This window comes from Leuconostoc pseudomesenteroides KCTC 3652, assembly GCF_014634745.1.
Lineage (GTDB): Bacteria > Bacillota > Bacilli > Lactobacillales > Lactobacillaceae > Leuconostoc > Leuconostoc pseudomesenteroides.
In genome coordinates this window covers 115,344-485,606 of the sequence record NZ_BMBP01000001.1, presented here as the reverse complement: position 1 = coordinate 485,606, position 370,263 = coordinate 115,344, and the positions used below count along the sequence as shown (strand labels likewise).

The window sequence follows — 370,263 nt, the reverse complement described above, 5'->3', positions numbered from 1 at the left end:
CACAGGTCATTTTCACAATCGCACGCACGCTAACTTACATCACCCGTTAGCTTTCTTGGCTTTGATAAACTGTTACTTTCCTGTTCAATTCGTTTCATTCTAAAAATCGTTATAGATAATATTACATCCCATTCAAACTAATGTCAACAGTTTTTATTTTTTGAATAGTAAGCCAAAGACAATCAATACGATTAAACTGGCACCAAATAGGGCGTAAGTGCCTAGTGCCTGAGCCAATAGCCCTGAAATGAAAGCGCCAAACAGAAACGCTAGAACGAGCCAAAGAAAATGAAAAGTATTGCTCAAAAATTGTTTGTCCCTAGTGTAGAAAAAATTAGTGATGTTAGTACCAACACTACGCAAATTGCCTGTTGACATGACGCTTGTGAACGGAAGACCTTGCAATTTAGGAAAAGAATCAAGTTGAATGGCTAGAAAGAAAGACAAAAAAGCAATGAAAAATGTACTGCTCAAGTACTGGTGCATGGCAACGATGGCCGTAATACCAATAAATTCAAGTAAAATACTGTGCTGTTGGAGGGACAAACGTCCTTCAGGCCATTGCTTTTTCAGAATTGTATTGCAAGCGGCACCAATAGTGAAAAAAAGAATTGGCCAAATAAAAATCATGCTGGCGCCAAAACGTCCATGGGCTAAATTGAATCCAGCCTGAATGAGGTTACCTGTTTGTAAACTAGCAAAACGTGACTCATGATATTGAAATGTGTAAGCGTCAACAAATCCAGAATTCATTGCTAGTAGTAAGCCAATCGGCAATCGTTCGTGAATGGGGTGTTTTGTTGTAAGCATTATTGTCTCCCTAAATAATCGTTGCGTATCTTTCCACTTTAGCACTTTGACATTATTTTAGGCAATAAAACCTTTAATTATCTAATTTTCCTAATGGTGAATGCCTTTTTTGATATAATGGGAACAAAGAATTAGGGGAGAATGAGATGAAGTGGCGATTTTTAATACTGACGGTGTTGTTTGCTATGATTGGCATACAACAGGTTTCAGCAGATGATGATTATGAGATAACTAATTGGCAGCAAACGGTTGCAATTCAGCCTAATGGTGACGCTAATGTGACTAAGCAGGTGAGTTATTCGTTTGATGATGATATGCATGGCGTGGTTATGCGAGAGGGTTTGGCAGCAGGTAAAAAAGCGTCAGCACTGACCTGGGGTGGCTTAAAATCGATCAAAGTTGCGGTGAACGGTCAAGCGCCGACAGTCATTCAGCCAAGACAAGGTGCGGCGCAAACCGGTTATGTTGAAACAAAAACGTCAAACGCAGTTAAAGAAAAAGTGTATTATCCAGTTCGAGAGAATGATAAGTTAGTGGTCACTTATCAGTATGTTTTAAAAGGGTTGATCACAAATTGGGATGACGTCGCTGAAATTAATTGGCGACCAATTTCTGACTGGGATGTTGATTTAGATAAGGCAAAATTGATTGTTAAATTGCCTAAAAAATCACCTAAGCAGCTAAAAGCTTGGGTACACAGCCGGGCAAAAGGGGATGTTAAGCTGGATAAGTCACAAGGTGAAGTGATTGCGATGAGTGATACTGTTCCAGCAGATGAATCATTAGAAATTCACATGTATTTTGACAGCGATCAGACACCGCTTAATCAATTACGTCGCTCTGGCAAACGTGCGAAACTGATTAGCCAGCAAGAAGCAGCGATTGTGGTTAAACATAACCGATTTGTTTTTTGGATGATGATTATTGCTTTCTTGGTTTCACCAATTCTGTTTGTGATAGTTCTGTTTATCGTATTTTGGCAAAGCAAAAAAGTGCGTTATCAACAAAATTTGGCAAATCAAAAAAGCGGTACTACTGGTGAACCGGTCCATATCTTTGATTTACCAAATGATCTTGGGCCGGCATTAATTTCTGAGCGATTAGCAGAAAAAACTGATGATGCCAAAATTGTCGTGGCAACGTTGCTGGATTTAGTGGCCCGTCATAAAATAACAATGACTTATCAAGACATGAAGCGACCAGATGAGATTACTTATCAAGTGACTGATGAAAATGGCTTGCAACCATTTGAATTATCTTTTGTGAGAATGATTTTTGGCCAAAATCGTGATTTAGTCCGTCACGGTGATTTTAAAAAGAAACAATCACCAGTTTCAAAAAGTATTAGAAAACGAATTGGCGCTTTCAAGCAAGCATTAGCCAAAGCAGAGCAACAGACACGTATTATTGACAAAATTGCTACGCAAAAAGCGACTGATACCAAAACGATGGCGTTGGGTGGCTTAATTGTATTATCAGTGATTTCAGCAGTTGTGTTAGGCATTATTGCTGACCAAACACAAGTGTCGAGTATCTGGGCCATTATTGTGATTGAGAGCGTCGTAGCGCTTGTAACGTTATTATTGACAGCTACTCAAAAAACGATTTTCTTCACTGTACCAGACGGTATGCAGGAACAATGGCAGTGGCAAGGATTTAAAAAGATGTTACATGATATTGCTCACTTACAAGACAAGCAGGTGCTAGACGTTCAATTGTGGGATAAAATTTTAGCTTATGCAGTCATCTTTGGGGAAGCTAAGAATGTTGCTAATCAAATGAAAATCTGGGCTAAAGACATGGATTGGAATACTGATAATACATTGTTATTTGTACCGTATTATTTGTATGGTAGCGACTGGAGTGATGGTTTTGTCACTAGTATCAATCAAGATGGTGCCTTCCAATCAAGTAGTAACGTGAGTGGTGGCGGTGGCAGTTTCTCTGGCGGTTCATCAGGTGGTGCTGGTGGTGGCGGCGGTGGTGCTTTTTAGCATCGAGTGGGCATAAATTAAACAACATTTTTCCAAAAAATTTGTTATACTATATGTATAAGTTAATTTCTGAGGGAGTAACTGACGAAATGTTCGTGGCTGAATCGTCAAAGCAAAACAGCAATGTTTTATATCGCGCTATGCGCCGGTTCAGCATTAAACAGTGAGACTCATGTAAACGTTTATTTGCGTTTGCATGGGTCTTTTCATTTTGTTAGTCTTAGCTTAACCTCAAGCGTATAAGGAGAATTTCGATGGCAGATAAGCCGTTATATAACCAAGACAGTACGGATGTTTTGGTAGCATTAAAAACTGATGCAAAAGTCGGTTTGACAGGTCAAGAGGCCAAGGCACGTTTTGAAAAAAACGGTCCTAACCAGTTGAACGAAGCAAAATCAACCAGTTTAGTTCAGAAATTCATCAACCAATTTAAGGATTTGATGATTGCTATCTTGTTGGCCGCTGCAATTGTGGCGGCGTTTACTGGTGAACTGGTTGACGCCATCTTCATTTTGGCCATTGTCATTATCAACGCTGTTTTTGGTGTTTTCCAAGAAGCCAAGGCCGAAGATGCCATCAATGCGTTGAAAGAAATGTCGACACCTAATGCAAACGTCATTCGTGATGGCAAGGAAATGTCTGTGAAATCAACAGATTTGGTTGTGGGTGATGTTGTCCGTCTGGAGGCTGGTGACATTGTGCCAGCTGATTTACGTTTGATTGAATCTGCCTCTCTTCAAATTGAAGAAGCCTCATTGACGGGTGAATCAGTACCGGTTGATAAAATTGCAGATACACTAGCAGATAGTGATTTGCCGTTGGGTGATCGTACCAACCTTGGATTCATGAATACTAACGTGACCTACGGTCGTGGTGTTGGTGTTGTAACAGGTACGGGAATGCAAACTGAAATTGGGCATATTGCCGGCATGTTAGAGGCGGCTGATGAAACCAAAACACCATTGCAAGCGAATTTGGTCAAGCTAGGTCAAGTTTTGACATACTTGATTTTAGGCATTGCTGTGGTAACGTTTATTGTTGGTTTGTTGCGCGGTCGAGAGACGATCATTGACATGCTGTTAACATCCATTTCTTTGGCGGTTGCCGCTATTCCAGAAGGTTTGCCAGCTATTGTGACAATCACATTAGCATTAGGTACCACACGCATGGCCTCACGTCATGCCCTCGTTCGTAAGTTGCCAGCCGTTGAAACGTTGGGCTCAACTGATATTATTGGTTCTGATAAAACAGGAACGTTAACTCAGAACAAAATGACAGTCGAAAAGCTGGTGGTTGATGCTGAAATTTCGGACGCTGACAATACCGGAGAATTGACTGATACGTATGCCAGATTAGCTGATATTTTGGCATTAAACAACGATACAAAGCGTACAGAAAACGGTTTAGTTGGTGATCCAACTGAAACGGCGTTAATTGCCTTTAATGAAAAGCATGATCGTGATATTGACAAGTTATTTAACGAGATGCCACGTGTTGCAGAATTACCCTTTGATTCAGAACGTAAGTTGATGTCAACGGTTCATCCGGCTCCGAATGGTTATATTATTACGGTCAAAGGTGCGCCTGATGAATTATTAAAGCGTGCCACACGAATTGAAATGTCCGGTCAAATTGTTGATTTGAGTGATGATATTCGTGCTAAGCTGCTGGGAATTAATTCTGAGCTAGCAACGCAAGCGTTACGTGTGTTAGGATTTGCTTACAAATTAGTTGATGAAATGCCTACTGAGATGACGACACAAGTTGTTGAAAATGATTTGGTATTTACTGGTTTTGTAGGCATGATTGACCCAGAGAGACCAGAAGTTGCACAGGCTGTTGCCGAAGCAAAAGCTGCTGGTATTCGACCAATGATGATCACGGGTGACCATCGTGATACAGCTGCAGCGATTGCGATTCGTTTAGGTATTTTGGATGAGAAAGACATTGATACTGCCGTCATTTCCGGTTCTGATATTGACGCGATGAGTGAAGCTGAATTTGCAGAAAATGTCACTCGTTATAATGTCTATGCTCGTGTTGCGCCAGAACACAAAGTTAAAATTGTCAATGCTTGGCAGAAAAAAGGCAAAGTTGTCGCGATGACTGGTGATGGTGTTAATGATGCGCCGGCTTTGAAAGCTGCTGATATCGGTATTGCAATGGGTATTACTGGAACAGAAGTTTCTAAAGGTGCTTCTGATATGGTTTTGGCCGATGACAACTTTGCAACGATTGTACATGCTGTTGAGGAAGGTCGTAAGGTCTTTGCTAACATTCAAAAAGCATTACAGTATTTGTTAGCTTCTAACTTAGCGGAAGTGATTTCAATTTTTGTGATGACGCTTTTGGGTTGGAATATTTTAGCACCAATTATGATTCTGTGGATTAACTTGGTAACCGATACTTTGCCAGCGATTGCCTTAGGTATTGAACCAGCAGAAAAGGGTGTGATGAAACGCAGTCCTCGTGGTCGTGGTGCTAGTTTCTTGTCTGGTGGCGTTGGTCCTGCTATTATTTGGCAAGGTATTTTGCAAGCGGTTATTGTGTTGAGTGTGTATGGTTTTGCTTTGGCAGCACCCGTTCATGCGGAGAGCCATCTGGCTCACCAAGATGCTTTGACTATGGCATTTATGACACTCGGATTGATGCAAATGTTTAACGCGATTAACGTTAAATCAGTTTATGGTTCAATGTTTGGACCACAGGCCTTTAGAAATAAGATGTTCAACTGGGCATTATTAGGATCACTTGTAGTCATGGCAGCTGTTGTTGTGATTCCACCTTTGAACCCCTTGTTCCATGTTTCGCATTTGGACACTTATCAATGGGCAATTGTGTTAGTTGCGGGAATTAGTATCATTGTGATTGTGGAACTGGTAAAATTGGTTCAACGAACAATTTTCAAAAAAGGATAAGAGAACATTGGCAAAATTTAATCCCAAACAAGCACAAGTTTATGTACAAACTTTGCAACAAGTTTTAACAGCAACTCAGGAAACAGCTGATCGCGTGGCACCATTTTTTACTAAATTGGATGATGCGAAACAAGAGAACAAGGTAACTGACATTCCTGCAGCAGAATTCGCTGAAATTAAAGCCGAGTTTGAAGACGCAGTGACGAGTTATCACGAGAATGCTGCTCGTTTGAACGCAGCACAAGCCCCAATTCGTATTTTGGGTGTGCATAAGTCATTAGCAAAGAATTATGAATTATACGCTCAAGCAACAGCGTTGATGAGCGACTCACTAAATGTAGCCGATCAAACAATTGATGACGTTAAATATGAACAATCTGAGGCCGATCAAGCCCAATATTTGAACAAAGTACAGACAAATGTATCAAAAATAATGACTTCACAAATGTAAATCGGTCTAGACCAAAAAGAGGATAAACACCACATTGAATGGTGCTTATCCTCTTTTTGGTCTAGTTATTTTTTCAAAGAATTTCATCACAAAAGTGATTTAAACCGTGACATGAAAGCGTTTACATGATAAGATAAAGACGAAGCACAACTTAAATGGATGCCACTCATGAAGTAAAAAATGACGCTTCACAGATTCTTTCATTGCATCCAACATGAAGTGGAGGAGACTTTCATGCAGAGAATAACAGATTGGTTACAGAAAAATTTGGTGCCGATTGGCGCGAAACTATCGTCTATTAAGGCACTGAATGCTATTCGTGATGGTATCGCTTTGGCAATGCCACTCATTTTGGTTGGATCTTTGGCGATGATTATTCGTAATTTTCCAACCCCTAATGATATGTGGGTGACATGGATTACTGCTAATGGTGTCTTAAATTGGTTGGTGAAAATCATTTACGGTACGTTTTACTTAGTCGGTATCGTTTCAGTCGTTGGTATCGCTTCCAATTATGCCAAGTTGTTATCACCAAAGGCTGATGGTATTTCAGCAGGTGTATTAGCCCTAGGTGGTTATTTCGTTTCGACACCATATTTAAATGGTGCTAACGGCAACCAAGCGTGGGGTGCTAAAGTCGCAATTGCCGATCAAGGAATTGCATATTCGGCAACAAACGCTAACGGTATGTTTGCAGCGATTATTATTGGACTGGTGTCAGCAGCCATTTATGCTTGGTTCTTAAATCATAACATTACCATCAAAATGCCTGATTCAGTACCACCAGCCGTCGGACACTCATTTGCGGCATTAATTCCTGGATTTGTGATTATTTTGCTCTGGGCGTTGCTTTATGCGCTATTCCAAGCAACTGGCTTGGTCTCTATTCATAATATCTTACAAATGATTTTGGGAGATCCGCTAAAAGCGTTCGGTGGTTCATTAATTGGTGCGATCGTAGTAGCAGTACTTGTCTCACTATTCTGGTTTATCGGTATTCACGGTGGTAACTTAGTTGGTGCTATTATGTCACCTATCTTCTTGCAATTGATGCAAGAAAACGTTGATGCAGCCAAAGCAGGTAAAGCACTACCAGAAGTTATTACACAACCATTTATGGATAATTTTGTCTACATTGGTGGTGGTGGTGCGACATTAGGTTTGATTATCGCACTCGCTATTTTTGCAAAATCAAAGCAAAACAAAGCAATGCGACCACTGACGTTAGTGCCGGGTATCTTTAACATTAACGAGCCGACAATGTTTGGTTTGCCAGTTGTATTGAACGTTTACTTAATCGTACCGTTCCTGATTGTGCCAGTGATGAATGTCTTGATTTCATATTTTGCGATGTCATCAGGATTAGTCGCACGTACAACAGGTACACCTGTACCATGGACAATGCCACCAGTGATTTCTGGTTTCTTGGCAACCTCAAGTATTTCTGGGGCGGTGCTGCAAATCGTTTTGATTCTTTTGGATCTATTAATTTGGATTCCATTCTTCAAAGTGTTTGATAAGGCGCTTTTGGATGAAGAAAAGCAAGCTGATAGCGACGCTGTTGTTGGATAGTATAAAAGCTTTAATCAAATTTTTGATTAAAGCTTTTATTTTGAATCATCATCAATGTTTGTTTGGTAAAAAAACCTTGAGCCAGTTGAGAAGCGATGGGATAAATGTTCTTTTGCCATGTGTGGTATTGATCAAGAGATATGTCATCAATTTTCTTCAGATCAGTTAATTTATTGATGGTCAAGCCAATATCATATTGTTTGATAATAGCTGCAAGCGCACTTTGTTGCCAAGCAATCAATGGCAATCCTGCTCTGAGATAAAGACTTGCTTTGTGTGGTGCGTTGTATTTAGTGTAGCTTTGATATGTCTTATCTTCAAAATCATTATCCCATATCAAACCAAATCCGGATGTGAGCTGGTTTAAAATATCATCCGGGTCAAAATTACCATGGTAACTAACCTGATTAGGGAAAACAAAATCACGCCATTTTTTAGGCACAGAACCAAATAAGTTGATTTCTGGCCCGTCGTAATCTTTTAGCCAAGGTGATTTTTGAAAAGTACCAGCAAAATTAATGAGGTGGCTATATGAAGCTAAATTGTGGACTTCCCCAAGATAATCAAATAAAGGTTGAATAATGAAGGTTGAGTTGACGCTCATACGTCTAAGGGCGTTAGCCATGGCCTCTGAATGAACGATAATAGTATTGTACTGCTTTAAAACAGACAATTCCCAAGCATCGGTTTTGACCAAACGCAGTGGTTCAATATCGTGGATTAAAACAATACTGCGTGCGGAACGTTTATTGATTTCTTGTACCCATTGTTGTTCAAAGTGACAACTCATGTAGCTAGGAAATTGATGAATCACAGTATCATCTGCTTTGACAGTGTTAAGCCAATTTTTAATATGGTTCTGTCGCGTTTCATCGTCAAAACGAACATCGTTATAACGGGCAATAGGTAAAATTGTCCAGCCTTGTGTCTGAGCAATCTGAGCATAATCTGATTTTGCTTTTAAAGCACCTAGTGGCATCCAGGGTTCAATTGTGTGCGTGATGAAGTAAGTCATAGCGATATTATACCAAAATCCGAACCATTTTTCTGAAAGCTGGCTAAAATACGAACTTTATTATAAAAAAGATGGCATTATTCGGTAATTATATACATTTTTAACCAAATTTTAACCTAAAATCCGGCGTAAAGTCGGATAATGTAGGTATTAACTTTTGGGAGAAGAAAAACATGCAACGTTCAGCAAAAATTGGTATTGGTGCGGCGGCAGTCGTCGTTATTGCGGGTGGTATCTACGCAGCAACTCAACACTCAACAAAGAAAAGCTCTGGCTATGCTGTGGCTTTGGTCACAGATGGTGGTGGTATAGATGATCGATCATTTAACCAGTCAGCTTGGGAAGGGTTGCAAGCGTATGGAAAAGCCAATGATTTGAAGCAAGGAAAAGGCGGCTACAATTATTTTCAGAGTACGGATACCTCAGATATCAAGACTAATTTGCAAACAGCCGTTAAAGGTGGCTATAAGTTAGTTTATGGTGTCGGGTTCGCGGCTGCACCGGCTGTAACAAGTGTTGCCAAGGCTAATCCTAAAACAAATTTTGCAATCATTGACGCAGTGATTGCTAAGAAAAATGTTGCTTCATTGACATTCAAAACTGAACAATCATCATACTTGGCCGGCGTTGCCGCAGCCAAGCAATCAAAGAGTGGCACAGTTGGTTTTGTCGGTGGTATTCATGGTGATGTTATCGACACATTTGAGGCCGGCTTTAAAGCTGGTGTTAAGGCAACAAACGCTAATATCAAAGTATTAACACAGTATACTGATTCATTTACTGATGCTGCTAAAGGCAAGACAATTGCGGCGTCAATGACTGCTAATGGTGCTGATGTTATTTTCCAAGCAGCTGGTGGCGCTGGAAATGGTGTTTTTGCAGAAGCTAAGGCAGAAAACCAAAAAGAGAGTGCAAGTTCGGACAAAAAAATCTGGGTCATCGGTGTTGATCGTGATCAAAAGACCGATGGTAACTACAAGGATAAAGATGGTAAGTCATCTAACTTCACATTAGTGTCAGCAGTAAAGCGTGTTGATAGTGCGGTTGAAGACGTTGCAACGAAAGCCAAAAATGACAAGTTCCCTGGGGGAAAAACAATTACCTATGGGTTGAAAGAAAAGGGTGTCAGCCTATCCAAAGATTCTGCTTCTAGCAGTGTTTGGTCAGCAGTTCAGTCAGCACAAAAGAAAATTATTGCTGGTGATATTAAAGTGCCAATTCACCCATAAATATGGCTTCAAAAATCGATCGCAACAATGCGATTTTTTTTTGCAGGAATTTGTGGTGAAACAATCTAAAGACGAACAATTTTATTTATTTTACATTTTATTTCGTCTTTTGTTCATAGATTAGTCACGATTCCGGCTTGAAAGCCTGTATAATAGTCATTGGAGTTTAGGAAAAGGATAACTATAATGGATTTTAATACAGTTTTTGATTATGAAGATGTGCAGCTAATTCCCAATTTGGGCATACTTGAATCACGTTCCCAGGCAGACACATCGGTTAAATTGGGACGATATACCTTTAAATTACCAGTTGTGCCTGCTAATATGCAAACGGTTATTGATGAACCGTTAGCAAGACATCTAGCAGTCAATGGCTATTTTTATGTGATGCATCGTTTTGAACCAGCTAAGCGATTAGATTTTGTTAAAAATATGCAATCTGATCAGTTAATTGCCTCTATTTCAGTTGGCATAAAACCGGAAGAGTACCAATTTATTGATGATCTTAAATCAGCCGGTTTAGTCCCTGAGTTTATCACAGTTGATGTTGCGCACGGGCACGCTGCACCGGTTATCGACATGGTGAAGTATATCAAAAAAACTTTGCCAGATAGTTTTGTGATTGCTGGTAATTTGGCAACACCTGAAGCTGTTCGAGATCTGGAAAATGCCGGTGCTGATGCCACTAAAGTTGGCGTAGGACCTGGAAAAGCTTGTATTACCAAGTTGAAAACTGGCTTTGGGACTGGCGGTTGGCAGTTAGCGGCGCTGCGTTTATGCGCTAAGGCAGCAAAAAAGCCAATTATCACCGATGGTGGTATTCGTCATAATGGTGACATAGCTAAATCCATTCGATTTGGTGCGACAATGTGCATGATTGGTTCACTATTTGCTGGTCATGACGAAACACCTGGTGAAGTAGTCGAAATGAATGGTGATAAATTTAAGATGTATTTCGGTTCTGCTTCACAATTTCAGAAGGGTGAATACAAGCATGTTGAAGGTAAAAAATTGCTAGTCCCTTATCGTGGTAGTGTTGATACCACGCTACGCGAAATGAAAGAAGATTTGCAATCATCAATTTCGTATGCTGGTGGTCGTGAATTAGCAGATCTTAAACGTGTTGACTATGTCATTGTTAAAAATTCAATTAGTAATGGTGACAGTTATTAATAATAAATGAAATATGTTAAGAAAACTGACATGATATTGTACGCTCGTCAGCTTTTTTGCTATACTGGAGTATTATGAAAAAGATATGGATGTTTTGTGTTGCTTTTTTAGCAACTGTCACAATGATGATGGGTATTACAAAGGTTGATGCCGCACAGCCGAACTACATTATCACAACCGATGCGACATACCCGCCGTTTGATTTTCAAGATAAAAATAATCAATATACAGGTATTGATCAAGAAATTTTGAAAACAATTGCCAAACGTGAGGGATTTACTTACACGCTTAAGCCAATGAGTTTTAATGCTGCTACGCAATCAGTAACATCTGGACAAGCAGATGCAGTGATTGCGGGTATGTCAATTACCGACGAGCGTAAACAGGTTTTTGATTTTGGAACCCCTTACTATAAGTCTGGGATTGCTTGGGCAGTTAAAAAAGGCTCAACTATCAAGTCGTTAAAAGATTTGAAAGGTAAAACTGTTGCGATTAAAACCGGAACAGCTGGTGCTGATTATGCGCTATCAATCCAGAAAAAATATGGCTTTAAGGTCACTTATTTTAGTGATTCTGATACGCTTTATAATGATGTGATTAATGGCAACTCACAAGCTACTTTTGGAGATTTGCCGGTTTTGCAGTATACCATTAAAAATGGTACGAAGCTAAAAGTTATGAACCCAACGAACCCTTACGAGGCTGGATGGTACGGTTTTGCGGTCAAAAAGGGTGATAATGCACAATTGTTGGCTGCCTTTAACAAAGGATTCGCTGCAATTAAGAAAGATGGCACTTATCAAAAAATTGTCAACAAATATTTAGGTGCCCCAGCTTCAGAGTTCACTGGCAGTAAATCAGATAATAGCTCAGTGTTTGGTATTTTAAAGTCTAATGAAAACGCCTTTATGAAAGGATTGTGGCAAACAATCCTGTTAACCTTGTTTGGTATTATTTTTGCTTCGCTTTGGGGTGTTTTACTTGGTATCATGGGCGTTAGTCAAAACAGTGTCATTAGGGGTGTCTCTACTACAATTATTTACATCTTCCGTGGTATGCCGTTAATGGTGTTGGCATTCTTTATTTATATTGGACTGCCGGGCGTAATCGGCACTAAAATCCCTGCGTTTACGGCTGGTGTCATTACACTGATTTTAAATGAGGGTGCTTATACAGGTGCTTTTGTGCGAGGTGGTTTTGAAGCTGTTGACAAGGGACAAATGGAGGCAGCACGAAGTCTCGGATTTACTTATGGTAAGTCAATGTATAAAGTGATTATGCCACAAGGTCTCAAAATTATGGTACCGAGTTTTATTAATCAATTTATCATCACATTGAAAGATACATCGATTTTGTCGGCAATCGGTATTTTGGAATTAACACAAACAGGGACTTTAATTGTCTCTCGTAATTCACAGGGATTTCGTGTATGGGCGATTATTGCTGTGATATACTTGGTTGTAATTACATTACTGACATGGTTTAGTAATTGGGTAGAAAAGAGGACGCGTTCATGAGCGAAGCACAAGTAAAAGTGCATGTTGATAAAGTTAATAAATCCTATGGAGAAAATCATGTTTTACGCGATATTTCATTAGATATTGCTGAAAACGAAGTTGTTGTTATGATTGGACCATCAGGATCAGGAAAATCAACGTTTTTGCGCATGTTGAATCAGTTAGAAACGCCTGATAATGGGACAATCATTGTTGATGGCTATGATATTTCAGACAAAAATACGGATATCAACAAGGTTCGCGAAAACATTGGCATGGTATTTCAAAACTTCAACTTGTTTAATAATTACACTGTGCTAGAAAATATCATGTTAGCACCTGTTGAACTCAAAAAATTAGACAAAGTTGCAGCCGAAAAAAAGGCACGTGAGTTACTTGAAACTGTTGGTTTATCGGATAAAGCGGACATGCCAGTTAGCTCTTTATCCGGTGGTCAAAAGCAACGTATCGCGATTGCACGCGCATTAGCAATGACACCTGATATTATGCTGTTTGATGAACCAACTTCTGCGCTTGATCCTGAAATGGTTGGCGATGTACTTGATGTTATGAAGAATTTGGCAGAGTCAGGAATGACAATGATTATTGTGACCCATGAAATGGGATTTGCTAAGCAAGTAGCTGATCGTGTTGTTTTCTTTGAATCAGGTAAAATTCAAGAATCAGGAACGCCGGATCAAGTATTTGATGCACCAAAGAATGAACGTCTACAAGAATTTTTGAGTAAAGTCACGCATGCTTAAGCGTGATGTATGAATGACAGGTGGCCATAGCGCCACCTTTTTTGGGGAGAAAAAATGTTTAAAAAAGGTATACTTGTCGGTTTGTTGACAATACTGTCAATAATTATTATGTTTGGCTTTACAGCTGGAAATCATTTGGTTTATGCGGATGAGCCTGATTATACAATTTCAACTGATGCAACTTATCCACCGTTTGATTTTCAGGATAAAAATAATCAGTATGTGGGTATCGATCAAGATATTTTGAAAGAAATTGCTAAACGAGAACATTTCACTTATACGTTAAAACTAATGAGCTTTACTTCGGCAGCACAACTTGTTGCAAATGAGCAGGCTGACGGCATCATTGCTGGCATGGCGATTACGGAAGAGCGAAAGGCTGTTTATGATCATTCAACGCCGTACTACAAAACGGGTGTGGCTTGGATTGTTAAAAAAGGTAGCAAAATTAAGTCGTTAAAGGACTTAAAAGGCAAAACGGTTGCGTTAAAAACCGGTACGGCGGCTTCGGAATATGGTAAATCGTTGCAAACTAAGTATGGGTTTAATGTTAAATACTTTAATGATACAGACACAATGTACAATGATGTTGCGGTAGGCAATTCTGCTGCAACATTTGAGGACATGCCGGTCATTCAGTATGCTATCAAAAACGGGGTTAAGCTGAAAGTTATGAACGCCGACCATCCAGGAAACGCTGGTTGGTATGGATTTTTTGTTAAAAAGGGTGAGAACCAAGCGCTGTTATCGGCATTCAACCGTGGATTTGCAGCTATTAAGAAAGATGGCACGTATGACAAAATCGTTGCAAAATATTTAGGTGCCAACCAATCTACCTTTACAGGGGCAAAAAAGGATAATTTTTCTATTTGGGGCATATTAAAGGCAAATAAAAGTGCCTTTTTGAAAGGTTTATGGCAAACGATTACGCTCACATTCCTTGGCATTATTTTAGCTTCAATTTGGGGTGTTGTATTAGGTGTAATGGGTGTTAGTCAAAATAAATTTGTGCGTGGTGTGTCGACGATGATTATATATATTTTCCGTGGCTTACCACTCATGGTGTTGGCATTCTTTATTTATATCGGTTTGCCTGGTGTGATTGGCGCCAAAATTCCTGCTTTCACTGCCGGTGTGTTGACATTAGTTCTCAACGAAGGCGCTTATACGGGTGCTTTTGTCCGTGGTGGCTTTGAAGCGGTGGAAGCTGGTCAAATGGAGGCAGCACGATCGTTGGGACTACCTTATCGAACAGCGATGCGGCGAGTAATTATGCCACAAGGCTTAAAAATTATGGTGCCAAGTTTCATTAATCAATTCATTATTACATTGAAGGATACTTCAATTTTGTCAGCGATTGGCTTGTTAGAATTGACCCAAACCGGTTCCCTAATTGTTGCACGTAATTCACAAGGTTTCCGTGTATGGGCAATTGTGGCTATCATGTACCTGATCATCATTACATTACTGACTTGGTTCAGCAACTGGGCGCAAAAAAAATTGCAATAAAACAAAAACACTTCCAAATCGTATGATATGATTGGAGGTGCTTTTTTATGATTGTAGCCTATAACCAGCGTCAAAAATACATTTTGGCTAAAGATGGACAAAAAGATCAATCGTATTTTTGTCCTGGTTGTCGTGAGCCTGTGATGTTAAAAGTTGGTGATGTTAAGCAAAAACATTTTGCCCATTATTCAGGCACGCTTTGCCAAACACTAACTGAAAATGAAACGACAGCCCATTTGTCGGGCAAAATGCAGTTAGCACAGTATTTGCAACAATTCGGACATGTTGAAATTGAAGCTGTAATTGCAAGTATACAGCAACGTCCTGATATTTTGCTGACCCGTGGAAAGCAAAAATTAGCAATCGAATATCAATGCAGCCCAATATCTCAAAAAAGGTTAATGCAACGCAATGCAGGCTACCAATCCTGTCAAATCAAAGTTCTTTGGATTTTAGGTGAGACTTATTATAATCGTAATCTAAGTCAAAAAACCATTCTAAAGTTTATGACTGCACGACAGCTTGTTTTTTATTTGTCTAATGACAAAACGTTTGTCCACCGTCATCATTTTATCAAAGCTGATTTTTCACGTGTAAAATACACTGAGAAAAGGCATCGTGACCTGTTTATAAAATCACTGCAATTACCGACTTATCAACTTGATGTGAATAAGCAACGTTACAAAGTCCACAGTCTACTTATGCAACAGCGTGTTGATAAATTTTTAATTAATCACTTATATCAACATAATCGACGACTACCTGATGCGCCCGAATGGATATTTCAAGGGTGCACGTTTGGTTTGAATATTGCGAATTGGCATTTCAGATTATTGGTCGTGTTATTGTTAGAAAAAATTGGTTTACAACATGTCATCAAAAAACAGAAATTAAGCCAAATATTACTTCAGTACTTCTTGGGTGATGATGATTTCAAAATAGTTCAGTTACAGCAAATATTCTCCAGCTTGGAAAAGCAAAATTTTATTTTACAGCAAGGTGGTTATATTTTAATTCGGCGATTACCCAAATGGTTGAACGCAAAGTAACATCATTTACTGCGAATATGATAAAATGATTAGTATTGAATGATAAGGAGAGTGCGGCGTTCCGCACGTTTATAATTATGGCACAACAAATATTACGTTCCGAAGTTCCTGAAAATTTAACATGGGATCTCACCACCATTTTTGAGTCAGATGATGCGTTTGAAGTGGCATTCAAGTCAGTTCAATCTGCAGCAAAACAATTAAGCCAATATATTGGTCATGTTGGTGAATCTGCCACTGCATTGTTGGCTGCATTAGAAGCAGATCTTGCAGCTGAACGAGAATTTGAAAAAGTCTATGTGTATGCACATCAGATTTTTGATCAAGACACTACTAATCCTAAATATGCGGCTTATAATGCGCAGGTTCAGAGTTTATATGCGGAGTTGAGTGCAGCAACGTCATTCTTTCAACCAGAAGTCTTAGCTATTCCTGATGAGACATTGGCAAAATATCTTGCCACAGATAAGTTAACCAAGTATCAGCATTTTTTTGATGTTTTACTTGCTCAAAAGCCTCATACGTTGCCTGCCGATCAAGAAGCGCTCTTAGCAGGTGCGAGTGACATTTTTGGTGCGTCCGAGCAAACATTTGGTGCACTTGACAATTCTGATATTACATTCGGCAATGTTCATACTGAAACTGGAGAAGTGGTGCCACTGACAAATGGTTTATACTCACTTCTGTTGGAATCACAGAACCGGAATTTACGTCAAGAAGCTTTTACAACCCTATATGATAGTTATATTGGATTACAAAATACGTTTGCCTCAACCTTATCTGCTCATGTAAAGGGGCACAATTTTTTGGCTAAGGCTCGCCACTATGATTCAGCCCGCCAAGCTGCTGTTTCAGGAAACAATATTCCTGAAAGTGTTTTTCAAACACTAACGACAACTGTGGATGAAAACTTACCATTATTACATCGATTTGTTGCGTTGCGTAAGAAAATACTGGGTGTTGATGATGTACATTCTTATGACTTGTACGTGCCTTTGGTTGATGAAATCGATTTTGATGTCACCTATGAAAAGGCGCAACAGATTGTCTTATCAGCATTGGCGCCGTTGGGGGAAGATTATGTCGCGATTGTTCAAAAGGCGTTTGATGAGCGATGGATTGATGTTGTCGAGAATAAAGGTAAGCGTACTGGTGCCTATTCAAGTGGTGCTTATGACACTAAACCATTCATTTTGTTGAATTGGCAAAATAATTTGAATAATGTTTATACCTTGGTTCATGAAATGGGACATTCCGTTCACTCTTATTTAACACGGCATAACCAAGAGTATCATTATGGCGATTATCCTATTTTTTTGGCAGAAATTGCCTCAACAACTAATGAAGGATTGTTGACGGACTATTTGCTGGAAACAAACAGTGATCCTAAGTTTCGTGCGTATGTTTTAAACCAATACTTAGACGGCTTTAAGGGAACGGTATTTCGCCAAACTCAGTTTGCGGAATTTGAACAGTGGATCCACGAACAAAGTGCTAATGGGACTGCTTTAACAGCTGAAGTTATGAGTGATTATTATGCTGAGTTGAATCAAAAGTTCTATGGACCAGATCTTTTTCCTGATGAAGCTATTGCTTATGAATGGTCTCGTATTCCTCATTTTTATTATAATTTCTACGTTTATCAGTATGCTACTGGCGAAGCTGCTGCAACCACACTGGCAGAACGTATTTTGAATGGCAACGGTGCTCAAGATTATAAAAACTATTTAAAGTCGGGTAATTCAGATTATGCGTTGAATATTATTCAAAAAGCAGGTGTCGACATGAGTCAAGCTGAATACTTGAAGCAAGCTTTTGCAGTCTTTGAGACACGACTATCTGAATTAGAAACACTGCTATCCAAGTGAAAATAAACGGTCCAACGGGCTGTTTTTTTGTTAAAATAACAGTTAGGAGAGAAAAATTATGACTGTACCAAGCACACTTGCTGATGTTGCCAATGCGGCGTTAAATGATACTTATACCCCATATTCACATTTTCCAGTTGGCGCTGCTTTGTTGGGTGAAAATGGTGAAATTTTCAAAGGTGTTAATATTGAGAACGTGTCATTTGGCTTAACTAACTGCGCTGAAAGAACTGCCATATTCACAGCTATTGCAGCTGGTCATCGTCATTTTCATGGTCTTGTCATTTCTGGAAAGACAGACGAACCAATTGCACCATGCGGCGCTTGCAGGCAGGTAATGGTAGAGTTTTTTGAACCCGACATGCCAATTTGGCTAATTAATGATCAAGGGCAAGAAATTGAAACTAACATTGCACAATTAATGCCAGGCGCATTTAATAATTTACACTAAGGAGTTTACCCATGCCTCAGATTTATCTTGCAGCACCTTTTTTTTCAGACGAACAAATTGACCGTGCCAAACGTATTGAATCTGCGTTAGATGCTAATCCAACGGTTAAAGATTATTACTCACCACGACAGAATCAAAAAACCGAAAATCCGGAATTTAGTGCCCCTTGGGCGGCGGAAGTGTTTCAAAGAGACGTTACCAATGTCATGGCAGCTGATATTATTGTATCAGTGATTGATTATCGAGATAATGATGCTGATTCCGGTACGGCCTTTGAACAAGGAATGGCTTGGGTTGCTAAAAAGCCAATAGTGGTCGTCAATGAGCTACAGTTTCCTGTTAATTTGATGTTATCTGAGTCTTTAACGGCTTATGTGACAGCAGCAGAAACTTTAAAAACATATAATTTTGAGCAAACACCGAAAATACCATTTACAGGAGAATTATTCTAATGAAAAAAGTTTTGGTTGCGAATTTAACAGCAAAAAAAGCGGTTAAATATTTGGAAGAAAAGGGTTTCGAGGTTATTATTAGCGATCAGGCGAGTGACGATGACTTTTTGTCGCACACAGACGTTGATGGTATTCTGATAATGATGCACCCTTTTGGTGAATCATTGATGGCTAAGATGCCTAATTTGAAAGTGATTGCACGACACGGTGTCGGTTATGATAACGTTGATTTGGCTGCTGCCGCCAAGCATGATATTGTCGTGACAAATACACCTGGTGCAAATGCTACCGCTGTTGCCGAGACGGCTATCATGCACATGTTGATGGCTGGTCGCCTGTATTACCAGCGTCGTGAATTACTCACAGATGCAACAAATGCCGCATACTTATCAGCGCATAATGGCCAGGAAATATCAGGCAAAACAGTAGGAATTATTGGTTTTGGGCACATTGGTCAAAATATCGATCGATTGTTAACTGGTTTTGATGTGAATGTTTTAGCTTACGCAAGACATTCACATGAGGTAGTGAACGGTCGGATGGCCACGCTAGACGAAATTTATGAACAATCTGACTTTATTGTGACCGCGTTACCAGCAACACCAGAAACGACGCACATGATTAACGCAGATGTTTTTTCAAAGATGAAATCTTCAGCGGTGCTAGTTAATATTGGGCGGGGTGCATTGATTGACGAAGCAGCATTGATTGATGCCCTGAAAAATGATGTGATTGCTGGCGCTGGTTTGGACGTTGTCGAACATGAACCAATTAGTGCTGATAATCCATTACTACAATTACCCAATGCATTTGTGACGCCACATGTCGCCATGATTTCGCAAGAAGCAATGGATAATGTTGCCATTAAAGCAGCGGAAGATATTGTCAGAGTCTTATCAGGGGGGCAACCACGTTTCCCTGTTAATTAGCTTACTTTTTGTCAATAGTATAAGATTGTGTTAGAATGAACACAAGAGCCTGGAGGAATAATTATGGCAAAGTTGGCAGAACATACAGAAAATCTTTTATGTCAAAATTTTACAAAAACATTCGAAATTCTTGGTCGTAAATGGAACGGAATGATTATTGAAACGTTACTGGTCAGTGGTCCAAAGCGGTTTTTAGAAATTTCACGTGCTATTCCAGCTTGCTCAGACCGCGTTTTGGTCGAGCGTTTAAAAGAACTAGAAGCAGCGCATTTAGTGATTCGTCAAACTTATGAAGATTCTAATTTGATTGAATACAAATTGACTGAGGCTGGCGAAGCGATGCGACCAATGATGAAAGCAGTTCACGAATGGGCTGATAAATTCAATAATGTTGCAAAACTCGAAGTGCCTGACAGCATGACAGAAGTTTGATACAATAGACATAGTAAGATTGCGATGAATGACCTAGTAATGATTAAGCGCCAATAGCGAGCGGTGAATAGTGGAAGACCGTGGGTAGCTAATGATGAATTTCAGTCAGGAGTAATGGCTTAATCGCCAACGCTAGTCCACGTTACGGACACCAAAGCTGGCGATGTTCAGAAATTTGGGTGGTACCGCGTTTATTTGACGTCCCATGTTATCTTTTTTGAGATAACATGGGATTTTTTGTTAGAAAGGAAAAATGATGAGTTTAATTGATGATTTAAAACAGCTGAAACAATCTGCTGTTTCACGTATTAATTCACAAGATGCCGATATTGAACAATTGCGTGTTAAATTATTGGGCAAAAAAGGTGAGTTGACTGCTTTATTGAAGGGCATGAAGGATGTCGCTGCTGAAAATCGTAAAGCAGTCGGTGAAATTGGCAATGATGTTCGGCAAACGATTACTGAATTATTGGCCGAAAAAAAAGCTGCTGAGGCAGAAGCAGCTTTGTCCAAGCAGTTGGAAGCAGAAAAAATTGACGTCACAATGCCAGGCACCAAAGCACTAATTGGTCAACCGCACGTATTACAACAGATTATTGATGAAATTGAGCAACATTTTTTGGGTCTTGGCTTTCAAGTAATTGATGATACAGTTGATTCACCAGAAGTTGAGACGGATGAGTATAATTTCGAAAGAGAAAACTTGCCTAAAGATCATCCAGCCCGTGACATGCAGGATACATTTTATATTACGCCAGAAATTTTGCTTCGCACGCAGACCTCACCTGTTCAGTCACGTTCATTAGAGAAACATGATTTTTCTAAGGGGCCTCTTAAAATGATTGCACCGGGAAAAGTTTACCGTCGTGATACTGATGATGCCACACATTCGCACCAATTCCATCAAGTTGAAGGCATGGTTGTTGGTGAAAATATTACTATGGCAGACTTAAAGGGCACTTTATTATCCGTTATGCAGGAATTGTTCGGCGAAAAGCATCAAATTCGGATGCGCCCATCATACTTTCCATTTACGGAACCGTCTGTTGAAGTCGATGTTTCCTGGGATGAGGTGACACCTGATACAAAACCAGAAGATATTAAATGGATTGAAGTTTTGGGAGCGGGTATGACGCATCCCAATGTATTACGCATGGACGGTGTTGATCCTGAAAAATATTCAGGGTTTGCCTTTGGATTGGGACCGGATCGACTTGCAATGTTGAAGTATGGTGTAGATGATATTCGACAATTCTATCTGAATGATGTTCGGTTTTTGTCACAATTTAATCGGAAGGGGAATTAATCATGAAAACGAGTTTAGCTTGGTTAAATGAATATTTGGATGAGCCGCTTGCTTTGGATGAGGTTGCTGTTAATCAACTGGCTGAGCAAGTTGCGCGTACAAGTGTTGAAATTGATAGCTATACCACTATTGCGCGACAACAAGATGGTTTGGTTGTGGCAAAGGTTTTGAGCGTTAACCCACATCCAGATTCAGATCATATGGTTATTACACAGATTGATGCTGGTGAATCTGAACCGATTCAAATTGTTACTGGAGCGCCCAATGTCGCTGCCGGTCAATTTGTTATTTTGGCCAAAGTTGGTGCCCATATTATCAATCATGGTAGTGGCGAATTAGTGACGCTTTCTGCAGTGTCATTACGAGGACAAATGTCTTATGGCATGTTGGTTGCGTTACAAGAAATAGGATTTGATAACAAGATTGCACCTAAAGATTTTGAGGCCGGTATTTATGTTTTTGGACCAGATGATGGTGTAAAACCTGGCGATGACGCAATTGCGGCTTTGGGGATGAATGAACCAGTCTTAGATACGGACCTAACACCAAATCGCTCTGATATGCTTTCAATGATCGGAACAGCATATGAGTTTGGCGCAATGCGACAGGTGAAGGTTCAAGAACCCGACTTTGAATTAATTGAATATGAAACACCGGCCGATAGCCAGATATCGATTCAGATTGATGACCCGTCTTTGGCACCAAAATACGCATTGCGGGTTGTAAATCAAGTTACGGTGAAGGATTCACCGCTGTGGTTACAAAAAAAGTTGTGGAACGCAGGCATGAGGCCAATCAATAATATAGTTGATATTACCAACTATATGATGTTAATGTATGGACAACCCCTACATGCCTTTGATTTGGACAAGTTATCACACAAAGATATTCATGTTCGTCTTGCCAATGATAATGAGTCTTTGGTCACATTAGACGGTCAAAATCGGGCACTTCGATCTGGAAAAGATATTGTCATTGCCAGCGGACAAGATGGTTTAATGTTAGCCGGTGTTATGGGTGGCACTAGTTCAGAAGTTGATGCCAACACCAAAAATATTGTGATTGAAGGTGCTATTTTTAATCCAAGTCTTATTCGCGCCACAGCACGTCGACATAATTTGCATTCAGAAGCTTCGGCACGATTTGAACGTGGTGTTAACTGGGACAATACGTTCACTGCTTTAGATCATGCTGCAAGTTTGGCAGATGATTTAGCTGATGGTCAGGTGGCACGTGGTCGTATCGAAGCGGCTAATCAGCAACGTGAAGCCGTGCATCTTTCATTAACTGCTAAACGGGTTAATCAAATATTGGGCACATCTCTTGATGTGGCTGCAATTGCAGGTTATTTTGATCAATTAGCATTCACATATCAGATTAATGGTGATCAGATTTTAGTTGATGTTCCTGCGCGGAGACCAGATATCAGTATCGAAGCAGATTTGATTGAAGAAGTGGCAAGACTATTTGGTTATGATAATTTGCCATTGACATTACCGTATGGTCCAACAACGCCAGGTAAGTTGAGCTTGCTGCAACGTCAAATCAGAGGGACTCGACGTATTTTGGAATCATTGGGATTAAATCAGGCCATTTCCTATGTCTTAACGACACCCAACAAGGCACAACTATTTGCTGAAAATTCGGCAGACAGCGTCGTGACACTTGACTATCCAATGAGCTCGGATCGAACAACTGCACGACAAAATTTATTGGCTGGTCTTTTAGATGATGTTGTTTATAATGCAGCACACGCTGTTCATGATATTGCGCTATATGAGCAAGGACGTGTTTTTATTGCCAAACAAGAAGATCAGCAGCCAGCAGAAATTGAACATGTGGCTGGGGTATTAACGGGTAGTCGTCTTGAATCAACTTGGCAAAAGGGTAAACAGGCAAAAGCAGTTGATTTCTATGATATGAAGGGTGTGGTTGAAAGTTACTTACAACAGATTGGTGTAAGTGACGTCAGTTATCAAGCAACAAGTCGCCATCTTAATATGCATCCTGGCCAAACAGCCGATGTCTATGCGGGCACAGAATACTTGGGATTTGTAGGACAAATTCATCCGCGTTTGACGAAAGCGCAAAAATTGTCACCAGTGTTCGGTTTCGAGTTGAATATTTTTGCTGTGTTGAAAAATGTCCATTCGAGTGTCTCTTATCGGCCTATTTCACGCTTTCCTCAAATGAGCCGAGACATAGCGCTGCTAGTAGACAGCCAGGTTTCATCAGCTGAAATTGAAGATACCATTCACAAAACTGCTGGGCATCATTTAGTTGATGTGACATTATTTGATGAATATACAGGTAATAATTTACCAGAAAACAAGAAGTCTTTGGCTTATACTCTGACGTATCAAGATAATGATGAAACGCTTGTTGAGGCTGAGGTTAATGCTGATTTTGAAAGCGTTATAAGCGGATTACAATCGCAATTTAATGTGACGATTCGTTGATTATTTTTCTAATTTAATTTGAGTTGTGCTTGAAAACACGTTATAATTGAATGCAGACTATAAAGTTACAGGATAATTTCATGGCAAAAATAATCGTACAAGGCGGCCATCGTTTACGTGGTGAAGTCACTATTGGTGGCGCTAAAAATTCAACAGTAGCACTGATTCCAGCGGCAATTTTAGCTGATACACCAGTTAAATTTGATACAGTGCCACAAATTTTGGATGTCAAGAATTTGCAGCTAATTTTGCAAGCAATGAATGTCAGTTCAACGTTTGAAAATGGTGAATTGACAATTGACCCAACACATATTACTGAAAGTGATTTACCAAGCGGTGCAATTAAGTCGTTGCGGGCCTCATACTATTTTATGGGCGCCTTACTAGGCCGTTTTGGTCGTGCGACAGTAACTTTCCCTGGTGGTGATAATTTAGGACGACGTCCAATTGACCAACACATCAAAGGATTTGAGGCGTTGGGAGCGACGGTGACTGAAGTCAACGATATTATTCACATAGACGCTACCAGCCATGGCTTGATTGGTGCGCGTGTCGCTCTGGATACAGTTTCTGTGGGTGCAACAATTAATATTATCTTGGCAGCCGTGCGTGCTAAAGGGCAGACGATCATTGAAAATGCTGCACGTGAGCCTGAAATTATCGATATCGTAACATTCTTAAATAACATGGGTGCTAGTATTCGTGGTGCTGGAACCGATACAATTCGTATTGCTGGCGTACCTAGTTTGAAAGCGCGAAACACACATACGGTTATTCCGGATCGGATTGAGGCTGGCACGTATATGAGTATGGCTGCTGCATTCGGTGACGGCGTAACGATTAAAAACGTCATTCCAGAACATTTAGAATCATATACGTCTAAACTGATTGAAATGGGCGTTAACTTAGATATTGGTGAAGATGCCATTCATGTTTATAAGTCTGATGAATTAAAGCCTGTGGCTATTAAGACAATGCCTTATCCTGGTTTTGCGACTGACCTGCAACAGCCAATTACACCGTTGCTATTGTTAGCCAAAGGCGAAAGTACAATTGTCGATACGATTTACCCCAAACGAGTGAAGCATATCGCTGAACTACGTCGAATGGGTGGCGATATTGATTCAGCTGTTCCTGGACAAATCAAAATCAATCAATCACCACGTCTATTAGGAACGAGCGTTCAGGCAGCAGAAATTCGAGCAGGGGCAGCACTTGTTATTGCTGCTATTATGGCAGAAGGCGAAACTGTCATTAATGATGCGGATCATATTTTGCGTGGTTATGATCGCATTCAAGAAAAGTTAAGCCATTTGGGCGCTGATGTGACAATTGAAGGGATTGATTTGATTAATTTGATGCCTTAAACAGTTGCATGTTAATAGAAATTTTGATACAATTATCTAGTTAATAACTGACTCTAGGTCACGAGACTTAGGGCGCTAAGGAGAAACGAATCATGCAAGCAGAAATTCACCCAGATTATCACGCAGTTGTGTTCGTCGATGCTTCAACAGGTAAGAAGTTCTTGTCAGCTTCTACTGTGACATCTGATACAACAACTGAATTTGAAGGTAAAGAGTATCCATCAATCCGTATGGATATTACATCAGACTCACACCCATTTTATACTGGTAAGCAAAAGTTTACTCAAGCCGATGGTGCAGTCGACAAGTTCAACAAAAAGTTTGCTGGATTTGGTTTCAAGAACAACGAAGACAAGTAATTGTTCATTCAAAAACGTTCACCTTGGTGAGCGTTTTTTATGTATGAGGGCAGAACTATCGCACGTACAATTTTACCGGTTAAATTAGGGCAGGAAATAACGGCAGTTGTGGATGACATTCGTATTGATGGCATGGGTATTGTTCACGTAACCGAACACTATCCTTTATATATTGCTGATGCTATTCCCAATGAGAAAATTCGTCTATGTGTCACACAGGTGGATAAATTTTCGGGTTATGCAAAAGTCATTGAGCGGATAGTATCTTCCGATGCCAGACAAAATAATCACCGTCAATACTTGATTGAAGCTGGTACAGCACCTCTGGTCAATTTAAAATATGAAGCACAATTGGTTTTGAAACAAAAGCAAATTCAAAAATTATTTGCCAAACAAGGTCTAACAGTGACTGTTGCACCAACTGTTGGAATGCGAAAGCCAACGTATTACCGTAATAAGACGATTGTACCGGTGAAGTGGCAAAATGAAAAATTAACCAGTGGATTTTATCGCCGTGGTAGTCATGAATTAGTGCCCATGACAGATTATTTTGTCAATGACCAAGCAATTGATCAAGCAATTGTAATCGTTAGAGATATTTTGGAAAAATATCAAATTTCAGCCTTTGATCCAGATACGCAGCAAGGTGCAATCCGTTATATTATGGTTCGGAGAGGTTATTATTCACATGAATTAATGGTGGTTTTAGTTTCTGACGTGCCAACTTTGCCTAATGAATCGGAAATTGTTAATGAAATACACACACAATTACCTGAATTAAAAAGCTTGCGATTAAATTATAGTCCAAAACGTGAGTATGTGTTGTTGAGTCCTAATAACAGGACTCTATGGGGCGAAGATGCCATTCATGATACGTTGTTAGGGTATGATTTTATTATTGGTCCTAATTCTTTCTATCAAGTTAACCCGCAAATGACTGAAATATTATACGATTTAGCAGCTCAAAAAGCTGAATTACAAGCGAATGATATTGTTATTGATGCGTATTCGGGCATTGGCACTATTGGTATTAGTGTGGCTAATCGTGTTAAAAAGGTGATTGGTGTTGAGGTTGTGCCTGGTGCGGTTGCTGATGCACAGTTGAATTTGGTTAATAATCAGATTACCAACGCGACATACATTTTAGCTGATGCGCCTGAGCAGTTTAAACGCTGGCAACAAGAAAGATTAAAACCGGATGTTGTATTTGTTGATCCGCCTCGGCGTGGGTTAACTGCTGAATTAATTGAAGCAACAGTTGATATGGGACCAAATCGATTTGTATATATTAGTTGCAATCCTGTAACACTTGCGAGAGATGCTGTTGAAATCATTCGACGAGGTTATCACATTGATGGCTCCATACTACCAGTTGACCAATTTCCACAAACGTCCCATGTGGAAAGCATAACTGTATTTCGAAAGGATTAGCATGAATTATTCGGTATCAAAAATAGGACAAATTTTACAAGCACCTGTTCAATTTGGAGATGTGGTTGTTAGCGGTGTTTCTTTTGACTCGCGTCAAGTTAAACCTGGTGATTTATTTGTGGCATTAGTAGCACAAAACGATGGACATGATTACATCGAACAAGCATTAAATCATGGCGCAGTAGCTGTACTTGCTGACAATCAACACCAAATACCATCAACTATTGCTGCCGTGATAGTGCCTGATACTTTAACGGCTCTGCAAAAGTTGGCGCGATATCGACGACAAGATATTAACCCCAAGGTTGTAGCAATCACAGGCTCTAATGGTAAAACGACCACCAAAGATATGGCTGCTGCAGTTTTTGCCACGAGGTATAAAACTTTCAAAACACCCGAAAACTTCAATAATGAAATCGGTGTACCGCTAACACTTTTGACGATGCCAGAAGACACTGAAGTGCTCGTTGTTGAATTGGGTATGGATCGGTTTGGGCAACTGTCTGTTTTGTCGGAATTGACATTGCCAGATGTCGCGATTATCACGATGATTGGCGAGGCGCATATTGAATTTTTCAAAACGCGTGCCAATATTGCTAAGGCAAAATTGGAAATCACCCAAGGACTAAAAGCTGACGGCACATTAATTATACCTTTTGATGAACCTTTGTTGACAACAGCTGCTATTAATCAATCGGTTGTTCATTTTGGAAAGAAAATCAGTGATATCGATGAAAATAAAGCTGAAACTTCTTTCACATTCGATGATACTCGATTTGCTATTCCGCTGAGAGGTCGGTATAATATAATGAATGCGCTCGCAGCGATTTCAGCGGGTATCTTATTACATATTGACACAAAAGACGCCGCAAAGGCACTAAAACATTTTGATTTGACTAAAAATCGTACTGAAACGCTCACGACAGCTCACGGCGTGACTTTGATTAGCGATGTTTATAATTCAAATCCAACTGCTGTAGCTGCCGTTTTGGCAACACTGAAAATGATTCCTAGTACACATCGGTACATTGTGCTAGGAGACATGTTAGAATTAGGCGAGCAAACGCAAAAATTGCACGCTGGTCTGGCAAAAACGGTGATAGAGGCGGATGTTGATGGCGTTTACTTGGTTGGAAAATTTATGGGGATGTATCTTTATCCCATTTTGCAACAGCGCTTTGATTCAACGCACTTGCACCAATATGAAACAGATCAGTTAGCCGAATTAATCACAGATTTACAGACGTTAGGTGAAAACGGGGACGTGATTTTGCTCAAAGCAAGTCACGGTATTCATCTTGAAAACGTTGTTAACGCATTAGTAAAATAATTTAATGTGTCGGGGACACACTTATGCAACGAAAGCAAAGTCGAAACATTAAGCGAAGGAAATGGGTGCTTGTAATTTTTTTACTGAGCTTGTTATTAGGTACTTTTTGGCCCTTAAAACTCAAAGAATCATCTGTTAAATTGAAGCCAATTAAAAATGATGACTTCAGCGTTAACAATGTCGCCATGTTAAGTACCAACGTCGTGCCTAAAGTTGCGTTGGCTAAAGATGCTGATAACCAGTTAAAGCAGGCGCACTATATTGGAACTGCATTAATTGTGCATAACAATAAAATTATTTTACAAAAAGGCTATGGTTACGCCGATGCTAAAACGAAACGTGTTAATGACGCCAAAACATTGTTTCAAATTGCATCAGTTCAAAAAGGATTAACAGCAACACTAGTTATGAAAGAAATTGAAGCAGGTAAGCTATCTTTTGATACAAAGCTGAGTCAGTTTTACCCTAATGTTGCTAATTCGGATAGAATTACAATAAGTGATTTGATAACAATGACTAGCGGGTTAAGTCAACATATACAGCCAGTAACTTTTGAATCAGAAGCGGATAATATTGATTTTTCTGCGGATCATGCGGTTGTTATTGGTGAGCCGGGTGTTGGTTATGGCTGGTCATATCAGGCGGTTAACTATCGCTTGTTGGCTGGCATATTGATGAAGGTGACACATAAAACTTATACGGAATTGTTTGAACAAATGTTTGATCGTCACTACCATTTAAATGCAGTGCAATATGATATGTTCAAAACGTCCGCTAATCGTGCGATTGGTTATGATGATTCATATGATAAGCCGTATAGTGATGACAATGTTGCCTATCATCGTGAAACAGGAACTGGTAACGTTGCAATGACAACAGGTAACCTGTATCGCTATTATTATTTGATGATTAACAAAAAGCTGATAGACAGTCCGGCACAGTTATGGCGAACTAAGCTTGGTGAAAGTTATGCTGCGGGGATGTATCATTTTCCAAAATATATGACCGCACATGGCATATTACCAGGTTATGAACCAACTGTAATTTTGTCAAAAAATGGACAGAATGCTGTTGTGCTATTGAGTAATCAGTATTACAAATCACATAGTTTCCAGCCACTAGCCAAAAAAATATTTACACAAATGACTGCCATTCCTGTAAAGTGAATGGCTTACGCACAATAGGTGCAAGGAGAAAAATTTTGAAATTTAGCGAATTAGGTTTGTCACAAGATATTTTAGATGCCATTAAAACACATGGTTATGTCGAAGCGACACCAATCCAAGAAAAAACAATTCCGTTGACATTATCAGGACGTGATGTCATTGGACAAGCGCAAACGGGAACTGGTAAAACAGCTGCTTTTGGTTTGCCAATTTTGGAACATATTGATTTAGAGAATAAAAACATTCAAGCTTTGATTGTTTCACCAACACGTGAATTGGCAATCCAAACGGCAGAAGAATTAAAAAAGCTTGGACATGATAAGCATGTTGATGTACAAGTTGTGTTTGGTGGCGCTGACATTCGCCGTCAAATTCAAAATTTGAAGTCACATCCACAAATACTTGTTGGTACACCGGGTCGTTTGCTAGACCACATTAACCGCAAAACAGTTAGATTGGATCACGTTCGTACACTTGTTCTAGACGAAGCCGATGAAATGTTGAACATGGGATTCTTGGATGATATTGAATCAATTATTGATAAGACACCAGCCGAGCGTCAGACGTTGTTATTCTCAGCTACAATGCCACCTGCTATTAAGCGTATTGGTGTTAAGTTCATGACTAACCCAGAGCATATTCAAATTGAAGCTAAAGAATTGACAACTGATTTGGTTGATCAATACTTTGTACGGATGCGTGAAAATGAAAAATTTGATACGATGACTCGTATTTTTGATGTGCAAGCACCAAAATTGGCCATTGTGTTTGGTCGCACAAAGCGTCGCGTGGAAGAATTAGCTCGTGGTTTAGAAGCTCGTGGTTATCATGCTGCTGGCTTACATGGTGATTTAACGCAACAAATGCGTTCACGTGTTTTGGCTCAGTTTAAATCACATGAAATCAATATTTTGGTGGCAACAGATGTCGCAGCTCGTGGCCTTGATGTTAAGGATGTTTCTCACGTCTATAACTTCGATATTCCACAAGATCCTGAAAGTTATGTGCACCGCATTGGCCGTACGGGCCGCGCGGGTGCTAAGGGTGTATCAGTGACATTTGTAGCACCAAATGAAATGGATTATCTACGTGCAGTTGAAGATTTGACTAAAAAACGTATGACGCCTCTCGAGCCTGCAACATTACAACAGGCTCGTGTTGGTAAAATTAATAATGCCGCTGGAGAAGTCGCAAAGTTAATTCAGTCAACTGATGTCGCAGAAATTCAAGATCAAGTTAATGCTTTGACTGCACAATATTCTGCTGAACAATTAGCGGCAGCCTTGTTATCTAGTGCAGCTGACTTAGAAAAGCAAAACACACCAGTAGAAATCACACGCGAACGTCCATTACCACGACGTAAGGGCGGTGGTTCACGCAATGGTGGCGGTCGCCGTGATGGTAATCGTGGTGGTGGCTATCGTGGTAATCGCAATCGACGTGGCAATGGTGATCGTAGTAATGATCGCCGTGGTACAAGTGAACGTCGCTTTGGTGATTACAAGCGTCGTGATGGTCGTTCAAATGAGAGCCGCCGTAATAGCGGCGGGAATCGCCGAGAATTTACCGTTCGTGAAAAAGGCTAAAATGCCGTTGCTCGAGTAAATAGTAAGAGAAATAAACACGATGAAACCGTCCAAACAAAATGGACGGCTTTTATTTTTTAAAATGATATGAGATTATAATGGGTGTAAGAATATCTTTGATGGAGGAAGACATGAGAACAGTTGCAGAAGCCATTGCCTATATTCATAGTCGCCCAAAAGGCGGGCAAAAGGAGTCACTAGAACGCATGCACGCCTTACTTGATCGTTTGGGCAATCCAGAAAAGATTCTGCCACCAGCGATTCATGTTACAGGAACTAACGGAAAAGGTTCAGTTGCTACGATGTCCAGCAACATATTACAATCTGCCGGACTTCATACGGGTTTGTTTATTTCACCGTTCATCACCGATTTTCGGGAGCGAATTCAAATTGATAATAAAATGATTGCATCAGAGGATTTGTTATCGGTCACTCAAGATGTCGCGGACATTTTAATTGACCTAGATTGTGAGTTGGCACCGGATATTCCGACTGAATTCGAAGTTTTGACAGCTATTATGTTTACTTTTTTTGCGCGACAAGACCTTGATGCGCTAGTGATTGAAGTTGGTATCGGTGGTTTGCTTGACTCGACCAATGTAATGCCAAATGCCCGTGTGGCTGTCATTACAAGCGTTGGTTTAGATCATCAAGCCCTATTGGGTCCGACTATTGCTGATATTGCCCGTCAAAAGGCAGGTATTATTCACAAGAACATGCCTGTGGTTATTGGTCAAATTTCTAGTGAAGCGCTATCTGTTATTAAAGAACATGCTACGAATGTTATAGTCGGCCAATTGGGCGAGTTTAAACCTGGATTACCCGGAGAGTATCAAATTGTGAATACAGCTACTGCGGTCGCGGCTGTACGTGCTTTTGATAAACGTATTCCAAATTCTGCCATCATTCATGGTTTGGCGTCAACGCGATTTCCCGCACGGTTTGAGTTGCTGAATAAAAGCCTAATGATTGACGGTGCTCATAATGCGCAAGGGCTACATGCCTTGTACAAAGCACTAATCAATTCTTATCCAACGGGTAAGATTCACTTAATTATTGGTAGTTTAATGGATAAAAATGTGACTGATTCTTTTTCTGAAATTTTAGCGCAGAATCGTTTTGCCATTACCTTAGTGCCGTTTACTGGACCAAATGGTAGACATAGTTTGAATATTGAAGCAACTGCCAAAAAATATCCAGTGGGCACGGCAGTAAACTGGCAAACAGCCCTCAGACAATCTGACGCTGATTTAACAGTATTAACGGGTTCGTTGTATTTTGTAAGTAAAGTGAGAGAAGAGTATGCAAAGTGAAAAATTATCATTACGCTTAGTTTTTAGCGTTTTGGCAATTGGAATTTTAGGGTTTACTGATATTATGTTAGAAACAGCATTAAATGTTAGTTTCCCGATATTAATGACAGAATTTAATGTCACGTCTAATGTCGTGCAGTGGTTGACGTCTGGTGTTATTTTACTGACCAGCATGGTGGTTATCTTATCACCATGGTTAAAGAAAAATTTTACTAACCGCAGTCAATTTATCACTGCAACTATTATTTCTTTAATTGGTGTGTTAATTAATGCTATTAGTGGCGATTTTGGCTGGACATTATTTGGGCGTCTGTTACAAGGCATTGGCGGTGGCGTTGGTTTTCCTTTAATGTATAACGTGATTTTTGAACAAGTACCAGAGAAAAAGCGCGGAACGATGGTTGGATTGGGGTCATTGATTATCTCGTTTGCCCCAGCCATTGGACCAGCATTTGGTGGGTTTTTAACACAAAATTACGGTTGGCATATGGTATTTTGGGTAGTGCTACCGATTCAACTTTTTTCACTCGTATTAGGTTGGTGGACCATTCAACAGGTTGCACCATTAAAAAAAGAGAAGCTAGATTTAATCGGTTGGCTACTCCTGAGTATTTTTTTTGTGGCGGGTATTTCTGTTATCGAACGAACGAGCACTCATGGATTGATCAATACTTTGAGTTTGAGCATGATTGTGGCGATGATAGTTGGGTTAGTGGGGTATCTATTTCACGCAAAGCGAATTGCTAACCCACTGATTAATCCGGCAATTTTTAAATATAAAACTTTTCGTTTTGGTATGGCAGCTTCATTTACAACGCAGGTTGTTAATTTAACGTTTAATTATGCGGTGCCAATGGTTTTACAGATTGTATTATTGCAAAACTCGCAAGTAGCAGGATTGGCATTACTACCTGGGGCACTGGGATATGCGCTGATGGCTATTTTGTCAGGTAGGCTATATGATCGCTTTGGTGCGCGTGTGCCAATCATTACCGGCTTGATATTAATGTTGATAGGGACTGTTTTGATGGCATTCTTGCCGATTAGTTTGACTTGGTTAACACTTGGCTTTATGGTCATTCAAATTGGTGCTGGTTTTTGGTTTGGAAATAACATGACTTTCACAATTAGTCAGGTGCCAGTGAATTTCCAGAGTGCCGGTAATTCAATTTTTTCAGCAACTAATAATTACTCTGCGGCCATTGGTATTGCCTTAGCTGCCGGCATTATTGCAACTTTTCAAAAGCACGCGGACGATGCTCGCGACTTGGTCGTAGCAACGCATTCAGGCACGATTTGGACGTTTAGGGTTGATGTTGTGTTGATTGTGTTGTCTGCCATTTTGTCATTAAGTGCATTACATTTTGGGAGAAAGAGACTGTACTAACGTATTATGTTGTAGAGGCAAACAACATGATTACTAATAAAATTAAACAATTTTACAGACTATTTGGCCAAGATGAAAACCATGCACTACGTAATTTTCAACGTTACTTTCCTGAACCTTATACATTAAATGAAATAACACATGATACAGCTGAGGACTTTGTCTCACATAATGAAGTTGCGAATCAAGCGTTATTGATCGGTGTTGAAATAGGAAAAGCAGTTGCTTTTCAAAAAAGACAGGTTTTACTGAACGCAAAATATTCGACTAAAATGGGGACATTTGCGCAAAAAAAAATCGGGCATTTACCTCAGGAACAGCTGTGCTTGGCGCTTTTAGATGCACAGCTAAACGTTATTGGTTGGGAAACGGTTTTTGTGGGTACTGTGAGTCATGTGCAAGCGTCACCTAGAGAAATTTTTCAACGTGTTTTGAAAGCAAATGCTGTGGGATTTATGATTGTTCATAATCATCCGAGTGGTTATGTCATGCCATCTAAAGCAGATATTGTTTTTAGTCAGCGACTAGCAACACTTGGCCAACAAATGGATATTCATTTGTTTGATTCATTTGTTGTGACGCACAGTGATTATTGGAGTATGTCTGAAAAGAAGCAATTAAAAAAGCTATCCCGCAGTAATCAGGGATAGCTTTTTTAAACGGCAACAGGTGCTTTGATAGCTGGTTCGCTATCGTAATCCAAAACTTTGATGTCATCCATCGTGTAGTCAAAGAGTGACTTTACTTCTGGATTTAGCCAGAGTTTTGGTAGTTTGTGCATTGGTCGTGAGAGTTGCTCGTTAATTTGATCAATATGGTTGTTATAAATATGTGTATCGCCAATTGTATGAATAAAATCGCCGACTTCATAGCCAGTTTGGGCAGCAACCATATGAAGCAATAGGGAGTATGAAGCAATGTTAAACGGCACACCAAGGAAAAAGTCACCGGAGCGTTGATATAGTTGTAAACTAAGCTTACCATCAGCAACATAGAATTGACTTAAAACGTGGCAAGAAGGTAGAGGTGCTTGAGGTGTGGTTTCAGCGTTCCATGCCGTCAAGATTAATCGCCGAGAATCAGGGGTTGTTTTGATTTGATTGATAAGACGATTGACTTGATCAATCGTGTCTTCACCGGCAGTTAAGCTGTTTGTTTTCCAACCACGCCATAATTTACCATAAACATCACCAATGTAGCCGTACGTTTCCTTAAAATCGTCATCATGAAGGATTTTGTCGACAAAAATAGCTTTTTGTTCCTGATAGGCTTTGTTGAATTCAGCATCATGCTGTGAGCGTTGGCCAAAGCCGCTCATATCAGGGCCATCATAGGCATCAGATTCAACCCAGTTTTTAAAAGCCCATTCATCCCAAATATGGTTATTGTGTTCGAGCAAAAAACGAATGTTATTGTCACCACGTAAAAACCATAAAAGTTCACTTTTAATTAAGCCGAAAAAGACCTTTTTTGTGGTTAAGAGTGGAAACCCTTCCTGTAAATTAAAACGCATTTGTGTGCCAAACAGTGAATGTGTGCCGGTTCCGGTACGGTCACCTTTTAAAGTACCCTCATCGAGAATTTTTTGTGCTAGATCTAAGTATTGCTGTTCATTTTGAGACATGTTTTTTATTGTACGCGCTTTAGCTATTTTGGATAGTTTGACACGCGTGATTCCTTTCAAAAATCATTACTTAAATATTAACGAAAACGCGATTTAATAGCAAATTTGTACGCTTTTTAAAACGTTGTTCTGACGCTTGTATTGACGTGTTACAAAATTGTAATAAACTCTTGAGTGCTTGTCGTTATTGGTTTTTTATTGAATAATAATAACAAAAAATACTTTTAAATGCTATTCGTTTTCTAAAAGTAAAAAATATGGTAAACTTAAAAATAGTTCGTGAATTGCATGGGTTTTCTGACGAACTAAAAGTTATCATTCATGCGCGATAAATTGGTTTAAATCAATTTGATGGGCTGTTTGTGATGAAAATGGTACTTGCTTAAGTGAAACATGTTTTTGACGTAATAGTTCTTCAGCAAATGGATCATTATGATAATTGCGCATAAAGTTAATGTTACGAATGCCTGCTTGGAGCAAGAGCTTAGTACATTGCACGCATGGTACATCTGTAACGTAAACTTCTGCACCGTCAACGCTAATGCCCATTTGCGCTGCTTGCATGAGCGCATTTTGTTCAGCATGAACGGCTCGTACACAATGACCATCGACAATGAGATCACCAACCTCAGTGCAATGGGGTGTACCTGCAACACTACCGTTATAACCACTTGCTATTATGCGATGATCTCGCACGATAATAGCGCCTACGTGTAATCTTGTGCATGTTGATCGTGTGGACAGAATGGCTGCCTGTGCAATAAAATATTGGTCCCAACTAATACGTGTATCCATATAATGTGCCTCGTTTTGTTTTTGAATCTGATAGAATGAGTATAACAAAATATTGTGAAGATTGAAGGAGATTTTTGAATGACAGAGCTACTTGACGGTGCCAAAGTTGCCAAAATAATTAACGACAAAACGGCTCAACGTGTGACAAAACTAGATAAGCCAGTCACGCTTGCTGTGATTTACGACCCAGACAATGAAGGTAGTCAATTGTATGTTGGCATGAAGTCTCGGAAAGCAGCCAAGCTTGGTATTCAAACACGTGATATTCCTGTTGGCGCAGATGAAACAACGGACAGTGTTATCGCTTTGGTTGAATCGTTAAACGCGGATGATGATGTGACAGGAATTTTAGTTCAAAGTCCATTGGCTAAAGGCATCAAGGAACGACAGGTATTTTCTGCAGTTGCGCCTCAGAAAGATGCTGACGGTTTAGGTGCAACTGTTCAAGGTATGCTGTTTGGGGATGCTTTGGAGCCGTATACTGTCGCAGCGACGCCACAAGGTGTGATGTCGTTATTGAATTACTATCATATTCCTATAAAAGGCAAAGTGGCTTTAGTTGTTGGTAGATCTCAACTATTTGGGCGACCAATGTCAGCTTTATTAAATAATGCTGATGCAACGGTGACGGTTGCACATCGCTACACAGAACCCGCGGTTTTGAAACGTTTGCTTAAATTTGCTGATATTGTAGCCGTTGGTGTGGGTATTCCTAATTTTATTAAAGGGGAAGATTTGAAACAAGGTGCCACCGTGATTGATGTGGGGATGAACGTCGTTGATGGCAAAGCCACTGGAGATGTTGACTTTGATTCAGCACAAGGTATTGCAGATTTTATTACGCCAGTGCCCGGTGGTGTAGGGCCAATGACAATCGCTACTTTATTGGAAAACACAGTGACATTAGCGGAATTAAATCAATAATTTAATGAGAGGTTATGGCACTGAAATGCGTTATAACCTCTTTTTTGTTCACGATTTATGATAGACTTGAAATTATAAGTGAGGTAAATGATGAAAAAATTAGATAAATCGTTGTTTAACATTAAAAGTTTAAGTCAATTGATTAAGATTAGTGAACGTTATTATTTTACACAAACACAGTTGCGTGAAGTTGAAAACGATACACAACATCGTGTTTGTCAATTGGTTGATGGACAAGTGAATGTGATTGCTGAAGATGCATGGCTACCACAAAATGTGAATGGACAATTAGCCTATCTACAAAAAATTGATGGAGTTGCGCAATTGTTTGTTGCTGGTGAACAAAAAACATTCGAAGCTGCAGGTGTACACCAATACACAGCAACAGCGGATAATAATCATGTTTATTATCTCACCATAACGAGCCATCAGTCGCCAATACCAGTATTATCAGAGCGACCAATACCACGTCGCATTACTGAAAAAAATTATAAAGCTGACGGATATGGTCTCATTGATGAATCAACTCAATATCGTATTACCTATTTAGATATTTCTAAAGATCTGACAAAAGTTGTTCTAAATACTACAACGCGTACAACTTTATTAGACCAATTTGATCATAAATTATTATTGACACAAACTGATAACATTGCTGGGCTTGGGGAGAGTAATAGAACATTTTTGTTGGTCAATGGTCAAATGATTGAAGTGAGTCAAAATTTGCCACATGGACTTACTGCGGATGGAATTTTTGATCCAAAGGGTGAAAAAATTGCATTGATCGCTCATGATGGGCAGTATACTAATGCAAGAATTTTTGGTGTGTATCTATATGACATTAAACGATCTACTCTCACGCCTATATTTGATTCTGATGTTGATGCTTTGCAAGATACGATGAGTGATGTAGTCTTTTTAAAGAGTATGCATCAATTGTTTTGGCGAAATGACACGGAAATTGAATTCGTTGCGACTTATCATGGTCACAACCGTCTATACCGTTTGACAACAGATGGTATTTTGACGTTACTAGATGATACGCAACGCGCTATTTTGTCTTTTACGTCAGAAGCGCTGATCACTTCTTATACCAATATACCTTCACAAATTGAAACTAGGCACGGTGATATTTTGTATCGACCGGATTCACAAGAGGCGTTTGTAGTGGCTCAAAAATATCAATTTGCTTCGGAAGATGGTTCGATGGTTGATGGCTGGTTTATGCATGCGCAACGACAACCAGCGCCAACATTATTGTACATTCACGGTGGACCACATGCGGCTTATGCTGATGCCTTCTTTTGGGAATTCCAAATGTGGGTTTCACTTGGATATAATGTCGTTTTTACCAATCCGCATGGCTCAACTTCTTACGGTCAAGATTTTGTGAAAAGTGTGATTGGACATTACGGAGAGCAAGACTATCGTGATGTTATGACCGGCTTTAAAGCGGCACTATCCAAATTTTCTGATGTGATTGATGTGCGTAATGTATTTGTGGCAGGTGGTTCCTATGGTGGTTATATGACCACTTGGATTATTGGTCATGATCAACGTTTTAAAGCAGCTGTTGCTCAAAGACCGGTCATTAATTGGATTAGCATGTTTGGTACAAGTGACATCGGTTATGATTTTTCAAAAGCTGAATTGAAATTGGATTTGCAGGACAATAATATTTCAAAATTATGGGCAATATCACCATTAGCTTATGCCAAAAATGTACGAACACCGATTTTACTACTTCATGGTGAATACGATCTACGGACGCCATTAGGCCAGTCAGAAGAATATTTCATGGCGATTAAAACACAAACAGATACACCGATTGAATTAGTGAGATTGCCTGAGAGTTTTCACGGTGTTTCAAGAAATGGTCGACCAAATCTTCGTATTGCGCGGTTGAAAGTCATGGATGATTGGTTTTCTAAATTTAAAAATTAATTTGTTAAAAACATTTAGCGCAGCATGAACTAAGTGTTTTTTTGTGAGTTAAATTGTTTGTTCACGTATGATACTATGAGCTCAAAAAAATAGAAGGGGGAGATTTTGGCATAATGATTGATGATATGTTGGAAAAAGCTAAAAAACAACGAGTGAATGATATTTATATTTTGCCAAATGATGATAACAAGTATGTCATCAAGTTTCACATGAATGGTGGATTAGCGTCCAAATCAAATATTTCTGATGAGGATGCAGAAAAATTAATATCTGCAATTAAATATCGTGCAAAGATGAATATCTCAGAAAGACGTCGACCACAACTAGGTCGTTTTCGTGGGGCACATGTATGGATTCGTGTTTCCAGCGTTGGTGATTTTTTGAATCGTGAAACTGTGGTCTTGCGTCTTATCTATTCTGAGCAGCATAAGCAACATTGGCTATCTTCAAAGCAATTTGAGCAAATGCAACTTGGTTTACCGGAGTCGGGTTTATTTCTCATCTCTGGACCGACTGGTTCAGGAAAAACAACGACGCTTTATCAGTTGTTGCAAAATATTGCCGACAACAAGCTAGTTTTAACGATTGAAGATCCAGTAGAAATTAGAAATCCTAACTTTGTTCAGTTACAAGTTAACGAAGCAGCTGGTATTGGTTACGAAGCGTTAATAAAAGTTGCTTTGCGACATCGTCCAGAGATTTTATTAATTGGGGAAATTCGAGATTATCAAACGGCTAAAGCAGTCGTACAGGCTGCTTTAAGTGGTCATCTAGTTATCAGCACGATACACGCCATGTCAGCGCGAGAAATTGTGTTGCGCTTGCTAGAGTTAGGTGTGGATCGTAATCAATTGTTGGCAGCACTAACAATGGTAGTTTATCAAAGATTAGTACCAATGACATCAGGCAATCAAGCAGCGATTGTTGATGTGCTTTGTGGCAGTGATATTACGATGGCTACTGGTTTCACAATACAATGGCAGGAGGTTCTTGATGAAGCATTTTTGGCAGGCAAAATTACATCAGCAACGCGAACAACATTTCAGTCGCTTTAAATCAAGTGATCAGGTGCAATTTTTTCAAGAGCTTGGTGATTTGCTAGCCTCCGGGTATAGCATTAGTGAAAGCATTGATATTATGAAAGATGCGCATCAGAAGTGGCAGCAGCAATTAAGCGCGATTAAGGATGGACTCCATGAGGGACAGACTTTTCCTAGTGTTATGTCTATGTATGTGAACCAAAACATATTGGTTCAGCTGAATTTAGCTCATGAACATGGCGATTTAAGCACTACTTTGGTGAAAATGGGACAAAATTTATCTCAAATTGCACAACAACAAAATAAAGTGAAACAAGTGATGCATTATCCGATTATCTTGTTAGCAATATTAGGTGCCATGCTATTAGGACTTAAATTTTTTCTTTATCCAATATTGAATCAATGGCAAAATTCGTCTCAAGAAACAGGGGTTTATGATGGTCGCGCCATTGCAATATTAATGATGGCACTGCTACTGATAACAATCATTTGGCGATCTTGGCGTCGTATGAACTGGATAAAAAGGCTTAATGTTATGTCTAAAATACCAATCATTAGTTTGATGACTAAAACGGTTGTGTCGTATCAAGCTAGTCAACAAATAGCTTCAATGCTATCGGGTGGCTTAACGCTACCAGATATTATTAACGCCATTGCATGCCAAAATAGTCGTTCAGCTTCAGTTTATTTAGCCCAAGATGCACAAAAATTTTTAAAAGCAGGTGGACAGATCGATCGTTATATTTTGTCTAAGCAATTTTTTAATCAATCATTGGCTGGGTATTTTATGAGAGGTTATACCCCAAAAACATTAGCGCGATATTTAGATTATTATGCAAAAACACAGTTTAAACTGTTAATGCAGCAAGCCGACCGGTTAATCGGTACATTGCAGCCCATTTTTTTTGGCATCATTGGCATAGCGATTATTGGTTTATATCTCAGCATGCTACTACCGATGTATCATGCCATAGGAGGATTATATAAATGAAACTTTTTAGAAAAAAATATAGTGGATTTACATTAATTGAAGCAGCAATTGTTTTATTTATTGTTAGCTTACTAATGTTAATTATTTTGCCTAACTTAAATGCACAACGTAAACATGCTGTGACAACTCATGCTGCCGCAATGGTGACAACAGTACAAACACAAATTGATTTGTATCAAAATGATCACCCAGATGACAGTGAGGTGACCATTTCTAAACTAAAAGCAAATGCTTATTTAACTGACAAGCAACTACAAAAAGTGCAAGACCTTAAAATTACAATTGTGAATAATGAAGCTCACCAATAGCGGATTCACGTTGGTTGAGTCAGTAATCACATTACTCATCGTTAGTTTATGCTTGGTAGTTGGCGCGCAACCACCAAAGACAGTAGGAAAAAATACAGATCAATGGTTGGTAACGTTTAAAACGAGGTGGCAAAATGCGCGGCTAACTGCTCAGAGTCAAGGACGTTCGGTGACAGTTATTTTTGATCGGTCTGAGATGTTAATAGATGGTGAGCACATACCTTATCCGAAAAATTATTCAAAATGTGTTCACCAACAAATAAGCGTTTTGCCAACAGGTTATGTTGCGCCAATTACCATCACACTTAATGGTTCGCCAAACATCAAGATTATTTTTAGTTTAGGAGGTGGTGAATTTCGTGTATCTAAAAAATAGCCATAAACAAAAAGGATTTGTTTTGGGAGAAGCAATGTTGTCTTTAAGTTTAGTAGGAACGTTTGTGGTTTTTGAATATGATCAATTTCATCAATTTCAAAAGCAACAGCGTCAACTCAATAAGGAATTAACTACTTTGCAAAAAGAAAAGATTGAAGCCTTGGAATCGTGGGAAGAATATGCTGGCAAATAGAGCGTTTACACTATTAGAATCATTGATTGCTTTAAGCCTGGCAGCATTGGTTATGGTTACAATTCAGTTTTTGATACCTCATTTAAATCAAGTGACTCAACCAGACGACAGGACAACATTTCAAACAGCTTTGCATCAATTAGAAATCCAAAAATATAGTGTAAAAGATAATAATAATCATGTTATTAATTTGATGAGTGCAGACAGCAAAAAAATGACGTTAATGTTGCGAAACAATAAATTACAGTTGAGTGCTAAAGGTAGTGGACAAATTATTTTAATGGAAAATGTTGATGATTTGCTCATTACGGCCAGTGGTAGTCTTTTTAAACTGACGATAAAAATTCATCATCGCACCATTCATGGTATTTTATATTTACAGAAGGTGGCAACCTCATGAGAAAAAAACAAGCCTACGTTTTGGTTACTACAGTCATTATATTGGGTGCGTTGAGTACAGTATTTGTCTTACAAAACATTGCCTTTAATGAGCAATTAAGGGCGCAAGCAAAGTTGATACAACTGACGAAAATTAACGTATTGCAGGCTCGGGTGAGCTTGTTATATGCGACAAATGGTGATAAATCATTGATGTTTGATGGTATCATGGCAACAGTTGATGATCAGGAAATTTGTGTGTCAATTCAAGGTCGCCAATTAAAGGTTCCGCTGCTTGTGAAATAATCATTGAAAATGCTTGGAAAACCGTCTAAAATGTTACTTATGACACAAGAAAAAGTTGCACAATATTTTGACGCCTTATCCAGTACTTCACACGAATTATCTCAGGAAATCGATGTGAGTTACGTTGATGCCCTAATCGAGGTGATTGATGATATTAACGCTGGGGATGTTCACCGAGAACTAGGAAGACCCAGTCAATCAGTCGCTGAAAAAATTGAACAAGCTATTCATTTGAATTGGTCACAAGCAAGTGATACTGATAAGCGTAAAGCAGTTCAACTGGCTATTTTGCAAGCAAACCGGGATGATAGAACTCCGGCGAACTATCAAATTACCCCAGATGGTATTGGTTATTTACTTGCTAGTTTGATTAGCCAAACAGCAAGTTTAGTCGATGATGATACGATAATTGATATCACGGTTGGATCAGGAAATTTACTATGGACAGTTTCAGAGAATTTAGATTTTCGTTTAAATAAGATTGGCATTGATAATGATGAGACCCAGTTAGCTTTGGCTGCTGCAGGAGATGAACTAATCAATCCAAATGCACCAACGACATTTTATCAAGCAGATATCTTATCCTTAGATGAGACACCGAAAGCTAAAGTCGTTATCGCAGATGTACCGGTCGGCTATTATTCGGTTGATGATGCTAATCAATTTGAAACTCAGTCATCAAATGGGCAAGCGTGGGTACAAAATTTGATTGTCGAAAAATCATTGTCTTTTGTGAGTGATGAGGGTTGGGTTTATTTAATTGTCCCAGCTGCACTATTAAGCGGTGATAATGCTAAACAATTGTTACAATTTGTAACTTCTCATACACAACTAAAAGCTTTTTTACAGTTACCAAATGATTTTTTCCAAGATGAACGAGCAGCAAAAGCTATTTTAGTATTGAAAAAAAAGTCTGACCAAACCCAAAAAGAGGTATTGATGGGGCAGTATCCATCTTTGAAAAATCCCAAAAAAATTCAAGAATTTTTGCAAGATATTGAAGCGTGGGTTAAACTGGATAAAGAAGTGTAATAGTCGTATGATTATATTATCAAATTAGTTTTCGTAAGTGTAACAAGTTCAAGAAAGACAGGTAAAAAGGAAAATCATGGCTAAAACAATGGCTGTTAACGCTGGAAGTTCATCACTAAAGTTTCAATTATTGGAAATGCCGGCAGAACAAGTTATCGCGCAAGGTGTTATTGAACGAATTGGCATGGATGATGCAATCGTTACAATCAAATACGGCGCTGAAATTGTAGCTGAACGCTTGGTTGGCCATTCAGATGATGATGAAGACCACATCACAATCACAAAAGATGGTAAGGGCAAAAAGTATGAAAATGTTGTTCCTATCAAAGATCATCAACAAGCAATCAACTTCATGTTACAAAAATTAACAGATTTGGGTATCATTGAAGATTTCCAAGAAATTACAGGTGTAGGCCATCGTGTTGTTGCAGGTGGTGAGTGGTTTAACCATTCAGTTGTTGTTACAGATGAGGTATTAGCTAAGATTGATCGTTTGGCTGATTATGCGCCACTGCACAATCCAGCAAATGCTATGGGCATTCGCGCATTCCAGAAATTGTTACCAGATGCATTGTCGGTAGCTGTGTTTGACACATCATTCCATCAAACAATGCCTGATGTTAATTATCTTTACTCAATGCCTTATGAATATTACACAAGATATGGTGCACGTAAATATGGCGCTCATGGAACATCACATCGTTATGTTTCGGCGCGAGCAGCAGCGATGTTAGGAAAAGATTTAAAAGATCTTAAGTTGATTACGTTACATTTGGGTGCAGGTGCATCTATTACTGCGATTAAAGATGGTAAGTCATTTGATACCTCAATGGGATTTTCACCTTTGGCTGGTGTCACAATGGCAACACGTGCAGGTGATGTTGATCCATCACTAGTTTATTATATTCAAGAACGTGAAGGCTTAACAAATGATGAAATGTTGAATGTTTTAAATAAAAAGTCAGGATTACTTGGCATTTCAACTATTTCCAGTGATATGCGTGATTTGTTGGATGTTCAAGATACGAATGAACATGCTAAGTTAGCAATTAATATCTTTATTAATCGCGTAATTAAATATGTCGGTCAGTATGTAGCAGAGATGAATGGCGTTGATGCTATTGTATTTACCGCGGGTATTGGGGAAAATTCAGTACCGGTTCGTAAAATGATTGTGGATAAATTAAGCTACTTTGGCATCAAGTTAGACAATGAAAAGAATAATGTCCGTGGCGAAGAAGTCGAAATATCAACATCAGATTCAAAAGTTAAAGCATTGTTGATTCCAACCAACGAAGAATTGATGATTGCGAGAGATGTAGAATCTTTAAAAGGATAAGCATAGTGTGATAAAATGGTAAACGGCTGGTGTTTCGAAACGCTAGTCGCTTTATTACGTTTACGAGGTGAAAAGCATGGAGTCGAGAAAACAACGACATCAGCATGAAATTAAGAACGCTGAAGCGCAAGACGCTGGTATAGACCCGTTTGCTGATGATTATCAAAATGGTAAAGGTGGACCACGAAAAATAAAACGTGGGACACGAAATCGTTTTGTTGCTTTTGTGTTGCTAATTATTATCGTTGTTGGTGTTTTCTTTGGTGGAAAAGCGTTGTTTACTGATCAGTATGCTGCTTTGAATCCAAAGGATACCACGTTTAAGACAGTGAAAATTGCTTCTGGATCAACTTCAATCCAAATGGCAAATATTTTGCAAAACAAAAAGATTATTAAAAGCGCAAAATCGTTTAATAAATATGCCCAAAAACAAGGTGCTGCCAGTCTTCAAGCTGGAACTTACAAATTTTCTCCCTCTCAAACAGTTCAGTTGATTTATAAACAAATGACTTTGGGACCAGGGGTAGCACCGCAGTTAGGCAAGGGCTATATATTGGTAGCCACTGGGCAGAGCCAAAGTCAAATTGCTAAAAACGTTGCTGATGAAACTAAGTTATCCAACATTAAAGTTAATAACGCCTTTACAGACAAAACTGTAATTGCAAAAATGAAGATCAAATACCCTGATTTGTTAAAAGGTATGGCCTCGGATGGTAATCTTTCTGACTATATTTATCCAGCTGCATACGATTTGAATGGCGTTAACACCATTAATGATGCGATTACTCAACTATTGGCTACTTCTGATAAACAGCTTAAACCTTATTATAAGGATTTAAATAGCGATGGCATTAACAAAACTGCTGTGATTACTTTGATGGCAACGACAGGAAAAAAAGAATTTGAACATCGATTGGCATTTGTTAATAAAATTGCGCCCTATGCACAGACTTTGAGTAAAAAATATGGTATTTTAGCATCTATTTCAATTGCTCAGGCTGCGCATGAATCAAATTGGGATAACTCAGTACTATCTTCTAAATACAACAACTATTTCGGTGTGAAGACTCAGGATGAAACTGCCGGCAAATCTGTTGTATTAGAGACAACTGAATATGTTGATGGACAGCCAGAAACACAAAAAGCCCGATTCGCAGTTTATAGCGATTGGAAAGAAAGTATGAAAGAACATGCCGAAACTTTGGTTAATGGTAATACCTGGAATCCTACTCAATTCCAAGATGTCTTGAACGCCAAAAATTATAAAGCAGCTGCTAAAGCGCTTTATAAAGACGCTTATGCAACTGATACGAATTATCCCACGTTGATTATTAATTTAATTGAAACATGGAATTTACAGCGTTTTGATAAGTAAAAAAACTGCCAAAATTGGGCAGTTTTTTTTAAATGTGTTGACGTGCATTAATTAGTTTAGATAGAATCTCTAACATAGTATTGATTTCTTGTTCCGTATACTCCCCAAGTATTTGTTTTTCGTTTGCTGAGATACGTCGATGAAGTTCACAATGTAAGCGTCCTAATTCTTCTCCTAAATTAGTTAAACGCAAGGAAATTTCTTTTTTGTTATCTTGAGGATGAAATTTCTCGACTAAAGTTAATTGAGCAAGATGATTAACATATCTTGATAGCATACCTTGTGACAAATTAGATGTCTGTTGTAAGATTTTAAAAGTGGTGACGTTGTCGTTGACTACCAGTTGACTCAAAATTTGTAATTCAGAATGTGTGAAACGCTTTTGTGTTGCAATAATAGTTCGCGCATCAGCAGATTGAGCGTGCTTTAAAAACCATTGTTGTTCTAAGTCGTTTTCACTATGGCTGTCTCGTAAAAGTTGTTTTATTTTTTCGAATTGTTGCTGTTTTTCCATTTTAATTACCTGTAATAAATATTGACTTTAAAGTATTTAAGTTATATACTTATTTTACATTACCGGTAAACAAAAAACAAATGGAGATAATTACTATGAAAGCAGCAGTTGTAAGAGATTTTAAACAAGGACCACAATATGAAAAAAACTTTTCCGAACCAAACGTTGATGAAAATCAAGTGATGATTGACGTGACGGCATCGGCTTTGTCAAATCGTGCTCGCGGTGACGCGACAGGCACTCATTATGCTGCCGAAGGTATTTTGCCAATGGTACCAGGTGTTGACGGCGTTGGTTTATTGCCGACTGGTGAGAAAGTATTTTTTGTTGGCAATGGGGGATTTGCTGAGAGGGTTGCGATTAAAAAAGGACATTGGGTCGGCGTACCAAAACAACTAGATGATCAAAAAATCGCTGGTATGATGAATCCTGCTTTGTCGTCATGGATGGCCTTGAAATACCGTGCTCATTTTCAAAAAGGACAAAGTGTTATGATTTTAGGGGCAACTGGTAATGCAGGAATGCTGGCCGTACAAATTGCCAAACGTATGGGAGCAACTGAAATCATCGCAGTTGGACGGAATCAAGATAAACTCGAAGCACTGTTAGATTTAGGCGCTACTGCAACAATACGTCTCACGGATGATGTCAAAGCTTATCAAGATCAATTAGCAGCAGCTGGGCGGCAGGTTGATGTCGTTTTGGATTACCTTTGGGGTGACATTACCGCCAACGCAATGAAAGCTATTATTCCAAATAGAACACATGATGAGCAAGAACTAAAATGGGTTGAAATTGGTAGTATTGCTGGTCAAGCTGCACCCATCCCAGGCGCAGCATTTAGAGCTGTTAAGCTACAATTGATTGGTTCGGGACAAGGATCGGTTGGTGTTAAAGATATGATTCAATCTTTTAATGACATTATTGCAGCTGAAGTGAGTCAGCCATTCGCTTTCACTGTTAAAACAGTTGGTCTATCAGAAATTGAAAAATATTGGACAATTCCTAGTTCTGAAAGATTAGTTTTTGTACCAACTCATTAATTAATGAGTAATATGACTAAACAACAATTAGGCGCAATTTTACCTCAAAACGGGGGTATTACGCGTCTTTTTGTTTGGTCAAATACTAATTGTGATGAAAGGCACAATATCAACGATGAAAACGTTTACAGAAATTAAATTGTAGGCTTGTGTAAACGTTTTCACTAGTGTACAATTAGTAGTGTTAAAAATGATGATTTAAAGCATCACAAATAAGAAGGAGTTTTATCAGTTATGAACGCAGCAATTTTACTGGCTTTGGTGCCGGCATTGGCATGGGGATCGGTTGGATTAGTCAATACAAAAATGGGCGGAACCGCAGGGCAACAAACATTAGGCATGACTTTTGGTGCTTTAATATTTGGATTAGCCACCATGTTTTTCTTTGTGATGCCACGTCACATTGAACTCAATAGTCACATTTGGGTTGTCGGCGTTGTTTCTGGACTTGTTTGGGCAGTTGGAACCGCCGGTCAATTTTTGGCAATTAAAGACTTAGGGGTATCTTTAGCTATTCCTTTGTCAACAGCTGGTCAAATTGTGACTAATGCGTTGATGGCTGCAGCTGTTCTGGGTGAATGGAAGACTGGCAAAATGTGGGCGATTGGTGCAGTTTCAATCATTGCTGTTGTTATTGGCGCCACATTAATTTCAGCTCGTGATAAAGCTAAAAATAGTAATGGCATTGAAGCAGAAGAGAGAACCAAAAGCATGACCAAGGGACTGATCTACTTGGCAATCTCAACGGCTGGATTCATGTTTTACTTTGTTTTGCCTAACTTTTTGAACAAAATTGGCTATATTTCAGATGCTATCAAGGCGCGTGGCAATGGTGTTGATTATATGACAGCAATTGTTGGTCCACAATCAATTGGACAAGTAGTTGGTGCTTTCTTAATTGTGATGTTTGTCTTGAAAGAATCAGAAATTATGTTCCAGCTGTCAACTTGGAAGAACATTCTGACAGGTTTGGTTTGGGCAACCGGTAATATTTTCATGTTCATTTCTGCGGCAAATCCTGATATTGGACAAACAATTGCCACAACTTTTTCTCAATTAGGCATCATCGTGGGTACTTTTGGTGGCATCTATTTGTTGGGTGAGAAAAAGTCAAGCTATCAAATGAAGATGATTGCAATTGGTACAATATTAGTTGTTATTGGCGCTATCATCATTGGTAATATTAATAGTTTTGCATAAAAAATGAACGGGCAAACATTGTTTGCCCGTTTTTTAGTACAAAAATATGTGTATTTCGTTTGCTTAGTACAAAAACCATAGCAGTAAATTAAGTCATTATTGATACGCTTAATAAAAATGAGGCATGCCGGCAATTACTTTTTATATTGTTTTAAATACCGGTTTGCTAGTAATTTATGGAATTTAACGCCAAGTGTTGGATTAGCCTTATCAATATCTTCATACATAGCAGCAATAATTTTGGTCATTAAACGATTGAATTGGTCCATTTCTTCATTTGATAAGACGGTTATGAATTTTGGTACTTCTTGAAAAGAAGATTCAATTTCTTCTCGTCCTTTTGTCGTTAAGCTAACAAGATTGATTCGTCTATCTTTTTCAGATTTGCTCAATGATACTAAATCACGCTTGGCTAATTTTGAAACAAATTCACCCGTAGATTGTGGTGAGATTTCAAGTCGTGACGAAATTTGGCTTTGAGATAAATGATCTTCATCTGCTAAAGCAAGTAATACCTTTCCTTGACCTTCTACTGTCAATCTTGGTTTGACGTCTTGCACGATATCGTCATATATTTTTGTTAATTGTTCGTATTCGGCTAATTTTCCGGCAATTAATTCTGACTTGATTTTGCGTTCCATAATTGATGTTAACCTCCGCTCAATTATTTTAGTATACACTATTCTACTTGACAAATTAATCAGGGGACCTTACAATAATAATCAAGGGTCCCTGATTAAATGTAGTGAGGTATATGTTATGGAAAATGAAGTAGCGATAAGCGTTAAAAACATTTCAAAAAAATTTGGACAACATGTTGCAGTCAATGATATTAGTTTTGATGTGAAAAAAGGTGAAATTTTTGGATTACTTGGTCCAAATGGTGCTGGTAAGTCCACTTTAATTAATATGATGACCACACTTATGCACCCAGACCAAGGTGAAATTGTGATTAATGGTTTGAATACAATTTCTCAAAGTCGTCAGGTGAGATCACAGTTTAGTGTTACTGGGCAAAGTGCAACAATTGATAAAGAACTCAGTGCACGAGAAAATTTGTTTTTATTTGGTAGATTAAACGGATTAAATCGTGATTCTGCACATCAACGTTCAGAAGAATTACTAGTTGATTTTGACTTAGTTCAGTCGGCAAATCATTCTGTTTCAACATTTTCTGGTGGGATGTTACGACGATTAGACTTAGCCATTAGTCTGATCGGTAATCCCAGTATTTTATTTTTGGATGAACCCACAACGGGGCTAGATCCGAGAACACGTACACAAATGTGGGTAGCAATTCAAAAATTAGTAAAAAATGGCACCACGGTTCTTTTGACCACTCAATATTTGGAAGAGGCTGATCAGTTAGCGGACAGAATTGCATTGATTGATCACGGTAGGTTAATAGCTGAGGATAAACCAAGTGAATTGAAAAAGCTTGTCGGTGGATTGCAGCTGAAAGTGACTGTTGAGCAGAATGAGTCAGTCATTCCAACGCAAAGTATCATTGAAAAAGTTTTAGGAAAAACGGTTAATGTTGAAAATAGAAATCTAACCGTTATATTAGACAATAATGCTTTTAACAAAGTGTCTGAAATTTTGGACAAAATCCTAGCATCTAAAATCATGCTAAGCAGTTTTAAAATTGATGCACCATCTTTAGATGAGGTATTTTTATCAATGACAGTGGGTAAAAATTGAGGAGACATATCATGAAAAATCAAAAAAAAGCCAGTACTATGAGCACAACTTTAGCAATGGCGCATCGGAACTTGCTCAAGACGTGGCATAATCCAGATAATCTGAGTGATGTTATTATTCAACCGATTATCTTCACGCTTTTGTTTGGATTTCTTTTCGGCGGTGTGATTGCTGGAAGTGTGCATGCGTATTTGCCAATGCTTGTGTCTGGTATCTTGATTCAAAGCATTCTAAATGCGGCAGCGGGATCGGGTCAGCAATTGCGAGAGGACATTAATAGTGGTATTTTTGATAGATTTAAAACGTTACCAATTTCTGCATTTGTTCCGCTAGCTGGTCAACTTATTGGTGACGCACTTCGATTGTTGTTGTCCGGTTTGATTTCCTTAGGAACAGCGTTTGCAATTGGATGGCGGCCCTCTGTCAATCTAATAATGATTGCTTGTGTCTTAATTTTAGCAATATTTATTGGATGGGCAACTTCTTGGATCTTTGTTTTGGTTGGTTTATTAGTGAAAAATGCAGAATTGATAGGAAGCCTTTCCATGATCATTATATTGGTGATGACATTTCTATCAAATGCCTTTATTCCAATCAGGACATTGCCATTATTTTTACAAAGCATTGTGCAATTGAATCCTGTGACCATAACGATTAGTGCTATTCGGGCAATCATGAAAACAGGTTACTGGAATACTGAAGCAACTCTGGTTATTATTAGTGGTATTATAATCATTGCGATTTTTATGCCATTGTCTCTCATGGTGTATCGCAAAAACAATTAATCAACAAAAAAAAGAAAGCACGGCGCTTTCTTTTTTTTGGTTATTTTTTAACTTCTAAAATTTGAACATTAATGTTGATGCCGTTTGGAAGTGGTACCGCGACTGTGTCGTTGACCTTTTTACCAATTAATGCGGTTGCCATTGGTGATTCGTTTGAAATTTTACCGGCTAGTGGATCAGCCTCAACAGAACCAACAATTGTATAAGTTTCAGGTTCTTCATCAGGTAATTCTTTAAAAGTAACGGTTTTACCGAGAGAAACTTCATCCTCAGCAGTTGCATTAGAATCAATGATTTCAACGTTTTCAAGCATCTTTTTGATTGTTTGAATGCGACCTTCAACAAAGGCTTGTTCATCTTTTGCTGATTGATATTCTGAATTTTCAGACAAGTCACCGTATGATCGCGCAATTTGGATACGTTTTGTAATTTCTGGGCGTTGGTTAGCAATGAGGTCGTCTAATTCAGCTTGTAGCTTATCACGACCTTCAGTTGTCATTGGATATGTTTTTTCTTCTGACATAAGTGTTTTTCCTTTCAATTTGCGTGTTTTTCCGCAAAATATAACGAAAAAAGCATATCATGTGGTGACCTTTTTTGCAATAGATAAATTGCTAAATATTACTAATATAACTGTCGCAATGATTGTAATAGCAAGACCCGACCATAAAAATGGTGGGGTATAGGTCATAGATATTGTGTGCCGCCCTGGTTTTGTTTTAATACCGATAAAATAGTTAGCCACTTTGTCGGCTTGAACGGTTTTGCCATCAACCGCTATATGCCACCCAGCAACAAATGGAATGGTAGTCATAATCAATGGCTTTGTTGATGTCGTCGTGATTGTCCCCTTAATGTGTCGTTCGGAACGTTTTGTGATCTTAAGGCTATTTTGCTTTAACCCGCTAGCATCATCTGCAATCCGCTTGTTATCGACATGATAGAGGGTGACGTTAGACAAGGCTAATGTTTGGGTATCTTTCATTCTAAAAGTGATTGTCTGCAACTTATTTTTGGCATTTGAATTAAGATTAACAATAACAGTGTGGCGATAAGAGCTAAATTGTGTAATGACCTTACCGTTAATTAGGAGGTCAAAGTTTTTAATATCCAGACCGCTGCCAATGGTCAAATAGTAGCTATCATTAGTTGTTGGGGTAAATTGCAAGTCCAAACTAGCAGGTTGACTCGCATTTTGACGTGTTATGATCGCATTTGTAATTGTTGTTGGTGCTTTGACATTATGACCAATAGCTTTTTGAAAATTGTCTGTGTCAACTGTCGATGTCAAATCACCAGTCAAACTTTGCCAGAGATTGCCCTGGTTTTGCAAGGGATTATTATAGAGCATTTTGGTATTAAGTGCGCCGGAGTTGGCTGCAAACGCTATTGGTAGGGCATTTTGATTCTGATAAATATTAGTAGTCGATGTTGTTGCTTTTAAACTGTAATTACTGGTGTCCGGACGATATCCAATTAAATGTTGACTAGGTTGACCAGCATCGCCATTGTCTTGACCATTTGGGGTGATCATATATTTCATGCCCAGCAGTGCATCAGATAAGAGACTGCCATTGCTATACACAACATAATTATCGCCGTCCGGTTGTCCAAAATTGCCAAAAAAAGTTGGCGTAGATTTTGGTAAAGCCGAGCTGAAATGGGCACCGCCATAATAATCAAACATCATGCCATCACCACGAGTGCGTTGAAATGTTTGCGCTACACGATACCAAGAGGTATCTTTTTTTAGAAACTTTTTATCCGCTGTGAGCGCTTTGATCGTATTTTGATACTCTGTATTTGTTAAATAAGAAAAGTTGTCTAGCGTGAACACAACATTTGCTGTGAGGGATAATAACGTTAAGCCACATAAAATGGGTAGCCAAAATTTGTCATGAACTTTAAAAGTGAACTGCGCCAATGTTAGCAGCGCTAAGCCAATAAATAAAGCAATACTTGAACGATTGATGTAATTGATTTTAGCATCACTGAGTGTGGCATAAATAGCAATGGCACTAAATATGACTAACAAAGTAGTAATGGTCATCAGGCGTGGCCGCCAAGTTGGCTGCCAACTAATAGCAGCTAAATAAATGACAAAGAAACTAATCAAAAAACTGAAACGGTATGGATACCAAACTGGGTATTGAAAACCGTGGAATAATAAAGTAAGTGGTGCCCAAGTAGTGGCTAATATTAAGAAGGCTAACAGTAAAAATGCCCCGATTTTGACGCGTAATTTAATAACACGTGTCGTGAAAAAAGCTGTTAATGTGATTAAAACGAAAGCACTGACATAAAAATTTGCTTGTCCATTTTGCATCTGGTCAAAATTAAAACTACCCGGAATTAATTTAAACAAAAGATGTAAAGGATTATTATCAAACTTGAAAGAAAAATCAGAATTGTACTGTGTTTTGCCTAATTTAAGCTGAAAATAAGTCGGTAAAATTAGCCAAGCTGATAGGCCACCACCAATAGCTGAACTAACAATAAAGCGTCTTAGAATTAGCCAACGATGTTTAATATTTGGCCAAGTCAAGCGCCAAGAAAAATACAATACGACAAAAATGGCGACCATATAGCCAATATAATAGTTACAAATAATACTGGCACCAAGCAAAAGGCTATATTGCCACCAAGATTGTTGATAAAACAAACGTTCAAGTGCCAAAATTACCAATGGCAGTAAAATGACGGTGTCGAGCCATAACAAATTTAAGTCGTTTGCAATGAACCAACCAGATAGTGCGTAGTTAACGGCGAACAAAGTGACATAGTAATGTTGTTGCAGGTGCAATTTTTGCAATAGATAAGCCATTGATAGGCCAGCTGCCCCAAATTTGAGCACAGTGACGAGTAGAATGGCGCTGGGGAGTGAGGCGTTAGGAACCATTAAAAAAATAAGGTTAAAAGGACTCATTAAGTAATAAGCCCATTCACCCAGCATATCTCCGCCTAAGGCATTGGAAAATGAATAAAAAAAGCTACTAGGATGCTGCAGTAAGGTATGCTTGAATGCTGCAAATTGATCAATGTATTGTTGACCGAGGTCTACTGTTAAAATTGAGTTGGTGCCAAATGGTGCCATGTGACGATAGGCAAAATAAGCTAACATAATCAGTAGGGGGATCCAAAAGCTGAGTGCTAATGGTGACAGTGTGTAGCGTTTTAAAGTGTGTTTCATAAATGAGTGTTCCTAAAAAATAACAACTTGCTAATAAAAAAGGGCAGAAAAATTTGCTTAGTCAAGGCAATTCATTCTGAGACCTTTTTATGATTATCAAGATTAATGAGTTGACGAAATCGCAACGGATTCAGCGATATATTGGTCGGGATTGTTGATGAGTTGTGTGACAAATTCTGCGACACTAGTGCGTGTGATTGGCCCACCAATAATTTCTTCGTTTGGATCAGTTTGAACGTTAAGTTGCTGCATTTTATTGTCATCAGTGAGTTCATTGGGTCTGATAATGGTGTAATCAAGTTGAGATGCTGTAATACGTTGTGCGGCAGCGGCTTGATCACCAATGTAGCTGTTTTCGTTTTCGGGAGTACCCAAAATATTGCGCCATAAATCAGCTTGCTGTGGTGGCAACTCATTGTAAATGCCAATTGTCGCGATCCAAATCAGTCGAGACACACCGGCAGTATGCATGGCGTTGACTAACGCATTAGCCACATTTTTTTGACGACCTTCGGCACCAACATTGGCATATACGATGTCAATATTTTTTAATGCTGTCACCAAATCAGCTTCACTTGCTGCGTCTAGCTTGGTAATGTGTTGGGCTGGTTTGGCGTGAAGAGAGGTGAGCTTTAATTGTGTGTCGGTATTGGCTAACATATTAACCACTAATTTGGCAATTTGACCATTAGCACCGAGAATTAGAATTTTTTTTGTCATACTTTCATTTTAGCATGATTGTTTGGATTGCGGTAAAATATAGATAGGAATGAGGTTCATTATGAGTTTAACTTATCAACAACTATTAACGGCAGTCCCACTGATATTACGAGGCGGTAATGTCCCTAATATTGTTGGAGAAGCAGGCATTGGCAAGTCTGCTTTAGTGAGCGATGTGGCAAACCAAATGAACGCGCAATTGTTTACAACGGTGGTTTCTCTGTCAGAAAAAGGCGATTTGGCGATTCCAATACCGCCCTTGACTGAAAGCGCATTTTTAGAAACTAAGCATTATGGGCAACTTGCTGATGTTAAATTTGGCTACACACACACGCTGATTCAAATTATTCAGCATGCCGAATCGGTGCCGCGTCAACCAATCATTTGGTTTTTAGATGAATTTAATCGCGGCTCACAAGCTGTTCAGGCCGAACTGATGAATTTAGTGCTACAACGACAGATTAATGATCTAGTTTTGCCAAAAAATGTTTTCCTTATCTTGGCAGAAAATCCAGATGATAGTATGCATGGTTTTGAGACATCTGAATATGCGGTTCAAACTTCTGATGCCGCAATTAAGGATCGGACAACAAGATTAGTGATGAGCGTATCAGTGAAAGATTGGCTAGCATGGGCTGCTAAAGGCGATCAACGACCCAATATTCATGATTTGGTGCGCAGGTTTATCGCTGAAAATGCTGGTTTGTTATATCCTGATGTGCGTGAAGTTGACTTGAATCCAACGCCACGTGCTTGGCAACGTGTGTCGGATAATCTTTTTGAATTGCTTGGGCTGTCTAGTCGTCAGCAAGAAGATTTATTATTTGATATTGTGGCGGGTGATTTAGGTCAAGTAGTAGCTACACAATTTGTTCGATTTGTACGGGAACAAACGCCAAGTCTCACAGCTGAAGACGTTTTTGACTCAAAACCAGACGGCCCTAAAGTACCTTTAAACATTCGTTCTAAATTCGAAAGTTATTCAGAAATTCAAAAAATGACAGTGATGAAAACATTGTTATTGACGGCAGATATGACACACGATAATAACGCTGCACGTTTTAGTGAATTACTACAATTGGTGGCGCCAGATGGTCAATATGCACTGGTTAAGCAAATGACAAATGCTCCAATTTTAGATGATCTATACAATTCAGAAGAACACTATGCAAACGTGTTGTATCAACAAATTATGGATATTGCGACCAGATGACAACGCAGGATGAAACGGATAATTTAATATTAGGTGGTATTAAAACCTTGCTAGATGTTTCACCGCTATATGGCAACATTGTCATGAATTTAACCCGTGAAATGAACCTGTTAGCACCGCATCCATTGGCATTAAAATGGCAAAATCATCGTTGGTACTTAGTAATCAATCCAGCTCGTTTAACAGAAAATTTCAGCACATACAATCAGATTGCGGCTGCATTGGCACATGAAGCACTGCATGTTATTTGGGAACACCCAGTTCGCTATGCTACAACGCACCAAGCAAAATCAGTTGTTGATCTAGGAACTGATGTGGCGATTAATCAATATTTACCTAAGGAATTAGGTGAGTTACCAACGGCTGTGACTTTGCAAATGCTGTTTGATGTGTACGGCGAATGGTTTGCGCCTTATCAAGATTCGCAAACTTATATTGATTTAATCAGTCGTTTTGAAGATGATGTGCCCGCTCATGGGGACATCGACGGCCACGGTGATTGGGCGAGTGTTGGCGATGAGGCTGATGAGGCTAAATCGGCACTTGAACAAGTCATTCGCCAAGCCAATGAAGATGCACAAAAATCTGGGCGAGGTCACTTGACTAGTGCTGTCATGCAGCAGATTGCTGCGGTGGTGGTGCCTAAAAAAAATTGGCATCAAATCCTCAAAACAGGGGTAAGCCAAGTACCTAATCAAAAGAAACCATCACGCGCACGATTTAATCGACGCCAAGCCTACCGAATGGATTTATTTGGTGAAATTAGTACGTATGAAAATGAAATTTTGGTATTTGTCGACAATTCGGCTTCTATTAGTGATAAACTAGTGGGTAAATTCCTAGCCAATGTGATGCAAATAACACAACAATTTGATGCTAAAGTTCGCGTGTTTTCATTTGATACAGCAGTTGAAGTGATTCAAAATATCAATCATTGGCAGCGCCGTGCTGGCGGGGGGACGGCATTTCAAAGTATTTTTGACTATCTAGATAAACAAAAAACACCTCGTGAGACGACAACAGTGATTATCCTAACTGATGGTGACGGTGAAACATCACCGATTATGTCACAGTATCGTCGTGTTTATTGGATACTGCCAGAACAGCAACAACTCAGTTTGCCTAATCAAATTGGAAAGGTGTTGACCCTATGAAATTAAATCCAAGAGATCTGAGTAGTTTTATTGCCAAAGACAATCGGTTCAAAAGAGCTGAAGCATTATTAACCGATCAATGGGAATCACTGTTGCTGAGCGAGCCATGGGGCATGACGATGATGACGCGTTCAGATATTGTTTATGCAAAAGCATTAGTTGCATCAGACGCTATGACACCCACAGTTGATCTGACAACGTTTAAAGGCGTTCAACAGTTTATTCAGCGTAATGCAGTTCGGCTTTCACCAGATGTCGTCACAATGTTAAAGGAGCCATTCTTATGAAAATTAATCTTGTACTTGCACCAGAACAGTCAGTTTCAGAATTATTAGCACTTCAAACAGCGAATCCAGACAATGTGTTTTACCTCGGGAAGGTATCACAATTGGCTGGTTCGAATATTTTGATTTTGGATGCACCAGAAATTGTCCAACAATTTCAACGGCCATTAGGATTTGATAGTCGTTATACTAATGGTCAGTTAACTGGTCGTGTGATTCATCAAATTGCCTTTCAGGCTAAAGATGATAATGATAAACTAATTGGTAAGTTAGTAAATGTTGCCGGTGTTGTGGCTCAAAATGATAATGGTAAAGCAGATTATATGCTGTGGACTTTTTGGCAAAATCACAGTCAATTAGCTGATTTTTTGAAAAGTACGCAGTATCAGCAAATGATTAATTTGATGAAAAATCCTTATACAACAACTTATCAACGTGTTACAAGTGATTCGCAATTGTCACTAAAACATCAAATGAGAGATGTTGATCCTGAATGGTGGGGTTGATTATCTGGTGACATTCATTTACACTTATCTTGAATTAAATAAAATATCTGGGGTGCCGATTGGCTGAGAAATACCCATTGAACCTGATGACGTTAGTACGTACGCAGGGAGATATGTTGCATAAGCTAGTGTTTTTTAAATGTTGATTACTGGCCGTGAACGCATCTTCTTGGAGTGGGTTCGCGGCCTTTTTGTGTCCTATTATGGAGAAAACATGACCTCATTACAAACCATTAGAGAACAATTTATGCCTCAAATCATGGCTGAACCTTTCGTGAAAGCTATTGGCAGTAATTCATTAACTCAGCGGCAAGCTGATTATTATACAGCACAAGATGCAAGCTACATTGAAGCATTTATGCCCATTGTGAATCAAATTGATGAATCATTACATTTAACCAGACCGACAAGCGACGATGAAGGACAAGCACATCTTAGTCTAGTGGATGCTGTTGCCCCAAAGCCTTTAGATTTGGTTGGGCAATCTTATGTGAATCACATGCGTTCTGCAGCTCAAAAAGGTGCTATGGCAGCAATTATGGCAACCTTACCTTGTGTAGAATCCTATTATTTTATAGCTAAAGCACTGGCACATCAAACAAACAATGGTTGGCAGCAATATTACGCCAGTAAACAATATCATGATTTGGTAACCTATTACTGGCAGATTGTTGACCATTCAGACGGTCAACTGGATGTCGCTATTTTTGAAAAATCATATCAATTTGAACTAAAATTTTGGCGGAATGCCTATGAAAAAGGGAGTCAATACTAATGACGATTAAAAATGTACGGACACAATCACCGCTTGTTCTGACTTATGCTAACTTTGTTACCCCACAATTCGTAGCCAATGTCGTGAATGTTATTGGTGCTTCGCCACTTATGAGTAGGGAAGTTAGTGAATTTAATGATTTATGTCAAATTGCAGATGCCGTTGTCATCAATATTGGTACGCTTAAGGCCAATGAACTGTCTGATATTGTAACGCTTTCAAAGGTCGCTACTAATTTAGATAAACCTGTTATCTTGGATCCAGTTGCTGTTGCAGTACCTTTTCGTAGTAAGGCTGTGCAGACTTTGATGCAAGAAGGGCATGTTGATATTATTCGAGGCAACGCAGCGGAAATAGCGTGGTTTGCCGATATTGATTTTGACAGTCAAGGCATTGATGCCACTGGTAGTGGGGATGTGATTGCCATCGCACAATTAGCAGCAGAAAAGACTGGTGCCATAATTGCATTAAGTGGCGCCAAAGATGTTATTAGTGATGGCCATCAAACTGCCGTCATTGAGACAGATGTGCCATTATTATCAACTAATGTGGGTACTGGCGATGCATTATCGTCTGTTATTGGTGCCTTTGTAGCTGAATCACTCACTGTGGAAAATGTCACGTATGCGATGGCAACTTTTAAGTTAGCTGGGCTCAAAGCCAGCCGTCAAATTACGACACCAGGTTTTTATAGTATGCAATTGCTAGATGAGCTTGCTGCAATTACAAGCGAGGAAGTAGCGACATTTATGACTGAAAGTGTGCAATATTTATGAGCAATGAAACACCACAAGTATTAACAATCGCTGGTGCTGATAGTAGTGGTGGTGCCGGTATTAGTGCTGATTTAAAGACATTTGCTGCACAGGGTGTCTATGGTGCTAATGTATTTGTCGCTTTAACAGCGCAAAATACATTGGGTGTTCAAGATGTTTTGATGACCCCACCTGATATGATTTGGTCACAAATGAAATCAATCGCTGATGATTTAGCGATTAAAGCAATCAAAACTGGCATGCTCGGTAACGCAGAGACAGTAGCGCTTGTTGCCAAAGGCTTGCAAAATTTTGATTTTGGTAAATATGTGTTAGATCCGGTAATGGTTGCGAAAGGTGGCGCAAAGCTGCTTAATCCTGATGCAGTGGCTGCCGTGAAAAGTTTATTGTTACCGCTGACAGAACTTGTAACGCCTAATATGCCAGAAGCTGAAATTTTAAGTGGTCAAGCGATTAATAATCGGCAAGACATGCAACGTGCAGCTAGGACGATTCAAAAATTAGGCGCCAAAAATGTTTTATTGAAAGGAGGTCATGGGCAGTCATCACGTATTGAGGATTACATCTTATTGGCTGATGGGACAGATTTCTGGTTGGCAAGTCAGCGGGTCCATACTGAGCGTACCCACGGCACCGGAGACACTATTTCGGCAGCGATTACTTCACAATTAGCGCTTGGCAAAACTTTAGATGTGGCAATTTTGAATGGGAAAAGATACGTTGACGCCACAATTCGTGATGGCATTGCTGTTGGACACGGACATGGACCACTTAACCATGGGACCAAATTGGTGACAGAAGATACAATTGAGGTACTTCATGACATTTAATCCGTTAATATTACGACGTTATTTTGTTTTAGGCACTCAAAATGTGGAAAACGAATCACAATTTTTTGATATTTTAACAATCGCTTTGAAATATGGTATTACTGCTTTTCAATATCGTGAAAAAGGTGATGGCGCATTAAAAGGCGCTGAAAAATATCGTGTGGCAGAGCGTGTACGCGATTTAACACGCCAGTATCATGTGCCTTTAATCATCGATGATGATATACCATTAGCTCACCAAATTCACGCTGATGGTGTACACTTTGGTCAAAAAGATGGTAGTATTATTGAAAATGTGCGCGCTTGCAATGGTATGTTTGTTGGTGTGTCCGTGACGACAAAGTCAGATTTTCATCGTTTAGAAGGTCTATCCGGAATTGATTACATCGGTGTTGGACCAATATTTGCGACGCAGACAAAGGCTGATGCTAACCCACCAATTGGTCTTGAAGGCTTGAGACACATTAAAAGCATTAGTGATTGGCCAATCGTCGCTATTGGTGGTATTTCAAATCAAAATATTGATGATATTTATACGACTGGCATCAATGGCGTTGCTGTTATTAGCATGATTAGTGCAGCTGATAATGTCGCAGACGCAGTGATAAATTGGCAACAAAACTCATAAAGATTAAAAGAGGCTCAACATGTTTAACACGTTGAGCCTCTTTAATATGATTTTTACTTGATAAATTGTTCAGATAGCGACAAGAATTCATCAATATCTTTTTTAACCAAATCAGCACCAGCTTGCCAGAAATCTGGCTTAGTCAGATCAACACCTAAATGTTTTTGAGCTAATTCTTCTGATGTCATATTTGCTGTGTCACGAAGCAACGCAATATATTTATCCTCGAAATTATCACCATCTTTTTGTGCTTGTGCATAAATACCGGCTGAAAAGAGATAGCCGAAAGTGTATGGGAAATTATAAAATGGGACTGAATCAATAAAGAAGTGCAACTTTGAAGACCAGAAATGTGGGTGACGTGTATCTAGCATACCATCAAAGGCACTTTTTTGTGCTTCATCCATCAATTCGTTCAGTCGTTGCGGTGTGACAACGCCATTTTGACGTTCAGTATAGAAAGCATCTTCAAATAAGAAACGCGCATGAATATTCAAAAACATGGCAATAGGATTAGTCATTTTAGCGTCTAATAAGACCACTTTTTCAGCGTCAGTCGTTGCTGCTTTTACGTTAGCGTCATTGACAATAAGTTCGGCGAAAGTTGAAGCTGTTTCAGCGACATTCATGGCATACGCATCACGCCAGAACGGCAAATCATTAAGTTGTGCAGAGTGAAAAGCGTGTCCCAACTCATGGGCAATCGTTGCGGCATCATTGACTGATCCAGTATAAGTTAGAAAAATGCGTGATTCATGTAAATCAGGGACAGATTCCATATAGCCGCCCGGTTGTTTGCCAGGGCGGTTTTCAGATTCAATCCAATTATTTTCAAATGCCGTTTTGGCAAAATCAGCCATTTTAGGTGAAAACTTACCAAATTGCGTGATAATAAATTGTGCTGCTTCATCGTAAGAGACTTCTTTAGGGCTGTAGTCACCGATGTTTGTGAGCGGGGCAACTTGATCTTGCCAACCTAATTGCGAGAGACCAAGCAAGGCTTTTTTACGATCAAAGTAAGGTTTGAACATGCCTTTGTTGTTATCAACGACTTGCCACATCGCCTTTAAGGTTTCTTCAGACATGCGATTCATTTCCAAAGGTTGTTCTAAATAGTTTTGACGTTGATGTGCTTTCTGATTAGTTAATCGGAACCCAGCCAAATGATTCAGCGTGTCAGCAGTGAGATTTTCTGCATTACCCCACATTTTCTCATAATTAGCCATAATATTGGCGCGCGTCTCGTTATTGGGTTCACCGTCTAGCATATTAAGCGCTTGACCAGCGGAAATTTGTCGTGTTTTGCCCGTTTCGTCAGTGTAGTTCATTGAGAGTGAAGCCGAAATAGTGTCATAGTGTTGAGACCATGCTTGCTGACCATCAAGGTCAAATTGATTGATCAACGACTCAGTGCTGTCATCCAAAAGACGCTTGGCATCCGTACGTAGCTCTGTCAAATAGAAAGCAATCGGTGATAAGCGTTGTGTTTTAATGGCTGTGGCAAAGGTTGCATCATCTAATTGTAATAACAGCTTTTGGAAGCGGTTGAGTGGCGTTGAAAAAGCAACCCACAAGTTACCTAATTTATCAAAATGAGGTGCATAGACACTATTACCATAATCAACAGATGACCAACCATTAACAAAAATACCTGCTGTGCCAATACCAGCACTAATTGTTTGTGCTAAATCAGCTAAGTTAGCTAATTGGTCAAAATCTTTATCATCAGATGCGCGGTATGCGTCAACTTTTGTCGCGAAGTCTTGTGTTTGAGAAGTGATGAGATCGTATTTTTGAGTGAGTTGTGGTGATGTGATGCCACCCGGGAAAATACTTTCCAAATCCCAAGTTTGTGAATAAGCCATGATTGAATACCTCAATTTATTTTTATCGTTACCTTATGATAACATTGTTTGAAAAAATTGGATATATGAGATTATGAGGAGAACAACATGGCAATTTTTGAAAGGATTAAAAATAGTGGGAATCAACATATTTGCCCCCTATACAATTAAGTTGTAAAATAAAAAGATTGAATTCGAGGAGAATGTGAGTATGAGAAGTGTCTATAAGTGGTTAATTGGTCTGGTAACCGTAGTCATGCTGATATTATTATCAGCGGCGATGTATTTTTTTCATGTTGCAGAAGTTCGCAATCCCGCTGCAAATAAACCAGATGCACTTAGACCAAAATCCAGTCCTGTCTATGATTATGAGCACACGTTTTTAGCACGTCATAAAGCGACTTGGACGCAAAAAACTTTGGATGGGCTGACACTCGATGCTTGGTATGTGACAGCTAGTCGGCCAACAAATAAAACCGCAATTTTGGCACATGGTTGGCATAATAATAAAACAACGATGGCCATCTACGGCGAACTATTTCACGATCTTGGCTATAATGTGTTAATTCCAGATAATCGTGCACATGGTGATTCACAGGGTAAATTAATTGGATACGGTTGGACAGATCGTCGTGATTATATGGGCTGGATTAATCAGGTTCTAAAGAAAAATGGGCAACAATCTGATATTGTTATGTACGGAATGAGCATGGGTGCAGCAACTGTTGTTAATGTTTCTGGTGAACATGATTTGCCAAAACAAGTGAAAGCGTTTATCGAAGATTCGTCATACACTAGTGTTTTGGCAGAAGTGAAACATGAGGCTGGGGATATGTATGGGCTACCTTGGTTCCCTATTGTTAACATTGTCTCCGGTATTTCCAAAGTACGAGCTGGATACTCATATGGTGAGGCTAGTCCGTTGAAGCAGGTTGCGAAAAATAAACGACCAATGTTGTTCATTCATGGTGACAAAGATACGTTTGTACCAACACGCATGGTTTATCAGCTTTACGCGGCAACAAAGGGGCCAAAAAAATTGTGGGTGACGAGTGGTTCAAAACATGTGCAAAGTTTTCCAGATCATCCCGTAGCTTATCGACAAAAAGTGACCAACTTTTTGAATCAGTATGACAAATAAAAACACAGCTGTTGTTCATAACAGTTGTGTTTTTATTTTGCATCTTTAGGGTCAATACCATATAACTCAATGTGATAACCAGAAATATTGAGACCGCTTGCCTTACGAGCCGCGTCAATTAATGGCTGCACGTCAAAATTATTAGCATCAATAATCTCGTGTGTTTCTTGGTTTATGATGTGATAGTGTGGTTTGCCATAATAATCAAAGTGGCGTTTATCATCGTTCACGTCGATAACAACGACTAAACCAGTTTCTATTAATTTTTCGAGCGTATTATAAACGGTGGCTAAACTAATTGATTGCAAGTCAGCGTGGATCATTTCAGCTGTCGGATGGGTTTTGTGAGACATCAGATAATCTAAAATAATCATACGCTGAGACGTTGCTTTTAGTCCACGTTCTTGCAACATGTTGCGCAATTTTTGATCAGGCATCAGCATCTCCATTTAATATGACCTCATTATATCACGTCTAAAATATTCTACCAAGAAACTTGAATTGTGATAAAAAGAGCGTTATGATGTTATTATATTAGAATGATTCTAAAATCGAGGGGGGAATAAAATGTCGGAAAAGCAGAGTTTGATGCAACGTAACAATGTCATTCGTGCTGCAGTGATGGGCGCCAATGATGGCATCTTGTCAGTATCAGGAATTATATTGGGTGTTGCTGGCGCCACCAGTCATACTGGAACAATTCTTTTAGCAGGTTTTGCCGGTACTTTAGCCGGAACGGTTTCCATGGCAATGGGAGAATATGTGTCCGTGAGTTCACAACATGATGCACAAGAAAAAGTGCGACGAGAACAATCATTAGCGTTGGAACAAAATTTTGAAGGTGAGTTCAACTTTGTTCAAAAGAAATATGAAGATAATGGTATTTCTGAGCAGCTTGCAATGCAAGCAACTCGTGAAATGATGACTAAGGAACCACTTGTAACCACAGTTCGTGAACGATTTGGTTTCTCATTAGACAATGAATTGAGTGCCAAAGATGCGGCATTAGCTTCGTTAATTAGTTTTCCAGTTGGGTCTATTTTGCCGATGTTAGCAATGTATTTGTCACCTAAAAGCAGTCGTGAATGGTTGACTTTTTTCGCCGTTGCTATTGCCTTAGCACTGACAGGCTATGTCGCTGCACATTTGAATGGTGCTGATAAAAAACATGCTGCTATCCGAAATGTGTTAGCAGGTATATTTACGATGGTTGTGACATTTGCCATTGGTAGTTTATTTCGATAAAAGGGGGACACAATGTCAAAGCAAAGAAATAATAAAAGTATGACAATGGATGAGCGACTAAACGCGATTCGAGCAGGTGTTCTTGGGGCAAATGATGGCATTTTAACTGTTGTTGGTGTCTTGTTTTCGGTTGCAGCCGCCACGACTAATCATTTTGCGATATTTATTGCTGGTTTAGCAGATTTGTTAGCGTGTGCTTTGTCGATGGCTTCAGGGGAATATGCGTCAGTAAGTTCGCAATCTGATAGTGAAAAAGTCGTCGTCGCACGTGAAAAAAAGTTATTACATGATGATTTTGAAGGACAGCGAAGGAGCGTGGCAGATTTTTATGTTGAGCGTGGGGTATCTCAAAATACAGCGCTAGCGATTGCAGATGAACTATTAGTTAAAAAACCACTCGAAACAGTTTTGAGTGTTAAATACGATTTGACGTTGGGACATTATATGAATCCTTGGTCAGCAGCATGGTCGTCACTATTTAGTGCTGCGATTGGGGGCGTTTTTCCATTAGCTGCCTTAATATTGGTCACAGGACGCTATCAATTTGTTGCTACCATTGTTGCGACTGTTGTGGCTGTCGCGTTAACTGGATTTTTGAGTGCCAAAATTTCTAACGGTCTTGTTAAGCGTGCCGTTATCCGAAACATTATTATTGGTCTTGTAACAGTCGCCATTCACTTTGGTATTGGAAAATTGTTTTGAGATAGACTTGCTCATGGGGCTTGATATTTGAGATAATGGGACCATGAATAACAAAATTAAGCAAACATGGCGTGTGATCGATGCGCGTTTTAAATTATCCACCTTAGGCGAGCTTTTTTCGCGATCACAAATCGGTTACGTTGGTCCGACTTTTGCTTATTATGCTTTGTTAACAGTGTTTCCAATATTGATGGGCGCAGCGATGATCGTGTCCTTTACAAGCTTTAGTACAGCAGATTTATTGACTGCCATGCGCAATATGCTACCAAAAAATATTGAAAATATTGTGATTCCAATTATGCAGTCAGTTTTGGCGTCAAAAAGTGCCTCATTACTGTCGTTTACTGTTATCTTCACCATTTGGTCAATTTCTCGCGTGATTGCTGTATTCCGTAAGTCTTTCAATGCCATTGCTGATGTTGATGAACGTTTTAATAACATGTTGACACGTTTGTTTTCATTTCTATGGTTACTTGTGATTATTGCAGCGTTCGCTTTATTGATGATTGGGAGTAATGTTCTAACGATTGCTATGCAGCACTTGCCGCATACGCAATGGACCAGCTTTTTGCAACACCAAACACGTTGGTTTATTTGGTTGGGGATGTGGTTAGCTTTAACCATGATGAACTTTTTGTTACCCACTAAAGATGCTAGAGCGCCTCTGCGATTTGTCGTGATTGGCAGTTTCATAGAATTATTGATGCTAAATGCTTTGAACAAAGGGTTTACCATCTATGCTAAGATTGCGATTGGGAAATATGACTTCTATCAATCTGTGAGTTCTATGATTGTACTGTTGATTTGGTTAAATTTGATTGCAACAATTTTAGTATTGGGATATGTAATTATAAAGTGGATAGCTGAGATAAAATGGGGGAAAGATCTTGTTTCAAGACAGTGATTTTGATATTTTTAATGATGAAACGTTAGCAGGGCGAATGGCTAAAATTAAGGCTATTATTGATCCAAAATTTGTTGAATTTGCTGACATAGCTTTACCAATTTTGCAAGAAAATGGACAAGAATGGTATGCACATGTCGCAAAACATTTGCGGCGAACTACCTATGCGCCGGATAATACATGGGTGGCTTTTGCACCCAATCGACGCGGGTATAAAATGTTGCCGCACTTTGAGCTGGGTATGTGGGCTGATCATATTTATTTTTATTTGGCGATTGAAGAAAATATGAAGCCAAAACAAACTGCTGACATTGTCAATAAAATGACAGCAGTGACTGATATGGTTTTATCTTTACCAGCCAGTTATCGGCTTAGTCCTGACCACATGGTCAATGAAACAGTGCCCCTGTCAGACTATTCACACTTAGTTAAACGGTATCAAGATGTCAAACACAGTGAGGTGTTGATTGGCGTTGTGATACCAAGAGGTGATCAACGCGTGGGCACTGAAAGCCTAGTGGTGGCATTAAGCGATGCTCTAAGAACATTAAAACTAATTTATGAACAACTCGTTTAAAAAAAGAACTTCACTGAAGTTCTTTTTTTAGCCACCAATGGCGTCAAACTGATTGTTTTCTTGCAGCTGTAAAGTTTGTGCTTGGTTAATTTCAGTGTATAAGACACTCGCCATTGACGTTGGAATAAAGCCATCTGTGACACCCTGTTGCACAAAATCATATTCAAATTGAAATGCTTGGATGTATAAGCTGTTGTCAACTTGTGTTGTTTGTTGGCGGTAATCACGTTTAATGGCACTGAAGAAGCGATTCATTGTTTCGCGAGTCATGTAGATATAGTCGTTGTCGCTTTGTTTATTATCGAGGCGTTCTCTTAACAAATCATCTAAATGTTTGTCTGTGGCAGTGATCACATCCTCATTTAAGCGCAACATTTCTTTTCTTGTATTAGTCCATTTTTCAACGCTTTCGGCAAATTTGGGGTCACTAGCAAGCTTTGTTTTTCGTATTCGGTCACGTTGCGCTTTGGTAATTGCACCATTAGCTAAGTGCCAAGCAGATTGTCTCATAAAGCGCTTCAAAGTATGCTTCAAATGATGACTAAAATGTCCCATTGTTTTTTGACCATTATTAAATGAATAAGTCAGTATTTTTGTATAAGCGTTGATGGTAGTCAAGCTATATGTTGCAGAGGCATAATCACCATGCACATAAGCTATCATAAAATCCTGCGTGTCAGCAATTAAATCAATAAATTCAGATGATTGACGTTTCCTGTCATCCATCATAAACAGTTTATTTTTTTGTGATTGTAGTTGTGCTGATAGCACTTCACGTGTGTTATGGTCGGTGACAGTATCTAAAATTTTGAGTGAGGCATAATCGACCATCTTATCACGGATATGAATTAAATCACTATCGGAATAAGCTTCTACTTTTTTTGGCAAACTAAGTGGTAATACAATTGCACTGATCAGCATGCTGAGTAAAATGACGATGGTGGCAACAATGATGAGCTCTTCACGATACGGAAAGGCATGACCGCCAATTTGATAAGGTAATGAGAAAGCCATCGCTAGCGTCACAGTACCATGAACACCGCTGATAGCAAAAATTTGGGCATAAAAACGATGATTTTGATCATTACGATCACCAAAGAATGAAGGAAGTGTCTGACGATGACGACGTGAACGATTGTTACGATCATCGTCACGTAAAGCCCAAAAGTATCGTAATACAAGCATAACGACATAAATTAAGAGACTTAGCGCAGCTAGTTGGAGTGTACCAGACACCCCAATCTTAGTCATGGCTGACCAAACAGTTGGTAAGGAAATACCTAAAATTAGAAAGACAATATCGTTTAAAACATCAGCAATGGTGCCCCAAATAGTTCTTGAAGTCAGCTGAACACTTGTTGAAGTTAGTCGCAAACGACTTGATTCCCAGTTGTGGACCATACCAGTGGCCACGACCGCTAAAATACCAGATGTGCCTAAGTGTTCAGCTAATAAATAGACAGCAAACGGTGTTAATAAGCTGATGGGGATGATGGTCGTTTCAGGATTGGAGGCGCGTTGTTGCAAATTGACACGCAATGCCACAATTAGAAGCCCAGAAATAGTGCCAATGACAACCCCGCCAAAAGCGACAAAAAAGAAGTGTTCCAGACCGTTAAGCACCGAAAAAGTGCCTTTTGAGAGGACGGACAAGGATAAATCTAACATGACTAAGCCTGTGGCGTCGTTAAAAAGTGATTCCAATTCTAATGCTTCACCGACGCCCTCAGGCATGTCGGTACCAGCAGTTAGCGATTTGACGGCAACAGCGTCAGTAGGGGTCACGATGGCAGCTAATGTAATGGCTAGTGGCAGTGTCCAAGCTACTTCAACGTGATTGGTAATCATACCAACCACTAAAGCCGTTACTACGGCCAGAACGACCGACAGCGTCCAAATACCACCAAATCGCTTTTTAATTTTGGAAAATGATTGTTTTTGACCGTCAATAAACATAATCGGAGCAATAATCATTAACATAAAAAATTCGGGTTCTAATTCAAAATTGTTAAAAATTGGTGTAAATGACATAGCAACACCAACAATGATTAGAATGAATGCTTCAGGTATTTTTGGAATGAAGTCTTTAATAATATTAGTGGCAATAACGCCAATGAGCAGTAGCGAAAGGGTATAGAGTGTTTCCATTTGAATCCTCATTAATGGTTGTTAGTAATCATGAAATTAATGTATGTGGCGTGCAATGCTTAAAACCACATGATTCAATTTTAACACTAGTCGATTATTTTCGCCGTATTTACCAATATAGGCTGTTATCTGACAATTCATGGTAAAGTCATTCTGATTGACAAATTAAAGAGAGTCACGCATTTGAATTTCGGATGGGATACGAGTATTTTTTGGTGGTGTGGCTTGACCGTTAACACTTGATAATAATTGCTCTGCTGCGACACGGCCAATTTCTTGGGGATTTTGTGACACTGATGAAATTGCCGGCGTGATCATATCGGCAAATTGGTCGTCATCATAGCCAATTAAACCGACATCTTCAGGAATATTGAGTGAGCGTTCCTTGGCAAAACGCACGGCAGACCAAAGCACTTGCCCATTGAGTGCAAAAATGGCTGGATGTTGGTGCTGTTTGATTTCCGCATGTAATAATGATTGCCAATCGCTGCCATCAATTTCAATTAGTTTGACGGTGATACCACTACCAGTTAAGCCAGCTTCTAAACCGTTATAGCGATTCATTCGGCTAGATACGCCATTGATGTGGTTGGCCAAAACAAGAATAGCATCGTAGGATTTTGTTTTGAAAATTTTAGCTAATTCGACTGATTTTTGAAAATTATCAGACACGACAGCAGGCCAAGCGAAGGGCTCAGTGTAACGATCTACTTGGACTACTGGTGTGTTTTCGGCGACAAGCAACTGATAATGTTCAGGTTGATGAACAAGTGGTTGCAAAATGATGCCATCGACTTGTTCAGTCATCATTTTTTCAAGGTTACTTAATTCTCGCGCAACACTATTATCGGCGTCCATAATCAAGACTTGATAATGTGTTTTTTGAAAATATTCGCCAATGCCTTTGAGCAAACGTGATGTGTACATATTAGAAATATCAGCGACTGAAACGCCAATTAAAAAAGAGTGATGCGTTTTTAAGGCTTGCGCTTGACGATTAGGCCGATAATCGAGTTTATCAATTGTTTCCTCGATACGCGCTTTTGTATTACTCGACATATTATCAAATTTACCATTCAAATAACGCGAAATGGTGGTTTTTGATACCCCTGCTTGGGTGGCAATATCATTAATTGTGACTTTTTTATCCATGAAAACATTATACGACAAATTGAAATTAGGGGTTGACAAATGTTTGAAAGCGTTTACAATATATTTTGTAAACCGGTTTCCGAAAACGATAAACTAAAAAGGACACTAAGATGGCTACAGAACAAATGCACATTGATCCAGAAAAATTTGCCTTGAGATTCATTGAATCGTTCAACTTCGATTTTAATGCAAAGGAATTAGAGAGTATGGCCAAAAAAGAATTGGCTGCCTACTTATCGGCGTACTTCCTTGTTGAAAAATTCAATAGGATTGAAAGTGAAAATTTTGATAAAAACGATACTAATAATTTGTCTGATTTAGGATTTGACGAATTATTAGAACATGTAAAAGATTTAAACCAGTATTAAGGAGTTAATCATGAAAAAATCTCAAATCGTCTTGAACCATCTGGTGTTTGCTAAAGATCATGACAACGGCATGCAGCAATTAGACATGTTAAAAAAAGTGGTCGCATTGGGCGTTCAGTCAGCCGAATTACGTCGTGAATATTTTGATGACATTGCCGCTGAAACGCCAGCTATTGCTGATTACGCAAAAGCACATCAATTACGTTTATTTTATTCGGTGCCGGATGAAGTCTTTGTTAATCATCGTATCAATCCAAAATTGGAACAATATTATGATGAGGCTACGCAACTTGGCGTTAGCGTGATCAAATTTAATACAGGTGATTTTGATACATTGTTGCCTGAAGATATTCAACAACTCAATGCTTTCTTAGACCGTGGTATTGAAACCAATATTGAAAATGACCAAACACAGGTATCAGGTAAAATTGATGCCATTAAGGCATTCATGACTGCTGCCAAAGCAGCTAAGCTCGACATAGGCTATGTCTATGATATGGGTAATTGGCGTTATGTCGGCGAAGATGAAGTTGTCGCAGCGAAAGCACTTGCACCTTACGTTCGCTACATTCATGTGAAAGATGATAAGGGTAGTGGGGATAATCTTGTGACAGTGCCTTTAAATGACGGGGATATCAATTGGCAAGCAATCTTGACGATTTTGCCACAAGACGTACCAGTCGCAGTTGAGTATCCGACTGCTAGCGAGCAAGTCATTATTGATGGTGTGCAGGCACTAGAAGCGTATAACTGAGGCAAATCATGACTAACATTATTATTAGTATCCTATTGTTACTGACATTTGTCGGGTTCATTTATTACATTGTGAAGGGTGGCAATCTTGTGATTGGCTTCTTCGTGATGGCATTACTTTGGTCAGTTATTGGTTTGGTGCCATTCAATAAAGTCATTCAAGACGTTATTGCAACACCAGCGTTAAATTATGGTCCAACGATTATATATATTGTTTTTGGTTCTTGGTTTGGGCGAGTGTTGGTTGATTCAGGCATTGCCGGGTCAATTTCGGCTCAGACAGAAAAAGTTGGTCGAAAAGCACCGATATTAGCTGCTATTTTGGTGGTATTGGTCACGGCGTTGATTTTCTCATCTGCTTATGGTGTTGGATCAGTAATCGCAATTGGTGTTATTTTAATTCCAATTTTGCTATCAATCGGCGTTCCCAAAAAGGTCGCTATACCAGCATTTACCATGGCAATCGGTGCGCCAATGTACATTAACGTGGTGTTATTTAATCAAATTAAGGCTTTCTTCCCATCTGTTAGTTTCTCGGGTAAGTATCTGATATTTGGTTTAGCAGCGATGAGTGTTCAATTGATTGGTGTGATCATCTTCATTTTGATTAATAGTAAAAGTATTAAAAATGGCAAAATTGAGACGATTGCCGCCAATAATCAAGCTGATTTTAAAAAAACTCATCCAATTACTTTCATTGTGCCAGTCTTACCAGTTGCATTAAATATGTTTTTCCACTGGGATGCAATTCCTGCGTTGTTATTGGCAACCATTATTGCGTTGCTTTTGACGGGTCAGATGAAATCTTATAAAGGACTGGTTGAATTTATTAACAAAACTGTTTCCCAAGCCATTAATGATATTTCAGGACTGATTATCTTTTTGATGGCGCTGGTGATGTTTGCGGGTGCTGCCACAATGAATGTGCCTCACTTTAAAAGTATCATCGAAGTTATCTTGCCAAGTAGTCCACTTGTGTTGGCGATTGCAGTTGGTATTCTAGCACCATTGGCATTATTCCGTGGGCCTTTGCATGTTTGGGGTGCCGGTGCCGCAACTGCTGCGGTTTTGGCCGCTACGGGCACATTCCAACCAATTTTCTTATTGCCATTGCTATATACAGCAAGCATCATGGCGGTTTCAATTGATTTAACACAATCATGGAACACATGGGCATTGACATATTCAAAGTTAGAAACTAAAGAATTTTTGAAGATGGGCATTCCGGTTATGTGGGCAGTTTCAATTGTCAATGAACTGCTAGTATTTGCTTTCTTCGGTCACTAAAAACAACAGTTTAAGGAGTAAAATAATGAGTGAAATTTTGACATTAGGTGAACCAATTGTAACCTTTACATCAACTGACTTGAATGCTGGGTTAGTTGATAGCATTAACTATTATAAGTTTTTGGGTGGCGCTGAGTTAAACGTGATGATTGGTGCGACGCGTCTGGGACATTCAACTGAATATATTTCTCAAGTGGGTGCTGATCCGTTGGGACAATTTGCAGTAAAAGAAATTGCCAAGTATCATGTAGGTAATCATTATATTTCAACAGATGACCATAACTGGACTGCCTTCCAATTGAAAGAGTTAGTTGATAAAGGTGATCCTTCAACCTTTAACTTTAGACGTAATTCTGCTGCTGCTCACTTTGACAAATCAAACATTGATCACATTGATTTTGATGGTGTTAAAATTGCACATTTATCAGGCATTTTTCCTGCTATTTCTGATCAAGCGCGAGAAGCATTTCGTTACTTTGCCGAACAATTAATTCAACGTGGTATTCGGACAACATTTGACCCTAATTTAAGACCTGCTTTGTGGGAATCACAAGAAAAAATGATTACAACGATTAACGATTTGGCAAAGTATGGCGAAATTGTTTTACCAGGCATTAACGAAGGTGAAATTTTAATGGGCTCGCGTGATCCAGAAAAAATTGCTGATTTCTATTTGGCAAATAGTGAACGCACGCAAACGGTTGTTGTTAAACTTGGTCCTGAAGGCGCATACGTCAAAAATAAAGCGGGAGATAGTTACACAGTTCAGGGATTCAAAGTTGAAAAAGTAGTGGATACAGTTGGCGCTGGCGATGGGTTTGCATTGGGACTCATTACTGGCTTGATTGAAGGTTTGACAATGGCACAAGCAGTGGAACGTGGTAACGCCGTTGGTGCATTGCAAGTTCAAACAACAGGTGACAATGACGGCTACCCAACCCCAGAACAATTGGCAAGTTATTTAGCCAAAGAACAGAAAGAGGCATAAACATGACAGAACAAATTTATTTACCAGATGATATTCCTGCAGTAGGTAAAAAAATACTAACTGACGCTGGATTTGAAGTGGTTGTTGGCACTGGACGTGCCCGTGAAACGATGAAAATCGAAGGCGCTAACGCAAGTGCTGTCTTGATTGGTACGCAACCATTTGATGGTGACATTATGGATGCCATGCCAAACTTAAAAGTGATTGCGCGTAATGGGGTTGGTTATGACGCTGTTGACGTTGATGCTGCTACAAAGCGGGGCATTTATGTGGTCAACACGCCAAAAGCTCTGTCAGGTTCAGTAGCTGAGACAGCCGTGTCAGAGCTGTTAGCTATCAGTAAAAACCTCTATCAAGATGCTAAAGCCATTCACGATGATAATTGGAATTATCGTAAGTCACATCCTGGCCGCGATATTGAAGGCAAGACGGTTGGTATTTTAGGCTTTGGTCGAATTGGTCAACAAGTTGCAAAAAAGTTAAGCGGCTTTGATGTTAAAGTTATTGCTTATGATCCATTTGCTAAATCAACTGATAGCGTATCAATTGTTGATCGTGATACTATTTTCAAGACAGCAGATTATGTGATGGTGCATCTACCAGCTTTGCCAGAAACAGAGCATTCAATTGGCGCAGCCGAGTTCAAAATGATGAAAAATGACGCGTACTTGATTAACATGGCACGTGGCGTCATTATCGTCGAATCAGATCTTGTTGCAGCACTTAAAAATAATGAAATTGCTGGTGCAGCATTAGATGTCTTTGAAGAAGAGCCTTTGCCAGTAACCAATCCATTGGTTAGCTTAGAAAATGTTTTGCTGACACCACACATTGCTTCCAATACAATTGAAACAAAAGCACGTATGGCAGTTGATGCTACCAATGATATTGTTCGGGTGCTTAAAGGCGAACAACCAGAAGCAGCTGTTAACCATCTAGAGGTATAACCATTGTTTTGACGTCCCGCTTGTGGGACGTTTTTTATTTTAAAAGCGTATAATGGAATTATTCTAACAATTGATAGGAGATATTATGGCTGAATTGACACGATTTTATAATACATTCCAACCAAAACATTATGAAATCTATTTGGATATTGATCGAGAATCGAAGCGAATCAGTGGTAAAACCACAATCACTGGAACTGCTAAATCGGAAACGATTGCGATTCATCAAAAGGATTTGATGATTAGTGCGGTCCAAGCGGACGAGCAAGACGTGACGTTTATGGTAGATCGTGACGCAGACGCTATTCGGATTGAATTACCTAAGTCAGGTGAAACAAAGGTTACCATTACTTATACAACAGTTTTGACTGATACGATGATGGGCATTTATCCTTCATATTATGAAGTTGATGGTGAGAAAAAGCAGATTATTGGCACGCAATTTGAAACCAATTTTGCCAGACAGGCTTTTCCAAGTATTGATGAACCAGAAGCCAAAGCAACCTTTGATTTAGCCATTAAGTTTGATGAACAACCAGGCGAAACTATCTTGGCGAATATGCCTGAAGTGCGTGAAGCAAATGGTGTACACTATTTTGATACCACAGTGCGTATGTCAACGTATTTAGTTGCCTTTGCTTTTGGTGACTTGCAAAAGAAAGAAACCAAAACGACGAGCGGTGTTCAAATTGGTGTGTTCGCAACCAAAGCACATCAGGCTAAGGAACTTGATTTTGCACTAGATATTGCGAAGCGCTCAATCGAGTTTTATGAAGACTTTTATCAAACGCCTTATCCATTGCCACATTCATGGCAGCTTGCGTTGCCTGATTTTTCAGCGGGTGCAATGGAAAACTGGGGCTTAGTAACCTATCGTGAGGCATACTTATTGCTTGATCCCGACAACACAGCGCTAGATACCAAGCAGGTAGTAGCAACTGTGATTGCCCATGAGTTGGCGCACCAATGGTTTGGTGATTTGGTGACGATGAAGTGGTGGGATGATTTGTGGCTAAATGAAAGTTTTGCCAATATGATGGAGTATGTCGCCATCGATGCTTTAGAGCCTGATTGGCACATTTGGGAAAGTTTCCAAACAGCTGATGCACCAGCTGCTTTACAACGAGATGCGACTGATGGCGTGCAATCAGTCCATGTTCAAGTTGAACATCCTGCAGAAATTGATGCGCTGTTTGACGGGGCAATTGTTTATGCTAAAGGTGCGCGCATGCTCGTCATGGTGCGTGCGTTGATTGGGGATGAGGCGCTTCGTTCTGGCTTGAAAGCTTATTTTGCTGCGCATCAATTTGGCAATGCTACTGGAGCTGACTTATGGGCTGCATTGGGGCAAGCCTCTGGCATTGATGTGAGTGCTATCATGACTTCTTGGTTGGAACAGCCTGGTTATCCGGTTGTTACTGCTGCTGTGGTTGATGGGCAATTGACACTTTCACAACAACAGTTCTTTATTGGCGATGGCAAAGAGGTTGGCCGTCAATGGGACATTCCATTGAACAGTAATTACGATGCCGTACCCGCTATTTTCAAAGATCAGTCAGTGACGATTGGTAATTATGGAGCATTAAGAGAACAGTTTGGTACACCCTTCCGTTTGAACGTTGGTAATAATTCTCATTTTATTGTTAAATATGATGAGACATTGTTACAAGATATTTTAAGTCAATCAGATCAGCTAGATGCGATTTCACAATTACAAATTTTACAAGATTTGAGATTATTAGCTGAAGGGCGACAAATTTCTTATGCACAATTAGTGCCATTACTAGGTCGTTTTGCCAATAGCCATTCAGCTGTTGTGACAGCGGCACTTTATCGTGTTGCAGTGAATTTGAAAAAGTTCGTGACCGCTCATTCTGATGAGGAAAAGGCTTTGAAGGGGTTGTATGACCAACTGAGTCAAGATCAATTAGCACGTTTAGGCTGGCAAGATACTGATGGTGAGTCAAATGACGATCAACTGTCTCGTCCATATATTATCAGTGCAGCTTTGTATGCTGAAAATCCAGCCGCAATTGCAGCGGCACATGATATATTTATGACCCATGTAAATGATTTAGCAAGTCTCTCTGCTGGTACACGTGTCTTCATTTTGGCAAATGAAATGAAACAGTTTGGGTCTGCTGATTTGTTTAATCAGTTACTGGCTGAGTATCACGCTACTTCTGATGCAAGCTATCAGTCTGATTTGCGTGCGGCTATCACTAGCACAACTGATAAGGCGCTGATTGAAAAACTAGTTGGCAAATTTGAAGATGCTGACACAATTAAGCCACAAGATTTACGTGGTTGGTTCTATGGGCTTTTGGCTAACGAAGATGGACAACAAGCCGCTTGGGATTGGGTACGTGAAGAGTGGCAATGGCTAGAAGATACAGTGGGTGGCGATATGGAATTTACGACCTATATCACCGTCATTGCAAATGTTTTCAAGACACAAACTCGCCTTGATGAATTTAAAGATTTCTTTGAACCAAAATTAGATACGCCGGGATTGACGCGTGAAATTAAAATGGATACAAGTGTGATTACAAGTCGTGTAGCGCTTGTTGCCGCTGAGAAAGATGCTGTCAACGCAGCAATTGCTGAAGTGACACAATAAAAAATATTTATACCTGAGTGACCTTGATAGTTTGCAGAACTATCAAGGTTTTTTTAACCAAGTATTCAACGCCAAAAAATTGCAATTGTGATACGATTAGCGATAAAATATAAGTGTATTGAAAGCGTTTCCAATTTGAAAGGAGATCAGCATGTATTATAGTAATGGTAATTATGAGGCATTTGCCACACCACGAAAGCCAAAGGGGGTCGATCAAAAGTCAGCTTATATTGTCGGTTCTGGGTTGGCTGGGTTGTCGGCTGCGGTATTTTTGATTAGAGATGGTCAAATGAAAGGTGAGGCAATTCATATTTTAGAAGAACTACCGTTAGCTGGCGGTTCATTAGATGGCATAGCACGCCCAAATGTGGGTTTCGTAACGCGTGGTGGTCGTGAAATGGAAAATCATTTTGAGTGCTTATGGGATTTGTATCGATCAATTCCATCACTTGAAATTCCGGGTGCTTCATATCTTGATGAATATTATTGGTTAGACAAAGATGATCCCAATTCTTCAAATTGCCGATTGATTTACGATCGCGGTAATCGTGTGCCAGATGACGGTGACTATACTTTGGGTAAATCATCACAAGAAATTATCAAACTGATTATGACACCAGAAGCCAAGCTGGGTACCCAAACGATTGAAGATTACTTCTCAGATGCTTTCTTTGAAAGCAATTTTTGGACTTACTGGGCAACAATGTTCGCCTTTGAAAAATGGCATTCTGCTGTTGAAATGCGTCGCTATGCCATGCGATTTATTCACCATATTGATGGATTACCAGATTTTTCAGCTTTGAAATTCAATAAATACAATCAATATGACTCGATGGTTTTGCCCTTGATTCATTACTTAGAGGATCATGGTGTTGATGTACAATTTGATACCACGGTCGATAACATTATTGTGGATTTTGATAATGGTCAAAAGGTGGCTAAATCAATAGAATTAACCGTTAGCGGGCAACACGAAACAAGACCATTAACTGCCAATGATTTGGTGTTTGTAACCAACGGATCTATCACCGAAAGTACAACTTATGGCAGCCACTTTGAACCAGCACCAGTAACCAATGAGCCGGGTGGATCATGGCAATTATGGGAAAATTTGGCGGCACAATCTGATGAATTTGGTCATCCATCGGTCTTTTACCAAGATTTACCTGCAAAAAGTTGGTTTGTGTCAGCGACCGCCACAATTGAAAATACAGAAATTGATCCCTATATTGAACGTTTGACGAAACGTGATTTGCATGATGGTAAAATCAATACTGGCGGCATTATTACAATTACAGATTCTAATTGGTTAATGAGTTTTGCTGTACATCGTCAGCCACATTTCAAAACACAAAAGCCAAATGAAACAACTGTCTGGATTTATGGCTTGTATTCTGATGTGCCTGGCAATTATGTAAAAAAGACGATTGTTGATTGCTCCGGCGAAGAAATTACGCAAGAATTACTTTATCATCTTGGCGTGCCAGAAAGTAAAATTCAGCAATTATCCAAGCAAGAGTCGATTAATACTGTGCCGGTTTACATGCCGTTTATCACAAGTTACTTCATGCCACGTGTAATGGGCGATCGACCAAAAGTCGTTCCTGACGGGTCGGTTAATTTGGCATTCATTGGTAACTTTGCGGAGTCGCCATCACGCGATACAGTGTTTACGACTGAATACTCAGTCCGTACAGCAATGGAAGCCGTGTATAGTCTGCTAGATGTTGAACGCGGTGTGCCGGAAGTGTTTAATTCAATTTATGATATTCGTGAATTATTACGCGCCATGTATTATATGAACGACAAAAAAGCTATTACGGATATGGATTTGCCAATTCCTAAGTTAATTCAAAAAGTTGGTATGAAAAAAATTAAAGGGACATGGTTAGAAGAGTTGCTTGTTGAAGCACACTTGATGTGAGCATGATTGAAACAGTAGCTTCTCATCATTAAATTATGTCGTCATAAAAGCACGCGTCGTCAGGCGGGTGCTTTTGTCGTATAATGAGATAATAATAACAATTAAAGGAAAAAAATATGATTAATCAATACGGGCGAATTAAGGTAGACTTGGCGACTGAATTACAAGAATTAAAAGCATTAGGATTTAGCAGTGCCAACTTTGAAACGCTGTTACGACAGGCTTTGCCTAGCTTTCACTCTATGTCATCTCAAAATGATTGGTTGCGGTTGCATTTGGCAACGACCGAACAAGATATTTATAGTTTTTTCCAACAAAAATTAGCATTAGATCAAGCAATTTTTTATCGTATTGGGGCACAACTACTAGGTTTTAATGATGAATTGGCCAATAATAACTTAGACGGTGTGGCGACATTTCAACAACTGGGCTTGCCGATTGTTGCGGTTGATAATATCCCCCATGCTTGGTATACGTTGCTAAATACTCATAATAGCACTGGATTATTGTTGATTGATGCATTAGTTAGCCAAGGTTATTTACCACAAAACAATCAACGTCTCATTTTTAATGGCAAGTCATTACCAACGTTTGATACAAATGATTTGATTCGCGAGTCTGTCTGGGTAGAAACGAGTGTTGACACTGATAATGATGGACAGCTTGATTTAGTACAAGTCGACATTGTTCGTCCAAAAAGTGAGACACCATTGCCCGTTTTGTTCACTGCTTCTCCATATTATCAGGGACTGAATGTCAAAGAAAATGATGCTAAAATTCATTCGGTCAATGTGCCTTTGCAGCGGAAAGAACCAACTCAAGTTGATAAAAATGACGTGACGTATCAAGGATTATCGGCGTCGACTGCTAAACCGCGAGAAGTTGCAGGTCACGCAACTGAAACGGAAGTTTCATTTACAGCTGAAGCTGGTTTGCCAGTTGATCTTAATCAGTACTTTTTGTCGCGTGGTTTTGCGATTGCTTATTCTGCAGGTGTCGGCACGCGGCACGCTGATGGCATGCAAGATACGGGGTCGCCAGAGCAAGTCGAATCAATGAAAAATGTTGTCGAATGGCTTGCTGGTAATCGCGTGGCTTTTACGAATCGATACGATAACATGGCAATTACGGCTGACTGGTCGAGTCACAAAATTGCGATGACGGGGCGTTCGTATTTGGGCACATTAGCAACTGCTGTTGCAACAACTGGCGTTGAAGGGTTAGAAACAGTTGTGTCTGAAGCTGCTATTTCGAATTGGTATCAATATTACCGTGATAATGGCTTAGTGGTGGCACCGGGTGGTTTTCCGGGAGAAGATATGGACGTGTTGGCTGAATTGGTCTACACAAGAATGAAAGATCCGGCAGATTGGTGGCGAACACGCTCTCAGTGGCAAGCTTTTCAATCAGAAACTGCACATCTGATGGCACGTGATAACGGCAATTATGACCGCTATTGGGATTCGCGTAATTACCTGAACCATATACAAAATATCAAAATCGATATGCTGATGGTCCATGGTTTGAATGATTGGAATGTTAAACCACGTCAAGTTTACCAACTTTGGTCTGCCTTAAAACAAAATAATCATGTTAAAAAGATATATTTGCATCAAGGAGAACATATTAACATCAATAATAACCGTTCCCTTGATTTTTCTGATCAAATTAATCTTTGGTTTTCCGAAAAACTATTAGGATTGCATGTGGACGCCACGACTGCCTTGCCAACAGTGACATGGCAAGATAACACCAATCCAGAAGCTTGGCATGCCTTAGAAGATTGGGGAATTGGTGAAAAAGTCAGTTATCATTTCGCGGATAAAAAATTGTCGCGTAGCTCACAATCAGCTGGTGAAGTAAGCTTCAGGGATTGGCTACCTGAGGACCAATTCAACCATTATGGCAAGCATTTCAATGCTTGGCGTCAAGCAATTATTTCAGGAAAAATAGCAGAAACAGCACAGATTTTTAAGACAGAAGCATTATCAACCGCTCAGACGATTGATGGTGAAATCACGCTAAATTTGCGGGTCAAATCCTCAAAAAATATTGGTTTATTGAGCGCTATGATTGTGGATTATGGGACTGATCAATACCTGAAAGTTTCACCAACACCACAGGAAGCCACAGTTGATCGCGGACGAAACTTTAGCCCAACGCGTTTGATGGCTTTTGAAATGACCAAGGCGAATCAGAAAATGGTAACATTGGGTCACATTAATTTGCAAAATCGAACCAATGCGTGGCAAACTGATGATTTGCAAGCAGACGAGTTTGTCAATGTCTCATTGACTTTACAGCCAACTCACTATCAAATGCGTTCAGGGCACCAACTTGGTGTTGTTTTGTATGCGACTGATTTTGAGATGACTGTCCGCGGTAATCAGGATATTGTTTACACGATAGATTTAGCCAATAGTCAAATTGATTTACCAATTGTTAACAAATGATGACGTGAAGCGGGAAGCAATTATCAGTTGCTTTTTTTTTGCACTTTTTTATTTGTGCATAACTGAACGACCAAAATGAATAAATATCCTGTCTAGTCGTCAAAAGGTTATCAGATACTAACACTAGGCTACTTGTCTATACAATCTCTAAAAAACCTTTAAAACAGCGTTGTAAACGCTTTCAACAGATGGTATATTGTTGTTGTAGACATCAGTGAAGGAGATTAAAAATGAATAAATATCAAATCATCCACGATGAACTACTGAAAGAAATTAACGATGGTAAATATCCAAATAATGCGATGTTGCCGAGTGATTTTGCGTTAATGAATCGTTACCACGTCGCTCGTGAGACGTCACGAAAAGCTGTGGCAATGCTAGTTGATGAAGGATATGTTATGCGAATTAAAGGACGAGGCACGTTCGTCATTAATCAAAATCGCTATTCATTTCCGATTTCACACGTTGAAAGTTATCGTGAGTTGGCTGCGCGTCTGAAATTAAATGAACGAACACAGTTGTTGACGATTACAGATAGTGAGGTACCATCGGTATTTGAGTATGGTGACGACACGCCTGTGCCGGCAACTGCTGTTGTCCGAATTCGATATTTGGACAACGAACCGGTGATTATTGATCACGATTACGTTTTAAAAGATGTTGTGCCTGAAATCAAAAAGTTATCGCAATCAGTGTCATTATTTGAATTGTTTGAACAGCAATTGGGATTGGTGATTAGTTATGCTAAGAAAACCATTACGGTTGAACCTGCCAATGCTACAGACAGGCAATTAATGGGATTAGCTGAGTCCATTCCAATTGTTGTGATTAGATCAGAGACATTTTTGAATGATGGTCGAATTATCTCTTTCACTGAGTCTAGACACCGAGCCGATCGATTTAAAAGCGTTGAATTTTCAAGGCGACATTGAGTGTTGTTGTTAATTGTATTGAGGAGAAAAAATGGCAGATACAAAAATTTTAGCGCCACTAGCAGGTCACGTTATCTCACTTGCTGATGTGGCTGATCCAGTATTTAGTAAAAAAACCATGGGAGATGGTTTCGCCTTGCAACCCACTGGGCATGATATTGTAGCCCCAGTTAGTGGCGTCGTTATCGCCACGCAAGGTCATGCATTTGGCATTCGACGTTCTGACGGTTTAGAAGTACTGACGCATGTTGGTTTGGAAACCGTCAGTCTCGAGGGTAAGCCTTTCGAATGGCGAATTAAAGAAGGTGATCAGGTCAACGCAGGCGATCATGTCGGGGATGTTGATTTAGCAGAAATCAAAGCAGCACATCTTGATACAACAACGATGGTTGTCTTTACTAATACGGCTGATCTATTAGACAAATTAACACTGATTTCTGGTCAAGATAATGTTTCAGCTGGTGAGACTGTTGCTGACGCGACTGTCAAAACCACTCCGAAGGTTGCACCGGTAACATCATCAGCACCAGCAAAAGGGAATGGGACTAAGTACGAACCCTTAGCGGCAGACATTATTCAAGGCGTTGGCGGTGCACAAAATGTGGACAAGGTCATTCATTGTATCACGCGTTTGCGGTTTTATTTGAAGGACCACACAGTCGCTGATGATCACAAGATTGAATCTCTAAATGGGGTTGCCGGTGTCAATTATGCTGATTCGTTGGGACAATATCAAGTTGTCATTGGACCGGCAGTCACCGATGTTTATGATGAAGTCGTAGCGCAACTTGGCAGCAGTGTTGTAGATGATGCGGCAACGGCAGATGCAGTTGCTGCAACCAAGCAAGAAAAAGGTTCCAAGAATCCCTTGGTCCATGCATTTCAAGCAATCATCGGTACCATAACTGGCTCAATGATGCCAATCATTGGTTTATTGGCTGCTGGTGGTATGCTAAATGGATTTTTGAGCTTGTTTTCAAACAAAGCGTCGTTTCCAGCGATTTACTTCATTGATCCAGCATCAAGTACGTTTACGATTTTACAGTCAATGGCCATGGCACCGTTCTACTTTTTGCCTATTTTAGTTGGCTTTTCCGCAGCGCAACAGCTTAAAAGTGATCCTTTCGTAGTTGCCGCTATTGGTGCTTTCTTGGTTAAGCCTGATTTTATTTATTTGACAACGGCGCATGTTGTTGATGGCAAAGTTGTGCAACCAGCGCAAGCGCTGGGTAGTTTGTTTGGCGTAAGCCTTAATTCAAGTTTCTTTGGTTTACCCATCAATATTCCAAGTTACGCATACTCAATTTTCCCAATTATTTTTGCCGCTTGGTTGGCACGTCCAGTAGGTAATTGGCTCAAAAAGCATTTGCCATTAGTATTACGTTCAATTTTCCAACCTTTGCTAACGCTATTAATTGTGGGATCAGTCGTTGTTGTTGTCGTTGGACCAGCTATCACTTTGGTATCACAAGGTATTTCAACAATTGTTAACTGGCTTTTGCACTTAAATTATCCATTATCTGGTTTGATTATTGGTGGTTTGTATCAAGCGCTCGTTATCTTCGGTTTGCATTGGATGGTTGTGCCATTGATTGCTAATGAAATTGCGCAGACTGGTCACTCTACTTTGAATGCAATTGTGAACTTTACTATGATTGCACAGGGTGCTGGTGCTTTGGCGGTTTGGGCTAAGACCAAGATTCCATCACTTAAGGGATTGGCTGGTGCGGGCTTCCTATCAGCGATGGCAGGTATTACAGAACCAGCAATGTATGGTATTAATTTGAAGTATGGCCGTGTATTTTGGATGGCTAACATTGGTGGTGCTGTCGGCGGCTTAATTGCCGGTTTGTTCAACTTGAATATGTACGGATTCACAGGATCACTGATTGGCTTCCCATCATTTGCGGTACCAAAGGGTCAAACAGGTGCGGATAATAATATGTTGATTTTCTGGGTGGCTTCGATTGCGACAATTGCGGTGTCGTTTGCGATGGTTTACTTCTTCGGATTTAAAGATTCAGATACAGGTCAAATTAAGACTGTTGAAAAGAAGAACGCCTTTAAAGACGCAGTTGCCAAGTAAAGTGAGAATTGTTTAAGGAGTGAACATGACAAATGAAAATTGGTTATTAACTTACAACGACATTGTTGGTGGTGTTAAAAATTACGGTCGCGAGAGTTTGCTAACTTTAGGAAATGGCTTTCTGGGCTGGCGTGGTGCGCTTGTGACAAACGCTTATGATGATGATTTTTATCCCGGGTTGTATGGCGCTGGTATTTTTAACCAAACATCAACACCCGTTGCAGGGCGCGACGTCATTAATGAAGACCTTGTGAATTTGCCCAATATAGCCTTAATCAAGGTACAAATTGATGGTGAATCTCTGTTAATCAACAACTCAACTATCAAATCACTAAAGCGCAGCCTGAATTTTAAAACGGGTGAATTGACAGATGATTATCAAGTGCAGGTGGCGGGAAACTCACAACATTTTGTCACCATTAAAACGGTTAAGGTGATTAATCCGGTTCATTGGCATCAGTTAGGTTTACGTTTTCAAATCACCTCAAATTATGACGCACACATTGCGATTGATGCGATTATTGATGGCAGCGTCGAAAACAAAAATGTGGCACGCTATCGTGATTTTGACTCACAAGAATTTGATGTCCAGTCAGTTCATGACGATCTGATGATCATCAAAACACGAACAACTGATGTTACTGTTGCTTTAGCAGCAAAAACAATAGGTGAAAGTGTTGAAAAAATGATAAAAACTGAAAATCAGGTGACAACACACATCGAACGTGATTGTCAGGCCGGACAATCGTTCACAATTGAACGGGTGATGGCAGTTGCAAGCAGTTTAGAGACAAACGGCGATCTTGCTGAATTTGTTCAAAATGAAACAGCTAACACGACTTTTGAAGAAATTCAACGAGAGAGTCATGATTATTGGCAATCATTATGGCAAACCAAAGATATTCAAATTAGTGGCGACGATGCCATGCAAAAGTTGACGCGTATGAATATTTTTCACCTTAATCAGATGGCTAATCCAAACGCAAATCCATATTTGGATGCTTCGGTTGGCTCTCGTGGTTTGACTGGTGAGGGGTATCGTGGTCATATTTTCTGGGATGAATTATTTGCACTACCATATTACTCAGCAAACGAACCCAAATCGGCTAGTGCTGTTTTGAATTATCGCACGAAGCGGTTGTCAGCGGCTGAAAAAAATGCTATATCAGAGAACGAATCAGGTGCGATGTATCCTTGGCAATCAGGCATGTATGGTGACGAGCAAAGTCAACTGATTCATTTAAACACAGTTGATAACACTTGGATTCCAGATAATTCTAGATTACAACGCCACATTTCATTAGCAATTGCCTATAATATGTGGGTTTATCAGCAGGTGACAGGACACTATGACCATCTTGATAAAGGCGGTTTAAACATGTTAATCCAAATTGGGCGTTTTTGGATTAACAAAGCAGAGAAGATCGGTGACCGTTACCAAATTAAAGGCGTTATGGGACCTAACGAATTCCATGAAGAAATTCCCGGCGCTCATGCTGGCGGATTGCTAAATAACGCTTACACAAACGTTATGGTGGTTTGGTTGTTGAACTATCTGCATGATTTATCGCAGAACGTCAAGATTGACTTTGATGCGGCATCACGAGCAGTCGGCTATACCAAAAATGAAGCGGAAAAAGCAGAAAACATCCGTCATCATTTGAAGTTATCCATTGATGATCGTGGCATTGTCGAACAATATGAAGGTTTCTTCAAACTTGAGCAACTCGATTTTTCAGCATATCAAGCTAAGTATGGTGATATTCATCGAATTGATAGGATCCTCAAGGCAGAGGGCAAGTCGCCTGATGATTATCAGGTCATTAAACAGGCAGACTTTCTAATGCTACTGTATAACCTAGGTGCGCAACAGACAGAGTCACTGATTCATCAACTTGGGTATCAATTACCCGATAATTGGTTAGCAAAAAATACAGCTTATTACTTAGACCGCACAACACATGGTTCAACGACTTCTCGCCCAGTATTTGCTGGTATCTATGTCGAGTTGGCGCGACAAGGTGATACAAAATTTGAAACACAAGCGTACGATTTTTTGACAGACGCAATTGGTTCTGATTATTATGATATTCAAGGTGGTACAACCGCAGAGGGTGTTCACATGGGTGTCATGGGCGAAACATTATCAGTCATTCAAAATGATTATGCTGGAGTTGATTTGTTACACGGTCAGTTCACCATTAATCCACGATTACCAAAACAGTGGGCTGAATTACACTTTACACAGCAATATCGTGGTACCTTAATTGATATTGATATCAAGCCAACTGTCATGGTATTGATGAGTGATCAAGCAACAACTGTTCACGTTTATGGCAAAGCGATTGATTTGGTAGCTGGAGAGGCAAAAGAGGTGTCTTATCATGGTTAATTTTTCAGAAATAAAAGGCTTTACATTCGATTTAGATGGTGTCATCACGGATACCGCTAAGTTTCACGAGCAAGCTTGGCATGATTTGGCTACGTCCTTGAATGTGCCTTGGTCGGCCGAATTAGGGCGTCAACTTAAAGGTATTAGTCGTATGGATTCGCTAAATATGATTTTAGCTGAAGGTGGTCATGAAAATGACTACACAGATGATGAAAAATCAGCATTTGCGGCACAAAAAAATCAACATTATGTTGCATTAATTCAAGCGTTGACACCGGCAGATATTTTGCCCGGAATGACTGAATTTCTAGCCGAAATAAAACGTGAAGGTTACGTCGCGAGTGTTGCCAGTGCTTCAAAAAATGCACCAACGATACTCAAAAAATTAGGCATCATGGCTGATTTTGTCGGCATTGTGGATCCAGCCACGTTATCACATGGCAAACCAGATCCTGAAATATTTACCAAAGCAGGGGAGTTATTGAAGCTACAACCAACACAAATCATTGGGTTGGAAGATGCCAGTGCAGGCGTGCAGGCAATCAAAGGTGCAGGACAAACGGCACTGGGCATTGGTACAGCAGCTAAAGAGGCTCAACCAAACATTTGGTTTGCTGAGACCAAGGAAATTTCCTTGGCTAATATCTCAAAACAAATGAATGGATAACAAAATAAAATCACCGTAATTTGATTTACGGTGATTTATTTTTAAGTTTCAGGATTAGGCGTTGTCAACGCATTATTTCTAATGAAACTACGAAAGGTCTTGAAAGTATCAGCAAATAATTCGTCTGGTTCAATATTTAACATTTCTTTCGGGAAAAAGAATCGCTGATCAAGTGACGCTTTACCTTTAATCGCAGCGACGAGTGTTGATAAATCAGAGAGTTCGCGGTGGGTCCCATCAGCCAACAAAAAGTCAATTTGCGTTCGCGGCTTGGCCACGTTGGGTTTGTAATCGTCGTATGGTAAGTCATAAGCATCGTTGCGTGCTGTGTAGTAATCAGGGTTAAAACCCGCGTTATCCACAAGCTGTTCTAACTCGCCCAATAAAGGTGCTGTTTCATTGGTGATAGCAATTGACTTGAGTGGGCGACGTCCAAGAAAACGCTGTGATAAGTCCGATAAAATCGGATCGGGGTGAGATTGCCAGATATTGATATAAGTCATAAACACATTATCGTCGAGCTTGAGATAATCATCTAATTCCAATGGCTTTTCATCAAATAGGGGCGCCAAAAGTGGGCCGACGAAGTCCTTTTCAGGCACAGGATTATGATGGCTGGCTTGATAAAGCTCGCGAACACGTGTCAAAATATGTTCTAACAGCACTTCCATGCCACGTGAGACAGGGTGAAAATAAACTTGTAAATACATCTGATAACGTGACACAACATAGTCTTCAACGGCATGCATACCGGCGATATCAAAGGCAATGCCGGTTGGGGTTGGGCGCATGGTACGCAAAATACGATCAATATCAAATTCACCGTATTTAGTACCAGTAAAATAAGCGTCACGTAATAAATAATCCATACGATCAACGTCAACTTGACTAGAAATTAATTGCACGACTTGTGGATTTTCATAAGTTTTAGCAATAACACTAGCCACTTTATTAGGAAAATCTGTTGATACTTGTGCCAAAATCGTGTGTACGGCCGTATCACCCATGATAATTTCCCGTGTAATTGCTTCATGATCTGTGCCAAATAGGTGTTCAAATGTATGAGAAAATGCACCGTGTCCGACATCGTGAAGTAAGGCAGCGACAAGCGTGACTAAGCGCTCATTTGAATCCCACACATCGCCATAATATTGATCGAAGTGTTCGGTAATCTGTCGAGCAATCTCGTAGGCGCCCACAGAGTGGCCAAAACGTGAATGTTCCGCCCCATGAAACACTGAACTGGTAATGCCAAGTTGCTTCACGCGACGCAACCGCTGAAATTCAGGGGTGTTAATCAAATCCAAAATAACTTGGTCTTGAATATGAATAAAATTATGAATAGGATCGCGTAGAACTTTTTCATTAGTAATTTTTTTATCTAACATCATATAGTATGCCCTTTTGTGCTTTCTTATATTATAATAGATTTTAGATTGAAATAGGGGCAGAATATGATAATTAACGGGCAATCGGACGTAAAAGTTCACCTAAAAACGAAAATTCGTCAGGGAAATGATATCGAAGACTTTCAATTTGATACAGATGGTCAGTTATTGTTAAAAAATGGCGCACTTTATTTGCGTTATACAGAGATTATTGACGATCAGACAACACAAGTCATGTTCAAAATTGATGATGAACGCGTGCGCTTAAATCGCTCTGGTGAGACAACAACCAAATTAGCCTTTGTGAAATCACAACGTGTTCCGGCTTTGTATCAAACACCTGCCGGACAAATGCAAATTGAAACGTTAACAACATTATTAGCGACTCACTTTGATTTGGCAAACTGGCGAGGTGAAGTTGACGTGGATTATGTTTTATATGCCAATCAACAAATTGTCGGACAATACGAAATTCGGTTGCAATTTAGCGCCAAATCTAGTATGCTAGACTAGTTAGAAACCCCGAAAGGACGTGCAATATGTCACTTACAACATTAGGCAATCACCCTAAAGAAGAATTAGCACTTGTCGAAATAGCAACTGCTGTTTTGACCGAACATAAAGAAGCAATGCCTTTCAGCTCACTCGTTCAAGAGATTCAAGACTTTTTGGAAATTGATTCAGAAACTTTTAAGCCACGTTTATCACAATTTTACACGGACTTAAATACAGACGGTTCATTCATTTCACTTGGTAATAATGAATGGGCATTACGTGCTTGGTATCCAGTTGATGCCATTGATGAATCAATTCATGAACTTGATGATGAAGAAGATGCACCTAAGCGTAAAAAGTCAGCTAAAAAGAAGGTCAATGTCTTCGCTGATAATGCATCTGATGATGATGTTATCGATTATAACGATGATGATCCAGAAGATGAAGATTTCACAACAGTTGAAGATGATGATGACGCCGAAGATGATTCTGAAGACGATGATGTGGCTGTTGACGACGATGATGACGATGCCAACGAAATTGACTTGAGTGAAGATGAATCAATTGATGCCAACATGACTGAATTAACTGGTGGTAATGATCTTGACGATCTTGGTGATGGTGATCAAGAAAAGTAATTTGAGATAGTTGGCTCAACTGGCAACAGTAAGTTGGATGATTATCATTTAAAAAGTATCTACAATAAGCAGTTAGTTATCGCGCGTGCCCCGATAACTAACTGTTTATTTTGCTATCATGAGAACATCAACTTTCTGACAAAACAAAATATTCATTAAATAAATAGTGAATGTTGAATATTTTTTGAAGTAGTGTATATTAAATGAGATAACACTAAATTAACATTTTTTAAATAACAATATAGCTAATTGAAAACGAGGTAATTATGAAAAAAATATTATCTATTGGTGGTTCGGATACGAGTGGCGGCGGGGGCATAGAGGCAGACATTAAAACGTTTGAAAGATATGATGAATTTAACGTAGTGGCGATAGAAAATATTGTCACTATGAATCCAAATAACTGGCAAGTTGCGCAATATTCAATGCCAACTGAAATTTTTTCAGCCCAACTGCAAACGACATTATCTATTCCGCTAGCGGGTATTAAGGTTGGTATGATTTCAGATATCAATAATTTTAATATTTTAATTGATTATCTCGAAACGGCTAACTTTGGTTGGTTGCTGGTGGATCCAGTGATGGCTACAAAGTTGACCATTGCTCATGACAAAACGATTGATTTGACAACTTATAAAAAGAAATTATTATCGAAGGCTGACATTGTGACGCCTAATGTTTTGGAAGCAGCATTGTTGACTGATGTCCAATCAATCAATAGTGTCTCTGAAATGAAAGAAGCAGCAAAGAAAATTTATGATTACGGCGTCAAAAATGTCGTGATTAAATCGGGGAACCGATTTGCTGACGGTTTAGCGACGGACTTATTGTATGATGGGACGAATTTTGAAGTATTCCAGAATGAAATCATAAAAACAGATTATAATCATGGGGCAGGATGTACTTTTTCGGCAGCAATTCTTGCTAATATGGTTAAAAATAAGTCAATCAGTGCTTCAGTTAAAGAAGCCAAAGAATTTACATTTCAAGCAGTTGCTAATGCGATTCAATTAAACCAGTTTGTGGGCCATGTGTGGCAGGGAGATAATCATTATGAAACAACATAATAGCGCCGTTATTAACATTGTACTGGTGGCATTGTTCACTAGTATTACCTTTGTTGCAACCAGTATACAGGTGCCAATGCCGGCATTAATTGGAAAACCTTTTGTGCATTTGGGAAATTCAGCAGTGCTATTGTCAGTACTACTTTTAGGATTTAAACGTGGTGCGCTTGCTGGCGGTTTTGGGCTAGCATTGTTTGATCTATTTCATGGCTATGTGATGGAAGCCCCTTATTACTTTTTTGAATGTTTCGTCGTTGGCGGCATTGCTACCTATGTATTTTCACTGGTTCACTATAAAAAACATGGGACGAGCGTTAAGTTAATTGTGGTTATTTTGGCGGCTGTCGTTACCAAGTTAGTCATGACAACAGGGCATAATTTTGTGATGAGTCTGTTCAAGGGTATGACCATACAACCTGCGATAGTAGCAACAATATCGTCCTTATTTCCAACTGTGATTAACTGTGTGATGACAATGATAGTTGTTTTTGTTGTCTATCGCTGGTTAGCAGAACGATTTGAACAGCTATTTGTCAAAAATAATTTCGTATAAACTTGATTATTGTGCTACATTGCTTGGTTAAAAATCTTGAACAGCACCTCAAATAGTTTCATGATAAAAAAATGTGATAAAAATAATTTTTTGATTTGACATTATTAACGAATGCGCATACAATGGGTATCAATATTATGAATAAGATAACAACACAATTGAACAACACATTTTTTGCCCTCCTTGTCCTCACGTGACTAGTAGGCTATTTTGTGTTAATCGTCTACTATTTTCTTTCAGAAATAGAGTAGACGGTTGGGATATCGGATTAAGCACCTAACTGTTTTGACAGTTAGGTGCTTTTTTGTAGCTTTTGGGAGAAACATGATCAACATAGAAAAATTTATTAAGACGAGAAAACATCTCAAGATATCGCAGGTTGCGCTTTGTTCAGGTATTTGCACGCAAGCCACACTTTCAAAATTTGAAAAACATCAACAAATTCCATCATTTGAGATTATGGTAGCGCTGTGTGAAAGAATAGGATTGACATTAAATGATGTGTTTCCAATAGCAGTTTCTTCACATCAAACACGCAATGAAAAGCTACTGACACAGGCTTTAAAAGCACTATTTTACCAAAATGTTACGCAATTTAAAAAGAATATTGAACAAGTAGCGCTGGATAAAATGCTTGATAAAGAGTTGTCAACCTATCAAATCGCCAAATACTTTTATACGGTAATTTTGTTGCAAGATGATAATCAAGCGAAGAAATTGGTATCGCACATTGATATTGCGTGTTTCAATCAACAATACAAATTATTGTTTTATGCGATAACCAGTCATTATTATTATCGATGTGGTCAATTTACCAAGGCGCAACAAGCGTTTGAAGACGTGTGGCGTCATCAAAAATCAAATGCTGTCAATGACCACACCGGTTGCCAAGAAGCAATTGTCTATCTACTAGCAGAATATCAGATGTTGATGAAAAATTATCAAGTGGCAATGATGTTAGCCACTTATGGAATTGATTTAGCCAATGCCAGTGATAGCACCTATTTTTTGGAAAACTTCTTCTGGCAATTGGTGCAAGCAAGCGACATGTGGCATAGTCAAAAATTTATTGTCAATGAAATGATTGAAAATGCGCGTGTAATTGCTAAAATACATAATAACGAAGCTATCCTAAAAAAGCTCAGTCAACGCAAAGGGGGAAATAAAAATGACAACACTCAAGGTTGAAAACTTACATGTCTCAGTGGCAGGAAAAGAAATTTTGAAAGGGGTTAATTTGGTTGTTAATACTGGTGAAATTCATGCCATTATGGGACCAAACGGTACTGGTAAATCGACACTATCGCAAACCATTATGGGACATCCAGCTTATGAGGTGACTGAAGGTCATATTACCATTGACGATCAAGATTTAGCTGACATGTCAGTTGACCAACGCGCACGCGCCGGTTTGTTTTTAGCCATGCAATACCCATCAGAAATTCAAGGCGTGACCAACGCTGAATTCATGCGGGCAGCCATTAACGCGCGTCGTCCAGAAGATGATCAAATTGGTGTTATGTCATTCATTGAAAAACTGGATGAAAAACGTGAATTTTTATCTATGTCTGAAGAAATGGCGGAACGTTATCTTAATGAAGGTTTCTCAGGCGGGGAGAAAAAGCGCAATGAAATTTTGCAAATGATGATGATTGAACCAAAAATTGCGATTTTGGATGAAATTGACTCAGGATTAGATATTGATGCTTTGAAAGTTGTTTCCCGAGGCGTTAATGACATGCGATCTAGCGATTTTGGCGCGTTAATGATTACTCACTATCAGCGACTTCTGGATTATATTGTGCCAGACTTTGTTCATGTGATGATGGGCGGCAAAATTGTCAAAACAGGTGGCGCCGAATTGGCCAAAAAGCTGGAAACTGAAGGCTATGCTGGTCTTCGAGATGAATTGGGTTTGAGTGTTCAGTTAACTGACGAAGATGTGAACTCATATTTTGTGGAGGATTAATATGGCTGATACTCATGCAATCCAATCTTTACCATTGCCTACATTTGCCAAAGTACGGTATAACGCGTGGCAACTAGATGATATGATACCAGCCACTGAAACAGCCACGACACCATTTTTTATGAAAAATAAAGAAAATGGTATCGAAGTGAGTGGATTATCGACAACCTACCAACATTTGACCGAGGCGTTGACTGCTCAAGGTGTGATTTTGATGAGCATGGTTCAAGCAAAAATCGACTATCCGGCTCTGCTAGAAAAAATGGTTGGCACCGTCATTACTAAGACAACCGATCGTTTATCCGCACAAAATTTTGCGCAATTTAATACAGGAATTTTTGTATATATCCCAGAAAACGTCCAATTTGATGACGTTTTGCATTTAACATTAAATCATTTGGCTGCCTCTGGCAAAGATTTGGTTGCGCGTATTTTTGTTTATATTGGTGCAAATGCTAAGGTGGATATTTTGCAAGAAATACACACGATAAGCGATCAAAAAACCAAAGCTTCAGTTGTTGTTGAAGTCATCGCTGATGTTGGTGCCCAAGTAACTTATGCTAATATTGACGCCTTTAACGAGCAAACAACAGCTTATATTAATCGTGAGGCTGAAGTGAGAGACCATGCCACACTTGATTGGCAAAATGCTGAATTTAATGATGGCAATGCGATAATCCGCTTAGCTAGTCAATTGAATGGTGAGGGGGCTACCTCACATGCCAATGTCATTGGGCTGACAACTAAAAAGCAAACACAAGGATTTGTGACCACTATCTTGAATCGTGGGCGGCATACATTAGGGCATATTTTCCAGCGAGGTGTCATTTTAAACCGCTCAACTCTAGTATTTAACGGTATTGGCAAAATTATTAAAGGCGCACAGGGTTCAGATGCACAACAAGAGTCACGTGTTTTGATGTTATCACGTCGAGCACGCGGTGATGCTAATCCACTATTATTAATTGATGAAAATGATGTGACTGCTGGTCATGCCGCTTCCGTTGGTCGTGTTGATGAGGATCAAATGTATTATTTAATGAGTCGAGGCATTAGTGAACAAGTTGCTCGAAAACTGGTTATTCGCGGATTTATGGGTGAAGTATTAGCAAAAATGCCAACAAAGGAAGCGCAACAGCAGGTAGTGACGGAAATTGACAGAAAGTTAAAACATGAAGATGAATCAAACTGATTTTCCAATACTTAACCAAAAAATTAATGGCGAACCTCTGATATATTTCGATAGCGCTGCAACTTCGCAGAAACCTCAATTTGTCATCGATGCCATCACTGATTACTATCAAAACGACAATGCTAATGTGCATCGTGGTATTTATGAATTATCACAACGTGCTACCAATTTATATGAAAAAGCGCGAGACAAGGTCCAAAAATTGATACATGCCAAAAGGCGAGAAGAAGTGTTGTTCACACGTGGCACAACTGAATCGTTGAATTGGCTGGCAAGTACTTATGGTGTAGAAAATGTTAAACAAGGAGATGAAATTCTCTTATCGTACATGGAACATCATTCTAATATTGTTCCGTGGCAACAGTTGGCCAAGCGGGTTGGTGCTAGCTTGAAATATATTGCTCTTAAAGAAGACGGTACCTTAGACTTGGCGGATGCCGAAGCAAAACTGTCTGATAAAACCAAAATCGTATCAGTTACTCATGCTTCGAACGTGTTGGGTGTGGTCAATCCAATTAAAAAATTAGCTCAGATGGCACATGAACACGGTGCCATCATGATTGCTGACGGGGCACAATCAGTGCCTCACATGGCAATAGACGTGCAAGAAATGGGTGTTGATTTTTTTGCTTTTTCAGGTCATAAAATGCTGGGACCAACCGGTATTGGTGTGCTGTACGGCAGGTATGATGTGTTAAATCAAATGCGACCAGCACAATTTGGTGGCGAAATGATTGAATTTGTCGATTTACATGAAGCAACGTTTCAACCATTGCCTTGGCGCTTTGAAGCGGGGACACCAAATATTGCTGGTGCTATTGGTCTGGGAGCTGCTGTGGACTATCTAACAAATATCGGGATGTTTGAGGTAGCGAAATACGAACAATCACTTGTTGATTATGCTTTGCCAAAGCTTAAAAGTATTGATGGTCTGACTGTCTATGGTCCGCAAGAAAGTGAACAGCACACTGGTGTAATCGCATTTAATATAGCGGGTATTCATGCGCATGATTTAGCGACTGCATTGGATCAAGAAGGTATTGCGGTACGAGCAGGACACCATTGTGCACAGCCACTGATGCATTATTTAGATGTTGCTGCGACTGTTCGTGTTAGTTTTTACATCTATAATACACGTCAAGAAATTGATCGCTTTGTTGCCACCTTAGGAAAAATTAAGGAGTACTTTAACCGTGAGTTTGCATAATTTAGATTATTTGTACCGTCAAACGATTATGGCATACGCGCAACATCCGCACCATTATCAGCCTATGTTGGGAACCGAAAATTATCATATTCGAAAGTATAATCCGACCTGTGGTGATGTCATTGATTTGGCTTTTAATATAGATCATGATATTGTGACTGATATTCATTTTTATGGGGATGGTTGTGCTATATCGAAATCTTCCGCTTCGATAATGACGGATTTAGTTATCGGGAAAAATACCAGCCAGATTACTCAGCTAGTAGATCAATTTTCAAAAATGGTTCGTGGCGAAGCGGGAAATTATAACGCTCTTGGGGAAGCGCAAATTCTTTCAGGTGTGACTAAATTCCCAACGCGAATCAAGTGTGCAACTTTAGCATGGCATGCTTTGGCAGAATTATTAGCAATAGAAAAATAAGAGGGGTGCAAGCATGGAAATAGACAGACAAGTAGCTATTGATCAAACAAAGGCAGCTATTTCAAATGATAAGGCGACTGAATTAGGCTTTCAAGACGATTATCAAGCAGTTTTTTCGACGGGTAAAGGACTAAATGAAAACATTATCCGTCAAATCTCAGCTAAAAAAAATGAACCGGAGTGGATGCTGGATTACCGATTGCAAGCATATCAAACATATCTCAAAATGCCAATGCAGCAATGGGGACCGGATCTAAGCGAAATCAATTTTGATGATATTTATTACTATAACAAGCCAACCAATGACAAATATCGTGACTGGGATGACGTGCCAGCGGAATTGAAAGCCACCTTTGAACGCTTGGGTGTTCCAGAAGCCGAACGGAAGTGGCTAGCCGGCTCTTCTGCACAATATGAGTCCGAAGTGGTTTACCATCGCATGAAAGAAGAATTTGCTAAGACAGGGATTATTTTTACCGACACAGATACTGCGGTCCAAGAATATCCCGAGCTTATTCAAGAATACTTTGGGTCACTTGTCAAACCAACCAACAATAAATTAGCGGCCTTAAATTCAGCAGTTTGGTCTGGTGGTACATTCATTTATGTACCGAAAGGTGTCCACGTGACGACACCGATTCAGTCTTATTTTCGAATTAATACTGAAAATGAGGGTCAGTTTGAACGGACATTGATTGTTGTTGACGAAGGGGCACATGTTGATTATGTTGAAGGGTGTTCAGCACCAATGTATTCAGGGGATGCGCTGCATGCTGCTGTGGTAGAAGTGATTATTAAAAAAGATGGCTATTGCCGCTACACGACGATTCAAAACTGGTCAAATAATGTCTATTCATTGGAAACAAAACGTGCAGCAGCGCATGAAAATGCCACAATGGAATGGGTTGATGGTAATTTTGGTTCAAAAACCACGATGAAATATCCATCAGTTTATTTGGAGGGCGAGGGTGCAAAAGGCACCATGTTATCAATTGCCGTTGCTGGCGAAGGCGTTAATTTAGATTCTGGCGCGCAAATGATTCATAATGCCAAAAATACCTCGTCATCTATCATTTCAAAATCAATTGCACACGATGGTGGTGCCACAGATTATCGCGGTACAGTGAAATTTGGTCGCGAGTCTGATGGGTCATTTGCTCACGTCGAGTGTGACACAATTTTAGTTGATGATAAATCGTCAGCCGATACGATTCCATATAATACAATTTTGAATGGCAATGTGTCGATGGAACATGAGGCAAAAGTTTCACGTGTTTCCGAAGAGCAATTGTATTATCTCATGACACGTGGTATTTCTGCTGAAAAAGCCACAGAGATGATTATTATGGGCTTTATTGAGCCATTCACAAAAGAGCTGCCAATGGAATATGCGGTTGAGTTAAATCGATTAATGAAATTTGAAATGGTGGGATCGGTAGGATAAGCTATGAATCAAAAAATTGAGGCAAGTATTATGGATGCTTTGACAACGGTCATTGACCCAGAACTGCGAGTGGATATCGTTAATTTGGGACTAATTAACGGTGTTGCTATCAGCGCAAGCGGTGACGTCACTGTTAATATGACGTTGACAACAATGGGGTGCCCGCTGATTGGTGTGTTGGAAGAAATGATTGATGACGCATTAAAAATTTTGCCTGAAGTTAAGACAACCAAAGTTGAACTCACTTGGCAACCAGCTTGGGAAATCAATAGAATGTCACGATACGCTAAAATGGCGTTAGGATTATAGCGTGGCAAAATTATATAAATTTGGAATAAAATACACCTGAAAATTGACGATAAATGACATACCCGCTATGATTGGATTATTAAATTAAAAGGAAGTGTTTCACATGAGAAATCAGGCCACAGTACAAATTAACAAAACAAACGCAGCCCTTCTCCTCAACTTGCTTAGACTACCCTAACAAGTTGAGCTTTTGAGCTAGTTGTTAGGTATTTATCTAATGGCTAGTGAATAAAAGGATGTGAGTGCATAATCCCGGACTAGTCATATTGACTAATCCGGGATTTTAATTTAAGGAGAAAATTATGGCAAGCAAAGTAACTTTTTATGACACAACAATGCGTGATGGTGAACAAACAATTGGGGTTAACTTTTCAATTGACGAAAAGATTGAAATAGCAAAAGGACTGGATAATTATGGCGTTGCCGCCATTGAAGCGGGATTTCCTGCGGCTTCTCAGAAAGATTTTGAGGAAGTTAAAAAAATTGCAGAAGTTGTGGATAATGCAAAAGTTGTCGGTTTGGCACGAATGGTCAGAAACGATATTAATGCCGTTATTGAGGCAACTAAGAATGCAAAACATCCAATGATTCACGTGTTCATTGCAACTTCACCCATTCATCGTGAGTTCAAATTGCACATGACTAAAGAAGAAATATTGGACAAAATCAAAGCAGACGTTACTTTTACTAAGCAATATATGCAAGACATTGTGTTTTCACCTGAAGACGCGACGAGAACTGAACCTGATTTTTTGGTAGCCAGCGTGCAAACAGCCATTGACGCCGGAGCAACAATGATTAACATACCAGACACAGTTGGTTATGATACGCCAGAAGAATATGGTGAGGTTTTTGAAAACTTACGTCAAAATATTATTGGTTTTGACACAGTTGGTTGGTCAACTCATACGCATAATGATTTGGGAATGGCAACAGCTAATGCTTTGGCAGGCATTGCGCATGGGGCGACGGAAATTCAGGGCACAATTAATGGTATTGGTGAACGCGCTGGAAATGTTGACATGATTGAAGCAGCCGCAGCGATTCAAGTGCGTCATGAAAAGTTTAATGTTGAAACGGATATTGTCCTAGCGCAGTCGAAAACTATTTCTGACGTTGTCGCACGCGCAACCCACATGCCAGTTGCGGGTAATAAACCAATTATGGGACGCAATGCCTTTGCTCATGAATCTGGTATTCATCAAGATGGCTACTTAAAAAATCCAGAAACATATGAGATTTTGAAGCCAGAAATGGTTGGTGCTACGGCGTCCTTACCTTTAGGTAAATTGTCAGGATCGCATGCCGTCATGTCAAAACTAAATAGCTTAGGTTATGAGGTGACGCGTGATGATATGAAAATAATTTTTCCTATTTTTAAGTTAGTTGCTGAAGCGTCTGATTTGATTACAGATGAGCAATTAAAGGTGATTATGCAAGTCGTTGCAGAAAAAGAAATGGTGAGTTATCAATAATATGACATCCGTTAAAAAAATAGTAGTTTTAAAAGGCGATTATATTGGTCCGGAAATCATGACAGCCGGGTTATCAGTATTAGATGCTGCGACAAGGAATGAAGCATTTTCCTATGAACTTATAGATGCACCTTTTGGTGGTGATGGTATTGATCGAGCTGGTGATCCTTTACCCCAATCGACTATTGATGTTTCAAAGCAAGCTGATGCGGTGCTCCTTAGTGCAATTGGTGGACCGAAATGGGATAATGCGCCACGACGCCCAGAACAAGGGTTATTAGAAATTAGATCAAAACTTAATTTATTTGCTAATATACGGCCAACAAAAGTGACTCAAGCGCAAATTGACCGCTCACCACTGAAGCCAGAGTATGTTGAAAATACGGATTTTGTAATCGTTCGTGAGCTGACCTCTGGTGCTTATTTTGGAAAACCACGTAAGCTCGAAGCACATCAAGCCATTGATACGATGTATTACAGTGAAGAAGAAGTGACTCGTATTATGCACCAAGGTTTTAAAATGGCGCAAAGGCGGCGTAAGCATGTCACGATTGTTGATAAGTCGAATGTATTGGCTACATCAAAGTTTTGGCGAAGGATTGCTCATGAAATTGGCGAAAGTTACCCAGATGTAACAATCGACGATTATTATGTTGACGCGATGACAATGGCAATTATGACTAAGCCCGCAACATTTGATGTTGTGATTATACCTAATTTGTTTGGGGACATTTTAAGTGATGAAGCAGCACAAATTACAGGCTCCATTGGGCAAATACCATCTATGTCAGTTGGTGAAAGCGGTCCTAATTTGTATGAACCAATTCACGGTTCAGCACCTGATATTGCTGGTCAAGGCATAGCCAACCCCATTTCTATGGTGAATACGGTAGCAATGATGTTATCAGAAAGCTTTGATGAAAAAAAGATTGCCAATAAAATTACTGCAGCAGTAGATTACGTTATTGAAAATCACTATGTGACGCCAGACATGGGTGGCACAATGACGACCGATGAAGTCACACAAAAAATGATTGATTACATCAAAAAATATGAATCGGCGGATATAAAATGAGCAAAACACTATTTGATAAAATTTGGGAAAAACACGTCATTACTGGGGAAGTTGGTGAGGCTCAACTGATTTATGTCGATTTGCATTTGGTACATGAAGTGACCTCGCCTCAACCCTTTGATGGGTTGAGAAGTACAAATCGCCGGGTGAGACGACCAGATCTAACTTTTGCAACCATGGATCATAATGTACCAACGAAAGATATATTTAATGTGCAAGATCAAATGTCTCGATTGCAGATGGACACATTAGTCAAAAACACGAAAGAATTTAACATCCCATTAGCATCAATTGGTGATGACAAACAAGGCATTGTGCATATTGTGGGACCCGAACGCGGTCTAACACAGCCTGCAAAAGTAATCGTATGTGGTGATTCCCATACAGCAACTCACGGTGCGTTTGGCGCAATCGCCTTTGGTATTGGTACTTCCGAAGTTGAGCACGTGCTAGCGACTCAAACGATTTGGCAGGTGAAACCAAAAACCATGGGGATTAAGGTTACTGGGAAGCTGCCTAAAAATACGTACGCCAAAGACATTATCATGGGCATCATTGCTAAATATGGGGTGTCATTTGGTGTCGGCTATGCGATTGAATTTTACGGAGAAACTGTTGAAAATCTTTCAATGGAAGCACGTATGACGATGTGTAACATGTCAATTGAAGCTGGTTCAAGAACTGGTATGGTACAGCCAGATCAAACGACATTTGATTACATTGAGGGTCGTGAACAAGCACCCAAGAATTTTGAAACTGCAAAAGAGTATTGGTCACAATTCTATACAGATGATGAAAGTGATTTTGATAAGATACTGACCTTTGATGTATCAAATTTGAAGCCGATGGTGACATGGGGAACAAATCCAGGCATGGCAACAGCTGTTGATCAGTATTTGCCAGAAATTAAAGATGAAAATGATGCTAATGCCTATGAATATATTGGTTTACACCCCAATATGAAGCCAGTTGATATTAATTTGGATTACATTTTCATTGGCTCATGCACGAACAGCCGTTACGAAGATCTTGAAATTGCTGCAAATATGATGAAAGGGCATCATTTAGCGCCCAACGTCACTGCATGGATCGTGCCAGGTAGTCGTGCCATTAGAAATCGTGCAATTAAAACAGGCATTGCTAAAATATTTAAAGATGCTGGGTGTGAATGGCGTGAACCAGGATGCTCAGCATGTTTGGCAATGAATCCTGACAAAATACCGGCTGGCAAACATGTTGCGTCAACATCAAATAGAAACTTCATTGGACGCCAAGGGGCAGGATCAAGAACGCATTTGGCTTCTCCAGCGATGGTTGCTGCGGCAGGAATTGCTGGTCACTTTGTTGATATTACGACAGATGAATTTGTATAGGGGGATAATATGGAAGCTTTTGTAAGCGAAGTAGGCAGAGCGGTTGTGATTCCAAATGACAACATTAATACTGATATTATCTTGCCTAAACAATTTTTGAAAAACATTTTGAAAACCGGATTTGGGAAAGATTTATTTTATGACTGGCGTTACAATACCGACGGCTCATTAAATGAGGCATTCGAGCTAAACAAACCAGAACATAAGGGTGCTTCAATTTTGATTACAGGCAATGACTTTGGATCAGGATCATCACGAGAACATGCAGTATGGGCGTTAACGGATTATGGATTTAGAGCAGTAATTGGCGGCGGATTTTCAGACATTTTTTACATGAATTCAACCAAGAATGGCTTGCTACCAATTGTGTTGCCTGAAGAAAATCGGAAAATATTGCGAGGCATTCAAGCAGATGAAACTATTCAAATTGATTTACCTGAACAAACTGTGACTTATAAAAATAATATTTTCCATTTTGATATTAATTCACAATGGAAAGAAAAATTTATCAATGGTGAAGACGATATTGATAACACAATGAAATATGAAAAATTGATTTCAGCGTTTGAAAAGCAACGACCAAATTTTGGATAAACGAGCAAATCATTTATAAATCAGAAACAAAAAGCAATATATTAAAAGGATGGTATTTTATCATGACAGAAGCAACAACAGCAAAGATTCATTGGAATGGTGGCGTTCAAGCTGAAGCCATTAATATCTTGAAAGAAGATGGCGGAATGATTGTGAGTCCAACAAAAGTGGGTTACATTATCATGACTTCAGACGATAAAGGATTAGAAAGAAAGTTTGCTGCCAAAAATCGCAAGCGTAACAAGCCAGGTGTCGTATTATGTGGTTCAGTAGAACAAGTTAAAGAATTAGCGCAAATGACACCAGAAATCGAACAAATGTATCAACAACATTGGAATGAGGATATTTTGTTGGGGTGCATCTTACCATGGCAAGCAGAAGCTAAGAGCAAGATACCAAATGACGGTACAAAAGATTTGATGATGGATCAACGTGAAACGAGTTGTTTTGTTATCAAGTTTGGTACACCAAGTGAAAATATCGCCAAAGAAATGTGGGAAAAGTATGGCAAGTTCTCGTTTGCAAGTTCAGCTAATCCTTCTGGTAAAGGAAACCGTGGTTTGGTAGCTGGTATTGGTGATCAAATTGAAAATGCTGCTGACCTAATTATTGAGGCCGATGATTATGTGGCATCAATTCAACCTGATAAGACGCTGGACACACGTTACGAACAAGGTGTGATGGTATCAATGGTTGACGAAGCAGGTCAGCTTATCCCAGAACAAAATGGTGCTGTTGGTGTTCAACCAGCACCAATCGTTATTCGTAAAGGATTAGATGTCGACAAAATCATGAAAATTATGAGTGATATTTTCTCGTCATGGGATTATCGTCACGGATTTTATTATTAAACGTTTGACAAAATGAAAATTTAATAATATAATTTTAATTATATTGTTAAATAAATAACAAAAAAAGAGGTAAAATTATGCATAAAACAATGAAGCAAGTCAATCATTCTCTCCTCTACCTACTCCTCAATTGAGGTTTAGTAGGTTCTTTGAGTGACTATCTACTAAATAAAAATCGTTTGGTAGATAGTTGGGACAACATTAAAAACACCCCAACTTTAATATGGTTGGGGTGTTTTTGTGTTGATGCACTCAAAGCAACAAATGTAGTCAGCGATTATCGATCACCTTCTCGTCAAAGTAGCATGTTGAAAGGACATAATTTGTCTACTAAGGACACCATTTGTTCGCTATGTTTACCAGAGAATATATCCTATGATAATCTTATTTTTACAGTGCAAGGAGAAGAAAAAACATGATGTTAAGCACACAAAAACAAACAACGTTACAGTCAGATGCAATGCGCTATGGTGCAATAATCGTCCTTTTTTTAATTTCAGGAATAATGTTATTAATGACCAGTGCTGCGCAGTATCCTGAAATGATAGCAATGGCTTATTTGTCGTTCACCATGGGACTAAGGCATGCATTTGATGTCGATCATATTGCTGCCATTGATAACATGACGCGTAAAATGCTAAATGATGGCAAAAATACGCGCGGTGTCGGCTTCAGTTTTTCATTTGGTCATTCAATGGTTGTGGTATTGATGGCAATGGCAACAGTTTTATTTGTCGAGTGGGCCAAACATGCCATGCCGGTTTTTGAACATATTGGTGGCGCCTTAGGGACTTCAATTGCAGCTGCTATGTTGATAATGTTAGCTATTGTCAATAGTTTTATTTTGCGTGATATTTGGGTGAAATTTACGGCAATGCATCATCGCAATGGTGTGGATGATAAGCAGGAACAAGTTAACACCTCTAAAATATATCGTTTGTTTTTGAAGTTATTGGGCATGATCAAGCATAATTGGCAAGTGGCAATCGTTGGTTTTTTGTTTGGTTTAGGCTTTGATACTGCGACACAAATTGCGGTTTTGGCCACGTCTGCTACCGCTGCTAATGAGGGAATACCATGGTATTCAACCATGGCTTTTCCGTTGCTGTTTACTGCGGGGATGTGTTTGATGGATACTGTTGACGGCTTCTTTATGAGTACAACATATCATTGGGTATTTTCATCACCATATCGAAAAGTCTATTATAATTTGACGATTACAGGCATTTCTATTTTAGCTGCTGGGTTCATTGGGTTTGTGGACTTTATTCAATCATTTTCCGTCATGCTTGGCTGGCAAAATGGTTTAACGAGATGGGCAAACGCGCTGGATTTTAATCAAATGGGTATCATCTTGGTTGGGTTGTTTGTTGTTGCTTGGATTATTGCCATTACTATCTGGCATGTGTTTCATTTAGCTGAAAAGGATGAAGAACAAGTCATATAGATTAATTTGAGCTTAAAAATGAGTGATATAAGAAAATTTGTAACTACGAAAATATGGAGGTGTTAACTAGATGTTCAGGGCCTGTTAAAAGAATACAACTTAGTTGAAAAAAGGGGTTGCTTTTTTTTAGAAAAGTCTGTAATATATATAAATGTGCTAAGGCATAAGAAATGCTCCTGTAACTCAGTTGGTTAGAGTAGGGGATTTTTAATCCCAAGGTCCTCGGTTCGAATCCGAGCGGGAGCACTGAGTTAATCAGGCGACCTTGGGTGATCCACAAAAAACAGAATTCTTAGGAATTCTGTTTTTTATTTGCTTAAAATAGTAAATTAGTGTATTATTGATGAAAACGTTGAAGAGGACAAGTAACTATTGTTGTTGTTGAAGAGATGCCATACTTGGTGAGAGTGGCAAAGCAATGATGGTGAATAACTACCTCCGAAGTGACATACGATTAGCGCACGTGAAAGTATGACCGGTGTCATTGGTCGTTATTCCAATGAGAGTGAAATGAATTGGCTATTTTTGATGACGGCTGATATGACTAAGGTGGTACCGCGCGAAAAGCGCCCTTGAATTTTTATTCGAGGGCGCTTTTATTTGTTTAAAAAAGAGGATGGACGAGTTATGGCAGGAAAAGAATTAAATCGTGATTTATCATCACGTCAAATGCAGATGATTGCACTAGGTGGCACGATAGGTGTCGGCCTTTTCATGGGATCTTCAGCAACTATTAAATGGACAGGTGTTTCTGTCCTGTTGGCATACGCATTGGCTGGTTTAGTGCTGTATTTGGTGATGCGTGCTTTGGGAGAAATGTTATATGTTGATCCATCGGTTGGCTCTTTTGCAAATTACGCTACAAAATATATTCATCCCGTAGCTGGATATCTCACGGTGTGGGCAAATGTATTTCAATGGCTGACAGTTGGTGTTAGTGAAACAATTGCCGTGGGCATTTACTTAGACTTTTGGTTCCCACACATTCCCGATTGGGTGACGGGCGTTGTCGTATTAGCGATGTTGACAGCAGCTAACTTAGTGACGGTGAAAGCTTATGGTGAAATGGAAACGTGGTTTTCGTTAATTAAGGTTGTCACTATCATCTTCATGATTATTCTAGGATTGCTCGTGATTTTACTAGGATTTGGTAATCATTGGCAACCCTTAGGCTTTTCAAATTTGTGGGCGCACGGACCATTTTTTGCTGGTGGGATAAAAGGATTTTTCTTTGCATTATCAATTGTCATTACATCATATCAAGCAATTGAGATTATTGGTATTACAGCAGGTGAAGCCGCCAATCCTCAGGTTGCCATTGTTAAGTCTATTAAATCAATTGTTGCGCGTATTTTAATATTTTATATTGGTGCTATTTTTGTTATCATTACGATCTATCCTTGGGATAAATTAGATCAAGTGGGATCACCATTTGTGGAGACTTTCTCACGAGTAGGTATTACAGCTGCTGCGGGGATCATTAATTTTGTCATGATGACGGCTGCAATGTCTGCGTTGAATTCGGGAATTTTTTCATCAAGTCGCATGCTGTACACGTTGGCTTTGGGAAAAGAATTATCACCTAAGTTTTTGAAATTATCTAAGCACCGTGTGCCAACGCTGCCTGTGTTAGCGATTTCTGGTGGTATCTTGTTAGGCATCATTTTAAATGCAGTTTTGCCCATGTTTTGGCATGGTAGTTCTAGCATTTTTGTACTGGTTTATTCAGCCAGTACGTTACCCGGTATGGTGCCTTGGTTTGTCATTTTGGTTAGCCAAATCAAATTCCGAAAAGCTAATGCGGTATTAATGGCAGATCATCCCTTTAAAATGCCATTTGCACCATACACCAACTATTTTGCGATTTTGATGTTATTGGTGACGTTGGTATTTATGATGATTAACCCCGATACACGAGCACCATTGCTTGTTGGGTTTGCTTTTCTAGTCATCATGACCATTGTTTTCTTTGCAACACGTGCTTGGCATGCTAAGAAAATGCAGCAAGGTTCAAACAGCAATCATTAAGTTGCTGTTTTTTATTTGCTTTAATTGATCGTTGTTATTATGATAATATTACTAAATAAATTTCGCAAAGATGGGGAAGAGACGTAATGTTAGAAACAAAATGGCATGAAATGTCGGATAATTTGGACCATTACAAACGATTCTTGTTTGATCAGTCAGCCACAATTAATCCCCAAGCGATTAAATTATTACCAGGTGTTGATTTTATTTTACATGATTATGATATTGCACATTATCGTGCCAATATTAATTTTCCAAATAAAATATTGCGCCTTGACTTTGCTTATGCTGGCAATGTTCATGCTGTTAACAATCATAGGGAAGCAGTATTTTTAGAACCCGGATTTTTAAAAATTTCTCAAGAAGCAGATGAGCAAAGAAACTACAATATTATTGATGGACATTATCGTGGTGTCACTTTTTTAGTTAATCCAGAAAAAGTTGACGAAGAATTATTTAGTTTAGTTGGCAATCCTGATATTTGCCAACAAATTTTTCAAAATCAATTAACAAATCGAAATTTTCGATTGATGAAAACTGAATTTATTGATCGTCTCTTTAAAGATATTGCGGAAGTTGAAACCCATAATCAACGCCAATTTTTAAGATTAAAAGTTGCTGAACTGTTGCTATATCTCACAACATATCAAAGTACTTTCCCACAACAATATTTTGCCACCAAAGATATTAAAAAAATTAATGCGATACATGATTTTCTGCTACAAAATTTAGACAAAAGAATAGCGATTGTGCAACTATCCAATCAATTTCATATTAGTCAAACGAGATTACAGAAATTATTCAAATCAACTTATCAACAGACAATTCACCAGTTTGTTTCTGAGAAGCGATTTGATAAAGCATGCGATCAACTCAAAAATAGCAACGCCAAGATACTATCAATTGCAACTGGAATTGGTTATGGTAATGTCAGTAAATTCTCGGCCATTTTCAAAAAGAAAACACAGATGACACCAAAACAGTATCGACAACTCTACAACATCAATTAAGCCGTCAATTTTTATAAAATACTCAAAAGGGCTACTTTTGTCAAAAAAGGATAGTAAAAGCAGCAGAACTTCTTTAGATTAGTTAACAGAATAGTTAATCAACAGGAAGGGAAGTTCTATTCATGAAAAAGAAACTCTTTGTGGCAACACTTGTGTCGTATTTAGGAATTTACATTACGATGCCAGTGCTCTCAGCCATTTCAACAAAAGCACATTTAATGCCAGGTCAAATTGGCATTATGATTTCGTTAGGTGCTTTCGCCATGCTGCTCTTTGCACCAATTTGGGGAAAGTTGAGTGATTCATTTGGCAGACGTATCGTTATGATTATTGGTCTATTGGGTATGGGTGCGTTTTTCATTCTATACGTCGCCTTGCTCCACATGGCGATTGGAACGGCGACAGCCAGCTCGATGCTGATATACGCGTTAATGGGCACTAGGTTTTTGTTAGGTATTTTTATGACCACAACGCCAACGGCTGCTAATGCTTATATGGCAGACATTTCATCAGTAACAGATCGCGCAAAAGATATGTCTTCATTGGGATTTGCTACCGGTCTAGCTATGGTTTTGGGTCCTATCATTGGTGGTCTAATTTCGGCCTCAGGCAATTTGTATTTACCTTTTTACACAACGATAGTTTTGCTCTTAATTTTTGCAGTGATTATGACAGGTATCTTGCCAAAACAGCAAATCACAATTGACAATGCAAAAAATGACGAAACAACCCAAAAGCAAAAAAGCAAATTTTTCTCGGTGCAATTATTGAGTTGGTTGTTGGTTGGTAGCTCAGTGATGTTTGTGGTTGTCGGCTTACAATTACTCACATCATTATATTTACATGACAACATCGGGCAAAGCGTCATCCAAAGTGCCAAAACATCATCATTTTTGTTTGTTATTTTAGGTGTTACGTTGATGATTGTTCAAATACTTCAAATCAAAGTCTTTAATTTTTCAGCGCGACAAATGATGCTGATTGGTATTCCGCTCATTGTGATTGGGTTATTACTCATTGCTTCTGCAAATGCTTATTGGTTAATGATTGTCAGTTATATTTTCATTGGTGCTGGCGCGGCGTTAGGTATGAGTTCATTATCAGCAGGCGCTTCATTAACAGTTTCTCAAGAACATCAAGGTGCGGTTGCCGGCGCTGTTGCTATGACACAAGCAATTGCTGGAATTGTATCCCCATTGTTTGGATCATTTATCTATCAAATTAATACTAAATTACCATTTCTGTTTTTTGCAGGATTTGCTGTGTTGACATACGTGTTGTTTATGATAATTACTGCACACCAAGCTGAAAGAGGGGTGCGTTCCGAATGACAAATATTAAACAAACTGGCACGCAAGATTGGCCACCAATTCCAGAAGAGCTGCAATCAATATGTTTGGATTCTGATGATGACCAGTACAGCCGTTTTCAATCTAATTATTTTCAAGTTGGTCATCCTGCGTTAATATTTGTTGCAAAAACTGAAGCCCACGTGAGTGAAGTTATTATGTACGTGGCACAATTGCAACGTCTTGCAAAAGATGCCGTACCATTTTCAATTAAAAGCGGCGGGCATGGCCTTACTAAGCAGTCTATTAATCAAAATGGCGTTATACTAGATCTATCTCAGATGAATCGTGTGACTGTTTTGGACGCTGAAAAAGGCATATTTGAGACACAATGCGGTGCAGTTTGGGGAGACGTGGCTGCAAAAATTGGTCAGTCTGGGCTTATTTTATCAAGTGGTGACTTTGGCGATACTGGCGTTGGCGGTCTCGCAACGGCTGGTGGTATCGGTTTATTAGTCAGAAAACAAGGACTGACGATCGATCGTATTATTTCGGCAACTGTTATAACAGGTGATGGGAATCGACATGTCGTCTCTGAGGAACATGAGCCTGACTTGTTTTGGGCGCTACGGGGTGGTAGTTCTCAAATTGGTGTTGTGACTAATTTTGTGTTTCAGGCTGACGCAGTACCTCAAACAGCACAAGGTGTATCTGTCCCAATTATGTATCAAAAGATCAGTTATGATTTGAAAGATTTATGGCAATTTTTGCGCCATTGGCAGCAATGGCTTGCCAATTGTGACTATGATTTGTCTAGTCTCTTGATGATTACTAAGCAGGAGGGGGGGAATCCGCTGGCCGCGACAGCAACAAATGTCTGGATTGGTGAATCAACAGACAAAATGAAAACATTATTGCGTGCTAGCAAGAATCTTGAACAAGTTGTCGAATATGAATGGCAACAGATGAGTTATGCTGACTTAGTCAAAGCGCCACATTTGGACAACAAGGGGGATCAAGATGCTTATGTCAAAAATGTGTTGGTCGATCAATTAGATGCTGAAATTGTGCTGAAATTAGCCAAATTAATTGCTTTGGATAGTGTAATGGGTCTTGAAGTTCGTGCTATTGATGGTGCTATAAATATGCGCGCTATTAATTTTAATGCGTGGGCACACCGACAGGCTAAATTTTTTATCGCGGTTTGGTGTGATCCAACAATGTCAGATGACTTGAATCAGCAATTTAAAGCACTACATTTGGAAAACCTAGGGGTCTATGGCGCCTATTCTAGTGACATTAGCCAAGCTGAAACGAAGCGTGTTTGGCCAAGTGAAACAGGACGTCGCCTTCATCAAATTGCGAAGCAGTATGATCCAAATCAAATTTTCAACCAATCCAGACGAATTTGATGGACAGGGACATTGACTGGGTGTTTAAGATAATTCAATTTGACAAATGAGGACTAACTCTGTATTATAAATTAGGGCTCCCATTTGTTGGGACAAACGTTAAAAGCTCTCAAGACTTTCTTGGGAGCTTTTCTATTTTATTTTACCCCTAATTGTTACGTCATTTCTGTGGTTGTAAACGCAGATGGAATCATGAGGAGGCATCATGGCAGATAAACAAGTGAAGTATATTTTCGTTACCGGCGGCGTTGTGTCATCGCTTGGTAAAGGAATTGTGGCGGCATCTTTAGGTCGTTTGCTAAAAAATCGCGGGCTCAAGTTAGCGATTCAAAAACTAGATCCCTATATCAACATTGATCCCGGAACGATGTCACCTTATCAACATGGTGAAACTTTTGTGACAGGGGATGGCTTGGAAACAGATCTTGATATGGGTCATTATGAGCGTTTCATGGACATCAATACCAACATGTATTCTAACGTGACAACAGGTCGTATTTATTCCGAAGTTTTGGCTAAGGAACGTCGTGGTGATTATGACGGCGGAACAGTTCAAGTTATTCCACATATTACAGATGCTATCAAAGACAAAATGAAAAAAGCTGCTGAATCGACGGATGCGGATGTTGTTATTGTCGAAGTCGGTGGTACGGTCGGTGATATTGAAAGCTTGCCATTCATTGAAGCATTGCGTCAAATGAAGTCTGATCTTGGCAACGAAAACGTCTTTTACATTCATACCAGTTTGATTGTTTACTTGACTGCAGCTGGTGAAGCAAAAACAAAGCCAACGCAGCATTCGGTTGCACAATTGCGTTCATTGGGTATTCAACCTGACATGATTGTCTTACGTACATCAGAACCATTAGAAGAAGGACTCAAACGTAAGATATCAACTTTCACTGATGTTAAAGCTGACGCTGTCATTGAATCACGCGATGTTGAAACCCTTTACGAAATTCCATTGAACTTACAAGCACAAGGCATGGACGATGTGGTTTTGAATAAGTTACAAATTGATGCACCACAAGCTGATATGACAGCTTGGTCAACAATGGTTGAATCAATTAAGCATCCTAAAAAAGCAGTTAACATTACTTTAGTTGGTAAATACACGGACTTGCCAGATGCTTATATTTCAGTGAATGAAGCTTTGAAACATGCTGGATACTCGCAAGAAGCAGAAGTTAACATCAATCACATTAAGTCAGAAACTGTCACTGCTGATAATGTCAACGATTTGTTGCAAGACGCAGATGGTGTGATTGTACCAGGTGGATTTGGCGCACGTGGTACAGAGGGCAAAATTGAAGCGATTCGTTATGCCCGTGAAAATAATACACCATTCCTAGGTGTGTGCTTGGGTATGCAGTTAGCATCTGTTGAATTTGCCAGAAATGTTTTGGGTTACAAAGATGCTAACTCTACTGAACTAAATCCAGAGACATCAGCGCCAATTATTGATTTGATGAAAGATCAAGAAAATGTTGAAAACCGCGGTGGCACACTACGTTTAGGCTTGTATCCAGCTATGTTGTTGCACGACACATTGACAGCAAAAGCTTATGGCAATAAGCCTGAGGTTGAAGAACGTCATCGTCACCGTTATGAATTTAACACCAAATTCCGCGATGAATTTGAAAAAGCTGGTATGGTCTTTGCGGCAACTTCACCGGATGATCGTTTGATGGAAGTAATCGAATATCCTAAAAATGACTTCTTCGTTGCAGCGCAATATCATCCTGAATTCTTATCACGTCCTGATCGTCCAGAAGGTCTCTACCATGATTTTGTGGCAGCTTCCTTGGCGCACCAAAAATAATTATTCTCAAAATCCTATCATCTATAATGGTAGGATTTTTAATCGCTTGTCATGACCGTTTTTATAGCAGTACGTGACATGACTGGTATAATGAAACTATGTTAGCAAATCCATCACAACATATTGAACAAAAATTAACCTTGCTACCGGCTGAACCGGGCTCTTATCAAATGAAAGATGCTAACGGTAAAATTATTTATGTCGGCAAGGCAAAAAATCTCAAAAACCGAGTAAGATCATACTTTAAACAAGATCACGATGGTAAGACAGCTGAATTGGTTGCCAATATTGTTGATTTTGATTTTATTGTGACCAATTCTGATAAGGAAGCCTTTTTAATTGAGAATGAATTGATTAAAAAGTACAAACCTTACTATAATATTCGCCTCAAATACGGTACGGGGTATCCTTACATCAAAATCACCAAAGAACGTGATCCTAAAATGGCGCTAGTCAACGAAGTTAAAAAAGACGGTGGTTTTTATTTTGGACCATATCCAAACGTTTATGCAGCGCAAGAAACATTACGATTTTTAGAGAAAAACTATCCTTTACGTCGCTGTAATGGGTTTCAAGGACGGCCTTGCTTGTATTACAATATGGGGCAGTGTTTGGGACCATGTTGGCATGAAGTGCCTAAAACTGAATACGATCAACAAATTACACGTATCAAGCATTTTCTAGATGGTGACACCAAAGCGGTGAGAAAAATAATCACCGAAAAGATGCAAAAAGCAGCGTCATCGCTGGAATTTGAACATGCAGCGGATTTGCGTGATCAGTTAAAATATATTGATGAAACAGTTGAAAGCCAACGGGTATTATCACGTGATACGACACCACGAGATTTATTCAACTACTATTTGGATAAAGGTTGGATGACGGTTGAAGTCTTTTTCTTGCGCCAAGCCCGTCTCATTCGTCAATTTAAACGGACCTTTGCGATTGTAGGTGAGGCTGACGAAGAAGTCACGAGCTTCATACAACAGTTTTATGCACAAAAAAACATTCAGAAGCCACGCGAAGTATTGGTGCCAAAAGGCATTGATACCAAGGCGCTTTCAGAAATATTGAATGTACCAGTTCGAATACCAGTGCGTGGTGAAAAGCGAGATTTGCTTGATTTGGCGGCCAAAAATGCGCAAATCGTCTTAGAAGAAAAGTTCCGTTTGATGCAATTAAATGAACGAAAAACAACTGGTGCCATGAAAGAAATCACCGACGCGTTAAATATTCCGATGGGACATCGGATTGAGGCCTTTGACCATTCTCATACGCAAGGGGTCGAGATTGTCAGTGCGATGGTTGTTTTTGATGATGGCGTACCCAACAAGGATCTTTATCGCAAGTACAAAATTCAGTCTACTCATCACGCTGATGAATGGGCTGAAACGCAGGAAGTAATCCGTCGACGTTACAGTCGTGTTCTCAAAGAGGGTGGTGATTTACCTGATTTGATTTTAATGGATGGTGGTGAAATTCAGCTACATGCAGCTAAAGAGGTATTGATTGACGAACTTGGGCTTATAAATGTTCCGATTGCCGCAATGGTCAAAAATGATAAGCACAAGACGGCTGATTTAATCGATGGTAACACAGAACAAATTGTGACTTTGGATAAACAATCTGAGGGGTTTTTCTTAATTCAACGCGTACAAGAAGAAGTTCATCGTTTTGCCATTAGTTTCCATCGCCAATTACGGAGTAAGCATTCGTTAGCTTCACGACTCGACACAATTCAAGGTGTAGGACCCAAAACGCGCCAAAAATTATTGCGTGAATTTGGGTCATTACCAAAAATCACGGCAGCAAGTATTGATGAATTGGCGGCAATTGGTATCAACGAAAAACTAGCGCGAGTAATTCACCTGTCGCTTAATGCCGGGGAACATAGCTAATTTCATGCTTTTATGGTAAACTAGAGTGTTTAACATACGCAAGCACACAGGGTGTGCAGACAAGGAGAAAAGTGGCGACTGACTTGAGGTCAACGCCATGACAAATTTATGGCATTCGTAGATCAAGCACAAATTGAAGTAAAAGCCGGAAAAGGTGGCGATGGTATTGTGTCTTTCCGTCACGAAAAATTCGTGGCAATGGGAGGACCTTTTGGTGGTGACGGTGGTCACGGTGGGTCAATCATTTTTAAAGTAGATGAAGGTCTGCGGACATTAATGGACTTCCGATACAACCGCCATTTTAAGGCACAACCTGGTGGTAATGGGGGCACAAAAGGTATGACTGGTGCATCCGCTGATGACCGGTATATTAAAGTGCCACAAGGCACAACAGTAAGCGACGCCGACACAGGCGAAGTATTAGCTGATTTGCTAGAAAATGGACAAGAGCTTGTTGTTGCTAAAGGTGGTCGTGGCGGTCGCGGTAACATCCATTTTGCAACGCCTGCTAATCCTGCACCAGAGTTGTCCGAAAACGGTGAACCAGGTGAAATTCGCAATCTCAAATTAGAGTTGAAAGTCTTAGCAGATGTAGGACTAGTTGGTTTTCCTTCTGCAGGAAAATCAACGCTATTGTCTGTTGTATCAAATGCGAAACCCAAAGTAGCTGCTTATCATTTTACAACTTTATCTCCTAATATTGGTATGGTGCGTTTGGATGATGATCGTGACTTTGTTATGGCGGACTTGCCGGGTTTGATTGAGGGTGCTGCGCAAGGCGTTGGTCTAGGCTTTCAATTTTTACGACATGTTGAGCGAACTAAGGTAATCTTGCACTTAGTTGATATGTCAGGTATTGAAGGCACTGATCCTTATACGCAATACCGCAAAATTTTAGATGAGTTGCAACAATACGATGAGACGATTTTAAATCGCCCACAAATTGTGGTGCCTACTAAGATGGATATGCCTGATTCAAACGAAAATTTGGCAAAATTCACATCAGAAGTCGAAGCAGATTCCGGTTTGCCAACTATGCCCACGATTATGCCTATTTCTTCAATTACACGAGATGGTGTAAAAGACCTAATGCGTTTGACAGCAGATATGTTGGCCACTGCGCCTGCACCTGAAAGCTATCGTCCAGTAGTGGAAAACGAAGTGACTGAGAAAACGTACACCTTTACACCTGAAACACACGACTTTACTGTTGAGTGGGTTGAAGATGAGGAGCGTTGGTTGTTAAGTGGGGCAGAAATTGAAAAGTTGTTCTTAATGACAAATATTCAACGAGATGCAACTATTATGCGTTTTGCGCGTCAACTGCGTCATATGGGCGTTGATGATAAGCTACGTGAAGCCGGCGCCAAAGATGGTGATGATGTGCGCATTAATAATTCTGACTTTGTGTTTGAATTTAGTGATTAAAAGTGAGAAAGCTTGCCCGATGAGGCAAGCTTTTTTGTTGAGAAATAATTCACAATCTTTAAAAACGTTGAGTTTGTGAATTATGTATCATTGATATTAAAACAAACTTCACAATTAACCAGTACAAAACTCATGTGAAAAGTGCTATGATAACATTATTAAATCAAGAAGAGGCAAACTTTAAATGACAGAACAAAAATATGGTTCAGATATTGTCACAGACAGTCTAGTTAATCATGGTGTTGACCTTGTTTTTGGTATTCCAGGTGCAAAAATTGATCGTTTATTTGAAACACTTGAACATCCCAAGACCGGTCAAAAAGTACCAAAGTTAATTGTGACACGTCACGAACAAAATGCCGCCTTTATGGCACAAGCATTTTCACGTATCACAGGTAAAACAGGTGTTGTGATTGCGACTTCTGGACCAGGTGTTGGTAACTTAGCAACCGGTTTGATGACAGCTAACGCTGAAAGTGATTCAGTTGTTGCCATTGGTGGTCAAGTACCACGCCGTGATTTGTATCGTTTGACACACCAGTCAACGAATTCAGTATCGCTCTTTAACGCTATCACTCATTATAGTTCAGAAATTCAAGATCCTAATAATATCTCAGAAATCATTGCAAATGCTTTTGCGGCGGCGAATGGTGCGAAAAAGGGTGCGGCGTTTGTGTCATTACCACAAGATGTTGATGATGCACCAGTATCAATTTCTGCATTGCCACAAGTACCTGAGGCACAGCAAGGTGCTGCTGCTATTGCTGACCTCGATTGGTTGGCTGAACAAATCAAACAGGCTAAGCTACCTGTTTTGTTGGTGGGTGCGCGCGGATCTGATGATGCAACGGTGACGGCTTTGCATCATTTGCTTAAACAAACGACGTTACCAGTTGTTGAAACATTCCAAGGTGCAGGGGTTATCTCTCGAGACCTCGAACCTGAAACTTTCTTTGGTCGTATCGGATTATTCCGTAACCAAACAGGTGACAAGCTTTTGCAACAAGCTGATTTAGTGGTGACATTGGGTTATGATGCCATTGAATATGAGCCACGAAACTGGAATAAGGAAAATAATTTGAATATTGTTGCGCTAGACACGACACATGTTCAAATTGACAACAATTTTGTACCAAAACGTCAATTGATTGGTGATTTAGCGCAGAGTTTGGATTTGTTGGCAGAGCGTATCAATGGGTATCAAGTCCCTGCTGAAAGTCAAAGTGTCTTGAAAGCATTAAAAGATGATTTGCGTGCTTCTGACGAACCATCTTACACACCTGCTGAAGGTAACTTGAACCATCCGCTTAATGTTATTAAGTCAATCCAAGCCCACGTTACAGATGATATGACAGTTTCAACAGATATTGGATCACACTATATTTGGATGGCACGTCATTTCAAATCTTACGTGGCACGTCACTTCTTAATTTCTAACGGTATGCAGACGCTTGGTGTTGGTTTGCCATGGTCTTTGACCGCTGCTATGGTTCGACCAAATGCAAAGTCTGTCTCTGTATCGGGCGATGGTGGTTTCTTCTTCTCAGCTATGGAATTAGAAACGGCGGTGCGTTTACAATTGAACACTGTTCACATTGTTTGGAATGATAACGCGCATTATGACATGGTTAAATTCCAAGAAGAAATGAAATACAACGGTGAATCTGCTGGTGTCACATTTGGTAATATTGATATTGTAAAATATGCTGAAAGTTTCGGTGCTAAAGGTTTGCGCGTTACAACGCCTGATCAGTTGGATAAAATATTAGACGAGGCTTTTGCTACGGAAGGCCCTGTGGTAGTTGATATTCCTGTTGATTATTCACATAACTATGAGCTTGGTTCACAATTGATTGAATCTGAAGGTTGAACATAGAAAAGCGCGTTTTTGATGAATGTTCAAAAAGTTAAAGTGAAATTTAACTAATAATTAGAACGGCTAGTTGACGGTAGAATAACGACAACTAGCCGTTTTAATTTTGTCTAAATTTGACCATTGTTATCATACATGATTCAAGATTGACTTGCGCCTTTGAATTCTTTAACTGATGAGTATTGCTTTATCTTCCTAATTTAGACTCTTGGTCTATTTTGGGTGAATAAATAAATTGGTATATGTTATTAAAAGTAATTATAGTGCATATTTATAAGACTTTTTAAATAAATGGTATACATTAACAAGTAAAAGTAGTATACTCGTGTTGTACCCAGGGGACAAGCTTATGAATTAAATTGCAAATATTTTATCATCAAGTAAAGGGGAGTTTTGTTATGAAGAATATTATTGGAATGACGCTAGGTGTTTTAACAGCAGCAAACTTGACAACTGCTGTTATACCAGCAACAAGTGTATTTGCGGACACTACAACACAGAATACTGCAAAATTAACTACAACTACTGATTTTGGTGGGCTAGATCCAAATAATCCGGTCTTAGATAGTTCTTCAACAAGTCACTATATTTCTGGAGTAGCCGTTTTGAACTATATCAAAGAAAATGATTATAGCGCTTATCAAAAGCTATCTGAATCAGATAAGCAGGCGGTAATTAGTATGGATGAGTTGCGTCAAGGCAGTACTTATGTAAAATCATATAGCAATGGGCATACGCGACTGTACATTAATTCTGCGTTAGTTAAAGTTGTTAAATTAGCTGGGGCTGTAGCAATCGCTGGAGCGGTAGCCAGCGCTATTGCCTCAGCAGGAATAACTGGTGCACCAGCTGCAATGATTGCTACTGGTGTTGGTGGTGCTATTTCTCTTATTCCAGCAGATCGTGGTGCTTGGTTTGAGTTTAATAGTCGCTGGAATATAGTTAATTTTGGTTCTCAATAATGCTAAAAATTAACATATTAATTGCAGTTTTAATTATTGCGTTAATATCATTGGCGTCGGAAACATGGCTACCGCAATATTGGCAATTAATAACCATCGTCTCTGTGTTGATTTCATTGGCAATTGTATACTATTTAAATCGGTCTGACGATGGCTAATGCAGAGTTGATTTATATGTGAGGTTATCAATGACCAAGTTCAACAAGAACTTAATTACATTTAGTAGTGGCTTAGTTATCGCCTTAATTGTTGTAATTTTAATCGGTCAACTCACGTTACAAAATTTACTATTAATCACTATAGCTTTGTCAGTGAGCTTAGCAATTAACAACAAATTAGATCATTATTAGTAGTTAAAAAGGTGCAGAATTTGTTCCTTTTTATTTTTTCTAAATTAAACTTGAGTTCATTCATAGAGAACGAGTTTTTACGGGCTTTTTTATCTGTCCAAATGTGACAATTCTGGTATACTATTCCTAGAAAAAGGAGTAGCACAATGCATTTAGGTTTGACTATTGGTACACTGATCATCACGGTGTATTTCATCAAAAAACAATTTGAATTTGAGAAGGTTTCCAAGGTCAGGTATTATATGATACCTGCTTTTGGGGCGTTCCAATTTGTAACGAATGTTAGCATCAAAAATGCCTTCGACGCGACTTTATTAGTGATTGTCTTTGTGATGAGCTGTCTTATTGGATGGTATCAAACCCGTGATTTTGCTATTAAAGTGCACGATGAGCCAACCAAATATATTGTCAAAGAAAATCATCAAGAATCACCAATTTATGAACGTGCACTGTATTCTCGTGGCGGGCGCAGTTACATTGTCGGTTGGATTGCGATTTTTATATTGCAAATTGTGATTGGCCTAGTGACACATACGGTGTCACTTGATGAGGTTAGTCATGAGTGGACTGCTGAAATACTCAAAGACTTGCTAATATTCTTTAGATTCAATCATGACGAGTATTGGTGGATATGGGAAATATTTGCGGTTTCTAACTTGAGTTACTACTTAATCCTCAAAAACACGAATAACCAAATGCGCGATGCTTTCAAATCTGAACCAAAAGCATCATGAAAAGTTTAACCACTTGTAGCAGAAACAGTCTGCTACAAGTTTTTTATTGTACAAATTATAATACGAGTCAAGAATATATTTTTCTTCAAATAGTTCATAATTTGTTCACTAAAAATTCGTCTGGTCTTCCACCCCCCCCTAATAGAATGAGGGTCTAGGCTACTAATGGAGAAAAATCATGCGTTTGAACAAACAATTCTACTTACAAATATTAATTGCATTACTAACCTTTACTGGACCGGTACAAGCCGTGACAGCTGCCGAAGTGATGACAGCTGATAACGTCAAAACGGATAAAAAGCTATGTCTACCAAATGCCGGTCGCTCTGACTTGCAAGAATTGATTCAGCGCGTCGCTACTGACGATACTGGTGACGGTCAGCCAACAGAACCGGAACCTGATGAACCCGAGACACCTGAAGTAGCTCAAGTGGAACAGCCTAAAGTTGAAGCAGACCCACAAGTTGAAGAACCTTTGGCGAAGACAGATAGTAAGCCAGCTTCGTCTGGAAAAGCACCACGAGCAATAACGACAAACACGAACGGGACTAGCACTTGGACATTTGATTCGGATACTGGTTTGTTGGTTTTTGGGGCGGGACAATTAGCACAGAGAATTGATCAGAATTTGGTAGCCGCTGATTTGGTGGCCACTCAAGTCAAGAAAATTCAATTTGAAGCTAATGTCACAGTAGACCCCAATGTGACTTATTTATTTGCTAATCTAGGACAACTCAGTGAGTTTATTGATTTGCAAAATTTTGATACGAGTAATGTGACTTCAATGGCTTATTGGTTTTATTACACTAAGGGGCTAACCAATCCTGATTTGAGTGTGTTGAATACCAGTAATGTGACCAATATGTCTTATATGTTTTATGGGAGTGGTGTCACTAGTTTGGATTTGAGTGGTTGGAGTGTAGATAAGGTAGTTTATTTTTCATATATGTTTTATGGCACTGATAATTTAGAGTACTTGAATCTGTCCGATTGGGGTAACAATCGTACGGCAACCTCAGTTCGAATGGCATTTATGTTTTCAGATACAACTAAACTCACTACGCTAATTATGAAGAACTTTCAGACCACCAATGTGACTAATATGAGTGGAATGTTTTCCAACACTGGTTTAACGAGTTTAAATCTTAGTGATTGGGATGTGCGTCAGGTTGTGACATTTGAGGCAATGTTTAGTAGCGAAAAGAATTTATCGACATTAAATTTATCTAATTGGGGTGTGAATCGTACTGCCACCTCGGTTAGTATGAGAGGTATGTTTCAAGGCTCTAGCAACAATGGCTTAACTAAATTAAATTTAACAAACTTTCAGACCACCAATGTGACTAATATGAGCGATATGTTTTATCAAAACGAAACGACGGAAACAATAGATCTTAGCAGCTGGAATGTGGATCAAGTCACAACATTCCAGTATATGTTCGCTTACTCCAACATAAAATCATTAGATTTATCTAATTGGGGTATAAATCGTACCGCCAATGGGGTTGATATGAGTTATATGTTTTATAGTAAAGTTGCGTTAATTAGTTTAAATTTAACGAATTTTAAAACCACCAATGTCACAAATATGAGCAATATGTTTGCTTATAGCAACATAGAAGAATTAGACTTTAGTGGCTGGAATGTAACCAAAGTAACAACGTTCTTAAGAATGTTTTATTCTGCCAAAATACAAAGTCTTAACTTGTCAGATTGGCATGTCGGCGCTGAAACTAGTTCGGTAATTATGGCTTATATGTTTTATAGTACCCCTGCTTTGACGAGTTTAGATTTGACGAACTCAACGATTACAAATGTAACGACTATGTTTTACATGTTTACCTACACCGGATTAACGAGTTTAAATCTCAGTAATTGCGATGTCTCTAAAGTCACAACATTCCAGTATATGTTTTATAAGGCGTCTAATTTATTAACATTAAACCTCTCAGGTTGGGGTAACAGCCGTTCGGCAAATAATGTTGACATGAGCTATATGTTTGCTGATGCCACTGTCTTAAGTAGTTTGACCTTAACCGGCTTCAACACAAGCAACGTCACTAATATGAGCTATATGTTTTCAAATACCAAGTTAGCTTCACTAGATTTAAGTAATTGGGATGTGACTAAGGTAACAAATTTCACGTATATGTTTTCAAATTCAAAATTAATGACTTTAGATTTAACTGGCTGGAGTACTACCTCGGGTAATGCTTTTAACATAATGTTCAATGCCACCAACTCCCTTTGGAAAATTGCCCTAGGTAAAAATATTAAGTTTGCCAACAATCCTAACTTCACGTCAGCACCGGCTGTTGGCACAACAATTACCGATAATGGACAAAAATACAAAACTACGGCTGCGTCTTGGCAAGAAGTTGGGACAGGAACTGACCATTGTCCAACGGGAAACATGGTCACCACAACACAAATGTACGCTGACAGATCAGAACCTGTCACCTACGTCTGGGCGCAAACACCGACAATTGATGCTGCGTCAAACATTGTTTTTGGTACACTGAATGCGAGCGTCTTTGGTGGCGGAAAGTTGCCGATAGCAACTAATATGTCAACAGGAAAGCTTGATCTCATCAACTTAGAAGCAACTATCACCTATGACATCACAGTTTCGCAAACTAGCGACTGGGAGGCAAATGGCACAACTGACAAGATAACGCGTCATGATCTCAAACTCATGTATGGCGATGATGAGTTATCGGATCATGCAACCACTTTTTGGCAAGGTCAATCAGAAAACAGCCAAAAAAGTGTTAGTTTGAGCCACAATCCTGATAAAAGTTTCCGTCTTTCACTCAATCCAGCAACGATCATTAAGTCCTCATTATTGGATAAACAAATGCAATCAACGCTTACTTGGTCATTCAATGACACGCCATCATAAAAAAAGCAAGCTACCAACGGTAACTTGCTTTTTAATGATCATGCATGACACGTGTCATCATGATTGCCTCTATAATGACAAAAGTTGCTAAACGTGGCCAGTAGCTCAATGCAAGTACATCACGCGTCAACGTACTGGTCAAAATAAATGTACTAATGACATAAATGACATAAAAGAAAAATGTTAATTTATAAGGAACATCAGAATTATTTTTCAGGCGGGGTAATTGCAACAGATAGAGCAGTGCAATCACAGTTGCCATAATAATCGTGACAGCTGTTGCCATACTTGTCTTGGGACTCGTATGCCAAAAATCAAGATGACCAATGGCGGCGATAATAGCAATGAAAAATAAGTCATAAAGCCGCTCTTTTAATGAACGACCGCCATCCCATTTGTCTAATAAATTATTGATCATCTTGAAGCTTCTCCCAAATAGATGTTAAGCCCAATCACCATTTCTAAAGACTGGGACAATTTGACCATCTTGCGTGATACCATCGATTGACATATCGGCTGAACCAACCATAAAGTCAACATGAACATCTGAAATATTCCAACCACGTTTTGCCAAATCTTCTGGTTGATCAGTTTTACCACCAGCAATATTTGAAGCATAGGCAGCGCCAATCGCCAAGTGATCAGAGGCATTTTCATCAAACAACGTGTTGTAGAACAACACACCGCCTTGGGCAATTGGTGAAGGATCAGGCACAAGTGAGACCTCACCCAATGATTTGGCACCTTCATCTGTATCAATTAGTTTCTGCAAAACAGGCAAACCCTTTGAGGCAGAAGCTTTCACAATACGACCATTTTCAAAATCTAATTCAATGTCTTCAATCAAGTTACCTTGATATGAAAGTGGTAATGTTGCTGCCACATGACCTTGGATATTACGGTTGTCAGGCGCTGTGAAGACCTCTTCGGTTGGCATGTTTGGAATAAAGACGTTGCCAGCTTTATCGTACGAAAAAGCTGCTTCCCAAATATGACCTGTTGCTAAACCAATTGTAAAGTCTGACTTAGCATTATGATAATGTAATGATTTAAAGTTTTGACTGTTCAACCAATCGGCTTTATTTTTCAATGTTTCAATATGCGTGTCCCAGTTGGCAATGGCGTCCGTTTCATCATCAACACGAACGTCTTTCAAAATTTCAGCCCACAAGCGATTGACTGCTTCTTCACCCTTGAGGTCAGGGAAAACTTTTTCCGCCCAAGCTTGTCCGGCAGCAGCAACTACCAACCATGAAATGTCATCTTTCATGGTTGCTTCACGAACACGACCCAAAGCTTTTTGGTTAGCCTTTGTCAATGTGTGAAGACGCTCTGCATCAACGCCAGCTAAACCATCAGGATCTTGTGATACAAGTGAAATACGTGAAGCGTATTGATCCATCAATTCATTTGCTTTGGCAACGGTATAGTTGGGAACCGTTGTTAAACGATCTTCTGGTGCATGATCAAGAAATGCTTTTGCAATTGTTTGGTCTGACCATTCCATCACCACTTCACGGGCACCAGCCTCATAAGCAGCGGCCACGATTTTATGAGCAAAGTAGGCTTCATCAACAGCAGCATACAAAATAATTGTTTGACCAGGCTGCACATTGACGCCTTTTTTGACAATGAGTTCAGCGTACTTGTTGAGTTGCGTTTCTAATGACATGGTATTCTCCTGAATAAAAGTTAGTGTATCTGCTCATTTTCCCATGAATAATAATTATTTACAAGCTTTTTGTTGCAAAAATCGTATGATATAAATGAACAGCTTAATCAGCGCAGTAGCGTTTTTTCTTGTATAATAGTGACTATGGATAATTCAACGAAAAAATCATCATCATATAAAACCAAAAAATCACTAACTTTTACGACCTGGTTACTCATTCTTGTGGGAATCGTGGGCTCCTTTGTAATCTGGGTATTTGCCAAGCCTGTCATTGTTAATACTGATGTGACACCAACGGGTTTTGCTGTACAAGGTGTGGCGATTAATCAGACTTCAGGTTATGTGGACTTTCAAAATTTAGCCAATAACGGCATTGATTTTGCTTATTTGCGTGCTACTTCAGGTAATTCTTTCGCTGATGATGGCTATAAAAGCAGCTATACACGAGCTAAATCTGCTAAGCTGAAAGTCGGTGCCATTCAAGTTTATAGCTCAAACACCACAGCTGCTGTGCAAGCACAATATTTTATTGATAATGTTGGGAATCAGATTGGTGAGTTGCCAATTGCGATTCAGGTGCCGGATGACCAAATTTCAACGGCAACTGATGCACAGCGTTTAGCATCGCTCATTCAGACACTTTATTCGCATTATACCCATGACATTGTGATTTACACAACGCCTGCGGTTCAAAAGCAACTATCTGACACAATTAAAGATACCAAATACTGGTTGATTGAAGACAATACCGATAACAAGGCAGCAGAGAATCAATTTATTCAATACGATGAGGATCGTACAATTGGTTCAGGTTTGAAAGCAGTCAAAATGCCAACGTCAGTCTTCAATGGCACAAAGAAACAATTCGAGGCATATAAATGATTAAATTAGGTATTATTGGCACTAACTGGATTTCAAAAATGTTCGTTGAGGCAGCGCTGCAAACTGGTAGCTATACATTGACAACAGTGTATTCACGTACAGAAGAAAAAGGAAACGCTTTTTTGGCTGATCTCGACACTGACACTGATAATGTAGCGGTGGTTACCACTTTGAGTGATTTATACACAAATATTGATGTGGTGTATATTGCGTCTCCTAATGCGCTGCACTTTGAACAAGCTAAGGTAGCGATTGCCTCAGATGTGCATGTGATTGTCGAGAAGCCATCATTTAGTAATCCAACGGAATTTGCGATAATTGAAGAGCTATTGACGCGGCATGAAAATGTACGTGTTTTTGAGGCAGCACGTCATGTTCATCAATCAAACTTCAAGCTGATGCAACAAGCTGTGATTGAATTGCCACAAGTGCAGGGCGCTACATTTGTTTATCAAAAGTATTCCTCACGTTATGATGCTTATTTGGAAGGCCAAGAACCCAATGTTTTGACACGTGAATTTAGTGGCGGTGCATTGTATGATTTGGGTGTCTATCCTATATATGCGGCGATTGCTTTATTTGGTGCACCAAGGGCGGTACAATATTTGCCAACACTTTTAAATAATGGTGCAGACGGGCGCGGGACTGCTAATCTATTCTATGATCAATTTAATGTGACAGTTATTTTTGGAAAAAATGCCAACTCTTATCTATCGAGCGAAATTTATGGCTTGAAAGAGACAATTTCAACAAACAATATTGCAGAACTAAACACTATAACCTACCATGATGGCGATGGTAATGCGGATAACATTGGGGTGGCAGGGACAAGTAATCCAATGGTTGCTGAAGCATCAGATTTTTCACGGGTCATTACTGATCCCATAAATGAACATGTTCGTTATCAACAATGGTGGCAACTTGCTAAGCAGGTTAATCAAACATTATTTGATTTACGACAATCAGCTGGTATTGTATTTCCTGCTGATATAAAGGATTAATATGAAACTAGAACTTTTAGAAAAATTTAGTGCTGTTTTTGAGCAACCAACCCCCATCCAGAATGCTGTTTGGCAACGTTTAATCGATGGTGATTCTATTTTTGGATTGGCCCCAACTGGGACGGGGAAAACATTAGCCTTCGTTTTGCCAATGTTATCTCAAGTTGACGCTAATTTAAAGCGAACGCAAGTTTTAATTTTAGCACCTAGTCAAGAATTAGCCATGCAAACAACCCAAGTAGCGCGAGAGTGGGGCGCTTTGGTGGGCGTGAGTGTTGCTAGTCTCATTGGCGGCGCCAATGGACGTCGACAAGCTGAAAAACTCAAAAAAGATAAACCACAAATTGTTGTAGGGACGCTTGGACGTGTGCTAACAATGCTTGAAGGTGGGGTATTAAAATTAGACAACATAAAGGCTGTCATTTTTGATGAGGCTGATGCGATGTTGACCGAAGAACGGCATGATAGTTTAGAGGCGTTAGCCGATCAGTTACCAACAAATTTGCAATTGGGGTTATTTTCAGCTACTTCTGGTGCAGATTTGCAGTACGTAAACACTGTATTTAATCAAAAAGTACACCCAATTTCGGTTGGAACTGACGCACCGGCTAACATCAAACATGAATTTCAATACGTCGACCAACGTGCAAAAGAAAAAATACTAATCCAATTAGCTCGCCATAATCAACAAGCATTAGTATTCTTTAATACAATTAGTGCACTCGTATCAATGCAGGCAACGTTGCGCCATGCACATGTCAGTGTTATGAGCATCGGTAGTAATGACAAACGACAAGTGCAACGTGCTGACGCATTGAGACTGTTTAAAAAAGGCGAAGTGGCCCTTTTACTGGTCACAGATGTTGCCGCACGTGGCCTTGACATTGATAATTTGCCATTAGTGGTCAATGCACAATTGCCTGAACGTTTGAAAACTTATGTTCATCGAACCGGTCGAACTGGTCGTATGGGTAAAAACGGTAGGGTTTTGAACTTAGGTAATGATCATGATATTCGTAACTTAAAGCGTGAGCTTGGTGATAAGTTTACGTTGATCAAAGCTGACAACACTTTTGAACCATCTACAAAAACAGTTGCTAACAAGCAACAGGCAATCATTGCGCCATCAAAAGTGGATACTGATAGTGCAAAAGAGCCCAGCATAACATCATCACCATCAAAAAAACATTTGCCTGTCAAAGTAGCGGCAAAAAATGATTTGCCTGAGCGAAAAAAGAAGCGGGCTAAGCACTCAAAAAATAAAGGTAAGCCTAAATGGGCTAAAAAACGTGACTAGCAATTCAATGCTGGTTTTTTTTGACATCAAAAGTTTTTGCCTGAAGGGGTAGGTACCAGTGTGTTAAAATAGGTTTAGCTAAATTTGATAAATAAAAATTAGCCCTAAAAAATAAGCGTATAGAATTGACAGTATATAGGAGTGGCAATGCCAGAACTTCCCGAAGTTGAAACGGTCCGTCGCGGACTAGAAAAATTAATTATTGGTGCGACAGTAACTGCTGTGAATGTGCCCTATCCAAAGGTAATTACCGGTGATTCACAAGCGTTTGTGACGGGTGTCATGCAAGCGACGTTTACGAAAATTGATCGACGCGGTAAATATTTGTTGCTGCGGTTGTCGAATCAACACACAATTGTTTCTCATTTAAGAATGGAGGGGCAATATTCTGTTGAACCGATTGGTACTACACCTTACAAACACACAGAAATTATATTTGAACTAGCAGATGATCGTGCTTTGTTTTACAATGATACGCGCCGTTTTGGACGTATGGTACTCGCCACTACTGGGCATGAAAGTATAGTTTCACCATCATTGGCAAAATTAGGACCAGAACCAACCGAGGTTGATTTGACATTGCCATATATGATTAACGCCTTTTCAAAGTCAAAAAAACCAATCAAAACTTTTTTATTAGATCAAAATCAGATAGCCGGTATTGGTAATATTTATGCTGACGAGGTATTGTGGCAGAGCAAAATTCACCCAGAAACCCCAACCAATCAATTGTCTGAGTCACAGTTGGCGGTATTGCGTTCCAATATCATTTCGGAAATAGCACGGGCAATTAAACATCACGGGACGACTGTGCATAGTTTTAGCAATGTGTTTGGCGAAGTTGGTAAATTTCAAAACGAGTTAGAGGCATACGGGCGAGTAGGTGAACCATGTCTGCGTTGCGGAACACCGATGGTAAAAATAAAAGTTGGCCAACGCGGCACAACATTTTGCCCATTTTGTCAGGTGAAATTAGATTGATAAGGTAGTTAAGAGGTAATAGCATGCTTTTAGTAGGATTGACAGGTGGGATTGCAACAGGTAAATCAACGGTTAGTGGTATGCTGCGGGATGCAGGGCTACCAATTGTTGATGCAGATGTGGTTGCTCGTGAAGTTGTTGAACCTGGCACAACGACACTTGAGAAAATCAAATTGGCTTTTGGACCAAGCGTCATTGATAATGGTGTCCTAAATCGTCGGCGATTGGGTGATATCGTTTTCTCAAATCGTCAAGAACTAGCACGTTTAAATGATATTATGCAACCAGCTATTAGCCGAGCAATGGCGGACAAAATTAACTTTTGGCGTATGCAACAAGTGCCAATTTTAATTTTGGATGTACCATTGTTATTTGAAAGAAATTACGAAAAAGATGGTAAAATAGATAAAATTATTGTGGTTACAACTGATGAGGCAACTCAGCTCGAACGATTGAAACTACGCAACCAGCTATCTGATTCACAAGCGCGTAATCGCATCCGGTCGCAGCTGCCACTCAAAGATAAAGTAGCTCAAGCTGATTATGTTATCGACAATAATCAAGATCAAAAATCACTGACACAACAAGTGGCCGCTTTGATAGAAAATTTAAAGGAAATTGCTGCCAATGACAACACCAACTGATGGAAAAATTGAATTTCATGCAAAAGCAGGTGTCTTCGTCCAATCTCAAGCACCGGTTACTTCTGCTGATTTAGATCGTACTTTCAATCTTTATACGCCGTTTATAGGTGCCACGGGTTATGCTTTATATCACTTATTGGTAAATGAAGTACCTTACAATACGCAATTGCATCACCGTGAAGATCATAATTTTGTTCTTGACAGTCTTAACATGAGCTTGCCCGATTTTGTCAAAGTGAGGCGCCGTTTAGAGGCGGTTGGTCTCATCAAAACTTATTTTACTGAAGATAGCTTAGGTGAAATATACACCTATCAAATGTTTCCACCACTTGATGCGACAGCATTCTTTCAGGAACAATTGTTGGCAGGATTGCTTTTTAAATTTGTTGGTGAAGCGCGTTTTGTCACTTTACAAGAACGATATGGGCACCACGGACAACCTGTTATCAAAGGGGATAATATTTCGGCACATTTCTTACAGGTATTTAAGCCAACAGCAAACACTGTTTTACCCAGCATGCCAGCTGCAGAAACACCAACATTGCCGGAAGCAAAAGACACTTTTGATTTTGATGCCTTTTCTCAATTAGTACGCGGTACGACAACGTCGCAATTGGCGAAACATCGCGATTTTATTGCAGCGACTCACGTTATCTATGGTTTGAATGAAACAACGTTGGCTGGTTACGTGACGCAAGCCATGACGCTGGATACGCATGATTTAGATGAAAAACGACTACAAGAAATACTTCACTCACGTCGCGTGACCAAAAAGCCAGAATTGTTCAATGATGAATTGGTTCATCCAGTTGCTGCTACTACAAAACGCTCTCAAGAAATGTTACAACTGATACGAGATGCGCAGACATTGGCTCCCAACGCCTTCATTGAGGACATTAAGTTTAAAAAAGGCGGCGGCTTTGTAACGAGAAATGAATATTATTTTATCAACAAGATGATCAGAGATATTCGTTTAAAAGCTGAAGTTGTGAACATGCTTGTTTGGTATGAGTTGGTCAAACGCAATCGTGACACGGTGAATGTTGACACTGCCGAAACAATTGCTAATTCATGGCTGCAATTAAAAGTTGATTCAGCGGAGAATGCACTTGATGCCATTGACAAGTATCAGCCTGCTGTTAAAACTAATAATCCACGTGCGACAAAACGTCAAAATAAACGTATTGAACCTAAATTAGCGAGTGGTTCTGAGACTACAACACCACAGAAGTCGGAACAAGATGTAGCCGCAGCTTTGGCTAAATTAAAGAATATAAAGACGAAAAACTAATATGCAAAATTTATCAGAAGTCCTGCAACAATTTCAAAAACAATACGCTAACAAGGCGAACTTAGCTGAAATAATCGAGTCTATCGGTCAAGATGATGACATTCGCACTTTTTGGAATGCTCATCAAAATGATTTGAAATCAGATGCTTTTCAACTCAAGATGGGTGACTTATATGAGTTTATTCAGCAAAAAAATAAGATCGCGGCTGGGGAAAAAACGCTTTATCCTGGCTATTATCCACAACTCACAATTGAAAAAGGCTATCCGTTAGTACATTATGTTGCTGATGAAAACACGCGGCAACAATTGATGCAGCGTCGCAAGTTAACTGCATACAAGATGCCAAAGGCTATTCAAGACGCTGACTTACAGACACTCATTCAAGATAATGGGCGCATGACAGCGCTGGCTGAAGTTGTGGACATCTTGTCACAAAAGATTAGTGGAAAAACAGATTTTATTCAAGGACTGTATTTATCTGGTGATTTTGGTATTGGGAAAACTTACTTGATGGGGGCGTTAGCTAATGCGCTTGCTGCCAATAATATAGAGGTGATGTTACTACATTTTCCGTCTTTTATCAGTGATTTAAAAGGCACTTTTGACCACAAAGATGAATCACTCGACGAATTACTAACTAAGGCAAAAACGGTTTCTAATTTAATCTTGGATGACATTGGGGCTGACACGTTGACCTCATGGAGTCGTGACGCCATTCTTGGCATTATCTTAGAGTATCGTATGCAAAACGAATTGACCACATTCTTTACTTCTAATTTTGATATGATTGGCTTGGAAAGCTATTTAGCCCAGACAAAAGATGGTGTTGAGCCTGTCAAATCAGCACGACTCATGCAGCGTATAAAATATTTAGCAAAGCCTGTTCAGATGACGGGTAAAAATCGGCGGTTAGACATTTGATTTTCTTTCAAAAGACAAAAAAATATTGGTTGGTGCTTGGTGCATTAGTTTTAACATGGGTGCTGTTGCGTCATGATGCTGTTATTTATCAACAACCTGTTGGTCAGGTCGTTCATGAAACAGCCCGATTGACGCAAAAAACGACTGACGAACATGGGAATACTGACAAAGTATATTCGCAGCGGTTAACAATCAAGTTATTGAATCGCAATAGAACAGTGACGTTGTCCAATCAATATACTGATTCACAAACCGTTACGCATCGTTATCATGTCGGTGATCAGTTATTGCTTGATGGTACTAGGCAACTCAGAATTTTATCGCTAAAACGTGATGCAACAATTGGTGTGTTACTTGTTCTGTTAGTTTCATTATTATTGTTGTTTGTTAAATGGCGTGCCACCGGCTGGTTGTTATTAAGTTTGATTATCAATATTATTTTATTTGTTGTTGCTTTAGTAATTGATATTAACGTTAAAAATGCTAATGTATTATTAATTTTTGTTATTTTAGCTGTGCTAGTGGCTTTTTCAAGTTTAGCACTGGTACTTGGCAGAACATTGCAAATGGCGGTAACTTTGGCGTCGACATTATTAGCAACGCTATTAGCGATGATATTAATGTTAGTGTCATTGAAGGTGACGGCCAATGAAGGCGTCCATTTTGAAACCATGTCTTATGTGACGCAAGTGCCAACGACTTTGTTTATTGCACAAACTATCATTGGTGTTTTGGGTGCTGTTATGGATGAGTCAGCTGATATTGTGGCAGCGCTATTTGGCATGCGACGTGAAAAAATTGCTCATCATTTCAAAGATTATTGGCACGCTGGCATGAATGTTGGTCGTGATATTATGGGGACGTTAGTCAACGTGTTATTCATGATTTTTATTGCTGAAACCATGCCAATGGTCTTTCTAATGTTGCGAAATGGCAATAATTGGCCATATATTTTAGACCAAATTATGAATCTAGGTATTTTACAAACGGTTGTTTCTGGTATTGGTATTGTGATTGCAGTTCCGGTAACGAGTGCGCTAGTTGCTCTAATTGTTAAACATCAACAGGTGGTGAAACCATGAACGCAATTGGATTATTGATTTTAATACTGTTTATGTTAATGATTTTTGTCGGTGGTAATCAAGGACTCAAAGTGTTTTTTGGATTGTTAATTAATTTTATTGTTATTTTTATTTTAATGATTTTGATTAACTGGCAGTTTAATCCCTATATTGTGACTGCTGTTATCAGCATTGTCATTTTAGCGATTGCGATTTATTTGGGATCGGATAATCAAGCTGTGGCGAATACAGCTTTTCAAACAAGTCTCATTGTTGTAGCTATTCTGATGATTATTGCTATTGTGGCACAACATTTTGGTCAGTTTCAAGGCTTTTCAACTGAAAATTCAGAAGAGTTAGAAGGGCTATCGCTCAATGTTGGTTTGTCATTTAGTCATGTGGCGATGGTTGTGATGGTTATTTCACTACTAGGCGCTGTAGCAGAAGCAGCAATGGCGATTATTGCTGATTTGAATGAGGTGATTGACAGAACGCCAGATATGACCAGTAATAGTTTGTATGCGCATTCGCGTATCATTGGTGGGCAAATTCTAGGTACTGCTATCAACACACTATTTTTCGGGGTGTTGGGGGCTAATTTGCCATTGCTAATTTGGTTTATTCGGTTAAAATATTCGTTAGCAATGTTTATGAATGCCAAAGTCCTCATGATGGAAGTTGTGACCATGCTTTTAGGCATGCTGGGTATTTTACTTAGTATTTGGGTGGCTAGCTGGTTGGTTGTGAGACAGTTTGTGAAACATAAAAAGGTAGGTATAAAGTGAACGAAACATTTGATTTAATTGAACAAATCACGCGAAATGATGGGTCCGTTTATTTTGAATTAGGAAATATTTCTCAAAATGGGCGTGCAGAGTATGCAGCAGAACATGGCTATATTAAAGAAGTTCGCATTTTAAAAATGAATATTCCAAAATCAACCAATGTTGAAAAAGTCACTGCTTATATTAATGCCCATTATCAATTATTACCGTTAGAGTATGATGGCTGGGAAGAATGGGTTAAAACACCTGAGATAGAGCAAGATTTACAAGCTATTTTATTAGAAAATCGTGTTGGTTAGTTATGATATTGTGATCACGAATTTTATTTTTATTTTGAGGAGGAAAGTGCGTTCTAACGTACATAAACAGTTATGCGTTCAGTATTTAATCAACCGGAGGCCGTTGTGCTGGCTTCAAAACATTTGCTTGATGGCACAGGTCGTTTACGTTGGGTATACAGGGAATTAGCCCCTACGACACCGCAGGATTCTGGCTGGTTTTTGTTTGCCGACAACGATACGGAAGCTTGGAATGATCAACCTGACAATTTTATGCCCTTGATTATTGAAACGGCATTAGCAATTGAACCTTCATTGCAAAATATTCTAGATTTGCCTTATGGCACCGACTTAGTTTTGGATGATCGTTTAGGCATAAAGGGCTGGTGGGACCCCAAAACCAAGACGCCAGTATGGCTCGCTGACGGTAGTGTTGATAGCACATTCAAGATTGTCAACGGAGAGGTTATCGAAAAATAACGAAACGTTTGTAATTTGATAACTTTTTCTATATAATTAAAAGCGGTGTTATTTTATTGATAGCGCGAAATGGTAGTATAGCCAAGTGGTAAGGCAACGGTCTGCAAAACCGTCATCGCCGGTTCGACTCCGGTTACTACCTTCTGGAACGCCTTAATAGGCGTTTTTTCTTATGATATAATAAATAGCAAATGATAACTTTAACTGATAATGTTGATGTTTTGCCCGGTGTGGGACCAAAACGCCTGACTGCGCTCCATGACATTGATATATTTACAATTGAAGATTTGATCGATTATTTTCCATTTCGCTACGAAGATCTTGGTGAACGGTTGCCATCTGAGACGCTAGATGGGGATAAAGTGACCTTTAAAGGTATTGTCAGCACACCACCAATTGTTAATCGTTTTGGCAAACGCTCGCAAACGCGCTTCGGATTATTAATAGACCATGACAATGTCCGGGTGTCTTTTTTTAACCAGCCTTGGGTTGCACAAAATGTTGAAGTCGGCCAAGAGGTGGCGGTTTATGGTACGTATGATGCTGCTAAAGCCGGTTTGACGGGTATCAAAATGATTCAAGCCACGATAGACGCCTTGTCGCCGATTTATCCTGCAACGAAGCAAATTAGTGCTAAAACGATACGTCATTTGATTGAACTAGCTTGGTCTGAGGTACGCGGACATGTTGATTCATTAGTGCCTAAAGGGCTGCGTGATAAATATCGCCTCCTAGATCGTAATACACAGATTGAAAACATGCACTTTCCAAGTGATGCTGATCATGCTAAATCTGCAAGACGTAGCGCTGCCTTTGAAGAATTTTTTGTTTTCCAAATGCGATTGCAGCTGCTGAAGCTGGCTGATCAAAATTTTGCTGGTGAGGGTGTCGCTTATGATCAAACTGCCTTGGTAACTTTTGAAAATAGCTTGCCATTCACGTTAACGGCTGCACAAAAAAAAGTGATACAAGAAATTTTGCAAGATCAAAAAAGACCACGCCACATGAACCGATTGCTGCAAGGGGATGTTGGTTCTGGTAAAACAGTTGTGGCCGCGATGGCAATGTATGCAGTTATTACTGCTGGCATGCAGGCAGCTATGATGGCGCCAACTGAAATTTTAGCGCAACAACATGCAATTAATTTGGCTAATATGTTTGATCAAGCTGGTTTGTCTGTACGTGTCGAATTATTAACGAGTGGCCTCAAAGTCGCACAACGGCGGCAATTATTGGAAGACTTAGCTCATGGTGATATTGATATTTTAGTTGGCACACATGCCTTACTTCAACCTGACGTGGCGTTTCATCACTTGGGTCTGGCGGTCATTGATGAGCAACACCGTTTTGGTGTTAATCAACGCGCAAAACTACGTGAAAATGGGGTTAATCCTGACATTTTGGCTATGACGGCGACGCCAATTCCACGTACGTTAGCTATCACTGCGTATGGTGAGATGGATGTATCAGTTATTGATCAATTACCCGCTGGTCGAAAAATAATTCAAACGCGCAAAATTAGTCATAGTCAACTGGATCAAACCCTACGTTTTGTTCGCCATGAACTAGAAGACGGTGCGCAAGTATATGTTGTCACACCGTTAATTGAGGAATCTGAAGCATTAGATGTCCAAAATGCGCAAGCAATGTATGAAGCGATGCAACTTGAATTTCCAGACAGTCAGGTTGGACTTTTGCATGGCCGTTTGTCAAACGATGAGAAAAAAAGTTTAATGGCAGATTTTAAAGCCAACCGCATTCAAATTTTAGTTGCTACCACAGTGATTGAAGTCGGTGTTGATGTACCCAATGCTAGTATTATGTTGATTATGGACGCGGACAGATTTGGTTTGGCGCAATTGCACCAATTAAGAGGTCGTGTTGGGCGTGGTTCTCGTCAGTCTTATGCTATTTTGGTAGCCGATCCAAAAACTGATTATGGTCGTGCCCGTCTAGATGCTATGGTGTCAACAACTGACGGTTTTGTTTTGGCACAAAAAGATTTAGAACTACGTGGCTCTGGTGATATTTTAGGTACTAAGCAAGCCGGTGTGCCAGAATTCATGGTTGGTGATCCCGTTAAAGATTTGACCATGATGACGATTGCGCAACAAGAGGCAATTGACTTAGTTAGTCAAAAAAAATGGGATGATCGTCCAGAAAATCAAGCTTTAGTGGCCTATTTGTCACGAACAATGGCCCGTTATCGACATTTTGATTAGAGCCATTACCAGCGGTTAAAGCAAAACAATGTTAAAATGAACTATATTTATAGAAATAAATGATGTACGGAAAGAGATGGATACATGAAAATTGCTATTGATGCAATGGGCGGCGATTTTGCCCCATTAGAAATTGTTAAAGGTGTCGAACTGGCACGTGATCGCTACCAAGAAATTGAATTTCAATTATACGGGACAGCAGATCAGGTAAAACCTTTAGTAAAGGATTGGACACGTATTAATTTGGTGCCAACAACTGAAGTGATTGAAATGGGAGAAGAACCTGTTAAAGCAATGCGCCGAAAGAAGGACTCATCAATGGTCCGTGCAGCAAATGCTGTAAAAGCGGGTGAAGCAGATGCTTTGTTTAGCGCGGGAAATACGGGTGCCTTGTTGTCTAGTGCTATCTTTTTAGTTGGCCGAATTAAAGGCGTCGATCGTCCCGCCTTGGCAACTGCTTTGCCAAGTTTTGAAGGGCCACATGATCAATTTGTATTCATGGACTTGGGTGCAAATGCTGAAAATAAGCCGGTTCATTTATATCAATATGGTATTTTAGGTAGTTTTTACGCATCCCACGTTTTAAATATTGAGAATGCGCGTGTGCGGTTGCTCAATAATGGTGCTGAAGAGGATAAGGGCGATGAGGTGCATAAAGTGGCACATCAATTGATGAAAAATTCGCATGCTTTTAATTTTGTCGGTAACATTGAGGCTCGTGAGCTATTAGCTGGGACGGCTGATGTGGTTGTTGCTGATGGATTTTCCGGTAATGCAGCGCTTAAGGCCACTGAAGGTACTGCACTGATGATGTTGAAACAAATTAAAGCAGCTATCATGGCCTCAGGTTTGTCGGGGAAGATCGGTGGTGCTTTGCTAAAGCCAGCTTTTAAAACAATTCAAAAGAAATTGGATTATAATGAAGCCGGTGGCGCGGTGATTTTGGGTGTTAATGCCCCAGTTGTCAAAACACACGGTTCCGCAAAAGCAAATGCTGTTGCTAATACAATGGGCCAAATTAAAATTATGATTGAGAATAACTTGGTTGGGGATACTCAGACATTTGTTGCTGAGCATGCTGATGATTTAAAAGCAGCTAAGCAAGCACTGCAAAACGAAGAAAATGCATGATTTGTGTTACAATTAGTTTTTAACATATAAATTCTGGAGAATAGACTCTAATGGCAATAGAAAAAGAAACAATTTATAATATGTTGGCGGATGAGATTGCAGAGCGCTTCAATGTGAAACGCGATACGATTACACCTAATCTTAATTTTTTGACGGATATTGACGCTGATTCAATTGATTTTGTTGAGTTAGTATTGGAAGTTGAAGACATGTTCAATGTTGAAATTTCTGATGAAGATGCGGAAAATTTGGTGACATTACAACAAACTGTTGATTACATCGTGGCCCATCAACATTAATTTGTTGACACTTATTTATAATCAGTGTAGAATTATGGACAACTCATATCAAAAAGTGTTGAGAAGAGTAGTGCGATTAATTTGCAAAGCGAGCGACGTCTGGTGAAAGTCGTCAAATTAATAGTGCGAAGATGAACTCATCATACACGTCAATCGGTGCAAGCTGATTAGACCGGATGCACCGTTATCGTATGTTAGCAACAATTTTTGTTGTGAATTAAGGTGGGAATACCCACAAAAATGGGTGGTACCACGACATGTCGTCCCTGTACAAATAGTTAAATATTTGTGCAGGTTTTTTTATTTAATTAAGTCAGTAATGACTATTGGAGGTCAATCAGATGTCAGAAGTTCAAACAAAGTCGCTAATTGCACAAATCTTGGACACTTGGATTCAGGGGGAGAAAAGCGAAAAACTTACTTTGGCTAATTATGCCAATGCAGCTGCTATTCTTCATCAAAATGTCGATGATATTAACTGGGTCGGTTTTTATCTATATGACCAACAGTTGAAGCAATTGGTACTAGGTCCCTTTTTAGGTAAGCCAGCTGTGACAGTTATTTCACCTGATTCTGGCGTTGTTGGTCAATCTTTTACGGCGCAATCTACTGTTGTTGTGCCTGATGTCAAAGCATTTTCTGGACATATTGTTTGTGACCCAATTTCTAATGCGGAAATTGTCGTACCAATTACAAAAGCAGACGGTACAAAGCTAGGCGTTTTAGATATTGACTCACCAACACTTAATCGTTTTACAAAGCAGGACCAAACAGATCTTGAAGATTATATTCAAACATTGCTTGGATATATTGATCGTATTTAATTGATTGTTCTAGCTCAAGCTAGGACTTTTATTTTTTTCGTCATGATATTGATAGTGTGTTAGAATATGAAGATTGTGATAAGCTAAATAGAGAAGTTATGAATGACAAAGACAAATAATAAATCGTCGGTAAAATTGGGAACATAGCAACAGAGAATGATAGCAACCTAATACTTAAAAAAAGTAAGTCATAATAGTCATGCTTTTCCAAGAATAACGGTTGATCTGATTTTGTTGTAATATTGAGGGGAAGACATGTGGGAGACATTATTATCAAGGCAGTCGCAATTTTGGGCTGCACTATGGCAACACACCCAATTGACAGTTGCAGCAGTTGTGATTGCTGGTGTTATTGCAATACCGCTGGCAATCTGGTCTGAACGACATCGACGATACGCTGAATGGTTATTACAAGCAACTGGTATTTTGCAAACACTACCATCATTGGCGGTTCTGGGGTTGCTGATACCACTTGTTGGGATTGGTTGGCCGGCTGCACTGATTGCTCTAATTATTTATGCATTATTGCCTATTTTTCAAAATACTTATTTGGGGTTAACTGGTGTTGATAAAGGCGTTGTTGATGCTGCCTATGCACTAGGGTTACCGCGCAAAAAAGTTCTGCGAAAAGTGCAAATACCACTAGCTATGCCAAGTATTATAGCTGGTATAAGAACGGCTACAGTGCTAATTATCGGGACAGCAACGCTAGCTGCACTAATTGGTGCGGGCGGGCTTGGTGATTTCATCCTGCTGGGTATTGATCGTAATAACACCGATTTAATTTTAATTGGCGCGTTGGCTTCGGCCATTATGGCCATTTTGGCAGGTGCTTTAATTAACTGGATTACAAAACTAAAAGTAAAAAAGTGGCTTATCGGTTTGCTTGCTATTTTATTTATTGGTGGGAGTGTGGTTCCCATGTTGCCTCAAAAATCAACAACGCAAACGATTACTATTGCTGGCAAACTTGGTTCTGAACCAGAAATTTTGATTAATATGTACGCTGATTTGATTAAGTCAGTCGAACCAAATAGCAAGATTATTTTGAAACCGAATTTCGGCAAAACAAGTTTTCTTTTTAATGCACTCAAGAGTAAAAAAATTGATATTTATCCTGAATTTACTGGTACTATCACAGCAACTTTGTCTGAGCCTGTTGTAACGTTGCCAGTTGGGGCCAATGCACAGACAACCTATCATGCCGCTTTAAAAGTTGCCCAAAAGCAGCAATTAACTTTAACAAAACCCATGAAATTTAATGATACCTACGCGATTGCTGTAACCCAAAAGGCTGCTTCGAAGTATCATTTGAAAACAATTGGTGATTTAACGCAATTGCCTAATGCAAAAGCCGGCATGACCGCTGAATTTTTGGATCGTGCCGATGGTATGCCGGGTGTCGAAAAGCAATATCGACTAAACATACCCACGGTCAGTTTAGACCCTGACTTACGATATCAAGCAATCAAGCAGGGACAAGTGAATGTGGTCGATGCTTATTCAACTGATTCGCAACTGGTTCAATATCGATTGAAAGTGTTGACAGATAATCAGCATTTTTTCCCAATTTATCAAGGTGCTGCTTTGATGCGTCAAGATTTTGCCCAAAAAAATCCAAAAATTACTCAAGTGCTGAATCGTTTGGCGGGCAAAATTAGTAACGAAGACATGCAAAATATGAATTACGCTGTTAATGTTAAGCACCAATCAGCTGCGACAGTTGCTAAAAAATATTTGAAAACACACAATATTCTAAAATGACTAACTTTGAATTACAACAATTGGTTGAACATATATCGAAGACCGCGTTTCATCAGCCTTTTCGTCACCACGCTAGTTTTAATAGTCGATTGAAAACAACTGGTGGCCGCTATTTGTTGGCGACACACCAATTAGAATTCAACCCTAAAATGGCTAATTTACCAATGTTTGAGCAAATCATCAAGCATGAACTAGTTCACTATCATTTACATCTTGCACACAAAGGTTATCGGCACAAAGATATTGATTTCAAGGCATTATTGTCACAGGTGGGAGGTGCGCGTTATGCCCCAGACATTGGTCAACGTCAAACCAACCAGCATCTCTGGCATTATCAATGCGAAAATGGGCATGATATTTTTAGACATAGACGTTTTCAAGTCGGCCGTTATCGTTGCGGTCAATGCGGTGCGCGTTTGATGTTGTTGGGTGAAGTATTGAATAAGTAAGCGTATTCATTTATAGTAAATGTAAGACAATTAATTGGAGAAAACTATGATTAAGCTAATTCTTTCAGATCTCGATGAGACGTTACTTAATGATGATGGCACGATTCATCCCGATAACATTACAGCAGTTCAAAAATTCGTGCAACAAGGTGGTTATTTTGTTCCTAATACAGGAAGATCATACAAATCAGTGTTTGGTACGTTAGCCACTCTGGGACTAAACAGACAAGAAAAGCAATATGTTGTGTCCTACAATGGTGGTGCTATTGTTGAAGTACACAGTGATGGTTCTGAGAAAATTGTTGCACAGCATGGCATGTCACTCAACCTAGCTAAAGAAATTTTCAAACTAGGTCAGATTCAAAACGACATTGATACCCATATTTATACGCTTGATACGTTATTTATTCATAATATTTCATCAGCTGATCAAGCGTATATGTCCGAACGCTCTGTACCGTATGTTGAAATGCCAAATGATGATTTGAACTTTTTATCTCATGAAAAGCCAATCATGAAAGTCATTTTTGAGCATACTGACCATGAAGTTTTGCGTGCGATTGATAAAGCCGTCAACCAAGAACTAGCAGATCAAGTGCTGACAACATATAGTTCGGATCGCTATGTAGAATTTAATCCAAAGGGCAGTGATAAAGGTTCGACAGGGCTGGAGTTAGCTGATTTATTAGGGATTACGCATAATGAAGTTGCCGCGTTGGGTGATAGTTTGAATGACGCTTCTCAAATTAAAGCCGCAGGTGTTGGCGTAGCCGTTGCTAATGCTAAACCAGAAATCAAAGCCATTGCTAATTTGATTTTGGATAAAACCAATAATGAAGGCGCTGTTGCCGAGTTTATCAACACTCATTTGGAGGGCTAAATGTTTAATTTGGCAGCGCGCATTGTTTTGCCATTGATTGCGATTGTGGCCTTTATTAGTGTATTTCTGTTATACTATCATCATTATCTAACACTTTGGTTAACCATTTTGTTAGTCGTCATATTAGTTATACTGGTTAATATTGGGTATATTTGGTTATATTGGCAAAAGCAAAAAACGCAATTTGAGGAAGATGATGCTTGAAATGACGGAAACTGCGAATCCTAAATCTCTTTGGCTTCGCATAATTAATTTTGGTTTAGTAATATTTTTGCTGATGCTTGCGCCTGGATTTTTGGGGCTAGCAAGTGCGAGTTCTGTTTTGTGGGAACAGATTTTGTGGGCATCGGTTATGGTGGTGGTTTATGTAGCAGTAGGTATATATGCCTATCGCTTACTAAAAGTAACGGCAAAAGCGCCAATTTTTCAACCTACTTCATCACCAAAAAGGAAAAGCTTCTGGTGGCTGGTTGGCATGTGGTTGCTCATGTTGGCTATTGAATTAACCATTGCAAACTTAAGAGTCAATTTAACAGGTGAGGCCACCACAGCAAATGAGGAAGCCATCAACCAGTTGACTTCAAATCTAAATGTCACAATGATTACCATGATTATCTATGCTGTAATCTTAGCGCCAGTTGTCGAAGAGCTGGTATTTAGAGGGCTAGTTCTCAATTACTTTTTACGACGTAACTGGTGGTGGGGTAATATTATTTTATCGGGTGTGATATTCGCTTTTCCACATATGGGTGTGATTCCCACTACGTTATCAGATGGTTTGAGTTATTTAATGTATGCTAGCATGGGTATGGTGTTAGCTTATGTCTATAAAAAAACGGGTGCGATTCAGAATAATATTGCGATTCACATGCTTAATAACGCCGTGACTATGATACCCGTGTTACTATTGGCAATCAACAAAATACAACACTAAAAAATGCGTTCATATACTGAACGCATTTTTTTAATTTAGAATTGTAGTAATTCTTTAGATGTATGGGTGTAAGGCACGAAGCCATCGCGACTCATGTAACCACTGTCTTCGATTCGAACACCAGCAACGCCAGGGACATAAATACCTGGTTCAATTGAAAATACCATGCCTTCTTCAAGGGTCATGTCATTGCCCGCCATAATTGAAGGAAATTCGTGTACTGAAGATCCTAAGCCGTGGCCAAGGCGGTGATTAAAGTATTCGCCATATCCAGCTTTGGTAATAATGTCACGCGCCACAGCATCTAACTCACTAGCTGTCATGCCAATTTTTGCTTGAGATTGCGCTGCTAGTTGAGCTTCTAAAGTGACAGCATGAATTCGTTTGGCTTCATCACTCACTGGCCCAAATGCGACTGTTCTGGTTGCATCTGAGGCGTAGCCTTCTGTCATTGTACCTAAATCAAATAGTGCCATTTCACCAGGATTTAATGTGCGACTTGAAGTTGAACCGTGGGGATCAGCGGCATGATCACCAAATTGAACGAGTGTTTCAAAACTCATGCCAACCACGCCAGATTTTTTGAGCTGATATTCTAGCTCAGCAGCGACAGCGAGTTCTGAGACACCTTCTTTTAATGTTTGGAAGCCAATTTCAAAGGCACGGTCGGCATCGCGTCCGGCAGCTTTCATGTGTTCAATCTCAGCTGGCGTTTTGATGAGTCGCAACTTGTTAATTTGGTCAGTGACATCGGTGATGAATTGGGCTGCTGGAAATGCTGCCTGTAATAAATTCAAGCGTGCCACGGTCAAATTATCTGCTTCGATGGCAAAAAAAGTACCATGAGTCGCAGATTGAATGTGCGTAGCCAACTTCGACCAAGGATTTTCTTGGTCTTCATAACCAAAAGCTGCATACTGCCAGCCACTTTCTTTCATACTATTAACTTCAAGTGCTGGACCGAATAAAAAAGGCTCGTGATCAGCAAATAGTACTAAAGCGAGTACACGTTCAATTGGGTCGGATTCAAAGCCACTTAAATAGGCAACACTATGATAGTTTGTGATGATTGCACCACTTAGGTTTTGATCGTTTAACCAATTTGTTAATTGATTGATTTTTTCTAAGTTCATAAAATTATCTACCTCGTAATTTACTATGTCTTTATTGTATCACTTTCATTTCTTGTTGTTTTTCTTGTAACAAATTGAAACAATTGTGAAAACGTGTAAATTAGTCATTGTAAGCGTTTGCAAATTGTGTTTATTTTGCTATAATGAAATGAGATGACTTAAAACATGAATTGTGTCAAATGAATTGAAAGAGGACTATATTATGCAAAAAAAACAGACAGCTACAATATATGATGTTGCTAGTCGTGTTGGGGTGTCTTTGGCAACAGTTTCACGAGTGGTTAACGGCAATAGTAATGTGCGGGAATCAACGAAACGCAAGGTGTTGGATGCCATTGAAGAGTTAGGGTATCATCCTAATGCCGTCGCTAGAGGACTGGCTTCAAAGAAGACAACAACTATTGGCGTTGTCATGCCTGATGTGACAGATATGTATTATTCTGAATTAGCTCGCGGTATTGATGATGTGGCTAATATGTATCACTATGATGTTTTGTTGACGAATACTGATGAAGATCCAGTACGTGAGACGATGGCTGTTAACAACCTTGCCAGCAAACAAGTTGACGGCATTATTTTCATGGGAAATGAATTGGATCGCGAGGTACTCAACACAATCGCGGCAGTTGATGCGCCAGTTGTCTTGGCGGGATCACTAGACGAAGAGGGGATTTTACCAAGCGTCAATATCGACTATGTTGCTGCCGTTAAAGAAGCGACCGAACTTCTCATTCGCAACAAACATGACCGTGTGGCACTTGTAACTGGACCAATGGTTCACGCTATTAACAAGCATCACCGCCTAGTTGGTTACCAAGCTGGTCTAGAAGCAGCAAATATTGCATTTGACGATAGTTTACTTTTTGCGACACATCAAGACTACTCGGCTGGGCTTCAAGTAGCTGAAAAAATTTTTGCTGCTCAAGCCACTGCAGCTGTTGTATATGATGATGAAGTCGCACTTGGCATTATGAATTATATGCGCGACCATGGCAAATCAGTTCCCGAAGATTTTGAAATCATCACTTCTAACGACACAAAGTTTGCAATTGTGACAAGACCAGAGCTGTCTTCAATTGGTCAACCTAAGTATGATATTGGTGCGGTAGCAATGAGAATGTTAACAAAGCTAATGAATAACGAAGTGGTTGATGATATGCAAGTCCAACTGCCACATACATTTGAAAAGCGCGGTACAACAATTAATCCACAACCTTAAAATTGGATTATGAGGGGCTGATTTTGATTTTTTCTCAATTTTTTTGGTTTGACTTTAATTTTAAAGAAACATAATCGAAACAATTGACATATTATATTAATGAAAGTAAACTATAATAGATGGTTTGCTTTTTATTTTACATCCAAATGTAAAATATTGACAAAATCTTTACTGGGTGGGAATTGACGGTTATGATCTCATGAATAATCAAAAGAGACGTTATATTACTGGATTTGATGGGTTACGTGCACTGGCTGTGTGCGGTGTCATTTTATTTCATTTATTGCCAACTAAAATTGTTGGTGGGTGGCTAGGTGTACCGCTTTTTTTTGTTATTTCTGGTTATTTGATTACAGATATTTTGATTCAAGAATATGATAAAACCGCTACTATTGCAGCAGTCAAATTTTACATACGCCGATTAAAACGGCTTTATCCAGCGCTAGTTATGATGCTTTTGATGACGACAATCGTTATTTTAGCTTTTGATCAGCGACTAATTTATAATTTACGACAGGTTATTTTAACTAATTTGACCTATGTCTATAATTTTTGGGCGATTGGGCACGGACAATCCTATTTTCAACAATTTGGTGGTGAATCACCATTCACTCATTTATGGTCCTTGTCGATTGAGGGCCAATTCTATCTTGTTTGGCCTTTTGTGGTTTGGTTTATTCTCAAAAAGGGATATAAGCGGTTGAACGTTGCGCTCGGGTTATTAGGCGTTTCATTTGTTAGCGCGTTATTAATGGCAATTTTATACTCACCAGCTAACATCAATCGGGTTTATTATGGTACAGATACGCGTGTTTTTGCAATATTGTTAGGCACCGCCTTGGCTTTTGTTTGGCCATCCAATAAGTTGTCAGCAAAAATTGAAGACAAATCGCGGCTGTATTTAAACAGTATTGGGACAGCTGCTTTAGTTATTTTAATTGCTGGAATGATATGGGTGAATGGGCAATTTACTGCAACTTATTATGGTTTAATGTATTTATTTACGGTTGATGTTGCGATATTAGTTGCTATCACGGCCCATCCGGCTTCATGGTACAGTCGTTTGCTTGATAATAAGGTATTGAATTATCTTGGTACACGCTCTTATAGTATCTATCTTTATCAATTGCCCGTTTTTGTTTTTTACGAAAAATTTGTTTCAAATTACAAGCCAACGTTTGTTAATTTAGTAATAGAAGTTATATTAGTTTTGGTATTAAGCGAGTTAAGCTATCGATATATTGAAAATGTCATACGTCGTGATGGTAAGTTACATCAGTTTTGGCACTGGCTAATGCATTCACGTAACCGTTTTTTCCTTTTTATAACACCAGCACTACTTTTGCTATTGTTTGTCGGTCATGGACTAGCAGATAAAAAAGCTGCTTTACCTCAGCCTAAAACACGATTGCAAAAACAATTAACCAAAAATCAGGCAGAAGTTGCAAAACGTAATAAAATTGCTGAAAAGGCGGCTTCATCCTCCTCTGCTCAAAGTGCAACAAAAAATGCTAAGCTGTCTGAAGCAGATCAAAAGATTGTCACTGATTATGGATTACAAACAAACGCCTATTTAGCTTTTAAAAATATGCAATTTACAGCGATAGGTGATTCAGTCATGCTAGATGCTGCACCTTATTTGCAAGAGGTTGATCCAAACATGCATGTTGACGCAGAAGTTGGGCGTCAAGCTTATCAAACGCCAGATATTATTGACGGTATGGCTCACAGTGGCAAACTTGCCCCTAATATTTTAATGGGATTGGGGACGAACGGTGAAGTTAAAAGACCTGATTTAGATCGCATGATGCGCACTTTTGGTGCTAAACGACAGGTGTATTGGATGAACAATTTTGTTCAAAGTAAGCCATGGCAAAATAGTAATAATGATATGCTTGCTGCTGCACAGAAAGACTATAAGAATTTGCACGTGATTGATTGGTTTAGTCTGGCAAAACAGCATATTGATTGGTTCGCAGATGATGGTGTGCACCAAGGACCAACTGGGGATCGTAACTACGTTCGTTTGTTGGTAGAAAAGACAGCTGAAGTGAATCACATTAAATAAAACATCGAGGGATGTTTTTTTTGTAACTTGAAAAAAATAATGTAAAAGATTAGAATGATTATAAATAATGTATTTAGGGGGATTTCATGTTTAAAAATATCAGGCAACTCACACCTTTTTCAGCTGTGCTGTTAGCCATCGCGTTTATTATGTCAATTAGCCAGTCAACGATGACAACGACTTATCCAATTTTAATGGCTAGTTTTCATGTTGATGCAAGTACTGTACAGTGGTTAACAACCGGTTTTATGGTCGCCATGACCTTGGTGATGCCGCTCAGTCCATGGTTGCTAGATAACATTTTATTGAAGCCACTGTTGAATGGTATTGTTACAGTATTTGTGATTGGCACAGCGATCGCCATGCTCACACCCTCTTTTGCCGGTATCATTGTTGGCCGATTGCTGGAAGGCATAGCTGTCGGTGCACTTTTTCCTACTTTTCAAAGTGTCATCATTGAAAATACAGCGAAATCGGATCGTGGGATCACTATGGGAGTGGTTGGTTTGGTGATGGGATCTGCTCTGGCAGTAGGACCAATTATTTCTGGTATTGTTTTGCAGTATGTTTCGTGGCGGGCGTTATTTGGATTATTTCTTGTAACCTTAATTGTGCTTATCGTGAGTTTGCAACCGCTAATTGAAAATACGCATACCATTCATCATTCAAAATTTGATTGGGTATCGGCGATAACGTTAATTGGTTTCGGTGGGTTACTATACAGTCTGTCAACTATTTCTAATACGAAATTAACGATAACATGGTGGCTTATTGTTATCATAAGCGTCGCTTTATTAGTGGTTTTTGTTATACGTCAAATTAGTCATCAACAACCATTTCTTAATTTATCAGTATTTAAGTATCGTGGTTTTGCGCCAGCTATGATTTTGACAGGATTATCTTATTCAGGGTTGATTACAGCTACGGTATTGATGCCACTATTTTATCAGCGCGTTTTTCATATCACGCCACTATGGTCCGGCCTGCTTATGGTACCAGCAGCCGTTGTGCTCAGCCAATTAAACCCAAGAGCGGGTTATTTATTAACGCGCATAGGATTGAAAAATCTTGTCTACATTGGCATGGTAATGATGATCATTGGTTATTTCTTATTAAACCAATTAGGGACGCAATCTTGGTTTATTGGTCTAGTGGCAGCTATTCTACTTGAAGGGGGTAACGCCTTTATCATGATGCCAGCTGTGACTGCGGCAAATAATGTTTTGCCAAAAGAACTTGTTAGTCATGGCACAGCGGTTATTACGACCATGCGTCAGGTGATTGGAGCAGGAAGCGTTGTGATTGTTGGGATATTAGTTACCCATTTCAGTCAAATTGTTGCAATTGGTGTAGCATTAAGTCGGACAAGTGGTTGGTTTATCTTTGTCCCAGTAATTGGTATTTTGTTAGCGATGCGATTGCCGCACACTAAAAACTAAATAAATTGTGTTCAAAATAATAAAAGGGCTTTACAGTCCTTTTTTATTCACTTAAAATAAGGATTAGTAGAAATGAGGCAAAAAATGACAACAGTATATCAGCACGGTACTTTAGCACAATTAATGGCTAAGCAAATGGCAGGAACGATTTCGGTCGGTGAATTGCTGACGCACGGTGATACGGGCATCGGAACTCTAGATGGATTGGATGGTGAAGTAATCATTTTAAATGGTGATGTTTACCAAGCAGATAGTACCGGCGCGGTGAACCATATTACCGACAAGAAAACGACATTACCTTTTGCGTCAGTTCATTTTGATCAGCCAGACAATAGTTATCCATTGCCGTTTAATGCAACGACTTATCAAAATTTATCATCGCAATTAACAGAAAAACAAATTGACAACGTTTTTTCAGCTTTGAAATTACATGGCCATTTCACCCATGTCCATGTTCGTGTGGCACCCAAACAAACAAAGCCATATCCTAGTCTTTTGACGGTTGCGCAGCACCAACCGGAGTTTGAGACTCGTGACGTTAAAGGCACGCTCGTTGGTTATTATGCACCAGCTGTCTTCGGTGGCGCTACCGCGGCTGGCTGGCATTTGCACTTCCTCGCTGATGATCTTCAATTTGCTGGCCATGTGTTAGATTTCGAGGCTGATGATATTGTAGGCAGTCTATTGATTTTTGATGAATTTGAGCAGCACTTACCGATTGATAATCATGATTTTAGAGCAATGAAACAAGACATGGCCGGATTGCAAGATGGCATTGAGGCAAGTGAGGGAGGAAAAAAATAATGGCGCAAAAACCATTAGTCATTGGCGTAACCGGTGGTTCTGGATCAGGAAAGACAACTGTGAGCCGCGAATTAGTGGCACGTATACCTGATAACAGTGCTATTTTATTACAACAAGATGCATACTATCGTGACCAATCTGAAAAGCCATTTGAAGAGCGGATCAAAACGAATTATGATCACCCTGATTCATTCGAAACGGACTTGTTTGTCGCTGACTTAGAGCGCTTGTTGGCTAGAGAAGCTATTGACAAACCTGTCTATGATTATGAGAAACATACACGTTCGAGTGATGTGATTCATGTGATGCCAGCTGATGTTATTATTGTTGACGGCGTTTTATTGTTTAATGATAAAAGAGTTCGTGATTTGCTTGATTTGAAAGTGTACGTTGACACTGATGATGATATTCGTTTCTTGCGACGTTTGGAACGAGATATTGAAGAACGTGGCCGCACGGTTCGTGGCGTTATTGAACAATATCTTGCGACAGTGAAGCCAATGTATCATCAATTTGTTGAGCCAACCAAGCGTTATGCTAACATTATTGTGCCAGAGGGTGGACAAAATAAAGTTGCTATTGATATGATTACCAACCAAATACTAGCTATGTTGAAAACACAATAAAAAGCGACGTTTATTTACGAACGTCGCTTTTTATTGTGCACGTGTTTCTTCAATTGTATCGCGCATCGTATCAACGACACTTTGTGTGTCTTCCGATAACTGTGAACCAACCAAAGTGAACAGGGTATCAATAATTGTGATTTGAGCTATCAATGAACTCATTGATTCACTACGAAAATTAACTTCTTCGGCTAGGGATAACAACACTAAATCTGCAAGTTTAGCAAGCGGTGAGTCTGGAAAAGATGTGATGGCAATAATTTTCACATGGTTTTCAGACAATTTTTGAGCGATTAGTAAAGTATCTTTGTTGCGTCCGGAATGGGAAATGACAACAGCGACATCTGTGTGATCAAGACGAACGGCTTGCATTAATTGAACGTCATAATCAGGATGGGCAATGACATCAATTGGTGTTAGTAAAAATTTATGGTAGGCGTTAAAAGCAACAATTGACGATCCGCCGATACCGAAAAAGCCAACCCGTCGTGCACTAATCAAACATTGCGTGGCTTGTTCGAGTTGATCAATTGTCAAGTTGTTGACAGTTGCTGCTAACGCATTTTCAGCCCCGCGAAAAACCTTTTGAGCAATGGCAACGGTGTCATCTGTGTCAACAATTTCCCCAAAAAATTCAACAGGCGATTTTTGAACAGAGATGCGGGCAAGGTCAACCGAAAAATCACGAAAAGAATCAAAACCAATTTTTTTGACAAATCGTGAAATAGTCGCTGTTGAAACACCAGAACCATCAGACATTTCCTGAGTCGTGGCTTCTTGTGCCTGTGAAACATTATGAATAATATAATCAATTAATTTCTGTTCAGTCGTATTATATTGTTTGCGCTGTACCCTGAGTTGGGTAATGATGTTTTTTGCCATATTCATTCGTACTCCGATATACTAATCATACAAGATGAGACAACATTTTTCAATAAAGGGTTGCAAACTGTAAATTATTTTCATATAATAAAAGTGTACTAAAAACACAAAAAAGAAAGAGGTATGCAAACATGAAGTTTGCGATGATCGGCCTTGGTAAGATGGGCTTGAACTTGGTTAAAAACGCCGTTGATAACGGTCATGAAGTGGTAGCGTTTGATTTGAATGCTGACTTCGTTAAAGAAGCAACTGACTACTCTGCTTCAATCGAAGGTGCTTCAGACATCGATGACATGTTGTCAAAGTTGCCATCTCCTAAGGCTGTTTGGGTTATGGTGCCAGCAGGCGTACCAACTAACTCAACTATCGATACATTGATCGCCAAGATGGACAAGGGTGACATCATTATTGATGGTGGTAACTCTAACTATAAAGACAACTTGGAACAAAACAAGCGTACAACTGCTGCAGGTATCAAGTTCTTTGATGCCGGTACTTCAGGTGGTATGAACGGTGCCCGTAATGGTGGTAACTTCATGATTGGTGGCGATGACGCCGAAGCATGGAAAGTTATTGAACCACTTTTCAAGTCAATCGCTGAAGAAGATGGTTACTTGTATACAGGTCGTTTGGGATCAGGTCATTATTTGAAGATGGTTCACAACGGTATCGAATACGGTATGATGCAAGCAATTGCTGAAGGATTCGAAGTATTGGAAGCCTCACAATTTGACTACGACTATGAAGCTGTTTCAAAGTTGTGGAACCACGGATCAGTTATCCGTTCATGGTTGATGGAATTGGCTGAAGAGCAATTCGCCAAGGACCCACATTTGGATGCTATTGCTGGTCGTATGCATTCTTCAGGTGAAGGTAAGTGGACAGTGCAAGAATCATTGGATTTGGATGTTCCAGCACCAGTTATTTACTTGTCTTTGGCAATGCGTTACCGTTCATTGCAAGATGACACGTTTACAGGTAAGGTTGTTTCAGCTTTGCGTAATGGCTTCGGTGGTCACGCAATGGATGCTGCCAAGTAATAAGAATCTGTTCGTTTTCTTGGACAGAAGCTCCCAATATGGGAGCTTTTTCTGTGTTAATGCAATAATGTTCAACGTTTAACAATTATTAATTGTGCAATTTGAGGTGAACACATGGAATATATGATTGGTGTCGATTTAGGCACAACGTCAACTAAAGCAGTTTTGTTTGACGATAAAAATCAGGTTGTAACCAGTGCTAATAAAGGTTATCCATTGTATCGTGATGTACCGGATATGGCGGAAGAAGACCTAAATGAAATTTTTGATGCCCTAATTGAAGCATTAACTGATGTCGTGCGCGCTGCTGATTTAAAGGAAGGTGACAAAATTGCCGCCGTTTCATTCAGTTCAGCGATGCATTCTTTGATTGCTTTTGACAAAAACTGGAAACCACTGACACGCGTTATTACGTGGGCTGATACACGAGCAGTTAAGTATACAGAAGAACTGAAATCTAATGGTTTAGGTGCTCAAATTTATAAAAAGACAGGGACGCCGATTCATCCAATGGCACCTTTGTCAAAGTTATTGTGGCTAAAAGAAGAACACCATGATGTTTATGAAAATGCCGCGCATTATTTAGGCATCAAGGAGTATTTGTTCCACCGCTTGTTTGGTAGCAATAAAATGGATATTTCGATTGCTTCCGGAACGGGATTGTTTAATATTTTCAATCTTGATTGGGATGAACAGGCACTTGCAGTGACTGGTGTCACAAAATCGCAGTTGCCACAACCGGTTGAGCCATACGAATATGAAACAAATATGGTCGCTGAATATGCCGCGGTGATTGGTATTCCAGTAGACACACCGTTTGTTTATGGTGCTGGCGATGGGCCATTATCAAACTTGGGTGTTAATGCTGTTAAACCAGGTGTTGCAGCTATTACCATTGGTACATCTGGTGCTATTCGCGTCGTTGCTGATGAGCCAGTGATTGATCCTAAAGGTCGTACTTTTACGTACGCTTTAGATAAGGATCATTGGGTCGTTGGCGGTCCTGTTAATAATGGTGGCGATGTATTCCGTTGGGCACGCGATAACATGTTTGACGCTGAAAAATCGACTGCTGCTTTGCTAGGAGAAGACGCGTATGATTTGATGACTGAAATTGCTTCGCGCATTCCAGCTGGATCAGAAGGATTGATTTTCCATCCATACTTAGGTGGCGAACGTGCACCAATTTGGGATGCCAATGCTCGTGGTTCGTTCTTTGGACTCAATCATTCACACACACGTGCGCACATGCTACGATCAGTGTTAGAAGGTATTACTTTCAACGTATACATGGTTAGTCTGGCTTTGGAAGAGGTTGTTGGTGGACTGAAGTCAATTCAAGCCACTGGTGGTTTTGCTCGTTCGCCACTGTGGCGTCAAATGTTCGCTGATATCTTCGAACAACCAGTAACTGTACCAGAGGCATTTGAATCAGGATCATTAGCAGCAGTAATTGTTGCTCAAAAAGCGCTTGGTAAGATTGACGATTTGTACGAAATTGAAAAGTATGTTGGGGCTTCTAATACTTACCAACCAGATCCGGAAAATTTCGAGGCTTATCGAGAATTAGCACCGATTTTCATCAGATTGTCACGTCAATTGCAGACAGAATATGAAAACATTGCTAATTATCAAAGAAAACATTCTAAGTAAACAGCTAATCAAAATATTTAAGTACGGTTAAATGTTGTTGTCCGTATTAGCTTTTACTGATAACCATAAAAGGAGAAGGCGGTTTTTAAGTCGCCTATATGTACACATGGAATTCGTCATGTTGATCGTGTCCATTTTAATTTTGTTATTGTTGATTGCAAAATTAAAATTAAACACATTCGTATCACTAATTATTACTGCGTTTATTTTAGCGCTGTTGCTTGGCATGAAGCCAATGCAAATTCCGGACGCTGTCCTTGGTGCACAAGGTGTCGGAAATATTCTTGGTCCCAACTCAGTTATTTTCATCTTTGGTGGAATGATTGGTCGTTTGGTGGCCGACGCAGGTGGTTCATATCGCATTGCCAAAACATTAATTGATTGGTTTGGTGTAAAACGCTTGCAGTGGGCTGTTTTGATTGCTTCATTCATCATTGGTATTTCAATGATTTTTGGTGTTGGTATGGTCCTTTTGATACCAATTGTGTTCGCAGTTGCTATTGAAGCTGGCGTGCCATTACTTTATTTAGGTGTTTCAATGACTGCTGCTTTGAGTTCTGCCCAAGGTTTCTTACCACCACAGCCAGCACCAACTGCTGTTGCCTCAGCTTTGGGTGCTAATATTGGTATGATGTTGATCTTTGGTTTGGTCGTGTCAGTGATTACTGCGGTGGTTGCTGGGCCAATGTTTACTAAACTGGCTCAAAAATATGCGCCCGATGCTTTCCAATTTAAAACTGAAATAGAAGCGGTAGGACCAGTTAAAGAATATGATCTCAAAGCAACACCAAACTTTGGCTTGTCAGTTTTGACTTCTGTATTTCCACTAATATTTATGATTATCGCTACCGTGTATAAGCTAATATACACTGGTGGTGTTACTCCTAAAAATCCAACAATGGTTGACCAAGTGGTTGAATTTGCTGCTAATCCTGCGGTTGCTATGACAATTGCTTTGGTATTTGCTATCTTTACAATGGGTATTTGGCAGCAAAAGTCAATGACTGAAGTAGGAAAATCACTAAATGAAGGCATGTCTGCTGTCGCAGGTATTCTGTTAATTGTTGGTGGTGGTGGTGCTTTGCGTGGCGTGCTGGTTACGTCTGGTTTATCTGACAAAATTGCTACAACATTCCAAGCGGGCGGTTCAATGAGCCCAATCGCTGTTGTGCTATTTGCTTGGGCTGTTGCTGCCGTATTGCGTGTCTCAGTTGGTTCAGCAACCGTTGCTGGTATGACTGCTGCTGGTATCGTGACAGGTATTTTGGCTTCTAATCCAGGTAATACATTACTACCAGTATTTGTTGCCTTAGCAATTGGTGCCGGTTCATTGATTGCATCACACGTCAATGATGCTGGTTTCTGGATTTTTAAAGAATTCTTTGACTTGAGTGTCAAGCAAACGTTCCAAATTTGGACAGTGCTAGAAACAATTATTTCAGTGACAGGTTTGATTGTCATTTTGATTATGACAACTATTTTCGCTTAAACTGCTAAACCACCTTAAAAGGTGGTTTTTTTGATTTGAGGGAGTTTATCCCATGATAATAAGAATATAAAAATTTACATTTTATTTTCATGGGAATGTTGACACTAAGATGAGAAAATGTTAATATATTATAATAACTTTTAAGCGTTGAAGGGGATAAACATATGTCGGAATTAAATAAAAAAACAGGCTGGTTTCACAAAGCGTCGCCTGTAAGTTTTACGGAAAGTGATCGACACTTGCGCAAAACTTTGGGTGTCAAGGAAATGTTGGCGCTGGGAATTGGAACTATTGTTTCAACAGCCATTTTTACTTTACCGGGAATTGTTGCAGCTAATCATGCGGGACCGGCAGTTGCAATTTCGTTTGTTATTGCTGCGATTGTAGCTGGACTTGCGGCTTTTGCCTATGCTGAATTTGCCTCTGCTTTGCCATTTGCCGGCTCTGCTTATTCATGGGCGAATGTTGTGTTTGGTGAGGTTTTTGGATGGATAGCTGGTTGGGCACTTTTGGCTGAATATTTTATTGCTGTTGCATTCGTTGCCTCAGGGTGGTCAGCTAATTTTAAATTATTTTTAGCATCTCATCATTTAGCGTTGCCGAAAGCGTTAGCGGGATCATTTGTTGCAGGTAACGGAGGCATAATTGATATTTCGTCGTTGTTTGCAGTGTTGATTGTTGCGATCTTGCTTTGGCGTGGTACAAATACAACTGCTCGTGTAGAAAATGTATTGGTTATCGGAAAAGTTGCTGTCATTTTAATTTTTATTGCTGTTGGTTTGACAGCAATTCATCCTAGTAACTATGTACCATTTATTCCAGCGCATAAGGCTGGTACGGAATTTGGTGGTTGGACGGGCATATTCGCTGGTGCCTCACAAATATTCTTGGCTTATATTGGATTTGATTCAATTGCAGCTAACTCTGCTGAAGCAAAAAATCCAAAAAAGACAATGCCTCGTGGCATTATCGGTTCACTAATTATTGCTACCATTTTGTTTGTTACGGTTGCTTTGGTTTTGGTTGGTATGTTCCCTTATTCTAAGTATGCCAACAATGCTGCGCCTGCTGCTTGGGCATTATTGAAATCAGGGCATGTCTTTACTTCAAATCTATTGTCCATTGTCGCTTTGATTGGTATGTTCACTGCAATCATTGGGATGATGCTTGCTGGATCACGTTTGCTGTATGCTTTTGGACGTGATGGTTTGTTGCCTAGCTTCTTAGGTAAGGTTAATGATAGGGGGCTTCCCAACAATGCCTTATTGGCATTATCGGTGATTGCCATTTTGATTGGATCAGTGTTCAGTTTCACTGAGTTGGCAGGTTTGATTTCTGCTGGTACATTGATTGCCTTCATCATTGTTTCACTAGGTGTTTATGCCTTACGTCCGCGTGAAGGCAAGGATATTCAAGAACCTGGCTTCAAGATGCCATTTTATCCTGTGTTACCAGCATTAGCCGCCTTAGGATCAGGATTCATTTTTTATGAATTAGACAACCAGGCTAAGATATACGCATTTGGCTGGTTTGCCCTTGGTTTGGTAATTTATGCCATCTATGGCGCTAAACATAGTAAATTATCTCAGAATTAATATACAAAGTCCTGACATCTCAGGGCTTTTATTGTACACAAAGCACAAATGAAAGCTGTTCAATATGTCGAGAAATACGGAAATTTTAAATGAAGAAAAGGTATATTTAGCTGATGCCACACGGGTTAAATATTTTGATATCGTGATTGACCATGGTAGTGGTGCCATTATTACAGACGCAAATGGTCGCGACTATATTGATTTGTTAGCCAGTGCAAGTGCAACTAATACAGGACATGCACATCCAAAAGTGGTTGAGGCAATTACCCAACAAGCACAAAAATTAATTCAGTATACGCCGGCTTATTTTGCTAACACAACAACCGCCCAGCTGGCAAAACGTATCGCGGATATTGCACCAGGAAATTTTGACAAGCAGGTTGCTTTTGGTAATTCAGGTTCTGATGCTAACGATGCGATTATCAAGTTTGCTCGTGGATATACTGGACGGTCCTATGTTGTTAGTTTCACTGGTGCCTATCACGGCTCAACCTATGGCTCTATGTCAATTTCAGGTGTGAGTTTGAATATGACGCGTAAAATTGGTCCTTTACTTCCGGATGTGATCAAAGTGCCATATCCTGATCAAACGCAGCGCTTAGCTGGTGAAAGTGATGATGATTTTTCTGATCGGTTATTCAAACAATTTATGCTGCCATTTGAAACCTATTTGCCAGCTGATGAAGTGGCGTTAGTCATTATCGAGCCAATTCAGGGGGATGGTGGTATTGTTAAAGCACCACAACGTTTTATGACGTTAGTTTATAATTTCACGCGTGAACATAATATTGTTTTTGCTGTTGATGAAGTCAATCAGGGACTAGGTCGTACAGGAAAAATGTGGTCTATTGATCATTTTGGTATAGTGCCTGATCTGATGAGTATTGGTAAATCAATTGCCAGTGGTTTACCATTAAGTGCAGTTGTGGGACGTCGAGAAATTATGTCAAGTTTATCAGCGCCTGCTAACGTTTATACAACGGCTGGCAATCCAGTCACGGCAGCAGCAGCGTTGGCGACACTAGACGTCATAGATAAAGAACGGTTGGTTTTGCGTTCACGTGACTTAGGCAAAATTGCCAAAACATTTTTTGAAAATGCGGCGCAACGTTATCATTTTATCGGTGATGTTCGCATGTATGGCTTAAACGGTGGCATTGATATCATTGATAATCAAGGGCTACCAGACACCTATGCAACTAATCAGTTAATATACCGTATATTTGAACTTGGTGCGATTATGATTAGCTTAAGAGGCAATATTTTACGTTTTCAGCCCCCGCTAGTCATTAAGAAAGAAGAACTGACCAAAGCGTTGGCGATTATTGATCAAGCTTTTTCTGATTTAGAAGCAGGAAAAATTGTATTGCCACATAGCGATAGTCATATTGGTTGGTGATATGATATAATTAATTTGTCATTGGATATGCAGCCTTGTGTATTGTCAATTAGAAATGTGTTGGTTGATGGAAAACACACGTTTACAAGGTTGTGCTCCCAAACTAGATGTGATTGAAAAATCACCGCGTCTCGGCGTTATGAGTTATAAAGGTAAAGATCGAAGATCATTACAAATTGCGGTGGTACCACGGTAAAGCGTCCGCACTTTGTCTTGGTCTTTTTATATTAATTAAGGAGAAAACTTGTCATGAAAGAGTTGAGTTCAGCAGAAATTCGTCAAATGTTTTTAGACTTTTTTGCTTCAAAGGGGCACGAAATCGTCCCCTCAAAAAATTTGATTCCACAAGATGATCCAACACTATTGTGGATTAACTCAGGTGTTGCGACATTAAAAAAATATTTTGATGGTACAGTGGTGCCTAAAAATCCACGTATTACAAACGCTCAAAAAGCGATCCGTACCAATGATATTGAAAATGTTGGTAAAACAGCGCGTCATCATACTTTGTTTGAAATGATGGGTAATTTTTCAATTGGTGACTATTTTAAAGCCGAAGTGATTCCGTGGGCATGGGAACTGCTAACGAGTCCAGAGTGGTATGGTTTGGATAAAGAAAAGCTTTATGTCACTGTTTACCCGAAAGACCAAGAAGCAAAACAAATTTGGCAGGAAAAAACAGATTTACCAGATGGTCATATTTACGAAGTAGAAGATAATTTTTGGGATATCGGTGAGGGCCCATCAGGTCCTGATTCAGAAATTTTCTTTGATCGGGGACCAGCATTTCAAGATTTACCAGACAATGATCCTGAAATGTATCCCGGTGGTGAAAATGAACGGTATCTAGAAATTTGGAATATTGTGTTTTCACAGTTTAATCATTTGCCAGGGTTGACGGATAATTCGCAGTATCCAGAATTGCCACATAAGAATATTGATACAGGTATGGGATTAGAACGTGTCGTTTCTGTTTTCCAAAATGGTCGAACTAACTTTGATACTGATCTCTTCTTACCTATTATCCATGCCACAGAAGTTTTAACAGATGGTTTTGTTTATGATGATAGTCAAGATAGTGAAAGCAATACTAGTTTTAAAGTGATTGCTGATCATATTCGTGCCATCACCTTTGCAATTGGTGATGGTGCGTTGCCATCAAACGAAGGACGCGGCTATGTTATCCGTCGTTTACTTCGTCGAGCTGTACTGCACGGACAAAAGTTAGGCATTAAGGGTGAATTTTTGACTAAACTGGTCCCAGTTGTTGGCGAAATAATGGTGAGCTATTATCCAGAGATTTCAGAAAACACAACCAAAATTCAAAAAACAATTGCCGCTGAAGAAAAACGCTTTAATGTGACATTGGCTGGTGGATTGGCGTTATTGAATGGCGTGATTGCTGATGCTAAAGAGAGTGGTCAAAATCAAATTAATGGTCTAGATGCTTTCAAACTGTCTGATACGTATGGTTTCCCCCTAGAATTAACACAAGAACAAGCTGCTGATGCAGGCTTAACCGTTGATGTTGACGGCTATCGTGACGCTTTACAAGCACAGCGTGAACGTGCTCGCGCAGCGCGTTCCAATGACAAGTCAATGGGTGTTCAAAATGCTGTTCTAACTGATTTGAAAGTGGATTCAAAGTATGTTGGCTGGTCTAAAACAAAGGTATCAGATGCTGAAATTGTTGCGATTATTGGTCAAGATAACGCAGGGGTTGATGCGTTATTAGATGGTGCAGTTGCCAATCAAACCACGCAGGTCGTATTCGATGTTACGCCGTTTTACGCTGAAATGGGCGGTCAAGTGCCTGACTTTGGCGATGTTTCTAACCAGTCTGGTGAGCTCATTGGACATGTTATTGATGTACAAACGGCGCCAAATGGACAATATATTCATACTGTTGAAGTCATAGCTGATTTTAATTTGGGCGATCGTGTGACACTTGAGGTTGACATGGCACGTCATATTGCTGTTTCAAAAAACCATACGGCGACCCACATGCTTGATCAAGCACTGCGCAATGTGATAGGTGGGGATGTGCATCAAGCTGGTTCACTTGTAGAACCTGACTACTTACGTTTTGATTTCAACCATGATGGACCGGTTTCTGAAAATGATTTGGATGATATTGCTGCAATGGTCAACCAAGAGATTGCCAAAAACTTGCCGATTACATGGGTTGAAACAGATATTGAGTCAGCTAAAAAACTAGGCGCTGTAGCAGTGTTTGGTGAGAAGTACGGTGAAACAGTCCGAGTTGTTTCCATTGGTGACTTTAATAAGGAATTTGATGGTGGCACGCACGCCAATAGTACGGCGGAGCTGGGTATTTTCAAAATAGTAAGCGAATCTGGAATTGGCGCTGGCGTACGCCGAATTGAAGCTGTAACAGGGTTAGCAGCATTAGCATTGTATCAATCTGAAGAAAAAGCATTGAAACAAATTGCTAATGGCTTGAAAGCGCAAAAATTAATAGATACACCTAATAAAGTGAGCGAATTGCAGGCAGAATTGCGTAATACACAACGTCAAAATGAATCTCTTGCTGCACAACTAGCTAATGCTAAAGCAGGCGAGATTTTTGACGATGTTCAAATAGTCAACAATCATAGCTATATTGCAAAAGCGTTGACTGTTAATGGTATTGATGGTCTTCGACAAGTGGCCGATAATTGGAAAGAAAAGCAACCTTCTGATATTTTGGTTTTGGCATCAGCTGTAGAGGGAAAAGTGAGCTTGATTGTAGCTGCTTCACCTGAAGCGATTAAGCAAGGCATCAAAGCAGGAGATCTCATTAAATTTATTGCACCAAAGATTGGTGGCGGCGGTGGTGGTCGGCCAGACATGGCACAAGCCGGTGGTAAAAACCCTGATGGTATCATAGACGCTCTGGCGGCTGTTGCTGATTTCTTAGCTGATAAGTAATTTTTTTGTAACTTAATTGAGAAAATAATTTAGTATTATAGTGAGTAGTCAGTAACAATGTGTTAATCACATTGCATTTTGAAAAGAAAGGAGCGTGTACCATGACAGTAGGAGACGAAACGGCTGTTTTTGACTTTGGAAATCAGTTGCCTAAGGACATTCATGAAACATTAGAAATTGTGTATAATGCACTGGAAGAAAAGGGTTATAATCCAATTAACCAAATTGTTGGCTACTTGATGTCTGGTGATCCAGCATATATTCCACGTTTAAATGATGCTCGAAATTTAATCAAACGTCATGAACGTGACGAAATAATTGAAGAACTTGTACACGCCTATTTAGATAAATAATGCGACTATTAGGATTAGACGTTGGTAGTCGAACAGTGGGTGTCGCAGTAAGTGATCCCATGGGTTGGACTGCCCAAGGGGTTGAAATTATTCGTATCAACGAGGACGAAAAGCAATTTGGCTTAGAACGACTTGCTGAGATTATTAAAGAAAAGCAAGTCAAAGGTGTTGTTCTGGGTTTACCTAAAAACATGAACAACAGTGAGGGACCACGTGCCGAAGCGGCCCGTCAGTATGCCAAGATGGTTGAAGAACACTTTAATTTGCCCACAGATTTTCAAGATGAACGGCTTACAACTGTTCAGGCTGAACGTATGTTAATTGAAGAAGCTGACGTATCACGTAAAAAGCGGAAGCAAGTGATAGATAAGATTGCTGCTGAATTTATTTTGCAGAATTATCTAGATGCGAACGGCAAATTAACTAAATAACTCAAAACGCGCTGTTCTTGGTATACGGATCAGCGCGTTTACGTTATAATGAACTTATTAAAAGTTAAAGGAAATACTCATGAGTGAAAATAACCAAGAAGTACAAAAGATTACCTTAATTGATGAAAATGGCGATGAAGCGCTTTACGAAATTCTCTTCACTTTTCATTCCGATGAATATAGCAAAGATTACATTTTGTTAGTCCCAGAAGGTGTCGAGGATGATGAAGAAGTTGATATTCAAGCGTATATTTTTAATCCCGACGAAAACGGTGATGCCACTGAAGAAGAACTTATTCAAATCGAAGACGACAAAGAGTGGGATATGGTTGAAGAAGTGCTTAACACTTTCTTGGACGATGACACGAACTTTAACTAAATTAACTTAAATCTGTACCCTATAATTTTAATTAAAAAATTACGGGTACATTTTTATTGTAAAAAAATATAAAAGCCTTTAAATCAAGCTTATCAAGTGATAAACTAGTTGTAGAGAACTTTTTGTATTATACATCAAGTTGAATATTTGAAAGTATTGATTGTCACAATGTGTGGTATCAATATGTTGGAGGAATAGTTATGGTTACATTAGTGGGCATACTAGATTTAGCGCGTTTTCAATTCGCGATGACCACGATTTTTCACTTTTTCTTTGTCCCAATGTCAATAGGATTAGCTGTTGTCGTTGCGTTGATGGAAACGTTGTATGTCATCAAAAAAGATGAGACGTACAAAAAAATGACACAGTTTTGGGGTAAGATTTTCTTACTCAGTTTTGCCGTGGGTGTCGTGACAGGTATTATTCAAGAGTTCCAGTTTGGTATGAACTGGTCTGAATATTCAAGATACGTTGGTGACATTTTTGGTGCGCCATTGGCGATTGAGGCTTTGGTTGCTTTCTTTGCAGAGTCAACCTTTATTGGCTTGTGGTCGTTTACATGGGACCGATTTAAGCCAGCCATTCATTTAATTTTTATTTGGGTTGTCGCTTTTGCATCAAGTATTTCTGCTTTATGGATTTTGGCAGCCAATTCATTCATGCAAAATCCCGTTGGTTATGCAATTGACAACCACATGGGTCGAGCTGAATTAAAAAGTTTTGGCGCTCTGCTGACGAACAAGCAGCTTTGGATTGAATTTCCGCACGTTTTGGTTGGTACTTTTGTAACAGGTGGTTTTATCGTTGCTGGTATGGCAGCGTTTAAGTTGCTCAAATTAAAAAAAGGTGACAAACAAATTGATTTTTTCCGTAAGTCAATCAATGTTGCTTTAGTAGTTGGTTTAGTTGGTGTCGGTGGGGCTCTAATTACGGGTGATCAACATGCGTTTGAGTTGCAGTCAATGCAGCCCATGAAGTACGCTGCAATGGAAGGTGTTGATACAACACTGGACTCATCGAAAAGAAAAGATAAAGCACAACCTTGGTCATTGATATCAGTAACCAATCCCGCAACGCATCGTGTTATTGCCAAAATTGAAATTCCTTATGCATTGTCAATTCTGGGCAATCATTCTTTGACTGGTGGTAAAACAACTGGTACAACCGAACTGGAAAAACAGTTTGAAAAGAAATACGGTAAAACTACTGGCGGTATTAAGAATTATTATGTACCGGAAAATACGTTATTCTATTCGTTCCGTGTGATGGCGATGGGTGCTGGTTTGCTCGGTCTTGTAGCCGTCGTTGCATTGTGGTTTAATCGTAAGAAATCTAATTTGATTTTGTCGCAACGTTGGTTCTTGTGGGTAATGGGCGTCATGACATTCTTCCCATTCGTCGTTAACACAGCTGGATGGTTGGTGACCGAATTAGGTCGTTTCCCTTGGGTTGTTTATGGGTTGATGACAATTGCAGATGCTGTCTCACCAAATGTGTCTGCTGCGTCATTGTTGATTTCTAACATTATTTACTTCTTAACTTTTGCTGCTTTAGGTGGCGTCATGATTTGGTTGTCTCGACGCGTGCTTCACGCTGGTCCTGATGCAGAGGAAGAAGCGGAAGCTTCACCACGTGACCCTTATGAACATCTATCAGGAAGTGAGGTAGAAGCATAATGAGTTTTCTACAAATTTTATGGTTCATATTAATCGCTGTTTTGTGGTCCGGATTCTTATTCTTAGAGGGTTATGATTTTGGTGTTGGCATGCAGTTTGCTTTTAACGCACGAAATCAAAAAGATCGACAAGCTTTATATGAAGCCATTGGTCCTAATTGGGATGCTAACGAAGTATGGCTTTTAACTGCCGGTGGTGCGACATTTGCTGCCTTTCCTTATTGGTATGCATCGCTGTTTTCTGGCTTTTACTTACTCTTGTTTATCGTCTTGATGGCGTTGATTTACCGTGGTGTGTCATTTGAATTTCGGGAACATATGCCAACAATTCAGGGCACTCAGCTTTGGGAAAGATTGATTGCGATTTCTTCATTCATTGCGCCATTCTTCTTAGGCATGATTTTCACGGCGATGGTTTCTGGTATGCCAATGGATGCCAAAGGTAACATTTCAGCAGGATTCTTTGACTATGTTACGCCGTTCACGCTAGTAGGTGGCGTTGCAGTTGCGCTAATGAGTTATGTTCACGGTCTTAATTATACCCGTTTGCGAATTGACGGTGATTTGCGCGTCCGTGCCCTCACGCAGCTTAAAGTTTTGTATCCGCTACTTTTGGCAGGTGAAGCCTTGTTTGCTGTTTTGCTATTTTTCTACACTGATTTTTTGCAAACAAAAACATTGTGGACTTTGTTAATTCTGGTAGCAATTGTCGGAACAACCGTTTTTGGCTGGTACTTAGCCATCGGAAAGACTAAAGAAGGTGTGCCATTTGTATTGTCTGGTTTGACATTAGTGGAAGTTGTCGTCTTGCTATTTGTAGGCATGTTTCCTCGTGTAATGGTAGCAACTGACCCATTGCACAGTCTAAAAATCATTAATGCATCTTCGTCACCCTATACGTTAAAAGTAATGACCGTTGTTGTTCTAACTGCTTTACCAATTACCCTTGCTTATCAAATTTGGAGTTTCTGGGTATTCCGTAAGCGCATTGTTGCTGACAAAGTGGTTGAATAATCAAACAAAAAACGTTTACAATTAATGTGAGCGTTTTTTAGTTTAAGGAGAGTATGCTGAACAGGTTAATTTTGCAGCATGCAATAAATAATAAGATGATAGATAAAAGATTGTTTGCCGTTCCCGGCATTATAAAAATATTGGTAACTTTGGTTGTATTGACTGGATTACAAGCGTTTACAATATTGTTTCAAGGGATTTTCCTGGCCAAAATCATTGTTGCGCTATGGGAAGGTACTGATTTTATAAGTGTGGTGAGTCAAGTAGTGGTTTTTGCGATTGCTTTTTTACTTCGTCAATTGTTGGTCGTTTTTAAAAATTCATTGATGGCCCACTTTTCAGATCAGGCGGTCGAGTCTTATCGTGTACAATTACTGGCAAAGTACGCGGAAATTGGGCCAAGTGTCATTACAAAATCAGGTACTGGCAATGCGGTTACAACACTCGGTGTTGGCTTAGACAATGTCAAAAATTATTTTCAACTGTTGTTGATTAAAGTTTTCGATTTGGGCATTATTCCTTGGTTGATTTTGCTCTACATTTTTTTCTTAAAGTGGGAGCAGGGCTTATTTTTATTACTAATTTTCCCAGTGGTAATCTTATTTTTTATTATTCTTGGTTTAGCTGCGCAGAGCAAAGCAGATGCTGAGTTTGCTAATTTCAAAAATTTAAATAATCGCTTTGTGGATGCGCTACGTGGTTTGCCAACTTTGAAACAGCTTGGGTTATCGCAATCTTATGGCGCAGAAATTTACAATATTTCAGAAGACTACCGTAAAACGACAATGCGGACACTGCGGATAGCCATTACTTCAACATTTGCATTAGACTTTTTTACCACACTCTCTATTGCAATTGTGGCCGTATTTTTGGGTTTTGATCTTATGAATGGCAAAATGACACTCTTACCAGCACTATCTATTTTAGTGTTGGCGCCAGAATACTTTTTGCCATTACGTAACTTTGCAGACGATTATCATGCCACGCTAAATGGTAAAAATGCCTTAACGGATGTGTTAACAGTTATTGATATGCCAAGTGTTCCAGATCAAGAATTACTGACACTGCCTTCTTGGCAACAGGATTCTGAATTAAATTTAGCGGATGTTGCTTTTTCATATGATACGCTACCGACACTAACGAACATTAACGTTACTGCAAAAGGTTATCAAAAAATTGCGATTGTCGGTGAAAGCGGCTCTGGTAAATCTACGCTATTGAAGCTTTTGGGTGGCTTTTTGCAGCCAAATGCGGGATCGGTCATTGTCAATGGTCAATCATTGCCACACCTTACTCAGAAGAGCTGGCAGCAACAGTTTTTTTATATGCCGCAATCACCCTATATTTTTCATGCTTCTTTGCGCGATAATATTAAATTTTATACGCCAAATACGGATGATGTGACAGTTGAATCAGCTATTACACGAGCTGGTTTGTCACCCTTGGTTGATGATTTGCCAGATGGTTTAGATACGATAATCGGTGAAAGCGGTCGTCAACTATCTGGTGGTCAAGCGCAGCGTGTAGCGTTAGCGCGAATGTTACTCGATTCCAAACGGAAAGTCCTGCTTTTTGACGAACCAACTGCACATTTGGATATTGAAACGGAAGTTGAATTAAAACAAACCATGGCGCCGATTTTAGCAAATCACTTGGTTTTCTTTGCGACACATCGTCTACACTGGTTAGATCAAATGGATTTTGTTTTAGTGATGGCAAATGGTGAAATTGTGGAAACTGGTGAACCTAAAGCACTGTTAGCCGATGAAAACAGTGCGCTTAATCATCTGCGACATGAATTGTATCGAGGTAAATTGGCATGAAAAAAATTCAAAAGTTACTTCAAAATGATCATTGGATTATGCCATTTTTACGTCAACAAAAATCGGGTTTGTTTTGGTCCATATTTTTGAGCTTCATGACGACTTTTGCAGCTGGCGCTTTGATGTTTGTTTCCGGGTTCTTAATTTCTAGGTCGGCACAACATCCTGAAAATATTTTAATTATTTATGTTCCCATCGTATTAACGCGTGCCTTTGGTATTGCGAGACCAGTCTTTCGTTACGCACAGCGTTTGGTGTCACATAACTGGGTATTGCGTATTGTGTCCAAAACAAGACGACGATTATATGAAAGTGTTGCAAGCACAGCTGGTAGCATTCGCGGTCGTATGCAGACGGGGGATATACTCAGTTTGTTAGCCGATGATTTAGATCGGTTGCAAAATCTTTATCTCAGAACACTATTTCCACTTGGTGCTGGCATCATGTTGTATATTTTTGTCAGCATTGGTTTTGGTGTTGTTAATTGGCGATTTATGTTGTGGTGGTTTTTTATATTGGCGATTATTTTAATTGTGATTCCATTGCTAAGTTTAAAATGGAATTACAATGGTGTACGGCGCCAAAAAGCTTTACAGAATCAACTTTATACTGAAGCAACAGACGCCATTCTTGGATTACAGGATTGGGTACTCTCGGGCAGGCAAGCGGATTTGGTTTCACGGCAGGGTAAAGTGATGTCAGAATTGGCTGATGTCAAAAATAAAGGCATGAAATTTGGTTGGTGGCGTGATTTCATAATTCAAATGTTGGTGTTGCTGCTAACGATTACAACTTTGATTTGGGCTGGTAATCAATTTGCTAATGATCGTGATTTGGTCAACTATATCGCAGCCTTCACACTAGCCATATTTCCGCTGGTTGATAGCTTTGTTGGTGTCAATCAAGGCGTTAGTGAGGCCTCGTTTTATGAAGATAGTATTACACGTTTAAATCAGTTACCAGTTGTTAAAAAAATTGAAAGTGCACCAATTCCTACAAATACCACAGTAAAATTTGACAAAGTAACGTTTGCTTATGATGATAAAACAATAATTGATCACTTAGATTTGACAATACCAACAGGTGAAAAAATTGCGTTATTGGGTCGTTCGGGTGCTGGTAAAACAACAATATTAAAACTGCTAGCAGGGGATATTAAGCCATATCAAGGTGAAGTGACTATTGGGGGTCAGTCAGTTAGCCAATTACAGCCAAAAATGTCAGAATTGGTAGCTGTTTTGGACCAACAAGCTTATTTATTTGATTCAACAATCTTAAATAATGTGCGCATGGGTAATATTCATGCTTCTGATGAGGCAGTAGCAGCAGCTATCAAACAAGCTGGTTTACAACCGCTAATTGATGCTTTGCCAGAGGGATATCACACACAAATGCGTGAGGCTGGTGCTCGATTTTCGGGCGGCGAACAGCAACGGTTTGCCTTGGCGCGTATTTTATTGCAAGCTGCACCGATTGTTGTTTTGGATGAGCCAACAGTATCTCTTGACCCAAAAACTGAACATGATGTCTTGACACAAATCTTTTCAGTATTGCAAGATCGTACGATTATTTGGGTAACGCACCATTTGACAGGTATTGAAAATGTTGATAAAGTATACTTTTTAGAAGCAGGCAAATTTGTTTTGTCAGGTAAACCATCACTTCTTCGTGATGAATCAGAAAGATTTAAGCAATTACTACTAATGGATCAATATTAATGGCAAAGAAAAAGCGTCGTAAATCCAAAAAAAAGCTTCGCCACCAACGATTATTGTGGTTAATCGGTGGTCTTTTTGTTTTGGTGATTGTTGCTTCTATAGTTTCAGAAACGGTTATTTATCAGAAGCAACAAGCACAATCAGAGAATACTGACCATGAGCAAAAAGTTGCTTGGATTAATCAACTTGCGCCTTATGCCCGTGAATTGCAAGAAAAATATCATGTCATTGCCTCAATCAGTATTGCGCAAGCTATCTTAGAATCCAATTGGAATACAAGCACATTGGCGACACAATATCATAATTTATACGGTATCAAGGCAGACACAGGACAAAAAAGTGTGGTATTGCCAACTAAAGAATTTGAAAATGGGCAGTGGATCACGATTCAGGGACGTTTTGCTGCTTACAGTAGTTGGCAAGAGAGTATGAAAGCTCACGCGATGCTCTTGTATCGCGGGACTAGTTGGAATACAAACCAATATCAACACGTTTTGGCGGCAAAGGACTATGCCACTGCTGCACAAGCTTTGACACAAGATGGCTATGCGACTGATCCTTCTTATGCAAAAAAACTAATTACAATCATTCAAACGTGGCACCTCGATAGATTTGATGTGCCAACAAAATAAAAAACTAACAATTATTATCATTGTTAGTTTTTTATTTTGTTGGTTTTTCAAATTCTGATTTAAAAATGCCCATCATGAGACTATCGTGATAGCGACCTTCGGCAAAGAAATGCTGTCGCAACGTTCCCTCAGCGATAAAACCAATTTTTTTATAAATATGAACAGCTGCTGCATTTTTGACATCAACATACAGATAGACCTTGTGCATATTAAGGACTGTAAAAGCATATTCAATGCCGGCTTTCATCGCACTTTGTGCATAACCATGGCCCTGATATTTACTATGAATGATAATTTGAATTTCAGTATGCCGATGGAGTGTGTCGATATCCATTAATTCGACGACACCAATGAATGATTCGTTGTCTTCAATAACAAAGCGACGTTCAGTTTGGTCCAGAATGTGGCGATCATATAAAATCTGTAGTTCATCAAATGAAGAATAAGGTTCTTCAAACCAAAGTGCCATGACGCGACGAGAATTTTCCTGTTCATAAATATAGGGTAAATCTCTTTTCTCTAATGGTCTAAGTTTCATTTTTGATACACTTTCTTTTGTTTTGTCCATAAAATAGGATTTGGTCACTCATAGTTTAACACAAATTGATATTTTATCATAACGGGTAATAAAAAATCCTGATGCAGTGAATAGAGATATCGGCCTATTGGTGGTAAAATAGAAAGAGCTAATTTACAGATAAAGGACAACAATATGCCATTAGAAACACTTGTTTCAGGAATGAATGATCGACAATCAGAAGCAGTACAAACGACGCAGGGACCATTATTGATTATGGCGGGTGCTGGCTCAGGAAAAACGCGTGTGTTGACACATCGTATCGCACATCTCATACAAGATTTAAATATTTATCCTTGGCGCATTTTGGCAATTACATTTACTAATAAAGCAGCACGAGAAATGCGTGAAAGAATTGCCCAACTTGTTGATGCTGAAGTAGCAAAAGAAATTTGGGTTTCAACATTTCATGCCTTAGCAGTACGGATTTTGCGACGTGATGGTGAAAATATTGGCTTATCACGTAATTTCACCATCGTTGATACTAGTGCGCAGCGTACTTTGCTCAAAAGGGTGATTAATGATTTAAATCTTGATACAAACCAATATGATCCCAGAACAATTTTAGGGACAATTTCCAATGCCAAAAATGATATGCTGACACCTAAAGCCTATGCAAAACAAGCCGGCAATGTATACGAAGAAACAGTAGCAGAAGTATATGCAGCCTATCAATCTGAATTGCGTCGTGCACAAAGTGTGGACTTTGATGATTTGATTATGCTGACAATCGATTTGTTCAATCAAGTACCAGATGTATTGTCAAAATATCAAAATCAATTTGAGTATTTACACGTCGATGAGTACCAAGATACAAATGATGCGCAATATACAATTGTTAATATGTTAGCCAAGAGGTCACGTAATTTGGCCGTGGTTGGTGATGCAGATCAATCGATTTATGGCTGGCGTGGCGCTAATATGAATAATATTTTAAATTTTGAGAAAGATTATCCTGACGCCCATACCGTCATGTTAGAGCAAAATTATCGGTCAACACAAAATATTTTGGACGCCGCCAATGCTGTTATCAATAACAATAATGAGCGCATTGATAAAAATTTGTGGACCGAAAATGGTAAGGGTGACAAAATAACTTATTATCGTGCCCAAAGTGAACGTGATGAGGCTAATTTTGTTTTGTCAAATATTCAAAAAATGCGACAAACGGAAAAAATGGCGTACAGTGATTTTGCTGTTTTGTATCGTACTAATGCCCAATCACGAGGTATTGAAGAAGCTTTAGTTAAAGCTAATATGCCATATACGATGGTAGGTGGGCATAAATTCTACGAGCGTAAAGAAATTTTAGATATTATGTCGTATATGAATTTAATCACCAATCCATCAGATAATGCTGCGTTTGAACGTATCGTGAACGAACCCAAACGAGGCATTGGCGCAACTTCAATTAATCGTCTACGTGCTTTTGCCAATCGTATGGATTTATCCTATATGGGTGCCATTGAAAATATTGAGCTAGCGCCCGAAATTACTGCAAAAGCCGCTTCAAAGTTGATTAGTTTTGCTGAAATGATGCACAATCTGCGTCAACAAGCTGAGTTCTTGAATGTTACTGAATTAGCAGAAATGGCGATGACAACCTCTGGCTATCGCAAAATGTTAGCAGAAAAAAATGATCCAGAAAGTCAAGGACGTTTAGAAAACTTGGAAGAGTTCTTGTCAGTTACCAAAGAATTTGATGCTAAATACAATCCCGATGATCCTGATTCAGTTGATCCAATGACAGATTTTCTCGGTTCAACTGCTCTGATGAGCGATTTGGATGATTTTGAAGAAGGTGATGGCGCAGTGACATTAATGACACTACACGCTGCCAAAGGTTTGGAGTTCCCTGTTGTATTTCTTGTCGGCATGGAAGAAGGTATTTTCCCGCTATCGCGTTCAATGATGGATGACGATCAACTTGAAGAAGAACGCAGGTTGGCTTATGTGGGTATTACACGTGCAATGAAAAAGTTGTTCTTAACAAACGCTTATTCACGCTTACTTTATGGTCGTACACAATCTAACGAAGCGTCGCGTTTCATTGATGAAATATCACCTGAACTACTCGACATGGTTAATAGTGGATTTAATAGTTCTGCTAGTCTAGACCGCCATTTACCGTTTGACAATCGTACGCAACGCGCCACGGCAACAACCTATAAAGCAAGTCCTGTAACAAAAACGACATCAGGCACAACTGGAGCTGATCAAACACCATGGCGAGCTGGCGATAAAGTGTCACACAAGAAATGGGGCATTGGGACAGTGGTCGCCGTTTCCGGAGACGCCCAAGATCAAGAATTGAAAGTAGCTTTTCCTTCTGAAGGGGTTAAACAACTTTTGGCAGCTTTTGCACCAATTACACGTGCCGAATGACAAAAATTATTATTATTAGAGGGAATTCTGGAAGTGGTAAAACCACGTTAGCACAAGCTTTGCATGATCAGTGTGATAGTAGTTTTCTAATTTCACAGGATGTTGTTCGCCGACAGATGCTGCAAGTCGACGATCATGCAGGCAATTTAGCCATTAATTTGATGGCGGAATTAATTGAATTTGGACGATTGCATGTTGACGTTGTGATTTTGGAAGGTATTTTACGTCAGGATGTATACAGGGAATTATTACAATCTGTCCTAACAAAATTTGATATTGTTATACCAGTTTATTATGATTTGCCGCTGACAGAAACAATCAGTCGTCACCGAACAAAACGATTTGTATCATTTACAGAGTCAGATGTTGCCAAATGGTATCGAAAAAACGATTATCTTGGATGGCCGGACGAAATAATTTTCAATCAAACAATCACGTTGAAACAAGCCATGGCAGCAATTATGCAACGAATCAATCATCAGTGAGGTAGGAAATGTTACCAGAATTTACACCAATCGAAAAAATGACCACAGAGACAGCGCAGCAGGAAATTGCGCACTTACAGACCGAGTTAATAAATTACGGCGTTGCCTATTATGAAAACGATGAGCCCTTGGTTGAGGATCATATTTACGACACACTATATGCACGACTTGTTGCATTAGAAAGTGCATTTCCTCAATTTGTAACACCAGATTCCCCAACACAAAATGTTGGTGGTGCCGACACTAAATCGGAACTGGCCAAAGTCACGCATCCTGCGCCAATGTTGTCACTCGGGGATGTGTTCAGTTTGGCAGAACTCGAGGAGTGGGATGAGCGTACGACTAAATCATTGGGATTTCAATCGGCGTACAATTTAGAACTCAAAATTGATGGCTTAGCAGTGGCACTCACCTATGAACAAGGCAAACTCGTACAGGCCTCAACACGTGGTAATGGTGTTGTTGGTGAAGATGTCACGCGTAATGTGAAAACAATTAAATCAGTGCCACAAACGCTGACAGAGCCACTCACCATTGAGGTACGTGGTGAAATTTATATGCCGAAAAAAAGTTTTGCTAAGTTGAATTTGCAACGCGAAGCGGATGGATTAGAGCCCTTTGCAAACCCTCGTAACGCGGCTGCTGGCTCATTGCGCCAATTAGACGTAAATATCACGAAATCACGTGAATTGTCTGCGTTTGTTTATTACACAGCTGAACCGGAAGTTTTGGGTGCGACGACACAAAGTGGCGCTTTAGAGCGATTTGCATCACTTGGGTTACCAACCAATCGACAAAACCGTGTGATACCAAAAATGGTAGATATTGCTGACTATATTTCAGAGTATACTGCTAAGCGTGATGAATTAGCATACGGGATTGATGGTGTAGTTGTCAAAGTTGACCAACTAGATTTGCAAATTGATTTAGGCAATACGGTTAAAATCCCTCGTTGGGCAATTGCCTATAAGTTTCCGCCAGAAGAAGCTCTTACGGTGGTCAGAGACATTGAATGGACAGTTGGTCGAACTGGTGCTGTGACACCGACTGCTGTGATGGATCCGGTTCAGTTAGCCGGCACAACAGTGCAACGCGCCAGTTTGCATAATCCTGATTATTTGAATGAAAAAGGGGTGCGAATTGGTGATACTGTGACACTTCACAAAGCTGGTGATATCATTCCAGAAATCGGGCAAGTGATATTAGATAAGCGACCAATTGATAGTACCATCTATGAAATTCCCACTTTTTGTCCAGCCTGTCAATCGGAATTAGTCCATATTGAAGGTGAAGTTGCCTTGCGTTGCATTAATCCATTTTGTTCAGCTCAAATTCAAGAAGGGTTAACGCATTTTGCTTCGCGCAATGCGATGAATATTGATGGCATGGGGCCACGCGTTATTGGTCAATTATTGAAAGCAGATTATATTAAAGACGTTGCTTCAATTTATCGATTAGAGTTGTCACAACTTTTAACGCTAGACAAATTTAAGGAAAAATCTGCAACTAATTTAATCAATGCGATTGCTCAATCAAAGAATAATTCGTTAGAACGTTTGTTGTTTGGACTAGGCATTCGTATGGTTGGGGCAAAAGCGGCACGGTTAATTGCCGAAAAATTCAAAACACTCACCGAAATAGCAAATGCCAATGTTGATGAAATTTCGGCTATTCCTGGAATTGGTGAAGCAATTGCTCATTCGTTAGTACAATACTTTAGTATGCCTGCTGCACACCAGCTTCAGCAAGAATTAACAGATGCAGGTGTTAATCAAATTTATTCATCTGGCGTAGAAGTTGATGAAAATTCGTTTTTTTATGGCAAAAAGGTCGTGTTAACTGGTAAACTAGAACAGAGTAGTCGTCCGGTTGCGACTAAGTGGTTGCAAGATCATGGTGCTAGTGTTGCTGGGTCTGTTTCAGCAAAAACAGATCTGCTCATCGCTGGCGGCGCTGCTGGTAGCAAGTTAGAAAAAGCAAACGAACTGGGCGTCTTGGTTTGGACAGAACAAGCATTTGTTGATGCACAGTTAAAAGAGGATAACAAGTCATGAAACGCATTAGTTTCCGAATTTATATGATAATTGCCGTGGTAGTTTTGGCAGTGGCGGTTGGCGCATTATATTTTTTTAATGCCAATCGGGTTACACCAACAACGACTAAAAAGTCTAGTGGCGTACAAATTACACAGAGTACACCGGGGGAGTACCAAACGGTCATTAAGAATGGTCGATATTTGGTCAGTGCTGCACGAGGCATTACTGCTTCTTCTGAACCAAACAGTCTTGATGTTAAAAACTTTGAATCTTCTTTACTAGATTTGGCAAAAAATCACTTTAAACCTAGTCGTTATATTTTTCAAGAAGGACAATATTTGGGTTCATCCCTAGTGACAGATTTATTGGGACGTAAAAGTAGTAGTGACACCATTGGTCTTAACCCAGAAGATAACGGTAAAACCGATAGTTCACGAAACCCGATTTATGTACAGACATTGACTGAGCAAGACTTTATGGTCAAAGACGGCGATAATTTGAAACTGTCGGGTATGATTATTGGTGTTGCCATGAACACGCAAGATGAATATCAAAAAGAACAGTATGGTGCAACCTATACGCAGAATATATCTGAGGCGGATCGTGTTGCTTACGGTAAAAAAGTTGCCGCACAAATTCTTAAGCAAGTACGTGAACAAAAAGGTGTAAGTGATGATACGCCTATCGTGATTGCAATGTATGCTAATTCACAAGCAGATTCACTTGCACCAGGTAGTTTCTACGCACAGACAACAAGTGATAAAGGAACAACAATTGAAAAATGGTCAGATATTGACGACCAATCCATTGTGTTACCGAAAGAAGCAACTGATACCTCAAAGTTGGGATCAGATGCTAATACGGGTTTTGCTAATTTTAAAAATGATGTTGCCAATTTCTTCCCAAATATAGCAGGCGCGACAGCTGTAGCTGACTTCAAGAACGGCACATTGTCAAGCATGACTGTGAATGTTACAACGCAATTTTATAGTCAAACTGAAATCGAAAGTTTCACAACCTATATTTCACAATCGGCCCTGAAGTATTTACCCAGCAATGTACCAATAAAAATTATAGTGCAAACAGCAAATGAAATGCAGGCAATTTTGATTCGTAAATCTGGTGAAAAAACTTTTACAACAACGCTATTAGATTAAAAAAGAAGCAAAGTAGAAATACTTTGCTTCTTTTTTTATAAACGGTCAATATACACACCGTTTATCCAACCCTTAGTAGCTAATTTTAACCATACGACACCGTTAGCATCATGCAACTCATCTGAAATAGCCACGAAGTCGCCATCTAGAACACTGCCAACAGGTAATCCGTATGGGGCTTCAAAAACTTCCGTTGATTGTCCTGGCAGAAAGTTAACAATCGCATTAGGTTGATCATTTTCAACCTTTTCAGGATTATTGAAATAATTGACATTTGTTTGATCTGGTGCGTTATCTGATAGCGCCATTTGACTTGCGTCGTATCTTAACCAGTGATGATCACCTATCTGATACCAAAATTGACCATTACTAGTAATGACGCGAAGGTGAGTGCTCCAATATTCTTTCGGAGAAATTGTGGTGCTAATTGGACTAAGATCACTAGGCGTGGGATAAACTGGCAGTTTGGTTAACGTTTCTACAAACATATCAATACGGTGTACAGCTCGCCAGTCATTAGGACGATAATATAAGACTGCTGTTTGTGGTAAATTACCAAAAACCCCTGTCAATTGACCAGAGCTATCAACATATTCATATTGTTTAATCGCGACAGGTGATACGTGGTAATCATTGCCAGATTCTCCGTCTAATCGACGTGGTTCCTGTAATAGTTCACCCGTTGCAATATCTTTATCGTAAACCCATACGGGTGCAGTATTTGCCATAGAATAATCCCCTTTGAATATGTCACCATTATATCACAAACAAAAAAAGACCCGCAGGTCTTCAATTTACTTTTCAATTCGGGCTGGCTCGTTTTGAACTTCGTTAATGGTAAAGTCTTGGTCTTGCCAATCGGCATACAATTGATGGACATTTGGATGAGCCAGATAATAATCAGCAATGCCATCGGCAATTTTGTCTTGTAACACTCGCCGCAACGGACGAGCACCCATTGAAGGATCATATCCTAAAGATACTAACTGCTTTTTTGCAGAATCACTCACTTCAATGTGTAGACCGTTTTCTGATAAATTATCGTTCATATTGTGCAACAATAAATCAACAATCTTAAGCAAGTCATCCTGTGATAGGGGTTGAAATTCAACGATATCATCAAAACGATTCAAAAATTCAGGTCTAAAATAATTTGCTAGACGCTGCATCAGTCGATTTTGAGTGTCCGCTTGTGCAAAGCCAACAGGTGAATTACCAGTATCTGTTGAACCGGCATTAGATGTCATAATAACAATTGTGTCCTTAAAGCTAACCACGTGACCTTGGGCGTCTGTCAAGCGACCATCGTCTAGAATTTGTAAGAACATATTCATAATATCGGGATGTGCTTTTTCAACTTCGTCAAATAGCACCAGAGAATATGGGTGACGGCGAACCTGCTCAGTAAGTTGACCGGCTTCTTCATAACCAACGTACCCCGCAGGCGCACCAATCATTTTTGAGGCAGTGTGTTTTTCCATGTATTCTGACATATCAAAACGAATCATTGCATCTTCACTGCCAAACATTTCTTTGGCAAGCTGCTTTGCAGTTTCGGTTTTACCGACGCCGGTTGGACCGACAAATAAAAATGAGCCAATAGGGCGACCCGATTTTGTCAAACCAATCCTGTTTCGGCGCACTGCTTTAGCGACAGTTTCAACAGCATTTTCTTGACCAATAACGTGTTTGGACAAATTTTTATCCAGATCTTGTAGTTGATTGGCTTCATTTTCTTTCAATTCGCCAACCGGAATATCTGTTTTTTCTTCAACGATATCTAAAATGTCTTTTTCATTAATGTTTTGTGGTTTCGACATTTCGGGATGTGCCTCAACTTGTGCTTTTTGTGACTCGAGTTGATTCACTTGATCACGCCAATAACTAGCTTTTTCAAAATCTTCCTTGTCAATTGCTTCTTGCTTGAGACGATCGGCGGCGTCGATTTTACCTTGAATCGTTTGTGGATCAGCAACATTCATAGTTAAGTTTTTACGTGAACCAGCTTCATCAATCAAGTCAATGGCCTTGTCGGGTAAAAAACGTTCTGGAATGTAACGATCGGATAAATCAACGGCAGCCTTTAAGGCATCATCTGTGTAAATGACATGATGATAATCTTGATATCGTTGGCGAATTCCTTGCAAAATTGTGAGTGTTTCTTCTTTAGATGGTTCTTCAACTTGGACTGGTTGAAAACGGCGAGCGATTGCGCCATCTTTTTCAATTTTACGATACTCATTTAAGGTGGTGGCACCAATTAATTGAAATTCACCACGAGCCAGAGCTGGCTTTAAAATATTGCCAGCATCCATTCCGCCCTCTGCGTTACCAGCGCCCATAATTTCATGAATTTCATCGATAAATAAAATGACATCATCATTGTCAGTCACTTCTTTCATCAATTGTCGCATTCTTGCTTCAAATTGCCCACGCATGCTCGTTCCTTGAACCAAAGCTGACATGTCGAGACGAATAACTTCTTTTTGTTGAAGCTTATCGGGTACTTTTCCTGCCACAATAGCTAAGGCCAAGCCTTCAACAACTGCTGTTTTACCAACTCCAGGCTCACCAATAAGTACGGGATTGTTTTTTGTACGTCGATTTAAAATTTCAATTGTTCGTGATACTTCATTGCCACGTCCAATAACGGGGTCGAGCTTACCGTCACGAGCTTGTTGAGTTAGGTTAATGCCGTATTCATCCAGCAATTGATGTTTGCTATTTTTATTCTTTTTTGATTGTGTATTTTGTTGACCTTGAACCTGTGCCATTTGCTCGTTCATAGCGCGGAACATGTCGTCTAAGTTATTAAAACCAAAGGGATCTTGTTGTGCCATATTTACTATATGTATGGCTTGTACGATATTGAAAGCCATACTCTCCTTTCATAGGTTATAAGACTATTATAACATAAAGCAAGCAAAAAAGTTCATTGAATTAGCACTCTGTAATAATGAGTGCTAAAAATAAAACGTGTTACAATTGTAGTTGAGGTGAAACATGGATTACACAATAGCATTGAATGACTTGCGTGATGGCAAGATAGATGAAATTAAAATCAACCCCGAGAACTTTCCAGCATTCCAAAAGGCGTGGGCGTTATTTGCGTACCAAAATGCGATTCGAGGTGTTGCACACGCCCACGGTCAGGTGACGTATGTCCGTGCAAATTAGTATACGAAAAGCAAGTTTTTTATGCTACAATGTTATAAGTTAAGTAAAAAATAATAGTATTTTAAATGGCAATTAAAGGGGCAGTGACGTGGCATTTTCATTTGGACAACGCAATGTCGGTATTGATTTAGGTACCGCAAACACTTATGTATATATTGAAGGTCGTGGCATTGTTTTGCGTGAGCCTTCAGTTGTCGCGCGTAACACTCAAACAAACGAAGTAGTTGCAGTCGGTTCAGAGGCAAAAGATATGTTGGGTCGCACACCAGCTAGTATTGCGGCTATTAGACCAATGCGAGATGGTGTTATTGCTGACTATGATACAACAGTTGCAATGATTCGTTATTATTTGCAAAAAGCCCTTGGGGGTCGTATAGGTAAGCCATATGTTACCATTGGTGTACCTTCTGGCGTGACAGCAGTTGAACGGCGTGCTGTAATTGACGCTGCTCGCGTTGCAGGTGCACGCGATGCCTACGTTATTGAAGAACCTTTTGCCGCTGCCGTTGGAGCAGGGTTGCCCGTTATGGATCCTACTGGTTCAATGGTTGTTGACATGGGTGGTGGTACAACGGATGTTGCGACAATTTCTCTAGGCGGTATTGTATCGAGTCGCTCAATTCGTATTGCTGGTGACAAGTTAGATGAAGCAATTGCCAATTTTGTACGTAATAAGTACAACGTTACGATTGGTGAACCAACTGCCGAACGCTTGAAAATTGAAATTGGTGCTGCGTCACTAGATTTGGCGCGTACTTTACCCAATGCAACCGTACGTGGTCGCGATTTGCTGACAGGATTACCAAAAACAATTGATGTTACAGCGGAAGATGTTGCTGCTGCTATTCAAGAGCCAGTGCAAGAAATTGTTGCAGCTATTCGTGAGACTTTGGAATCAACACAGCCTGAGTTGGCAGCTGATGTGATTGATCACGGAATGGTTCTAACTGGTGGCGGGGCATTGTTGCGCGACATGGATAAAATTATTCAGGAAGCGACTAAAGTACCTGTTCTGATTGCTAACGAACCACTAGATGCTGTGGCGATTGGTACTGGAGAGGCATTAAAGTCAATTGATGTCATGCGACAAAGTTAATCTTAATTTTGTGTTTTAGAGCGTGGCGCTTGCGCTACGCTTTTATATTTTTAAGTTATTTTGCGGTTAGTGGCATACGCTGCTACTTCACGTTTTGGGGAAAAACATGAAAAAAATATTTTCATCACGTACTGTAGTCACATTGATTGTTAGCATTATTGTGATCGTTAGTTTAATAGCAGGATCAAATTGGTGGGCTAAACGCACAAATACGCCCCCTTTTTTGCAGAGGTTTGGGAATGATTTGGCTGGGGGCGTCAGTCGCGTTATTGCTGTTCCTACAACGGCAATCGGTCGGACAGCCAACAGCATTGGAAACTTGCTTGATACTTTTGAAGAAAATAAAGCCTTAAAAGCAAAAATTGATGCTTTTGCGCAAGACAAAGTTAGGCTTCAAACTGTAGAAGAAGAAAATAAGTCTCTTAAAGAACAGTTAAAATTGAAAGCAACGTTAACAGATTATAAAACAATATCAGCTGTAACAATTAGCCGCTCGCCAACTACCTGGCAATCACAGCTTGTTATTAATCAGGGTTCGAACGCTGGCTTAAAAAAGGGTATGCCGGTTCTTGCTGGCGCTGGTATTATTGGACGTATTAGTGAAGTTAATACCACTAACTCAAAAGTCGCTTTAATTTCTGATACAAGTTCTGATGCTAATCGATTTGCTATCACTATAAAAGGTGACAATGGGGATGTTAATGGCATTGTAACAAGCTTTAATCGTGAAAAAAATCAGTTGATCATGGGACAGGTGACTTCTGATAATAAAATCAAAAAAGGTGACTTAGTCGAAACATCGGGACTCGGTGGTGTTATTCCTGCTGGTTTATACGTTGGAAAAGTTGCTAAAGTCAGCACTGATGATTATGGTTTGTCAAAGAAAATCTATATTGAACCAGCTGCTGATTTGGGCAACATCACGACGGTGATGGTTGCAGTTTCTCAGATTGGAGCAAACTAATGGCTTTTTGGCAACTAACAAGATTACGTGTCATTTATCCGATATTGTTGATATTGACATTATTTATTGATGGGACATTGATGTCAGGATTAGGTGGCATATTAACACATTTTCCATGGCATGTTTTACCTACCCTCACACTAGGATGGGCGTTTCTGGGTGTACAGTTTGATGTTGACAATGACTTGCCACTATGGTTTTATGTTGCGCTTGTGGGTATTTTGTTTGATATGTACTATACTGGCATTTTTGGTACTTATACGTGCGCATTCTTGGCCGCAGTCGGAGTCATGAAGCAGCTTCATCGTATTTTAGATGAAAGATTATTAAGTGGATTATTTCTCTATTTAGCTGGATTAGTGGTGTATTTATTCATCACCTATTTTGCCGGTTTTATCATTGGACTAGCTAATATTAGCTTGTTGACGTTCTTGATGTATGAAGTGCTACCAACAGTCTGTCTAAATGTTGGGTTAGCAGCTGTGGTTTATTATCCGATATGGTCTTTTTTTCAATTTTTGCGTTGACAAATTAGATAATCCTAGTATAATTAGAAACATATAATAAAACGTTGAGCGAAAGAGTAATTTTTCATAGTATTAAGAGAGTTTGCGGTTGGTGTGAGCAAGCAACTATGATTGATGAACCACATTCGCGAGTGAATGATTGAATTGAGTAGGTCATGCCGGTGATGCCCGTTATTGCATACAGTCTTTGACTGATTGAGGTGTTGACAGTGATGGCAACATAATCAAGAGGTGGTACCGCGTTAAACGCCCTCTAAATACTAATTGTATTTAGAAGGCGTTTTTGTTTAGTAGTAGATTGACTGATTGAGAAGTTTTGTGTGAACAAAACTTAAACTTGGGGTGGCACCACGCTTTAGCGTCCTCTTGCAATGATAAAATCGTTGTAAGAGGACGTTTTTCGTTTTATGATATATCAAAATTATAATTAATTTCTTAAAAGGAGTACAGGACATGAGTTATTTAGCGACAATATTACCGAGTTTGTTATCAGGTTTGAAAATGACATTGGGGATTTTCTTTCTAACTATTGTTGGATCAGTACCATTGGGGATCATTGTTTCTTTGGGATTGAAATCACAATATTTCACTATCAGATGGTTAATTAATGGTTATATTTGGATTATGCGTGGAACACCATTATTGCTTCAGTTGATTTTTATCTATTATGGTCTAGGCATGATTGGGGTAACATTTCCTCGTTTTGAGGCAGCAATAATTGCATTTATTATTAATTATGCAGCTTATTTGGCGGAAATATTCCGTGGTGGGTTACAGGCGATACCCGTTGGACAATATGATGCTGCCAAAGTATTAGGATTCAACAAGTTTCAGACATTTTTCAAAATCATTTTGCCGCAAGTGATTAAAATTGTAGTTCCGTCATTTGGTAATGAAGTGATTAATTTAGTTAAAGATACGTCACTTGTTTATGTTATTGGTCTAGGTGATATGCTTCGGGCCGGAAATATTGCTGCAAGTCGTGATGTGACATTGATGCCATACTTGTTAGTTGGTTTGATTTATTTATTAATGACTGCAATCGTGACGCTGCTATTACGTCGTAGTGAAAAAGTACTAAATACTTGGAGGTAAGCCGATGTTAACCATTAAAAATTTGACCAAAATGTATGACCAAAATGTCATCTTCAAAAACCTAAATCTGACAGTGCAAGAGGGTGAAGTTCTCAGTATTGTCGGGCCATCTGGTATTGGAAAGACAACTTTGATTAAAATAATGGCAGGATTAGAGCCTGCCAATGGTGGTGAAATTACAATCAACAATGAAGCAATTAGTATAGATGGTGAGCGATCAGACGCTAATATTGGGCTCATTTTTCAAGATTTTAATCTGTTTCCTAATTTTACAGTAATGGATAACATTACTTTGGCACCTGTTAATGTCAATAAAGTGCCAGCTGAAAAGGCTAAAGAACAAGCCTTATCACTTCTGGAGTCACTGGGTATGGTGGACAAAGCGGATTTATATCCATATCAACTTTCAGGTGGTCAAAAGCAACGTGTTGCAATTGCGCGGGCATTAGCAATGAATCCTAAAATATTAGCCTACGATGAGCCCACTAGTGGTCTTGATGAATCATCTACGAAACAAGTAGCAGAAGTTGTGAAAACATTAAAGTCTCGTGGTGTAACGCAAGTGATCATTACTCATGATCAATTTTTTGCAGAGATTGTCTCTGATCGTATCTTTGATTTTGCTAAGGAGGTGGCACGCTAATGCCGAGTCTGAAAAAGAAAATTATTGTCAACAGTTTTGTTGGATTACTTTTTGTGGCTGTCGTTGTGTGGGCGGGTCTCGCGCTATCGCGACCATCACAAACAAACACGAGCAGTAATCAAACGACTGTGCAGACTGATGAGTGGTCGAGAATTAAAAAAGCTAAACAGATTACGATCGGATTAGATGATACATTTGTACCGATGGGTTTTCGTGATAAAAATGGTAAACTTGTCGGGTTTGATGTTGATCTTGCTAACGCAATTTTCAAGAGCATGGGCATAAAAGTTAAATGGCAACCAATCGATTGGTCAATGAAAGAAACAGAATTGAATACTGGCAACATTGACGCAATCTGGAACGGTTACACTATTACGGCAGCCAGAAAAAAGCAAGTCGCATTTTCCACCCCATATCACAAGGCCACACAGGTTTTGGTAACGTTGAAAAAAAATAATATTAACAGTTTTGCTGATATGAAAGATAAGGTTTTAGGCGATCAAACTGCTTCAAGTGGTGATGAGGGATTTAATAAATATCCAAAGGTCTTAAAACAATATGTCAAGAATAATTCTGTTGTAGGATACGATACCTTTGATAAAGCATTCAATGATTTGAACGCTGGACGGATTGATGGTCTATTGATTGACGAAGATTATGCCCGTTACTATGTCGCACATCAGGCTAATCCAAGTGATTATACAGTGACCGTTGGGGATTTTCCAACTGATCATACAGGTGTTGGATTCCGTAAATCAGACAAGGCGCTTCGAAAGGCTGTTGACAAAGAATTAGCGATTTTTGAAAAAGATGGTCGTTTACAGAAGTTGAGTACAAAGTGGTTTGGAAAGTAGTTAAAATCATGAAAGCGCCGAATTGGCGCCTTTTTTTGTGTTAAAATATGATTATGCCTAAATCAGTTTAACGGGGGAGATATGCTTAGAGATTCATTTTGGATTATGATAATTTTTACCTTAGTTGTCAATACGATAGTAGCTTTTATTACAGTTTTTCGCCAGAAGCGAGATATTGCGACAATTTGGGCATGGATGTTAGTATTGCTTTTTCTACCAGTAATTGGATTTGCTATTTTTTTCCTAGCGGGCAGTCGTATCTCCAGTAAAAAAATTTTTCGTTTGAGAACACAAGAGCAACGTGGTCTTGAACAAATTGCGATTAACCAACGTCATCAATTGGCTGATATTGAAACATTATTGCCTATTCCTGAAAGCGCTAGCGAGCTATTGGGTTTATTTTTGACTTCTGACAAATCTGTATTAACACGTGGTAACAAGATTACGACATTCACTAATGGTGAAAGTAAGTTTGAAGCTTTATTTGACGATATACGTATGGCAAAGGAACATATTCATTTAGAATATTTTACGATTTATGATGACACCATTGGTAATCAGTTAATTGATTTGTTAACCAAAAAAGCCAGTGAAGGTGTTGAAGTGAGAGTTATTTTTGACCAGTTTGGTTCTCATGGGCAGCATGTTGACATGTATAAACGGTTACGGGCTGCTGGTGGGGTAGCCGTACCCTTTTTGATGCGTCGTTTTCAAGTTCTGACTTTGCGTTTTAATTTCCGAAATCACAGAAAGATTGCAATAATTGACGGAAAAATTGGTTACATTGGTGGTTTCAATGTTGGAGATCAATATTTAGGCAAATTCAAAAGATTTGGCAATTGGCGTGACACACATACCAGAATTTCTGGTGATGCGGTATTGTCACTACAAAGTCGTTTTTTGATGGATTGGAATGCCACAGCTGAAGGCAAAGAAATATTGACACAAACGACAGCGTATTTTCCTGAAAATTTTTCATTACCGGGTAAATCTATGATTCAAATTGTTTCAAGTGGACCTGATAATGATATGAAGCAAATTAAACAAGGTTTTATGCGGATGTTTGCTTCTGCACGAAAAAAAATAATGATTCAAACACCTTATTTTATTCCTGATTCACCAGTTTTAGAAACATTGGAAATTGCGATTTTGTCAGGCGTTGAGGTTTGCTTGATGATTCCAAGCATGCCGGATCATCCGTTAGTTTATCGTGCAACTCAGTACTATGCAAAGGAATTAATTGACTTAGGAGCGACTGTTTATCGTTATGACGGTGGCTTTCTACACAGTAAAGTGGTGATGATTGATAATGAGGTGGCCACAGTGGGATCTGCTAACATGGATATTCGCTCGTTTTCACTTAATTTTGAAGCTAATGCGTTCATTTATGATCCCGAATTTGCGGTACAATTAGAGGAACTCTTTATAAAGGATATTGAGGAATCAACACTTTTGACAGCGGATTATTTTGATCAACAGTCTGTCTGGATGAAATTCAAGCAAAAGTTTAGTCGATTATTCTCGCCAATATTATGAAAAAATACAGAATTAATTCAGGGGTAAATTTAGTTGTTTTACCCACCACACAATTTAAAACACTGCATATTGCCATTGATTTTGTGGCACCTGCATTAACCTCTAATATTAGTGCGAGATCGCTTTTATCTTATCTTATGGCAGTTAGTGCACGGCAATATCCGACACAACAAGACGTGGCGCAAAAAACAATTGATTTATACGGGGCACAATATCAAACTGATGTGTATCGCTTTGGTCAAACACATCATGTGCGCGTGACACTGCAATTGCCAGCTCCTGATTACGTTGATGACGGCAATGATTTGTTAGTCGATGCGTTTAGTTTTTTACAAGAAATGATTTTTGACCCGCTTCTAGATGGTCAAAAATTTGACCGAAACGTCTTTGCCAAAGAGCAACAAAGCCTGATTAATGAATTAGAAAGCATTAAAGACGATAAATCACGCTATGCAATTAGTCAATTACGAAATATCACTTACGATGTGCCAAATTTACAATCATCATCAGCAGGTGACATTGATTTGGTCAAAAATTTGACATCTGAGTCGCTCTACACTGCTTACCGGAATATGATTTTAAGTGATCTTGTTAATATTGTTGTTTTGGGTAATGTCAATGAAAGTGATGTTGAATCAATAATCAAGGACTGGTCGATTTCTCCACGAAGGCTACCAGTATTGCAGCCATTTTATCGTCAGGCGCTACGGCCAGCCACTGTTGAAAAGAAGCAATATCAGCGGGACATTAACCAAGCAATGTTGACATTAGCAATGCGTTTGAATGTACCACCGTTGGATAAACAAAGATTTGCGGCTATGGTGATGAATGCTTTGTTGGGCGGATCTCCTTTGTCTAAGTTGTTTATGAATGTACGAGAAAAAGCGTCGTTGGCATACAGCATTTATTCAAAATGGCAATATGATACTGGTTTCTTATTGATTGCGGCCGGCTTAGATGCTGACAAAGTGGTGCAAGCAGAAAAAATGATTGACGAAGAGATTCTGGCAATTCAAAACGGTGACTTTGAGGACAAGGTAGTAACCTCAATTAAAAAAAGTTTGATAAATGATTATCTCAGTCAGCAGGATTCGCCTAATAGCCAAATAGAAATTGCTTTTTCACGTTTGCTGACTGGTAGTGAGACTAGTGAGTCTGAATGGATTAGCCAAGTACAGGCGGTCACTACCAATGATATTCGACTTGTAGCAAAAAAACTTCAGATACAGAGCAGATTTATATTGTTGCCTAAGGAATAGCATGCTAGAAAAGTATTACAAACAATTAAAAGAAAAAGTATTAATCGAAACAATGCCGGATGGGTTAAATGTGGTGATGGTGCAAAAACCGGAGTACCACAAGACATTTGCTGTTTTGACAACCGACTATGGTTCACTTGATGAAAAATATCAGATAGGACATGACTCACCGAAGCAAATTCCTGCTGGCACTGCTCATTTTTTAGAACATAAACTTTTTGAAAAAGAAAATGAGGATGCGTTTACGCGTTTTGGTCAATTAGGGGCGGATGCTAATGCCTTTACAAATGCATATCAAACCAGTTATTTATTTTCTACGACGCAACATGTTGTACCCGCACTCCAGCATCTTTTGCAATTTGTCCAAACACCTTATTTTAGCGATAAAACGGTTGCAAAGGAGCAAGGCATTATTGGGCAAGAAATTCAAATGTACCAAGATGATCCAAATTGGGCTGTTTACATGGGCATCTTGTCTATGATGTATCCTGACTCGCCAATGGCGCACGATATCGCGGGTACACAACAATCTATTGCTACGATTACACCAGAATTATTATATGATGTGCACCACGCTTTTTACCAACCTAGCCAACTCACACTGCAAGTAATTGGTCATTTTGATGCACACGAAATTTTAGAAACAATTAGTCAAACACAACAATCTTTTTCAACCACCTCTTCAGAAATTAAGCGGTTAGTGCCAAATGTTCAACCACTTAGTAGTCTATCTACCACACGTCAGTTTAATATTTCACGCCCCAAAGTTGCATTTGGAATTCGCATTGATGGCAAACCATTAAACGGGACAAATATTACGAAGCGTACTTTAGCGGCAGACTTACTATTAGATTTACTTTTTGGTGAGCAAACGGACTGGTATCAAAAGTTGTATAATGAAGGTATTATTGATTCAGAATTTGACACATCTTTTGATTTAATACGAGAGTATCAGTTCATCACTATCTTCGCTGAAACAACAGCCTATCAGGCTTTAGAAAAGGCGATTCAAACGCAAACTATTCAATATCGAAGTGCGCTAAAAAATCAGGTCCACAGTTTTGAACAACTTAAACGAGCAACAATCGGTGAAGGCATACAACGCCTGAATTCACTTGAAAATATAGCACTTCGAGGAGATGATGCCTTGTCTGGGGTTAATCTTTTTGATAAGATAGAGTTGTTACAAGATTTAACATTTGATGACATTCTTGTAACAGCCGATAAAATTTTTCAGAATGCAGTGCTGCAACGATTTGTGTTGCAAAAATAGGTTTTAGGACATTTATGAGTGAAACATTAACCAATCAAATTGGCGAGCAGTTAAAAGCTGCTCGCCAAGCCAAAAATTTATCATTGGATGATATTCAGGATATTACCAAGATTCAACGTCGCTATTTGGTGGCGATTGAAGAAAACAATCTCAGCGTCTTGCCGGGAGATTTTTATGTACGCGCTTTTATTCGTCAATATGCCTTAGCTGTGGGTTTACATCCAGACGAGGTTTTAGGGGAAAAGCCACCAGTGTCGATTTCACGTAGTAGTGATTTGAGTCGTGCGCACCAAGATGATGATGGGATTATGCGCGCCGGAATTGATCACACAATGACGGCTAGGTCTAGATTGTCCAACTTTATGCCGACAATATGGATAGGTCTGCTGATTATTATTGCACTTGCGGTGATTTGGTTTGTTCTGACTCACGTTGGTACTGGGACGTCACAAAACAGTGATGGCGGGAATGTTTCTGTTTCGTCTTCGGCTGTACCAAAATCTTCGTCAAGTAACACTTCATCTAAAAAATCAAGTTCCTCAACATCTGCCTCTAGCTCTAGTGCAAAAAAGTTGGATTTGGGTTCTCCAGAAACAAATGCCAGTCTACAAACAACGATTTTTAATTTATCTGATGAGAACGCAAAAAAGCATACTGTTGTGATTAAAGCACAAAGTACAGGGACAACTGTCAAGGTTAGCGATGGGAATAACGCCATATTGTTGAATGAGACGGTTTCGGCTGGTACTGATAAAACAGTCGAAATCCCATCCGGTACGAACTCTTTCAACGTGCAATTTACCAACGTTAGCAATGCAACCTTAACTGTGGACGGTGAATCTGTACCAGTAGATGGTGCGACAACTGCTTTTTGGAATGTGTTATTTAATCTAAATAAATAGAAGGATGTCCCATGAATTTACCTAATAAATTAACCGTTTTTCGTATTATTTTAATTCCGATTTTTATCTTGTTATTAACACTGCCATTAGATTGGGGAAACGTAAAGTTGGTGGGTACTGCAGTGCCCACCACATGGTTGATTGCGGCAATTGTCTTTGCAATTGCTGCAATAACTGATTTTCTAGATGGTAAAATTGCACGGAGTCAACACTTAGTAACAAATTTTGGTAAGTTTGCAGATCCATTAGCGGACAAATTATTAGTGATGACTGCTTTGATTTTTCTGACTAGTTTTGGGGTTGTGCCAGCTTGGATGACTGCCGTTATCGTCATTCGTGAACTGGCTATTACTGGCTTAAGAACACTGATCGTTGAAAATAATGGTCAAGTATTAGCTGCACAAATGCCCGGTAAAATCAAAACTTTTTCTCAAATGTTTGCAATTTTCTTTTTGTATATTCATAATGCACCGTTCGCCGTGATTGGCTTTCCAATAGGAGATGTCTTATTGTGGATAGCAGTCATATTTACGATCTATTCAGGATTGGACTATTTTTGGCAAAACAGAGTTGTTTTTTCTGACGGTTTATAATACCTTTTTAAAGCGCGGAAAGCGCTTTTTTCGTATAACAAAGTATGAACAAAAGACAACGAACAAATGTTCGAAAAAGACTTGCTTTTGGTTCTAGAAACAGTTACACTAATCAAGTAAGATAAAAGGAGTTCGCCGCATGGTAACAAAAAAGACGACAAAAAAAGATGATAAAGCTAAAAAGGATGGCCGACAGGCTGCACTTAATGAAGCGCTAAAAAAAATTGAAAAAAATTTTGGTAAGGGCTCTGTGATGACTCTAGGAGACAATGCGCTGACCCAAGTGGAAACAATTCCCTCGGGATCTGTTAAGTTAGACATTGCTTTGGGCGTTGGTGGCTACCCTAAAGGGCGTATTATTGAGGTTTACGGGCCAGAATCTTCTGGAAAAACAACCATTGCACTACATGCTGTTGCTGAAGTACAAAAACAAGGGGGGACAGCAGCGTATATTGATGCTGAAAATGCCTTAGATGTTAAGTACGCAGAGGCTTTAGGTGTCAAAAAGGATGAACTATTACTTTCTCAGCCTGATACAGGTGAACAAGGACTAGAAATTGCCGATGCCTTGGTACAATCTGGAGCGGTTGATATGATTGTGATTGATTCAGTTGCTGCGCTAGTGCCTCGCGCTGAAATTGAGGGTGAAATGGGCGACGCACATGTCGGTCTTCAGGCTCGTTTAATGAGTCAGGCTTTGAGAAAGCTTGCTGGGACTCTAAATCGAACAGGGACTATCGCTATCTTCATTAATCAAATCAGAGAAAAAGTCGGTGTCATGTTTGGTAACCCAGAAACAACACCTGGTGGTCGTGCACTTAAGTTTTATTCAACGGTTCGCCTAGAAGTTCGTCGCTCGACACAAATTAAAGATGGTACTGATGTAACTGGTAATTTAACGAAGGTTAAAGTTGTAAAAAATAAGGTTGCCCCACCGTTTAAGGTAGCAGAAGTAGACATAATGTATGGTAAAGGAATTTCACAGACCGGTGAGATTTTGGATTTGGCAGTTGATCAAGATATTATTGATAAGGCCGGTGCTTGGTATGCATACGAAGGTGAGCGAATTGGTCAAGGGCGAGAAAAAGCTAAAGATTACCTTGATGATCCTGAACACGCTGATTTAAGACAGGAACTTTATATTAAAGTTCGCCAAGCGTATGGCATCAATGGTGATGGCGATGATGTTGCGCCAACCTCAGATGTGCCTGTAGAAAAGGATGGTGCGGTTAGTCAAACTGCAGACTTGGATTTGGGCATTGATGATGATCTAACAGATGAACCAATTGTATAAGTTATGTAAACATTTTAGGAAAACGCTAGGGCGTTTTTCTTTTTTTTGTTACAATGCAGATAATAGATTCCATGGAGATTAACATGACTAAAATATTGGTTGTCGATGATGAAGTAGCAATTTCAACGTTGTTGCAATATAATTTGGAGCAAAATGGGTTTGAGGTGACAACGGCAGGGGATGGTAGTTCCGCTTATCAATTAGCGAAATCAGAACAATTTGATGCAATTTTACTAGATTTAATGTTACCTAACGTGGATGGCATGACAGTTTTAAAACAAATTCGTCAAGATAAAATCACAACACCAGTCATTTTAGTGACGGCCAAAGGGGACGAATTTGACCGAGTGTTTGGTTTGGAACTTGGTGCTGATGATTATATTACCAAGCCGTTTAGCCCACGAGAAGTGATTGCCAGATTAAAAGCAGTGTTACGCCGTTCACAAATACCCACCGTTGAATCAGAAGAAACTGTGATTACGATTCAAGACTTGAATATTAACGATGGCAAAAAGATTGTTACTAAGGCTGGTCAGAGTGTTGCATTGACACCACGTGAATATGATTTATTATTGTATTTCGCCCAGCGATTGGGTCGCGTGATCGATCGCGAAACTATTTTGACCGCAGTTTGGGGCTATGAGTATACTGGTGAAAGCCGTATGGTCGATATGCATATTAGTAATCTACGTGAAAAAATAGAAACAAATCCCAAGTCCCCGGAAATATTGAAAACAGTTCGTGGATTTGGCTATACAATGATTAATTGACGGTCCTAGACCGTTTTTTTGTAAATATGTCTTTACAATTATTTACATAAACACGACGAAAATAGGTTACTATTCCTAACAATGGCACCGTATTATATAACTTGTAAACAAGGAGTGGCCCCCAAGAGCCTCTACTACGACCTTGTTTTCATTACATAATCCAAAGGGAGAAGTACATCATGAACAAAAAAGTTGCAGGTATTATTGGAGGAATCGTTGTCATTGCGGCAGGGATTGCGTTATATACCTCTGCTAATAACAAGTCGAGTGACAGCAAATCATCATCAACGTCATCGACGAAAGTTAGTGGTAAAGTGCTATCTTTGGGATCAACTGCTTTGCAGCCATTGGCAGAACAAGTTGCTTCCTCGTTTCAAGATAAGAATCCAGATGTTACAGTGACAGTTCAAGGTGGTGGTTCAGGTGCGGGTCTTAGCCAAGTATCAGACGGATCAGCGCAAATTGGTAACTCAGATGTTTTCGCTGAAGAAAAAGAAGGCGTAGATGCAAGCAAGTTAGTTGATCATAAGGTTGCTGTTGTTGGTATTGCACCTGTTGTCAATAGTGATGTTCAAATTAGCAATATTTCAAAGACGCAATTGCGTGAGATTTTCACTGGCAAAATAACGAACTGGAAAGACGTCGGTGGAAAAGATGAAAAGATCGTTGTGATTAACCGTGCAACTGGATCAGGCACACGTGCTGTGTTTGAAAAGAATATCTTAGATGGTCAAAATGCCGTGCAAGCAACTGAACAAGATTCAAATGGTACTGTTCAAAAAATTGTTAAAACTACACCCGGTGCTATTTCATATCTAGCATTTGCTTACTTAGATGCTGATGGTATCAAGGCACTTAAATTGGACAACGTTAAGCCTAGCAAAGCAAATGTTGAAGACAATTCATGGCCTATCTGGGCATACGAACACATGTATACAAAGGGTAAGGCAACTGGTGCCACTAAGGCATTCTTGGATTACTTCTCAACAAAATCAGTTCAAAAGACGATTGTGCCAAAGTTGGGTTACATTGGTTTGACAGATATGAAAGTAACACGTGATTCAAGCGGAAAAGTCACTGACAAATAACTAAATGATATTATTAATTCAAAACAGGGTAATACCTGTTTTTTTGTTAATCAAATTAGTGCTGATTTTTGTAACGAAGATGATATGATAAACGTATGAAAAATAAATTTGAAAAATTCATTATTATTTTGGGTTTAAACTTGATTTTACTGATCTCCTTAACTCAAATAGTGTCATTGACAAGGCAGACTTTGACTGCTTTAATTTTTATTGTGATTTTGATTTCAATTGTCGAGGCTTGGCTCTCTCAACTTTGGGAAATGAGTGATGCGACTGAATTAGCTGTGATGAAAAAAAGGATGCAGGACACGTTAGACGGCGAGACACCTAGAGGTGTATTAGTATCACCTGAATCACCTTACTATGACTTGTTGCAATCTTTTAACGCATTACAGACATATGTTCGGCATTCTCAATATGATAATAAACGTGATGTTGGCAATTATCAAACATTACTTACTAGCTTACCTGTTGGCGTGATCAATGTTGATCGACATCATACGATTGATGTTTTTAATCAGAAAGCTGCTGATTTATTGGGGGTTTCTTTACCAAAATTACCGATTTCAGAAAATTTGATAATTCGTCAATTTACATTATCGGAGTTAATTAGCCAAACATTTAATACACAATCAAAGCAACAATCAATTCTAAACCTAACAATCAATGGCGAAACGCGTCAATACGATGCCAGCACACTATACCATCAATCTGGCGCAGAGGGTGAAGTCATGATTATGCTTTATGATTTGACGAGTGTTTTGCAAATTGAACGTATGCAGGCAGACTTTTTGGCCAACGCTTCGCATGAGTTTAAAACACCGCTGACTGCGATCACGGGATTTGTTGAAACGTTACAAGGCCCTGCCGGGGATGACCCTAAAACGCGAGCTCAGTTTTTGACAATCGTAGCAAATGAGTCGCAGCGTCTTTCTGATTTAGTAAATGATATTTTGTCTCTGTCTCGTCTCAAACATAAGGCTGATGGAGAAGTGTCAATGATTAAAGTCTCTGAAATTATCAATCAACAAATTCAAAAAATTAATAGTCAACGCGTTAAAATTCACAATGATGTTGCAGATAGATTCGAAGTGGTGGGTGTTTCTGAAGATGCCACGACGATTATTCAAAATTTATTGACTAATGCCGTGAAGTACAATGTTGAAAATGGTGAAGTGTGGGTGACGGCCAAAAAAGATAAATCACAATGGACTTTAAGTGTTCGAGATTCTGGGATTGGTATTCCTTTGAGTCAACAATCACGTATTTTTGAAAGGTTCTATCGTGGTGACGAGTCTAGACAGCGCAAAATTGCCAGTGGTACTGGTCTTGGGCTGGCAATAGTAAACGAAATTGTGACCAAACATAACGGTCAACTGCAAGTGAAATCTCAAGTAGGCGTTGGAACAACTATTACACTGACGTTGCCTTTGTAAAGAAGATATTGTGACTATCTTCTTTTTTTGTGTTTAAAAAATTATAGAACTTATAAATCGTGATGTCAGTCCATAAAAGAGAACATATAGTTTCCATATTTTAAATTCCTTTACACAAACTTTACAAAAAGGCGTTCTGATATTTACACAAGTTTAAGATAATTAAAACGTAGTAGTAAATCTTGGGAGGCATTAAACATGTCGAAATCACATCGCGGCGCGATTGTATCTTCAATCGTTGTCGTGGCTATTGTTGCAGCACTCGGAACAGCTTATGCCACGCGTGATCAAAGCGCATCTGGCACTTCAATCACAGCTGTTGGATCGACCGCACTTCAACCACTTGTTGAAGCGGCTGGTGAAGAATATGCTAAAGAAAATCTTGGTACATTTATTAATGTTCAAGGTGGTGGTACGGGAACAGGGCTCAGTCAAGTTTCTCAAGGCGCCGTAGATTTAGGTAATTCGGATGTTTTCGCTGAAGAAAAAGAAGGCATTAAAGCCAGCCAGTTAGTAGATCATCAGGTTGCTGTTGTCGGTATAGCACCCTTGTTAAATAAAGACAATGGGGTCAAAAATCTATCAACGGCGCAATTAAAAGCTATTTTTACCGGTAAAATAACGAACTGGCAAGAAGTGGGTGGTAAAAACCTTGACATTGTCATTATCAATCGTGCAACTGGTTCTGGTACAAGGGCGACTTTTGAAAAATGGGCCTTAGATGGTGCTGAAAGCATCTCAGCGCAGGAGCAAGATTCGTCAGGTATGGTACGTTCGATCGTTGCAACAACGCCTGGTGCGATTTCATATGCTGCTTTTGGCTACATCGATTCATCTGTTGTAGCTGCTAGTGTTAACGGCATAAAACCTAATAATCAAAATGTTGCCACTGGAAAATACGCCATTTGGTCATATGAGCATGTTTACACTAAGGGGAAACCCGATGCTCAGGTTAGTAAATTTTTAAAATATCTCACATCAACAAAAATTCAATCTACTTTGGTTCCAAAGCTGGGCTATATTTCAATTCATGATATGAAAATTAGTCGTAATGTTAATGGTCAAGTGGTTGAAAAATAAGCGTGTTCGTTGCTGACGCTGATTGCGCAACAACACTCACCGTGGAGAAAACATGGATAATATCACAAAAAAACTAATGCAACGCTCTGAATCAACTCGAAAAGATACTATTGGTCGTGCAATCAGCATGACAGCATTGATCTTGATTGCAATCGTTGTTGTTTCAATTTTCGTTTTCGTTTTGAGTCGCGGCCTGTCCACTTTTTATAAAGATGGTGTCAATGTGAAAGATTTCTTATTTGGCACAACATGGAATCCTTCTGTAACTGATCCTGCAACTAAAAAGCCTTATATTGGGGCTTTGCCAATGATTTTGGGCTCATTTTTAGTAACGTTCTTGGCAGCCATTGTTGCAACACCGTTTGCAATCGGTACTGCTTTGTTCATGACTGAAATTGCACAAAAGCGCGGCGCCAAAATTATGCAACCTATTGTTGAATTATTGGTTGGTATCCCATCAGTTGTCTATGGTTTTATTGGCTTAACGGTCGTTGTGCCAGTTATAAGAACAATTGCGGGTGGTTCAGGATTTGGTATTTTGTCAGGTACAATTGTACTTTTTGTTATGATTTTGCCAACTATTACTTCGATGACCGTCGACACATTGAGATCTGTGCCACGCCATTATCGCGAGTCTGCTTTAGCGATTGGTGCTACGCGTTGGCAAATGATTTACAAGGTTGTTTTACGGGCTGCAACACCTGGAATACTGACGGCCATTGTATTTGGAATGGCCCGAGCATTTGGTGAAGCTTTGGCGGTTCAGATGGTTATTGGAAATGCTGCTCTGATGCCACACAGTTTGACGACGCCTGCCTCAACATTAACTTCTGTCTTGACGATGGGAATTGGTAATACTGTCATGGGATCATTACAGAATGACGTATTATGGACCTTGGCAATGATTTTGTTAATCATGTCATTGGTATTTAACTTAATTGTGCGTGCAATTGGACGTAGAGGAGCGATGAAGTAATGAAAGCAAAAACTGCTGATAAAATAGCCACCGGCTTTATTTATGCCATTTCAGGTATTGTCGCATTAATTTTGTTTGCGATGCTGTCATTTATCCTCGTAAGAGGAGTACCACACTTGTCATGGCATTTTCTGACTTCACCGGCCCGAGCTTTTGAGGCGGGTGGCGGTGTAGGTGTGCAACTCTTTAACTCATTTTATTTATTGATTTTGGCTATGGTAATTAGCTTCCCAATCGCATTGGGCGCAGCAATTTACTTAAATGAATATGCTAAGAAAAATTATTTTACAGCGATTGTCCGAACGGCAATTGAAATTCTAAGTTCGTTACCATCTGTTGTTGTTGGTTTGTTTGGTTTTCTATTGTTCGTTGTTCAATTCAAATTGGGATTTTCAATTTTGTCTGGTGCCATTGCATTAACTTTGTTTAATTTACCATTGTTAACACGTTCGATTGAGACAAGTTTGGCTCAAATTCCAGACTTACAACGTGAAGCGGGATCTGCACTGGGATTGTCACGTTGGGAAACGGTTCTACATGTAATTTTGCCAGCGGCTGTGCCTTCAATTGTGACAGGGGTTGTTCTGTCAGCAGGTCGTGTATTTGGTGAAGCTGCCGCACTAATCTATACTGCTGGACAATCTGCACCAGCTTTGAACTTTGGGGATTGGAATCCGTTCAATATTTCAAGTCCCTTGAATCCAATGCGTCCAGCAGAAACTTTAGCAGTTCATATTTGGAAAATTAATTCTGAAGGCATCATGCCAGATGTTAACGCAGTTTCTGCGGGTGCATCAGCAGTGTTAATTATTGTTGTATTACTGTTCAACTTTAGTGCGCGTAAATTAGGTACCAAGTTGTATAAGAAACTAACTAGTTCGTGAGGCGACTATGACAAATCCTAACTTTGAATTTAAACCTGCCAGTGATTTTATTAGAGAAGACGCTCCCGAACGTTATATCTATAATATGGCTTCTGACAAGCATGAAATTGCAATTTCTACACATGACTTACAAGTGTCTTATGGCGATAACCTCGCTTTGAGTGAAGGTGATTTGGAATTTGAACGCTATAAGATTACGAGCCTTATTGGTGCGTCTGGTTCTGGTAAGTCAACAGTTTTGAGATCTTTGAATCGTATGAACGACGATGTTGCTACTGTTAATGGTCAAATTATGTATCGTGGTGTTGACATTAACACTAAAAATATTGATGTTTATGAGATGCGTCGTCACATTGGTATGGTCTTCCAACGACCCAATCCATTTGCTAAATCAATTTATGACAACATAACCTTCGCGCTAACGCAACGTGGCAACTACACGAAAGAACAACTTGACGAAATAGTTGAAACCAGTTTAAAACAAGCGGCATTGTGGGATCAAGTTAAAGATGAATTAAATAAATCAGCCTTAGCCTTGTCAGGTGGACAGGCGCAACGATTGGTTATTGCACGTGCCTTGGCACTAAAGCCCGATATTCTTTTGCTGGATGAACCCTCAAGCGCGTTGGATCCAATTTCTTCTGCTCAGGTTGAAGACACATTGATTGAATTAAAAAATCAATACACAATCATCATTGTGACACATAACATGCAACAGGCTGCCCGTATCAGTGATTACACGGCTTTCTTCCATTTAGGTAAAGTCATTGAATATGATTTAACACGTAAAATATTTACGCGACCTAAAGTTGCTTTGACAAATGATTATATATCAGGTAATTTCGGATGACAGACAAACAAGAAAAAACAATTTTATCCACACGTGATGTTCGTCTTTGGTATGGTCAAAAAGAAGCCCTACATGGTATTGATTTGGACTTTCCAAACAAGGGAATCACAGCTTTAATTGGTCCTTCTGGTTCAGGGAAAACTACCTATTTACGCGCATTAAACCGAATGCACGATTTGGAAGATGGTGTGACTGTAACAGGTTCATTTAATTTCAATGGGACTGATATATATGCACCAACGACTGACACAGTTGATTTACGCAAGCGAATCGGGATGGTTTTTCAACAACCTAACCCATTTCCATTCTCAATCTATGAAAACGTTATTTTTGGATTGCGTTTAGATGGCGTTAAAGACAAAGCAGTATTAGATGAAGCAGTAGAACGCTCATTAAAGCAAGCCTCAGTCTGGGATGAAGTCAAAGATGATTTACACAAATCGGCATTGGGGTTGTCTGGTGGGCAGCAACAGCGTGTTTCAATTGCACGTGTATTAGCAATGTCACCAGAATTACTTTTACTTGACGAACCAACTTCAGCATTGGATCCTATTTCGAGTCGTAATATCGAGGAAACATTGTTGAAATTAAGAGAAGATTATGCCATGATTATTGTGACACACTCAATGTCACAAGCTTCAAGAATTTCTGACCGTACTGCTTTCTTCTTGAGTGGGGATCTGATTGAAGTTGATCAGACGAAGCACATTTTTCTTAATCCACAAAAGCAAGAAACACAAGATTATGTTTCTGGACGTTTTGGTTAATTAAAACCAAAAAAATTGCAAGACCACACTATACAAAGTCATGGAGGAGTTTGTTATGCGTCGATTATTTGATGAAGAATTAGCAGATTTAGATAGCTCATTTACAGAAATGGGTATGCTAGTGTCTCAAACTATTCAAAAAGCTGTTCAGTCATTTGTGGATCATGACCGCGAGGGTGCGCGTCAAATTTTAGAAAATGATCATCAAATTAATGAACGAGAAGCTGCTATTGAAAAGAAAACCTTTGAGATGATTGCACTATATCAACCTGTGACCACAGATTTACGTGAAATTGTCACAATTTTGAAAGCTGTCTCGGTTTTAGAACGAATGGGTGATCAGGCACGTAATATTGCTAACTCAACTATTCGAGTGAAAGGGACAAAGCATATTGCTAGCATTGAACAAGAACTTGGGGTTATCGGAGAAATGGTAGCCAATATGGTTTCTCAAGTGATGGAATATTATGTTAAAAACGATGCCCTCGGTGCTGAATCAATAGCTGAAGCTAACCATAAGTTGTCACAAAGTGCTGCTAAAGTCAGAACTGATTCCGTAAATGGTATGAAAGAAAATGCTGATTTGGTTGATTCTGCTGCTGATTATTTAGTGATTGCTGGTTACTTGAAACGTATTGGTGATTACACGACTGATATTGCAGAATGGATTGTCTATAAGCGTACTGGTAAGATCATCGAATTGAATCCAGGCTACAATTTCTTTATTTAACAGTCAAGCGTCTGTAAGGCGCTTTTTTTTATAGTCTACATTTGGTATAATTGTAATGTGAAAGTGTTATTGTATCAATATAGTAACCGTTTTCATAGAAAATTTTACGGGGGTTTAAATGCGCTTTATTGTTCGATTAGCAACAAACATGTTAAGTTTTTTGGTTTTATCAATGATATTCACTTCTGGATTTCGAGTTGATAATTGGGTTTCGGCATTGTTTGCAGCGTTTGTATTATCAATATTAAACGCTATCATCAAGCCGATTTTAACGGTTTTAACATTGCCGTTAACTATTTTAACATTCGGATTTTTTGCCATCGTTGTTAATGCGTTTCTCCTTGAAATAACGGCTAATCTCGTTGGTGGCTTTGAATTTACCAGTTTCGGCTGGGCAATGTTGATTGCTTTCATCCTATCAATTATCAATACAATTTTAACCAATGATTTGCATGTGCAAGTAGAAAGAAATTAAAATGGCACAAAACTCAGTAACAGTAGAACAACTAGTGGCTAACACGCGCCTGAAAATTGTTTCAGGTGAGCAGTTTCTTGACAGAGAAATCACGACGGCTGACATCTCACGTCCCGGTCTTGAAATGACCGGATATTTCAACTATTATGCACCAGAACGTGTTCAGTTGTTAGGCATAACAGAAACATCCTTTTCAGAACGTATGAATCATGACGAATTGTTGATGGTTTATCGACGAATGGCCGATAAGACAACACCAGCGTTTGTTGTCTCAACAGGCTTACCGATTAGTGATGAATTAAAGCAAGCGGCAGAGGAAGCACATATTCCGATTTTGACTTCAACGTTGACGTCATCTCGTATTTTATCAAATATGACTTATTATCTGGGTGGGCAACTGGCCCCAAGAGAAAACGTCCATGGTGTTTTAATTGATGTTCATGGTCTTGGTGTATTGATTACAGGAGATGCGGGCATTGGCAAAACGGAATCTGCGCTTGAATTAATTCAACAAGGGAAAGCCAGGTTAGTGGCTGATGATCGTGTTGATATTTATCAAGAAGATGAAGAACGCTTAATCGGTGAACCCAATGGTGTTTTGCGAAACATGATGGAAGTTCGTGGTGTGGGCATTATTGATGTTCAGCAAGTTTATGGTGCCGTATCCGTTCGGTCGCATGCCACCATCGCTTTGAACATTCATCTTTCAAATGGAAAAATTGGTGAAGCTAATTTTGACCGATTAGGAAATGATAATGATTCATTAGAAATCATGGGTGTTCAAATCAAGCGCATGGTTGTACCGGTCACCCCAGGACGTAATACGGCCAGTGTGATTGATGCAGCTGCTGTTAAATTTAGAACAGCAAATATGGGAATTGACGCGCTACAAACATTAGAACAACGCATGACGGCCGAAATGGCGAAAAATGAAAAGATTGATGCAGCAGGTGAAAAAAATGACTAAAATTGCCATATTAGGTGCTGGATCATGGGGAACAGCTTTGGCTAATGTTGTTGCTGAAAATAACCAGGACGTTCGTTTGTGGACTCATAACCCTGCTCAAGCCAGAGAAATAAGCGATCAGCATACAAATCAGAAATATCTACCAACAGCAATATTAAATGATAACTTGATGGCCACTGATAATATGGCACTAGCGGTCTCAGACGTCGATATTGTACTAAGTGTTGTGCCAACTAAAGCAGTTCGCCAAGTTGCACATCAATTAGCAGATGTTTTGGTAAAACAAAACCATCGTGTTATTTTAGCGCATGCAACAAAAGGATTAGAACCTGTTACATTTAAACGTATTTCAGAGATGCTGTCCGAAGAAGTACCGGCACAATACCGTACAGCTTTGGCCATGTTATCGGGCCCGTCACACGCTGAGGATGTTATCAAACATGATTTGACAGCTGTTTCAATTGCTAGTGATGATCCTAATGCAGCCAAATTAATGCAATCAGTTTTTGCAAATGATGTGTTTAGACCATATACGAACCACGATTTATTGGGTTCTGAATTAGCTTCTGCGTTAAAAAATATTATCGCGATTGGTTCAGGGGCATTAATCGGGTTAGGATATGGCGCTAATGCCCAAGCGGCATTGCTAACACGGGGATTAGTAGAAATGCGCGCGTTAGGTCAGGCAATGGGTGCTAAGCCAGAAACGTTTTTGGGGTTGGCAGGCATTGGTGATTTGATTGTGACAGGCATGTCACCAAATTCCAGAAACTATCGAGCAGGTCGAGAATTAGGTTCCGGCAAATCGCTAGCTGAAGTGGAAAACACCATGGGAACGGTCATTGAGGGTGTTAGCACGACGAAAGCTGTTTATGAATTTTCTGTACAACATCAAGTGGATATGCCCATTACAAAAGCAATTTATCAAGTATTGTATGAACAACTGCCGTTGCAAAATGCGATTACACAATTAATGCAACGAAATTTGCGAAGTGAAGATTAAAGAAAAGAGAAAAATTATGAAACCAGTACGTAAGGCAATTATTCCAGCAGCAGGGTTAGGTACACGTTTTCTACCTGCAACAAAAGCATTAGCAAAAGAAATGCTACCAATTGTTGATACACCAACAATTGAATATATTGTAAGAGAAGCAATTGAATCTGGTATTGAAGATATTGTTATCGTGGACGGTAAGTCAAAGCGTTCAATTGAAGATCATTTTGATTCAAATCCTGAATTGGAAAATAATTTGCGCGAAAAAGGTAAAGATGCTTTGCTCAAGGTTGTTGAAGAAACAACAGATATCAATATGTATTTCATACGTCAATCACATCCTAAAGGCCTAGGTGACGCTGTATTGACGGCCAAGGCTTTCATTGGTGATGAACCTTTTGTTGTGCTACTTGGTGATGATTTGATGCAAGATGAGGTGCCACTGACAAAGCAGTTGATTGATCGATATGAAGAAACGGGAGAATCAACTTTGGCCGTCATGAAAGTGCCTCATGATCAAGTATCAGAATATGGTGTGATTGATCCAGCGGCTCAAGTGAACGACGACGGTCTGTACCGTGTTAAGAGTTTTGTGGAAAAGCCAAAGCCAGAAGAAGCACCTTCAGATTTGGCAATTATTGGACGTTACTTGTTAACACCAGAAATTTTTGAAGAATTGGAAAACACAAAGCCTGGCAAGGGCAATGAAATTCAATTGACAGACGCAATTGATTCTTTGAATAATCGCCAACACGTTTATGCTCATGAATTCAAGGGTAGTCGTTACGATATTGGCTCAAAGATTGGTTTCTTAGAGACAAACATTGAATTCGGTTTGAAACACCCACAGACTAAAGATGCACTGCGTGCTTATATCAAGGAGTTAGCGGCCAAACTTTAATTACTAAAAAACGAGACTAGCTCTCGTTTTTTCATATTAATCATTAAACGATTTAATGACAGGTTTTGCCCTCGACATTTTCTATAATAACGAGTACAATAGTCATAACAAAAAGTAAGTGTAGGTGTAATGATGCCAGAAAATATTAAAATATATGATGTTATTATCGTTGGAGCAGGTCCTGCCGGCATGACAGCAGCTACCTATGCTTCACGTGCCAATTTATCAGTTCTAATGCTTGATCGCGGGATTTACGGTGGGCAAATGAATAATACGGCAGAAGTTGAAAATTATCCTGGTTTTGATTCGATTTTAGGCCCCGACTTAGCTGAAAAAATGTACTCATCATCAACACAATTTGGTGCGGAATATGGTTTTGGGACAGTCGAACGTGTTGAATTAAAGGATGACTTGAAGTATATTCATACTGACATGGACGATTATGTTGCCAAAGCGGTTATCATCGCGACGGGCTCTGAGCATATTCATTTAGGAGCCGATGGCGAGGAAGAATATCAAGGTCGTGGCGTGAGTTATTGTGCAGTCTGTGATGGTGCGTTCTTCCGTGATGAGGATGTTGTTGTTGTTGGCGGTGGAGATTCGGCAATTGAAGAAGGACTTTATCTTACTAACCTGGCAAAGTCTGTTACTGTTCTACATCGCCGTGATAAATTGCGTGCCCAACAAATTATTCAAGATCGGGCATTTGCGAACCCAAAGATGTCATTTATGTGGCATACAGAAGTAGAAGCGATTACTGGTGATAATGACAAAGTCACAGGACTGGATGTTATCAATAATCAAACAAAGGAAAAATCGCATATTGATGCAGCTGGTGCCTTTATTTATGTTGGCCTAAAAGCAAACAATCAAGGGTTCGAAAATCTAGACATTACTGACTCTGAGGGATGGATATTAACTGATGATAAGATGCAGACGACAATTCCTGGCATTTTTGCAGTAGGAGATGTCAGAGTCAAGGATTTGCGTCAGATTACGACAGCTGTTGGTGATGGCGGCTTGGCTGGACAAGGAGTTTATGACTACATCAGCCATTTACAAACTGCTGTTCAAACAACTACAACTGACTGAAAAATGCGCACAGTATTGTGCGCATTTTTTGTCGATTTAATTATAGAATTAAAAAGCGCCAAAAGGCGCTTTTTGCTTATTTAACTATTTCGCAAAACTCTACAATAACGCCATCGGGTCCTTGCAAGTTAAAGAATTTAATTCCTTTTTCCCAAAATGGTAAATGTTGCACTTCCGTGTTAAGCAAATCAAACCCTTCTGACTTTGCTGCCGAAAAAGCAGCATCAGCATCAGTTGTATCCATTGAAATATGATTGATTGCACCTGGTTTACCAACAACTTCATCTCCGGCCCAAGTTTCGATGACTAAATTGTCACGCTGCATGAAGATAACTTTACCAGCAGGAAAATCGCCAGTTTTTTTAAATCCTAATTTCGTCCAAAAAGCCTCTGATTGTGTCAAAGATGATGTGGGAATACCAATGTGTTGTACACCACTGTAATAATCTGAAAATGTCATAATAATACCTTTCTAGTAGTATTGCTACTGATATGTTCATTTTACGTAATAATTGCGTTAATTACCAACATCTATTGCCTGATGCTTTAAATTCTTAAAGACGTACTTGTCCGCGATTCCTGTGATGCCACCCTGGAATAAGAATGCAAAAATAGTTCCTAACCCGAAATTATACAAATTAGGGAAAGTGATCACAAAGGCAATAATTGCAAAAATCGTTGGCGGAATATAGGACGCCCACATAGCCTTGAAAGCCGACCCGTGAAAATATTTGAAACGTAAAATTTGCATCAAATCATCGGCAGGGTGTAACACTAAATTCACACGTTGATAAATCGAAATAGCAACGGCGATCAAGCCAACACCAATAAAATTAATTACTGTATATAACACAGTTGCTGCCACTGAATTAGCATTTGGCATAATTTGATTGAAAATATTTGAAAACCATTGAATAAAAATTGAAAATGGTAACATAAACAAGAAATTACCAATGATACGATGCCAATCTAACTTTTTCATTAATAACGCATTCAGGAATGAAATAAGCATGCCAAGAACTAAAAATGCCCAAAACAAGACAAGTGAATTATTTCCTAATAAAGCTTGACCTAGATTAGCCTCTGCAGCAGTCCAATAAGCTGATCCCAAAAAAGCGGGTTTTATATGTGAAGCTGTGACGAGCGTCAAAACATTTCCCATCGCATTTAAAATCAATGAGATGGCAAAAAACATAAGTGATTTGCTCATTGAAATGCTTCGCGGATTATGATGTTGCGCGTTTTGTGCCATTTTATGCCTCTTCGCCACCAACCTTAACGACTGCCTTTGAAACGACACCTAACTTGCCATTCACAAAGTCATCAACAGTCTGGTAATCTAATTCGTGTGACATTAGCGATTCGACGTCTAACTTGCCTGATGATAACAATGCCAATGAGTCTTCAAATGCGTTTGGATTGATAAATGATCCTTGAATCGTCAATTGCTTTTGGAAGACTTCGTAAGTGTTCATTTGGAACTTTGCGTCGGGACCGCCAACACCAAACATCAAAACCTGAGCGCCACGAGCTGAGGCTTCAATTGCGGCTTCTTGTGTCTGTGGTAGGCCAACTGCTTCAACAACAACATCGTAAGTGCCTTCGGGAATTTTGTCGCCATCTTTTGTATTGTACGTATTTTTCACGCCGAACTTTTCTTTGTTCATAGCAAGCTTTTCAGGAACAATACCAGCCAAGTCGACTTGGTGAATGCCATAAGCTTGCAGAATTTGAACAAAGAGTTCACCCATGAAGCCGTCACCAATAACTAATGCCTTTTGGTATGGTGTCACTTTAAGAAGTTGAATACCGTGAACAGCACATGAAATCGGCTCAACCACGGCAGCTGACTTAAGTGAAACATTATCTGGAATTTGGTAAACAACTGATGCGGGCGCAGTAAAGTATTCTTCAAAGCCACCATTGCGTGTTACACCAACTGCAGACAAGTTTTCGCAAAGCTCTGGACGTGCTGTACGGCAATACTTGCATTGACCACAGTAAATATTGGGATCAATTGTGACACGATCACCCACCGCAACGTTTGTAACATCAGAACCAATTTCAGCTACAACACCAGAATTTTCATGCCCCAAAACGATTGGTGGCACAGCATCGGCTGAGCCAGGAAGACCGGCATACAAAGCGTGATCAGTACCGCAAATACCAGCGAATGCTGTATGAATCAACACTTCATTCGGCTTTACCTCAGGTTGTTCAATGTTTTCAACCTCTAATTTTTTTGTACCAGTTAACACAAGTGCTTCCATGTTTGTTCTCCTTTTTACTTTGTGATTAAATTAACTTACGAGGACAATGGTAAACCTTTAACAAGATAAAGTCAAACGTTTATCACATTTATTTTAGTAAGGGGAGTAGACCATGTGATAGAATATTAAGAGAGTATGGAGGATTGCAATGGTAGCAAAATTAAGTGATGTCGCGGCGTTGGCTGGTGTTTCAGTAACAACGGTATCGCGTGTCATCAATAACTATGGTTCATTGAGCCAAAAAACAATTAATAAAGTTCACGAAGCTATGCGAGAGTTGCACTATCAGCCTAATGCCATGGCTCGCTCGCTGCAAGGAAAATCATCGCAATTTATCGGATTGATTTTTCCAAACATGGAAAACCCTTTTTTTACAGCTTTAGCCAGCGAAATTGAACAACAACTATTTGAGCTAGGATATAAGGTCATTATTGCAACTTCAGCTAATAATGTTGAAAAAGAGCGTCAGTATCTTCAAATGCTTGCCGCAAATCAAGTTGAAGGAATCATTACCTCTTCTCATAATTTGGGGATTGGTGAGTATCAAAACACCTATTTACCAATTGTTTCTTATGATCGATATTTGGCGGATAATGTGCCAATTGTAAGCGAGGATAATGAACAAGGGGGCTACTTAGCTGGCGAGTATTTGTTGTCTACTGGTGCAAAAAACTGTTAATGCTGAGCGATGATGATGGCTCAGAATCACCAACTCATCAACGATATGCAGGATTTTTACGCGCTACACGACAGAATTCTATTCCTGTTGTCAGACAAAATTATAGTTTACAAGGGTTTGCTACAAATAAAGACATCAACAATATGGTGTCTTATATCGTTGAAAATGGCATTGAGGGGGTCTTTGCCTATAACGACGTGGCTGCTATTCAGCTAGAAAATGCGCTGCAGAGAGCAGGTAAAAAAGTGCCAGAGGATATTAACATTATTGGGTACGATGGTACGCCAATTGTTCGACGTTTGCATCCAAATTTGCCAACAATTGTGCAGCCGATTGCGGCGGCTGCATCACAATTGATAGAAGTATTGTTTGCACTGATTAAAACACCAAGAACGACTGTGCCAACTGATAGTTTGTTGCCAGTGTCACTGTATTTACCAAAAGACTAACTTTTGGTGACATTTAGGAGGGGAAAATGTTTCTAAATTCAATCACTGCATTGCCCAACTGGCTAGATCATTTAATTGCCAGTGATCACCATTTCACATTAACGGCATTTGCCATCATGTTTGCCTTGATATTCATTGAAACTGCTGGGATTGTGACAGGTTTTATTCCTGGTGATACTATTTTGATTACAGTAGGTAGCTTGGCTGGTGCCCATCACAATATTTGGGAATTATTTTTGGCGATTAGTATTTTTGCGATTGCTTCGTTTTTAGGAGATGCTGTTAATTATTGGTTGGGGGCATTGATTACGACACAAGTAGCTAAAATACCTTGGATTAAAAAATATTCACACAGTAACTTGACTGATGAAATTGCTAAAGATTTTCATCCAAAAAGGTGGTTACTATTCGTTGTATTGGGTCGTTTTTTGCCATTTATTCGTGTCGCTGTCCCATTGCTAGCACATCGGTTGGGGTTAGCTTTTCCAGTTTATTTACGAATGGCTGCTTTTGCTAGTGTTTTGTGGTCAGCCAGTATTGTCTCAATTGGTTATTTTGTCGGTCATTTAGAGATACCAAAGGCAGTGACTGTGACCATTTTTATCATAATTGCTGTGATAGCAATTACTGTTTTGCGTACGAAAAAGTTTAGAAACTGGATTTTGACATTGTTCACACGGAAATAATTTTGTTATAATTTAAGAAAATGGGAAAAGAAGGTTAATCATGAGTTATCAAGAAAAATTGGCACAGTGGCAATCGGCGAATTTGCCTGACTATCTAGCTTCTGATTTGGTATCATATTCAGCTGAAGAGCAGGAAGATGCTTTTTATCAAAACTTGAGTTTTGGTACAGCGGGTATGCGTGGCCTACTTGGTGCCGGTACTAATCGCATGAACATTTATACTGTTCGTCAGGTGACTGAAGCATTGGCACGTTATATTGCTTCGCAAGGGGAGACAGCAAAACAGCGTGGCGTGGCAATCAGTTTTGATTCTCGTCATTTTTCTCCTGAATTTGCGGCAGATGCTTCACAGGTACTTTCTGCACATGGTATCAAGAGTTATTTGTTTACATCATTGCGTCCAACACCTGAACTATCATTTGCTGTGCGCGAATTGAACGCATTTGCCGGTATCATGATTACTGCTTCACATAATCCTAAAGAATACAATGGTTATAAGGTGTATGGTGAAGATGGTGGCCAAATGGTTCCCGACGCTGTTGCAGCAGTTGTGAAAGAGTTGGAAGGTATTGCTGATATTTTTGATATCTCATTGGATGAGAAAAACACCAATGTTCAAATGATTGATGACGATATTGATAACCTTTATTTATCAAAAATGAAAACAGTAACAGTTGATCCTGAACTAGTAGCACGTGAGGGGGCTTCACTCAAATTTGTTTATTCACCACTTCACGGCACTGGTCAGTATATTGGTGAAAAGGCTCTTCAACAGGCTGGTTTCACTAACTATACTGTCGTTAAAGAACAAGCTGTCATTGACGGTGATTTTCCGACAGTCAAAAAGCCCAATCCTGAAGATGCAGCAGCTTTAACACTTGCGATTGAATATGCAAAGCGCGAGGGTGCTGATGCGGTGGTCGCGACTGATCCTGACGCCGATCGGATGGGTGCCGCGGTTAAGTTGGCGGATGGTAGTTTCCAAGTGCTTACGGGCAATCAAATTGCTGCTGTATTAGTCAATTATCTCTTGACGGCGAAGAAAAATACGAAATCATTGCCTGAAAATGGCGCCATTGTGACGTCAATTGTTTCATCAAGATTTGCATCAACTGTTGCTGAAAGCTTTGGTGTTGAGACTGCGGACGTGTTGACTGGATTTAAATATATTGCAGCAACAATTGATGAATACGAAGCAACAAAATCACATGAGTTTTTGTTTGGATTTGAAGAGAGTTTCGGCTATTTGGTAAAGCCCTTTGCTCATGATAAAGACGCAATTCAGGCACTAGTGTTATTTGCTGAAGTCGCGGCATACTATAAGTCACAAGGCAAAACATTTGCCGATGGTGTTCACGAATTGTTTGAAAAGTTTGGTTACTTTGAAGAAAAAACCATTAGTTTGGACTTTCCGGGTATTCATGGTAACGATGAAATGGCAGCCATCATTTCTGAATTCCGAAATAATCAACCAGACGCGATTGGCAGTGTCAGTGTAGCGCGTGTACAGGATTTCTTGTCTTCACTAGAAACTGATAACACAGGTGAAACGGTCACACTCAAGCAACCAAAAGCTAATGTTTTGAAATATTGGCTAGCAGATGGTTCATGGGTTGCGGTTCGACCTTCCGGTACAGAACCAAAACTAAAGTTTTATATTGGCGTCGTTTCCGATACACAAGCAATATCTCAAGCTAAAATTGATAAAATTGCAAGTGATTTAATGACCCGTGCTAAGTAATACTGGACACGGGGCATTGTGTCTGATATACTGTTATGTGGCTGATAATTGCCATATTAACGATAATCCGCTGTGCGTTTAGCCTACGGGCAAGTGCAAGATTGTCGAATAGGAGAATGACCAATGCGTCAAAATAGTATTTTAGAAAATGTAACATCAGCACAATTGCGTACTGATATTCCTGAATTCCGTGCCGGTGACACTGTTAAAGTGTATGCTAAGATCGTTGAAGGTTCACGCGAACGTATTCAGTTGTTTGAAGGTGTTGTGATCAAGCGCAAGGGTGCTGGTATCCAATCTACTTACACTGTTCGTAAGATTTCTTCAGGTGTTGGTGTGGAACGTACTTTCCCATTGCACTCACCACGTGTTGACAAGATTGAAGTTGTTCGCTTTGGTCAGGTTCGCCGTGCAAAGTTGTACTACTTGCGTGCATTGCAAGGTAAGGCAGCTCGTATTAAAGAACGTCGTCGCGACGTTTAAGTTACTGCAAAAAGCATCTCCATGTGAGGTGCTTTTTTTTGCGACAAAATTTAACCACAAATATGAATTGTGTGATAAAATGAAAGCGGTTACAAAAAATAACATATTGTTTAGGAGAATGCGTATGATGTCATTTGTTGTTTTAGGATTGGGCATCCTATTTTTATTAGTCTTGATTATCAAGTTTAAGATTAATACTTTTATTTCACTGATTTTAACTGCTGCTCTAGTTGGCGCGGGATTAGGTATGCCACTGGATCAAATTCCCACTTCAATTCAAAATGGTATTGGTTCATCCCTTGGTGAATTGGCCATTGTGTTTGGCTTTGGTGCAGTATTAGGAAGATTAGTCGCTGATGCCGGTGGTGCTTATCGTATTGCACACACACTGATTGCTAAATTTGGAAAAAAGCGTGTTCAGTTAGCAATTATGGTCGCGGCTTTTATCATAGGTATTGCGTTATTCTTTGAAGTGGGCATGGTGTTACTGATTCCGATTGTTTTTGCGATTGCTTTAGAAGCTTCAGTGCCTTTACTTTATCTTGGTATTCCAATGGCTGCTGCTTTGTCAGTAACGCACGGTTTTTTGCCGCCTCATCCAGCACCAACAGCGATTGCGGGGGCACTAGGTGCTAATCCGGGAACTGTATTAGTGTATGGCTTAATCGTGGCCATTCCGGCTGCTATTATTGCGGGACCGATTTTTACAAAATTAGCACAGAAATTTGCACCAGATGCTTTTGTAGTTAAAAAGCAATTAACGGCATTTGGGCAACAAAAGACTTTTCAAATTAATGAGACACCCAGTTTTGGTATTTCAGTTTTGACGTCATTGTTTCCTGTTTTATTAATGGGAATTACGACCATTTACACAATTATCTACAATGATGGTCAACCTTTTAAAAACCCGAAGGGAATTGACGCTTTCATTACTATGATTGGAAACCCGGTTGCTGCAATGATTATTTCTTTGGTATTTGCTTTGTGGGCAATGGGATGGCATCAAGGTCGTGCTACAAAAGATATGATGGTAACGGTTGAAGATGCTGTTAAATCAATCGCTATGTTGTTATTGATTATTGGTGGAGGTGCTGCTTTCAAACAAATATTGATTGATGGTGGCATTTCAAAACAAATTTCCGATTTGTTCATTCATTCAGCAATTTCGCCTCTGATCTTGGCTTGGTTAATTACTGTATTATTACGTGTTGCATTGGGGTCTGCTACGGTAGCTGCCTTAACCGCGGCAGGGCTTGTCCAGCCGTTGATGGCGGCTTCAGGTATCAATCCCGCTTTGATGGTATTGGTTATTGGAGCTGGATCGTTAGCATTTTCACATGTCAATGATGCTGGCTTTTGGATGTTTAAAGAATATTTTGATTTAAATGTTAAGCAAACACTGCAAATATGGACTGTATTAGAGACAATCATTGCTGTTGTGGGACTGGGAATGGTTCTATTGTTGAATCTAATTGTGTAATTGTTAACTTATGTGACAAGTTTTAACGTAATTTTTCTGTAATGTTTTTGTCAAAATGTAGATACTTTTTTTGGTCATAGTTGGTCTATAATAGAAACATACTCAAATAACATTTGAGTTTCATTACTCCCCCCAGTAATGTTTCAATCAGTTCCCCCAATTACTGGTTGAACACCGATAGCTTCGGCTATCAATTCCCTTGACCATCCCCCTCTTAGGTCAAGGGATTTTTTATTATAAAAAAATATAATAATAAAAACCACTAATTTAAACATGTACAAGCGGCTGGAAGAGGCACTGTAATGTATAAAAATTAGTGGTTTTTATTGATTCTTATTTGGATGAGAGGGTACATTGAATGGATCAATTTCTTCACCGGACAAAGCACTCAGACTAGAGTGTTCCTCGGTGGGCATCAATGTGTCATCAAAATTAAAGGCTAAGAGGGAATCGGTAATTGATTGTTCGCGGGAAATGTCATCATCATTGCGAACCTCAATCATAGTAGCATTTTCTGTTGTATCGTGTGTTTTCTTTAAAAAAGTTTCACGAGCTGCAACGCGTTGCTTAATATCTTCGACATTAACTGTTTCGGTTAAGTCAGTTACGACTTCAAATGAAACGCCTTCATTTTTTTTGAGATACTTGAAATTTGCCTCAGCAATAGCACCAGTCTGAACTTCAAGCTGTTGTGCTAAAAAACCTGCTTCTAGACTAAAATCAGCATTCTTATTCAGACTAAGACGTTGCTTGACTAGATCGCCAGTCAACTCCCAGCGCTGATTTTTACTATCTTGAGATTTGATTTCTAGATCGCCGAAAGCAGCATCAGCAAAAAATTCTTTGACAGAAGTTAAAGTATCAGTTGGAAATTGGCGTGCAATCTCTTTTCCAGCCCAGTACAGAATGTGAGGATAGTCTTCTTGTAATAAATTAACGAGTAAACCATCGCGTAAAAGGCTAAGTGCGAAGCTATTGACTTGAAAATTTGTTCGTAAAATTTTATCGTAATCATTGATGTCCATAAGTGCGGTAATCCTTTCATTTCATTATACACAATTATGACTGTGAAATGCTTGCATTTTTAATTAAGCCGTTCATAATTAATAATATGAATAAAAATAATCCAATTGGGTTCATTGATTCTGGCATTGGTGGTTTAACCGTTGTTAAGGCTGCCCAAGAACAACTACCTAACGAACAATTTATGTATATTGGCGATACAGCACGTATGCCGTATGGTCCTCGGCCAGCTCAAGAAGTAATCGATTATACTTTTCAGATGGCCAATTTTTTGATTGAAACAAAAAAGATTAAATTACTGGTGATTGCCTGCAATACTGCGACGGCCCGAGCACTACCACTGTTACAGACAAAGTTACCAATTCCCGTCATTGGCGTAATTCAATCTGGTGCTGAAGCAGCAGTTCGTATGACTAAAAGTAACCATATTGGTTTAATTGCTACCCAAGGTACGGTAACAAGTGGTATTTATGAAAAAGAAGTGGCTAACTTGGCGCCGAATGTTATAGTGCAGGCCCAACCTGAACCTGATTTTGTTACGTTGGTGGAAGACGATGACTATGAATCCGAATACGCCCAAAAATTAGTGGCAGATCACTTAAGTCATTTTGGTGATGACACAGTTGATACGCTTATTCTAGGGTGTACACATTTTCCGCTTTTATCACCATTTATACAGTCAGCCGTGGGGAGCCAAGTCAAGCTAATTGATGCTGGTGCTGAAACAGTGACAGTTGTTAGGCAATATCTTGATACATACAACCTGCATTCAGATGTTGTTCATGGACATGATCAAGATATTTATCATACGACTGGTGATAAAGTAACATTCCAGAAAATTGCGACGAACTGGTTGTCACGAGCACAGCCACTGGATGTTCGTCATTTAGTGATAACCAATAATCATTTAGAGGACGAAAGCGTATGAAAAGATTGATCATTGCCAGTAATAATGAACACAAAATGCAAGAATTAGAATCGATATTACGTGATATCAATGTTGATTTGAAAGTCGTACCGTTGCGGGAATTAGATAATGTGCCAGAAATCATTGAGGACGGTCAAACGTTTGAAGAAAATGCCACAAAAAAAGTTACCACAATCGCAAAAATCGCGCCTAATGACTATATTTTAGCTGATGATTCGGGTTTGACGATTGATGCTTTAAACGGCGAACCGGGTGTTTATTCTGCTAGATATGCAGGTGATCATGATGACGACGCAAATATAGAAAAAGTTTTCTCTAAGATGGGTGATACTACTAACCGTGCGGCACATTTTCACAGTGTAATTGTATTGTTATCGCCTAACAGGCAACGGCTGGTCACTTCTGGTACCATTGATGGTGTTATTACAACGCAACGACATGGTGATAATGGATTTGGCTACGATCCCATTTTTTGGGTGCCACAGTTCAATCGAACTTTTGCTGAATTAACGGCTTCAGAAAAAAATGCTGTTAGTCATCGTGGCCTTGCGTTGCAGTCACTTGGCAAACAACTCCCACAATGGTTGGCAGAAAATTAAGTTTAGCAATGAAAGGATAATTCATATTATGAGTCAATTTTTAATCGTATCAGATATTCATGGTGATCGTGCTATCTTTTTGGATATTTTAAAGCAATGGCAATCACGGGTTGATGGTATTTTTTATGATGGTGATTCGGAACTACCTGCTGATGATAAAGTGTTTGAAGGCGTTTCTACCGTGATTGGCAATATGGATGATGATCCTGACTTCGTTGATGCACGCGCAACAACGATTGACGGCGTTACTTTTTTCCAAACACATGGTCATCTGTATGATGCTACTTCCCTACTAGGTTGGGCTAATTTACAGCAAATGAGCCGAGCGGCGGATGAAGCAAACGCGCAAGTAGTGCTTTTTGGTCATACACATAAAGAAGGTGCTGTCACTTACCAAGGTAAATTGTTTATCAATCCTGGTTCTACAACCATTCCAAAAGGATCACACGCTAACTTAGGCGGCACGTATGCTGTATTGTCAGTTAATGAGACTAAGTTTACAGTGACATTTTATAATCGTCGGCATGAAGCTCTACCAGATTTAACAGTGATTGTCGCACGATAAGAGTAGCGTGTTGTTGTTCAAAAAAGCCATTGTATCGTCGATAGAATGGCTTTTTTACGTTATGATAAACGTGTATAATAATGTGTATGACAGAAACAGAACCACAATTTAACCAATGGTATGAAGAAAATACTGAAGTTGATGAACTATTACGTGATGCAGAAGCAAATGAGGCGGAGCGTCATGACGAATTATCATTGAGACCACAATATTTACGAGAATATATTGGACAGACACCGCTCAAAGATGAGCTGTCTGTCTATATTGCTGCTGCCAAGCAACGAGAAGAAGCGTTAGATCACGTACTGTTATTTGGCCCACCAGGACTAGGAAAAACTACGTTAGCGATGATTATTGCTAATGAAATGGGGGTTCATATCAAGACGACATCAGGTCCTGCTATTGAGAAGCCAGGTGATTTAGTGGCATTGCTAAACGAACTTGAGCCAGGAGATATTTTATTTATCGATGAAATTCATCGTATGCCAACTAACATTGAAGAAATGATGTATTCGGCAATGGAAGACTATTTTGTGGATATTATGGTTGGACAGGGACCAACCGCTCGAGCAGTCCATTTTCCCTTGCCACCGTTTACGTTAATTGGTGCGACAACTAGACCTGGCATGCTATCGAAACCTTTGCGGGATCGGTTCGGTATTATTAACGCGCTCCAGTTTTATACACCAGAAGAGTTGCAACATATTGTGGTTCGCACAGCCGATATTTTGCACGCGCCTGTTAAGCCAGAAGGAGCTTATGAAGTTGCCTTGCGGTCACGCGGGACACCCCGAATTGCCAATCGTTTATTAAAACGGGTAAGGGACTTTGCGCAAGTACAAGGGAAACAAGCAATTGACAAAGAAATTGTTAGAGTTGGTCTAGACAAACTACGTGTTGACAATCGTGGCTTAGACGAAACAGATCATAAATTTTTAGATACTATGATTGCCTATTATCATGGTGGACCAGTGGGATTAAATACAATTGCAGCTAATATTGGTGAAGAAGCTGAAACATTGGAGTCTATGGTTGAACCTTATTTGCTGCAAATTGGTTTTTTGCAACGTACCCCGCGTGGACGGGTGGTGACGCAGGCAGCTTACGAACATCTTGGCGTACCTTATCAAGAGGAACTATCATGAATTTTATTATTTCTGATACGCATTTTAACCACGAAAAAATTTTATATTTTGATAAATCAAGAGCAGATGCGTTGCGGAACTTAGACATTGAGCCTACAGTTTCCAATATGGATCAGTATCTTGAAAACCAATGGAACGATACGGTAAACGATGATGATGTTGTGTATTTCTTGGGTGATTTAGGTATGTTTCGTAAGAAACAGGACTTTGTTGCACAATTGGCTCGTCTAAAAGGACAAAAAGTTTTTTTCAAAGGCAACCATGACCATTCTGATCAACTTAAAGCAGCCTTGAAGGCGCCTGAAACAAAACTCATTGAGGTGGTCGATACAGCGAAGGCTATTAAAATAAATGGCATTCAGGTTTGGTTAAGCCATTACGCAATTGATTTGCCATATCCAATTTTGTCGGTACATGGTCACATTCACGAAGCAGAGTATGAAAACCACGGTATGGTCAATTTATCGCTTGACTCTGTTTTGATGCAGCAATATCCTTTTGGTCAACCCTTGTCATTTGATAAGTTATGGCTGGAATTAAAAAAGCGGTTAGAAATGATTGAACAATCATATGCTATTGAGTCGGAAAATAAGCGATTTGACCGACAAGTCGAGCGGGCATTTGATGAAGTCATCACCATCAACAAACCGACACCCACACAACGTCATGAACTCGCTTTATTGGTTGAATATCTCAACAAGAATCATTTAACTTATGCAGACGTACTAGAGCGTTTTGACATACCGAACGTGAATAAACAGCTGTCACTTGATGAAAAAATGGCTGTTTCACAAACGGGATATGAATTTGAAAAAGCAACGGGGCTAGCTGGGAACAGCGGCGGAAAAGGAAACTAATAATGACAACAGAGAAACACTACACGTTATCAGATTTTGATTATGATTTACCGGAAGAATTGATTGCGCAAACACCGCTAAAACAGCGCGATGCCTCACGTTTGTTAGTTCTTAACGCAGAGACAGGTCAATATGAGGATAAGCATTTTTATGATATTTTGGACTATGTCAACGCTGGGGATGCAATTGTGATGAATAATTCACGCGTTTTACCGGCACGTTTACATGGAGCTAGACCAGAAACAGGCGGTCATGCCGAAGTATTATTGTTGCGTCAAGATCACGGTGATGTTTGGGAAACGTTGGTGAAACCTGCAAAAAAATCACCAGTTGGTTCAACAATTGTTTTTGGGGATGACTTGGATAATCCGATTATGACAGCTACGGTCGTTGGTGAGTTGGAGCACGGTGGTCGTTATGTTGAATTCCATTACGATGGCATTTTCATGGAATTATTGGAGCAGTTAGGTGAAATGCCGTTGCCACCTTATATTAAAGAAAAGTTAGATGACCAAGAGCGATATCAGACTGTTTATTCAAAAGTAGATGGTTCCGCTGCTGCGCCAACTGCAGGGCTGCATTGGACGCCTGAATTATTAGACAAGGTTCGAGCTAAGGGAGTTAAAACAGTCGAGCTAACACTTCACGTTGGGCTGGGAACATTTAGACCAGTTGATGAAGAAAATATTGACGATCACAAAATGCACAGTGAGTTTTATCAATTAAGTCAAGAGGCAGCGGATCAATTGAATGAAGTGCGTGCTAATGGCGGACGTATTATTGCTACTGGTACGACATCAATCAGGACGTTAGAAACAATTGGGTCAAAGTTTGATGGTGACCTAAAAGCTGATTCTGGATGGACTGATATTTTCATTAAGCCTGGTTATCATTGGACTGTTGTGGATGCATTCATAACCAATTTTCATTTGCCTAAATCAACGCTTGTTATGCTGGTGGCTGCTTTTACTGGCCGTGATAATATTTTGAATGCTTATTCGCACGCTGTTGCAGATAAATATCGCTTCTTTAGTTTTGGAGATGCCATGTTCATTCACAAATAATAGGGGTATAAATGAATGAAAAAAAGAACAACAACGCTTTTAGCTGCGAGTCTGGCTTTAGGTGGTGCTATTCTTGGTACAAATCAACTTTTTAGAATGGCCACAGTGGCTAGTGAAAAAACAGTTGTGCCAGATGATGTGTATCCAGATAACGTTTTATTTGCTAATCAAGAAAGGTTTAATCGACTACCACGAGAAACTTGGACAATAACTTCGTTTGATGGTTTGAAATTGAAAGCGTGGTATGTTGCTAATCAGCACAGTGAAAAAACTGTCATTTTAAGTCATGGCTGGCGTATAACAAAAGCTAGAATGGCAACTTATGGTGATTTGTTTTACAGCTTAGGCTTTAACGTTTTAGTGCCAGATAATCGGGCACATGGTGAGTCGGGTGGTAAATTTATTGGGTTTGGTTATTTGGATCGCTTTGACTATTTGCAGTGGATTGATATGGTGTGTCAAAAAGATAAACAGCAGAAAATTGTTTTGATGGGCATGTCCATGGGCGCGACAACGGTTTTGTCTGTAAGTGGTGAAAAGCTACCAAATAATGTCAAAGCCGTGATATCTGATTCGGCCTATACAAGCGCCTACGATGAACTCAGATATCAGGCTGGACATATGTTTCATTTGCCGGCATTCCCTTTTTTAAACGTTTTAAATTGGATGTCTGGTTGGCGGGCTGGCTTTCAGTATTCTCAGGCAGATGCCCGTCCTTTAATTGGAAAAAGTCAATTGCCAACGCTGTTTATTCATGGCTTAGCTGATGATTTTGTGCCGACCAAAATGGTTTATGAATTGATTAAACTGCATCACGGAGAGCATGATGTGTGGTTGCCGCAGGGCGCAGGGCATGTTGCTGCTTTTGAAGAATATCCGCAAGAATATATTGAACGAGTTGCTGCATTTTTGAAACAGCATGTATTATAGGTCGCGTTATTAAACGCTTTGTTTGGGTGGTAATTCAAGTAAGTTGATTCAATAGCTGACGTCAAGAAAAATTATGAAAAAACAGATAGTTTAATCTGCTAAGAACTAATTTTCTGATTGAATGACACTAATAGTGAAAGAGAGTATGAATATGTACGAATATATTAACGGATTAATTACGAATATTACACCAGCTTATATCGTGATTGCCTCACGGAGTGGCGTCGGGTATCGTCTTTACACTGCAAATCCTTATCGTTTTGAGGAGAATGTTGAATCACATGTTTATGTGCAACAAATTGTCAGAGAAAATGATATCAGCTTGTTTGGCTTTATTGATGCGAATGAAAAAGCATTGTTTAATAAGCTATTAAATGTTTCTGGTATTGGACCCAAAAGTGCCTTGGCAATCTTGGCTAGCGCTGATGCTACTGGATTGATTAATGCGGTGGAGAATAACGATAGCGCATACTTAACGCAGTTTCCAGGTGTTGGTAAAAAAACTGCGCAACAAATTGTATTAGATTTAAAAGGAAAATTAGACGATTTAGCAGTTGAAAATAGTACGGCAACACCAGCCACAGCGACAAATGATTCTCGAGCACTTGATGACGCGCTTGAGGCACTTTTGGCATTGGGATATACTAAAAAAGATATTAAAGTCGTAGGTGAGCAATTAAGTCAAACGAGCGATTCGACAGATGGTTATATTCGATCTGGCTTAAAGATGTTAGTGAAATAGTTCGGCTTTTACTGTCAATACGTCCAACAATTGACCTTGTTATTTGGGCGTTTTTTTTGTATGATAGGTAGGCTAATAAATTATTGGAGGTCGTTATGGTGATTATTACTGCGGGCATGATCGGCGTTGGAAAAACGACATTAACAGGCTTAATTGCAGAGCATATGGGTACACAAGCATTTTATGAGCCAGTAGGTGATAATCCTGTGCTACCACTTTACTATTCAGATCCAAAACAATACGGCTTCTTGCTTCAAATTTATTTTTTGAATCGTCGTTTTGATATGATTAAACAAGCACTTGCAGATGACAACAATGTGTTAGATCGTTCTATCTATGAAGACGCTTTGTTTACTGAGGAAAATCATAAAGATGGTAATATTTCTGATGCTGAAATGGATGTCTATACGAGTTTACTTGATAATATGATGGCTGAACTGCAAAAAATGCCTAAAAAAGCACCTGACTTGATGGTATACGCCGAAACGGATTTTGACACCATTTTGTATCGCATTAAAAAGCGTGGTCGCAACTATGAGCAATTTGATAACAATCAAGGATTGCGTGACTACTATTTCAAGATGTGGTCGGCCTATCGTGATTGGTTTGATGCTTATGATGCTTCACCAAAACTTAAAATTGATTTACAAACATACGATTTGGAGCAAAAGGATAACCAACAGGTGATTCTAAACCAAATTGATGATGCTCTAAAAGCGATTCGTTAATATTGACACCATGTTGTGGTGTTTTTTTTTGAACAAAAAAACCTACCACGTTCATTGTGGTAGGTCAAAAGTATCTATTAAGCTTTTTTCTCTGTTTCCAATAAATTACGAATTTCTGTCAGAACTTCAAGCTCAGGATTAGCTTGAACGGCTTCCTCTTTGTTAGCTTTGAAGACGCGGTTAATCACTTTGACAAGTATGAAAACAACAAATGCTGTAATCAAGAAGTTAATCAAATCGTTTAAGAAAGCCCCATACTTGAAGGTTAGCGTTTTGCTAATGACTAATTGTAGTTTGTCTAAGTCTGAATGACCACCAGTCGCAAAAGCAATGATTGGCCCGATCAAGTTGGTTGTCAATGACTTTACCAAACCAGTGAATGCACCACCAATGATAACACCAACTGCTAAATCGAGAACGTTCCCGCGCATAATGAAGGCTTTAAATTCTGATAACATAAAATATCCTCTAATCTTACTAATATAATGTAACTCTATCATACAGGATAACCGTTGATTTACCAACATATTAACAGTTTTGTTCATTTAATTTTCATTTAATTGATATAAGTTTAATTTTTGATTGATATATTGTCGTCATTAAGTAAGTTTAAGGAGTGTTATCATGGATTTTATCAAACGAGCTGGTTTGTATTTACGGCAAAAAATTGGTCGAACTTTACTCATTACCTTGGTGATGAGTGCGATTATGATCTTTGTTTTGGCGGGCATTATTATCCAAAATGCAGCGATTCAAGCAACTAATAGTGCTAAAAACGCTGCAGGAACCACTGTTACGTTGAGTGCTAACCGTGAGAAAGCTTTCGCAGCAATGCGAAAAAGTCAGGAAAGTGCGTCATCATCGAGCAGCAGTTCCACAACTAGACCAAGTATTTCATTACCTGGGGTTAGTATAACCACAGCTGAAAAAATAGCTGCACTAAGCAACGTGGCGGGATATCAATTTAGCAATAGTGCTTCAGTAAATGCCAGTGGTTTCACAGCGATTACAACAACATCATCAAGTGGTGGTTTCAAAGGTGGACCTTCCGGTGATACTTCAACCCAAGGCGATATTACTATCAGCGGTGTTTCAACGACGGCCGCCGAAACTAATTTTAAGTCAAAATCCTATACAATTACTTCTGGTCGAGGCATAACATCAGCAGATAAAAATACGAATAATGTGGTAATCGAAAGTGAATTAGCAACAAGCAACAAGCTAAAAGTTGGCGATACCATTAAAGTTAAAACAACTGCCACGACGTCTAAGACTTACGAAATGAAAATTGTCGGTATCTACAAAGCCAAGACAACTTCTGGCAGTGCGGCACAAGGTGGACCTGGTCAACAATCTGATCCATCTAATACTATTTTCAGTAGTTATACATTCGCCGGTACGGTAAATGGTGATAGCACCACAGTTACCAGTGTTGTGTACACATTGACAGACTCTTCAAAGGAAGCTGCCTTTACCAAAGCCGCTAAAAAGTTAGTCTCAAGTAGTTTCAGTTTAACCTCAAGTGCTGAGACCTATGCTTTGCTAATGAAACCAATGAAAAACGTTCAAAGCTTTGCTAATAAGATCGTGTGGGTTGTTGGTATTGCCGGTACAATTATTCTTGCATTAATTACTGTATTGATGATTCGTGAACGGCGTCATGAAATTGGCGTGTTAATGTCATTAGGTGAAAGCAAAGTTAAAATTGTACTGCAATTATTCTCTGAACTATTTGCAATATTGGTTGTTTCACTTGTCATTGCGGGTGTTGCTGGTAATTTTGTTGGTAATGCCGTGGGTAAGCAACTAGTTTCACAGCAAACAACAGCTACACAAACAACCACAGCCGGTGCTGGATTTGGTGGTGGGCGTGGCGGTGGATCTGGTGCACCAACTGCTGGCGGTGCAAATCGCGGCACAATGACAGCAACGGGTAGTCAAGTACAAAACTTAAAAACAAAGTTAAGTGGCTCAGCCATGGCTGAACTCGGTGGATTAGGCTTGGGTATTATTGCTATCGCAGTTGTTGCAGGGTCAACACCAATCTTCCGATTGAAGCCAAAAAAGATTTTGTCAAATGAATAGAGTCTCACTTGAAACAATAAAAGGAGTTAGTCAATGACATTAGCAATTAAAAATTTGACACATCAATATAATGCGCAGGAACGTCCCTTATATGAAAATGTGAATATGACATTCGAGCCACGCACACTGTATAGTATTGTCGGTCAATCAGGTTCTGGTAAAACAACATTATTAAGTTTTTTGGCAGGATTGGACACACCATCTGAGGGAACAATTACTTTGGATGATCAGGATATCAAATCCTATGGTTTAACGAAATATCGTAACCAAAAGGTGGCCATTATATTTCAAGCATACAATCTTTTGAATTATATGACCGCAACTCAAAATGTTGCCTCAGCGTTGTCAATGACAAAATCAAAGCATACTGGTGATAAAGAATATATATATAGTACGCTCAATAAGTTAGGCATTGATCGAACACTAGCTGATAAAAACGTGCAACAATTATCTGGTGGGCAACAACAACGTGTGGCGATTGCTAGAGCTTTGGCAGTAGATGCAAAAATTGTCATTGCTGATGAGCCGACTGGGAACCTAGATGAAGAAAATACACAAGAGGTAATTAGCATATTTCAAGAACTGGCTCATGAAGTTGGGAAAACAGTCATTATTGTTACCCACGAACCAAACGTTGCCAAAGCTGCTGATATTCAAATCAGTCTTAAAAATCGGCAGTTTTCAGTTGTTTGAACTTACTGTCAAACATATCATCTTTCGTTAATGTTGATTACAATAAGCTTATAAAAAATGTCTGTTTTGAATCTATAAACAGACATTTTTTTATTGACAAACTTATCTTTTGAATGTATAGTATATGGCATAAACTATTTAGGAGAATAACATGAGTACCAAAAAAACAAAATATTTGGTTGTAACAACCTTTTTTATGGCGATTGTGTTAGTTCAAATGATTGTGCCGTGGTTAGGCATGTTGCCACTTGGCGCATTTGTTGTTGGCGCTTCTGCAACAATTATTCAATTTACAGTTGCTATTGCGGCGATTATTTTAGGACCTAAGTATGGCGCATTTATTGGTGGCTTCTGGGGTGTGTTATCATTTATAAACGCGTTAACACATCCTGGGACTATCGGTTCATTGATGTTTCAAAATCCATTAACGGCGATTGTACCGAGACTCTTGGTAGGTTTGTTAGTTGGCTATCTATTCAATGCACTATTCCGAAATCGTCGAGTAGGCACGAAAGTCTTTGGATTGGGATTACTAGGCGCAGTCGCGGCTATCATTAACACAACGGGTGTTGTATTGCTAACGACAGTGGGTTTTACCGTTATGCATACCAATTTCACTGGTATTCCAACGCATGGTATTTTGCCTTGGTTAGTCGGTATTGTATCATTCAATGCAATTTTTGAGATAATAGTTGGTTTTATTGAAGTCGGCCTTGTTGCTGGTATTTTGTTACTCATTGCAGAGAAAGCTGATATTAAAGGGTAATTAAATGCGTCCACCCAGACTCGAACTGGGAGCAAAGACTTAGGAGGTCCCCGTTTTATCCCGTTAAACTATGGACGCGGTACTCATAAATTATACCGATTTTAGATGATAAAAACAAATATTATATTGAGAAATCTTCAATCGAATAATGTATACTAACAATAGATAAGTATAAGAGGTGATCATCATGACAAATAATAAGACAAAATATTTGATTGTAGCGACGTTTTTTATGGCGATTATTTTACTGCAAGTCTTAGTGCCATGGCTCGGGTACATTCCGTTAGGCGCTGTTATTGTTGGTGCACAACCAACAATTATTCAATTTACTGTGGCACTAGCCGCTATTATTTTAGGTGGCAAGTGGGGTGCGTTCTTGGGTGGTTTTTGGGGTGTGATTACTTTATGGCAAGCCTGGTCAACCCCTGGTACGATTGGCTCATTGATGTTTCAGAATCCTTTCACAGCACTTGTACCAAGGATTTTGATTGGCGCTGTTGTAGGCTGGCTGTTTAATCGGTGGCTCCGTCAGAAAAAGTCCGGTTTTCGTACAATTGGTTTAGGTGCACTTGGCGCATTATCAGCTCTCATCAATACAGTGGGTGTGGTATTATTCACGGTAGTTGGTTTTACAGTCATGAAAACCAATTTTACCGGTATTCCAAATCACAATTTGTTAGGCTGGCTTTTAGGGCTTGTATCCTTTAACAGCCTGTTCGAAATTATTACTGGCATTATACTTGTATCTGTCATTGGTAATATCATTTTACCGATTGCACAGCGAGCTGGTATTCACGGATAAAAAATCAAACCGCATTGGCGGTTTTTTTATTTGTATTCTGTTAAAAAATATGTAATATTCCGATGAATTATCATATTTCAGGGATTGATTCAGTATTTTTTATTGAAAAAAATGATGATTAAACGATTTAGAAATGGATTTATTGGTCAAACGATTATGATATGACCATTTATTTGCTATTACATTGATGCACAAACTACTGCGTTTTTGAAATATTATCATGCCAATGTGTTGTTAAAAAACTAGTATCACTAATCGAAGTGCTAATTAAAAGCTCACTGAGGTATGCGGCTTCATGAACAGGCAAGAGAGGATCAGACATTAACCAAGACACAGTGGACTGACCTAAAAAGTGTAGTTGTTGATCGACGATAAAATTGGCGCCATAATCATCGTGACGAATTAGATTAAATGGTGCCCAGTGCTTTTTGAAATAGCTGATTAATAAATTAAACAGTTCAAAATCTGGACCTAATTGTTGATAAACAGTAATTAGAGATGACTGATTTGCAGACAAAACTTCAAGCACGTGCTGCCGCAAAGCCCGATTTCGAATATCAAAGGTTACCGGACCTTCGTGAATTTGACAATGATTGATTGTATCTTCGATTTCCGTGATAATTTTTTGAGTTAGATAATTGCAAAGAATATCAGTAGGTTCGCTAATGTAAAGGTAGCAAGTTTTGCGGTTGATATGACATTGACGCGCAATTTGTGAAATAGTAATTTTCTCAAGGGGATAACATTTTAATAAGTCAATAACAGCGTTCAAAATATCATTTTGGCGTCTTTTAGCATTGCGATAGTTGCTATTTTCCATGATTTTACCTCCAAATAATACTAAAAATGAATATTGTGTGAATTTAAAAAGGACAAATATGAATATAATTGACCATAACATTTTATAACATTATTTGTCAAAATAGAATGTGTTCAAGAAAGACTTTACAAGTAGAAATCATTTGGCCAAATGACTTATCAGTCATTATTTGAACGACAAGAGAGCATTTTTAAATATTTTAGGAGAAATATTATGATGAGAACAGTTAAGCGTATAAGTGTAGCATTAGGTAGTTTGGCAACAATGACATTGTTGAGTAATGCAACGTATGTAGCAACCCAAAATGTTTCCGCCAATTCATTGTCAGGAAACTCGCGCGTGACTTTTACTGGTAACACAGATCCTGCCAGTAGTTTGAAGTTAACACGAGTTTCTAGTTTTGATTTTGGTTCATCCGAACTAAGATCAGGAACGAATACAATGACTGTACTTGGTGATTATTCTATCTCAGTTGAGGATACGCGTGGTGGTGATCAGGGCTATCAAGTACAAGCAAAAGCGTCGCAAATGAAGACTGCTTCGGCTGCTGTCCCTGGACAAAGTTCGAGTTTAACTTTACCAATTAGTAGTTTTAAGTTGACGATTGGTAATGGTAATACAAATTCGATTGGTGGTTCAATTCTTGGAAGTCAAAATAGCGAAATTTATACGGTTGCTAACACAATTGCCACTGGAGATGCTAATTCCAACGGATTAAATAGTACTGGTTTAGTGAGTGCGGCTGTTGACTTTGCCAATACAGGTGTTAAGGCACTTGAGTATAGTGGCACAATCGACTATACCCTGTTAGATGTTAAAGCCTAACAATGATGGTAGAGCGGACGAGACAAAAATTTTCAATTTGGCTGTTCTGCTTTCTGACCGTATTTGGAATAATGGTGGCTTTTTTTGACACCCATGTTGCTGTTTATTCAGCAGATATCAAGCATGGCGCCAAAGATCCGATTTCACTTGATAAAGTGCCCGTATTTGATATTGGCGTTATCGCACTACAAAATAAACAATTAGTGGGTAATCGCTTGATTTATCGTAAAAGTTCACCAGATTTATCGGGTCCAAGCGTTATCGATAACAGGATTGAAATATGGTCTGGCGGTAAAACTGCTTATCCATCTGGTAAGCGAACAGGCATCACGGTATCAGCTAAAGCGTCCCCTATGAAAATGAATCGAACGGGAACGAGTTTGCCAATTTTGTCTTTTAATTTGATAGCTTCTGATTATCAAGAATCAGAAAAATTTCAATGGGGTTATAACTGCACGGCTGCTAAACCATTAAATATTTATGGCACCTGGCAACAAATATTTTGGACAAAAGAATCAACAAAACAGAATTTTAATGACAAATTGGTGCATTTTTTTGTTTATGCCATGTTAGAGGTAGACGCGAATGTGCCTATTAAGGCGGGAGATTACACTGGTACAGTGGATTGGCTAACTGCGGAAGTGAGTCATTAAAGGAAAACTATGAAATATTTGAAATATCTTGTTTTAACAACATTTTTTGCTTTAGGTTTTGGGTGGCAGGCATCTGTTAGTGCTGATGCAACCGCACCGCTGTTTAGCGTGAAAGCTGAACAACATCCTAATCAAATTGATAAAAAAGTGAGCTATTTTGATTTAAAATTGTCTCCCAAGGACAGTACTCAGCTTAAGCTTAAGCTTTCTAACAACGATAAAGAACAAGCAGTGTTTGCTATTCACGCAAACGCTGCTGTAACCAACGACAATTTAATTATTGATTATAGTCAGAATAATGCTGGACGTCTTTTGACAGGACCGGCTGACTTTCATTTTAATCGAATCGTTAATTATAGTGGTCCTAAAATTGTGACTGTACCAGCTAAGACTATAGCAACAATCGTTGTTGACGTTAACATGCCGCAACAGCCTTTCAATGGTATTATCGAAGGTGGTATCTATATCACAAAACAGTTAGATGATAAGATCAAAGAGCAGGGTGGTATGCAGAATCGTTTTAGTTATGTGATAGGCTGTGTGATACGAGAAAATGATCAGCAGGTTCAACCAAAAATTGTTGCTAAAACCATCAAAACAAAGACACAATTATATCGACCCAATGTCATCTGGAAAATGTCGGCGCCAAATCAAATCAACATTTCTGATGTAACTGTTGACGGTGATATAACAGATCTTCAAAATAAAAAACAAATAATGTCACGTCATGAAACCCAACGTCAAATTGCGCCAACATCTAACTTTAATTTGGTGTTTAAAGGGGATAATGATTTGAAGTCCGGACGTTACTTGGCTAAAGTAGTGATGAAGGATAAACAAGGGCATATTTGGCGATTCTCGCAACATTTTACAGTTGGTACTCCTGTCAAAACCCAAATGGTCAAAAGGTGGACGATGAATTGGTGGTATTGGCTCTTGATCATATTGTTAATTATAATCACTTACAAACTTTATCAACATTTTAAGCAAAAGAAGCAAATCTTACGGCATGAGAAGAAGTCATAACAGCTAACGAATCATGTTGAGCATATTGCTCAACAATACATAAAATAGTCATCAAAAAAGTCAATTTCGATTTTGAAATTGACTTTTTTGTTTATTGAAGTCCAGTTTGTGATTTACTGCTAGCAATCAATTGGACATTATTTTCACTGCCACTTGGTGTAAATATAATGACTACTTTGGCACCGCTTTGACTCTGCCATGTGGCATAGGCATACTGGCTATCAGCCGTCAAATAGGTTGGGTCACCATAAGTTTGACGAATGGTATTGTATGAAGTGCTACCTAAGGCTAAGTTGTTATATGCTGACAGTGTCCACTTACCAACTGTGGTTGTTGCAACACTGCTTGAGGCTGCACTTGACGAAACACTGCTGCTGGCTGAACTATCAACGGGTGCTTGTGTTGCGTCTTGTTTTGCACTACTAATAGCAGCTGCGACTTCGCTACTAGCGCTTGCTGGTGCTTGTGTTACAGTGACAGTACTTGAACTTTCAGCGCTAGAAACTTCACTTGTAGAAGATTCTGTACTAGAAGTTGATGCTTTTTTAGTTGTTTTTTTCTTTTTACTTGAACTCGTACTAGATGATGAAGTGGTTGTTTTACTGTCATTAGATTGTTGCCCAAGAACTGTAAAACCGACAATAACCAGTGCGACGACGATTACCAACGTGATAATTAAATTCCGTTTTTTATGTGATTTTTTAAAAGGTTGACGCTGCATGAAAAATAAATTCCTTTCTGAGTGGGGAAAACTTTGCCAATGACTTGACGTAATTTGATCAACAAATAATAGTCGAGCGTAGGCTACATCAATAATAACAGAAAATGAGAGAAAAGTATGTTAAAATAGAAGCTAGTGAAGTATCGAGACAAGCAACAAGGATGACCTCAGTGTTATAAGACCAGTAGAATCCTGTTATGATTTATACGAAAAAAAGAGAAAGCAAACAACCCTGTTGCTTGCTATTTTCAAATATCATTTATAAGGAAGAATTATGACTAATTTAAGTATTATTCCGTTTGGCGGAGTCCGCGAAAACGGGAAAAACATGTATGCTGTGACTGTGAATGACGAAATTTTTATTTTGGACGCTGGGCTGAAATATCCCGAAACTGATCAGCTTGGTGTTGATGTGGTTGTACCAGATTTTGAGTATTTAATCAAAAATACAGATAAAATTGCTGGTGTATTTTTATCACATGGACACGCTGATGCGATTGGGGCATTACCTTATTTTCTGCAACAAGTAAATGTGCCAATATTTGGCTCTGAATTAACGATTGAATTAGCTAAACTGGCTATCAAGGATCAAGACGCCTTAAAAGATTACGACGACTATCATGTTGTCAATGAAAAGACTGAAATTGATTTTGGCGATGTCAAGGTATCATTTTTCAATACTACACACTCAATTCCAGAATCGCTAGGGATTGTGCTAGGGACTGAATACGGGCAAGTTGTATATACCGGTGATTTCAAATTTGACCAAACTGCTGAAAGTTACTACCGGACAGATATTGCACGTCTAGTGGAAGTTGGCCAAAGTAAAGTCTTGGCATTGTTGGCCGATGCGGCTGGTACAGAAGGCGGCGCTGACTCAGTTAATGAATCGAAAATTGGCGATTATATCTTAGAGACTTTCCGAGACAATAAGAAAAAACGCATTATTGTTGCTGCGGTTGCGTCAAACATTCAAAGAATTCAGCAAGTAATCAATGCCACTGCTGCAACAAAGCGGCAACTGGTTTTGTCGGGAAACGATATTGAAAATGTCGTGAGAACAGCAATTCGTTTGAAAAAGTTGGATTTGCCAATTCCTGAAAGTAAGCTTTTTGTGAATTTGAAAAATGCAAAAAATTTGGCGGCTAGTCAAACCGTCATTCTTGAAACCGGTCGCATGGGAGAACCGATTAAACATCTTAACCGGATGGCTAATGGCGAGGATAAGTACGTTCATATTGGTGAAGATGACCTCGTATTTATAACGACGACGCCTTCAACTGCAATGGAGGGCGTTGTTGCGAAGACGCGGGATATGTTGTTTAAACAGGGAGCAGATGTCAAGCAAATCAGTAATGATATGCGGTCAAGTGGTCATGCCTCTCGGAATGATTTACAAATGATGATTAACATCATGCAACCGGATTATTTTATGCCTATTCAAGGTGAGTATCGTGTGATGACAGCTGCAAAAGATGCTGCTGAGGAAGTCAATATTCCCGAAGACCATATCATGATGGCTATGAAAGGTGATCAATTCAAATGGTTGGATGATCACTTTGAGTTACAAGATTCATTTACAATTGGCGAAACACTGATTGATGGCGCAGGGATCGGTGATATCGGTAATGTAGTGCTTCGCGATAGGCGCATTTTATCTGAAGATGGTATTTTTGTTTCCGTTGTGACGATTGATCGCAAAAAGAGGCAAGTTGTTTCAAAACCCAAGTTAACGTCGCGCGGTTTTGTGTATGTTAAAGCAAATCGTGATTTGATGAAAGAAGCCTCAGACTTAACGGTTAAACAAATTGAAGATTACCTTAGTAATACTAAAAATTTTGATTGGAATGAGCTGAAAAATAGTGTTCGAGAAGTACTTTCAAGATTCTTGTTTGAACAGACTCGTCGTCGCCCAATGGTGATGCCTGTGGTAATGGAAGTTAATCAAAACAGACGACCAAATAACCATAAGTCAACAACGACACAATCAGGAGCGCAATCAAATAAGCGTCAAATACCAAAAAAACCGGGTAATCCCAATGTTACCAAGGTGACAAAGACTGTTAAGAAGGGACCACGTCGTCCTAACAATCGTCGTCCGCAACCCAAAACGGCTGAATAACAAAAATCCCAACTCAAGTGAGTTGGGTTTTTGACTAATAAAGAAAGGAGCATCGTAACAATTATGAGTTGATTCTTAATTTTCATAATTTGTTATGTGACCGAAAAAATGACCGACCATATTACGCCAGAAACACAAGCACTTATTGACCGTGCACAACTAGAAATGAAACAAGAAAACTGGCACGATGCTGCGGAAACACTTGCTGACTTATATGAAAACTTGCAGACCTTTGACATTAATTATCGCTTAGTGACAGCTTTATTTATGGATAAACAATATCAATTGGCTTCCTCTTATGCTGACGATTTTTTGGCAGAATATCTCGACGATGAAACACATTTTCGAATGATAGTGGCACTGGCAGTCCAAAATCAGAGCTTTGTTTACGCGCAACAATTAGCAATGTTATGGGATGATGAACAAACACAGTCAGATATTCTAGATGAAATTAGAACTGCTGAAAATCACGCCAAAGAGACAATGGCAACAACTTTAGCAACGATTAGTCGTCAGTTTTATCACATGAGCGACTACGACTTGGATGCGCAACGTAATCGTTACGAGGCTGCTAGAAGGCTACCGGTGGCTGATTTTGTTATCGGCGCTAAATTTTTATTAGTTGATCCATTTGCCTTGCCGCTAATACGCGCAACTTTATTAGAAGATTTACAAAAGCTAGATATTCAAGAACCCGTTCAATATCGCTGGCTAGATGAACAACTTTACACTATCCGTCTTGACCACATTAATCCATTGACGAGTTCCGAAGTTTTTGAAAAAATTGCGACATTAATTGACGATCGATTGGGTCAAGAAGATCCTGTAGCGTTGGAAATGTTAGCCCATCAAATGAGATTAGAGCTAACACTTTTGTACCCACAAACTGACGACGTGATTATTGATGCTGACAGCTGGGTTGATAGCAGTCTAGATCGCTACTATGGACAATCAAATCATACTGAAGTTGGACTGCAAAAATATTGGCATGATAAAGTAAATGAAATTACAAACAGCTTTTTTGAAAATTAATGTTAAAAGTGTTTACATTTTCTTAATAAGTCGGTATAATAATTTTTGGCTTCAAGAGCCGGAAAAATGCAAGTTACTTGTTGTCTTTTGACGGCTTGCGTTGTAAAATATATTTATAAACATTTTTCAGAATTACTGAAAAATGAATTTTGGAGGAAACTACATTGGCTAAGGAAACTTACGTTCGCACTAAGCCCCACGTTAACATTGGTACTATTGGACACGTCGATCATGGAAAGACGACTTTGACTGCTGCTATTTCAAAGGTATTGTCTGAAAAGCAAGGTAAAGTAGCAACTGATTTTGCTGAAATTGATAACGCGCCTGAAGAAAAAGAACGTGGTATCACTATTAACACTTCTCACATCGAATACGAAACTGAGAAGCGTCACTATGCCCACATTGATGCCCCAGGTCACGCGGATTACGTTAAAAACATGATCACTGGTGCTGCTCAAATGGATGGTGCTATTTTGGTTGTTGCTGCAACTGATGGTCCTATGCCACAAACACGTGAACACATCTTGTTGGCACGTCAAGTTGGTGTTGACTATCTTGTTGTGTTCTTGAACAAGACAGACTTGGTTGATGATGAAGAATTGATCGACTTGGTTGAAATGGAAGTTCGTGAACTTTTGTCTGAATATGACTTCCCTGGTGATGATATTCCTGTTATCAAGGGTTCAGCATTGAAGGCTTTGGAAGGTGACCCTGAACAAGTTAAGGTTATCGAAGAATTGATGGATACTGTTGATTCATACATTCCAGAACCAAAGCGCGAAACTGACAAGCCTTTCTTGATGCCTGTCGAAGACGTCTTCACAATTACTGGTCGTGGAACAGTTGCTTCTGGTCGTGTTGACCGTGGTGTATTGACTACTGGTACTGAAGTTGAAATCGTTGGTTTGAAGGATGAAGTTAAGAAGACTACTGTAACTGGTATCGAAATGTTCCGTAAGACTTTGGAAGAAGCTCAAGCGGGTGACAACATTGGTGCATTGTTGCGTGGTGTTGATCGTAACGAAATCGAACGTGGTCAAGTTTTGGCAAAGCCAGGTTCAATTCAAACACACAAGAAGTTCAAGGCCGAAGTTTATGTCTTGAGTAAAGAAGAAGGTGGTCGTCATACACCATTCTTCACAAACTACCGTCCACAATTCTACTTCCACACAACAGATGTTACTGGTGTTGTTGAATTGCCAGAAGGTGTTGAAATGGTTATGCCTGGTGACCAAGTGACATTCGAAATCGAATTGATCTCACCAGTTGCCATTGAACAAGGTTTGAAGTTTACTGTTCGTGAAGGTGGCCACACTGTTGGTGCCGGAACAGTTACTGAAATCGAAGACTAATATTATTAGTTTTAAAAGGGCATGCATTGCATGTTCTTTTTTTTTAATAAAAAACAAGTACGCAATAGCATACCTGTTTGGTGTGATTATTTATGTGTCTCAGTCTCGCTGTCTCGACCTAAAGCAGCCGTTCGTGCAACATCATCTTCCTTTTCATTTGGTAAAACGAAAAGGTCATCTATCGGGGTTGTTTGAGTTTCTTCACGATTAACAATTTTTGCCATTATGGTCCTCCACTTTTTCTTAATTTTACATTATTTTTTATGCAAAAATATACATTTTATTCAAATTATAATGTATATAAACTGCATATATATGAAAATCGTGTATAATATAAATTAATAATTCGAAACGGAGAGCGATATGGCTGATTTATTGGTGATTGAAAATTTAACAAAGAAATTTGGTGACAAAACAGTTTTTAAAGATATTAACGTTACTGTAAAGAAAGGTGAAGTGATTGCTGTCATCGGCCCATCAGGTGCAGGTAAATCAACATTTTTGAGAGCGATTAATATGTTAGATGCCCCGACAAGTGGGGACGTTTTGTTCGAGGGAAACCAACTAACCAATTTAAAAGAAATTCAGCTTGATCAGCTTCGTGAAAAAATGGGTATGGTTTTTCAAGGGTTCAATCTATTCCCAAATCTGACAGTTCTTGAAAACATCAAACTAGCACCCCTTAAAGTAAAGGGGCAAGATGATAAAATTGCCACAGAAACAGCTAAACGGTTATTGGCACAAGTCGGACTGTCTGACAAGGCAGACCAATATCCTGCAAGCCTTTCTGGTGGTCAAAAACAGCGTGTGGCAATCGCACGTGCGCTGGCAATGTCCCCCGACATGTTGCTTTTTGATGAACCAACAAGTGCACTAGATCCGGAAATGGTTGGTGAAGTCTTGGCAGTAATGAAACAACTGGCAGAGGATGGCATGACGATGATTGTGGTCACGCATGAAATGGGTTTTGCACGAGAAGTTGCGGATCAAGTGTGGTTTATGGCTGACGGTGGTATTCAAGAAATTGCTGAACCAAAAACTTTCTTTGAAACGCCCAAAACAGAACGAGCACGAGACTTTTTACAGAAAGTTCTATAATCTTATGCCTGCGATTGATACTTAAATTTACTGAAAATGATGTAAGTTATTAAAAGCGCTTACATTTTCGAAGAAATAGCGTTATAATAAAAGTATCAAGAACGATAAGAGGTTGGGTCATGGCATATCAGAATATTTTAGTAGCAATCGACGGTTCAGAGGTATCGAACACGCTAATTAAAAAGGTGATTGAATTTGCTCCAGAAGCGCATATTGACATTTTAACTGTTGTCGATACCAATGGCGGTGGCTATTTTGGTTCAATTGCGATGAGTGATGATGTTGTATATCAGATGGAGCAAGATGCTGAAGCTTCAATCAACAAGGCTTATGAGTATGCGCAGAGTTTAGGTCATACCGATGTCGATGTTCATGTTCGTTTTGGATCACCAAAGCAAGTAATTGCTCGTCACTTTCCTAAGGATCACAAAAATGATTTGATTGTGATTGGGGAAACAGGGTTGAGTCGACTACAACGGGCAATGGCTGGAACTGTTCCATCATTTGTGACACAAGTTGCGAATACAGATGTTCTCATCATGCGTACTTCTGAAAAGTAAAAAAAACACCAAATGTTGAAAATCATTTGGTGTTTTTACTTGGCTTCTTTAATGATCGTGATGTTCGTAATTTTGACAGGATCAACTGGTTTTGAAGCTTCTCCTGAACTACTGTCTTCAACCTTTGCTTCAGCAATTTTGTCTACTACTGACATGCCTTTGATTACTTGACCAAAAACAGTGTAATCGCCATCTAGGCTAGGGACACCGCCTTTTTTATAGGCATTATAAATTTTTGAAGGGTAATTATTGGCGTCGACTTGCTTTGAAAGATTTTTTTTGTTTTGAACGATGAAAAATTGACTACCATTTGTGTCTGCTCCAGCATTAGCCATTGATACGGCGCCACGAATATTATAAAGTGATGTGCTAATTTCATTTTTGAAACCATTACCACTATCAATGCTACTGTCTTTGCCTTTCCAAATTGACTCTCCGCCTGAGCCGTCACCCTTGGGATCGCCACCTTGAATCATAAAATTGTTAATCACACGGTGAAAGATTGTATTGTTATAGTAGCTTTGTTTAGCATGAGTGATAAAGTTTTCAACAGCTAATGGTGCATATTTGTTAAATAATTTGATAGTGATATCGCCATAACTCGTATGCAGCGTGACTTCACTTTCATTCTCAGACACAGTATTAGTCAATTGAGGTAAAGCAACTTTTTCTAACTTTGGATCCTTTTTTGTGGTTGACGTCTCTGAGTTTGATGAGTTAGCGAAATGCTGGTAGCCAACAATACCAGCGATTAGCAGTACAAGAATCACTGCCATTATGATTTGTGGGGCGAATTTTTTCATGATTAAATCCTTTCGATGATAAATGTCTGAGTTGTGGATGTCGTATAGTTAGCTTGACTGAAATCTTCTGGAATAAGTTCTGACAAATAATCTAGCCAATCTTCTGGCGTTGCATTAAATTTTGTAATCAAGAGACCACCATGCGTTAGTTTTGGCAAAACTAACGAAATTTGATCAATCAGATTTGAGGGCTGATCATGTGTGTTTTCTGTATCAGACGAATAATCAAAAATTGCAACACTAATTTGTTTTCGTTCGCCCATATCAGTACGTAATTGTGGTGTAATTTGGTGGCCAAGCAAAGTGACACGTTCTGATAAACCGCTCATGAAGAGTGAGGCGGCTGCGGCGTTGGCGTTATCTTTTGTGGTTGCATAGCTCAATACATGGCCTTCGTTACCAACACGCGTTGCTAAAAAGCGTGTATTAACGCCATTAGCTGTTGTCCCATCCAAAACCAAATCACCAATTTTAATATTTTGTTCAATTAATTGATGTGTAAATGTATTACTTGACGGAATCATCATGTACTCCTTTATTTTTGAAAAATAGTTGTTGACTGGCAAAGAGCATGGTATATGCTATTGTCATGCCAGCTAAGATATCACTCGGATAGTGAACATTGACGTAGACGCGACTAATGGGAATTAAAATGATTAATCCAATCAGCATATAGGAAGCTAAGTGGCGTAGCCAATTAGATTTTAGGTGACGATGTAAAATGATAATTAGGCTGCCATATAGTAAAACGGCTACCATCGCGTGTCCCGAAGGAAAACTAAACCCAGATGCAGGAACCAAATGAGGTGTTGGGCGCGGTCGAGCAATAATATTTTTAAAGATTTGGTTGCTTAAACCCGCAAACACAATCACATTAAATCCAATGAATAGCGTTTCACGATAAAAGTGGTGATAGATGAGCCAAAGTGAAATAGTTGCCAGAATAATAGCACTCCAACTGACATTACCAATACTAGTAATTGTTGTGAAAAACCAGTTATGTTGATGATCGTAATGTTGAATTAATCCTTGCCCAAAGGTGTCAAGTTGTTGTATGAATTTAGTTTTTAACAACACACCAATTGTTAAAGTCATAAAAGTTATCAAAGATATCCAAGGCAGAATGGGGATTGTGTGTAATTTACGCATACAATGATTATACCCGATTGTGTAGAGATGTGATATAATGAAACCATTATAGTCAACATTAGTACGTATGGCGGGGTTGTAGAGAATAAGTGGCGCTGAAAACTTATCAAACAAAATACGGAACTCGGTTGATTGAATTACGGGTGAAACATCAAGTAGTCTGTAACGTTTGCCCGCGTTAAGGCAAATAGAGACGTAGTAGTACGTGAACATAGGTGGTACCGTGAATTCAAATTTCACCCTATGTCATGCTTTTTTGCATGGCATAGGTTTTTTTATTTGAAGCCGGCTAATCTAAAGAGTGCTTGATGTTTCACTTGGAATAAATCACACAAAGGAATAAATTTATGGCATATAATCACAAAGAAATTGAGCATAAGTGGCAAAAATATTGGGAAGATAATCAGACATTCAAAGCGCCGGATAAATCAGATAAACCTAAATATTATGTTTTGGATATGTTTCCTTATCCATCAGGTCAAGGGCTTCACGTCGGGCATCCAGAAGGTTATACAGCAACGGATATTGTTAGTCGTTACAAGCGTGCTAAGGGTTTTAATGTCTTACATCCCATTGGCTGGGATGCTTTTGGGCTGCCTGCTGAACAATACGCTATCAAAACGGGAAATAATCCTGCCGGCTTTACAAACAAGAACGTCCAAGTTTTTAAAAAACAGATTAAGTCTTTAGGCTTCTCGATTGACTGGTCAAGAGAAATTAATACAACTGATCCGGAATACTATAAATGGTCACAATGGATTTTTGAGAAGTTGTACGAAAAAGGTTTGGCATATGAAGATGAGATTATGGTTAACTGGGCGCCTGATTTTCCAGGCGGTGGTATAGTTGTTGCCAACGAAGAAGTGGTTGATGGTAAAACTGAACGCGGTGGTTATCCAGTTTATCGCAAACCCATGAAGCAATGGGTTTTACGCATTACTGCGTACGCAGATCGCTTGTTAGATGATTTAGAAGAACTAGATTGGCCTGAAGCGATTAAAGAACAACAACGGCATTGGATTGGTCGATCAACTGGTGCTTCTGTTAACTTTAAAGTTGATGGCTTTGATGATGAAATCGAAGTTTACACAACGCGACCTGATACTCTGTTTGGGGCCAAATATATGGTATTATCTCCTGAACACGACTTAATTGAAAAAATTACGACGCCAGATCAAGCAGAGACCATTGCCGCCTATCAAGCTATGGTTGCAACTAAGTCTGATTTGGAGCGAACTGATCTTAACAAAGACAAGACGGGTGCTTTCACAGGTGCTTATGGTATTAATCCAATAAATGGTGAAAAATTGCCAATTTGGATTGCCGACTATGTGTTGTCATCATATGGTACAGGAGCGATTATGGCGGTTCCGGCTCATGATGAACGTGATTTTGCATTTGCTAAGAAGTTTGATTTGCCAATTACACCGGTAATTGCTGGTGGGGATGTGAATGAAGCTGCATATACAGGTGACGGCACGCATATTAATTCTGGTTTTTTGGACGGATTAAATAAGCAAGAGGCTATTAACACTGCGATTGACTGGTTGGAAGACAATCACGCTGGACATAAACAAGTCAATTATCGATTACGGGATTGGATTTTTTCTCGTCAACGCTATTGGGGCGAACCAATCCCAGTCATTCATTGGGAAGATGGGACGCAGACACTTGTACCCGAGGAAGAGTTACCACTTCGCTTACCAGAAATGACGCAAGATCAATTGAAGCCTTCAGGTACAGGTGAATCACCACTTGCCAATGCGACGGAGTGGTTAAACGTGACACGAGAAGATGGTGTTAAAGGACGACGTGAGACCAACACTATGCCGCAATGGGCTGGATCTTCTTGGTACTTCTTACGCTATGTTGATCCACATAACTCAAAGGTTTTGGCAGATCCAGAAAAGTTAAAATACTGGATGAATGTCGATTTATATGTTGGTGGTGCTGAACACGCTGTTTTGCACTTATTGTATGCTCGTTTCTGGCATAAGTTTTTGTACGATTTAGGTGTTGTACCAACGAAAGAACCGTTCCAAAAGCTTGTCAACCAAGGTATGATTTTAGGTGAAAATCACGAGAAGATGTCTAAATCAAAAGGCAATGTGGTTAATCCAGATGAGATTGTTAATGACTATGGCGCCGACACACTGCGTGTATATGAGATGTTCATGGGACCATTAACACAAAGCAAGCCATGGTCTGAAGAAGGCGTTGCTGGGTCACGCCGTTGGTTGGATCGTGTGTGGCGATTACTAGTTGATGATGAGGGCAAGTTGCGTGACCATGTAACAACGGTAAATCCTGGCGATCTGGATAAAGTTTATAACCAGACTGTCAAAAAAGTCACAGATGATTTAGAGAACATGCGTTTCAATACGGCAATCTCGCAATTGATGGTTTTTGTTAACGACGCTTATAAGTCAGATGCTTTACCAATTGAGTATATGAATGGCTTTGTACAAATGTTAGCACCAATTGCACCATTTTTGGCCGAAGAATTATGGCAGAAATTAGGCAATACTGAAGGTGTGAGTTACGAACCATGGCCAACTTATGATGAAAATCAGCTTGTCGAGAACACGGTTGAAATTATTTTCCAAGTCAACGGTAAGGTGCGTGGTAAAGCAACTGTTGCCATAGATATTGATAAAGATGCTATGGTCGAGGCTGCTAAAGCAGACGATAATGTCCAAAACTTCATTAACGGCAAAGAAATTCGTAAAGTTATTGCGATTCCTGGTAAGTTTGTTAATATTGTAGTAGGCTAAAAATTTAAACGTTGTGACATTTATATCAATGATGTTACGTAAATCCTCACCTAGGTGAGGGTACATATCAAAAAATGGGGTCACTAAATATGTCGGATGATCAACGTCCAGAAAATCTCAATAGCGGAAATCGTGTTGATAAAATCAATGTGGATGGACAAATGTTAAGTGCTGAGGAAATTTTGGCACGTGCACGCAAACGTGTGCAAAATAAACAGTCACCATCACGCGCCGGTGTTTCAGTACCTCAGTCTCATCAACAAAAAGTGATGTCCGATGCTGATGTTGCGTTATTAAAGCAAAAAAATGATCAAGCGCGCAAAAATATTATCCAAAAAAAGCCTAACTTGACGGTAACAGAGACCACAAATACGCGACCACAAACTGTTGTACCTTCACCTATGCCAGATGTTAACGACAACCAGGCAACATTGGTAAAAGGTTCCGCATGGCTGTCAGTTGGTAATATGGTGTCGCGTATCTTGGGTGCGTTGTACATTTTGCCTTGGATGGCAATGTTGGGTGTGTACGGTAACCGAGCAAATGGTTTATTTACACAGGGCTACAACGTTTATGCTGTTTTTTTGGCTATCGCGACGTTTGGCATTCCAGCGGCGATTTCAAAGATTGTTGCCGAGCTTACTGCCAAACGCGACATTTACCGTTCGAGACAACTCACTCGGCAGTCGATTTGGCTTGGAATTGGTTTGGGCATTCTCTTTGGCGCCATTTTATATGTTGCAGCGCCGTGGTTGTCTAATGGTAATGCTAATGTCATACCAGTACTACATTCGTTGGCCCCAGCAGTAGCGATTTTTCCACTTATGTCGATGATTCGGGGTATTTTTCAGGGGCACCAATTGATGAGTGTGTCAGCGATGTCACAAGTGATTGAGCAAATTGCTCGCGTCGCTTATATGCTTGTCACGGCAGTGATTATTTTAAAGTCGAACCCGACAAATTGGACAGGTGTTGTCGTGCAGTCAACTTTCGCCGCGTTCATCGGTGCTATTTTCAGTATGCTGGTTTTGATATGGGGATGGGCAAAGTATCGTCACATTTTGGTGCAACCAATTGAGAATGTGCAATCGACAAATCATGCCCCAACATTTGGTTTGGTTTTGAATATTTTAAAAGAGTCATGGCCGTTTATTATCATTGGATCAGCTATCACGCTTTTCCAACTGGTTGATCAGTATACTTTTTTTGACATTATGAATCATTTTTTTGCCAATTCAAACACTGAACTACTCAATCAATTTGCATTGTTTAGTGCCAACCCTAACAAGTTAATCATGATTATTGTGCCGTTTTCTACTAGCATTGCAGCTACGGCCTTGCCAATGATATCGGGCAGTAAAGCAACACTAACTCATGAGGATATACAGACGCAATTGAAACAAGTTATGAAATTGTTTGCTTTAATCATGTTACCAAGTGCTTTGGGAATGTATGCTGTTGCGGGACCTTTATATAAAATGTTTTATCCAATTGGGCCCTCAAATCAAGATGGAATCTATTTGCTTCAATATTCGACTATTTTGGCCATTGTGTTCAGTCTATTCATGCTACTATCATTCGTGTTACAGGCATTGTCGGAAGTGTCGATCGTGATGAAAGCATTTGTAGCAGGATTTGTAATTAAAATTGTTTTGCAAATACCGTTAATTCGTTTTTTCGAAGGAATGGGTGCTCTAATGGCCAGCGTCATTGGCATGGCGGTTGCGATCGCTTACATGCTTGATTTCTTGAAATCAAAGTATGGCGTATCATTTAGTACAATTGGGCGTGAATTGTGGCGTATGTTTGTGGCATCTGCTGTAATGGCAGTAATTGCCAGATTAGTCGTTTTCTTTTTCAGCAATTTTGTATTTCCGATGGATACTAAACTATCTGTTACGGTTACAACGTTTGTTGCCGTATTAGTTGGAGGCACTGTTCTGATTATGACTTACCTTCGTATCGGGTTAGCTGATGAATTATTAGGATCTAAGATGCGATTTGTGCCAAAAATATTACGTTCAAAGCGATGAGTAGTCATCGCTTTTTTGATAACATAAAATATTCTAAAGATGGTATTTTTTAGACGCTTTATACGGTATGCTAAAATTAGGTTTTAAACTAGTGTTTCAACGGAGGCATATCAAATGACAGAATCACAAACTGTATTGCAGCCGGAATTAATTAATCGGCTTGATAGTAAGATAATGTATCTTGGACAATTACAGTCCGCAATTATGACTCATCAGATACCGCAAATCTATGAATTAATCGATTCTCAGCAGTTTAATGAACAAATTCGGCAAAGAGCACATGCGGATAGTAATGCCAGCCTAGCACAAATGGTGGTTGACATTCACAATGAGTTAGCTACATTTCTTGCGCCCGAATTGATCCACTATTTAAAGGCACATTTTCAATTTCTAGTATTTGAAGCTATTGATGGTGAGCCCGCAATTTATCAAGTTTTCATAGGTGATTGGTGGAATCATCGCCAAATTGGTACGCTTGATGTTTTGGCTTTGACCCTAGAGGTTGATCAAAAAATGATGTTGACCTTGCACAATGTTTCGCAATTGCCAGATGGGGTGAACAATAATGATAATCAAGTCCGTGAAATTAAACAAATCATGACGGGGTTGCAGGCATTTTTAGATGATGAGACGAAGCGAAAACTTGAGGTTCAAGTGATTGAAGATCAATTAGCGCAATTGAAAGAAAATAAGTCAGGTTTACTTGGACGTACAGACAAGAAAGCCCGTGAAGAGCTTGAAAACAAGCGAGAATTATTGCTTGCTTCTCAACAACGAGTGCCTGAAGTCAAAGAAAAACTGCAGTCACATCAAGCTGAAATTTTAAAATTAGAAAAAGATGATGCGATTCATCGCCTAGAGCTGGAACAAATTTTAACATATTTTGACAGCGTCAAATCATTTGGTGAAAAGATTAGTTATCTTTATGTAGATTATTTAAACGCATTACTGCAGAAGAAGTAATATGACTTTCGATAATTTTGAGTATGCCCAACAATTGAAAAAAGATTTAATGGTGATGCAGCGATGGCAGGTATTAGTTGAAACATTGTCTCAAGCTGAGACAACAACTGACATCCTAGAAGTCGTTGATAAGATACTGGCATTTGATGTTCATGAGGCTACAATTCTTCGTGTTGCCAGTGAGCATTGGTATCCCAGTACGCACTGGGTAACATTGGCTTTCGCGAAGCTCGCTAGCATGTCTTCTTTATCTGAGACAAGCGTTGTGCTGCCACAATTGCAAAAGGTGGCGGAACTGCATTTTGCTGAATTTCCTAATGCATCATTTCGATTCACATCAGCACCTCTTGTAGCAGGTGGTTATTACCTAGAAGAAATTTCACAAAACTTGCGTGTATTGTATTGGGATATGTCGCGTCGTCGTTTTTATCTGGATACTAACCAGTTTGGTCAATTGGTCCAAACAGAAGCATTACAGTTGGCGGGACTACCTGCTTTGAAATCGTTTCAACAGCGCTTGACCGGCATTGCTGATCAGCTTAGAGAAGTGGATTACGATGTCGATGTAATCGGAATTGACGCTAAAAATAGCCTTGATTTAACCATGAGAGGTAAGGATCTACCAGTTGATGTTTTAGATAGTTTATTTGTTGCGGCTGCAAAGCAGCATTTTGTGCTAAAGAGCCATCAAGGACAAAAAACAGGTGCTACGCTACAAATTGCCGATGTAACCCTTGATATTATTCAAAATCGTGATGAGAAGGGGCATAGCTTTTGGCATTATGATATTATAGATAATAGCCAAGATGTGACACTGTATTCGTTACTTCAGCAATTACCATTTTTGGCACAGTGGTACAACGTGTGGTTAGAACAAGTTGGTTTAAAAGATCATCGAGAAGTTTTTGTAGAATGAGAGGGAAATCATGACAATAATCATTGTAATAGTAATTATCGCAATCCTTGTGTTGGCTTGGATTGGTATATACAACGGGCTTGTTAAAGCTAGAATGCAAACCCAAGAATCATGGAGTCAAATTGACGTGCAATTAAAGCGTCGAAATGATCTGATTCCTAATTTGGTTGAAACGGTTAAAGGCTATGCCAAGCATGAAAGTGAAACATTAACCAAAGTGACACAGTTACGTCAAGATGTGGCAGCAGCAAACACGCCAGCTGATAAAATGGCGGCTTCTAATCAATTAAGTGGTGTTTTATCAGGATTTTTTGCCCGTGCTGAAGCTTATCCAGATTTAAAAGCCAATACTAATTTTAACAAGCTTCAAGAAGAGCTGACAAATACTGAGAACAAAATTGCTTATTCTCGACAATTGTTTAACGCCACAACCGCCAACTATAATACAAAATTACAATCATTTCCTACTAATGTTGTTGCCGGCGTTCATCATTTCCAACCTAGCGAATTTTTGCAAGTTCCTGAAGCAGAGAAAGAAGTACCAACGGTTAAATTTTAATGTTGTATCAACAAATACAATCAAATAAAAGACGGACCATTGTTTTGTTGTTGGCCTTTTTTGTCTTAGTTGCACTTGTAGGCGCAGCCGTGGGCTATCTATTGCTTGGTTCTTTGGTATATGGCATTGTAGGTGCGATTATTATTGGTGTCATTTACACAGCAATTATGATTAGTAATTCAACTGCTGTTGTGATGGCTATGAACCATGGTCAAGAAATAACGAATGCTGATCAACAGCCAGAACTGTGGCACGCCGTAGAGGATATGGCAATGGTTGCGCAAGTTCCTATGCCAAGAGTATTTGTCATTTCTGATGACAGTCCCAATGCTTTTGCGACGGGTAATGACCCAGAACATGCTGCAGTAGCAGCAACAACTGGTCTTTTACGGATAATGACTCGCAGCGAGTTGGAAGGCGTTATCGGACATGAAATGAGTCATGTTCGTAACTATGATATTCGTATCTCTACAATAGCTTTAGCATTGTCGGCCGCTATTACCTTACTCACCAATATTGGTGGCAACTGGTGGTTTTGGGGAAGTGGGGAAAGGCGCAGAGACAATGATCGCAACAATAGTGGTGGGCTGCAGGCAATCCTGATGATATTTTCGATTTTGATGATGGTACTTGCGCCACTAGCTGCAGCAGCCGTACAAATGGCTATTTCTCGAAATAGAGAATACTTAGCTGACGCTGGCAGTGTTGAACTGACAAGAAATCCACAAGGATTAATATCAGCTTTGCGAAAATTAGGTGGTTCAGAACCAATGCAGGATGTCGATCCATCGTCAGCAGCGCTATATATAAGCAACCCTTTAAAAAATAAAGAACATTTATTCGATACACACCCACCAATTGAAGAACGAATTGCGCGGTTAGAAAAAATGTAATCCTCTAGTTAGCGTCCATTTATTGGACGTTTTTTTGTTTCAAAATCATTAAAGTTTGTTTTGTGATATGATTTTTTAAATATAAACTAACTATAGTTCGCAAAATAACCGTATTTTATATTTATTAATAATACAATATACGTAAAATGCTTTACAATATTATTGCAAATATGGTTAAATATAAAAGTAACAAATTCAGGGTATAAAACACACGGGAGAAATAATCCAATGGAAAATAAATGGTTACGAGCTGCCTTACCGGCACTTCTAATTCATGGCAGTATAGGCACAGTCTATGCCTGGAGTGTTTTTAAACAATCAGTTGCAGATTATATTGGTGCCAGCGTACCTGATGTGGAATGGGCATTTTCTATCGCAATATTATTTTTAGGACTTTCCGCTGCTGTATTGGGACACTATGTTGAAAAAAATATTAAGCGGTCGGCGTTGTTAGCAACATTATTTTTTGTGGCTGGTATGTTAGGAACAGGTTTTAGCATTCAACAGCGATCATTAATCGGTATTTATATTTTTTACGGTATTGTGATGGGTATTGGCTTAGGAATTGGTTATCTGACTCCAGTCAAAAATTTGATGCTATGGTTCAAAGATAATAAGGGATTGGGAACCGGCTTGGCGGTTGCGGGATTTGGTCTTGCGAAAATGGTGTTTTCTCCTGTTATGATGACTTTGCAAAAATCAATTGGTTTATGGCAGATGTTTATCTTTTTGTCGGTAGTCTTTGCAATCATGATGTTGATTGGAACTCTACTAATTCATAAACCAATTGATTGGCAAGAAAAACCGCTACAAAAACCATTCCAACCACTAAAAGTAATGGGGAACATGACATTTGTTGGGATTTGGTTGATGTTTTATCTGAATATAACAGCAGGTTTAGCGATTATTTCACAAGAAAAAGATATTTTATCTAATTTAACATTACAAAACGGGAGCGCGGTATTTTCACTTGGCGCGATCACTACTATTTTGAGCGTTGATGCTTTCTTTAATGCTGCAGGTCGAATTGGTTTTGCGACATTATCTGATCGGCTTAAAGATAGAAACAGTGTTTATCAGTTGATTTTCGGCATTTCAATTGTGATGTCCTTACTGTCTTATTTTTTGCCTAGTGGTAACTTTTTAATGCCAATTATATTGGTTGGAACATTCTTTTTAATTAATGCTGGTTATGGTGGCGGCTTTTCGGCCTTGCCACCTCTACTAGCAGATCGCTTTGGTATGAATGCAATCTCAAAAATCCATGGGTTAGCACTAACCGCTTGGGCAGCTGCTGGTCTTTCTGGTAATCAATTAGCGAGTTATATTGTGCACGTCTTAGGCATGCCATATCAAACTGTCTTTTTGGCAATTAGCATTTTGTATATTATTGCCTATCTGATTTCACGATTTATGGTAAAACCAACCAAAATGTTGATCGTTTAACTTTAAATGTACCGGAAATGAGTCTATTTTTTAGTGACTAATTTCATGTAAAAAGCATACAAAGCAAACACAATTTGATATGATTAGTAGGTAAGTGACCACGTATTTTAGGAGAATCATATCAATGGCAAATATTCAATTTAATTGGCGCAAAATCTTTTTAACAACCGTTGTATTCATTGTCAGTTCTATCATTCAAGTTATTTCGCTGAATGCATTTTTAATTCCTAATAATATTTTTTCAAGTGGTTTTAATGGTATTGCACAGTTGCTGTCATTGTTTGCGCAACATACTTTTCATATGAACATTCAAACTGGAACGTTTATGATGGTGTTTAACATACCAATTGGAATTGTTGGTTGGAAATTAATTGGTGGTAAGTTTACGATTTTAAGCTTTTTAAATGCCATATTTGTGTCAACAATTCAAATTATAGCACCGACAAAAGCGTTGACGACTGATCCAATGTTAGCAGCACTATTTGGTGGACTACTGTTAGGTGTTGCAATTGGTTTGGCAATGCGGTATGGCTTTTCGACTGGTGGCATGGACATTGTTGCCATGGTTGTTCAAAAGCGAACAGGAAAATCAGTTGGCGCGTTGATGAATATCATTAACTGTGTTGTTGTTATTGTTGCCGGTTTCTTCATTGGTTGGCAAAATGCCCTATTTACGTTAATTGGTATTTACGCAACAGGTCGAGTTGTGGATACTCTGTATACGGGATATCAGAAATTAACTGCGATGATTGTCACCGCAAAAGGGGATGACGTTGTAGAAGCTCTTCATAAAGATTTGATACGTGGTATTACTATTCTGCCATCTAAAGGTGCTTACACAAAAAGAGAATCCACTACCTTGATGATGGTGATTTCTCGCTACGAATTATTTGAAATGCAAGAAATTGTCCATCGCGCTGATCCTAAGGCCTTTGTTAATTTATTGAACACAGTTAATGTGTCAGGTGAGTTCTTAGATTCTGACAGACAATTACAAATGAAAAAAGCTATTGCTGTTCCAAAAGTTGAAACGATTGAGGCACAGATTGAAGCTGAGAAACAACTAGAATCCCAGCTTGAAAATGTGACTGATAATCAGGTAAAATAGATTTTAAATATTAAGGAGGGCTATTTATGCCTATCGTACAAGTTGAACTACTAGAAGGACGTTCACACGAACAACTCGCTAAAATGGTTAAAGATATCACTGATGTAATCGTTGCCGATGCTGGGGCTTCACGTGAAGCCGTACATGTCATTTTAAGAGAAATGCCAAAAGACCACTACGCAGTCGGTGGCGTTTTGAAGAGTGACCAATAAGTCATTAAAAAACAATCCCATGGGGTTGTTTTTTTGTGTAATGTTATCAAAATGTGACAATTTGATGAAATAATCAAGTTTTGGTATTTTCTTAAGGTTTTACGTGATAAACTTAATATGTTAAGAGAAACTTAAGATTTGAGAATTTTGTCAAAGTGGCTATGGCTGTTTTGATATAGGCAGAAAGGGTGAATATATGGAACGTCTGGATAAAAAAATTATTGCTTCTGGCCTTGGCGTGCTCGGACTTGTTGGTGTTGGTTCAAGTATTGTCAATGCTGATCAAGTGAAAAACGCAGTGGACAAAGCCGTAAGCTCAGTTGCTGAAGCAACTGGTTTAGTGCACACGAATGAGGTCAGTTTGTCAAAGACAAATTTGACGATTCCAAAAGATAAGGTGTTACACGTTAACACGCCAGCAGAAACGAAAGCGGCGCAGACTAATACTAAAAAGAAAACCACTACATACCGCGTCAAAGCGGGTGATTCACTCTGGTCAATTGCGCAAGCTCATAAAGTGAGTGTAGATACATTAGTTGCAAACAACAATAATTCTGATTTGATTTCTGCCGGTCAAATTTTGACTTTACCAACAGATGAATCAGTATCTCAGAATGCTACATCTGTGGTACCTGAAGTGGTTTCTACCACTTCAACAGGAACAAGTTCAGACAGTTCATTAGATACTAGTTTGAGTAGTGCTGATGTGGCTTCTCCTGCTAATGAGGTTAGTACAGGGACAACTACTGACGCTACTGACCTAACATCGACTGTTGTCGCAGTAGCTAGTAAGCCAGTGGCTTCCGACGCTTCAGTTTCAAGCGCAGCTGCTATGACGTCTGTGGTGAGTGCCGCTTCTTCTACGGCGCCTGCAACAGATGTTGCCATCAGCGCTAATGTGGCAACACCTGTCACATCGTCATCTGCTGATATACCGGTTTCTGAAGCAACTACGGCGTCAGTTGCATCTAATGTCAGCGAGGCAAGCCAAGAATCAGCTGCCTCTGCAACGGCAAGTTCAAACGCCTCATCAGCTGCCTCTGCAACACAAGGTTCAAGCGCCTTATCAACTACGCCACAGTCTGAACAATCAGAGACTGCAACACCAGCGGCCAATCAAAATGTTACAGCTGCAAGTGCGGCGATTGTTTCATTAGCTAAGCAATTAGCAACTCAAAATATTCCGTACGTGTGGGCTGGTTCTACACCACAAACAGGTTTTGATTGCTCTGGTTTGGTCAGCTATGTATTCCAAAATGCGGCTGGTATTTCGTTGCCCCATTCATCTGTTGCACAAGAGTCTTACACAAAAACTAAAGCAGTTTCACAGGCACAACCTGGTGACTTGCTGTTCTGGGGAACCAAGGGCGCATCGTATCATGTGGCCATTTACATTGGAGGAAATCAATACGTTGCTGCGCCACAACCAGGAATGAACGTCCGCGTGGAAACAATTTCGGCGAACTTTATGCCTAGTTTTGCAGGCAGTGTACAATAATTTATGTAAAAGCAACTGTTTGTTCTGATCTGACCAGTTGCTTTTTCTCATAAAAGCGTGTAACATGAAACCAATAATTAAAACATTACTTTGCAGATATAGTGCTGGAAAATGGCCAGCAGTTTCTACCACGCACCAAACGTCGTGACTATCCGCAAGTGTTTTTGACCGTTCAAAAGCACTTGTGGATCTGTGTATCCCAAGTGTTTTTTTATTTGTATTTTTGGCGGATCTGCTGACAATTTTGTTGGCAAAAAGGCCTGATTAGCGAAAGTATATTACAACGATTTCTCAATTGGTTTTATAATGAGCGACGGTGTGATCTACGACTATAATTTTTTTGGAGAATGTGATGGAAAAGTTTAATTCAAAAGGTAAATTCGTCCCAATGGGATTAACGTTTGAAGATGTCAAGCTAGTGCCAGAAAAAAATTCGCCAGTCAAGGCGGATGAGGTTGCTTTAGGAATCGATTTGACACCTACGTTGCATTTGCATATCCCGCTGCTTTCTGCTGCAATGGATACGGTGACCGAGGCAAGATTTGCCATTGAAATTGCTAAATTGGGCGGATTAGGTGTCATTCATAAGAATATGACGATTGCGCAACAGGCTGAACAAGTACGCCAGGTTAAAACAGCAAAATTTGATCACCAAGCCTATGCTCAGGCTGCTGTAGATGCCGATGGTCATTTGCTGGTTGCTGGTGCAGTTGGCGTGACAAATGACACTGTTGATCGTGTTGCGGCTATGGCAGACGCTGGTGTTGATGCAATTGTTTTAGATTCTGCTCATGGGCACTCAGAAGGCGTTTTGCGTAAGGTTTCAGAAGTACGTCAAGCTTTTCCAAAACTCAACATCATTGCTGGTAATATTGCGACACGTGAAGGCGCTGCGGCGTTATATGATGCCGGAGCGGATGTTGTCAAAGTAGGCATTGGTCCTGGTTCAATTTGCACGACTCGAGTTGTAGCAGGTATTGGTGTACCACAAATTTCTGCTGTACGTGAAGCTGCAAAAGAAGCTGCTGTGCGGGGTAAAAAAATCATAGCTGATGGTGGTGCCAAAACACCTGAAGATATTATCAAAGCAATGGTTTCAGGTGGTAATGCGGTTATGCTTGGATCAATGTTTTCAGGCACAGAAGAAACACCAGGTGATTCATTTGAAGATAATGGTCATCTTTATAAGAGTTATCGTGGTATGGGATCAATTGCGGCTATGGAAAATGGATCGAAAGACCGTTATTTCCAAGGGGAAGTCAATGAAGCTAACAAAATGGTACCCGAAGGTATTGAAGCAAGAGTGGCCTATAAAGGTGCACTAGTGGATGTGTTAAATGATATTTTGACAGGTATGCGTCAAGAAATGGCCTCATTAGGTGAATCAGCGGTAACTGGATTAGTGGCAAATGGACATTTAGCAAAATCAACGCAAGCTGTTGATTTTGAAGCTCTGTTGACACAAAAAGCATACACTGTTCTTTAAATTATTCTTAGGAGAAATCATGTCTGAATCAACTCAATTTATCGGCCTTGGTTATGATCAAGCTTTACTTGTACCGGGCGCCTCAAATGTTTTACCACATACAGTATCATTAGCCAGTCATTTATCACCAAATTTTAAATTAAATATACCACTAATTTCTGAGGCTTATGATGCTGAAACAGATCAACGTGTTGTACCAATTGCACTTAATGGTGGTTTGGGTATCTTTGTGCAACAAGAATCGGTGGATGAACAAGTTGAATTAGTCAAATCAGCAAAAGCTACTGTTATTGACGAACAAAAATTTCCAAATGCTTTAACAGATGAACAAGGAAAATTAGTTGTTGGTGCTGAAGTTTGGTTGGGCGCTGAAGCCAACCAACGGGTAGATGCTCTGATCAATGCTGGTGTCAATGCTATTTTCTTCTACTTGCATGCTGATTTGGATGATAGTGCAACAGCAATTATTAAAGCAACAAAACAAACACACCCAGAATTGTTGGTAGCTGTTGGTGTTGTCGAAGATCCTAATGTTGCTGCGCAAATCTATGAAGCTGGAGCAGATGCTGTTCTCGCAGGACGATGCGTCAACTCACCTTTGCCAAATGATTTGACTTATCCATTTTTGACAGTGACAATGGGCATAGCAGATGTGGCATCAAATTATGACAATAAATCAGTCATTGCCGTTGGCGGTGTCCATTATTCTGGGGATGTCGTGAAGGCATTGGCTGCTGGAGCAGATGCAACGCTTGTTTCTGATTTGTTAAAAGGCGAAGTTCTTGAAGCAGATGGCTCATTTAAGGGCGGTGATATGGCAATTGATGATGCCATCTTCCAAACTGATGGTGGCCTTCGAGCTGGCATGGGCTATACTGGTTCTGCAACAATTCAAGATTTAAAATTACATGCTAAATTTGTGCAGATTACAGATAATGGTCTGCGTGAGTCACATCCGCATGATGTTGAAATCACGAAACAAGCCCCTAACTACGCGAAAGGATAATTCATGGCTGACGCACTAGATAAAGTTTTAGTTCTTGACTATGGTAGTCAATATAATCAACTCATTACTCGTCGAATTAGAGAGATGGGGGTTTTTTCTGAATTAAAATCACGAAAAATGACGGCTTCAGAAATTCGAGAATACAATCCAAAGGCAATTATTCTTTCTGGCGGTCCTAAATCTGTTTACGAAGAAAATGCTTTTACAATTGATAATGAAATATTTGAGTTAGGTGTTCCAGTTTTGGGTGTTTGTTATGGCATGCAGTTAATGGCACAAAACCTAGGTGGAAAAGTTGAAGCCAATCCGGGAAACGGTGAATTTGGTCAAACCACATTAAATCACACTGAACATGCTGGTCGACTGTTGGCGAACACACCAGCTTCACAGACTGTTCTGATGAGTCATTCTGATAATGTGACAGCATTGCCAGCAGGATTTGAAGTAATTGGTGGTTCGGAAAAAACGCCGATCGCAGCTATTGCTGATGAGAAACGGCGTCTCTACGGTGTCCAATTCCATGCCGAGACAACATTGTCGGAGAACGGGAAGCAAATCTTGCAGAACTTTGTTAAAGATATTGCTGGTGCGACGCCAAATTGGGACATGAGTGGCTTTATTGATGATCAAATTGCCAAAATTCGTGAAATTGTTGGTGATAATAAAGTGCTACTTGGTTTGTCAGGTGGTGTTGACTCTTCCGTCGTTGGTGTTTTATTACATCGCGCAATCGGGGATCAGTTAACTTCTATTTTTGTAGATCATGGTCTGTTGCGTAAAAACGAAGCAGAACAAGTCATGTCCATGCTTGGTGGTAAATTTGGTCTGAATATTATCAAAGTTGATGCACAAACGCGTTTCTTAGACAAGTTGGCTGGTGTAACTGATCCTGAGAGAAAACGTAAAATTATTGGTAATGAGTTTATTCAAGTTTTCAATGATGAAGCAAAAAAACTTGATGGGATTGAATTTCTAGCACAAGGCACACTATATACAGATGTCATTGAGTCAGGCACAGATACTGCACAAACGATTAAGTCTCACCATAACGTTGGCGGGTTACCTGAAGACCTGCAATTCAAGTTGATTGAACCTCTTAATACGTTGTTCAAAGATGAGGTGCGCGAACTTGGTGAAAAGTTGAATATGCCTCATGAGATGGTTTGGCGTCAACCTTTCCCAGGACCAGGACTGGGTATCCGTATTCTTGGCGACATTACTGAAGATAAATTAGAAATTGTGCGTGATTCAGATTGGATCTTGCGTGATGAAATTGCTAAAGCTGGACTTGAAGGTGATATTTGGCAATACTTCACCGTACTCACTGGTGTTCGTTCAGTTGGTGTGATGGGAGATTATCGTACGTATGATTATACAATTGCCATTCGCGCAATCACATCGGTTGATGGTATGACGGCTGACTTTGCTCATATTCCGTGGGAATTACTTCAAAAAATCTCAGCACGAATCGTTAATGAAGTAGGGCATATTAACCGTGTCGTGTATGACATTACCGCTAAGCCACCAGCAACTGTTGAGTGGGAGTAATCTTTAATAACTGGATGATTGAGTTGTCAAGTAATCCTTTATAATTAAACAAGCAAGTATTACTTGATAGTTGCACCTAAATGGGTGCTTTTTTATTGGAGAAGATTATGTGCTACAATTAAAAAAAATATTGGGAGCTGTTCATGGAATATCATACACATTTAACACCAAAAAGTTATAAAAAAGCGGCTACGCAAAACGCAGATATAAATAATTTACGAGCAAAAGTTACTTATTTCTATATGGGCTTAATGTTTATCTTGTTCGCATGTCTTAGCGCCAATGTTTTATACGGTGCACATACTTTTGGTTTTTTAGATGGTTGGGCAGTTTTTCTTACAATAAGCTTTGTTTTAGCTGTGATATTTGGGGGTCTGCTGGGATATTTAAAATTTGCACTCTCGCTTCGTTCTGCGATTAAAGTTGGCGAAGCAAATGGCGCGTTTGATGAAAGCTTAATCACTTTAAATGATGATGGCATAAGCAAAAATATAAGTGATGGAAGCAGTGCCAATTTTGCAAAATCGCGTATTACAGATGTATATGAAACAAATGAATTTTTCATTGTGAAATTGGGAAAATACAGCATGATGATTTTTGAAAAAGACAATATGTTGACTGATAGCATATATAGACCATAAAATATTAGTTAAAAATATTTGAGGCCGCCTTGACAGCAAAATTAACAGTATAAAAGTGGCTTATGATAGGATTGAGTATTTGACAAAAGTAAAAACAGCAATCAAAAAGTTAATGAAAAGTAGGTAAGCAGTATGAGTGAAACAGCATCTCATGGGTCATTATTATTAGGCGGGATCATTATTTTAGGTGTTTTGATTATTGTAGGCGGAATTTTGTATCATTTTTTGAAAAAATAATTTCTAATCCAAGCCACTGCTCTCTAGGAGTATATTTATGGCTATTGGAGGTTGGAGATGAGACGAAAACGTATAATTGCTATCTATACAGGGATAATAGCAGCCGTAGCTTTATTGGCAACAGATCATTTAGGTCTTGATTTGGGTAAGTCAATGTTCATTGTCGTTGTTTCTGTGATTGCTGGCAGTGTATTAATGGAAAAGTTTATTAAATGATTGATTAAGCGCATAAGCGCTTTTTATTTTGTACCTTCAAAGTGTTATATATTAACAAGTGAATGGTTGTTTAAGTAGTGCAATTGCTGTTATTGGAGGTCGGAGAGATGTTTAAAAATTTTAATACAGAAAACTGGTTATCATTTTTGTCAATTGGAGTACCAGTCATAGTATCTGCGATTGGATTTATTATAAGCCTTGTGTTAAGTCACTTTGCTGATAGAAATAAGAGTAGACCAGTAATATTAATTTCATTAAAAAAATATCATAAAAACGGTTTTTATAACACTGATTTAATTATCAAAAACTATGGACAGACAATCGGAACTATTATATCTGTTGAAATTAATCCTTTATACAAACCAGTGGAAGGTAATGATGAATTTGAACCAAACGGGTTTACAAATTTCAAAAACTTTCCTTTAGCTCCGGGGCAGGCAATAACTACGATGATAGCTTCGGGAACGTCAGCTAAACTCATTGAAACGCACAATAGAAATTTTACTATAAAGTACAAACCAGATTTTTTCAAAATACGGCCTTACACCGAAAAATATAGTATAGATGAAATAAATTATCCTACTAGATACGGTGATGGTAATTTTACCTTAGAAAAACGTGTAGAAGAGCTGACTAATAACTTAGAAAAAGACCTAGAATTGCTAAAGCAAGGTTGCTGAGAAATGCTATGTTACTTCTTATTTCAGCGCTGTTGTATCCGATGACAGTTGTGATGAATAAACATTGCAACAGTCATATTTTAATAAAATTACTTTGATGATATCATAATTTGGCTAACCTATTGTCATGTGATAAAATTAGAGTCATTGTGATTCCCATAAAGGGAAATGTCAACAAAGCTGTGTCACCTAGCGGACAAATTTTGTCCAGTAAGGCGCTACAACTTTTTTATTTGGAGGTCTGACATGTCGTGGATTTTTTTATTAATGGCTGGTTTATCTGAAATACTTTGGTCAACTGCAATGAAGCTGAGCGATGGCTTTTCAAAAGTTAGTTGGGCAATCGTAACGGTAGTTGGATTGATTGCAAGTATGCTGTTCTTGCTCCAAGCAGTCAAACATTTGTCGTTTAGCTTGGCTTATCCTATCTGGACAGGTATTGGTGCAGTTGGTTCGGTAATCATCGGTGTATCATTGTTTCATGATAAATTTTCTGGTGCCACTTGGTTTTTTGTGATTCTATTGATTGTGGCTATTATTGGCATTAAAATGACGGCCGGTGAATAGTTAGACGATACTAAAGTGACTTAATTTGGCGCATGATAATATCAAAAACAACAACACCGACAATGCCAATACTGGTACCAATTAAAATAGCGATTAATCGCGTGATGATTAAATTGGTTCCTAATTCAGGTCGAACCAGTTTGAAAAGAATAAGTGCAATTGGTGTTGTAAAAAAATTACCAACCAAGTAACTTTTTGGCATCGTAAAACAAATTATTCCCATCAATATGACTGCAAGGATCATCAATAAGAATGTTTCGTGGATGGTAGTATAGATTAACAATGCAAAGATACAACCAACAACACCAGCAATCACGTAGTGATATTGGCGATGTCTAGCAGTGGGTATATTCTCTGCTTGTAAAATGGTGATAGCAGATACTAACAACCAATAATAGTTATTGAGATGACTATGAATACCAATAAAATAAGCTAACATAGCAAAAAGAGAATAGTTAATAGCACGCATAAATTCAATTCTCTGATTAAATTTTACGTTTGTTAAACGAACTGTGATTGCATATTTGTCATAACACCAATTTTCGATTAGTGCGAAAATAGTTGCAATGCCTATCCCAAAAATAATGTATAAAGTGAATAAAAGTCTTGTTATGATTGATATTTGACCCAGACTGGATAACATACCGTTAATCATCAAGATAAAAAATGCTTGTGGCCCGAGCATTTGTTCTTTAGTCAGTATATATTGTGAACTAAAGGCTAATATTCCAATCCACAATACGGTAGCCATTGATCCAGCTAATAACGCGCTGATAGGCAAAGCTAGAACAGAAATAGCGTCTACTATCAGCAGCTGTGACATTGTTTTTTGCTGATTAGCAGGTACGTAATACATAAGTATCAATGCACCAAAGCAACTCATCACGCCTAACCATAGATTATGAAATAGCCCACTAATTAATAAGGGGATGGCCATTGTACTCATGCTAAAAAAAGTGTGAATGACATGTCTATTAATTTTCTTCATACTTAAATTACCTCGAAAAACTCAAATTTTTCCAGCCTAACATAAAAAAGTTAGTATTGTCAATCTTTACATGTTAGCGAGTTGATTAACAAAGTAAGATAGTAACTTCAGTTGAAAATAATCATGCGTTGCTTTTTGCGGCCATTCATGATTTCAAAGGTGATACAATTGTGGTTTAGTCATTTTTTTATGGTAAAATAAAAGATATATATTTAAAAAAGTGATGAGAGCAGTGATGACCATTAAATATCCAGCAGGCACACGCCAGAACAACTCTGTTCAAAATACAATACGAACGGGCAAAACAACAAAAAAAGCCTTGACTTTCGGTAAGCGTGGAATGGGATTGGAAGATGAAATTAATGAAGCCAACGATTATTACTTGGCCAATCGTCTTGCTGTTGTCCACAAAAAGCCGACACCCATTACAATTGTAAAAGTTGACTACCCAGCAAGAGCTGCAGCTAAAATTACGGAAGCATACTTCAAGCAGGCTTCGACGACAGATTATAATGGTGTTTATCAGGGACGTTATATTGATTTTGATGCCAAGGAAACTAAAAATAAAACATCATTTCCTTTGAAAAATTTTCATCCACATCAAATCACACATTTAGCAAACATTTTATCTCAAGGTGGTATTGGTTTTGTAATTATCAAATTTACGACCTTAAATGAGGGATATGTTTACCCCGCAAGTTCATTGATCAAGCAATGGCAAGATTTAAAGGGTAAACAATCAATTTCATATCGTGACATTGTGGCACAAGGGTACCTCATTCCAGAAAGCTTAAATCCAAGTTTGGATTATCTAAAAGCTGTTGATCTAATGCTTGAATCGTTAAAATAAATATGTAGGAGTTTTCCCAGTATTATGGCAAATGATAATTCAAATCAATGGTCGCGTGTTAATCGCAACCAAAATATGTATGATAATCAGCCAGGTCAAGAACCACCAAGGCCCAGACCCAAAGGCAAGGGTAGCGGACCAAAAAAACCTCGTAAGCCAAGAAAAAAACGACGATGGCTACTTGCCATTTTCCTTTGGCTATTAACACTGGGAATTATTGGAAGTTTGGCCGGTGCTGCGTTATTTTTCACTTACGCCACTGATGCACCTAATATTACTGAATCGGATTTAGCTTCTGAGAATTCAACACAATTATTAGACAGTCAAGGGAATGTGTTTTGGACTATGGCTACGCAGGAGCGTGATTATGCGAATGCGAACGAAATTCCTAAAACGTTGAAGCAGGCGGTTGTTTCAATTGAAGATCGACGTTTTTATAAGCACAATGGTGTGGACCCAATTCGTATTATGGGTGCCGCATTAGCTAACATTAAAGGGTCTTCTCTGGGGATGCAGGGGGGATCAACATTAACTCAGCAATTAGTTAAGTTATCTGTCTTCAGTACATCATCAGCCGACCAAACATTAAAACGTAAAGCTCAAGAAGCGTGGCTTGCGCTTCGAGTCGAAAAGAATTTTACTAAAAACGAAATTCTGACTTTCTACGTCAATAAAGTTTATATGGGCCATGGTATTTACGGCATGAAAACGGCTGCTGAATATTTTTATAGCAAGCCGTTAACAGAACTGTCGTTACCGCAGTTAGCATTACTGGCGGGAATGCCACAATCGCCAACTTATTATGATCCTTACTTAAAAAATAATTCTGCTGCCAAAGAACGACGGGATACTGTTATTGAAGCAATGGTTAAATATGGTGCTATTACTGAAAAGCAAGCCAAAGCAGCCATTGCTACTCCTGTTAATGATGGCTTACAAGATTTAACAACGAAAGCAGAAAATGCAGACCAAAATCGCAAGGTGGTTGATGCTTATGCTAAATCAGTCATTTCTGAAGCTCAGAAACTTGGATATGATACTTCTAAATCCGGTCTGAAGATATATACAAGTATGGATTCTAGTTTGCAACAATCTTTGTACGATAATGCGAACGATGGATCAGTTGCTTTTTCTAGTGCTAACTTGCAGATTAGTGCAACGATGACCAATCCTAATAATGGACGTGTTGTGGCACAAATTGGCGGTCGTAATGTCACGACAACATTTGGCTTAAACCGTGCGACACAATCGTCACGTTCATCAGGATCATCTATCAAACCGCTGCTTGACTACGGACCAGCGATTGAGTATTTGAATTGGCCGACGTATCGAACAGTTGTTGATAAAAAATATAAGTATGTCGGTACCGATAAAGATGTTTATGATTGGGATAAAAAGTATATGGGCAATATCACTATGCGTACAGCCCTGACCCAATCTCGTAATATTCCTGCTGCTCGGACACTTGAAGAAGTTGGTGGCGCTAATGCTGAAAAGTTTGTTAATGGCTTAGGCATTACAACAGACGGAACGCCTGGTGGTTCGGATGCCATTGGTATTCCGGTAACATCAGAACAAGAAGCAGCTGCTTTTGGCGCTGTTGCCAACGGTGGTACTTATTACAAACCAACTTATATTACCAAAGTAGTGACGGCTGATGGCACTACACATAACTACACAACGACTGGAACACGCGCGATGAAAACGAGCACTGCTTTCATGTTGACAGATATGTTAAAGGGTGTTATTAAACCTAATGCTACAGCTGCTGATGCTGCAATTACTGGCCTACATCAAGCTGGTAAATCTGGTTTAGTTGGGTATGATGAAGATGATAATATGCCTGATCGTGCTATTTCTGACGCCTGGTTCACTGGTTACACACGATCGTATGCGCTTTCTGTTTGGACCGGCTTTGATTATCCAAAGCAAAACTACATTCCATGGACAGAACAAGATTTGCCAGCACAATACTATGCCAAAGTAATGGCTTATGCTATGCAAAACAAGGACAACACAGATTGGACCGTGCCTGATACAGTTAAACAAACTGTCAAGGGAAATATCGTTGAATATGAAGTTAAAAATGCTTCTTGGAGTAATGGCGGTCTGCCGAGTGTAACTTCTATTGCTCAGTCGGGGGAAACACCGGCTGAAGCGGGTATTTCGGCGAACTCTGCATCAACTGGGTCTACAACAGGAAACAATTAATCAGAATTTGATCGAACAATCTGACCGCAAATGGTTTTGATTGTTCTTTATATTTGGAGGAGAAAATGCGGCTATGGGTAACCGGATATCGTAGTTATGAGCTTGGTACTTTTGGTGATCAAGATCCAAAAATTAAGGTAATTAAATTTGCCTTAAAGCAGGTATTAAAGGCGCAATTAGATGAAGGGTTAGAGTGGGTTATTACTGGTGGTCAGTTGGGAATTGAACAGTGGGTAGTGTCAGTCGTTCAAGAGTTAAAAAATGATTATCCAGATTTAAAAGTTGCTATGATGTTTCCTTTCAAAAATTTTGGAAATCAATGGCAGTCATCTAATCAAGAAAAGTTGCGAGACTTAATCACACAGAGTGACTTTGCAGAGAGTGTCTCTACACAAGAGTATCAAGGTGCGAGTCAGCTTAGATCTTATCAACAATTCATGCTGTCACACACCGATGGCGCTTTATTAGTTTACGATGCAGACTACCCAGGGAAAACACAATTTGATAGTCAAATTATTCAGGTATATCAACAAAAAACGCCTTATCCATTGACCCAAATTGACATGTTAGCATTACAAGATTATGCGACGGATTACGAGGAGCAACGTATAGAAAATATAATATTTGATGAATAATTGTTCATTTTTCTTGTAATTCTGAGAATTTATTGGTAATATAAATTAAGTTAAAAAATTAAACGAGGTGTTTCTTGTGGAACAAGTAAAATACACGCAAAAAGATATTTTAGAACGTGTTTTTAAACAAAAGCGCATGGGCGTTGGATATGATCCCGCCGATGTTGACAGCTTTTTAGATGATATCATCAAAGACTACGGTGCCTTTGGTGGACGTGTTGAACAACTTCAAGGTGAAGTCGCACGTTTGCAGACAGCGCTAAAAGATGCGCAGGATCAATTAGTTCTTGTCAAACAACAGAGCGTTCGAGCTGCAAATGTTACGCCTGCGCCTGTTGTTGAGACAGTAGCACCTGTTGTTACACCTGAAGTAAAACCGGTTGCACCTTCAGCTAATACTGTGACTAATCTTGATTTGATTAAACGTGTTGCTAACTTGGAACGAGCTGTTTTTGGCCGTGACCATTCTGAAAATGCGTAAGATATAATTCGCACTATATAAGTATCGGGTAATTGCGCGTCATATTTCTGGCGTGAGGAAGGTCCATGCTCGCACACTCTGAGATGGGTGTAGTGTTTGTGCCGGGATAAAGAATAAACCCGGGGACAGCAATGTTACGGCGATCGAAAAGGCTAAGGTTTCTAGCTATGTCTGAATAGATACGAAGGTGCCATAGAAACGTATATGTCAGTGAAAATTGACATTTGAGACGAGGTAAACCCCACAAGCGGGCAACCCAAACTTTTGGTAGGGGCGGCTAATCTAGTGAAACGAAACGATGATTGGTATGGTTTGAGCAATTGAACTTAGATAGATGATTACCGAAGGTGATATGTACCTGCATATCACTGGAACAAAACATGGCCTACAGATACTTATATCAGGTGAGCTCGCTTCGGCGAGTTTTTTTAATGAATAAAAAATAATAATATGCAGTTATTATTTGTATAAACAGAAAATATTATTGCATAAAAATTCATTATCGCGTAAACTGTTATTATTGTGATACAACACAAGGAGAGATTCGGATATGCAGAAAATAATTAAAAAAATAATGATTGTAACAATGCTTTCAATTATGTTAATGCCATTTGCAGGCATTTTAGGTCAAAGCAAGGTCAGCGCGGCAACCACTGATCCTGCTTTGACTAAAATTAAGAAGAAAGGCACATTAGTCATTGGTTTGTCAGCTGATTATGCCCCTTTTGAATTTCATGCGACCGTTAATGGTCGCGATCAAATTGTTGGTTTTGAAGTTGACATGGCTAAGCAAATAGCCGAGGACTTAGGCGTTAAGCCAGTTATTAAAGAAATGGGATTTGATGGTCTGATAGGTGCCCTACAAACCGGTAAAATCGACGTTATCATTTCAGGTATCAATGCAACACCGGAACGTGAACAAGTTGTTGACTTTTCGGAAGCGTATTTGAAACCATTACAAACGATAATGGTTCTCAAAAAGGATGCTAGCAAGTATTCGAGTAACTTGTCATCCTTTGCTGGTAAAAAAATTGGTGCTCAAAAACAAACAACTCAAGAAACTTATGTTCAAGATAACATGAGTAGCTCAACATTAGTTAGCCTGCAAAAAGTGCCTGATTTGGTTGCACAGTTATCGACTGGCAAAATAGCTGGAATTGTCTTGAATGAACCAATTTCTAAAGCATATACACAACAAAATAAAACTTTCAAAATTATTTATCCAAAGCCTGCTTCAGGTGAAGGGGCAGTTTCAGTGGCGATGCCCAAAAACTCACCAGTCTTGAAGTCAAAAATTAATGCTTCAATCACTAATATTGTAAAATCTGGAAAATTGGCGGCATATCAGAAAAAAGCCAATAAGTTAATGTTTGCTGATCAGTCTTTCTGGGCGAAGTACGGTAACTTATTTATTAAAGGCACATTGCTAACACTAGCGTTAGCTGCTATTGCTGTTGTGATTGGTGTTATATTAGGTACGGTATTTGCATTATTTAAGTTGTCACCTAATTTTATCCTAAAAGCAATTGGTAATATATATGTCGAATATGTCCGTGGCACGCCATTGCTTGTTCAGGCGTTTATGGTATTTTTCGGTACACAAGTGATTGGCTTTAACTTATCTGCTTTCGCGGCCGGTGCTTTAGCAATGGGATTAAATTCTGCCGCCTATGTGGCAGAAATCATCCGTTCCGGTATTAACTCCGTTGATAATGGTCAAAACGAAGCGGCTCGTTCATTAGGATTATCTAAAGGCAAGGCAATGCGCTATATTATTTTGCCACAAGCTGTTAAAAACATTTTGCCGGCTTTGGGTAATGAATTTGTGACAGTCATTAAGGAAGGATCTGTTGTATCCGTCATTGGTGTTGGTGAGTTGATGTTCCAAACGGGTGTTGTCCAAGGTGCATCTTTTAAGCCATTTTTCCCATTGGTGATTACATCATTAATCTACTTTGTCTTAACATTTGGTATTAGTCGTGCGTTGGGTTATGCTGAAAATCGTATGAACAAGACATCTCGTTAATATTATGAGCTATTAAAAAAGACTTGATTTTTGAAGTGAACCCAATAACTTTCCGAACAGATTTTTTATTCTGTCCAAGTTATTGGGTTCACTTCATTTTATAATCAGGTCTTTTTAGATTGCTTTTGCTTTTAATTTTGGAATGGTGAGCATGACACTGAGGCTAATCAGATACAAGACAGATAGAAATCCCATGACGATGACCAATGAATAGCGATCCATTAGAAAACCGATGAGAACACTTGAGAATCCGCCCACTGCACGACCAAAATTCATGATGGTATTATTGGCAGTGGCGCGAATTTCCGTGGGGTATAAATGGCCCATAATTGCACCATAGCCACCATACATACCATTTGCAAAGAAACCAACTAACATTTGTGCTAGAAGTAATTCTACTTTGTTTGATGCCATTGTTAACACAAAAACTGCGAGTGCTGAAGCAATTAGAAATATAGTATAAGCGCGTCTTGCGCCAAATTTATCCATAATGGCGCCAAAGGTTAACATGCCAAGGCTCATACCAATTATTGTGGCGATCATCCATAGGGACGAACTTGAAGCACTTAGTCCAATTCGCTTTTGCATGATGGAAGGCAACCAATTCATAAGTCCAAAGTAGCCAGCAATTTGAACCATGACCATAATCATTAAAGCGATTGTTTGCCATGCTTGTGCTGGTGTTGCAAATAGTGCCGCAATTGAACCAGGACGATACTCAGTGCTGGTTTGTTTAGCTTTCATATCGGTGAATACTTTACTTTCCGATAGGTGTCGGCGAATAAAAAAAATCAAGATGACTGGGACTAAACCAAAAACATAAAGCGCGTGCCAACCAAACATTGGCAAAATTACGGCTGCCAAAATAGCTGCTAATATGGCGCCAGCTTGACCACCAATAGCTGAAAGAGAAGTCACTTTGGCAATGGCTCTTTTGGGAAAACTTTCGGCAATAATAGCCATTCCAGAACCATATTCGCCGCCGGCACCTATCCCAGCCAAAAAACGCAAGACATAGACCCAATAGACATTCTTGGCAAAAAACATTAACGCAGTTGCGATTGCAAAAATCCAGATAGTGTATGTAAAGACTTTTACTCGGCCATACTTGTCAGCTAATATGCCGAAAAAGAGACCGCCAATCAGCATACCTAAGTTTGTGATTGATGATATCAGGCCAGCTGCTGCGCCTGAGATATGCAAATCAACAATCATGGATGATAGTGTAAAAGATAAAAACATTACATCCATGTTTTCCAACCCGAAACCTGCTGCAGTCGAAGCAATTACCTTTTTTTGGTAACCACTAAAGTGATGCGCGTTGAGCGGGGACATACCAGTTTGTTGCATATTAATTCTCCTTGAAATGATTACTCACAGGTAATCTTTATTTGCTGGTTAGAATTATCGACGTCTTGTGATAGTTCAAACGATTTGATTATACGCTTAATTTTTTGTCAGTGCAACCGGGCAATATAAAAACAACCACTTGGGTGTGTACCCTCGAAGTGGTTGTTTTGTAGTTGAATTTAATATTCAAAAGTCACGCGGACGCCCTCAGGAATAGCGAAGTCTTTTTGCAAAAGTGACAGTTCGCCAGACTCGCTGTCACGACCGTATAATGATACGTTATCTGTATCTTGGTTAGCAACAACTAAGAATTGTTCGTCTTTGTCCCAATTCATATCACGTGGAAATTCCCCCTCAGTGCTAATAAGTTGGGTGCGCTCAATTTCTGCGCCAAGATTTGAAACTTTGAACACGGCAACTGAATTATGCCCACGGTTTGAGGCATAGATGTAGTGTCCGTCCTTGCTCAAACGAAGAGCTGCTGATCCGTTATGTTCTGTCCAGTCTGTTGGTATTGTAGAGGCAGTTTGAACGTGTTCAAAAGAGCCATCTTCAGAATTATACTTCAGCACGCTCAGCAAACTTGACAATTCTCCAAGTAAGTAGGCGTATTGACCATCTGGTGAGAAGCGAATATGTCTTGGACCAAAACCAGCTTCAGTTTTGAAGCGTGACGCTTCAGTCAGTTTGCCATCATCAGAAACATCAAAAGTAATGACTTCGTCAGCACCAAGATCCACAGCAACTAACCGATTATCTGGTGTTAAATTGCTGAAGTGAATGTGTGATGAACCTTGTTCTGGGCGCGGACCGGAACCTTCATTTTGCCATTGATCAGTTAATGTCAAATTACCATCAGCATTAATATGATAAACTTCCACAGTACCGCGGTGATAGTAGCCAGCGTACACTAATTGGCGTGCTTCATCAACGCCAATATAGGCTGGAGCAGATCCTTCACTGAGTTGTGAATCAATTTCAGCCAGCGGACGTACAGAGTTATCAAAGGTGACAACACCACCTTGACCATCACGATTTTCAACCGCGTAAACCTTATTTGCCTTTGAAACTGCAAGGTAGGTTGGGTTAGTGAGTTCACCAACAAGTGTCGGATTTTGTAAAAGCTTTTTCTCAGTATCAAGTTCCGCTTCATACAATCCCTTTGAGATTCTTTTTGTGTAGGTGCCAAACAAAATTTTATAAATTGCCATGATAGGACTCCTTTAAAATGTCTAAATTTATTATACTCGAATGTAAGCCTTTTCACAAATTTCTTTGTCGACATGGCTGATAATAAGCCAGAAAAGCATGATGAGACATCACGGTTCTGGCTGGCAACACGATTGTTATTTCTATGGTAGAATAATAATAAACGTGATGAATCGGGGAATATTTATGTTAAAAGACCAAGAACAACAGTCATGGTATAGGCGATGGTTTTCTGGCAACAACTTACTCAATGGACTCATTGTCATACTACTAATTTTGTTGATTATTTTTCTGGCTTGGCAGGTTCGATTTGTTTTTGAACCAATGCGAGCTTTATTTACGGCAGTAGGTGCCCCAATCATCATTGCAGGGGTTTTATATTATTTGCTAAGCCCATTGGTAAATTTGTTGGAAAAGCATGTTCATTTACCTAGAAAGTTGTCAATTGGCATTGTATTGATTGCACTTTTAGCAGTTATTGCTGGCGTGATTGTTGCTGTTTACATGGTATTGCGCACGCAAGTTGTATCATTTATTGATAATTGGCCACAATATTGGCGCACGAGTGAACGTTTTATTAATGATACATTTGCTTCTGATCAATTTAAATATATTCGTGATTACCTAAATCATACGAATGCTGATATCAACCAAAATGTGATTGACTGGAGTAAAAAGTATTTGACAAGCGGTGTCGCTGGTATTAGTTCGTTTGCGTCGACATTGACTTCAATTGGTGTCACTATGGTGTCTACGCCATTTATTCTTTATTATATGTTACTTGATGGGCATAAATTTTCGGCCGTTGTGGCTGATAAATTTCCACAAAAAGCACAAATATCAGTTTATCATTTATTGAGAGAAGTAAGCTCGCAAGTGGCACAATACATTCGTGGACAACTTGGTGTTGCTTTAGCGGTTATCATTATGTTCTCGATTGGTTACACCGTCATCGGATTGCCGTATGGTATATTATTGGCTTTAATGGCTGGCTTCTTTAATATGATCCCGTATGTGGGATCTATTCTTGCCCAAGTACCGGTATTTACAGTAGCGTTAATTGCTGGTGGGCCAAAATTGTTGATTTTGGCGATAATCGTTTTGGTAATCGAACAGCCAATAGAGGGGCATGTTATTGCACCAAAAATTCTAGGTGAAGCGTTATCTATTCATCCTGTCACAGTTATCGTCGTATTGCTAAGTGGCGGTCATATCTTTGGTGTACTAGGTGTTGTGCTAGGCGTTCCAGCATACGCTGTTGTTAAAGTTCTTGTCACGCACATTTACGAGTGGTGGCGACATAATTCAGAATTGTTTAAAGTGGAAGGAACCGTTGAAAAATGACTAATCATGTTGTTTTATTTGAACCCTTAATGCCTGCTAATACAGGTAACATTGCGCGTACAACTGCTGGTACGGACGCTGTTTTACATTTAATTGAGCCTCTAGGTTTTGATTTAGATGACAAACATGTTAAGCGGGCTGGTCTCGATTATTGGGACCACGTGCAATTGGTAAGGCATCCAAGCTTGCCGGATTTTTTGGAAACGTTGGCATCTACGGATCATTTGTATCTGGTTTCTAAATTTGCGAACCAAGATTATACAGAGCCTGATTATACAAAGACAGATGGGGATAATTACTTCCTATTTGGTAAAGAAACGACTGGTTTACCAGAAGTATTTATGCGTCAAAATCCAGAAAAGGCCATTCGGATTCCACAAGATGACACCCATATACGATCATTGAATTTATCAAATACTGTTGCCATTGTGATTTATGAGGCGCTACGCCAACAGTCGTTTCCCAATCTTGATACTGTTCATACCTACGAACAAGATAAACTGAAATAGGGGGTTGACGTCACTAAAAAAACTTGTTATGATTATATAGTTGTTTCAACAGCGAAATAACAAAGACCATGGCTCGTTGGTCAAGTGGCGAAGACGCTGCCCTTTCACGGCGGAATCGAGAGTTCGATTCTCTCACGAGCTACTAAAAGTCGCAACTTCGGTTGCGGCTTTTTGTGTTTCATTGTTGAAATTTTCCGACCCCGTTTACAGTTAAGCAATTCTTAAGAATTCGAGATGAACACGCGTTCGTATTTTAAACATGATAAAATAGAGCGTTAGTAATATATTGAGGTAATAGTTTTGGCGACCAGAAAAACAACCAGAAAACGACGAACTACGAGTTCACGTGCAAAAAAACAGCAACACCCACTTGCTAGAAATTTGACGTTATTAATTAGCGCTATTCTAGGTGTTTTGGGTACTTTTAAGCTGGGCTTGATTGGTATTTTTGTAGCAAATATTTTCCGCTTTTTCTTTGGTAACATTTACCTAGCAATTATTGTCCCCTTAACAATCGGTGTACTATATTATATGCTCATGCGGAAGTTGCCGAAAGTTGCTGGGCATTTTTGGATAGGAGCCAGCATGGCATTTGTTGCCATTGAAGTTATTTCCTCTTTACTGTTCTTCACCTATACGCTGCAAGATGGTACCGGATATGTAAATGAAGTCATTCGCATTATTAAACAAGATTTTGTTAACCAATCAGCTAACACCCCAGTTGGTGGTGGCGTGATTGGTGCTGTAGTGTACCATGTTTTGTTCATGTTAATGTCAAATGTTGGTACTTGGATTGTCACAACTCTGTTATTATTCGCTGGTGTGATTATCTTTTTCCGAATTCCAGCACGTGATATTGCTGAAAAAAGTGTTGAAAAAGCGCAAGAGGGTGTGGCCTATATTCAGGAACAAAGGGCTAACGCGCCAAAACGCGAGCCACTATTTAAAAGAAATACCCGTAAAAAAGATATTACCGATTATGGTGACAATCCTTTGGGTGTTGATCATTCAACTACGTCAGAAGTAGCTAATCAGGCTGACAATATAAATGAAGATGTCTCTCAACCTCAAACGCATGAATTTATTGAACCAGAAATCAAGTGGAATGGACCAGTGCCGACTGATGATGACAAACCATCAGATGAATTGCCTCAATCCGATCCAAAAGGGTCACAGGGCGACGAAGAGGTTTCACTAGCGACCGATACACCAGAAGCAAATAATCCAGACTATCAGCTGCCGTCAGCAGACTTGTTAACACAGGTACCTCCGGCGGATCAAACAAAAGAATTTAAAAGTTTGACTGAGAAGTCACGCCTAGTTCATGACACATTACAAAGTTTTGGTGTGGAAGCTGAAGTGACAAGTGTGTCGTTGGGGCCAACTGTTACGCAGTATGAATTAAAACCCGGACAAGGGGTTAAAGTGAATCGTATAGCCAATTTAGCAGATGATTTGGCGTTAGCACTAGCAGCTAAATCAATACGTATAGAGGCACCAATTCCAGGGAAACCATATGTTGGTATTGAAGTACCAAATGATACACAGGCAACTGTTGGGTTCCGAGATATGATTGAACATGCACCGTTTGATGATAATCCATTAAATGTGCCACTTGGGAGAGATGTTACTGGTAATATTATTATGGCCGATTTATCAGCCATGCCACATTTATTAATTGCCGGTTCAACAGGATCTGGTAAATCTGTGGGTCTCAACGGCATTATCATTTCAATTCTACTTCGTGCTAAGCCAAATGAAGTTAAATTGATGATGGTTGATCCGAAGGTAGTTGAATTATCGATTTATAATGGCATTCCACATTTGCTGACACCAGTTGTTTCTGAACCAAGAAAAGCTGCCAAATCATTGCAAAAAGTAGTTGACGAAATGGAAAATCGTTATAAATTGCTGGCACAGTTTGGCAAACGTAATATTGGTGAATATAACGCTGCAGTTGATAAACAAAATGCTGATGCCGTTGAAACAGGTGAGCCGATTATGCAAAAAATGCCATATATCGTCGCAATTGTCGATGAGTTTGCAGATTTAATGAGCACGGTTGGTAGTGAAATTGAGGTTTCGATTGCCCGATTAGGTGCCAAAGCCAGAGCAGCTGGCATTCATATGATTTTGGCTACTCAGCGTCCAGATGTTAAAGTAGTCAATGGTACTATCAAAAGTAACATTCCTGGTAGAATTGCTTTCAGAACGGCTTCAGGCATTGATTCACGTACGATTTTGGATAGTAACGGTGCAGAAAAGTTGTTAGGCAGAGGGGACATGATTTTTGCGCCACCTGGCAAGCCCACACAGCGTGTGCAAGGTGCTTTCATTAGTAACGCTGATGTTACTAGTGTGGTAGAATTTGTTAAAGCACAGCAAGAGGTTCAATATTCTGAAGCTATGACAGTGACAGACGAAGAAGTTGCTCAAGATAGTAGTGATATGTCGGATGGTAATAGTGAGGATGAATTGTTCCAAGACGCATTACAATTTGTGATTGAACAACAAAAGGCATCGACTTCGTTATTACAACGACGATTTAGGATTGGCTATAATCGAGCTGCACGCCTAATTGATGACTTAGAAGCAAGTGGCTATATCGGCCCAGCTGATGGTTCAAGACCGCGACATGTCAATGTTTCGGATGGCAGTTCTGGTATCGAACAGTAAAGAAAAATTGACTTAAAATAAGAGGAGATTAGTATAATGGCATTATCAAAAGAACAAATAGCAGCCTTACAAAACGTGTATGACAATGGTATTCTTGATCACGACGACGTTGCCCATGATGCTTTGAAGCAGGTGTTGGTCGATTTGAAAAAATAAATGCTTAAAGTCTTGATTGCGTGATAAAAAGTACTGACTGTCAGTGAGAAGATGACAGTCAGTACTTTTTTAGTATGCAACGTATATGATTCGAATAATCAAAATGGTCATTGTTGATCATTTTTGACTAAATGCTTAGCTTGGTATCGTTTGCTTAACCCAAAGATCGTCATTATTCCTAATAAGATGTTAAGTAACAATGACAAAATATGCTCTGATACAGCAGTTTTCGGTAAAATGTTAACATTGTGTCGATTATCACTTGAAATATTTTTATGAATAGCGGCACTTGTCATAATATTGTTTGTAGCAATATTCAACTTGTAAGGAGTTGTTGCTTTATTTGTTTGTGGCATAGTTGACAAAGATAATGTGAGTTGATTAGATTTTTTACCTATTGGGTGAGTGTTGAGACTTTCTTTTTCTTGCTTGTACTGCAATTTAGTATTCTTATATTTAATCTGTGCTTCATATTGATTTTGAGAGGCTGTTTTTAGAGCTGTGACGGCCTTATTGTAGTCGGATTCTGCTTGTTCAACCTTTTTTTGTGCCATAGTCAATGCCTTGTCAACCCCTGTTAAAACAGATAACTGATTTCGTAAATCTGTTAATTGATTGAGATCGTCATTTAAATGACTGGCATCGGTTGCCAATTTTCTTTGTGCCATTGTAAGCGTGTTTTGTTGATTTTCTAAATTTTGCGTTGCCGTTGGCAGCACCGCACTTAATTCGACCAATTTATTTTTAAGATCACTAAGATGCGACTGCTTGACTAGAATAATTTCGTTAAGATTATCTACCGTGTCCTGTGCTTGCTTTTGAAGTTGCTGATTAGCTGCTAAAGTGGCACGGTCTGTGTCAAGTTTTTCTTGCGCTTGATCCAATTCATTTTGGTATTGCGTTAGCTTGTTTTTGGCGACTGTTAATTTTTCTTGCTGTGCAAGGTAGTCGTTTTTTGCTGTGACTAAATTTTTTGCTACCTTGGCCAAATCGACGGTTGCTTGTGATAATTTTGATTGGTCAGCTGTGAGCTTTTTGTTGGCTGTTGCTAAATCAATAGTAACCTTATTAAGAGTGGTAGTCGCTGTGGTTACGGCTGACTGCAACATGCCATCCAATGAATCGGCAATACCTGCCGATTCATTGGAAATAGTTAAAGCGGAGGAACTGTTGATTTGGCTGCCATCTTCATAGAAATTGAAGGCGATATTATAACCACCGGCTGCATTAACTAGTTTTGGAGAAATAATTGATAATGACATATAAGTAGACAAGGAATAGCCATCCTGTGGATTATAACCATTTAAGAAATTCTTAAGATGACCCCAATCAGATGGCGCGTCATTCCAAAGCATTGCAATAATAATGTTTGCAAGATTTGCTTTAGCAACCAGCATTGTATCATCGCCAACTGCCATTTCGCCATTTTCAACTTTGACATATTGATCGTATATGCCAGCATTTTGTCCAGAGCCGCGTTGACCAATGATGTCATCAATATCTTTATCAGCATCGATGTGTGCATAGGTTGTATTTGTTTTTGCGCGATCTAATGCCATTGCCTGACCAGCCTTTAGAGTTAAGCTATTCATGTTGAGTGAGGGCAAACCAACCTCATTTCTCACTGAATTAATTAATTTTAGTGCATAGGCAGTTAATTCTTGCGTTTGTTGTGAATCTAAGACGCCATTTTGATCAAATTGTAATTTTGGAGATGAATCTTTGCTGCTATCGACCATGTAAAAACGGTCAACGAATCCTGAACCATCAAGAGGTACATTATAGGCAATGGATTCTCCGTCGCTCAAATACATAGTGACAGCAGTTGAACGATGTTGATTCAATTTTTCTTGATAAGGAATCGGCATAATTACTTGAGTTGGTAATTGTGATTCATCTGTTAGCATACCTTCGTTGGCGTTATCTGATTGTTTAACTGCTGCGTTACGATCAAATTCCTCGTGAGCAGATAATTTTTGTTGTGCTTCGGTCAAATTGTGTTTAGCTAATTCAAGTGATGAATTCAGCTGGTTAACGACATTTTGATCATTGACGACTTTATCACTAATTAACTTAGTGTTGGCATTACTTGAGTCCTCTAAATCTTGAGTATGATCCAAAATTGTTTTAGCAGCGTTAACATTATTTGTAGCTTCTTTGACAATGTTGGTTTGGTTTGAAATGTTGTTTTGGATTGTCGTGACATTATTTTCGACTTCAGCGACTCTTGTTTTACTGTTAGACACGGCTTGTGTTGCTTGGTTTAAGTCTTCGGCCACTGATTTGACATTTAAATGATCAACTTCATTTTGAGCATCATTTACCAGTTTCTGTTGTAATTCAATCTGTGTTTGCTTAGCAGAAACATTATTTTGAGCATCATTTACATCTTTTTGGGATTGTTGAACTGCCATTTCATCACTTTGGACAGTTTGTTTATCACGAGGAATGACGGTGTTGGACATATTATCAACGGCTGTTGAAGTTGTGGTAATGGTTTCAGATGTCGCTTGCTTTTTTTGCTGCTGAACGGCTGTTAACTGTTGTTTAGCGGTTTCTAGGTTCGCTTTGGATTGATTGACAGCCTGTTGCGATTCGTTTTTATCTTGCGTTGTTTGCTGAACTGCAATTTTCGCCTTTTGAATGTCACCTTCAGACGTTGCGGTTTTCTGATTCCCAACAGTTTGTTGTTGCGTAACAGCATCAGCATTAACGCTATTTTCAGGTTCCAAACATAATGTTGTGCTGATTGCTGCGGCAGTAACGCCAGCAATTAGCCAATTTTTTCCTGATTTGTACATTTTTTTTTGCATAATATTTCCCTCCAATATTCACATCATTAATTTTAGTTGTTATTGTGACTGAGAAATTAATGTTATTTTCTGCTTTTTGAAATAAAATGTTATAATGCATAATTTGCAAATTAAATTGCAAAAATTCTAAAAAAGTGCTAAGATTATTTTTAGAAACTTTGATGAGGACAACTTGATTGCTGTGCGTTTAAAGAGAGTTCATGTTTGGTGGAAATGAACAACGTAGGTTTGATAGACTACCTTTGAGTGATGATGAGTAGAATAGCGAAATTCATTCGGGTGACGCCGTTAGCTGTCATTTAAGTTGCATCTTAATGGTGCAGAACTTGGGTGGTACCACGGTAAAGCGTCCCTTTGAGTCTTTTGGCTCAGAGGGACGCTTTTTTCAAGCACTTAACAGGGTTTCAAAACGTAATTTGATATTTAATATGAAGAGGGAAAGTATATGACAGAAATTCAATTAACATTTCCAGATGGCGCTGTAAAATCTTTTGCAGCAGGTACAAAACCAATTGAGGTTGCAGCTGGCATTTCAAAGTCTCTGGCCAAAAAAGCGGTTTCCGCTAAGTTGAATGGTCAATATGTTGGCATGAATGATGCACTTGAAAATGATGGTGAATTCGCATTAATTACGACAAGCGATGATGAAGCGTTGGAACTTTTACGTCATTCAGCATCTCATTTGTTGGCGCAAGCCTTGAAACGCATTCCTAAGTTTGCCAATATGCACTTTGGTGTTGGACCATTTATTGATAATGGCTTTTATTATGACACTGATAACGGTTCAGGTAATCAAGTCTCAATTGACGATTTTGCAGAAATTGAAGCCATGATGCACAAGATTGTTGCAGAAGATTTGCCAATTGTATCACGCGAAATTTCACGTGACGAAGCGTTGACATTATTTAAAAATGATCCATACAAGATTGAACTCATTAATGATTTGCCAGCCGATGAGAAAATCACAATTGCTGTTCAAGGCGATCATGTTGAATTAGACAAAGGTGGACTTGTGCCATCAACAGGTTGGGTAAAACATTTCAAATTAACTTCAGTTGCTGGAGCCTACTGGCGTGGTAAATCATCTAATCCAATGATGCAACGTATTTATGGTATTGCTGAATGGAAACAAGCGGACGTCGATGCTGAGGTTAAACGCCGTGAAGAAGCTAAAGAACGTGATCATCGTACCATTGGCCGTGATCTAGACTTGTTCTTTACTAGTCAAGAAGTTGGATCTGGGTTGCCAGTGTGGTTACCAAATGGTGCAACTATTCGTCGACAAGTTGAACGTTATATTATCGACAAAGAATTAGCAAATGGCTACCAACATGTTTATACACCAGTGTTGTCGAACCTGAATTTGTATAAAACGTCGGGGCATTGGGATCACTACCGTGAAGATATGTTCCCACCAATGGATATGGGTGATGGCGAATTCCTAGAGTTGCGTCCAATGAATTGTCCTTCACATATTATGGTCTTCAAACATAAGCCACGATCATATCGAGAATTGCCCATGCGCATTGCAGAGCTTGGTATGATGCATCGTTATGAAAAATCAGGAGCTTTGACAGGATTGTCACGTGTTCGTGAAATGACTTTAAACGATGGGCATACATTTGTTGAACCCGAAAAGCTTGAAGAAGAATTTAAATCAATTTTGACAATGATGATGGAAGTTTATCGTGACTTTGACATCACTGACTATCGTTTCCGCTTGTCATATCGTGATCCTAAAAATACAGAAAAGTATTTCGATGATGATGACATGTGGGAAAAGTCTCAAGCACAATTGAAACGCGCAATGGATGATCTTAACCTTGATTACTTTGAAGCAGAAGGTGAAGCTGCCTTTTACGGTCCCAAGTTAGATGTCCAAACTAAGACAGCATTGGGTGGTGAGGAAACAATGTCAACCATTCAACTTGATTTTCTGTTACCAGAACGTTTCAACTTGACTTATATTGGTGCTGATGGACAAGATAACCATCGTCCGGTTATGTTACACCGTGGTATTGTGGGCACAATGGAGCGCTTTACAGCTTACTTGATTGAAATGTATAAGGGCGCTTTCCCAACATGGTTAGCACCACTACAAGTGCAAATCATTCCCGTGAATGTTGATGCGCATGGCGAGTATTCTCGAGATATTCAACAAAAGTTGCAAGCGGCTGGATTGCGTGCACATGTTGAAACTAAAGATGCCAAGATGGGTTATTTAATCCGAGAAGCACAAACAAACAAGATTCCATATACTTTGGTTCTAGGTGATTCTGAGGTTGATGGTCAAACTGTCACAGTCCGTAAATATGGAGAAGACAAGACACAAACCATGTCATTTGAAGATTTCCAAAACATCATATTGACTGATGTTTCACACTATTCGCGTGAAGTAAACGATTAACGATTGAAAAGTTCAATTATGGCGTTGTTATAAAAGCACCCTACGAATTTCGCAGGGTGCTTTGCAGTAAAAGGAGAATTAAAATATTAATATGTCAGAAACGAAAGAGAGTCATCAACCGCAGCAACATGGTCTAAAAAATCGACATGTGCAACTAATTGCTATTGGCGGCACAATTGGGACCGGTTTGTTTATGGGGGCTGGAAATTCCATTCATTTTGCCGGACCATCTATCCTGTTGGTTTATCTCATCATTGGTTTTTTTATGTTTGTGATGATGCGCGCTATTGGTGAGTTGTTATATGCGGATCCAACGCAACATACTTTTATCACCTTCATTACTAAATATATGGGGAATCGTGCTGGCTTTTTTGCGCGATGGTCTTATTGGCTAACAATTGTGTTTATGGGCATGGCCGAGTTGACTGCTGTTGCAAAATATATTCAGTTTTGGCTGCCAGATTTGCCAAGTTGGCTGATTCAAGTCGTGATTTTGTTATTGTTGACATGTGTTAATTTGGTGACGGTTGCTTTGTATGGTGAAACGGAATTTTGGTTTGCAATGATTAAAATCGTAGCTATTTTGGCACTGATTGTTACAGGTATCATCATGGCATTGACGGGCTTTAAAACAACGGTTGGTGATGTTGCATTCAGTAATGTTTGGCATCATTTTAGTCTTTTTCCAAATGGTGTTGGTAACTTTATTAATGCTTTTCAAATGGTGATGTTTGCCTTTGTTGGTATGGAATTTATTGGCATGACCACGGCAGAAACCGAGAATCCCCGTGCTGTCTTACCAAAAGCAATTAATCAAATTCCGTGGCGAATCTTGTTCTTTTATCTTGGTGCGTTATTTATTATCATGACGATTTATCCTTGGCAAAAAATTCCTGCTAATCAGAGTCCGTTTGTAATGGTATTCCAATTGGCTGGCATTAAATGGGCCGCAGCCTTGGTGAATTTTGTTGTATTAACTAGTGCTGCGTCGGCCCTCAATTCGGTGTTATTTAGTGCTAGTCGTAATTTTTACGCCTTGGCTTATCAGTCAAAAGCTTCATTTATAAAACCATTCCGCAAAATGTCTCATGCTAAATTACCAGTGAGAGCAATTTTGTTTACATCTCTAATGGTTGCATTTTCTGCAATTATTTCATTAATTCCAACAATCACCAATGCTTTTAGTTTCGTGACAAGTGCATCCACAGATCTGTTTTTGATGATCTATGTCCTCATTTTGATTGCCTACATGCGTTATCGTCAATCGAACGATTATATGTCGGATGGTTTCCTAGTGATTGCACCAAAAGTGCTTGTGCCAATGGCCATTGTATTTTTTGTTTTTGTGTTCATAACACTATTTTTCAATCCTGAATCCCGTGTTCCGGCGCTAGGGTCAACGATATGGCTCATTGTCTTTGGTCTCATTGCAATGAGACAACCTAAAACAATTAGCCTTGCAAAGTAAGTCTTAACGGCTTGCTTTTTTATTTTAAAAAGATATGATGAATGTTAGAATATGAAAAGGAAAAACTCATCATGGCTCATAAAAGAAAACTAAAGCGGTCCGAAGTTCCGGTGAATTTGACTTGGGACTTAACTGATATTTTTAAAACAAAAGCAGATTACGATAAAGTGTGTCAACAAACGACAGCTACAGTTAAACATTTTGCGGACTTTAAAGATCATCTGGGTGATAGTCCTCAAAATTTATTGTTGGCAACTGAAAAGTTAGTGAATGTGATCGACGTTAATATTGATAAAACTTAGGCTTATGCAGAACTTTTGTATGCTAGCGATATGACCAATCCAGTTGCCCAGCAAGTTAAGGGGGCATCTGAGGACCTCATGGCAACTTTTTACGCGGGGACAGCTTTTTATAGAATTGAAATATCAGGTATTAAATCCGATAAATTGAAGTCATATATGACGCAAGAACCAAAATTGTTAAATTATCAATTTTATTTTGACAGAATTCGTTTAAATAGTGCCCATCAATTAACAGCGACAGAAGAAAAATTACTGGGTACGTTAAACGCAACCCTTCAGAGTCCTAATGATATTTTTGACACGCTTAATGATATTGATTTGAATTTTGGCACATTGAAAGATGAAAATGGCGATGAAATTGAATTAACCATGGGGAATGCTTCGCAGTTTATTCAGTCGCAAAATCGCGACATCAGAAAAAAGGCTGTTGATATGATAGCGCATGCGCATATTAGCGTTTCGCACACCATGGCTAAACTTTATAATACCCACGTTCACAGTCAAAATACGATTACTGCGTTACGTGGCTATCACAGTGCGCGCTCACAGCAATTAGCACAAAATAACATTCCCGAAGCACTATATGACGTACTCATCAGTAAAACCCATGAACATATCAATACGGTTTACCGCTACTACGATTTAAGGAAAAAAGTGCTTGGGGTTGAGCAATTACATCATTATGACCTATCTGTATCATTAACTGGTAAAGATTTCTTGCCAACAACCTATGAAGAGGGAAAAAAGCTGGCACTAGAGGCATTGCAGCCACTTGGTGAGGATTACGTTAACCAAGTTAAAGAGGCATTAAATAATCGCTGGATTGATGTTGCAGAAAATGTCGGCAAGTCTTCTGGTGGTTTTGAAATTGGTATTGCAACAGTTCATCCGTATATTTTATTAAATTGGACAAATAAATTGTATAGCACTAATATTTTGGTGCATGAAATGGGTCACGCGATACACAGTGTCCGAAGTAATCAAACACAACCGGTTCAATATAGTGAAGCGGCAACTTTCAATGCCGAGATTGCTTCCACGCTCAACGAGATTTTATTGCAAAATTATTTGATCAAAAAATACCAAAATGACCGTGACGCGCAAATTTATTTGCGTACCAAATCAATTGCTACTTTTTTGGGAACGTTTGTTACTCAGGTAAAGTTTGCAGAATTTGAGCAACTAACATACCAAACAGAGCAAAATGGTCAAGCATTGTCTTTAACAGTATTGAATCAAATGGCGACACAATTAGAGCATCAATTCAATGGTGAGCAGATTGTTGATGATTTTCCGGATGACAGTTATGCTGTACATTTTGCCAGCGTGCCACATTTTTATTACAATTTCTATGTCTATCAATATGCGACATCGTATGCGGTGGCCAGTGCGATTGCCAATAAAATCTTGAGTGGCGATAAGCAAGTGCTAGATCATTATCATCTTTTTTTGGCTTCAGGCGGTGTCGATTATCCAGTTAATCTCATTAAATCGGTAGGGGTTGATATGGTTAGTGGCGAGTATCTTGATAGTGCTTTTGCGAATTTTGAAGATGATGTTAATACCCTAGAACGACTTTTTTCGACTAAGTAAAAACGACAATCAATAGTTGTGTCGTTGTCATGACAACGATATGGTAAAATAGAATTACTGAAATTGGAAGGAAAATGCGTCGCTGTTGCGGATTATGACCGGCGCAAACTCATCATGGCTTTTTTAATTGATTTTATTCTACATATTGATGCTCATATTGCTAATTTGGTGCAATCATTTGGTTTATGGACATATCTTATCTTATTCGCAGTTATTTTTATTGAAACTGGCGCAGTCATCATGCCCTTTTTACCTGGAGATTCCTTACTATTTGCTGCGGGTGCAATTGCTGCCACGCCGGCTGGACTCAATGCCGGACTAAATCATTGGGTGTTTATGTTTGTTTTCTTTTTTGCAGCCGTTTTGGGTGACTCTTTGAACTTTTGGATTGGCCGAACAGGTGGTTATCAGCTGATTCGGCACCCAATGATTGGGCGCTTCATTAAAGAGGAACATATTCGAGAAGCAGAGGGCTTTTTCGAGAAAAGGGGTGCGGTTGCCATCATTATTGCGCGTTACATGCCGATTGTGAGAACCTTTGTGCCGTTTGTGGCAGGTATTAGTCAGTTCCCGTATAGTCGCTTTTTGAAAAACAGCGTGATTGCTGCGTTTACGTGGAGTTTGATTGCCACGGGGGCAGGGTACTTGTTTGGCAATATTCCGTTTGTTAAGGCGCATTTTTCAATTATTATTTTAGGGATCGCCTTAGTAACATTGTTGCCAACGATTATTGGTATCATTCGTTCAGCGATGATTTCACGCCGACAAAAGAAGTTATCTAAAAAATAATATTTATCATAAAGCCACCTGATATACCACTATATCAGGTGGCTTTATGATAAATTCAATTAAGTAATGATTGCTCTCGTGTTACAATAGAAAGAAAATGAGATAAGCCCTCGGAATACCGATGGTATGAGATGAAACCATGAATAATATTGAAAAATTACAACAGTTAACCCAAATGACCCGTCAAGAAATTTCTGATGCACTTGATGTTGCAAGTGAAACCGTTTTGGCTTGGGAAAACGAAGCCATCATGCCAGCGGTCAGTGAACTAGAAGCGCTCAGTGGTATTTTTTCAGCGCAATTGGATGCCAAGGGTATTGAGACACAAAAAATAGCGCACCCTATTCACATTCGCCTATCTGTCGACTATTTGTTGAATCTTGGTATAACAATGTCAGACTGGATAACCTTAAAATGGGCATTTGAAGGTCAGTGGGAATCTGATAAACTTGCAGTTGGCTTTTTTGATAACAATCAATTAACACGAATCGTCGAAACAGAATCAGAATTTATTGCTGCTTTCGCTGGCTATTTAATTTTACAAACTGATGGTGAGTTTGAACCCTATATTGATGAATTTAACGATGATAAAGAATATGATTGGCGCTTGATTCGCCATAGTGGCGAAACGTTTACAGACGTGACTCGTATGCTTGTCACGACTGAATTGACGGAGATAAAGCATGGTTGAAAATTTAATTATAGCGACAGATGCTTACAAGTTAACTCACCATTTACAGTATCCTGATGATATTACTAAGTTATATTCCTATGGCGAAGCACGTGTCGGTGGTCAGTTTGATCAAGTCAGTTGGTTTGGTTTGGGGATGATTTTGCATGATTATTTTCATACCAAAATTACTGATGATATGATAGACGAAGCTGAAAAAATGTCTTTACAAACATTTGGAACATCAGCTTACTTTAATCGTGCTGTCTGGGAAAAAGTTCGTGACTTAGGCTACTTTCCTGTTACTATCAAGGCATTACCTGAAGGCATGACTGTGCCAACGGGAAATGCGTTATTTACAATTGAAACGACAGCACCGTGGTTTGCCACAACGTTGAATGCTTTGGAAGTCATTTTAATGCATGTCTGGTATCCAACGACAATTGCCACTAACTCTATGGTGATTAAAAAACGTTTGCGGCCATTGTTTGAGCAGTCTGGTTCAGTTGATGGTTTGTTTTTAGCAGTGAATGATTTTGGGCTGCGAGGCGCTACGAGTTTGGAATCTGGCAAACGCGGGGGTGCTGCGCATTTGTTACATTTTCAAGGATCTGATAATTTGGCGGCGTCACAATACTTCGAGAACGTTTATGGTATTGCGGGTCGGGCTTTGTCTGTTTGGGCGACTGAACATTCGGTCGCAACTGCTTATGGTGATGGTCAAGGTGAATTCGATTACGTGAATGCGCAACTTGATCGTGCACCAGAAGATGCGGTTTTGTCGATCGTGATCGATTCTTATGATGCCATCAACTTTGTCAAAAATGTGATTGGATCTGATTCAATTAAATCAAGAATCATGAAACGATCAGGTAGAATAGTTTTACGTCCTGATTCAGGTGATCCTGAACAGATTGATTTAGAGGTATTAAGGTGTTTGGGTGACATTTTTGGTACTGAAACAAACGATAAAGGCTATCGCGTGATTAAACATAATGTTGGTATTATTCAAGGTGATGGTATGAAAGCTGATACCATCGTATCACTTTATGAAAAGCTGCTGGCAGAAGGGTGGTCAGCTGATAATTTGGTTGTTGGTTCTGGTGGTGGCTTGCTACAAGAAGGATTCACACGTGATACCGAACGGTTTGCTATTAAAGCCGCGTATGCCGAGAAATCTAACGGTGATCATCTCAACATTCAAAAAATGCCTAAAACTGATGTCTCAAAGGCATCAAAATCGGGACGTTTGAAAGTCATTCAGCGTGAGCAAAAGATCATCACTGTTTCGCAAAACGAACCTGGTGAAGATCTATTAGAGGTAGTCTACCATAATGGGATTGTGTCACCAATTAATGGTGCAGACATATTGGCTCGCGCCAACAATCATGATTGAAAGGACTAATAACAAGTGGGATTAAACTATCATTTTAGTAAACAGCCAAGTGATGACGATATGTCAGTAAAAGTCACCCGACTAGATGAAAAAGCCGCAGCACAAGCATGGCGTCAACGTGATAAGCGCGATCATCAACCAATTAGTGAACCTGAAACAGGTATGGTTGGGCGTGGTATTAAAGCATTAGGCACTGAATCAGCTATCGGAAAAGATGAAAGAAAAGCGCAAATGCAAGTTTTGTTTAATCAGGGGATGACTAGTTACATTGATTTAGCTTTTGAAATGAACTTAGCAGAATCAACAATAAGACGCTATGGTAAAGAGCTTGGTTTAACATTTATTGATCAAGAATTTTAATCAATATGTTGTTCACAAAACAAGGTTATAACTTAAGATTAAAGACAAGTAAATAATTACCTTGACATTTTCTAATTTTCAAGGGATAATAGTTAAAAATACTTATATATTTCACATAGAGGTTGCGATTGACATTGCGCCTGCCGGAGCTCTTGTAGGGGTTGATGGTAGGTTAGGGGACGTCGCCGAAATACGTTTTATCTACAAATGAAACGTGTTGGGCTAAGGGTTAAGAACCGTTAGACTGTCGCATACGTGCGGTGAGCTATGGCAACTGTCAAAATTGGTAAATTAAAAAAGCCGTTAGACTGTAACCGTGAGGCTCAGACTAATGGCTTTTTATTGTGAATAAGGGGAAAGCATGAGTTATCCAACGAATACGAATCAGCATTTAACAATTGAAGACGTCGATACCATTGAATTAGCGAAAAAGTATGGCACACCGCTGTATGTTTATGATGTAAGTCATATCAGACAGACAATCCGTGCTTTTAAACAAGTATTTGAACAAGAAAAGATTCCATTTGTGATTAGTTATGCTGGAAAAGCATTTGCCACAAAAGCAATCTATCAAGTTGTCGCTCAGGAAGGCATTCATGCAGATGTGGTGTCTGGTGGTGAATTATATACAGCGCTGGCTGCTGGCTTTCCAGCAGCGCATTTAAGTTTTAATGGCAATAATAAAAGTTATGATGAATTGACATTTGCTGTTAAGCAGGGTGTTGGGACAATTATTGTCGATAATTTTTTAGAACTAAAATTACTTTCTGAAATTGCTGAAAAAAATGCCATTAAACAGGACATTTTGTTACGAATTTCGCCTGGCATTTCAGCACATACGCACGAATTTATCAGTACCGGTCAGCAAGATAGTAAATTTGGTTTTGATTTAATATCTGGGCAGGCGAAAGAGGCTTTTGACATTGCCATCAATGATGATCATTTAAACTTACGTGGTTTGCACGCACATATTGGGTCACAAATTTTTGATGTCACTGGTTTTGAACAAAACGCCGCGCTTCTTGCTGATACAGCTAATGCTTGGGGATGGCAACCTGAAGTCATTAACGCCGGTGGTGGTTTTGGTATTAAATATACTGATGAGGATAAGCCGTTACCTGAAAGTGAATTTGCACAGGCTATTATTCGTGTATTGAAAGCAAAAGCTGCTGAATATGATTGGAAAATGCCAGAAATATGGATTGAACCTGGACGTTCAATTGTTGGACCGGCTGGAAAAACACTGTATACAATTGGCTCAAGAAAAGACATTCCTGATATTCGCCATTATTTGGCCGTTGATGGTGGTATGGGTGATAATATTCGACCAGCGTTATATCAAGCTAATTACACAGCCGTATTAGCCAATCAACCGAATGCTCAAACTGAAGAAGTTGTTCGGGTTGCTGGTAAATATTGCGAATCTGGTGATGTATTAGTCTGGCAACAAGCTTTACCGGCCATAAAACCAGGGGATATCTTAGCGGTAAATGCAACGGGTGCTTATGGTTATGCCATGGCCTCGAACTATAACCGTAATCCCAGACCGGCAGTGGTATTTGTCGAAAACGGCCAACACCAATTGATTGTAGAACGAGAAACATTTGAACATTTAGTGTCATTAGACCGAGATTATACTTTAGGAGAATAGTAGAATGCCTGAAAACGAAGCACAACGTTTGATCAACTTTATTGCAAATGCACCCAAAAAGACACCCGTGAAAGTAACCTATAAAGGATCACTTAATGCTGAGGTGCCAGATCAAGTCAAACATTTTGGTAATGATATTTTTGGTCAGTTAATCGGTGATTGGGCTGATGTTGCGCCATTGATTTCAAATTTGCCAGAAGACAGTGTTTTAATTGAAAATGATTCACGTAATTCAGCAGTACCGTTGCTGGACAAGAAGGCTATCAATGCTCGAATTGAGCCTGGCGCTACTATTCGTGATCAAGTTAGCATTGGTGATTCAGCTGTAATTATGCTTGGTGCTGTCATTAATATTGGTGCCGAAATTGGCGCGGGGACAATGATTGATATGGGAGCCGTCCTTGGTGGCCGTGCGATTGTTGGTAAAAATTCACATATTGGTGCTGGTGCCGTACTGGCGGGTGTGATTGAACCAGTATCTGCCCAACCTGTGCGAGTTGGAGATAATGTTTTGGTTGGTGCAAATGCGGTCGTCATTGAAGGCGTGCAAGTTGGTGACGGTGCCGTTGTTGCTGCTGGTGCGATTGTCACCAAAGATGTACCGGCAAACACGGTGGTTGCTGGTGTACCTGCCAAAGTAATCAAAACAATTGATGAACAAACCCAACAAAAAACCGCTTTAATTGATGCACTAAGGAGTCTTTAATGACAGTTTCCGAAGCAGATATACAAACATTTCGGCGTGAATTACACCAAATACCAGAACTAGCTTTAGCCGAATTTCAAACACATGATTATTTGCTCAAAAAAGTTCAGTCATGGCAGACTGATTTTATGACCATAAGAGAGGTACCTGAGCTACCGACAGCTTTGTTAGTAAGATTTGAGGGTTCCCATCCTAAAAGAACAATTGGTTACCGATCAGATATTGATGCTTTGCCAATTACAGAAGATACGCAGCTACCATTTTCTTCAATACACGATGGTCGCATGCATGCCTGTGGGCATGATGTTCACATGAGTTTGGCTTTGGCCATTACTAAATATTTCAGTGAACATCAGCCAGAAGATCATGTCATTATCTTTTTCCAACCAGCAGAAGAAGAAAAGAGTGGTGGAAAATTAGCTTATGAACTGAATTTATTTGAAGGGCAATGGCGCCCCGATGAATTCTATGGTATTCATGATCAACCTGATTTACCTGCTGGTACTTTGAGTACGTTAGCAGGCACTTTATTTGCTGGTACTGCTGAGTTAAAGGTGGATGTCATTGGTCAAGGCGGTCATGCAGCCTATCCTCACTTGGTTCATGATCCAATTGTAGGCGCCGCGGAGTTGATCACAACGTTACAAACAGTTGTTTCGCGTGGTGTTGATCCAATTGAAGGCGGGGTTGTCAGTATTGGCACAATCCAAGGTGGCTTCGCAAATAACGTTATTCCAGATCGTGTTCATTTGGAAGGTACAGTACGTAGCATGACATTAGCTGGATTGAAAACGATGATGGCACGCATTCAAAAAATAGCTGATGGTATTGCGTTAGCCAATGATTTGACTATCGAAGTGTCTTTGGAAAGTGGCAGTTATTTGCCAGTGGAAAATGATCCGAAATTGGCTGAAAACTTGATCAATTACATGACGGAAGATGACAATATCAACTTTGAATTAGCCAAACCGGCTATGACGGGCGAGGATTTTGGGTATTTATTACAGCATATTCCTGGCGTGATGTTGTGGTTAGGCGTAAATGATTCCCATCCACTTCATAGTGCCAAGCTTAACATTGATGAAGCAGCACTGATGTCCGGATTTTTGGCCCTTAAATCCTTTTTAGTTTATCGCATGACGCAAGGAGATTGAAAATGTACGAAAATATTCGTTTAATCACCGCAATTGTAACACCGTTTACAGCCAATGACAGTATTGATTATAACGCGTTGGATGGTTTGATAGAACATCTGCTGCAACATGGTACGCAAGGTTTTGTTGTTGCAGGTACAACAGGCGAATCTCCCACATTAACTCACGAAGAAAAGCTGGCTTTAACCACGCATATTGTCCAACAAGTCAGCGGGAGTGCGTTAGTAATTGCGAATGCTGGCTCTAATAATACTAAAGAGTCTGTTATGGCAGCGCGCGAATTAAGTGCTATTGCAGGCGTTGATGGTATTTTAGCGGTTACACCTTACTATAATAAGCCAAGTCAGGCAGGCATGATTGCTCACTTTGAAGCCATTGCAGACGCTTCGAGCAAGCCAGTCATGCTTTACAATATTCCGGGCCGCACCGTGGTTGGTTTGACAATAGACAGTGTTTTAAAGCTTGCAAAGCATCCAAACATTAACGCTATTAAAGAAACAACTTCGGTTGATTTAATTGCAGCTGAAGTTGCTGGTACGACTGATTTCTCAGTTTATACTGGTGAAGATGCGATGACCTTATCTGCTTACGTTGTGGGTGGGGCGGGAACTATTTCAGTCGCTTCACACATATATGGTGATGAGATGACGGCACTATTTAAAGCGATGGCGACAAATAATTGGCAAGAAGCTGGTCGATTGCAACGCTACCTGACGCCAAGAATGAATGCGCTATTTGCTTATCCATCTCCAGCACCAGTAAAAACAAAACTGGCAGATCTTGGTCTGATAAGAGAAGATGTTCGATTGCCAATTTTAGCCTTGGCTGAAGCTGAAAAAGCACATCTGAATGATTTATTGGAGAACTCATGACAAAAATTATTTTAGCAGGTGGCTTCGGCAAATTAGGTGAGGCGATTCAAAATGGTCTCAAGGCCGATTATGAAATTGTTGGCATTTTAAGTGGGCATCAGCATGATAGTGACATACCAGTTTGGACATCTCTTGAAGATATTGATGTATCAGCAGATATCTGGCTTGATGTGAGCACACCAGCGACCGTATATGAGAACGCCCAGTATGCAATTGCTCATCATATGGCATTAGTCATTGGTGCGACAGGATTAAGCGATGCGCAAGTTGCTCACCTTAAAGCTTCAGCGACAAATGGTATTTTAATTGTCCCAAACTTTAGTTTGTCAGCTGTATTGTTAATGCAATTTTCAAAAACGGCTGCGCAATATTTTCCAGATGTAGAAATTGTTGAAGCGCATAATCCCAAAAAAGTGGACTCACCCTCTGGCACGGCTAAACAAACTGCACGGATGATTGCGAGTTCACGACGTGAGGCACCAACGCAGACAACGCTGGGTGAAGCACGTGGCGAAAGAGTTGATGATGTGCCTGTGCATGCGATGCGTTTACCAGGTTACATTGCGCAACAAACAGTGTACTTTGGCGGTATTGATGAGCAACTTACATTGTCACAAAGCACAACAAGTCGTGCTGCGTTTGTGCCAGGTGTCATTATGGCATTAAATGCTGTTACAAAATTAGATCATCTCGTAATTGGACTTGACCAGTTATTAGACTAAAAAAGTTACTTCAGTGATGAACCGAAGTAACTTTTTTTATTGATTATAAACACCATCGGCGATATCAGCCAAAGTATCACGAGAAGGGATAAAGAAAAGTTGACCTGATAAAATATCTGAAAATGTGAGTAAATAATCAGACTGTTCTACCATATTTGTTAGCATGCCTTTGGTAACTGACCAATAGCGTGAATACCCAATGAAGTAAGTACCGGTGTTGCCTAAAGCTGGATCTGAAAATGGTACATTCATGCGAACAATTTTTTGTTCTTCGCCATTTTTTTCAAATTTAGAAGCAACGTTGTGAGCGTTCTTGAATTTGTCATCATCTTCTAATTCTAGATCGGTAAATTTTTCACGTCCTATTGCTTTTTCTTGGGTTTCATTATTGAGATGTCCCCAAAAATCCATATTGTGATGCCACTTTTGGGCAAAAGCATAAGAACCGTTGATGAATTTAGGATCTTCCTCACCAATGAGGGCATAACCAGCAGCATCTTCAACGGCCGGCGCTTCCGTACCATCAATAAAACCAATGATTGCACGTCCCTCAAAATATCGGAATCCCTTAGTTTCATCAACAACATCAGTGATATTTTTTAGAAAACGCATAAATTGTGTTTGCGCTTCATAGACAACAGCTTCATTACTAGCGCGTATGTGGAAAAAAAGATCGCCAGTTGAAGCAGGCATTTCGTATTCTGGACCCTTAACACCGCTGAATGTTTCTAATTCAGCAGGCTTAGGTTGATTTGGGAAAAGATATTCCCAAGCTGTTTCACTAAATCCAATGGCAACTTTCAAGCTTGATTCTGTTGCTAAATGAGAATCACGAATGCGTAACGAACGAATAATTGCCTGTGAACGGTCAGCAAATTCCTGAATCGCAGCTTGGGTCTTTGAGCGATCTATTCTCTTTAACTTGAGCACAGTGAATTGAACGTGCTCGCCAACATCTTTCCAAACATCTTGTGCTTTTAATGGATTAATTGTCATTTTTTCCCTCCAATTATTAATCTAGTGCTATCATACGCTAAATAATCATTTTAATCAATAATCATTCTAAATAACATTAGTTCTAATGTACCTATAAATCACATAAAATTCACATTTATCATGTAAAATAAACGTAAATAGGTAATAATATTAGTTTTATGATGATTAAGTAAGACTATTTTGCATTATTAACATTATAATAGCCAATATTGAGCAAGGAGAAGCGATATGGAAATTAGAATCATCGGCGCTAGTCATGCCGGCATAGCGTGTGCGTTACGCGCGAGGGAAGAAAATCCAGACAGTAACATTATCATTTATGAAAAGCAAAAAAGTATCGGTTTTGTAGCGCAAAGTATACCGCTCTATTTAGCTGGCGATAGTAATTTTTTGAAGTTATCAAGTTATACCACAATTGCTGAACTAGAAGAAAAGCATATTACGGTTAAAACACAAACTGTGATTGATGCTGTTGATCTCAATCATAAGTCAATTCACTATGTTGACACGGTTTATGATGTAACCAAGGAGGATCATTTTGATAAATTAGTCATTGCGACTGGCTCATATCCCAGTCTGTCCTTAGTCCAAGATGGTTTTTTGGATAAACTATATGTTATCAAAAAATTTGAAGATGCGGTCAAAATTAAACAATTAATGGCTGAAAGTCGGAGTTGTATTGTGATTGGTGGTGGCGCTATTGGCATTGAAATGGCTAAAATTTTGAGTGAATTGAAAATTGATACCACAATCATTCATTCTTCAGATTTCATCTTAAACCGATATTTGGATAAAGAAATTGCGCTTGATATGCAAAATGCATTGGTAGAAAATGGCGTTAAAATTATCACAAATACTTTGATTACGAGCATTGACGAGGAAATTCTACAAGATAACAATCGGAAAATTAGTCGTGTCAGGACGGCTGATGGTCAACATTTTGAGGCTGACGGTATTATTTATGCAACTGGGTTTAGACCCAATTCGTTTTTAGTTGCTGATCAAGTTGCACTGGGTGATCGCGGCGCGATTATTGTAGACGATTACATGCAAACGAGTCATCCGGATGTCTATGCCGTTGGTGATTGTGCGACAACCAAGCTAACCAACGTGAAGGAACCAACTTATGTGCCACACGCGAGTGATGCTATTCGCCAAGGAGACGTTGCAGGCGTTAATTTGGCCGGCAATAGTGTGAAATTGAAAAATTCACAAGGTACGTACAAACTTAATTTTGATCGTGATATTTCGTTGTGTATGTCTGGTTTGACAAACGAAAAGGCGAAGCGAGAAGGTTTTGATAGCGATGTTGTCTCTATCAGAGATCAGTATGTTAGTGGCAATGGTTTCTTTGAAGCTTACTTGGTTTATGAAAAAGAGACGCACAAAATATTAGGTATCCAGTGTAAAGGATCAGCCTTTGAGGTTGGCGCGCAAGCAGAGATTATTTCGCTAGCCATCCAAAATAATTTAACGGTTGAAGACCTTCAATACAGTGATTTTTATTTCAAACATGGCTTCAATAATCCTAGAAGTTTCACGCAAATTCTTGCTGATACGATTCGCCAAAAAGAAAGAGCCGTCAAGTAAAGTTGGCGTTGGAAAGGAGTGCTGACAATGGTAACAAACCAGAAGATTAGCGAGTTAGACTATTGCTATGTGTCATGGGAACTTTTGCAAGAATTAGAAAAAAACGCCTTTTCCAGAAATGAGTGTATCAGAGCATTTAAAAAAGAGTCAAACGACAGACAATCGCTGATTACAAGTGTTGTGGCATTAATTTTACCAATGATTTTATTGGGAAGCATTGTGTTTTCTAATCGCGCAGCAAGTTTAATGTATGGCAGCACTGGCACGACTGAAAATATTTGGACGCGGGTTGTTGGATTATTAATGTTGTCGGCCTTTTTATTCTTAATCGTCTATATGTTGTCAAAAGAATTGTCAAAATATAAGGCTTTTAGGCCAATTAAAAAATTAATTAATCAAGATTTAGAGGCAAACTTACGATTAGAAGTTGATGCAATTGATCAGAAAGCTTCAAAAATTGTCAACGATTCGATACTTAAGGACTCAAAGATTCCAGAAAAATTTCTGTCATCTGAGTTTTTACTGGTCATTATCAAATATATGGAAAGTGGGCAAGCATCATTTATTAAAGAAGCGGTATATGCTTTACAACTCGACCTTAAAAATACAGGCTATTATGCCAATATTTTCCCAAAAGAGACGCTTTTACAATTGGAAAAGAAGTATCTGTTGAACCGTAATGATAACTTGGCACAAAAAATTGAATTGGCTGAAAAAAATGACTGACAAAAATATACAATCCAATACTAAGCAATTTAGTCAAGAAAGTGTTTTTATTGCGGTTGATGATAAGGTCTCAAATACGCAAGATGTGAAAAATTTTGTGCAAGATGATTTTTTTGACAAAGGACACTGGGAACTTAAATTACGACAATTCGGCATCAATTTTGCTTTCTTAATCGTACTCGTGTTGCCAGTCTTGATATTGTTTGATTCACTACAAAATGGTCGCTTTTGGCAATCATTGTATCATTGGCATTATCAAGATGGGTTTGATCTTACTAAATTCTTACAAGCTTCAATCTTAATTGCGATAGTCGTTGTGTTGGTATGCAGTTTGGCATTTTTGGTACGAAATAATTATCGTGAACAGAAAATATATCCGAATCAAATGACGTATAATGACGATAAACTTCAGGCGCGAAAGTCAGTCATGAATGAGCTTTACACGAGTAGATATGGCGATAAAAGCTTTCGTGAATCAACGAAATATTATGCTGTTAATGAAGAACAAAATATTGATGATCACCTAATTAGTGACTTATTTAAGGAAAGTGGGGTAGAAATTAAATGAAGCAAATTCTGACAGTTTTTGTGCAAATTTTGACCCTATATCCGATTATCGGCGCTATTGCTTGGACTATTGGTGGTATTTTTTATCGCACAGTGTACGTTGGTAAAATTTTGGATCGTGATTTTAAAAAAATTCGAGTTGAAAAAGAGCCAATGATTACAATCATGATTCCTTGCCATAATGAAGAAATGGTTATTGAAGATACGATTGATTATTTAATGAACGATTTGGAATATCATAATTATGAAGTGCTGGTTTGTGATGATGGCTCAACTGATACAACCCCTGAAATTTTGTCTAGACTAAGTGTTAAATATGAGAAGTTACGTGTTTTACGTGTCAATAAGAATAAGGGTAAAGCACATGCTTTTAATATCGGGTTATCTTTTTGTCGTGGGGACTATATTTTGAGTAACGATGCGGATACGGTGTGTGCGCCAGATGGGCTTTGGAAGTACATGAATTATTTTTTGCGCCCTGGTGGTCAAAATGTTGCTGCCGTCACAGCAAACATAGATGTCCAAAATCGGTCTTTACTATTGGAAAAATCACAAACCGTTGAGTTTTCCAGCATTGTGGGTATTATTAAAAGATCACAGCTTGGTGTTCTTGGCAGTATGTATGCTTATTCAGGTGCAAATACAATGTATCGCAAGGACGCTGTGCTTGATTGTGGCGGATTACGTCAGGATCGTGCAACCGAAGACATATCGATAGCTTGGGATCAACAATTTAACGGATGGCAAGGCATTTTTGCGCCAGATATACTATGTTACATCAACGTGCCTAGCACGCTGAGCATGTTATATAGTCAAAGGAAAAGATGGGCCAAAGGTGGCACAGAAGCTTGGATTACCAATTTTACTCGTATTTTTAAGCATCCAATTCGACATGTTTCAAAAATTGTTTTGTTAATAGATCAGACAGGCAGTATCATTTGGAGCTTTTATTATTTAATCTTTACCACTTGGTTAGCGTTAAGATTACTGTATTTTCTTTTTACCAACGATACTGAGCAATTAGTTCATACGTTGGATATTGCGTTTGTCTTCTCGGCATTCATCTCGATGGTTGGCATCTGGCAATTAGTGGCATCATTAGCGCTTGATAATCACGGTGCAAAATTAAAATATCTCCTATTTGCACCCATGTATATGGCATGGTATTGGCAAATGAACGCCATTACAATAGTTGTTACTTTTATTCCAGCCCTGAAAAGCGTCTTGGGATTATCTGGGCAAGGGACATGGGTTAGCCCAACTAGAACAAAAATGAAAAAATAAATTTGGAGGTAGTCATGATTTTGCTAGGAGCAGTGCCACAATTGACCCAAAATACACAGATTAATTTTTGGGTGAGCGTTGCTGTACTTGTATTGTGCTTTTTTGGTATGATATTAACCAGTATAGTATGCAATCAAAATCGTCGAGAGTGGTATCAAAAAAGAAATGAAATCACGCAGAAACATTATTATCTGGTAAATAAAGATTTTATTGTTAGCGTCTTTGTAATGGTGCTATCTTTTCTTTTTTTTATTTTGATGTTTGTGACTTTTGCTGCTCACTTGATGAATTGAACTTATATTGTTTTTTAGGCTGATTTTGGTTGACAGAGGAGAAATATCACATCGTTATGAAAATAATAACCAAAATTTCAGTTCAAAAACAAGCTGGTCGATACAACATTGATTTAGATAATCAATTTGCGTTTGGTGTATCTGAGAGTGTTCTGATTAAATACGGATTAGCGAAAGGGCGTGAGCTGGATGATGACTTGATTGCTGATATTAAATTGAGCGACGAAGTTGCGAAAGCAATGCGCGTTGCCCTGAACTATCTTGGTCATTCGCTTCGGACAATAAAACAAGTTCAGCTAAAAATGAACGATAAAGACATACCTGAACAAGTGCAATCACAAGTGATCAGTCAATTAGAGGCGCAACATTACCTTGATGACCTTAATTACGCCATGCATTATGTTGCCACTAAAAAAACAATTAGTCCAAAGGGTCCAATTGTTATTAAAATGGCGCTTAAACAAGCAGGTGTCTCTGATAGCGACATTGAAGAAGCATTGGCAACCTACACCGTTGAGGAACAAATCATCATTGCAACACAAATCGCCCAAAAAGCAGCTGTTACGTATAAACGAGAATCAATGCGCAGTAAGCAACAAAAAATCATTACGGCACTCGCTACAAAAGGTTTTTCTTTTGATATGGCACAAAATGCGGTTAGTCATTTAGAGGAAGAAAATGATGATCAGTCAGAGCTAGAAAATATTCAACGAGAAGCTGATAAATTATGGCGACGCTATCATCGTGACGATAATTCAAAACGCCAATTTAAAACGAAAAAAGGTCTCTACGCAAAAGGATACACTTCTGATTTAATTGATAGCGTATTGGCTAATTTAATGCTGGAAGACGACTAGTAAATTGTGGTATACTGAAATAGAAATTCGGTGTTAGAAGAGTAGGTAGCGTTATGAGCGTTGATAAACCAGGTCGCGGGCCACGCGAAGGTGATTTCATCACGATCAAAAGCTATAAGCACGACGGCTCGTTGCATCGAACTTGGCGCGATACCATGGTTTTAAAGACCAGTGAGAACGCGATTATTGGCCTAAATGATCATACTTTAGTGACTGAAGACGATGGTCGGCGTTGGGTGACACGTGAACCAGCCATTGTTTATTTCCACAAAAAGTATTGGTTTAACATCATTGCGATGATTCGTGATAATGGCGTATCGTATTATTGTAATTTAGCATCTCCTTATGTATTGGATAAAGAGGCGCTTAAATATATTGACTACGATCTTGATGTTAAAGTGTTTCCAGATGGCGAAAAACATTTACTAGACGCTGACGAATACGCAGCTCACAGTAAGAAATGGCATTATCCACCAGAAATCGATAAGATTTTAAAAGCACATGTCAAAATTTTGGTTGATTGGATTAACGCTGGCACGGGTCCGTTTTCGCAGGGTTATGTAGATGTTTGGTACGCAAGGTATCAGTATTTGATGCAACAGCGGTTGAAAGATCGTCGTTGAAATAAAGCATTTGATTATTTGAATGCTTTTTTGTTTGGTCATTTATATGCAAACAAAAAGGCTCAATTTGATTAAATAGAGCCTAAACGATTACTTATCTTTATCCATTTCCTCAAATTCGCCATCAAATGTCGATGGGTCTTGTTGCGTTTGATGATTCATGTGCGGTTGAATAAACCTCTGGCGAATCCAGAAAGCAAATGCAATCAATAAAATAAAACCGACGACCGCCCAGAAGTTTTTCACGATAAAAGCTAGTAATAAGATAATCACGATGGCGAAAATGAGTCGCGAAACAACACCGAATGTATTAACGAACATAAAAGTGATTAAATAAATAAAAGCTATCAAAATAAAGAATGGGACTAATAGAATACCAAGCATTGGTTGTTCTCCTTACATAACTAATTGTTGTCATTTTAACATAGGACTATTAAAAATGATATGTATATAGAACAGTTCATATGAGCAACGAAGGTTATAATCTGTTAAAATGGGTACTATGAAAACGTTAAAAACACATTATTTAATTGCACCAGTAACCACGATATTATTGACAGTAACAATTGTTGTTTTTGTGATTGAGCTGGTCGTCAGTGGTGGGACAACCGACAATAGCTATTTTTTGGTCCAAGTAGGTGCTAAATGGGGACCTTATATCAAGGACGATTCGCAATATTGGCGTTTAATCACGCCTATATTTTTGCACGCTGGTTTTATGCATATTGTCACTAACATGCTGACTTTGTGGTTTATTGGTCCAATAGCAGAAGACGCTTTTGGTAGCCGTAAGTTTTTGGGATTATACTTTTTTTCCGGTATTTCAGGTAATATTTTTTCGTATTTATTTTCGCCAAATACGATTTCAGTTGGTGCCTCGACAGCATTATTCGGCTTATTTGGTGGCTTGATGATATTTGCTTATCAGTTCCGTCATGACCCCAACGTAAGGGCATTAGGATCAATGATGGGATTGTTTATTTTATTGACATTGTTGTCAAGTTTTTCTGCCACAAATATTGACCTTTGGGGGCATTTTGGCGGCTTCATTGGTGGTGTAATGTTTGCCATGATTTTTGGTTTTTATAGTCGTAACGGCAAATTCAGCTGGCATGTTCGGCTAGTGATGGTATTACTGACAGTGCTTTTAATCGGATTAACTGTCTTTATGGGAGTAAGATCATGAAAACTTTTTATGATGTTCTACAATATTTAAAAGAATTCGGTGTGTATATTCATGTTGGTAAGCGGCTGTGGGACATCGAAATGGCTGCTTTAGAAGTCGATAATTTATATAAAGCCGATATTATACAACCAAAAATGTATGCAACAATGAAAGTCATTTTGGCACACGAACATCGATTGGAACTTGAAAGTCCCAGTGATTGACTATCATTGTTTTTTTTAGACTGTGAAACCGCTTGCACTTGGCTAGTCATATCTGTTAGAATGAGTAGGTAATCAATTCATACGGAGGAAATATGTTGTCCTCATTGAGGCTGTCCAGTGAACTTGCAGTCATTAAATCGGGCAACATTATTATAATTATCATGGCAAAAGATAAACTTATCGGTGTCGATCTTGGTGGTACAACTATCAAGTTTGCAATTTTGACAGATCAAGGTGAAATTCAGCAAAAATGGTCAATCAAAACAAATATTCTAGATGATGGTGCTCATATTGTTCCAGATATTGTGGAATCAATTAATCACCACCTTGATTTGTATCAACTGGATCATGATCGTATTATCGGTATTGGCATGGGAACGCCAGGCACTGTTAATCGGGTTACTGGTACGGTAACGGGTGCTTTTAACCTTAATTGGAAGACTGAGCAACCAGTTAAAGCAGATATTGAATCTGGTACTGGATTTACATTGACGATTGATAATGATGCTAACTCAGCAGCGCTTGGCGAAGCTTGGAAAGGTGCTGGAAACAACGATGATGAAGTGTCGTTTGTAACATTAGGCACTGGTGTTGGTGGTGGTTTGGTTGCAAATGGTCAGCTGATTCACGGTACAGTAGGTGCCGGTGGTGAGGTCGGTCATATGGTCGTTGAGCCAAATGGTTATTTGTGCACCTGTGGTAATCGTGGTTGCTTGGAACAATACGCTTCTGCGACAGGTGTCGTTCATTTGGCACAAGATTTGGCGGAAGAATATGTTGGTAACTCAAAGCTGAAAAAGATGATTGATGATGGTGAAGAAGTGACATCAAAAATTGTCTTCGACTTGGCAAAAAACGGAGACTTTTTAGCTAATGAAGTTGTCAACAAAGTGTCATATTATCTCGGATATGCTACGGCAGCAATGTCAAATATTTTGAACCCATCTGCAATTGTTATTGGCGGTGGTGTAGCTGCTGCTGGCGAATTTCTGCGAGCTCGTGTCGAAGAAAATTGGAAGGTGTTTGCATTTCCAACAGTTCGTAATTCAACACGCGTGAAATTAGCCGAATTAGGGAATGATGCTGGTGTAATTGGCGCAGCAAGCCTTGCACGTGCATAAATAAAAAAAGACAAATCAGTATGCAACTGATTTGTCTTTTTTTGCGTATAACAAAATATGTGAGTTGAACGTCGATTATTATAAAATTTTTTAACGCTTAAAATGCGATTATATCAGTATTCTATAGAGAAGATGGCAATAGAGGACACTTTTTGTCCTACTCTTATGCAAAAAATAGTTGTACCATTTTAACTATAACAATTTAGAAAAGCACTGGAGGCAATCGTTTAGTAATGAGCCATATGATAGAACTTGATAGTTTACCCAATCTAACAATCATTAAGAAAAGTGGGGAAGAAACAGAATTTTACGCATACAAAATCAATTTTATTTTAACAAAGCTTAATCTGTCTAATCACATTATTGATGTGATTAAGCATGATTTTTATCAATATTTGGATTCTAAAGTCAGTGTGACAACTTCCGAAATTCGCAATCTATTGTGTTCGTTACTCACAAATTATGAACAATTGGATGCTGTTAACGAATATGAGGCATACTATCAGACTGAGAAACAAGACTTTGCAGATGCCGCTAATGTCCAAAAAAGAATTGAAAAACTATTTTCACGAGATGAAGCAGTTGTGCATGAAAATGCAAATAAAGATAGTCGTGTGTTTAATACCCAACGCGATTTGGAAGCGGGGGCAGCTAGTCGAGCCTTGGGACTACAAATGTTACCGCCACTTGTTGCTAAGGCACATTTACGCGGCGATATTCATTGGCATGATTTAGATTATTCACCTGTGACACCAGCAACAAATTGTTGTTTAATCGATTTTGATAATTTGCTGACGAATGGTTATAAAATAGGCAATGCGTGGGTAGATTCACCACATTCTATTCAAACAGCGACAGCACAGATGGCACAAATTATTGCTAATGTCGCTTCGTCGCAGTACGGTGGTTGTTCAGCAAATCGTATTGATCAATTATTGGCACCATACGCGCAGATGAATTATGACAAACATATTGTTGAAGCCGAACAATGGGTAGTTGCTGACAAAAGTGACGCCTACGCTAAAGAAAAAACACGCAAAGATATTTATGATGCGATGCAGGCTTTGGAGTACGAGATTAATACAATGTACTCATCACAAGGACAAACACCATTTACCACCGTTAATTTTGGATTGGGAACTAGTTGGCTTGAACGTGAAATTCAAAAAGCAATTTTGAATATCAGAATTAAGGGATTAGGAAAAGAAAAGCGAACTGCTATTTTCCCAAAGTTGATTTTCACATTAAAAAAAGGATTAAACTTTGCTCCTACTGATCCAAATTACGACATTAAGCAATTGGCGCTTGAATGTTCAACGAAGCGGATGTACCCAGATTTGTTAATGTATGACAAAATTGTTGAACTAACTGGCAGTTTCAAAACACCAATGGGTTGCCGATCGTTTCTACAAGGCTGGCAAGATGAAAATGGTGTCACAGTTAATTCTGGCCGAATGAATTTAGGGGTTGTTTCGGTGAATTTGCCACGTATTTCTCTATTTGCGAAAGGTGATATGGCACTATTTTGGGAAATTTTTGATGAAAAAATGGCGCTATGCCATGAAGCTTTATCGTATCGGATTGAAAGAACAAAAGAAGCTGTTCCTGAAAATGCACCATTGCTCTACATGTACGGCGCATTTGGGAAAAGACTCAAGGCAACTGATAAAGTTGATGAAGTGTTTAAGAATGGACGTGCTACAATTTCATTGGGCTATGTTGGATTATACGAAACATGCTTAACTTTCTTTGGACCAAATTGGGAAAAAAATCCCGAAGCACATACGTTCGCTGAAGAAATTGTGAAAAAGATGCACAAGTATTGCCAACAGTGGGAAGCGGAAAGTGGGTATCATTATAGCCTATACTCGACACCGGCGGAATCACTAACAGATACATTTTGCCATCTCGACAAGCAGAAATTTGGGGATGTGCCTGATATTACAGATAAAGATTATTATACTAATAGTTTTCATTACGACGTTAGAAAGCATCCAACGCCGTTTGAAAAAATAAGTTTTGAAGAGACGTTCCCAAAATATGCGTCGGGCGGATTTATTCATTATTGTGAATATCCTAACTTGAAACAAAATCCACAAGCGTTAGAATTAGTTTGGAATTGGGCTTATGATCATGTCGGTTATTTGGGCACTAACACTTGTATTGATAAATGTTTTAAATGTGGATTTGCTGGTGAATTTAAAGCCACTGCTCGAGGATTTATGTGCCCTGAATGTGGGAACCATGATCCAGCGCTCTGCGATGTTGTCAAGAGAACTTGTGGTTATCTTGGTAATCCGCAACAACGGCCCATGGTTCATGGGCGACATATTGAAATTATTTCGCGTGAAAAGAATATGACCAAGGAGATGATCGAGCATGCCGCGATCTATGCGAAAACCAAACAATCCGATGCCAAAAGAATGGACGGCGCAGAAGTATAGTCAAAACTATATCGCTGACTACAAGGCTTTTAATTTCGTTGATGGCGAGGGGGTGCGTTGTAGCCTTTACGTGAGTGGCTGCCTGTTTCTGTGCCCTGGTTGTTATAACGTTGCTGCTCAAAATTTCCATTTTGGACAACCTTACACGCAAGCATTAGAAGACCAAATTATTGAAGATTTAAGTCAAGATTATGTTCAAGGTTTAACTTTATTGGGTGGAGAGCCATTTCTCAACACGGATGTGTGTCTAAAACTGTGTCGCCGAGTTCGTCAAGAGTTTGGTCATTCAAAAGATATATGGTCTTGGACAGGCTACACTTGGGATGAATTGCAAAACGAAACCTATGATAAAGCGCGTTTATTGTCGTTAATTGATATTTTGGTTGATGGTCGTTTTTTGGAAGAAGAAAAGGACTTAACATTACAATTCAGAGGTAGTGCCAATCAACGAATCATTGACGTACCCAAGTCATTGGCATCCGAGCGAGTTGTAATTTGGGACAAATTGGTGAAATAATGGCGTCACACAAAAAAGCATAATGATTTATCTGTGTTGATGAATCATTATGCTTTTTTGTGTCAAACTGAAAATGTCGTTGTACAAGTAATATTAAAAGATTTAGTCATCATTTTTAGATTGATAGTGATTTGATTTTATGGCATTATAGCAAAGTTAAGCAAACGTTTTGGCATTTTCAGGAGATATCAAATCTTTTGTCTTAACAACAAACTGTTGGCGTAAATTTTTGAAATGAGTTGTCAGAGATTCTTTTGAAAAATTCGTTAATAGACTTGTTTCAAGTGTACTTGAGTCATCAATCACAATCGCCACACTATATTTATTCAGTAACTGCCAAGCTAATTTTTGGTCTGCCTTTAGCGCATCAATGACCTCTTGACTCATCCGATTTGTCAAAAAGTCGTCGAGATTAAGGCCAACTTGTGTGGCGATGCTTGTAATCAATGAGAGAGAGTATGGCTGTTTTTTGGTAATTAAAGCACTTTGTAAAGACAATAAAAAAGGTCGCGCCTTTTTGTTACCTTCAATTTGTGCTGCTTTAAAATCAAGAATCACACGATAAGTTAAGGATTCCTTGTCATAAGGCATATCCATTATCGGTAGCGCTTGCTCACCTTGGATTAATTTAGCGCTTACTTGTTCATTGATGAGAGGAATAAAGCGTAAGCGCGTTTTTTGAAAAAATGTATGGGTGAGCTTTTCAAGGCATTCTTCGGCTACTAAACAGTTATCTGATAAAGGATTTGCGAAGTGGTAAATGTCGATCATGGTGTTTCTCCTACGTAAAACAATTTAAATATCCAAGATATTAGTATAACCGTCAATATTGGGATTGACAAATGATAGGCTCAAAAATATGTTAAAATGTAATAGTGATGTTTTAAATTGTATAAAAGGGGTAGTAATATGGATTGGAAAATCTTTTTTACACCATACGTTCAAACTGTATCAGAATTAAAAGTTAAATTACGCGGATTACGTGATCAATATGAAAAAAATGGTGAGGATTCACCAATTGAATTTGTGACAGGTCGTGTCAAATCGCAGGCCTCTATTGAAGAAAAAATTGTGCGACGTCATCTAGACGAAAGTCGCTTGTCGCTTGATTTACAAGATATCGCCGGTGTACGAATTATGACCAAGTACGTGGAAGATATCTACACTGTGGTCGATTTGCTAAGACAACGTACGGATTTTCAAATTTTAGAAGAGCGAGATTATGTGACTAATGCCAAGCCGTCAGGCTACCGGTCATATCATATCGTCATTGAATATCCTGTTCAAATGTATAGTGGTGAACTGAAAGTATTAGCAGAAATTCAGGTTCGCACAATGGCTATGAATTTTTGGGCAACAGTTGAACATGATTTACGTTATAAGCATGGCGAATTAAGTGATAATTTGGCCGATCGTCTTACCAAGCTATCAGAATCAACATTTGCTTTAGACCAAGAATTAAGTGAAATAAGAGCAGTAGAATGAAGTATGCTATTTTCAACAATGAAGATGTTAGCAGTCGTGTTGTTGCCAAAAATCTTGCTTTAGAAATGCGCAAACATGGTTTAACTGTTGATAATGAAGAGCCTGATATTGTCGTTTCCGTTGGTGGGGATGGCACGCTTTTGGGCGCTTTTCAGCACTATGTTAATCAAATTGACCATGTTAGGTTTGTTGGCTTACATACCGGACATTTGGGCTTTTATACAGATTGGTTAAGCACGGAATTAGACCAACTAGTAGACAGCTTAAGTCATGATAACGGGCAAAAAGTTAGTTATCCGTTGTTAGAACTGACTGTTATTCAAACAACTGGAGAAAAAAGCCACTATTTGGCACTGAACGAAGCCGTCATTAAGCAACCGCTCGGCACGCTAGTTGCCGATATTTATTTGGGTGGTGAAGTTTTTGAGCGTTTTAGGGGTGATGGTATCGCTGTGGCGACACCGACAGGTTCAACTGCCTACAACAAAGCTAATGGTGGCGCTGTTTTGCACCCTGCTTTGCAGGCAATTCAAATGTCGGAAATTGCCTCCATTAACAATCGTGTTTTTAGAACGTTAGGATCGCCACTGATTGTTCCTCGTGATCAAGAAATTGTAATGAGACCGCAGAGTAACAATTTTTTGGTGATGTATGATCAGGGAGAAATTGCCAGTGATCATATTTTAGAATTGCGATTTAGAGTGTCTGAAAAATGTGTTCATTTTGCTAGATATCGTCACGTTGATTTTTGGTGTCGCGTACAAAATGCCTTCATCAATGACATTGAATAAATATTTTAAATTTTTTAGGAGAAAAATACACGTCGACAAATGATGTGTATGATAAGAATATGCAGTTTACTTGGACTTATACTGGATCAGAAGCGCGCAAAGTGCGTACGTTTCTGCAAAAACATGGCGTTTCCCACCGTATGTTTAGTCAAATGAAACATAATGGTGGGGCGATTTTGGTCAATGAAAAGCCAGTTTATACGTCTGATTATTTAAAAGATGGGGATAAAGTGACGATTGTGATGCCGGTAGAAGAGAGTAATGACCTCGTCGTACCTGATTACAAGCCTCTGAACATTATTTTTGAAAATGAGCATTGGCTGGTAGTTGATAAGCCCTATGGGGTTACGACAGTGCCAGGTCATGCTGATCGGCTACACACATTGGTTAATCAAGTTAAGGGCCATTTAGAACAAATTGAGGCACAAGATTTGGTACCTCACGTAGTGACACGACTGGATCGGGATACATCAGGCATTGTTTTGTTGGCAAAACATCGATTCGCCCATGCTGTTTTAGATCAACAATTGCAAGATCATACCGTGGAAAAATTTTATTTGGCCTATCCGTCTGGCATTATATCAGATGATCACGGAGATATTAACGCCCCAATTGGTCGTGTTGAGGGTGATTTTATTAAGCGTGAAGTTCGTGAAGATGGTAAGCCGTCGCGGACAGAGTACTGGGTTGAACGTTGTTATGATGAGAATGGGCAACACCCAATGACGCGTGTCAAGGTACAATTGCACACTGGTAGAACGCATCAAATACGGGTTCATTTTGCAAATATTGGGCACCCATTAGTAGGTGATGATCTTTATAATGGCCCCCTCTGGTATGGGCTCCAACGTCAGGCGCTACATGCCTATCATATGAAGTTTTATGATCCATTTATCGAAGATTTTCGTGAATTTAACACAAAATTACCCGAGGATCTCAAGACATTAAGGGATATTGACTAAGCTTGGAAGAAACTGCAGAACAATTACAAAAAACTATTGCTCACTTGGCTGATTTGCTTCATTCGGGTCAAGATGAGGATTTTGTTGTCTCATTTAAAGCGTTGCATGATTTTGAAATGGGTCAGGTTTATAGTGGGTTACCTGAACAAATGCGAGCCGTTGCGTGGCGTTTACTAGATGACGAAACTTTGGCAGATGTTTTCGATAATTTGGATGCGGATGATGACGACATTGGAGAATTACTCCAAGAAATGCCGCCGCAAAAAGCGACTGAAATTTTACGCAACATGTACGCCGATAATGAGGCGGATGTCTTGCAAAATCTACCATCTCGTTTGGTTGCAACGTATTTGAGCTTGATGCCTAAAGCGGAAGCAGATGAAATGCGTAAGCTAATTGATTATGACGATCAAACAGCGGGATCTTTGATGTCAACAGAGTATTTAGCTGTGACTGAGGATTTGCGAGTCGTTGAAGTGATGCGGTTGGTTAAACACCAAGCTGCTGAAGCTGAAGCAATTAGTTACGTTTATGTTTTGGATAACCAAAAACACTTGGTCGGCGTTATCTCATTGCGAGATTTGTTAACACACCCTGATGATATGCTGGTGTCAGACATCACTAATGATCGTATTATTAGTGTTAAAGCTGGTGATGATCAGCAAGATGTGGCACAAATTGTGGCTGATTATAATTTTCTTTCCATTCCGGTTACTGATGACAATGACTTGCTACTCGGTGTGATCACGGTTGATGATATTGTTGATGTTATTGACGAAGAAGCGGTTGAAGATTATTCAGGTTTGGCTGCCGTTAACGTTAGCCAGACAGATGATACACCTTGGCATTCAGCGATAAAACGTATTCCATGGTTGATTGCCTTGCTATTACTAGGTATGTCAACGGCGACATTGATTAGCTCGTTTGATGGTTTAGTCAAAAAAGCTTCCATTTTGGCTGTTTTTATTTCGCTAATTACTGGTACAGCGGGTAATGCCGGAACGCAGGCATTGGCGCTAGCGGTCCGTCGATTGGCGGTGGGAACTGATAATACAGCTTGGAAAAATTTTTGGAGCGAAGTACTGGCAGGATTATTAGTTGGTACCGCGACAGGTGCTTCAGTGTTTGCAATCGTGACAATTTGGAAACACAATTTTGAACTTGGATTAGCTGTGGGTATTGCTATGGCGATTGCAATTATGGTTGCTAATTTGGCAGGATATCTTGTTCCCGTGTTAATAGATAAATTAGGATTTGATCCGGCGGTTGCGAGTGGTCCATTTATTACAACGTTGTCAGATTTGACTTCAGTTTTAATCTATTTTAACGTCGCACAATTGTTTATTTCTCATTTTATTGGTAATTAAAAACGTATCGTCCAGAACTTGGATGATACGTTTTTTAGATAAATTAATCAAACATTGGTTTGATTTGAGCTGCAAATGAACCGTCGGGATCATTGACGAATTGTGCATAAGTCTGCCAGTAGCGGTCTGACAAAATGATTGGTTCGGCAATTTCATTAGGAATATAGTTGCGTGGAATTCCACCATTTTTTGCGCGTGGACCATCATAAGTTTTAGCAAAATCACTCATTTTTTTTTCGATCACTAAAGCTTGTGGACCAAACCAATTGACGGGTTCACGCTGAATTAGTTGATTATCAACTTCAAATAATTGCGCTTCCGATTCTATTTTAAAAGGATGAACTAAACTGACTAAGGTGAGCTGATTCTCTTGAATGTTAACAATTGCACCAGCCATTTCCGATGGTAAATGTGGTTGATCATTTTTATTGGCTGCAATCAGTAACTGACCAGTATAGGCAATTGTTAAAGTGGTCTTTTGACCTAAAAATATTGACAATAGGTCTTGTGGGCTTATACTAACGGCTTTCATGACTTAAATTCTCCTGCATCTTGAATATCAATGAAGCTAAATTTATCAAAATCAAACAATCCTTGGTCTGTTATTTTTAAACTCGGGATAACGGGTAAAGCCATAAATGAGAGCGTTAAGAAGGGATCAAATGGCACATCGCTGATTTTTGAAAAAGCTTTATCTAAAGCGCGATTTTGATCAATAGTCGTTTGATAATCTTGATCAGACATGAGGCCACCGATTGGAAGAGGCATTGCGGTCACTTGACCGTCGATCACGACAACTTGTCCACCACCGATTTTCTTTAAGGTTTCAGCAGCTAATAACATATCCTTGTCATCAACACCGGCAATAATGACGTTATGTGAATCATGCGCTACCGTTGAGCCGATTGCGCCGGCTTTCATGTTGAAGCCTTTAATGATCCCTAAACCATGTCCTAAGTCGTGTTAACGCTCAGCCACAACAACTTTAGCAAATGTTGTATTCGCCTTAAAATGATGATTAACGACTGGCACGTTTTCAGCGGTATGCTGAGTTGTAATATGGTGAGGCATAATATTGATAACATGTGCAGGCATATCGTCTGCCAGTGGCAAGATTAAATCACTAGCGGATAATGTGAAATTCAGAGACTGGTTTGCTAATGGTGTCACAGTTGAAAACTTATTTTCATACCAATGACCTTCGACCATGATTTCTTGAGCTTTGAATTGTGTTAATGAATCAAAAATAACCAAATCAGCAACGAAACCGTCTGTTAATGCGCCGACGTTCTTTAAGTTATGGGCTTTGGCGGCATTATAACTTGCCATAGTAAAAGCGATTTCCGGCGCAATACCATTTTGAAGTGCGAGGTTAATACTAAAATCAATTGACCCCTCATGTTGAATGTCACTGGCAGTTTTATCATCGGTGGCAAATGAAAAATGTGCGTGATTGGCTGTTGTAATAGCTGGTAAAATGGCTTCCTCATCACGTTCTACCGTGCCTTCACGCACAAAGACAGAAAATCCTGCATCGACACGTTCTAAAGCCTGAGCAGCGTTTTCACTTTCGTGATCGGTATCGATACCAACTTGACGATAAGTTGAAAGTTGTGCGCGGCTTAAACCAGCACCGTGACCATCAACGTGTTTACCTGCTGCTAAAGCGTCGTTGATTTTTTCGAGCATATCTGGGTCACCATTTGCGACGGCAGGATAATCCATCACTTCAGCTAGCCCATTTACTTCAGGAATGCTGTAAAAAGGCTTGAGAGCTTCGGCATGAAGTGTTGCTCCTGCGTGTTCAAAAGGCGTTGCAGGGACTGAGGATGGTAGCATATAGTGAATGTGAAGTGGTGTTTGCCGCGCTTCTTCGAGCATATATTGAATGCCTGAAATACCGGCTACACTAGCGATTTCATGCGGATCAGCAATGATACGAGTGACACCATGAGGTAGCACTAATTTGCCAAATTCACTAGGTGCAAGTAGAGAACTTTCAATATGAAGATGTGCGTCAATCAAACCGGGGACAATATATCGACCCCCGGCATCAAATGTGTGAGTTGCAGCAAGATCATCTCGTGGGCCACGATAAACAATTATATTATTGTCAATCCAAAGCTCAGTATCATCGAATTTAAGATTAAAAACATCCAAAATTTTTGCGTTTCGAATATGCCAGGTTACAATTTGTGTCACAATAGATCTCGCTTTCAAGTTTTATCTATCATACCATAATGGCAGACTTTGTATTTTGACACTACGTTGTTTTTTAATTATACCAATTATAAAAATAGGACTATACCAATTCTTGTTTATTGTTTGACAAATGGTTACAAAGACTGTAAAATAGCTACTGTTAGTTAAAAATAAAAAGTAAACCAGTTTTGGTGAAGAGGCTATATATGTGTGGAATTGTCGGATTTACAGGCGTTAATCAAGTGTTACCTAGTTTGTTAAAAGGGTTAGAAAAATTAGAATATCGCGGTTACGATTCAGCTGGTGTGTATGTTAATGATGGCGAAAAAGGTGACTTTCTTGTTAAAGAAAAAGGTCGCGTAGCTGATTTGGAACGTGCAACAGAAGGTAAGGGTATTGAAGGTACTGCGGGTATCGCTCATACGCGTTGGGCCACTCACGGTGGTGTATCAGTTGAAAATGCGCATCCACACATGTCAGAGGATGGACGCTTTTATTTAGTTCACAATGGTGTCATCGAAAATTATGAAGCATTACGTGATCAATATTTACAAGGCGTTCAACTTCACTCACAAACAGATACTGAAATTGCCGTTCAATTGATTGACAAATTTTCAAAAGAAAATCACTTGTCAACATTTGATGCATTTCGTAGGATGATTAGTTTGTTGGATGGCAACTCAGCCTACGGATTCCTTTTGATGGATCGCCAGACACCTAATTTGATGTATGCGGCCAAGAAAAAGAGTCCTTTATTGATTGGTGTTTCAGAAGTCGGCAACGTTGTGACATCAGATGCAACAGCGATGTTGGATGTTACGCATGATTTTATTGAATTAATGGATGGCGAAATTGCTGTCATTGACAAGCAAAAGATTGATTTGTTTGATCCAAATGGCAAACAAATTACCCGTGAAGCCTTTCATTTAGATATTGATGCCTCAGAAACTGACAAAGGAATTTATCCTTACTACATGTTAAAGGAAGTTGATGAACAGGCCATCGTTGCACGTACTCTGTCACAATACTATTTTGACGATGAAGGGCAAGTACAAAATATTGCCCCTGAAATTATCGAAGCTATGCAGGCAGCAGATCGCATTTATATTGTTGCGGCCGGCACATCATATCACGCGGGACTTGTGGGACAACGGTATTTTGAACAGTGGACGCAAACACCAACAGAAGTTCATATTTCATCAGAATTTGCCTATGAGCAACCTTTGTTGAGTAAAAAACCATTCTTCATTTTCTTAAGCCAATCTGGAGAAACGGCTGATTCACGAGAAGTCTTGGATAATATCACAAAACAAGGTTATCCAACCTTAACCATTGCAAATGTCATGAATTCAACCTTAACCCGCGAAGCGGACTTTGCCTTGCCTTTGCTAGCTGGTCCTGAAATTGCTGTGGCCTCGACAAAAGCCTATACAGCACAAATTATTGTGACAGCTATTTTGGCTGCAGCGGTTGGTCATACACCATTTGATTTAAAAAATGAGTTAGCAAAAGTTGCTGTTGAAATGCAAGTGATTATTGATCAAAAAGACACTTTCAAATCAATTGCTGAAAGTGCCTTAAAGCACCGTCGTTCAGCATTTTATATTGGACGTGGATTAGATGCAGCGGTTGCTGTTGAGGCGGCGTTGAAGTTAAAAGAAATATCATACGTTCAAACTGAAGGTTTTGCAGCTGGGGAGTTAAAACATGGTACAATTTCTTTGATTGAAGAAGGTACACCGATATTTGCTTTGCTGACTCAGGCTAAAACTGCTGGACTTGTCCGAGGTGAAATTGCACAAGTTGCAGCACGAGGCGCCAACACGGTTATTATTGCTGCTAAGACTTTAGCTAAAAAAGATGACTCTTTCGTTCTACCTGGAGTTAATGAGCTCTTAATGCCGTTGTTGACAGTCATCCCGGCACAATTAATCGCTTATTACGCAACTCTTGACCGTGGTCTAGACGTTGATCGACCACGTAATTTGGCAAAGAGTGTTACGGTTCAATAATTTTAATGATTCGATAGGATAATTCTTATCGAATTTTTTTGTACCTTGCGCGCCATTCTGGTAAAATAGGTTAGATACAATATATGCATTTAGTGGTTGCATACGAAGGAGGAGCGTTTTGGCGCTTTTTAAAATTAAAAATGAGGAGACGAAGACCGTCTCCCAGCTCAAAATTCCGCGACATGTTGCCATTATTATGGATGGTAATGGTCGTTGGGCAAAACAACGTTTTATGCCACGTGTTGCGGGCCACAAAGCGGGCATGAAAACTGTCAAAAAAGTTGCGATTGCAGCCAGCGACTTAGGCATTGAAGTATTGACACTATATGCTTTTTCAACTGAAAATTGGTCACGCCCGAATGACGAAGTTAACTTTTTGATGCAATTACCAATTGATTTTTTTAATGATTTTGTACCAGAACTGATTAAAAATAATATTCGTGTTGAAGTTATGGGCGATGTTGCGGGCCTACCTAAAGGTACGCAAGATGCCGTGCAGCGTGCGATTGAACAAACAGCGCAAGGCACGGGCATGATTTTGAACTTTGCTCTTAATTATGGTGGTCAAACTGAAATTGTGGCAGCAGCGAAATTACTAGCGCAACAGGTTGCGTCGGGTGATTTGGCAGCTGAAGAGATTGACGCCAATCGTTTTGCCAGTGCACTTCAAACTTCACCATTAGGTGACTTAGCCACGCCTGACTTAATGATTCGTACTTCCGGTGAATTGCGCTTGAGTAATTTTTTGCCTTATCAGTCTGCATACGCTGAACTATATTTTACGAATGTTCTTTGGCCAGAATATTCGGGCGAAGATTTGATAGAAGCTATTACTTCTTATACTAAAAGAGACCGTCGCTTTGGGGGTCTTAATGACGAAAGCGAGAAACAGTAAGCTATGAAAACACGTGTAATTACGGCAGTAGTTGCTTTGATTATTTTTGTCCCTCTTTTAATCATTGGAGGCGCACCACTTCTGATTCTGACACTGATTATGGGTGTGATTGCAATGAGTGAAATTTTGCGTATGAAACACCGTTTTTTTGTTTCTGCGGAAGCTTGGGTCAGCTTTATTGGTGTTGTAGCGCTGATCTTGCCCAATAGTTTTTGGCAAGACATTCCACTCATTAAAAGTGCGCATATATTCTTTTATATACTAGCCTTTCTTTTGTTACTTCATACAGTATTTAGTCGTAACCATTTTAATTTTGATGATGCTGGGACATTGACTCTAGCCATGCTGTATATTGGTACTGGATTTCATTATTTTTTCCAAGCCGACACAAAAGGATTGGCAACAGTGATGTTTGGTATGTTAATTGTTTGGCTAACTGATTCGGGTGCTTACATGGTTGGGCGAGCTATTGGTAAACATAAACTTGCGCCAAAAATTAGTCCTAACAAAACTTGGGAAGGGTCAATTGGCGGTAGTTTGGTGGCAGTAATTGTTGTGGCATCTCTGTATACTATCTTTAACTGGCTACCAGCCTATAACTTCATTGAACTCTTATTATTTGCAGTTGTTTTGTCTATTGCTGGACAGCTTGGTGATTTAATCGAGTCAGGCTTAAAGCGTCACTTCAATGTCAAAGATTCAGGTAATATTTTACCAGGGCATGGTGGTATTTTAGATCGTTTTGACTCCATGTTGGTCGTTATGCCATTGATGTCAATTTTAGGCATGTTAATTTAAAGTGAGATTTGGAATGAGTTTAACAGCGATAATTGCATTCATATTTGTTTTTGGGGTATTAGTCACAGTCCATGAATTTGGGCATTTTTTTGCTGCCAAAAAATCTGGCGTATTGGTCCGAGAATTTGCGATTGGCATGGGGCCAAAATTGTTGAGCTGGAATCGTAATCACACTGCCTATACAATTCGTATTTTACCTGTTGGTGGATATGTACGGATGGCCGGAATGGATGAAACACCTGACTTAGAAGCGGGTCAACGATTGCGACTACGCTTTGACCAAGAGAGTAAAGTTATCGAAATTGACACACGGATTGATCAGGCAGGTCAAGGTGTACCATTTCAAATTGACACTTTCGACTTAAGTGATGACTTGACGTTGACAGGTTACCAAGCTGATAATTCAGAGATGAAAGTGTTATCTGTTAGTCATGATGCGACAATCATTGAAGAAAATGGTGTGACTGTCCAAATCGCCCCGCGTGACACATGGTTTCAAAGTGCGAAATTATCGCGACGCGCTTTGATTAATGTTGCCGGACCATTTATGAACTTTGTATTAGCTTTAGTTGTTTTTTCAGGACTAGGTTTTACCTTGCCAAGCGTTACACTTAACGAACCGATTGTGGGCACAGTTCAAAACAACATGCCAGCTCAAAAGGCTGGACTGCAAGCAGGTGACCAAATTACCAAAGTGAATGGACAAAAAACCACAACTTGGGAAAATGTAGCAAGCGCTATTAGCGGTGCTGGACACAAGCAACTGACGATTAATATTGTACGTGACGGTAAACAAGAGACTATCAAAGTCACACCTAAATTGGTTACGGTTAACGGTACAAGAACGCCGTTGGTGGGTATCACAGAGAAAACGCACCAGAGCTTTGGTGCACGCATACAGTATGGTGTCAACACAACAGCTTCAACAACCAGTCGAATTTGGTACGCGCTGACACATTTGTTTAGTGGTGGGTTTAGTTTGGATAAACTAGGTGGTCCAGTTTCAATTGCCAAAACAACGTCAACTGTTGCTAAAACAGGATTTTTGAATATTCTATTCTATATGGCATTTTTGTCGATTAACTTAGGTATTATGAATTTAATTCCAATACCAGCTCTAGATGGTGGTAAACTAATCTTGAACTTACTGGAAGCAATTCTAAGGCGTCCATTACCAGCATCGTTTGAAAATGGTGTCACCGTGGTAGGTGCAATTGCAATGGTAATTCTGATGATTGCTGTTACTATTAATGATATTTTGCGATAAAATAAATGAGAGTATATTCAATAAAAGAGGAGTTTATATGAAACAGTCTAAATTACTGATGCCAACTTTACGAGAAGTTCCGGCGGAAGCTGAGGTTAAAAGCCACCAATTATTGTTAAAAGCAGGTTATATCCGCCCCGTTGCAGCTGGTATGTTTTCATATTTACCCTTGGCTAAGCGGGTTTTAAATAAAATCGAAGCTATTATTCGGGAAGAAATGTCAAAAATTGACGCCAATGAGATGTTAGTCCCAGAAATTTTACCAGCAGAATTGTGGCAGCGTTCAGGGCGTTATGAAACATACGGTCCGGCGTTGTACAAGTTCAAAAATCGACAAGATCGTGATTTTATTTTAGGACCAACGCATGAAGAAACCTTTACCCAATTAATTGCTGATGAAATTAAGTCATATAAAAAATTGCCTTTAGTGGTTTACCAAATCCAACCAAAATTCCGAGATGAAAATAGACCACGTTTTGGATTGCTTCGAACACGCGAGTTCATTATGAAGGATGCTTATTCATTTAGTGCTGACCAAGAAGGTCTTGATGACGCCTTTCACAATATGGAAAAAGCGTATGTCAACATTTTTAATCGACTTGGTCTTCATTATCGCGCAATTGTCGGTGACGCCGGTGCTATGGGTGGATCAGATTCGAAGGAGTTTTCTGCTCCTGCGGATGCTGGAGAAGATACTATTGCTTATTCTGATGCGACTGATTATGCGGCAAATTTGGAAATGGCCAAAGATTTCTATGAGAGAAAAACCAGTCATGCAGAATTATTGACATCAGAAAAAGTTGCAACCCCTGATGCAAAAACAATTGCGGAAGTAGCAGAATTTTTGGGTAAATCATCCAATGAACTTGTTAAAACAATGATGTTTATTGCTGACGATCAACTGGTAGCAGTTGTGACAACAGGTGATTATGATGTCAATGAGGTCAAGGTTCAAAATTTCTTGAATGCTGATACATTTGAATTAGCTGATGAAAATCGTGTCCGTGATATTGTTGGTGCAGGATTCGGATCACTAGGACCAGTTGCATTACCTGAAAATGTGCAACTTTTGGTTGATGAACGTGCTGCCGATTTGGCTAATTTTGTCGCTGGTGCCAATGAGGATGGTTATCATTTGACTAATTTGAATTGGGGACGAGACGTCCAAATTGAGGAAACAAATATTGGCGATTTTCGTGTTGCTAGAGAAGGTGACTTGGCAATTGATGGCAAAGGGCACCTTGTATTTACTTCCGGTATTGAAATTGGTCATATTTTTAAACTTGGTACCCGATATTCTAAGTCACTAGGCGCTCAAGTTCTGGATGAAAATGGTCGTCAAACTGATGTTGTGATGGGTTCTTATGGCATCGGTGTTTCACGCTTGTTAAGTGCGATTGCAGAGCAAAAAGCTGATGAGGACGGGCTTGTTTGGCCAGCCAGTGTTGCGCCATTTGATGTTCATATTGTACCGGTTAATACGAAAGATGCTGATCAAGTACGTGTGGCTGAAGAGCTTGAAGCTTTGTTAGAAGCCAAACATTTGGAAGTTTTGGTGGATGACCGCAAAGAACGTGCTGGTGTTAAGTTTGCCGATGCTGATCTAATTGGCTTGCCAATTAGAATTACGGTTGGCAAAAAGGCGAGTGAAGATGTTGTTGAAGTCAAAGTCCGTGCAAGTAATACTAATATTGAAATGCGCGTAAGTGAAGTGGTTGACTCAGTTTCCGTTTTGCTTCAAGGTGACAATGAATAAATAAGTGAGTAAACATTTGGCCGATGAATGATCGGCTTTTTTACTCAAATTAGGGGGACAAATGGCGTTAACCCATGAAGAACAATTAAAACACTTAATTAGTCAGATTCAATTACCAGATGAAATTGTATCTTTTTTTGAAGCTGGTCAGTTAACTCGCGTAGATGTATCTGCCAGACAGAGACAGTGGATATTCTATGTTCAATTATTAAAGCCTTTGCCAGCTAACGTATATATGCAATTTCAGCAATATCTAAAAAAAGCATTTACTAATATAGCTGACGTGTCGATAATGATTTCCACTCAATCACAAGCAATTGATCAAGAAATGATGGCACAATACTGGCATTTGGCTTTAGATCACTCTCAATTAAACCATGCTAAGGCGCAGCAATTAGCAAGCAACACGATACTTAAATTGGTAAACGACAACGAATTCAGTGTTGCGGTTGGTGCGCAACTACTATTTCAATCGTTAGATAACCAAGCAGTTGCTTCCATAGTATCAGTTTACGAGAGTTTTGGATTTCCTAAGATCAAATTAGTGCCACAACTCGACGAACAATTAGCCCAAGAAATTCAAGAAAATGTTGCACAGCATCATGCTAAGGCCCGTGAAGACTTGCAAAAAGCAATTGAAGCTAATAAACAGGCTAAACCAAAAACATCGTCAGAGGGTGTGCCACTAACATTAGGTCGTAAAATTTCAGCAGATGCTGATATTACCAGATTGGAAGATATCGATGGTGAAGAAAACCGTGTGGTAGTTGAGGGCTATATTTTTGCTGATGAAATTAGGGAATTGCGTTCAGGGCGACAGTTACTCACTATCAAAATCACCGATTATTCAAGTTCTATTTCAGCCAAAAAGTTTTCTAATAATGAATCTGATGAGGCGGTGTTTGAAGGTTTAAAGGCCGGTTTGTGGGTTCGACTAAGTGGTAATGTTCAAGAAGATACCTATGCTCGTGAACTGGTCATGAATATTTATGATTTACAAGTCATTGATCACGCCAATCGACAAGAAGATTACCCCGAAAAACAGCAACGGATTGAGCTACATGTTCACACAAACATGTCGACCATGGATGCCGTGACTAACTACTCGGAAGTTGCAAAACTCGCCAAAAGTTGGGGTCAAACAGCTTTGGCTGTTACTGACACGGGAAATGTCCAAGGCTTTCCCGAGGCTGTTGCCGCTGGTAGTAATAATAATCTCAAAATGATCTATGGTATGGAAGCTAATCTAGTCGAAGATGGTGAACCAATTGCCTTCAATTTGCAACCCATTTCACTATTAGACAAAGAAACCACTTTTGTCGCTTTTGATTTGGAAACGACTGGACTATCCGCTGTAACAGATAAAATCATTGAATTATCCGCTGTCAAAATGCAGCTTGGTAACGTTATTGATAAGTTTTCAGAATATATTAATCCCGGTTTTCCATTATCTGAATTCACTACCAATTTGACATCAATTACTGATGCTATGGTAGCAAATGCTGACAGCGAAGAAAACATTATTCGACGTTTTCGAGAGTGGTGCGGTGATGCTATTTTAGTGGGGCATAATGTAACATTTGATATTGGCTTCATGAACGCCGCTTATGCACGTTACCAGCAACCGCAAATTAGTAATCCTATTATTGATACGTTGCCGTTTACTCGTTGGTTATATCCTGACTATAAATCTTATCGTCTTGGTACGATTGCTAAACGATTTAATATCAATTTAGAGCAAGCCCACCGTGCGATTTTTGATTCTGAAACTACGGGACATATCGCATGGCGTTTGATGAAAGAAGCAAAAGAACGTTTTGATTTAAATTATCATAATCAACTCAATGATCACATGACTGAAGGGGATGCGTGGAAGCATGGTCGTCCGGTTCATGCGACATTGTTGGTTCAAAATGCGACTGGATTAAAAAATCTTTATAAACTGGTCTCCCGTTCAAACATTGAATTTTTTGCCAAAGTACCTCGTATTCCGCGTTCAATCCTACAACAATATCGTGAAGGTTTACTAGTAGGAACAGGTGATACAGGCGGGGATGTCATTATTTCTCTCATTGAAAAAGGAAAAAATGAGGCAACGGAGAAAGCTAAATATTACGACTTTATCGAAATTCAACCAACTGCAAACTATCAACCAATGATTGAATCGGCACTTGTTGCTGACAAAACAAAACTGCAAGAAATCTTAGGGGAAATGATTGCCATTGGTGACGAATTAGAAAAACCAGTGGTGGTCACTGGTGATGTTAAATATACCAACCCTGAAGATAAAATTTATCGTAATATTTTAATTGCGACACAACCAGGAAATCCACAAAATAGAACTGCTTTACCTGATAATTATTTCAAAACGACGCAAGAATTGCTTGATGACTTTGCTTTTGTTGGTGAAGAAGTTGCAAAAAAGATTGTAATTGATAATACCCACCTTATTTCTGACATGCTTGACGATATTGAGCCTCTGAAAAGTGGCTCCTATCCACCAAATATTCCTGGGGCGGGTGATGAACTCACTGAAAAAACATACCGGACAGCGAAAGCTTGGTATGGTGATCCAATTCCACCAGAAATACAAGCACGTATAGACCAAGAGTTGAAAGCAATTATTGGTAACGGTTTTGCGCCGCATTACATGATTGCGCAACGATTGGTTGCTAAATCTGTTAAAGATGGCTATTTGGTTGGATCACGTGGATCCGTGGGCTCTTCATTTGTCGCCACAATGTCGGGTATAACTGAAGTTAATCCGTTGCCGCCTCATTATCGATCCGCGCATGGTGATTATTTCGAATTAGTTGATCCAAAACAATATGAGTCTGGCTATGACCTGCCTGAAAAAGGAGACCCCAATCATCCAGGCGAAATGTTGATTGGTGATGGACAAAACATTCCGTTTGAAACTTTTATGGGCTTCACTGGAAATAAAGTGCCAGATATCGATTTGAATTTTTCTGGTGATTATCAGCCAATTGCTCACAATTACATGAAAGTACTATTTGGCGAGCATAATGTGTACCGTGCCGGAACGATAGCGACAGTGGCTGAAAAAACAGCTTTTGGTTACGTGAAAGGCTATGAACGGGACCATGATAAGCATTATCGTGGGGCAGAAATTGAGCGATTGGCCCAAGGAATCACAGGCGTCAAACGGACAACAGGACAGCATCCCGGTGGTATATTGATTGTACCGCGCGAGTACGAAGTCTATGATTTCACACCAATTCAATATCCTGCTGATGATCAAAAATCGCTCTGGCAAACAACACACATGGATTATCATTCCATTCATGATAATTTATTGAAAATGGATATTTTGGGACATGATGATCCAACAATGGTGCGGACATTAAAGGATATGTCTGGCATTGATCCGCAATCAATTCCAGCAAACGATCCCGGTGTTTTAAGTTTGTTTACCTCTACCGAAGCACTTGGTGTAACACCAGAGCAAATCTTTTCAAAAACAGGGACACTAGGATTACCTGAATTTGGGACTAACTTTGTGCGCGGTATGTTGGAAGAAACGCAACCACATACTTATTCTGAGTTATTACAAATTTCTGGCTTATCTCACGGTACAGATGTTTGGTTGGGAAATGCTAATGAGTTGATCGAAAACGGAACGGCTACAATCGGTACAGTTATTGGAACGCGTGATAAAATCATGACAGATTTAATTAACTGGGGTTTTCCAGCTGCCGATGCGTTTAACATTATGGAAAAGGTTCGTAAAGGTAAGGGGATTACCGACGAATACCAAAAACAGTTGCGCGAAGCAAATATTCCAGAATGGTATATCCAATCAATGCTCAAAATTAAATACATGTTCCCACGAGCGCATGCCGCGGCTTATGTTTTAATGGCTTTGCGAATTGCCTACTTCAAAGTTTATTTTCCAACAATATACTATGCAACTTACTTCTCAGTTCGTGCGGATGCTTTTGATGTTGTCGCGATGAGTCGGGGTAAAGAAGCAACCAAATCTGCTTTAAAGAAATTACGTGAACTTGGCAATGACGCGACTGTTGGCGATAAAAACTTAATGACAGTTCTTGAAATGGCTAACGAAGCGCTTGAGCGAGGAATTAGCTTCAAAATGGTTGATTTAAACCGATCGGAAGCACTTGAATGGGTGATTGATGGTGAAACACTAATACCACCATTTATTTCTCTACCGGGATTGGGCGACAACGTGGCCAAACAAATTGTGGCTGCACGGACAGAAAAACCTTTTTTGAGTAAAGAAGACCTTAAAAAAAGAGGCAAAGTGTCACAAACGATTATTGATTTTATGACACAGCATTCCGTTCTAGAGGGATTACCAGACGAAAATCAATTGAGTTTATTTGACTTTTAACCTGAAAAATATTAAAGGGCGGTAAATATATGAAACACGAGTGGCATCAAAAAGTTGCGGGTTACTTCGAGTATGTTTTAAATACGGTCATGATTGTTATTGGGGTCGTGATATTTGGTTTTTTGCTACGAGAATTGTTGAATCTTGCACAAATGTTATGGATGACCGATATCGCTGGTCATTTTACGGAATTGGCTGAGGAAATTTTAGTTGTATTTTTGTTTTTTGAGTTTTTGAGTTTGGTACGTGAATATTTTATAAAGGACGCCCACATTTCAACTGGCAACTTTCTATATATCGGCGTGACTGCCTTAATTAGAGCGATGCTGGTTTACCATGATCAGACCGATAAAACGTTAATGTTAGCTGCAGCAATATTCTTATTGGTAGTTGCACAGGCAATATATCGTTATTTTAGACCAAAAATGGATAATTAGCTTCTAAAAAGTAAGCAAAATGCTTGCTTTTTTATTTAGGGCATATATAATTTAATCAACAATAAAAATAGAAAGGCGCGCCTTTTGACGCGCATGGCGATAAGCATATGAAAACGCATCACGTCTCTCTTTTAACAGGTAATTTTAAACAAAATGCACATTTTTATGTTGATATTTTGGGTTTACGTTTCATAAAAAATTCTATTAATCAGGCTAATCCTCATATGCGCCATGTTTATTATGGTGATTTCATTGGTACACCGGGCACTGTGGTCACTTTTTTCCCAGATGCAAAACTTGATCGTCCTCGTGTCGACGGCAAAATGTTTTTCAATGGGCTACATTTTGGTGTGCCGGCAGGTGCGTTACCATATTGGCAAGAACGATTGCTTTCCTTTAATTTACCAGTAACAGTTGATGGCCGTGGTATTTTACACACGCAAGATTTTGATGCAATTCCAATTGAAATTAAAGCAGTCAATCAGCAACAGTTTGACTGGCATATCAACTTTATGTCAGATGTTCCTGCAGAAAAACAAATCACAGGTATTCTAGGGGCTGAATTACATGTTCCTGATGTTGTGGCGACTGCTAATTTCTTTGAACAACTTTTTAGTAACTATGGTGTCGTTGTTAAGGGCAACGTTGTGAATTTAGCAGATGAACAGGCCATTTACTTGTACGAAACACCAAGCGATGCCCCTGAATCAAAATTTGGAAAAGGGTCAACTGATCATTTTGCTTTAGCCGTTGAATCTTCGCAGGATTTAGATTACTTGTGGGCGCGTGCACGGGAACAAGGTTGGCGTCGTGAAGTCTATATTGATCGTGGTTATTTCAACTCTATCTACTTTATTGAGCCGGGGGGCAATCGTGTTGAGGTAGCAACTACTAATCCAGGGTTTACACTAGATGAGTCTGTTCAAGATTTAGGAACAACATTTGCAATGCCACCAAGATTTGATGCCAATAAAGAAGTTTTAAGAAAATGGTGGGCTGATCAAGGTGTCTTGTTTGATGATTATCAACCATATTCGGGTACCGGACGAGTTAATAATGCCAAAGTTGTAGCAATACATGATCAAACGGGTAATACCCGAAATGATTAGTGTTTAAAATATACCATTTTTAATATTAAATGGGTAATATCGTGAAAACTGTCCATTATCAAATGAAAATATCTCCTTTATAATAATTATTAAAGTATTAAAAAGGTGGTAAAAAATGGAAACAAGAGCACATTATTCATTAAAAACGCGTAACGAAGTTTGCGACAAAATCATTAACCGCCATCAATCTGGAAAGTCAGTGGCCTCTGAATTTGAAATTCCCTACAACACAGTCATGAGGTGGGTACGTCAAGAACGTGATACCTTTTCAGAATCTGTTTACACAGGTAATAAGCAACCATATCACCAAGTATTTGGCTATCAAGATAATACAACCGACGATTTAGCGGAAATGAAACGCCAGATCAAGGCGATGCGATTCGAATTACAAGTGCTGACCAATCAAAATCAAGAGTTAATGGAAATGCTGCGTATTATGATCGAAAATGGTGGCGATATACAAAGGCACGCTTAAGACGAGCGTGTCTTTTTTGATGACTTTCCAAGTGTGTGATAATAAATGATATAATTAACTTTATGCAAAAATAATGTTTGATAACCAATTGTGTTACCAACTTTATTTGACATTAATGAGATGGATGAAAGTTATGACAAAAAAAATCGTTGTTCTTGGAAGTTTGAATGTTGATAGCATTATGAAAATGCCGCGAATGCCACTAGTCGGAGAGACAATGGCTTTGACTAACGTTACTACTGCACCGGGTGGAAAGGGCGCCAATCAAGCCGTTGCCGCAGCAAGGCAGGGGGCCGACGTGTCTTTTATTGGTGCAATTGGTAATGATGCCAATGGCCAATTCATGCGCGCTACTCTTGTCAATAACGGGGTTAACGTCGATCAACTAAAAACTAATGGTGATGTACCGACTGGTTCTGCTTTTATCATGTTACAAGATGATGGCGCCAATACAATTCTAATTCATGGTGGTGCTAATCAAGCTCTGACAACTGCCGACTTAGATCACGATTTAATTATTGATGCCGATTTGATTATTGCGCAGTTTGAGGTGCCTTATGCTGTTATTTTGGCAGCCTTTGAGCTAGCACATAACCATCATGTTCAAACTGTTTTAAATCCGGCGCCAGCAGTGTACGAATTGACGCCCGAATTAATGGCTGTTACAGACATTATTTTGCCAAATGAGACAGAGGCGCAACTGTTGACAGGAATTGAAGTTGTAAATGACGAAGGTGTTTTAAATCGTGTGACGGATGCGTTGCAAGCAAAAGGCGCAAAGCGAAGTATTATCACGCTTGGCGCCGCAGGATCTTTTGTTGCTGATGGTCAAAGAAGATGGTGGGCACAACCTGAAAAGGTAGTCGCACAAGACACCACAGCGGCGGGAGATACTTTCATTGGCACATTGGCGAGTGTTATAGCATCTGATTTTAGTAATTTAGATGATGCTGTAAAACGTGCTAGCATAGCTAGTGCTATTGCTGTCACAAGACCGGGGGCCATTCCTTCAATTCCAACATTTGATGAGGTTGAAGCATACTCATGAACTTACCTGAAGATTTCAAAAAAAAGTACACACGTTTGTTAGGACAGGAAGCAACGGATTTTTTTAACAGTTTTGAAACTGTCCACCAAAAGGGTTATCGGGTTAACCCTTTGAAAGCAAATCCAGTGCCGCATGAAACACCAAATGATGGGAAAGTGCCGTATGGTCAATGGGGATACTTCGGAGCTGTTGATGGCCACTCAAAGGACCACGTCACGGGGGTTGTTTATTCTCAGGAACCGTCGGCGCAATTTGTGGGCGAGGTTGCGGCCCCAAAGCCAGGTGAAAAAGTATTAGATTTAGCTGCAGCGCCAGGTGGAAAATCAACTCATTTGGCGGCTTTTATGATGCAAAAAGGCTTGCTGTGGTCTAATGAAATTTTTATGTCGCGTGCTAAAATATTAAGCGAAAATATTGAGAGAATGGGTGTGAAAAATGCAATTGTCAGTTCACAGACCCCGGCGGAATTGAGTGCTCGACTCCCACTATTTTTTGACAAAATTCTACTCGATGCGCCATGTTCTGGTGAGGGTATGTTTCGAAAAGATCCGGATGCAATGACTTATTGGCATTCGGATTACCCTGCTGAGAATGCCAAACGGCAGCGCGAAATCTTGCATGAAACGGTTAAAATGTTACGGCCAGGTGGTGAGCTAATTTATTCAACTTGCACGTTTGCCCCTGAAGAGGACGAGCAGATGATAGCGTGGCTACTTGATACCTATCCAGAATTTGAACTGTTGCCAATTGATAAGCCGATTAACAGTGGCATTAGTGACGGGCGTCCTGAGTGGGCTGATTCTGATTTTGTCAGTGGCGTGACAACAACTAGTCAAACTCAAAATCGTTCTGAGCTCCTAAAAACAGCGCGTTTATGGCCACATCGTTTAAATGGTGAAGGACATTTTGTAGCAAAATTGGTCAAAAGGGCTAAAGTAGTAGAACCTATTGAGACTGTGATAAAAAAACTCAAACCAGCCGAACTTAATCGTGACCAACAACAACTAATTGATGACTTTTGGAAATCAACTTTTCAACAATTCGATATTGAAAATCGTCAATTTCTGCTGTTTGGTGATCGGTTATTTCTTGCGCCTGAAGTGACACCTGATTTGAATGGGTTGAAGATTTTGCGCCCAGGATTGGAAATAGGTAGCTTCAAAAAAAATCGTTTTGAACCAGCACATGCTTTGGCGTTAGCTGTGTCACCAAGACAAGTTAAGCAGCAATTTAATTTAGTGGATCAAGATTGGGCTGATTATGCTCATGGCGATGTTATTAGTACTGATGAGCCATTATCTAAGGGGTGGATATTGATGGTAGTTAACGGCAATGGCGCTGGTTGGGGTAAATTTGTGAACGGACAAATCAAAAACTTTTTGCCAAAAGGGTTGCGCTTTGCTGTGCGTGTTTAATAATTTTTTCAATGGCTGTCATCCTTTTTTTAAAAGCAAGGACCACTATGGACCTTGTTTTTTGTTGCCACTAATGTAAAATTAATAGCTGGAACTAATTGAAAAAAGTACAGCTTATATTTAGTTAGTCAAAATAATTGGGTCGGTGCTACGCGTTAGCGTACCCAATTGAAAAAGCGTGAGAGCGTAATAGAGGAGAATCACCATGAATCAATCAACAAAAATTATTGCTGGTGTCGTAGCTGTAGCCATAATTGGTGGCGGTATTTATGCGGCTACTAGTCATAAATCAACATCATCAACTGATAGCAGCAAATCAGCCACACTGGGCCTTGTTCTGGACGTGGGTGGTGTGGATGACCATTCATTCAACCAATCTGCATGGGAAGGCGCACAAGCTTATGCTAAGAAAAATAATTTGAAGTCTGGTCAAAATGCCCCTGTGACTTATTTTAATACAGCTGATCATTCTGACCTTGATCAAAATTTTAATTTGGCAACTAAGAGTAAGAAGTACACGATTGTTTATGGTATTGGCTATTCATTGAACCAATCAATCACAAAATCTGCTAAATTGAACCCTAAGCAAAAATTTGTTTTGGTAGATGACATTGTTAAAAGTCGTAAAAACGTCGCAAGCGTCATGTTCCGTTCTGAACAATCATCATATCTTGCTGGTGTTGCTGCTGCAACAAAAGCCGATGCCAACGGTGAAAAAACAGTTGGCTTCATCGGTGGAATTCACGGTAACATTATTGATGCCTTTGATGCAGGCTTTGAAGCTGGTGTAAAAGCAACTGATTCATCTTTGAAAGTTGAAAAGCAGTATGCTAACTCATTTACTGATTCTGCTAAAGGAAAAACAATTGCAGCGACGATGTATGCTTCTGGGATTCGTACTATTTTTGCGGCAGCTGGATTTGTTGGAAATGGTGCATTTTCTGAAGCAAAGGCAGAAAATGCCAAGTTGAACGCAGATTCAAAAGAACGTCTCTACATCATTGGTGTTGATCGCGATCAAAAGTCTGATGGGGCCTACACTTCAAAAGATGGTAAAAAGACGACGTCAACATTGGCTTCATCAATTACTTCAGTAGGCGATGGTGTCAAAAATGTTGCGGATAATTACAACAAGACCAAAAAATTCCCTGGTGGTAAAACAATTGCTTATGGTTTGAAAGAGCATGGTGTTTATCTCACTGATTCAGAACTAACTTCTGCCGAAAAGAAAGCTGTCAATAAAGCTAAAAAGGCAATCATTAACGGTAAGATAAAAGTGCCTAATCATCCAAAGGGATCTGAATTTAATCAAAAGTTTTAAATCAATCAGCGCCACGATAGTGGTGCTTTTTTGCTATAATGGTACTTAGACTAACTGAGGAGCTATAAAATAATGGCATTTGAGAAAAGTGTAACAATCGCCGGAGACGCGACTTATCAATTGAGTGATCAACTAAAAAAATATACGCTGGGTGATTTAGGATTTGTCACTAACAATGCGGGGATTCATGTTTTACATCGAGCATTAGAGCCAGAAAAAGCGTTAGCTAATTCTATTCAGCTCAAAGTATCCGTTAATCAAGATTTGACAGGTTTCAAAATGAGTACTGTCTCAGCGGGAGATGTTGTTCGCGTTGATATTTTTAAAAATAATAATGCTGAAGAAATTGTCAAGTTGTATCATTTTTTTATCGATGAATTGGTACAACGCGGCATCATTGAAAAGATTAATTAGAACGCATCAACATCATTATCATTTTTTGGAGGTAAATCAATCAATATGACTAAATTTTATTTTGTAAGGCACGGTCAAACGGAGTGGAATCTCGAACGACGCTTTCAAGGTGGCAATGGTGATTCAGAGTTACTGCCATCAAGTTATGCCGACATGAAAAAAGTTGGCGAATTTTTGAGCGACGTTAAATTTGCTCACATCTATGCTTCACCGATTAAACGTGCTCGGATTACTGCTACAAAAATTGCGCAATATTTAAAGAACACACCAGCTTTGTCATTGAGATCTAATTTAGCGGAAGTCAGCTTAGGCGAATGGGAAGGTGAGTTAGTTGCAAATGTGCAAGAACGTTACCCAAAGGCCTACGATAATTATCGTCACGACTTAGATCATTTTGAGGGTCAGGAATTTGGCGGTGAAGGTTATACCAAAGCGACCAACCGCTTTGTGCGAGTAATTAAAGATATAGCACAACAATACCCAAACGACAATATTTTGATTGTATCGCATGGTATGGCGCTTTCTTTTGGATTGAATGGCTTATTGCAGCAACCACGAATGAGTATTCGTGAACGTGGTGGTTTAAGTAATACCTCGACAACTGTATTATCAACAGTTGATGGTGAACATTACCAAATTGAAGATTGGAATAATACGAGTTATCTCAATAAAAAGCAAGATGACTCGACAACAATTTAATGGCATTAGTAACGACAGAATTGGATAAAGTTATTGGCACATTACAATCTGTGATTTTTGCGTCAACGGATTCGTACTTTAAAATTTTATCTGTGTCAGTAGAAGAGACGTCACTTGACGACTGGGACGCGCCTGAAATCATTGTGACGGGCACTTTTGGTGATGTCCAAGAAGGCAGTGTTTATGCTTTTTATGGTCAAACAGTACGCCACCCTAAATATGGTCAACAATTCAAGGCGGAACGATACGAAAATGAATTACCACCCGATGAAAATGGACTAATTAAATATTTTGCCAGTGGTCAGTTTTCAGGTATTGGACCAAAATCTGCACAAAAAATTGTTGACCATCTTGGATTAAATGCTGTGGATTTGATTTTAGCAGATGTTGCTGTTTTAGACGGTATCATTAAGGATTCAACCGCGAAAAAAATGGCGAAAACATTGCAACTCAACCTTGGTTTGGAGCGTTTGTTCCAAATTGGTAATCAATTTGGCATTGGGGCTGACTTGGCTGGCCGTTTATATGATCAATATGGTAATCAAGCACAAGATATTTTAATGCAAGACCCATATCGGCTTGTATTCGAATTTGAAGGCATTAATTTCAAAAAAGCTGACGAAATAGGTCGCCAAATTGGTGTTGAAGCTTCTGATCAGAAACGTTTACAAGCAGCTGTTTATGCGGCAGTTATGCGAGTGAGCTTTCAGCATGGTCACACTTATCTGTATCATGATCAATTACGTTATGCGATTTCTCAAATGATTCATGAGCAGGGTCAAAGTTTTGCAGAACAAATTGAAACAGCAATTTCACGTTTGATTAGTAGTCATCTCTTAGTGAATGATGAGGGTCGTTATTATCCTAATACACTCTTTGACTCAGAAGTTCAAGCATCACATGATATTCAGCGTTTGCAGACAGCCACGCCACCGTTTGAAGTAACGATTGCAGACATTGACCAAGCTTTTGTGACGCCAGGGAATATGACCTTAGATAATACACAAATTTCGGCGGTTAAAGAGGGGCTAAACGCACCTATTTTTTTGCTGACGGGCGGACCAGGAACTGGCAAGACAACGATTATTCGAACGATTGTTGCAACATGGCAAAAAATAGTGCAGCAACGTGCAAGTACCGCTGCAGATGGGCAAAAGCTGTTAAAACAATACCAAGTACGGATGGCATCGCCAACCGGTCGCGCTGCAAAACGTATGACTGAGGTGACCGGACATGAGGCCTCAACAATTCATCGTTTGTTGGGAATTTCTGATTTGGATGAACCAGAATTTAATGCGGATAATCCAATTGCCGGTGGTTTGCTTATTATTGATGAGGCGTCAATGTTAGATATTGAGCTGACCGCTAAGCTGCTTGCGGCTGTACCAAACGGTATGAAGCTGATTGTTGTTGGCGATAGTGATCAATTACCATCCGTTGGGCCAGGTAATGTACTCGCTGATTTAGTCAATTCTAAAAAAATTGCACATGTGGAGCTGGCCACAATTTATCGCCAGGGTAGAGGTAGTAGCATTTCTGATTTGGCGGCTCATGTCAAAAATGGCCGGCTTCCCAGTGATTTTTTAACAAATCAAGCTGACCGATCGGCTTTTATGGTAGGTACAGATCAAGCGTTGACTGCGATTCAACAGATCGTCACTTCTGCTGTTAAAAAAGGGTTCACGCAAGATGACTTACAAATTTTGACACCCATGTATAAAAGTAATGCCGGCGTGAATGCTTTAAATCAGATGGCGCAAGCCTTGTTTAATCCCATTAAACCAACACAAAAAAGTATTCAATTTGGCACTCTAATTTTCCGTAAGGGCGACAAGGTATTGCAGCTAGAAAATGACAGTGAACGTGACGTTTACAATGGCGATATGGGAAAAATTGTCGCTGTCCAGTATAAAAAAGATCCCAGCAATGATGATAATGAAGATCGCCTGATAATTGATTTTGATGGGAAAGAACTAGCTTATCCAAAAAAGAACTTAAATCAATTGACACTAGCGTATGCCACCACAGTTCACAAAGCACAAGGTAATGAGTTCAAATTAGTCATTTTGGCGTTAACCAATCAGTTCGGCTTAATGTTAAATCGAAATCTTTTGTATACTGGCTTGACGCGCGCTAAAGAAGCATTGATTTTGGTGGGGGAGTATTCAGCGTTTCAACGTGCAGCTGAAACTTTAGTACCACCACGACAAACATTTTTGCAACAACGGTTGCGTTTCGATAGCGAAAAAACCTTGCAGTTACCTGAAAAAAATGTTTCTATAATACCTTCTCATTTGAAGCAGGCCGCAGTGTCAGTTAATCAACTCACTGTTAATCAGATCATTGATGGTAGTATTGATCCAATGATTGGCATGGCAAATATATCACCCTATGATTTCATGTAATCGTTTTCATATAGTATAATAGAATCAGAACAATAATGAATGGAGAATCACATGACCCCAGCGTATCAATTGTTTAATCTTGGTAGTAATAACCAACTTGCACAGGAAATATCAACTATTTTGGGCAAGCCGCTATCCCCGATTGATGTGAAAACCTTTGCTGACAATGAAATTTATGAACGAATTGAAAACACCGTTCGTGGTCGTGATGTTTATGTTATCCAAGGTATTTCAGATCCCGTTAATGAAAACTTTATGCGTTTGATGATTTTTATTGATGCTGCCAGACGGGCCTCTGCCAACTCAATAAACGTAGTGATTCCATACTTTGGTTACGCACGCGCGGATAGAAAAGCACGCTCACGAGAACCAATTTCGGCACGATTAATTGCTGATATGCTTGAGTCTCAAGGTGTTAAGCGGGTTATGACGATGGATTTACACGCAGATCAGGTACAAGGATTCTTTGATATTCCAGTTGATCATTTGATTGCTATGCCAGCGCTTGGCCACTATTTTTATGAAAATAATTTGCTCGGGGATGATTTGGTAGTGGTTGCGCCGGGGCATTCAAGTGTCGCACGAGCTCGTAAATTCGCCAAATTGTTACATGCCCAATGGGCGATTGTTGACCATCGTTTAGACAAGGACACCAATGAGTTTTCATATCAGATTACAGGGGATGTGAGTGGCAAACGCGCTATTTTGGTTGATGATATTATTGATACTGGGTCGAGCATGGTGCAGTCAAGTAAAGCGTTGAATGATGCAGGGGTTGATGTTATTTATGCTGTTGCAACTCATGCCGTTTTATCTAACAAAGCCAGCCAATTGTTGGATCAGTCTCACATCAAACAGGTCATTGTGACAAATACAATTGAAGTGCCTGCTAAAAAGGAATTCAGCAAGCTGATCAAGTTATCTGTGGCGGCACCGTTTGCTGAGGCACTAAAACGTGTAGATGCCTTTGAAAGTATTCAAGACGTTTTAAAAAGTCAAGATAATTTGGATGTTACATTATGATGATTGATTTAAAGCCACTGTTGTCTCCTGAGTGGGCGCAACAGGAAGATTATTACGTCACAACACAGCTTGGGGCTTCATTAAGTTTTATAACTGATGGTGTCAAAAAAATAAGGTTGGTTTTTGCTAATCAAAACAGCAATATTACGTTAGCATATTCCTCTAATAATATTGATTGGCAAGATATTGTTGTCGATTCAACTGGTCAGGTTAACATATCCGTTCAAGATGGTCGCCATGATCTGGTATTGCGCACTTGGCAAAAAGAACAAGCCTTATTTTGGGCATCTCCGTTAAAACTATTGTCAATGTCGATTGATGATGGTTTGGTTTCGCCCATTACGGAGTCACAGCCATTTCTTACTTTTGTCGGTGATTCGATTACGGTAGGTGAAGACATGGCATCAGATGGTGATCACCCAGAGTTGAGTTATCCCGTGTTGGTTTCTAAAGCACTACAAAAACCATTGGCACGCATTGCTTATGGTGGCTCAGGGCTAACACCTTTTGCACCGTTTCAAGTACCAACTGCAATTGAATCATTATGGCATGTTGCGCGCAATGTGCCACGACCATTGGTTTCAACCGATATAGTAGTCGTTAATTATGGTACCAATGATTTGAACTATGGTGCCAGTCCACAGGACTTTGCATTTGGATTGCGTGTCTATTTATTAGAGATTATCAAACGTTTCCATGATGCAAAAATTTTTATATTATTACCGTTTAATGGCGCATTTGAAACTGTTTTTCGAAATGAGATGTCACGATTTGAATCATTAACGTTTATCAATACAAACAAATGGCAAATTGCCACAGATCGTGTTCATCCAACTGTCGCCGATCATGAACGTATTGCAAAATTAATTTTGGAGGAATTGAAATAATGGTATATGCAGCAGATGAGCAACGTTATGAAAAGTTACCTTATCGTCGGGTGAGCGATTCAGGGTTGATTTTGCCAGCAGTTTCTTTTGGTTTATGGCGAAACTTAGGTGATCAAATGCCATTAGAAAACTCAAAAAAAGTTATTTTGAAGGCTTTTGACAGCGGCATTTTTAGCTTTGATAATGCTTCAAATTATGGCCCAAGTAATGGTACAGCCGAAGAAACATTTGGACAGGTATTTCGACAAGACTTAAAGCCATATCGTGATGAATTGGTGATTACGACTAAAGCTGGCTATCATATGTGGCCTGGGCCACTGGGTGAATTTTCCGGTAAAAAAACGTTGGTGGCAGCGTTAGACCTCAGTTTGCAGCGAATGGGATTAGATTACGTTGACATATTTTATGCTCATCGTTGGGATCCGAACACACGTCTTGAAGAAACTGCCCGAGCGTTAGATTTGATTGTTAAGCAAGGCAAAGCACTATATGTGGGCGTTTCAAATTACAATGCTGAACAAACAGCTGCAATTGCGAAAATTTTTGAGACACTAGGCACGCCATTTATTGGCAACCAAGTTTCGTACAATATGCTTAATCGCACCGCAGAAAGCGACGGTTTATTAGAAGTTTTGGATCAAAATCATGCTGGTCTCGTTGCCTATGGACCATTAGCTGAAGGCTTATTAACATCGAAGTACCTTAATGACATACCAGATGATTATCCAATTCATCGTACAAACGCCGTATTATTTGAAAATGGTAAAGTAGATTTAATTGACAAATTAAATGCTTTAAACGAGATTGCCCAACAAAGAGGCCAATCGCTCTCACAAATGGCTTTAGCTTGGTTATTGAAGGATCGTCGCGTTGCAAGTGTTGTCATTGGGGCAAGTAATGTCGCTCATTTGATTGATAATTTAAAGTTTTCAGATAATTTGACATTTTCTGGTGATGAATTAACAACAATTGAATCAATATTGTCAAAGTAAAGCCAGCGAAAGCTGGTTTTTTTAATGATTAAAATTTGAAATAAATGTGAACGCTTACAAAGATAGTGAACTTTTGAACAAAACTTGTGATATAATAAACAATATAAAAGAAAAAAGGGGAATTTTCATGGTAGATCGTTTAAAGAACAAAGTTGCAATTGTTACAGGTGGTACACTTGGTATCGGATTGGCTATTGCTCAGAAGTTTGTTGAAGAAGGTGCAAAAGTTGTTATCACAGGACGTCGCGCCAATGTTGGTGAGGAAGCAGTAAAGTCAATTGGTGATGAATCAGTGGCACGATTTGTACAGCACGATGCTTCAGATGAACAAGGTTGGATTGATCTCTTTGAAAACACAATTAAGTGGTTTGGACACGTTGATACTGTGGTTAACAATGCGGGTATCGCGATTGCTAAAAACATTGAAGAAACAACTTTTGAAGACTGGAAGTTCTTGCAATCAATTAATTCTGATGGCGTATTTTTGGGTACTAAGTATGGCATTCAATATATGAAGAATCAACCTGGTGGTGCTTCAATTATTAATATGTCATCAATTGAGGGTTTTGTTGGTGACCCTAACTTGGCTGCTTACAACCACTCAAAGGGTGGTGTACGAATTTTGAGTAAGTCAGCAGCATTACACGCTGCATTAAACGATTATAATTTGCGTGTTAACACGATTCATCCAGGGTATATCAAGACACCACTAGTAGAAAATATTCCTGGTGCTGAAGAAGCACAATCACAACGTACACAGACACCAATGGGCCACATTGGTGAGCCAAATGATATTGCCTACATGGCTGTTTATTTGGCTAGTGAAGAGTCGAAGTTTGCAACAGGATCAGAATTTGTTGTAGACGGTGGTTACTTGGCACAGTAAATAATAAAAAACGTCATCATAGTGATGACGTTTTTTATTGTTCGTATTTTATAGTGATTTACCACTTTGAAACGAAATAATTCGTTTAAATAATGTATATAACCGTACAAATGGCTGCTGATTATTGTTAAAATATGTAAGTAAGAAATAAAAATATGGATGGTAATTATGTCAAAAGTACTAATTGTTGGCTCTGGTGCACGTGAACACGCACTTGCGCAGACCTTTTTGCGAAGTCCCCAAGTGGATGAAGTGATTGTTGCACCAGGAAATGATGGTATGGCTAAAAGTGGCATTACTTGTCAAGATATTGCTGTTACGGAATTAACAGCCTTGCGAGATTTTGCTCGAAGCCAACAAATTGATTTGACCTTTGTTGGTAGTGAAGAACCTTTAACGTTAGGAATTGTGGACGTTTTTGAAGCGTCTGGACTGGCTATATTTGGACCATCAAAAAAAGCAGCACAGCTCGAAGGTTCCAAGTCATTCACGAAAAACATTTTAAAAAAGTATCACATTCCCACAGCCAATGCACAAACCGTCACATCGCGTTCCGCGGCTCAAGCTAGTTTAGAGTTATTTGATTTTCCTGTTGTATTCAAGTTAGATGGTCTGGCATTGGGAAAAGGTGTCACAATTATCAATAATAGAAACGACGGGGAAATTTATTTAGATGAACTATATCAACAACAAAGTGATGCTAAACTAGTTATTGAAGAATATTTGGACGGTGTTGAATTTTCAGTTTTCACGTTAGTTGGTCACAATGGTCAGATGACTCACGCACCGTTGGCGCAGGATCATAAACGCCGCTTTGATGGTGATAAAGGACCTAATACGGGTGGAATGGGTGCGTATAGTCCAGTGACTTGGATTTCAGATACGATTCGCCGGCAAACGATTAATATGTTAGTCGAACCTACCATTAAAGCCATGTCGTCTGAAAAAATACCGTTTTCTGGCGTACTTTATACTGGTGTGATGTTGACGTTACAAGGACCAAAAGTGATTGAATTTAATGTCCGATTTGGTGATCCTGAAGCACAAGTTGTGTTACCACAATATACAGGTGATTTTTATGACCTAATTATGCAATTATTACAAGGCAATCAACCTACTACAAAATGGCAAGAAGAAGACATCTATCTTGGTGTGGTACTAGCGTCACCTGGTTATCCTGAAGCACCACAAAATGGTTTAAGAGTTCCAGAAATACCTTATCCGGTTAATTATGCCGGTGTGTCACTGCAAAATGGTCAGTTAGTGACCAAGGGAGGGCGCGTTTTAACGGTTGTCCATCATCAAAAAACTATTGCGGTGGCTCAAAAGCAATTATATGAAGTACTTGATAAGATTGATATGGCATTAGAATTTCGGCATGACATTGGCTATCAAGCTGTCGAATAATCGGAATGGTCAATGTTTTCAAAAGAACTCGCTGCACCAATATTGTTGAAAACTGCTTTCAAAAGTATAGTCATTAAATACATCTTTTTGATGATTCAGTGATGATGGTAAGAAACCTGACAAAAAATCCGATATTATAACTATAATGGTATACACTATTCTTGTGATACTCCCTGTATTACTAGTCCAACAAACGACATATGTTTATCCTGATATAGTCTTCGTTTGTTGGGCTTTTTAGTTGCTTTCAAATATTTGATGGTATACACTGAGGTTATCAAAACAGAAATTAGTGTTATCGTTAAAATGCAAGGAGGCGAATTACGGTGACAAAAAATAAGTTGATGAGCAATGCAGGTAAGTCATCTGCTAATGTTGTTAAAAAGGCAGTAGGTAGTGTAGAGGATGCTGTGCAAGAAGCTGCTAAAGACTTCCGAAAAGACAGTAAAAAAGAAATTGACAAATAGTATGAATAAATGTAACTGAAAAATAAGTTTGATGACAAATGTTTGCAGGCTGATTTTTCAGTTTTTTTCTTTAGAATTTCGCTTTAAAGTTGATTTCAGCGTTTCAACTGATTGATTGGCCATAAGAATTGTCGTAGAGATGAACTTTAGTTATAATGAATTTAACGTAAATATTAACCAACTATCACATTGATTTTTGAAATGTGTACTATGATCAAAGAGGATAAATTCATGCCAACAGATATTGAAATTGCACAAGCTGCTAAAATTACACCTATCTCTGAAATTGCTGCCAGCGCGGGATTACAGCCTCAAGAAATTGAACCCTACGGTTATGATAAAGCGAAAATCAAGTTGGATCCTGAAGTTAATCGATCAACTGATTTGGGTAAACTCATTTTGGTTACTTCAATTAATCCAACACCTGCTGGAGAAGGCAAATCAACCGTGACAGTTGGTTTAGCTGATGCGCTTAAATTAGCTGGTAAAAATACGATGATTGCGCTTCGTGAACCATCATTAGGCCCAGTTATGGGGCTGAAAGGTGGTGCAACGGGTGGTGGTTATGCGCAGGTTGTGCCAATGGCAGACATTAATTTGCATTTTACTGGTGATTTTCATGCGCTTACTTCGGCACATGATACTTTGTCGGCAGTGCTTGACAACAGTTTACATCAGGGAAATCCTCTCAACCTTGATCCACGTCGCATCTTGTGGAAACGTGTAGTGGATATTAATGATCGCGCTTTACGACATGTGACTGTTGGTCTAGGGGGACCGACTTCTGGTGTGCCTCGTGAAGATGGATTTGATATTACTGTTGCATCTGAATTAATGGCTATTTTGACGCTATCAACTGATCTAATGGATCTGAAGGCGCGTATTAATCGTATTGTCGTTGGCTATACTTACGACAAAGAACCAGTTACTGTTGCTGATTTGGGTGTAGCAGGTGCATTAACAGTCTTGCTTAAAGATGCTATTAAACCTAATTTGGTACAGACACTGGCACATACACCGGCAATCATTCATGGTGGCCCATTTGCAAACATCGCGCAAGGAACGAACTCGATTTTGGCAACAAAAACAGCGCTACAATTGGCTGATTACGTGGTTACGGAGGCTGGATTTGGAGCTGACTTAGGTGGTGAAAAATTCCTCGATGTTAAAGTCCCATTATTAGGGAAAACACCGGATGCAATTGTTATTGTAGCGACCATTCGCGCACTGAAGCATCATGGTGGTGTGGCACTGGGCGACTTAAACGATGAAAATATTGAAGCTTTGTCCGCTGGATTAGAAAACTTAGGGCAGCATTTAACGGCGATGAATCGTTATGGTGTACCGGTTGTTGTGGCAATTAACCGTTTCACCGCCGACACACCACAAGAACTAGCAGTCATTAAAGATTATGTTGCACAATTTGGCGCAACCGCCTATACGACAGAGGTTTGGGCTAAGGGTGGCGAAGGGGCAAAAGACTTAGCACAAGCTGTCATTGAAAAAGCAGCACAGGAATCTGATTTTACACCACTTTATCAACCTAATGATTCTGCAACCGATAAACTTAATGCTATTGTCCAAACGATTTATGGTGGCGAAACTGTTGTGTTATCTGACAAAGCTCAAAAGCAACTAAAAGAATTTGAAGCTCGTGGCTGGGATAAACTACCAATTATTATGGCTAAAACGCAATATTCTCTTTCTGATGATGCTAAAAAGTTAGGAGCACCAAAAGACTTTGCTATTCATATTCGTGAATTTGTCCCTAAGTTAGGCGCTGGTTTCTTGGTTGCACTGACAGGTAATATTATGACAATGCCTGGTTTGCCAAAACATCCGGCAGCATTAGACATTGATATTGATGAAAAAGGTCGAATTACTGGCTTGTTCTAACTTGTACAGCATGATATAATCATTTTAAATATTGAAAAGAGGTCGATCCAGTGCGTAACTAAACTATTCATTCAAATTTCACAAACGGAATTGGAAAGAGTAGGATAAGTGCGCAAAAATCGACAATAAGTCGTTATTTTTGCGATGCTTACGAAACCAATTCTGTGAAAAATCAGAGGAGGTTTTTTTATGCATGCAATCACATTAAATAAAGTCAATTACAGTATTGACGGACGCGACATTTTAACACAAGTTACTCAGCAAATAAAAATTGGTGAGCGTATTGGCATTATTGGCGCTAACGGTGTTGGCAAAACAACCTTGGCGCACTTGATGATTGGTGATTTATCAGCTGACAGTGGTGAGATTTTTATCAATGGTCGTTTCATTTATGTGCCACAATTGGTCGTCGACGATAGTAATCGGAGTGGTGGTGAAAAAATGATGCAACGTATCAATGAGTCACTAAACAATCAACCAGATATTTTGGTGTTAGACGAACCAACAGCTAATTTAGATATGACACATCAAAATTGGTTAATCAAACGGCTGTCACATTTTTATGGCACATTGATTGTGATTTCTCATGACAGCTATTTTCTTAATCACACAGTCCAAAAAATATGGGCAATACATGAACAACACGTCACGGTTTATAATGGTAATTATCAGGATTATTTAGCGAAAACTAATCTTGCTAACGAAACTCAGAATCATCTGTATCACGACGCAGTCAACAAGAAAAAGCAACTACAACGAGCGATGGACAAAGTTAGAACACGGGAAAAACAAGTGACAAAACGTCCCAAAAATATTAGTCCATCTGATGCGCGTTTGATCAGTGGAAAAGGTAACGCATTAAAAACCCAAAAAAAGCTTGGTCAAAATGCCAAAACGATGGCTCGTCGCTTTTCAGAACTAGAAAAGATTGATAAACCGCATGTCACAAAGCCTTTGAAACTTCAAACGGTTGCAGGTCAAAACTATAAAACACGGACTATTTTAAAAATAACTGGGGAAACAGTTAAAGCAGGCAATCGGGCACTGTTACAAGACGTGAATTTTAATTTGGAAACAGGGGAGCGATTGGCTATTTTAGGTGATAATGGCAGTGGTAAAACCACCATGATTAAGCAAATTATCCAAAAGTATAATCAGCCAGTTGGTTATTTTACACAAAACTTGTCTGCTTTGAATGAACAAAAGACAGTCCTAGAAAACGTATTATTGAAATCTTCTCAACTGCCACAATTGGCCAGAGATTTTCTTGGTGCGTTTGGCATTAAAAGAGATATGGCTCTTCAAAAAGTTAATTCACTAAGTGGCGGTGAAAAAGTTAAAGTGTTACTGCTACAAGTTTTATTTACCGATACGCAGTTACTTATTTTAGATGAACCCACTAATTTTTTAGATTTACTTGCATTAGATGCGCTGACAAATTTTTTAACGCATTATAATGGTGCCGTTCTAATAGTGTCTCATTATAAGGACTTTATTGACGCGGTCGCTACGAAAAAAATGAGGATTCAATCACAACATTTAATGACTATTTGAAATTCTTGCAACTGCGCCGTGACGGTGTTAAACTGGAATATATTAAAATAAATTGTTGATATAGTGTCGGATATTGGCCGACAGTTTCTACCCAACACCAACATGTTGGACTATCATAAATTGCGTGGTGTTGATCCATTCATCGTTTGTGATGGGTGGATTTTTCTATGTCAAAGGGAGATAGACACACATGCAAAAGTTTTTTCATCTTAAGGAAAATGGGACCAGTGTACGACGGGAGATTGTCGCAGGTATCACGACCTTTGTTTCCATGGCTTACATCTTTTTCTTGAATCCACAGATTCTTGGGCAAGCAGGTATTCCACAACAAGCTGTTTTCTTGGCTGCTATTTTAGTAGCCGTATTTGGCACCCTGTTTATGGGATTATTTGCTAACGTACCCTTTGCTTTAGCGCCAGGAATTGGCATGCAAGCGTACTTTACCTATACGATTGTGTTTGGCTTTGGCTTTAATTGGCAGCAAGCCTTAGCAATTGTGTTCTTGGTCGGTGTGGTTGATATCATCATTACTTTAACACATGGTCGACGCGCTATTGTGAAAGGTATTCCTAGTGAATTGAAAGCTGCCATAGGTGGTGGTATTGGTATGTTTGTCACTTATATTGGATTAAAAAACGCTGGTTTTATCAACTTTATCGTTGATCCAGGCAATATTTTGACGCTAAATGACAAACCATTTACTGGCAAGGCCACAGGTACGATTAATTCTATTTTAGCGAGTGGTGGCGTGACACCTGAACTGTCAAAATTTAATTCTGCATCTGTGCTATTGGCACTAATTGGTTTTATTCTATTAGTAATATTGGTAATGCGTAAAGTACCTGGTGCGTTTTTGATCACGTTAATTGCGACAACAGTCATTGGTATTCCAATGGGTGTTACCAATACGCACATTTCAGCTGGGACTTCGATTGGATCAGCCTTTGGATCCTTGGGACATGTTTTTGGACAAGCATTAGGCGCGAATGGTTTGGGATCATTGTTCACTGATTGGCATCATGCCTCATTGGCAATTATTACCATTTTTGCAATGGGACTTACCGGTCTGTTTGATGCGATTGGCACTTTGATTGGTATTGGTGATCAAACTGGTATTTTCTCAAAAGCAGATACGAAAGCGTTTGAAGAAGATAAAGGGTTTAATTCTAAAATGGATCGCGCGTTGGTTGTCGACACATTTACAACGGCCTTTGCTGGTATCGCAGGTACTAGTAACACGACAACGTTTATTGAATCAGCGGCTGGTGTTGCTGCTGGTGCCCGTACTGGTTTGGCAAATATTGTTACGGCAGTTGGCTTTGCTTTGATGATTATTTTTGCACCGTTTGTTGGTGTTATACCAACTGCGGCAACATCACCATTATTGATTCTGGTAGGTATCATGATGATGGGAGAATTTACTAAAATCTCTTGGGAAAACCTAGAAGTAGCATTACCAGCTTTCTTCACGTCAGTGTTTATGGCATTTTCTTATTCTATTTCGTACGGTATTGCCGCTGGTTTCTTATTTTTCATTATAGTGAAATTAACATTAGGTAAATTCAAAGAAATTTCCCCAGTATTAATTATCGTATCGCTCTTTTTCTTGATAAATTTTGTTGTCCTAGCATTTATTTAAAAATTAATTGAAAACCATGAAAGTTGTCCCTGTGGGCAACTTTTTTGATACAATAAAGATATGAAAACAGGAACAGTAAAAATTTGGCAAAAAGAACGTGGCTATGGCTATATCACACCTGATGATGGTGGTGATGATATTTTCGTCCATTTTAATGGCATTGAAATGGACGGCTTTAAGTCGTTAATTCAAGGCGAAAAGGTTGAGTATGTTTTGGTACAAGGTCACCAAAAATATCAAGCTGCCCGCGTGCAACCCATTAGGGCAAAAGCTGGAGAAGTTTAATGGCTGAAAAAGAGATCGTGACTGACACTAAAATTGTCTATGAAGGACCTATTTTTAGTGTTGAGACACAAAGTGTACAGCTCTACAACAATCAAACATCACAGCGTGATATTGTGAGACACGTGCCAGCCATTTCAGTTTTAGCGATGGTGGATGATGACCATATTATTTTGGAAAAGCAATGGCGTGCCACAATTGGTGATTTTATTCTTGAAATTCCGGCAGGCAAGTTGGATGAAAGAGATTTCGATGCCCCACATCATGCGGTCGTTCGCGAATTAAACGAAGAATTACGAATGACCGCTGGAACGATTGAAAGGGCAATCGGGTTTGTGGAAACAGTCGGTTTTTCTGATGCCTATATGCATCTTTATGTTGCAAAAAGCCTACAGCCAATAGCAAAATCAGATCAATTACCTCGTGATTTAGGGGAGACAATGGATCTGATAACAATTTCGTTTGATGACTTAAAAGAGATGTTTGAGGCTGGCAAATTAAACGATCAAAAAACAGTAACGGCGTTTTTGTATTGGGCCTATCTTAGAGGTTAATGAATGGATAACGAAACAAGAAAAGCTGCGAAAAAAGCCCAAAAGCAACGTGATAAACAACGGGTGAAAGCAGAAAAAGAATATGCTAAAGCACACCCCATAAAGATAGAAGTTGTCACACCAGAAACACGTCAAGAGATGCGATTAACTCGCAAAGGTCGCTATGAGTTGGGATCAGATGGTAAACTGACACCAATCGGCAAATCTAAGCGATTAACGCATCGCTATAATTTAGCCATTATTTTTTTGGCTTTATTAATTATTGCGACCTATGCGTATTTCTTTTTGGTAAATTAGACTTGGAGCGTAAATTATTATGAAAATCGGTATTATCACACCAATGGCAGAAGAAAAGTTGTCATTGATTGCTGCATTAGATAACACAACGACAAAGCAGCATGGTGGTGCCTCAATTACTACAGGTACTTATAAAGGGCATGAAGTAATTTTAACAGAATCTGGTATTGGAAAAGTTGCAGCAGCATCAGCAGCAACAGTTATGATTGACAATTTTGAACCGGATTTAATTGTAAACACTGGTTCGGCTGGCGCCCTTGATCCTGACTTGAAAATTGGTGATGAGGTTGTCGGTACGCGAGTTGCCCATTCTGACGTCGACGTGACTGTATTTGGTTATGCGTTTGGGCAGGTACCTAACAAACCTTTGTATTATTTGGCCGATCCTGAAGTTGTCGCTGATTTTGAAAAATTAGCAGCCGTTAAAGAGGGACTTATTGTTTCCGGCGATCAATTTGTACAAGATGATGCCAAAAAACGTATTTTAGCTCATTTTCCAGACGCTTTGGTTGCTGAGATGGAGGCTGCAGCGGTAGCGCAAGTTGCCACCCAATTTGGGACGCCGTTTATTGTATTACGTGGTGTTTCCGATTTAGCCAATGGTGACTCAGGCGTTGTGTTTGATGACTATGTGGTTGAAGCTGGAAAAGCTTCAGCTAAGCTATTGTTACGATATTTGGATCAAAAAAAATAAGCCGTTAGGCTTTTTTTTGTGTTTCGGTTTCTTGTTGATAGGGCACGGTGTCAGCTTTACTACTATAACGATTGCCGATAAACATGATGGTTGAACCTATCACGATAATGACAACGCCGATTATTGTATTAAGTTTGATGCTTTCATGGAGAATAATCAGTGCCAAGATTGGTGCAAGGGCTGGTTTAATAAAAAAGACAAGCGAGGCAGTTGAGACATCTGAAGCCTCCATTGCTAGTGAATAAAGTACATAACCGGCTGCTGTGACACCCAAGAATATGTATGCCAACAAAATGATATTGTGGATAGTAATGCCTTGAAAGAAAGGAATGTTTGAAAAATCATGCATGACAGGATTTTTTATAAACAAATTAGCTACACCTTGAATATGAGATAAAATCATAATCACCATCAGCTCCAAGGCCCCAGCAATAAACGAAAATGTGTTCATTGTTAAACCATCATAGCCACGCTTCATACCTACTTGACGTTGCATAATTGCGAATAAGCCAAAAGTTAGTGCCGCGATCAGTGCAAGTGAAATGCCAAGTGGATTCGTTAAGTGAGCTGGATTGACAATAACGAGTAGTCCAATAACTGATACAACAACAGCAATCAAGTTAGAACGTGTTAGCGTTTCATGAAGAATGATATAGCCAAAAATGAGGGCAAATATTGGGTTTGAGCTAAACAGGACCGCTACCGTAGAGGCAGCATCGACTTCAACTGCAATTTGGAAGAATGTCATACTGACAACAACACCCACAAATCCAGTTAAGAGAAAAGTACCGATGTCTTGCTTTTGAAAGGTGACGTGACGCTGCTTCATGTTATGGACAGCGAGTGGCACTAGAGCTAAACCACCAATTAAAAAACGTAGAAAATTTAATTGGACGCCGTTGAATTGACTGCCGGCTAACTTTAATGAAATTTCCATCGAACTGAAGAGAAATGTTGAAATGAGAACATAGATATAAGCTTTTTTCACGATGATTACTCCATTGTTTTTTCAGTGTACTACTCTGTTTTACTCTTTTCACTAGCGTTCGTCAAATATTGACTTTATTGGTATTAAAAAGTAATGTAAAATAGATAACGTACTGATAAAACAAAGGAATTTAACCATGATAACAACATATAACCCAGAACATCTCGGAGATGTTCTAATGATTATTTTGGCACCAAATGCCAACCAGCAAATTGTGACAACCAATAAAAATGTTACCCGAGTGAGTGATTTATCTTCGGATAAAACAACAGGCTATAACATCTTTGGCATTGGCGAAAAATTACAGATTAGGCACAAATCAGGTCAGCTAACATTGACACAAGAACAAATTGATATCGTTAATCAAGAATTAAAGCAAGCTGGATTTTCTGATGAATTGACGGTCGAACCAACGAAATTAGTTATTGGCTATGTCGAAACGGTTACAACACATCCAGATTCTGATCACCTTCATGTCACCGAAACACGCGTGGCTAATGATAAAACCTTACAAATTGTTTCGGGATCGCCCAATATTAGAGAAAATATCAAAGTGGCAGTTGCGCAGCCAGGCACAATGATGCCAAGTGGCGCTTTGATTTGGGATGGTGAATTGCGCGGTGTGCCTTCAGCTGGAATGATTGTGTCTGGCAGAGAGTTGCGTTTGCCAGGGGCCCCTGATAAGCCAGGTGCACTGATTTTACCAGATGATTTTGGTAATGTTGGCGACAGCTTTAATTTTGAGAAGGCCGCTAATTTGTATCGCGATAATCTCGTGGATTTGAATTACTGATGGCCGATAATTTGAAGAATGCACCACGAGTATATCGCACGTTAAATGATGAAACGGCACAGTATCGTCGCTTAATTTTTGAACTGCGAAAAGGTGAGTTACAATATTTTACATTTGTAACAGAAGGTGAAAATAATGAGTAAACAATATTATTTTATTGGTATTAAAGGCACAGGAATGGGACCCTTGGCGCAAATTTTGCATGATCAAGGCAATGAAGTTTTGGGATCTGATATTGATACTTATACGTATACACAAGCACCTTTAGAAGCAGCGGGTATCAAAATTTTGCCCTTTGAAGCTAAAAATGTTGACGAATACCAGTCAGCTGTTTTTGTTCGGGGAAATGCTTTTGAAGATACGCATGTCGAGGTAGCACGCGCACTTGAACTAGGTGTTAAGATGATTTCGTATCCTGAAGCAGTTCAAGAGCAAATTGCTCAAACGACCTCAATTGCTGTCGCTGGTGCGCACGGTAAAACATCAACGACTGGATTACTAGCCCATGTGCTCAAAAACATTGCGCCAACCTCCTATTTGATTGGGGATGGAACCGGACGTGGGGTACCAAACTCGCAATTCTTTGTTGTGGAAGCCGATGAATATCGTCGCCATTTTAAGGACTATCGTCCAGATTACGCAATCTTGACTAATATTGATTTTGATCACCCCGATTATTACACAGGGATTGAGGATGTCACCAGTGCATTTGCTGACTTTGCCAACAATGTCAAAAAAGGCATTTTTGCATGGGGTGATGATGAACACCTACGGTCATTGGAACCAAATGCCGATGTTTATTACTATGGTGTCAACCCTGATAAAGATGACTTCGTTGCTACTAATATTCGTAAGTCAACTTTAGGCTCTCATTTTGAAGTGGTATTTCGTGGTAAAAGCCTTGGTGATTTTGCCGTTCCCTTGTTCGGGCAACATGGCATTTTAAATGCTTTGGCTGTCATTGGTGTGAGTTACATGGAACAAGTTGATCTCGATTTGATACGTCAGTATTTACTCACATATCAAGGTGTTAAACGACGCTTCAGTGAAAAACAAATCGGTGATATTACGGTGATTGATGATTATGCACATCATCCAACAGAAATTACCGCGACTTTAGATGCTGCCCGTCAGAAATATCCTAATAAGCCAATTATTGCAATTTTTCAGCCACATACATTTTCCCGTGTTATTGCTTACAAGGACGAATTTGCGGAAAGTTTAGAAGCAGCTGATAAAGTTTATTTAGCCAATATTTTTGGTTCAGCTCGAGAACAATCAGGTACGATTTCTTCAGAGGACTTAGGTGCAGAAATTTCAAAGTTTGGTGGCATTGTTCAAGAAGATAATATGCGCCTGCTGATGCCTTATGATAATGCAGTTATGGTATTCATGGGGGCTGGTGATATCGAAAAATATGAATTTGCATACGAAAAACTACTCGGTCAACTTCATACTGATTTGACTTAATGTCTATTTAATCCTCTTTCTGATATAATAGACGTAACTGAAATACAACAGCGTTGTATTTGTTAATTGGAGGAGGTAAGCATTAATGGATAATTTTAATATGAATGCACGTCGCGATGTGACGGGTGTTGATGATGGGTTAAGATCATTTTTTAAACAAACATATAGTTTTATGGGTATCGCTATTGTTGTGACTGCAATCACGGGATTTATTGTTCAGAATTTTTTCTTGGCTCAAGTTTATAGCCTTATTGCTGGGAACATCATTGGTACATTAGCACTGTTTGGGGTACAAATTTTAATCATGACGATGATTGGACGAGCAACGTTCAAAAATCCAGCTAAAGCTTTTGGATTACTCATGGCTTTTGCCGTGATTGAAGGCTTAACGCTTGGTTTGCTGTTAGCAGTTTATACTGGCGCATCAGTACTCATGGCATTTGTATCAGCTGCTGGTGTTTTTGGCGGTATGGCTGTGTATGGTATGGTGACAAAGCGTGATTTGACTGGTTTAGGATCAATTTTGTTTGGTTTGTTGATTGGTTTGGTCATTGCTTCCGTTGTTAACATGTTCTTTTACAGCGGTATGGTATCGTTGTTAATTTCATGGGTCAGTGTCTTTGTCTTCTCATTGTACACAGCCTATGATAATCAAAATCTTAAGGTGATGTACGCTCAATATGCTGGACAAGCTGATACAACGGGCTTGGCAGTTAATGGCGCGCTACGTCTCTACTTAGACTTTGTGAACTTGTTCTTTGCCTTATTGCGGATCTTTGGTGTTGCAGCCGGTGGATCTCGCGACTAATTTATTTAGAATAAAATTCAGCCCGCTAGGGCTTTTTTATTTGGAAAATTATTACATGGTATAATAAATAGGATAAGTATTATTTCAATACGCTTTTTTTTAACGATATGATCACAACGAGAAATAGAATGGATAGCAAATGACCAATAAAAAACTCTTATTAATTGATGGTAATTCACTGGCTTTTAGAGCCTTTTATGCGATGTATAATCAACTAGACCGTATGATTTCGCATGAAGGGTTACATACTAATGCATTAGTTGCGTTTAATAATTTCTTGGACCAAATAGTTGACCCCATGCAACCTGATTTGGCAGTGATGGCTTGGGATGCTGGTTCTGGTAAAACGACGTTTCGTGGTGAACTATTATCAAGTTATAAAGATGGTCGTTCTAAAACACCATCTGAATTTTTAGAACAGTTTCCTTATCTACGTGAAATGGTTGCGCTCCACGGACTGCGCAATTATCAACAAGATGGACTAGAAGCAGATGATATTATCGGGACATATTCACGTTTGGGTGAGGCAGCTGGATATTCAGTTACAATTGTGACAGGTGATCAGGATTTAATACAACTGGCTACCGATAATGTTACTGTAAATGTGACGAAAAAAGGGGTCACTGAAATTGAACGTTATACACCGGATTACATTTTTAAAAAGTTCAACTTGACGCCTGCTCAAATTATTGAAAAAAAGGCCTTGACTGGCGATACGTCTGATAATTATCCTGGTGTAACTAAGGTGGGTGAAAAAACGGCACTTAAGCTCTTGGCAGAGTATCATGATTTGGATAATTTATACAACAATGTTGACGGCATGAAACCATCAAAGATGAAAGAAAATTTGATGAATGACCGTGATCAAGCGTTCCGAGCACGTCAATTAGCCACTATTTTAACGGCGGCTGATCTCGAATTACCATTGGAAGAAATTGAATATCGCGGTGTTGATTATGATGCCCTCATTCCTTTTTATGAAAAATTAGATTTTAAGCAACAGTTAGCTAAGATTAAGGCGCTGAAGCGCTCAGGCCAAATTGCTGGAGACGATACGGTTGATGAGAAGAATGTACAAGTTGTTGAATTAAAAGATAGTAATTTACGTGCTCTGAGTATGTTAGGAGACAAATTTGCGCTCCATATTGAATATGTTGGCGAAGATTACCATGCTGGCGAAATGATTGGCTTTGTGATTGGAAATGCTGCTGTCGGGTATTATGGTAGCCGAGATGTATCATTATTACAGCAGCCTGAACTTAAAGCGTTGATTGAAAACGATAAAATTCAAAAAAATGTTTTCAATGTCAAGGCGCAATTAGTCTTGTTTAAGCGTTTAGGCTTGAAATTAACTGGTGTTAATTTTGACTTTTTGCTTGCGGCTTATTTGCTGGATACTGTTGATAATGACAATGTGTTTGCGACATTAGCGCAACGATTTGATATTTATCTCACTCCTGATGAAGAAGTCTATGGCAAGGGCGCTAAATTTCAGATACCTTCAGATAGTGGTCGCGTTTTGATGCATATTGCTCACAAAGTAAATGCGTTGATGGCATTAGAAGAGCCAACTTTTTCAGCATTAAATGAACATCAGCAGACTCACTTATATACTGACATTGAGTTGCCATTAGCACATGTATTAGCTAATATGGAGTTTCAAGGGATTAAAGTTAACCCAGAATATTTACAGGAAAGAGGACGTGATTTAGCGCAACGAATTGAAGATATTCAGTCAGCTATCTACATTGAGGCAGGAGAAAAAATCAATTTAAACTCACCTAAACAGCTCGGTGTGCTATTATTTGAAAAAATGGGATTACCGGTTATCAAAAAAACGAAAACTGGTTATTCTACAGCAATTGATGTCCTTGAAAAGTTGGCACCACAAGCACCGATTGTGGATCACATCTTGCAGTACCGCCAGTTGGCTAAACTTAAATCTACTTATATTGATGGTTTGTTGTCAGTCATTTATCCAGAAGATAGTAAAATCCACACCCGTTTCTTGCAAACGCTCACTCAAACAGGAAGATTATCGTCTGTGGACCCCAATCTGCAAAATATTCCTATGCGTTCAGAAGAAGGACGTTTAATACGTACAGCGTTTGTTCCAAGTGAACCAAATTGGCAAATATTTGGTGCTGATTATTCCCAAATTGAGCTTCGTGTGTTGGCACATGTGACAGGGGATGCCAATATGCAAAAAGCATTTTTGAATGGTGAAGATATTCATGCGGAAACGGCACGAGCTGTATTTGGTTTGCCAAATGATGCCGTCGTTGATCCACTTATGAGACGAACTGCCAAAGCAGTTAATTTTGGAATCGTTTATGGTATATCTGACTTCGGTCTGGCTAATAATTTGGGTATTTCTAGAGCTGAAGCCAAGCGATTTATTGATACTTATTTTCAAGAGTTTCCTCAAATTCATGATTGGATGAATCAAATCAAACAATTTGCGCACGATCATGGCTATGTCGAAACAATTGCTCATCGTCGACGTTACTTGCCAGATATCAATGCGAAGAACTTTAATTTGCGTTCTTTTGCTGAACGGACTGCCATGAATTCACCAATTCAAGGATCAGCTGCTGATATCATCAAAATTGCTATGATTAAAGTTAATGATGCGTTAAAAGCGCATCACTTCCAAGCACGCATGCTATTACAGGTACACGATGAATTAATTTTTGAAGCACCATCAAGTGAAATTGATGAATTATCAGAAATTATTACAAGCGTGATGGACTCAGCTGTGTCGTTAGATGTGCCTTTAAAAGTGGAAAGTCATTCTGGCGCCACATGGTATGATGCTAAGTAACAGAAAAGTATAGGATTATCATGATAATATTACCAAATAATTTAGCAGCTACGCTAAATGACAGTCAAGTGCCTCATCAGTTAGCACATCAAATTGCGACTTATGTTGCCGTTTTTGTGGTTGCTTTCTTGCTGGTTGCTATTTGTCGCATACTGATAACACGTTTGCGACATCATAAGTTCAAACCACGTCAACTTATCTATGATGGTTTAATAGGCGCCTGCATTATTTTACTGGCATACCTCGGTGGCTCTTATGTTTATCAACAAAATATGCTAGGAGTTAAAACAGCTATATTGAAGCCTGTTCAGCAACATGAAAGACAGGTGGCTGCTAAAAAAGCATCGTCGTCTACTATTTCTCGCGCCACAATTAGAAAAATGGTGATGCGAAATGCGGCTAAGGGATTTGAAAAGCAAGGCTTTGTGTCAATTCCAAGTCGTAATATTTTGTTGCCAATTTATAATGATGCTTATAGTAATGCTGGATTGAATTTGGGGGCTGATTACGCCAACCGCTCTAGTCAAGATCCAGATGGCACTAAAATACCAGTGATGGGGCAGGGAAATTATGGGTTGGCAGCGCATAATTTTAACGATGGTGTAACTGGATTTAGTGGGTTACAGCAAGTGATTAATCAAAACGCGCCATATATCAGTAATGGTCAATTAAAGGGATCATCATGGTTGAATGGCACATCAGTTCTATTAGCAAATAATAAAGGTCTGTACCAATATGAGATTACTGGACAAGATACTGTTAAGAACACAGATGTCTCAGTGTTGGATCCAACAAAAAATGCGCAATTAACAATCATTAGCTGCCTGTTCCCGTCGACTCAGTATCGTATTATTACTCACGCGGATTTGAAGCACACTTATACTTGGAAAAATGCGCCACAAAGTGTAGTTTCAAGATTCAACTTACAAGTTTATAATACTAATGCTCGTGTCAGTTGGTGGAACCCAGGTGTTGAAGAGGGTGCTAATGGTGATCAGGGTGGTACAAAATAATTTTTAAGGTAAGGCTGTATTTAGCCTTATCTTTTTTTCATAATGTGAATAAATTGGTATAACGCAAAATATCATGTTAGGTTTCCTGACACATATTTGCAAACGATGAAAATTTCGTATAAAATAAAAGTATCTTAAGCGAAGGGGTATTGTGATGAGCGAACGTGAGTTAAGACGCAATTTATCAATTTTAACAATTGGTACAGTTCGTGAATTGACGTTACTGACTGACCGTCAGATACGGTATTACGAGCAGCAAAACTTAATCACACCAGGACGTGGCAAAGGTGGTCAGCGTCGATTTTCATTAAATGATGTTGATCAATTATTAGCCATTCGTGATTTTTTGGATTCGGGCGATTCAATCAAAGATATTCAAGAAATATTCGCCAAACAACACCGCAAAGCACAAGAAAAACAAGATTCAGAATCAGCATTACGTCGTTCATTACAAAAAGAATTCGCCCAAATCGGGCGATTTGGGGCTCGTTAAGGAAGGAAAATCATGGCTCGTAAAACATTTACCAAAGAAGAAATTAAACAAATTGTTGTTGATGAAAATGTAGAATTCATTCGTGTAACATTCACTGATGTCTTAGGTGCGATTAAAAACGTTGAAGTACCAACTTCTCAATTAGATAAGGTGCTTGACAACAATTTAATGTTTGACGGTTCATCAATCGAGGGATTTGTTCGTATCAATGAATCAGATATGTATCTTTACCCCGATTTATCAACATTTATGATTTTCCCATGGGCAACGGATGGTCATGGTGGTAAAGTGGCCCGCTTGATTGCCGACATTTATACTGCTGATCGTGAGCCATTTGCTGGAGACCCCCGTCATGCGTTACGTTCGGTACTCGCTGATGCGCGTGAAGCTGGATTTACGGCGTTTAATGTCGGGACAGAACCTGAATTTTTCTTGTTTAAACTTGATGAAAAAGGCAACCCAACCACAGAATTAAACGACAAAGGTGGTTATTTTGACTTAGCACCATTGGATATGGGTGAAAATGTTCGTCGTGAAATTGTTTTGACTTTGGAAAAAATGGGCTTTGAAATTGAAGCTGCTCACCACGAAGTTGCCGAAGGACAGCATGAAGTAGACTTTAAATACGCCTCAGCTCTTGAAGCCGCTGACAACATTCAGACGTTTAAGTTGGTTGTTAAAACCATCGCACGCAAGAATGGTTACTATGCTACCTTTATGCCAAAGCCTGTTGCAGGTATTAACGGATCCGGTATGCACACAAACATGTCATTATTTACAAAAGATGGTAACGCATTTGTTGATACATCGGATGAAATGGGCTTGTCAAAAACAGCATATAACTTCTTGGGTGGTATTTTGGAACATGCGACTGCGTTCACAGCGCTTGCAAACCCGACAGTTAACTCATACAAGCGCTTAACACCTGGATTCGAAGCACCTGTTTATGTTGCATGGTCAGCATCAAATCGTTCACCAATGGTTCGAGTTCCGGCCTCACGTGGTAATTCAACACGTTTGGAACTACGTTCAGTTGACCCAACAGCTAATCCTTATACTGCATTGGCAGCCATTTTGGCTTCAGGACTGGATGGGATCAAGCGTGAATTAGAGCCTTTGGCCTCAGTTGATAAAAATATTTATTTGATGGATGAGGTCGAACGGGAAAAGGCAGGCATTACAGACTTACCAGATACTCTGTTGGCTGCAGTTCGTGAGTTGGCGGCTGATGATGTTGTTCGTTCAGCTATTGGAGAACATATTGCTGATAAGTTTATTGAAGCAAAGAAGATTGAATACACATCATATCGTCAGTTTGTTTCTGAATGGGAAACAGATTCTTATCTTGAAAATTACTAATAGTTACATTAAAAAAGCGCTCAGCGCTTTTTTTTGTGATCAAAATTCTTGTTTTGAAAGCGCTCATAAACCTAACATTCGGTTATTTAAATTAAAATCTGCAAAAATCCGCTTAAAGACGAACTATAAACTATAAAGTGTGAAAATTCTTATTTTAAAACGAACACAACTGCTAAATTTTTTGTTAAATTAGTATCATAAACGAATGATCAGTGATGCGGAACTAAAAGAAATGGAGAAAAAATGACACAAGTAGCTGTTGTGATGGGGTCAACCAGTGATTGGGAAAGCATGAAGCAAACAGTCATGCTTTTAAAAGAGTTAGGTATTAGTTACGAAAAACACGTGATTTCGGCCCACCGTATGCCCGTACATCTACAAAATTTTGCTGAGGAAGCGCGCAATAACCACTTTCAAGTTATTATTGCTGGTGCGGGCGGGGCTGCACATTTACCAGGGATGCTAGCTGCTAACACGACCTTACCTGTTATTGGTGTTCCTATGAAATCACACGCTTTGAACGGTCTTGATTCATTGCTGTCAATTGTTCAAATGCCGGCAGGTGTTCCCGTGGCAACAGTGGCAATTGGCAATGCTGGCGCGAAAAATGCCGCGATTTTGGCTGCTCAAATAATCGCATTATCAGATAAAGAAGTATTGACCAATTTGGTTAACTTTAGGCAAGCGCAAACGCAACAATCGATTGATAGTGAAAAGGAGCTAAGATGACGCACATTATTTTACCGCCAGCAACCATTGGTATCATTGGTGGTGGGCAACTTGGGCGTATGATGGCGTTAGCTGCTAAACCAATGGGCTATACGGTCATAGTGCTCGATCCAACACCTCAATCGCCAGCTGGTCAGGTAGCAGATGATCAAATTATCGCAAGCTATGACGATGTTAGTGCCCTCAAAAATCTAGCTAGTCGCAGTGACGTGCTAACTTATGAATTTGAAAACGTTGATCGCGATGTTTTGAAAAAGTATGCCTCAAAAATTTTGCCACAAGGGGTAGATTTGTTAAGAATTACCAGTGACCGTATAGCAGAAAAAACGTTTATTCGAGATGAAGCAGGTGTACCAGTCGCCTCATTTCAAATCATTGAGTCGGCTGAACAGTTGAAAACGGGAACAACGCCTTCAATTTTAAAAACGGTTAGTGGTGGTTATGATGGGCATGGTCAATGGCAACTTAATACACCATTTGAAGCATCACAATTAGTTGATAATTTTCCTGGTGGTCGACTAATCTTAGAAACACTTGTCAATTTTAAACAAGAAGTCAGTATCATGGTTGCCCGTTCCAGTGATGGGCACATTACGACATGGCCAATCGCTGAAAATGTCCATCACAATCATATTCTGAAGTACACAACTGTTCCTGCTAAAATTTCTAGTACACTCAGCAAAAAAATTATTGAAATTGCTCATAAAATTGCTGAAAAAATTAATTTGCGAGGTATTTTGGGTATTGAATTATTTGTCAACGATGAGGAAGTTTGGGTAAATGAGTTGGCCCCGCGTCCTCATAATTCAGGACATTTTACCATTGAAGCAGCTAATGTTTCGCAATTCGAAGGTCATATTCGAAGCGTTGTAGGATTGCCACTGCCAGAGATTACGTTAACGCAGTCAGCAACAATGTTGAATTTATTAGGTGATGAATTGACGCAGGCAAAGGCCGATTTTAAAAATCATCCAGAATGGCATTTTCATGATTACGGCAAGGCAACGATCAAAGCAGATCGTAAAATGGGACACATTACGGTGCTAGGTGATGAAAACGGGCAAGCATTAATCGCATGGGGTAAACAACATGAACAACGTAACAGACTATAACAATCAAACGATAACACGTGGTGATTTGAAGTATCAAGGAAAAGCTAAATCTGTTTATTGGACAAATCAAGCAGACATTTTGTGGCTACATGATACAAATCAAGCAACTGCTTTAAATGGTAAAGTACATGAAAATATTTCTGATAAAGGGCGCCTTAATAGTGAAATTTCCTATCTCTTATTCAAGCACCTCCAACAACATGGCATTGCAACGCATTATTTAAAGCACATCTCAGAAACGGATGAATTGGTTGAAAAATTAGATATCATTCCCGTTGAAGTCGTGGTGAGAAATTTTGCTTCAGGTCATTTCGTCAGTCGATTTGGTGTCGCGAGTATGACTGAGTTGACACCAATTGTCCAAGAATTTTACTTTAAATCAGATGCTTTGGATGATCCATTTATCAATGATTCACAACTCATTGCTTTGCACTACGCAACGGCGGAAGAAATTAAGTCGCTTCGCTTGAAGAGCGCTAAAATCAACGACATATTGAGACGTCGATTTGCGGAAATTAACATTGAGTTAATTGATTTCAAACTTGAATTTGGTCGACGAACTGACGGTGATATGATTCTCGCCGATGAACTGTCACCAGATAATATGCGATTGGTTGACAAAACCAGTGGTCAATCTCTTGATAAAGATATATTCCGACAAAACAAAGGTGATTTGACTGTTGGTTATCGCGAAGTGTTGAAGCGTTTAGAAAAATTGGAGAAATAAATATGTACTTAGCCAAAATTTATGTTACCTATAAGCCATCTATTCTTGATCCACAAGGGGAAGTTATCAAATCAGCTCTGACTCGACTGGATTACACTGGTATTTCACAAGTATCACAAGGTAAGTACTTCGAAGTGAAATTAGATGCACGTGATGTTGAAGCAGCCAATGCTGAAGTGAAAAGTTTTACCGATTCACTTTTGATTAATCAAAATACAGAGACTTACCGCTTTGATTTATCTATCGTCAATGAAGATGAGGCAATCCTATGAGAGCAGCAGTGATTAGATTTCCAGGATCAAATTGCGATTTTGATATGTTATATGCTTTGCAAGATTTTGGTATTGATGCCGAAATTATCTCAGCTGACAATAACGACCTTAATGGCTTTGATGCCGTCTTTTTACCAGGTGGATTTGCCTATGGTGACTATTTGAGAACTGGCGCTATTGCAAAGTTTTCGCCAATAATGGCGGCCGTTATTCAGGCTGCTAACGATGGTAAGTTAGTGGTGGGTGTCTGCAACGGGTTCCAAATTTTGACTGAAGCTGGTTTGTTGCCTGGTCAACTGCAAGTCAACAAGGTACCAGGTTTTATTTGTGAAGATGTTGAGCTGTTGATTGAAAATCCAAATACGGCGTTCACAAATGCCTATGAAACAGAATCAATTATGATTCCAATTGCTCACGGTGAAGGTAATTATTATGCTGATGACGCAACATTAGCACAACTGGAAGATAATCATCAAATTGTTTTCCGTTATGCTCAAAATCCTAATGGTTCGGCACATGACATCGCTGGCATTATGAATGAACGGGGCAATGTCTTTGGCATGATGCCACATCCAGAACGCGCAGTAGACCCAGTAACAGGCAATGTTGATGGACAACCATTTTTCAAAAGCATTTTGTCAGAGATAATAGCGGGAGATTAGGACATGCATAGTGATAATGAAATAACACCCGAAATGGTCCGTGATAGTAAAATTTATCAGCAATGGGGTTTGACTGATGCAGAGTATCAACTTATTGTTGACACGCTTGATCGCTTACCCAATTACACTGAAACAGGCATTTTCTCTGGCATGTGGTCAGAACATGTTTCTTACAAAAAATCCAAGCCAATTTTACGACATTTTTGGTCAACAAATGAACGTGTTTTGCAGGGACCGGGTGAAGGCGCCGGCATATTGGATATCGGTGATAATCAAGCAGTAGTATTCAAGGCCGAGAGTCATAATCATCCATCATTTGTTGAGCCTTATGAAGGCGCGGCAACTGGTGTTGGTGGTATTCTACGCGATATTTTTTCAATGGGTGCGCAGCCTATTGCAGTACTAGATTCGCTACGTTTTGGCGAACTTGATAACGCTCATACTCGCCACATTGTTGATGGCGTGATTGCTGGTATTGCTGGTTACGGTAATGCGATTGGGATTCCCACAGTTGGTGGTGAAATTGGTTTTGATCCTGTTTATGCCGGGAATCCATTGGTTAATGTCATGGCCGTTGGACTGATGGATCAAAAAGGTATGCAAGTCGGTCAAGCAAAGGGTGTTGGCAATTCAATTATTTACGTAGGTGCCAAAACAGGACGTGACGGTATCAACGGGGCATCATTTGCATCGGCCGAATTTTCAACCGAACATGAGTCTGATCGTTCTGCTGTTCAGGTTGGCGATCCATTCCTAGAAAAGTTAGTGATGGACGCCACTTTGCAAGCGGTTCGCGACCATTCAGATATTATTGTTGGTATACAGGATATGGGTGCCGCTGGGTTGTTATCTTCGAGTTCAGAAATGGCCTCAAAAGCTGGTATGGGAATTGATTTAGACTTAAATCAAGTGCCACAGCGTGAAACAGCGATGACACCATATGAACTGATGTTGTCTGAATCCCAAGAACGCATGTTATTTGTTGTTAAAAAAGGGGAAGAGCAAGTTATATTGGATTTGTTCAAAAAAGCCAACTTGGATGCCGTTATTATCGGACATGTGACTGATGATGGACGCTATCGTTTGCGATTCAATGATCAAGTAGTGGCTGATGTGCCCGTTGACTTTTTGACGCATGCCCCTAAACAAGATTTGCCAATGGTGGCGCCTAAACGTTTGGCTATTTTGAAAGCAGATCAATTCGTACCAGATGTAACTGATTTAAAGCAAACAGTCCTTGATTTAGTCGGTCAACCGACGATTGCTTCAAAGAGTAATTTGTTCCGTCATTTTGATTCCCAAGTTCGTGCTGATACGGTCATTAAACCTGGTGGTGATGCGGCTTTAGTTAGAATTCGTGGGACTAAGAAGGCATTAGCAATGACGACTGATGTGAATGCACGATATTTGTACTTAAATCCTAAAGTAGGCGCCAAAATGGCTGTGGCCGAGGCAGCTCGTAATATCGTTGCTACTGGGGCAACGCCAATTGGCATCACAGACGGATTGAATTTTGGTTCACCGGATAATCCGGAAGTATATTACGAATTATCTCAAGCAGTTGACGGCATTAATGACCTTGCAAAACAACTCAATACACCAATTATTTCTGGTAACGTATCACTTTATAATGAAACGGATGGTCAAGCCATCTATCCGACACCAATGATTGGTATGGTTGGTCTGCTAACTGATGTGTCAAAAGCGACACGGATTGGATTTCAAAATGTCGGCGACAGCATTTATATCATCGGAGAAACGAACGCCAGTTTCAACGGTACTGAAATTCAAAAAATGCAAGCTGGTGATATTGATGGGCAACTTTTTGACCTTAATGATCATGATGAAATTACCAATCAGAAGCTGATATTAGCAGCAACGGATCAGTCTTTATTAGCTAGCGTGCACGATTTGTCAGAAGGCGGCTTAATTGTCGGTTTGTTGGAGAGCGCTTTTGCGGGTCAATTCAGTTTCAATGTTGTTATTGACATGACTGCAGAGTTTTTATTTGCTGAAACCCCAAGTCGTTTCATTGTATCCGTAGCGCCTCAAAATCGCGAAGCTTTTGAAGCACTTGCCGGTGATTCAGCTAAAAAAATTGGTGAGGTATCTGCTGAGGATCAAATGACGATTCAATCAAGTGACCAATTATTGCAGTTATCACGACAAGAGACCCAAACCATCTATCAGGAGAGCATTTCATGGCGATTAAAAGGATAATGACAGGTATTAATACACAGGCCAATAAGACGCCAGTCGCTGAGCAATCGCGCGTCAATGTTCGAAGCCTCAATGAAGAGTGTGGTATTTTTGGTGTTTGGGGGCGTAGTGATGCTGCACAACTCACGTATTATGGTTTACATGCATTGCAACATCGTGGGCAAGAGGGGGCAGGAATTGTCTCTAATCGAGAGGGCCATTTGTGGCAGGAAAGAGGACTTGGCTTATTAAGTGACGTCTTTCGAGATCCAAGTAGAATAGATGCCCTACAAGGAAACAGTGCAATTGGACACGTTCGTTATGCGACTGCCGGTTCTCACGGTATAGAAAATATACAACCACTCATGGTCAATTTTCATGATATGCAAATTTCACTTGCACACAATGGTAACTTGACTAATGCCTTGACATTGCGCGAAAAGCTCGAAGAGGAAGGTGCTATTTTTCAGTCATCGGCTGATTCAGAAATTTTATTGCATTTGATTCGTCGTTCCAAAGCGTCAACATTTGTTGACAAACTTAAAGCTTCACTCAATGTTCTCCGCGGGGGATTTGCCTATTTGCTGCTAACCCCGCACGGATTATACGCGGCGCTTGACCCCCATGCTTTTCGACCTTTTGTGGTTGGTCAAATGCCGGATGGCCAATACATTGTGACTTCTGAAACTGCAGCATTAGACGTTGTTGGCGCTAAATTTTTGCGAGATGTACAACCTGGCGAACTGCTGATTATTGATGATAGCGGACTCACGATTGACCATTATACTGATAAGACGACGTTAAATATCGATGCGATGGAATATATTTATTTTGCTCGACCTGATTCATCAATATATGGTGTCAATGTTCATCAAGCCCGCAAGCGTATGGGAGCAGCTTTGGCAGCTGAACAGCCTGTGAAGGATGCCGACATTGTGGTCGGTGTTCCCAACTCAAGTTTGAGCGCGGCAGCTGGTTTTGCAGAAGCTACTGGCCTACCAAACGAAATGGGTTTGGTAAAAAATCAATATATTGCTCGAACATTTATTGAGCCAACACAAGATAAACGTGAGCGCGCGGTACGTATGAAATTAAGTGCGGTTCGTGATGTTGTTCGCGGACAAAATGTTGTTTTGGTTGATGATTCAATCGTTCGTGGCACGACATCAATGTTCATCGTTCGCATGCTTAAAGAGGCAGGCGCTAAGTCGGTTCATGTGCGCATTGCGAGCCCAACTTTCAAATTCCCCTCTTTTTATGGTATTGATATGCAAACCACTAAAGAATTAATGGGCGCGAACCATTCATTGGCTGAAATGACCAAGATGATAGAAGCCGATTCTTTAGGATTTTTGTCGGTAGATGGGTTGGTATCAGCGATTAACTTGCCATACTATGGTGAGGGGACAGGGTTGACCACAGCGTATTTTGATGGACATTATCCTAGCCCAATATATGACTATCAAGCTGGATTAGCGGCTTTTGAGGCACGCCATGAGGTTGATTTTGCACCAGAGCCAACCTCAACTTATCATCCACATCAAGTCAGATCTTTGCGTAATCAAGATATTTTGGCAGATGGAACTGTTCATCTTGACGCACAACCAATTATGGGAGGAGAAAGATGACCAACGAAAATGCCTATCAGAAGGCTGGCGTTGATATCAAAGCTGGTGAAGAAGCTGTTAATTTAATGCAAGATGAAGTCGCTAAAACATATAACGATAATGTTTTGGGTGGTATTGGCGGTTTTGGTGCAGCTTATGCACTTGGGACAAACTACAAAGATCCAGTACTCATTTCCGGCGCAGATGGTGTCGGAACAAAGTTATTGTTGGCGATTGCAGCGAATAAGCACGACACCATTGGACAAGATTTAGTTGGTATGGTGGCTAACGATATTTTAGCTCAAGGGGCCAAACCGGCATTCATGTTGGACTATTTAGCAGTTGATAAAATGCGACCGGAAGTGGTCGCTGAAATCGTACAAGGCATAGCACATGCAGCCAAAGAATCTGGTATGGCTCTTATTGGTGGCGAAAGTGCTGAATTGCCCGGATTGTATGCTAAAAATCACTACGATCTAGCTTCATTTGCTGTTGGTATAGCAGAGCGGGATCAGTTATTGAAATCAGAAAATGTTGATGTAGATGATGTTTTAATCGGTTTGCCATCGTCAGGCATTCATTCAAATGGCTACTCATTAGTTCGCCACATTTATCATATTGATAATGAATCAGCCTTTCAACAGCTTGATGAGCAATTGCAAACGACTTTGCTGACGCCAACAGCATTATATGCCAAATCGGTATGGCCGTTAGTTCAAGCAGGTCTTGTACAATCAATGGCGCATATCACAGGTGGTGGGTTAGTTGAAAATTTGCCCCGCGCCTTACCAAAACATCTATCAGCTGAAATTAGTTGGGGATCGTGGCCCATACTGCCAATTTTTGATGATTTACAAAAACGTGGCAATGTTTCTCTATCCGATATGCTATTGACCTTTAACAACGGCTTAGGGTTAGTATTGGTAGTCAAGCCTAGTCAATTAGCGGATGCCATGACGATGTTGACTGAAAATGAACAACCTGCTTATCTATTAGGTAAAATCACTGACCGTCAAAAAGAAGCTGTGGTGTTCACAGGAGTGGCACCATGGTAAAAAAAGTACGATTAGCAGTGTTTGCCTCTGGTACTGGCACAAACTTTCAAGCATTAAATGATGCCATTATACAACGAAATCTGAATGCTGAAATTGTCAGATTAGTGGTGGATCATTCCAAAGCTGGTGTGCTCAACTTAGCAAAAGTATTTGGCGTGCCAGCAACGACAATTATTTACAGTCGCTATCTTGACAAAACAGCTGCTGAACAAGCGATTATTGCGCAGTTGGAATCAGATCGAGTTGATGGTATTTTACTGGCAGGTTACATGCGCATTTTGACACCATTATTAATCAATCGTTATTTGGGTAAAATCATCAATTTGCACCCAGCGATGCTGCCTAGTTTTCCCGGACGGCACAGTATTTTGGACGCGTTTGAAGCAGGTGTCAATAAAACTGGTGTCACAGTGCATTTTGTTGACAATGGCATTGATACTGGCGAAATTATTGCGCAAGAAGCGGTGCCAATTAAAAAAGACGATACACTTGAACAATTGGAAACGCGTATCCATCATGTGGAGCACGTTTTATACCCGAACACACTAGAAAAGTTATTAAAAGAAGGAGTATTTTTAAAATGACCCGTGCATTATTAAGTGTTTCTGATAAAAATGGTTTGGTACCATTTGCTAAAAGTTTAGTAGAATTAGGTTATGAGTTAGTGTCAACGGGTGGGACACATAAAGTGTTGGCGGAAGCTGGCTTGGAAGTATTGGCAATTGACGAAGTCACAGAGTTTCCGGAGATGTTAGATGGACGTGTCAAGACGTTGCATCCACGTGTACACGCTGGTTTACTAGCACGTCGTGATTTGCCAGAACATATGGCTAAATTGGCAGAATACGATATTACGCCAATTGACATTGTGGTTGTGAATTTATATCCATTCAAATCAACAATTCAAAAAGATGGCGTCACAGAAGCAGAAGCTATTGAAAACATTGATATTGGTGGACCATCGATGCTACGTTCAGCTGCAAAAAATTTTGCCGCTGTGTTGCCAATTGTTGATCCAGCAGATTACGATGTTGTTATTGATAAATTAAAGTCCGGCTCGGTTGACAAAACCTTCCGTCGCAACTTAGCTGCCAAGGTATTTCAACATACGGCGTCATACGATGCTTTAATTGCTGATTATTTGACAGAAACAGAATTTCCTGTAAACCTGACACTACCATTTGAAAAATTTGATGATATGCGTTACGGTGAAAATCCCCATCAATCTGCCGCAGCCTATCGGACTGCCTTGCCTGAGGCATATTCAGTGCTCAATGCGGAAATATTGCATGGGAAGCAATTGTCATATAACAACATTCGTGATGCGGACGCTGCATTGCGCATTATTGCAGAGTTTGATGAAACAACTGTGGTGACAGTTAAACATATGAATCCAGCAGGCATTGGTCAGGGTGAAACAGTTGAAGTAGCATGGGATAAGGCTTTTGCTGCCGACGATATTTCAATTTTTGGTGGAATCGTTGCATTAAATCGAGAAGTTAATGCCGCAACTGCTGAAAAAATGCACAAGATATTTTTGGAAATTATCATTGCGCCAAGCTTTACACCAGAGGCTTTTGAAATTTTGTCTGCTAAGAAAAACTTACGTTTGCTGACGTTGCCATTTACTACTGCAATTCCGCAAGCGCTTGAAGTTACCTCTGTACTTGGTGGTGCAGTCGTTCAAGAACGCGATTTGGTGGAAGAGTCAGCGGATTCGTTCAAGGTAGTATCACAAGTTGTACCGACAGAGGAGCAGTTAAAGGCAATGATTTTTGCGCAAAAAGTTGTTAAGCATGTCAAGTCTAACGCAATAGTTGTTGCCAGAGATGGTCAAACTTTGGGTGTTGGCGCAGGACAGCCAAATCGTATTGATTCTGTCGTTTATTCAATTCAAAAGGCTGCTAACAAGTCAGATCTTAGCGATGCCGTATTAGCATCCGATGCCTTTTTCCCGATGAATGATTCGGTGCAATATGCTGCTGAACATGGGATTAAAGCAATTGTTGAACCAGGGGGATCGATCAAAGATCAAGATTCAATCGACAAAGCCAATGAGTTAGGCATTGCCTTAGTCTTTAGTGGAACACGACATTTCAAACATTAAAAATCAAAAGCGCTCAGACGAGCGTTTTTTTATTGAAGTCATTTTGAAATTTCGGTATACTAATCATACGAACAAATATTCGCTTAGGAGTTACAATGAAATTTATTCATGCAGGGGATGTACATTTAGGTAATCCGTTTTCTGGTTTAGAAGGGCAGTTACCTGAAGCGTTAAAACAGATGGTTCATGAGGCAACTATCACTGCTTTTATTAGGTTGATTGATGGTGCAATTACTGAATCTGTAGACTTTGTCTTGTTTCCGGGTGATTTGTACAATGCTGCGGAAAATAGTGCGCATATTCAAAGTATTGTGAATCAACAGTTTAATCGGTTGCTAGCAGCAAAAATACCGGTTTATTTGAGTTTTGGTAATCATGATTTTGAAGCAGATCGACGACAACATTTACCTTGGCCAGCTAATGTCATTGTGTTCTCACAGCAGGTTGAAACCAAATCACTAACAGTAAAAAGCGGTCAACATGTTGCTATTACTGGTTTTAGTTATCAGACACAGCGACAGGCTACTCGTATTATTGATGATTTTCCTCAAAAAAATCATCAATTTGATTATCAAATTGGGATGTATCATGGTTCTGTCGGTGCGGATGGTTCGCCGTATGCACCGTTTTCTGTTGGTGATTTATTATCTAAAAACTATGACTACTGGGCACTGGGTCATATTCATAAGCGACAAACACTGAATCAGCGGCCCTTTGTTGGTTATTCAGGAAATTTGCAAGGATTGAATCTCACTGAAACTGGGTCAAAAGGGTATTATTTGGTTAGTGATGAGACTGGTCGTTTGGTGCCTACATTTGTTGACGTGGCACCTGTCGTTTGGCATGAAGTGACATTTAATGATGTTGTAGATGAATTGGATTTGATTCAGCGTGCCCAAAAATTGTGTGATGATGAAGTCGGATTTTGGACAATCAATGTTTCTCAAAAAAGTCATCCGGAATTTACCTCGCGTATCGCTAGTGGTTTAGCCCTAGAAGGCTTGCGTGCTAATATGGCACCAAACGTGTGGATTGTTCGTCTAAATTTGATTGACGATTATGAATCAGCACAAATTAGTGATACAATTGACCAGCAGTTTTGGGAAGAATCGCTTGTGCAACTGATGTCTTCATTTGAAGTGAATGATTATTTGCCAAATCAAGTGCCTTTTTTTGTGCGTGATTATTTTACGACATCTGCTGGTAAGCAGTTGTTGCGTCAACGAATGACAGAATTAATTAGCGAAAGGCGACGCTCACATGAAAATTAAACAAGTTCATATCAGTGGTTTTGGCAAGTGGTCTCAGGTTGCGTTTGATTTTGATACACAATTTCAGATAATTGTTGGTCAGAATGAGTCCGGTAAATCAACCTTACGTGCATTTATTGTTGGGATTTTATTTGGTTTTCCTAGCAAAAAACAATCCAATAATATTTATGACCCCCGAGATGGCAGCCGATACGGTGGCGATTTAGTGGTCGAGACTGCGGATGGTGATTTTTGTATCGCACGATTTGGTCGAACGCAAAGCACTTTGACTATAACTCGGCTCGCAGACCAGCACGAGCTAACTAATCCAGAGGAGTGGCTAAACAATAATTTATCACCATTAACAAAGCAATCTTTTGATGATATTTTTAATTTTAGTGAGCAGGATTTGGCTCAAATTAAACAAATTAGTGCGTCCGATTTACAAAAATTATTATTAAATCTTGGCGCAGTTGGTAGCACGAAATGGCTGGAGGCCGCAATAAACTTTGATAAGCAAGCGGAAAATTTATTTGCGCAACGATCTACTGGGAAACGGCCACTTAATCAAGCGGTCCGTGCATACGAATCAAGTGAAAGCAAACTGTCAAAGCAATCTGAAGCGTTACAAATATTTTTAGATGATCAACAGACTGTTTCAGAATTGACGAAATCAGTTGCCACTTTAAAAGAAAAAATAGATAAATCGCAAGAAGCCATCAATCATTTAACACAATTGCAACGTCAATATCAGATTTTTACTGAAGCGCAACAAATTGACAAAAAACATGTTCGTTCAGTCTCAGAGGTAGATTTACAACATGCTGAGCAATTACAAGTTGAAATTGATCTTTTGGTGGGCAATATTCGTCGTCAAGAGCAAGAGATGGATCATTTAAAATTACAACCAGAATTTGTAATCGAAATTGAAGACAGCAATAAACGGTTGATGACATTAAAAATGATGGTCAGCCAATTATTGAGTGATCAGCAACAACGCGATGAATTACTGACACAACAAAAAGCGACTCAAGCGCAGTTTGCAAGTAATCAAGTGCCAGAACTATTGTCAATAAATGATGACCATCATCTGTCAAACTATAAAATTCGATTGATCGGTTTGATCAGTGCAACATTTTTGTTGGCCGTAATAACTTATACGATAGTGACACCCATTTGGCTATGGCTCTTGTTTTTAGTAGCAATTGTCATTTTTATTATCAGGTATGCAGCACACGCCAATCATGTGACGAATGAGATTAAAAAGCAGTACTATCCTTTAAATGAGACACAAATACGTTCTGTACAGCCAAGCATTGAACAGTACCTAAAACGTGACCAATCTTTAAAAGCTATTAATCAAAAAATTGAATTACAAATGAATCACGTTAATAAAGCAATACAGTCCTTAGCTAGCGACTTAAATGTGGAGATATTATTGCAGTCGGTTCAAGAGTCAGTGGATCAACTGTCACAAATTACTCAAAATCGTGATTTACTCGAAAGCAACAAAAAGGCTCTTTGGCAGCAACAACAATCACAGCTAAGCAATATGATTGACGCCTCGAGTATCTCATTAAAACAAAAAATGTTTGATTTACAGAGAATTTTCAAGAAATATGAGGTTGAAAAATTAACGGATTTGCAAAATTTGGCTGTTGCTTATCACGAGCAAATGGCAAATAATCACCGTTATCAAGCAATCGTTCAGCAAATATCCGCTTATGATCAGGAACAGCTTTTAACGTTTAAGAATGAGCAAGCGCTGTCAAACACATTGCAAATTGAACAAACTAATCTTGCACATTTAAAACAGCGCTTTGCTGAAGAACTAGCAAAATTAGCGCGTATTCAAGCAAAACAGATGCAGAGAGTTAGTGATGATCAATTCATGATAATGCAACAAACTGTTGCAGACCAAAAAACTGAGCTTCTTGATCAATTTAGTGATTATTTGGCTCAAAAATTAGCAAATCGTTGGATTTATAATGCTTTACATGCTGCTTCACAAAATAGATTTCCAAAAATGATTGAATTTGCGACAGATTATTTTAATCAATTAACTATAGGACGTTACCGTCACATTAATTTTGAAAAAGACGAAATCATTATTACGACTGAAAATAATGAGTCATTCAACGTGATCTCATTATCTACTGGTACTCAGGAACAGCTTTACGTTGCGATGCGTCTTGCATTGGCTCGCGTCGTTGCCGATGTCATTAGTTTTCCTATGTTAATTGATGATGGTTTTGTCAATTTTGACCCGGAGAGGCGTGCTGTTGTACTTAATATTTTAGCCCGAGTGTCAGATAAACAACAAATTATTTATTGGACAACTCGAGTTGAAACCGATGATTTTCAAAATGTGATAGAATTGAAGTAAATTAACCTGTGAGGGCAGAATATGACTAAATTATTAGCAAATTATCAAGATTCAGAGCATGTTGATAGTTTTGCATTGATTAAAAGTGCGGATGTACGGTTGACCAAAAATGGAAAAACATATATTGGGTTAGTGTTTTCTGATAGGTCCGGTGATTTACCAGGAAATTTATGGGATGCTACCGAGGATCAGATAGCTCGCCTTATTCCTGGTAAAATTGTAAAATTGCAGGGTGTGCGTGGTTCATATCATGATCAGCCACAAGTCCAAATTACCAGTGTTCGTCTAACTGACTCTGGTGAACCTGAAAATCCGTCTGACTTCATGGTTCATGCACCAATTAAAGAATCAGACATGAATGATGCCTTAAATGACTATATTCTGTTGATTGTTAATCCGACATGGAATCGTTTAGTACGTCGCTTATTTACACAATATCATGACGCATTTTTACGTTATCCAGCTGCCAAATCAAATCATCATGCATTTGCTGGTGGTTTGGCATTTCACTCATTATCTATTGCAAAGTTAGCTCAAAGTGTCTCGAAACAATATCCTCAGTTAAATCAAGAATTGCTGATTGCGGGGGCTTTGTTGCATGATTTAGGGAAAACGATTGAATTATCTGGGCCAGTTGCGACACAATACACTTTGTCAGGTAATTTAATTGGGCACATTACATTGATTGATGAACAAATTGTGTTGGCAGCGCAAGAATTAAAGTTTGATTTGCAGGATGAGGATTTGATATTATTGCGCCATGTGGTACTATCACACCATGGTATCCTAGAATATGGATCACCAGTTAGACCAGTCGTTATGGAGGCAGAAGTTTTACATCAATTAGACGAGCTTGATGCTGGTATTCAGATGATGACTGGGGTATTGGAAAAGACGGCTGAAGGTTCCTTTTCAGATAGAGTTTTTGGTTTAGATAATCGCAAGTTCTATAAACCCGAAAGCCGTGACCAAACAACTTTGTGACGGTAAACATAAAAAGAGCGATCCCATTGGAATCGCTCTTTTTATGTTTACTTTGAAGAACTTGAAGAACTTGAAGAACTTGAAGAACTTGAAGAACTTGAAGAACTTGAAGAGATGCCGGCCGTGAGATAACTGCTCAATGAATTCTTCAAATCAGTGTCTTTCACATTGACGTCGTTTTTGCGCAAAATTTTACCAATAATGGATTGAATTTCTGTCGTGTTACTTGAATCACTGATGAAGTCACTGACAATCTTATTTGACAACTTACTACGAACTTTGCTCATTGCAGGTTTTGTGGTTGTTTTGTCTAATTGAATCACGTAGTAGCCACTAGAACTACCTGTTACAGGGTCTGTTGAATAATCGCCAACCTTTGATAATTTGAATGCTGCGGTTTGAACGGCAGAATCCACTGTTGAACTTGTTGAATCAAATGCTGGTAATTGACCATTTGATGAAGCATATGTGGTATCAGTTGAGTATTTTTTATAGACCGTTGCCCACTTGTCACCATTTTTTAAGGCTGCAATAGCTTCTTTAGCAGAAGCTTCATCCTTAGCGGTAATCATCGAAATGGTTGTACTTTGATGATAACTAGCATAAGCTTTTTTCAACTGTTTTTGGGTGACTTTATAGTTAGCTTTGATAGCGGCGTTCATAATCAAATTATTTTTCACATTTGTTTTAAATTGATCTTCGGTCAAATTATTTGATGCCAGAACTGTTTTAAATGACGAGCCGTACTGTGCTTTTTGAGTATCATACGCAGTTTGAACATCGCTTTTTGAAACTTTGTTGCCATATTTGGCTGCCAACACTTTATTGATGACCATATTAGCGAATTCTTGCTGACCAGCTGATGACTTTTTAAAGTCATTGTAGAATTCTTTTTGTGTGATCTTTCCGACGTTAGTTGTGACCAACGTTTTGGATGAATTAAACCCTAGGAAGATAAGCCCGCCGACGAAAATGACAACGAGCAATCCCCAAATAAACTTTCTCATGAGTGATTATTTTCCTTTTCTAAATACAATACTAAATATTCTACCATAAAATGAACTATCGCGCTCTATATTTAGACAACTCATGGTCAATGTGTTGTTGGCTTTTGGCGATACGATCAAGATGTGGCTGATTTTTGAAATTCATTTTTTCAATATCTATTTGAACTTCCTCACCAACATTTTGAACATGCTTCAATTGCTCAGTTAAAGTTGCTTGCTGTTGTTGGAGTTGTTTCAATAAAGCTGAAATCTCTTTGAGATCAGCTATTAACGACTTTAATTGATTAAACAGCTTCATATTGACCTCCATGGTTAGTTACTGCATTTCTAAAATTGGGCAGCGATACTGTCCGCAATTTTTTGATAACGTTCTGGTGAAAATTCTGCGCTGTTGTCAATTGTTGGTGCTAGTTTGCTGTTTAAGTTATCATTATCAAATCTTGGAATGATGTGCCAGTGAGAATGGCGAACGGTTTGACCAGCAGAAACACCGTTATTGGACTGTATATTGATGCCAGTAATGTCAGGATTGCTTGCTTTTACTGCGGCAGCGATAACTGGTAATTTCAACAATACTTTTTTGGCAATGTCATCTGTGTAATCAAAAATATCAACCACATCAGCTTTTGGCACAAGTAATGTATGACCGGGTGTCACTTGAGAGATGTCAAGAAACGCTAAAACGTCTTCATCTTCATAAACTTTGTAACTTGGGATTTCACCTGCTATAATTTTGTCAAAAATATCCATTTATCTTGCTCCATTTCAATTTACTGACTTTATTATATCAAATATTGACTGGTGCCTGTTATAATAGAAGCTATGGGACTTAAAATTAACAATCTATCTGGTGGTTATGCCGGTAATAACGTTTTAAAAAATGTCACCTTTGATGTGCCTGATGGTAACATTGTGGCATTAATTGGTTTAAATGGCGCTGGTAAATCAACGACAATCAACCACATTATCGGCGAGCTTCAACCGCAAATGGGCACAATTGAGTTGAATGGGATTAATTTGGTTCAAGATCCAACTGGCTTTAAATCACAAATTGCTTATATTCCAGAACAACCCATTTTGTATGATGAATTGACATTGGGCGAACATTTACATTTGATGCTGGCTGCTCATAACATTGATGATGAAATTGCTTGGCAGCGTGCGGAACAGTTATTGAAACGCTTCCGATTAGATGATAAGCTACACTGGTTGCCAGTTCATTTTTCAAAAGGGATGCGACAGAAAGTCATGTTGATATCCGCCTTTATGCTAGATGCGCCGCTAATTATTATCGATGAACCTTTTTTAGGTTTAGACACGGTTGCACAAAAAGATGTCGTCAAATTGATTCATGAGCAAGCTAACAAAGGAAACAGTGTTTTGATGACGACGCATTTATTAGCCTCGGCCGCTGAATTTGTAGACCAATTTGTAGTATTGCATGATGGTAAGTCACGATTCATAGGGACACCACAAGCTTTGGCTGAGGAAAACCAGTTGCAGTTGGATCAGTTGGATGATTTTTTTGACCTTGTCCAGCGGGAGCTAGCCGATGAAAGTTGATAGTTTGTTTCAGGAACGATTACGGCGTGCGCAGAAAACAAATGTTAGATATCTACGTTTATTGTTTAATGATCATTTCATTCTCTTTTTGATGATTGCTTTAGGTGCTGGTATACTAGGCTATCGTGATCTGCTTACAGCACATCAGTCTGTGACCTATTGGCATTCAATTTGGTGGCAGGCAATAAGCATTGTATGGTTGCTAGTTGGCTTGCAATTTGGTAACCTTGTTACTTATTTTAAACCTGCCGATCGTCTTTATTTGTTTGCGAATGATCATGATATTATTAAATCTTATTTGGCTATGGCTATGCGATTGAGCGCATTCTATGCATCAGTTTGGCAAATGATATTTATCGCTGTGATTGCGCCGATATTGTGGCGAATGGATGTTGATAATTGGTCACGACTATTTTTTTTGATTATCTTTGTGATTAGTTACAAGATGTTGTTATTGATGTACGAGCGGGATAAGCTTTTTTTGAAATCTCGTCGGTTGACAATCGCTATTTTTGAGCCGGATGCCATTGCTGAAAAAATATTGTTCAGGTTTTTAGTACCGGGCACCTTGTTAGCTTTTATCATTGGTTTGTCGACGGATCAATCGAATGTTATGGTAATTATTTGGTTACTATTTGCAGGAATAGTTGTGCGATATTTTGCAGTGACTGAAAGCAAATCACAATTATTTGCAATTGATTGGTTGAGGGCAACGTCTCAGGCACAAGTTCAGCAGCAGCGAACGTTACATTTTTTTGCGTTATTTGCTGAAGTGCCACATCAGCCAAAGACAATTAAACGTCGTCGTTATTTGGATTCTTTGCTGAAGCGATTGACTAAAGGACAAGGAAGTCTATTTCAACTATTTTTGACACGATTAGCCAGAGACACGGAAATATTGCCCCTAATTATACGGTTATTTTTAGTTGGAGTTGTGCTAGTTATTGCATTGAAGTCGGCACCGTTATGGTTAATTATGATTATTGCTGCTGCAGTATTGTATTTAATCACGTTTCAAATGTTACCACTATATGATGATACGCAAAAAAACTTGTGGACAAGATTGATACCTATTTCAAAAGTAGAAAGATTAAAATCTTTTGCTAGAGTACAAATGATTGTTGCGATACCAGTTATTTTGATGATGTTTGTCATTGTATTATTTATCCGACCACTGAATGAGACACCAGTGATTTTAGTGACTATGTTGATAGTTGAATTCATCATGCTAAAATTTTATATTCCAAAAAATAGTCACAAAAATAAAAAATAATGGAGAGAAAACATGCATTTACGTGCGAAACCTTGGGCTAACGAATGGTTAACTAATCACTCAGATATTGTGATTGATCAAGACAGAGCGACAGATCAAATCGGTCAATGGCAAAAATTGTTTGACCAAGAGCAACCAATTCATGTAGAAATTGGTTCTGGAAAAGGTCAATTTATCTTAGGGATGGCTTTAGCGCATCCAGAAATCAATTATATTGGTATGGAGATACAAGAGACCGCGATTGCAATTGCTGCTCGAAAGAGCTTTGATCAAGTTGGAAAATTGCCAAATTTGCGTTATATATACGGTAATGGGAATGGTGTCGAAACTTATTTTGAAAAGTCTGAAATCGATAAAGTTTATTTGAATTTTTCTGATCCATGGCCCAAAAAGCGTCATGAGGCACGACGTTTGACGTATCGTTCATTTTTACAATCATACGAAGCGGTTTTGCCTGATCAGGGTGAAGTTGAATTCAAAACAGATAATCGTCATTTATTTGAGTATTCATTAGTTAGCTTTATGACCTATGGCATGCGTTGGTCTGCAGAAGATTATACACTTGATTTGCACGCTGACCCTGATAAAGTGATGGGAAATGTTGAAACCGAGTATGAACAGAAGTTCATGGCAAAGGGACAACCAATTTATAAAGTAAAGGCTCACTTTTAGAGCAACAAGGGTTACAGCGTTTTATATCAACAAAAAACAACGTCTAATTTAGACGTTGTTTTTTGCTTTCTGGGGACATTTTGAGGGACTTGCGGATAAAAAGTCCAACGTTATTTCGTCCTCTTTGTGTTCTTTTCTTTCCAAATTTTTAATCGATCTAACGTATTCTTAGTAGTATAATTACTGCTATTGGAGGGTTGAAATGAAACGAAAACATATCATCGGAATTTATGTGGGAATCTTAACAGCAGTCACACTACTTGCGACAGAATGGTTAAGCCTTGATTTAGGTAAATCAATATTTATAGTCTTAATTACTGTGTTAATTGGAAGTACCTTGATGGAAAAACTAATTAAGTAGATAATATTTAGTCGTGTAGGGCTTTTTATAAAAAAATATTAGCTATGGAATGTTGGTTGAAAAATAGAAATCATAGTAGGAAACCTAACATATTTTAATCCTAATATGATGTTGTGTTATATACTAAAAAAGTAATGTTACCAAGCATTGCCAGCCTAACAGGTTTTTTAACGTCCATTATCTTCCCTGTTAGGTTTTTTTATGCTTTCTTTGCAGAATCAAAACAAAATATTGACGTCTTATATACAAAAGGTTGATAGAATGAAAGAGCAATG

The 370,263-nt window shown here is 39.3% G+C and carries 342 protein-coding genes, 4 tRNA genes, 1 other RNA gene, 2 pseudogenes, 4 riboswitches and 3 other annotated features; of the genes and pseudogenes, 303 read left to right on the top strand and 46 right to left on the bottom strand.

Annotation, left to right across the window (positions count from 1 at the left end):
• Positions 1-153: 153 nt before the first annotated feature.
• Entirely contained in the window at positions 154-810 is a 657-nt protein-coding gene (locus IEU65_RS02315; protein WP_010278642.1) for a YoaK family protein, read from the bottom strand.
• A gap of 146 nt (positions 811-956) precedes the next feature.
• Here IEU65_RS02315 and IEU65_RS02310 point away from each other — a divergent pair, with 146 nt between their 5' ends.
• From IEU65_RS02310 to IEU65_RS02295, 4 genes are all read left to right on the top strand, one after another.
• Positions 957-2,804: a DUF2207 domain-containing protein gene (locus IEU65_RS02310; protein WP_010278640.1), complete on the top strand. Its 1,848-nt coding sequence runs from the start codon at positions 957-959 to the stop codon at positions 2,802-2,804.
• 254 nt (positions 2,805-3,058) lie between these two features.
• Positions 3,059-5,722 carry a cation-translocating P-type ATPase gene (locus IEU65_RS02305; protein ID WP_010278639.1) on the top strand — a complete coding sequence of 888 codons (2,664 nt, stop codon included), beginning with the start codon at positions 3,059-3,061 and terminating at the stop codon, positions 5,720-5,722.
• A gap of 7 nt (positions 5,723-5,729) precedes the next feature.
• Entirely contained in the window at positions 5,730-6,173 is a 444-nt protein-coding gene (locus tag IEU65_RS02300; RefSeq protein ID WP_010278637.1) for a hypothetical protein, read from the top strand.
• A 234-nt stretch (positions 6,174-6,407) separates the two neighbouring features.
• Positions 6,408-7,745: a PTS sugar transporter subunit IIC gene (locus IEU65_RS02295; RefSeq protein WP_010278635.1), complete on the top strand. Its 1,338-nt coding sequence runs from the start codon at positions 6,408-6,410 to the stop codon at positions 7,743-7,745.
• Positions 7,746-7,755: 10 nt separating this feature from the next.
• Here the strand turns inward: IEU65_RS02295 and IEU65_RS02290 are convergent, their stop codons facing one another.
• Positions 7,756-8,760 (bottom strand): sugar transferase, encoded by a 1,005-nt coding sequence (locus IEU65_RS02290; protein ID WP_010278633.1) that lies wholly within the window; start codon positions 8,758-8,760, stop codon positions 7,756-7,758.
• Between the two features lie 173 nt (positions 8,761-8,933).
• Here IEU65_RS02290 and IEU65_RS02285 point away from each other — a divergent pair, with 173 nt between their 5' ends.
• The 22 genes from IEU65_RS02285 (at position 8,934) to IEU65_RS02180 (ending at position 34,466) form a co-directional block, all read left to right on the top strand.
• Complete coding sequence (locus tag IEU65_RS02285) at positions 8,934-9,989, top strand: BMP family lipoprotein (protein WP_010278630.1); 1,056 nt, start codon at positions 8,934-8,936, stop codon at positions 9,987-9,989.
• 186 nt (positions 9,990-10,175) lie between these two features.
• Positions 10,176-11,162 carry a GMP reductase gene (locus tag IEU65_RS02280; protein WP_010278627.1) on the top strand — a complete coding sequence of 329 codons (987 nt, stop codon included), beginning with the start codon at positions 10,176-10,178 and terminating at the stop codon, positions 11,160-11,162.
• 74 nt (positions 11,163-11,236) lie between these two features.
• The gene (locus tag IEU65_RS02275) at positions 11,237-12,679 is read left to right on the top strand and encodes an ABC transporter substrate-binding protein/permease (protein WP_010278623.1); all 1,443 of its coding nucleotides are present in this window, start codon (positions 11,237-11,239) and stop codon (positions 12,677-12,679) included.
• Positions 12,676-13,422: an amino acid ABC transporter ATP-binding protein gene (locus IEU65_RS02270; protein WP_004915796.1), complete on the top strand. Its 747-nt coding sequence runs from the start codon at positions 12,676-12,678 to the stop codon at positions 13,420-13,422. The genes IEU65_RS02275 and IEU65_RS02270 overlap by 4 nt, the downstream gene beginning before the upstream one ends.
• 54 nt (positions 13,423-13,476) lie before the next feature.
• Positions 13,477-14,931, top strand: a complete 1,455-nt coding sequence (locus tag IEU65_RS02265; protein WP_010278619.1) for an ABC transporter substrate-binding protein/permease — start codon at positions 13,477-13,479, stop codon at positions 14,929-14,931.
• A 47-nt stretch (positions 14,932-14,978) separates the two neighbouring features.
• A complete protein-coding gene (locus IEU65_RS02260; RefSeq protein ID WP_010278617.1) occupies positions 14,979-15,980 on the top strand; it encodes a competence protein CoiA in 1,002 nt (333 codons plus the stop codon).
• Positions 15,981-16,057: 77 nt separating this feature from the next.
• Positions 16,058-17,848, top strand: a complete 1,791-nt coding sequence (pepF, locus tag IEU65_RS02255) for an oligoendopeptidase F (protein ID WP_010278615.1) — start codon at positions 16,058-16,060, stop codon at positions 17,846-17,848.
• Positions 17,849-17,906: 58 nt separating this feature from the next.
• Positions 17,907-18,299 carry a cytidine deaminase gene (locus tag IEU65_RS02250; protein WP_010278613.1) on the top strand — a complete coding sequence of 131 codons (393 nt, stop codon included), beginning with the start codon at positions 17,907-17,909 and terminating at the stop codon, positions 18,297-18,299.
• Positions 18,300-18,310: 11 nt separating this feature from the next.
• The gene (locus IEU65_RS02245) at positions 18,311-18,751 is read left to right on the top strand and encodes a nucleoside 2-deoxyribosyltransferase (protein ID WP_010278612.1); all 441 of its coding nucleotides are present in this window, start codon (positions 18,311-18,313) and stop codon (positions 18,749-18,751) included.
• Entirely contained in the window at positions 18,751-19,680 is a 930-nt protein-coding gene (locus tag IEU65_RS02240) for a phosphoglycerate dehydrogenase (RefSeq protein ID WP_010278610.1), read from the top strand. The genes IEU65_RS02245 and IEU65_RS02240 overlap by 1 nt, the downstream gene beginning before the upstream one ends.
• Positions 19,681-19,743: 63 nt before the next feature.
• A complete protein-coding gene (locus IEU65_RS02235; RefSeq protein WP_010278609.1) occupies positions 19,744-20,112 on the top strand; it encodes a winged helix-turn-helix transcriptional regulator in 369 nt (122 codons plus the stop codon).
• A gap of 256 nt (positions 20,113-20,368) precedes the next feature.
• Positions 20,369-21,418, top strand: coding sequence for a phenylalanine--tRNA ligase subunit alpha (gene pheS / locus IEU65_RS02230; protein WP_010278606.1), 1,050 nt, complete (start codon positions 20,369-20,371; stop codon positions 21,416-21,418).
• A gap of 2 nt (positions 21,419-21,420) precedes the next feature.
• Entirely contained in the window at positions 21,421-23,877 is a 2,457-nt protein-coding gene (gene pheT, locus IEU65_RS02225; RefSeq protein ID WP_010278603.1) for a phenylalanine--tRNA ligase subunit beta, read from the top strand.
• Positions 23,878-23,957: 80 nt separating this feature from the next.
• Positions 23,958-25,244 carry a UDP-N-acetylglucosamine 1-carboxyvinyltransferase gene (gene murA, locus IEU65_RS02220; RefSeq protein WP_010278601.1) on the top strand — a complete coding sequence of 429 codons (1,287 nt, stop codon included), beginning with the start codon at positions 23,958-23,960 and terminating at the stop codon, positions 25,242-25,244.
• A gap of 92 nt (positions 25,245-25,336) precedes the next feature.
• Positions 25,337-25,603 (top strand): type B 50S ribosomal protein L31, encoded by a 267-nt coding sequence (locus tag IEU65_RS02215; RefSeq protein ID WP_010278597.1) that lies wholly within the window; start codon positions 25,337-25,339, stop codon positions 25,601-25,603.
• A 39-nt stretch (positions 25,604-25,642) separates the two neighbouring features.
• Positions 25,643-27,034, top strand: coding sequence for a 23S rRNA (uracil(1939)-C(5))-methyltransferase RlmD (gene rlmD / locus IEU65_RS02210; RefSeq protein WP_010278594.1), 1,392 nt, complete (start codon positions 25,643-25,645; stop codon positions 27,032-27,034).
• A 1-nt stretch (position 27,035) separates the two neighbouring features.
• On the top strand, positions 27,036-28,364 hold the full coding sequence (locus IEU65_RS02205) for a UDP-N-acetylmuramoyl-tripeptide--D-alanyl-D-alanine ligase (protein WP_010278590.1): 1,329 nt from the start codon (positions 27,036-27,038) through the stop codon (positions 28,362-28,364).
• Between the two features lie 23 nt (positions 28,365-28,387).
• On the top strand, positions 28,388-29,530 hold the full coding sequence (locus IEU65_RS02200) for a serine hydrolase domain-containing protein (protein ID WP_010278586.1): 1,143 nt from the start codon (positions 28,388-28,390) through the stop codon (positions 29,528-29,530).
• A gap of 35 nt (positions 29,531-29,565) precedes the next feature.
• Positions 29,566-31,116 carry a degradosome RNA helicase CshA gene (gene cshA / locus IEU65_RS02195; RefSeq protein WP_010278583.1) on the top strand — a complete coding sequence of 517 codons (1,551 nt, stop codon included), beginning with the start codon at positions 29,566-29,568 and terminating at the stop codon, positions 31,114-31,116.
• Between the two features lie 131 nt (positions 31,117-31,247).
• Positions 31,248-32,429, top strand: coding sequence for a bifunctional folylpolyglutamate synthase/dihydrofolate synthase (locus tag IEU65_RS02190; protein WP_010278581.1), 1,182 nt, complete (start codon positions 31,248-31,250; stop codon positions 32,427-32,429).
• Entirely contained in the window at positions 32,419-33,816 is a 1,398-nt protein-coding gene (locus tag IEU65_RS02185) for an MFS transporter (protein WP_010278578.1), read from the top strand. The genes IEU65_RS02190 and IEU65_RS02185 overlap by 11 nt, the downstream gene beginning before the upstream one ends.
• A 26-nt stretch (positions 33,817-33,842) precedes the next feature.
• Positions 33,843-34,466, top strand: coding sequence for a JAB domain-containing protein (locus tag IEU65_RS02180; RefSeq protein ID WP_010278575.1), 624 nt, complete (start codon positions 33,843-33,845; stop codon positions 34,464-34,466).
• Positions 34,467-34,471: 5 nt separating this feature from the next.
• On the opposite strand, the gene IEU65_RS02175 is transcribed toward IEU65_RS02180, so the two are convergent.
• Both IEU65_RS02175 and IEU65_RS02170 read right to left on the bottom strand, forming a co-directional pair.
• A complete protein-coding gene (locus IEU65_RS02175) occupies positions 34,472-35,440 on the bottom strand; it encodes a thymidylate synthase (protein WP_010278573.1) in 969 nt (322 codons plus the stop codon).
• A 315-nt stretch (positions 35,441-35,755) separates the two neighbouring features.
• On the bottom strand, positions 35,756-36,235 hold the full coding sequence (locus IEU65_RS02170) for a ComE operon protein 2 (protein WP_010278571.1): 480 nt from the start codon (positions 36,233-36,235) through the stop codon (positions 35,756-35,758).
• A 78-nt stretch (positions 36,236-36,313) separates the two neighbouring features.
• Between IEU65_RS02170 and IEU65_RS02165 the strand changes: the two genes are divergently transcribed.
• From IEU65_RS02165 to IEU65_RS02110, 12 genes are all read left to right on the top strand, one after another.
• On the top strand, positions 36,314-37,159 hold the full coding sequence (locus tag IEU65_RS02165) for a bifunctional 5,10-methylenetetrahydrofolate dehydrogenase/5,10-methenyltetrahydrofolate cyclohydrolase (RefSeq protein WP_010278569.1): 846 nt from the start codon (positions 36,314-36,316) through the stop codon (positions 37,157-37,159).
• Between the two features lie 90 nt (positions 37,160-37,249).
• Positions 37,250-39,103 (top strand): alpha/beta hydrolase family protein, encoded by a 1,854-nt coding sequence (locus tag IEU65_RS02160; RefSeq protein WP_010278567.1) that lies wholly within the window; start codon positions 37,250-37,252, stop codon positions 39,101-39,103.
• Between the two features lie 113 nt (positions 39,104-39,216).
• Entirely contained in the window at positions 39,217-40,158 is a 942-nt protein-coding gene (comGA, locus tag IEU65_RS02155; protein WP_010278564.1) for a competence type IV pilus ATPase ComGA, read from the top strand.
• Entirely contained in the window at positions 40,097-41,134 is a 1,038-nt protein-coding gene (locus IEU65_RS02150) for a type II secretion system F family protein (protein WP_010278562.1), read from the top strand. Before comGA ends, IEU65_RS02150 begins: the two co-directional genes overlap by 62 nt.
• Positions 41,131-41,442, top strand: a complete 312-nt coding sequence (comGC, locus tag IEU65_RS02145) for a competence type IV pilus major pilin ComGC (protein ID WP_010278559.1) — start codon at positions 41,131-41,133, stop codon at positions 41,440-41,442. The genes IEU65_RS02150 and comGC overlap by 4 nt, the downstream gene beginning before the upstream one ends.
• Positions 41,426-41,818: a prepilin-type N-terminal cleavage/methylation domain-containing protein gene (locus IEU65_RS02140; protein WP_010278556.1), complete on the top strand. Its 393-nt coding sequence runs from the start codon at positions 41,426-41,428 to the stop codon at positions 41,816-41,818. The genes comGC and IEU65_RS02140 overlap by 17 nt, the downstream gene beginning before the upstream one ends.
• A gap of 34 nt (positions 41,819-41,852) precedes the next feature.
• Positions 41,853-42,011, top strand: coding sequence for a hypothetical protein (locus tag IEU65_RS02135; RefSeq protein ID WP_210727933.1), 159 nt, complete (start codon positions 41,853-41,855; stop codon positions 42,009-42,011).
• Positions 41,998-42,411, top strand: a complete 414-nt coding sequence (locus IEU65_RS02130; protein ID WP_010278551.1) for a prepilin-type N-terminal cleavage/methylation domain-containing protein — start codon at positions 41,998-42,000, stop codon at positions 42,409-42,411. Before IEU65_RS02135 ends, IEU65_RS02130 begins: the two co-directional genes overlap by 14 nt.
• Positions 42,408-42,695, top strand: coding sequence for a hypothetical protein (locus IEU65_RS02125; RefSeq protein WP_010278549.1), 288 nt, complete (start codon positions 42,408-42,410; stop codon positions 42,693-42,695). Before IEU65_RS02130 ends, IEU65_RS02125 begins: the two co-directional genes overlap by 4 nt.
• 39 nt (positions 42,696-42,734) lie before the next feature.
• The gene (locus IEU65_RS02120) at positions 42,735-43,727 is read left to right on the top strand and encodes a class I SAM-dependent methyltransferase (RefSeq protein WP_031941003.1); all 993 of its coding nucleotides are present in this window, start codon (positions 42,735-42,737) and stop codon (positions 43,725-43,727) included.
• Positions 43,728-43,803: 76 nt separating this feature from the next.
• Positions 43,804-45,066 carry an acetate/propionate family kinase gene (locus IEU65_RS02115; RefSeq protein WP_010278546.1) on the top strand — a complete coding sequence of 421 codons (1,263 nt, stop codon included), beginning with the start codon at positions 43,804-43,806 and terminating at the stop codon, positions 45,064-45,066.
• A 76-nt stretch (positions 45,067-45,142) separates the two neighbouring features.
• Complete coding sequence (locus IEU65_RS02110; RefSeq protein WP_010278544.1) at positions 45,143-46,441, top strand: endolytic transglycosylase MltG; 1,299 nt, start codon at positions 45,143-45,145, stop codon at positions 46,439-46,441.
• A gap of 28 nt (positions 46,442-46,469) precedes the next feature.
• Here IEU65_RS02110 and IEU65_RS02105 read toward each other — a convergent pair whose 3' ends face one another.
• Positions 46,470-46,955: a winged helix DNA-binding protein gene (locus IEU65_RS02105; protein ID WP_010278543.1), complete on the bottom strand. Its 486-nt coding sequence runs from the start codon at positions 46,953-46,955 to the stop codon at positions 46,470-46,472.
• Between the two features lie 95 nt (positions 46,956-47,050).
• On the opposite strand from IEU65_RS02105, the gene IEU65_RS02100 reads away from it, so the two are divergent.
• Together IEU65_RS02100 and IEU65_RS02095 are read left to right on the top strand one after the other, a co-directional pair.
• Entirely contained in the window at positions 47,051-47,998 is a 948-nt protein-coding gene (locus tag IEU65_RS02100; protein WP_010278542.1) for a quinone oxidoreductase family protein, read from the top strand.
• 234 nt (positions 47,999-48,232) lie between these two features.
• Positions 48,233-49,198, top strand: a complete 966-nt coding sequence (locus tag IEU65_RS02095) for a GRP family sugar transporter (RefSeq protein ID WP_010278541.1) — start codon at positions 48,233-48,235, stop codon at positions 49,196-49,198.
• Between the two features lie 134 nt (positions 49,199-49,332).
• Here the strand turns inward: IEU65_RS02095 and IEU65_RS02090 are convergent, their stop codons facing one another.
• Positions 49,333-49,839, bottom strand: a complete 507-nt coding sequence (locus IEU65_RS02090; protein ID WP_004910145.1) for a MarR family winged helix-turn-helix transcriptional regulator — start codon at positions 49,837-49,839, stop codon at positions 49,333-49,335.
• 118 nt (positions 49,840-49,957) lie between these two features.
• Between IEU65_RS02090 and IEU65_RS02085 the strand changes: the two genes are divergently transcribed.
• The gene (locus tag IEU65_RS02085) at positions 49,958-50,899 is read left to right on the top strand and encodes a daunorubicin resistance protein DrrA family ABC transporter ATP-binding protein (protein WP_010278540.1); all 942 of its coding nucleotides are present in this window, start codon (positions 49,958-49,960) and stop codon (positions 50,897-50,899) included.
• Positions 50,900-50,910: 11 nt separating this feature from the next.
• Positions 50,911-51,684: an ABC transporter permease gene (locus IEU65_RS02080; RefSeq protein ID WP_010278538.1), complete on the top strand. Its 774-nt coding sequence runs from the start codon at positions 50,911-50,913 to the stop codon at positions 51,682-51,684.
• Positions 51,685-51,724: 40 nt separating this feature from the next.
• Here IEU65_RS02080 and greA read toward each other — a convergent pair whose 3' ends face one another.
• The 3 genes from greA to IEU65_RS02065 form a co-directional block, all read right to left on the bottom strand.
• A complete protein-coding gene (greA, locus tag IEU65_RS02075) occupies positions 51,725-52,207 on the bottom strand; it encodes a transcription elongation factor GreA (RefSeq protein WP_004910137.1) in 483 nt (160 codons plus the stop codon).
• 57 nt (positions 52,208-52,264) lie between these two features.
• Positions 52,265-54,874, bottom strand: coding sequence for a YfhO family protein (locus IEU65_RS02070; RefSeq protein ID WP_010291454.1), 2,610 nt, complete (start codon positions 54,872-54,874; stop codon positions 52,265-52,267).
• Positions 54,875-54,976: 102 nt separating this feature from the next.
• Positions 54,977-55,594: an NAD(P)H-binding protein gene (locus IEU65_RS02065; RefSeq protein WP_010291452.1), complete on the bottom strand. Its 618-nt coding sequence runs from the start codon at positions 55,592-55,594 to the stop codon at positions 54,977-54,979.
• A 61-nt stretch (positions 55,595-55,655) separates the two neighbouring features.
• On the opposite strand from IEU65_RS02065, the gene IEU65_RS02060 reads away from it, so the two are divergent.
• The 8 genes from IEU65_RS02060 to thiE all read left to right on the top strand — a co-directional run bounded on the left by IEU65_RS02060 (position 55,656) and on the right by thiE (position 61,760).
• A complete protein-coding gene (locus tag IEU65_RS02060; protein ID WP_010291451.1) occupies positions 55,656-56,807 on the top strand; it encodes an ATP-binding protein in 1,152 nt (383 codons plus the stop codon).
• Complete coding sequence (locus IEU65_RS02055; protein WP_010291450.1) at positions 56,804-57,961, top strand: vWA domain-containing protein; 1,158 nt, start codon at positions 56,804-56,806, stop codon at positions 57,959-57,961. Before IEU65_RS02060 ends, IEU65_RS02055 begins: the two co-directional genes overlap by 4 nt.
• Positions 57,958-58,248, top strand: a complete 291-nt coding sequence (locus IEU65_RS02050; protein WP_010291449.1) for a hypothetical protein — start codon at positions 57,958-57,960, stop codon at positions 58,246-58,248. Before IEU65_RS02055 ends, IEU65_RS02050 begins: the two co-directional genes overlap by 4 nt.
• A complete protein-coding gene (locus IEU65_RS02045) occupies positions 58,245-58,751 on the top strand; it encodes a hypothetical protein (protein ID WP_010291448.1) in 507 nt (168 codons plus the stop codon). Before IEU65_RS02050 ends, IEU65_RS02045 begins: the two co-directional genes overlap by 4 nt.
• Before the next feature lie 38 nt (positions 58,752-58,789).
• Positions 58,790-58,878, top strand: a riboswitch (TPP riboswitch).
• A gap of 87 nt (positions 58,879-58,965) precedes the next feature.
• Entirely contained in the window at positions 58,966-59,526 is a 561-nt protein-coding gene (locus tag IEU65_RS02040; protein WP_010291446.1) for a TenA family protein, read from the top strand.
• Positions 59,526-60,302, top strand: coding sequence for a hydroxyethylthiazole kinase (gene thiM / locus IEU65_RS02035; RefSeq protein ID WP_010291444.1), 777 nt, complete (start codon positions 59,526-59,528; stop codon positions 60,300-60,302). The genes IEU65_RS02040 and thiM overlap by 1 nt, the downstream gene beginning before the upstream one ends.
• Entirely contained in the window at positions 60,299-61,132 is an 834-nt protein-coding gene (thiD, locus tag IEU65_RS02030; protein ID WP_147651266.1) for a bifunctional hydroxymethylpyrimidine kinase/phosphomethylpyrimidine kinase, read from the top strand. The genes thiM and thiD overlap by 4 nt, the downstream gene beginning before the upstream one ends.
• Complete coding sequence (gene thiE, locus IEU65_RS02025; protein ID WP_010291441.1) at positions 61,122-61,760, top strand: thiamine phosphate synthase; 639 nt, start codon at positions 61,122-61,124, stop codon at positions 61,758-61,760. The genes thiD and thiE overlap by 11 nt, the downstream gene beginning before the upstream one ends.
• Positions 61,761-61,813: 53 nt before the next feature.
• Here thiE and IEU65_RS02020 read toward each other — a convergent pair whose 3' ends face one another.
• Positions 61,814-63,625 (bottom strand): M3 family oligoendopeptidase, encoded by a 1,812-nt coding sequence (locus tag IEU65_RS02020; RefSeq protein ID WP_147651267.1) that lies wholly within the window; start codon positions 63,623-63,625, stop codon positions 61,814-61,816.
• Positions 63,626-63,815: 190 nt separating this feature from the next.
• Between IEU65_RS02020 and IEU65_RS02015 the strand changes: the two genes are divergently transcribed.
• Positions 63,816-64,745 carry an alpha/beta hydrolase gene (locus IEU65_RS02015; RefSeq protein ID WP_010291438.1) on the top strand — a complete coding sequence of 310 codons (930 nt, stop codon included), beginning with the start codon at positions 63,816-63,818 and terminating at the stop codon, positions 64,743-64,745.
• A gap of 32 nt (positions 64,746-64,777) precedes the next feature.
• Here IEU65_RS02015 and IEU65_RS02010 read toward each other — a convergent pair whose 3' ends face one another.
• A complete protein-coding gene (locus tag IEU65_RS02010; protein ID WP_010291435.1) occupies positions 64,778-65,182 on the bottom strand; it encodes a Fur family transcriptional regulator in 405 nt (134 codons plus the stop codon).
• A 130-nt stretch (positions 65,183-65,312) separates the two neighbouring features.
• Here IEU65_RS02010 and IEU65_RS02005 point away from each other — a divergent pair, with 130 nt between their 5' ends.
• Genes IEU65_RS02005 through IEU65_RS01990 form a run of 4 tightly spaced genes read left to right on the top strand, consistent with a single transcriptional unit; the run spans position 65,313 to position 68,173 of the window.
• Positions 65,313-65,990 carry a VIT1/CCC1 transporter family protein gene (locus IEU65_RS02005; protein WP_010291432.1) on the top strand — a complete coding sequence of 226 codons (678 nt, stop codon included), beginning with the start codon at positions 65,313-65,315 and terminating at the stop codon, positions 65,988-65,990.
• 12 nt (positions 65,991-66,002) lie between these two features.
• Complete coding sequence (locus tag IEU65_RS02000; protein ID WP_010291431.1) at positions 66,003-66,692, top strand: VIT1/CCC1 transporter family protein; 690 nt, start codon at positions 66,003-66,005, stop codon at positions 66,690-66,692.
• A 43-nt stretch (positions 66,693-66,735) separates the two neighbouring features.
• A complete protein-coding gene (locus IEU65_RS01995) occupies positions 66,736-67,596 on the top strand; it encodes a YihY/virulence factor BrkB family protein (protein WP_010291429.1) in 861 nt (286 codons plus the stop codon).
• Positions 67,580-68,173 (top strand): DUF1054 family protein, encoded by a 594-nt coding sequence (locus IEU65_RS01990; RefSeq protein WP_010291427.1) that lies wholly within the window; start codon positions 67,580-67,582, stop codon positions 68,171-68,173. The genes IEU65_RS01995 and IEU65_RS01990 overlap by 17 nt, the downstream gene beginning before the upstream one ends.
• A 27-nt stretch (positions 68,174-68,200) precedes the next feature.
• Here the strand turns inward: IEU65_RS01990 and IEU65_RS01985 are convergent, their stop codons facing one another.
• A complete protein-coding gene (locus tag IEU65_RS01985) occupies positions 68,201-70,321 on the bottom strand; it encodes a cation:proton antiporter (protein ID WP_010291426.1) in 2,121 nt (706 codons plus the stop codon).
• Between the two features lie 165 nt (positions 70,322-70,486).
• Entirely contained in the window at positions 70,487-71,473 is a 987-nt protein-coding gene (locus IEU65_RS01980; RefSeq protein ID WP_010291425.1) for a LacI family DNA-binding transcriptional regulator, read from the bottom strand.
• Positions 71,474-71,583: 110 nt separating this feature from the next.
• On the opposite strand from IEU65_RS01980, the gene IEU65_RS01975 reads away from it, so the two are divergent.
• From IEU65_RS01975 to pgmB, 12 genes are all read left to right on the top strand, one after another.
• Positions 71,584-71,841, top strand: coding sequence for a hypothetical protein (locus tag IEU65_RS01975; protein ID WP_010291424.1), 258 nt, complete (start codon positions 71,584-71,586; stop codon positions 71,839-71,841).
• Between the two features lie 10 nt (positions 71,842-71,851).
• Entirely contained in the window at positions 71,852-72,595 is a 744-nt protein-coding gene (locus tag IEU65_RS01970; RefSeq protein ID WP_010291422.1) for a sugar phosphate isomerase/epimerase family protein, read from the top strand.
• Between the two features lie 8 nt (positions 72,596-72,603).
• A complete protein-coding gene (locus IEU65_RS01965) occupies positions 72,604-73,881 on the top strand; it encodes a hypothetical protein (RefSeq protein WP_010291420.1) in 1,278 nt (425 codons plus the stop codon).
• A 25-nt stretch (positions 73,882-73,906) separates the two neighbouring features.
• On the top strand, positions 73,907-74,869 hold the full coding sequence (locus IEU65_RS01960) for a sugar kinase (protein WP_010291418.1): 963 nt from the start codon (positions 73,907-73,909) through the stop codon (positions 74,867-74,869).
• Positions 74,870-74,871: 2 nt separating this feature from the next.
• Positions 74,872-75,816, top strand: a complete 945-nt coding sequence (locus tag IEU65_RS01955; RefSeq protein WP_010291415.1) for a phosphoglycerate dehydrogenase — start codon at positions 74,872-74,874, stop codon at positions 75,814-75,816.
• 85 nt (positions 75,817-75,901) lie between these two features.
• Entirely contained in the window at positions 75,902-78,436 is a 2,535-nt protein-coding gene (locus IEU65_RS01950; protein ID WP_010291414.1) for a M1 family metallopeptidase, read from the top strand.
• Between the two features lie 151 nt (positions 78,437-78,587).
• On the top strand, positions 78,588-80,360 hold the full coding sequence (locus tag IEU65_RS01945) for an oleate hydratase (RefSeq protein WP_010291412.1): 1,773 nt from the start codon (positions 78,588-78,590) through the stop codon (positions 80,358-80,360).
• 116 nt (positions 80,361-80,476) lie between these two features.
• A complete protein-coding gene (locus IEU65_RS01940) occupies positions 80,477-82,813 on the top strand; it encodes a Xaa-Pro dipeptidyl-peptidase (RefSeq protein ID WP_010291411.1) in 2,337 nt (778 codons plus the stop codon).
• A 230-nt stretch (positions 82,814-83,043) separates the two neighbouring features.
• A complete protein-coding gene (gene treR / locus IEU65_RS01935; protein ID WP_010291410.1) occupies positions 83,044-83,745 on the top strand; it encodes a trehalose operon repressor in 702 nt (233 codons plus the stop codon).
• A 31-nt stretch (positions 83,746-83,776) separates the two neighbouring features.
• On the top strand, positions 83,777-85,831 hold the full coding sequence (locus IEU65_RS01930; RefSeq protein ID WP_010291409.1) for a PTS sugar transporter subunit IIABC: 2,055 nt from the start codon (positions 83,777-83,779) through the stop codon (positions 85,829-85,831).
• 25 nt (positions 85,832-85,856) lie between these two features.
• Entirely contained in the window at positions 85,857-88,223 is a 2,367-nt protein-coding gene (locus tag IEU65_RS01925; protein WP_010291407.1) for a glycoside hydrolase family 65 protein, read from the top strand.
• On the top strand, positions 88,216-88,890 hold the full coding sequence (pgmB, locus tag IEU65_RS01920) for a beta-phosphoglucomutase (RefSeq protein ID WP_010291406.1): 675 nt from the start codon (positions 88,216-88,218) through the stop codon (positions 88,888-88,890). The genes IEU65_RS01925 and pgmB overlap by 8 nt, the downstream gene beginning before the upstream one ends.
• Positions 88,891-88,931: 41 nt before the next feature.
• On the opposite strand, the gene IEU65_RS01915 is transcribed toward pgmB, so the two are convergent.
• Positions 88,932-90,278 carry an HD domain-containing protein gene (locus tag IEU65_RS01915; protein ID WP_031941250.1) on the bottom strand — a complete coding sequence of 449 codons (1,347 nt, stop codon included), beginning with the start codon at positions 90,276-90,278 and terminating at the stop codon, positions 88,932-88,934.
• Between the two features lie 66 nt (positions 90,279-90,344).
• Between IEU65_RS01915 and IEU65_RS01910 the strand changes: the two genes are divergently transcribed.
• From IEU65_RS01910 to IEU65_RS01765, 30 genes are all read left to right on the top strand, one after another.
• Positions 90,345-90,791, top strand: a complete 447-nt coding sequence (locus IEU65_RS01910) for a YwiB family protein (protein ID WP_010291403.1) — start codon at positions 90,345-90,347, stop codon at positions 90,789-90,791.
• 26 nt (positions 90,792-90,817) lie between these two features.
• The gene (gene rpoE, locus IEU65_RS01905) at positions 90,818-91,411 is read left to right on the top strand and encodes a DNA-directed RNA polymerase subunit delta (protein WP_010291401.1); all 594 of its coding nucleotides are present in this window, start codon (positions 90,818-90,820) and stop codon (positions 91,409-91,411) included.
• Between the two features lie 266 nt (positions 91,412-91,677).
• Positions 91,678-92,478, top strand: coding sequence for a hydroxymethylpyrimidine/phosphomethylpyrimidine kinase family protein (locus IEU65_RS01900; protein ID WP_010291400.1), 801 nt, complete (start codon positions 91,678-91,680; stop codon positions 92,476-92,478).
• Entirely contained in the window at positions 92,465-93,031 is a 567-nt protein-coding gene (locus IEU65_RS01895; RefSeq protein ID WP_010291398.1) for an ECF transporter S component, read from the top strand. Before IEU65_RS01900 ends, IEU65_RS01895 begins: the two co-directional genes overlap by 14 nt.
• A gap of 324 nt (positions 93,032-93,355) precedes the next feature.
• Entirely contained in the window at positions 93,356-94,219 is an 864-nt protein-coding gene (locus tag IEU65_RS01890) for a helix-turn-helix domain-containing protein (RefSeq protein ID WP_010291397.1), read from the top strand.
• On the top strand, positions 94,200-95,000 hold the full coding sequence (gene sufC, locus IEU65_RS01885) for a Fe-S cluster assembly ATPase SufC (protein ID WP_010291396.1): 801 nt from the start codon (positions 94,200-94,202) through the stop codon (positions 94,998-95,000). Before IEU65_RS01890 ends, sufC begins: the two co-directional genes overlap by 20 nt.
• A gap of 1 nt (position 95,001) precedes the next feature.
• Positions 95,002-96,192, top strand: coding sequence for a Fe-S cluster assembly protein SufD (sufD, locus tag IEU65_RS01880; protein WP_010291395.1), 1,191 nt, complete (start codon positions 95,002-95,004; stop codon positions 96,190-96,192).
• The gene (locus tag IEU65_RS01875) at positions 96,173-97,399 is read left to right on the top strand and encodes an aminotransferase class V-fold PLP-dependent enzyme (RefSeq protein ID WP_031941249.1); all 1,227 of its coding nucleotides are present in this window, start codon (positions 96,173-96,175) and stop codon (positions 97,397-97,399) included. Before sufD ends, IEU65_RS01875 begins: the two co-directional genes overlap by 20 nt.
• On the top strand, positions 97,386-97,820 hold the full coding sequence (gene sufU / locus IEU65_RS01870) for a Fe-S cluster assembly sulfur transfer protein SufU (protein ID WP_010291391.1): 435 nt from the start codon (positions 97,386-97,388) through the stop codon (positions 97,818-97,820). Before IEU65_RS01875 ends, sufU begins: the two co-directional genes overlap by 14 nt.
• 13 nt (positions 97,821-97,833) lie before the next feature.
• Positions 97,834-99,264: a Fe-S cluster assembly protein SufB gene (sufB, locus tag IEU65_RS01865; RefSeq protein WP_147651270.1), complete on the top strand. Its 1,431-nt coding sequence runs from the start codon at positions 97,834-97,836 to the stop codon at positions 99,262-99,264.
• A 3-nt stretch (positions 99,265-99,267) separates the two neighbouring features.
• Complete coding sequence (locus IEU65_RS01860; protein ID WP_004915505.1) at positions 99,268-99,573, top strand: metal-sulfur cluster assembly factor; 306 nt, start codon at positions 99,268-99,270, stop codon at positions 99,571-99,573.
• 302 nt (positions 99,574-99,875) lie between these two features.
• Positions 99,876-101,048 (top strand): 2-isopropylmalate synthase, encoded by a 1,173-nt coding sequence (locus IEU65_RS01855; RefSeq protein WP_147651271.1) that lies wholly within the window; start codon positions 99,876-99,878, stop codon positions 101,046-101,048.
• A 1-nt stretch (position 101,049) separates the two neighbouring features.
• On the top strand, positions 101,050-102,123 hold the full coding sequence (gene leuB / locus IEU65_RS01850) for a 3-isopropylmalate dehydrogenase (protein ID WP_010295060.1): 1,074 nt from the start codon (positions 101,050-101,052) through the stop codon (positions 102,121-102,123).
• Positions 102,120-103,496, top strand: a complete 1,377-nt coding sequence (leuC, locus tag IEU65_RS01845; protein ID WP_010295055.1) for a 3-isopropylmalate dehydratase large subunit — start codon at positions 102,120-102,122, stop codon at positions 103,494-103,496. Before leuB ends, leuC begins: the two co-directional genes overlap by 4 nt.
• Before the next feature lie 9 nt (positions 103,497-103,505).
• The gene (gene leuD / locus IEU65_RS01840; protein ID WP_010295047.1) at positions 103,506-104,090 is read left to right on the top strand and encodes a 3-isopropylmalate dehydratase small subunit; all 585 of its coding nucleotides are present in this window, start codon (positions 103,506-103,508) and stop codon (positions 104,088-104,090) included.
• 62 nt (positions 104,091-104,152) lie between these two features.
• Positions 104,153-104,941, top strand: a complete 789-nt coding sequence (locus IEU65_RS01835) for an L-threonylcarbamoyladenylate synthase (protein ID WP_147651272.1) — start codon at positions 104,153-104,155, stop codon at positions 104,939-104,941.
• A gap of 415 nt (positions 104,942-105,356) precedes the next feature.
• Complete coding sequence (locus IEU65_RS01830; protein ID WP_010285830.1) at positions 105,357-106,388, top strand: HoxN/HupN/NixA family nickel/cobalt transporter; 1,032 nt, start codon at positions 105,357-105,359, stop codon at positions 106,386-106,388.
• A 172-nt stretch (positions 106,389-106,560) separates the two neighbouring features.
• Positions 106,561-106,634: transfer RNA gene (locus tag IEU65_RS01825), tRNA-Lys, on the top strand.
• 381 nt (positions 106,635-107,015) lie between these two features.
• Positions 107,016-108,416, top strand: coding sequence for an amino acid permease (locus IEU65_RS01820; RefSeq protein WP_010285834.1), 1,401 nt, complete (start codon positions 107,016-107,018; stop codon positions 108,414-108,416).
• Between the two features lie 86 nt (positions 108,417-108,502).
• A complete protein-coding gene (locus IEU65_RS01815) occupies positions 108,503-109,426 on the top strand; it encodes a helix-turn-helix domain-containing protein (RefSeq protein ID WP_010285836.1) in 924 nt (307 codons plus the stop codon).
• Positions 109,427-109,548: 122 nt separating this feature from the next.
• Positions 109,549-110,757, top strand: a complete 1,209-nt coding sequence (locus IEU65_RS01810; RefSeq protein WP_010285838.1) for an MFS transporter — start codon at positions 109,549-109,551, stop codon at positions 110,755-110,757.
• Positions 110,754-112,127: an FAD-binding oxidoreductase gene (locus IEU65_RS01805; RefSeq protein ID WP_010285840.1), complete on the top strand. Its 1,374-nt coding sequence runs from the start codon at positions 110,754-110,756 to the stop codon at positions 112,125-112,127. Before IEU65_RS01810 ends, IEU65_RS01805 begins: the two co-directional genes overlap by 4 nt.
• A gap of 205 nt (positions 112,128-112,332) precedes the next feature.
• On the top strand, positions 112,333-113,949 hold the full coding sequence (pyrG, locus tag IEU65_RS01800; RefSeq protein ID WP_010285841.1) for a CTP synthase: 1,617 nt from the start codon (positions 112,333-112,335) through the stop codon (positions 113,947-113,949).
• 98 nt (positions 113,950-114,047) lie between these two features.
• Positions 114,048-115,847, top strand: coding sequence for an excinuclease ABC subunit UvrC (gene uvrC / locus IEU65_RS01795; RefSeq protein WP_139967191.1), 1,800 nt, complete (start codon positions 114,048-114,050; stop codon positions 115,845-115,847).
• A gap of 108 nt (positions 115,848-115,955) precedes the next feature.
• On the top strand, positions 115,956-117,275 hold the full coding sequence (gene obgE, locus IEU65_RS01790; RefSeq protein WP_010285848.1) for a GTPase ObgE: 1,320 nt from the start codon (positions 115,956-115,958) through the stop codon (positions 117,273-117,275).
• Positions 117,276-117,459: 184 nt separating this feature from the next.
• Entirely contained in the window at positions 117,460-119,145 is a 1,686-nt protein-coding gene (gene alsS / locus IEU65_RS01785) for an acetolactate synthase AlsS (protein WP_010285850.1), read from the top strand.
• 401 nt (positions 119,146-119,546) lie between these two features.
• The gene (locus tag IEU65_RS01780; RefSeq protein ID WP_010285853.1) at positions 119,547-120,110 is read left to right on the top strand and encodes a hypothetical protein; all 564 of its coding nucleotides are present in this window, start codon (positions 119,547-119,549) and stop codon (positions 120,108-120,110) included.
• A gap of 188 nt (positions 120,111-120,298) precedes the next feature.
• Positions 120,299-120,460, top strand: a complete 162-nt coding sequence (locus IEU65_RS01775) for a hypothetical protein (protein WP_010285857.1) — start codon at positions 120,299-120,301, stop codon at positions 120,458-120,460.
• A gap of 146 nt (positions 120,461-120,606) precedes the next feature.
• Entirely contained in the window at positions 120,607-121,194 is a 588-nt protein-coding gene (locus IEU65_RS01770) for a hypothetical protein (protein WP_010285860.1), read from the top strand.
• Positions 121,195-121,372: 178 nt separating this feature from the next.
• Positions 121,373-124,096, top strand: a complete 2,724-nt coding sequence (locus tag IEU65_RS01765) for a BspA family leucine-rich repeat surface protein (protein ID WP_010285862.1) — start codon at positions 121,373-121,375, stop codon at positions 124,094-124,096.
• Positions 124,097-124,127: 31 nt separating this feature from the next.
• Here IEU65_RS01765 and IEU65_RS01760 read toward each other — a convergent pair whose 3' ends face one another.
• Together IEU65_RS01760 and IEU65_RS01755 are read right to left on the bottom strand one after the other, a co-directional pair.
• The gene (locus IEU65_RS01760) at positions 124,128-124,514 is read right to left on the bottom strand and encodes a hypothetical protein (protein WP_010285864.1); all 387 of its coding nucleotides are present in this window, start codon (positions 124,512-124,514) and stop codon (positions 124,128-124,130) included.
• Positions 124,515-124,538: 24 nt separating this feature from the next.
• A complete protein-coding gene (locus IEU65_RS01755) occupies positions 124,539-125,768 on the bottom strand; it encodes an aminopeptidase (protein WP_010285866.1) in 1,230 nt (409 codons plus the stop codon).
• Between the two features lie 144 nt (positions 125,769-125,912).
• Between IEU65_RS01755 and IEU65_RS01750 the strand changes: the two genes are divergently transcribed.
• The 21 genes from IEU65_RS01750 (at position 125,913) to IEU65_RS01650 (ending at position 143,893) form a co-directional block, all read left to right on the top strand.
• The gene (locus tag IEU65_RS01750) at positions 125,913-126,650 is read left to right on the top strand and encodes a GH25 family lysozyme (protein WP_010285868.1); all 738 of its coding nucleotides are present in this window, start codon (positions 125,913-125,915) and stop codon (positions 126,648-126,650) included.
• Positions 126,647-127,651 (top strand): Gfo/Idh/MocA family protein, encoded by a 1,005-nt coding sequence (locus IEU65_RS01745; protein ID WP_010285869.1) that lies wholly within the window; start codon positions 126,647-126,649, stop codon positions 127,649-127,651. The genes IEU65_RS01750 and IEU65_RS01745 overlap by 4 nt, the downstream gene beginning before the upstream one ends.
• 1 nt (position 127,652) lies before the next feature.
• On the top strand, positions 127,653-128,948 hold the full coding sequence (locus tag IEU65_RS01740) for a DEAD/DEAH box helicase (protein ID WP_010285872.1): 1,296 nt from the start codon (positions 127,653-127,655) through the stop codon (positions 128,946-128,948).
• Between the two features lie 147 nt (positions 128,949-129,095).
• Positions 129,096-129,929: a bifunctional DNA-formamidopyrimidine glycosylase/DNA-(apurinic or apyrimidinic site) lyase gene (gene mutM / locus IEU65_RS01735; protein ID WP_010285874.1), complete on the top strand. Its 834-nt coding sequence runs from the start codon at positions 129,096-129,098 to the stop codon at positions 129,927-129,929.
• A gap of 23 nt (positions 129,930-129,952) precedes the next feature.
• On the top strand, positions 129,953-130,573 hold the full coding sequence (gene coaE, locus IEU65_RS01730) for a dephospho-CoA kinase (RefSeq protein ID WP_010285875.1): 621 nt from the start codon (positions 129,953-129,955) through the stop codon (positions 130,571-130,573).
• Positions 130,557-131,864, top strand: a complete 1,308-nt coding sequence (locus tag IEU65_RS01725) for a DnaD domain protein (protein WP_010285877.1) — start codon at positions 130,557-130,559, stop codon at positions 131,862-131,864. Before coaE ends, IEU65_RS01725 begins: the two co-directional genes overlap by 17 nt.
• Position 131,865: 1 nt before the next feature.
• Positions 131,866-132,786, top strand: a complete 921-nt coding sequence (gene dnaI / locus IEU65_RS01720) for a primosomal protein DnaI (protein WP_010285889.1) — start codon at positions 131,866-131,868, stop codon at positions 132,784-132,786.
• Positions 132,783-133,868 carry a YibE/F family protein gene (locus IEU65_RS01715; protein WP_010285891.1) on the top strand — a complete coding sequence of 362 codons (1,086 nt, stop codon included), beginning with the start codon at positions 132,783-132,785 and terminating at the stop codon, positions 133,866-133,868. Before dnaI ends, IEU65_RS01715 begins: the two co-directional genes overlap by 4 nt.
• A complete protein-coding gene (locus IEU65_RS01710; protein ID WP_010285893.1) occupies positions 133,865-134,632 on the top strand; it encodes a YibE/F family protein in 768 nt (255 codons plus the stop codon). The genes IEU65_RS01715 and IEU65_RS01710 overlap by 4 nt, the downstream gene beginning before the upstream one ends.
• Positions 134,629-134,931, top strand: coding sequence for a hypothetical protein (locus IEU65_RS01705; protein WP_004915431.1), 303 nt, complete (start codon positions 134,629-134,631; stop codon positions 134,929-134,931). Before IEU65_RS01710 ends, IEU65_RS01705 begins: the two co-directional genes overlap by 4 nt.
• Positions 134,932-135,003: 72 nt before the next feature.
• Entirely contained in the window at positions 135,004-135,390 is a 387-nt protein-coding gene (locus IEU65_RS01700) for an immunity protein Imm33 domain-containing protein (protein ID WP_010285903.1), read from the top strand.
• A 71-nt stretch (positions 135,391-135,461) separates the two neighbouring features.
• Positions 135,462-135,532, top strand: a tRNA-Cys gene (locus IEU65_RS01695).
• A gap of 49 nt (positions 135,533-135,581) precedes the next feature.
• Positions 135,582-137,612 carry an ATP-dependent DNA helicase RecG gene (gene recG, locus IEU65_RS01690; protein WP_010285905.1) on the top strand — a complete coding sequence of 677 codons (2,031 nt, stop codon included), beginning with the start codon at positions 135,582-135,584 and terminating at the stop codon, positions 137,610-137,612.
• An 84-nt stretch (positions 137,613-137,696) separates the two neighbouring features.
• Positions 137,697-138,743: a phosphate acyltransferase PlsX gene (gene plsX, locus IEU65_RS01685; RefSeq protein WP_010285908.1), complete on the top strand. Its 1,047-nt coding sequence runs from the start codon at positions 137,697-137,699 to the stop codon at positions 138,741-138,743.
• Between the two features lie 50 nt (positions 138,744-138,793).
• Positions 138,794-139,042: an acyl carrier protein gene (acpP, locus tag IEU65_RS01680; RefSeq protein WP_010285909.1), complete on the top strand. Its 249-nt coding sequence runs from the start codon at positions 138,794-138,796 to the stop codon at positions 139,040-139,042.
• Between the two features lie 341 nt (positions 139,043-139,383).
• Positions 139,384-139,866 carry a free L-methionine (R)-S-oxide reductase MsrC gene (msrC, locus tag IEU65_RS01675; RefSeq protein ID WP_010285911.1) on the top strand — a complete coding sequence of 161 codons (483 nt, stop codon included), beginning with the start codon at positions 139,384-139,386 and terminating at the stop codon, positions 139,864-139,866.
• Between the two features lie 255 nt (positions 139,867-140,121).
• Entirely contained in the window at positions 140,122-141,630 is a 1,509-nt protein-coding gene (locus IEU65_RS01670; protein WP_010285914.1) for an ABC transporter permease/substrate-binding protein, read from the top strand.
• Complete coding sequence (locus IEU65_RS01665; RefSeq protein WP_010285917.1) at positions 141,627-142,079, top strand: SprT family protein; 453 nt, start codon at positions 141,627-141,629, stop codon at positions 142,077-142,079. Before IEU65_RS01670 ends, IEU65_RS01665 begins: the two co-directional genes overlap by 4 nt.
• A 46-nt stretch (positions 142,080-142,125) precedes the next feature.
• Positions 142,126-142,959 (top strand): Cof-type HAD-IIB family hydrolase, encoded by an 834-nt coding sequence (locus IEU65_RS01660; protein ID WP_010285928.1) that lies wholly within the window; start codon positions 142,126-142,128, stop codon positions 142,957-142,959.
• Complete coding sequence (locus IEU65_RS01655; RefSeq protein ID WP_010285934.1) at positions 142,960-143,163, top strand: hypothetical protein; 204 nt, start codon at positions 142,960-142,962, stop codon at positions 143,161-143,163. It abuts the gene before it with no gap.
• A complete protein-coding gene (locus tag IEU65_RS01650; protein WP_010285942.1) occupies positions 143,156-143,893 on the top strand; it encodes a CPBP family intramembrane glutamic endopeptidase in 738 nt (245 codons plus the stop codon). Before IEU65_RS01655 ends, IEU65_RS01650 begins: the two co-directional genes overlap by 8 nt.
• A gap of 35 nt (positions 143,894-143,928) precedes the next feature.
• On the opposite strand, the gene IEU65_RS01645 is transcribed toward IEU65_RS01650, so the two are convergent.
• Positions 143,929-145,026 (bottom strand): M24 family metallopeptidase, encoded by a 1,098-nt coding sequence (locus tag IEU65_RS01645; RefSeq protein ID WP_010285943.1) that lies wholly within the window; start codon positions 145,024-145,026, stop codon positions 143,929-143,931.
• A gap of 202 nt (positions 145,027-145,228) precedes the next feature.
• Here IEU65_RS01645 and ccpA point away from each other — a divergent pair, with 202 nt between their 5' ends.
• The 5 genes from ccpA to udk all read left to right on the top strand — a co-directional run bounded on the left by ccpA (position 145,229) and on the right by udk (position 151,182).
• A complete protein-coding gene (gene ccpA / locus IEU65_RS01640; RefSeq protein ID WP_010285944.1) occupies positions 145,229-146,245 on the top strand; it encodes a catabolite control protein A in 1,017 nt (338 codons plus the stop codon).
• A gap of 199 nt (positions 146,246-146,444) precedes the next feature.
• The gene (locus IEU65_RS01635) at positions 146,445-148,313 is read left to right on the top strand and encodes an acyltransferase family protein (protein WP_010285946.1); all 1,869 of its coding nucleotides are present in this window, start codon (positions 146,445-146,447) and stop codon (positions 148,311-148,313) included.
• 86 nt (positions 148,314-148,399) lie between these two features.
• Positions 148,400-149,752 (top strand): MFS transporter, encoded by a 1,353-nt coding sequence (locus IEU65_RS01630; protein WP_010285947.1) that lies wholly within the window; start codon positions 148,400-148,402, stop codon positions 149,750-149,752.
• Positions 149,753-149,836: 84 nt separating this feature from the next.
• Positions 149,837-150,556 carry an acetolactate decarboxylase gene (budA, locus tag IEU65_RS01625; RefSeq protein ID WP_010285948.1) on the top strand — a complete coding sequence of 240 codons (720 nt, stop codon included), beginning with the start codon at positions 149,837-149,839 and terminating at the stop codon, positions 150,554-150,556.
• Positions 150,556-151,182, top strand: coding sequence for a uridine kinase (gene udk / locus IEU65_RS01620; protein ID WP_010285949.1), 627 nt, complete (start codon positions 150,556-150,558; stop codon positions 151,180-151,182). Before budA ends, udk begins: the two co-directional genes overlap by 1 nt.
• Before the next feature lie 30 nt (positions 151,183-151,212).
• Here udk and IEU65_RS01615 read toward each other — a convergent pair whose 3' ends face one another.
• On the bottom strand, positions 151,213-152,064 hold the full coding sequence (locus IEU65_RS01615) for a MurR/RpiR family transcriptional regulator (protein WP_188352215.1): 852 nt from the start codon (positions 152,062-152,064) through the stop codon (positions 151,213-151,215).
• 131 nt (positions 152,065-152,195) lie between these two features.
• On the opposite strand from IEU65_RS01615, the gene gnd reads away from it, so the two are divergent.
• The 14 genes from gnd (at position 152,196) to IEU65_RS01545 (ending at position 170,196) form a co-directional block, all read left to right on the top strand.
• The gene (gene gnd / locus IEU65_RS01610; protein ID WP_147651282.1) at positions 152,196-153,104 is read left to right on the top strand and encodes a phosphogluconate dehydrogenase (NAD(+)-dependent, decarboxylating); all 909 of its coding nucleotides are present in this window, start codon (positions 152,196-152,198) and stop codon (positions 153,102-153,104) included.
• A gap of 114 nt (positions 153,105-153,218) precedes the next feature.
• Positions 153,219-154,757, top strand: a complete 1,539-nt coding sequence (gene gntK / locus IEU65_RS01605; protein ID WP_010280134.1) for a gluconokinase — start codon at positions 153,219-153,221, stop codon at positions 154,755-154,757.
• 106 nt (positions 154,758-154,863) lie between these two features.
• Complete coding sequence (locus IEU65_RS01600) at positions 154,864-156,246, top strand: gluconate:H+ symporter (RefSeq protein ID WP_031941045.1); 1,383 nt, start codon at positions 154,864-154,866, stop codon at positions 156,244-156,246.
• Between the two features lie 164 nt (positions 156,247-156,410).
• Entirely contained in the window at positions 156,411-157,841 is a 1,431-nt protein-coding gene (locus IEU65_RS01595; protein WP_010280140.1) for an APC family permease, read from the top strand.
• A 64-nt stretch (positions 157,842-157,905) separates the two neighbouring features.
• Positions 157,906-159,240, top strand: a complete 1,335-nt coding sequence (locus tag IEU65_RS01590; protein WP_010280143.1) for an aspartate aminotransferase family protein — start codon at positions 157,906-157,908, stop codon at positions 159,238-159,240.
• A 249-nt stretch (positions 159,241-159,489) separates the two neighbouring features.
• Positions 159,490-162,171: an alanine--tRNA ligase gene (gene alaS, locus IEU65_RS01585; protein ID WP_010280145.1), complete on the top strand. Its 2,682-nt coding sequence runs from the start codon at positions 159,490-159,492 to the stop codon at positions 162,169-162,171.
• Between the two features lie 101 nt (positions 162,172-162,272).
• Complete coding sequence (locus tag IEU65_RS01580; protein WP_004910843.1) at positions 162,273-162,524, top strand: IreB family regulatory phosphoprotein; 252 nt, start codon at positions 162,273-162,275, stop codon at positions 162,522-162,524.
• Positions 162,524-162,955, top strand: a complete 432-nt coding sequence (ruvX, locus tag IEU65_RS01575; protein WP_010280146.1) for a Holliday junction resolvase RuvX — start codon at positions 162,524-162,526, stop codon at positions 162,953-162,955. Before IEU65_RS01580 ends, ruvX begins: the two co-directional genes overlap by 1 nt.
• Before the next feature lie 79 nt (positions 162,956-163,034).
• Positions 163,035-163,334: a DUF1292 domain-containing protein gene (locus IEU65_RS01570; RefSeq protein ID WP_004910847.1), complete on the top strand. Its 300-nt coding sequence runs from the start codon at positions 163,035-163,037 to the stop codon at positions 163,332-163,334.
• A gap of 200 nt (positions 163,335-163,534) precedes the next feature.
• Complete coding sequence (locus IEU65_RS01565) at positions 163,535-165,010, top strand: cytochrome ubiquinol oxidase subunit I (protein WP_010280147.1); 1,476 nt, start codon at positions 163,535-163,537, stop codon at positions 165,008-165,010.
• Positions 165,010-166,023, top strand: a complete 1,014-nt coding sequence (cydB, locus tag IEU65_RS01560) for a cytochrome d ubiquinol oxidase subunit II (protein ID WP_010280148.1) — start codon at positions 165,010-165,012, stop codon at positions 166,021-166,023. Before IEU65_RS01565 ends, cydB begins: the two co-directional genes overlap by 1 nt.
• A gap of 95 nt (positions 166,024-166,118) precedes the next feature.
• Positions 166,119-167,846 carry a thiol reductant ABC exporter subunit CydD gene (gene cydD, locus IEU65_RS01555; protein WP_031941046.1) on the top strand — a complete coding sequence of 576 codons (1,728 nt, stop codon included), beginning with the start codon at positions 166,119-166,121 and terminating at the stop codon, positions 167,844-167,846.
• A complete protein-coding gene (gene cydC, locus IEU65_RS01550; RefSeq protein WP_010280150.1) occupies positions 167,843-169,564 on the top strand; it encodes a thiol reductant ABC exporter subunit CydC in 1,722 nt (573 codons plus the stop codon). Before cydD ends, cydC begins: the two co-directional genes overlap by 4 nt.
• Positions 169,564-170,196 (top strand): glycoside hydrolase family 73 protein, encoded by a 633-nt coding sequence (locus IEU65_RS01545; protein ID WP_010280152.1) that lies wholly within the window; start codon positions 169,564-169,566, stop codon positions 170,194-170,196. Before cydC ends, IEU65_RS01545 begins: the two co-directional genes overlap by 1 nt.
• 31 nt (positions 170,197-170,227) lie before the next feature.
• On the opposite strand, the gene IEU65_RS01540 is transcribed toward IEU65_RS01545, so the two are convergent.
• The gene (locus tag IEU65_RS01540; protein WP_031941070.1) at positions 170,228-170,734 is read right to left on the bottom strand and encodes a GNAT family N-acetyltransferase; all 507 of its coding nucleotides are present in this window, start codon (positions 170,732-170,734) and stop codon (positions 170,228-170,230) included.
• 174 nt (positions 170,735-170,908) lie between these two features.
• Here IEU65_RS01540 and pcrA point away from each other — a divergent pair, with 174 nt between their 5' ends.
• From pcrA to IEU65_RS01520, 4 genes are read left to right on the top strand one after another with little or no spacing between them, the layout of a single operon-like run.
• On the top strand, positions 170,909-173,158 hold the full coding sequence (gene pcrA / locus IEU65_RS01535; protein ID WP_010281275.1) for a DNA helicase PcrA: 2,250 nt from the start codon (positions 170,909-170,911) through the stop codon (positions 173,156-173,158).
• Positions 173,155-173,643 (top strand): AAA family ATPase, encoded by a 489-nt coding sequence (locus IEU65_RS01530; protein ID WP_010281277.1) that lies wholly within the window; start codon positions 173,155-173,157, stop codon positions 173,641-173,643. Before pcrA ends, IEU65_RS01530 begins: the two co-directional genes overlap by 4 nt.
• 8 nt (positions 173,644-173,651) lie before the next feature.
• Complete coding sequence (gene ligA, locus IEU65_RS01525; protein WP_147651290.1) at positions 173,652-175,697, top strand: NAD-dependent DNA ligase LigA; 2,046 nt, start codon at positions 173,652-173,654, stop codon at positions 175,695-175,697.
• Complete coding sequence (locus IEU65_RS01520; protein ID WP_010281279.1) at positions 175,694-176,836, top strand: CamS family sex pheromone protein; 1,143 nt, start codon at positions 175,694-175,696, stop codon at positions 176,834-176,836. Before ligA ends, IEU65_RS01520 begins: the two co-directional genes overlap by 4 nt.
• Before the next feature lie 35 nt (positions 176,837-176,871).
• On the opposite strand, the gene IEU65_RS01515 is transcribed toward IEU65_RS01520, so the two are convergent.
• Both IEU65_RS01515 and IEU65_RS01510 read right to left on the bottom strand, forming a co-directional pair.
• Positions 176,872-177,564 carry a MucBP domain-containing protein gene (locus IEU65_RS01515; RefSeq protein ID WP_010281281.1) on the bottom strand — a complete coding sequence of 231 codons (693 nt, stop codon included), beginning with the start codon at positions 177,562-177,564 and terminating at the stop codon, positions 176,872-176,874.
• A 66-nt stretch (positions 177,565-177,630) separates the two neighbouring features.
• Complete coding sequence (locus tag IEU65_RS01510) at positions 177,631-179,676, bottom strand: ATP-dependent Clp protease ATP-binding subunit (RefSeq protein WP_031941071.1); 2,046 nt, start codon at positions 179,674-179,676, stop codon at positions 177,631-177,633.
• Between the two features lie 163 nt (positions 179,677-179,839).
• On the opposite strand from IEU65_RS01510, the gene ykzS reads away from it, so the two are divergent.
• The 27 genes from ykzS to trxB all read left to right on the top strand — a co-directional run bounded on the left by ykzS (position 179,840) and on the right by trxB (position 205,059).
• A complete protein-coding gene (gene ykzS / locus IEU65_RS01505) occupies positions 179,840-180,013 on the top strand; it encodes a protein YkzS (RefSeq protein ID WP_010281286.1) in 174 nt (57 codons plus the stop codon).
• Positions 180,014-180,101: 88 nt separating this feature from the next.
• A complete protein-coding gene (locus tag IEU65_RS01500; RefSeq protein ID WP_004914314.1) occupies positions 180,102-181,109 on the top strand; it encodes a rod shape-determining protein in 1,008 nt (335 codons plus the stop codon).
• A gap of 106 nt (positions 181,110-181,215) precedes the next feature.
• A complete protein-coding gene (gene mreC / locus IEU65_RS01495; RefSeq protein WP_010281291.1) occupies positions 181,216-182,073 on the top strand; it encodes a rod shape-determining protein MreC in 858 nt (285 codons plus the stop codon).
• Complete coding sequence (locus IEU65_RS01490) at positions 182,073-182,600, top strand: rod shape-determining protein MreD (RefSeq protein WP_010281295.1); 528 nt, start codon at positions 182,073-182,075, stop codon at positions 182,598-182,600. Before mreC ends, IEU65_RS01490 begins: the two co-directional genes overlap by 1 nt.
• A gap of 35 nt (positions 182,601-182,635) precedes the next feature.
• Positions 182,636-182,857 (top strand) — a binding site (T-box leader).
• Between the two features lie 196 nt (positions 182,858-183,053).
• Complete coding sequence (locus IEU65_RS01485) at positions 183,054-183,695, top strand: amino acid ABC transporter permease (RefSeq protein ID WP_010281297.1); 642 nt, start codon at positions 183,054-183,056, stop codon at positions 183,693-183,695.
• A 4-nt stretch (positions 183,696-183,699) separates the two neighbouring features.
• Positions 183,700-184,338, top strand: coding sequence for an amino acid ABC transporter ATP-binding protein (locus IEU65_RS01480; RefSeq protein WP_010281299.1), 639 nt, complete (start codon positions 183,700-183,702; stop codon positions 184,336-184,338).
• Positions 184,338-185,192 carry an amino acid ABC transporter substrate-binding protein gene (locus IEU65_RS01475; protein ID WP_010281303.1) on the top strand — a complete coding sequence of 285 codons (855 nt, stop codon included), beginning with the start codon at positions 184,338-184,340 and terminating at the stop codon, positions 185,190-185,192. The genes IEU65_RS01480 and IEU65_RS01475 overlap by 1 nt, the downstream gene beginning before the upstream one ends.
• A gap of 81 nt (positions 185,193-185,273) precedes the next feature.
• Complete coding sequence (cls, locus tag IEU65_RS01470) at positions 185,274-186,728, top strand: cardiolipin synthase (protein ID WP_139967137.1); 1,455 nt, start codon at positions 185,274-185,276, stop codon at positions 186,726-186,728.
• On the top strand, positions 186,725-187,987 hold the full coding sequence (yfmF, locus tag IEU65_RS01465; protein ID WP_010281307.1) for an EF-P 5-aminopentanol modification-associated protein YfmF: 1,263 nt from the start codon (positions 186,725-186,727) through the stop codon (positions 187,985-187,987). Before cls ends, yfmF begins: the two co-directional genes overlap by 4 nt.
• A 1-nt stretch (position 187,988) precedes the next feature.
• Positions 187,989-189,260 (top strand): EF-P 5-aminopentanol modification-associated protein YfmH, encoded by a 1,272-nt coding sequence (yfmH, locus tag IEU65_RS01460; protein WP_010281310.1) that lies wholly within the window; start codon positions 187,989-187,991, stop codon positions 189,258-189,260.
• 14 nt (positions 189,261-189,274) lie between these two features.
• Complete coding sequence (locus IEU65_RS01455) at positions 189,275-190,162, top strand: helix-turn-helix domain-containing protein (protein WP_010281313.1); 888 nt, start codon at positions 189,275-189,277, stop codon at positions 190,160-190,162.
• A gap of 11 nt (positions 190,163-190,173) precedes the next feature.
• Positions 190,174-190,755 (top strand): CDP-diacylglycerol--glycerol-3-phosphate 3-phosphatidyltransferase, encoded by a 582-nt coding sequence (pgsA, locus tag IEU65_RS01450; RefSeq protein WP_010281316.1) that lies wholly within the window; start codon positions 190,174-190,176, stop codon positions 190,753-190,755.
• Between the two features lie 139 nt (positions 190,756-190,894).
• Positions 190,895-192,049, top strand: coding sequence for a recombinase RecA (gene recA, locus IEU65_RS01445; RefSeq protein WP_010281319.1), 1,155 nt, complete (start codon positions 190,895-190,897; stop codon positions 192,047-192,049).
• Positions 192,050-192,132: 83 nt separating this feature from the next.
• Entirely contained in the window at positions 192,133-192,819 is a 687-nt protein-coding gene (locus IEU65_RS01440; protein ID WP_010281321.1) for a response regulator transcription factor, read from the top strand.
• Between the two features lie 179 nt (positions 192,820-192,998).
• Positions 192,999-193,907: a phosphate ABC transporter substrate-binding protein gene (locus IEU65_RS01435; RefSeq protein WP_010281324.1), complete on the top strand. Its 909-nt coding sequence runs from the start codon at positions 192,999-193,001 to the stop codon at positions 193,905-193,907.
• A gap of 95 nt (positions 193,908-194,002) precedes the next feature.
• Complete coding sequence (locus tag IEU65_RS01430) at positions 194,003-195,343, top strand: sensor histidine kinase (protein ID WP_010281327.1); 1,341 nt, start codon at positions 194,003-194,005, stop codon at positions 195,341-195,343.
• Between the two features lie 198 nt (positions 195,344-195,541).
• Positions 195,542-196,423 carry a phosphate ABC transporter substrate-binding protein PstS family protein gene (locus IEU65_RS01425; protein WP_010281329.1) on the top strand — a complete coding sequence of 294 codons (882 nt, stop codon included), beginning with the start codon at positions 195,542-195,544 and terminating at the stop codon, positions 196,421-196,423.
• Positions 196,424-196,475: 52 nt separating this feature from the next.
• Entirely contained in the window at positions 196,476-197,399 is a 924-nt protein-coding gene (gene pstC, locus IEU65_RS01420) for a phosphate ABC transporter permease subunit PstC (protein WP_010281332.1), read from the top strand.
• Positions 197,399-198,283 (top strand): phosphate ABC transporter permease PstA, encoded by an 885-nt coding sequence (gene pstA / locus IEU65_RS01415; protein ID WP_010281335.1) that lies wholly within the window; start codon positions 197,399-197,401, stop codon positions 198,281-198,283. The genes pstC and pstA overlap by 1 nt, the downstream gene beginning before the upstream one ends.
• A 7-nt stretch (positions 198,284-198,290) precedes the next feature.
• Positions 198,291-199,133, top strand: coding sequence for a phosphate ABC transporter ATP-binding protein PstB (gene pstB / locus IEU65_RS01410; protein ID WP_010281338.1), 843 nt, complete (start codon positions 198,291-198,293; stop codon positions 199,131-199,133).
• Positions 199,130-199,900, top strand: coding sequence for a phosphate ABC transporter ATP-binding protein PstB (gene pstB / locus IEU65_RS01405; RefSeq protein WP_010281342.1), 771 nt, complete (start codon positions 199,130-199,132; stop codon positions 199,898-199,900). Before pstB (IEU65_RS01410) ends, pstB (IEU65_RS01405) begins: the two co-directional genes overlap by 4 nt.
• A gap of 55 nt (positions 199,901-199,955) precedes the next feature.
• Positions 199,956-200,630, top strand: a complete 675-nt coding sequence (gene phoU / locus IEU65_RS01400) for a phosphate signaling complex protein PhoU (protein WP_004913284.1) — start codon at positions 199,956-199,958, stop codon at positions 200,628-200,630.
• A gap of 118 nt (positions 200,631-200,748) precedes the next feature.
• Complete coding sequence (locus IEU65_RS01395; RefSeq protein WP_010281350.1) at positions 200,749-201,105, top strand: phage holin family protein; 357 nt, start codon at positions 200,749-200,751, stop codon at positions 201,103-201,105.
• Position 201,106: 1 nt separating this feature from the next.
• Entirely contained in the window at positions 201,107-202,072 is a 966-nt protein-coding gene (gene hprK / locus IEU65_RS01390; protein ID WP_139967127.1) for an HPr(Ser) kinase/phosphatase, read from the top strand.
• Positions 202,065-203,075: an NAD(P)H-dependent glycerol-3-phosphate dehydrogenase gene (locus IEU65_RS01385; RefSeq protein ID WP_188352214.1), complete on the top strand. Its 1,011-nt coding sequence runs from the start codon at positions 202,065-202,067 to the stop codon at positions 203,073-203,075. Before hprK ends, IEU65_RS01385 begins: the two co-directional genes overlap by 8 nt.
• A gap of 16 nt (positions 203,076-203,091) precedes the next feature.
• A complete protein-coding gene (gene galU / locus IEU65_RS01380) occupies positions 203,092-203,967 on the top strand; it encodes a UTP--glucose-1-phosphate uridylyltransferase GalU (RefSeq protein ID WP_010281362.1) in 876 nt (291 codons plus the stop codon).
• 132 nt (positions 203,968-204,099) lie between these two features.
• Entirely contained in the window at positions 204,100-205,059 is a 960-nt protein-coding gene (trxB, locus tag IEU65_RS01375; protein ID WP_010281365.1) for a thioredoxin-disulfide reductase, read from the top strand.
• 76 nt (positions 205,060-205,135) lie between these two features.
• Here trxB and IEU65_RS01370 read toward each other — a convergent pair whose 3' ends face one another.
• From IEU65_RS01370 to IEU65_RS01360, 3 genes are read right to left on the bottom strand one after another with little or no spacing between them, the layout of a single operon-like run.
• A complete protein-coding gene (locus tag IEU65_RS01370; RefSeq protein WP_010281368.1) occupies positions 205,136-205,519 on the bottom strand; it encodes a VOC family protein in 384 nt (127 codons plus the stop codon).
• A 57-nt stretch (positions 205,520-205,576) separates the two neighbouring features.
• Positions 205,577-206,311, bottom strand: coding sequence for a DUF6198 family protein (locus IEU65_RS01365; protein WP_010281371.1), 735 nt, complete (start codon positions 206,309-206,311; stop codon positions 205,577-205,579).
• A gap of 1 nt (position 206,312) precedes the next feature.
• Complete coding sequence (locus IEU65_RS01360) at positions 206,313-207,329, bottom strand: zinc-dependent alcohol dehydrogenase family protein (RefSeq protein WP_010281376.1); 1,017 nt, start codon at positions 207,327-207,329, stop codon at positions 206,313-206,315.
• 148 nt (positions 207,330-207,477) lie between these two features.
• On the opposite strand from IEU65_RS01360, the pseudogene IEU65_RS01355 reads away from it, so the two are divergent.
• From IEU65_RS01355 to IEU65_RS01335, 5 genes and pseudogenes are all read left to right on the top strand, one after another.
• Positions 207,478-208,457 (top strand): annotated as a pseudogene (locus tag IEU65_RS01355) (LacI family DNA-binding transcriptional regulator).
• A gap of 26 nt (positions 208,458-208,483) precedes the next feature.
• The gene (locus IEU65_RS01350; RefSeq protein ID WP_010281379.1) at positions 208,484-209,143 is read left to right on the top strand and encodes a DedA family protein; all 660 of its coding nucleotides are present in this window, start codon (positions 208,484-208,486) and stop codon (positions 209,141-209,143) included.
• Positions 209,144-209,183: 40 nt separating this feature from the next.
• Positions 209,184-210,884: a phospho-sugar mutase gene (locus IEU65_RS01345; protein WP_010281385.1), complete on the top strand. Its 1,701-nt coding sequence runs from the start codon at positions 209,184-209,186 to the stop codon at positions 210,882-210,884.
• Between the two features lie 123 nt (positions 210,885-211,007).
• Positions 211,008-211,367 carry a 50S ribosomal protein L19 gene (gene rplS / locus IEU65_RS01340; protein WP_010281387.1) on the top strand — a complete coding sequence of 120 codons (360 nt, stop codon included), beginning with the start codon at positions 211,008-211,010 and terminating at the stop codon, positions 211,365-211,367.
• 124 nt (positions 211,368-211,491) lie between these two features.
• A complete protein-coding gene (locus IEU65_RS01335; protein WP_031941073.1) occupies positions 211,492-212,847 on the top strand; it encodes a gluconate:H+ symporter in 1,356 nt (451 codons plus the stop codon).
• A 323-nt stretch (positions 212,848-213,170) separates the two neighbouring features.
• Here the strand turns inward: IEU65_RS01335 and IEU65_RS01330 are convergent, their stop codons facing one another.
• Positions 213,171-213,872 carry a YslB family protein gene (locus IEU65_RS01330; RefSeq protein ID WP_010281391.1) on the bottom strand — a complete coding sequence of 234 codons (702 nt, stop codon included), beginning with the start codon at positions 213,870-213,872 and terminating at the stop codon, positions 213,171-213,173.
• Positions 213,873-213,958: 86 nt separating this feature from the next.
• On the opposite strand from IEU65_RS01330, the gene murI reads away from it, so the two are divergent.
• From murI to IEU65_RS01285, 9 genes are all read left to right on the top strand, one after another.
• Positions 213,959-214,798, top strand: coding sequence for a glutamate racemase (murI, locus tag IEU65_RS01325; RefSeq protein ID WP_031941074.1), 840 nt, complete (start codon positions 213,959-213,961; stop codon positions 214,796-214,798).
• Positions 214,795-215,397, top strand: coding sequence for an XTP/dITP diphosphatase (locus tag IEU65_RS01320; protein ID WP_010281400.1), 603 nt, complete (start codon positions 214,795-214,797; stop codon positions 215,395-215,397). The genes murI and IEU65_RS01320 overlap by 4 nt, the downstream gene beginning before the upstream one ends.
• Positions 215,398-215,425: 28 nt before the next feature.
• Positions 215,426-215,962, top strand: a complete 537-nt coding sequence (locus IEU65_RS01315; RefSeq protein ID WP_010281402.1) for a YfcE family phosphodiesterase — start codon at positions 215,426-215,428, stop codon at positions 215,960-215,962.
• Between the two features lie 86 nt (positions 215,963-216,048).
• Complete coding sequence (ruvB, locus tag IEU65_RS01310) at positions 216,049-217,107, top strand: Holliday junction branch migration DNA helicase RuvB (RefSeq protein ID WP_010281405.1); 1,059 nt, start codon at positions 216,049-216,051, stop codon at positions 217,105-217,107.
• Positions 217,104-217,964: a metallophosphoesterase family protein gene (locus IEU65_RS01305; RefSeq protein ID WP_010281408.1), complete on the top strand. Its 861-nt coding sequence runs from the start codon at positions 217,104-217,106 to the stop codon at positions 217,962-217,964. The genes ruvB and IEU65_RS01305 overlap by 4 nt, the downstream gene beginning before the upstream one ends.
• 2 nt (positions 217,965-217,966) lie before the next feature.
• A complete protein-coding gene (gene queA / locus IEU65_RS01300; RefSeq protein ID WP_010281410.1) occupies positions 217,967-219,028 on the top strand; it encodes a tRNA preQ1(34) S-adenosylmethionine ribosyltransferase-isomerase QueA in 1,062 nt (353 codons plus the stop codon).
• A 15-nt stretch (positions 219,029-219,043) separates the two neighbouring features.
• On the top strand, positions 219,044-219,958 hold the full coding sequence (locus IEU65_RS01295) for an alpha/beta hydrolase (protein ID WP_010281413.1): 915 nt from the start codon (positions 219,044-219,046) through the stop codon (positions 219,956-219,958).
• Positions 219,959-220,109: 151 nt separating this feature from the next.
• A complete protein-coding gene (ruvA, locus tag IEU65_RS01290) occupies positions 220,110-220,700 on the top strand; it encodes a Holliday junction branch migration protein RuvA (RefSeq protein WP_031941075.1) in 591 nt (196 codons plus the stop codon).
• A 95-nt stretch (positions 220,701-220,795) separates the two neighbouring features.
• A complete protein-coding gene (locus IEU65_RS01285; protein WP_010281416.1) occupies positions 220,796-221,428 on the top strand; it encodes a deoxynucleoside kinase in 633 nt (210 codons plus the stop codon).
• A gap of 77 nt (positions 221,429-221,505) precedes the next feature.
• Here the strand turns inward: IEU65_RS01285 and mscL are convergent, their stop codons facing one another.
• Positions 221,506-221,886 (bottom strand): large-conductance mechanosensitive channel protein MscL, encoded by a 381-nt coding sequence (gene mscL, locus IEU65_RS01280; RefSeq protein WP_010281419.1) that lies wholly within the window; start codon positions 221,884-221,886, stop codon positions 221,506-221,508.
• Between the two features lie 166 nt (positions 221,887-222,052).
• Here mscL and IEU65_RS01275 point away from each other — a divergent pair, with 166 nt between their 5' ends.
• From IEU65_RS01275 to IEU65_RS01265, 3 genes are all read left to right on the top strand, one after another.
• On the top strand, positions 222,053-223,513 hold the full coding sequence (locus tag IEU65_RS01275) for an ABC transporter permease (protein WP_010281421.1): 1,461 nt from the start codon (positions 222,053-222,055) through the stop codon (positions 223,511-223,513).
• 33 nt (positions 223,514-223,546) lie between these two features.
• A complete protein-coding gene (locus tag IEU65_RS01270; protein ID WP_010281424.1) occupies positions 223,547-224,206 on the top strand; it encodes an ABC transporter ATP-binding protein in 660 nt (219 codons plus the stop codon).
• A gap of 151 nt (positions 224,207-224,357) precedes the next feature.
• Positions 224,358-224,972 (top strand): ECF transporter S component, encoded by a 615-nt coding sequence (locus IEU65_RS01265; protein WP_139967111.1) that lies wholly within the window; start codon positions 224,358-224,360, stop codon positions 224,970-224,972.
• A 5-nt stretch (positions 224,973-224,977) separates the two neighbouring features.
• Here the strand turns inward: IEU65_RS01265 and IEU65_RS01260 are convergent.
• A tRNA-Arg gene (locus tag IEU65_RS01260) sits at positions 224,978-225,050 on the bottom strand.
• Positions 225,051-225,159: 109 nt separating this feature from the next.
• Here IEU65_RS01260 and IEU65_RS01255 point away from each other — a divergent pair.
• Positions 225,160-225,774, top strand: coding sequence for an ECF transporter S component (locus IEU65_RS01255; RefSeq protein WP_010281430.1), 615 nt, complete (start codon positions 225,160-225,162; stop codon positions 225,772-225,774).
• A 196-nt stretch (positions 225,775-225,970) separates the two neighbouring features.
• On the opposite strand, the gene IEU65_RS01250 is transcribed toward IEU65_RS01255, so the two are convergent.
• Positions 225,971-226,594: a TetR/AcrR family transcriptional regulator gene (locus IEU65_RS01250; RefSeq protein WP_010281433.1), complete on the bottom strand. Its 624-nt coding sequence runs from the start codon at positions 226,592-226,594 to the stop codon at positions 225,971-225,973.
• 213 nt (positions 226,595-226,807) lie between these two features.
• Here IEU65_RS01250 and IEU65_RS01245 point away from each other — a divergent pair, with 213 nt between their 5' ends.
• From IEU65_RS01245 to IEU65_RS01235, 3 genes are all read left to right on the top strand, one after another.
• Positions 226,808-227,419, top strand: a complete 612-nt coding sequence (locus tag IEU65_RS01245) for a WxL domain-containing protein (protein WP_010281434.1) — start codon at positions 226,808-226,810, stop codon at positions 227,417-227,419.
• A gap of 74 nt (positions 227,420-227,493) precedes the next feature.
• The gene (locus IEU65_RS01240; RefSeq protein WP_168441464.1) at positions 227,494-228,072 is read left to right on the top strand and encodes a hypothetical protein; all 579 of its coding nucleotides are present in this window, start codon (positions 227,494-227,496) and stop codon (positions 228,070-228,072) included.
• Positions 228,073-228,081: 9 nt separating this feature from the next.
• Positions 228,082-229,098: a DUF916 domain-containing protein gene (locus IEU65_RS01235; protein WP_010281443.1), complete on the top strand. Its 1,017-nt coding sequence runs from the start codon at positions 228,082-228,084 to the stop codon at positions 229,096-229,098.
• Between the two features lie 91 nt (positions 229,099-229,189).
• On the opposite strand, the gene IEU65_RS01230 is transcribed toward IEU65_RS01235, so the two are convergent.
• Positions 229,190-229,819: a hypothetical protein gene (locus tag IEU65_RS01230; RefSeq protein ID WP_010281446.1), complete on the bottom strand. Its 630-nt coding sequence runs from the start codon at positions 229,817-229,819 to the stop codon at positions 229,190-229,192.
• Between the two features lie 274 nt (positions 229,820-230,093).
• Between IEU65_RS01230 and IEU65_RS01225 the strand changes: the two genes are divergently transcribed.
• From IEU65_RS01225 to tuf, 3 genes are all read left to right on the top strand, one after another.
• Entirely contained in the window at positions 230,094-231,941 is a 1,848-nt protein-coding gene (locus tag IEU65_RS01225; RefSeq protein ID WP_010281448.1) for a ribonuclease J, read from the top strand.
• A 108-nt stretch (positions 231,942-232,049) separates the two neighbouring features.
• Entirely contained in the window at positions 232,050-232,973 is a 924-nt protein-coding gene (locus tag IEU65_RS01220) for a hypothetical protein (RefSeq protein WP_010281450.1), read from the top strand.
• A 164-nt stretch (positions 232,974-233,137) separates the two neighbouring features.
• On the top strand, positions 233,138-234,325 hold the full coding sequence (gene tuf, locus IEU65_RS01215; RefSeq protein ID WP_080519256.1) for an elongation factor Tu: 1,188 nt from the start codon (positions 233,138-233,140) through the stop codon (positions 234,323-234,325).
• A gap of 86 nt (positions 234,326-234,411) precedes the next feature.
• On the opposite strand, the gene IEU65_RS01210 is transcribed toward tuf, so the two are convergent.
• On the bottom strand, positions 234,412-234,549 hold the full coding sequence (locus IEU65_RS01210; protein WP_010279049.1) for a hypothetical protein: 138 nt from the start codon (positions 234,547-234,549) through the stop codon (positions 234,412-234,414).
• Positions 234,550-234,688: 139 nt separating this feature from the next.
• On the opposite strand from IEU65_RS01210, the gene IEU65_RS01205 reads away from it, so the two are divergent.
• Together IEU65_RS01205 and IEU65_RS01200 are read left to right on the top strand one after the other, a co-directional pair.
• Positions 234,689-235,423, top strand: a complete 735-nt coding sequence (locus IEU65_RS01205; protein WP_010279051.1) for an amino acid ABC transporter ATP-binding protein — start codon at positions 234,689-234,691, stop codon at positions 235,421-235,423.
• Positions 235,424-235,542: 119 nt separating this feature from the next.
• Positions 235,543-235,983: a universal stress protein gene (locus tag IEU65_RS01200; protein WP_010279052.1), complete on the top strand. Its 441-nt coding sequence runs from the start codon at positions 235,543-235,545 to the stop codon at positions 235,981-235,983.
• Positions 235,984-236,018: 35 nt separating this feature from the next.
• On the opposite strand, the gene IEU65_RS01195 is transcribed toward IEU65_RS01200, so the two are convergent.
• The 3 genes from IEU65_RS01195 to IEU65_RS01185 are packed head-to-tail and all read right to left on the bottom strand — an operon-like array spanning position 236,019 to position 237,881.
• Positions 236,019-236,786 (bottom strand): peptidylprolyl isomerase, encoded by a 768-nt coding sequence (locus tag IEU65_RS01195; RefSeq protein ID WP_010279054.1) that lies wholly within the window; start codon positions 236,784-236,786, stop codon positions 236,019-236,021.
• Positions 236,787-236,788: 2 nt separating this feature from the next.
• Positions 236,789-237,310 (bottom strand): hypothetical protein, encoded by a 522-nt coding sequence (locus IEU65_RS01190; protein WP_031941016.1) that lies wholly within the window; start codon positions 237,308-237,310, stop codon positions 236,789-236,791.
• Positions 237,294-237,881, bottom strand: a complete 588-nt coding sequence (locus IEU65_RS01185) for a phosphatase PAP2 family protein (protein ID WP_010279057.1) — start codon at positions 237,879-237,881, stop codon at positions 237,294-237,296. Before IEU65_RS01185 ends, IEU65_RS01190 begins: the two co-directional genes overlap by 17 nt.
• Before the next feature lie 99 nt (positions 237,882-237,980).
• Positions 237,981-238,182: a binding site (T-box leader), on the top strand.
• 100 nt (positions 238,183-238,282) lie between these two features.
• On the opposite strand from IEU65_RS01185, the gene leuS reads away from it, so the two are divergent.
• From leuS to IEU65_RS01100, 17 genes are all read left to right on the top strand, one after another.
• Complete coding sequence (gene leuS / locus IEU65_RS01180; RefSeq protein ID WP_010279060.1) at positions 238,283-240,709, top strand: leucine--tRNA ligase; 2,427 nt, start codon at positions 238,283-238,285, stop codon at positions 240,707-240,709.
• Between the two features lie 89 nt (positions 240,710-240,798).
• On the top strand, positions 240,799-242,742 hold the full coding sequence (locus IEU65_RS01175; RefSeq protein ID WP_010279063.1) for a putative polysaccharide biosynthesis protein: 1,944 nt from the start codon (positions 240,799-240,801) through the stop codon (positions 242,740-242,742).
• 114 nt (positions 242,743-242,856) lie between these two features.
• Entirely contained in the window at positions 242,857-243,705 is an 849-nt protein-coding gene (locus IEU65_RS01170; protein ID WP_010279067.1) for a hypothetical protein, read from the top strand.
• Position 243,706: 1 nt separating this feature from the next.
• A complete protein-coding gene (locus tag IEU65_RS01165) occupies positions 243,707-244,621 on the top strand; it encodes a hypothetical protein (RefSeq protein WP_010279071.1) in 915 nt (304 codons plus the stop codon).
• Between the two features lie 10 nt (positions 244,622-244,631).
• Entirely contained in the window at positions 244,632-245,180 is a 549-nt protein-coding gene (locus tag IEU65_RS01160) for a LemA family protein (protein ID WP_010279073.1), read from the top strand.
• Entirely contained in the window at positions 245,180-246,073 is an 894-nt protein-coding gene (htpX, locus tag IEU65_RS01155) for a zinc metalloprotease HtpX (protein ID WP_010279077.1), read from the top strand. Before IEU65_RS01160 ends, htpX begins: the two co-directional genes overlap by 1 nt.
• Positions 246,074-246,301: 228 nt before the next feature.
• A complete protein-coding gene (locus tag IEU65_RS01150) occupies positions 246,302-247,519 on the top strand; it encodes an OFA family MFS transporter (protein ID WP_010279081.1) in 1,218 nt (405 codons plus the stop codon).
• A gap of 124 nt (positions 247,520-247,643) precedes the next feature.
• A complete protein-coding gene (locus IEU65_RS01145; RefSeq protein WP_010279083.1) occupies positions 247,644-248,627 on the top strand; it encodes a YitT family protein in 984 nt (327 codons plus the stop codon).
• A 26-nt stretch (positions 248,628-248,653) separates the two neighbouring features.
• Positions 248,654-248,839, top strand: a complete 186-nt coding sequence (gene thmT, locus IEU65_RS01140) for a 2-hydroxymuconate tautomerase (RefSeq protein WP_010279086.1) — start codon at positions 248,654-248,656, stop codon at positions 248,837-248,839.
• A 196-nt stretch (positions 248,840-249,035) separates the two neighbouring features.
• A complete protein-coding gene (locus IEU65_RS01135; protein WP_010279089.1) occupies positions 249,036-250,337 on the top strand; it encodes a C40 family peptidase in 1,302 nt (433 codons plus the stop codon).
• Positions 250,338-250,411: 74 nt separating this feature from the next.
• Positions 250,412-250,508, top strand: a riboswitch (purine riboswitch).
• Between the two features lie 181 nt (positions 250,509-250,689).
• Positions 250,690-251,823: an IMP dehydrogenase gene (gene guaB, locus IEU65_RS01130; RefSeq protein WP_010279092.1), complete on the top strand. Its 1,134-nt coding sequence runs from the start codon at positions 250,690-250,692 to the stop codon at positions 251,821-251,823.
• Between the two features lie 19 nt (positions 251,824-251,842).
• Positions 251,843-252,829 (top strand): IMP dehydrogenase, encoded by a 987-nt coding sequence (locus IEU65_RS01125; RefSeq protein WP_010279095.1) that lies wholly within the window; start codon positions 251,843-251,845, stop codon positions 252,827-252,829.
• A gap of 3 nt (positions 252,830-252,832) precedes the next feature.
• Positions 252,833-254,377, top strand: coding sequence for a glutamine-hydrolyzing GMP synthase (guaA, locus tag IEU65_RS01120; protein ID WP_147651297.1), 1,545 nt, complete (start codon positions 252,833-252,835; stop codon positions 254,375-254,377).
• A 143-nt stretch (positions 254,378-254,520) separates the two neighbouring features.
• Positions 254,521-255,018, top strand: coding sequence for a YcxB family protein (locus IEU65_RS01115; protein WP_010279098.1), 498 nt, complete (start codon positions 254,521-254,523; stop codon positions 255,016-255,018).
• A 294-nt stretch (positions 255,019-255,312) separates the two neighbouring features.
• Positions 255,313-255,471: a hypothetical protein gene (locus IEU65_RS01110; RefSeq protein WP_010279106.1), complete on the top strand. Its 159-nt coding sequence runs from the start codon at positions 255,313-255,315 to the stop codon at positions 255,469-255,471.
• Between the two features lie 107 nt (positions 255,472-255,578).
• Positions 255,579-256,151, top strand: a complete 573-nt coding sequence (locus IEU65_RS01105; RefSeq protein ID WP_010279109.1) for a DUF8453 domain-containing protein — start codon at positions 255,579-255,581, stop codon at positions 256,149-256,151.
• A 246-nt stretch (positions 256,152-256,397) separates the two neighbouring features.
• A complete protein-coding gene (locus tag IEU65_RS01100) occupies positions 256,398-256,718 on the top strand; it encodes a DMT family transporter (RefSeq protein WP_010279114.1) in 321 nt (106 codons plus the stop codon).
• A 10-nt stretch (positions 256,719-256,728) separates the two neighbouring features.
• On the opposite strand, the gene IEU65_RS01095 is transcribed toward IEU65_RS01100, so the two are convergent.
• Positions 256,729-257,706 (bottom strand): FUSC family protein, encoded by a 978-nt coding sequence (locus tag IEU65_RS01095; RefSeq protein ID WP_010279118.1) that lies wholly within the window; start codon positions 257,704-257,706, stop codon positions 256,729-256,731.
• A gap of 235 nt (positions 257,707-257,941) precedes the next feature.
• Here IEU65_RS01095 and recU point away from each other — a divergent pair, with 235 nt between their 5' ends.
• From recU to IEU65_RS01065, 6 genes are all read left to right on the top strand, one after another.
• On the top strand, positions 257,942-258,556 hold the full coding sequence (recU, locus tag IEU65_RS01090; protein WP_010279121.1) for a Holliday junction resolvase RecU: 615 nt from the start codon (positions 257,942-257,944) through the stop codon (positions 258,554-258,556).
• A 24-nt stretch (positions 258,557-258,580) separates the two neighbouring features.
• Positions 258,581-260,767: a transglycosylase domain-containing protein gene (locus IEU65_RS01085; protein ID WP_010279123.1), complete on the top strand. Its 2,187-nt coding sequence runs from the start codon at positions 258,581-258,583 to the stop codon at positions 260,765-260,767.
• A 65-nt stretch (positions 260,768-260,832) separates the two neighbouring features.
• Positions 260,833-261,402, top strand: coding sequence for an SLOG family protein (locus IEU65_RS01080; protein ID WP_010279128.1), 570 nt, complete (start codon positions 260,833-260,835; stop codon positions 261,400-261,402).
• Between the two features lie 76 nt (positions 261,403-261,478).
• Positions 261,479-261,883, top strand: a complete 405-nt coding sequence (locus IEU65_RS01075; RefSeq protein ID WP_010279131.1) for a DivIVA domain-containing protein — start codon at positions 261,479-261,481, stop codon at positions 261,881-261,883.
• Positions 261,884-261,903: 20 nt separating this feature from the next.
• An RNA gene (gene rnpB, locus IEU65_RS01070) (RNase P RNA component class B) lies at positions 261,904-262,276 on the top strand.
• A 157-nt stretch (positions 262,277-262,433) separates the two neighbouring features.
• On the top strand, positions 262,434-263,909 hold the full coding sequence (locus IEU65_RS01065; protein WP_147651298.1) for an ABC transporter substrate-binding protein/permease: 1,476 nt from the start codon (positions 262,434-262,436) through the stop codon (positions 263,907-263,909).
• A 114-nt stretch (positions 263,910-264,023) separates the two neighbouring features.
• On the opposite strand, the gene IEU65_RS01060 is transcribed toward IEU65_RS01065, so the two are convergent.
• Positions 264,024-265,259: an MFS transporter gene (locus IEU65_RS01060; protein WP_147651300.1), complete on the bottom strand. Its 1,236-nt coding sequence runs from the start codon at positions 265,257-265,259 to the stop codon at positions 264,024-264,026.
• Between the two features lie 179 nt (positions 265,260-265,438).
• Positions 265,439-266,470 (bottom strand): lactonase family protein, encoded by a 1,032-nt coding sequence (locus IEU65_RS01055; RefSeq protein ID WP_010279140.1) that lies wholly within the window; start codon positions 266,468-266,470, stop codon positions 265,439-265,441.
• A 184-nt stretch (positions 266,471-266,654) separates the two neighbouring features.
• Here IEU65_RS01055 and IEU65_RS01050 point away from each other — a divergent pair, with 184 nt between their 5' ends.
• From IEU65_RS01050 to IEU65_RS01035, 4 genes are all read left to right on the top strand, one after another.
• On the top strand, positions 266,655-267,812 hold the full coding sequence (locus IEU65_RS01050; protein ID WP_010279143.1) for an AI-2E family transporter: 1,158 nt from the start codon (positions 266,655-266,657) through the stop codon (positions 267,810-267,812).
• The gene (locus tag IEU65_RS01045) at positions 267,809-268,321 is read left to right on the top strand and encodes a tRNA (cytidine(34)-2'-O)-methyltransferase (protein WP_010279146.1); all 513 of its coding nucleotides are present in this window, start codon (positions 267,809-267,811) and stop codon (positions 268,319-268,321) included. Before IEU65_RS01050 ends, IEU65_RS01045 begins: the two co-directional genes overlap by 4 nt.
• Positions 268,322-268,391: 70 nt before the next feature.
• A tRNA-Glu gene (locus tag IEU65_RS01040) sits at positions 268,392-268,463 on the top strand.
• 158 nt (positions 268,464-268,621) lie between these two features.
• Entirely contained in the window at positions 268,622-270,997 is a 2,376-nt protein-coding gene (locus IEU65_RS01035) for an FtsK/SpoIIIE family DNA translocase (RefSeq protein ID WP_010279150.1), read from the top strand.
• Between the two features lie 263 nt (positions 270,998-271,260).
• Here the strand turns inward: IEU65_RS01035 and IEU65_RS01030 are convergent, their stop codons facing one another.
• A complete protein-coding gene (locus IEU65_RS01030) occupies positions 271,261-273,966 on the bottom strand; it encodes an SEC10/PgrA surface exclusion domain-containing protein (RefSeq protein ID WP_010279158.1) in 2,706 nt (901 codons plus the stop codon).
• Between the two features lie 149 nt (positions 273,967-274,115).
• Positions 274,116-274,323, top strand: a binding site (T-box leader).
• Between the two features lie 88 nt (positions 274,324-274,411).
• On the opposite strand from IEU65_RS01030, the gene thrS reads away from it, so the two are divergent.
• From thrS to dapB, 13 genes are all read left to right on the top strand, one after another.
• Positions 274,412-276,373: a threonine--tRNA ligase gene (thrS, locus tag IEU65_RS01025; protein ID WP_010279162.1), complete on the top strand. Its 1,962-nt coding sequence runs from the start codon at positions 274,412-274,414 to the stop codon at positions 276,371-276,373.
• 91 nt (positions 276,374-276,464) lie between these two features.
• Positions 276,465-277,841, top strand: a complete 1,377-nt coding sequence (locus IEU65_RS01020) for an amino acid permease (RefSeq protein WP_010279164.1) — start codon at positions 276,465-276,467, stop codon at positions 277,839-277,841.
• A 71-nt stretch (positions 277,842-277,912) separates the two neighbouring features.
• Positions 277,913-278,143, top strand: a complete 231-nt coding sequence (locus IEU65_RS01015; RefSeq protein WP_010279167.1) for a hypothetical protein — start codon at positions 277,913-277,915, stop codon at positions 278,141-278,143.
• A 15-nt stretch (positions 278,144-278,158) separates the two neighbouring features.
• Positions 278,159-279,736 carry a M3 family oligoendopeptidase gene (locus IEU65_RS01010; protein WP_308738170.1) on the top strand — a complete coding sequence of 526 codons (1,578 nt, stop codon included), beginning with the start codon at positions 278,159-278,161 and terminating at the stop codon, positions 279,734-279,736.
• A gap of 114 nt (positions 279,737-279,850) precedes the next feature.
• The gene (locus IEU65_RS01005) at positions 279,851-280,525 is read left to right on the top strand and encodes a VTT domain-containing protein (RefSeq protein ID WP_010279174.1); all 675 of its coding nucleotides are present in this window, start codon (positions 279,851-279,853) and stop codon (positions 280,523-280,525) included.
• A 139-nt stretch (positions 280,526-280,664) separates the two neighbouring features.
• Positions 280,665-281,216 carry a hypothetical protein gene (locus IEU65_RS01000; RefSeq protein WP_010279177.1) on the top strand — a complete coding sequence of 184 codons (552 nt, stop codon included), beginning with the start codon at positions 280,665-280,667 and terminating at the stop codon, positions 281,214-281,216.
• A complete protein-coding gene (locus tag IEU65_RS00995) occupies positions 281,209-282,591 on the top strand; it encodes a nicotinate phosphoribosyltransferase (protein ID WP_010279180.1) in 1,383 nt (460 codons plus the stop codon). The genes IEU65_RS01000 and IEU65_RS00995 overlap by 8 nt, the downstream gene beginning before the upstream one ends.
• Positions 282,592-282,606: 15 nt before the next feature.
• Positions 282,607-282,951: a hypothetical protein gene (locus IEU65_RS00990; RefSeq protein WP_010279186.1), complete on the top strand. Its 345-nt coding sequence runs from the start codon at positions 282,607-282,609 to the stop codon at positions 282,949-282,951.
• Between the two features lie 108 nt (positions 282,952-283,059).
• A riboswitch (Lysine riboswitch) is annotated at positions 283,060-283,227 on the top strand.
• 85 nt (positions 283,228-283,312) lie between these two features.
• A complete protein-coding gene (gene lysA / locus IEU65_RS00985) occupies positions 283,313-284,602 on the top strand; it encodes a diaminopimelate decarboxylase (protein WP_147651310.1) in 1,290 nt (429 codons plus the stop codon).
• Between the two features lie 4 nt (positions 284,603-284,606).
• Positions 284,607-285,308: a 2,3,4,5-tetrahydropyridine-2,6-dicarboxylate N-acetyltransferase gene (dapD, locus tag IEU65_RS00980; RefSeq protein WP_010279193.1), complete on the top strand. Its 702-nt coding sequence runs from the start codon at positions 284,607-284,609 to the stop codon at positions 285,306-285,308.
• Entirely contained in the window at positions 285,308-286,462 is a 1,155-nt protein-coding gene (locus IEU65_RS00975; RefSeq protein WP_010279197.1) for an N-acetyldiaminopimelate deacetylase, read from the top strand. The genes dapD and IEU65_RS00975 overlap by 1 nt, the downstream gene beginning before the upstream one ends.
• Before the next feature lie 2 nt (positions 286,463-286,464).
• On the top strand, positions 286,465-287,334 hold the full coding sequence (gene dapA, locus IEU65_RS00970) for a 4-hydroxy-tetrahydrodipicolinate synthase (RefSeq protein ID WP_010279201.1): 870 nt from the start codon (positions 286,465-286,467) through the stop codon (positions 287,332-287,334).
• Positions 287,331-288,056, top strand: a complete 726-nt coding sequence (dapB, locus tag IEU65_RS00965) for a 4-hydroxy-tetrahydrodipicolinate reductase (RefSeq protein ID WP_010279204.1) — start codon at positions 287,331-287,333, stop codon at positions 288,054-288,056. Before dapA ends, dapB begins: the two co-directional genes overlap by 4 nt.
• 36 nt (positions 288,057-288,092) lie before the next feature.
• Here the strand turns inward: dapB and IEU65_RS00960 are convergent, their stop codons facing one another.
• Entirely contained in the window at positions 288,093-289,052 is a 960-nt protein-coding gene (locus IEU65_RS00960) for a Dyp-type peroxidase (RefSeq protein WP_010279207.1), read from the bottom strand.
• A gap of 228 nt (positions 289,053-289,280) precedes the next feature.
• Here IEU65_RS00960 and IEU65_RS00955 point away from each other — a divergent pair, with 228 nt between their 5' ends.
• The 7 genes from IEU65_RS00955 to ntdP are packed head-to-tail and all read left to right on the top strand — an operon-like array spanning position 289,281 to position 294,992.
• A complete protein-coding gene (locus tag IEU65_RS00955) occupies positions 289,281-290,642 on the top strand; it encodes an FAD-dependent oxidoreductase (RefSeq protein ID WP_010279210.1) in 1,362 nt (453 codons plus the stop codon).
• A gap of 27 nt (positions 290,643-290,669) precedes the next feature.
• Positions 290,670-291,368, top strand: a complete 699-nt coding sequence (locus IEU65_RS00950) for a hypothetical protein (protein WP_010279212.1) — start codon at positions 290,670-290,672, stop codon at positions 291,366-291,368.
• A complete protein-coding gene (locus tag IEU65_RS00945) occupies positions 291,361-291,936 on the top strand; it encodes a hypothetical protein (RefSeq protein WP_139967490.1) in 576 nt (191 codons plus the stop codon). Before IEU65_RS00950 ends, IEU65_RS00945 begins: the two co-directional genes overlap by 8 nt.
• Entirely contained in the window at positions 291,933-293,219 is a 1,287-nt protein-coding gene (locus tag IEU65_RS00940; protein WP_010279217.1) for a glycosyltransferase family 2 protein, read from the top strand. The genes IEU65_RS00945 and IEU65_RS00940 overlap by 4 nt, the downstream gene beginning before the upstream one ends.
• A 14-nt stretch (positions 293,220-293,233) precedes the next feature.
• Entirely contained in the window at positions 293,234-293,512 is a 279-nt protein-coding gene (locus IEU65_RS00935; protein ID WP_139967492.1) for a hypothetical protein, read from the top strand.
• Positions 293,513-293,568: 56 nt separating this feature from the next.
• Positions 293,569-294,369 (top strand): recombination regulator RecX, encoded by an 801-nt coding sequence (gene recX, locus IEU65_RS00930; RefSeq protein ID WP_010279225.1) that lies wholly within the window; start codon positions 293,569-293,571, stop codon positions 294,367-294,369.
• A gap of 53 nt (positions 294,370-294,422) precedes the next feature.
• Complete coding sequence (gene ntdP, locus IEU65_RS00925) at positions 294,423-294,992, top strand: nucleoside tri-diphosphate phosphatase (RefSeq protein WP_004912026.1); 570 nt, start codon at positions 294,423-294,425, stop codon at positions 294,990-294,992.
• Positions 294,993-295,082: 90 nt separating this feature from the next.
• Here ntdP and IEU65_RS00920 read toward each other — a convergent pair whose 3' ends face one another.
• Complete coding sequence (locus IEU65_RS00920; RefSeq protein WP_010279232.1) at positions 295,083-295,376, bottom strand: AFWIR motif membrane protein; 294 nt, start codon at positions 295,374-295,376, stop codon at positions 295,083-295,085.
• Positions 295,377-295,494: 118 nt separating this feature from the next.
• Between IEU65_RS00920 and IEU65_RS00915 the strand changes: the two genes are divergently transcribed.
• The 5 genes from IEU65_RS00915 to nrdG all read left to right on the top strand — a co-directional run bounded on the left by IEU65_RS00915 (position 295,495) and on the right by nrdG (position 300,463).
• Positions 295,495-296,178: a rhomboid family intramembrane serine protease gene (locus IEU65_RS00915; protein ID WP_031941019.1), complete on the top strand. Its 684-nt coding sequence runs from the start codon at positions 295,495-295,497 to the stop codon at positions 296,176-296,178.
• Positions 296,175-296,381 carry a YqgQ family protein gene (locus IEU65_RS00910; protein WP_004912041.1) on the top strand — a complete coding sequence of 69 codons (207 nt, stop codon included), beginning with the start codon at positions 296,175-296,177 and terminating at the stop codon, positions 296,379-296,381. The genes IEU65_RS00915 and IEU65_RS00910 overlap by 4 nt, the downstream gene beginning before the upstream one ends.
• Positions 296,382-296,542: 161 nt before the next feature.
• The gene (locus IEU65_RS00905; protein WP_031941020.1) at positions 296,543-297,502 is read left to right on the top strand and encodes an ROK family glucokinase; all 960 of its coding nucleotides are present in this window, start codon (positions 296,543-296,545) and stop codon (positions 297,500-297,502) included.
• Between the two features lie 233 nt (positions 297,503-297,735).
• A complete protein-coding gene (nrdD, locus tag IEU65_RS00900) occupies positions 297,736-299,946 on the top strand; it encodes an anaerobic ribonucleoside-triphosphate reductase (RefSeq protein ID WP_168441466.1) in 2,211 nt (736 codons plus the stop codon).
• Complete coding sequence (nrdG, locus tag IEU65_RS00895) at positions 299,882-300,463, top strand: anaerobic ribonucleoside-triphosphate reductase activating protein (RefSeq protein WP_031941021.1); 582 nt, start codon at positions 299,882-299,884, stop codon at positions 300,461-300,463. The genes nrdD and nrdG overlap by 65 nt, the downstream gene beginning before the upstream one ends.
• Before the next feature lie 156 nt (positions 300,464-300,619).
• Here the strand turns inward: nrdG and IEU65_RS00890 are convergent, their stop codons facing one another.
• Entirely contained in the window at positions 300,620-301,234 is a 615-nt protein-coding gene (locus IEU65_RS00890) for a DsbA family protein (protein ID WP_010279247.1), read from the bottom strand.
• Between the two features lie 138 nt (positions 301,235-301,372).
• Here IEU65_RS00890 and IEU65_RS00885 point away from each other — a divergent pair, with 138 nt between their 5' ends.
• Genes IEU65_RS00885 through mgtE form a run of 4 tightly spaced genes read left to right on the top strand, consistent with a single transcriptional unit; the run spans position 301,373 to position 305,068 of the window.
• Positions 301,373-301,948, top strand: coding sequence for a GTP pyrophosphokinase (locus tag IEU65_RS00885; protein ID WP_010279250.1), 576 nt, complete (start codon positions 301,373-301,375; stop codon positions 301,946-301,948).
• Entirely contained in the window at positions 301,945-302,739 is a 795-nt protein-coding gene (locus IEU65_RS00880) for an NAD kinase (protein WP_188352213.1), read from the top strand. The genes IEU65_RS00885 and IEU65_RS00880 overlap by 4 nt, the downstream gene beginning before the upstream one ends.
• A 59-nt stretch (positions 302,740-302,798) precedes the next feature.
• Positions 302,799-303,701: an RluA family pseudouridine synthase gene (locus IEU65_RS00875; protein WP_031941022.1), complete on the top strand. Its 903-nt coding sequence runs from the start codon at positions 302,799-302,801 to the stop codon at positions 303,699-303,701.
• Positions 303,702-303,703: 2 nt separating this feature from the next.
• Entirely contained in the window at positions 303,704-305,068 is a 1,365-nt protein-coding gene (gene mgtE, locus IEU65_RS00870; protein WP_010279260.1) for a magnesium transporter, read from the top strand.
• Positions 305,069-305,111: 43 nt separating this feature from the next.
• On the opposite strand, the gene IEU65_RS00865 is transcribed toward mgtE, so the two are convergent.
• Both IEU65_RS00865 and ade read right to left on the bottom strand, forming a co-directional pair.
• A complete protein-coding gene (locus IEU65_RS00865) occupies positions 305,112-305,600 on the bottom strand; it encodes a hypothetical protein (RefSeq protein ID WP_147651318.1) in 489 nt (162 codons plus the stop codon).
• Positions 305,597-307,270, bottom strand: a pseudogene (gene ade, locus IEU65_RS00860) (adenine deaminase). The gene IEU65_RS00865 and the pseudogene ade overlap by 4 nt, the downstream one beginning before the upstream one ends.
• Positions 307,271-307,476: 206 nt before the next feature.
• Between ade and glmS the strand changes: the two are divergent.
• The 28 genes from glmS (at position 307,477) to IEU65_RS00720 (ending at position 340,274) form a co-directional block, all read left to right on the top strand.
• Complete coding sequence (gene glmS, locus IEU65_RS00855) at positions 307,477-309,282, top strand: glutamine--fructose-6-phosphate transaminase (isomerizing) (RefSeq protein ID WP_010279264.1); 1,806 nt, start codon at positions 307,477-307,479, stop codon at positions 309,280-309,282.
• 118 nt (positions 309,283-309,400) lie between these two features.
• A complete protein-coding gene (gene uppS, locus IEU65_RS00850) occupies positions 309,401-310,177 on the top strand; it encodes an undecaprenyl pyrophosphate synthase (protein ID WP_010279270.1) in 777 nt (258 codons plus the stop codon).
• Between the two features lie 3 nt (positions 310,178-310,180).
• Positions 310,181-310,975 carry a phosphatidate cytidylyltransferase gene (locus IEU65_RS00845; protein WP_010279274.1) on the top strand — a complete coding sequence of 265 codons (795 nt, stop codon included), beginning with the start codon at positions 310,181-310,183 and terminating at the stop codon, positions 310,973-310,975.
• 13 nt (positions 310,976-310,988) lie between these two features.
• Entirely contained in the window at positions 310,989-312,242 is a 1,254-nt protein-coding gene (rseP, locus tag IEU65_RS00840; protein ID WP_010279276.1) for an RIP metalloprotease RseP, read from the top strand.
• A 37-nt stretch (positions 312,243-312,279) separates the two neighbouring features.
• The gene (locus IEU65_RS00835; RefSeq protein ID WP_010279278.1) at positions 312,280-313,998 is read left to right on the top strand and encodes a proline--tRNA ligase; all 1,719 of its coding nucleotides are present in this window, start codon (positions 312,280-312,282) and stop codon (positions 313,996-313,998) included.
• 61 nt (positions 313,999-314,059) lie between these two features.
• Positions 314,060-318,373, top strand: a complete 4,314-nt coding sequence (locus IEU65_RS00830) for a PolC-type DNA polymerase III (protein ID WP_010279280.1) — start codon at positions 314,060-314,062, stop codon at positions 318,371-318,373.
• A 29-nt stretch (positions 318,374-318,402) separates the two neighbouring features.
• Positions 318,403-318,810, top strand: a complete 408-nt coding sequence (locus IEU65_RS00825; RefSeq protein ID WP_010279282.1) for a phosphate-starvation-inducible protein PsiE — start codon at positions 318,403-318,405, stop codon at positions 318,808-318,810.
• Between the two features lie 107 nt (positions 318,811-318,917).
• Complete coding sequence (locus IEU65_RS00820) at positions 318,918-319,919, top strand: VOC family protein (RefSeq protein WP_010279284.1); 1,002 nt, start codon at positions 318,918-318,920, stop codon at positions 319,917-319,919.
• A gap of 115 nt (positions 319,920-320,034) precedes the next feature.
• A complete protein-coding gene (locus tag IEU65_RS00815) occupies positions 320,035-320,394 on the top strand; it encodes a hypothetical protein (RefSeq protein WP_004916044.1) in 360 nt (119 codons plus the stop codon).
• 133 nt (positions 320,395-320,527) lie between these two features.
• The gene (gene rbsK, locus IEU65_RS00810; RefSeq protein WP_031941023.1) at positions 320,528-321,442 is read left to right on the top strand and encodes a ribokinase; all 915 of its coding nucleotides are present in this window, start codon (positions 320,528-320,530) and stop codon (positions 321,440-321,442) included.
• Entirely contained in the window at positions 321,439-322,857 is a 1,419-nt protein-coding gene (locus IEU65_RS00805) for an RsmB/NOP family class I SAM-dependent RNA methyltransferase (protein WP_010279299.1), read from the top strand. Before rbsK ends, IEU65_RS00805 begins: the two co-directional genes overlap by 4 nt.
• Before the next feature lie 205 nt (positions 322,858-323,062).
• The gene (locus tag IEU65_RS00800) at positions 323,063-324,178 is read left to right on the top strand and encodes a BMP family lipoprotein (RefSeq protein ID WP_010279303.1); all 1,116 of its coding nucleotides are present in this window, start codon (positions 323,063-323,065) and stop codon (positions 324,176-324,178) included.
• A gap of 72 nt (positions 324,179-324,250) precedes the next feature.
• Positions 324,251-324,592, top strand: a complete 342-nt coding sequence (locus IEU65_RS00795; protein ID WP_010279306.1) for a DUF1831 domain-containing protein — start codon at positions 324,251-324,253, stop codon at positions 324,590-324,592.
• A gap of 45 nt (positions 324,593-324,637) precedes the next feature.
• The gene (locus tag IEU65_RS00790) at positions 324,638-325,291 is read left to right on the top strand and encodes a histidine phosphatase family protein (RefSeq protein ID WP_010279310.1); all 654 of its coding nucleotides are present in this window, start codon (positions 324,638-324,640) and stop codon (positions 325,289-325,291) included.
• Complete coding sequence (recD2, locus tag IEU65_RS00785; protein WP_010279313.1) at positions 325,291-327,696, top strand: SF1B family DNA helicase RecD2; 2,406 nt, start codon at positions 325,291-325,293, stop codon at positions 327,694-327,696. Before IEU65_RS00790 ends, recD2 begins: the two co-directional genes overlap by 1 nt.
• Positions 327,697-327,747: 51 nt before the next feature.
• Complete coding sequence (locus IEU65_RS00780; RefSeq protein WP_010279315.1) at positions 327,748-328,719, top strand: ribose-phosphate diphosphokinase; 972 nt, start codon at positions 327,748-327,750, stop codon at positions 328,717-328,719.
• Complete coding sequence (locus tag IEU65_RS00775) at positions 328,716-329,606, top strand: SGNH/GDSL hydrolase family protein (RefSeq protein WP_010279318.1); 891 nt, start codon at positions 328,716-328,718, stop codon at positions 329,604-329,606. The genes IEU65_RS00780 and IEU65_RS00775 overlap by 4 nt, the downstream gene beginning before the upstream one ends.
• Positions 329,606-330,598 (top strand): aldo/keto reductase, encoded by a 993-nt coding sequence (locus IEU65_RS00770; protein ID WP_010279321.1) that lies wholly within the window; start codon positions 329,606-329,608, stop codon positions 330,596-330,598. The genes IEU65_RS00775 and IEU65_RS00770 overlap by 1 nt, the downstream gene beginning before the upstream one ends.
• A gap of 127 nt (positions 330,599-330,725) precedes the next feature.
• A complete protein-coding gene (locus IEU65_RS00765) occupies positions 330,726-331,484 on the top strand; it encodes an NADP-dependent (R)-specific alcohol dehydrogenase (RefSeq protein ID WP_004916020.1) in 759 nt (252 codons plus the stop codon).
• 168 nt (positions 331,485-331,652) lie between these two features.
• On the top strand, positions 331,653-332,891 hold the full coding sequence (gene purD, locus IEU65_RS00760; RefSeq protein WP_010277678.1) for a phosphoribosylamine--glycine ligase: 1,239 nt from the start codon (positions 331,653-331,655) through the stop codon (positions 332,889-332,891).
• A gap of 326 nt (positions 332,892-333,217) precedes the next feature.
• Positions 333,218-333,358: a hypothetical protein gene (locus tag IEU65_RS00755; RefSeq protein WP_010277676.1), complete on the top strand. Its 141-nt coding sequence runs from the start codon at positions 333,218-333,220 to the stop codon at positions 333,356-333,358.
• A 231-nt stretch (positions 333,359-333,589) separates the two neighbouring features.
• Positions 333,590-335,254, top strand: coding sequence for a formate--tetrahydrofolate ligase (locus IEU65_RS00750; protein ID WP_010277674.1), 1,665 nt, complete (start codon positions 333,590-333,592; stop codon positions 335,252-335,254).
• A gap of 189 nt (positions 335,255-335,443) precedes the next feature.
• Positions 335,444-336,808 carry an ATP-binding cassette domain-containing protein gene (locus IEU65_RS00745; RefSeq protein WP_168441467.1) on the top strand — a complete coding sequence of 455 codons (1,365 nt, stop codon included), beginning with the start codon at positions 335,444-335,446 and terminating at the stop codon, positions 336,806-336,808.
• 36 nt (positions 336,809-336,844) lie between these two features.
• Positions 336,845-336,941, top strand: a riboswitch (purine riboswitch).
• A gap of 57 nt (positions 336,942-336,998) precedes the next feature.
• The gene (locus tag IEU65_RS00740; RefSeq protein ID WP_010277666.1) at positions 336,999-338,447 is read left to right on the top strand and encodes an NCS2 family permease; all 1,449 of its coding nucleotides are present in this window, start codon (positions 336,999-337,001) and stop codon (positions 338,445-338,447) included.
• A 60-nt stretch (positions 338,448-338,507) separates the two neighbouring features.
• Positions 338,508-338,732, top strand: a complete 225-nt coding sequence (locus tag IEU65_RS00735) for a cold-shock protein (RefSeq protein ID WP_010277663.1) — start codon at positions 338,508-338,510, stop codon at positions 338,730-338,732.
• Entirely contained in the window at positions 338,732-339,283 is a 552-nt protein-coding gene (locus tag IEU65_RS00730; RefSeq protein WP_010277659.1) for an NUDIX hydrolase, read from the top strand. The genes IEU65_RS00735 and IEU65_RS00730 overlap by 1 nt, the downstream gene beginning before the upstream one ends.
• Before the next feature lie 3 nt (positions 339,284-339,286).
• Positions 339,287-339,580 carry a membrane protein gene (locus IEU65_RS00725; RefSeq protein WP_010277655.1) on the top strand — a complete coding sequence of 98 codons (294 nt, stop codon included), beginning with the start codon at positions 339,287-339,289 and terminating at the stop codon, positions 339,578-339,580.
• A 19-nt stretch (positions 339,581-339,599) separates the two neighbouring features.
• The gene (locus IEU65_RS00720; protein ID WP_010277652.1) at positions 339,600-340,274 is read left to right on the top strand and encodes a 5'-methylthioadenosine/adenosylhomocysteine nucleosidase; all 675 of its coding nucleotides are present in this window, start codon (positions 339,600-339,602) and stop codon (positions 340,272-340,274) included.
• 4 nt (positions 340,275-340,278) lie between these two features.
• Here IEU65_RS00720 and IEU65_RS00715 read toward each other — a convergent pair whose 3' ends face one another.
• Positions 340,279-341,262, bottom strand: coding sequence for a DMT family transporter (locus tag IEU65_RS00715; RefSeq protein WP_010277649.1), 984 nt, complete (start codon positions 341,260-341,262; stop codon positions 340,279-340,281).
• Positions 341,263-341,398: 136 nt separating this feature from the next.
• On the opposite strand from IEU65_RS00715, the gene ytpR reads away from it, so the two are divergent.
• The 21 genes from ytpR to IEU65_RS00610 all read left to right on the top strand — a co-directional run bounded on the left by ytpR (position 341,399) and on the right by IEU65_RS00610 (position 365,112).
• Positions 341,399-342,055, top strand: a complete 657-nt coding sequence (gene ytpR, locus IEU65_RS00710) for a YtpR family tRNA-binding protein (RefSeq protein WP_031940980.1) — start codon at positions 341,399-341,401, stop codon at positions 342,053-342,055.
• Positions 342,055-342,198: a hypothetical protein gene (locus IEU65_RS00705; RefSeq protein ID WP_010277643.1), complete on the top strand. Its 144-nt coding sequence runs from the start codon at positions 342,055-342,057 to the stop codon at positions 342,196-342,198. Before ytpR ends, IEU65_RS00705 begins: the two co-directional genes overlap by 1 nt.
• Complete coding sequence (gene murC / locus IEU65_RS00700) at positions 342,191-343,525, top strand: UDP-N-acetylmuramate--L-alanine ligase (protein ID WP_010277639.1); 1,335 nt, start codon at positions 342,191-342,193, stop codon at positions 343,523-343,525. Before IEU65_RS00705 ends, murC begins: the two co-directional genes overlap by 8 nt.
• An 85-nt stretch (positions 343,526-343,610) precedes the next feature.
• Positions 343,611-344,333, top strand: coding sequence for a Bax inhibitor-1/YccA family protein (locus IEU65_RS00695; RefSeq protein ID WP_010277636.1), 723 nt, complete (start codon positions 343,611-343,613; stop codon positions 344,331-344,333).
• A gap of 139 nt (positions 344,334-344,472) precedes the next feature.
• On the top strand, positions 344,473-347,157 hold the full coding sequence (gene polA, locus IEU65_RS00690; protein ID WP_168441468.1) for a DNA polymerase I: 2,685 nt from the start codon (positions 344,473-344,475) through the stop codon (positions 347,155-347,157).
• Between the two features lie 20 nt (positions 347,158-347,177).
• A complete protein-coding gene (locus IEU65_RS00685; protein ID WP_010277630.1) occupies positions 347,178-348,170 on the top strand; it encodes a class A sortase in 993 nt (330 codons plus the stop codon).
• Positions 348,171-348,324: 154 nt separating this feature from the next.
• On the top strand, positions 348,325-348,663 hold the full coding sequence (locus IEU65_RS00680) for a MerR family transcriptional regulator (protein ID WP_010277626.1): 339 nt from the start codon (positions 348,325-348,327) through the stop codon (positions 348,661-348,663).
• Between the two features lie 12 nt (positions 348,664-348,675).
• Positions 348,676-350,022 carry a type I glutamate--ammonia ligase gene (gene glnA, locus IEU65_RS00675; RefSeq protein ID WP_010277622.1) on the top strand — a complete coding sequence of 449 codons (1,347 nt, stop codon included), beginning with the start codon at positions 348,676-348,678 and terminating at the stop codon, positions 350,020-350,022.
• Positions 350,023-350,265: 243 nt separating this feature from the next.
• Positions 350,266-350,751, top strand: a complete 486-nt coding sequence (purE, locus tag IEU65_RS00670; RefSeq protein ID WP_010277619.1) for a 5-(carboxyamino)imidazole ribonucleotide mutase — start codon at positions 350,266-350,268, stop codon at positions 350,749-350,751.
• Positions 350,748-351,863, top strand: a complete 1,116-nt coding sequence (purK, locus tag IEU65_RS00665) for a 5-(carboxyamino)imidazole ribonucleotide synthase (protein ID WP_010277615.1) — start codon at positions 350,748-350,750, stop codon at positions 351,861-351,863. The genes purE and purK overlap by 4 nt, the downstream gene beginning before the upstream one ends.
• Complete coding sequence (locus IEU65_RS00660; RefSeq protein WP_147651337.1) at positions 351,841-352,590, top strand: phosphoribosylaminoimidazolesuccinocarboxamide synthase; 750 nt, start codon at positions 351,841-351,843, stop codon at positions 352,588-352,590. The genes purK and IEU65_RS00660 overlap by 23 nt, the downstream gene beginning before the upstream one ends.
• 2 nt (positions 352,591-352,592) lie before the next feature.
• Positions 352,593-352,862: a phosphoribosylformylglycinamidine synthase subunit PurS gene (purS, locus tag IEU65_RS00655; protein WP_010277607.1), complete on the top strand. Its 270-nt coding sequence runs from the start codon at positions 352,593-352,595 to the stop codon at positions 352,860-352,862.
• A complete protein-coding gene (gene purQ / locus IEU65_RS00650) occupies positions 352,859-353,524 on the top strand; it encodes a phosphoribosylformylglycinamidine synthase subunit PurQ (RefSeq protein ID WP_010277604.1) in 666 nt (221 codons plus the stop codon). Before purS ends, purQ begins: the two co-directional genes overlap by 4 nt.
• Before the next feature lie 3 nt (positions 353,525-353,527).
• The gene (purL, locus tag IEU65_RS00645) at positions 353,528-355,744 is read left to right on the top strand and encodes a phosphoribosylformylglycinamidine synthase subunit PurL (RefSeq protein WP_010277601.1); all 2,217 of its coding nucleotides are present in this window, start codon (positions 353,528-353,530) and stop codon (positions 355,742-355,744) included.
• A complete protein-coding gene (purF, locus tag IEU65_RS00640; RefSeq protein ID WP_010277598.1) occupies positions 355,726-357,351 on the top strand; it encodes an amidophosphoribosyltransferase in 1,626 nt (541 codons plus the stop codon). The genes purL and purF overlap by 19 nt, the downstream gene beginning before the upstream one ends.
• Positions 357,348-358,385 (top strand): phosphoribosylformylglycinamidine cyclo-ligase, encoded by a 1,038-nt coding sequence (purM, locus tag IEU65_RS00635; protein WP_010277596.1) that lies wholly within the window; start codon positions 357,348-357,350, stop codon positions 358,383-358,385. The genes purF and purM overlap by 4 nt, the downstream gene beginning before the upstream one ends.
• A complete protein-coding gene (gene purN / locus IEU65_RS00630; protein WP_010277594.1) occupies positions 358,379-358,969 on the top strand; it encodes a phosphoribosylglycinamide formyltransferase in 591 nt (196 codons plus the stop codon). The genes purM and purN overlap by 7 nt, the downstream gene beginning before the upstream one ends.
• A complete protein-coding gene (gene purH / locus IEU65_RS00625; RefSeq protein ID WP_010277590.1) occupies positions 358,966-360,492 on the top strand; it encodes a bifunctional phosphoribosylaminoimidazolecarboxamide formyltransferase/IMP cyclohydrolase in 1,527 nt (508 codons plus the stop codon). The genes purN and purH overlap by 4 nt, the downstream gene beginning before the upstream one ends.
• A 95-nt stretch (positions 360,493-360,587) precedes the next feature.
• Positions 360,588-361,763: a metallophosphoesterase family protein gene (locus IEU65_RS00620; RefSeq protein WP_010277588.1), complete on the top strand. Its 1,176-nt coding sequence runs from the start codon at positions 360,588-360,590 to the stop codon at positions 361,761-361,763.
• Positions 361,753-364,128 (top strand): ATP-binding protein, encoded by a 2,376-nt coding sequence (locus IEU65_RS00615; protein ID WP_010277584.1) that lies wholly within the window; start codon positions 361,753-361,755, stop codon positions 364,126-364,128. Before IEU65_RS00620 ends, IEU65_RS00615 begins: the two co-directional genes overlap by 11 nt.
• Positions 364,129-364,149: 21 nt before the next feature.
• Positions 364,150-365,112, top strand: coding sequence for a 3'-5' exoribonuclease YhaM family protein (locus IEU65_RS00610; RefSeq protein ID WP_010277581.1), 963 nt, complete (start codon positions 364,150-364,152; stop codon positions 365,110-365,112).
• 47 nt (positions 365,113-365,159) lie between these two features.
• Here the strand turns inward: IEU65_RS00610 and IEU65_RS00605 are convergent, their stop codons facing one another.
• Genes IEU65_RS00605 through IEU65_RS00595 form a run of 3 tightly spaced genes read right to left on the bottom strand, consistent with a single transcriptional unit; the run spans position 365,160 to position 366,869 of the window.
• Positions 365,160-366,119, bottom strand: coding sequence for a peptidyl-prolyl cis-trans isomerase (locus IEU65_RS00605; RefSeq protein ID WP_010277578.1), 960 nt, complete (start codon positions 366,117-366,119; stop codon positions 365,160-365,162).
• 55 nt (positions 366,120-366,174) lie between these two features.
• A complete protein-coding gene (locus IEU65_RS00600; protein ID WP_010277574.1) occupies positions 366,175-366,417 on the bottom strand; it encodes a hypothetical protein in 243 nt (80 codons plus the stop codon).
• Between the two features lie 29 nt (positions 366,418-366,446).
• The gene (locus IEU65_RS00595) at positions 366,447-366,869 is read right to left on the bottom strand and encodes an HIT family protein (protein ID WP_010277570.1); all 423 of its coding nucleotides are present in this window, start codon (positions 366,867-366,869) and stop codon (positions 366,447-366,449) included.
• 72 nt (positions 366,870-366,941) lie between these two features.
• Between IEU65_RS00595 and IEU65_RS00590 the strand changes: the two genes are divergently transcribed.
• The 4 genes from IEU65_RS00590 to IEU65_RS00575 all read left to right on the top strand — a co-directional run bounded on the left by IEU65_RS00590 (position 366,942) and on the right by IEU65_RS00575 (position 369,988).
• Entirely contained in the window at positions 366,942-367,682 is a 741-nt protein-coding gene (locus IEU65_RS00590; RefSeq protein WP_010277565.1) for an ABC transporter ATP-binding protein, read from the top strand.
• Positions 367,672-368,955, top strand: coding sequence for an ABC transporter permease (locus tag IEU65_RS00585; RefSeq protein ID WP_010277562.1), 1,284 nt, complete (start codon positions 367,672-367,674; stop codon positions 368,953-368,955). Before IEU65_RS00590 ends, IEU65_RS00585 begins: the two co-directional genes overlap by 11 nt.
• A gap of 12 nt (positions 368,956-368,967) precedes the next feature.
• The gene (gene trmB / locus IEU65_RS00580) at positions 368,968-369,627 is read left to right on the top strand and encodes a tRNA (guanosine(46)-N7)-methyltransferase TrmB (RefSeq protein WP_010277557.1); all 660 of its coding nucleotides are present in this window, start codon (positions 368,968-368,970) and stop codon (positions 369,625-369,627) included.
• Between the two features lie 202 nt (positions 369,628-369,829).
• Positions 369,830-369,988: a hypothetical protein gene (locus tag IEU65_RS00575; RefSeq protein WP_010277555.1), complete on the top strand. Its 159-nt coding sequence runs from the start codon at positions 369,830-369,832 to the stop codon at positions 369,986-369,988.
• Positions 369,989-370,263 lie beyond the last annotated feature (275 nt).

Excerpts from the sequence above, each read along its gene's own strand:
- IEU65_RS02315 (WP_010278642.1), bottom strand. The coding sequence starts at position 810 with ATGCTTACAACAAAACACCCCATTCACGAACGATTGCCGATTGGCTTA.
- IEU65_RS02310 (WP_010278640.1), top strand. The coding sequence starts at position 957 with ATGAAGTGGCGATTTTTAATACTGACGGTGTTGTTTGCTATGATTGGC.
- IEU65_RS02305 (WP_010278639.1), top strand. The coding sequence starts at position 3,059 with ATGGCAGATAAGCCGTTATATAACCAAGACAGTACGGATGTTTTGGTA.
- IEU65_RS02295 (WP_010278635.1), top strand. The coding sequence starts at position 6,408 with ATGCAGAGAATAACAGATTGGTTACAGAAAAATTTGGTGCCGATTGGC.
- IEU65_RS02290 (WP_010278633.1), bottom strand. The coding sequence starts at position 8,760 with ATGACTTACTTCATCACGCACACAATTGAACCCTGGATGCCACTAGGT.
- IEU65_RS02285 (WP_010278630.1), top strand. The coding sequence starts at position 8,934 with ATGCAACGTTCAGCAAAAATTGGTATTGGTGCGGCGGCAGTCGTCGTT.
- IEU65_RS02280 (WP_010278627.1), top strand. The coding sequence starts at position 10,176 with ATGGATTTTAATACAGTTTTTGATTATGAAGATGTGCAGCTAATTCCC.
- IEU65_RS02275 (WP_010278623.1), top strand. The coding sequence starts at position 11,237 with ATGAAAAAGATATGGATGTTTTGTGTTGCTTTTTTAGCAACTGTCACA.
- IEU65_RS02270 (WP_004915796.1), top strand. The coding sequence starts at position 12,676 with ATGAGCGAAGCACAAGTAAAAGTGCATGTTGATAAAGTTAATAAATCC.
- IEU65_RS02265 (WP_010278619.1), top strand. The coding sequence starts at position 13,477 with ATGTTTAAAAAAGGTATACTTGTCGGTTTGTTGACAATACTGTCAATA.
- IEU65_RS02260 (WP_010278617.1), top strand. The coding sequence starts at position 14,979 with ATGATTGTAGCCTATAACCAGCGTCAAAAATACATTTTGGCTAAAGAT.
- pepF (WP_010278615.1), top strand. The coding sequence starts at position 16,058 with ATGGCACAACAAATATTACGTTCCGAAGTTCCTGAAAATTTAACATGG.
- IEU65_RS02250 (WP_010278613.1), top strand. The coding sequence starts at position 17,907 with ATGACTGTACCAAGCACACTTGCTGATGTTGCCAATGCGGCGTTAAAT.
- IEU65_RS02245 (WP_010278612.1), top strand. The coding sequence starts at position 18,311 with ATGCCTCAGATTTATCTTGCAGCACCTTTTTTTTCAGACGAACAAATT.
- IEU65_RS02240 (WP_010278610.1), top strand. The coding sequence starts at position 18,751 with ATGAAAAAAGTTTTGGTTGCGAATTTAACAGCAAAAAAAGCGGTTAAA.
- IEU65_RS02235 (WP_010278609.1), top strand. The coding sequence starts at position 19,744 with ATGGCAAAGTTGGCAGAACATACAGAAAATCTTTTATGTCAAAATTTT.
- pheS (WP_010278606.1), top strand. The coding sequence starts at position 20,369 with ATGAGTTTAATTGATGATTTAAAACAGCTGAAACAATCTGCTGTTTCA.
- pheT (WP_010278603.1), top strand. The coding sequence starts at position 21,421 with ATGAAAACGAGTTTAGCTTGGTTAAATGAATATTTGGATGAGCCGCTT.
- murA (WP_010278601.1), top strand. The coding sequence starts at position 23,958 with ATGGCAAAAATAATCGTACAAGGCGGCCATCGTTTACGTGGTGAAGTC.
- IEU65_RS02215 (WP_010278597.1), top strand. The coding sequence starts at position 25,337 with ATGCAAGCAGAAATTCACCCAGATTATCACGCAGTTGTGTTCGTCGAT.
- rlmD (WP_010278594.1), top strand. The coding sequence starts at position 25,643 with ATGTATGAGGGCAGAACTATCGCACGTACAATTTTACCGGTTAAATTA.
- IEU65_RS02205 (WP_010278590.1), top strand. The coding sequence starts at position 27,036 with ATGAATTATTCGGTATCAAAAATAGGACAAATTTTACAAGCACCTGTT.
- IEU65_RS02200 (WP_010278586.1), top strand. The coding sequence starts at position 28,388 with ATGCAACGAAAGCAAAGTCGAAACATTAAGCGAAGGAAATGGGTGCTT.
- IEU65_RS02190 (WP_010278581.1), top strand. The coding sequence starts at position 31,248 with ATGAGAACAGTTGCAGAAGCCATTGCCTATATTCATAGTCGCCCAAAA.
- IEU65_RS02185 (WP_010278578.1), top strand. The coding sequence starts at position 32,419 with ATGCAAAGTGAAAAATTATCATTACGCTTAGTTTTTAGCGTTTTGGCA.
- IEU65_RS02180 (WP_010278575.1), top strand. The coding sequence starts at position 33,843 with ATGATTACTAATAAAATTAAACAATTTTACAGACTATTTGGCCAAGAT.
- IEU65_RS02175 (WP_010278573.1), bottom strand. The coding sequence starts at position 35,440 with ATGTCTCAAAATGAACAGCAATACTTAGATCTAGCACAAAAAATTCTC.
- IEU65_RS02170 (WP_010278571.1), bottom strand. The coding sequence starts at position 36,235 with ATGGATACACGTATTAGTTGGGACCAATATTTTATTGCACAGGCAGCC.
- IEU65_RS02165 (WP_010278569.1), top strand. The coding sequence starts at position 36,314 with ATGACAGAGCTACTTGACGGTGCCAAAGTTGCCAAAATAATTAACGAC.
- IEU65_RS02160 (WP_010278567.1), top strand. The coding sequence starts at position 37,250 with ATGAAAAAATTAGATAAATCGTTGTTTAACATTAAAAGTTTAAGTCAA.
- comGA (WP_010278564.1), top strand. The coding sequence starts at position 39,217 with ATGATTGATGATATGTTGGAAAAAGCTAAAAAACAACGAGTGAATGAT.
- IEU65_RS02150 (WP_010278562.1), top strand. The coding sequence starts at position 40,097 with ATGAAGCATTTTTGGCAGGCAAAATTACATCAGCAACGCGAACAACAT.
- comGC (WP_010278559.1), top strand. The coding sequence starts at position 41,131 with ATGAAACTTTTTAGAAAAAAATATAGTGGATTTACATTAATTGAAGCA.
- IEU65_RS02140 (WP_010278556.1), top strand. The coding sequence starts at position 41,426 with ATGAAGCTCACCAATAGCGGATTCACGTTGGTTGAGTCAGTAATCACA.
- IEU65_RS02135 (WP_210727933.1), top strand. The coding sequence starts at position 41,853 with ATGTTGTCTTTAAGTTTAGTAGGAACGTTTGTGGTTTTTGAATATGAT.
- IEU65_RS02130 (WP_010278551.1), top strand. The coding sequence starts at position 41,998 with ATGCTGGCAAATAGAGCGTTTACACTATTAGAATCATTGATTGCTTTA.
- IEU65_RS02125 (WP_010278549.1), top strand. The coding sequence starts at position 42,408 with ATGAGAAAAAAACAAGCCTACGTTTTGGTTACTACAGTCATTATATTG.
- IEU65_RS02120 (WP_031941003.1), top strand. The coding sequence starts at position 42,735 with ATGACACAAGAAAAAGTTGCACAATATTTTGACGCCTTATCCAGTACT.
- IEU65_RS02115 (WP_010278546.1), top strand. The coding sequence starts at position 43,804 with ATGGCTAAAACAATGGCTGTTAACGCTGGAAGTTCATCACTAAAGTTT.
- IEU65_RS02110 (WP_010278544.1), top strand. The coding sequence starts at position 45,143 with ATGGAGTCGAGAAAACAACGACATCAGCATGAAATTAAGAACGCTGAA.
- IEU65_RS02105 (WP_010278543.1), bottom strand. The coding sequence starts at position 46,955 with ATGGAAAAACAGCAACAATTCGAAAAAATAAAACAACTTTTACGAGAC.
- IEU65_RS02100 (WP_010278542.1), top strand. The coding sequence starts at position 47,051 with ATGAAAGCAGCAGTTGTAAGAGATTTTAAACAAGGACCACAATATGAA.
- IEU65_RS02095 (WP_010278541.1), top strand. The coding sequence starts at position 48,233 with ATGAACGCAGCAATTTTACTGGCTTTGGTGCCGGCATTGGCATGGGGA.
- IEU65_RS02090 (WP_004910145.1), bottom strand. The coding sequence starts at position 49,839 with ATGGAACGCAAAATCAAGTCAGAATTAATTGCCGGAAAATTAGCCGAA.
- IEU65_RS02085 (WP_010278540.1), top strand. The coding sequence starts at position 49,958 with ATGGAAAATGAAGTAGCGATAAGCGTTAAAAACATTTCAAAAAAATTT.
- IEU65_RS02080 (WP_010278538.1), top strand. The coding sequence starts at position 50,911 with ATGAAAAATCAAAAAAAAGCCAGTACTATGAGCACAACTTTAGCAATG.
- greA (WP_004910137.1), bottom strand. The coding sequence starts at position 52,207 with ATGTCAGAAGAAAAAACATATCCAATGACAACTGAAGGTCGTGATAAG.
- IEU65_RS02070 (WP_010291454.1), bottom strand. The coding sequence starts at position 54,874 with ATGAAACACACTTTAAAACGCTACACACTGTCACCATTAGCACTCAGC.
- IEU65_RS02065 (WP_010291452.1), bottom strand. The coding sequence starts at position 55,594 with ATGACAAAAAAAATTCTAATTCTCGGTGCTAATGGTCAAATTGCCAAA.
- IEU65_RS02060 (WP_010291451.1), top strand. The coding sequence starts at position 55,656 with ATGAGTTTAACTTATCAACAACTATTAACGGCAGTCCCACTGATATTA.
- IEU65_RS02055 (WP_010291450.1), top strand. The coding sequence starts at position 56,804 with ATGACAACGCAGGATGAAACGGATAATTTAATATTAGGTGGTATTAAA.
- IEU65_RS02050 (WP_010291449.1), top strand. The coding sequence starts at position 57,958 with ATGAAATTAAATCCAAGAGATCTGAGTAGTTTTATTGCCAAAGACAAT.
- IEU65_RS02045 (WP_010291448.1), top strand. The coding sequence starts at position 58,245 with ATGAAAATTAATCTTGTACTTGCACCAGAACAGTCAGTTTCAGAATTA.
- IEU65_RS02040 (WP_010291446.1), top strand. The coding sequence starts at position 58,966 with ATGACCTCATTACAAACCATTAGAGAACAATTTATGCCTCAAATCATG.
- thiM (WP_010291444.1), top strand. The coding sequence starts at position 59,526 with ATGACGATTAAAAATGTACGGACACAATCACCGCTTGTTCTGACTTAT.
- thiD (WP_147651266.1), top strand. The coding sequence starts at position 60,299 with ATGAGCAATGAAACACCACAAGTATTAACAATCGCTGGTGCTGATAGT.
- thiE (WP_010291441.1), top strand. The coding sequence starts at position 61,122 with ATGACATTTAATCCGTTAATATTACGACGTTATTTTGTTTTAGGCACT.
- IEU65_RS02020 (WP_147651267.1), bottom strand. The coding sequence starts at position 63,625 with ATGGCTTATTCACAAACTTGGGATTTGGAAAGTATTTTCCCGGGTGGC.
- IEU65_RS02015 (WP_010291438.1), top strand. The coding sequence starts at position 63,816 with ATGAGAAGTGTCTATAAGTGGTTAATTGGTCTGGTAACCGTAGTCATG.
- IEU65_RS02010 (WP_010291435.1), bottom strand. The coding sequence starts at position 65,182 with ATGCCTGATCAAAAATTGCGCAACATGTTGCAAGAACGTGGACTAAAA.
- IEU65_RS02005 (WP_010291432.1), top strand. The coding sequence starts at position 65,313 with ATGTCGGAAAAGCAGAGTTTGATGCAACGTAACAATGTCATTCGTGCT.
- IEU65_RS02000 (WP_010291431.1), top strand. The coding sequence starts at position 66,003 with ATGTCAAAGCAAAGAAATAATAAAAGTATGACAATGGATGAGCGACTA.
- IEU65_RS01995 (WP_010291429.1), top strand. The coding sequence starts at position 66,736 with ATGAATAACAAAATTAAGCAAACATGGCGTGTGATCGATGCGCGTTTT.
- IEU65_RS01985 (WP_010291426.1), bottom strand. The coding sequence starts at position 70,321 with ATGGAAACACTCTATACCCTTTCGCTACTGCTCATTGGCGTTATTGCC.
- IEU65_RS01980 (WP_010291425.1), bottom strand. The coding sequence starts at position 71,473 with ATGGATAAAAAAGTCACAATTAATGATATTGCCACCCAAGCAGGGGTA.
- IEU65_RS01975 (WP_010291424.1), top strand. The coding sequence starts at position 71,584 with ATGGCTACAGAACAAATGCACATTGATCCAGAAAAATTTGCCTTGAGA.
- IEU65_RS01970 (WP_010291422.1), top strand. The coding sequence starts at position 71,852 with ATGAAAAAATCTCAAATCGTCTTGAACCATCTGGTGTTTGCTAAAGAT.
- IEU65_RS01965 (WP_010291420.1), top strand. The coding sequence starts at position 72,604 with ATGACTAACATTATTATTAGTATCCTATTGTTACTGACATTTGTCGGG.
- IEU65_RS01960 (WP_010291418.1), top strand. The coding sequence starts at position 73,907 with ATGAGTGAAATTTTGACATTAGGTGAACCAATTGTAACCTTTACATCA.
- IEU65_RS01955 (WP_010291415.1), top strand. The coding sequence starts at position 74,872 with ATGACAGAACAAATTTATTTACCAGATGATATTCCTGCAGTAGGTAAA.
- IEU65_RS01950 (WP_010291414.1), top strand. The coding sequence starts at position 75,902 with ATGGCTGAATTGACACGATTTTATAATACATTCCAACCAAAACATTAT.
- IEU65_RS01945 (WP_010291412.1), top strand. The coding sequence starts at position 78,588 with ATGTATTATAGTAATGGTAATTATGAGGCATTTGCCACACCACGAAAG.
- IEU65_RS01940 (WP_010291411.1), top strand. The coding sequence starts at position 80,477 with ATGATTAATCAATACGGGCGAATTAAGGTAGACTTGGCGACTGAATTA.
- treR (WP_010291410.1), top strand. The coding sequence starts at position 83,044 with ATGAATAAATATCAAATCATCCACGATGAACTACTGAAAGAAATTAAC.
- IEU65_RS01930 (WP_010291409.1), top strand. The coding sequence starts at position 83,777 with ATGGCAGATACAAAAATTTTAGCGCCACTAGCAGGTCACGTTATCTCA.
- IEU65_RS01925 (WP_010291407.1), top strand. The coding sequence starts at position 85,857 with ATGACAAATGAAAATTGGTTATTAACTTACAACGACATTGTTGGTGGT.
- pgmB (WP_010291406.1), top strand. The coding sequence starts at position 88,216 with ATGGTTAATTTTTCAGAAATAAAAGGCTTTACATTCGATTTAGATGGT.
- IEU65_RS01915 (WP_031941250.1), bottom strand. The coding sequence starts at position 90,278 with ATGTTAGATAAAAAAATTACTAATGAAAAAGTTCTACGCGATCCTATT.
- IEU65_RS01910 (WP_010291403.1), top strand. The coding sequence starts at position 90,345 with ATGATAATTAACGGGCAATCGGACGTAAAAGTTCACCTAAAAACGAAA.
- rpoE (WP_010291401.1), top strand. The coding sequence starts at position 90,818 with ATGTCACTTACAACATTAGGCAATCACCCTAAAGAAGAATTAGCACTT.
- IEU65_RS01900 (WP_010291400.1), top strand. The coding sequence starts at position 91,678 with ATGAAAAAAATATTATCTATTGGTGGTTCGGATACGAGTGGCGGCGGG.
- IEU65_RS01895 (WP_010291398.1), top strand. The coding sequence starts at position 92,465 with ATGAAACAACATAATAGCGCCGTTATTAACATTGTACTGGTGGCATTG.
- IEU65_RS01890 (WP_010291397.1), top strand. The coding sequence starts at position 93,356 with ATGATCAACATAGAAAAATTTATTAAGACGAGAAAACATCTCAAGATA.
- sufC (WP_010291396.1), top strand. The coding sequence starts at position 94,200 with ATGACAACACTCAAGGTTGAAAACTTACATGTCTCAGTGGCAGGAAAA.
- sufD (WP_010291395.1), top strand. The coding sequence starts at position 95,002 with ATGGCTGATACTCATGCAATCCAATCTTTACCATTGCCTACATTTGCC.
- IEU65_RS01875 (WP_031941249.1), top strand. The coding sequence starts at position 96,173 with ATGAAGATGAATCAAACTGATTTTCCAATACTTAACCAAAAAATTAAT.
- sufB (WP_147651270.1), top strand. The coding sequence starts at position 97,834 with ATGGAAATAGACAGACAAGTAGCTATTGATCAAACAAAGGCAGCTATT.
- IEU65_RS01860 (WP_004915505.1), top strand. The coding sequence starts at position 99,268 with ATGAATCAAAAAATTGAGGCAAGTATTATGGATGCTTTGACAACGGTC.
- IEU65_RS01855 (WP_147651271.1), top strand. The coding sequence starts at position 99,876 with ATGGCAAGCAAAGTAACTTTTTATGACACAACAATGCGTGATGGTGAA.
- leuB (WP_010295060.1), top strand. The coding sequence starts at position 101,050 with ATGACATCCGTTAAAAAAATAGTAGTTTTAAAAGGCGATTATATTGGT.
- leuC (WP_010295055.1), top strand. The coding sequence starts at position 102,120 with ATGAGCAAAACACTATTTGATAAAATTTGGGAAAAACACGTCATTACT.
- leuD (WP_010295047.1), top strand. The coding sequence starts at position 103,506 with ATGGAAGCTTTTGTAAGCGAAGTAGGCAGAGCGGTTGTGATTCCAAAT.
- IEU65_RS01835 (WP_147651272.1), top strand. The coding sequence starts at position 104,153 with ATGACAGAAGCAACAACAGCAAAGATTCATTGGAATGGTGGCGTTCAA.
- IEU65_RS01830 (WP_010285830.1), top strand. The coding sequence starts at position 105,357 with ATGATGTTAAGCACACAAAAACAAACAACGTTACAGTCAGATGCAATG.
- IEU65_RS01820 (WP_010285834.1), top strand. The coding sequence starts at position 107,016 with ATGGCAGGAAAAGAATTAAATCGTGATTTATCATCACGTCAAATGCAG.
- IEU65_RS01815 (WP_010285836.1), top strand. The coding sequence starts at position 108,503 with ATGTTAGAAACAAAATGGCATGAAATGTCGGATAATTTGGACCATTAC.
- IEU65_RS01810 (WP_010285838.1), top strand. The coding sequence starts at position 109,549 with ATGAAAAAGAAACTCTTTGTGGCAACACTTGTGTCGTATTTAGGAATT.
- IEU65_RS01805 (WP_010285840.1), top strand. The coding sequence starts at position 110,754 with ATGACAAATATTAAACAAACTGGCACGCAAGATTGGCCACCAATTCCA.
- pyrG (WP_010285841.1), top strand. The coding sequence starts at position 112,333 with ATGGCAGATAAACAAGTGAAGTATATTTTCGTTACCGGCGGCGTTGTG.
- uvrC (WP_139967191.1), top strand. The coding sequence starts at position 114,048 with ATGTTAGCAAATCCATCACAACATATTGAACAAAAATTAACCTTGCTA.
- obgE (WP_010285848.1), top strand. The coding sequence starts at position 115,956 with ATGGCATTCGTAGATCAAGCACAAATTGAAGTAAAAGCCGGAAAAGGT.
- alsS (WP_010285850.1), top strand. The coding sequence starts at position 117,460 with ATGACAGAACAAAAATATGGTTCAGATATTGTCACAGACAGTCTAGTT.
- IEU65_RS01780 (WP_010285853.1), top strand. The coding sequence starts at position 119,547 with ATGAAGAATATTATTGGAATGACGCTAGGTGTTTTAACAGCAGCAAAC.
- IEU65_RS01775 (WP_010285857.1), top strand. The coding sequence starts at position 120,299 with ATGACCAAGTTCAACAAGAACTTAATTACATTTAGTAGTGGCTTAGTT.
- IEU65_RS01770 (WP_010285860.1), top strand. The coding sequence starts at position 120,607 with ATGCATTTAGGTTTGACTATTGGTACACTGATCATCACGGTGTATTTC.
- IEU65_RS01765 (WP_010285862.1), top strand. The coding sequence starts at position 121,373 with ATGCGTTTGAACAAACAATTCTACTTACAAATATTAATTGCATTACTA.
- IEU65_RS01760 (WP_010285864.1), bottom strand. The coding sequence starts at position 124,514 with ATGATCAATAATTTATTAGACAAATGGGATGGCGGTCGTTCATTAAAA.
- IEU65_RS01755 (WP_010285866.1), bottom strand. The coding sequence starts at position 125,768 with ATGTCATTAGAAACGCAACTCAACAAGTACGCTGAACTCATTGTCAAA.
- IEU65_RS01750 (WP_010285868.1), top strand. The coding sequence starts at position 125,913 with ATGGATAATTCAACGAAAAAATCATCATCATATAAAACCAAAAAATCA.
- IEU65_RS01745 (WP_010285869.1), top strand. The coding sequence starts at position 126,647 with ATGATTAAATTAGGTATTATTGGCACTAACTGGATTTCAAAAATGTTC.
- IEU65_RS01740 (WP_010285872.1), top strand. The coding sequence starts at position 127,653 with ATGAAACTAGAACTTTTAGAAAAATTTAGTGCTGTTTTTGAGCAACCA.
- mutM (WP_010285874.1), top strand. The coding sequence starts at position 129,096 with ATGCCAGAACTTCCCGAAGTTGAAACGGTCCGTCGCGGACTAGAAAAA.
- coaE (WP_010285875.1), top strand. The coding sequence starts at position 129,953 with ATGCTTTTAGTAGGATTGACAGGTGGGATTGCAACAGGTAAATCAACG.
- IEU65_RS01725 (WP_010285877.1), top strand. The coding sequence starts at position 130,557 with ATGACAACACCAACTGATGGAAAAATTGAATTTCATGCAAAAGCAGGT.
- dnaI (WP_010285889.1), top strand. The coding sequence starts at position 131,866 with ATGCAAAATTTATCAGAAGTCCTGCAACAATTTCAAAAACAATACGCT.
- IEU65_RS01710 (WP_010285893.1), top strand. The coding sequence starts at position 133,865 with ATGAACGCAATTGGATTATTGATTTTAATACTGTTTATGTTAATGATT.
- IEU65_RS01700 (WP_010285903.1), top strand. The coding sequence starts at position 135,004 with ATGCGTTCAGTATTTAATCAACCGGAGGCCGTTGTGCTGGCTTCAAAA.
- recG (WP_010285905.1), top strand. The coding sequence starts at position 135,582 with ATGATAACTTTAACTGATAATGTTGATGTTTTGCCCGGTGTGGGACCA.
- plsX (WP_010285908.1), top strand. The coding sequence starts at position 137,697 with ATGAAAATTGCTATTGATGCAATGGGCGGCGATTTTGCCCCATTAGAA.
- acpP (WP_010285909.1), top strand. The coding sequence starts at position 138,794 with ATGGCAATAGAAAAAGAAACAATTTATAATATGTTGGCGGATGAGATT.
- msrC (WP_010285911.1), top strand. The coding sequence starts at position 139,384 with ATGTCAGAAGTTCAAACAAAGTCGCTAATTGCACAAATCTTGGACACT.
- IEU65_RS01670 (WP_010285914.1), top strand. The coding sequence starts at position 140,122 with ATGTGGGAGACATTATTATCAAGGCAGTCGCAATTTTGGGCTGCACTA.
- IEU65_RS01665 (WP_010285917.1), top strand. The coding sequence starts at position 141,627 with ATGACTAACTTTGAATTACAACAATTGGTTGAACATATATCGAAGACC.
- IEU65_RS01660 (WP_010285928.1), top strand. The coding sequence starts at position 142,126 with ATGATTAAGCTAATTCTTTCAGATCTCGATGAGACGTTACTTAATGAT.
- IEU65_RS01655 (WP_010285934.1), top strand. The coding sequence starts at position 142,960 with ATGTTTAATTTGGCAGCGCGCATTGTTTTGCCATTGATTGCGATTGTG.
- IEU65_RS01650 (WP_010285942.1), top strand. The coding sequence starts at position 143,156 with ATGCTTGAAATGACGGAAACTGCGAATCCTAAATCTCTTTGGCTTCGC.
- IEU65_RS01645 (WP_010285943.1), bottom strand. The coding sequence starts at position 145,026 with ATGAACTTAGAAAAAATCAATCAATTAACAAATTGGTTAAACGATCAA.
- ccpA (WP_010285944.1), top strand. The coding sequence starts at position 145,229 with ATGCAAAAAAAACAGACAGCTACAATATATGATGTTGCTAGTCGTGTT.
- IEU65_RS01635 (WP_010285946.1), top strand. The coding sequence starts at position 146,445 with ATGAATAATCAAAAGAGACGTTATATTACTGGATTTGATGGGTTACGT.
- IEU65_RS01630 (WP_010285947.1), top strand. The coding sequence starts at position 148,400 with ATGTTTAAAAATATCAGGCAACTCACACCTTTTTCAGCTGTGCTGTTA.
- budA (WP_010285948.1), top strand. The coding sequence starts at position 149,837 with ATGACAACAGTATATCAGCACGGTACTTTAGCACAATTAATGGCTAAG.
- udk (WP_010285949.1), top strand. The coding sequence starts at position 150,556 with ATGGCGCAAAAACCATTAGTCATTGGCGTAACCGGTGGTTCTGGATCA.
- IEU65_RS01615 (WP_188352215.1), bottom strand. The coding sequence starts at position 152,064 with ATGGCAAAAAACATCATTACCCAACTCAGGGTACAGCGCAAACAATAT.
- gnd (WP_147651282.1), top strand. The coding sequence starts at position 152,196 with ATGAAGTTTGCGATGATCGGCCTTGGTAAGATGGGCTTGAACTTGGTT.
- gntK (WP_010280134.1), top strand. The coding sequence starts at position 153,219 with ATGGAATATATGATTGGTGTCGATTTAGGCACAACGTCAACTAAAGCA.
- IEU65_RS01600 (WP_031941045.1), top strand. The coding sequence starts at position 154,864 with ATGGAATTCGTCATGTTGATCGTGTCCATTTTAATTTTGTTATTGTTG.
- IEU65_RS01595 (WP_010280140.1), top strand. The coding sequence starts at position 156,411 with ATGTCGGAATTAAATAAAAAAACAGGCTGGTTTCACAAAGCGTCGCCT.
- IEU65_RS01590 (WP_010280143.1), top strand. The coding sequence starts at position 157,906 with ATGTCGAGAAATACGGAAATTTTAAATGAAGAAAAGGTATATTTAGCT.
- alaS (WP_010280145.1), top strand. The coding sequence starts at position 159,490 with ATGAAAGAGTTGAGTTCAGCAGAAATTCGTCAAATGTTTTTAGACTTT.
- IEU65_RS01580 (WP_004910843.1), top strand. The coding sequence starts at position 162,273 with ATGACAGTAGGAGACGAAACGGCTGTTTTTGACTTTGGAAATCAGTTG.
- ruvX (WP_010280146.1), top strand. The coding sequence starts at position 162,524 with ATGCGACTATTAGGATTAGACGTTGGTAGTCGAACAGTGGGTGTCGCA.
- IEU65_RS01570 (WP_004910847.1), top strand. The coding sequence starts at position 163,035 with ATGAGTGAAAATAACCAAGAAGTACAAAAGATTACCTTAATTGATGAA.
- IEU65_RS01565 (WP_010280147.1), top strand. The coding sequence starts at position 163,535 with ATGGTTACATTAGTGGGCATACTAGATTTAGCGCGTTTTCAATTCGCG.
- cydB (WP_010280148.1), top strand. The coding sequence starts at position 165,010 with ATGAGTTTTCTACAAATTTTATGGTTCATATTAATCGCTGTTTTGTGG.
- cydD (WP_031941046.1), top strand. The coding sequence starts at position 166,119 with ATGATAGATAAAAGATTGTTTGCCGTTCCCGGCATTATAAAAATATTG.
- cydC (WP_010280150.1), top strand. The coding sequence starts at position 167,843 with ATGAAAAAAATTCAAAAGTTACTTCAAAATGATCATTGGATTATGCCA.
- IEU65_RS01545 (WP_010280152.1), top strand. The coding sequence starts at position 169,564 with ATGGCAAAGAAAAAGCGTCGTAAATCCAAAAAAAAGCTTCGCCACCAA.
- IEU65_RS01540 (WP_031941070.1), bottom strand. The coding sequence starts at position 170,734 with ATGAAACTTAGACCATTAGAGAAAAGAGATTTACCCTATATTTATGAA.
- pcrA (WP_010281275.1), top strand. The coding sequence starts at position 170,909 with ATGCCATTAGAAACACTTGTTTCAGGAATGAATGATCGACAATCAGAA.
- IEU65_RS01530 (WP_010281277.1), top strand. The coding sequence starts at position 173,155 with ATGACAAAAATTATTATTATTAGAGGGAATTCTGGAAGTGGTAAAACC.
- ligA (WP_147651290.1), top strand. The coding sequence starts at position 173,652 with ATGTTACCAGAATTTACACCAATCGAAAAAATGACCACAGAGACAGCG.
- IEU65_RS01520 (WP_010281279.1), top strand. The coding sequence starts at position 175,694 with ATGAAACGCATTAGTTTCCGAATTTATATGATAATTGCCGTGGTAGTT.
- IEU65_RS01515 (WP_010281281.1), bottom strand. The coding sequence starts at position 177,564 with ATGGCAAATACTGCACCCGTATGGGTTTACGATAAAGATATTGCAACG.
- IEU65_RS01510 (WP_031941071.1), bottom strand. The coding sequence starts at position 179,676 with ATGGCACAACAAGATCCCTTTGGTTTTAATAACTTAGACGACATGTTC.
- ykzS (WP_010281286.1), top strand. The coding sequence starts at position 179,840 with ATGGATTACACAATAGCATTGAATGACTTGCGTGATGGCAAGATAGAT.
- mreC (WP_010281291.1), top strand. The coding sequence starts at position 181,216 with ATGAAAAAAATATTTTCATCACGTACTGTAGTCACATTGATTGTTAGC.
- IEU65_RS01490 (WP_010281295.1), top strand. The coding sequence starts at position 182,073 with ATGGCTTTTTGGCAACTAACAAGATTACGTGTCATTTATCCGATATTG.
- IEU65_RS01485 (WP_010281297.1), top strand. The coding sequence starts at position 183,054 with ATGAGTTATTTAGCGACAATATTACCGAGTTTGTTATCAGGTTTGAAA.
- IEU65_RS01480 (WP_010281299.1), top strand. The coding sequence starts at position 183,700 with ATGTTAACCATTAAAAATTTGACCAAAATGTATGACCAAAATGTCATC.
- IEU65_RS01475 (WP_010281303.1), top strand. The coding sequence starts at position 184,338 with ATGCCGAGTCTGAAAAAGAAAATTATTGTCAACAGTTTTGTTGGATTA.
- cls (WP_139967137.1), top strand. The coding sequence starts at position 185,274 with ATGCTTAGAGATTCATTTTGGATTATGATAATTTTTACCTTAGTTGTC.
- yfmF (WP_010281307.1), top strand. The coding sequence starts at position 186,725 with ATGAAAAAATACAGAATTAATTCAGGGGTAAATTTAGTTGTTTTACCC.
- yfmH (WP_010281310.1), top strand. The coding sequence starts at position 187,989 with ATGCTAGAAAAGTATTACAAACAATTAAAAGAAAAAGTATTAATCGAA.
- IEU65_RS01455 (WP_010281313.1), top strand. The coding sequence starts at position 189,275 with ATGAGTGAAACATTAACCAATCAAATTGGCGAGCAGTTAAAAGCTGCT.
- pgsA (WP_010281316.1), top strand. The coding sequence starts at position 190,174 with ATGAATTTACCTAATAAATTAACCGTTTTTCGTATTATTTTAATTCCG.
- recA (WP_010281319.1), top strand. The coding sequence starts at position 190,895 with ATGGTAACAAAAAAGACGACAAAAAAAGATGATAAAGCTAAAAAGGAT.
- IEU65_RS01440 (WP_010281321.1), top strand. The coding sequence starts at position 192,133 with ATGACTAAAATATTGGTTGTCGATGATGAAGTAGCAATTTCAACGTTG.
- IEU65_RS01435 (WP_010281324.1), top strand. The coding sequence starts at position 192,999 with ATGAACAAAAAAGTTGCAGGTATTATTGGAGGAATCGTTGTCATTGCG.
- IEU65_RS01430 (WP_010281327.1), top strand. The coding sequence starts at position 194,003 with ATGAAAAATAAATTTGAAAAATTCATTATTATTTTGGGTTTAAACTTG.
- IEU65_RS01425 (WP_010281329.1), top strand. The coding sequence starts at position 195,542 with ATGTCGAAATCACATCGCGGCGCGATTGTATCTTCAATCGTTGTCGTG.
- pstC (WP_010281332.1), top strand. The coding sequence starts at position 196,476 with ATGGATAATATCACAAAAAAACTAATGCAACGCTCTGAATCAACTCGA.
- pstA (WP_010281335.1), top strand. The coding sequence starts at position 197,399 with ATGAAAGCAAAAACTGCTGATAAAATAGCCACCGGCTTTATTTATGCC.
- pstB (WP_010281338.1), top strand. The coding sequence starts at position 198,291 with ATGACAAATCCTAACTTTGAATTTAAACCTGCCAGTGATTTTATTAGA.
- pstB (WP_010281342.1), top strand. The coding sequence starts at position 199,130 with ATGACAGACAAACAAGAAAAAACAATTTTATCCACACGTGATGTTCGT.
- phoU (WP_004913284.1), top strand. The coding sequence starts at position 199,956 with ATGCGTCGATTATTTGATGAAGAATTAGCAGATTTAGATAGCTCATTT.
- IEU65_RS01395 (WP_010281350.1), top strand. The coding sequence starts at position 200,749 with ATGCGCTTTATTGTTCGATTAGCAACAAACATGTTAAGTTTTTTGGTT.
- hprK (WP_139967127.1), top strand. The coding sequence starts at position 201,107 with ATGGCACAAAACTCAGTAACAGTAGAACAACTAGTGGCTAACACGCGC.
- IEU65_RS01385 (WP_188352214.1), top strand. The coding sequence starts at position 202,065 with ATGACTAAAATTGCCATATTAGGTGCTGGATCATGGGGAACAGCTTTG.
- galU (WP_010281362.1), top strand. The coding sequence starts at position 203,092 with ATGAAACCAGTACGTAAGGCAATTATTCCAGCAGCAGGGTTAGGTACA.
- trxB (WP_010281365.1), top strand. The coding sequence starts at position 204,100 with ATGCCAGAAAATATTAAAATATATGATGTTATTATCGTTGGAGCAGGT.
- IEU65_RS01370 (WP_010281368.1), bottom strand. The coding sequence starts at position 205,519 with ATGACATTTTCAGATTATTACAGTGGTGTACAACACATTGGTATTCCC.
- IEU65_RS01365 (WP_010281371.1), bottom strand. The coding sequence starts at position 206,311 with ATGGCACAAAACGCGCAACATCATAATCCGCGAAGCATTTCAATGAGC.
- IEU65_RS01360 (WP_010281376.1), bottom strand. The coding sequence starts at position 207,329 with ATGGAAGCACTTGTGTTAACTGGTACAAAAAAATTAGAGGTTGAAAAC.
- IEU65_RS01350 (WP_010281379.1), top strand. The coding sequence starts at position 208,484 with ATGTTTCTAAATTCAATCACTGCATTGCCCAACTGGCTAGATCATTTA.
- IEU65_RS01345 (WP_010281385.1), top strand. The coding sequence starts at position 209,184 with ATGAGTTATCAAGAAAAATTGGCACAGTGGCAATCGGCGAATTTGCCT.
- rplS (WP_010281387.1), top strand. The coding sequence starts at position 211,008 with ATGCGTCAAAATAGTATTTTAGAAAATGTAACATCAGCACAATTGCGT.
- IEU65_RS01335 (WP_031941073.1), top strand. The coding sequence starts at position 211,492 with ATGATGTCATTTGTTGTTTTAGGATTGGGCATCCTATTTTTATTAGTC.
- IEU65_RS01330 (WP_010281391.1), bottom strand. The coding sequence starts at position 213,872 with ATGGACATCAATGATTACGATAAAATTTTACGAACAAATTTTCAAGTC.
- murI (WP_031941074.1), top strand. The coding sequence starts at position 213,959 with ATGAATAAAAATAATCCAATTGGGTTCATTGATTCTGGCATTGGTGGT.
- IEU65_RS01320 (WP_010281400.1), top strand. The coding sequence starts at position 214,795 with ATGAAAAGATTGATCATTGCCAGTAATAATGAACACAAAATGCAAGAA.
- IEU65_RS01315 (WP_010281402.1), top strand. The coding sequence starts at position 215,426 with ATGAGTCAATTTTTAATCGTATCAGATATTCATGGTGATCGTGCTATC.
- ruvB (WP_010281405.1), top strand. The coding sequence starts at position 216,049 with ATGACAGAAACAGAACCACAATTTAACCAATGGTATGAAGAAAATACT.
- IEU65_RS01305 (WP_010281408.1), top strand. The coding sequence starts at position 217,104 with ATGAATTTTATTATTTCTGATACGCATTTTAACCACGAAAAAATTTTA.
- queA (WP_010281410.1), top strand. The coding sequence starts at position 217,967 with ATGACAACAGAGAAACACTACACGTTATCAGATTTTGATTATGATTTA.
- IEU65_RS01295 (WP_010281413.1), top strand. The coding sequence starts at position 219,044 with ATGAAAAAAAGAACAACAACGCTTTTAGCTGCGAGTCTGGCTTTAGGT.
- ruvA (WP_031941075.1), top strand. The coding sequence starts at position 220,110 with ATGTACGAATATATTAACGGATTAATTACGAATATTACACCAGCTTAT.
- IEU65_RS01285 (WP_010281416.1), top strand. The coding sequence starts at position 220,796 with ATGGTGATTATTACTGCGGGCATGATCGGCGTTGGAAAAACGACATTA.
- mscL (WP_010281419.1), bottom strand. The coding sequence starts at position 221,886 with ATGTTATCAGAATTTAAAGCCTTCATTATGCGCGGGAACGTTCTCGAT.
- IEU65_RS01275 (WP_010281421.1), top strand. The coding sequence starts at position 222,053 with ATGGATTTTATCAAACGAGCTGGTTTGTATTTACGGCAAAAAATTGGT.
- IEU65_RS01270 (WP_010281424.1), top strand. The coding sequence starts at position 223,547 with ATGACATTAGCAATTAAAAATTTGACACATCAATATAATGCGCAGGAA.
- IEU65_RS01265 (WP_139967111.1), top strand. The coding sequence starts at position 224,358 with ATGAGTACCAAAAAAACAAAATATTTGGTTGTAACAACCTTTTTTATG.
- IEU65_RS01255 (WP_010281430.1), top strand. The coding sequence starts at position 225,160 with ATGACAAATAATAAGACAAAATATTTGATTGTAGCGACGTTTTTTATG.
- IEU65_RS01250 (WP_010281433.1), bottom strand. The coding sequence starts at position 226,594 with ATGGAAAATAGCAACTATCGCAATGCTAAAAGACGCCAAAATGATATT.
- IEU65_RS01245 (WP_010281434.1), top strand. The coding sequence starts at position 226,808 with ATGATGAGAACAGTTAAGCGTATAAGTGTAGCATTAGGTAGTTTGGCA.
- IEU65_RS01235 (WP_010281443.1), top strand. The coding sequence starts at position 228,082 with ATGAAATATTTGAAATATCTTGTTTTAACAACATTTTTTGCTTTAGGT.
- IEU65_RS01230 (WP_010281446.1), bottom strand. The coding sequence starts at position 229,819 with ATGCAGCGTCAACCTTTTAAAAAATCACATAAAAAACGGAATTTAATT.
- IEU65_RS01225 (WP_010281448.1), top strand. The coding sequence starts at position 230,094 with ATGACTAATTTAAGTATTATTCCGTTTGGCGGAGTCCGCGAAAACGGG.
- IEU65_RS01220 (WP_010281450.1), top strand. The coding sequence starts at position 232,050 with ATGACCGACCATATTACGCCAGAAACACAAGCACTTATTGACCGTGCA.
- IEU65_RS01210 (WP_010279049.1), bottom strand. The coding sequence starts at position 234,549 with ATGGCAAAAATTGTTAATCGTGAAGAAACTCAAACAACCCCGATAGAT.
- IEU65_RS01205 (WP_010279051.1), top strand. The coding sequence starts at position 234,689 with ATGGCTGATTTATTGGTGATTGAAAATTTAACAAAGAAATTTGGTGAC.
- IEU65_RS01200 (WP_010279052.1), top strand. The coding sequence starts at position 235,543 with ATGGCATATCAGAATATTTTAGTAGCAATCGACGGTTCAGAGGTATCG.
- IEU65_RS01195 (WP_010279054.1), bottom strand. The coding sequence starts at position 236,786 with ATGAAAAAATTCGCCCCACAAATCATAATGGCAGTGATTCTTGTACTG.
- IEU65_RS01190 (WP_031941016.1), bottom strand. The coding sequence starts at position 237,310 with ATGATTCCGTCAAGTAATACATTTACACATCAATTAATTGAACAAAAT.
- IEU65_RS01185 (WP_010279057.1), bottom strand. The coding sequence starts at position 237,881 with ATGACTTTAACAATTGGTGTGTTGTTAAAAACTAAATTCATACAACAA.
- leuS (WP_010279060.1), top strand. The coding sequence starts at position 238,283 with ATGGCATATAATCACAAAGAAATTGAGCATAAGTGGCAAAAATATTGG.
- IEU65_RS01175 (WP_010279063.1), top strand. The coding sequence starts at position 240,799 with ATGTCGGATGATCAACGTCCAGAAAATCTCAATAGCGGAAATCGTGTT.
- IEU65_RS01170 (WP_010279067.1), top strand. The coding sequence starts at position 242,857 with ATGACAGAATCACAAACTGTATTGCAGCCGGAATTAATTAATCGGCTT.
- IEU65_RS01165 (WP_010279071.1), top strand. The coding sequence starts at position 243,707 with ATGACTTTCGATAATTTTGAGTATGCCCAACAATTGAAAAAAGATTTA.
- IEU65_RS01160 (WP_010279073.1), top strand. The coding sequence starts at position 244,632 with ATGACAATAATCATTGTAATAGTAATTATCGCAATCCTTGTGTTGGCT.
- htpX (WP_010279077.1), top strand. The coding sequence starts at position 245,180 with ATGTTGTATCAACAAATACAATCAAATAAAAGACGGACCATTGTTTTG.
- IEU65_RS01150 (WP_010279081.1), top strand. The coding sequence starts at position 246,302 with ATGGAAAATAAATGGTTACGAGCTGCCTTACCGGCACTTCTAATTCAT.
- IEU65_RS01145 (WP_010279083.1), top strand. The coding sequence starts at position 247,644 with ATGGCAAATATTCAATTTAATTGGCGCAAAATCTTTTTAACAACCGTT.
- thmT (WP_010279086.1), top strand. The coding sequence starts at position 248,654 with ATGCCTATCGTACAAGTTGAACTACTAGAAGGACGTTCACACGAACAA.
- IEU65_RS01135 (WP_010279089.1), top strand. The coding sequence starts at position 249,036 with ATGGAACGTCTGGATAAAAAAATTATTGCTTCTGGCCTTGGCGTGCTC.
- guaB (WP_010279092.1), top strand. The coding sequence starts at position 250,690 with ATGGAAAAGTTTAATTCAAAAGGTAAATTCGTCCCAATGGGATTAACG.
- IEU65_RS01125 (WP_010279095.1), top strand. The coding sequence starts at position 251,843 with ATGTCTGAATCAACTCAATTTATCGGCCTTGGTTATGATCAAGCTTTA.
- guaA (WP_147651297.1), top strand. The coding sequence starts at position 252,833 with ATGGCTGACGCACTAGATAAAGTTTTAGTTCTTGACTATGGTAGTCAA.
- IEU65_RS01115 (WP_010279098.1), top strand. The coding sequence starts at position 254,521 with ATGGAATATCATACACATTTAACACCAAAAAGTTATAAAAAAGCGGCT.
- IEU65_RS01110 (WP_010279106.1), top strand. The coding sequence starts at position 255,313 with ATGAGACGAAAACGTATAATTGCTATCTATACAGGGATAATAGCAGCC.
- IEU65_RS01105 (WP_010279109.1), top strand. The coding sequence starts at position 255,579 with ATGTTTAAAAATTTTAATACAGAAAACTGGTTATCATTTTTGTCAATT.
- IEU65_RS01100 (WP_010279114.1), top strand. The coding sequence starts at position 256,398 with ATGTCGTGGATTTTTTTATTAATGGCTGGTTTATCTGAAATACTTTGG.
- IEU65_RS01095 (WP_010279118.1), bottom strand. The coding sequence starts at position 257,706 with ATGAAGAAAATTAATAGACATGTCATTCACACTTTTTTTAGCATGAGT.
- recU (WP_010279121.1), top strand. The coding sequence starts at position 257,942 with ATGACCATTAAATATCCAGCAGGCACACGCCAGAACAACTCTGTTCAA.
- IEU65_RS01085 (WP_010279123.1), top strand. The coding sequence starts at position 258,581 with ATGGCAAATGATAATTCAAATCAATGGTCGCGTGTTAATCGCAACCAA.
- IEU65_RS01080 (WP_010279128.1), top strand. The coding sequence starts at position 260,833 with ATGCGGCTATGGGTAACCGGATATCGTAGTTATGAGCTTGGTACTTTT.
- IEU65_RS01065 (WP_147651298.1), top strand. The coding sequence starts at position 262,434 with ATGCAGAAAATAATTAAAAAAATAATGATTGTAACAATGCTTTCAATT.
- IEU65_RS01060 (WP_147651300.1), bottom strand. The coding sequence starts at position 265,259 with ATGCAACAAACTGGTATGTCCCCGCTCAACGCGCATCACTTTAGTGGT.
- IEU65_RS01055 (WP_010279140.1), bottom strand. The coding sequence starts at position 266,470 with ATGGCAATTTATAAAATTTTGTTTGGCACCTACACAAAAAGAATCTCA.
- IEU65_RS01050 (WP_010279143.1), top strand. The coding sequence starts at position 266,655 with ATGTTAAAAGACCAAGAACAACAGTCATGGTATAGGCGATGGTTTTCT.
- IEU65_RS01045 (WP_010279146.1), top strand. The coding sequence starts at position 267,809 with ATGACTAATCATGTTGTTTTATTTGAACCCTTAATGCCTGCTAATACA.
- IEU65_RS01030 (WP_010279158.1), bottom strand. The coding sequence starts at position 273,966 with ATGCAAAAAAAAATGTACAAATCAGGAAAAAATTGGCTAATTGCTGGC.
- thrS (WP_010279162.1), top strand. The coding sequence starts at position 274,412 with ATGACAGAAATTCAATTAACATTTCCAGATGGCGCTGTAAAATCTTTT.
- IEU65_RS01020 (WP_010279164.1), top strand. The coding sequence starts at position 276,465 with ATGTCAGAAACGAAAGAGAGTCATCAACCGCAGCAACATGGTCTAAAA.
- IEU65_RS01015 (WP_010279167.1), top strand. The coding sequence starts at position 277,913 with ATGGCTCATAAAAGAAAACTAAAGCGGTCCGAAGTTCCGGTGAATTTG.
- IEU65_RS01005 (WP_010279174.1), top strand. The coding sequence starts at position 279,851 with ATGGCTTTTTTAATTGATTTTATTCTACATATTGATGCTCATATTGCT.
- IEU65_RS01000 (WP_010279177.1), top strand. The coding sequence starts at position 280,665 with ATGAATAATATTGAAAAATTACAACAGTTAACCCAAATGACCCGTCAA.
- IEU65_RS00995 (WP_010279180.1), top strand. The coding sequence starts at position 281,209 with ATGGTTGAAAATTTAATTATAGCGACAGATGCTTACAAGTTAACTCAC.
- lysA (WP_147651310.1), top strand. The coding sequence starts at position 283,313 with ATGAGTTATCCAACGAATACGAATCAGCATTTAACAATTGAAGACGTC.
- dapD (WP_010279193.1), top strand. The coding sequence starts at position 284,607 with ATGCCTGAAAACGAAGCACAACGTTTGATCAACTTTATTGCAAATGCA.
- IEU65_RS00975 (WP_010279197.1), top strand. The coding sequence starts at position 285,308 with ATGACAGTTTCCGAAGCAGATATACAAACATTTCGGCGTGAATTACAC.
- dapA (WP_010279201.1), top strand. The coding sequence starts at position 286,465 with ATGTACGAAAATATTCGTTTAATCACCGCAATTGTAACACCGTTTACA.
- dapB (WP_010279204.1), top strand. The coding sequence starts at position 287,331 with ATGACAAAAATTATTTTAGCAGGTGGCTTCGGCAAATTAGGTGAGGCG.
- IEU65_RS00960 (WP_010279207.1), bottom strand. The coding sequence starts at position 289,052 with ATGACAATTAATCCATTAAAAGCACAAGATGTTTGGAAAGATGTTGGC.
- IEU65_RS00955 (WP_010279210.1), top strand. The coding sequence starts at position 289,281 with ATGGAAATTAGAATCATCGGCGCTAGTCATGCCGGCATAGCGTGTGCG.
- IEU65_RS00950 (WP_010279212.1), top strand. The coding sequence starts at position 290,670 with ATGGTAACAAACCAGAAGATTAGCGAGTTAGACTATTGCTATGTGTCA.
- IEU65_RS00945 (WP_139967490.1), top strand. The coding sequence starts at position 291,361 with ATGACTGACAAAAATATACAATCCAATACTAAGCAATTTAGTCAAGAA.
- IEU65_RS00940 (WP_010279217.1), top strand. The coding sequence starts at position 291,933 with ATGAAGCAAATTCTGACAGTTTTTGTGCAAATTTTGACCCTATATCCG.
- IEU65_RS00935 (WP_139967492.1), top strand. The coding sequence starts at position 293,234 with ATGATTTTGCTAGGAGCAGTGCCACAATTGACCCAAAATACACAGATT.
- recX (WP_010279225.1), top strand. The coding sequence starts at position 293,569 with ATGAAAATAATAACCAAAATTTCAGTTCAAAAACAAGCTGGTCGATAC.
- ntdP (WP_004912026.1), top strand. The coding sequence starts at position 294,423 with ATGAGCGTTGATAAACCAGGTCGCGGGCCACGCGAAGGTGATTTCATC.
- IEU65_RS00920 (WP_010279232.1), bottom strand. The coding sequence starts at position 295,376 with ATGCTTGGTATTCTATTAGTCCCATTCTTTATTTTGATAGCTTTTATT.
- IEU65_RS00915 (WP_031941019.1), top strand. The coding sequence starts at position 295,495 with ATGAAAACGTTAAAAACACATTATTTAATTGCACCAGTAACCACGATA.
- IEU65_RS00910 (WP_004912041.1), top strand. The coding sequence starts at position 296,175 with ATGAAAACTTTTTATGATGTTCTACAATATTTAAAAGAATTCGGTGTG.
- IEU65_RS00905 (WP_031941020.1), top strand. The coding sequence starts at position 296,543 with ATGGCAAAAGATAAACTTATCGGTGTCGATCTTGGTGGTACAACTATC.
- nrdD (WP_168441466.1), top strand. The coding sequence starts at position 297,736 with ATGAGCCATATGATAGAACTTGATAGTTTACCCAATCTAACAATCATT.
- nrdG (WP_031941021.1), top strand. The coding sequence starts at position 299,882 with ATGCCGCGATCTATGCGAAAACCAAACAATCCGATGCCAAAAGAATGG.
- IEU65_RS00890 (WP_010279247.1), bottom strand. The coding sequence starts at position 301,234 with ATGATCGACATTTACCACTTCGCAAATCCTTTATCAGATAACTGTTTA.
- IEU65_RS00885 (WP_010279250.1), top strand. The coding sequence starts at position 301,373 with ATGGATTGGAAAATCTTTTTTACACCATACGTTCAAACTGTATCAGAA.
- IEU65_RS00880 (WP_188352213.1), top strand. The coding sequence starts at position 301,945 with ATGAAGTATGCTATTTTCAACAATGAAGATGTTAGCAGTCGTGTTGTT.
- IEU65_RS00875 (WP_031941022.1), top strand. The coding sequence starts at position 302,799 with ATGCAGTTTACTTGGACTTATACTGGATCAGAAGCGCGCAAAGTGCGT.
- IEU65_RS00865 (WP_147651318.1), bottom strand. The coding sequence starts at position 305,600 with ATGAAAGCCGTTAGTATAAGCCCACAAGACCTATTGTCAATATTTTTA.
- glmS (WP_010279264.1), top strand. The coding sequence starts at position 307,477 with ATGTGTGGAATTGTCGGATTTACAGGCGTTAATCAAGTGTTACCTAGT.
- IEU65_RS00845 (WP_010279274.1), top strand. The coding sequence starts at position 310,181 with ATGAAAACACGTGTAATTACGGCAGTAGTTGCTTTGATTATTTTTGTC.
- rseP (WP_010279276.1), top strand. The coding sequence starts at position 310,989 with ATGAGTTTAACAGCGATAATTGCATTCATATTTGTTTTTGGGGTATTA.
- IEU65_RS00835 (WP_010279278.1), top strand. The coding sequence starts at position 312,280 with ATGAAACAGTCTAAATTACTGATGCCAACTTTACGAGAAGTTCCGGCG.
- IEU65_RS00830 (WP_010279280.1), top strand. The coding sequence starts at position 314,060 with ATGGCGTTAACCCATGAAGAACAATTAAAACACTTAATTAGTCAGATT.
- IEU65_RS00825 (WP_010279282.1), top strand. The coding sequence starts at position 318,403 with ATGAAACACGAGTGGCATCAAAAAGTTGCGGGTTACTTCGAGTATGTT.
- IEU65_RS00820 (WP_010279284.1), top strand. The coding sequence starts at position 318,918 with ATGAAAACGCATCACGTCTCTCTTTTAACAGGTAATTTTAAACAAAAT.
- IEU65_RS00815 (WP_004916044.1), top strand. The coding sequence starts at position 320,035 with ATGGAAACAAGAGCACATTATTCATTAAAAACGCGTAACGAAGTTTGC.
- rbsK (WP_031941023.1), top strand. The coding sequence starts at position 320,528 with ATGACAAAAAAAATCGTTGTTCTTGGAAGTTTGAATGTTGATAGCATT.
- IEU65_RS00805 (WP_010279299.1), top strand. The coding sequence starts at position 321,439 with ATGAACTTACCTGAAGATTTCAAAAAAAAGTACACACGTTTGTTAGGA.
- IEU65_RS00800 (WP_010279303.1), top strand. The coding sequence starts at position 323,063 with ATGAATCAATCAACAAAAATTATTGCTGGTGTCGTAGCTGTAGCCATA.
- IEU65_RS00795 (WP_010279306.1), top strand. The coding sequence starts at position 324,251 with ATGGCATTTGAGAAAAGTGTAACAATCGCCGGAGACGCGACTTATCAA.
- IEU65_RS00790 (WP_010279310.1), top strand. The coding sequence starts at position 324,638 with ATGACTAAATTTTATTTTGTAAGGCACGGTCAAACGGAGTGGAATCTC.
- recD2 (WP_010279313.1), top strand. The coding sequence starts at position 325,291 with ATGGCATTAGTAACGACAGAATTGGATAAAGTTATTGGCACATTACAA.
- IEU65_RS00780 (WP_010279315.1), top strand. The coding sequence starts at position 327,748 with ATGACCCCAGCGTATCAATTGTTTAATCTTGGTAGTAATAACCAACTT.
- IEU65_RS00775 (WP_010279318.1), top strand. The coding sequence starts at position 328,716 with ATGATGATTGATTTAAAGCCACTGTTGTCTCCTGAGTGGGCGCAACAG.
- IEU65_RS00770 (WP_010279321.1), top strand. The coding sequence starts at position 329,606 with ATGGTATATGCAGCAGATGAGCAACGTTATGAAAAGTTACCTTATCGT.
- IEU65_RS00765 (WP_004916020.1), top strand. The coding sequence starts at position 330,726 with ATGGTAGATCGTTTAAAGAACAAAGTTGCAATTGTTACAGGTGGTACA.
- purD (WP_010277678.1), top strand. The coding sequence starts at position 331,653 with ATGTCAAAAGTACTAATTGTTGGCTCTGGTGCACGTGAACACGCACTT.
- IEU65_RS00750 (WP_010277674.1), top strand. The coding sequence starts at position 333,590 with ATGCCAACAGATATTGAAATTGCACAAGCTGCTAAAATTACACCTATC.
- IEU65_RS00745 (WP_168441467.1), top strand. The coding sequence starts at position 335,444 with ATGCATGCAATCACATTAAATAAAGTCAATTACAGTATTGACGGACGC.
- IEU65_RS00740 (WP_010277666.1), top strand. The coding sequence starts at position 336,999 with ATGCAAAAGTTTTTTCATCTTAAGGAAAATGGGACCAGTGTACGACGG.
- IEU65_RS00735 (WP_010277663.1), top strand. The coding sequence starts at position 338,508 with ATGAAAACAGGAACAGTAAAAATTTGGCAAAAAGAACGTGGCTATGGC.
- IEU65_RS00730 (WP_010277659.1), top strand. The coding sequence starts at position 338,732 with ATGGCTGAAAAAGAGATCGTGACTGACACTAAAATTGTCTATGAAGGA.
- IEU65_RS00725 (WP_010277655.1), top strand. The coding sequence starts at position 339,287 with ATGGATAACGAAACAAGAAAAGCTGCGAAAAAAGCCCAAAAGCAACGT.
- IEU65_RS00720 (WP_010277652.1), top strand. The coding sequence starts at position 339,600 with ATGAAAATCGGTATTATCACACCAATGGCAGAAGAAAAGTTGTCATTG.
- ytpR (WP_031940980.1), top strand. The coding sequence starts at position 341,399 with ATGATAACAACATATAACCCAGAACATCTCGGAGATGTTCTAATGATT.
- IEU65_RS00705 (WP_010277643.1), top strand. The coding sequence starts at position 342,055 with ATGGCCGATAATTTGAAGAATGCACCACGAGTATATCGCACGTTAAAT.
- murC (WP_010277639.1), top strand. The coding sequence starts at position 342,191 with ATGAGTAAACAATATTATTTTATTGGTATTAAAGGCACAGGAATGGGA.
- IEU65_RS00695 (WP_010277636.1), top strand. The coding sequence starts at position 343,611 with ATGGATAATTTTAATATGAATGCACGTCGCGATGTGACGGGTGTTGAT.
- polA (WP_168441468.1), top strand. The coding sequence starts at position 344,473 with ATGACCAATAAAAAACTCTTATTAATTGATGGTAATTCACTGGCTTTT.
- IEU65_RS00685 (WP_010277630.1), top strand. The coding sequence starts at position 347,178 with ATGATAATATTACCAAATAATTTAGCAGCTACGCTAAATGACAGTCAA.
- IEU65_RS00680 (WP_010277626.1), top strand. The coding sequence starts at position 348,325 with ATGAGCGAACGTGAGTTAAGACGCAATTTATCAATTTTAACAATTGGT.
- glnA (WP_010277622.1), top strand. The coding sequence starts at position 348,676 with ATGGCTCGTAAAACATTTACCAAAGAAGAAATTAAACAAATTGTTGTT.
- purE (WP_010277619.1), top strand. The coding sequence starts at position 350,266 with ATGACACAAGTAGCTGTTGTGATGGGGTCAACCAGTGATTGGGAAAGC.
- purK (WP_010277615.1), top strand. The coding sequence starts at position 350,748 with ATGACGCACATTATTTTACCGCCAGCAACCATTGGTATCATTGGTGGT.
- IEU65_RS00660 (WP_147651337.1), top strand. The coding sequence starts at position 351,841 with ATGAACAACGTAACAGACTATAACAATCAAACGATAACACGTGGTGAT.
- purS (WP_010277607.1), top strand. The coding sequence starts at position 352,593 with ATGTACTTAGCCAAAATTTATGTTACCTATAAGCCATCTATTCTTGAT.
- purQ (WP_010277604.1), top strand. The coding sequence starts at position 352,859 with ATGAGAGCAGCAGTGATTAGATTTCCAGGATCAAATTGCGATTTTGAT.
- purL (WP_010277601.1), top strand. The coding sequence starts at position 353,528 with ATGCATAGTGATAATGAAATAACACCCGAAATGGTCCGTGATAGTAAA.
- purF (WP_010277598.1), top strand. The coding sequence starts at position 355,726 with ATGGCGATTAAAAGGATAATGACAGGTATTAATACACAGGCCAATAAG.
- purM (WP_010277596.1), top strand. The coding sequence starts at position 357,348 with ATGACCAACGAAAATGCCTATCAGAAGGCTGGCGTTGATATCAAAGCT.
- purN (WP_010277594.1), top strand. The coding sequence starts at position 358,379 with ATGGTAAAAAAAGTACGATTAGCAGTGTTTGCCTCTGGTACTGGCACA.
- purH (WP_010277590.1), top strand. The coding sequence starts at position 358,966 with ATGACCCGTGCATTATTAAGTGTTTCTGATAAAAATGGTTTGGTACCA.
- IEU65_RS00620 (WP_010277588.1), top strand. The coding sequence starts at position 360,588 with ATGAAATTTATTCATGCAGGGGATGTACATTTAGGTAATCCGTTTTCT.
- IEU65_RS00615 (WP_010277584.1), top strand. The coding sequence starts at position 361,753 with ATGAAAATTAAACAAGTTCATATCAGTGGTTTTGGCAAGTGGTCTCAG.
- IEU65_RS00610 (WP_010277581.1), top strand. The coding sequence starts at position 364,150 with ATGACTAAATTATTAGCAAATTATCAAGATTCAGAGCATGTTGATAGT.
- IEU65_RS00605 (WP_010277578.1), bottom strand. The coding sequence starts at position 366,119 with ATGAGAAAGTTTATTTGGGGATTGCTCGTTGTCATTTTCGTCGGCGGG.
- IEU65_RS00600 (WP_010277574.1), bottom strand. The coding sequence starts at position 366,417 with ATGAAGCTGTTTAATCAATTAAAGTCGTTAATAGCTGATCTCAAAGAG.
- IEU65_RS00595 (WP_010277570.1), bottom strand. The coding sequence starts at position 366,869 with ATGGATATTTTTGACAAAATTATAGCAGGTGAAATCCCAAGTTACAAA.
- IEU65_RS00590 (WP_010277565.1), top strand. The coding sequence starts at position 366,942 with ATGGGACTTAAAATTAACAATCTATCTGGTGGTTATGCCGGTAATAAC.
- IEU65_RS00585 (WP_010277562.1), top strand. The coding sequence starts at position 367,672 with ATGAAAGTTGATAGTTTGTTTCAGGAACGATTACGGCGTGCGCAGAAA.
- trmB (WP_010277557.1), top strand. The coding sequence starts at position 368,968 with ATGCATTTACGTGCGAAACCTTGGGCTAACGAATGGTTAACTAATCAC.
- IEU65_RS00575 (WP_010277555.1), top strand. The coding sequence starts at position 369,830 with ATGAAACGAAAACATATCATCGGAATTTATGTGGGAATCTTAACAGCA.